The sequence below is a fragment of the Nonomuraea montanisoli genome, assembly GCF_013363975.1.
GTDB lineage: Bacteria > Actinomycetota > Actinomycetes > Streptosporangiales > Streptosporangiaceae > Nonomuraea > Nonomuraea montanisoli.
Genome location: NZ_JABWGN010000009.1, coordinates 112,899 through 477,194, shown reverse-complemented (window position 1 = coordinate 477,194; position 364,296 = coordinate 112,899). Strand labels below are relative to the sequence as shown.

Below are 364,296 nucleotides of genomic sequence, written 5' to 3'. Positions count from 1 at the left end.
CTCCTACGGCACCAGGACCTACTCGGTACCGGTGAGCCAGCAGGCCGCCGGCACCTGGACCCTCGAGGTCAGCGACGTCTACCTCGGTGACACCGGATTCCTGGACTCCTGGAGCATCACCGTCTGACCCCCGTCGAGCGAAAGCCCCGGCCGACTCTCCCCCTGGCCGGGGCTTTCCCGCGCCGGCAGGATGCGGTGGACGACGTCGGCGGCCGAGTGGTCCTCGGGCAGGCCCTGGAGGAAGGCGATGTCCTGGCCCAGGGTGAGCAGGGCCGGCTCGCGGTAACCGTCGCCGCGGTGCTGGGGCAGGCCGATGGCGGCGGTCAGCCCGTTGCACAGGCATTGGCGGCCCTCGGCCTCCTCCACGGAGCCGCCCTTGCGCGCGTAGGTGTCGACGGGTTCGGCGGGGCAGCGGTAGCCGAGCGCGCCGTCGGGTCTGACGTACGGGGTGCGCAGGTAGCCCAGGTCGCACAGCCGGGGCCGCCGTTCGTGGACCTCGGGCTCGGACAGGGTGCCGGGCAGCCGCGCGACCTTGAACGGGAAGCCGGTCGGCGAGGCGCGCGGGTCGTTGTGGACCTCCAGCGTTCCGGCGGCGGCCGCGCGCAGCAGGCGGCGCCTGAGGGCGTCGTCGAACCCGGACTCGCGGCACAGCGCGAACGCCGAGCCCACCTGGACACCGGTGGCCCCCGCGGCCAGCGCCCGGGACAGCCCGCCGGGCCCGCCGTAGCCGCCGGCCAGCCAGAACGGCAGGCCGAGCGCCGCGACCTTGCCGACGTCGGCCTCGTCGCGCGGGCCGTACACGGGCTCACCTGCGGCGTCCAGGCGCGGGCGGCCGCGCGGCGGCGCGCTGTGGCCGCCCGCCACCGGCGTCTCCACGACGAACCCGTCCGGCCGGGTCCGCGGGGAACGGGCCAGGTAGGCGGCCAGCACATGGGAGGAGACGATCGCCAGCAACTTCGGCCGCCGCGTCGGCTCGGCGGGACGGGGCAGCACCGTGCCCGGGTCGAGGCCGATCGTGTGCCGGTCGTCGCCGGCTCCGGCCACGGCGACGGTGATCTCGGCCGGGCGGTGCGCGGCGAACGCGTCGAGCAGGTCCGGGATCTCCGTCGGGATGCCCGCCCCCATCAGCACGTAGTCGGCCCCGGCCAGCATGGCCCCGAACACGGCGGCCGGCGTGGCGAGCTGGATCTTCTCCAGGTAGTTGACGCCGATCGGGCCGTCGTGCCCTTCCTTGGCGAGGAAGACCTCGGCGAAGTTGGCGACCACGGCCAGCTCGTCGCGGGCGCGGTTGGGCCGCAGCCCGAGCCGGGGCACCGGCCGGTACGGCGTGCCGGGCGCGATCCCGCCCGGCACGAAGTAGCGGCCGAGCACCCGTCCGGCGAGCGCGGGCTCCGGGAAGCAGGCCAGTGCGCGGCGCAGATGGCCGCCGGGATCGCCGCGCTGCAGCCGGCGGGCCAGCGTGACGTCCAGCGCGGTGCCCGACACGACGCCGAGCTGCCCGGTACGCGCGACCGCGCGCGCCAGCCGCCACCCGGACACCCCCACCCCCATGCCGCCCTGGATCAGGACGGGGAACGCGGTCTCAGACATGCCGGCTCCGGTGGATCGGGGTGCGCCGCCGGTAGACGACGTAGGGCCGCCACAGGTACGCGAGCGGCGCCGACCAGACGTGGACGAGCCTGGTGAACGGCCAGATCGCGGTGAGCACCCAGGCCGACAGCGCGTGCAGCCGGAAGAGCGGCGGCACGCCGGCCATCAGGCCGGGGTCGGGGTGGAAGGTCAGGACGCCGCGGAACCAGACGGCGATGGTGGCGCGGTAGTCGTAGCCGCCGCCGAGCAGGTTCTCGCCCACGGTCGCGGACAGGCCGAGCGCGATCGTGACCGCCAGTACGGCGAACAGGACCTTGTCGGCGCGGGTGGTGGTGCGGCGCACGCGCGGGCTGGTGAGGCGGCGGGCCAGCAGCAGCCCCAGGCCCGCCACCACCATGAGCCCGGCCACGGTCCCGGCGCTCACCGACACCAGGTGGTAGAGGTGCTCGTCCACCCCGACCGCCGCGGTCAGGCTCTTCGGGACGAGCAGGCCCAGCACGTGGCCACCGATGGCGGCGAACGCGCCGAGGTGGAACAGCGGGGACCCCAGCCGCAGCAGCCGGCTCTCCAGGACCTGCGTGGTGCGGGTGGTCCAGCCGAACTGGTCGACGCGCCAGCGCCACACGTGACCGACCACGAAGATCGTCAGAGCGATGTAGGGGACGACGACCCACAGCGCGACGTTCACGGCCGCACCTCCGTCTCGTTGAGCGGCGGCCCGCACGGTGCCGCCCCGTACGGTGTCGGCCCGTACGGTGCCGGTCCGACGTCCTCGGCGGGCGGGCCGTACGGTGCCAGGCCGACGTCCTCGGCGGGCGGGCCGTACGGTGCCAGGCCGACGTCCTCGGCGGGCGGCCCGGCCATCGCCAGGTCGGCGACGGCGGCACGCTCGGCCGCCGACAGGTCCGGCAGTTCCGCGCAGAGCGCGTCGAGCACCAGCGAGTAGGACGAGCCGGACTCGTGCAGCGCGGTGCGGATGAGCTCCAGCCCCTTGCGGTGCTGGCGCAGCGGCGCCTCGCCGGTGGACGGCCCGGCCAGCGCGGCGAACTCGCAGACCACCGGCAGGTAGTCGGGCAGTTCTCCCTCGGGCGGGACGAGCCCGGCCACGCGATAGCGCTGCTTGAGGGTGAGCAGCGCCATGCCGCGGCGGCGGGTGTCGCCGTGCAGGTAGTAGGTGAGGTAGAGGCTGGACCTGCGGCGCAGGTCGAAGGTCTCGACGTAGGCGCGGGCCAGCCGCGTCGGCTCGCACTCGGCGTACCAGGCGGTGAACGCGACGAGGGCGTCGCGGGTGGCCGACTCCGGCAGCGCGGCCGCGGCCCGGCCCAGCTCGTCGCGGGCGGCGAGGAGCTCGGCGTCCGGGTACTGGAGCAGGAGCGAGATCAGCCGGAACAACCGCGCGCGGTGTCGCGGCTGCGCGAAGGCGGCGGGCTCGCGCCGGGTCAGGAGTCTCACGCCGTGCCTCCGTCGCGGACGAAGAGCTTCAGGCCGAGACGCCCGTCGCCGCGGCGGCCGGTGACGCCGGCCGGGTGGAAGTCGCTCATGCCGGGACCGCCGTCGCCGTCCAGGCTGCACCCGCCCGCCTGGGCGGACAGGGCGGCGGCGTCCTCGCGGTGGGCGGCGGGCACGACGTAGCGCTCGTCGTACTTGGCGATGGCCAGCAGCCGGTACATCTCCTCCATCTCGGCCGCCCGCATGCCCACCGCCTCCAGCAGATCCTCGGCGACGGTGCCGTCGACGGTGCGGGCCCGCATGTAGGCGCGCATCGCCGACAGCTTCATCAGCACCCCGGCCACGATCTCGGTGTCGCCGGCCGAGAACAGGCCGGCCAGGTACTCCAGCGGGATGCGCAGGTCGGTGACGGCGTGGAAGACGTTGTCGGGGTCGTCGGCGTCGGCGCCCGCGCCGGTGACGGCGTCGAGCACGGGCGACAGCGGCGGGATGTACCAGACCATGGGCAGCGTGCGGTACTCCGGGTGCAGCGGCAGCGCCACCCGGTAGCGCATGGCCAGCCGGTAGACCGGCGAGCGCTGCGCCGCGGTGATCCAGTCCTCGCTGATGCCCGCGGCGCGGGCCGCCTGGACCACCTCCGGGTCGGACGGGTCGAGGAAGACCCGGCGCTGCGCCTCCAGCAGGTCCCGCGGGTCCGGGACGCATGCGGCCTCCAGCACCGCGTCGGCGTCGTACAGGATCAGGCCGATGTACCGCAGGCGCCCGACGCAGGTCTCGGCGCACACGGTCGGCTGCCCCGCCTCGATGCGGGGGAAGCAGAACGTGCACTTCTCGGCCTTGCCGGTCCTGTGGTTGACGTACACCTTCTTGTACGGGCACGACGAGACGCACATGCGCCACCCGCGGCAGCGGTCCTGGTCCACCAGGACGATGCCGTCCTCCTCCCGCTTGTACATCGCGCCGGACGGGCAGGCGGCGACGCAGGCCGGGTTGAGGCAGTGCTCGCAGATGCGCGGCAGGTGGAACATGAAGGTCTGGTCGAACTCCATCCTCACCTTCTCCGCCATGGCGGCCAGGTTGGGGTCGGCCGGGGCGTGCTCGGGGGCGCCGCCCAGGTCGTCCTCCCAGTTCGCGCCCCAGGTGATCGCCATGTCCCGGCCGGTGATGGCCGACTTGGGGCGGATGACCGGGGTGTGCGGCCCGGCGGGGGCGTTGACGAGGGTGTCGTAGTCGTAGGTGGCCGGCTCGTAGTAGTCGTCCAGGTCGGGGAGATCCGGGTTGGAGAACAGGTTGAGCAGCCGCTTGACGCGGCCGCCGGCGCGGAGCTTGAGCCGGCCGCGCCGGTCGAGCTGCCAGCCGCCGTGCCAGCGCTCCTGGTCCTCGTACCGCTTGGGGTAGCCGACGCCGGGTTTGGTCTCGACGTTGTTGAACCAGACGTACTCGACGCCGTCGCGGTTGGTCCAGGTCTGCTTGCACGTGACGGAGCAGGTGTGGCAGCCGATGCACTTGTCGAGGTTCATCACCATGGCGACCTGTGCCATGACCCGCATCAGTACGTCACCTCCTGGGCGCGGCGCCGGATCACGGTGATCTCGTCACGCTGGTTGCCGGTCGGCCCGTAGTAGTTGAAGGCGTAGGTGAACTGCGCGTACCCGCCGATCAGGTGGCTGGGCTTGAGCAGCAGCCGGGTGAGGGAGTTGTGCACGCCGCCGCGCCGCCCGGACTTCTCGGTGAGCGGGACGTTCACGTTGCGGTCCTTGGCGTGGTACATGTACACGGTTCCGGCCGGCATGCGGTGCGAGACGATCGCGCGGGCCACGACCACGCCGTTGCGGTTGTACGCCTCGATCCAGTCGTTGTCGGCGACGCCGATCGCGCGGGCGTCCTCGACGCTCATCCAGATCGTCGGCCCGCCGCGGGACAGGGCGAGCATGTAGGCGTTGTCCTGGTACTCGGAGTGGATGGACCATTTGGAGTGCGGGGTCAGGTAGCGCACGGTGACCTCGGCCCCGTCCGTGCCGTCGCGCTGCTCGCCGTAGTGGCGGCGCATGTTGAGCGGCGGCCGGTAGGCGGGCAGTTGCTCGCCCAGCTCGATGATCCAGTCGTGGTCGAGGAAGAACTGCTGCCGCCCGGTCAGCGTGTGCCAGGGCTTGTCCCGCTCGACGTTGATGACGAAGGCGGAGTAGCGGCGCCCGCCGGTCTCCGACCCGGACCACTCCGGCGAGGTGATCACCGGCTGCGGCCTGGCCTGCGTGTCGGCGAAGCTGATGCGCTTGCCCTCGTGCTCGGCGGCCAGGTCGGCGAGCCTGGTCCCGGTGCGCTTCTCCAGCGTCTCGAAGCCCTGGGTGGACAGGCGGCCGTTGGTGGTGCCGGACAGCGCGAGGATGGCCTCGCACATGCGGTCGGCCGTCTCCAGCGAGACGCGGCCCTGCGGGGTGACGCCGTTCTGGCCGCGCAGGTGCTCCAGCTCGGGTCCCACCTGGTAGGTGACGCCCTTGGTGGTCAGCCCCAGGTCGGCGAAGAGCGGGCCGATCGCGCGCACGCGCTCGCCGACGGCGGCGTAGTCGCGCTCGACGGTGACGATCCTCGGCATGGTCTTTCCGGGGATCGGCTCGCACGCGCCGGTCCTCCAGTCGCGTACCCGGCCGCCGGGCTGGGCCAGCTCGTCGGGGGTGTCGTGGACGAGCGGGACGGCCAGCACGTCGGTGCGCGTGCCGAGATGGCGGGCGGCCAGCTCGGAGAAGGCGTCGGCGAGGCCGAGGAAGACGTCGTAGTCGGCGCGGGTCTGCCACGGCGGGGCGATGGCCGGGGTGAAGGCATGGACGAACGGGTGCATGTCGGTCGAGGACAGGTCGTGCTTCTCGTACCAGGTGGCGGCCGGGAGCACGACGTCGGAGAACAGCGCCGTGGACGTCATCCGGAAGTCGATCGCGGTCAGCAGGTCGAGCTTGCCCTCGGCGGCCTCCTCGCGCCAGGTCACCTCGACCGGCCGGACGCCCTCCTGGTTGCGGGTCTCGGCGTCGGCGCCGAGCAGGTGGCGCAGGAAGTACTCGTTGCCCTTGCCGGAGGAGCCGAGCAGGTTGGCCCGCCACACGGTCAGCACCCGCGGGAAGTTGGCGGGGTCGCCCGGGTCCTCGGCGGCGAAGCGCAGCCGGCCGGAGGTCAGCTCGTCCACCACGTGCTCGGCCGCGCTGACGCCCTTGGCGGCGGCCTCGTCGGCGAGCGTGAGGGGGTTGCGGTTGAACGTCGGGTGCGAGGGCAGCCAGCCCAGGCGCGCCGCCTGGGCGTTGCAGTCGGCGAACGAGCGGCCCTCGAACAGCCCCTCCCCCAGCGGGCTGGCCAGCTCGTCGGCCTGGATCTGCTCGTAGCGCCACTGGTCGGTGGCCAGGTACCAGAACGCGGTGCCGGCCATGTGCCGCGTGGGGCGCTGCCAGTCGAAGGCGAAGGCCAGGTGCTGGAAGCCGGTGACGGGGCGGACCTTCTCCTGGCCCACGTAGTGGCCCCAGCCGCCGCCGTTGACGCCCTGGCAGCCGGTCAGCAGCACCAGCGTCAGGAAGGCGCGGTAGATCTGGTCGGAGTGGAACCAGTGGTTGGTGCCCGCCCCCATCGCGATCATCGAGCGGCCCTCCGTGCGCTCGGCGTTGCGGGCGAACTCGCGGGCGATCCTGGTGATCGTGGCGGCCGGCACCGAGGTGATCTCCTCGGCCCAGGCCGGGGTGTACGGCTGCGAGGCGTCGTCGTAGCTCGCGGGCCACGCGCCGGGCAGGTCGCGGACCACGCCGTACTGGGCCATGAGCAGGTCGAACACCGTCGTGACGAGCTTGCCGGCCACCTCGGTCACCGGCACGCCGCGGCGCATCGCGGAGCCGCCCTCGGTGGCGCCCTCGTCGAAGCGCGGCAGGTCCACCTCGACCGCCTGCTCGGAACGGTCGAACAGGGTCAGCGCCGGTTCGGCGCCGTCCAGGTCCAGGTTCCAGCGGCCCTCGCCCTCCTGGCCCCAGCGGTGGCCGAGCGAGCCGTTCGGCACGTGCGCCTGGCCGGTCCGCTCGTCCAGGAAGACGGTCTTGAACTCGGCGTTCTCGCTCTCCTCGCCGAGATCCGCGGCGGTCAGGAAGCGGCGCGGCACGTACGCGTCGCCGCGGGGCTCCAGCGTGACCAGGAACGGCAGGTCCGTGTATTTCCGGACATAGTCGGTGAAGTAAGGGACCTGGCGGTCACGGAAGAACTCGGTCAGGGTCACGTGGCCCATCGCCATGGCCAGCGCGCCGTCCGTGCCCGGGTGCGGAGCCAGCCAGTCGTCGGCGAACTTGACGTTGTCGGCGTAGTCGGGGCTGACCGCCACCACCTTGGTGCCCTGGTAGCGGGCCTCGGTCATGAAGTGCGCGTCCGGGGTGCGGGTGACCGGGATGTTGGAGCCCCACATGATGAGGTAGCGGGAGTTCCACCAGTCGGCGGCCTCGGGCACGTCCGTCTGGTCGCCCCACACCTGCGGGGAGGCGATCGGCAGGTCGGCGTACCAGTCGTAGAAGGACAGCAGCGTGCCGCCGATCATCGACAGGAACCGGGTGCCGGCCGCGAACGACGCCATCGACATCGCCGGGATCGGCGAGAACCCCACCACCCGGTCGGGGCCGTACTCCTTGATCGTGTGCACGTGGGCGGCGGCCATCAGCTCCAGGACCTCGTCCCAGCCGGCGCGGACGAAGCCGCCCTTGCCGCGCGCCCGCTTGTAGGCCCGCGCGCGCTCCGGGTCGCCGGTCAGCTCCGCCCACGCCAGCACCGGATCACCGAGCCTGGCCCTGGCCTCGCGCCACATCTCCAGCAGCACGCCGCGCACGTACGGGTAGCGCACCCGCGACGGCGAGTAGGTGTACCAGGAGAACGACGCGCCGCGCGGGCAGCCGCGCGGTTCGTACTCGGGCGATTCGGGCCCCACCGACGGGTAGTCGGTGGCCTGGTGCTCCCAGGTGATCAGCCCGTCCTTGACGAACACCTTCCACGAGCACGAGCCCGTGCAGTTCACGCCGTGGGTGGAGCGCACCACCTTGTCGTGCGCCCACCGGTCCCGGTAGAAGCGGTCCCAGCCGCTGGGGTCTATCTGGTGCAAAGTGCGGCCGTCGGCCGATATTTCGGACTTGGTGAAGAACGTACGGGCTGCGAGCAACGGCCCCATGCCGGGGGTTGAGTCGATATCGGTCACGCTTGTCTTCCTCGCCACAGGGGTTACAGCGGGTATGGCTCAAGATTCGGGCACGCCGTCCGCCGGCGGCAGGGACCAAAGTCCCTCGCCGCCGGCCCGATGGGCCATCAGGCGGCTGCTCCGATGGGCCATCAGGCGGCGCCGAGCCACAGGTCGGGCCCGAACACCTCGTAGTGGATGTCACGGGCCGCCACACCGGCCCGCAGCAGCCGGGCGCGCATGTCCCGCATGAACGGCACCGGACCGCACAGATAGACGACCGCACCGGCCGGGATCTCGACCCCGTCCAGGTCCATCAGGCCCGCCCGGTCGGGGGCGACCGCGCCGCTCTCGTACCAGAAGACCCGCTCGGCGGCCAGGCGCAGCATGTCGTCGCGCAGCGCGTGCGCGGCCGGCGAGCGGTCGGCGTGCAGCACGAGAACGCGGCGGCCGGAGCCGGTCGCGGCCAGGTGGTCGAGCATCGCCACGACGGGCGTGCAGCCGATGCCCGCGGACACCAGCACCAGCGGCGCGTCCCCGTCCTCCAGCGTGACGTCGCCGAACGGCGCCGAGAGGGTGAGCTCGTCGCCCGCGCGCACGGTGGTGTGCAGCAGCGTGGACACCTCTCCGGCTGGGTCTCCGTCGACGCGCTTGACCGTGATCCGGCGCAGCCGGTCGCCCGCGCCGGACAGCGTGTACTGGCGAAGCTGGTGCACGCCGTCCGGCATGCGGACCCGGACGCTGACGTACTGCCCCGGGCGCGCCGGCGGGAGCGGCCCGTCGTCGGCCGGACGCAGCAGGAACGAGACCGCGTCCGAGGTCTCCTCCCGGCGGGCGACGACCCGCCAGGACCGCCACGTGTCGCCGTCGCGGGCGCCGGCCTCGGCGTAGATGCGGGCCTCCATGGCGATCAGCGCACCGGCCATCAGCCAGTAGACCTCGTCCCAGGCCGCCGCCACCTCGGGCGTCACCGCGTCGCCGAGCACCTCGGCGATGGCGCCGAACAGGTACTTGTGGACGATCACGTACTGGTCGTCGGTGACGCCGACGGCGGTGTGCTTGTGGGCGATGCGGGCGAGCAGCCGATCGGGCCGCTCGCCGGGGTGTTCCAGGAGCATGCCGGCGAACGCGGCGATCGAACCGGCCAGCGCCCGGCGCTGCTCGCCGTTGGCCTGGTTGCCGCGGTTGAACAGGCCGTCGAGCAGCTCCGGCCGCTCGGCGAACATCGTCGCGTAGAAGCGTGCGGTGATGGCGTCGAGCGAGGCGCCGACAACCGGCAGCGTGGCACGGACGATCTCGGCTGACTCGGCGGACAGCATGAAGCCTCCAGACAGGGCGGGGTGAACAGGGCCCGCCACCGCGGGCCCCCACCAATCTTGGAGTCCGGCGCGCTCGGCCCCCTGAGGCGAACGTCCGCACCTGCAGGGCCGAAAGTCCCCGGCGGAACACGAGATCTTCTCGGGACTTTGGTCCCTACCCGGCTGGCCGCGGGCCGGATAGCGTCGAGACCTGACTCGTGTGTCGTCGACCAGAAACGTCGAAGGTTATGCTGCTCGATTCCTCCGGACTCCAGGTGCTCTCCGACGAGGAGTGCTTCGCCCTGCTGTCCGCGGCGCCGATCGGGCGGATCGTGTTCACCGATCGCGCCCTGCCGGCCGTCCAGCCGGTGAACTTCTGCCTCGACGGCCGGACCATCGTGATCCGCACCTCGATCGGGTCGAAGCTGGCGGCCGCCACCCGGCGGGCCGTGGTGGCCTTCGAGGCCGACGAGTTCGATCGCGAGCTGCGCATCGGCTGGTCGGTGACCGCGGTGGGCCAGGCCCGGGAGGTGACCGATCCCGGCGAGCTCCACCGGCTGGCGGCGCTGCCGCTGACGACCTGGGCGCCGGGCCGCCGTGATCACTACATCGCGGTCGCGGCCGAGCACATCTCCGGCCGCCGCATCACGGCGACCCGTCCCGACGATCGAGAGGCGACCTACGGCCGCCCGACGCCGAGGTAGGTGAAGCCGAGGGCCCGCATGCCGGCCGGATCCAGCATGTTCCGGCCGTCGAAGAGCACCGGCCTGCGCATCGCGGAGGCGGCCCGCGCCCAGTCGACCTCCTTGAGCTGCGGCCATTCCGTCACCACGATGGCCGCGTCCGCGCCGTCGAGGGCCGTCTCCGGGGTCGCGTGGCGGGTCGTCGACGTCCACGGCTCCGTCTCGGCCGGGCGAGCCATGGGATCCCAGCAGCGCACCTCGGCTCCCTCGGCCAGGAGCCGGGCGGCCAGCACCGTGCTCGGCGCCTCCCGCATGTCGTCCGTCCCCGGCTTGAACGTCAGCCCGAGCAGCGTCACCCGCCCGCCGGCCAGCGTGCCGAGCACGTCCTTGAGCTTCTGGATCGCCCGGCGCTTCTGGAGGTTGTTGACCTCGATCACCGCCGACAGCAGTTGCAGGTGGTAGCCGGTGTTGCTGGCCAGTTGCCGGAGCGCCTCCGAGTCCTTCGGGAAGCAGGAGCCGCCCCAGCCGATGCCGGGACGCAGGAAGTGGTGGCCGAGGCGGTGGTCCAGGCCGACGGCACGGGCGACCTCCTCGACGTCGGCGCCCGTCTTCTCGCACAGGGTGGCGATCTCGTTGATGAAGCTGATCTTCGTGGCGAGCAGCGCGTTCGAGGCCAGTTTCACCATCTCGGCGGACCGCACGTCCATCCTGACGACCGGCCCGTCCACCCCCTCGTGCAACTGCGCGACCAGGCGGGCGGTCTCCTCGTCGGAAGCGCCGACGACGACGCGGTCCGGGTGCAGGAAGTCGTTCACCGCCGTGCCCTCGGCCGTGAACTCGGGGTTCGCGGCATACCCGACGTGCCCCAGGCCGGCCGCGTCCAGCGCCTCGCGCACCCGCGTGCCCGTGCCCACGGGCACGGTGGACTTCATCGCCACGACCCGCAGCCGCGGCGCCCCCTCCAGCGACCTCACGACCGACCAGACGCGCGACAGGTCCGCGTCACCGGACGCCGACGGGGGCGTGTCCACGCACACGTACACGACCTCGGCGGAGGCCAGGGCCTCCTGGAGGTCCAGGGTGAAGGTCAGCCGCTCCTTGTTCCGGACGATCATGTCGCCCAGGCCCGGCTCGTAGATCGGTATCTCGCCGGACCGCAGCAGCTCGATCTTCTCCGGGCTGATGTCCCGGACCACCACCTGGTGGCCGAGTTCGGCGAGGCACGCCCCGGTCACCAGGCCGATGTACCCGGCGCCGAACACGGCGACCCTCCGCTTCGGGGTGTCACCCATGGCTTCCATCCATTCTCACGGGACCAGACCTTCGCATCGGGCCAGGTGGACGACGCTCTCTCCGCCGTCGGCGAGGAGGCCCTGGATTGTATCCGCCCCATACCGGGCGTCGCCGACAGCTCTGATCAGGGGGCCGTACCCGGGCCGGGCAGCGGGTCGATGTCGCCGGCGTGCATCGGCTCGCCGCAGTGGGCGCAGCGCAGGTCGACATGGCTGATCTCGCCGCAGGCGTGGTGGCGGTGGAGCACCGGCGGACCGGCCTCGCCCGCGAGCCACCTGTCGCCCCAGGCGGTCATGACCATGAGCAGGTCGACCAGCTCGGTCCCCTTGGCCGTCAGGCGGTACTCGTAGCGCGGCCGCTGGTCGTACGGGTGGCGCTCGATCACGCCCTGCTCGACGAGGTGGTTGAGCCGCTCGGTCAGCACCTTGCGGGAGATCCCGAGGTCGGCCTGAAGGTCGTCGAACCGGCTGATCCCGACCCACACGTCCCGCAGGATCAGCGGCGACCACGGCTCCCCGATCACGTCGAGGGTGCGCGCGATGGAGCAGGCCATCTCCCCGAACTTCGTGCGTTGCATGGAGGCAGTCTACCCATTGGGGTTCCCTCAGGGAACTTCGAGTGGGCTCGCCCCACCGAGTTAGGCGGCCGCGGCTCCGGATACATATCAGTCCTATGATCACCTGTGTCGTCGAGTACGTGATCGACCCGGCGAAGATCGACGCGTTCGAACGCTTCGGCCGTCGCTGGATCGAGCTGGTCAACCGCCACGGCGGCACTCATCACGGCTACTTCCTCCCGGCGGAGGGCGCCAGCGACAAGGCTCTCGCCCTGTTCAGCTTTCCCAGCCTCGCCGCGTACGAGGAGTATCGCGGCCTGTTCGGCACCCACCCGGACTTCGTGGAAGCGGATCGCATCCGCGACGAGAGCGGGTGCGTGCTTCGCTACGAACGCACCTTCATGCGTCCGCTGCTTCCCGCCGACGCGTGAAGCCCGCGGGCCGTCCGGGGCCGTCGGCGCGCCCCCCTCAACCGCCACTCCCCCGCCGCACCTTGGCGTAGTGACGGGCGGCGCGCGCCCGGTTGCCGCAGCCGGCCGAGCACCATTCGCGCCGTGAGGCGTCGCGGACGAAGAACAGCAGACAGGCCGGCCTCTGGCAGGCGCGCACCTGGTGACGCAGTGGCCCGCCGAACACGTCGACGGCGTTCTCCGCCACGGCGGCGAGCGCCGCGGCGACCGGGCGGCCCGCGGCACACTCGGCCGTATGCGGCTCAGGAGTGGTGCGCAGCTCCCGCCAGCGCGTCGTGCGGCCCGCGTGACGGTTGAGCGTCGCGACCGTGTCCGGATCGAACGCGCGGTCGTCCACGGCCGAGGCGGCGAGCGACCGTATGGCGTCCCGGAGCTCCCTGGCCAGGCGCAGGTCCTCCTCCGTCACGCCGTGGAGGTCGGCGTCGGCGAGCCCGACCGCCAGACGTGGGCGCATGTCGCGCAGCCACGCGGCCAGGTGCTCGACGCTCCGCAGGCCGTCCTGGGGACGACCTCGCACCGCGTACGACGTGTTGCCGAGTTCGATGGCCGGCGGTTCGCCCAGGAGCGGGGCGCCGCCACCCGCGAGGTGTGCCACATCCACCCTTCTAACGCTACATCCGGGTTGACAGCGTTATAAATCGCTGGGCATATTCTAATGGTCAACGGGGAGCCTATCCGTAAGAAAAGGCGGCTCCCGGGACGTGGCACCCATGCCCGCCGCCGACTCGACCGCATCCACAGGGGAGATCCCGCATGACCACACCTGCCTTTCAGACCGGGCACGTCGGCCTGAACGTGACCGACCTGGCACGCTCCATCGCCTTCTACCGCCGGATCTTCGGGTTCGAGATCATGGGTGAGCAGAGCGACGGCGACCGCAGATTCGCCTTCCTCGGCAGCGACGGCACCCTGCTGGTCACCTTGTGGCAGCAGAGCGACGGCGCGTTCGCCACCGACCGGCCCGGCCTGCACCACCTGTCGTTCCGGGTGCCCGACATCGAGACGGTCCGTCGAGCCGAGGCCGCCCTGCGCGAACTCGGCGTGCAGCCCCTCCACGGAGGGATCGTCCCGCACCGCGAGGGCGCGTCCTCCGGCGGCGTCTTCTTCACCGACCCGGACGGCATCCGCCTGGAGATCTTCGCGCCGGCCGGCGCCGACACCGCGCCGGCGCCCACGCAGGGCGCGCCGACGTGCGGCTTCTTCTAGATCCACGAGTACCCGGGCCGCACGCCGCGGCCCGGACCGACGACGGAGGGGGATCTCCCGTGCTCCATCCAGGCGAACGCTCGGTACAGCGCCGCACCGGTCTGACCGCCGAAGGCCTGGGGTCGGCCGGCGTGCGGGCGACCATCCCGCCGGTGGCGGCGGAGTTCCTCCGGCAACAGCGGCTGGCGGTGATCGCAGCCGCCGACGACACCGGAGCCGCATGGGTCAGCGTGCTCACCGGTCCACCCGGGTTCATCACCGCCGCCGACGACCGCACGGTCATCGCCGACCGGCTGCCCGGCGCCGGCGATCCGCTCGCGGGCCTCTTCGACGCCGAGCGGCAGGTGGGCATGCTCCTGATCGAGCCGGCCAGCCGGAGACGGATGCGGGCCAACGGCCGGGCCCACCGGGACGGGAGCCGGCTCCTGATCCGCACCGAACAGGTGTACTCCAACTGCCCGAAATACCTCCAGACCCGCACCTATGCCGACGACGTGCCCTCGGAAGGCGGGACAGCGCTCGTCACCGCCGAGCTCACCACCGACCAGCAGCGGTGGATCGGCACGGCCGACACCTTCTTCGTCGGCACCTACGCGCCCGGCCTGGGAGCCGACGCGTCACATCGCGGCGGCAACCCCGGATTCGTCACGGTGGCCGGCAGCCGCCGGCTCACCTGGCCCGACTACGCCGGCAACTCGATGTACATGACCTTGGGCAACCTGGAGCTCGAACCCCGCTGCGGGCTGCTGTTCCTGGACTGGGAGCACGGGCACGCCCTGCAGCTGACCGGACGCGCCCGCGTCGACTGGGACCCGGAGCGGGCGGCAGGAGTGCCCGGCGCGCAACGGCTCGTCGACTTCGACGTCGAGCGAGCCGTCCAGATCGCCGGCGGCATCCCCCAACGGTGGTCCTTCGGCAAGTACTCCCGGTTCAACCCGGCCTGAACAGGCCGGCGGACGAGAAGGAACCACGATGCGTGTCCGTGTCGACATGACCTTGTGCCGGACCCACGCCCAGTGCGTGTTCGCCGCCCCCGAGGTGTTCGCCCTCGACGACGATGACGAGCTGGTGTACGACGCCACGCCGGCCGACGCGCTGCTGCCCGCCGTGGAGGAGGCGGCTCGCGCCTGCCCCGTGCAAGCCGTCCTCCTGGACGACGACTGACCGTCGCGCGATCTATGGTCGTTCCTTCTGCAGGTCATGGGTCTGCGGGGTGATGCCGCGCTGCTTGAGGCGGAATTTCTCGATCTTCTGGGTCGGGGTCTTGGGGAGGGCCGGGAGGAACTCCACGTAGCGGGGGACCATGTGCCTGGCGGTGGTGCGGGCGCAGTGCTCGATGAGCTCCTCCGCGGTGAGGGTCGCGCCGGGTCGCAGCACGACGCACGCCTTGACGTCCTCCTCGCTGAGGTCGCTGGGGACTCCGACGGCCGCGGCCTCCAGGACGGCGGGGTGGCTCTCGATGACCTGCTCCACCTCGTAGGCGGAGATGTTCTCGCCACGACGGCGGATCGCGTCCTTGGCTCGGCCGGCGAAGTAGAGGAAACCATCGGCGTCCAGGCTCCCCAGGTCGCCGGTGCGCAGCCAGTCGCCGTGGAAGGCCGCGGCGGTGGCCTCCGGCATCGCGTGATAGCCGGACATGATCAGACCTGGTTCGCGCGCTCTGATGAGGATCTCGCCGACCTCGCCGGAGGGCAGGAGCGAACCGCTCTGGTCGGCGATGGCCAGTTCGTACTCGGGGATGGGGCGGCCGCAGGATCCGGGGCGTTTCGGGGCGTCGAGCGGGTCGTAGACGCAGATCCCGCCATCGGTCAGACCGTAGATCTCGTAGAGGCGGAAACCGAAACGCTCTTCCCAGCCGGCCTTCCACTCGGGCATCGGAACCCCCCAGCCGAGCCGGATCCGGTGGTCGCGGTCGCCGTCGGCGGCCGGCTGCTTCCAGAGCATCGCCAGGGTCGCGCCCATGAAGTTCATGACGGTGGCGTCGAAGCGGCGGACCTCCGCCCAGAAGCCCGAGGTGCTGTAGCGGCGGCCGATCGCCGCTGTCGCGCGAGTGGCGAGGGCGGCCATGACGGTCAGGGTCGCCGCGTCGACGTGGAAGAGGGGGAACGGGCAGTAGAGGACGTCGTCGGCGGTGAAGCCGAGGTTCCGCGCGTGGAGCCGGCCCTGCCTGACGACGTAGCGGTGGGAGAGCACGCACGCCTTGGAGGGGCCGGTGGTTCCCGAGGTGAACAGCATCATGGCGGGAGAGAGGTCGTCGACCGGGCAGGGCGCGGGATGGCCGGCGCTCGTCAGGGCGTCGGGAAAGGCGGCGAGGACGGGGAGGCCCGCGCGGTCCGCAGGCTGCCGGAAGGCGCCATGGACGATGATCGTCGTCAGCCGGGGAAGCTCCGGTGTGACCGCCAGGAGGTTCGGCAGCAGGTCGGCGTCGACGACGGCGACCCGGGCCCCGGTCACCTGGAAGGTGTGCGCCAGGCCCCGGCCGATCAGAGCGGTGTTGACGGGGACGTGGACGGCGCCCAGCCAGTTCACGGCGAACCAGGCGAACACCAGCTCGGCGCTGTTCTCCATGAGCGCGACCACCGGTTTGCCCGGTTCGATCCCGTGCCGTCCGAGGTCGGCCGCCAGCGCCCCGGCCCGCCGATGGACCTCGGCGTAGGTGTGATCGCCCTGCTCGGTGCGCAGGAACACCTTGTCAGGAGCGCGCCGCGCCTGCGCCTGGAGCAGCTCGACGATCACTGGGAGCCTCCGCGCCCGGGGAACGCCTCAGCCTTCAGGCCGAACAGCCGGGCCGCGTTGCCGGAGAACAACGCCTGGAGCGCCGGTTCGGGCAGGCCGGACTGCCGCCACTCGGCCAGCGCGCGGTGTGGATGCATGACGGGCCAGTCGCTGCCGTACAGGACCTGGTCGCGCAGCACGTTCGGCATCATCGTGAACAGCGCGTCCCAGCCGGTGCCCGCTCTGGCCACGTACTTGGGGGCCAGCCCGCCGAACTCCAGGTACACCGTGGGATGGCGGCGGGCGACCGCGCACAGCTCGGTGACCCACGGCCACCCGGCGTGGCAGGCGACGAGCTTGAGCTCCGGGAAGTCGCAGGCGACCTGGTCGAGGAGTTCCGGCCGTTCGTGACGCATGGGATGCATGCGCGAATAGGTCACGCCGGTGTGCAGGGCGACGACCAGGCCGAGCTCCTCGGCCCGCGAATACATCGGGTAGAGCGCGCGATCGTCGATGTCCAGGCCGAAGAAGGCCGGTTGGACGGAGATGCCGAGCAAGCCGGACGCGGCCGCCGCGGCGACCTGCCTGGCGGCCCGCGTCGGCCACAGGGGGTGCAGGTCGACCGCGCCGACGCCGCTGAGCCGGCCGGGGTGCGCGGCCAGCAGGGCGAGCAGCGCGTCGTTCAACGCCTGCGCGGACTCACCGCCTTCGGACTCGGCGTGGACGACGGCATGGTCGATCCCTTCACCATCCATGACCGCCAGCAGCTCCCGCAGAGTGCCCTCGTCGATCTTCCTGGTGAGATCGAGCACCTGGTCGTACTGTTCGGCCTGCCTGGCCGGGACCTGGTAGCCGGGTCGGGCCCGAAGCTCCTGCGGCAGCCGCACCCGGGCGTCGATGATCGTCACGCGAGGGCCTCCTCGTCGGCGTGGCGGTCGAGCGGCTCGGAGTCGAGGACGGCGACCCGCAGATCCGTGCCGCACTCCGCCGGCGGCACCGGCGGGCAGCCGACGAGCCGGGTCGCGAGATCGGCGAACCGGTCCTGGACCTCGGGCACCGACAGGCGGCCGCCGGGGCGGTACCAGTTGGAGACTCCGTTGCACATCTCCAGCAGCGCCATCCGGGTGGTCGACAGATCATCGATCTGGAACTGGCCGGTCCGCCTTCCGCGTTCCAGCACCTGCTGGAACATCGACTCGTAGTCGTCGCGCAGAGCGAGGACGGATCCGCGGTTGGCCGCTGACAGCGCACGCACCTCCCGGTCCGTGACGTACGCGGTCAGCGGGTTGACCGCTTCCATGGCCACGTGCAGCCGGACCAGTCGCACCAGCTGGACCGCGGGATCGGCGCTGTGGTCGAGGGCGCGGCGGCCTCCGTCCAACATCCCTTCCAGGCAGCCGGCCATGACCGCCACGAGGATCTCCTCCTTGCCGCCGGCGTAGTGGTAGAGCGTCGCGGAGTTGATCCCGGCCTCTCTGCCGAGGTCGCGGATGCCGGTGCCCGCGTACCCCTGCCGGGCGAACAGGCGGACTGCCGCACGGTGGATCTCGATCAAGCCGGACATTCAATTCCAATCAATCGATTGACAGATAGACAACTTTCTATATCGTACTGCCCGGCAGGGTCAATCAATCGATCGATTGGCCGAGCGGAGCTCGGCGCAGTCGTGAAGCTCGTGGACTCCCGCACCGGGAGAAGCCGCAAGCCCTTCAGAGAAAGGGAAAGTCGATGAGGAATGTGCTGATTTCGGGCGGTAGCATCGCCGGTCTGTCCCTCGCGTACTGGCTGCGCAGGTACGGGTTCGCCGTGGCCGTGGTTGAACGGGCACCCGCGCCGCGCCCTGGCGGGCACGCGGTGGACCTGCGCGGTGTCGCCAACCAGGTCGCCGAACGCATGGGGATCATGAAGCAGATCCGGCGGGCCCGAGTGCACGAGGAAGGCATGGCCTACGTGGACGCCCAGGGCAGGGTGAAGGCCACCATGCCCGCCACGCTCTTCGACGGCGAAGGCGCGGTCGCGGAGATCGAGATCCTGCGCGGCGACCTGACCGACATCCTGTACGCGGCCGCCGGACCGCACGTGGAATACCTCTTCAACGATTCTATCGCCTCGCTCACCGAGCACCACGAGGGCGTGCACGTGACCTTCGAGAACGCCCCGGCACGCGTGTTCGACCTCGTGGTCGGCGCGGACGGGTTGCACTCCACGGTCCGCCGCCTGGCGATGGGCCCGGAAGAGCAGTTCGTCAAGTACCTGGGCGCCTACAACGCCTACTTCACCATCCCCGCCGCCGGCCTGAACCTGACCCCCTGGTTCCTGGTGCACACCATGCCCGGCGCCAAGCTCGCCGCGATCCGGCCGGACGGCCCGAACACCGCCAAGGCCATGTTCAGCTTCAAGACCGGCCCGCTCGCCTACGACCGCCGCGACATCCGGCAGCAGAAGCGCATCCTGGCCGAGAAGTTCGCCGGTGGCACCTGGCAGACCCAGCGGCTCATCGACGCCGTCTGGCAGGCCCCCGACTTCTTCTTCGACTCCATCAGCCAGGTGCACGCCGACCGCTGGTCCACCGGACGAGTCGTCCTGCTCGGCGATGCCGGCTACTGCGGGTCCCCGCTGTCCGGCAACGGCACCGCCATGGCCATCGTCGGCGCCTACGTCCTCGCCGGCGAGCTCGCCGCGGCCGGCGGCGACCACGTCGCCGCCTTCGACAGGTACGAGACGTTGATGCGTCCCTACGTCAAGGAGTGCCAGCAGCTGCCGCCCGGCGGCGTCGACGGCTTCCTGCCCGGCTCTCGCCTGGCGATCGGGGTCCAGCGCACCATGATCAAGCTGATGACCTCGGGCCCGCTGGCCAAGCTCGGCGCCAACGCCGCACAGAAGGCCAGCTCCATCACGCTGCCGGACTACCAGCCGGCCGACGGCCCGACCGTCAGGGCGTCCCGCTAGCGACACGGCCCGCGTCTTCGCCCCGGCCGGCGTGGAGCCGCGCGGAATCAGCGGGGGCGGCGCCCGATCCCGTTCACACGTGACCGAGCAGGTGCCGGCGGAGAAAGGACAGCTCCACCTCGACGGCCTGCTCGTGCATCTCCATGAACGGCGCATAGTGCCTGCCGGGCATGCGGACAAGCTCCGCGCGGGGCGCTCGCCGCGCCGCACGGAGGGCCGGCCCGGGAGGAGCGGTCTGGTCCTGGTCGCAGGTGAGGACGAGCAGCGGGATCCGTACGCGGGAGGTGTCGCGGCCGGGCTGGTAGAACACGAGGCGGAGCGCGGAGCGGGCCGCGGCCTCCTGCCGCCAGTCCGGGTGCCTGCCGTCGGGGTCGAGCGCGCGCGGGCCGTCGGTGACGTCCGGGGTGGTGAGCATCGCGACGGTGCCCGGCTCGCCGCCGAGCGGCACCAGCAGGGGGCGGCGCCCGGCGAGGGAGCCGACGGCGTCGGCGATGCCCCTGCCGGTGAAGCGCAGCATCGCGAGCGGCTTCTGGTGGCTCGCCGCGCTGCGCGTGGCGGCCGGGCCGCCGACGTTCGGCGTCTGGGCGATCACGGCGGCGACCCGCGGATTGCGCGCCGCGACGCGGATGACGTGACCGCCGGACATGGAGAAGGCCCAGAGCGCGATCCTGGCGGGGTCGACTTCGGGCAGGGTCGCGGCGAACGCGATCGCGGCATCCCAGTCGGCCAGCTGGTTCCTGACGGGCAGGACCAGGTGTGGCCCGCCGCTCTTCCCGACACCGCGATAGTCGAAGGCGAGGACGCTGAATCCGGCATCGTGAAAGCGCCTGGCGAACAGGTCGGTGGCCGGTTCCTTGGGGACCGCGAAGCCCCCCGCCATGACCACACAGGCCCCGTTGGTTCCCGAATAGTGCCAGGCGGCTAACTCGCTGCCGTCGCCGACGAAGCGGACCTCTTCGCGCTCGACGGATCCCGGCACGCCGGTCTCCGGGTGTGTTGACGTCATGCGTGAAGTGAACCACCCGGTTCGCAAATTGTCCATCAGGACGTCGGCGCCGCGACGGGCGGCCGCTCGCCGTCCGCCTCTTCTCGCTCCAGCGCACGGGTCAGGGCCTCGAATCCCGCGGCGATCCCCGCGGCGTCCCGGCTGATGCGCCACTCCACCAGAAAGCCGCGGAGCGTCCCGAGGATCATCTCGGCGACCTCGAGTTTGCGCTGGTCGGACCAGCCCGCCGGACAGAGCGACACCAACGAGGGGAGATACAGCCGGGACGCCTCCCGCCCCAGCCAGGCGAAGCGCTCGGGGGCGTACATCGCCAAGCCGATGGCCTCGTCGAGCACCCGCAGGTGCGGCTCGTCGCCACTGAGCAGAGGCCACATGGCGTGCACCCGGTCGGCCAGCGTCCGATCGGCGGGTCCGCCGGTGGCGGCGGCCATCGCGTTGACGGTGCGCCGTTCGCGCAGCTTGAGCACCGCCTGCCTGAGGAGGTCGTCGGCTCCGGCGAAATGGTAGAGAAGCACCTTGTGCGTGGTGCCGGCCGCGCGTGCGGCCCGCCGGAGAGAGAAGTCCACGAGCCCGTTGACCGCGAGGTCGTCGGTGACGCGATCGAGCAGTTCGCGGCGCCTGGCCTCGCCGCGTGGCGATCCCGCCGATCGCCGGTAGCCCGCCTGTCCTGCCGAGCCGTCATCTGCGGAAGTGTTCATGCCGAGAAGCTTCCACGATCAGGGGCCCGCGCGCAGCGAACGCCCTTGGAGCCGACCTGGCCATGCCTCTTGCCGAGCCGCGGTCCCCGGACGTCCGTGAGCGGCGGGGTGCCGGCTCCCGCGACGTCAGGGCCAGGCGATGACGGCAACCGGCGGGCACGGACGATCACGCGCCGAGCAGGAATCCCGCGGCCGCGCGGTAGAGCGCGTGACGACCGGACTCCAGGTGCATGAGGTGACCGCCCTCGCTGATCTTGACGTCCTGCCGCAGCGGCGATGACGTCATCGCGGCGAACAGGCCGCGGGCGTCCTCGTCCGTGCACATGGAGTCCCACTCGCCACGGATGATGCAGGTGGGTGCCTTGAGCAGACCTGGCTCGTAGGCCAGATCGCCGGACCACGCGGCGAGAATGTCGGCCCGTGGCCCGCTGGGGGTGCGCACACTCGGCGTGCCGCCCCCGCCGGAGAGCGGGTCAGTCGCCAGCCAGTCCGACGCCCACTGGTCGAACTGCGGGGTCAGCACGGGCGGGTGCCCCTCCGGGACGTCGCTGACGAAGCGGGAGTGCTGCTCGGCGACCGTCAGGGGAAACCAGCCCCCCAGGGTGGCCGGGTCCGGCAGGGCGGCCGGGTCCGGCAGGGCGGCCGGCTCACGGCGCGCGAACGGCGCGAACAGGACCAGCCGGTCGACCAGGTCCGCAAAGCGCCCCGCTACCAGGCCGGCGACCATGGTTCCCCAGGAATGCGCCAGCAACGACACCCGCCCACCGCCGCGGACGGCTACGACGTGCTCCACCACGCGTTGGAGCTGACGGGCCGACTCCGCCGCCCGGCCCAGCGGCGGGACCCCGGCCGGGTCACCGTCCTGGCCCGGGTACCGCTGCGAGCGGCCGAACCCGGCGAAGTCGAACGCCCAGACATCCAGGCCCGCTTCGGCGAGATCCGCCCCCCAGGACCGGCCGTCGAACGGATAGCTCACCGACAACGCGGACGGGAACGTGGCGCCGTGGACGTAGAGGACGGCCGGCGAGGACAGCGGCTCACGGCCACGGTACGGCCGCTGTCGGCTGACGAACAGGTCCGGCTCGCCAGGGGTCGAGAGCATCGAGCACTCGACGTCGCGAGCGAAAGGGTGCGTGGAGGTCGTCTCGGTCACGGGACAACTCTGTCGCCGAACCACTTCGATCGACACCGAATCATGGCGGGCCAGTGGTGACGGCCCTCAGACGGTCTTCTGAGGTGCGGGCCCGGCGGCGAGGCCGGCCAGCAACTGCAGGGACGTGGCGGCCGCGGAGCCCCTCGGGGCACTGTAGATCATCATGGTCAGGTCGGGGTCGTCGGGCGCGCGCATGGCCACGTAGTCCAGGTCGAGCGCCCCGATCAGGGGATGGGCGAAGCGTTTGCGGCCGCGGGTCTTGGCGCGCACGGCCTGGTCGGCCCACAACCGGCGGAAGTCCGCGCTGTGCAGCGACAGCTCGCCCACCAGGGCAGCCAGATCGGGATCGTCGGGATGACGGCCGGCGTCGAAACGGAGGTTGGAGACCGTGTCGCAGGCCTTGGCCTGCCAGTCGGGATAGAGGTCGTGGGCCGCCGGGTCGAGGAAGACCAGGCGGGCCATGTTCCGCTCGGCCGCCGGCAGGGCGGGGAAGTCGGCGATCAGGAGCCGGGCCGGCTCGTTCCAGGCCAGGACGTCCAGCCGGCGACCGATGACGTAGGCGGGCACGCCGGCCAGCGCCTCGAGTGCCTGCCGCAGTTCCGGGCCCACCTTCTGGGGGCGGGCCGGACGCCGGCGGGCCGCGGCGGGTCTGGCGAGGTTGTACAGGTAGGCCCGTTCGTCCGCGTCCAGGGCGAGCGCGTCGGCGACGGCGGCGAGCACGTCAGAGGAGACGTTGCGGGCCCGGCCCTGTTCCAGCCGGGTGTAGTAGTCGACGCTCACGCCCGCGAGCAGGGCCAGTTCCTCACGGCGCAGGCCGGCCACCCGCCGTTGCCCGCCGAAGCCGCCCGCGCCCACCGCGTCGGGGCTGAGCCGGGCGCGCCGGCTCTTGAGGAACTCGCTGAGCTGCCGGGCACGATCCATGCCGTCCAGTATCGCGAGACTTGTCGGCTTCTGCCTGGTCCTGTCAGACCCAGGCAGGAGCGACCCCGGTCGAACGGAGCTCTGGCCGGCTTCCGGCCCGGCTCGCACGATGGACCTCGTTCGCTCCGGCGGACAGCACAACGATCACTATCGGCAGGAGCCACACGTGTCGAACACTCTCACCATCGTCGCCGGATTCCGCGCCAAGCCGGGCCAGGAGGAGCGGCTGCGCCACGAGCTGAACGCGATGATCGAGCCGTCCCTGGCGGAACAGGGCTGCCTGGGCTACCGGCCCTACACCGACCCCGCCCGCCCCGACCACATGATCATCGTGGAGGAGTGGGCCGACAGCGCGGCGCTGGATCACCACTTCTCGCTGCCGCACTTCGAGCACGTGGCCCAGGTCCTGGAGGAGATCCTGGCGGAGCCGTTCACCCTGCGCCGCCTGACCGACATCCCCGCCTGAGCGCGACGGGCGGGGATGCGTCTGTGTCACGCCGGGTAGCCCAGCACGCGTCGCGGCGTGATCCGGATCGCCACGCGCACCCGCTCCGGGGGCAGCCGGAGGTACTCCTCTCCCCCGCCGGCGCCCTCGTACTTCTCCGCCAGCTCCGCCGCCAGCCGCCTTCCCTCGTCTTCGGTGACCGTCGCCAGCCCGCGGACCTCGACGTACCTCTCGGGATCCGAAAGGTCGAACACACTGAGACTGGCGCGCGGATCGCGTTCCAGGTTCAGGACCTTGCGCCGTCCGGCCTCGGAGGAGATGACCACGTCGTCACCGTCGGTGCCGACCCAGACGGCGGAGGTCTGGGGGCTGCCGTCGGGGTTGAGCGTGGCGAGGATGCCGATGTTGGGGGCGTCGAGGATCTTCCGCGCGGATTCGGTCAGGGAAATGCTCATGATCCGCAGCTTACGAGCTCAGGTGCGCGCGGCAAGGGATGAGCCGCCTCACCGGCCGAGGCCGAGGGCTTCGAGCAGTGCCGGATCCCACCGGCCCGCGCTCGCGTCGTACAGGGCGAAGGTCGGCCCGAAGGACCAGTAGCCCCACGAGAAGCCGTGCTCCTCGGCCAGTCGCCGGTTGAAGGAGGCCCACCGGGCGCGCGAGCCGAGGTCGGCGTTGCCGGACGAGCCGAACTCCCCGACGAAGATCGGCCTGTCGTGCGCGCGCGCCCACTCGGCCAGACCGGCGAAGGCGCCGGACAGCACGGAGCGTTCCTCGTGGCTGCCCTCCCAGGTGGTGCCCAGCCAGGAGAGGGGGTCGCCGAACGGGGTGTCGGTGCCGAGCCAGGTCTCGCCCTGCATGGTGAACGTGGTCGGCCAGTACTGGTGGACCGTGACGATCAGGTTGCGGTCCTGCTCGGGCAGGTCGAGGTCGGGCAGGCGGCGCAGGTTGTTGTAGGAGGCCGGGCCGATGACCACGGCCCGGACCGGGTCGGCCTCGCGCAGGGCGGCGAGGATCCGGCGCAGGTAGTCGTTCCAGAGGGGGTCGAGAGGGCCGCGGGGCTCGGCCAGAGGTTCGAGCATGACCTGGGCGGGGCGGCCGGAGAAGCGCGCGGCGACCTGGTGGGTGGTGGCGAGCAGCCGGTCGAGGTGGCGAGGTGGGGCGGCGTGCAGGTCCGGGTCCTGCAGGTTGTTCAGCACGACGCTCACTCCGCGTTCGGCCGCCTGGTCGAGGAGGAGGTCGACGCGGTCCAGGACCGCCGGCTCCACGACGAACCGTCCCTGGGACTCGGTCGTGTGCGCGGCCCAGCACGTCGCCAGCCGGACGGCGGTGAATCCGGCTTCGCGGCACAGGTCGAGATGGCGCGGGCCGACCGGGACGGTCCATCCCCGTTCCAGCTCGGCGCCGAAGTCGGCGCCGATGTTGATCGTGCGGGCCAGGAGCCGGTTGGTCTCGTGGATGGAGGGGGTGCTCATTTATCTGACGTCTCTCTTCGGGGACTCGGGGTCGGGCCAGGTCGTGGCCGGGTCGCGGAGCTGGGCGGCGAAGGCGCGCAGCCAGTCGAGTTCGGCGCGGCGCAGGGCCAGGGGGAAGGCGTGGTCGGCGAGGAACACCGGCCCGACCCCGTTCCGGGCGGCGGCGTCCAGCGCCTGGCCGGTTTCGCCGACGTGCCGCTCCGTCCGCTCGGCCCGGCGTTCGAGCAGGGCGATCACCTCGGTCCGGGGAAGGGCGAACATGAACATCAGCGCGACCGTGAAACCGGAGGTGTCGCCTTCGGGACCGTCGAACAGCTCGCGCAGCCAGTCGCGCAGCCTCGCGCGCCCGGCCACCGTGATGTGGTAGACGGTCCGCTCGGGCCGGGCGCCCTCGCGAACCGTCTCCCCCTGGGTGACCAGTCCCGCGCCGACCAGGCGGGGCAGGACGTCGTAGAACGACGCGTTCTTGATCTTCAGGGTGCGGTCGTGGCCGCGTTCGCGCATCTCCAGGCGCATGTCGTAGACGTGACGTGCGCGCTCGGCCAGCAGGCCGAGCACGGCCACGGTCATGGGGGTACGCAACGGACGTGGCGTCATCGAACACTCCATAGTCGAATTCGACTAGACGAAATCGACTATAGCGGACGAGGCTCGGCGGCGATGACCTTGTCCGCGGGCCGGGGCCGGGACCGGGACTCTGGCTACTGTTGATCCGCATGACGCACACCGAGATCGAGATCACCGCGGAGCTGGTGCGGGATCTGCTCCGCGACCAGCACCCCGACCTGGCCGATCATCCTGTGAGGCTCGGCGCGCGCGGCTGGGACAACCAGCTGTGGCGGCTCGGCGACGACCTCGCCGTCCGGTTGCCCTGGGCGACGGAGTCCGCGGACGAGCTGCTGCTCAAGGAGCACACCTGGCTGCCCGCCCTCGCCCCGCGCCTCCCGCTGCCGATTCCCGTCCCGCAGCGCCTCGGCGAGCCGTCCGCGCGGTTTCCGCGCCCCTGGATCGTCACCACCTGGGTGCCGGGCGAGCCCGCCGACCACGCCCCCGTCACGCGCGGCGCGGAGGCGGCCGACGCCCTGGCCGCCTTCCTGACCGCGCTTCACCGGCCCGCCCCCGACGGAGCGCCCACCGGCCGGGACCGCGGAGGGTCGCTGGCCGCCTACTCCGAGGGCTTCGTCAAGGGGCTGGCCTCGGCCACCGAGATGGGGCTCATCGCCGACCCGGACGCCGTCCGCGCGGTCTGGGACGACGCCGTCGCCGCGCCCGGCTGGACGGGCCCGGCGCTATGGCTCCACGGCGACCTGCATCCGGCCAACGTCCTCACCGCGGACGGCACCATCTGCGGCGTGATCGACTTCGGCGACCTCTTCGCGGGCGATCCGGCCGGCGACCTCGCCGCCGCCTGGAACGTGCTGCCGGACGGCGCCGCCGACCGCTTCCTTGACGCCTACCAGCCGGCCCCGGACGCCGCGACCCGGCGCCGCGCACGCGGATGGGCGCTACGCCGCGCCCTCGGCGGCGTCCATGTCGGAGAAGCCGGCGTCCGCGGCCGCCCGGGTGGCAAGGCCACCTGGGGCCCACCCGCCCACGCCGCACTGCGACGCCTCGTCGCGACGCACGCCCAGGGCTAGATCGCCGGAATCCCCGAGACCCTTCTCGCCGCTACGGCCGGGACCGCAAGGGGAGGGGGCCGAAGGCGTGCCCGGCCCACAGCTCACGAGAGGTCTCCTCCGGGTAGGCCGTCACCCTCGGCTCGGTGTCGATGATCCAGGTATGCCTGTTGCGCGGCTCGTACGCCGGCCAGCCCGGATCCCCGGTCGCGGCGAAGGCGGTCCACGCCGCGCGGACCCGGGCCGACAGCTCGGCCGCGGCGGGCGGCGGATCCTGTCCGATCAGCAGTCCTGCCGCGCCGGCGGTCAGGTTGCCGAACGTCAGCGGCAGGCCGAGCCCGTGGCAGGCGCCGAGGGCACCGTTGCCGGGGGCCGGCCAGGTCAGCTCGTACAGGTGGGCTCGCCCGCGCCTGTGATGGGCCTCGGCCAGCCGGACGGACGGCATCCGGAACAACCAGTCGGAGTGCACCAGCTCGTACAGCCGCTCCTCCCCCGCCCCCGGATGGGCGGCCCGGTAGGCCTCCGGGGCGGGAGCGAGCTCCCGCAGCGCGGTGTCCGCCTGCTCGGCGGTGATCTGCCCGATGTCGCCCGTGATGGCCATGAACAGCCGGTACTCGTCGCGGGTGTGCCCCACGATCAGCTCCACGTCGCGCGCGGCCCCGTCCGCCGATGGCTGCCACGGCACCGCGGGCAGCACCTCGCCGTCCACGACCGGCGCGAACGGCGTCCGGACGTACGCGGCCCCGCCCCACCGCGGGCAGCCGCCCATCGTCTCCGCCACCGCGTCGCCGGCGTCGGCCAGCCGCTCGGGCGGCAGGCGGGCGAGGTCGCCGGCGAACGGCGGCAGGCCCAGCTCGGCGGCCACGGCGGCGGCGATGTCGGCGGCCAGCTCGGCGGAGAAGTACAGGCCGGGCACGCTCTGCACGATCGCCCTGCGGAACAGCCCGGCGGCCTGGGGCATCGTCATCAGCGCCGCGATGCTCCCGGCGCCGGCGGACTCCCCGAAGACGGTCACCCGATCCGGGTCTCCGCCGAAGGCCGCGATGTTGTCACCCACCCAGCGCAGGGCGGCCACCTGGTCCAGTAACCCGCGGTTGGCCGGTGCCCCCGGGAAGTGCCCGAAGCCCTCGGCGGAGAGCCGGTAGTTGAAGGTGACCACGACGACGCCGTCCCGGGCGAGCACGCGGCCGTCGAAGACCGGGTCGCCGGACCACCCGTACATGTAGCCGCCGCCGTGGATCCACACCATCACCGGCAGCCGGGCCGCGCCCAGGTCGGGGGACCAGACGTTGACGGTCAGCCAGTCGCCGTCGGCGCCGTCCGCGCGGGACGCGCCGAGCAACCGGGACTGCGGCGGCGGCGGGCCGAACGCGACGGCCTCGCGCACCCCGTCCCACGGCTCGGCCGGCGCCGGCGCGGCAAGCCGCAGGGCACCGACCGGCGGGCACGCGAACGGCACACCACGGAAGACGACCACGCCGTCCTCGATCCGCCCGCGCAGCCGTCCCGTGCTCACCCGGACCTCGGGGTCCGCAGATCCGATGGCGCTCATGGCGCGCTCCTCTTCCAGGGGGCCGGCTCACACGGCCGGACGCGGCCATCCTCGCCCGAACCGCCGCTCGGCGCACCTCGATTTCGGGCGGGATGCCGGGAGGAGTCGATCCTGACCGGCCGGTCCTCGGCCTCGGCCTCGTCCTCGGCCGAGTGGCCCAATGGCCGAGGCGCACCGAGGGATGATCGTCCCAATGGCCGAGGCGCGTGGACGCCGCGGGCCGTGACGCTGATCCCATGAACAAGACCTTGTTGTCGGCCGTGACAGGCGTGACCGTGCTCGGGATGCTCGCGTCGCCGTCATCGGCGGCCGGCGCCGCCGCCGCGCGGACGCCGGAGCTCCGCCAAGAGGACGCGCTCGCCCGATTCGAGCACCAGGAGATCGTCTGGCACGGCTGCCGGACCGGCCCGGACGACGCGGCCGGCAAGCGACTGGACGCCGCCGGGGCGCGATGCGCCGCGCTGACGATCCCGCTCGACTACGCGAACCCGGACGGACGGACCATCAAGGTCGCGATATCCCGGCTGAAGGCCACCGCCCCCGGGCGGCGCCGAGGGGTGCTCCTGATCAACCCGGGCGGCCCCGGTGTCCCCGGTCTGTCCCAGGTCCTGCTCGGGCCCGCCGTGCCCGGGATCGCGGCCCGATACGACCTGATCGGGATGGACCCCCGATTCGTCGGGCGCAGCGCCGTCGCGTCCGTGGGCTGCCGGTGGAACACGGGCACCTTCGTGCGCTCCGCCGGCCCGAGCCGGGACACGTTCGACGAGGCGGCGGCTCTGATGCGGAGGCTGGCGGCCGGGTGCGCGGGGAGCGACCACGGCATGCTGCCGCACGCCTCCACCCGCAACACCGCCCGCGACATGGACGTGGTCCGCGCGGCGCTGGGAGCGCCGAAGCTGTCCTATCTCGGCGTCTCGTACGGCACCTACCTGGGCGCGGTGTACCTGCGGATGTTCCCCGACCGGGCCGACCGGTTCGTGCTGGACAGCGCGGTGGATCCCGGCGCGTACGGTCCGGGCCTGCTGCGCCCCGCCGGACCGGCCATGGAGGCGGCGCTGCGGAACTGGGCGGCCTGGGCCGCGCACCGTCGCGACCACCCGCACCTGGGCGCCACGGCCGCGCACCGTCGCGACCGCCCGCACCTGGGCGCCACGGCCGGGCGCGTGCTGGCCACCGTCGACGAGATCGCCCGGAGCGCCGGCCGCCGTCCGCTCCGCGTCGGTTCCTACCGGGTCGACGCCCACCTGCTTCCCTACGTGCTCGCCGTCCAGCTCGCGGACGACGGGAAGGAGGCGTACGCGGGCCTCGCCGCCGACGTCGCCCTGCTGCGCGACGCCGCACGCGGCGCCCGCGTGGTCCCGACCGCGTCACTGGACCGGCTCCTGAAGGACGCCCTCACCAGCGCCGGAGAAGGGTTCGATCGAGCGGGCACCCCCGTCCTCTGCGCGGACCGGGCCGCCTCCCGCGACCCCGATGCCTACTTCCGCGACATCCAGGCCCACCGGGCCGGCGAGCCGCTGTTCGGCCCGATGACCCGCGACCTCTCCCCGTGCGCGTTCTGGCCCGCGGCACCCGCCGAGCCTCCCACGGACGTCCGCACCGACGCCCCCGCCCTGATCGTCGGAGCCGCCGGCGACCCCTGGACTCCCCATGTCGGCCAGCGCGCCATGCGGCGGGCCCTGAGCGGCGCCCGCATGATCACCCTGAGGGGCGCGTACCGGCACGGCGTCTTCCTCGCCGCCGGCGCCCCCTGCGTCGACACCGCCGTCACCCGCTACCTGGTCGACGGCGTTCTGCCCGCCACCAACACCACCTGCGCGAGGAACGGCGCCACCGGCGGTTGACCACGCCGTCAGCCCTGGGGAAGGTCACTTCTTCTTGGGGAAGGCGGCGCTCAGCGCGGAACCGCGGGTGACGAAGGCGACGCCGATCAGGGCCGGTGCGGACAGGCCCTGGAGCACGGCGTACCACGCGGGGCAGAGGCCGGGGATCAGGTCGACGCCGATGATCGCGATCGGCATGACGGTGGACAGGGTGCGCACGCGGTCGAACGCCTTGTACGACCCCTCCGAGGCGCGGACGGTCATCCGGTGGATCAGCGGGGTGACCGCGAGCAGGACGGCTCCCCGGATCCACATGAACGAGGTCGCCTCGTGGCCGGCGAACGCCATCACGGCGACCACTCCGAGGACGACGGCGCTGACGGCGCCGAAGAGCGTGACGCACTTCTTCACCGTGGCGAAGGCCTCCTGGGTGCGGGCGTCGCCGAGGTGCGCCGTCGCGGTCGTGAGGTCGGGCCGGTGGCCGCCGAGCGGACGCGGCCGACTCCCCGGCGGTGCCGCTTCGTCGTCGGCCTCGTTGTCGGTGAACCGCGGGCGTGCGGCCGACGGGTCCGCTCAGGTGAGGAGTCTCGCGAACCTGGCCATCTCGGAGGGTGGGTCGATCACCGGCTGGATGAGCAGCTCGTCGATACCGGCCTGTTCCAGGGTGGCGATGCGGGCGCGAAGGTCGTCGCAGGTGCCGACCAGGGCCACGGTGTTCATCAGCGAGGGCAGGATCAGGTCCCGGTCCTCCGGCGCGATGCGTCCGAGGTAGTCGGGGTAGAGCTTGGTGTGCCGGTCGGGCGCGGTGGCGGTGGTGCCGCGCCGGTCGAGAAGCCGCCGCACCGCCTCGCGCTCCTCGGGGCCGAGCTGCTCGGCGAAGGCGCGCGCGTCGCCGGCGGTGTCGGCGGCGAAGGCCAGCAGCGACAGGACGACATGACCGGTCGCGTCACGGGCCGCGTCTCCGTGGGGGTCCTCGTCCTCGTCCTCGTCGAGTATGTGCAGCGCGGTGACCAGGTAGGAGTCCGTGCGGGAGCCGGGGGCGCGCGGCGTGCCGTCGGCGGCCCGGCGGCGGGCCTCGTGCAGTGCGTGCCAGGCGGTGGGGTCCAGCAGGCCGAAAGAGATCAGGCCGGTGCCGCGGCGGCGGCCGCCTTCGGCCCGAGCAGCGCGGCCACGACGAACTCGACCGGGTCGGCCGTGTTCACCTGCGACCCGGTGTGCAGGAACCGGACGTCGCGGACCCGGTCACCTTCCCGGTACTCGATGGTGCGTCCGGCGCACAGGTCCTGCAGCGCGGCGGTGAAGTTCTCCATCATGGCCGTCGTGGCCGGCCGCATGCCCAGCGTGCGCCGGGCGGTGTTCCCGGTGCCGACGCCGCAGATGATCCGGCCCGGCGCCAGGGCGTTGAGGCTGGCGAACCCGCTCGCGGCGGCCGGCGCCGAGCGCAGCGCCGGTGAGGTCACGCCGATGCCGAGCCTGATGCGGCTGGTCGCCTTCGCACACAGTCCCAGGGCGACGAAGGGGTCGCCGTGGACCATCGGGCTGTCGTTCACCCAGAAACTGTGCAGGCCCAACTCCTCGGCCTGCACGGCGAGATCCTCCACACCGGGGCACGCGGTGACCACGACGCCTGCACGCACCCGAACCTCCACGGCGCAAAGGACCGACTCGAACGTACTCAGCCTGACATCAGACGGTGGATCGAGCACGTCGAAGTCGATCGCAGGGTCGGCGCCGTGCGGTTGCGCGTGTCGTACGACGGCCGGCGGCGAGGGCCTTTCGCGAGGTGGGCGGACACCACCGAGCCCTCGCAGACCATCCACGAGGACGAGCACGCCATCGCCTTCCTCAACCTCGCCCAGGCCACCAGGGGTCACACGCTGGTCGTCCCGGGAGCGCATCACCGGGACTTGGGAGAGATCCCAGCGGAGACGGCGGCACACGTGATGCGGGCCGCCGTCGAGGTGTCCTGCCCCGGTTCGAGTCCACCGACCTCACGCCGCCCTGGGCGGAGGTCGAGCACCCGGTCGAGTCCCTTGCGGGGTTGGCCGAGGAGATCAGGTCCTGGCGCTGAAGGCGAGCGCCAGGACAGGCTCCGATCGCGGGCGGCTTGATCTGCTCGTGGCCCCTGCTTCGGGCTGGTCGTACGGACATAATGAGCGCGTGACGATGACCACAGCAGAAGCGGGCAAGATCCTCACCGCCAACTTCGCCCCCTGGGTTCTGTCGCTCGGACTGACCGTGGAGGCCGTGGCAGACGACCGCGCCATTCTCCGGATGCCCTGGTCGCAGCAACTGGCCAGGGAAGGAGGCGCGCTGTCCGGTCAGGCGATGATGGCGGCCGCGGACACGGCCACAGTCATCGCCATAGCGGCGGCGCGGGGCGCGTACGGGCCGATGACCACGGTGCAGCAGTCCACGACGTTCCAGCGGGCAGTGACGGGCAGCGACGTCCTGATCGAAGCCGTCGTCACGAAGCTGGGCCGTCGGATGGCCTTCGCCGACGTCGCCCTCAACGACGAGAGCAGCGGAGAAACCGCGGCCCGAGCCTCCACGGTCTACGCCCTCCTGGGCTGACGCCCCCCTACGCCCGCCCTCGCTTCTCGCCGCCACCATCGAGTGCGTTCCACGCTTGCCGAACCATTCAACGGACGAAACAAAAAAGCGAAGAAATGCGACCGATAAAGGTGGCGGCACCCTCCCCCGGCCGGGAAACCAGCTTTCACCTCGCATTCAATTCGTTTCCCATTCATCTGCAAGAGCGCTTCGCGACTCTCGTTTCCACAGGAAAGCGGCGCCGAGCGGAAGCGGGTTCACGTGGGCATGCGTTCGGAAGACCCGGACATTCTGCGCGACATCGTGTCCGCCGCAATCGGGCGCGCGGGCGCGCGGGACTGGTCCATCGCCGAGGAAGATTTCTGGTGCAAGGTCACCCCCGACGCCTACCCGATGCCCGACCAGGGATGGAAGCTGCACGTCTCGGCGACGATGCTCTCCGCCCCGCTGGCGCTCGCCCGCGTCTCGCGAGTACTCACCGAGGCCCGTTGCGCTTTCAAGTTCCCCGCCCGGCTGAGCGACTACTGGAAACTCCTCGAACCGCACTGCAGCCGTGCGCAGGCCGGGAAGTTCATCACCGTCTATCCCCTCGACGACGCCGAGTCGGTGCGCCTGGCCGCCCTGCTCGACGACGTCACCCGGGGACTTCCCGGCCCGGTGATCCTTTCCGACCGTCCGTACCGGACGGGCGGGATCGTCCACTACCGCTACGGCGCCTTCAGCGGGCACCGCGTGCTCGGCAACGACGGGTTCTACGAGATTCGGCTGCGTTCGCCGCAGGGCCGGCTCGTTCCCGACGAACGGCGGCCGAGTTTCTCCCCGCCGCCGTGCGCGACCTGCCCGTTCGAGGCTCCGGCGGCCGCCCGCCCGCGGGCGGCCGCGGTGATGCTCAATGACCGGTTCATCGTCCGCAAAGCCGTACGGCATGCGAACCGCGGCGGCGTCTACCTCGCCGAGGACACCACCACCGGCCACGACGTCGTCGTCAAAGAGGGGCGTCGGCACGCGTGCGCCGATCTGAGCGGCCGCGACGCGCGCGACCGGATCGCGGCCGAACGTTCCTGCCTGGAAGACCTCGCCACGGCCGGGATCACGCCGGCCGTGGTGGACTTCTTCGAGCAGGGCGGCCACACCTTCCTCGTCGAGGAGTTCGTCCCGGGGATCACGCTGCAGCGCTGGTCGGACGAGAACGCCGGACCGCTGGGCGAGGACGGGTTCGGCGGCGCGGCGGCGCAGGTCCTGCCCGTCATCAGCCGCCTGACCGCGTTGCTGGAGACGCTGCACGGCCGAGGCTACGTGTTCGGTGACCTGTCGCCGAACAACGTGATGCTCTCGCCCGGCGGCGAACTACGGCTCATCGACCTGGAGCACGCGGCCGTGCCGGGCACCACCGTCATGGTGGGCGGGACTCCGGGCTACCTCGCCCCGGAGCTGGCGGGCCACACGGGGGAGTTCCGGCCCGCCCCCCACGCGGCCGCCGACCTCTACAGCCTCGGCGCGATCGTGTACTTCCTCGCGGTCGGCGCCCACCTGGACCCGCCGGGCCCCGACCCGGCGGCCAGGGTGGCAGCGGTCGCAGCGGCCAACCCCACGCTCGCCCTGCTGCGACCGCTCGTGGAAGGACTGCTGGCGACGGAACCGGAGCGGCGCTGGTCACTGGACAGCTGCCTCCGCTTCCTCGCCGCGCCCGCCCCGGAGCGGGCCGCCCCCCACCACCGGACCCGGCCACCGCGGCGGGTCGGCCGCCTGATCGACGACGGGATCGCGCACCTGGTGGAGACGATGGACACGAGCGAGGACGCCCCGTCGCCGTGGCCCAACGCCGCCGACGGCATCGAAGCCGACCCGTGCTCGGTCAACGGCGGCGCGGCGGGAATCCTCGGCGTCCTGACGCGGGCCGAACCGCACGCGCCGGCAACCGCGGAACTCGCCCGCTGGTTGAGGCGGCGGCTGGCGGCCGAGGACGTCTGGCCGCCCGGCCTGTACTTCGGGCGCTCCGGCGCGGTGTGGGCGCTGTACGACGCGGCGACGGCCATGGGCGACGCCGAGCTGGCACGGTTCGCGGTGCGCACAGCGCGGCGGCTGCCCACCGACCACCCCAGCTCCGACGTGACGCACGGCCTGGCCGGATGCGGCATGACGCTCCTGCACATCGCACTGGCCTCGGGAGATCCCGCGCTGCGGGACCGGGCCGCCGAGACCTTCCAGAACCTGCATCAGGCGCGGTCGTACAGCGACGGCCACCCGCAGTGGCCGACGCCGCAGACCTACGACTCGGGCCTGGCCGGGGCCAACCACTTCGGTTTCGCGCACGGCATCGCCGGCATCGGGACCGCGTTGCTCCACGCGGGCCTGGCCCTCCACCGGCCGGACTGGACGGCGACCGTCCACGAGATCGCTCGCGCCCTCTACGAACACGCCGAAGTGGACGGCGACACCGCCTGGTGGCCGACGCAGCGCGGCGACCTGTCGACCGTGCGCCCGCGCCGGCCGTACTGGTGCAGCGGCTCCTCCGGGATCGGCTCGTTCCTCGTGAGGTACTGGCGCGCCACCGGCGACCCGCCCGCGCTGGACCTGGCGCGCAAGGCCGCGGCGGCCGTGCACCGCACCCGATGGCAGTCGGGGCCGGTGCCGTGCCACGGACTGCCCGGCGACGGCGAGTTCCTGCTCGACATGGCCGATCTCACCGGTGACGACCGCTACCAGCGGTGGGCGCGGGACCTGGCCGGATGCCTGGAGATCCGCGCGGCCGATCGTCGCGGCCGCCTGCTCGTCCCCGGATCCCAGGGAGACTTCCCGCCGACCTTTCTCGCCGGCACGGCGGGGATCGTCGCCTTCCTCCTCCGGCTTCGCGACCGGTCCGCCCGGTTGTGGATGCCGGAGGAGGCCCCCAGGCTCGCCGCTCCCGTAGCGGGACGGCGATGACAGACGGCCGCGCCACAGGCGGCCCCGGCATTCACAAGGAGGTGAACGACCATGTCCTTCGACGTTGAGGACCTGCAGGCGCTCCAGGAGCTCGAGCCCGGCGCCCACGAGGCGCTCCGGCTGACCAACTGCATCAAGCACTTCGGCTGCACCGACAACTGACAGCCGACCCCGCCCGCCCGGACACGGGCGGGCGGGGCTCTGTTCGATGACCAAGCGTTCGATCACCAGGCGTTCGACAGCAGACAAGGACAGGCCCGGCCCGTGCACGATCGTCCCCTCTTCGCTCCGGAGAAGCCTCCCGCGTCCGGAACCTGGCGCAGGGTCGTGCGGCTGTTCATGCCGCACCGGCTCGCCATCTGCGTCGTCGTCCTGCTCGTCGTGGCCTACTCCGCGCTGAACGCCGCCGTCCCGTTGCTGACCCAACTGGTCTTCGACCGGGCGCTGTTCGGTGCGGGCGGCCCCGACCTGCCGCTTCTCGCGCTGATCGCCGGCCTGGCGCTGGCCACCGCCTGCGTGGTGGGCGTCGTGGACCTCGGCCAGACGTGGGTGTCGGCCCGCGTCGCGCAGCAGGTGGTGCACGCGCTGCGCGTGGAGCTGTTCGGCCGCCTCCAGCGCATGTCGCTGGCCTTCTTCGCCGCGACACGAGGCGGCGAGATCCAGTCGCGGCTGGCCAACGACACCACTCAGATCGAGCACGCCGTCAAGGACACGCTGCCCAGCACGCTGTCCGGCGTCATCGGATTCGTGGCCGCCGCCGGCGCGATGGTGGCGCTTTCACCCCCGCTCGCGGGCGCCGCCCTGGTTCTCACGCCGATCGTCGTCTGGGTGGCCTCCCGCTCCGGGCGAGCGCTCAAGAACCTGTCGGAGGTGAGCCAGCACTCTCGCGCGCAACTGTCGGCCATCGTGGCTGAGCGGCTGTGCCTGGGCGCCGTCATCCTGGCCAGGGTCCACGGCAGAAGCGCGGACGAGGCCGGCCGGTTCGCCGCGGAAAGCCGGCGGCTGATCCGGCTCGGCGTACGCTCCGGACTGGTGGCCCAGGGGGTGCTGAGCGCGGGACACGTCTTCTTCGTGCTGACCCCCTATCTGGTGTTCGTGGCGGCGGGACTGTCCGACGGGATCACCCCGGGCACGCTGGTCGCCTTCACCGTGCTGCAGGCCAGGCTCTACCAGCCCCTGTGGCAACTCCTGCACATCTCCACCGAGTTCCGCTCCGCCCAGGGAGCCTTCGAGCGGGTCTTCGACTACCTCGACATGGAGCCCGCGCCCGAGCTGGAGCCCGGGCCTGATCCACGGCCGGATCCCGTCCCCGGGCCCGGCGCGCTCGCCGTCCGTGAGGCCACGTTCCGGTACGCCGCAGGGGAGCGGGACCGTCCCGCGTTGGACGGCGTGAGCCTCACCCTCCCGGCCGGATCCACCACGCTGGTCGTCGGCCCGAGCGGCTCGGGCAAGACGACACTCGGCCACCTGCTCGCCGGCCTGCACACGCCCACCGAGGGGTCGGTCCGCATCGACGGGGCGACGATCGGCCGTCCGTCGCCCGGGCGGGTCTGCATCGCCACGCAGGAGCCCTTCCTCTTCCAGGGGTCGATCGCCGACAACCTCCGATACGCCGCCCCCGACGCCACCGCGGACGATCTCGTGCGCGCCTGCCGGCTCACCCACGTCCACGAGCGGATCATGGCACTCCCGGACGGCTACGACTCGCTGGTGGGAGAGCGGGGGGCGCTGCTGTCCGGCGGCGAGCGGCAGCGCATCGCCCTGGCTCGCGCGCTCCTGGCCGGCGCGTCAGTGCTGGTCCTCGACGAGGCCACGTCCGCGCTCGACCCGATGACCGAGCTGGAGGTCGTCGAGGCGATCCTGGCCGAGCGGGCGGGACGGACGACGGTGATGATCACCCACAGGTTCGGCGTGCTCGAGTCCTTCGACACCGTCGTGGCCCTGGACCAGGGCCGGGTGGCGGAACACGGAGATCGCCTCGACCTGCTCGGCGACCGGCACGGGTGGTACGCGCGGATGGTCCGCGCTCAGACCGGCGCCGCATAGCCCCTGTCATCCGCGCTCGGCGCTTCCCGCGTTCGTCAAGCGCGGATCATCGCGGAGGAAGAAGTCGGAACGCTGAGTGTCATAGATGCGCACAGACATCACCATTTGTCCCCGAATGAGAGTAATGTTCGAATTTGGGTTGCCTAGCCCACGGGGGAGGAATCATGGCTAGGTATGTGTCTCAGGTCGGCTTCCAGCAGAACCCATGGTGGCGCCGTCGCCGCTGGTGGGGCGGCGGCTGCGGCCGCCGCTGGTGGGGCGGCGGCTGGGGCGGCGGAGGCGGCTGGTGGTGGTAGACCGACCCCGCCAGAAGCCCTAGTCGCAGAGTCGACGAACACAGCAGATGGGCCTCCGAGCCCTCGAGGGAGAGCCCGGAGGCCTCTGTCATGCCGCTGCCGACGGTGGGCGGCCGAGCGCTCGCGGGGGGCGAGCGCGGGGCCATGACCGCGTCCCGTCGGGACGAGCACCGCGGCGGCGGGTCCGACTACGGGTCTCAGACAGTGCCGCCGCCGCGGCGGTTGTGTGCGTGCGCCGGCGTCAGGTCGCGCTGAACCTGGTCAGCTCGTGCCCTGGGCATCTGGCGCTTCCCCCGAACGCACGCCAAGCACCTTGGTTACGCCTAACCATCTTAGTTCATAGCCGCCTGATCAGCACATAGTGCATCAATCCAGGATGATGACCAACAGGGCCGGCAGGGCCGCGACGGCGAGGGGCGCCGCGATCGCCGCCCGGGCCAGCACCCCGATGGTCAGCGAGGCGATCGCGCGCAGCGGTGGCGTGCGCGCCAGCAGCCGGCGTACCCGTTGGCCGGTGCGACGGCCGGCGGCCGCCACCGCGGGTGTCGGCGTGCTGTGGTCGAGGGCCAGAGTGAGCAGGGCGTCGGCGACCGTCAGCCGGTCGGACACGCGGACGGCGGCGTCGTCGGCGGCCAGTTCGGTCAACCGGTCGATCTCCTGTTCGGCGGTGGCGAACAGGGCGACGAACGGGAACGCACGCCTGAGCCCTCGGGCGACGGCGGTGAACTGGTGGTGGTGGCTGCGAAGGTGTGCCCGTTCGTGGGCGAGCACCGCCGCCAGCCGCCGATCGTCCAGGGCGGCCAGCGCCGACGTGCTCAGCACGATGGGGCCGGCACGGCCGGGCAGGCAGTAGGCGATGGCCGCGTCGTGGTCGATCACCAGGACGCCGAGCCGCTCGTCGCGGTGTGCGACCATGCGCAGCACGGCCAGGTGCCGTCGCCGCTCGCGCCGGTCCCGGACCAGTTCCGCGCCGACGCCGTGGATCAGCCGCGCCATGACCGCCGCGCAGGCCAGCAGGGCGGCCGCGACAGAGGCGATGACGGCCGGCATGCCCGGCGGGATGGCGTAGGCGTCACGCAACATCACCGGGCACGCGTGCAGCCCATGGGCCAGATCGGCCCCCCACGGGCTGGCGGGCAGCACCACCGCCACCCCGGCCGCCATCACCGCGCCGACCACCGCGGCCGTCAGCGACCGCCAGGCCATGATGCCCAGCCGCGGCGCTCGCTCCACCCACGAGACCCGCCGCAGCACCCCCGGCCCCATCCCGGCCAGCACGACCACGTAGACGGCCAGCAGGATCGCGGCGGTCATGGCGGCGGCTCGTCGGCCCGGGCGGCCGCCAGCGCGGCCCGCAGCTCGTCGATCTCGGCCTGGTCCATCCCCTCCACGAAGCGCGCCAGCGCGGCGGCGCGGTCGGGACTGGCCTGCAGGGCGCTGGCCATCAGGCCGGCCACGTAGTCCTCCCGGCCCGCCTTGGCCCAGTAGCGGTAGCCGCGCCCCTGCAGCTCGCGGTCTACCCAGCCCTTGCGGTACAGGATGTCCATCACCGTCTGCACGGTGGTGAAGGCCGGCTCCCGGCCCGGACGCAGCCGGTTCGTCACCTCCCGCACCGGCAGCGGCGCGTCGGCCGCCCACACGACCTCCATGATCGCGGCCTCCAGCTCACCGAACCCGCGCACCATGCCCCCCTCGACTCTCGGCGACACCCCTTCGCGCCCATGCCACGCCTCGCGGTCACCCCCCGGCCCGCGCCGGCACTGCACCTAAGCCCCATAGGCCAATCTATCCCTCCCACCCCGGCGTGCCCGAGTCCCCGCCCCGGCCGATGATGAGGGGTGCAGGTGTCACAGCGGCAGGACCCGGCCGAGGCTCGGCGGGCGAAGATCGATGCGATGCGTGCGGACGACCGTCGCGGCCGGCGAGTCGCGACCGGTGCGCGCCGACAGCCACCGCCTGCGGTCGGCGCCGGACGGCAAGGTGACCCTGGTGGAGTTCCTCGACTTCGAGTGCGAGGCGTGCAGGGCCTGCTTCCCCGTGGTGGAGCACCTGCGCAAGGGGTACGCGGCAAGGTCACGTTCGTGGCCCGCCACTTCCCGATCGCCGGCCACTTCAACGCCGAGCGCGCGGGACGTCGGCAGGTCCTACGGCCGGGTGGCGCGGACGTAGGACAGCAGACCCGGCAGCTCCCCCTCGGACTCCACCTCGAATCCGGCGTCCGGGACCAGTGAGCCGAGCAGGTCACGGAGGTCGTGCCGCATGGCGGGGCCGGACAGCGCGCCGACGAGATGCCGGGCCAGGCGGTTGGCCGGCGGACGGAACTCGGCGACGAGCAGCCGCCCGCCCGGCCGCAGCACCCGGAACATCTGCCGCACCGCTTCGGGCCGCGCCTCGACGGGCATGTGATGCACGGCCAGGCTGGAGACGACCAGGTCGAAGGAGCCGTCCGGGAACGGCGGGTCCTCCCCCACGCCCACGACGTAGGTGCAGTTGGCCGGGGCGCGCCGGGCGGCGTACTCGATCATCGCGGGTGAGGGGTCAAGGCCGGTGACGTGGCCGTCGGCCGTGACGACCGGGGCGAGGACGCGGCTCAGGTAGCCGGTGCCGCAGCCGACGTCCAGGACGCGGTCCCCGGCGCGTGGCCCGGCCGCGGCGGCCAGGCGCGTGAAGGCGGCGCGACGGCCGCCGAGGAACCCGATCGAGGCGAGGACCTCGTAGGCCCGGGGGTGGTCGATCGTCCCGCCCGCGTCGGCGTGCTCCTCATGGTGGTGCAGCAGCTTCCCCAGCCCCATGGCATGACCTCCCGATTCCGAACAACCTGTTCGGTTACGAATGATGCGTTCATACTGTGGGAGGGTCAACGACCAGATCGGCCGTGCTGTGCCGTACCGAACAGGGAGCGCGAAAGTGTCCGGAGACCGGCGGGTGCGGCGCACACGGCGCATGATCCGGGAAGCGCTGGTGGCGCTGATCCTGGAGAAGGGCTACGAGGCGGTGACCGTCACCGACCTCATCGCCCGCGCCGACGTGGGCCGGTCCACCTTCTACGCCCATTTCACCGACAAGCAGGACGTGCTGCTCAGCAACCTGGACGAGCTCGCGTTCCTGCGTCCCGCGCCCGCCGGCGGGCCGGGCAGGCTGTTCGCGTTCAGCCTGCCGATGCTGGAGCACGTGCGCGAGCAGGAGCGGCTGGTGCGGGCGCTGCTGGGGCGGCGCGGCGGCGGTCCGGTGCACGCGCACGGGGAGCGACTGATCGCCGATCTCGTCAGGGACGAGCTCCTCGCCGCGGGCGCGCGGGCGTCGGCCGCGCTCGACCTGCTGGTGGTGTGCGTGGTGGGCGCGTTCATGGGGCTGCTGCGGGCGTGGGTGGACGGCGAGACCACCGCCTCGCCCGCCGAGCTGGACGCCGCCTTCCGCGCGGCCGTCGAGCCCGGGGTGCGCGCCGTGCTGCCTCGGCCGTGACCGCTCGGTCGTGGTCGGTCGTGCCGGGGAACGGACCGGCTCACGCCCTCCGGATCGTGACGCACAGCAGGGGGCGAGGAGGACGGCGAGCGGCCCGCGCTGCGGGCAGCCAGGCAATCACGACGCGGATCCGTCCCGCTCGTCGAGCGCCTCCCGAAGGGCCGCGGCCACCTCAGGAGAGACCGTCCCGACGAACCGCCGCACCGCCGCCTCGAGATCGCCCGCCGCGTCCAGGGCGGCCCGCATGGCCTCCGCGACGATCACGTCCTTGTCCACGGCGGCCTCGTACAGGTGCGCCCGCCCCACCCTCTTCCTGGAGACCATGCCCTTGCGGGTGAGCCGCACCAGGACGGTCAGCACCGTGGTCGTGGCCGGCTGAGACGGCAGGCCCGCCGCGAGGTGATGGGCGAACATCCCCTCGGGATGCTCCCAGAGGGCTTCCATGGTCGCCCGCTCCAGGTTGCCCAGCCGCACTGCCGGCCCTCCATCGCACCGTCGCGTCACCCACGCCCAACGTTACAGCTCCGGGGGCCCGCACCGAGATGACGATCCAGGATTCCCTGAATTCAGGACTTCATGTATCGTGAGGTCGCATGCTGACGATCGCCTCCGAGGTCGAGGTCCTCGCCCGGTTCGGCCGGGCGCTGGCCGACCCGATCCGGTGCCGGATCCTGCTCGCGTTGCGCGAGGCCCCCGCCCACCCCGCCGACCTCGCCGAATCGCTCGGAATCTCCCGCACCCGGCTGTCCAACCACCTGGCCTGCCTGCGCGACTGCGGCCTGGTGGTCGCCGTTCCGGTCGGCCGCCGCACCCGCTACGAGCTCGCCGACCCCCGCCTCGGGCACGCGCTGGACGACCTGCGCTCCGCGGTGGTCGCCGTCGCCGCCGACGCCACCTGTCCCGACGCCGCCGGCAAGGGGTGCTGCTGATGGACGCCATCACCCTCGGCCCCGGCCCCTCCCGGCGCGCCGCCCTCAAGCGCCGCATCCGGCTCCTGGTGGCCGCCACGATCACCTACAACGTGGTCGAGGCCGTGGTGGCCCTCACCGCCGGAAGCGTCGCCTCCTCCGCCGCGCTGATCGGCTTCGGGCTCGACTCCGTGGTCGAGGTCGCCTCTGCCGCCGCGGTGGCCTGGCAGTTCTCCGCCGCCGACCACGAGCGCCGTGAACGGACCGCCCTGCGCGTCATCGCGATCTCGTTCTTCGCGCTGGCCGCCTACGTCACCTTCGACGCCGTACGCGCCCTGCTCGGCGTCGGCGAGGCCGAGCACTCCACCCCCGGCCTGGTCCTGGCCGCCCTGAGCCTGGCGGTCATGCCGTTCCTGTCGTACGCGCAACGCCGCGCCGGGCGCGAGCTCGGCTCCGCCTCCGCGGTGGCCGACTCCAAGCAGACCCTGCTGTGCACCTACCTGTCAGCGGTGCTGCTGGCGGGCCTGGCGCTCAACAGCCTGTTCGGCTGGTCGTGGGCCGACCCGATCGCCGCCCTGGTCATCGCCGCCGTGGCGGTCAAGGAGGGCCGCGAGGCCTGGCGCGGCGACGCCTGCTGCGCCGTGCCCACCGCCGGCGCCGACCACGCCTCCACAGACAGCACCTGCTGTACGGGTCCCGAAGAGGCGCGCTGATCGGCCGTGCCGGTTCGCGTTCCGACCAGAGATATGTACGCTCGTACGTATGCTGTCGGACTCTGATGACCGCTCCATGCGCGAGCGGATGCTGGCCGGTGACCTGTACATCGCCGACGATCCTGAGCTGGCCGAGCACATGCTGCGGGCGGCGGACCTGATGGAGGCGTTCAACGCGACGCCGGCTCGCGATCCGCACGAGCGGCGCCGGCTGCTCACCGAGTTGCTCGGCGCGGTCGGCGAGGGCACGGAGATCCGGCCTCCGCTGAGGGTGGACTACGGCAGCCACATCCGCATCGGTGCCCGGTCCTTCGCCAACTTCGGTCTCGTCGCGTTGGACGTGGCGCCGATCACCATCGGCGACGACGTGCAGATCGGGTCCAACGTGCAGCTCATGACGCCGACACACCCGGTCGACCCGGAGCTGCGCCGGGCGAAGTGGGAGGCCGCGAAGCCGATCACCATCGGCGGCAACGTATGGCTGGGCAGCGGAGCGATCGTCCTGGCCGGGATCACGATCGGGGAGAACACCGTCGTCGGCGCCGGCGCGGTGGTCACCCGGGATCTCCCCGCGAACGTCGTCGCGGTGGGCAACCCCGCCCGCGTGATCCGCACGATCGAGCCGGGCCCGGCATGAGCGGCCCCACCGCGCCGCGGCCGCCCGTACCCCGGCGGCCTCGCCGGCACGACCCCGGGCGACGGGAGCGGCTGATCGACGCCGCGCTCACGGTCATCGCCGAACGCGGCGTCGCCGGGACGACGCACCGGGAGATCGCCCGCGCCGCGGACGTGCCGCTGGGCTCGATGACCTACCACTTCGCGTCCCTGGACGAGGTGCTCGCCGAGGCGTTCACCCGGCACGCCGACTCGGTGGCCCGCGTCTTCGAGAAGCGGCTGCGTGCCGCCCGGGACCGGGAGGCCGCCGTCGATGCTGTCATCACGCTGGTGGCCGACGACCTGCTCGGCTCTAGGCACGACCTCGTCCTGAGCGTGGAGCTGTACGTGGCCGCAGCGCGCAACCCGGCCCTGAGGACCGTCACCCAGGCCTGGATGGCGCGCAGCCGCCAGGCGCTGGAGCTCCACTTCGACGCCACCACCGCCCGGGAGCTCGACGCGCTCATCGAAGGGCTCGTGCTGCACAGCGCGTTGTCGACCGACCCGATGACGCCCGAGCAGATCCGGCACGCCGTCCACCGGTTCCTGCGCTGACCCGTCGCCTCAGCCGGGCTGGTGCGAAGACGTCGACCTCGAACTCACGGGTGCGTCCGGGACGGACGTCGCCCTGGGGCGGTGCCTGCGGGCGACTGCCGCCGCGCCGGTGCCGCCGGCGACGAACAGCGCGGCCAGCGCGAGCCAGCCCACGGTTCCGTGTTCGATGGCGGTGGAGGTGACGAGCACCGGTGAGAGCATGGCGGCGATCGCGTAGCCGGTCTGGCTGAGGCCCTGGTAGGCGCCCGCGTTGCGCTGGTCGGCCAGTTCGAAGGCCATGCCCCAGCCGCCCGCCTCCCCCAGGATCTCGCCGAAGGCGTGGGCGAGCCCCGCCAGGAGAAGCAGCACGCAGGCGACGATCACGCTTCCGTGGCCCGCCAGCGCGTACAGCCCGCACGCGAGCGCCAGCAGCCACGACGCTCGCCGGACGGCGATCCCGGCGCGGCGCACGTCGTGGACGCCACGCGAGACCCGCACCTGGAGCACGGCCACGACCACGGTGTTGAGGACGAGCAGCACGGACACGATGGCGGTGGGGGCGCTGGTGGAGGCGACCCAGAGCGGGACGCCGACCGTCAGCAGGCCGAACTGCACGGCCACGACGGCGTTGCACGCCACGCTCGCCAGATACGTGCGGTCCTTGAGGGGTGACGACCCTCCGGCGGGGCTGTCGGCCGCCCGGCCCTCCGCCGAGGCGACCATCCGGGCCGGCAGCTCCGGCACCCGGGAGCCGAGCCGTGCCAGCGGCACCGCGGCCGCCAGCAGCAGGACCCCGGAGGTGATCATCGCGTACCGGTACGCCACGGCGGTGCCCGTGAGGAGCGCCGCGGCGGCGGCCAGGGTGCCCAGACCGATGAAGACGTTGGTGACCACGCGCATCCGCGCCCGGACCGTCACCCGTTCCGGGCCGGTGTACCACCGTGCCAGCATCGCCTGCTTCGACGTGCCGCTCGCCGAGCGCATCACCGCGGCCAGGCAGGCGACCAGGGTGAACACGACGACGTCCGAAGCGAGCGGGTAGGCGAGCATCGCCAGGCCGTTGAGGGCCGTCGCCGCCGGCAGGACGCGATGCGCGCCCACCCGGTCGGCCAGCCACCCTGACGCGTACGAGGCCAGCACACCGGCGCCGCCCGCGATGCCCAGCCCCAGGCCCACCTTCGTCGCGCCGAGTCCGACGACCAGCGTGAAGTACAGCGTGCTGACGGTGTAGAAGACGCCGCTGGACAGCGCGAACGCCATCGTGCTGAGAGTCAGCGAGCGGCCGACACGGTCCTCGGGGAAGAAGGTTCGGATCACGCCCCGTTTCTCCCGCACCCGGGCACCGCACACCAATGATGTAGCGTATGGCTACATGGTCGCTGTCCGGAGCGGTGGGGTCATCGCGTACGAGCTCGCCGGGATGGACGTCGCCGACGTGCGTTTCGCCGTCTCACCGATCAACGAGCTCACCCTGTCGCTGCGCACGTTCCGGGACCCCGGCCGCTATCCCGTGCACCTGCCCTGGCTGCGGCGCACGGAGCACGTCCGGTCCGGGCTCGACCTGCCCGTGCTGCACGCCCTCACGAACGACGCGCTGTGGTCGCCCGACTATCTGACACCCCGGCCGCACGCTCCCCTCACCCGCATCGACGACGAACTCGCCGCCGTCGCGCGCGTCCCCCTGGAACGCATGCTCGCCGACCTGCGCGCCCTCCATCCCGGGCGGCTGCCCGCACCGTTGCGGGGCGACCCGGCGACCGTTCGCACGCGCATCACGGAGGCGCTGCGGACGTACTGGCGCACCTGCTTCGCGCCGTGGTGGCCGCGGATGCGGACGGTCCTGCAGGCCGACATCATCCACCGCGGACAGGTCATCTCCGCGCACGGCCTGGCGGCGATGTTCGCCGACCTCCACGAGCGGCTCCACCTGGACGGGGGCGTCGTACACGTCCGCCTGGTCAGCAACGCCGGCTATCGCCGGTCCACCGGCGGGGAGGGGCTCACGCTGGTGCCGACGCTCTTCGGCAGGGGCGTGACCGCCCCGATCTCACCGGACGAGCCACCTCTGATCATGTACGGCACACGCGGCGCCGGAACGCTCTGGCAGGCGGAGCCCCGCCGTTCCCCCGCGGCGCTCACCGAGCTGCTCGGCGCGACGCGCGCGGGCCTGCTCACGGCGCTGGAGACGCCGGCGTCGTCGACGGAGCTCGCCGGCCGCCTCGGCGTCACCGCCTCGGCCGTCAACCAGCACCTGCGGGCTCTGCGCGACGTCGGCCTGCTCACCAGCGCACGCCACGGCCGCTCGGTCCTGTATCTGCGTTCGGAGCTCGGCGACGCCCTCATCATGGGCGGGGCGGGTCGAGGCTAGGAAATGCGCTTCACGTACGTGGAAATGAACTCCCAGAGGACATTGCGGTCCGAACGCAGGCTCGCGGTTCTGTCATGCCAGATGCCCGTGAAGCCACGCTGAACGTCGAACGCGACGGTCTTCGGCTGGAGACCGAGCTCGACGATCTTGTTGGGGAACGGGCCGAACAGCCCGGGTTTTCCCGCCAGATCCGCTTCGTCCCAGCGCGGACCCAGGAGGGGGCCGAGGGCTTGCCTGGTCTCCTGCCTGGTGGCAGCCAGGAGCGGTCGGTCGTTGATGACCGACATCTCCCCCTTGTAGAGGACGTTGTAGGCCAGTTGGACGAACTCATCGAGGCTGGTCTTCGCCCAAAGCCTGCCGACCGCCGTACGCCGCGAGTCCGATCCGCCGGAGCTGCTGTCCTTGCCGGCGGTCGTCCTCATCGAACGGCCCTTGGCCATGTCGAACGGGCGGCCGAACTGGCCCACCCGTTTCTGCAGGAAGAAGGGATTCCTTCCGTCCTCGACGAACTTGGCGAGCGCGAAGGCGGAGACCGCGGGAGCGGTGATCAGGAGAATCCCCGCGGCCCACTTGACGTCATGCCACCGCTTGGCCGGACTCTGCTTCCAGGCTCTGCCCGTCAGGCTCGCATAGCGGGGGACGGGCCAGGTTCGGGAGGCGAGTGCCGCGCCGGTGCTGAGGACGGCCATGCCGAACCCCAGCTCGGCGGCGTGCTTCACGTTCCAGCCGGCGCCGCCGGCCCATCCCGCGGTCGCCAGCACGGTCGTGCTCACCGCCCCGCCGACCAGGATCCGGGAGAACGCCCGCTCCCAGGTGGCCGACTCCATGGCCTCGGCCAGGCCGGTGAGCGCGGGTCCGCCGCGGCGGAGAAGCACGGGCAGCGCGGCGTGCGCACCGGCCATCAGACCGCCGGCGAGCGCTCCGTGACCCAGATCCCGGACCAGCCGCGCCGCATCGATGTCACCTGTGGCGAACAACTGATCGATCGCGCTCAGTCCGCCGGAGAACATCGCCCCCAGCGCGGCCTGCCGGATGATCAGCAGGATGATCCGCAGGGCCAGGCCCTCCACCCGGAGAAGCCTTCTCACCACGACGTCGAGGAGCGGGCCGAGCCGGGGGGCCAGCAGCTTGGCGAGGAGCATCAGGGTCAGCACGAACCCGGCGGACGCCACGAATCGCCACCTGGCCTTGACGATCGCGTCATGGGCGACCTGGCCGCAGTGGGCGAGATGCCCGCACCGCCGCCGTAGGTCCGCCAGATGCCCCTTGTCGCCGTGCACCGTCCGCGCGGCCTGTCCGAACGCGACCGTGGCCGGCCCGAACCCGGCCCCGGTCACCCGCCCGGTCTGTCCGGCGACCTGCTCCCGGACGTCGCCGACCACGCGTCCCAGCGCCGTCGCGGCCTCGCGCAGCCGCCTCACACCGTCGAGATCGGCATCCGGCCACGCGGAGCCGCATCCCACCGTCTCGAGGAACCAGATCGCCTGGCTCACGAAGTCAGGTGGCGGCGTGGTCGTCGGCAGGCCGCTCGGACCCGGCTCCGGCTTGTACTCCTCCGGATCCGTCAGCCATGTCGGGCGCGATCCCACGTACGGGATCCCGGCGCTCGCCGCCCCGGCTTCGGCGTACGTGTCCCCGGCGACGACCAATCCGGCCGCCATCCGGCGTAACAGGTTCACCGCCACGACCAGATCCGCCAGCAGGTCGTCACGCAGCCGGGCGAACCCGGGCAGGCCGGCCTCGGGATGGCCCTCCAACAGCGCCCGGCCCAGATCATCCTGACCGAACGGCCGCTCATTCATCGCCCGGCAGAACGCATCCGCGCCCCGGGCCAGGTCGTCAGCGGCCTCCCGGACGCCTTTCCCCGCGCTGACCCAGGTCTCCGGGGTGAACAGCGCCGCCCCTGCAGGCGACAGATCGTTCGCGGCGATGTCTCCTCAACCCCATGATTCCCAGCCGACGCTCCGGCGACTCTAACGGATCACCCACCGCCGCGCAGTCGGGCGTGGGCGCCGGTGGGGCAATCCGAGCAGGCGGAGAGGACTACTAGGGTTGGTCAGGGCTGCTGATGACGTCCGGCCTGTGACTGTCCGCGTTCCTTCGGGTGCGGTCCGGTGAACGCCGGGACCACGGAACGCGGGTTCTGAACTGGGAGAACAGCAAACATGACGGTAGAGGCTTCGCTGGTCGACGCGGCGGCCGTGGAGGCGGCGGCGCAGCGTCTGACCGGCGTGGTGACGACGACGCCGTTGGAGCGCAATCCACGGCTGTCCGACCTGCGAGGCGCGCACGTATGGCTCAAGCGCGAGGACATGCAGACCGTGCGCTCCTACAAGGTCCGCGGCGCCTACAACCTGATCGCGCAGCTCGACGACGCCGCACGCGCGGCGGGCGTGGTGGCCGCCAGCGCGGGCAACCACGCCCAGGGCGTCGCCTACGCCTGTGCGTCGCTGGGCGTCCACGGCCGCGTCTTCCTGCCGCGCACCACACCCCGGCAGAAGCGGGACCGGATCGCGGCGCTGGGCGGCTCGGCGATCGAGATCGTGCTGGGCGGCGACACCTATGACGAGGCGTCCGCCGCCGCGGCCGCGGACGTGGCCCGCACGGGCGCGACCTTGGTCCCGGCCTTCGACGACCCACGGACCATCGCCGGGCAGGGCACGGTCATCCACGAGGCCGTGACCCAGCTCGGCCATGCCCCGGACGTGGTGGTCGTCCCCGTCGGCGGGGGCGGTCTGCTGGCCGGCACGCTGGCGTGGCTGGGCAAGCACCACCCGCGGACCCGGGTCATCGGCGTGGAGCCGGCCGGGGCCGCGTGCATGGCGGCGGCCCTGCTCGCCGGCCGCCCGGTCACCTTGCCGGAGATCGACACCTTCGTCGACGGCGCCGCCGTGCGCAGAGCCGGCGACGTGACCGTGCCGATCGTGGCCGCCGCGGAGGTGGAGATGGTCGCCGTGCCCGAAGGCCGGGTGTGCAGCGAGATGCTGGCGCTCTACCAGTCCGACGGGATCATCGCCGAACCGGCCGGGGCGCTGGCGACGGCCTTCCTCGGCTGTCCCGAGGCGGCCGGCATCCCGGCCGGTGCGAGCGTGGTGTGCGTGCTGTCCGGGGGCAACAACGACGTCAGCCGGTACGCCGAGGTCGTCGAACGCTCCCTCGTCCACGAGGAGCGCAAGCACTACTTCCTCGTGGAGTTCCCCCAGGAGCCCGGCGCGCTGCGTCGCTTCCTCGACGAGGTCCTCGGCCCCAACGACGACATCACCCTGTTCGAGTACATCAAGCGCAGCAACCGCGAGACCGGCCCCGCGCTGGTCGGCATCGAGCTGGCCAGCCCCGCCGACCTGCCCGGCCTGCTGGCCCGCATGGACCAGGCGCCGCCGCGGATCGAGCGCATCGAGAGCGGGAGCCCGCTGTTCCGGTTCCTTCTCTGATCCTCTTACGGCCGCTGATTCTCCGGTGGGAGCAGCCGGAGGTCATTGACGGGAACCGGAGGGGAAGATACATTCCGGTAGATTTCACGGTTGTCCAAGGGAAATCCGGTGAGATGCCGGTGCGGACGCGCCACTGTATCCGGGACGTGGATCCCGGGAGCCAGGTCGCTTGGGCTTGCGTGACCTCGTTGGTTGGGACGCGTCATCCCTGAGGAGGCTTGTATGAGTGGTCTGTCCACTCCTTCGGCAATCCCGTTCCCCCGTCTGCGGTTGTGGCTGCCGGCCGTGCCGGTGCTGCTGCTGATCGCCTACCTGGTGCTGATGGACAATGGGGCCATCTCCCAGACCGGTGCCTACCTGCACGAACTCATGCACGACGGGCGCCACCTGCTCGGCGTGCCCTGCCACTAGGCGGCGGCGTGGTACGCACCCTGCTGGTCAGGGGCCTGCTTGTGGGCCTGCTGGCCGGATTGATCGCGGGCGGCTTCGCCTTCGCCTTCGGGGAGCCGCGGGTGGACAGCGCGATCGCGCTGGAAGAGGCCCATGCCGCACAAGAGGCGCCTGGTCATGATCACGGCGAGGAGGAACTGGTCGGCCGGCCCGGGCAGAAGGCCGGGCTCTTCCTGGCCACCGGCCTGTACGGGGTGGCGGCGGGAGGAGTCTTCGCCCTCGTGTACGCGGGCCTGCGCGGCCGGGTCGGCCCTCGATCGCCGGGCGGGCTGGCCCTCGCCGCCGCCGGGACGGCGTTCGCGGCGGTGATCCTGGTGCCGTTCGTGAAGTATCCGGCCAACCCGCCGGCCGTCGGGGATCCCGACACGATCAACAGCCGCACCGTGCTCTACGTGGTGATGATCCTCGTCGGGCTGGCCGCGACGGCGATCGCGGTGGCGACCGCGCGCCGGGTGACGGCCGGGCCTTGGGCGCGGTGGGTCGCGGCGGTGGCGGCGTTCCTGGTTCCGGTGATCGCGGCTTGGGCGCTGCTGCCGACCGTCGACGAGGTGCCCGCCGGCTTCCCCGCCACGCTGTTGTGGCAGTTCAGGCTCGCGTCGCTGGGCACGCAGCTCGTCTTCTGGACGGCCTTCGGCGTGCTGTTCGGCTGGGTGAGCGACCGGGCGGCGCGTCAGGCGGCGGCCGTTCCGGCGACCGCCGCCGCGCCGAGCTGACCCGAGCCGAGCTGAGGTGGGCGGGGTGCTGTTCGTCCGGCACGCCAGTACGCCTGGGATGCGGGCCGCCCGCTTTCCCCTGGCCGAGGAGGATGCCGATGCGGCGAGCCTGACCAGGGCCGCCGCCCTGGCCCCGGTGGTGGCCGGGCCGGTGGCGTGGTCGGCTCCCGGCGCCGCCGCGCGCCGGACCGCCGCCGCCATCGGCGGGGAGGCGCGGGTGGTCCCGGCACTCGCGGAGGCGGATCACGGCCGGTGGCGCGGCTTGCCGTACGAGCGGGTCGCGCGGGAGGAGCCGGACGCGCTGGCGCGCTGGCTGGCCGACCCGCACGCCGCCCCCCATGGCGGTGAGAGCCTGGCCGCGCACGCCGAGCGGGTCGCCGGCTGGCTCGAGTCGGTGCGCGCGGAGCCCGGCGTCGTCGTCTGCGACGCGGGGACCATCCGGGCGGCGCTCGGCCATGCGCTGGGGCTGGATCCGCTGCGTGCCGCCCGGTTCGATCTCGCGCCGTTGTCCGTCACCGAGCTGTCCGCCGTGCGGGGCGGGTGGCGGGTCACCCATGTCAACAGGGTCGCCCCTGTCAACAGGAAGGTCCTGTCTTGATCGTCACGTATCCGTTCAGCGCGGTCGTCGGGCTCGATGACCTGAAGCTGGCGCTGGTGCTCAACGCGGTCTCCCCGCGGGTGGGCGGCGTGCTCGTCCGCGGTGAGAAGGGCACCGCCAAGTCGACCATCGTGCGCGCGCTGGCCGCCCAGCTGCCCGCGGTCGCCGTGGTGCCCGGATGCCGGTTCTCCTGCGATCCGGCGGCGCCCGACGCCGGGTGCCCGGACGGGCCGCACGAGCCCGGGGCCCAGGGGACGCAGCGCCCGGCCGCGCTGGTGGAGCTGCCGGTCGGAGCCTCGGAGGACCGGCTGGTCGGCTCGCTCGACGTGGAGCGGGCGCTGACGGAGGGAGTGAAGGCGTTCGAGCCGGGCCTGCTGGCCGCCGCCCATCGCGGCGTCCTCTACGTGGACGAGGTGAACCTGCTGCACGACCATCTCGTCGACCTGCTGCTCGACGCTGCGGCGCTCGGCACCTGCTACGTGGAACGGGAGTCGGTGTCGGTACGCCATGCCGCCCGGTTCCTGCTGGTCGGGACCATGAACCCGGAAGAGGGCGAGCTGCGGCCGCAGTTGCTGGACCGGTTCGGGCTGACGGTCGAGGTCAAGGCGTCCAGGGATCCGGCGGAGCGGGCCGAGGTGGTGCGCAGACGGCTGGCCTTCGACGCGGAGGCCGAGGCGTTCGCGGTGCGGTGGGCGGCCGAGGAGGCGGCGCTGGCCCGCCGGATCGCCCGGGCCAGGGCCCTGGTGCCGGACGTGCGGCTGCCCGACGCGCGGCTGCGGCAGATCGCGACGGTGTGCGCGGCGTTCGAGGTGGACGGCCTGCGGGCCGACCTGGTCACGGCGAACACGGCCATCGCCCATGCCGCCTGGCAGGGCAGGGACGTGGTGACCACCGAGGACGTGCGCGCCGCGGCCCGGCTGTCGCTGCCGCACCGGCGGCGGCGCGATCCGTTCGACGCGCCGGGACTGGACGAGGACCTGCTCGACGACCTGCTGGCGCGGACGTCGGAGGACGAGGATCCGGATGACCCCGGCGGCGGAGGTCCCGAGGCCTCCGGACCCGGAGGTCCGGGGGGCTCGCCGGCATCGGCGGGGGACGGCTCTCCGTCGGCCCCGGAGGAGCCGGCGGACGGCTCCCGGCGCGCCGGACGAGGGACGGAGGGCCCGGGACCGGGCGATCACGCGGCGGACACCGGCCGCCCACCCGGTGACTCGGCGCCGGTCACCGAGGACGCAGGGGCGCGACCGGCCGGCGAAGGTCCCGCACCGCGATCGGACGCCGAGGCGCAGGAGGACGGCGAGGCACGAGAGGACGGCGAGGCGCGGGAGGCGGCCGGGCGGGTGGTGGCCGGGGTCGCGGCGCCGTACCGGGTGCCCTTGATGGAGGTGCCCGGGACGGGCGAGGGCGCGGCGGGGCGGCGGTCCCGTTCGCGTACCCCGCACGGCCGGGCCACCGGCTCGCGCCGCCCCACGGGACGCGTGCGCGACCTCCACGTCACGGCGACCGTGCTGGCCGCCGCGCCGCACCAGGTGCGGCGCGGGCGTACCGGTCCCGGCCTGGTGCTGCGCGAGGACGACCTGCGCGAGGTGGTGCGCGAGGGCAGAGAGGGCAACCTCGTGCTGTTCGTGGTGGACGCGAGCGGCTCGATGGCGGCGCGCAAGCGGATGACCGCGGTCAAGACGGCGGTGCTCAGCCTGCTGCTCGACGCCTACCAGCGGCGCGACAAGGTCGGCATGGTCACCTTCCGCGGCGTGGGCGCGGAGGTCGCGCTGCCTCCTACCTCGTCGGTCGAGGCGGGTGCGGCGCGGTTGCGTTCGCTGCCGACCGGCGGGCGCACGCCGCTGGCGGCCGGGCTGGTGCGGGCCGCGCGGGTGCTGCGCGTGGAGCGGCTGCGGGACCCGGCGCGGCGTCCGCTGCTGGTGCTGGTGACGGATGGGCGGGCCACGTCGGGAGGCGACGTGGATCGGGCGGCCGCGCTGCTGGAGGGGACGGCGGTGGTGGTCGTGGACTGTGAGAGCGGCCCGGTACGGCTCGGCCTGGCGGTCCGGCTGGCGGCCCGGTTGCGGGCTCGGCTCGTTCCGCTCGACTCCCTGGCCGACCTCGGTTCGGTCGTCCGTGACCACAGGAAGGCGGTCTGACCATGCCGCAGGGAAAGCCCGCCGTCGTGCCGGACGACGGCCTCACCACCCGGCAGCGGCGTAACCGGCCGCTGCTGATCGTCCACACCGGCCCGGGGAAGGGCAAGTCGACGGCCGCGTTCGGGATGGCGTTGCGGGCCTGGAACCAGGGCTGGCCGGTCGGGGTGTTCCAGTTCGTGAAGTCGGCCAAGTGGCGCATCGGCGAGGAGCGGGCGCTGAAGGTGCTCGGGGAGTCGGGCGAGGGCGGTTCGGTGGCCTGGCACAAGATGGGCGAGGGCTGGTCGTGGACGCGGCGGCCGGGCACCGAGGAGGACCACGCCGCTGATGCCCGTGAGGGGTGGGAACAGATCAAGCGGGATCTGGCGGCCGGGACGTACCGGTTCTACGTGCTGGACGAGTTCACGTACCCGCTGAAGTGGGGCTGGCTGGAGCTGGACGACGTGCTGGACGCGCTCGCCGGGCGGCCCGGCGACCAGCACGTGGTGATCACCGGGAGGGACGCGCCCGAGCGGCTGATCGAGGCGGCTGATCTGGTGACGGAGATGGGCAAGATCCGCCACCCCATGGACACCGGCCAGAAGGGGCAGAAGGGCATCGAGTGGTAGTCCCCCGGCTCGTCGGCGCCGCGGTCCCCCGGCTGGTCGTCGCCGCACCGTCGTCGGGCAGCGGCAAGACGACGGTGGCCACGGGGCTGATGGCGGCGCTGCGGGCACGCGGGCTGAGGGTCTCGCCGCACAAGGTGGGGCCGGACTACATCGACCCGGGCTACCACGCGCTGGCCACCGGGCGCCCTGGCCGCAACCTGGATCCGTGGCTGGTCGGCGAGGGCCGCGTGCCGCCGCTGTTCCTGCACGGGGCGGCGGGATGCGACGTCGCGGTGGTCGAGGGCGTGATGGGGCTGTTCGACGGCAGGGGGGACACGGACTTCGCCTCGACCGCCCATGTCGCCCGGCTGCTGGACGCGCCGGTCGTGCTCGTGGTGGACGCGGCCCGGCAGAGCAGGTCGGTGGCGGCGGTGGTGCACGGGTTCGCCACGTTCGACGCGCGCGTGCGGGTGGGCGGGGTGGTGCTGAACCGGGTGGGCTCCGACCGGCACGAGGAGCTGTGCCGGTCCGCGCTGGCCTCGGCCGGGGTCCCGGTGCTGGGGGCGCTCCGCCGGGACGACGCCGTCGCGACGCCGTCCCGGCATCTGGGGCTGGTGCCCGCCGCCGAACGGCAGGCTGAGGCGGTGGCCTCGGTGGACCGGCTGGCCGCGCTGGTGGCCGGCTCGTGTGACCTGGACGCGTTGCTGCGGCTGGCGGCATCGGCCCCGCGGCTCGACTCCTCTGCCTGGGAGCCGCGGCACGTGGCGCGGAAGGACCGGCCGGTGGTGGCGGTGGCGGGCGGGGCGGCGTTCACGTTCGGCTACGCCGAGCACGTGGAGCTGCTGCGGGCGGCCGGTGCGGACGTCGCGGTGTTCGACCCGCTGCGCGACGAGAGGCTGCCGGACGGGACCGCCGCGCTCGTGATCGGCGGCGGCTTCCCCGAGGTGTACGCGGCCGAGCTGGCCGCCAACGAGCCGCTGCGCGAGCAGGTGGCGGCCTTCCGCGGCCCGATCGCGGCCGAGTGCGCCGGGCTGCTCTATCTGTGCGAGGAGCTGGACGGGCACCGGATGGCCGGGCGGGTGCCGGGCCGGGCGCGCATGACGGAGAAGCTGACGCTCGGCTACCGGGACGCGGTCGCGCTCGGACGCTCGCCGCTGACCGAGCGGGGCGAGCGGTTCCGTGGGCACGAGTTCCACCGCACCGCCGTCGAGTACGCGGGCGAGCCGCTGTTCCGCTGGGAGGGCGGCGCCGACGGGTTCGGCGACGCCCTGGTGACCGCGTCCTACCTGCATCTGCACTGGGCTGGCAGCCCGATGGCGGCTCAGCGGCTGGTGTCGTCCTCCAGGTCGCCCTCGGTCTTGAGGTAGACCTCACGCAGGCCGCGCAGGATCTCCGGGTCGGGGTGCTCCCACATGCCCCGCTCGGCGGCCTCCAGCAGGCGTTCGGCGATGCCGTGCAGCGCCCAGGGGTTGGACTTCGCCATGAACGCCTGGTTCTCCGCGTCGAGCACGTAGGTCTCGGTGAGCTTGTCGTACATCCAGTCGGCGACCACGCCGGTGGTGGCGTCGTAGCCGAACAGGTAGTCGACGGTGGCGGCCAGCTCGAAGGCGCCCTTGTAGCCGTGGCGGCGCATCGCGGCCAGCCAGCGCGGGTTGACGACGCGGGCGCGGAAGATCCGCGAGGTCTCCTCCGACAGGGTGCGGGTGCGGACGGCGTCGGGGCGCGTGCTGTCGCCGACGTACGCGGCGGGAGCGCGGCCGGTCAGCGCACGGACGGTGGCGACCATGCCGCCGTGGTACTGGAAGTAGTCGTCGGAGTCGGCGATGTCGTGCTCGCGCGTGTCGACGTTCTTGGCCGCGACGGCGATCCTGCGGTAGGCGTCCTCCATCTGCGGGCGGGCCTCCACGCCGTCGAGGCCGCGGCCGTAGGCGAAGCCGCCCCACACCGCGTACACCTCGGCCAGGTCGGCGTCGTCGCGCCAGTTGCGGCTGTCGATGAGCGGCAGCAGCCCGGCTCCGTAGGCGCCCGGCGCCGACCCGAAGATGCGCATGGTGGCCCGGCGGTCGTCGCCTCCGGTCGCGGCGACGTGGGCGCGCACGTAGTTGTCCTCGTCCGGCTCGTCCAGGGCGGCGGCCAGCCGTACGGCGTCGTCGAGCATGGCCACCACGTGCGGGAACGCGTCGCGGAAGAAGCCGCTGATGCGGACCGTCACGTCGATCCTGGGCCGGCCCAGCTCGGCGGGCGGGATCGGCTCCAGCGAGGTGACCCGGCGCGAGGCCTCGTCCCATTCGGGGCGGATGCCGAGCAGGGCCAGCACCTCGGCGACGTCGTCGCCCGCCGTGCGCATGGCGCTGGTGCCCCAGACCGACAGTCCCACCGAACGCGGCCACTCGCCGGTGTCCGTCCGATAGCGCTCCAGCAGCGACTCGGCCATGGCCTGGCCGGTCTCCCACGCCAGCCTGCTGGGGACCGCCCGGGGGTCGACGGAGTAGAAGTTGCGGCCGGTCGGCAGCACGTTGACCAGCCCCCGTAACGGCGAGCCGCTCGGCCCGGCCGGGACGTAGCCGCCGTCCAGGGCGTGCAGGACGTGGTCCAGCTCGTCGGTGGTACGGGCCAGGCGCGGCACCATCTCGGTGGCGGCGAAGGCGAGCACCCGCGTCACGAGGTCGCGCCGCTCGGCGGGCAGCCCGCGCGTGACCTCCGCCGCGGCGTCCGCCGCCCAGCCGCGTTCCTCCATGGCCTCCACCAGCGCCCGGGCGGTCTCCTCGGCGCGGTCCACGCTGCCGAGCGTCGCGGTGCCGTCCTCGCTGAGGCCGAGCGCCTCGCGCAGGCCGGGCAGCGTCTCGCGGCCGGACCACATCTGGCGGGCGCGCAGCATCGCGAGGACCAGGTCCACGCGCGCCCGGCCCGTCGGCGGCTGCCCGAGCACGTGCAGGCCGTCGCGGATCTGCGCGTCCTTGACCTCGCACAGCCAGCCGTCCACGTGCAGGATGAAGTCGTCGAACTCGCTGTCGTGCGGCCGGTCGGCGAGGCCGAGGTCGTGGTCGAGCCGGGCGGCCTGGATCAAAGTCCAGATCTGCGCCCGGACGGCGGGCAGCTTGGCCGGGTCCATGGCCGCGATCGTGGCGTGCTCGTCCAGGAGCTGTTCCAGGCGGGCGATGTCGCCGTAGGTCTCCGCGCGCGCCATCGGCGGCACCAGGTGGTCCACCAGCACGGCGTGCGCCCGCCGCTTGGCCTGCGTGCCCTCGCCCGGGTCGTTGACCAGGAACGGGTAGACCAGCGGAAGCTCTCCGACGGCAGCGTCGGTGCCGCAGGAGGCGGACATGCCGGCCGACTTGCCCGGCAGCCACTCCAGGTTGCCGTGCTTGCCCACGTGCACCATGGCGTGCGCGCTGAACTCGGCCGACAGCCAGCGGTAGGCGGCCAGGTAGTGGTGGCTGGGCGGCAGGTCGGGGTCGTGGTAGACGGCGATCGGGTTCTCGCCGAAGCCGCGCGGCGGCTGCACCATCACCACCAGGTTCCCGGCCCGCAGGGCCGCCAGGACGATGTCGCCCTCGTGTACGAACAGCTCGCCCGGCGGCGGCCCCCAGTGCCGCTCCATCTGCGTCCGCAGGTCCTCGGGCAGGGTCCGGTACCAGCGCTCGTAGGACGCCGCGGAGATGCGTACCGGATTGCCCGCCAGCTGCTCCTCGGTCAGCCAGTCCGGGTCCTGGCCGCCGGCCGCGATGAGGGCGTGGATGAGCGCGTCGCCGTCCTGCTCGGCCACGCCGGGGAAACCCTCGCCCAGGTCGTAGCCCGCCTCGGCCAGCCGGGCCAGCAGGCGGACCGTGCTGGCCGGGGTGTCCAGGCCGACCGCGTTGCCCACCCGGGAGTGCTTGGTCGGGTACGCCGACAGCATCACGACGAGCCGCCGCTCGGCGGGCGGGGTGTGCCGGAGCAGCCCGTGCCGCACCGCGATGCCCGCCACCCGGGCGGCCCGCTCGGGGTCGGCGACGTAGACGGTCAGGCCGTCGGGGTCGATCTCCTTGAACGAGAACGGCACCGTGATGATCCGCCCGTCGAACTCCGGGATCGCCACCTGCGACGCGGCGTCCAGCGGCGACAGGCCGTCGTCGTTCTCCTCCCACGCCCGCCTGCTGGTGGTCAGGCAGAGGCCCTGGAGGATCGGAACGTCGAGCGCGGCCAGCGCGCCCACGTCCCACGCCTCGTCGTCACCGCCCGCGCTCGCCGTGGCGGGGCGCGAGCCGCCCGCCGCCAGCACGGTCACCACCAGCGCGTCGGCGCCGCGCAGCGTGTCGAGCAGCTCGGGCTCGGCGGTGCGCAGGGAGGAGCAGAAGACCGGCAGCGCCCGTCCGCCCGCCTCCTCGACGGCCGCGCAGAGCGTCTCCACGAACGCGGTGTTGCCCGCCAGGTGATGCGCGCGGTAGTAGAGCACACCGATCACGGGCCCCTGCCCGGGCCGCGCGTCGCGTTCCAGCGGCCCCCAGGAGGGCGTGGGCTCCGGCGGCGCGAATCCGCGCCCGGTCAGCAGCACGGTGTCCGACAGGAACGCGTGCAGCTCGGCCAGGTTGGACGGCCCGCCGTGGGCCAGGTAGGCGTGGGCCTCGGCGCAGACGCCGCCGCTGACCGTGGACAGCTCCATCAGCTCGGCGTCCGGCGCCTGCTCGCCGCCCAGCACCACCACCGGACGAGGGCCGGCCAGCAGCGCGTCCAGGCCCTCCTCCCAGGCGCGCCGGCCGCCGAGCAGGCGTACCACGACCAGATCGACGCCCTCCAGCACGGCGGGAAGGTCCTCGGCCGCCAGCCGGGCCGGGTTGCGCGAGCGGTAGGCGGCGCCGCTCGCGCGGGCGCTCAGCAGGTCGGTGTCGGAGGTCGAAAGCAGCAGGACGGTACGGCTGTCGCCAGGCACGACGCAATCCTCCCTCGGGGTCCTCGCCCCGGTCGCGGGTGTCGCGACGGCCGGAGTCTCCTGGCTCCCGGATCAACGCTCACCCCGGCCTTCCCGCCCGTCGCCGGGCAGTGGCCTGTGGTGGGGGTCGCTCCCCGGTCACAGTGGCGGGACCGCGCCGGATTCGCACCGGCTTCCTCCCTTGCCATCGCCTACCGAGGAGCGTACGACAGGAGCGACTCTCGCCAGAAGTGGCGTTACCATCCTGATCGTGTCCATAGCCGACTTTTCCGGACGGGTGCGCCCTGATGCCTGTCCGGGAGCGCTACAGGTGCACGAGGCCGCCGACGGTCCGCTGGTCCGGGTCCGCCTGCCCGGCGGCGCCATCTCGCCGGGCCGGCTCCGCGAGCTGGCCGGCTGCGCGACCGACCTCGGCTCGGGCGTGATCGAGCTGACGTCCCGGGCGAACGTGCAGGTGCGCGGCCTGCGTTCGCCCGAGGGCTTCGCCGCGCGGATCGCCGCCGCCGGCCTGCTGCCGTCGGCGGCGCACGAGCGGGTGCGCAACATCGTGGCCTCGCCCCTCGGCGGGCGCGGGCGCTGCGGTCTGCTGCGCACCCAGCCCCTGGTGGAGGCGTTGGACCGGGCCCTGTGCGCGCTGCCCCGCCTGGCCGGGCTGCCGGGACGGTTCCTGTTCGCGGTGGACGACGGCACCGGTGACATGCCGGGGCTGGGCGCCGACGTCACGTTCGTCCCCGGCGCCGCGGAGGGGCGGCTGCTGCTGGCGGGGGTGGATGCCGGGCTCGCCGTGGGGGCGGACGCGGCGGTCCGGCGCATGATCGCCGCCGCGGAGGCGTTCCTCGACGAACGGGAGCGCCCCGGAGGAGGCCGGGCCGCCTGGCGGATCGGGGAGCTGGTGGACGGGCCCGGCCGGATCGCGGCCCGGCTCGGCGCCGCCGGCCACCAGGCCACGCCGGACCGGATCGCCGCCCGGCTCGGCGCGGACGACCACAGTGCCACGCCGGACCGGATGGCGGCCCGGCTCGGCGCCGCCGGCGACCGGGCCACGACGCCCCTTCCCGCCGCGCCCGCCCAGCGCGCCGGGCGTGTCGACCAGCGCGACGGCCGCGTGGCGCTGGAGGCCGTGGTGCCGCTCGGACGGCTGTCCGCCGCCCAGGCGGGCGCCGTCGCGGACGTGGCCGCCGCGCGCGACGGCGGGCCCGTCCGGTTCACGCCGTGGCGGACCGTCGTCCTCCTCGACCTCTCCCCGGCCGCCGCCGACCGGGCGGCCCGGAGCCTGGAGGCGGCCGGGCTGGTGACCGACCCGGCGTCGCCCTGGGGCGGCGTGAGCGCCTGCACCGGCCGTCCCGGCTGCGCCAAGTCCCTGGCCGACGTGCGGGAGGACGCGCGGCGCTGGGTCGCGACGCTGGACGGTCCTCCGGCGGCACCCGTGCACTGGGCCGGTTGCGAGCGGCGCTGCGGGCTGCCGCGCGGCCGGGTCGTCCAGATGATCGCCACCGGCGACGGATACCAGGAAAGGCAGCAGTGAGCGACTACATCCGCGACGGCGCCGAGATCTACCGGCGCTCGTTCGCGACCATCCGTGCCGAGACCGACCTCACCGGGATGCCGCCCGAGGTGGCGCGGGTCGCGGTGCGGATGATCCACGCCTGCGGCATGACCGACCTCGTCGCCGACCTGGACTGGTCGCCTTCCGTGGTCGCCCGGGGCCGCGAGGCGCTGCGCCGGGGCGCGCCCGTGCTGTGCGACGCGCAGATGGTCGCCTCGGGCGTGACCAGGCGCCGGCTGCCCGCGGGCAACGAGGTGGTGTGCACGCTGGGCGACCCCGGCGTGCCGGAGCTGGCCGAGCGGCTCGCCACCACGCGCAGCGCCGCCGCGCTGGAGCGGTGGCGCGGCCGCCTCGACGGCGCGGTGGTGGCGATCGGGAACGCGCCGACCGCCCTGTTCCGGCTGCTCGAACTCGTCGCCGGGGGCGCGGGCAGGCCCGCCGCCGTGCTCGGCATCCCGGTGGGGTTCATCGGCGCGGCCGAGTCCAAGCGGGCGCTGGCGGACAGCGACCTGGAGTATCTGGTGGTGCACGGCCGCCGCGGCGGCAGTGCGATGACGGCGGCGGCGGTCAACGCCCTCGCGAGCGAGGCGGAGTGATGGCGATGACGGGACGGCTGTACGGCGTCGGCCTCGGCCCCGGCGATCCGGAGCTGGTCACGGTGAAGACGGCCCGGCTGATCGGCGAGGCGGACGTGATCGCCTACCACGCCGCCCGGCACGGGCGCAGCATCGCCCGCTCGATCGCGCTGCCGTACATGAGGGAGGGGCAGGTCGAGGAGCTGCTGCTCTACCCGCTGACCACGGAGACCACCGACCATCCCGGCGGCTACCAGGGGGCGCTCGACGACTTCTACGCCGACTGCGCCGAGCGGCTGGCCGCCCACCTGGACGCGGGCCGGACCGTGGTCGTGCTGGCCGAGGGCGACCCGCTGTTCTACGGCTCGTACATGCACCTGCACAAGCGGCTCGCCCACCGCTACCCGACCGAGGTCGTGCCGGGCGTCACCTCGGTCAGCGCCGCCTCGGCCGTGCTCGGCCGGCCGCTGGTCGAGCGGGACGAGGTGCTGACGGTGCTGCCCGGCACGCTGCCCGCCGGCGTGCTCGCCGACCGGCTGCGCGGCACCGACTCGGCGGCGGTGCTCAAGCTGGGCCGGACGTTCGGGAAGGTCCGCGACGCCCTGGCCGAGGCGGGGCGGCTGGACGACGCCTGGTACGTCGAGCGCGCCACGATGGGAGCCGAGCGGGTCGCGCCGCTCAAGGACGTCGACCCGGACGGCGTGCCGTACTTCTCGCTGGCCCTGCTCGCCAGCCCGGCCGAGCGGACCTTCGTCCCCGAACCGCCCGTCACCGAGGGGCCGGGCGAGGTGGCCGTGGTGGGCCTCGGGCCGGCCGGGCGGCCCTGGCTCACGCCCGAGGCCCAGGAGGCGCTGGCGGCGGCCACCGACCTGGTCGGATACGGCCCGTACGTGGACAGGGTCGCCCCGAACCCGCGCCAGCACCGCCACCGCACCGACAACCGGGTCGAGGCCGAACGCGCCCGGCACGCGCTGGAGCTGGCCCGCGAAGGCGCGCGGGTGGCCGTGGTGTCCTCCGGCGACCCGGGCGTGTTCGCCATGGCCAGCGCCGTGCTGGAGGCGGCGGCGGACTTCCCCGACGTTCCGGTGCGGATCGTCCCCGGGCTGACCGCCGCCCAGGCGGTGGCCAGCCGGGTCGGCGCTCCCCTGGGTCACGACTACTGCGTGTTGTCGCTGTCGGACCTCCTCAAACCGTGGGAGGTGGTGGCCGGCCGGCTGGCCGCCGCGGCCAGGGCGGACCTGGTGCTGGCGCTCTACAACCCGGCCTCGCGCAGCCGTACCTGGCAGGTCGCCGCCGCCCGTGACCTGCTGCTGGAGCACCGCGACGCCGCCACCCCGGTGGTGATCGGCCGCGACGTCGGCGGGGAGCAGGAGAGCGTCACCGTCACGACGCTCGGCGAGCTCGACCCCGCGCGGGTGGACATGCGCTGCCTGCTGATCGTCGGCTCGTCCACGACCCGGGTCACCGAGCGCGGCGTCGTCTACACGCCGCGCCGCTACCCCTGAGCCCAGGCCGCCGCCTCCTCGACGGTCTCCACCAGCCGGACGCCGGCGGGCAACGGCGGCCGGTCCACCATGATCACCGGTAGTCCCCGTTCGCGTGCCGCGACCAGCTTGGCGGTGGTCATCCGGCCGCCGCTGTCCTTGGTCACCAGCACGTCCAGCCGGTGCTCGCGGATGAGCGCGTGCTCCCCCTCGACGGTGTACGGCCCGCGGTCGAGCAGCACGTGCACGTGGTCCGGAACGGGCGGCTCGGGGGGATCGACCGACCTGGCCAGCAACCACACCCCGGGCAGGCCGGTGAAGACCGGCAGGCTGCGGCGGCCGGTGGTGAGGAACACCCGCGCCGGGCTCGGCAGCCGGGTGGCGGCCTCGTGCAGCGAGGCCACGCGACACCAGTCGTCGCCGGGCTCCTCCCGCCATCCCGGACGGCGCAGGACCAGCAGCGGCACGCCCGTCCTGGCCGAAGCCTCGGCCGCCGACGCGGTCATCCGCGCGGCGAACGGATGGGTGGCGTCCACCACGGCGTCGATCCGCTCGGCCGCCAGCCAGGCGGCCAGCCCGTCCGGCCCGCCGAACCCGCCCTCACGCACCTCACCGACCGGCAGGCGGGGGTTGCTCACCCGCCCGGCCAGCGACGACACCACGTGCACGCCGCGGCCGGCCAGCCCGGCGGCCAGCGCCCGCGCCTCGGCCGTGCCGCCCAGGATCAGGACGCGTCGCACGGCCGCGCCCGCTCGGTGCTGTAGAGATGGCTGTCGGGGAACCGCGTCGCCGACAGCACCCGGCCGACGACGATCACCGCCGTACGCCGGATCCCGGCCTCGTGGACCTGCCCGGCGATGTCCGCCAGCGTGCCACGCAGGATCACCTCGTCGGGCCGGCTGGCCCGCGCCACCACCGCGACCGGGCAGTCGGGGCCGTAGACGGGCAGCAGCTCCGCGACCACGGCGTCGATCCGCTGCACGGCCAGGTGGAGCACCATCGTGGCGCCGCTCGCGCCCAGGGTCGTCAGATCCTCGCCCTCCGGCATCGGCGTGGCGCGGGCCGAGGTGCGGGTCAGGATGACCGTCTGGCCGACGCCGGGCACGGTCAGCTCCCTGCGCAGCGCGGCGGCCGCGGCCGCGAACGCCGGCACGCCGGGGACCACCTCGTACGGCACGCCGAGCTCGTCCAGCCGGCGCATCTGCTCGGCCACCGCGCTGAACACCGACGGGTCGCCCGAGTGCAGCCGCGCCACGTCGAGACCCGCGCGGTGGGCGGTGATCAGCTCCACCACGATCTCGTCGAGCGTCAGGTTCGCGGTGTCCACGAGCCTGACTCCCACCGGGCAGGAGTCCAGGAGCTCCCTGGGCACCAGCGAGCCCGCGTACAGGCACACGGGCGACGACTGCAGCAGCCGCAGGCCGCGCAGGGTGATCAGGTCGGCGGCCCCGGGGCCGGCCCCGACGAAGTACACGGTCACGGCACGTCCTTCCTGGTGACCGACCACACGGTCACCGGCATCGCGGCCCGCCACCCCGTGAACGAGCCGACGGGCGAGGCCCGCTGCACGGACAGGCGCACCAGGTCTCCGCCGAGCCGGGCGTACCACGCGGCGACGACGGACTCCGACTCCAGGGTGACGGCGTTCACCACCAGCCGGCCGCCGGGCCGCAGCGCCGCCCAGCAGCTCTCCAGCAGCCCGGGCGCGCTCGCGCCGCCGCCCACGAACACCGCGTCCGGCGCGGGCAGCCCCTCCAGCGCCGCCGGGGCCCTGCCCTCGACGACCCTCAGCGACGGCACGCCGAGCCGGTCGGCGTTGCGCGTGATGGCGGCGGCGCGGTCGGCCCGGCTCTCGATCGCCACGGCCGCGCACGCCGGGTGGCTGCGCATCCACTCGATGGCGATGCTGCCCGCGCCCGCGCCGACGTCCCACAGCAGCCGGCCGGGCAGCGGAGCCAGCCGCGACAGGCTGACCGCGCGGACCTCCCGCTTGGTGAGCTGGCCGTCGTGCTCGAACGCCGCGTCGGGCAGCCCGGGCACGCGCGCGAGCGGCTCGACGCCGGGTTCGGCCACGCACTCGACGGCGATCACGTTCAACGCGGACGGCTCGGCTCCCTGCGACACCCAGGTCGCCGCCGTTCCCGTGACGAGGGACTCGCTCGCCGCGCCCAGGTCCGACAGGACGGTCATGGGGCTGGGGCCGTACCCGAGCCCGGTCAGCAGCCCGGCCACCAGGGACGGGGAGTCGCGGCCGGCGCCGAGCACGACGATCCGCCCTCCCGGCAGGACCGCGGCGTTCAGCGCCGCCGGGGGGCGCCCCACGAGGCTGACCACGTCGACCCGCTCGACCGGCCAGCCGAGCCGCGCGCACGCCAGCGACAGCGACGACACGTGCGGCACCACCCGGACCTCCGCCGCCCCCAGCAGCCGCACCAGCGTGGAGCCGATGCCGTAGAACAGGGGATCGCCGCTGGCCAGCACGCACACCTCGCGCCCGGCGTACCTGTCCAGGAGCGAGGGCAGCGCGGGCAGCAGCGGTGAAGGCCAAGCCACGCGCTCGGCCGCCGACGCGGGCACGAGGTCGAGCTGCCTGCGGCCCCCCATGAGCACCTCGGCGGCCTCCAGGGTCATCCGCGCGGCGGCGGACAACCCGTCCCAGCCGTCCGCCCCGATGCCGACGACGGTGATCACACGCTGCCCGCCACGTGCGGCACCTTGGGCTCCTTGGGGTCTTTGGGGATCTTGTGGTGCATATCGTATATCCGGCGTTCTGGCAGACTCGTGCGGGTGAAGCGGCTACTCGTCATCGGCATCGGCGCCGGCGATCCCGACCATCTCACCCTGCAGGCGATCAAGGCCATCGCCGCCACGGACGTGTTCCTCGTCGTGGACAAGGGCGAGGTCAAGCACGAGCTGGTCCAGCTCCGGCTGGACATGATCGCCGAGCACGGCCGCCGGCCGTACCGGATCGCCGAGGCCCGCGACCCCGAGCGCGACCGGACCGCCCCGGCGTACGCCGCCGCCGTCGAGGACTGGCGCGCGCGCCGGGCGCTCGCCTGTGAGGCGCTCATCCGCGACGAGCTGCGCGACGGCCAGACCGGGGCGTTCCTCGTGTGGGGCGACCCCGGCGTGTACGACAGCACGCTGGCCATCGTCGAGGAGATCCTCCAGCGCGGGAACGTCAGCTTCGCCTACGAGGTCATCCCCGGGATCAGCAGCGTGGCCGCGCTCACCGCCCGCCACCGGACGAGCCTCACCCAGGTCGGCCGGCCCGTGCACCTCACCACCGGCCGCCGCCTGGCCGAGCACGGCCCCACCGCCGACGACATGGTCGTCATGCTCGACGCCCACTGCTCCTTCGCCGGCCAGGACGACTTCCACATCCACTGGGGCGCCTACCTGGGCACGCCGGACGAGATCCTGGTGGCCGGTCCCGTGGCCGAGGTCGGCGATCGCATCCGCGAGCTGCGGGCCGAGGCGCGCGCCCGCAAGGGCTGGATCATGGACACGTACCTCCTGCGCCGACAAGGTCACTGACGGCCGGTAGGCGCACGGGCACCATCGCATGGCACTATGACCGGGTGCCCATCGGTCAGCCTCTCCTGCGCGCGATGCGGGCCGCGGTGTTCGCGGCGGTGTGCGTGCTGGTCTCGGCTGCCCTGCACGGGTTCGCCGGCGGTGAGCCGGCGCGCCTGGAGGTCCTGCTCGGCGCGTCCGCGCTGGCCTGGGCGGGCGCCTACCTGCTCGGCGGGAGCCGGCGCGGCATGGGGACGCTGCTCGCGGCGTGCTTCGCCACGCAGTACGGCATGCACCACCTGTTCGGCGTAGGTGCCGCCGCGTCGGTACAGCCCGGTCACGAGCACGGCACCGGTGTGGGCATGTTCCTGGTGCACGCCGTGACGGCGCTCATCTCGGCCTGGTGGCTGGAGCGCGGCGAATCGGCTCTGGCTGTCCTGCTCCAGCTCGCCGCGACCACGGTCCGGCGCTGGTGGAGGGTCCTGTTGATCCTCGCCGGCGGGCTCGGCGGGGCGGGCACGCACGACCGTAGGCCGTCGCGGGACGAGCACGTCCCCTTCCCCGGGTCGCGGTTCGCGGCGGCGATCTCCCGGCGCGGCCCGCCGGCGCGTCTCTCCCTCGTCTGACATCTCCCAGGCCACGGCCATGCCGCCGGCCTGTGTTCCGCCGTGCCCCGCGAACAGCGCGGGGCCGTCGCGGCCCCGGTGCGGCAGGCCCGATGCGCGCCGCCGCAGAACGACCAGACCACGGAGACGTACGGAGCCCCCATGACAGTCACAGAACCCCAAGACGGCAGCGACACGTTCGTCCAGCTCGTCATCGGCGGAATGACGTGCGCGGCGTGCGCGGCGCGCGTGGAGCGCAAGCTCAACCGCATGGAAGGAGTGAGCGCCAGCGTCAACTACGCGACCGAGAAGGCGGCGATCCAGGCCGACGGAGTCACGCTCGAGGAGCTGATCCGGGAGGTCGAGCGCACCGGCTACAGCGCCGAACCGTACACGCCGCACACGACCGCCGGCCCGGACGACACCGACGATCGGCGGGTGCGGACGATCGGGCGGCGCATGGTGGTCGCGATCGCGCTGGCCGTGGTGCTGATGGACCTGTCCATGGGGATGGCGTTCGCGCCGGCCTGGCGCTTCGCCGGATGGCAGTGGGTGCTGATCGGCCTGACCCTGCCGATGGTGACGTGGTGCGCGTGGCCCTTCCACCGCAACGCGTTCAGAGCCGCCAGGCACGGCACCACCTCGATGGACACCCTGATCTCGACGGGGGTCATCACGTCCACCTGCTGGTCGTTGTACGTCATCCTGTTCCCGGTCGACGCCGCGCCGGCCGGGTCGGGCGTGTGGGCGTTGCTGTCCGCGCCCGACAGCGCGCTCTATCTCGACGTCGCCGGAGGCGTGACCATGTTCGCGTTGGCCGGGCGCTTCCTGGAGGCCCGGGCACGGCGCTCCTCCGGTGCCGTGCTGCGCCGGCTGGCCGAGCTCGGGGCCAAGGACGTCAGCGTGCTGCGCGCCGACGGGAACGAGTACCGCATCGACGTGGCCGACCTGCGGGCCGGCGACCTGTTCGTGGTCCGCCCGGGTGAGAGCATCGCCGCCGACGGCCTGATCGAGTCCGGGCAGAGCACGATCGACACCAGCGCCATGACGGGTGAGCCCGTGCCCGCCGAAGTCGGCGAGGGCGACGCGGTGACCGGCGCGACCGTCAACCTCAGCGGGCGACTCATGGTCCGCGCCACGCGGGTGGGCGCCGGCACCCAGCTCGCCGCCCTCATCCGCCTCGTCGAACACGCCCAGGCCGACAAGGCCGCCGTGCAGCGGCTCGCGGACCGGATCTGCGGCTGGTTCGTGCCGGCGGTGTTCGTCCTGTCGGCGCTGACCCTGGCCGGCTGGCTGCTCTCCGGAGCCCAGGCGCACGAGGCGGTCACCGCCGCGCTGGCCGTCCTCATCATCGCCTGCCCTTGTGCGCTCGGGCTGGCCATCCCCACCGCGCTCCAGGTCGCTTCGGGGACCGGCGCCCGGCTCGGGGTCTTCATCAAGAGCCACCAGGCCATGGAGTCCGCCCGTACGGTCGACACCGTCGTCCTGGACAAGACCGGCACCCTCACCCACGGCCGTATGAGCGTGGTGGATCTGACCACGGCCGAGGGCGTTCGCCCGGATGACGTGCTGCGCTACGTGGGCGCCGTCGAGAACGCCTCCGAACACGCCATCGCCGCGGCCATCGCCGACAGGGCGCGCGCCGAGTGCGGCGAGCTGCCCCCGGTGGACGCGTTCACCGCCCTAGCCGGGCTGGGCGCCCGAGGGACGGTGGAGGACAGGCGGATCCTGGTCGGCTCGGCGCGGTTGCTGGACCGGGAGGGCGTCACCGTGCCGCCGCCGCTCGATCGTGCCCGGGCCGGTTGGGAAAGCGAGGGCCGCACCGTCGTCCTGGCCGCGGCCGACGGCGCCGTCCTGGGAGCGCTCGCCCTCGCCGACACCATCAAGCCCTCGGCCGCGGACGCGGTCGCCCGGCTGCACGCCATGGGCCTGCGGACGCTGCTGCTCACCGGCGACAACGCCGCCACCGCCCACGCCGTCGCCGCCCGGGTCGGCATCGACGACGTGATCGCCGAGGTGCTGCCCGCCGACAAGGCTGCCGTCATCACGCGCCTGCAGGCCGACGGCCATCGCGTCGCCATGGTCGGCGACGGCATCAACGACGCCCCGGCCCTGGCCCGCGCCGATCTCGGACTGGCCGTGGTCGAAGGCACCGACGTGGCCATGGCCGCCGCCGACCTCATCCTCATCCGGGATGATCTCGACGTCGTGCCCACGGCCATCACCCTGGCCCGCGGCACCCTGGCCACGATCCGCGGCAACCTCGTCTGGGCCTTCGGCTACAACCTCGCGGCGCTCCCGCTGGCCGCCGCCGGCCTGCTCAATCCCCTCATCGCGGGAGCCGCCATGGCCCTGTCCTCGGTGTTCGTGGTCTCCAACAGCCTGCGCCTGCGCCGCTTCGCCCCGCCGCCCGCGACCACCGACCCCTTCACCCCGTACGTGGAGGACCTGGACGACCCACGCCACCCGGTCCCCTCCACGATCGCCTGACTCTGGAGTCCGACATGACAGTGTCGCCGCGTTTCCTCCGTAGCCTGATGGCCGTGACGCTCGCCTGCGGAGCATGGATCCTCTGCACCGCCTCCCCCTCACTCGCGCACGACTCGCTCAAGAGCAGCTCCCCCGCCAAGAACGCCCAGGTGGCGTCGGTCAAGGAGATAGAGCTCGAATACTCCGCGCGCGTGCGCTTCCCCGCCGTCGTGCTGCACGACGCCGCCGGCAGGCAGGTCACCGTCGGCACTCCCCGTACGGCGGGCCCGAAGGTGTTCGCCGACGTCCCCCAGCCGCTGGAGCCCGGCTCCTACGTGATCGGCTGGCGGGTGGTCTCCTCCGACGGCCACCCGATCGAAGGGGAGATCCCCTTCACCGTGACCGGCGGGGGCGCATCCACGCCCGCACGCGCTTCGACGGAGGCGCCGGCTTCGCCCTCCTCGCCGGCTTCCACCCCGGCCCCGGCGCGGTCCCCGGCCTCCGGCGCGGCGGCCCGTTCGGGTGCCGAGCGGGAGTCGGGTGGCGCGCCCGGATGGCTGTGGGGAGCGGTCGTCCTGCTGGTCCTCGTCGGCGCAGGGGTCTGGCTGCGGTCGCGCCGCCGCTGAGCGCCGGGGAAGGGGCGTCGCTCAGGCGGGCCGCTCGTCCGCCTGGGCGCGGGCGGCGGCCATGCGGGTGACGGCCTCGGTGAGGCGCTCCGGTGCGGTGGCGAAGTTGAGCCGGACGAACCCGCGCCCCTCCGGCCCGAACCGCAGGCCGGACGACAGGCCGACCTTGCCCTGACGCAGGAACACCTGGGCCGGGTCGTCGCCCCACCCGAGCGCGCGGCAGTCGAGCCAGGCAACGTAGCCCGCCCGGGGCGGATGGTGGCCGACGCCGGGCAGGTGGTCGGCGAGCTGGGCGGCCAGCAGGCGCCGGTTGCCGTCCAGGGCGGTGATCAAGCGGCGGAGCCAGGGGTCGCCGTGGGTGAAGGCGGCTTCGGCGGCCAGCACGCCCAGCAGGCCGGCGCCCTCGCTGACCTCCTCGTGGATCGCCGCCACGTCGGCGTGGGCGGCCGGCCCGGGCACCGCGAGGGCGGCCTTGAGCCCGGCGATGTTCCACGCCTTGGAGGCCGAGACCAGGGCGATGGAGCGGGCCGCGGCCGGGCTGTCCAGCGACGGGAACGGGACGTGCCGCGCGCCGGGATAGGTCAGGGGCGCGAGGATCTCGTCCACGACGACCCGCACGTGATAGCGGTCGGCCAGCTCGGCCACCCGGGTCAGTTCGTCGCGGGTGAGGACCAGGCCGGTGGGGTTGTGCGGGTTGCACAGCAGATACACCCGCGCTCCGGCGGCGAAGTCGCGTTCCAGCCGGTCCACATCCAGCCGGTGCCCGTCCGGCCCGACGGCCAGCGGGCTCTGGACCACCCGGCGCCCGATGCGTTCGAGCCAGTAGAAGAACGGCGGATACCCGGGGGTGTTGACGACGACACGGTCGCCGGGCTCGGAGATGATCTGCAGGACCTCCACGATGCCGGACATCACATCCGGGACCAGGCGGGCGGCGGAGGCGTCGGGGTGCCAGCCGTACTGGCGTGCGGCGAAGCCGGCGAACGCCTCCGGAAGCCGTCCGGCCAGCGCGTAGCCGGTGTCACCCCGGTTCACGGCGTTGATCAGCGCCGCGGCGACGGGCTCGGCGAGCGGGGTGTCCATCTCCGCGATGCGCAGGGGCAGGACGTCCGGCGGGAACTCCTGCCACTTGACGCTGCGCCGCCGGCGGAGCTGCTCGGTGCTGCAGGCGGTGAGGAGGTGGTGCGGGTCTGTGGTCAACGGTGCTTCTTCCTCGGCGAGTGGCGAAGCGGAGCGCTGCCCCGCCTCATCGGTCGATCATGCGGATGCCGTGGTCGCCGTATCGGGCTCCCTGGGCTCCGCCCGTGGGGACGGCGGCGTCGATGGCGCCGAGGTCGGCCGCGGTCAGGTGCAGGTCGAGGGCGGCCAGGTTGTCGCGCAGGTGGGCGCGGCGCGAGCTGCCGGGGATGGGGACGACGTCGCCGCCGCGGGTGAGGAGCCAGGCGAGGGCGACCTGGGCGGGGGTGGCGCCCTTGGCGACGGCGAGTCGGGTGACGGCGTCGACGATGGCCAGGTTGGCCCTGAGGTTGTCGCCGTTGTAGCGGGGCGCGGTGGCGCGGAAGTCGCCGTGCTCGTAGCGCGTCGTGGCGCGAACGGCCCCGGTGAGCAGGCCGCGGCCGAGCGGGCTGTAGGCGACCAGGACGGCGCCGAGGTCGCGGAGCGTGGGCAGGATGTCGCCTTCGACATGGCGTTCCCACAGCGAGTACTCGGTCTGGACGGCGCTGATCGGGTGGACGGCGTGGGCGCGTCGCAGGGTGGCGGCCGAGACCTCGGACAGGCCGATGCAGCCCACCTTGCCCTGGGCGATCAGGTCGGCCAGCGCACCGACCGACTCCTCGACGGGGACGGCGGGGTCGACGCGGGCGAGGTAGTACACGTCGATGTGGTCGGTGCGCAGCCGGCGCAGGGACTCCTCGCAGGCGCGGCGCAGGGCGTCGGGCGAGCCGGCGGGGACCAGGCCGTCGGGGGTGCGCCGGACGCCCGTCTTGGTGGTCAGCACGACGCGGTCGCGGTGCGGGGCGAGGGTCCGGCCGAGGAGTTCCTCGTTCGCTCCGTCGCCGTAGAAGTCGCCGGTGTCGAAGAGGGTGACGCCGGAGTCGAGGGCTTCCAGCAGGGTGGCCGCGGCTTCGTGCGGGTCGGCGGGGCCGTAGCTGCCGGTCATGCTCATGCAGCCGAGGCCGAGCCGCGAGACCTCGGGGCCGACGAACCTGAGAGTGGTGGTGCGCATCATTGCTCCGTCACCCCGCCAGCGCCGCGCGCAGGAACTCGAGGATCTCCGCCTGGGCGACCACGGCCTGCGGTTCCACGCCCGGCAGGGTGAGGAACGCGTGCCGCGCTCCCGGGTACTCGGTGAGCCGCACGGACGTGCCGGCCGCCCGCAGGCGCTCGGCGTAGCGGCGGCCGTGGTCGGCGAGCGCGTCCTGGGTCGGCACCACGAGCAGCGCGGGGGCGAGCCCGCTCAGGTCGTCCGCGTACAGCGGCGAGAACGCGCGGGCGTCGGTTCCCGGCGGGACGGCGAGCCGCCGCAGGAGCCGCAGCAGCGGCATGGCGCGGGTCGGGCGGTATGCGTACTCGGCGATCGAGGGATGTGCATCCATCGTCTCGGTCACGTCGACCGCGGGGTTGACCAGCACCTGCGCCCTGAGCCGCAGGCCGGCCTCCCGGGCCCGGATGGCCGTCAGCGCGCTGACCAGCGCGCCGAAGCTCTCGCCGAAGACGGCCGTGCGCGCCGGGTCGACGCCCCACTGCGCGGCGTGCCGCAGCACGTGCCGGAGCACGTCCCAGCCGTCGTCGGCGGCGTTCGGGAGCGGGCTGTCCGGGGCGACGAGGCGGTGCTCGACCGAGACGACGAGCGCGGGCAGCCGGGCGGCGAGGTGGCTGTTGGTCCAGTCGCACTGCGCCGCCGTGCCCACGAAGCCGCCTCCGTGGACGTGGACCACGAGCGGCAGGCCGGTGCGGGCGGCGGTCTCGCCGTCGCCCGCCGACGCCGGCCGGTACACCCGGACCGGCAGGTCGCGGCCCGGCAGCGCGAGGTCCCGCCACTCGATCGCGGCCCCGGGGTCCGGCTCCCCGAGGATCGCCCGCGCCGCGCCGGACGCCCGCCAGCCGTTCTCCGCGGCGCGGTAGGCGATCAGTTCCTCGGTCGTGATCGCCGAGAAGTCCGGCTCCGGCGGCCGCTGCACAGCGGTGCTCTCGCTCATGTCTCCGTCTCCCCGTCTCGTCCTTCTCCTGGCCGGGCCTGTCAGCCGGCATGCGCACCATTATGCACGCGGTGCGTGCAACAGCAAGTGCATAGACTAGAGTGAGCCCGGACGAGAGGGGCGAGATGGCGGGCCGAAGGCGTTGGTCACCCGAGGAGATCCTGGACACGGCGGCGGAGTTGCTGCGCACGAGCGACGCCGAGTCGTTCAGCGTGCGCAAGCTCGCCGCGGCGCTCGGGACCGACTCCTCAAGCCTTTACCGGCACTTCCGCAACAAGACCGAGTTGCTGCGCGCGGTCTCCGACCGGATCCTGGTGGCCGCCATGGACGGCTACCGCCCCGAGGGCGACTGGAAGCAACGCATCACCGCCATGGCCCTGCGCCTGCGGGAGGCGTTCGGCCGGCACCCCCAGCTCGCCGTCATCTGGGGACGCTACGCCTCCGGCGGCACCGGTTCGCGGCTGTTCATGGAGGAGGTGCTCCAGGCCCTGCGGGCCGCGGGCCTGCCCGATGAGGAGATCCCGTCCCGCTACCACCGGATCACGATCCTCCTCGCCGCGCTGATCGCCTCCGAGGCCGGCATCGGCAGCCTCACCCCCACCGAGTACGAACAGGCCATGGAGCAGTTCCGTGTCGCGGTCCTCGGCGCCGACCCCGACCGCTTCCCCGCCCTGGCCCACTTCGCCCGCGAGATCCGCCCCCTCGGGGCCGACCGCCGCGCCGCCTACGAAGAGATCCTCGCCGCCCACCTCGCCCGGATCGAGGCCTCGATCCCCTGACGCGCCCTCGCGCCCTCTCGCTCTCAGGTGGTCACGTCCGCGCCGGTCCGCAGCAGCGACTGCCCGAGAGCCCGGCGCAGGTCGGCGTCGGTCACCATGCCGACCAGGCGCCGGTCGTCGACGACGACGGCGATCAACTGCCCCTGCGCGGGCTGCTCCAGGAGCAGGGCGGCCTCGTCGTCCGGGGCGAGGGTCCGCACCGGACGCTGCGTGGTCGTGAGCGCCTCCACCCGCGTGGAGCCGCGGCGTTGCGGGGGCACCGCCGCCAGGGTGTCCAGCGAGACCGAGCCCACCGCGGCTCCGGTGAGGGTCACCACCGGGAAGACGGTCTGACGCGAGTGCAGCACGACCCCCTCGATGAGTTTCTCCACGTTCATCCACGCGGGCGCCAGATCCGGCACCGGGGTCATCACCTCGGCCACCCGCAGGCCACGCAGCCCCGCACGGGCGATCTTGACGGTGAGCTCCTGGCGCGCGCTCATGGCGATGTACCAGCCGAGGAAGGCCAGCCACAGGCCGCTCAGCCAGTTCCAGAGGAACGTACTGGCGAGACCGACCGAGATGAGCGTCGTACCGAGCATCTGCCCCGCCCGTGCCGCCGCCCGATCCGCTCGGGCGGCGTCGCCGAACCGCCACCACAGCAGCGCGTGCAGCACGCGCCCACCGTCCAGGGGTGCGCCGGGAAGCAGGTTGAACAGGCCCAGCAACAGGTTCATCGTGGACAGCCACCCGGCCGCGGACGCCGCCAGAGCCGGCCGGGGCAGGAAGACGTAGGCGAGGAGAGTCACGGCGGCGATGCCCAGGCTGGCCAGCGGGCCCGCCGCTGCCGTCGCCAGCTCGACGCGCGGGCTCTTCGCCTCCTCCTCCATCTCGGTGTAGCCACCGAGGACCCACAGCGTGACGGAACCGACCCGCAGCCCGCGCCGGCGGGCGATCAGCGCGTGGGCCGCCTCGTGGATCAGCAGCGAAGCCATGAACAGCGTCCCCGTGATCGCGGCCACCAGCCAGTACTGCGCCTGGCCGTATCCCGGCACGGCCCGGGGCAGCACGGTCGTGCCGAGCAGCACCACGATGAGCGCCGCGATGCCGAGCGCCGACCAGTGCGCACGCACCGGGACGCCGGCCATGCTGCCCAGCGGAAGAGTCTGCCTCACTCAGCCATGGTCCGGCTTCGCCGCCGCGTCCGGACAGGGCCATAACGCCCTCACCTGCGGGACTTTGGTCGGTCGGGCCCACCGCCCCTGTGGCGAGGCCGGCTCAGCGCCGCTGACCCAGATGACCGGACGGCGCGGACCAACGACTTCCCCACTGGGGACTTCCGCCCCTGAGCCGCATCCCTCTCGCGAGATGTGATGAAGGCGGCCGACGTGCCCACGACTTCAGGGAGCTGACCATCATGCGCATGACCGTCGCCGACGTGATGACCGGCAAGGTCATCTCCGTGACCGCCGTCACCCCGTTCAAGGACATCGCTCGGACGCTCATCGCCCGTGGTATCAGCGCCGTTCCGGTCCTCGACGACGACAGCCGCGTGATCGGCCTGGTCTCCGAGGCCGACCTGCTGCGCAAGGAGGAGTTCCGCGAGGAGTTCTACCGCGAGGGCTACCGGCCGCCGCTGCGCGCCCGGCTGCGCCACCCCCATGGCCGGCGGAAGGCCGACGGCGGCACCGCCGCCGACCTCATGACGAGCCCCGCGATCACCGTCTCCCCCACGGAGTCAGCGGTCGCCGCCGCCCGGCTGATGGACGCCCACGACGTCAAGCGGCTGGCCGTGGTGGCTCCCAACGGCCGGCTGGTCGGCATGGTGAGCCGCCGGGATCTGGTCAAGCTGTTCATGCGCAGCGACGCGGAGATCGCCGCCGAGATCCGCGACGACGTCCTCGACCGTTCCCTGTGGGTGGACACCGCCGGCGTCGCCGTGTCGGTGGACCACGGCGTGGTCACGCTGTCCGGATGGATGGACCGCCGCACCGAGGCCGCCATCGCGGTCCGCATGGCCGGCCGCGTCAACGGCGTGGTCGACGTCGTGGACAAGGTGACCTGGAAGGTCGACGACAGCGCATGGGACGCCAGGTAGCCGGTCCCCCGCTCCGCCGACGGATGGTTAGCATGACGTATCACATCCGTGCAGTTACTCTGCGCCATGAGTGCAGTACAACGGGGGGATGTTCCCTCGGGAAGGGCGCATTCCAGCGACACCCGCCCCGTCGCACCGCCCCCAAGGGCCGACCGGTTCATCATGCTCGACGCCGCTCGCCCGCCCTCGCTCCCGCCGCGCGCTGCCGAAGCGCCGGCCGGGCGCCCGCCGCACCACACTGGTGACGATCCTCTCGACCGTCCTCGCGACAGGTTTCCTCGCGGTGATGCCTGACAGAGCCGTCGCCGCGCCGCTGATCCCCCTCGGGAACGCGGCGGCCTTCGCGGTCCTGGCGGGCGGCGCGGTCGCCAACACCGACAACACCACCGTCACCGGAGACCTGGGCACCAGCCCGAACAACGCGGTGTCCGGGTTCCCGCCCGGCCAGGTGATCGGCACGATCCACGCCGGCGACGCCACCGCGGCCGCGGCCAGGACCGACGCGGTCGCCGCCTACAACAACGCGGCCGGACGCGGGGTGACCGACAACGTGCCCGCCCAGCTCGGCGGCACGGTCAAGGGGCCGGGCGTCTACACCCCGTCGTCCGGCACCACCTTCCAGATCAACGGCACCCTCACCCTGGACGCCCAGACCGACCCGAACGCGATCTTCATCTTCCGGGCGGCCACCCTGACCACCGCCACGGTGAGCAACCTCAACCTGGTCAACGGCGCGCAGACCGACAACGTCTTCTTCCAGATCACCGGCACGGCGACCCTCGGCGTCAACTCGACGTTCCGCGGCAACGTACTGGCCAACAACGCGGCCACGGTCAGCTCCGGCGCCGCCGTGACCGGCCGGGTCTTCGCCCTGACCAACAACGTCACCCTCCAGGGCACCACCTCCGGCCCCAACACCCGCATCTCCCTGCCGGACGACCTGCCGTCGCAGACGACGCTCACCGTCTCGCCCTCCGGCTCATCGGTCGAGGGGCAGCAGGTCACGCTGTCGGCCACGGTCAGCGTGGAGCCGTCCCTGATCGACCCGCAGGGGAAGGTGGCCTTCAAGGACGGCACGACGCTGCTCGGCACGGACTTCATCGACGCCAACGGCCACGCCCAGTTCCAGACCTCGGCGCTGAGCGGCGGCACCCACCGGCTCACGGCCGTCTTCGTGGACGGCCAGGCGTTCGAGAGCGAAGCCCTCGTCACCCTCGCCCCGAGCACCTCGCCCGGGGTGAACCACGCGGTCACCGACACCCTGTGGACCGGCTCGGCGACCCCGGCCGTCGAGAACCACCCCAGTGGCGCCCCCGTCACGCTCGGAGTCAGGTTCCGCGCCTCCACGTCCGGACTCGTGCAGGGCGTCCGCTTCTACAAGGGCTCGCAGAACACCGGCACCCACGTCGGCAGCCTGTGGACCACCGGCGGCACGCAACTGGCCACCGTCACCTTCACCGGCGAGAGCGCCTCCGGCTGGCAGCAGGCGACCTTCTCCTCACCGGCGCCGATCGACGCCGACACCACCTACATCGTGTCGTACTTCGCGCCAGTGGGGCACTTCTCCTACACGCAGAACTACTTCACCACCGACCGCAACAGCCCGCCGCTGACCGCGCCGGCCAGCACCTCAGGGGCCGGCAACGGGATCTACACCTACGGCGCGGCGAACGCGTTCCCGTCGACCACCTACCAGGCCACGAACTACTGGGTCGAGCCCGTCTTCCTGCGCTCGGACACCGTCTGGACCGACGCGGCGACGCCCACGGTCGAGAACCACCCGGCCGCCGACCCGGCCACGCTCGGCGTGAAGTTCCGGACCGCCGCCGCGGGGGTCGCCCGGGGCATCCGCTTCTACAAGGGCTCGCAGAACACCGGCACCCACATCGGCAGCCTGTGGACCACCGGCGGCACGCAGCTCGCCACCGTCACCTTCACCGGCGAGAGCGCGTCCGGCTGGCAGCAGGCGTACTTCTCCTCACCAGTCGCGCTCAGCGCCGACACCACCTACATCGCCTCCTACTTCGCCCCATCGGGACACTTCTCCTACACGTCGCAGGGGTTCTTCAACGCGCACAGCAACCACCCGCTGACCGCGCTCGAGAACGGCGGCGTCTCCGGCGCCAACGGCGTGTTCGTCTACGGGGCGACGAACACCTTCCCCACCAGCACCTACCAGGGCACGAACTACTGGGTCGACGTCCTGTTCGACGTCGGCTGATCGGCCGCGTCGCCAAGATCCATGGGGCCGGCCTGGCTTGAGTACGAGGTACTCATGCCAGGCCGGCCCCACGCCCGCACGCTGGGTCACATGAAGTCACACATCCTTCGGGCGGCGGCCGTCATCGCTCCCCTCCTCGCCCTCGGCGCGACCACCATCACCCCGGCATCCGCCGCGCCCTCGTCCACGGCGGTCTGGGCGGCGTCGAACGTCCAGCTCGTGAACTGGCAGACCGGCAAGTGCCTGACCATCGCCGGCGGCGTCAGCACCGACAACAACGTCCACGCCGTCCAGTACACCTGCGACAGCCACCCCTCCCGCCGCTGGGACGTCTGGGGCTACTCCAGCGCGTACCTGCAGATCAGGAACCGCCAGACCGGCAAGTGCCTCACCATCGCCGGCGGCGTCAGCACCGACAACAACGTCGTCGCCCTCCAGTACACCTGCGACAGCCACCCCTCGCGCTACTGGGCGCTGGGCAGTCAGGTCGGCCAGCACGTCCAGTTCAGGAACGTCCAGACCGGCAAGTGCCTCACCATCGCCGGCGGCGTCAGCACCGACAACAACATCGAGGCCGTCCAGTACACCTGCGACAGCCACCCCTCCCGCTACTGGGAGATCCGCGACTACTACGGCTGAACCCGGCGATGATCACCGTACGGCACCAAGGCCGCCGGCGGCTGCTCAGCGCAGGACGGCCGCCAGCAGGTCGGCCCCCAGCGCCGTCAGATCGGGCAGATTGAGGGTGTGACGGACGTAGCGACCGTGCCGCCGGGCCGTGAGCAGGCCCGCGCGGCGCAGGACGGCGAGGTGGCGGGAAACCTCCGGGGCCGAGAGTTCCCAGGCGTGGGCCAGCTCACCGGTGGTGTGCGGGCCGCGGGCCAGGGTGCGCAGCAGCCGCAGTCGTACCGGATGCGCGAGTGCCTCCAGCCGTAGCGTGACCGTTTCCAGCGATACCGGCTCCGACGGGCTCGGCTCGGCCACGGGGTACTGCACCACCGGCTGCCACCCGGGCGCGTGGACCACCACCAGGTGCGGGCGGCCGAAGACGCTGGGGAGGAAGGTGACCCCGGTGCCGTGGGCGCTGGTCGCGTTGTCCTGCAGCTTGTCCACGATGATGCAGTCGCCGTCCGGCGCCAGGGTGACGGCGCCGGAGACCGACGCGAGTGCCGCCCCGATGCCCTGGCGCTTCAGCAGGTCGTTCTTCAGGCGCAGGTCGGCGGCGAGTCGCACGGCGACGCCCGTCCAGGCGGCGTCGAAGAAGGCCTCGGCGCACTGTTCGAGGGTGTGCCGCACCCGCGCCCGCACGGCCGCGGGGTCCGCGAGCAGCCGTTCCGCGAAGGCCTCCTGGTGCGCGCCGCGGGCCTGGGCGAGGTCCAGGGCCCGCTCGCGCGCCGTCGCGTCGGCGAGCGGTGACGGCGCGGCGAAGTGGACCCGGTTGCTGCCGCACGTGGTGATGAGCGCGGCGGTCACGTACGTCTCGTCGTCGATCCGGTCCACGTCGTCCAGCTCCTCGGCGAGGGTCGGCCGGGGACGAGCGGGGACCAGGAAGTCGGCTCGTGAGGAACGCCAGAGGAACTCCGCCTCCCTGAGCCGCTCGGCCAGCTCCGGCGGCAGCCCGGCCCAGACGTCCCCGGCCCAGCCGGCGAGCTGCGGGTGATGCCCGGGTTCGGCCAGCACGTGCAGCATCGCGGTCAGCTCGGCCAGCGGGGAGGCGGCGAACCGCAGTCGCCCGGACGGCAGGCCGCCGATGTCGATCCTCAACGTCACCCCCTCATCATCGCTGGTCGGACGGCCGACGACCGCGTCGATTGACGGTGTCCGTCAATCGACACGGTCGGCCCGAAGGCCGAACGCATCGTTGACGCCATGGCAACCACCACCAAGATCCGGCCGCGCGCTCTCGTCCGCGCCTGCGGAGGCCCCCGCTATGCCGTCGCCCTGGCCGTGGACGCGCTCGGCACCGGCCTGCTGCGGCCCTTCCTGCTGCTCTACGGGGTGACGGTGCTGAGGCTGTCCGCGCCGGTCACCGGCGTCGCCATGACGGTCGGGGTCGTCGTGGGTCTGGTGTGCATGCCCGCGGTCGGCCGATGGCTGGACCGGGGCGCACACAGCACGGTCGTGGCGGCGTCGATGCTGGTGCGGGTGCTGGGCGTGGCGCTGCTGCTGGCCGCCCCGGCGGGACACGTCTGGCTGTTCGCGACGGCGGCGCTCTTCCTCGGCATCGGCAACCAGGCATGGCCGGCCGCCCACGCGGCCCTCGTGGCCACGGTCGCCCACGGCCGCGAACGTGACGCCGCTCTCGCGGGAGGCCGCGCCCTGCGCAACGCCGGCCTGGGCGTGGGCGCCCTCCTCGCCACCGCCTGCCTGGCGGGCGGCGCCACCGCGTTGCGGGTGCTGGCGGCCGTCACCGGGCTCGCCTGTCTCGCCGCGGCGGCCTTGGCGTGGTCGGTCCACCTGCGCGCGCATCCGGCCGCGGCTCCGGCCGAGGGCGGGCCCGGCGGGCCCGGCGGGCCCGCACCCCGGATGCGCGCGCTGCTGGCCGCCAACGTGGTCTACGTCTTCTGCCTCAACGTCCCGGAGATCGCGCTCCCCATGGTCCTGGTGACCCAGTTGCACGCGTCCCCGGTGTGGTCGGCAGCCATCTTCGTGGCGAACACGGTGCTGGTGGTCACCCTGCAGGTTCCGGTCACGGTCCTGATGTCCCGCTTCGCCCGGCGGACCGTGCTGACTCTCGCGGGCGTGGTACTCGCCGCGTCCTACCTCGGCTTCCTCGCGGCCACCTCACTGGGACACGGCTGGGGTGCCCCGGCGGTCGCCGCGGTGTCCGTGGTCTGCACCGTCGGCGAGATCATCTATGCCGGCAGCGCGACCGCGCTCGTCACCGCCCTCGCCCCGGCCCGTCTCCTGGGACGCGCCCTGGCCCGCTTCCAGCTCTCCACAGGCATCGGCCTCGCCGTCTCCCCGGCCGTCATCACTGCTCTCGCCTCCCACGGCTCGGCCGCCCTCTGGGGCAGCCTCACTGCCGCGACGCTCCTGTCCGCCTCCGCCGTCGCCGCCGAGCAGGATCGAGGAACGCGGCTCGGCGATTGCCGCCGCGAACGACGGAGCGGCCCGAATACCGCACCGCCCGAATTGTTCGGCGGGAATGCGCGGAAACACCAAGGTGGTTCTCGGGGTGGTTATGGGCGGCACGTATAGCCCGACGTCAATCGCGGAATAGTGAAAAGCCGCCACTAATCTTGTCAAGCCCGCGGGGCGCGCAGAAAGTGAGGGGTGACCAGGAGGAATCCACGATCGATGGAGGAACGGTGGACCGACCCGTCAGCGGGATCCGGCGCGTCCGGCCGATGATCCGGCGCGCGTTATCCGTGGCACTGGGAATTGCCGTCGTGGCATTTGTCGCCGCGCCGTCTGCCGCTGCGCCGGCGCTGCCCACGCCCAAGGATTTCGTGTCGTACCTCGACCTCGAGTGCTTCAAGACCGACCCGTACCAGCCGCCGGCCGTCGGGCTGACGCTGCGGCACCTCAACCCGGTGCTCGACGGCCTGCCGATCGAGCAGGTCACCCTGGGCACGCGTGAGCAGTTGTGCGTGCCGGTCGCCAAGAACAACGTGATCCCGCCGCCCGGGGTGCTGGACTTCGTCAGGTTCGTGGACCTGGCCTGCTACCGGGTCGTCACCCCGGCGCCCGGCAAGGCGCTGGTGCTCAGCCATCTCAACCCGGTGCTGCAGGACCTTCCGCGTACGGAGGTCGTGCTGGGCCGGGCGGAGCAGTTGTGCGTGCCGGTGGCGAAGAACGGCGTCGTGCCGCCCACGGAGGTGATGCAGCTGGTGCAGCACATCGACCTGCTGTGCTACGGGATCACTCCGAACACGCCGATGAACCGGGCCCTCAACCTCAGGCAGCTGAACCCGGTGCTGACCAACCAGATTCCCCCCGCGACGGTGCGGGTGATCGACGCCCGTCAGCTGTGCGTGCCGATGCAGAAGGGCGGAGACGTCATCACGCCGGAGGTGCTGCGGGTGGTGCGCTGGGTGGATCTGGAGAAGTTCGACGTGGTCGCTCCGGCGATCGCGCCGGTGACGCTGAGCCTGCGGCATCTGAACCCGGTGCTGGGGTCGCTGCCGCCGGAGCGGGCGACGCTCACGGGTGCCGTGCAACTGGGTGTGCCGGTGGCGAAGAACGGCCAGGTGCCGCCGGGGTGAGGATGCTGCCTGCGGTGTGAGTGCCGGCCGGGCGTCCAGCGGCGCCCGGCCGGTCACGTCTCAGCCGGTCACGTCTCAGTCGTGGAAGCGGCCCTCGCGCGTGTACGTGCAGGAGGTGCAGTCAGGGTCGGAGCCCCAGCTGTCGTCCTGGATGATCCTGCGGTAGCGGTTGATGATGCCCTTCTCGATGTGCTGCTCCTGCCCCGGGTACACCAGGGTGTCGCTCTGCTCGACCCACTTGCTCAGGACGTTGTTGAAGTAGAAGAACCGATGGCGAGCGGCGATCTGGGGCGGGTGGCCGGCCGGAAGACAATGGACGAGCCAGCTGTCGGCGTTCACGTACTTGCCGCCGTAGCTGGAGGAGTAGGAGTCCCTGGGCAGCATGCCGGGGTGGCCCACGTCGCGCCAGTGGTACCAGGGGTAGTAGGTCTTGTTGCAGTTGACCGCGCCGGACATGGTCCGGACCGCGGGCGCGGCGAGGCCGTCGACCTCCACCGGTTCCTTGGTGACCGTCCGGCGCTGCAGCTCAGCCGGCAGGGGCTCGCTGCCATGGGCCTCCACGAGCCGCTGCGGGACCGCGACCGAGACCGGGGTGATCTTCAGGTACGTCTCCAGGAAGCTGTCGCCACGGTCGCGGACGAACAGGCCGGCGCGGCCGGTGTAGGCGGTCTGGACGATGCCCACGTCGCCGGAGGGCTGGCTGTCGTTGAACTCGACGGTCAGCCCGTTGCTGTAGCGGAGCAGCGCGAGCTTGACCTCGGCCTCCGCCTCCTCGGCGATTGGCGCCGCCCTCAGCTCCTCCTCCGTGGGCTCCGTCACGGCTTGGGCCGTGGCGTTCGTCGTGGCCTTCGTCGTGGCTTTCGTCGTGGCGCCGGCTGGGGCGGTGAGCAGGAGGGCGCCGGTGCTCGCCGCGAGCAGAGCTGGGATCAGTCTCACGATTTTCTCCTCTTTCTCCTCGTTGTTCGGGACTGAGGACAACGGTAAAAATGGATCTTTGAGTTGCCTTAAAGTCCAGCTCGGCGGATACTTCTGGCTGTGACGGCGACCGAGCCTCTGCTGCCACGGGCGCACCTCACCGCCCTTTTCGATCAGATCCCGCGGCACCGGCTCACCGTGGTGACCGCGGGCCCGGGTGGCGGCAAGACGTCGGCCGTACGCGGCTGGACGCGAGCCAGACCTGATCATCCGGTGACGTGGCTGACAGGGACCGACGACGCCACCCTCATCGAACGGATCTGCCAGGCCCTGGGCGCGCCGTCCGGGTGGACCCGCTCCGCCGGACTCGCCGCCGAGCTGGCCGCCGCCGTCTTCCGGCCGACCATCCTCGTCATCGACGAGGTCGAGCGGGTCGAACCGGGCACCCCGGGGGCGCGCCTGCTCGAAGAGCTCTGTCACCACGGCGGCGACGACCTTCACCTGGTGCTGATCTCACGCTCCGCCGTGCCCTTCCCGATCCAGCGCCTGCGCGGCCTGGGACACGTCTTCCAGGCGTCGGCGGAACACCTGGCCTTCACACCTGCCGAGACCCGCTCACTCTCCTCGATCGTTCTGGGGTCGGACGACCTGGCGGAGGAGGTTCACGAGCTCACCAAGGGGTGGCCGGTCGCCGTACGGCTCACGCTGAGCTGGCTGAGCGGCCTGCCCTCATCGGACCGTGCCAAGCGGATCGCCGCCACGCCGCTGTTCGACTACCTGGTCGAGGAGGTGGTGAAGGATGAGCATGAGGAGTTCCTGCGCGCGACCGCCCGGCTGCCCTGGTTCACGTACGAGCTGTGCCAGGCGATGGGGGTCGCCGTCTCCCGCGAGGAGCTCCGCGCTCTGGCCGCTCAGCACATCCTGATCACGCCCTGCGATCAGGGGTATGCGGTGTCGACCTTGGTCCGGGAGTGCATGGGTGATGTCGGCCGGGTGCCGGTGGCGGCCCATTGGTATGAGTCGCAGGGGTTTGTCCGGGAGGCGTTGGCGGTTTGCGAGGATCCCGGCCATCGGGTGGCGATGATCGAAAGGTGGCACGCATCGCTGCTGGCCGAGGGTCACGCGGCTGAGCTTGTCCGGGCCTGCGTCGCCGTACCGGAAGGGGCGCGGACGTGTGCCGTGGATCTGGCCGAGGGGCAGGCTCGCCAGGTTCAGGGGGATTGGGCCGGCGCGCTGGAGTGCCTTCGCCATGCCGATGCCACTGACCCCGCGGTGGCCTGGCGGATGGGGATGATCTATTACCAGCGGGGGGACTACAAGGCGGCGTTGTCGACTTTCGAGCTGGCCGGCGGCTTCGACGGCTCGGTGTTTCCCTTGCCCACGTCGCCACCCCCCTCCCCCTCGCCCGCTTCTCGCTCCTCCGACCGGGCGATGTTGCTGGCCTGGTCCGCCAGCGCCCGCTGGCTGGTCGGCGAAAGCGCGGAGGCGACCCGGCTGGCCGAACAGGCCCTGGCGATGGCCACGCTCTGCAAGGACGAACGCGCTGCCGCATGCGCCCACACCGCGCTGGCCATGGTCACCCACGACGCCGGCGACGGGGCCGGAAGCGAACGGCACAGCGCCCTCGCTCTCGCCGCCGCGGAGAGCTCAGGAGACCTGTTGCTGTCCGCCCGCGTCCTGGCCAACCGCGCCTCGAACCGTGTGGAGGAGGCCCGTTACGACGAGGCCATCGCCGACTCGGACCTCTCGGTACGGCGAGCGGACCTGGTCGGTGCCCCGGTCAACGCCGCGATCGCCCTGCACAACCGCGCCGAGGCACTCATGGGCCTGGGCAGGCTCGACGAAGCCCTGGCCGACTTCCAACGGGCACGCGACCTCTTCAGCCGGGTAGGCAGCGACAAGCTCGGCCACCCACTGGCCGGGCTCGGCAGGGTCCATCTGGAGCGCGGGGAGCTGATGCAGGCACGAATCGGCTTCGAGAACTCCCTGAAGCACGCCGAACAACTCCAGAACGCCCATCTGACCCAGACAGCCCTGGCCGGACTGGCCCGTGTCCACGCGGTCGACGATCCGGCGCTGGCCGTACGGCTGGCCGAACGCGCGGTCGCGGCGGGCGGCGGCTCCAGCAGGGTGGACGCGCTCCTGGCCGCCGGCTGGGTCTGGGCAGAGACCGGCGACCGGACAAAAGCCGGCGCCTACGCCCGATCCGCCCGCGAGGCCGCTGTCGGCCGCCGTGACCGGGCCATGATGGCGGAAGCCCTGGAACTGTCGGCCCTCACCGTGGCCGAATCCTCCGGCGAGCGAGCGGATCTGCTGGCGTCCGCAGCCGAGATCTGGGCGCGCGTCGGCAGCCCTGTGGGCATCGCGCGCAACGCTTTCGCGCGGGCGCGGCTCGACGGCTCCGGCCTCCACGAGGCGGAGCAGGAGCTCCACCGCGTCGGCATCCGCGGGCCGCACAGCTCCGGCGCCGGCCTGCTCCGCGCGATCACGCTCCTCGACCATGGCGCTGCGCGGTTCTGCATGCTGGGCGCCGTACGGCTCAGCCGCCGCGGCGGCGCTGTCGAGTGGCAGTCCCGCAAGGCGCGCGACCTGCTGACCTGGCTGGCGTGCCAGCGCGGCCGCCCTGTCGCCCGGGAGGCGGCGATGGAGATCCTCTGGCCGGGCGAGGACCCCGCGTCCTGCTCCAACCGGCTTTCGGTCGCTCTGTCCACCGTGCGCTCGGTCCTGGATCCGCAACGGAAGTTCGGGCCCGGGGAGTTCGTTCGCGCCGACAAGTACAGCATCCAGCTGGTCGGGCTCCGTACCGACGTCGAGGAGTTCCTCTCCGCCGCCGCCGAGGCGCTCGCCTCTCAGGACGAGGATCTCCTTGTCGCGGCTGAAGCCCGCTACACCGGGGATGTCTGCGAGGACTCCCCTTACGCCGAGTGGCTGGAGCCTCTGCGTGAAGAGGCCCGCGCCGTGCACCAGACCCTGCTTCGAGAACTGGCCTCGCTCGCGGAGGAGGCCGACGACCCCGACAGAGCGGTTCGCTACCTGCTTCGCCTGCTCGAGCGGGACGCCTACGACGAGGCTGCCCACCTGGACCTCGTTCGCACGTTGACGGGGGCTCGCCGTCATGGTGAGGCTCGCAGACGCTACCGGCTCTATGCCGAGGCCATGAGGGAGCTCGACGTGGAACCGGCCCCGCTCAGCCTCGCATAAGCGACGGCGGTTCAGGCCCACCGCACGTCGGGGCTCCGCCCGACGCCGAGCACGCGGCCGAGCAGGTGGTCCATCATGTCCTCGTACAGCGGCAGGTGGTCACCGAAGGCGAACGAGAGGTGGCCGTAGACGGCCATGCAGAGCACGCCGTAGATCTGCCGCCAGCAGGTGATCATGAGGAGTGCCACGCCCAGGGGCATCTCCGGTCCGAAGACGTCGCGATACAGGCGCAGCTGCGGGACCAGGCCGGCGGGGATGTCCTCGTCGCGCGCGTAGGTCAGCCGTCCTTCGCGCCACAGCCGCCCGAACAGCGCCGCGTACAGGCTGCCGAGCTCTCTGGCGATGACCACGGGGATGTCCTCGCCGGAGCTGGCGGCCTTCGGGAAGCCGGCGCCCATGAGCAGGTCGAACTCGGCCTTGTTGGCCACCGCCCAGTCGAGAACGGCGCGCGTCGCGGCCTGCAGCTGTGCGCTGACGTCATCGGGGTCCTGGCGCCGCACGGCCGCGGCCACGGTCTCGATGAACTCCGCGATCACGTCGTCGTACACCGCCTGGACGAGCCCCGCCCTGCCGTCGAAGTAGCGGTAGAGCGCCGGAGGGGTCACCCCCACCGCGCGGGCCACGGCGGCGACGGTCAGGCCGTCGAGACCTTCCGCCGCGGTGATCCCGCGCGCGGCGGCCCTGGCGTCGCGTTCGAGCTCGGCCCGTAGTCGCTCCCGTCGTGTCAACCCAGTCACACGCCCATCTTCCCCGGTACGGCCCGCTCTCGGCCACTTGCGCCGAAGGCGCGTCACATGGTTAATGGTATTCACTTTTTTATGGCTCTTCACCAAGAGGACGTGAAACGGATGCGTACCTGCAGAGGCGGCCGGTCGTCGGCGGCGGCCGTGGCTCTCCTGACGGCCACAGCCTGTGCGATCACCCCCGGGCCGGCCGCCGCGCCGCTGCGGACCCCGGGCCCCGCGGTCAGCCCGGCACCCGTCCCGAACGTGCTGGCCGAGGCGGCCCGCGACCTCAAGGACCTGCTCGCGGCCGAGGGCCCGATCGCCTGCTCGGGCAAGGACGGCCTGTGGCAGGCCGTTGCCTACGACGAGTCCTTCCGCACCCGCGGCCCGTCCTTCTCCACCGCCCCGCTCGCCCGGCACCTCGCCGGGATCGCCGCCAAGGCGGGCGGCGAGGAGGCGAACGTGCGCAGCCTGTGCGGCGAGAACGGCGACCCCGGCATGAGCCCGGTCTCGCCGGACGGGCGGCGGCTCGCCGTGGAGATCGAGCCGCGGTCGGGTAGCGACCACCACGTGGGCTGGCTGGATGTGGTCACCGGGACGTTCACCGACATCACCGAGATGTCGGCTAAGAAGGGGTATGCCAACAAGACGTACTCGGACGAGGCGCCGGGGTTCGCGCCCGACGGGTCGTTCTGGTTCGAGCGGGCGCTGGAGTACTACTCGGCGGACGAGAACGGGCGGCTGACCCCGCGCAGGTCCAGCGACGTCTGCGGGGGCGGCTCGGACGAGGATCAGGTCTACCGGATCGTCAAGAACGTCGCCGTGCCGTGCCCGGCCGCCGTCCATCCGTCGGGGAGGTTCGTGGTGAAGACCGGGATGTTCGGGCTGACGTTCGCCCCCCTCGCGGTCGAGGACGCGTACTACACGCGGGCCTCCGTGCGCGGGCGCGCCTGCTCCGCGGTGGCCTGGGTCAACGCCACCGAGCTGCTGTGCAAGGGCAACGACAACAGCTTCTACACCGCGCGGGTGAACCCGGCCGCCGTGCAGGACGACCCCGAGTACGTCCATGACATCACGCTGAACCCGAAGGCCGAGATCGCCCCCGCGACCGAGAACACGATCACGGCGGTCGCCCTCACCCGCGACCGCCGGACCCTGATCATCGCGGCCGAGGACGCCGGCACGGCCAAGATCTATCGGGCGAGCCTGGTCAGCCCGTCCGACCCCGTGGAGGTCGGCCCCGTTCCGCCCGAGGTCCGGGAGAACTTCACCCTGCTGGGCAACTTCCCGGTGACCTCGGACGGGTGATCCGTTCACCGGAGCTCATGAACGTCCGTTCCTTGCCGGAGCAGGACCGTCGCCGGCCGTGACACCACTCCCGAGCAGGAGCGGCGTCACCGCGAGAACACCTACGAGGCACGGATGCCGTACCTATACGATCTTGTCCACCTGAAGGGGGTGGGCATGACCAAAGCGGGCGCCTGGATGCTGGCCATCGGGGCAGTGGTGTTGCTGGTCTGGCTGGTGGTGGCCAAGGACGCGGAAGATCCCCGGTGCGGTTTCGACCGGATGAGCCCGGGCGACTACTGCTCCAGCAGGAAGTCGGGGCCGAGCAGCTACGAGGAGTCCAAGAGCGACGCCGCGGTCGTGGCGTCCGGAATGCTGCTGGTCGGCGGGACCCTCACCGGGGGCGGCGTGCTCCTGCTGGCCGGCGGCCTGGTGCGCGACCGCCTGGACGTCCCGATGACGCGCCTGCGCGAACGGCGCCGGACCAGAGGCGCGGCGAGCACCCCTCAGGCGAGGCTCGTCCGAAAGATCCGCGGCACCAACGTTCCCGTCGTGCCCCGGGGCTACAGTGCGCCGCAGGTGGACGCTTTGATCAACCGGATCATCGCGGGCCTGGAGGGGCGGGGCCCCGCCGTCCGTGCGGGGACCTCCTCGAACGGGATCAAGATCTTCCCCAGCTTCTCGATCACCTCTCCGGGCCTGGACACGAGCGCCGTCGACAAGTTCTTCGCCGAGCTGGACGACGCGATGGACCGGCTCTGAGCCGCGTGATTCATCACCCGGATGTGGTTGGTACGGCGATCTCTTCGGCGGGGCGCCGGTCGGCCGGGTCGGCTTCCGGGCGGGTGGCGCGCAGTGCGGCCTCGACGCGGCGGTTGCTGGTCATGGTCGCGGTGACGGCGGTCATGGTGAGAAGGAGGCCGGCGGCGGCGTACAGCGGGGTGCGCAGGTCGTAGGTGTTGGCCAGCCAGCCGCCGAGGAAGGCGCCGGACGGGGCGGCGCACATGGCGAGCATGCGGGAGGTGGAGGCGACCCGCCCCATCAGGTGGGCCGGGACGATGGCCTGCCGGAGGGAGGGTCCGAGCACCATCGTGGCGCCCATGCCCGCACCGCAGACGGCGAGCGCGATGCCGGCCACGTACGCGTTCGGCGCGGAGGCGAGCACCAGGATGGCGAGGCCCTCGATCGTGGCGGTGCAGGTCAGCGCGGTGCCGGTGCCCAGCCGCCGGCCGAGGAAGGACGCGATGCCCGCGCCGAGCAGGCCGCCCGCGGCCTCCGCGGTCAGGAGCAGGCCGAAGCCGAAGGCGCCGATGCCGAGACGTTCGCGGGCGAAGAGGGCCAGGACGGTCTCCACGGCGAGGAAGGCGACGTTCCCGACCGCCGGACGGAGCGCGAGCCCGAGCAGCAGCCGGTCCCGGAAGACGTAGGAGGCCCCGGCCCGAGCCTGGCGGAGCAGCGACTCGCGGGCGCCTGCGGCGGGACGGGGCACGGCGGGCAGCGACCGCACGAGCAGTGCGGACAGCGCGAACGACACCGCGTCGGCGAGCAGCGGAACCGAACGTCCGAGCGCGAGAAGCGCGCTGCCCGCGGGTGGCCCGGCGAAGCCGGACGCCGCGGTCTGGGCGCCGCGCAGGCGAGCGTTGGCGCGCTCCAGGAGCGCGGGGTCGCGGCCGAGCAGATCCGGCAGGTACGCCGTGGCGGCCGTGTCGAAGAACAGCCCGCCGAGGGCGAGCAGGAACGCGAGGGCCGCCAGCAGCGGGATGCTCAGCGCGTCGAGCGCGGCCGCCGCGGCGGGTACGGCGAGCAGCACCGCGCGCGCGGCGTCCGTGACCCACATCGTGCGGCGGCGGTCCCAGCGGTCCACCAGCGCACCGCCGAGCACCCCGAACAGCAGCCACGGCAGCGTCCCGGCGGCCGTGACGACCGCGAGAGCCATCGGATCCCGCGTCAGCGTCAACGCGAGCAGCGGCAGCGCGGCATGCGTCACCCCGTCGCCGAGCGAGGAAACCGTCTGTGCGGTCCACAGCCGCCCGAACCCGGCCGGCAGGTTCCTTGAATTCAAGGTCACGAAGACTCCTTCCCCCCCTGCTTCCGAGCGGCCGGCCGGAACAGCGCGAAGGCGAGCGACGCCTCCGGCAGAGCCGGAGGCGACAGCGCCTGGTACTCGTCCGCCAGCGCATCCAGCCGCGCCCCCAGCTCCGCGAACCGCTCGTCGGTGAGCCGCAGATGCGCCATCCGCACGTGCCGCTCACCATCCGCCGGCGCCGCCTCCAGGTCCGCCACCGCGTGCCGCATCAGCACATCCGGCTGTCCCGGGACCGGATCCGGCAGGACGATCTGCCGCGCGGCCATCGCGTAGTACCGCTCGGTCACCCCCCGGACCTTCCGCGTCCGCACCACCTGCACCAGCCCGGCACGCTCCAGCAACCGCACGTGATAACTCGAGCTGCCCTTCGCCAGGCCCACCCGTTCGGCGATCTGCGTGATCGTCGCGGGCTCGGCACGGAGCACGGCCATGATCCGGTGCCGCGTGAGATTGGAGACGGCACGCAACTGCTCGTCGGTGGAGACGTGGAACGTCTCCGGAAGATCGTCGTTGGACACGAGGACAATGGTCAATGATTCTTGACCATTGCGCAAGGGGTTATGGAGCTGCTGACCGACGCCGGTGCGCACGCGATGCCATGCGCGCGCATCGCGGTCGCATAGCCGAAATATCCACCGTGGCGGCGAAGCTCATCTCATCGCCGTACAGCGCCCGAGGAACCGGCAGGACAAAAGGAGAAGATCATGAAGTTTCGAGCCTACGTCGAGCCGCCTGAGCCCATGCGGGGTCTGGAGGTTCCGTCCGAGGTGGTAGCAGCGCTCGGCGGGGGCGCGCGGCCGCTCGTGACGATCACAGTCAACGGGCATTCCTGGAGAAGCCGGGTCGCCCTCCTGCGCGGCCGCCACCTGCTCGGCCTCAGCAATGCCAACCGGCGGGCCGCTGGTGTTGCGATCGGCGACGAGGTCGAGGTCGAAGTGGAACTCGACACCGAGCCGCGCGTCGTTGTCGAGCCGGAGGACTTCGCCCGTGCCCTGGACGGCGACCCCGTCGCCCGCGCCGCATACGACAGCCTCGCGTACGGCCGCAAGCGCGAGCACGTTCACGCGATCGAGAGCGCGAAGAAGCCCGAGACACGTCGGCGGCGCATCGAGAAGGCCATCTCCACCCTGCGGGGCTGAACGAGAACCCTGAGACTGGGTTTCGCAACGGGGCGCGGGTTCGCGTCAGAGGCACTGGGCGGCGTGACGACGCGGCTCAGCCCGGCATGTTCTTCGCGAAGATCTGGTCCAGGCCGTCCTCGCCGGCGGTGTCGAGGTGTTCGGCCCGTACCAGGCCGGCGCGCACCGCCACCCGTTGAGAGGCGGTGTTGGCCGGGCGCACGCGGGCGATGACGGGCAGATCGGGAACGCGTTCCGTCATCCACTCCACCACTGCGGTCGCGGCCTCGCCGGCCACTCCTTGGCCCCAGGATGAGACCTCGAAGCGGTAGAAGAGATTGAGCACGCTCATGCCGTCGAGGTCCATGACCTTGGTCCCGCAGAAGCCCAGCGCCTGGTCCGACCCGCGGCGGCGAACCACCCAGTAGCCGTGACCGCGACGCCGCCAGTGATCATCCCAGCGTTGGAAGAGCTCCGTCGCCTCCTCACGCTTGGACAGGGCGTCGGAGGGGTTGTGCAGGCACGTGGCGGGATCGTTGTGGATGGCGAAGATCGCGTCGATGTCGTCCGGCACCGGGCGTCGCAGCGACAGCCGATCGGTCAGCAGTTCTTCGCCGCGATGGCTTTGATCGAGCATGCGGCGATCATAGGGGCCTTCCCGCGCCGGCGACCGGCGCGGGTGACCGGGTGACTTCTCACCGAGCGGGAGTCACGCGTACGGGTGGCTCGGTGGTGAACGCCGTCAGGGCGTCCGGATCCGGGGCGACGCCGGTCCCGGGGCCGTCGGGCACCGTGATGGAGTCGCCCGTCAGCTCGACCGGCGCCGTGAGGTCGCGCTCGAAGTAGCGGGCCGTCGCCGAGATGTCCCCGGGCAGCGTGAAGCCGGGCAGGCTGGCCAGCGCCAGGTTCGCCGCCCGGCCGAGCCCGGTCTCCAGCATCCCGCCGCACCACACCGGGACGTCGGCGGCCCGGGCGAGGTCGTGGATCCGGCGGGCCTCCAGGTAGCCGCCGACCCGGCCGGGTTTGATGTTGATCACCGAGCAGGCGCGCGCCCTGATCGCGGCGGTGGCGGCACGCGCCGAGGTGATCGACTCGTCCAGGCAGATCGGTGTGTCCATGCGGGCGGCGAGCCGGGCGTGGCCGTGCAGGTCGTCCGGGGCGAAGGGCTGTTCCAGCAGGGCCAGCCCATACGCGTCGAGGCGGGCGAGGTGGCGGGCGTCGGCGGGGGCGTAGGCGGTGTTGGCGTCGGCGGTGAGCATCAGGCCGGAGCCGAACGTCTCGCGCACCAGCCGGACCGGCTCCAGGTCCCAGCCGGGCTCGATCTTGAGCTTGATCCGCGCGTACCCGGCGCTGACGTGCCGGTCCACGGTGTCGAGCAGGTCGTCGAGGGTGGCGGCGATGCCGACCGACACGCCGACGCGCACGCTGGGCCGCACCCCTCCCAGGTAGGCGGCCAGTGACAGGCCGCGCGCCTTGAGCACGGCGTCCAGGACGGCCGTCTCGACGGCGGCCTTGGCCATCGGATGGCCGCGCAGGTGCGCCAGCGCGGGCGCGACGCCGGCCGGGTCGAGGCGGGGCACCGCGAACAGGGCGGGCAGCAGGAAGCGGCGGAGCAGGTCGGCGGCGCCCTCCAGGTACTCGGGGCTGTAGGTGGGCTCGTCGTCGGCCACGCACTCGGCCCAGCCCTCCTCGCCGTCGGAGCCGCGCACGCGCACCAGCAGCGCCCTGCGCACGGTCTGCGTGCCGAGCGAGGTGCGGAACGGGGTGAGCAACGGCAGCGCGACCGTGTGCAGCTCGGCCTCGGCGATCCTCATGCCGCACGCTCCAGCACGTACCAGCCGTCCCGGGTGAAGGCGGTGATCCGGTAGCCGCGGGCGAGCGCGCCCCCCAGGGCGGAGCGCTGGGCGGCCCGCCACCGCGCGGCCTCCTCGGGGTGCTCGCGCCGCAGCCGCTCGGCGTCGGCGGGCGTGGCGCAGCGCAGCACGGCCGCGCCGCCCGGCTCGCGCGGCGCCCCGCTCTCGTCGAGGATCACCTCCGGCTCCCCGCTCCGGTCCGGAGCGAACGCCTGCGAGGCCGGGGCGGGGACCGGGTGCACGGGCCAGTGGGCGAACAGGCGGTCGGTGACGTCGCCGCCGTTGATGCCGTCGTTCATCGGCCCGTAGAAGTCGGGCACGTACCGTTCGGCCCGGGCGCCGAGCCTGGCCAGGTTGAAGAAGGCGTTGCGGCGCACGAGCGGGTCGAAGGTCCAGGAGATGGAGTTCAGGCCGCGTTCGGCGGCCCACGCGCGCTGGTGCGCCTTGATCGCCTGGCCGATCCCCCGGCCCCGCGCCTCGGCGGCCACGCCCACGACGTGGGAGTGCAGGCCGGCCCCCTCCGCGAGGAACCCGGAGGCGGCGGCGACGAGCTCGCCGCCGAGGAAGGCGCCGCCGACGTAGCCGCCGGTGTGCGCGAGGGCGCACATGAGGTCCACGGCCACCGGCGGATCGTCGCCCGCTCTGGTGTTCCAGATGCGGCGCAGCAGCCGGTCGGCGGCCTGGAACTGGGCGGTGCCGTGGAGGATGCGAAGTTCGACCATGGCCACCAGCATTCCGCCGGACCGCCGCCGGATCGTTGGCGTGCGAGCCGAACTTCAGCCGCCGCCGTTTGTGCCGGACGCCCGGACCTGACCGCCGCTCACGCCGGACACCGGCATCTGACCGCCGCTCGCACCGGACGCCTGGATCTCGGCCAGCCGGAGCTGAAGGCCCAGCACGAGCCGGACGTCGGGATCGTCGAGCGGGATCAGCTCGCCGATGCGGCGCAGCCGGTACCTGAGCGTGTTGGGGTGCAGCGACAGCGTCTCGGCCGCCCTCGGCACGTCGTAGTGGGCGGCCAGCCAGACGCGCAGGCTGTGGACGTAGTCGGTGCCCTGCCCGGCGTCGTGCTCGGCCACCAGGGACAGCGGCTCGCCCGTCAGCGCCCGGCCGGACCGCATCGAGGCCGCCGCGTCCATCAGGAACAGCGCCGCGGCCAGCTCCTCGTGCAGGCCCACCTCGCCGGCCGCGTACGGCCCGCGCGACGGCCCGCACAACGCGCGCAGCGCCTCCTCGGCCTGCCGGGCGCCGGCGGGAACCTGCGCGACCGAGGCCACGGCCCGTCCGACGCCCGCTCGCCAGTGCCCGCCGAGCCGTTCGGCGATCCGGCCGAGGGTGTCGGCGGTGACGCGCCGCAGCAGCGGGGTTCCGGCGCCGGCCGCCACGACCGCGTACGTCCTGCCGTCCACGACGCCGACGGCGGCCCCGATCCGGTAGGCGGCGTAGGCGGTGCGCAGGAGGTCGGCGGCGTGCGTGGCGGCGAGGACGTCGGCCCGCCCGCCCGCCTCCCCGGCGGCCACGACCCGGACCGGTTCGTCCGGGTGGAGGCCGAAGGAGGCGGCCGGCTCGTCCACGTGCCCGGCGCCGCGCAGCAGCCGGCCCAGCCACTCGTTCCTGGTCCTGCGGGCCTCGTCGGCGGCCAGGCTGAGGCGCGCCAGGTGCGGGGCGGCGCTCCCGGCGGCCTCGGCGAGCACGGCGGCGGCGTCGGACGCGAGCGGCTGGTCGGCCTGGATGGCCCAGATCGTGCCGAGCGCCTCGCACCTGGCGCGGACGGCGATGGCCAGCCTGGGCAGGTACTCGCGCGGCTCGTGGCTCCACACGGCCCCCTCGCAGCGCAGGACGGCGGCGTACTCCTCGGCGTGCGTGGGATGCTCGGGGACGCGCCGGCCGAGGATGCCCTCCCTGCGCAGCTCGTCGATGGGCTGACCACCGATCGTGGAGTAGGCCAGGACGCGCATGGCCAGGTCCTCGATGGCGACCGCGCCGCCGACGCGCGTGGCGACCTGGTTGGCCAGCGTGAACAGGTCCACCGCGCCGCCCGGGTCCGAGGCCGGGGCGGCGAGCGCGAGCAGGGCGTCCACCAGCGCGTAGAGCTGCCCCCAGGACAGGCCGGGCGCGGCGGCCAGCAGCGCCACGCCCGCGTCCCGGGCCGCCTCGGTCAGCGCGGCGGCGTCGCCGAGCCCGGCCCGCACGACGACCGCGCTGGCGCCCGCTTCGGCCGCGCTCCGGAGCAGGGACGCCTCCGGCCGGCCGGTGGCCAGCAGCAGCGCTCCGGAGAAGGCGGTCATCGGCTCGTCGCAGCCGTGGATGACCGGCGCGCCCACCGTGGCCTGGCGGCCGGACGGCAGGCACAGCGCGGTCACCGCCTCCGCGCCGAGGCTGTCGAGCAGCACGCCGAGCGTCACCCGGCCCTGGGCGTTCACGCCTGCCCCCGGCGCAGGAGGCGTCCGTGCCGGCCGCCGGTGAACGCGCCGCCGTCGATCACCATCCGGCCGCCCAGGAGCACGTGGGTGACGCCGGCCGGGCGCGTGCCCGGCTCGTCGTAGGTGCCGTCGTGGCCGATGGCCGCGGGGTCGAACACGCACACGTCGGCGACCGCTCCCCTGCCCAGCCAGCCCCGGTCGGCCAGGCCGAACTGGGCCGCGGTGGCCGAGCCGACCTTGCGGATCGCCTCGGCCATCGGCACGACCCCGCGCTCGCGCACGTACGCGCCGAGGAAGGTGGGGAAGGTGCCGTACGTGCGCGGATGGCTCGGCCCGGCGGGCGGTCCGCCGTCGGAGCCGATCGACACGAGGGGGTGCCGCATGATCCGGGTGACGTCGTCGTCGTGCATCGTGTGGAAGACGCCGTCGGCGCGCGGGTCGGCCATGACCAGGTCGCACAGCGCATCCCAGGGGTCGCGGCCGTCCAGCAGGTCGGCGAGCCTGCGGCCGGTGACGGCGGCGGAGGCGTGCCGGAGGAGCCGCACGTCCTCGGGGTGCGCCTCCCGCCACAGGCCGACGCCGGTCGTGCGCTCCGGGTCCTCGGCCAGCGCGCGCAGCGCCCGCCGTTCTTCCGGGTCGGCCAGCCTTCTGACCAGCTCCTCCTCGCCGCCTTCGCACGCCGCGGGTGGCAGCAGCGCGACCAGGAGCGTGGAGAACGCCCGGTACGGGTAGACGTCGGCCCGCACGTCCACTCCCCTGGCCCGGGCGGCGGTCAGCTTGTCCAGCAGCATGGCCGACGCGCCGTGCACGGCCCGGCCCGACGCCTTGCAGTGGGAGATCTGCAGCCGCACCCCGGCCGCCTCCGCCACCTCCACGGCCTCGTCCAGCGCGTCGGCCAGCCCTTCGCTCTCGCTGCGCAGGTGGGTGGCGTAGGCGAGGTTCCAGCGCCGGGCGGCGCGGGCCAGCGCGATGAGCTCGGCGGTGCCGGCGTAGGCGCCGGGCACGTACTCAAGACCGCTGGACAGCCCGCGCGCGCCCGCGGCGAACGCCTCCTCCGCCAGCTCGACCATCCGTTCCAGGGCGCCGGGCGACAGACCGGCGTCCATGCCGCAGGCGGCCGTCCGCAGCGTGTTGTGGCCCACGAGCACGGCGAGGTTGTTGGTCGTGCCCTCCCGTTCCACGGCGTCGAGGTAGCCGCCGAAGGTGGCGAAGCTCCGCTCGCCGAGGACCTCGGGGATGAGGCCCGCCGACTCCGGGGTGGCGGGGCCGCAGGAGAAGCCGCAGTTGCCGACGATCTCGGTGGTCACGCCCTGCCACAGCTTGAACGGCTGTGCCCCGGCCATGAACGGCACGGTGTCGGAATGGCTGTGCGGGTCGATGAAACCCGGCGCGACGACCAGGCCGTCCACGTCCACCACGCGGGCCGCTCGCCCGAGGTGGCGGCCGGTCGCGGTGACGCGCCCGCCGCCGATGGCCACGTCCGCGGTACGGCCGGGCGAGCCGAACCCGTCGTGCAGGGTGCCGCCGCGCAGGATGAGGTCGTGCATGCAAGTGTGCCTTTCCCGGTACGAGATTCGTGGGTCATGTCAGCGGACGGCGGCCACCAGGCGCCTGGTGTAGTCGTGGGCGGGGGCGTCCAGGACCGCCGAGGTGGTCCCCTCCTCCACGACCGCGCCCTTCAGCAGCACCACGGTCCTGGCGGCGACCTGGCGGACGACCGCCAGGTCGTGGGTGATGAACAACATCCCGGTGCCCAGGTCCCGGCCGATGCCGCGCAGCAGTTCGAGCACGTGCGCCTGCACCGACACGTCCAGGGAGGCGACCGGCTCGTCGCAGATCAGCAGCGCGGGCCGGACGGCCAGGGCCCGGGCGATGGCGACGCGCTGGCGTTCGCCGCCGGACAGCGCCTTGGGGCGGCGGGCGGCGTACGCGGCGGGCAGGCCGACCAGCTCCAGCAGCTCGGCCACGCCGATCCGGTCGCCGGGCGCGGCCCTGGCGGTCGCCTCGGCCAGCGCCGCGCCGACGGTCATGGCGGGGTTGAGCGAGGTGGAGGGGTCCTGGAAGACGCACTGGACGAGCCGGTGCACGCGGGCGCGCTCGCGCGGGCCCAGGGCGGCGCGGTCGGTGACGTCGAGGCCGGTGAGCCGGATCCGGCCGCCGTCGGGGGTGAGGAGGCCGAGCACCGACCGGGCCAGCGTGGTCTTGCCCGAGCCGGACTCCCCCACCAGGCCGACGGTCTCGCCCGGGTTCACGTGCAGGCTGACGCCGCCCAGGGCGGTGTGGGCGCCGTACCGCTTGCGCAGGCCCTCGACACGCAGCAGCGGCTCGTCGCCGGCCGGGCCGGCGGGGCACACGGCGGGAGGCGCGGTGCGGAGCACAGGGGGCGCGGTGCGGAGCACAGGGGGCGCGGTGGGGAGCGCGGTCTCGGGCAGTGGCGGGCGGGCGGTCCCGGCCGGCCCGGCGGTGTCGTGGACGCAGGCGGTCAGCCGGTCGCGGCCGATCGGGCGCAACGGCGGCCTGGCCGCGGTGCAGGCGGCCGTGACCCGGTCGCAGCGGGTGGCGAACGCGCAGACGCCGGCCACCTCGTCCGCCCGCGGCACGGCGCCCGGGATGCCCACCAGGCGCTCCATCGCGCGCTCGACCGACGGCAGCGCGCCCAGCAGCCCGGACGTGTACGGGTGCGCGGGCGCCGCGGCCAGCTCCGCGCCCGGCCCCTGCTCGACGACGCGCCCGGCGTACATCACGGCGACCCGGTCGCAGACCGCGAACGCCACGCGCAGGTCGTGCGTGATGAGCAGCACGCCCATGCCGCGGGCCTCCTGTACGCGGCGCAGCAGCGCGAGGATCTCGTGCTGGGTGGTGGCGTCGAGCGCGGTGGTGGGCTCGTCGGCGACGAGCAGGTCGGGGTCGCCGGCCAGCGCGGCGGCCAGGGCGACGCGCTGCCGCATGCCTCCCGAGAGCTGGAACGGGTGGCGCCCGGCCACGGCGGGGTCGTCGATGCCGACCTCGGCCAGCCTGCGGGCGATCTCCTGCCGGGACGTCCGGCCGGGCAGGGTCTCGGCGATGTGCGCGCCGGCCGTGCGCAGCGGGTTGAGCATGGTGAAGGGGTCCTGCATGAGCAGCGAGATCCGCCGCCCGCGCACGCCGCGCAGCAGCCGCTCGGCGGCGCCCACGATCTGCGCGCCGCCGACCTCGACCGACCCCTCGGCGCGCAGGCCGCGCGGCAGCAGGCCGACCAGGGCGCGGGCGGTCAGCGACTTGCCGCTGCCGGACTCGCCGACCAGCCCGACGGTCTCGCCCGCGGCGACCGCCAGGTCCACGCCGTCCACCAGCACTCGGTCGCCGACGACCCGCAGGCCGCGTGTCTCAAGCATCGGAGAGCCTCTCGAAGAGCTGGTCGCCCAGCAGGGTGGCGGCGGTGGCGGCGATGGTGACCAGCGCGGCGGGCACCACCGCGGCCCACGGGTTGAGGTCGAGCAGGCCGCGGTTCTCCTCGATCATCAGTCCCCAGTCGGGCGTGCCGGCGGGCAGGCCGATGCCCAGGAAGGACAGACCGGACAGCGCGACCAGCGCGGCGACGAAGCTGAGCAGCGCGCCCGCCACGACCGTGGGCGCGATGTTGGGCAGCAGGTGCCTGAACATGATCCGGGCGCGGCCGAGCCCGAGCGTGCGGGCCGCCTCGGCGTAGGCCAGCTCGCGCTGGGCCATGGTGAGGCTGCGCACCACCCGGATGTCGCCGGGCGTGAACAGCACCGCCATCGCCAGCACCGCCCAGCCGATGCCGCCGCCGAGCACGCCCACCAGGACGATCAGCATGAGCAGGCCCGGCATCGCGATGAGCAGGTCGACCACGCGCATCATGACGGCGTCGATCCAGCCGCGCCGGTAGCCGGCCAGCAGCCCGAGCGAGGTGCTCATCGCGCACGTGCCCAACGCGACGACGAGCGGCCACAGCAGGGCCGAGCGGGCGCCGGCCAGGCAGCGCGACAGCACGTCCCGGCCCAGCTCGTCGGTGCCCGCCCAGTGCGCCCAGCCGGGCGTCGTCGCGCCGAGCGCGAGGTCCTGCGCGGCCGGGTCGTAGGGCGCGACCCACGTCCCGAACAGGGCGGCGGCCGCCATCAGGGCGAGGATCCCGCCCGACAGCAGCGTCACCGGTCCCGGCCTGGTCCGGCGCAGCCGCCGCGCCCGCCCGCCGAGGCGCACGGCCCCGGGCATGACGCTCACGCGGCCACCGCTCCGTGGCGCACCCGCGGGTCCACCGCGAGATAGGCCAGATCGATCAGCAGGTTGACGGCGACCACCACGGCGCCTCCCATCAGGACGAGCGCCTGGACGACGGGCAGGTCCTTCTGCCCGACGGCGCTGACGAGCAGCTCGCCGACGCCGTGCAGGCCGAAGGCCCGCTCGACGAACAGCGCGCCGGTGAGGTTGGCCGCCAGCAGCAGTCCGCCGACGGTGAGGACGGGCAGCGCGGTGTTGCGCAGCGCGTAGCCGATCCAGTAGTGGGCGCGGCCGACCCCGCGCGCCCGGGCGAACGTCATGTAGTCCTGGCCGGCCAGGTCGAGCGCGGCGGCCCGCATCTGCCGGACGACGACCGCCGCCTGCCCGGTGGCCAGCGCGATCGCGGGCAGCGTCAGGTGCGTGACCCGCTCGGCGAACGTCTCGCCCGCGCCGAAGACGGGGAACCAGCCGAGTGTGACGGCGAAGCCGTACAGCAGCAGGATGCTCATCGCGAACGGCGGGATCGCGAGGGCCACCAGGGCGGAGAGCGTGATGCCCCGGTCCAGCGGGCCGCCCCTGCGCATGGCGGCGGCCAGCCCGGCGGGCAGGCCCACGGCCAGGGTCAGGACGATGGCGTAGCCGGCCAGGCCGGCGGTGACGGGCAGGCGGTCGGCGATGACGCGGGTGACGGGCTCGCGGCTGTAGAGGGAGGCGCCGAAGTCGCCGCGCACGGCGTCGCCGAGCCAGGCGGCGTAGCGGACGGGCAGCGGGTCGTCGAGGTGGTACTGCGCGCGGACGGCGGCGCGCGACTCCGCGGTGGAGGGCCGCGGCCCGAGCAGCACCTGCTCCGGATCGCCGGGGGCGAGCGCCAGCAGCGCGTAGGTGAGCACGGACAGCACGCCGAGCAGGAGCAGCGCGGCGGCCAGGCGGCGGGCGACGAAGGCCATCAGGCACCGGCCGCCGGGCGGATGCCGCTGAAGACGTCGGCGGTCCAGGTGCCGAACCGGCCGGTGTACCTGTCGCGCAGCGCGACGGCGGCCTCCTTGGTGTAGAGCGGCACGTACGGCACCTGGTCGGCGATCTCGGCCAGCACCTCGGTGACGGCGGCGGCACGGTCGGCGCCCTCGTGCGTGCCGAGGTCGTCGAGCCGGGCGTCCATCTCGGGCGAGCCGTAACCGCTGAAGTTGAAGCCCTGGGGCCCGGCCGAGGCGCGGCTGACCAGGTCGGGCAGCACCTCACCGGGGTCGGGGGTGCCGTAGACCAGGTCGACGAGCTGCAGCGGGGTGTCCTGGTGGCTGAACATCCGCTGCCGGTACTGCTCGGTGGGCAGCGGCTGGAGGTCGAGCCTGACGCCGATCGCGGCCAGGTCGGCGGCGATGGCCTGGAGTGCCTTGACGTCGTCGCTGCCGCTGTCGTACGGCGCGGCCAGGGTGAAGCCCTGGGGGTGGGCCGACCTGGCCAGCTCGGCCTTGGCGGCGGTCACGTCGTAGGGGTGGGCGGGCAGTCGCGGCGGCTTGTCGCCGTACAGGGCGGTGATCTGCGGCTTGGGCAGCATCAGGTCGGCGATGCCGCCGTGGCCGCCGGTCATGAGCGTGGCGAGCGCGCCGCGGTCGAGGGCGTGGGCGATGGCGCGGCGTACGTGCACGTCCTTGAGCGGGCCCTCGCGGACGCCGAGGGACAGGTAGGCGATGTGGTTGGCCGGGTAGAAGGCGGTCGTGACGCCGCGCAGGGCGCTCCACTTACGCGTCTCGCTGGCCTGGATGTCGTTGGTGCCGTCCACCTCGCCGGAGGAGACGGCCAGGCGCAGCGTCTCCGGGTCGGAGATCGCCTTGACCTCGATCCTGCGCAGCGCCGGCCTGGGCCCCCAGTACAGCTCGTTGCGCTCCAGCGTCACCCCGGAGGCGAGGGAGAACTTCGTGACCTTGAAGGGGCCGGATCCGAGGGTGCCGACCTCGGGCGAGCCGAGGTCCTTCGGGTGCGCGGCGGCCAGCTTCTTCGGCACGATCTGCCAGGCCAGCGCGGCGGTGGCCAGGAAGGTGGGGCTGGGCTTGCGGAGGGTGACCCGTACCGTGCGCGGGCCGGTGACCTCGACCTTCTTGACCTGCGTGACGTAGCTGGCGGCCTGGGAGGTCACGGCGGGGTCGAGGTGGCGGGTCAGGGAGTAGGCGGCGTCCTCGGCGGTGACGGGCGTGCCGTCGCTGAACCTGGGCCCCTCGCGCAGGGTGAAGACGTACGTGCGCGGGTCGGGGTGGGTCCAGGAGGCGGCGATGCGCGGGACGACCCGGCCGTCCGGGCCGATGGCCACCATCGTGTCGAGAACGGCGAACTGCACGGTCGTGGAGGCGTCGTTGAAGCCGTGGGCGATGTCGAGGCTGTTGGGGGCGTTCCCCATCGCCCAGCGGAGCGTGTCGGGGGCCGCGCCGGAGCCCGGGGCTCCGGCGCAGCCCGCCGCCAGCACGAGCAGGACGCCCGTCGCCAGCCTGGCGAGCGCGGTTGCGGATGTCATGGAACCACCTCGGAGAATGAGCGGGGGGATAGTCGGACGCTAGAAGCCCGACCTCCCTCGTTCACTGACCAGGCAGCCAAACTCCGCGGGCCCCGGCTCGTGCTGCAGGCCAACACGGCCCTAGACCAGGCCGCTCGGGACGCCGACGGGGGCGGTGCCCTCGGGCTGGGCGGCGAAGCGCAGGCCGAGCAGGCCGAAGCCGCTGAGCAGCAGGTCGCCGTCCGCGCCGAGGCGCAGGGTGAACGGGCCCGCCCGCCACGTTCCGGCGGGTGCCGGGGTGACCGTGGCCTGGAACGTCAGGCCGACGCGCAGCACCCCCTCGTCGAGCACGGCGAGCACACCCGTCTCGTCGTTGAGCCAGGCGCCCCGCGGGACGGGCCCCTCCCCCGGCGGGTCGCACGGCTCGTACGCGTGGGGCCACCGGATCGACCCGGCGTGGCCCAGCAGCAGCCGGCCGCCCTCCGGCGCGAGCCAGACCTCCGCCGAGCCCGCCTGCCCGCGCCAGCGGCCGTCGTCGCCGAGGGCGAGCACCGCGTCGAAGGGGCCGGTCATGGCGATCCCGCCGTCGGCGGCGGGATCGAGCGTGAGCGTGGCGTCGGTCTCCGCGTCGTGCCAGTGCCCGAGCAGCGCGGTCCGCGCCGCCTCGCCGCCCGCCCGGCCGGCGGGCGCGGGCCGGTGCGCCGGTTCCCGGCCGGCGAGGGCGCGGGCCAGGCGGATGCTGAGGCCGACGGGGTCCAGGCCGCTGTGGTTGGTCAGCACGGCCACGCCGAGGCCGGGCTCCGGCAGATGGAGCAGGTTCCCGACGTAGCCGTGCATGCCGCCGGCGTGGCCGTACCCGCCGAGGTCGCCGAGGTCGCCGGCGGCCAGGTGGCAGATGCCTCGGGCGTAGCGCAGGACGGCGCCGCCGGCGAGCACGGTCGGTTCCAGCAGCGCGGCGCGCACGTCGGCGCCCAGCACCCGGCCGTCGGCAAGGAAGCCGAACCAGGGGGCGAGGTCGGCGACGCCGGTCACCAGGCCGCCGTCGCCGACCGCGCTCTCCTGGGTGTCGGCCCGCGCGCCGGCGCCGTCGTAGCCGTAGGCCATCCGCGGCAGCGGGACGGAGGCGTCGTCGCGGAAGACGGTGTCGTCCATGCCGAGCGGGCCGAACAGCCGCTCGCGGGCGAAGGCGGCCACCGACCGGCCGGTGACCCGCCGGACCACGACGGCGGCCAGGACATAGCCGGTGTTGGAGTAGGAGAAGCGGGTGCCGGGCTCGAAGGCGGTCCGGCGCACGCCCGCCAGCACCTTCAGCAGGCGTTCCTCGTCCATCAGGTGGAACGGGACGCCGGTGACGGCCTGCAGGCCGTACCACTCCGGCAGGCCGCCGGTGTGCCGCAGGCACTGGTCGATCGTGACGGGGACGCCGAGCCGCAGTTCGGGGACGTGCTCACGGATGTCGTCCGACAGGCTCAGCCTGCCGTCGCGTTCCAGCAGCAGCAGGCACGCGGCGGTGAACTGCTTGCTGATGGAGGCGATGTCGAAGCGGGTGCGGGAGTCGATGGGGACGCCGAACTCGACCGTGGCCACGCCCCTCACCGCGGTGTGCAGCGCCTTGCCGTCGGCGTAGACCCCGACCGCCAGACCCGGCCCGTCGGGGCGGAGGCCGGGAAGGGCGTCGAGGGCGCGTTCTACCTGCTCGAAATCCATCGTCCGAGTATCTGGTCGTCCGGGTTCGAAACGATTGTCCGGAGCGGCAAACCTGCGGGCTACCGGGTTGGCCTGCCGTACAGGGCCATCCTGGCGATCATGGCGTCGGCGGCCAGGTGGGAGCACGTCGTCACGCACCCGAGCACCTCCCTGGGGGTGGCGAAGGTGGCGGCGAGGGTCTTGTCGGCGATCCGGCGCACGCCGGGCACCAGCTCGCCCAGCTCGGCGGCGGGCGTGGTGGGCATGTCGATCTCCAGCTCCAGCACGCCGGGCAGCTCGACCGGCCGCAGCCCCCCGGCCGAGCGCACGGTCTCCGCAGCCGCCTCCTTGATCAGCCGCCGCGCCGCGACCGGCGAGAGGCTGTCGGCCGCGGTGTGCCCGTGAGCGATCTTGACGGCGACCGTGCGTACCCCGGGCAGCGCCTTGCCGGCGACGCCGCAGATGACGTCGTCGCCGGTGAGCAGCCCCACGGGCACGCCGACGGCGGCCGCCTGAAGGGCGTTCACCTCGGCCTCCGAGACGATCGCGCCGTTGAGGCGCACCTCGGGGAAGTGCGAGGAGAAGGTGTGGGCGAGCACGCCCGGCGATCCGGCGGCGGCGTGGTAGCCGAGGAACAGGGCCACGTCGTGCTCGGCCGAGATGCCCTCGGCCATGCAGTCGAGCTTGGGCGTGCCGAAGATCAGCCGGGCGCGCGGGTCGAGCTCCTCGTGCAGCAGGTTGTCCATGGCACCGTGGCTGTCGTTGACCAGGACGCTGCGGGCCCCGGCCGCGAAGGCGCCCTCGATGGCGGCGTTGGCCTCGGCGGTCATCAGGCGTTGCGCCCGCGCGTAGCCGTGGCCGCCGCGGGAGACCTGGTCCATGGTGGCGATGCCGGCCACGCCTTCCATGTCGATGGAGATGTAGACGTCGGTCATCGTCACAGGCTTTCACCGGGGCGTACGGCGGGCTTCGTCGCCGGGGCAGAAACGGCGGCCCGGGCTTGCGCCTCCCGCACAACGGCGGGGATCACGAAGGCGGCGGCGACGGCCAGCAGGCCGAGCGCCGCCGAGAGCAGGTAGGTCTCGACGAAGCCGCGCTCGGTGGGCACCCCCGCCACCGCGCCGGAGGCCAGCACCATGGCGCCGAGCTGTGCCCCGAACGTGCCGCCGACGCTCTTGGCGACGAAGACCACGCCGCTGACCCCGGCGGCGCGGTCGGCGGGCACGTCGGAGGCCACGGCGTTGAGCCCCGCGGTGAGGCCGACCGAGCCGCCCAGTCCCATGATCGTCACCCCGGCCACGACCTGCCACGGGGAGGAGTGCCACAGGGCCAGCAGGCCGGTGCCGGCGCAGACGAGCGCGCTGCCGAGCACCAGCACGGCGCGCCGTCCGAGCAGCCTGCTCATCGGCCCGACCAGCGGCGCGACCAGGGTGCCCGCCACGCCCATGGGGAACATGTAGATCCCGATCCACAGGGTGTCGGCGCCCAGGCCGTAGCCGGTCTCGACGGGCGCGGCCAGCATCATCGGCAGGGCGACGATGAGGCCGAAGGAGGCGAAGCCGAACACGAGCGCCATCGCCGTCACCCCGGCCGGGGTGCGGCCGGCCAGCAGCCGCAGGTCCACGAGCGGGTCGGCGACGCGCAGTTCGACGACCGCCCACGGACCCAGCGTGAGCGCGGCGGCGGCGAACAGCGTGAGGGTGGCCGGGGCCGTCCAGCCCCAGGCGGAGGCGGTGGTCAGGCCCAGCATGAGCAGGGCGAGGCCGCCGCCGAGCAGCAGCCCGCCCGCCCAGTCGACGCGGCCCCCGGCCGCGCGCGGGGTGGCCGGCACCGTGTACCACGCCCACAGGCACGCCGCCGCCACACCGGCCACGGCGAGCAGGAACAGCCACCGGTAGCCGAGGGCCGAGCTGATCGGCCCGGCCAGGATGAGTCCGAGGGCGCTGGCCAGCGCGGCGACGCCGACGACCAGGCCGTTGCCGGTGGCGGCGCGCTCGGGCGTGAGGGTGTCGCGGAACAGGCCCACGGTCAGGGGCAGCACGCCCAGCCAGACGCCCTCGACCGCCATGCCCGTGATCAGCACGGTGACGTTCGGCGCCAGGCCGGCGAGAAGGACCCCGGCTCCGCTGATCGCCATCAGCACGAGCAGCAGGCGCCGCTTGTCGTACATGTCGGCCAGGCGGCCGACGATCGGGGTGCTGATCGCCGAGGTGATCAGCGAGCCGGTGAAGATCCAGGCGAGCGCGCCGGGCGAGGCCGCCAGGTCCCGCTGGACGAGCGGGAGCGCGGGCGAGAGCGTCATCTCCATGGCCTGGAGGACGCCGATGAACAACACCGGCGCGCCGATGACGCCGAAGCCGGATCTGGACATGGTTCTGCCTTTCGGGGTGGGGTGACGTGCGGCCGTGTGGTCCCCCCGAACCCCGGCCGTGATCTAGGCCGGCCCGAGCACCCTCGACGTGATCAGCGCCTGGGCGGTCCGGACGAAGAACTCCTCGTCGGCCTCGTGGGCGCCGAGCACGACGTCCTGGCCGAGCCCGGACAGCAGGGCCTTCAGCGCGCGGGCCAGGCGGAGCGCCTGCTCGCCCGTGACGGCGCCGCCGTCGTGCTCGCGACCGGTGAACAGCTCGGCGAGCGCGACCTCGGTCGACCTGATCGAGGCGTTGAGCCTGCCGCGCAGGTCGGGGTCGTTGAGCACGAGGTCGAGCACGCGCGTCTCGAACAGCAGCCTGCCGCCGGCCTGCGGGTCGGCCGACATGCGCAGGAAACGGCGGGCGATCTCGGCCACGGCCTCCTCCAGCCGCGCGCCGGACCCGCCGGTCTCGGCCGCGCGCAGGTCGAGCGGGCCGACATAGTCCTCGACCATGGCGGCCATCAGCCCGTTCTTGCCGCCGAACAGCGAGTAGACCGCGCCCGTGGTCAGGCCGGCCAGCTCGGCGATGTCCTCCAGCTTCGCCTTCGAGCCGTCCCGGCCGACGATCTCGCGCGCGGCCTCGATCAGCGCGCGCTTGTTGGCGGCCTTGCTTTCCGCTCTGGTCAGCCGCATGACATCTCCTGCATGCCGTAAAGATAATCTGATTTACTAGAATAATCCAGATTATCAGGAGGCCCGAAAGTGGATGTCACCTCCCCCATGAGCCGCGTGCCCGACTTCACCGCGTTCCCGACGGTGGACCAGATGCACGCCGAGCTCGACGACCTCGCCGCCGCCCACCCCCACCTGGTACGCCTGCGCCGCATCGGCACGTCCCGCCTGGGTGAGCCGCTGCGCGTGGCGACCATCGGCGCCGGCCCCCACGACGCCGTGATCATCGGCGGCCCCCACCCCAACGAGCCCATCGGCGCCCTCACCGTCAGCACGCTGCTGCGTCAGCTCGTCGAGGACACCGCGCTGCGGGAGGACTTCGGCTTCCGCTGGCACCTCCTCCCGTGCGCCGACCCCGACGGCGCCCGGCTCAACGAGGGCTGGTACGCCCGCCCGAGCGACCGCCGCGCCTACGCCGAGCACTTCTACCGCCCGGCGGAGGCCGACCAGGTCGAATGGACCTTCCCGCTGACCGGCGAGGACTACTTCTTCGACCGCACGCTGCCGGAGACCGCGGCGCTGATGCGGCTGATGGACGAGGTCAGGCCCGCCTTCGTCTACTCCCTGCACAACGGCGAGCTCCAGGGCGCGTTCTACTACCTCAGCCAGGACGACCCCGCGCTCGCCGCCCGCCTGACCGCCCTCGCCGCGGCCGAGGGGCTGCCCCTGCACATGGGCCCGCCGGAGGTGCCGAGCGCCGTCCGGATCGGCCCGGCGGCCTACCTGACCCCGCGGGGGTCCGAGCTCGCCGCGGCGTACGGCATCGGCGGCGGCAGCGTCGACTACGCCGATCGCTTCGGCGCCCTGCACCTGGTCACCGAGCTGCCCTACTGGGCCGACCCCCGCGTCGCCGACCAGACCCCCGCCGATCAGGAGTACGGCGCGGTGATCCGCGACTCCCTGGACGGGCAGCGCGCCCTGATCGCCGAGCTGGCCGCCTCCCTCACCCGCGTCAAGGGCGACCTGACGGTTCACTCGCCCTTCCGCCGGGCGCTGGAGGACTTCGTCGGCACCCACGACGAGTTCATCGCCGACTGGGAGAGCCTCCCCGGCACCGACCGCCCGGCCACGGTGGCCGAGGTGGTCGGCGGCCGGCAGCTCGTGCACCTCATGCGGCTGAGGTACTGCGGCACCTACCTGCGCATGCTGGACGCCGAGCTGGCCGCGGGCAACCTGACGCCTGCCGTCCGGGCCGAGCGCGCCCGGCTCGGGGCGCGCTTCGACGAGTGGTTCGAGGAGGCCGAGGCCGAGGCGACGGGCACGCCGATCCCGCTCCGCTCGCTGGTCGCCGTGCAACTCGGCGCGGCGCTGCTCGCCGCGGACTCCGTGAGGCGGGCGCACCTTTCCTGATCGTCCGTCCCCGGCCGCACCCGGCCGGGGCGGCCGTCAGGCGGGCACGTCGGGTGGGGTCCTCCCTACCGCGTGATGGCCTGCTGACATGATGGCCCCGATCAAGCCGGACACCTAGTTTCATGACATCGCAACCATCCGATGAAGGGCTTCACCCGTGTCCGGCACCACCTCGTTCCGCCGTATCGTCTCCCGCTCCGCCGTCGTCGCGCTGGCCGGCGCGGCCTGCCTCGCGATCACCGCGGGGAGCGCCGGAGCGATCATCAACGGCTCCGAGCCCACCGAGTCCTACCCCTTCATGGCGAGCATCCCGACCACGGCCCCTCTGATGGGCCTCACGGACGGCAACTGCGGCGCCGCCCTGATCGACCCGCGGTGGGTGGTGACCGCGGCGCACTGCCTCGACATGGAGATCGGCTCGATCCCGAAGGGCACGGTGCGCGTCGGCAGCGACCGCCGGAAGTCCGGCGGCACCGTCCGCAAGATCGCACAGGCGTTCCTGCACCCCGACTACGCCCAGAACTCGCCGAACAAGAACGACATCGCGCTGATCCGCCTGGACCGCCCGGTCGGCATCAGGCCCATCACGATCGCCGACCAGGCGGGCAAGCCCGGCACGCCGACCCGGATCCTCGGCTTCGGCGTCACCAAGTCCAGCACCGACCCGGCCGGCTGGAAGATGACCGCGAAGCTGCGCCAGCTCGACACCCGCCGCGGCGCGGCCTCCGAGTGCGGCCCCGGCTTCGCCGACGACACCCGCCTGTGCACGATCAGCCGCAAGCCCAAGGCCATGGCCTGCAACGGCGACTCCGGCGGCCCGCAGATCCGGCGCGGCCGCGGCGGCCGCTGGGAGCTCATCGGCGTCACCTCCGGCCCCGGCGCCAAGAGCCCCTCCTGCGAGCAGGGCCCCGGCCTCTACACCAACGTGCCCGCCTACGGCGACTGGATCGACAAGACCATCCGCGCGAACAGCTGAGCCGCGGCCCGGCAGCACGCGTTCGAAGCGATCAGAGCGCCAGCCGGGCCAGGGGGTTGGCGCCGATCGAGTTGCGGATGCTGAAGGCGACGCTGCCGGCCCGGTAACGATCGTCCGACCACTCCACCGGACGCCCCTCCTGAGTGGTGGTGATCCTGCGCTGGCGCAGCAGCGGGCTGCCCCGCCGCACGCCGAGCAGGCGGGCGTCCTCGCTGCTCGCGGCGACCGCGTCGATGAGGTGCTCCCCGTAGGCGAAGACCAGGCCGACCTTGTCGTACAGCGCCTGGGTGACCGACTCGCAGTCACGCGGCAGCTCTTCGACAGCGGGCGCGATCCACGCGGCGTAGACGGTCCGCTCCAGCAGCACGGGCTCGCCCTCCAGCGTGCGCAGCCTGAGCACCTCGAGCACCTCGGCGGTGCCGAGCCTGACCGACTCGGCCGGCCCGGCGCCGCGCCGGCGCTGGGCGAGCACCTCGCCGCCCACCACATGCCCCTTGGATCTGGCCCACTGGGCGAAACTGTGCAGTTCGGCGAAGCTCTGGCTGCGCTCGCCGCCCAGCACGATGCGCCGCGCGCCCTGCCGTGAGCCGATCAGCCCCTCGGCGGCGAGGATCGCCACGGCCTGCCGTACGGTGCCGCGGGCGGCCGAATAGCGCGCAGCGAGTTCAGCCTCCGAGGGCAACTGGGATCCCACCGGGTGAACACCGGTCAGGATCTCGTCACGCAGCTCAGCGGCGATCTGTTCATAGCGCGCAGCCATCCGCGAGCCCTCCTGTTCATGAAATAGCAATGTTCATGCGACTAACTACCTCTGGCCTTGTTTGTACAAGTTCCCCTACCTTTAGCCACACCCCAGAGAGTGGAGGCGACGTGTCCGCACCTCGCATCGCAGGCTTGATCGCAGCTCTAACGGTAGTGACCGCGGCGTGCGGCGCCGCCCCGGCCACCCGGACACAGACGACGACAGGTGGGGTGAACGCCGCGACGGCGACCTCCGCCGCCGACTTCGGGAGTCTCGACAAGCTCGTCGAGGCGGCCAAGAAGGAGGGCAAGCTGCACGTCATCGCCCTTCCGCCGGATTGGGCGAACTACGGCGAGATCATCAAGAAGTTCCAGGAGAAGTACGGCATCAAGGTCGAGAGCGAGAACCCCGACGCCTCCAGCGCCGACGAGATCAGCGCGGTGAAGACCCGCAAGGGCCAGGACCGCGCGCCCGACGTGCTGGATGTCGGCCAGGCCTTCGGCTTCAGCGGTGCCAAGGAGGGCCTGTACGCGACCTACAAGGTGCAGAGCTGGGACAAGATCCCCGAGGGCCAGAAGGACCCGAACGGCCTCTGGGTCAACGACTACGGCGGCTACGTCTCCATCGGCTGCGACGCCAAGAAGATCACCACGTGCCCGAAGACCTTCGCCGACCTGCTCAAGCCCGAGTACAAGGGCAAGGTCGCGCTGAACGGCAACCCGAACAAGTCGGGCTCGGCCTTCGCCGGCGTGTGGGCGGCCTCGCTGTCCGACGGCGGCTCGCTCGACGACATCGATCCCGGCGTGCAGTTCTTCAAGAAGCTGAAGGACGCCGGCAACTACAACCCCGTCGAGTCCACGCCCGCCACGGTCGAGAAGGGCGAGACGCCCATCAGCATCGACTGGGACTACCTGAACGCCGGATACCGCGAGCAGTTCCTGCCCAAGGGCCTCGACTTCCAGGTGGCGGTGCCGACCGACGGCGTCTACGCCCAGTACTACGTGCAGGCCGTCAACAAGGACGCCCCGCACCCCGCCGCCGCGCGGCTGTGGATGGAGTTCCTCTACAGCACCGAGGGGCAGAACCTGTGGCTCAAGGGCGGCGCCCGCCCCGTGCTGATGCCCTCGATGGTCGCCGACGGCACCATCGACAAGGCGCTGGCCGAGAAGCTGCCGCCGGTCCAGGGTGAGCCGAAGTTCCCGAGCGAGGCCCAGGTCAACAAGGCCAAGGACGACCTGGCCAAGACCTGGGACGCGGCTGTGGCGAGCTGATGACACGCATGCTCGGCGCGCTGCCGCTGCTCGCCTTCGTCGCGCTGGCCTTCGGGATCCCCGCCGTCGCCATGGTGGCGGGGGCCTTCACCGTCGAGGGTTCGCCGGGGTTCGGCAACCTGGCGCTCACCATGCGGGGCGGTTACCTGCTCGCGCTCGGCAACAGCGTGAAGCTGTCGGCCGTGGTGGCGGTGCTGGGGGCGGTGCTCGGGACCTTCCTCGCCCAGGCCGTGGTCACCTCCCGCTCCCGGGCGCTGCGCGAGGCCGTGCTGACCGCCTCCGGCGTGCTGGCCAACTTCGGCGGCGTGCCGCTGGCCTTCTTCTGGGTGGCCACGCTCGGCAACTCGGGCGTGATCAGCCACCTGCTCGGCCTGCCGTCCGGCACACTGTTCACCTTCTGGGGCCTGGCGCTGGTCTACCTGTACTTCTCCGTGCCGCTCATGGTGCTGGTCATCGCGCCCGCCCTGGACGGCCTGCGCCCGCAGTGGCGCGAGGCGGCCGCCAACAACGGCGCCACGTCCTGGCAGTACTGGCGGTACGTGGCCCTGCCGGTGCTCACCCCCGGCCTGCTGGGCGGCGTGGTGCTGCTGTTCGGCGCGGCGTTCGCCGCCTACGCCACCGCCTCGGCGATGGGCGCGGGCACCGTGCTGCCGCTGGTCACCCTGAAGATCGCCGCCGCACTCTCCGGTGACGTGCAGACCGGCTTCGAGAACGTCGGCCTGGCCCTCAGCCTCGACATGGTCCTGGTCGCCGCGCTGGTCATGGCGGTCTACCTGCCGCTGCAGAGAAGGAGCACCCGATGGCTCCAGTGAGGGGGATGCCATGACCGCGCTCGCGCCCGTCGCGCCGGTCCCCGAGACCGTGCCGGTCGCGCCCCGCCACCGAGGCAGGCCGCGCCTCTGGCGGGCGGTCGTCCTCGCGCTGGCCGCCCTGTACTTCCTGGTGCCGCTCGCCGCGTCGTTCTGGTACACGGTCCACAACGAGGCCACCGGCCTCTCCTTCGCCCCGTACGCGGAGTTGTGGACGGCGGAGGGCTTCCTGACGAGCCTGCTGCTGTCCTTCGGGCTCGCCCTGGCCACCATCGCGCTGGTGCTGCTGCTGACGCTGCCCGCCATGATCACGGTACGGCTGTCCGCGCCGCGGCTGCGTACCGTCATGGAGGTGATCTGCACGCTGCCGCTGGTCGTGCCGCCGATCACGCTGGTGGCCGGGGTCGGCAAGTCACTCCAGGCCGGTGGCGAGGTGCTGGCGCCCACCCCGTTCTGGGCCACGCTGATCGCGCTCCAGAACCAGGACTTCCCGCTGGTGCTGGTGTTCGTCTACGTCATCCTCGTCCTGCCGTTCGTCTACCGCTCCCTCGACGCGGGGCTGCGCACGATGGACGTGCGCACCCTGGTCGAGGCGGCGCGGAACCTGGGGGCGTCGTGGCCGCACGTGATGCTCAGGGTGATCGTCCCCAACCTCCGCTCGGCGCTGGCCAGCGCCGCGTTCCTCACGCTCGCCCTGGTCCTCGGCGAATACACGGTGGCGAGCATCCTCGGCTACCAGCCGTTCGCCGTCTGGATCGTCACGATCTCGGGCGCCAAGGGCCAGCTGTCCGTCGCCGCTTCGGTGCTCAGCCTCCTGCTCACCTGGCTGCTGCTGCTCACTATCTCGGGAGGAAGCCGTGACCGCTCGGCTTGAGTTCCAGGGCCTGCGCCGGACCTTCGGCAGGACGGTCGCCCTCGACGGCCTCGACCTCACCGTCGAGCCGGGCGAGCTGGTCGCCCTGCTCGGCCCGTCGGGCTGCGGCAAGACGACCGCGCTGCGCTGCGTGGCCGGGTTCGAGCATCCGGACCAGGGCGCGGTGCTGGTGGACGGCAAGGACATCACGCGCGTGCCGGCCAACAAGCGCGACGCGGGCATGGTGTTCCAGTCGTACTCGCTGTTCCCGAACCTCAACGTGGCCGAGAACGTCTCCTTCGGCCTGCGGGTCCGCAAGACGCCGCCCGCCGCGCGCCGGCAGCGCGCGTTGGAGCTGCTCGAACTGGTCGGCCTGCCCACGCACGCCGACCGCTACCCGCACCAGCTGTCGGGCGGCCAGCAGCAGCGCGTCGCCCTGGCTCGCGCGCTGGCGCTCTCGCCGCGTCTGCTGCTGCTCGACGAGCCGCTGTCCGCGCTGGACGCCAAGGTCCGGGTCGCCCTCAGGGAGGAGATCCGCCGCCTGCAGCTCGACCTGGGCATCACCACGATCTTCGTGACGCACGACCAGGAGGAGGCGCTGTCGATCGCCGACCGGGTCGCCGTGCTGCGTGCCGGGCGGCTGGAGCAGTGCGGCGCGCCCGCGGAGGTCTACGACCGGCCGGCCACGCCGTTCGTCGCCGAGTTCGTCGGCACCATGAACCACCTGCCGGGACGCGTCTCGGGCGACCAGGTGACGGTGTTCGGCCAGCTCCTGCCGGTCGACGGGGCCGCCGAGGGCACCGACGTGGACGTCCTCGTCAGGCCCGAGGCCGTGCTCGTCACCCCCACCGAGGACGGGCGGGCCGAGGTGATCGCCGCCTCCTTCCGCGGCGCGTCCGTCAGGCTGCGGGTGTCGCTGGAGGGCGGCGAGGTCCTCGCCGACGTCCCCGGGCACGAGGCGGGCCGGCTGACGCCGGGCACGCGCGGGAGCGTCCGCCTGGTCGAACGCCCCGTCCTGGTGGCGCCGCGCAGCACCGAGACGCCGTCGCCGGCCCCCGCGAAGGATCCCGCCGGTGCCGTCTGACTCCGCCCCGCCGGCCCTCCTTCCCTTCGAGGCCGTCCTGTTCGACATGGACGGCACGCTCGTCGACACCGAGGGCCTGTGGTGGGAGGCCACGGCCGACGTCGCCGCCTCGCTCGGGCGGGTGCTGGGCCCCGCGGACGTGCCGTACGTCCTCGGCCGGACGGTCGAGGACACGGCCGCGCACCTCCTGCCCGCTCGCGCTCACCTGCGGAGCGGGCAGGTTCAGGAACCGCTCGACGCGGTCGCCGGGCGGCTCACCGCGTCGTTCGCCGACCGCATCAGGCGGGGGGTCCGCCTCGTCCGCGGCGCCACCGAGCTGCTGCGGGCGCTCACCGCCGAGGCCGTCCCCACCGCCCTGGTCAGCGCCTCCCCGCGGTCGATCGTGGAGCTCGTGCTGCCCTCGCTCGACCACCGGTTCGCCGTCGTCGTCGCCGCCGAGGACACGCCGCGCGGCAAGCCGGACCCCGAGCCGTACCTGGAGGCCGCCCGCCTCCTGGAGGCCGACCCGCGCCGCTGCGTCGCGCTGGAGGACAGCCCCGCGGGGATCGCCGCCGCCACCGCCGCGGGGTGTCACGTGCTGGTCGTCGAGGACGAGGTGCCTTCCTGGAGTCTCCTGTCCACGTACCGGCTCGATCGCGGGGAATCTCGTCGGTGAAGGGGCGACCCGCGAGACGATCGAATCCGGGCGACTGGCCCGGTCAGCGGCGGAGTTGCTCGTTCATGATGAGGAACGCGCCCAGACCGTGGAAGTCGTTGAGCGGCCTGCCACGGCCGAAGTAGTAGCTCAGCGAGTCGCTGGCGTTCGTGCCCTCGCTGATGCCGGCGATGTCCGTCCTGCCGTCCGCGCCCACCGACAGTTCGGCCAGTACGCCCTGATAGCCGCGCTCGGCGTTGGACTGGTAGGAGGCGTCGACATATCCGTGTTCGACCGCCTTGGAGATGGTGTAGGTGTACATGGCCGAGCATGAGGTCTCGGTCCAGTTGGCGGGGCTGGCCGGTTCGGTGACCACCTGCCACCAGCGGCCGGTCGCGGGATCCTGCCAGCGGGCGTAGGCGGGCACGAGCTCGCGCAGGATGCCGATCAGCGCCTCCCGCCGGGGGTGAGTGGCCGGGATGATGTCCAGGATGTCGGCGACGGCCATGCCGAACCAGCCCATCGCCCGGCACCAGGAGACGCCGTTGGTGTTGCCGAGCTGCGGCTTGACCCAGGGCGCCGTCAGGCCGCCCGGCTCGTCGTAGGCGTGGTGGAGCAGCCCGGCCGCCGTCCCCGAGGTGCGGCGCAGGTGGCTCCAGTACACCTCGAGCTGCCTGGCCGGCTCGGTGCCGGTGAAGGAGTCGGCTGACACCCATGCTCCGTATCTGGCCAGGAACGGGTCCACCATGTACACGCCGTCGCCCCAGAGCTGGCCCTGGCGCGAGTCGGAGGTCGAGTGCCACCAGCCGCCGTCGGACGTGCGCGGGTAGGTGTTCAGCCGATTCCTGATCTTGGCCGCCGCGATGCGGTAGCGGGCCTGCCCGCTCTCCCGGTACAGGGCCAGCAGGACGTTGCCCGCCTGCATGCTGTCCAGGTTGTCGAAGCTCTGGGAGATGCCGCCGGAGGGGTCGACGAACCGGTCGGCCCAGTCCTTGATGTAGGTCAGATAGCGGGCCTCGCCGGTGCGCCGCCACACCAGGTACTGGCCCCACAGGTACAGACCGCGGGTGTAGCTCCAGCCGCCCAGCGTGCCCGGTGTGTAGCCGGCCATGGTCGAGTCGACCACCGCCCGCGACCAGTCGGTGGTCTGGGCTCCGTCGTCGACCGTCAGCGCGTCGAGGTTGGGCCCGCCGTCGGCGGTGAGGGCGGTCGCGCGCACCATGTTGACGCCCGCGTCCAGCATGGCCCGCACGGTGACCGACGCCCAGGCCGTCCAGGCGCCGGTGCCGGGGAACGACCGGGTGACGGTGACGCCGTTGACCGCGACGCTCATCGGCCGGTCGGCGGTGGTGCCGTTGGCGAAGCGGAGGACGAGGCCGTGCGGTCCGCTCGTCGCGGCGGTGACCTGGAACTCGACGGAGGAGCCGACGACGTTGTCGTAGTTCACGAAGCCGGTGCCGGTATAGCCGGCGTGGTCGGACTCGACGGCTCCTCGGGAGATCGCCGCATTCTCCGCCTCGTACCGTACCGAGGCGGACTCCCCCGCCCGGGATGTGCCCGCGTGCGCGGCGATCGGCAGGAGAAGCAGGACGCCGGCGGCGGTGGCGAGGGCCGCCCGGTGTCGGACTCTGAGGGACACAGCCGTCTCCTCCCATGGAGGGAAGTTGAGCATAGATCCGATCTCATCTCCCTTTCGAGGCATACATCTGCCACAAACTTCTGTCCAGCGCGGACGGCACCTCCGATGTATCTCCGAGCCGAGTTAGGAAAGTTTCCTAAAATTTGGAGCGCTCCAAGATCGTTTACTTGTTGACGACCATGACTCCTTGTGGGAACACGTTGACAAGCCGCCCTCACCCCCCAGGAGCGACCGATGAGATCGCGGAAATCCCGATCAGGCGTGCTCGTGCTGCTCGCGGGCATGCTCACCGTCCCCGCAGGTCCCGCCGCGGCAGCGCCCACCCGGTACGAGGCCGAGAACGCGACGATCTCGTAGGGCGTCGTGGAATCCAACCACACCGGCTACTCCGGCACCGGCTTCGTCAACGGCGACAACCTCGCGGGCTCCTACGTCCAATGGACGATCAACGCTCCCACGGCGGGCACCGCCACCCTGGCCCTGCGCTACGCCAACGGCACCACGGCGAACCGGCCCAGTGACATCGCCGTCAACGGCTCGGTCGTGGCCGCCGGACGAGCCTTCGACCCGACCGCGAGCTGGTCGACGTGGGCGACGGTCACGCTGACGGCTCAGGTCAACGCGGGCGCCAACACGATCAGGGCCACCGCCGCGACCGCCGGCGGCAATCCCAACTGGGACTACCTCGACGCCGAGGTCCAGTCCGACGACTTCACCGACTACCAGGCGGAGACCGCGACGATCTCGCAAGGCGTGGTGGAGTCCAACCACGCCGGGTTCACCGGCTCCGGATTCGTCAACTACGACAACGTGACCGGCTCGTACGTCGAGTTCTCCGCCAGCGCCTCGGCTGCCGGAGCGCAGAGCCTGACCTTCCGCTACGCCAACGGCACCACCACCGACCGGCCGATGGCCATCACGGTCAACGGCGTCACCGTCGCCGCCGGCCGATCCTTCCCCGGCACCGGAGCCTGGAGCACCTGGAACGAGATCAGTGTCAACGCCACGCTCGACGCGGGCGCCAACACGATCAGGGCCACGGCCACCACCGCCAACGGCGGGCCCAACCTCGACCGGCTGCGGGTCAGCGGCCCGGGTGACACCGAGAAGCCGACCTCGCCGGGCCAGCCGGCGTGCTCCGCCATCTCGTCCAACGCCCTGACCCTGGACTGGCCGCCGTCCACCGACAACATCGGCGTCGTCGCGTACGACATCTACCACCAGGGCCAGCAGATCGCGACCGCGGCCGCGCCGCCGTACCGGCTGACCGGGCTCAACCCGAACTTCTCGTACCAGCTGTCGGTCTTCGCCCGCGACGCCTCCGGCAACGTGTCGCTGAGCAGCCCCGAGGCGAACTGCCGGACGCTGCTCGCGCCCGCCGACGACCCGCCGTCGCAGCCGGGGCGGCCCACCGTCAGCGGCGTGCAGGCCACCTCGGCGACCGTGACCTGGGGCGCCTCCACGGACGACAACGGAGTGCGCGCCTACCTGGTGCGCGACAACGCCACCAACGCCGTGCTCGCCACGGTCACCGGGACCCCGCCCGCCACCACGGCCGGAGTGCCGCTCGAATGCGCGCACACGTACCAGGTGCACGTCGTCGCACGTGACAGCGCCAACCAGCTCTCGACGCCGAGCGCGCCGTCCGCGCCGTTCACCACGGGCGGCTGCGGCACCGTGCCGCAGCCGCCGACCAACGTCGCGGGCGGCTGGGACGTGCCGTGGGACATCTCCTGGGCGCCCGACGGCTCGTACGCGCTGGTGACCGAGCGCGACACGTTCAAGGTGTTCAAGGTGACCCCGTCGGGCACGCGGACGCAGGTCGGCACCGTGCCCGACGTGCAGACGACCGGCGGCGAGGGCGGCCTCATGGGCCTGGACTTCTCGCCCACCTGGAACGGCACGACCGACCAGGAGGTGTTCTTCATGCACACCGCCGCCGAGGGCAACCGGGTCGCGAAGATGAACTTCAACGGCACCGCGCTCAGCGGGTACGCCGGCATCCTCCAGGGCATCGACAAGAACCGCTACCACAACGGCGGGCGGATCAGGTTCGGCCCCGACGGCTACCTGTACGTCACCACCGGCGACGCGCAGGAGTCCGGCAACGCGCCCGACCTCGCCTCGCTCAACGGCAAGATCCTGCGCATCACCAGGACCGGCGCCGCCGCGCCCGGCAACCCGTTCGGCACCCGCGTCTACAGCTACGGCCATCGCAACCCGCAGGGCCTGGCCTGGGACTCCGCCGACCGCCTGTGGTCGTCGGAGCTGGGCAACTCCTCGCGTGACGAGCTCAACCTCATCCAGCCGGGCAAGAACTACGGCTGGCCGACCTGTGAGGGCACCTGCGGCACCTCCGGCATGACGAACCCGAAGTACACCTGGAGCGTCTCCGAGGCCTCGCCGAGCGGGATCGCCATCGTCAACAACACGGTGTTCATGGCGGCGCTGCGCGGCCAGCGGCTGTGGCGCATCGTGCTGAACGGCGAGAACGTCTCGACCGTCAACTCGTACTTCAACGGAACGTACGGCCGGCTCCGCGCCGTCGAGAAGGTGCCCGGCGCCAGCGCCATCTGGTTCGGCTCCACCAACTCCGACAACAACGGCGACGGCTCGGCCGACACGATCCGGCGCTCCACCATCCAGTGATCACCCCCAGCGCCGGCGGGTGCGTGCCGTGAACTCCACCTCCGTCCCCGGCAACCCGGTCACCCGCTACGCCGAGGCGGAGTCCGGCATGCTCACCGGGCCGATGCGGGTCTGGAGCGACCCCGCGGCCTCGGGCGGCTCGTACGTCAGCGTCGTGGCGGGCCACAACAGCCGGTCCGCCGCGCCGACCACCGCCGACGACTCCGGCCCCGACCTCGAACACCTCCACGTAGCGACCCCACCAAGAAGCCCGAGGAGCACGCGTCATGTCCCGTGCGTCGTCGCGAACGGCGATCACCGCCGTCATCACTGCCGTGCTCGCACTTCTGCTCGGCCTGCTCACCGCACCTGCCGCGCGGGCCGACCTGCAGCATCCGCGACAGGCGTTCCTGCGCGGCTCGGTCGCCGGGCTGTTCCTGCACTGGGGCATGCGCACCTCGCCCCAGCACACGAGCTGCTCCGCGTGGGAGTCCGACGTGACCAACGGCGGCTGGAACGCCGGCTACTGGGTGAACGAGGCCCGGAAGCTGCACGCCCAGTACCTGGTCCTGGCCACGTTCCACAGCAGGCTCGGCTACGCCAGACCGTACCCGTCGCAGATCCCCGGCTCGTGCCGCACCACGCGTGACTTCCTCGGCGAGCTGATCGACGCCGCCGACGCGCAGGGTCTGAAGGTCATCCACTACATGACGGACGACCCCCAGTGGCACGCCGAGGGTCTGCCCTCGGGCTCGTGGCTCGACTCCGCGGCCTTCTCCGCGTACGTGGGGCACAACGTGGACCTGACCACCCGCGACGGCTTCGGCGAGTTCAGCTACCTGCAGTTCTTCGAGCAGATGCGGCGTTACCCGAAGCTGGCCGGGTTCTGGATCGACAACGACAACGCCTACTGGGAACGCAACGACCTCTACGCCAAGATCTACCAGCAGCGCCCGGACATGACGCTGTCGAACAACAACGAAGACACGCCGATCATGGACATGATCAGCAACGAGCAGAAGACCGGGATGACGCCGTCCTACGACTACCCGCAGGCGGTCTACACGGCGCTGCCACGCCTGATCGAGGCCGACTTCAAGCTCCCGACCGGCGGCCCCTGGTGGTACGGCGGATCGGACCAGGCCGTGGACCGCGGGCTCACGCTCGGCAGGCTCATCACCAACGCCGGATCGTCGATCAAGGCGCTCATGGCCGAGACCGCCATGGTCAACGGCAGATTGCCGGCGCAGCAGGCGAACTTCAACACCTTCGCCGCCACCTACCTCGATCAGATCTGGGAGTCACTCGGCGGCACCGAGGGCGGCGGGTACCTGCACGGCGGGCTGAAGCCGGGGTTCTGGAACGACGGCGCCCACGGCGTGACGACCATCGCGAGGAACGACCCGAACCGGCACTACATCCACGTGATCACCCCGCCGTCCGGCAGCACGCTGTCGGTGCGCGACAACGGCTACGCCGTCACCTCGGTGACGAACCTGCGCACCGGCGTCCCGGTCACGTTCGGTCAGGCGGGCGGCACGCTCACGTTGAGCGGGCTCTCCGGCTGGGACCCGTACGACACGGTGTTCAAGGTCATCACCAGCGGGCGGGAGGGCATCCACACCGGCGTGACGTTGTCGGCCGGTTCGTCCACCAGCGGGCACCCGGCCGCGGCGGCCGGCGACAGCGACTACCTCACCTACTGGGACAGCGACGCGGCCGAGCCGGCGACGCTGACGTTCGACCTCGGCGCGGCCAAGCGGGTGCAGTACGTGGCGTTCAACCAGCGCGAGGACTCCACGGTCCACCCGTCGTCCGGCTCCGCGCGCATCTCCGGCTACCAGGTGCACGTCAGCGCCGACGGCTCGTCCTGGGGCGGTGCGATCAGGACCGGCACCGTGCCGAACGCCAGGGGCGTGCAGATCATCGACCTCCCCGCGACGACCGCCCGCTTCGTCAGGCTCACCAAGACCGGCCATCACGGCGTCGCCCGCTGGCGGGTGGACGAGGCGTGGATCGGCGCCCGGTACGCCGTCGGCGGCGCCCCTCCCCCGGGCCGCCACGAGGCCGAGGACGCGACGATCTCCCAGGGCGTCTTCGAGAACACCCACGCCGGCTACAGCGGCACCGGCTACGTCAACGGCGACAACGTGACCGGCTCGTACGTCGAATGGCCGATCCAGGCGAGCAGCGCGGGCCCGGCGACCGTATCCCTGCGCTTCGCCAACGGCACGACGGCCGACCGGCCCTCGGCGATCACCGTGAACGGCGTCACCGCGTACCCGTCACGCGATCACCCGGGCACCGGCGCCTGGAGCACGTGGGTGAGCGACACCTTCACCGTGCGGCTCGCCGCCGGCGCGAACACGATCAGGGCGACCGCGACGACCGCGAACGGCAACCCCAACCTCGACTACCTCGAGATCGCCACGGCCGCCACGGCGGGCGGCGGCCCCGACCTCGACCGCATCACGATCGGCTAGAGAGGAGAGTTCCATGAAGCGGTGGCGCGCGGTCGGCACGGTCCTGGTGCTCGGTATGGCGGCGCTGGTCGGGCCCGCCGCACCCGCGCCGGCCTCGGACAACGGGTTATCGATCAGGCCGGCGATGGGCTGGAGCAGTTGGAGCTTCGTCCGTCGCTGGCCGGACGAGACCAAGATGAGGGCCCAGGCCGACGCGCTGGTCAGCAGCGGCCTGGCCGCCAAGGGCTATGTGTACGTCAACCTCGACGACTTCTACCAGAAGTGCGACGCCAACGGCTTCGTCGTCGATTCCTTCGGCCGGTGGGCGGTGGACGCGACGAAGTTCCCCGGCGGGATCAAGGCGCTGGCCGACCACGTCCACGCCAAGGGGCTGAAGTTCGGCTTCTACGTCACGCCCGGCATCGCCAAGAACGCGGTCACCTCCAACAAGCCGATCGAAGGCACGAGTTACCACGCCCAGGACATCGCCGACACCACCCAGACGCACAAGAACTACAACTGCAAGAACATGTACCGGCTGAAGTACTCCCATCCCGGCGCGCAGGCGTTCATCAACTCCTGGGCGAACCAGATGGCCTCGTGGGGCGTCGACTACCTCAAGATCGACGGCGTGGACGCGACCACCGTCGCCGACGTCGAAGCCTGGGACAGGGCCCTGCGCCAGACCGGTCGCCCCATCACCTTCGCGCTGTCCAACAACCTGCCCGTCGCACAGGCCACGACCTGGCGGCGGCTGGCCAACAGCTGGCGCACCCAGGGCGACGTCGAGTGCTACTGCGGTCCGGGCCCGAACGGAAGCGGCTACCCGCTGACCGACTGGGCGCACGTGGTGAGCCGGTTCACCTCCGCCGCCTCCTGGCAGCAGTACGCCGGGCCCGGCGGGTGGAACGACTACGACTCGCTGCAGATCGGCAACGGCGACCAGGTGGGGCTGAACGCCGACCAGCGCCGCTCGCACATGACGCACTGGGCGATGATCGCCGGCCCGCTGCTGCTGGGCACCGACCTGACCGCGCTGACCGCCACCGACCTGGCCATGCTGACCAACGAGCGGCTCATCGCGGTCGACCAGGACGGTGTCGCCGCGCAGCGGGTCGTCAACAGCGGCGTCAATCAGGTCTGGCGCAAGCGGGAGCCGAACGGCGACTACATCGTCGCGCTCTACAACACCGGCACGTCCGGGACCTCGACGGTGAGCGTCACCTGGTCCCAGGTCGGTTTCACCGGTTCCGCGGAGGTCACCGACCTGTGGTCGGGCGCCGCCGAGGGAACGGTCGCCGCCTCGTACACGGCCACGCTGCGCCCGGGCGAGACACGGCTCATCCGCGCCCGTCCCGCCGCCGCGGCGCCCAGGTACGAGGCAGAGGACGCGACGATCTTCCAGGGCGCCGTGGAGTCCAACCACGCCGGTTTCACCGGCACGGGCTTCGTCAACTCCGACAACGTGGCGGGCTCGTACGTGGAGTTCGCGGTGAACGCCGCGCGGAGCGGCCCCAGGACGCTGACCGTCCGCTATGCCAACGGCACCACCGCCGACCGCCCGATGGACCTCACGGTCAACGGCGTCGTGGCCCAGGCAGGCCGCTCGTTCGGCCCGACAGGGAGCTGGGCGTCGTGGGCCGACAGCGCGCTCACCGTCACGCTGAACGCCGGGGCGAACACGATCCGCCTGACCGGCGCCACCGCGTACGGCGGTCCCAATCTCGACCGCATCACGCTCACCTGACCCCCCGAGGAGCGATCGTGCATCTGCCCCGCTTACGCACCGTCATCCCGTTCGCCGCCGCCTGTCTGGCCGTCTCCGCGCTCGTGGCGCTACCCGCCCGCGCCGCGACCGCTCGCTACGAGGCAGAGAACGCCACCAACGCGCAGGGCGTCGTCGAGGCCAACCACCTGGGCTTCTCCGGTTCCGGCTTCGTCAACAGCGCCAACGCCGCGGGCCCGTACACCGAATGGACGGTCAACGCCCCGGCGGCCGGCATCGCCACGCTGGCCATCAGGTACGCCAACGGCACCGGCGCCGCCCGCACCGCCGACGTCGCGGTGAACGGCACGGTCGTGTCAGCCGGGCGCTCGTTCGGCCCGACCGCGAACTGGGACACCTGGACCGCCTCCACACTCACCGCGACGCTCCAGGCGGGCGACAACAAGATCCGTGTCACCGCCACCTCCTCCGGCGGCAACCCCAACCTCGACTACCTCGACGTCACGACCGCCGACATCCCGGCGAGCGAGTACCAGGCCGAGGCCGCGACACTGTCGCAAGCCTCGGTGGCCACCAACCACACCGGCTACACCGGCAGCGGATTCGTCGACTACGTCAACGCGGTCGGCGGCTCCATCGAGTGGTCGGTCAACGTGGCCGAGGCCGGCGGCCACACGCTGACCTTCCGGTACGCCAACGGCACCACCGTCACCCGCCCGATGGACATCGCGGTCAACGGCGTCACGACCGGCATGTCCTTTCCCGGCACCGGGAGCTGGGACACCTGGGCGGACAGCCGTGTCACCGTGGATCTGAACGCGGGAGTCAACACCGTCCGCGCGACCGCCACGAGCTCCGACGGCGGCCCGAACGTGGACCGGCTGTCGGTCAGCGGCCCCGCCGGCCCGGACGGCCGGCCCCCGACCGCGCCCACGAACCCGCAGGTGACCGGTGTGTCCGCCACGAGCATCTCACTGGCCTGGACCGACTCCACCGACAACGTGGGCGTCACCGGGTACCGCGTGTACGAGGGGACCTCGACGGTCGCCACCTCGCCCACGGCCGCCGCCACGATCGCCGGGCTGGCGGCCGGGTCCACCCACACCTACACGATCACCGCGCTCGACGCGGCCGGCAACGAGTCCGGGCACAGTGCCGCCGTCACGGGCACCGCGTCCGGCGGCACCTCCGGTCCCACCGCCGACCAGCTCCTCGCCAAGGTCACCACGTGCAGCCAGATCTCCCACGGCAAGTACAAGACCGACTCCGACGTCAGCACGGCGACCGTCGCGGTGTGCAACAAGACCGGTGCCGTGTTCTGGAAGGGCGACATGGACATCGACTGCGACGGCGTCCGCACCGCCCAGTGCAACGAGAGCACCGACTGCTGCTTCCTGCCCGACACGTTCTGCCACACCACCTCGGACACTCCGCTGAACGCGGCTCAGCTTCCCTACATGGTCGTGCCCAGCCCCAGCTCGATCTGGGACTACCGGAGCAAGGGCATCGGCTGCGGCACGGTGGTGGCCATCGTGTACAACGGCCAGGTCGAGTACGCGGTGATGGGCGACACCGGGCCGTCCGGGATCATCGGCGAAGCGTCCTACCGGACCGCGGCGGACCTCGGCATCAACCCCGACCCGAGCAACGGCGGCACCGACGGCGGCGTCACGTACATCGTGTTCACCGGCACGGGCACCAAGGTCTCCACGATCGAGAACCACAGCCAGGCCGTGACCCTCGGCAGGACCCTCGCCCAGCGCTTCCTCGACAACAACTGAGCAGGTCCGCCCACTCAACACCGTCATGACGCGGGAGAAGCACCCGACCCGTGACCACGGCAAGCGCGCCGCTGCTGTCGGCTCTGCTCGGCCACTATCCGGCCCTCATTCCGGTCACCCAGGTGCTCAGATCGCTGGGGCTCTGGTGCTGTTCAACATCGGCTCCTACATGCCGTTCGGGGTGTTCGTGTTCTCCGGGTTCATGAAGGGGGTGCCGCGCGAGCTGGAGGAGGCGGCGGCGATCGACGGGGCCAACCGCCGGCAGACCTTCTGGCTGATCTTCTTCACCTCGGCGTGTGGATCTGGAACGACTCCCTCAGCCCGCTGATCATCTACGGTCCCCGCGAGGGCACCACGATCATGACGGGCATCTCCAAGTCGCTCGGTCAGTACGCGGCCGACTTCGGCGGCATGTTCGCGCCCATGTTCCTGGCAAGCTACCGATCCTCACCTTCTATCTGCTGCTGCAGAAGCACTTCGTCAAGGGGCTCACCGGAGGCGCGACCAAGGGCTGACGCGGCGGCTTCCCTCGCCGGGTCAGGGCGTGCTCGATTTCCTCCAGCTTGGCCTCGACTGACGGCCTCCCGCCCACTGAGGGTCCAGGCACTAGCCGAAGACCTGTACTTCGGCGAGGGACAGCGGCCGGTCGGAGCCGACGAGCTGGACCCGGACATAGCGGGCCGACCGGCCCACCGGCAGGGACAGCGAGGTGCCCGCCTCGGCCTCCCGGTAGGTGGACCAGACACCCGCCTGGTTCTTCGTGACCTCCGGGTCATTCGAGGTGAACGGCGAGTCGGAGGCGAAGACATAGAACTTCTTCAACCGGTCGGCGCAGCAGTCGGTCCGGTTCCACAGCCTGATCGTGCTGACCTGATGGGCGGAGCCGAGGTCGGTCTGCCACCACGGGTTGGCGCCCAACGGCTGGTCGGCGGTGTGGGTGACCGAGCCGTGGAAGAAGTCGCCGTCGAGGTTCCCGTCAACGGCCCGCGACGCCGAACCCCCGTGCGCGGTGCCCGACTGGGTGGCGGGCGTCCCCAGAGCCAAGTTGTCCGACGTCGCCAGCTTTCCGGTGGCCTTGTAGGCATGGCCGGCGGTTGCGCTGAAGGTGATCCGGTTCCCGTCGCGCGTGGGGGTGAGGGTCTGGCCCGTCGTGGTGTCCGTGAGGGTGAAGGTTCCGGTGAACATCGGACTGCGGGCGGAGAGCGGTCCGGAACGGTTCGGTCTGAGGGTGAACTCGGCTGATCCGCTCGCGTTCCAGGACGCGTCGACGGTGACGTCGCCCCGGGCTCTGAGACCTGTGTAGGAACCGGCGCTCCAGGCCGTAGGGAGGGCCGGGAGCGGCCGGATGTCGCCGGTGTGGCTCTGCAGGAGCATCTCGGTGATCCCCGAGGTGGCGCCGAAGTTGCCGTCGATCTGGAATGGCGGGTGGGTGTCGAACAGGTTCGGCAGCGTGCGAAGTTTCAGCAGGTTGGCAAGGATGGTGTGGGCGTGGTTTCCGTCGTGCAGCCGTGCCCAGAAGTTGGTCTTCCAGGCCAGGCTCCAGCCGGTGACGTCTCCGCTGGTGCCGTCGCCGCGGGCGTTGAGCGTGACCTTGGCCGCCGCGGCGAGCGACGGTGTGGTGTCCGGGGAGATCTGGCGGCCGGGATGCAGGGCGAACAGGTGCGAGACGTGCCGGTGGGTGTCGGTCTGGCTGTCCAGGTCCGCCTTCCATTCCTGCAACTGGCCCCAGCGGCCGACGCGCAGACCGGGGTCGAGCCTGCCGAGCGTGGTCTGGAGTTCGGTCTGGAGCGCCGAGTCGACGCCGAGTTCCTTCGCGGCGGCGAGGGTGTCGGTCAGCAGGCCCCCCACGATCTGCTCGGCCATGGCGGCCCCGGCGGTGAAGTCGCCGTGCTCGGGAGAGTAGCTGGGGGTGACGACGAGCTTGCCGTCCCTGGGGTCGGTGCGCAGGTTCTTGAGCCAGAACTGGGCGGCGCCCTTGAGGAGCGGGTAGGCCCGGTCGCGCAGGAACGCGGGGTCTTTGGTGAACAGGTAGTGGTCGTAGACCTGGGACGCGAGCCAGCCGTTGGCTTCGGGGAACCAGAACGAAGTCGACCAGTCGTGCACGCCGGTGAAGCCGTACGGGTTGGTCTCGTTGTGCACGACCCAGCCCGGCGCGCCGAACATGTCGGTGGCGGACTTGGTGCCCGCCGCCTTCAGGTTCTCGATGAACGCGGTGTACGGTTCGGCGGTCTCGGCGAGATTGGCCTGCGCGGCGGGCCAGTAGTTCATCTGGATGTTGATGTTGGTGTGGTAGTCGGAGCTCCACGGCGGTTGCGTGGAGTTGTTCCAGACGCCCTGGAGGTTGGCCGGCAGCGATCCCGGCCGGGAGGAGGCGATGAGCAGGTAGCGGCCGTACTGGTAGTAGAGCTGCTCCAGGGCGCGGTCGTCCGGTGAGCTTCCGCCGGTGTAGGCGGATCGGAGCTGGTCGGTCGGCTTGTCGGGCATCACCCCGCCGAGGTTCAGCCTGACTCGGTCGTACAGCGCGCGGTGATCGGCGACATGAGCGGCCCGAAGGTCGGTGTAGGGCTTGGCCGAAGCGGCGTCGACGGCCTGCGTCACCTTGGCGTGCGGGTCCGCGCCCCGGTAGGTGGGATAGGTCAGGGCGTAGTCGGTTCCGGCACTCATCACGAACGTGGCGCTGTCGGCGCCGGTGACGGTCACCTGGCCGTTGCCGTCGGTGATGGTTCCGCCGTCGGTCTTGACCTGGATCTGGGATTCGAACCTCATCCCGTTGTTGGCGAGCGTGCCGCGGATGGTGAGCCGGCCGCCGGAAGCTGTCGCGGTGAAGTCGCTGCGAGGCGAGGTGTAGCGGAGCGTGAAGGAGATCTTGCCCGCCTGGTTCGCCGCGAGCCGTCCCGCCATCACGTTCCCCGGGTGACTGGCGAAGTACTCGCGGGTGAAGGTGGCGGTGCTCGTGGAATAGGTGACGCCGGCGACGGCGTCGCGGAGGTTGAGTGAGCGCCGGTAGCCGCTGAAGCCGGGATTGGACTCGGCCATGTCGAGCCGCAGGTCACCGAACGTCTGGTAGGCGCCGAAGTTGGTCTTGGGCTGCCCGAGCTTCCCGGCCACCCATGCGGGAGCGACTGTTCCGTCCCGGTTGATCTGGTCGACGACCTCCTGGAGCGCCGTGGGGCGCGGGGAGGTCCAGTTGCCGTAGTCGTAACCGGGCGAGCCGGGGCCGCCGGTCCACAGGGTCTTCTCGTTGAACTGCACCTGCTCGGAACCGACGCCGCCGAAGACCATGGCGCCGAGTGCGCCGTTGCCGATGGGCAGGGCCTGCGATTCCCATGCGGTGGCGGGCTGGGAGTACCACAGGGTGTCGGGGTCACCGGCCGCTGCGGCGGCGGGTAAGGACAAGGCGACCGGCTGCAGTGCGGCAAGGCCGGACGCGGCGAGGGCGACGCACGCGGCTGCGTTGAGCCAGCGTCGTCGCATGGTCGACCGGATGCCACGGATGGTGGCGGCGCCCATCTTCCCGGACAGGTGCGGGCCCTCGCCCCGGGGGTCGAGCGTGGCTTCCAGGACCTTCCCGTGCCGTTTCCGGATCTTCATGAACGATCCCTTCCTGGGGGGCGTGGGACAGGGATGATCGGGCCTGACGAGGCCCTTGTTCAGGGCCAGAGAAACTTCTGATCACGGTGGTAGGGGAGACAGGCGCGCGTACGCACCACCCACAACCACTGGTTGCTGTGAACGGGAACATATATCGAGATGAGTCTGAACGGAAGACCAGATCCGGCTAAACCTCCTATGTATCACTCGCCGGGCGACAACCCAGCCGGGAGATATAGGACATAAGCCCCGATGCGGCAGCCTGCGAGACGCTTTGCATCCGATGTCTAGCAACAGAAGCGCGGGGCCCTCACGTCGGCACTCGGCGCCGTCCAGAGCTTCTCCAGGGCCAAGAACTGATCATCAAATGGTGCTGGTACGTTAGGGATCTTTCCGATCGTTGTTAAGCGCATAATGTCTGAAGGGCCGGGCTGTTCGGGCATCGGAGGGGGTACAGATGGCGAAGCGCCCCACGGTATATGACGTGGCACAGCGAGCGGGTGTCTCGATCGCCACGGTCTCCTTCACCTTCCGGCAGCCGGAGAAGGTCAAGCCCACGACTCGCGATTCCGTGCTGGCCGCGGCACATGCGTTGGGGTACGTTCCGAGCGCCAGTGCCCGCGGCCTGGCCAAGGGCCGGACGGGCGCTCTCGGGCTGTTCTCGTACGACTACCTCAGGGCCGAAGAACCGACCGGAGCGCCGGCGGCGGACATGTCCTCCACGGAAGGCGGGGGCGAGGTCGAGGTGGTGCGGGACGGCGACGAGGAGAACCTCCGCGCCTTCCCCCTGTATGTGGACGAGGTCCAGCGCGGCGTCGAGCTGGAGTGCCGGCAGCGCGGGTACGCGTTGCTGATCGGCGGGGGAAGCCATGCCGACAGCGGGGCGATCATCACCGATGTCGCGGGACGAGTCGACGGGTTGGCCGTCTTCCCTCACACAGTGCCCGACGACGTCCTGGACCGCATCGCCAGTCGCATTCCGGTCGTGGCACTGTCCGAATCGCCCCACCACGACAACCTGAGTCACGTGACGATCGACAATGCCGCCGCGATGCAGGCCCTCACCGGCCACCTCATCGCGGATCACGGGCTTACCGATCTGCTGTTCGTCGGCGACACGCGCTTCCCCGAGAATGGGGCACGGTTCGAAGGGTTCCGTACAGCGCTGCGTGCCGCTGGATTGCCTGTCCCGCGCAAGCCGCTGGCACAGGAGTCCAGGTCGGACGGGCGCAACCTGGTTGCCGAGCTGCTGGCGCGCGGCCGGCTGCCGCAGGCTCTGGTCTGCGTGACCGACGACCTGGCCCTCGACCTCATGGACATGCTGGCCGAGAACGGGATCTCGGTCCCCGGACGGGTGGCCGTCACCGGCTTCGACGGGATCGTCGCCGGACGCATCTCCCGGCCGGCGCTCACCACCATCCGCCAGCCGATGGAGCGGATGGGCCGTGCCGCGGTCGACATCCTCATCGACCGGCTCGAGCACCGAAGTGAGCCCCCCATCTGCATCCAGTTGCCGGCACGTCTGGTGTTGCGGGAGAGCTGCGGCTGCTCGACGGCCTGACGGCGGGCGCTCCCCTGCCACCTGCGGCGTTTCCGAGCCGCCACGCCCGGCAGAGCGATCCCGCCTCTTGCGTACCGGCAATCTATGCGCTTAAGTAGTCCCCACGCATTCACTATCTAAGCGCTTAACTCGCTCGCGCCCGGGAGCCCGTCAGGTCGAGGGAGTAGTTGACGCGTGGTCGCGGGCAGCTCCCGCCCGGACACCCGTCCAGAGACGACGCCGTGACGCATCACGAGGTCGGCTTCCACGAAGGGAGACATCGATGATCCTGCAGGCGCCCCGTCGTTGTGGACGGGTTGCCGCCGCCCATGGAGCTGATCACAGACCGGGCGACCCACGCAGGATCGCACGCTGGCGCCGGTCATCGTGACCGGTCTGCAGCCGCCGAGCAGTCGCCTGAAGTCGTCAACCATGGCGGGAGCCTGCCTTGAGCTGCCGCCACGTTCCGTTCCAGAAGGATTCACTTGAACGCGCACCGTCTTTCCTTCCCTGCCGATTTCCTCTGGGGTGCAGCCACCGCCGCCCATCAGATCGAGGGAAACAACATCAACTCCGACTGGTGGCACCGGGAGCACCACCCGGAGACCGACCTGGAAGAACCCAGCGGCGACGCCTGTGACAGCTACCACCGGTATCGGGAGGACATCGGCCTGCTTGCCGGTCTGGGGCTGAACACCTATCGGTTCAGCATCGAATGGGCTCGAATAGAGCCTGAGCAGGGCTTCGTCTCCCGCGCCGCAGTCGATCACTACCGGCGGATGGTGGACGCCTGTCACGACGCCGGACTCACTCCCATGGTCACCCTGCATCATTTCACCGTGCCCCGCTGGGTGGAGGCTCTGGGGGCATGGGGGAGCCGCAGCATGCCGGACTTGTTCGCGCGATACACCGAAGCGGTGCTTCCCGTTGTCGCGGACGGGGTGGAATGGGTCTGCACCATCAACGAACCCAACGGAATCGCCTATCCGGGCGGCACAGGCGTCAACCCCCTCAAGCGAGCAGGCGTCGCGTCCGGAGCGTTTCTCACCGAGCAGCTGTTCAAAGCCCATCAGGCGAGCCGGTCGATCCTGTCATCGGTACCTGGGGTCAAGTCCGGATGGGCCGTCGCGACGCAGGCCTACCACGTCGAGCCCGGATGCGAGAGCGTCTGGCGCGACTACGGGTACCCCCGCGACGAGCACTTCCTCGAACTGGCCAAAGGTGATGACTTCGTCGGCGTGCAGGCATACACCCGGACCTTCATCGGACCGGAAGGGCCTCGGGGCCCGGCCCCGGACGTGGAGAAGACGCTCACCGGATGGGAGTACTTCCCCGAAGCCGCGGCGTTCGGCGTCCGGAGCGCCTGGCGATATGCGCAGCCGACTCCGGTCCTGGTCACTGAGAACGGCATCGCCACCGCCGACGACCGGCGCCGGATCGACTACACCGCCGACTCGCTCGCAGCCCTCCACGAGTGCCTCACGGACGGCATCGACCTGCGCGGATACCTGCACTGGTCCGCTCTGGACAACTACGAATGGGGCAGCTTCCGACCCACGTTCGGCCTCATCGCGGTCGATCGGACGAGCTTCCGGCGGACAGTGAAGCCCAGCGCCCGCTGGCTGGGGGAAGTCGCCAGAAACGGCAGGCTGGACGTACGTTCTGACGAAGGTCGTGCATGAGATCGACATCCAGCCGGCTCCGGCCTTGATCCCACACCGGCGCAGATACGTGCGGCCGACTCTGCCAGAGTAGGCATTGTCGGCCAGAACCCGGTCCGGGCTGCCGAGGAACGACACCCGGACCACCGGGGACGTGCACGCACGCCTTCGACCTGACCACGCAGTTCGCCTCCCCACGTGCCTTCACCGCTACCTGCGCGAACTCGGCGGAGCGGCGGGTGCCGGTGGGTGTGTCGGCGCCCCTTTCCGCTGCGCCGGGCGCCTGGGACGTGGACATGGCGGGCAGGGCCCTCGCCGAGCGGGAACCATCGGCTGGTCCGTAGGTGACTGTGAGCGCACAAGAAGATTTCCTGGTGGATGGCCACTGTGATCTGGTCTGACGGTCAGGAGAAATGCTGGTAAGTGGTCATAGAAGCCGCTGGACCCCGGGGAGTGCTTTACCTTCTCGACGCCTAAGATGATCAATCACATGAAGACCTCGCGTTCCACGAGGAGTGTGATGACCGGCCCGATCAAGCGCGTGCCGTTTGATGTGGAAAGCTACAGCCGTCGCTCCCGGACCGGGCCGTGCTTCATTTGCGCGATCGTCAGCAGAGATCCCAGTCAGCCGGAAGAGATCGTCTACGACGACGGCAACCACATCGGGTTTCTCGCTCGCTTCGCGGCTCTGCCTGGATATGTCCTTGTGGCGCCAAAGGCCCACGTCGAGCATGTCGTGCGAGATCTTGACGAGGACCAGTTCATTGCGGTGATGCGGGTGGTGCGTCGAGTAGCTCTCGCCCTGGAGGCAAGCGTGCCCTGCGAGCGTACGTACCTGCTGTCCTTGGGCAGTCAGCAGGGAAACGCCCACCTGCATTGGCACATCGCCGCCCTGCCGCCTGGCGTCCCCTATGAACAGCAGCAGTACCACGCGCTCATGGCGGAGAACGGGGTCGTCGAGCACACGCCCGAGGAAGCAGCTGCTCTGGCCGCAAGAATAAGGGCTGCCCTGGACGCCTAGCCTGGAGCAGGCTTCCTGGTCGGTTGGTCAGACCATTCACAGTGCGTGTGAAGGTCGCTTGCGTCGCCACCGCCCACCCGGACTCGATCGCCGGCACGGAGCTGAACACCTCGCGGGATCGGCGGTGCACCTCCACCAGGGCACGGTTCACCACCATGATGTTGGACCGTTGATCGTGCACACCCACTCGCCCCCTCGGAGACGATCCGCGCCACCTGGCGGTTGCCGCAACCTACAGGAAGCTCTCGGGATAATCCATGGTTGCGTCGGTCATGGCGCGGTGTCTCCTCGGAGTAGAGAGACGGCCGACGTGTGCCGTCATTTGATCCCGGTGGAGGCGATGCTCTGGGTGAAGAAGCGCTGCAGGCAGACGAACAAGGCGACGATGGGAGTGATGACCAGGACCGCCCCGGCAAGGAGCAACCCGTAGTCGGTGGCGTTCTGGCCGGTGGAGTACAGGGACAACGCGACGGGCAGCGTGTACTTGTCCTGGCTCTGCGCCGCGACCAGGGGCCAGAGGAAGTTGTTCCAGGAACCGAGGAACGTCAGGATCGCCAGGGTCGCCAGTGGCGGCTTGCACAGGGGGAGGACGATGCTGCGGAACACCCGCACCGTGCCGGCGCCGTCGATGTAAGCCGCTTCGAGGAGCGAGTCCGGGATTTCCTGCATGAACTGGCGCATCAGGAACACACCCAGCGGCGAGGTCAGGAACGGCAGGATGAGGGCCGGATAGGTGTTCACCAGCCCGAGCTTGGTGACCAGGACGAACAGCGGCACGAACGTCACCACGCCGGGAACCATGAGGGTGGCCATGACCATGAGGAACAGAAGGCGCTTGCCTGGGAAGTCCATCTTCGCGAGGGCATACCCGACCATGGAGCAGAACGCCAGATTGCCGAGCACCGTGAGCACGGCGACGATGACGCTGTTGACGAAATAGGCCCCGATCTGAAGCTGGCCGAACCACATCCTGTAGTTGCCCAGTGTCGGCGAATGAGGCAGCCAGCCGTTGGGGCTGTGCAGGATCTCGCCCTGCGTCTTGAAGGAGCCGAGCAGCATCCAGGCGAACGGCAGCAGCGTCATCGCCACGGCCGCCGTGAGCCACGTGTAGGTCCACAGCCGGCGAACAGGCCACCCGGAGGTGCTGCTGGAGCTGTTCGCGCGCCGCCGCGTCAAAGATGTGACGGGAAGGAGATTTCGCAAGATCTGCATGGCCCCGGTCACACCCTCGACCGCAGGGCCCGGAACTGCACCAGGCTGACCAGGACGATGCCCACGAAAAGGATGTAGCTGGCTGCCGACGCATATCCGTATTTGCCGAAGCCGAACTGGTTGTACGTGAAGTACGTCACCGACAGCGTCGAGTTCAACGGGCCGCCCTTGGTCATGACGAAGGACTCCTCGAAGAGCTGCAGATACGCGACGGACAACAGCACCGCGCCGAGCAGAAGAGTGGGTCGCAGAATCGGCAGGGTGATCCTGAAGAACCGTTGCCAGGCGTTCGCCCCGTCGGTCATGGCCGCTTCCTGGGCCTCGACCGGAACGGCTTGCAGTCCCGCGAGGAAAATCACCATCAACGTCCCCATGTTCCGCCACACCGCGACCAGGATCAGCGCCGGCATCGACCAACTGGTGCTGTTGAGCCAGTCCGGGCCGTCGACACCCATCGCTTTCAGCAGATCGTTGAGCAACCCATCGGGTTGCAGGATGAACCGCCACACGACGGCGACCGCGACGATGCTGGTGACGACCGGTGTGTAGAAGCCCACCCGGAAGGCGGTGCGGAACCGGGTGATGCCGCTGTTGAGCGCGACTGCCAAGGTCAGGGCGACGACCATGGTCAGCGGGATGCCGACCAGAACGAAATACCCGGTGTTGACCATGGACCGGAGGAACAGCGGGTCACCGAACAGCGCACGGTACTGGTCGAGACCGACGAAGCCCACGGCCAGCGGAGTCTGCACATCGCTGCTCCTGAAATCGGTGAACGACATCGCCAGCGATGACAGGAGCGGGAGCAGCATGAAGACACCGAAGATGAGCACGAACGGCAACGCGAACATCCACGCGGTCAGTGTCTGCTTGTGCCGCCGCGCCCTGACGGGCCCGGTCGCGAGGCGGGTCGCGGTGACCATGTTCAGCCTCCCGTACCGATCGAGTCGGCCTTGGCCTGCAGGTCCTTGAGCGCGGCGGCGGGATCCGTACCCGCCTTCACGATCTGCTCAAGCATGGTGTCCGCGGCGGCGCCGACCTGAGTCCATGAGGTGTTGGCCGGCGGGGACTTGACGTCCTGAAGCTGCTCCTTGAACACCGACAGCTTCTCGTCACCCGCCAGTGCCGGATCGTTCCAAGCCGCTTGGACGGCGGGGAGATCGCCCACCATCTTCTGCCACTTGGCCTGGACATCGGCCTTGGAGAGCCACTGGATCAGCTTCCACGCGGCGTCGCGATTCTTGGACTTCTTGAACACGACCAGGGCGGAACCGCCGACGAAGGAGGTCGAGCTCTTCTGCTTCGGGAACCGCATGACGCCGTACTTCTTGTCGAAGTCGGCGCCGCCGGCCTGATTGAGCTGGCCGATCTCGAACGGTCCGTTGACGAGCATGGGCGTGGCGCCGCTCACGAACGCCGACTCCTTGGCGCCGGCGGCGGTCGAGAGGTTCTTGTCGGAGATGCCCTCGGTGAAGAAGCTCTGGTAGTACTTCAGCGCGCCGGCCATCTCCGGCGTGTCGAACGTCCACTTCGTACCGTCGGCGTTCATCAGCGAAGCGCCGTTGGACCAGATGAACGGCAAGGTGAGCTGGAAGGAGTCGGCTCCTCCGGGAGTCAGCGCCATTCCCCACTTGGCGCCGGCCTTTTCCTGCATCGCCTTGGCCATCGCCTTCAGGTCCGCCCAGTTGGTGGGGGGTGAGGTGTAGCCCGCCTTGGCGGCGAGGTCGGTGCGGTAGTAGATGACGTTGGTGTCCACGTACCAGGGAACACCGAGCGACGCGCCATTGATCATGGTGGCGGCCTTCGCCCCCTCGAAGAAGCCACTGGTGTCGACCTGTTTCGGAGTCGGGTCGAAGGCGGTGGAGAAGTCCGCCATCCATGTGGTGCCCATCTGGGCCACGTCCGGCGTGGTCCCGCCGGAGATCGCGGTCTGGTACTTGTTGTGGGCGGCGTCCCAGGGGATGGCCGTGATGTTGACCTTCACCCCGGGATTGGCCGCCTCGAACTCCTTCACGAGCGAGGGAAGAGCCGCGCCCTCCGCGCCCTGCGCCCACATGGTGATGGTGCCCTTGGCCGGTCCCGACGAGAGCGCCGATCCCACCGGGTCCGACGAGGAGGTCGTACTCCCCCTTCCGCAGGCGGTCAGTGCCAGCGCGGCAGCCGTCACGACGGCCAGTCCGGCGATCTTCGTCCGACTCATCGCTGTTTCCTTTCGTGGAGCCGTCCACCTCGTGGATCACGGCGTCGTATCTGGACAGGCGTCTGCGGCGAGAACTGCGTGCGAGCGCACGCCAATCACTCCCCCGACGCCGCGGGCTCCCATGAACACGTTCATTTAAGCGCTTAGATACGGAAATTGTGGAGACCACTTAAGCGCATAGATTGCCAGTGCGCAAGAGGCGGTGAGCATGTCCACTGGGCCCTCACTTCGGCTCGACCGGACCATCATGCTCCTGGGTACGGGCCACCTGTTGACCGAGGTCGGCGAAACGATGATCACTCGTGCGCCGTGATCGTGGTGGTGCGAGCCGCGAGGTAAGCGCGTGAGCACGTTCCGCCCCTCACTGCGCGCCCAGGCGTAGGCCGTGTTCCGGACGACCGCGCAAAGGTAGGGCTGCGGGTCACGGGACGACGGAGTGGACGGTCCGGAAGGTGCGGACGTCGGGTCAGGGGCGTCCTCGATGGTGGACTCCGCCGCTCACCTGATCACGAACCTCCGCGCGTTCTTCGTGGACGCCGCCCGCCACCGCGGAACCGCGTTGCGAGGCGGACAACTCGGGGTCGAGTGCGCTCACCGGCGGATGAGGGCGGTGAGAAGGCCCTTGACCTCGGTCGCCGCATAGGCGTCGCCGTCGAACGGGCCGATGAGGACGGGGCCGTCGGCCGGATCGTCGGGGAGGCGGCCGTGGCTGCCGCGCACCGGCGAGGGGTCCAGCGGCACGACGGACATCGTGTACCGGAAACCCAGCTTCTTCCTGGCCAGCGCAGCGGCGGCGCGGAGCTTGACGAAGGGGTCCCGGGGATCCATGAACAGCTCGGCGGGGTCGTAGCCGGGCTTGCGGTGGATGTCCACCAGCCGCGCGAAGTCCGGGGCCCGGTCGTCGGAGAGCCAGTAGTAGTAGGTGAACCAGGCGTCGGGCTCGGCCACGGCGACGAGCTCCCCCGCGCGTTCGTGGTCGAGGCCGTACTTCGCCTTGCCCGTCCGGTCGAGCACCTCTTCCACGCCGGGCAGGGCGGCGATGACGTCGCGCGCGCGATCGAGGTCGGCGGGATCACGTACGTACACGTGGGCCACCTGGTGGTCGGCGACGGCGAAGGCACGGGAGGTCCACGGGTCGAGGTACTCCATCCCGGCCTGGGTGTGGACCTCCAGCAGGCCCGCGCCGCGGAGCGCGCGGTTGATGTCCACCGGGCGCGAGGCCGGCGTGATGCCGTACTCCGACAGCACCACCACCTCGGCGTCCTCCTGGAGGAGCGGGGCCAGCGCGGCGTCGACGGCGCGTGCCGCGGCGATCGCCTCAGGGCCGTCGGGGCCGTGCCGTTGCAGGTCGTAGTCGAGGTGCGGGACGTAGACGAGCAGCAGGTCGGGCCGTTCGCGGGAGAGGATGCGGCGGGCGGCGGCGATGATCCACCGCGATGAGGCGATCCCGGCGTTCGGCCCCCAGTAGGTGAACAGGGGGAACGGGCCGAGAGCGGCCTCCAGGTCGTCGTGGAGCGAGGGCGGGCGGGTGTAGCAGTCGGGCGACTTGCGGCCGTCGGCGTGGTAGATGGGGCGCGGGGTGACGAGCAGGTCGGTCGCGGCACCCATCGCGTACCACCAGCACACGTTGGCGGTGCGCAGGCCGGGCACGGCGCTCCACAGCTGGTCGCCCTGGATGAGCGCGTTGTGCTGACGCCACAGGAGCACCTCGCCGAGGTCGCGGAAGTACCAGCCGTTGCCCACGATGCCGTGCTCACGTGGCGGTGTGCCGGTGAGCAGTGTGGCCTGCATCGAGCAGGTGACGGCCGGCAGGACCGGGCGCAGGCGGGCGGCCCGGCCCACCCTCGCCACGTTGGGCATGTGCGCCAGCAGGCGCGGGGTGAGCCCGACGACGTTGATCACGACCAGTGGCGCCATCACAGCTCCTTCAGCCCGAGCGCGGCGAGCTGCCGCCGGGTCCAGTCGAGTTCGGCGGCGATGCCTTCGGCGAGGTCCGGCGGCGCGCCGGGGAGCACGTTCCAGGTGTAGGTCTCCACCTCGATGTGCCGGGTGAGCGGGGCGGGCCCGCCGAGCAGGGCGTCCAGGAGCTCCCGCAGGTGGGGCGCGGTGGTGCGGAGCGGTGGCGGTGGTGCGGCGTGCAGCGGCACGTGGAAGTGCACCCGCCAGCGCTCCCCCACGGGCAGGCCGCCGGCCAGCGCCTCGCCCAGATCGTCGGTGAATCCGCTCCGCGAGCGCGTCTGGTGCAGGAAGCGCGGCTCGTCGAACGCCTTCAGCGCGTCCTGGGTGCCGGGCGGCGCCTCCAGGGCGCACGATGCCTGGAGCTTGACGATGGGGAGCCCGAGCCCGGCCGCCGCGGCGGCTTCCTCGAAACCCACGGCCAGGTGGCAGGCGTCCAGGCATACGCCGAGGTGGTCGCGGTCGGCGTCGGCGAGCAGGCGCGTGGCCTGCGCAGTGGTTTCGACGATGCAGCCCGGCTCTGGTTCGAAGCCAAGCCGGATCGTCTTGCCGGTCCGCTCGGCCAGCTCGCGCAGTCCGCGGGCGACGAGGCCGAGGTTGGCCGCGACCGCCGCCGCCTTCTGCGCCGTCCAGCCGGTCCTCCAGGCGAGGGGCAGCGTGGAGATCGTTCCCTCGGTGAGGTCGTCGGGCAGCAGCGCGGCCAGGATCTCGGCGAGCCCCAGGGTGTGGCGCAGCCGCTCCGCGTCGGCCCAGTCAGGGGTGTAGACGCGGTACTTCACGATCTCCTCGTGGAAGCCGCGGTACGGGAACCCGTTGAGAGTGACGACCTCCATCCCGAGCACGGCCAGCCGATCACGCAGACCGGCGAGCTCGCCGGGCCGGGCGAGCAGGTCCGCGGCGGCGTGCTGCGACAGCCACAGGCCGAGACCGAGGCGTTCGGCGCCGAGCAGTTTCCTGACCCGCGCCGCGATGCCTGAGAGCTGTCCATGGATGCCGGGGAGATCCTCGGCGGGGTGCACGTTGGTGCAGTAGGCCAGGTGCACGGTCGAGCCGTCCGGATGGCGCAGCCGCATCGTCATCCCCGTCTGATCGTGTTGCCGGCGTAGTCGAGGCCGGCTGAGCCGGTCCCCAGATCGAGCCGGCCGCTCTGCCCGTAGAAGGCGACCGGATTGTGCCAGAGCACCTGGTCCACCTCGTCCTGGCCGAAGCCGGCCGCGAGCATGGCGTCGCCGACCTCGCGGGTCTTCAGGGGATCGCTGCGCCCCCAGTCGGCGGCCGAGTTCACCAGCATCCTGGCGGTGCCGTACTCCTTGAGGATCGCCACCATCCGGCCGGGATCCATCTTCGTGTCGGGGTAGATCGAGAATCCCATCCAGCAACCCGAATCGGCGACCAGGCCGACGGTCGGCTCGTTGAGGTGGTCGACGAGCACCCGTCCGGGCGGCATGCCCGCGGCCTTGACGACGTCGAGGCTGCGGCGGCTTCCCGCGACCTTGTCGCGGTGCGGGGTGTGGACCAGGACCGGGAGGTCGTTCTCCGCCGCCATCGCGAGCTGGGCCTCGAAGGCGCGTTCCTCCTCGGGGGTCATCGAGTCGTATCCGACCTCGCCGACCGCGACGACGGAGTCTTTGAGCAGGTATCGCGGCAGTTCGGCCAGCACCTCCGCGCAGCGCCGGTCGTTGGCCTCCTTCGGGTTGAGCGCGAGCGCGCAGTGGTGGCGGATGCCGTACTGGGCGGCCCGGTACGGTTCCCAGCCGAGCAGCGCGTCGAAATAGTCGAGGAAGCTGCCGATGTTGGTGCGGGGCTGGCCCAGCCAGAAGGCCGGTTCGACCACTGCGCGGACCCCGGCGTCGTGCATCCGCTGGTAGTCGTCGGTGGTCCGGGAGGTCATGTGGATGTGCGGGTCGAAGATGCGCATCAGATCCTCTCCAGGATGTCGTGGGGAACCGGGCGTCCGGCCGCCCGCCGCTCGGTCGCGTAGTCCGACAGCATGCGCGTCAGCTCCGCGTCGGTCCGCCGGTCGAGGCCGGAGACGGAGGCCAGCGGGATCTCCATGAAGACGCACTTGAGCACGCCCTGGCGGAAGGCGTGGTCGTCGAGCCACCGCGCGCCGTACGGCCCGAGGGCCGCGGCCACCAGCCGCGCGTCGTTGGTGCGCAGCGCGTCCTCGACCAGTGGGATCGCCGCCGCGCCGAGGCCGAGCTCGGGCAGGGCGGTCAGGATCGTCAGCCGTTCACCGGTGTCGCCGCGCTCGTAGAGCGTCCGTATCGTCGCCTCGTCGGCGTGCAGGGCCGCGAGCAGCGCGCGCCGCGCACCGGTGCCGCCCCGCCGTTCAGCCTGGGGGAAGAGCAGGTGGACCGCGCCATGGTCAGCCTCCACCCGCGACAGTGCCCACGCCAGCCACTCCCCCGCCCTCGGCCCGATCTCGCCCATGCCGACCTGCTCCTTTCTCACCGAGTTCGTCGTGCGCCTTCCTCAGGAAGGCGATGGATCGGCGGGCGACCTGTGGCGCCGCGTGGGAGTGCCGGGCGAGCTCCACGGCCACCTGTCCCCGGTAGCCGGCCAGCGCGGCCAGCACCGGCGGGAAGTCGATCTCGCCCTCGCCGAACTCCAGATGCTCGTGGACGCCTCGGCGCATGTCCTCGATCTGCACATGCACGAGATACGGCAGCGCTCGCCGGACGCAGGCGGGCGGGTCGTCCGGCTCCAGGCAGCGGCAGTGCCCGACGTCGAGGGTGAGCCCGAGACGGGGGTGACCGCCGAGCATGGCACTCAGCCTCTCGAATCCGCTCAGGTCCTCCACGAGCATTCCGGGTTCGGGCTCGAATCCGAGCGTGACGCCGAGGCGGTCGGCCGTGGCGAGGAGCCCCTCGCACTGGCGGGCCAGCCGGGCCCACGCCGCTTCCTCCGGCAGGTCCTCGGGCCGGATCCCGCTCCACAGGTGCACCACGGGGGCGCCCAGGTCGGCGGCGACCCGCATGGCCTGGTTCAGGAACCCGGCACGGCGGTCGGCGCCGTCGCTGATGAGGGTGGGATGGTGCTTGCGCCGGGGGTCCAGGGTGTAGCGCCCGCCCGTCTCGATGACCGCGTTCATGCCGAGCCGGTCGAGCAGCCCCGCGATCCGGCTCACCTGGGCGCTCAATCCGGGAGCGTAGGGATCGAGATGGCCGTGGTCCAGGGTGATGGCGGCGCCCGTGTAGCCCAGCTCGGACAGGAGGTCGAGAGCCTCGTGGAGTCGGTGGCCGGAGAATCCGTTGGTGCAGTAGGCCCAGTTCAGGGGCCGCCCCTGTCCGCCGGTCCCGATCACGACGTGGCCATCCGGGCCGAGAGCCACCTGCCCGCGGGCAGCGCGCCGAGCAGCGCTCCCGCCGCCGGCAGCCGTCCGCGCCCCGCCACCGCCGCCGCCTGCAGCGGGATCAGGCCGAGAATGCTCGCCTGGACGGCTTTGCGTACCTGTTCTGGATCGGGGCGGGCGCGTAATCGGGCCTGGGCCGGGATGGTCGCGGCGAGATGGCCGGCGAGAAGAAGCGCGGCGCCCGCCCGCGCGGCGGCGCCGTTGGAGGAGGAGCCGCTGGAGGAGGAGCCGTCACGCAGGCAGGACACAGCCGCCAGACCGGCCGCGGCGGTGCTGGCGGCGAGAGCGCCGCGCACGGTCTTCACCGTCGCCCCGGCCACCTCGGCCCGGCCGAGGATGCTGATGCCGTAGGTGTGCGCGCCGATCGCCAGCGCCATCGGAGCGGCGGCCCTGACCTGCGGGCCGGCGCCGAGGAGCACGTCCAACGCGCGGCAGGTCGCCATGGTGACCGGCCCCAGCGGCGTCCGTTTGAGTCCCAGGTCGTACGCCCACACCGCACCGGCCAGCAAGCCCGCCACTCCCAGGGCACGGCGCCCCCCGGACACCGCGGCGGCGATCAGCCCCGTGCCGGTCAGCCCGGCCGCGATGCCGAGTGCGGTGCCCGGGCGCACCCGGCCCGAGGGGATGGGGCGCTCCGGCCGTTCGGCGGCGTCGGCCTCGCGGTCGGCCCAGTCGTTGAGCGCCATGCCCGCCCAGTAGACGAGCACCGAGGACAGGGCCAGCCCGGGTGCGGCGCGCCGCCCGGCGGCGGCGGCCCCGGCCATCATGTCCCCCGGCACCGAGAGCGCGGCGGGGGCCCGGACCAGTTCGAGCAGCGCCTTCACGAGGCGTCCCCGGCCAGGTCCGCGGCGAACGCGTGGAGCCGGGCGTACTGGGCGGCGAGGGCGTGCTCATCCGTGCCCAGCGGGTCCTTGAAGAAGAAGGCGAGGTCCGCCAGCACGCCGTACCGCCCGCACTCGTGTGCGCGGGCCACCAACCGGGCCAGATCCAGGACGAGCGGCGCGGCGAGCGCCGAGTCGCAACCCTGCCAGGTGAACTGGAGGCTCATGCGCACGCCGAGGAACCCCTCGAAGGTCACGTGGTCCCAGGCGGTCTTCCACTCCCCGAGATCCTCGACGTAGTCGATGTGCGTCTCTCCTTCGACGGGGGTGCCGAGGATGCCGGCGACGGCCCGTTCCTTGGAGAGCGTCTTGCTCGATCGGGCCGCGGGGTCGGCGAGGGTGGCTCCGTCTCCCCCGCCGAGAAGGTTGAGCCCGGACCACGAGCGGACCCGCAGCGACCGCTGCGCGAACATGGGCGCGAGCGCGCTCTTGACCAGGGTCTCGCCGGTCTTCCCGTCGCGCCCCGCATACGGCAGGGCCCGCAACTCGGCGAGCTCGGCCAAGGCCGGCAGGGCAGGGCCGGTCGACGGGGTGAACTCCACGTAGCCGCAGCCGGCGCGGAACGCCGCGTAGGCGTAGAGCGAGCTTGTCGGCAGCACGTCGTCGCCCGCGGCGAGCCGCTCTTCGAGGGCGGCCAGGTGCTGGAACTCCGGGCGTGGGGCGGCGGGGGGCTCGGTCGACGAGACGTTGACGACGACCACCCGGGCGAGCCGGTGCCGGTCGCGGAAGCCGGCGATGTCGCCGGCCAGGCGGGCCGCGGCCGCCTCCTGGGTGCCGTCGCCGGGAACATGGCCCCGTCTGATCTCCGCGTCGGCGGCGTCGAGCTCCTGGGCGAGCAGTCCGGGCAGGCCCGCCGGCACCACTCCCGCCCTGCTCAGCTGTTCCGCGCGCTTCCGTAAGGGGCATTCAGTGATGTCATGGCCGCCGAACACCAGGTCGGCGATCGGAACCAGCCCCACCGGGAAGTCGGGAGACTCGGTGACACATCCCTGGGGCGGTGACGTGCCCGACTTGACCGCCGCGGCGCCGACGGTCGCGGTGGTCGCCACGGATCCGCGTGCTCCGATGAACCAGACACCGAGCTTGCGCATGGGGACTCCTGTTCATTCCGCGTATACCGGTATGGAGTGGACATACCGGTATGCGATTACGCGGATCGTAAGAGTCCTTTTATCGATGGTCAAGCATAAGTCTGCCGAAATTCGCCGTAAGCGGCGCCGATCAGGCCGACAACGCCTGGTCCACGGCCTCGGGCGACAACATGTGCTCGATGATCATCACCGCCGCGCCGACCACCCCCGCCCGGTCGCCGAGCTCGCTGACGCGAACGCTCAGATGCTGGGTGGCCAGGGGCAGGGACCTGCTGTAGATCACCTCTCGAAGCCCCGCGAGCAGGTGCTCGCCCGCTCCCGCGAGGTCGCCGCCGATCAGGATCATGGCGGGGTTGAAGAAGTTCACGATGGAGGCCAGGACGACGCCGACCTCCCGGCCGGCCTGCCGGATCATCTGGATGGCCTCGGTGTTGCCGGCCCGCACCAGACGTACGACGTCGCGGGTGTCGGCGGTCTCGTGGCCCGCCGCGCGCAGGCGCGCGGCCAGTGCCGCGCCGCCCGCCACCGCCTCCAGGCAGCCGATGTTGCCGCAGCGGCACGCCACGTTCTCGTCGGACGAGGGCACCCGGATATGGCCGATGTCACCCGCCGCGCCCTGCGCACCGCGGTGCAGGCGGCGGCCGCTGATGATGCCGCACCCTATGCCGGTGCCGATCTTGACGTAGACGAGGTGCTCGACCTGAGAGCGTCCGGCCCAGTACTCACCCAGCGCCATCATGTTCACGTCATTGTCGACCAGCACGGGGACACCGAGCCGGGCGCCGAGCCAGTCGGGCACCGGAAAGCCGTCCCAGCCGGGCATGATCGGCGGGTTGACCGGCTTGCCGGTGTCATGCTCCACCGGCCCGGGCAGCCCGACGCCGACGCCGCACACGTCGGCCAGACGCCGGCCGCACTCGTCGAGGAGCTCGCGGAAGGTGTCCACGAGCCAGGTCAGGACGGCCTCCGGACCGCGGCCGATGGGCATCTCGGCCTCGCGCTCGGCCAGCGTCGTGGCCGCGAGGTCGGTCACGGCGAGCCGGGCGTGCGTCGCCCCCAGGTCGGCCGCGAGCACGATCCGCGCACTCTTGTTGAAGGTGAACGCCGTCGCGGGGCGACCGCCCGAGGAGATCACGTCATCGCCCGGCACCACCCAGCGCTGACTCAGCAGTGCGTCGAGGCGGAGGGAGACCGTGGACCGCGCCAGGCCGGTGAGCTCGACCAGCTCGGCGCGGGTGCGGGCCTGCCCGTCACGCAGGATCGAGAGCAGAGCCCCCGCTCCGGCCGCCGCGGTGCTTGTGCCGGTCAGCATGCTCTCAGTCAACAGCGCTCCATCCGTCGGGCGATACACACTTCCTATGATCCCTCATCCGCCATTATGCCATTTACGCTTAAACTTTTGCTTGACCCTCGTCATAAGTGCGATCTAGCATCCAGCAACATGAAGGACATAAGCCGGAAACCGGACGATGCTCCGCGGGTAGGGATCGTCGGCACCGGTTTCATGGGCCGGGTGCATGCCCGCGCCGCACGCGCGGCCGGGGCTGTCATCGCCGGGGTGGCCGGGTCGCGATGGGAGAAGGCGCAGCAGGCCGGGCTGGGCGCCGCCAGGGCCTTCGCCTCCGCCGACGAGCTCATCGAGTCGGGCGAGATCGATCTGGTGCACATCTGCACCCCCAACCATCTCCACGCGCCGTTCGTCCTCAAGGCGCTGTCGGCCGGGCTGGCCGTCGTCTGCGAGAAACCCCTGGCCGGCGACGCGATGACCGCCGCACTCATGGCGGGCCGGGCGGCCGAGGCGGGACTGGTCGCGACGGTGCCCTTCGTGTACCGCTTCCACGCCATGGTCAGGGAGGCCCGGCAGCGGGTCGCCCGCGGCGACATCGGCAGGATCAGCCTGATCCAGGGAAGCTATCTCCAGGATTGGCTGCTCCGCTCGGACGACGACAACTGGCGGGTGGACCCCGAGCTCGGCGGGCCCAGCAGGGCGTTCGCCGACATCGGCTCCCACTGGTGCGACCTGGCGGAGTTCGTCACCGCAGACCGCATCGTCAGCGTCTGCGCGCAGACCGCCATCGTCCAGTCCAGGCGGGCGACGAACGCGCCCGTCGTGACGGAGGACATGGCCACCGTCCAGTTCCGGACCGCCTCCGGCGCCGTCGGCACACTCGCCACCAGCCAGGTCTCCCCCGGCCGCAAGAACCGCCTGTTCCTCGAGATCTCCGGCACCGAGGCGAGCCTCGCCTTCGACCAGGAACAGCCCGAGCTGCTCTGGGTCGGCGATCGCGACGGATCACGGACGCTCATGCGCGACCCGGCGATCCTGTCGGAGGCGGCCCGGTCCTATTCGCCCCTCCCGGCCGGACACCCGCAGGGCTACCACGACTGCTTCGACGCCTTCGTCGCCGACACCTACGCCGCGTTCCGCGGCGAGCACCGCGACGGGTTGCCGGTGTTCGCGGACGGGGCCCGTGCGGCCGCGATCTGCGAGGCCGTCCTCACCTCGGCGCGGACCGGGAGGTGGACGGAGTGCTGAGCATGCGCGGCATCGGCAAGAGCTTCCTCGGCGTGCGGGTGCTTTCCGGAATCGACCTCGAGGTGACGGCCGGTGAGGTCCACGCCGTCGTCGGCGAGAACGGAGCCGGCAAATCCACCCTCATGAAGATCATCTGTGGGGTGCACCCGCCGGACGACGGCACCGTCGAGATCGACGGGCGGCCGGTCTCCTTCGGCCACCCCCTCGACGCGCAACGTTCGGGCATCGCGATCATCTACCAGGAGTTCAACCTGTTGCCCGAGCGAACCGTCGCCGAGAACGTCTTCCTGGGGCGCGAGCCGGTCCGGCGCGGCCTGGTCGACCGGGCGGCGATGGAGGAGGCGACCGCGCGGCTGCTCGACGAGCTGGGCGAGGACTCCTTCGGCCCTCGTGATGCCGTCAAGCGGTTGTCGGTGGCCCAGCAGCAGGTGGTGGAGATCGTCAAGGCGCTGTCGGTGAACGCCCGGCTCGTCGTCATGGACGAGCCCAGCGCGGCGCTCGCCGAGCACGAGGTCGAGCTGCTCTACGAGCTGATCGGGCGGCTGCGGGAGCGCGGCGTCGCCGTCGTGTACATCTCCCACCGCCTGCGGGAGGTGTTCGACCTCGCCGACCGGGTCACCGTGCTCAAGGACGGCGCGCTCGTCACCACGGTCCCGATCAGCGAGGTGTCCTCCGACGAGCTGATCAGGCTGATGGTCGGCCGCGATCTCGGCACCTACTTTCCGCCACGGTCGTCCGCGATCGGCGAGGCACGGCTCAGCCTGCGCCGAGCCGGTAACCACAAGCTCCACGACATCGACCTGGAGTTACGGGCCGGGGAGATCGTGGGCCTCGCGGGCCTGCAGGGATCCGGCAGGTCGGAACTCGCCAAGGCGATCTTCGGCGCGGAACCGTTCACCACGGGTGAGATGACCCCCTCCCGCCCGCGCTCGGTCCGGGAAGGCGTGGCCCTGGGCATCGGCCTCGTGACCGAGGACCGCAAGGCCGAAGGGCTCGCTCTGCGCCAGTCGGTGCGCGACAACGCTCTGCTGGTGGCCCGCGCGGTGGGCGCCAGAAGCCGCGACGGCGTCCGCGACCTGCTCGAACGGGTACGTCTCTCGCCTCCGCGTCAGGAACAGGAGGTCCGCTACCTGTCCGGGGGCAACCAGCAGAAGGTCGTGCTCGCCAAGTGGATGACGATGGCGCCGCGCGTGCTGCTGTTCGACGAACCGACCCGGGGCGTCGACGTCGGCGCCAAGGCCGCCATTCACGACCTGATGCGCGAGCTGGCCGACGACGGCATGGCCATCATGATGATCTCCTCCGAGCTGCCCGAGCTCATCGGCATGAGCGATCGCATGGTCGTCCTGCGGGACGGCCGGATCGCCGGCACGCTGCCGGCCGCCCCCTCCGAGGAGGCCATCATGCGCCTGGCCGCGGGAGAGGTGGCCTGAATGAACACGCTCTCACGCGCCCGCCGTCCCGCTCCCCGCAGCGAGGCACGAGGCGGCCTGGCGGCCCGGTTACGTGAGCCCACGCAGGTGGTGTTCCTCGCGCTGCTCGCTCTGATCGCCCTCGGCTGGGTCCTCGTCGCGCTCGACGGAGGCCAGTTCCTGACCATGGAGAGCGTCGTCGGGATCCAGCAGCGTTCGGCGGCGCTGGGCATCGTGGCGATCGGGCAGACGCTGGCGATCCTGGCCGGGTCGCTCGACCTGTCCGTGGCCTACCTGATCAGCCTGACCTCGCTGGTCGCGGCGGAGATCATGGCGGGCCGGGACGGGAACGTCCTGCCGGCGGTCGCCGCGGTGCTCGGCGTCAGCGCGCTGGTGGGGCTGGTCAACGGGCTGGTCATCACGAGGCTCCGGGTCCACGCCTTCATCGCGACGCTCGGCGTCGCCCTCATCATCAAGGGCGTCGTCGATCACCTGTACGACGGCCCGGCGGGCAAGGTGCCCGAGTCGTTCCAGCTGCTCGGTTACTCCCGGATCGGGCCGATCCCCGTCTCCGCTGTGCTCTGGGCCGGCGTGGCGGTCGTGGCCTGGTTCCTGCTGAGCAGGACCCGGCTGGGCTACCGCGTCTACGCGGTCGGCGGGAACGAGGAGGTCGCCCGGCTGTCCGGGATCCGCACCGGCCGGGCCATCGTGCTCACGCACGTGCTCTGCTCGGTCTGCGCCGGAATCGCGGGGCTGCTGCTGGCCAGCCGGCTCGGCGCCGGCGCGCCCACGGTCGGCACCGACGGCGGTTACGACCTGGAGTCCATCGCCGCGGTCGTGCTCGGCGGGACCGCGCTGGCCGGCGGCAAGGGAGGCGTGTCCGGGACGGTCGGCGGGGTCCTGCTGCTGGCCGTCCTGGACACCATCTTCAACCAGCTCGAGGTCAACTCCTTCGTCAAGGACGTGGTCCGCGGCGTGGTCATCGTCGTCGCGGTGGCCGTCTACGCCCGGCGTATCAAGGGGCGGTCAGTATGAAGCGGACCCTTCCGATCCTCGCGGTCCTCATGGTGCTGCTGGCCGCGATCGCCATCGCCAACCCCCATTTCCTGGAGCCCGCCGGGTTCCTGGCGTTCCTCAAGCGGGCCGCTCCGCTGGTGATCCTGGCCGCCGGGCAGTATTTCGTCATCGTCTCCGGCGAGTTCGACCTGTCGGTCGGCTCGCTGGTGACGGCCGAGGTCGTGATCGCCGCGCGGCTCATCGACGGCGACGGATCCGCCACGTGGCCGGTCATCGCCCTGCTGATCGTCATCGGGCTGCTCGTGGGGCTGGTCAACGGCGTGGTCACCACCAAGCTGCGGGTGCCGTCGTTCATCGTGACGCTCGGCATGCTGCTCATCCTGTCCGGAGCCGTGTTCCTGTGGACCGGCGGCGCGCCGCGCGGCGCGTTGTCGGAGGGCTTCCGTGCCTTCGGCCGCGGCGGGCTCGGACCGGTGCCGTGGTCGGTGCTGATCCTGCTGGCCGTGGGCGCGGCGGCGATCTGGCTCATGCGGGCCGACTTCGGCAAGACCCTCATCGCCACCGGCGACAACGAGCGCGCCGCAGCGCTGTCCGGGGTCCGCGTCGACCGGGCCAAGATCATCGCGTTCATGCTCTCCGGCCTGGCCGCGGCCGTCGCGGCGATCCTGCTCGGCGGGTTCGCCGGCGTCTCGGCCCAGGTGGGTCAGGGACTGGAGTTCTCCGCCATCACCGCGGTCGTGCTCGGCGGCGTGGTGCTCGGCGGCGGCCGCGGCTCCGTGCTCGCCGCCATGGCCGGGGCCTTCACGCTGGAGGCCCTGTTCACGCTGCTCAACCTGTACGGGATCTCGGGAGCGCTGGAGTTCACCGTGCAGGGCGTCATCATCATCGCCGCGGTGGCGGCGGGAGCCGTCCACCTGCCCCGGATGTTCACCCCCCGAAAAGGAGACGCACATGCCGCGTCATAAGGCGACAGTCGCCGTGTTCGCCGTGCTCGTCGTCGCGGGCTGCACCACCGACAAGCCGACGGCCACCACCCAGCCCGCCGCACCCACCTCGAGCGCCAGTCGGAGTGCCGAGGGCTCGGGCACGGGCGAGCAGTCGAAGTTCTTCGTGCAGGCGGACTTCGACGCGCAGCTCGCCATGCGCGCCCAGGCCCCGCAGGGTCCCGCGGACAAGCCGTGGGAGCAGGCCATAGCCCCGAGGATGGCCGACACCGCCAAGTACAAGAAGGACGGACCGTACCACCTGTGCTTCTCCAACGCCGCGGTCAACAACCCGTGGCGGCAGGTCGGCTGGAAGACCATGCAGGCCGAGGTCGGCCTGCACAAGGAGATCACCAAGTTCACCACCCTGGACGCCGAGGGCAAGGACGACAAGCAGATCTCCGACATCGCCGAGCTGCAGGCCAAGGGCTGTGACGCGCTGATCGTCTCGCCCAACACCACGGCCACGCTCACCCCGGCCGTGACGGCGGCGTGCGGGAAGGTGCCCGTCATCGTGTTCGACCGGGGCGTGGAGACCGACTGCCCGGTGACGTTCATCAAGCCCATCGGCGGCTACGCCTTCGGCGCCGACGCCGCCGAGTTCCTGGTCGAGAAGGTGCCGGCCGGCGGGAAGGTCCTCGCGCTGCGCATCCTGCCCGGGGTGGACGTGCTGGAGACCCGCTGGTCGGCGGCGAAGATGACGTTCGACAAGAGCAAGGTCCAGGTCGTGGGGGTGGAGTTCACCGACGGCGACGCGGCCAAGACCAAGAGCATCGTCAGCGACTACATCCAGCGGTACGGCAAGATCGACGGCGTGTGGATGGACGCGGGGGCCACGGCGGTGGCGGCGATCGAGGCGTTCGAGGACGCGGGCCTGCCGGTTCCGCCGATCAACGGCGAGGACCAGCAGGACTTCCTGCAGAAGTGGAAGGACGCCAACCTCACCGCCGTCGCGCCGACCTACCCGACCTACCAGTGGCGTACGCCGGTCATCGCCGCGCTGAAGATCCTCAAGGGCGAGGAGGTGCCCAAGGCGTGGAACCTGCCGCAGCCGAAGGTCACCTCGGAGAACCTGTCGACCTACCTGAAGCCGAACATGCCGCCGCTGCACTACGCGCTGTGCGGCTGCGAAACCCTCCCCGGGTTCCCGGAGGCCTGGGGCGGGAAGAAGAGCTGACCGCCCCTTCCACCGACCGATGACGAAGAGGGACGCATGTTCTCCATCGGAGTGAACACCTGGGTCTGGGTCTCCCCGCTCACCGACGACGAGCTGGTCCGGCTCGCGCCACGGATCGCGGGGTGGGGCTTCGACGTCATCGAGCTGCCGGTCGAGCAGCCGGGTGACTGGGACCCCGGCAAGGCCGCGGCGGTGCTGGCCGAGCATGGGCTGGCCGCGTCCGTGGTGCTGGTCATGCCGCCCGGGCGCGAGCTCGTGTCCGCCTCTCCGCAGACGGTCCGCGACACCCAGGACTACCTGCGGCACTGCGTCGACGTGGCGGTGACCGTCGGCTCCCCGACGATCGGGGGGCCGGCGTACGCCTCGGTCGGCCGTACCTGGCGGCTGTCACCCGACGAGCGCCATGCGGCCTACGCCGAACTGCGCGAGAACCTGCGGCCCGTCCTGGACCACGCGGCCGGCCGCGGGATCACGCTCGCGGTCGAGCCGCTCAACCGGTACGAGACCAGCCTCATCAACACCGTCGAGCAGGCCCTCGACGCGTTGCCCGAGGACTGCCGGCTGGCACTCGACACCTACCATCTGAACATCGAGGAGAAGGACCCCGCCCAGGCGGTCCGGGCCGCGGCCGGCCGGATCGCGCACGTGCAGGTGTGCGGCACCGACCGCGGCACCCCGGGGGCCGACCGCTTCGACTGGCCCGGCTTCACCCGTGCCCTGCTCGACGCCGGCTATGACGGGCCGCTGGTCATCGAGTCCTTCACCGCGCACAACCAGACCATCGCCACCGCGGCCTCCATCTGGCGGCCGCTCGCCGGGAGCCAGGACGCGCTGGCCGTCGACGGCCTCGCCTACCTGCGCACCCTCTGACGGCCGGCCGGGCAGCCGGGGCCTCGTCAGATCGCCTGCCACTTCTGGTTGTCGCCGTCGTGGCAGGACCAGAGCTGGACCCGGGAGCTGGGCACGTCCACGTCCAGGCACAAGCCTGAGGCGACTCCGCGGATCGTGCCGTCGGAACGGAAGGCCCACCTCTGGTGATCTCCGCCGTCGCAGTCGTGAATGCCGACCGCGGTGCCGTCGGCCGTGCCCGACTCCGTGGCCCCCAGGCACTTCAGGCCGTCGTAGACGGTGATCTGGCCGGTGGACGTCCTGGTCCACTGCTGGGCGCTCGTGCCGTTGCAGCTGTAGACCCAGAGCTGCCCGACGTCGTCGCGGCGGCCCTCGGGCACATCGAGACACAGCTGGGTGGCGACACTGCGCAGGGCGCTCGCCGCGACGGGATCGGTGCCCAGAGTCATCGGCTCCGGCAGGGCCGTGGCGGTCGTCACGGCGTGACGCGGGGTGGCGCATGACCGAGCCACGACCCGGTCATGCGCCTTCTCGGCGCATCGGTCCGGATCGGCGATCAGCGTGCGTGAGGCCCTCCTCGCCGTGGACACCGCGTCCGACTTCAGCGTGTCCTTCGGCTTGGGGGTCGGCTTCGGCGTGGGCGTGGATGACGGTGATGCCTTCCACGTCGACGCCGCGGACGCCTGTGGATGGGGGGGCCGGCGAGGGCACGGGCTCCGGTGGCAGGGTCAAGGCGAGCGCTACGGCAGCGGTCGCCGCCGCAGCCGTCATCGCCGGGATCGCCCAGCCTGACAGGCCGGCGGCCCCCTTCGCCGTGGTGGCCTTCCCCAGGGCGAGCGGCAGCAGCACGATCGGCAGGGCGGCCCGCAGCGTGGAGTTGAGGTCGCGCAGTTCGACGAGCGCCCGTGCGCAGCTTGGGCAGGTGTCGAGATGCGCGCGCAACGCGCGGGGCATGCGGCCGCCCGGCTTGCGGACCGCCGCCGCCATCCGGTCGGCGAAACTCCGGCACTCGGGCGAGCCGGCCGCGACATGAGCGGCCAGGTATGCCTTACGCAGCCCTTCGCGTGCGCGGAAGGCGAGCACGCTCACATTGCCGGGAGTGATGCCGAGGATGCGTGCGACCTGCTCGGGGTCCTCCTCCTCGATCAGGGTGTGCCACAGCACGGTCTGCCAGCGCGGCGGCAGCGAGCGGTAGGCGCGGACGACGAGATCGTCGGCGATCTCGGGCTCCGCCGCCGGCAGATCGGCGAACGCCTCGGCCGTGAACTCGTCCGTCAGGATGAGACGTTGATCGATCCGCGCCCATTCGACCGCTGTGTTGCGTACCACCGCGTACAGATAGGGACGCCACCCACCCGACGGGCCTCCCGCCCCTGTGCGGACGGTACGCAGAGTTCGGGTGAACGCCTCGCTGGCCAGGTCCTCCGCCGCGTTCGGATCCGGGGACAGGCGGCGGGCGAAGGCGAGGACAGCCGCGTGATGCCGCTCGTACAGCTCGGCGGCGGCATGGCTGTCGCCGGCCCTGACCCGCTGGGTCAGGGCCGCGTCCTCGCACGTACCGCCTTCCGTCATCTGATCAAGAATGTGTGCGTCCCTCCGAGACTCGGCGCGGCGGCGTCACGGCGATGCCCTTGGCGGTCGTCGCCGACCGGGCTCCGTGCACCACTAGTAGGGAGTCGCGTCACCCGTGTGGATTACGGACTTACCGGAAGATTTTCGGCGAGCTGAGCCGCCTACGCGCCCGGCTCGGGCAGGGTTACTTGGTGCCGAAGACCTGCGTCCAGTATTTCGGGTGGTTGTGGGCGATGCCGACGCCGATCAGGGTGGCCTGGCAGTTCATGATGTTGTCGCGGTGGCCGGGGCTGTTCATCCAGCGCTCCATCACCTGGGCGGCGGTCAACTGAGCCATGGCGATGTTCTCACCTGTGGCGAATCCGGTGAACCCTGCCCCCTTGGCGCGGTCCCCGAAGGTGCGGCCGTCCTTGGACTCGTGGCTGAAGTAGTTCTGCCTGGCCATGTCGTCGGAGTGGCCGAAGGCGGCGGCGCGCAACTGCGGGTCGTGCGCGAGCGGCTTGCAGCCGCCCTTGGCCCGCTCGGCGTTGACCAGGCGGACGACCTCGTTCTCCTCCGGCGTGCCGACCGTTCCCGATGACGGCGGGGCCGTCGTGGTGGTGGGTGACGCCGTGGGGGTGGGTGACGCCGTGGGGGTCGGCACCTTCAGGTTCTTGGGCAGGATGCTGCCGGACCAGACGTTGGCGGCGGCGGCGTAGACGCCGTTGGTCTCCCCGTCGAAGAACGGGGAGCCGATCTGGTCGTAGCGGCCGTTCTTGTCGGCGTCGATGAAGGTGGAGGTGACACCGTTGACGTAGCCGAGGCGCTTGGTGTTGCTGTACTTCAGCAGCCAGGGCCCTCCGTCGAAGCCGTGGGTGACCGCGCCCTTGACGGCGATCTGCTCCTCGATCTTCAAGGCGGGGTCGACCACGGTCGTGCCCGTCGCGCCGTAGAGCCACTTCGGGGTGAGGCCGGTGTAGGGCTTGTCACCGTCAGGGTGCTCACCGGCCGGGTAGCCGAACGCGTAGACCTTCTTGCCCGGCGTGATGTTGTAGGCGAAGCCCTGACCGCCGACGGCGTCGCCCAGGCGACCGGCGTCCTGCAGGGCGGCGTAGTACCACTTGCCGTTGTGGGACCACTTCGGGCCGTCGTAGGCGTCGTACTGGGCCTTGCTGCACTCGTTGATCAGCTTGATCGTGAGCCCGTTGTACACCGAGACGAACGCGTAGTCGCGGTCGAAGTCCTCGTACACGTCGAAGTCGTGGTGGGTGAAGGCCTGCTTGGCGGCGTAGACGCCGTACGGGGCCTTGCCCTGGTAGTAACCAGGGACGAACATCCAGTGGTCGAGGACGTGACCGTCGTCGTCGGTGTCGTAGGCGCAGTGGCCGGCGGTCGCCACCAGGTTGCGGTACTTGGACTGCACGGAGGTGGCCGAGCAGTAGTACGACTTGCCGTCACGGACGAAGAACACCTTGCCCACGGTCTTGGGCAGGTTGATGTTACGGACTCTGGCGGTCTTCGTCTTCTCGTCGCCGATCGCGGGGACGACGCCGGGCTTGCCGTCGGCCGCGGGAGCGCCCGTGGACTTCAGCCGGGCGGTGTGGGTGTCCACCTTGTAGTCCGGGTGGTACTCCTCGGCGTCCCTCAGGGCCTTGGCGTTGCCGGCCAGCCAGAACGAGACGACGTCATAGGCGCCCTTGGCGGCGATCGGCTCTCCGGACACGGGGGCTCCGCCGGGAGCGGCGTGGGCCGGGGAGATGAACGTCGAGGACAGCAGGCCGACGGTCGCGAGGACGCCACCGGCAGCGATGATGCGGTTCAACGGGGGGAACTCCTTGGTCTGTCGTGGAACGTCACTTGCGTCCCAAGCGTTCTCACCAGGAAGGAGTCCGTTCGCAGGAGTGGATTACGCGGCTTCGTGAGCTCTTGCATTAAGCCGACCAGAGAGCACGTTTTGCTTGACCATCGACAGAACTCCGCCATACCATCCGCGTATACGTCGTCGGCGGTCGCAGTGGTCTGGCCGAGGAGATCTCCATGTCCGCGAGACTGCCCCTGGGGGTCCTGTTCTCCCCCGAGTTCGGCGCCGACCCGTACGCGGTGTACGCCTCGCTCCGCGAGCAGGGCCCGGTGCACCCCATCGACATGCCCCCGGGCGTCGGCGGCTTCCTGGTCCTCGACTACGAGCACGGCCGGGCCTTGCTCAACGACCCCCGGCTGTCCAAGGACCTGCGCAACGCCGGCGACTACTATCGTGAGCTCGCCGAAGGCGGCGACATCGTGTTCAGCCCCACGATGCTGACCGTCGACCCGCCTGACCACACCCGGCTGCGGCGCCTGGTCTCCAAGGCGTTCACGGCGCGGCGCGTGGAGGGCCTGCGCCCCCGCGTGGAGCAGATCACCCGGGAGCTCATCGCGACGATGGCGGTGAAGGACGAGGCCGAGCTGATCGACGAGTTCGCCCTGCCCCTGCCCATCATCGTGATCTGCGAGCTGCTCGGCGTGCCGGCCGCGGATCGTGCGGACTTCCGCGCCTTGTCCGGCCGACTGATCACCCCGGGCCTCTCGGAGGAGGCCAGGCGCGAGCGCAGGGAGGCCGCGCACGCGATGCGGGACTACTTCCGGGCCGTCATCGCCGACAGGCGCGCGGCGCCCCAGGACGATCTGGTGAGCGCCCTCATCACGGTCCGTGACGACGACACCCTGCTCACCGAGGACGAGCTGCTGTCGACGCTGTCGCTGCTGCTCATCGCCGGACACGAGACGACCGTGAACCTGATCGGCAACGGCGTGCTCGCCCTGCTGCGCCATCCCGGACAGCTCGCCCTGCTCCGTGCCCGGCCCGAGCTGCTGCCGTCGGCGATCGAGGAGTTCCTGCGCTACGACGGGCCGGTGGACCGCGCGATGATCCGCATCGCGATGGAGGACCTGGAGATCACCGGCACCCCGATCCCCAAGGGGAGCGTGGTGCACGTCTCGCTCGGTGCCGCCGACCACGACCCCGCCGTGTTCCCGGAGCCCGATCGGCTGGACATCACCCGGGGGAACCACCGCCACCTGGGGTTCGGGCACGGCATCCACTTCTGCGTCGGCGCCCCGCTGGCCCGCCTGGAAGGTCGGATCGCGTTCGGGTCGCTCCTTTCGGCCTTCCCCCGCCTCGCCCTCGCCTGCCCGCCGGAGGAGTTGAGATGGCGCCACAACGGCGGCATCGTGCGGGGTCTGGAGTCGCTTCCGGTACGGCTCCGCTGACCCGGTGGACGCAGCCGGCCGGGCGGGGGCCGACCGGCTCCGTGGAGCCGGTCGGCGGTCGGGATCAGCCGACCTTGGTGAAACGGAACTTCTGGTTGGGGGCGCTGTTCACGCAGGTGTACTGGATCACCGGGAAGCCGTCGGCCTGGCTCACCCACTTGACATCGACGCACAGTCCGTTGAAGGACGGCGTGATCGTGTAGACGCCCGCCTCGATCGTGGGATTCACGGTGAAGCGCTGGTTCTTCAGGTCCGGGGCGGTCGCGCCGTGACACGTCCACTGGACCAGCTGGGTCTCGTTCGTGGTCGAGCCGTTCGGGACGTCCAGGCACTTGCCGCTGCCGGCGTTCTTGAGCTGGTAGCCGCCGCCCGCCAGTGGCACCGCCTGCCACCGCTGGATGGGATCGCTCGTGGACCCCATCTGGACGATCTTGGCGTTGTCGGCGGTCGACGCGCCCTCCGTGGTCACGTTCTTGCCGCTGTGCTGGGCGGTGATGGTGTAGGTGCCGGCCGGGAGGCCGGTGCCGGACCCCGAGGCGACGCCCTTGCCGTTGAAGGTGAACGAGTCCAGGTCGAACGGATCCGCGCCCGGGGACTTGAAGACCGCGTAGAGCTTGTGGGTCCCGCCGGGGTCGGTGACCTTCACGGCCGGCAGCGACACATAGGTGTCCCAGCCGCCGGTGGACGGCACCGGGGTCGAGGCGATCAGCGGGCCGGTCGGCGAATCCGCACGCAGTTCGACGGAGCCGCCGCTGTCGCTCGGCGAGGAGACTCGGAAGGAGACCGAGTCGAGTCCGGTCATGTTCCGGTCGTCGAAGGCGATCCAGTCGCCGTCGCTGATGCCGCCGATGCGCTTGCCGCCCTCGGCGCCCTGCTGGTTGACGGTTTTGATCCCCTGGCTGCTGTCGAAGAACTCCGCCTGCTGGTGCTTCCACCGGACGTTGGCGAACGTCGAGCCGTTCAACCCGCCGCTGTCGACGTAGGTCGCCTCCATGGAGAAGAAGCCGTCGACGCCGAGGTCCCCTTGGTGGAAGTCGGAGAGCGTGACCGATCCGGTGCAGCCGCTCGCGGAGCCTATGTCGTGCGCGTGCCATTTGCCGGGGCTCTCCCCGTGCCCTGACGCGAACGTCACCTTGACCTTGGAGCAGTCGATCGTGCCGTCCTCGGGGTCGGTGACGGTGACCGCGTAGGACATCAGGTCACCGATCGCCGCATGTCCGCCCATCGGCGGCGAGGTGATCTTCACGGTGGGCCGGGTGTTGCCGACGGTGATCTGCACGGTGATGCTGCCCGTCTTCCCCTCGGGATCCTTGACGGTCAGCCGGGCGCTGGGGGTGCCGTTGGTGTCGTAGGTGTGGCTGGGGTTCGCGGCGGTGGAGTCGGTCGTGCCGTTGCCGTCGAAGTCCCAGGCATAGGTGATCGCGCTGCCCTCGGGATCGGAGGAGCCGGCCGAGGAGAAGGCGACGGTGAGCGGCGCCTTGCCGCTGTCGGGGGTGGCGGTCGCCTTGGCCACGGGTGAGCGGTTCCCCGCGACGTACTCGATCCGGTAGATGCCGCCGCCCGACTGGCTGTCCGCCCAGCCGCTGCCCCATTCGAGGAGGTACATCGCGCCGTCAGGGCCGAACTTCATGTCGTGCGGCGCCTGCGGGCCGGGCTTGGCGACGAACGGGTCGACCTGCAGCAGGGTGCCGGTGGAGCCGAGCCTGAACTCCTTGATGTAGTTGCGGCTCCACTCGAAGAAGAACACCGCCTTGTCGTAGTACTCGGGGAACTTGCGCTCCGAGGGGTTGGCCGCGTCGTAGTGGTAGAACGGGCCGCTCATCGGGGCCAGGCCGCCCGAGGCGCCCATCTCGGGGAAGTCCGTGGTGCCGCCGCCGTACCAGAGATTCGCGGGCTTGGCGGCGGGCAGGGTCGTCAACCCGGTGTTGTTCGGGGAGTTGTTGACCGGGGCGGAGCAGTCGAACTTCGCCCCGCTCTGCTTCGTCGCGAAGTCGTAGTCGTTGTACGGCACGTTGTTGCCGATGCAGTAGGGCCAGCCGTAGTTGCCGGGCCCCTTGACCAGGTTCCATTCGACGATGCCCGCCGGTCCGCGGCTGGGGTTGGACGCGCTCGCGTCGGGGGCGTACTCCCCCACGGAGATCCAGCCGGTGACCGGGTCGACGGCGAAGCGGTACGGGTTGCGGAAGCCCATGGCGTAGATCGCGGGATGGGTCTTGTCGGTGCCGGGCGGGAACATGTTGCCCGGCGGGATGTCGTAGCCCGGACCGTCGGCCTTGGGCTTGACCCGCAGGATCTTGCCGCTCAGGCTGTTGGTGTTGGCAGCGGTTCGCTGGGCGTCGAAGCGCCAGCGGCCGGTCCGTTCGTCGATCGGCGCGTAACCGCCGGACTCGCCCCCGGGGTTCACGTCGTCGCCGGTGCCGATGTACAGGTTGCCGCCCGGGCCGAACACCAGGGCTCCACCGGTGTGGCCGGGCTCGTCGGTGGTGCGATAGTTGGGGACATCGATGATCTTCTGCTCGGTGGCCAGGTCGATGGTGTCCCCGTTGACCTTGAACCGGGAGACCCGGTTGATCTCCTCGGTGCCGGCGGGCGCGTAGAAGAGGTACACCCACTTGTTGGTGGTGAAGCCAGGGTCGAACGCGATGCCGTTCAGTCCGTCCTCACCTCCGGAATAGACGTTCAGCTTGGCCGCGATGTGCGTTTCGTACTGGCCGTTGTGATCATGGATCAGCTTCACCGTGCCTGCCTTCTCGGTGAAGAAGACCCGCCCGTCGGGAGTGATGTCGAGGTTCTTCGGCTTGGTGACGTTGGTGTCCAGGGGGACCTTCTGGAACTTGGACTCGACCGTGCCGCCGCAGTCGCCCTGCTCGGCGCCGCCGGCCCACATGATGCCGCCGCGCACGTGCTCGCGGAAGTTCGCATCGGAGTACGCGGCGGCGTTGTGGCCCAGCGCGGTCGCCCACACCCGGGCCTCTCCCTTGGCGCCGGCCTGACGGCACCAGGAGATCGGATGGTCGACGCCCATCGCGTACTGGCCGGGGTTGTAGGTCTTCTCGTTCACGGTCATCAGCACGTGCACCTTGCCGCGCGGGTTGGGGGCGAAGTTGTACCACTCCTCCGTGTGCGTCCACTGCTCCGGCAGCTTCTTGGTGGAGGGATGCACCCGGTCGGCGACCGTGACCTGCGCTTGCTGGCCGTTGGCGGCATGCCCCGGCATGTGCGAGCCGCCGTTGACCAGGTTGTCCCAGTAGGGGTACTGGCTGTCGATCTCCATGTCGACGGCGTTGTGGATGGCCACGACGCCCTTGCCCGAGTCGACGAACTTCTCCAGCGCCTGCCGCTGGGCGTCGTTGTCCCAGACCATGCCGTAGTTCTGCAGCATGATCAGCACGTTGTACGTGGCGAGGTTGGCGTCGTTGAACACCGACGAGTCGTCGGACTGCACCACCTCGAAGTCGTTGGCGGCGGCCAGTTCCTGCACCATCTTGATGCCGGCCGGCAGGGCGGCGCTGTGCCAGGCGTTCCCGCCTTCGGTGAACAGCAGGGCGCGGAACTTGGCCGCGGCCGTGCGGGTCTTCTGCGCCGATGCGCCCGCCTGGGCGGCGGGGCCCGCGGACAGGGCGAATAAGAGCATGGGCATGACGAGGACGGTGAGTAACCTTCGCAAGGTCATTCTCCTGGGGTGAGGGGGGTGTGCGACGCCTCGGCGGAGGTGTCACAGGTGTGCGAGCGGGCGAGGCCGTTCGAGCATGGTCAGGCCGTGCGTCAGGCCGTGCGTCAGGTCGCGCCGGCTCCGTCGCGGAGTCAGGCGCGGCGAAGCGTGAAGTCGTCCACGTCCAGATTCGAGCCGTTGAAGGTGAGGTAGAGCCGGACGGGCTTGTCCGGCACGTTGGTCAGGGGGGTCGAGACGTCCTGGTAGGACTCCCACCCGCCCGTGTTGGGCACGGTCACGCGGCCGAGCACCGGTCCGGTCGGCGAGTCCGTGCGGATCTCGAAGCCCCCGGTCGGGTCGACCGAGGCGACGCGGGCGGTGAAGGAGGTGACGCCGGTGAGGTCGACCTCGTCGTAGGCCGCCCAGTCGCCCGGGTTGACGAAGCCGAGCACGGCGCCGCCGTGTGCCGGGGTGTGCGGGTAGGTCTGGACGCCGTTGGCCTGGGACCAGTTCTCCGCCTGGATGACGGAGTCGCCGGTGGGCGCGCCGAGTTCCTTGACGCGGATGTCGCGGAAGGAGACGGTGTCGCCGTCGCTGTGGTTCTGCAGGCCGATGTGCCCGTCCTTCAGCGAGCGCGCCGGATCGGTGTTGGTGAAATCGTTGATCTTGACGCCGTTGAGCAGCACCTGGACGCGTTCGCCCTCGACCCTGATCTCGAAGGCGTTCCACTGGCCCGGCGGGTTGAGCGCCTTGTCGCGCGCGGCGATGTCGGCCGACTTGAAGCCGTAGATCGCGCCGGTGGTCTTGTCGGCCGCGTCGGTGGCGTCGATCTGGATCTCGTAGCCCTTGCCGACCGCCGACCAGGGGTCGGTGGAGGGCGGGAAGCCGATGAAGATCCCGGAGTTGTCGTCCCCGGCCGCCTTCCAGTCGAGCTTGAGCGAGTAGCCCTTGGTGAACTCCTTGGCCTTGTACCAGTACAGGCCCATGCCGCCGGTGGAGGTCAGCGTCGCGTCGGCGTTGGTGAAGCTGCCGGGCCCGGCCTGCTCCCAGCCGGTGGTCGAGCCGTTGTAGAGCGCGGTGTAACCGGTCTCCGGACGGCAGTCGGCCTGAGCGGTCCCCATGGCGTACGCGATGCCGCCCTTGAGGTGCTGCAGGAATGCCTGCTCCGAGAAGGTCTCAGGGGTGTGGCCGAGACCGGTGTAGAACGATCGGCCGCCCTGGTAGGTCTTGCACCACGAGATCGGGTGGTCGGCCCCCATCTTCCCGCCGCTGTAGGAGGACTCGTCCACCGTGGCCAGGACGTGCGCCGTGGCACGCGGGTTGGACCTGTAGTCGTACCACTCGTCGGTCCTGGTCCAGGTGGCGCCCAGGTGAGCGGTGGCCGGGTTCGCCCGATCCTCCACCTTGATCGTGGCCTGCTGCGTCGCCGGGTGGCTGGAGAACCAGGCCCCGGCGAGTTCGCCGTAGAACGGCCAGTCGTACTCGGTGTCGGCCGCCGCGTGGACCCCTGCGTAACCACCGCCCGCCTTGATGTAGGACTCGAAGGCCGCCTGCTGGTCGGCGTTCAGCACGTCACCCGTGGTGTTGAGGAAGGTCACCGCCTTGTACTTGGCCAGATTCGCCGTGGTGAAGGCGCCGGGGTCCTCGGTGGCGGTCACCTTGAACCCCATGTTCTTGATCGCCTGAATGCCGGCGGCGATGGAGTCGTGCCGAAATCCCGTCGTGCGGCTGAAGACCAGGACGTCACCGTCGCCGACGGCGTCGCCGCCGCCCGGTGGGCTGAACTTCTGGTTGGCGCCCCCGTCGCAGGTGCGTATGACCAACTGCGTCTTGTCAGCGGCGTCCAGGCATTTGCCCAACGCCTTGATCGTGCCGGCGGCACTGTCCACGGTCCACTTCTGGGCGTTGGTGCCGTTGCAGGTGTAGATCTGCACCTTGGTGCCGTCAGCGGTGTCGGCCCACTTGACGTCCAGGCATTTGCCCAACGCCTTGATCGTGCCGGCGGCACCGTCCACCGTCCACTTCTGGGCGTTGGTGCCGTTGCATGCGTACATCTGCACCTTGGTGGAGTCGGCGGTGTTTCCTCCTGCGACGTCGACGCAGCCGCCGCCGGGGCCGCCGATCGGCCCGGTGACGGGTTGCGTCCCGGCCTCGGACGACAGGGTGAAGGAGTCGACGTCGAACAGCGAGCCCGCCCCTCCGGTGAACACCAGGAACAGGCTGTCGGTCTTGGTGGTGACGCCGGTCAGCGCGGTCTCGACGTCCTTGAAGGTCTCCCACCCGCCGGTCGTCGGCACGGCCACCTTGCCCACCACCGGCCCGCTCTGCGAGCCGGTGCGGATCTCGATGTTCCCGCCCGCGCCTCCTGAGGAGATCCGGAAACGGGCGGACTTGGCGGCGCTGAGCTCGTAGGGCTTGAAGGAGATCCAGTCGCCGTTCTCGATGTACCCGACCGTCTTGCCACCCTCCGCTGCCTGCTTGTCCACCTTCTGGACGCCCGAGGCGGCGGCGTAGTGTTCGGCCTGCCGGTGCCTGGGCTGCAGGATGAGCTCCTTGCTGCCGGTCAGCTTGCCTTTGTCGGTGTAGGAGGCGTTGAACACCGCGAAGATGTTGGCCGCGCTGTCGTGCTCACCGTCCTTGGGGATGGTCAGCGTGCCCTCGCAGCCGTTGGTGGAGGTGATGGGATGACCATGGCTGTCGTGACCGAGGACGTAGGTCACCTTCACGGCTGCGCAGTCGATCGTGCCGTCCTCGGGGTCGGTCACGGTCACCTTGAAGGGCACCTTGTCGCCCCACTCGAACAGTTGACCCTCGCGCGGCGTCTGGAAGGTGATCGTCGGCGCGGTGTTGCCCACGGTGATCGGCACGCCTGCCGTGCCCGAGTTGCCGGCTGGGTCCTTCACGGTGAGCTTCGCCTGGAACTCGCCCTTGGCGGTGTAGGTGTGGGTGGGATTGGCCTGGGTCGAGGTGCCGCCGTCGCCGAAGTCCCATGCGTAGCTCAGCGCCTGGCCGTCGGGGTCGGCCGAGCCCTCGGAAGAGAAGGCGACGGTCAGTGGTGGCTGTCCTGACGTCTTGTCCGCCGACGCCTTCGCGGTCGGGCTCCGGTCGCGGCCCTTGATGTACTCGATGCGATAGAGCGCGGAGTTCTCGTCGCCGCCGAAGCTGCCGGTGCCGTAGTCCAGCACGTAGAGCGCGCCGTCGGGGCCGAAGGCCAGGTCCATCACCTGGGTGCCGCTCCACGGGAAGTTCATGATGTGGTTGTCGGCCGGACTGACGGCCTTGATCCAGCGGCGGCCGAACTCGCCGAGGAAGACCATGTTGTCCAGTCCCTGAGGGAACTTCACCTCCGACTGCAGATCCGGGTCGTAGTGGTAGGCGGGGCCGCCCATCGGCGACTCCGACCCCGTGCCGAACTCGGGCGGGCTGCCCGCGTCGCCGCCGTACCTGATCCAGGCCGGTTGCGCGGGCGGCAGCTTGGCCAGGCCGGTGTTGCGGAAGGAGTTGTTGGTCGGGCCTCCGGCGCAGTCGTACTTGGCTCCGGACGGTCCGGAGGGGAAGGTGTACTCGTTGTAGGTCTCCGCGGGCGTGTTGGTCCCCGTGCAGTAGGGCCAGCCGAAGTTGCCCGCCTGGCTGACCTTGTCGAACTCCACCTGTCCTGACGGCCCACGATCGGGATTTGTCCCGCCCGCGTCAGGACCGTAGTCGCCGACGTAGACGACCCCGGTCTTCTTGTCGACGCTCATCCTGAACGGGTTGCGGAAGCCCATGGCGTAGATCTCGGGCCGGGTCTTCGCCGTGCCCGGCGGGAACAGGTTGCCCGACGGCGCCGTGTAGGACCCGTCGGCGGGATTCACCTTGATCCGGAGGATCTTGCCCCGCAGATCGTTGGTGTTGGCCGCACTCCGCTGGGCGTCGTAGGCGGGGTTGCGGTCGGTCCGCTCGTCGATGGGCGCGTAGCCGGCGGAGTCGAAGGGGTTGGTGTCGTCGCCGGTCGACAGGTAGAGGTTGCCCTGGGCGTCGAAGTCGATGTCGCCGCCGACGTGACAGCACATGCCCCGATCCGCCGGGACGTCCAGGACCTTCTTCTCGCTTGCCACATCGAGGGTCCAGTCCTCCTTCAGCGTGAAGCGCGACAACCGGTTGACGCCCTGCCAGGCACTCCAGTCGGCGCCGGTGACCGGTGCGTCACCGCCCGGGGTCGACAGCTTGGGCGCGTAGTAGAGGTAGATGGTCCTGTTGGTGGCGAAGCCCGGGTCGGCGGCCACTCCCTGCAGGCCCTCCTCGTCGTGGCTGTAGACCGGGAGGGTGCCGGTGACCTTGGTGTTTCCGGTCTTGTCGGTACGGCGAAGCGTCCCGTCGCGCGAGGTGTGGAGCACCGACAGATCCGGCAGCACGGCGATGCTCATGGGCTCGCCTGTCTCAGCGCTGCCGTGGGCCAGTGTCACGGTCTGGTAGTCGGCTGGATCGATGGTGTCGTGGGCTCGCGCCGGCAGGGTCAAGGTCGTCATGCCGGAAACGGCCAGGGCCAAGACGCTCAAGCGAGCGAGCCAGCGGGGGGTGTGGGGAAACATGCGCCGTCCTTGATTCCGAGGAGTTTGCGCCGAGTTTCACCCGAATTTAGACACGATGTGCACCGAAGTCCAGCATGTTTCGTCGATAGAAATCAGAATTGCGCCTGTCGATCATCAGATGCCCTTCCAGGACGCCCGAACGCTCCCACGCGCGGACAGCACCCCCGTCTTGAGAGAGTTCCTGGACACCAGGGTCATTACGCGCTTTTACCAGATCTTCGGAGGGTCATCGGCGGCCAGGCCGAAAGGGCGGGCACGCATCGGTTATGTCGTTGAAAATCGAACTTATGCTTGACGATCGACGTAATCAAGGCTTAACATCCAGCGAAACGAGGGTTGTGAGGCCCCGAGTCGGAGACCGAACCCCGCCACACCCTCGAAGCCGTCAAACGCTCCGGCCGGCACACGCTCGTCGATCGCATCGACACCTACGTGGGAGGCACGAGATGGAAGCGACCCGTTTACGACGGCTGGCCGTGATCGCGACCGCGGCGGTGTTGCTCGCCCTCTCGAGTACTGCGACCTTGAACACTGCGACCGCCGTCGCGGCGCCCGGTGACCCGCCACGGATCGTCCCCGTCCCGGCGTCGCTCACCATCACCGCCGGGACGTCCTTCTCCTTGACGCAGAGCACGGCGATCGTCGGATCGGGCTTCGTGGCCGAGTATCTGGCAGGTGTCCTGCGGCGTTCCACCGGCTTCCCGTTCCCGATCACGACCTCCGGCTCCGGGATCACACTCTCCCTGTCCGGGCCGGCGACCATGGCCCAGGAGGCCTACCGGCTCGACGTCACCGCCCAAGGGGTCACCATCACCGCGCGCACCCAGGAAGGGCTGCTGCGAGGCGTGCAAACGTTCCGGCAGCTCCTCCCGCCGAAGGTGGAGAGCCCCACCGTCCAGGCGGGCCCCTGGACGATCGACGGTGTCTCGATCACCGACCAGCCGCGATTCGCCTGGCGAGGCGTCATGCTCGACGTGGCGCGCCACTTCTTCACCGTCGACGAGGTCAAGCGCTTCATCGACCAGGCGGCGCTGTACAAGGTGAACGTCCTGCACCTGCACCTCGCCGACGACCAGGGCTGGCGCATCCAGATCGACAGCTGGCCCAGGCTCGCCACCTACGGCGGCAGCACCGAGGTCGGCGGCGGCCCCGGAGGCCACTACACCAAGCAGGACTACGCGGAGATCACCCGCTACGCGGCAGACCGGTTCATGACCGTCGTTCCCGAGATCGACATGCCCGGACACACCAACGCGGCCCTCGCCTCCTACGCCGAGCTCAACTGCGACGGCCAGGCGCCACCCCTGCGCACCGACACCGCGGTCGGCTACAGCTCGCTCTGCATCTCGAAGGAGATCACGTACAGGTTCGTCGACGACGTCATCCGCGAACTCGCGGCGATGACGCCCGGCCCCTACCTCCACATCGGCGGCGACGAGGCCCACAACACCGCCAAGCCCGACTACATGGCGTTCGTCAAACGCGTCGGCGAAACCGTCGCGGCTCACGGCAAGAAGCTGGTCGGCTGGCAGGAGATCGGCCAGGCCACCCTTCCCACCGACGCCACAGGCCAGTACTGGGGCTCCGCGACCCACGCCAACAGCGTCGTGGCGCAGGGCGGGAAGCTGGTGTTCTCACCTCCCGGAAACGCCTACCTCGACATGAAATACAACCAGAACACCCCGCTCGGCCTCGACTGGGCGGGCTACATCGAGGTGCAGAAGGCCTACGGCTGGGACCCCGCCACCGTCATCGGCGGCGTCAGCGAATCCAGCATCCGCGGAGTCGAAGCCCCGCTGTGGACCGAGACCATCGCGAACATCGAAGACGCCGAGTTCATGACCAACCCCCGCCTGGCCGCCATCGCTGAGATCGGCTGGTCACCCGCCTCCACCCATGACTGGCAGAGCTTCAGCACCCGCCTGGGGGCCCAGGGCCCCCGATGGAGCATCCGCAAGACCAACTACTACCGCTCCACCCAAGTCCCGTGGCCCGCCATGACGGGACGGATCACGGGGGTCGGATCGGCGAAATGCGTCGACGTCCCCGCGTTCAACAGCCAGGACGGCACCGACCTGATCCTCTACACCTGCAACGGCGGCGCCAACCAGTCATGGACTTACGACCCCGCCAACGGAGAGATCAGATCCCTCGGCAAATGCATGGACGTGGAATACGCCAATCCGGGCGACGGAACAGCCGTACAGTTGTACACCTGCAACGGCACCACGGCCCAGAAATGGACCTACGACTCCGCCACCAGGAATCTCACCGCCCTCGGCAAGTGCCTGACCGCCGACGGCGCGGGCACCACGAACTTCACCGAACTGGTGATCTCCACCTGCCATGGCGCGCCCGACCAGCAATGGGCCCTCCCATAGTCGGAGATCGGCCGCTCCTCTTGGCCGCCTGCCCTCCCTGCCCACCGAAGGAGAGTACGGCACCATGTCTCGACAAATGCTCGTCGCCGTCGGCCTGCTGGGCGCGTTGGGCGTCCAGGCCGTGTTCGGTTCACCAGCGGTGGCGGCGCCCAATCCCGTCGTCACAATCAACGCCACCGACAGTCAGGCGCAGATCATCGCGAAGGCCGCAGCGGTGACGCCGACGGCGCGACAGCTGGCCTGGCAGCGCGAGGAGCTGACCGGGTTCGTCCACTTCGGCCCCAACACCTTCACCGGCCGGGAATGGGGCGACGGCACCGAGGACCCGGACGTCTTCAACCCCACCGACCTTGACACCGACCAGTGGGCGGCCACATTCAAGGACGCGGGCTTCAAGAAGGTCATCCTCACAGCCAAACACCACGACGGCTTCCTGCTGTTCCCCTCGTCGTATTCGACCCATGGCGTGAAGTCGGGTTCGTGGCGGGGCGGCCATGACGACGTACGGCAGCCGCGGTCTGGAGTGGCGCTAGGCGAGGACCTGAACCTCGGCGAGGGACAGGGGCGATCGGAGCCGACCAGCTGGACGCGAACGTAACGGGGCGTGCGGCCGACCGGCAGGGTCAGAACCGATTCCACCGCGGCACTCTGGCGGAAGCTCCACGCACCGCTCTGTCTGATGGTCTCCGGATCGTTGGAGGTGAAGGGGGTGTCGGAGGCGAAGACGTAGAAGTCGCGGAGTCGGTCAGTGCAGCAGTCCGTCCGATTCCACATCTTGATCCCGTTGACTGCCTGAACTGATCCGAGGTCGACCTGCCACCACGGGTTCGCCTCGCCCGCCACTGTGTGGCTGACCGAACTGTCGGAGTACCTGCCGTTGGTGTTCCCGTCGTTCGCCCATTCCGCGTTCCCACCACCGGTGCCGGTGCTGGACTGGGTGGCGGGCTTGTACAGGGCCAGGTCGTTGGCGAAGACCTGGACCTCGGCCAGAGAGAGCGGCCGGTCGGAGCCGCCGAGCTGGACCCGGACGTAGCGGGCGTCGCGGTTCACGGGAAGAGAGAGCGTCGTACCCGCCGCCGCGTCCTGGTGGTGGGTCCAGACGCCGGCCTGGTTCTTGGTGGCGAGTGGATCGTTGGAGGCGAACGGGGTGTCGGAGGCGAACACGTAGAAGTCACGTAGCCGGTTGGCGCAGCAGTCGGTGCGGTTCCACAGTTCGATCGAGCTGATCGGCTGGGAGGAACCGAGGTCCACCTGCCACCACGGGTTGGTCTCCAGCGGAGTTTCCGAGGTGTGGGTGACCGACCCGAGCCCCAGGTCGCCGTTCGTGGTGCCGTCCACCGCCCGTTCGGCTGACAAGGAATAGCCTGTGGTGGACTGCGTGGCGGTCCTGCCGAGGGCGAGGTTGCCGTCGAGGTTGCGCAATCACCTTCAGCAGGTCGGAGATGTGGCCGTTCGAACGGTCGTAGCCGACGTCCCAGGTCATCGCTCCGCCGGCCCGGACGACGCCCCGGGCGATCAGCAGGCAATTAATAATGAAGATGATCTTAATATTGCCGAAACATGAAGATAGTCGCACCGGGCGGGCAGGACGTCAAGCGGGGCGGGAGAAACAGCCCCCAGGGGCGGGTGGTTCCCGTCGGCCGCGGTCGAGTACCTGGCCGGTCTGGTGAAGGCTCGCGGCAGATCCCGGCGACCAGCGCGACCAGGGCGAACATCCGGATGACCAGAATCGGTCAACGGACGAGCGCCGGTCGTGGAAGTCGTGCCGTGCGCCGAAGTAGGCGGCAGGGCCGGAGGACCGTGCTCCGGTGCAGGTCAGAGAAGTCCCGTCCGGGCTCTGCGGTCGCGACCGCCACGCCGTCGAAACGCGATCGCGACACCCTCGTTTGACGGGAGGGTCCGTCTCACTGACGGGTGAATGGCAGGAAAATAGGTCTTGTCAAAAACATGTCGCATGTGCAATTTTACACATCACACAGAGGTCGGCCGGCCGCTCTCCTCGACCCCCAAAGGAGAAGGACGGGAAATGTCTGCCCGACGACTAGCAGTATCGCTACTCAGCGTCATCACTCTGATCACAGCCGGGGCAAGCACTCCGGTATTCGCCGTAAGCACCGACACGCCGCTCTCCACACCCACGCCCGCCAAGCAGGACGGCCGGAAGGTGGACGGCCGGACCAGGATCGCTGACCCCAAAGCACCCGACGCGATCAATCAACGACAACGTCCCACCGAGAGCGAACCGCTGCTTTCCCCTGCCAAGAACGCGCCGAAGGCGCTCTTAAAGACGGACACCGCTGCAGCCGCCGCCTGCTCGGTGTCCGACTTCACGAACAACACCGGCAGCGCCCTGGTGTCCGCCATCAAGGCCGCGTCCGTTAACTGCATCAACACGCTGTTCGCTCTTACGGGCTCCAACCAGTACTACGCGTTCCGCGAATCACAGATGATCACGGCCGCCAATGCGCTCCGCGCCAACGCCACCTCCTACAACGGCACCAACGCCGCGAGCACGGAGCAGGTGGTGCTCTACCTGCGCGCGGGCTATTACATCCAGTTCAACAATCCCGACACGGTGCCCGCGTACACGAGTTCGCTGGCGAGTGCCACTGAGGCCGCACTGGATGCGTTCTACGCCAACAGCCACGCCTACGACGCCACCGACGCCAACGGCGAGGTGCTCGGCGAAGCGGTCACCCTGATCGACAGCGCCCGCGAGAACGTCCGCTACCTGTACGTGGTGAAGCGGCTGCTCAACAACTACACCAACGCCTACAACTCGCTCTGGTACCTGCGTAACGCGGTGAACAACACCTTCACCGTCCTGACCCGTGGTGAATGGGTGACCGGATATCCCGCGGCCGTCCAGGCGGATCCCTCCATCGTGGACAGCCTCTGGAACTTCGCCAGCCGGCACATGGATCTGATCGGCGGCGACTCCGAGTTCATCGACGTCAACGCGGGCGGCGAACTGGCCCGCTTCCTGCAGTACGCCGGTCTGCGTGGCAAGGTGCGCCCGCTCGTCAAGGGGCTGTTCGACAACTCCTCCATCACGGGCGCCCGGCAACCGCTGTGGATACGAGTCGCGATCGTCGCCAACGACAAGGATGCCGACAACTGCTCCTACTACGGCACCTGTGACCTTCCCACCAGAGTGAAGGCCGCCATCCTGCCGCAGAACCACACCTGTTCACCGGGTGTGCTGCACGTTGTCGCCCAGCGGATGACGACGCAGGAGTTGCAGGACGCGTGCGCCAGCATGCTCAACCAGAACGCCTACTTCCACACCATGGTCCAGGACGGCGGACAGCCGGTCGCCAACGACAACAACGCGAACATGGAGATCGTCGTCTTCGCCTCGGTCGGCGACTACCAGCAGTACGCCGGCTACCTCTTCGGCATCGCCACCGACAACGGCGGCATGTACCTGGAAGGCGACCCGTCCAAGCAGGGTAACCAGCCGCGTTTCATCGCCTACCAGTCTCCCGCCGACAACGGCTTCGCGGCCCGCGTCTGGAACCTCAACCACGAGTACACCCACTACCTCGACGGCCGCTACGACACCTACGGCGACTTCGCAGCCGAGACCGTCAAGCCGAACATCTGGTGGATCGAGGGCGTGGCCGAATACGTCTCCTACTCCTACCGCAACCTCGCCTACACCGCCGCGTTGAACGAGGCGCCCAGGCACACGTACGCGCTCAGCACGCTGTTCGACTCCACCTATGAGAACACCGATGTGAACCGGACGTACCACTGGGGTTACCTCGCCGTCCGGTACATGGTCGAGAAGCACCGCTCCGACGTGACCAAGCTGCTCGGCTACTACCGGGCAGGCGACTACACCGCCGCCTACACCTTCACCAAGTCGCTCAACTACAACAGCGACTTCACCGCCTGGCTCGACACCCTCTCCGGCGGCTCGGGCAACAAGCCGCCCACCGCCTCGTTCACGGTGACCACCAGCGGGCTCACCGCCGGCTTCACCGACACCTCGACCGATCCCGACGGAAGCATCGCCTCCCGCTCCTGGACCTTCGGCGATGGCACGTCGTCCACGTCCGCCAACCCCACGCATCCTTACGCCGCGGCGGGCACCTACACCGTCACCCTGAAGGTCACCGACAACGCCGGCACCTCCGCGACCACGTCCAAGACCGTCACGGTCGGCTCGTCCGACCTCCCGACCTGCGGCGGGTCCAACCCGCAGATCATGGACAAGAACTGCCAGCGGGCCGACATCTCCGCGACCAGCGGCAACTACGCCTACTTCTCCATCTACATCCCCGCCGGCACCACGTCGTTGAACATCACGGTCTCGGGCGGCAGCGGCAACGCCGACCTCTACTTCAACCCGGGTGACTGGGCCACGACCGGCGCCTACACCGCCAAGTCCACCAACTCCGGCAACGGCGAGACGCTCACTGTCACCAACCTGCGTCCCGGCACGTACCACTACATCAGCCTCTACGGGGCCAGTGCCTTCTCCGGCGCGACCCTCTCCACCCGTTACTGACACACACTGAAGTACTGAAGTACGGCCTCCGGCAGCGCCGGAGGCCGTACCCATTTCCAAGATGTCCGAGGAGCCACCGGCCTGGGGTTCTCGATATGGCGCGCGACTCAGGACTCGGGGCTGTCGGCCCAGATGCCTCGTACGTGGCGCAGGTGCCTGCGCATCAGCGAAGCCGCGGCTTCGGCGTCGCCGGAGGCCACGACATCGAGCAGATCGAGATGCTCGCGGGCGGAGTCGGCGAGTTTGCCGCCCTTGGCCAGGCGGGAGATGCCGTAGAGCCGGGAGCGATGCCGGAGCTCGCGGACCGTGCCCACCAGGTGGGCGTTGCCGGCGAGAGCCAGCAGATTCAGATGGAAGGCCTCGTCGGCCTCGACATAGCGGACCAGGTCCCCCTCCTCGGCCGCGGCCACAATGGCCTCGGCCCAGGCCTTCAGCCTGAGGATCCGGTCGCCTGGTACCGTCGCGGCGATCTTGGCGATGGCGGGCACTTCGATCAGCTCACGGATCTCGATGATCTCGTCGAGATCCCGCTCGGAGAGCTCGGTCACCCGGAAGCCCTTGTTCCGCATCGCGATGACCAGGCCCTCCTTGACCAGATCCAGCATCGCTTCGCGGACGGGGGTGGCGGAGACGTTGAATTTCTCGGCCAGGGCGGGCGCCGAATAGATGACGCCGGGACGCATCTCGCCGGCGATCAACGCCGCGCGCAACGCGTTGGCGACCTTCTGCCGGATGTTCTCCCGTACACCGAGATCCGGAAGGTTCAATGGCTCCGACATCACGCCTCACACTTCTGACAATCCGACCACCCGTACGGTGTCACATGATGTTAGCGCTCACCACTGTGAACCCGGACGGGCCCCATCGGATTGTGATCATGATCGGCGGTTCCTCGACGCTGCGAGGCAGTCAGCCCGAGATCTCTGCGTAGTGGCAGGCCACCTTTCGTCCTCGTACCTCGCGGAGCTGGGGCGCCTCCACCTCGCAGCGGCGCTGAGCCAGGGCGCAGCGCGGGTGGAACGAACAACCAGGCGGTGGGGCCGCGGGCGACGGTGGATCACCGCGCAGGACGATCCGCTCGCGAACCGCTTCGATCCTCGGATCCGCGACGGGTACGGCGGACAGCAGGGCGCGCGTATAGGGGTGGGCCGGATCCGCATACAGGGACGCCACCGGCCCGATCTCGACAATGCGGCCCAGGTACATCACCGCGACCCGCGTGCATACGTGCCGGACGATCGACAGATCGTGCGCGATGAACAGGTAGGCGAGCCCCCGTTCCTCCTGGAGGTCGGAGAGGAGGTTGATGATCTGCGCACGGATCGAGACGTCCAGAGCTGAGACAGCTTCATCGCAGACGATGAGTTCCGGCCCGTTGGCCAGCGCGCGGGCGATTCCGACCCGTTGGGCCTGGCCTCCAGAGAACTCGTGCGGGAATCGGTCGGCATGCTCCGGAGCGAGCCCGACCCTCTCCAGCAGTTCGATCACCTGATCGCGGTCGAGCACCCTGCGCGGACCGGCCACGATCTGGCTCACCGTGTGCCGCGGATTGAGCGAGGAGAGCGGGTCCTGGAAGATCATCTGCATGCTCGCGCGCAGCGGGAGCAATTCCCGCCGGCTCAGGTGCGTGATGTCCTGCCCGTTGAGATGCACGGTGCCCGAGGTCGGCTCCAGCAGGCGGACGATCATCCGGCCAGTGGTCGACTTGCCACATCCCGACTCACCGACCAGGCCGAGTGTCTCGCCTTGAGCCACCTCGAAGCCGACCCCGTCGACTGCCTTGACACCACCTGGAAATCTCATGGCCAGGTCCCGGACCTCCAGCAGGGGCGTGGAGCCCGGTACGGTCGGCGCGTCCAGTGCCGCGGGCACGCTTTTCATCACAGCTCTCCTTCACGGTGGCAGGCGACCTGGCGCACCGTCCCCAGCAGGGCGGGCTGTTCGGTCGCGCAGATGTCCAAGGCCACCGAACAACGAGGATGGAACCGGCACCCGGGCGGGAACGCCGACGGTAGGGGCGGGTTGCCGGGGATCGCCCGCAACCTGCCGCCACCAGGCCCCTCAGTTCCTCGCCCGAGCCCGGGTACCGACGCGAGCAGCCCCTGCGTGTAGGGATGCCGCGGGTCATCGAAGACGCGCGCCGAGGCCGCGCGCTCGGCGGCTCGCCCGCCGTACATGACCAGGACGTCGTCGGCGATGCGCGCCACGACGCCCAGGTCGTGAGTGATCATGATGATGCCCAGGCCGTATTCGGACTGGAGACGCTGGATGAGCTCCAGGATCTGCGCCTGCACGGTGACATCCAGCGCGGTGGTCGGCTCATCGGCGATCAACAGGTCGGGCTCACACGCCAGCGCCATGGCTATCATCACGCGCTGGCGCATGCCGCCCGAGAAACGGTGCGGGTGTTCGCGCGCACGTCTGCGCGGCGCGGGGATGCCCACTTCGCCGAGCATCTCGACGGCACGTTCGTGTGCGACCTTGCGTGAGGCCTTCTTGTGGAGCCGGTATGCCTCGGCGATCTGCTCCCCCACCGTGTAGAAGGGATGCAGCGAGGAGAGCGGATCCTGAAAAATCATGCTCAGGCGTGCGCCACGCAGCGATCGCAGTCGCTCCGCCGGCGCTCCCACCAGTTCCTCACCGTCGAAGGTGACGGAGCCGGTGACGCTCGCACCGCGCAGCAGTCCCATGATCGCGAGCGTGGAGACGGACTTGCCCGAGCCGGACTCCCCGACGATGCCCAGCGTGCGTCCGCGATCAACGCTGAACGACACGCCGTCCACCACGCGCACGCGACCGAAGGCGACCGACAGGTTGTCGACACTCAGGAGGCTCATGCGTACCTCACCCGGGGATCGATGACGCCGTAGAGGAGGTCGACGACGAGGTTGGCCAGCGTGATGAAGAGGGCCGCCAGCAGGGTCACGCCGAGCACCACCGGCTGGTCGGATTTGCCGATCGCGTCGAACGTGAGTTTGCCCAGCCCGGGAAGTCCGAACATGGTCTCCGTGATCATGGCTCCGGCGAGCAGGCCGCCCAGGTCGATACCGAAGATCGTGAGGATCGGCGTCATGGTCGAGCGCAGGCCGTGCTTGACCACGACGGTCCGCTCGGGCAAGCCTTTGGCGCGCGCTGTCCGGATGTAGGGCTCGGCCATCGTCTCGATCATCGAGGCGCGCGTGAGCCGGATGTACATGGCGGCGTACAGGGCGGCGAGCGTGATCCACGGCAGGATCAAACTGGCGACCCAGGCGGCGGGGTTGTCCAGGACTGGCTGGTAGTCGGGGAAAGGCAGCAGTTCACCCTGGAGGATCACGAAGTAGATCAGCAGGGCGGCGATGAGATAGACCGGCGCTGACGTCGTCGCCAGCGCGGACAGCACGATGCCTCGGTCCAGCAGCGATCCCTTGCGCAGGGCGGCCATGAGCCCCAGAAGCACGCCCACGACCAGCCAGAGCACGGCGGCGCCTGCCGCCAGGGAGGCACTGACCCCGAGACGGTCGAGCAGCAGGTCCCAGACGGGGCTCGCGTACTGCCAGGAATAGCCGAAGCAGGGCGCGGCGCAGTCCAGGCCCGAGGTCCCCAGGGTACGGCCGGCGAAGATGCCGCTCAGATAGGACAGGAACTGGGTGAGCACCGGCTGGTCGAGACCCATCGCGTGCCGGACGTCGGCCAGCCGTGCGCTGGTGCAGCTCTTGCCGCATGCGTCCAGTGCCGGATCGTCGGGCAGCAAGTAGAAGATGGCGAAGGTGATGGCACAGATGACCAGCATGATCAGGGCGATCGCACCCAGGCGGCGAAGCGCATAGACGATCATGCTCGCACCGCCTTCGGATCGAAGGCGTCCCGCAGGCCGTCACCGAGCAGGGTGCAGGCGAGCACGGTGAGCCCCAGGAACGCGCAGGGCACCGCCAGGTAGACGGGATCGGTCATGAACCAGCCGCGAGCGTTGTTGATCATCTGTCCCCAGGACGGGGTGGGCGGTCGCACGCCGACGCCGAGGAAGCTGAGTGCAGCCTCGGCGCCGACGTAGGCGGGGACGGCTTGCGTCGCGTAGACCAGGATCGGCGCGGTGAGGCCGGGAAGGATCTCCTTGAGAAGGATGTAACCGGTCATTCCACCCCCGACTCGCGCGGCCTCGACGTATTCGCGGTGCTTGATGGTCAGGACCTGTCCCCGCACGATCCTGGCCACGACCGTCCAGCCGAAGACCGAGAGAACCGCGACGAGCAGGACGATGCGGTTGACGTCACGGACCACGGACAGGATCGCGATCATGAAGATGAGGCTGGGGAAGGACATGAGGAGGTCCATGATCCGGCTGATCACCGTGTCCGCCCAGCCGCCGAGGAAGCCGGCGAGCAGGCCGAGCACGAGACCGGTGACGACGGTGATCGCGGTGGCGAGCATCGCGATCAGCAGCGAGATCTGGCCGCCGTACAGGATGCGGCTGAGCACGTCACGGCCGGTCACCGGCTCGACTCCGAGAAGGTGCTCGGTGCCGATGCCTCCCCAGGCCCCCTTGGGGAGGCCGCCCATGTTCGGGTCGATGGCTGTCTTGTCGAAGGTCTCCGGAGCCCAGCCGGTCCACGCGGTGATCACCGGGGCCAGTGCGGCCAGGAGGACCAGGATCAGCACGACGACCAGCCCGGCCATCGCCGGGCGATCCGCGCGTAGCCTGGCGAGTGCGAGCCGGCCGGGCGACCGCGCGGCCCGTGGCGTCTTCGCGGCGACCTCGCCTGCCGCCACACTCACGATGACTTCTTCACGCCGATCACGGCGTAGTCGAGCTGGGCGGCCCAGACCGGGTGATTGACCGCGCCGACGACGTTCTTACCGATGATGTAGCCGCGCTTCTCCAGGTACAGCGGCGCCTGCGGGAGCTGTCGCATGATCTGCGCGTCGAGATCCCGCCATGCCTTCCCAGAAGCCGCCGCATCGGTGATGGCGTAGATTTCGTCGATCTTCTTGTCGATCGCCGGATCCTTGAAGAACGCGACGTTGCCGCTGTTACCGGTCTGCTTCACGCTCCGGCTGTCGAACAGCGGGGGCAGGAAGCTTGACCCATTGGGATAGTCCGGGCACCAGCCGTATGTGGCGAGTTCGTCGGCCTTTCCCTGATCCCCGATGGTGTCGTAGTACACGGAACCGTCCACCGGGTTGATCTCGACCTCGACGCCGATCTTCTTCAGGCTCTCCTGGATCGACACCTCGACGGGGGTGCTCGAACCGGTGCTGGCGGTGAGCTTGAGTTTGAGCGGGGTGGTGACTCCGGCCTCGGCCAGGAGCGCCTTGGCCTTCGCGACGTCACCGGTGGGCGGGATCTGGAACACGTCCTGCTTGGTCCCGTCGGTCATCGCGGGGGGCAGATACGCGGTGGCGATGTCGGCCATGTTCGGCCCGCCCATCGCCGTCTGCACGGACTCCTTGTCGATCGCGCTGTAGATCGCCTGTCGTACCTTCGGATTGTCCAGGGGCTTCTTGTTGAGGTTGAAGACCAGCGTGCTCGTGCAGCCGGTCGGACCCGTGAACAGGCGTTCCTTCGCCTGGGGGTTGGGCAGGATCTTCGACAGACTCTGCGGTCCGGCCGAACCCCACGGCACGCTCGTGGCATCCTCACCCGAGCTGGCGATGAGCCTGTCGGTGATGGTGTCCTTGTCCTGCCCCTGCTTGACGTGGATCTTGTCCGGCAGCGCCAGCCGTACCGGGTCGGTTCCCTGGTCCCAGTACTTGTTGCGCGTCAGTACGAGTTCCTTGCCGCGTTGGTACCCATCGATCTTGTAGGGCCCGGTGGAGAAGGGTCGGTTGTCGTATTCGACCTTGGTGTCCTTCGCCTCGGGCACCGGCGAGAAGGTGGGCAGAGTGACGGTGTAAGGGAACTCCCCCGCCGCTCGCTTGAGCTTGAAGATGATCGTCTTGTCGTCGGGGGTCTCCACCGACGCCAGATGCTCGCCCCCGTAGGGCCCCTTGTACTCGGCACCTCCGACGAGAAGCCGCTGCGCGTAGTCGGGACCACCGCTGATGTCAGGCGCCATGGAACGCTCGACGTTGTGCTTGATGTCCGCGGTCTTGACGGGGGTGCCGTCCTCGTATTTCAAGCCGTCCTTGAGGGTGAACTTCCAGGTCTTGCCACCGTCCTCGGAGGTGCCGAGATCGGTGGCCAGATCGGGCACGATCTCCGAGCTGCCGGCCTTGAAGGTGACGAGCGTTCGATAGAGCAGGCGGGTGCCGAACATGATGGCCGGCATGGTCCAGTTACGTGCGGGGTCTAAGTGGTCGAAGTCGCTGACGGCCAGGACAGTGAGCGTCCCGCCCTTCGTGACGGCGGAGGATGCTTCCGGCTTCCCGCCGCCTCCGCAACCTGCTGCCGACAGCAGCACTGCGATCGCCAGTAAACCGATCTTCTTCGACATGGCCACTCCGTTGTGGGCGTCAGACGGTGTGACATGTAAAATAGTAGTGTGAAATTGTAGAGGCAAGGAGCGTTACGGAGCCGTGTCCTGGCGAAGCTTCTCGCTGGTGATGAGCGCCTTGACCTCCGTCGCCGCGCTGCTTGCTCGGCCGCGGCACCGACTGCGGCACACCCGGACAGGACCGCTTCGCCGCCTTCACCCATGGGCTCAGCTACCAGAAAATGGGTCTTGTCAAGCCCCTGTCCTACGTGCAATTTTACACCTCACGTGGTGCGTCTTCACTTGACGGAGCCGAACGCGAGGACACAGAACCATGCAACTGGAAGTTCGGCACTTGCGCACGGTAGTGATCATCGCCGAGGCCGGCAGCCTCAGTCGTGCCGCGGCCCGTCTTGGCGTCTCCCAGCCCTCACTCACCGCTCAGCTCCAGCGCATCGAAGAGTCGCTGGGCGGCCGGCTGTTCCGCCGCAGCCGTACGGGTGTCACGGTCACACCCTTCGGCCAGTTCGTCCTGACCCGCGCCCGCGCGGCTCTCATCACCTTTGACGAGCTGCTCACGGTCGAGCACATCGATGCCGGGCTCAGCCCCATCCGTCTCGGCGGGTACGCCACCCCGATGCTGAGCGGCCTGCTCAAGCGCCTCGACGAGGCCTTGGGAACGGCCTTCACCGTTCATACGGAGCACTCCCCGCGCCTGCTGCTCGACCTGCTCGCCGGCCGCCGCCTGGACGCTGCCACCCTGATCGACTATCCCGGTCACGAACTGCCCTCGGTGCCGTCCGTGGACATCCGCACGATCGGCACCGAGCCCGTCTTCATCGCGATCAACAGCCGTCACCCGCTCGCCTCCCGGTCGGAGGTCTCCCTGGCCGATCTGGCCGGCGAGGACTGGGTGGTGTCGCCTCCCGACGGGGCGGGCTGGCCGGAGTACCTGCTGACCGCCTGCCAGGAAGCCGGATTCACCCCACGGATGGCCCACGTGATGGTCGAGGTCGCCATGGTTCGCGATCTGATCGCGAACCATGGCGCGATCTCGCCTTGCCTGGCCACCTTCGGCGCCGAGGCCGACATCACCGTCCGGCCGCTGGCGGGTACTCCGTTGCGCGTACGACACCTGATCGCCTGGCGGCGGGAAGGGCCCCTGGCCGGGCGTGGCGACGAGCTGTGGCGGTTGGCCACGGACGCTCACCGCGAAGCTCTGGCCGGCCAGCCCCACCACGCCGCCTGGCTCGCCCTGAGCGGCTGCCTTCATCAGGCCGACTGAGCGATCGCCGAACTGTCGTGACAGCGGCTCGATCAGCCGGTCTTCGCGCGGATGGCCTGGATCATGGCATTGAGCCCGATCGTGTTGAACGGGCGCCCCAGGCTGCGCATCAAGGAGTTCTCCGAGGGACGGTAGATGCCGTACAGGTAATACCTGGCGCCCTCGTAGGTGCCGATCACACCGCCGTCGGGAGTGGGCTGACCGAGATACTGGTACCACTTGAGCCGGTAGTACCGCTGGGTCTCGGCAGGGTAGATGCTGACGTTCTGTTCGTAGGGTTCGCCCCCGGTGTAGCGGCCATAGGGGTAGTCGTATTCGTCGGCGAGATCGGCCATCGAGTGGCCGAGCTCGTGGGCGACGATCCATCCCGAACTGGTGTTGCCGCCCGAGGCCGTGGCGACGCCACCGCCGGCTCCTCCGTACTTGGTGGAGTTGCCTAAGGCGAGGATCTGATCGGCCTGTGGGGCGTTGGCCGCGTAAGCCCGGGCCGCGTTCTCGTTCACGCACAGGAGGCGTTCGGTGCCCCCGCACCAGAACCCCATCCCGAGGGCGGTATTACGGGAGATGCCCTGGGTCGGGTCGTTGTCGACTCCGGACTGCGGGGAGATCACGTCGACCATCCACACGTTGAAGGAGTTCTTGTACGTCCTGAACGGCTCCACCGTCTGCAGGAACGCCCACTTCTCCGCCGCGTGCGCGTGGAAGAGTCCCAGTTCGGAACTGGTATAGCCGTCGCCCACGAAGACCAGGTCGAACCGCTGAGCGGACGGTCCGGTCTGCTGGAGCGCGGTCACGTTCACGGGCGGCGGAACGGCGAACGACGTGCGCGGCTGTGCACGCTTGGGGATCTTCACCTGCTGGATCGTCCCGTCTTCGGCGAACACCTCCACCCATTCGGTCGGCTGTCCGGCGGAGTTCGGGCGGGGTTCGGCGAGAGCCGGGCTGACGGTCAGCGCACTGACCAACAGCGCGCTCGCCACCATACAGAGTGCATGGCGCATGGGGGACTCCTTGTGCTGGGGGGTCTTGTCCCAAGCGTGGGCGCCTTGCTCCAGCGTGGATAATCCCGCTTGCCATAGCTCCCGAACTATGGGCGCGCGCCCGGTCTCCGAGATTCAAGGCGCACGAGCATCGTTAGCAATGTGATATTGCACTGCATGTCCATGACTTCTAACGTCCCTCTTGGCATTTCTCCGCCCCAGCTGAGAGGAACACCGTGTCAAAGCATCTCTTAGCCGCCCTCGGGCTCGTCGCGGCGACAACCGTCGGAGGAGGGATCATCGGCGACCAGCCGAGCGGCGCCCGTTACGAGCCGCGGCCGGCCGATCACTACCTCAACTACGACGACCCGCTGGTCGCCACCGACCCCCTCGAGGAGCGGCCCGGCACCAAGCACGTAGCCACACCCCGCCCCGTCAAGGGCACCACCGAGGGCAACCCGGTGACTGCCAGGGTGCTGGCCACACGGCAGGACGAGGCGCTGCGCACCGGGCAGAACCCGTTCGAGTTCATCCACAAGAAGTCGAAGGTCACCAAGACCGCGAAGCTGCTGACGTTGCTGGTGGAGTTCAGCGACACCGCCGGAGACGATTTCTCCGGCTACAGCCATCCGAAGACCACCGGGGACCAGAACGACTGCGTCACCGAGCCCCCCGGAGCCAGGATCGGCGGGCCCGTCCACAACCGGCTTCCCGACCCGGCCGCCAGCGGCAAGGACAACTTCACGTACTGGGTGAAGGACTTCAGCGCCAAGCACTACAACGACATGCTCTACTCCGACCGTGGTGTCACCCAGCGGATCCGTACCGACCTCACCGACCCCCGCGACGGCAAGAAGGGCATCGATGTCTCCGGCAGCCTCAAGGGCCTGTACCAGGAGATGTCGAAGGGCGCGTACACGATCACCGGCGAAGCCGTCGGCTGGCTGACGCTCCCGCATTCCGAGGCCTATTACGGCGCCGGCCGCTGCGGACAACCCGTCCAGGACAACGCCGGTCACCCGAGCAACCCCCGCTACCCGAACGGAGCTCAGCAACTCCCGGTCGACGCCGTCAACGCCCTCGCCGCCCGGAATCCGAGCTTTCCGTGGGCCGACTACGACGTCGAGGACGTCGGCGACGCCGACCGCGACGGCGACTTCGCCGAACCCGACGGCGTGATCGACCACCTGGTCATCGTGCACGCGGGCGAGGACAAGCTGGCCGGGGGCGGCGCACAGGGGACGTTCGCCTTGTGGGCGCACTCCAGCACCGTCCAGGGCGGCTACCCGATTCCCGGGACGGACATCAAGATCTCCAACTACATCATGCAGGGCGAGAACGCCGGGGTCGGCATCTTCGGCCATGAGTACGGCCACGACCTGGGTCTGCCCGACCTCTACGACAGCCAGGGGCCGAGCAGCGACAGCAGCGTCGGCTTCTGGGACCTGATGTCGGCCGGCTCGCATACCGGGGTGCTGTTCCAGTCGATGCCCACGCACATGGGCCTGTGGGACAAATGGATCCTCGGCTGGGCCGACCCGAAGGTGATCAACCCCGGCTCCCGCACCCAGTACGTGACGCTCGGGCAGGCATCCCGTACGCCGAGGCTCACGCGGGACGGCGTCATGGTCAACCTGCCCGACAAGGAGTTCCCGCTGGCCACTCCGCACAGCGGGACCAGGGCCTGGTGGTCGGACAACACACAGAACTGGGCAGACGTACGGCTGAGCCGGACGATCCAGGTCCCCGCGGACGCGCGCTGGTGGATGTGGGACAACTACGTCATCGAGAACGAGTGGGACTTCGGCTTCGTCGAGATCTCCACCGACGGCGGGGCGACCTGGACCGAGCAGAAGATCTACAACGAGGCGGGACAGCTCGTCTCGACCGACGACGGCTACGGCGACCCCAACGGGAGGCTGCGCGACTACGGTAAGAAGAAGTACGGCCTGACCGGCACTTCCGACGGCTGGCGGCACGACTACGTCGACCTGTCGGCGTACGCGGGCAAGACCGTCCAGTTGCGGCTACGCTACGCCACCGACGCCAACACCAACGAGCGCGGCTGGCTGTCCGACGACTTCTCCCTGACCTCCTCGGGCGCCACGATCTGGAGCGATGACGTCGAGGGCGGCGCGAACGGCTGGACCGGCGTCGCCGAATCCTTCGCGAACACCAAGGGGCCGGGCTGGACGCTCAATGACGGCGTCGCCAGGACCAGGCACTACTACTTCGCCGAGTGGCGCAACACCGACGGCTTCGACAAGGGCCTGGCCTGGGGATACGACCACACGATCAGCCGGGACGGCATCCAGAACGTCGAACGCGTCAAGTACAACGCGCCGGGCCTGGTGGTGACGTACGGCGACGCGCGCTACGAGTGGAACGACGTGGACACTTACCGGTACGACCCTCCCTCGATCGGGTCCAAGGGACGGCTGCTCGTGCTCGACTCGCATTTCGATCCGCTGCGTCGTACCGGAGAGGCCGCCCAGCACGATCCCGGCTGGCACAAGAACATGACCGCACGCATCCAGAGCTCCAACGCGGCGTTCACCTTCTTCGGCACCTACCCGCAGCGGGAATGCCTGGAGGACTCGGCCGTCTACTGCACCAGCCTTCCCGCACAGAGTCCGATCACCCGCTTCACCGACGCCAGGACGTGGTACCCCGGTCTGGAGATCAGGGACGGGCAGCCCGTGCTCCGCAACGGGGCGGCGTCCGTCGTCGTGCCGTCGTCGGGCGGCCAGCCGTACACGACCCGGGTCGTGCACGCCGACGGGACCCCGGCCGGCGAGTTCTACGGACAGGAGCTCAACGGGCACAAGCTCGGCACCGGAAACCCCGGTGACGAAGGAAAGGCGCTGGGCGTACAGCTCCGCCTGGTCGCTCCGCTCCCCGGCAACATGGGAGCGATCGTGGAGGTCACCTCGGCCAAGAAGTAGAAGGGACGCGGCGAAGGGGCCGTGACAGGTCATCCGTGACGGCCCCTTCTGTCGTGCTCACCGCGCTTGGGACCAGCCCCGCCATACATCCATGCCTGCTTGATCAGTCCAGGGTGACGGTGACGCGGCGCGGCTCGGCGTGATTTCCGGCGGCGTCGACGGCTCGGTACTCGATGGTGTGACGGCCCGCGGCGAGTTTGCCGTAGATCAACCCGTCGATGTTCGTCCCCTCCTTGGTGAACAGGAAGGGGCTGTTGGAATCGGTCGGCCAGCCGTAGTAGTTGTACCAGCCGTCTCCGTCGACCCGGAATTCGGCGACCACGTTTCCGGGACGGTCGTCGGCGGGGTTCAGTCTCAAGGTGAGCTGGTCTTTGGCGGGCGGCTGGGCCGTCTCCACGGTGACGGTCGGCGCGACGGCGTCCACGGTCCAGGTCTTGGTCGTGGAGCCCACGGTGGCGGTGACGAGGTGCGTGCCCGAAGGCAGGTCGCTCAGTTCGAGGTCGCGGTCGGCGTGGACGGGCCGGCCGTTGATCCGCCAGGTGATGCGCGGCGCCCGGGTGGCGGGGTGGGTGGTCTCGGCGTAGATGACGCTGTCGGCTCCCACGGGCTGGTCGGTGGGCGTGGTGGTGGTGAACGCCGGTGTCGCCGTGTCGGGGGACGTACGGATCGAGGTGTCGACCGTCCAGGAACGCGTCTGGGCGAAGGACGCGCGGATGTCCGGGTCGCGGATGAAGTCCGTGGGGTCGTCCACGCGAACACTGACCGTGTGGCGGCCCGGGCGGAGGCGAAGACGGCGCAGTTCGAGGTCGTGCCCGTCGCCGGCGAACCTGCCGTCGACGGTCCAGGAGACGCGCAGCGGATGGCTGACCGGATGCAGCGTCTCCACCCACAGAACGCGGTCCGCTCCGATGGTGCCGGCAGGAGTGGCGTCCTGGATGAGGCTGGTCTTCCGGCTGATGGCCTGGGTCATGACCTCGCGGCCCACTTGGTCGTAGTAATAGCCGAGTGACTTCATGATCGAGTGCTGGCTGGGCCGCCAGATGCCCTGGCTGAAGTACATGCCGCCTTCGTGACGGCCGATCCGGCCGCCGGCCTCGCTGCGTTCGCCCAGCCACCGCCACCACTTCTTGCGCTGCTGCAGCATCTGCGGCTCGGTGAGCAGCGTGTGGTGGACCGAGTCGGGCTCCTCTCCGGAGTAGGGGCCGCCGGGCACACCTCGCCGGTAGTAGTCGTACTCGTCCTGCAGGCCGCCCAGGGAATGCCCGAGTTCGTGGGGGGAGATCAGCGCGGACAGCGCGTTGCCGCCCGAGGCGGTGGCGAAGGTGCCCCCGGCCCCGCCGTACATGGTGCTGTTGGCCAGGGCGAGGATCTGTCGGTTGGCCGGCACCACGCCCGGGACCAGGGCGGCGTACTTGTCCGCGGCGGCGTTGTCCATCAGCAGCAGCCGCTGGACGCCGTCGGAGCGGCAGCCGCTCCAGAACGACATGGAAAGGGGTGTGTCGCGTTTGGGGGACGAGGGACCGGGGTCGCAGCTGACGCCGGAGTCCTTCGAGGGGATCTCCACCCGGTACACGTTGAAGTAGCTGCGGTACGACTTGTAGGGCTCGATGCTCCACAGCACGTTGAGGTGCCTGTCGACGTTCTGCCGGAAGGTCGCCATGTCCCCGGTGGTGTAGCCGTCGCCGAGGATCACCAGATTGAACCGTTTCGCCGGGTCGCCGGTGACCTGGACGGGCACCACGGTCGCGGCCGGGGGCTCGTCAGCCGTGGGCTCATCGGCTTGGGCCGGGGCGACGAGAAGGGACACAGGGATGGTGGCGACCGTCAGTGCGGCCGCGATGCGTCTGAACATGAGTCCTCCCGGAGAGGATCATTCAGGACATCTCGGTCGCCGGTCCTATCCCGAACCCGCATAACGCGGGAGTGATGGAAAAGCCGGACATGCCGCAGGCTATGGGGATCGGTCCACTCGTCAGGCCACCGTCGGCGGATTCGCGCCGTCCATCAGGCCGGAGTCGTGGGGGTCCCGGGCCTCGCCGCGCAGTCTTCCGGCGAGGCCCGGGACGTCGGCGACGGCGGCCCGGTGCGCGTCGGCGGCCAGAGCGGCCCATTCATCGACACGGTCGGCGATGGAACCGCCGAGCCGCCAGGCGAGCAGGTGACGCATCCACAACGCGGCGCCGGTCAGCGGGCGTACGACCACGTCCGGACCGAGCTTGAGGGTCGCCTGACAGGGGGCGGCCGCCCGCCCTTCAGCGACGAGCGAGCGGATCATGTCGGGCTCGGTCAGCATGTGCCGGACCCGGGGCGCGAACCCGACCTCCTGGCAGGCGGTGTAGAAGTACTCCGGCCAGCCGGCGCCGTCCGGAGGCGTGACCAGCCAGTCCTCGTCCGCAAGCTCGGACAGGGGGATCGCGTCGCGATCGGCGAGCGGATGCCCGGCGGAAAGGGCGACCGCGACCGGCTCGACGGCGATGACGCGGGTCCCGACCGTCGCCATGGCCGGCAGCTCGTGGCCCGGATAGTCGACCAGGGTGGCCACGTCGAGGCGGCGGGAGGCCAGCAGATCCAGCAGCAGGCGCGGCGAGTACTCCGTGCGAACGGTGACGCGGGCGCCGGGCATCTCGAAGAGCCGTTGCAACAACCCGGTCAGCACGGGAGTGTGATAGCCGCCGACGCGCACCCCCGTGGTCGCGGGCTCGGGCTCGGCTCCGCCGAGCAGCTCGTCGAAGCTGATCAAGATCGAACGGGCCCGGCTCAGGACGAACATGCCGAACGGGGTCGGGGTGACGCCCAGGCGGCCACGACGGAAGACCTGACCTCCCAGGGCGGCCTCGATCCGATGGAGCTGACCCGTCAGGGCAGGCTGCGAGATGCCGATCGCCGGGGCGGCACGGCTGAGGCTTCCGACGTCCGCGATCACGCACAGCGTCCGCAGATGGCGTAGCTCGAGCTGCATGGCCCACCCACTTTCACGCTGTAAGTCCCGAAATATATAGGTCATCGCGATCAGCAGCTCCTCGGTTTGGACGGACGCCTTGGCTCCGTGACCCATCAGCAGTCCAGGCTCGCCCTCGCGCGCAAACCTTGACCGTCCCCTCGACCACCTCGCCCCGCCGGGCGCCACTGTCGCGTACCACAGAGGACCTGAGGCGATGGTGTTCGCCTACCTGGCCGCGGGCTCGTCCTGCGCCTGCTCCAGTCCGCGCTCGTCCACGTCAACACCTAGCTCCTGCAAGCCGTCCTCCGCGCTCCCGAATGGGCCGACCGTCTCACCTCCGAGGACCGCCGTGCACTCTGCCCCCCCGTTCGGACCCACATCAACTCCCATGGCCGCTCCTGGCCGAAGACGAACACCCCGACTGAACCTCACCGCCGCCTGACGGCCGGCGGTGAGAGCAGGGCATCGGCGAGATCGGTTCAGGTGAGGTCGGTGCGCGAGATCGGGAGGTGAATGCGGCCCCCGGACGCGTTGAACTCGGCGGCCTTCTCGCGCATGCCCTCGGCCAGGGCCTGCGCGTCGTCCAGGCCGCGCTCGGCGGCGTATGCCCGGACGTCACGCGTGATCTTCATGGAGCAGAAGTGCGGGCCGCACATGGAGCAGAAATGCGCGGTCTTCGCGGGAGCCGCGGGCAACGTCGCGTCATGGAAGGCCCGTGCCGTCGCGGGGTCGAGCGAGAGATTGAACTGGTCCTCCCACCGGAAGTCGAACCGCGCGTCCGAAAGCGCGTCGTCCCACGCCTGCGCGCCCGGATGGCCCTTGGCCAGGTCCGCGGCGTGCGCGGCGATCTTGTAGGCGATCACACCTGCTTTGACGTCGTCGCGGTCCGGCAGCCCCAGATGCTCCTTGGGCGTGACGTAGCACAACATCGCGGTGCCGTACCAGCCGATCATCGCCGCTCCGATCGCCGAGGTGATGTGGTCGTACCCTGGCGCGATATCGGTGGTCAGCGGCCCGAGCGTGTAGAACGGCGCGTCGTCGCACCACTCCCGCTGCAGGTCGACGTTCTCCTTGATCTTGTGCATCGGGACGTGTCCAGGACCCTCGTTCATCACCTGGTTGTCGTGTTCGGCCGCGATCCGCGTCAGTTCACCCTGAGTGCGCAGTTCGGCGAACTGCGCCTCATCGTTGGCGTCGGAGATTGATCCGGGCCGCAACCCGTCGCCCAGCGACCAGGTCACGTCGTACGCTGCGAAGATCTCGCACAGCTCCCGGAAGTGGGTGTACAGGAAGTTCTCCCGGTGATGCGCCAGACACCACGCCGCCATGATCGAACCGCCCCGCGACACGATGCCGGTACGGCGGCGCGCCGTCAGCGGCACGTACTCCAGCAGCACGCCCGCGTGCACCGTCATGTAGTCCACGCCCTGCTCGGCCTGTTCGATCACGGTGTCACGGAAGACCTCCCAGGTCAGTTCGGCCGGGTCGCCACCGACCTTCTCCACGGCCTGGTAGAGCGGCACCGTCCCGACCGGGACAGGCGAATTACGCAGGATCCATTCCCGGGTGGTGTGGATGTCCCGGCCGGTCGACAGATCCATCACGGTGTCCGCGCCCCAGCGGGTCGCCCATGTCATCTTGGCCACCTCGTCCTCGATCGAGGACGACACCGCTGAATTGCCTATGTTGGCGTTGACCTTCACCAGGAACTTCCGCCCGATGATCATCGGTTCGAGCTCGGGATGGTTGACGTTGGCGGGCAGCACCGCCCGGCCCGCCGCCAGCTCGATCCGGACGACCTCGGGGTCCACCCCTTCGCGGAGCGCGACGAACTCCATCTCCGCAGTGATCTCGCCACGCCGCGCGTACGCGCGCTGCGTCACCGCACCCGAACCACTCGCCCGGCGCGGCGACCGCTCGGGGAACGCGGCCGCCATCCGCAGCGGGTCTCCGGAACGCCGCGCGTCGTCCTGAGGCCGCACGGCACGGCCGGTGTACGAGGTGGTGTCGCCGCGGCCGGCGATCCAGGCCGCACGTGGCGCGGGCAGCCCGCGCCGCACGTCGGCGTCGTGGTCCGGGTCGGTGTACGGCCCAGAGGTGTCGTACAGCACTACGGCGCCGCCATCGCTGAGCGGCACCTCCCGCATCGGCACCCGCAGGTCCTCCCGCGTCCCGTGCAGATACACCTTGCGCGCATGTGTCATCGCAGTGTCGGTCATGACGACTCGATCTCTCCCTACGCCGGCATTACCCGGTCAGGTTCCAGCGGTCAGCGGCCGTCTCAGCCGCTATCTCAGCCCGGTTCGCCGGGCCCCCGCGATCTGTCGTGTTCGACCCTAACCCGCCCCGTCCCCCTGGGGACAGGGGTGTTCAAGAATCGAGCGATCAGCGTCCGGCACGGCGAGGCCGCCCCGCTGGGCGCGGTGCGCCGCCGCCTGGAATCCGACCCCGACCTGCTGGCCTCCGGGCCCGCCGCGGTGCTGTACGGGATCTGCGACCAGGTCGTCGATGCCTACGGCCGCATCAGCCACGAGATCTAGAGCGATCTGATCGCGCTGGAGCACCGGGTGTTCAGCGGGGAACACGCCGACGTCACCGCCGACATCTACCAGCTCAAGCGGGAGGTGCTGGAGTTCCGCACCGCGCAGGACCCGCTGATCCCGGTGCTGGAGGAGATCGTCAAGGGCCGGGTGGAGCTGTGCTCGGTCAACCGGGAGCAGTTCCGGGACGTGCTGGACCACCTGCTGCGGGTGGACGCCCAGGTCGACGAGCGCAACGAGCTGCTGACCAGCGTCCTGAGCGCGCACCTGGCCCTGGTGGGCCGGGAGCAGAGCCAGGCGGCGATGCAGCAGAACGCCGACATGCGCAAGATCTCCTCCTGGGCGGCCCTCATCGCCGTGCCCACCATGATCGCCGGTATCTACGGCATGAACTTCGACTACATGCCCGAGCTGCACTGGCTGCTGGGCTACCCGTTGGCCCTGACCGTCATGGTCGTCGCCGTGATCATCGTGCACCGGCTGCTGCGCAAGGAGCGGATGGCTGTGAACCGCGCCGGTCCCCTGCCATGAGACCGCGGCCCGCATGCAGCGAGTGAGACGGCGCCGCTCATCGGTCTGCTTCGGTGCGGCGGATCATGCCCGCTGCGCGGGACCGGCTACATCCGCGTAGCGGATGATCTGGGTCGCCAGGATCATCACCGCGGCCAGCGCGGCGGCCGAGCCGATCCGGACCAGTGGAGTGTCGGGGCCCAGCAGCCAGAGCAGGGTGAGGGCGGTCAGCGCGGGCACGCAGAACGCAACCAGGTCCACCGCCAGCTGTAGCCGCTTGCGAGAGGGGCGGCGTGGATCCTCGCGGTGGTAGTTCTCCCACGTGAACACGCCGATGTCACCCGAGCCGTCCTCGACGAGGCCGACCAGGCTCGGCCCCAGCCGGCCGCGGACGTACCGCGCGATGACGGTGATCTTGTGATCGTTGGCGACGTAGGCCCAGCCCAGCACCGTGGTGGCCAGGGGCAGCAGCAACAGCAACTCCAGCCGGCCCACGGTCGTGGTGGCAGTGCTGATGCCGGCGACCGCGGTGAGTACGGCGTACAGCAACTGGCCGCGCACGCCGATCCGCTGCCGCTCCTCCGCCTTCAGGGCCTCGTACTCGCTCAGCAGCGCCTTGACCGCGTGCTCGGGACTTACCGTGGTGGTGTCGGTCATCGCGGACATCATTCCCTGATCTGCCGTTCTCGTAGGATGCGTGGGTGCGCTCGCAGACGCATGCAGCGGTACGGAGGACCTGCTGTGTGCAGGCCCGCGCTTCGGACGGGGGGACCGCCGGCTCTCAGTGATGACGATTTCGTCATTTATGGACAGTATCGTCATCTACGCAATGACTCACCCAAGGAGAAGTGAGGGTTCCGTCACTCTTGACGAGACAGACGGCGAAAGCGCCGTAGGGGAAGACGCTCTCCGCGAGTCGAAGACCCGGGCAGCGATCCTTGTGCCCGCAATCCGGGTCAGTCGCGGATCCCGTCGATGTCGACCAGGACGTGGCGCGGGCCGCGGAAGATCTGGTTGTGACGGTACGGCGGCGGGTCGGCGACCAGCCGCGGATTCTCCACGCGGCGGACGAACTCTTCGACTGCCACCTGCACCTCCAGCCGGGCCAGCGGAGCGCCGAAGCAGAAGTGGATGCCCTGGCTGAAGCCCAGGTGCTGATTGTCGGGGCGTTCGAGGTCGAGCCGGTCGGGGTCGGCGAACCGTTGCGGGTCACGGTTCGCCGACCCGTACACCAGGAAGATCGGCGCGCCCGCGGGGATGGTGGTGCCCGCGATGTCGATGTCCTCGACGGCGGAGCGGGTGTGCCAGAACTGGACCGACGACTCGAACCGCAGCAGCTCCTCCACCGCGGGCACGATCAGGTCGGGGCGGCGGCGCAGCTCCTCCAGCGCCTCGGGGTGCCGCAGCAGGGTGAGCACGCTGTGGGCGATCAGATTGACCGTGGTCTCGTGCCCGGCGAACAGCAGGAGCACGGCGTTGCTGGCGAGCACGCCCTCGGACATGCGCCCGTCCGGGCCGCCGTCGTGCACCATCGCCGACAGCATGCCGGGGCCGGGCCGCTCGGCGTACTGGCCGAGCAGCCCGGCCATGAACTGCGCGAGCTCCTTCACGCTCCGGCGCGCGCCCGCCAGCCGGCTCCGCATCTCCTCGGAGGCCGCCTCCGGGCCGAAGTCCAGGGCGTCCAGGGCGGTCTCGATCCAGGCGTGGAAGCGGGGTTCGTCCTCCAGCGGTACGCCCAGGACCTTGCAGATGAGGGTCACCGGCAGCGGGTAGGCGTATTCGTCCACGACGTCGATCCGGGTCTTGCCCCGCATCCCGTCCAGCAGGCCGGCGACGATGCGGCGGATGTCGGGCTCCAGGTCGGAGATCTGGTGCGGGGCGTCGGCCGGGCCGAAGAAGTGCCGCGTCATCATGCGGCGGTCGTGGTCGTGCTCGGGCGGGTCGCAGGTGATGATGTTCGGCTCCAGTTCGATGACGGCCTCGGTGATCGGCTCGGCCCCCGGCTCCACTGCCGCCGCGGCGCGGGACGGGAGCTTGCGGACATCGGAGCTGACGCGGGGGTCGTGGAGCAGCGTGACGATCTCGCGGTAGGTGCTGACGACGTAGGTGCCGTCCGGCTGCCGCGCCACCGGGGTCTTGCGGAGCTCGGCGTAGAAGGGGTACGGGTTGGCGCGGTTGGTGTAGCGCAGCGCCTGTTGCCAGGGTGTCTCCTCGGCCATGCTGTTTCCGCTCCTTCCCGCCGCTCTCAGTGGCCTCGGGGCCGGAACTCGGCCCTGCGTTCGTTCGGGTCGTGGCCGGTCAGGACGACGTCGGGGATCGCCGTCGGGACACCCGGCGCCGGGAACTCGGCAGGCACCGGCTCCATGACGTCCGGCCGGTCCCAGCCCGGCGGCGGGGGCGGGAACGGAGCCGACTGCTCGATCAGCCGGGCGTAGTACTCCAGCCATTTGCCGTGGTCGAAGGTGACGGCGGCGACGATGCGGCCGCGGCGGCCGTAGGCGGCCGCGAAACTGCGGTCCTTGACCGATCCCTGCGTGAAGACGATCTCGTCACCGAACGGCGGCACGCCGACGGACTTGATGTTGACGCCGAACTGGCCGGACCAGAAGCCGGGCAGCGACAGATGCGGCCGGTAGTGGGGTTCGAGGTTGACCATGTTGTGGGCCGCCACCTCGGCGCCGAAGACGGCGTTGTCCCAGTGCTCCATCGCGAGGAACTGGTACTCGTACAGCACGTGCGGCATGCGCGCCACGTCTCCCGCCACGTAGACGCTGTCGGTCACCACGCCGTTGATGTCGAAGGCCCGGCCACCGGCGTCGCAGCCGACTCCCCAGGGGCCGGCCGCCAGCCCGGAGCCCTGCAGCCATTCCACGTTGCGGATCGACCCCAGCGCGGCCAGCACGACGTCGACCTCGACGGTCGTCCCGTCCGAGAGCCGGGCGCGCCGGACGTGTCCGGCCGCGTCGCCCTCCAGCGACGCCACGCTCACCCCGCAGCGCAGGTCCACGCCGTGGTCGCGCTGCATCTGCGCGGCGATCTCGCCGATCACCCCGCCCAGCGCCCCGACCAGAGGAGCCGGGCCCCGCTCGGTCAGAGTCACCGGGATGTCGAGTTCCCGGCAGACGGAGGCCACCTCCGAGCCGATGAACCCGCCGCCGATGACCAGCACCCGCGACGGCCGCGCGGCCAGCGCCCGTTGCAGCCGCGCGGCGTCGTCCCGCGAGCGCAGCGCGAAGACACCCTCCAGGGCGGCCTCGGCCGGGTTGGGCCATGGCCGCGCGCGGGTCCCCGTGGCGATCAGCAGCCGGTGGTACGGGACCTGCTCGCCGTCGGCCAGGCGTACCTGTCTGGCGACCCGGTCCAGCCCGGTGGCGGCGACGCCGAGCCGCCACTGCGCGTCCACTTCCCGGAAGCGGGGCAGCAGGGTGTGCTCGGCCGGCACCCAGCCCTTGAGCACCTGTTTGGACAGCGGAGGACGGTCGTAGGGCTCGTACGGCTCGTCCCCGATGATGGTCAAGGACCCGCTGAAGCCCTCTTCGCGCAGGGCTTCGGCCCCACGCAGGCCCGCCAGGGAGGCGCCGACGATCACGATCCGTCCGTTGGCCCTGAAGTCGCTCACCAGCTCGGCGAGCGTCGCTGCCAGGGTCATGACGCCGCACCCCGCTCCGCGCCGTCCAACCGGTCGATCATGATCGCCCGCACCGGGCAGGCCGCGGCGGCCCGCTCGACCTCCAGGCGTCGTGCGTCGTCGGGGTTCGGCTCGTAGGTGAGCGCCTCCGTACCGGTCAGCCTGAAGACTTCATGGGCCAGGTACACGCACTGCGCGTATCCCTGGCACCGGTTCAGGTCCACGACGATCCGCATGGACAGCCCCCTCCGTCCTCGCTTGTCCGGCCATCGAAACTGCCATCCGGCCACGTCGCGGGGCTCCGGTCCGCACCCGATGGCATCGGCACCGAGGTGCGCCGGGCCGACCCGCCACAAAGCCGATTTTCCGCCCCCGATTTTCATCACCACAACCACTGCCAGGGAAAAGATGCTTACGACGGGGGCACTCCGGGTCGTCGGCGCGGCAGCAGGAGCCGCAGGGCGCCCGGCCGGATGCCGCACGTCGCGGGCAGGCGGAGCTCCACTGCTTCCCCGTCGATCCCGGCCGGGAGGCGCCCCGCGGGCCCGTCCAGGCGAACCTGGGCAGCCGCCCAGGCGACGATGCCGGTCTCGGTCGAGCGCGCGGTGGCGTGCCGGCGCAGGTCGCGGCGCAGGCGTGCGAACAGGTCCGGCGGTGGCGGCCCGGCCGGGCGTTTGAAGACGATCGCGCCGAGCAGCCCCGAGGCGAGCGTGAACCGGCGCCCGAGATGGCGCGGCGCGCCGAGGTGGTAGGCGTTGTTCGACACCAGCACCACCTGCGGGTGCTCGATCCTCTCTCCGGGAGCCTCCACGCTCGCCTCGACCCACTGCCGGCCCTTGAGGTACTGGGGGGCGATCTCGGCCAGGGTGCGTGCCTTCGCCTCCCGGTACTCAGGTTCCAGCAGGGCCTCGGCGTAGATGCCGAACGAGACGTTGTTGACGAAGACGTGCGAGTCGACCACGCCCAGGTCGACCCGGACCGGTTCACCGTCGTGCAGCGCTTCCAGGGTCCGGGCGGGATCGCCGAGGTCGAGGCCGAGATCGCGGGCGAAGTGGTTGCGGGTGCCCGCGGGGATCACCACCAGGGGAAGGCCGGCGTCCGCGGCCACGGCGGCGACGGCCGACACCGTCCCGTCTCCGCCGGCCACTCCGAGCACCGCGGCCCCGTCCGCGACGGCCTGCCGGGCGAGCCCTGCCGCCCGCCGGCCGCGACGGCCGCCCACCAGGGCGACCGCGGCGGCCATCAGCAGCCACAGCCGGGAGTGGTCGACCGATCGCGACACCCCGACGAAGAACCGGTCGAGGCTCGGCGTGCGGGTGTCGGCCACGGCGTCGAACACCGCCTGGTCCAGCGCATGCACCTGTGCCCGCACCTCGGTCGTCCACCGGAGGCGGTCGCCGCCACAGCCGCTGCTCTTCTCGGCGCGCGGCCCGCCTGGGCGGCGCACCTGCTCGGCAGGTCCGGGGCGCGGATGCAGGAGCGTGTTGAGATCCGGCATGAAGTCTCGCTCAGGTCGCTGGTGCCGGTCGCGGAGCACGTTCAGTACACCTTGGCCGCCACAAGGTGCGACAGGGTCGAACGTCACGTGTGCGCTGACCTACGTCACCTCCCGGGGGATCCAGCCGGCGTGACGGAACGGCGGCACACGGCGCGGACTGGCTCCGCTATGCGATGGCGCCGGGGAGCAGCCGGTCGAGGTCGGGCAGGGGACGCCGGGAGATCTCGCGTGCCTCGTCGGCGGGGACGCCGAAGGTGCGCAGGAGGTCTTCGGTGATCTGGTCGGCGGCCTGGGCGTCGTCGCGGTCGGGCTCGGTGTGCAGGAGCTGGCCGAGGCACAGGGCGGCGCCCGCGGCGATCACGAAGGCGAGTTCGGCGTCGGCGACGGTGAAGCGGCCGGTCCGGACGCCGGCGTGGATGTCGCGCCGGGCGCGCGGGGCGATGCCGTGTGCGGAGGTGGCGATGGCCGGACCGGTGTTGAGCAGGACCTTGCTGAGCTGGGGTCGGCGGCGGTGCAGTCGTCCGGTGAGCCGGAAACTGCAGGCGAAGACCTCGGCGGGATCGGTCATGTCGCGGGTCAGTTCGTCCAGGACTGCGCCGTGCCGGTCGAGGGCGTCTTCCACGGCGGCTCGGAAGAGCTCGTCCTTGCTGGAGAAGTGGTTGTAGAAGGAGCCCATGCCGACGTCGGCGGCCTGGGTGAGGTCCAGGATCGCCGCGTTGGTCCTGCCGTCGGCGATGAAGGTCTGGGCGGCGTGGATGAGCGCGGCGCGGGTGCGCGCCTTGCGCCGGTCCAGGCGGGTCGGTGCGGCGTCGGCCATCTGTCTGTCTCCCGTGGGCTGTGGTGCGCCCTCCACTGTAGTGGGATCCGTCAGCAGTGACGAATTCCTCACTACGACTTGAAAGAGTCATTACATAGGTGACGGTATCGTCCAGAACTGACGAAATCGTCACAAGAGGGAGAAAGTCCTTGACCACCATCCAGCCCGCACCCGACCTCCGTCCCATCCGATCGCCGCGCGGGATCCCCTTCCTTGGCCACGCACCCCAGATCCCCGGCACCAACCCGGTCGCGTACTTCGGCGAGCTGTCCCGGCAATTCCCCGAGGGCATCTTCAGCATGGACATCGCCGGCCAGGAGAACGTCTTCGTCTACGACCCCGATCTGGTGACGGAGGTCTGCGACGAGATCCGTTTCGGCAAGCCGATCCTCCCGCCGCTCAGCCACGTCCGGGACTACGCCGGCGCGGGCCTGTTCACGGCCCACGACGACGAGGATGCCTGGGGCATGGCGCACCGGATCCTCATGCCCGCCTTCAGCCAGCGGGCCATGAGGGGCTACTTCGGGCAGATGCTGGACATCGCCCAGAACCTCGTGGGCACGTGGGAGCGCAAGCAGGGACAGCTGGTCAACGTGACCGACGACTACACCCGGCTGACACTGGACACCATCGCCCTGTCGGGGTTCGGCCACCGGTTCGACTCCTTCCGCGACGAGGAACTGCACCCCTTCCTCACGGCGCTGTTGCAGGCGCTGGTGGAGTCCATGCGGCGCTCGCAGGAGCTGCCGATGATGACCAAGCTGCGCAAGAGCGACGACAGGACGTACCGCCGCAACATCCAGCGGATGCGCGAGCTGGTCGAGACCGTGATCAAGGAACGCCGCCGGGCGAGGAGCACCGGCGAGAAGGACCTGCTCGCCCTGATGCTGGAGGCCGCCGACCCGGACACCGGCCTGCCGCTGGACGACGACAACGTCCGCGACCAGGCGCTGACGTTCCTGATCGCCGGTCACGAGACCACCAGCGGCCTGCTGTCGTTCGCCACGTACTCGCTGCTGCGCAACCCGCAGGCGCTGGCCCAGGCCTACGCCGAGGTGGACCGGATGCTGCCGGGCGACACGGTCCCCGACTACGACACGATCATGAAGCTGGACGTCATCCCGCGCGTCCTGGAGGAGACCCTGCGCCTGTGGGCTCCCATCCCGCAGATCATGAAGGCGCCGCTGCGGGACACGGTCATCGGCGGCCACTACCACCTGAAGCAGGGCACGAAGACGAACCTGCTGATGTTCCCTCTGCACACCCATCCCAAGGCATGGGAACGGCCCCTGGAGTTCGACATCGACCGGTGGCTGCCGGAGAACCGCGCCCAGCACCACCCGCACGCCTACAAGCCGTTCGGCAACGGCCGGCGGGCCTGCATCGGCCGGCAGTTCGCGCTCACCGAGGCCCGCCTGGCCCTCGCGCTGGTGCTGCAGAAGTTCAAGTTCTCCGACATCACCGACTACCAGATGGACGTGCGCGAGGCGCTGACGCGCAAACCCGGCGACTTCGAGATCGTCGCCCGACCCCGGCACGAACGCGAGCGAACCGTCTTCGGCGCTCCGGACCCACAGCGCGGGCAGGCACAGCAGCCGGCCGCCGTCAGCGGCGTCGGGGTGAACCTGACCGTCGCCTACGGCTCCAGCCTGGGCAGCTGCGAGGACCTGGCGCGCACCATCGCCGACCGCGGTGAACGCTCCGGGTTCGGCACCACGTTGCTGAGCCTGGACGACCTGGCGGGGAACCTCCCCACCGAGGGCCTGCTCGTGGTCGTGGCCGCCAGCTACAACGGCAAGGCGCCCGACAACGCCCAGCGTTTCGACGATCTGATCGCCGCCGGACTTCCCGAGGGCGCGCTGTCGGGTGTGCGCTTCGCGTTGCTGGGCGCCGGCAACACCCAGTGGGTGGCCACCTACCAGGCCTTCCCCAAGCGGATCGAGGCCGCTCTGCTGGCCGCCGGCGCGACCGCGGTGGTCGAGCGCGGCGCGGCGGACGCCGCCGGTGACTTCGACGGCACGGCCACCCGCTGGACGGACGCCCTGTGGGCCACCCTGGCCGAGGAGTACGCCGCGAACACCTCCGGCGACGGCGCGCCACGCTATGAGGTGCGACTGCTGACCGAGGCGGACGTGCGCCCCACGATCGTCTCCGAGCAGGCCTACCCGCTGACCGTGGTCGCCAACGAGGAACTCGTCAGCGACGCGACCGGGCTGTGGGACTTCAGCGTCGAGCCGCCGCGCCCCTCGGCGAGGTCCATCATCGTCGAGCTGCCCGAGGGCGTCACCTACGCCGCCGGCAACCACCTGGCCGCCTTCGCCAAGAACGAGCCTGTGCTGGTCGAGCGCGCGCTGGCGCGGCTCGGCGTCGAGCGTGACCAGGTGTTCCAGCTCGACCAGCCTGCCGGCGGCAGGACGCACCTGCCGGTGAGCAGCAGGCCCGTCACCGCGGGCCTGCTGCTCACCGAGTTCCTGGAACTGCAGGACGTGGCCACCCGCACCCAGATGCGCGCCCTGGCCGAGCACACCCCGTGCCCCTGGACCAAGCCGCAGCTGGAGGCCTACGCGGCCGACACCGAGGAGGCCGACGTGCGGTACCGGGAGGAGATCCTCGGCAAGAGAGTCTCGGTGCTCGACCTCCTGGAGCGCTTCCCCGCCGTCGAAGTGCCGCTGGCGGTGTTCCTGGAGATGATGGGGCCGATCCGCCCTCGCTTCTACTCCATCTCCTCCTCTCCGCTGGCCGACCCGCGTCGGGTACGGCTGACCGTCGGCCTCGTCGAGGGCCCCGCGCTGTCAGGCAAGGGCGCCTACCGCGGCCTGTGCTCGCAGTACCTGGGACGACTCAGGCCGGGAGACGTCTTCTACGGCTACGTGCGCGTGCCCTCTCCCGCCTTCGCGCCGCCCGCCGATCCCGCCGCACCGCTCGTCCTCATCGGGCCCGGCACCGGCATCGCGCCGCTGCGCGGCTTCCTGGAGGAGCGCGCCCGGCAGATGACGAACGGCACGAAGGTGGGGCTGTCGCAGGTCTTCGTCGGCTGCCGCCACCCGGAGCACGACTGGTTCTACCGGGAGGAGATGGAAGCCTGGCAGCGGGCCGGCATCGCGCAGGTGCACACCGCTTTCTCCGCGGTGGCCGACCACCCGGCCCGCTACGTGCAGGACGCCGTCACCGCGGCCTCCGACACGGTGTGGCAGGCACTGCAGGACGGGGCGTACGTCTGCGGCGACGGCCGACACATGGCGCCCGCCGTACGAGAAGCACTCGCTGACGGCGGCCCTAGCCGGATTGCGGACGCACACCACCGAACACACAAGAAAGTGAGATCGCCATGGACACCATGCTCGCCGGACGCTTCCACCTGGACAGCAGCAAGTTCCTCGTGGCGGAGGTCCCCGTCCCCGTGCCCGGCCCGGGCGAGGTCCTCATCGAGGTCAAGGCCGCAGGCGTGTGCCTGTCGGACCTCCACCTGATCGACGGAACCCTCGTCCCCCTGTATCCCGACGCCTCCGACGCCGTCACCCAGCAGTGCGCGGACTGCGCGCGTCGCCGCCCCTGCACCCAGGTCCGCACCCGGGGCATCGATGACGACGGCGGCTGGGCCCAGTACGCCATCGCCTGCGAGGACACCCTCGTCCCCATCCCCGACGAGCTGCCGTTCGACCAGGCCGCGATCATCCCTGACGCGGTCTCCACCCCCTACGCCGCCGTCGTCGCCACCGCCGGGCGGGGTCTGGACTTCGCCTTCGACTGCGCCGGCGTGCCGGCGGTCCGCGAGCAGGCCGCCGCTGCGCTCGGCCGGGACGGCGGCTCCCCCGAGTCCGTCTCCGAGCTGGTGCGGCTGGCTTCCGACGGCCGGCTCGACCTGGCTCCCTCCATCAGCGACCACATCCCGCTCGCCTACGCCGCCGAGCCGATTCACCGGTTGGAGCACAAGATCGGCGACCCGATCCGCCTCATCCTCGTTCCCTGAAGACGAGAGACGACCGGCCCAGCACCGAAGAGAAACGACAGCGACATGTCCCACCTCAATCCGACGACCACACGCCACGACTCGCGCCTGGACCTCACCGACCCGTACGTCATCCAGAACGCGGCTACCAGAGAGTTGGAGCAGCAGCTTCAGAAGAGCCGGCACTTCGCCTCCGACGCCTCGCACGAGATGCGCACGGCCCTGACGGGATTGCGGGCCGAACTGGAGGAGGCCCGCCTGCATCCCGACCAGACCGATCTCCCCGAGCTGCTCACCAGAGCGCTGAAAGGCGTCGACCGGTTGGACGCGATCCTCACCGACCTGCGCATTCTCGGCGAGATGGAGACAGGTCCGGACGTGGAGCCGCAGCAGATCGACCTCGCGGAACTGGTCCGCGACGAGGTCTCCCGCCGGGGCGATCGCCTCGGGGTCCAGCTCCGGCTCCAGCCAGGCGTGACTGTCCGGGCAGTCCCGATCCGCATCGCCCGGCTGCTCACCAACCTGCTCGACAACGCCCAACGGCACGCCGAGCGGACGGTCGAGGTCCGGGTGAGCCGCGTGGGCGACGACGCCGAGATGACGGTCACCGACGACGGAGACGGAATCGCCGAGGCCGAACGGGAACGGATCTTCCAGCGCTTCACCCGCCTGGGCGCCGCACAGCGCCTCGACCACAAAGGCACGGGCCTCGGTCTGGCGATCGCGCGCGACATCGCCCAGGCCCACAGGGGAACACTCCACGCCAGAAAGTCCGCGACCGGTGGCGCCTGCTTCGTGCTACGGCTTCCCCTCAGCACAACGGCCCCCATCACGACCGCAGCACATCAACGGATGGGCGCGTGTCGCATGCCGGGGCCCTGCGACGTGCGGCGTAGGGATGGCGTCAATATTTGCCCGCTAGCCGTATGAAACCCGTCAAGATCGGCAGAACCGCTCAAAACTCGCGATTTGCTGGGCCTCGTGGCCGCCTGTCCGGCGGCCACGGCAACATGTCCCGGATTTGAGGAGTGGGGATGACCGACGTCATCTTCGTGGCCCTGACGATCGCGGTGTTCGTGATCCTCGGGCTGGTCGTGAAGGCGGTGGAGCGGCTGTGAACGCCGTCAACGCCACCGGTCTGATCGTGGTCGCCGCCCTGGTGATCTTCATGGTCGTGGCCCTGCTGTTCCCGGAGCGCTTCTGATGTCCTCGACCACGGCCGGGATCCTGTTCATCGCATCCCTGCTCGTCGCCCTGGCCGTCTGCTACCGGCCGCTGGGCGACTACATGTACCGCGTCTACACCACCACCCGGCACTCCCGCGTCGAGCTGGCGATCTACCGGCTCGTCGGCGTCAAGCCCGACGGCGAGCAGCGCTGGGCCGTCTACGCCCGCTCCGTGCTGGCGTTCTCCGTGCTGTCCATCCTGTTCCTGTACGGCCTGCAGCGCGTGCAGAACCACCTGTTCCTGAGCCTGGGCATGGATCCGGTGGCGCCGGACCTGGCCTGGAACACCGCGGTCAGCTTCGTCACCAACACCAACTGGCAGGCGTACTCGGGAGAGTCCGCCATGGGCCACGTCGTGCAGACCGCCGGCCTGGCGGTGCAGAACTTCGTCTCGGCCGCCGTCGGCATGGCGGTGGCCATGGCGCTCGTGCGCGGCTTCGCCCGCAACAAGGCCGACACCCTGGGCAACTTCTGGGTGGACCTGGTCCGCGGCACCCTCCGCATCCTGCTGCCGATCGCGTTCGTGGCCGCCCTGGCGCTGGTGGCGGGCGGTGCGATCCAGACGTTCGGTGACCACTTCACGTGGGCCACGCTGACGGGCGGCGAGCAGACGTTCACGCCGGCGGCCGCGGCGAGCCAGGAAGCGATCAAGGAGCTGGGCACCAACGGCGGCGGCATCTTCAACGTCAACTCCGCCCACCCGTTCGAGAACCCCACGTCCTGGACGAACTGGATCGAGATCTTCCTCATCCTCGTGATCGCGACGAGCATGCCCCGCACGTTCGGCCGGATGGTCGGCGACAACCGGCAGGGCTACGCGATCGTCTCGGTCATGGCGGTCATCGCGGTGATCAGCATCGGTGTGACCAACTGGGCGGAGCTGAGCGCGGGCGGCACCGTGCCGCAGGCCATCGGGCACGCGCTGGAGGGGCGCGAGACCCGCTTCGGCGTGTCGAACTCCGGCATGTTCGCCAGCGCCACCACCCTGACCTCCACGGGCGCGGTCGACTCCTTCCACGACTCCTACACCGCGCTCGGCGGCGGCATGCTGATCTTCAACATGCTGCTCGGCGAGGTCGCTCCCGGAGGCGTCGGCGCCGGCTTGTACGGCATCCTGATCCTGGCCGTGGTCACCGTGTTCGTGGCGGGCCTGATGGTGGGCCGCACGCCCGAGTACCTCGGCAAGAAGATCGGCGCCCGGGAGATCAAGCTGGCCTCGCTGTACTTCCTGGCCACCCCCATGCTCGTGCTGGTCGGCACGGCCGTGGCGATGGCCACCGAGACGGGCCGGGCCGCCATGCTCAACTCCGGCCCGCACGGGCTGTCGGAGATCCTCTACGCCTACACGAGCGCGTCGAACAACAACGGCTCGGCGTTCGCCGGGGTCAGCGTGAACACCCCCTTCCACAACTCCACGCTCGGCCTGTGCATGGCCTTCGGCCGGTTCCTGCCGATCGTGCTGGTCCTGGCGCTGGCCGGGTCGCTGGCGCGGCAGGCTCCCTCCCCCGCCTCGGCGGGCACGCTGCCGACCCACCGTCCGCAGTTCGTCGGCATGGTCGTCGGCGTCACGATCATCCTCGTCGCCCTGACCTTCCTCCCCGCACTGGCGCTCGGCCCCCTCGCAGAAGGACTTCTCTGATGTCGACCTCGTTGCTGGAAGCGCCGGGCCGTAAGCCCGAGAAGGCGGACAATCGTGTCGGCGGCGGTCTGATGGACCCCCGGCGGATGCTCACGTCGCTGCCCGACGCGCTGCGCAAGCTCAACCCCGCCACCATGTGGCGCAACCCGGTCATGTTCATCGTGCAGATCGGCGCCGCCTTCACCACGGTGCTGGCCGTGCTCACTCCGTCGCTGTTCGCCTGGGCCATCGTGGTGTGGCTGTGGCTGACGGTCGTCTTCGCCAACCTGGCCGAGGCCGTCGCCGAGGGACGCGGCAAGGCGCAGGCCGCCACGCTGCGGGCGGCCAAGCGCGACACCACCGCGCGCCGGCTCGCGAGCCCCGACGACCACGCGCGGTGGGATACCGTGGGCGCGCCGGAGCTCAAGCGGGGCGATCACGTCATCGTGGAGGCCGGCGAGATCATCCCCGGAGACGGGGACGTGGTGGACGGCATCGCGTCCGTGGACGAGTCGGCGATCACCGGCGAGTCGGCCCCGGTGATCCGCGAGTCCGGTGGCGACCGCTCCGCGGTGACGGGCGGCACGAAGGTGCTGTCCGACCGGATCATCGTCAAGATCACCCAGAAGCCCGGCGAAAGCTTCGTGGACCGGATGATCGCCCTGGTCGAGGGCGCCAACCGGCAGAAGACGCCCAACGAGATCGCGCTCAACATCCTGCTCGCTGCGCTGACGATCATCTTCCTGGTCGCCACCGCCACCATGCAGCCACTGGCGATCTACTCCAAGTCCGCCAACCCCGGGGTGCCCGACTCGCTGGCGCTCACCTCCGACGGCGTCACCGGGATCGTGCTGGTCTCGCTGATCGTCTGCCTCATCCCCACCACGATCGGCGCGCTGCTGTCGGCCATCGGCATCGCGGGCATGGACCGCCTCGTCCAGCGCAACGTCCTCGCGATGTCGGGCCGCGCCGTGGAGGCGGCGGGCGACGTCTCGACGCTGCTGCTGGACAAGACCGGCACGATCACGCTGGGCAACCGGCAGGCCGGCGAGTTCGTGCCGATCCGCGGCGTCACCGAGGAGGAGCTCGCCAAGGCGGCGCAGTTGTCCAGCCTCGCCGACGAGACGCCCGAGGGCCGTTCCATCGTCATCTATGCCAAGCAGAGGTACGGCCTGCGCGAACGCGAGCCGGGCGAGCTGGCGCACGCCGAGTGGGTGCCGTTCACCGCGCAGACCCGCATGTCGGGGGTGGACCTGGACGGCCGGGAGATCCGCAAGGGCGCCGCCACGGCGGTCATGAAGTGGGTGCGCGACCACGGCGGCCACCCGACCGACGAGGTCGGCGATCTCGTGGACGGCATCTCCGCCGGCGGCGGCACGCCGCTGGTCGTCGCGGAGAAGGGCCGGGTGCTCGGCGTCGTCCACCTGAAGGACGTGGTCAAGGAGGGCGTGCGGGAGCGCTTCGACGAGATGCGCCGCATGGGCATCCGCACCGTCATGATCACCGGCGACAACCCGCTGACCGCGCGGGCCATCGCCGAGGAGGCCGGTGTGGACGACTTCCTGGCCGAGGCCACCCCGGAGGACAAGCTGGCGCTGATCAGGAAGGAGCAGGAGGGCGGCCGCCTGGTCGCGATGACCGGCGACGGCACCAACGACGCCCCCGCCCTGGCCCAGTCGGATGTGGGCGTGGCCATGAACACCGGCACCTCCGCCGCCAAGGAGGCCGGGAACATGGTGGACCTCGACTCCAACCCGACCAAGCTCATCGAGATCGTGGAGATCGGCAAGCAACTGCTGATCACGCGTGGGGCGCTGACCACGTTCTCGATCGCCAACGACGTCGCGAAGTACTTCGCGATCATCCCGGCCATGTTCGCGGCGGTGTATCCGGGCCTGGACGCGCTCAACATCATGCGCCTGGCCAGCCCCCAGTCGGCGATCCTGGCCGCGGTGATCTTCAACGCCCTGGTGATCATCGCGCTGATCCCGCTCGCGCTGCGGGGTGTCCGCTACCGGCCGTCCAGCGCGTCCAAACTGCTCAGCCGCAACCTGTACCTCTACGGCTTGGGCGGCATCGTGGTGCCGTTCGTCGGCATCAAGCTCATCGACCTGCTCATCCAGTTCCTTCCGGGGATGTCGTAAATGGACCGCATGCCAAGCTGGCTCCGCCAGCACCTCGCCGCGCTCCGCGCGCTGCTCGTGCTCACAGCGGTGACCGGTGTCATCTACCCGCTGGTGACCACGGGCGTCGCCCAGGCCGTCTTCAACCATCAGGCCAACGGCTCGCTCGTCGCCGCGAAGGACGGCAGGACGGTCGGCAGCGCGCTCATCGGGCAGAGCTTCACCGACAAGGACGGCAACCCGGTCAGGACGTACTTCCAGTCCCGGCCGTCGGCCGCCGGCGACGGCTACGACATGCTCTCCACCGGGGCCAGCAACCTGGGCCCGGAGGACGTGCTCGACACGCTCCCGGACCCGAACGGCGCCGACGAGCAGGCCAAGGAGGGCAAGCAGTCCCTGCTCACGCAGGTCTGCGCGCGGTCCAGGGCCGTCGGCGAGCTGGAAGGAGTCAGCGGCGCCCGGCCGTACTGCACGCCGGACGGTGTCGGCGCGGTGCTGAAGGTCTTCCCCGCGGTCGGCAGGCCGTCCAGGGCGGTCAGCGTCAACCAGGCGTGCCCCGCTCAGCCTTTCACCTCCACCTACCAGGGGGTGAAGGTCGAGTGCGGCAAGCCGGGCGAGGACTACGCGGCGGGCACGACCGTCCCGGTCAGAGGTGACGTGACCGACGTCCGGGTCCCCGCGGACGCCGTCACCGCGAGCGGCTCCGGGCTCGACCCGCACATCTCCCTCGCCTACGCCGAGCTCCAGGCGCCGCGCGTGGCCAAGGAACGCGGCGTCGGCCTGCCCCAGGTCCAGGCCCTCATCAGGGAGCACACCACCGGCCGCGCCCTCGGCTTCATGGGCGAGCCGGCGGTGAACGTCCTCCAGCTCAACCTGGCCCTCGACAAGCGGTGATCCGGATGCCACGTGGGCGACTGCGGGTCTACCTCGGCGCCGCACCCGGGGTCGGCAAGACCTACGCCATGCTCGGGGAGGGCCGCAGAGCGCGTGAACGTGGCAGGGACGTGGTCGTGGGTCTCGTCGAGACCCACGGCCGCGCCCGCACCGCCGAGCTCCTGGACGGCATGGAGATCGTCCCCCGCAGGACGCTGGTCCACCGGGGTGCCACGTTCACCGAGCTCGACGTGGACGCCGTCATCGCGCGGGCGCCGAAGACGGCACTGATCGACGAGCTGGCCCACACCAACGTGCCCGGCTCGCGCAACGCCAAGCGCTGGCAGGACATCGAGGAGATCCTCGACGCCGGCATCGACGTGGTCACCACGGTCAACATCCAGCACCTGGAGTCCGTCAACGACGTCGTCGAGCAGATCACCGGCGTACCGCAGCGGGAGACCGTGCCCGACGAGGTGGTGCGCCGCGCCGACCAGATCGAGCTGGTCGACATGTCACCCGAGGCGTTGCGCAGACGGATGGCCCACGGCAACGTGTACGCGCCCGAGAAGGTGAACGCGGCGCTGTCGAACTACTTCCGGGTCGGCAACCTGACGGCGCTGCGGGAGCTCGCGCTGCTGTGGGTGGCGGGCAAGGTCGACGAGCAGCTCGACCGCTACCGCGCCGCCCACGGCATCGAGGGCACCTGGGAAGCGCGCGAGCGCGTCGTCGTGGCCCTGACCGGCGGCCCTGAGGGCGACACCCTGGTCCGGCGGGCGGCCCGGATCGCCGACCGGTCCAAGGGCGCCGACCTGCTGGCCGTCCACGTGACCCGCTCCGACGGCCTGACCGGGGGCGACCCGGCCATCCTGGCCCGTCAGCGCACGCTGGTCGAGAGCATGGGCGGCACCTATCACCAGGTGGTCGGCGACGACGTTCCCCGCGCCCTGCTCGACTTCGCCCGGGGCGTCAACGCCACCCAGCTCGTGCTCGGGGCGTCCCGGCGCGGCCGGTTCGCCCAGATCCTTTCTCGCGGCGTGGGGGTGGAGACCACGGCCCTGTCCGGCCCCATCGACGTCCACATGATCACTCATGCGGAGGCCAGGCAGGGGCGCACGCGTCCCGAACGCTCCCGGGCCGCGCTCACGCGCAGACGGAGGCTGATCGGGTGGGCGGTCGCGGTGCTGGGCATGCCGCTGATGACCGCCGCGCTGTCCCCCTTCAGGGACGTGCTGTCGCTGCCCAGCGAGATCCTGCTGTTCCTGTGCCTGGTCGTCGGCGTCGCGCTCGTCGGAGGGACCTGGCCGGCCTTCACCGCGGCCGTGGGCGGCTCGCTGCTGCTCAACTGGTTCTTCACGCCCCCGATCGGGCAGCTGACCATCGCCGACCCGGAGAACCTCCTCGCGCTCGTCGTCTTCGTCCTGGTCGCGGCCGCGGTCAGCACGATCGTGGATCTGGCGGCCCGCCGTACCCGGGAGGCGGCGCAGGCCAGAGCCGACGCCGAGGTGCTCTCCACACTGGCCGGGCACGTGCTGCGCGGCGAGGCCGCGCTGCCGTCACTGCTCGGACGGCTGCGCGAGACCTTCGGACTGGCCTCCGTCACGCTGCTCGAACGGGTCGGCGAGCCGAGCCCTGACGACCGGGCGGAACCCGAGGCGTGGCGGATCCTCGCTTCGTCCGGTGGGACACCGTGCACCCATCCGGGTGCGGCCGACACCGACGTGGTGATCGACGAACGACTGGTGCTGGCGGCCCGCGGGCGGCTGCTCGACGCCAGTGACCGGCGGGTGCTGGAGGCGTTCGCCGCCGAGGCCGCGGTCGCGCTGCGCCAGGAACGCCTCCAGGAGGAGGCCGAGCAAACCAAGCCGCTGGCCGAGGCGGACAAGATGCGCACCGCGTTGCTGGCCGCCGTCAGCCATGACCTGCGCACGCCGCTCGCCGCCGCCAAGGCCGCCGTGGAGAGCCTGCGCAGCAGCGACGTCGCCTGGTCCGCCGAGGACCACGACGAGCTGCTCGCCACCGCGGACGAATCCCTCGTCAGGCTGGGCCGGCTGGTGGACAACCTGCTCGACATGAGCCGCCTGCAAGCGGGGGCGCTCGGGCTGTCCCTGCAGGCGATGGGGCTCGACGAGGTCGTCCCCCGGGCCATAGACGACCTCGGACCGCTGCGTGATCAGGTGCAGGACGACATCTCCACCGAGCTTCCCGAGATCGTGGCGGACCCGGCGCTGCTCGAACGGGTGCTGGTCAACCTGATGACCAACGCCGTCCGCTACAGCCCTCCGGGCGAGAAGGTGCTCCTGACCGCGAGCCGGCTGGGCGCCCATGTCGAGGTACGCGTGATCGACCGCGGTCCGGGCATCCCCGCCGAGGCGGTCGAGAGGGTGTTCGTGCCGTTCCAGCGGCTCGGGGATCGTGACAACCACACGGGTGTCGGCCTCGGCCTCGCGCTGTCGCGAGGGCTGACCGAGGCGATGGGCGGCGCCCTCACACTCGAAGAGACACCAGGGGGTGGCCTCACCATGATCGTCAGCATGCCCATCTCGTCCCGCGCGACGACGCACGGGAGCTGTAGCCCTTGTCAGCGATGACGTGCCGCGGTCGGGCGCGGGGGCGGCGCGGGCCGAGCCGAGGGACGCGAACGGCTGCCATCACACGGGTGAACTGGGTGCAGTCGTTGATGTTGGCGCCGGTGAGAACGAGCGCCAGCGGCAGGCCCCGCCCGTCGGTGGCCAGGTGGACTTTGGTGGTCAGTCCGCCGCGCGAGCGCCCGAGCACCTGTCCGCCTTGATCCCCCAGAGAGTGGTTCGTCCTTGCCGGGCTCCCTCTTTGCGGCGCCCGCGGCGTGCTGGTGGGCCCGCACGATGGTCGAGTCGACGCAGACGGCCGACCAGTCCACCGTTCCTGCCGCATCGTGGTGAGCCTGGTGGTGTTCCAGCGGCCGCTGCCACGCCCCATCCGCTGACCAGCGACGGAACCGCTGATAGATCGTCTGCCAGGGGCCACCTCGTCCTGGGTTGGCCGGCACAAAACAGGTCCTAGAGCCAGCGGTACGACTCGCGGGCCGTTCTGCCGTATTCGGGTGGCGCCCCTTCCAGTCTTGGCCGCTGTCGATCCGCAGGATCGGCGCGGCGAGCTGCTCGCCGGTCCGCGGAGCAGCCCCGTCTAGACGCGCCCGGGCGGCCTGCTTTTCCTGTTCTCTCATCCGGCTGCGCGGTTTGATGGCGCATTCGCGCAGCCCGCTGCCGATCTACGTCAACCCCAGGCCGTTGTCGGCAAGCCGGTACCCCACCTGCCGCTGCTTCTCATCGGCGGCGCCGGCTCTCGTGGCGCGCTGCCGCTGGATCCACCGCCGCACGCGCCCTAAACAGAGCAAATACCTGGTCAGGCAGGAATTGGCGGCTGCCGTTCTAGTCGTGCATCTACTGACCTATTCGAACAGGTTGGTCGTCGCTCAACCCGAGGCTGTGAAAAGATTACTGTCGCTCCCGAGTCAGGCCCATCACCGTGGGAATTTAAAAGACGCGAGCGTCAGGATTAGGCTCGTACGAAGATATTTTCAGCAACCGAAGGAGAGGTCACGTGGCGACCTTCGATCAAATCGGCGTAGGAACAAACAACCCAACTGCAAAGATGGAGGTGGTGGGCGATTGGAATGGAACGGAGGGGGCGGCAAAGCTGACAGGGGACAAGCCCACACTGAAGCTCGCCGGGGGATCAGCAGCGGGAAACGAACAATGGATTGTTCACGTCGGCGGCGACGGCCCTGGAAACCTAGGGTTCTATAGGCGAGGTGCCGCCCCAACAAGTTGGGAACTCGCCATGTGCCTGAGTCCGGCCGGGCGGATCGGTGCGGGGACCACGAATCCCGCAGCAAAAGTCGATATTGTTGGCGACTGGACCGGGAAGGAAGGCGCTCTCCGGATAGCCGGAGACAAACCTACGATCAAATTTGCTGGAGGACCGCAGACAGGGAATGCACAGTGGATCGTGCACGTCGGCGCCGACGGCCCCGGAAACCTAGAGTTCTATAGGCAAGACGCCAATGTCTGGGAACTCGTCATGAGCCTTCGCAACGACGGCTCTCTGCATACTTCTCAGGCCGTCCATGACAATATGATGGTCAACGGCGACATCACCCTGGCGGGGGCCGACTTCGCCGAGGAGTTCGACGTGCTCACCCCAGAGACGTCGGATCCAGGAACCGTCATGGTGCTCGACGAGACCGGCGCCGTTCGCGTCAGTGACAGCGCATACGATCACCGGGTAGCAGGCGTCGTCTCTGGTGCCGGCGAGTACAAGCCGGCCGTTATAGCTGATCGCCGCGACACCGGGTCCAATCGGCTGGCATTGGCTCTCATGGGCAAAGCCTACTGCAAAGTGGATGCGGCTCTTCACGCCGTCGCCGTCGGCGATCTGCTCACCACGTCATCTACGCCCGGCCATGCGATGAAGGCGCTCGACCGATCACGAGCACACGGGGCGATCATCGGAAAAGCACTAGGACCGCTGCCGGCCGGTCAGGGACTAGTACCCATACTCGTCACGCTGCAATAGCCGTGGCATGCCGTCACGAGATACAACGACTTATGGCGCTGTGATCGGCACGGCCCTGGCCGGCCTGCGCTTCGGACGCGACCTGATTCCTGTCTTGGTCGCACTTCAATAAGGAGATGTCATGGTGAGTTATCGCAGTGCGGCGGGATCCAATCTCAGCGCACGCCAGCTCGCCGCAAGCCTTGACGTGAGCGCGCCGTTTTCCTTGCGGAACGTGCTCTCCCACGCGGTGATCAACCGAGCCTGGCAGCATAACGGTGGCCGGTTGGGCCCGCTGGGGTTGCCGACCAGCGAGGTCCAATCGGTAAACGGCGGGATCAAGCAATTCTTTCAAGGCGGCGAAATTGCGATCATAGCCCAGGAGCTCAAGGTAACTCAGACCCGCGTGAGCACCATCCGCTTCAAGGGCATACACTGTTTCGGAACGTCGGCTGGCCCCGGCGCTGATGAACCTTACGTGGTCTGTGCGGTGTATGCGCCACACAAGCGCGAACGGGCACAGGTCATCAAGATCCCCATGAGCGGATCATATGAAAATTTCTCCTCCGGCACCCAGCAGGCCGATGTCATAGACGTATGGCACCGAGAGCCTCCTACGGATGTGGCTGTCGCCTGTTATCTCATGGAGCATGACTCTGGAGATGAAGAAGAAGTCAAAAACAATATCAAGACTGCGGTCGAGAAAGGGATCACCACCGTCGAGGCTGCTATTGCCGCGGTCGGCGGGCCATTCAGCCTGCCAGAGGAGTGGATTTCCATGCTCACCGTGCCGATGTCGGCCGGGATCACCGCACTGCTCGGACTGGGCGACGATGTAATCGGTTTCCAGACACTCGACTTCAAATTCGTAGAGCTGAACCAGCTCGCAGAAACCCCCCTTCCACCGCATAATTTCGGCGCGATCTCGTTCACCCACGAGACGCCTCTCATCACCGACGGCGGCGCCTCCTACAAGTGCTACTTCGAGGTCTACACGGAGATCGTGGATCATCCGCTACCACCAGGCTGACGCCGGCCAGGCCGGACATCCCCGTCACCTCTCCGGATGGTCCAGCACCGGATCAGCAACCCCATCGGCGCCCTCCAGTCGCCGGGCTACGGCACGGACAGGCCGTGTTTCGCGAGCCGGTTCGGAGTCCGCCGGGCACTGCTACACGCCCGCTCGGACGCGGCGCGAGACCAGGCGGCTCTTGAGCTTGCCGATCAGGTGATGGGCGTCCCGGCCCACTCCGCGCAGGCTGTTGGAGGCCGGATTGCGCAGCCACTCCAGGCCGAGGAAGCCGAGTCCGGGGTGCGTGGCGGAAAGGCCGCGGTCATGGTGCGGGTAACCGCGCTCGTTCAGAACATCGACCCCGTTCAGGTAGTCCAGGTGAGGCCTGTAACCGGTCGCCAGCAGCACGACATCGACGTGCTCGCGATTGCCGTCGGCCCACACGACATCCTCGCCGTCAAAGCGCGTGAACATCGGGCGCCGGTCGACGCGTCCCTCACGCAGCGCCTGGCGGTAGATGCCTTCGTCCAGGACGGGTCCGGTGGGCGGGGTGGTGACCAGGCGGGCAGGCAGGCGGTCGAAGCCGGTGACCTTGAACCAGAAGTGCACGTCCTTGCCCAGGGGGCGCTGTTCGAGGAAGCGGACCGGCTCGCGGGTGGCCAGCGTCACCGTGGCCGTCCCGGCGAGTTCGTAGGCGATCTGAACGGCGGAGTTGCCGGCGCCGACCACGACGATCCGCTTGCCTGCGTACGGCACCGGGTTCTTGTAGCCGGCGGCGTGCAGGATCTCCCCGGCGAAGCCCTCCCGACCCTCCAAGTGGGGCATGCGGGGGTTGGCGAACGAGCCGGTGGCGGCGATCACGCCTGGCGCGCGCAACGCGGTGTCGTCGGCGAGCCGTATCGCGAAACCTGCGTGGTCGGCCTGTACGTCGGTCACGCGGGCGCCGGTGCGGATCTGCACGCCCAGGCGGGCGAGGTCGCGGGCATAGCGCGTCAGGTACGCCACGACCTCGTCGCGGTGTGGATAGCGGTCAGGGTCGCCCGGGAAGGCCATGCCGGGCAGTGAGCTGTAGCGGGCCGGGGAGAACAGGGTGAGGCTGTCGTAATAGTGCGGCCATGAGCCGGTGGCCTGCTCGCCCGCTTCCAGGATGACGGGGTTGAGCCCGGCATTCAGCGCGGCGCGGGCGGCGGCCAGGCCGGACTGGCCGCCGCCGATGACAGCGACATCGAACACGTCTGTGGTCGTCATGGCGAGGATCATATCCTCAGATCCAGAAGTGACAATATGATGTGAGCGAGGTGATGCTATGACCATGAGTACGGACGGGTTCGAGCTGACCGAGGCGGCGCGCGGGTTGCTCAAGGCGCTGGCCAGCGACACCCGCCAGCAGATCCTGATGCTGTTCGCCGGCGGGATCGAGCTGACGGTCACCGAGGTCGCCGAACGCATGAGCCTCGCCCAGTCGGCCACCTCCACCCATCTGGCGACCTTGCGCGACGGCGGACTGCTGACCTCACGGCGGGAATGGAAGACCGTCCACTACCGGGCCGACCCGGCTCGCATCGGAAAGGCGTTGAGCGACCTGCAGGTCTCCTTGCAGGCATGCTGCCCGCCCACCGACTGCTCCGCGGATGCTTGCGGCTGATCCCGAGTCCGGCCTCCGGCCGGTCAGCCGTCGCACGGGCACGGGCCCGCCGGACGGACGGCGGACACCGTTCCGGCGGCGTTCACGGAAACCTCGCAGCACTCCAGCAGGAGCGAACGCAACCGCGACCGAGCCCGCTGGATCCGCGACTTCATCCCCGGCAGTGACACGCCGAGCCGGCGGGCGGCTTCAGCCTGGGTCAGCCTGTCGTAGTCGACCAACTCGATCGCCCGGCGATCGCTCTCGGACAGCCGTGCCAGCATCGGCGCCAGACACCCGGCCAGTGCCGCCAGTTCCCCGGGGCCCGGATCACCGCCGTCCAGGCTGCGGTCGAGCGCGGCCCGAGTGAGCGCCCGACCGCTGCGCACGGCCGCCCGCTGATGGTCGATGATCGCGTTCCGGGCGATCCGGTAGGCCCACGCGTCGAGGCGTTCGCTGTCACGCAGCGTCCCCGCGCTGCGGCTGATGCGCAGCAGGACCTCCTGCACGATGTCCTCGGCGTCGTCGGGCCGGTCGATTCGCCGGGCGACGAAGGCGACCAACCGGGCGCGCACCTGAGTGACGGCTGCCGCGGTGTCGCCGGCCGACGATGTGGTGCCCATGAACGATCTCCTGTCGTGCGGCCCGGGCCGGCCGCGCCGGCCGGCCCGGAGCGTTGGCGTCACCGGCAGGCGCAGGTGTCGGGCGCGGCCTCCGCGGAGCTCTGGGCGCCGCAGCAGTCGCCCTTCTCCTCCGGTGCGCAGCAGGTTGTGAGGGTGGTGGCCGAGCAGCAGGCCGCGGTGGCCTCGGGGGCGTTCTCTGTGGCAGACATGGCTGATCCTCCGTTGCGAAACGACGTACTCACCTAGGCAGACGTCGCGTCGGCGAGATGGATGCACCCTCTGATTAGATCTGATCCTAATTTGACATCCCTCTAATCAGAGTGCCACACTCCGAGCTACTTAGACATACTTCAAACCAAGCGCCACCCACTGGCCGACCCGATCCAGGAGGAAGATCATGAGTGGTGGATGTTGCGGCCCCGTGGCCGTTTCCGTGGAGCAGCCCGCACCGCAGGTCGGGGCTGCCCCCCAGCCGCGTGACCTCGCCCCCCGGCCTGGCGACCTCCCCGTCGTGGTGATCGGGGCAGGTCCTGTCGGACTGGCCGCCGCCGCACACCTGGCCGAGCGCGACCTGGACTTCGTCGTTCTGGAGGCGGGCGAGCAGGTGGGCGCCTCGGTCGCGCAGTGGGGGCACGTGCGTGTGTTCAGCCCCTGGAAGTTCAACATCGACGCCGCCGCCCGCCGGCTCCTGGAAGCCGACGGCTGGACGGCGCCCGATCCCGACTGGCTGCCCACCGGCGCCGAGCTGATCGACGACTACCTCGCCCCGCTGGCCAAGCTCCTGGACGGCCGCGTACGTACCGGCGCCAAGGTGAGCGCCATCAGCCGGCTCGGATACGACAGGGTGCGCACCCACGGCCGCGAAGACACCCCCTTCCTGGTCCGCCTGGACAGCGGCGAGGAACTGCGGGCCCGTGCGATCATCGACGCCTCCGGCACCTACAACGCGCCCAACGTGCTCGGCGCGAGCGGCATACCCGCGCACGGCGAGGACACGGTCTTCGTCGACCACGCCCTGCCCGACGTGCTGGGCGCCGACCGCGAGCGCTATGCGGGCAAGCACACCCTGGTCGTCGGGGCGGGCCACTCGGCGGCCACCACGCTGCTGGCCCTGGCTCAGCTGGAGGACACGCGGATCACCTGGGCCATCCGGGCCGGCGGCGCCGCCCGGACCTACGGCGGCGGCGCGGCCGACGCGCTCCCGGCCCGCGGCGCGCTCGGCACCCGCCTGCGCGCGCACGTCGAGTCCGGCCGCATCACCCTGCTGACCGGCTTCTTCACTCACTCCATCACGACCGACGGCCCCCAGGTCACGGTGATCAGCCGCGACCCGTCCGGAGCCGAGCAGGCCGTGACCGTCGACGCCATCGTCAGCGCGACCGGCTACCGCCCCGACCACTCCATCGCCTCCGAACTGCGCCTGGACCTGGACCCCGTCCTCGGCTCCACCCGCGCCCTCGCCCCGTTGATCGACCCGAACGCCCACTCGTGCGGCACCGTGCCCGCCCACGGCGTCGACGAGCTCGCCCACCCCGAGGCCGGCTACTACGCCGTCGGCGTCAAGAGCTACGGGCGTGCGCCGACCTTCCTCATGGCCACCGGCTACGAGCAGGTCCGCTCGGTCGTGGCCGCGCTCGCCGGCGACTGGGAGGCGGCCCGCGACGTCCGACTGGAGCTGCCCGAGACCGGCGTGTGCTCCTCCAACCTCGCCGAGGCCCAGGAACAGCGGGTCGGCCTGGCCACCGGCATCAGCGGCGGCCTGCTGTCCACGCCGTTGCCGCTGGTGGAGGTGTCCGCCTCCGACGGCGGCGGCTGCTGCGGCTGAAACGCGCGAGCGTGACCTCCTCCCGCAGCCAGGCCATCGGCTATGGCGCGCTCTACTACGCCTTCTCCGTCTTCCTCATCCCCATGGCGCGCGAGCTGCGCGCGAGCGGCACCCAGGTGGCCGCCGCGCTCACTCTGGCCGTGCTGACCACCGCGCTGTGCGCACCGCTGGTCGGCCGCCGGCTCGACCACCACGGCGGGCGGGCGCTGATGAGCGCCGGTTCGGTGCTGGCCACGCTCGCCGTCCTCGGCTGGTCCCAGGTCACCAGCCTGCCTCAGCTGTACGGGGTGTTCGTGGCCATCGGCGCGGCCTCGGCCATGGTGCTGTACGAGCCGGCCTTCGCCGTCGTCGTCTCCTGGTTCGACGGGGACGAGCGGGGCCGGGCCAACGCGCTGCTGGCGCTGACGGTCGTGGCCGGATTCGCCTCGTCCGTCTTCCTGCCGCTGGCCGGGCTGCTGACCGAGGAGTACGGCTGGCGCCGGGCACTGCTCGCGCTGGCCGGCCTGTACGGCGGGACAGCCATCCCCCTGCACGCCCTCGTGCTGCGCGGACGACCCCGCACCGCCGCCGCTCCGGTCGAGCCCACCCAGCGGGCGGCCCTGGTCAGGGCAGCGGTGCGGGCCCGGCCGTTCTGGCTGCTGGCCGCCGCGTTCACCGCGCACGGCGGTGCGGTGGCCACGATCGCCGTGCTGCTGGTGACCTACCTCGTCCGTCTCGGTCACCCGCCGGTGTTCGCCGCGACCGTCGCCGGGCTGCTGGGCGTGCTGTCGGTCACCGGCCGGCTGGTCTCCACCGGCCTGCGACGTCGCTGGCCGGCCGCCCCCGTCGCCGCCACGATCTTCACTCTCCAGGGGCTGGGCGCGCTGCTGCTCCCCCTGGCCGGCGCCACCGTGCCCGGCGCGATCGGCTGCGTGCTGCTGTTCGGGATCGGCTTCGGCGTCGGCACCATCACGCTGCCCCATCTGCTGGCCGAACGCTACGGCACCACCGCCTACGCCGGCCTGTCCGGCCGCATCGCCATGTTCTCCGTCACCGACAAGGCGCTGGCGCCGCTCGGCGCGACCGCTCTGGCCCAGGCCGCCGGGTACGGCTGGGTGATGGGCGCCGTCGCGCTGGTGTGCGCGATCGCCGCGTTCGCCCTGCTGGCCTACCATCGCCTATAATTTCGATGCATTTCGAATCAGGGAGGGTTGGATGACCGCGGTCACGATCCAGTGCTGCGCCCCGATCGCGCGTGAGCCGCTGTCGGAGAGCGACGCGGCCGACCTGGCGGTCATGCTCAAGGCGGTCGCCGACCCGGTACGCCTGCGCCTGCTGTCGATGATCGGCTCCCACGCGGGCGGCGAGGCGTGCGTGTGCGACCTGACCGACGCCTTCGACCTGACCGCACCCACCATCTCCCACCACCTCAAGGTGCTGCGCACCGCCGGGCTGATCAGCGGCGAGCGACGCGGCACCTGGGTGTACTACCGGATCATCCCTGAGGCGGTGAACAGGCTCGGCGCCCTGTTCACCCCGCTCGCCGAGCCCGTCTCCGCGTGACGCGCCTGGTCGACGTCCTGGTCATCGGTGGCGGCCAGGCCGGCCTGGCCGCCGGCTACCACCTGCGCCGGGCCGGCGCCGACTTCGCCATCCTCGACGCCCAGGACCACCCCGGCGGCGCATGGCGGCACGCCTGGCCGTCGCTGCGGCTGTTCTCCCCCGCCCAGTACAGCTCCCTGCCCGGCCGCATGATGCCCGCCCCACCCGGCGGCGGCTACCCGAGCGCCGCCGACACCGTCGCCTACCTGACCGACTACGAGCGCCGCTACGACCTGCCCGTGATCCGGCCGGTCAAGGCCCACGCGGTACGGCGCGGCGACGAGCGGCTGACGGTCGAGACCGACTCCGGCACCTGGCGGGCCCGGATCGTCATCAGCGCCACCGGAACCTGGTGGCGCCCGTACGTCCCGCACTACCCCGGCATCCACGACTTCCAGGGCGAGCAGCTCCACACGGCCGGCTACCGCGGCCCCGAGCCGTTCCGCGGCCGGCGCGTGGTGATCGTCGGCGGCGCCAACTCCGCCGCCCAGATCCTGGCCGAGGTCTCCACCGTCGCCGACACCACCTGGGTCACCCTCCGCCCGCCCCGCCTGCTGCCCGACGACATCGACGGCCGGGCCCTGTTCAATCTGGCCACCCGCCGGATGCGGGGCGGAGACAGCATCGGCGACCTGGGCGACGTCGTCGCCGTCCCACCGGTCCGCGAGGCCCGCGACCGCGGCGTCCTGAAGGCCGAGCCCATGTTCAGCCGGATCACCCCTGACGGCGTCTCCTGGCCCGACGGCACGAGCCTGGCCTGCGACGTGATCATCTGGTGCACCGGCTTCCGCCCCGCCCTCGGCCACCTGGCCCCGCTACGGCTACGCGAACCCGGCGGCCTCATCCCCACCGACGGCACCCGCGCCGTCGGCGAGCCCCGCCTGCACCTGCTCGGCTACGGCGACTGGACCGGCCCGGCCTCCGCCACCCTCATCGGCGCCGCCCGTACCGCCAGAGCCACCGTCGCCGAGATCATCGCGGCCCTGGGCAACCGTCAGTGAGCCGCCCGGGGTCCGCCGATGCCGCTCAACCGGTGAGCTCGGTGATGAGCTTCTCGACGCGGACGCGGATCTCGTCGCGGATCGGCCGAACGGCTTCGATGCCCTGCCCTGCGGGGTCGTCGAGTTTCCAGTCCTCGTAGCGCTTGCCGGGGAAGATCGGGCAGGCGTCGCCGCAGCCCATGGTGATGACCACGTCGCCGGCCTGGACGGCCTCGGTGGTGAGGATCTTGGGCTGGGCTGCGGTGATGTCGATGCCGACCTCACGCATGGCCTCGACGGCGACGGGATTGATCTGATCGGCGGGCGCGGACCCGGCGGAGCGGACCTCGATACGGTCGCCGGCCAGATGGGCGAGCCAGCCGGCGGCCATCTGGGAGCGTCCGGCGTTATGGACGCAGACGAACAGGACGCTGGGCTTGTCGCTCACGAGCAGGTTCCTTTCAGCTGTTCCGGTCTTCAGGCTGTGGGGATCTCGAGGTCGCCCAGCAGGCGGCGGACACGGCGTTCGATCTCGTCGCGGCTGGGCCGCACGTCTGTCCACGGTTCGGGGAACTCGGCGGAGATGTCGATGCCTCGTTCGGCCATCGATGCCACGGCGGCGGGGTTGACCTCGCCGGCGAACTCCGAGCCGCCGGACCAGGCCAGCGCACGGTCTCCGGCCAGGTGCCGGAAGAAGCCCATGGCCGGCTGGGGGCGTCCGGCAGCCAGGGCGTGCAGGCGCTGGGGGGCGAAGCGCTCGGCGAGCAGCGGCAGGTCGACGGACAGGTCCGGGTGGCGGTAGGTCTGGGACATGGCTCACTCCTGAGGGAGGTGTACGGCGGGCGCCAGCCGTTGGACGCGGTCGGCGATGTCGGCGTAGGCCCGCTCGAAGGCGTCGTCGTCGCCGGTGCGGACAGGGTCCGGGATGGACCAGTGCAGCCGCTCGGCGCCGGCGAGCCGGGTGAGCTGTTCGTGGGCGGCGTCGCAGACCGCCACGATCAGATCGTCTGGATGCAGGGTCTGCTCGATGTGGCGGGTCGTGGCGGCGTCGAGGTCAAGGCCGTGATGGCGCGCCAGGGCGACCACCCGGGGGTGGACGCGTTCCGCGGGCCGGGTGCCGGCGGAGGTGGCGGGGACGTGGCTGGCGCGGCCCCAAAGTGCGGCTGCCAGCTGAGAACGTGCGGAGTTGTGGGTGCAGACGAACACCACCCGAGGAGCCGGCCTGGCAACGGCGGGCAGCAGGCCGGACAGGGATCGTGGAACCAGGCGCAGGTAGGTGCGCCTGCGGTCGCCCTCGGACCGGCGGCGTTCGACGACCCCCGCCTCCTGCAGCAGCTTGACGTGGTGGGCGAGCAGGTTGGTGGGCAGGCCGAGCTCGTGTCCCAGCTCGCCCGGGGAGGCGTCGCCCAGCAGCAGCCGGTCCACGATGGACAGGCGGCCGGGGTCGCCGAGCGCGGCGTGTACGCGTGCCCGCGCCTCCACCGAGGACGACCAGTCAGCGTTCATTGAGTCAATATTGATTGAGCTAAACCGCCGTCGTCAAGCCGCGCCTGCTCACTGCTTCACCGCGAGTCCGGATGCGGGATGACCGGCTCCGGAGTGCCCGCCGCAGGTCGGCCGAACAGGCCATGCACCAGCACCAGGCCCACCACCCCACCGATCAACTGCGCGGCGACGAACCCGGGCAGCGAGGCCGGGGCGATGCCGGCGAAGGTGTCGGAGAAGGCCCGGCCGACGCTGACCGCCGGATTGGCGAAGCTGGTCGACGAGGTGGACCAGTACGCGGCCCCGATGTAGCCGCCCACCGCGAGCGGGGCCGCCGCCGTACGACCCGAGCGGGTGAGAGCGAAGATCACCAGCACCAGGCCCGCGGTCGCGACGAGCTCGCCGAGCCACAGGTGCGCGCTCGCCCGATCAGTGGTCGACCAGGTGATCGCGGGCTTGTCGAACATCGCGTTGGCCAGCACCGCCCCGGCGATGCCCCCCGACACCTGAGCCACGACGTAGCTCGCCAGTTCGCCCGCCGTCAGCCCGACGCCGCTCTGCCGGCCCTGCCACCAGTCGGCCATTGACACCACCGGGTTGAAGTGGGCGCCGGAGACCGGCCCCAGCACCACGATGAGGACCGCCAGCCCGAACACGGTGGCGGTGGAGTTCTCCAGCAACTGCAGGCCCACGTCGTGCGGGGACAACGTCTGCGCCATGATGCCCGACCCCACGACCACGGTCACCAGCAGCGCGGTGCCGAGGAACTCGGCCAGCAGACGGCGCCTCACCCGGCCACCTCGGCGGGCACGGCCAGCAGGGCCGACAGCTCGGCGAGCCGCTCGGGCACGACCCGGTAATACACCCACGAGGCGCGACGCTCGCTGGTCAGCAGGCCGACGTCCTTGAGGACCTTGAGATGGTGGCTGATCGTCGGCTGCGCCAGCTCGAAGGCATCGGTGATGTCGCACACGCACGCCTCGCCGCCCTGGTGACCGGCCACGATCGAGACGATCCGCAGCCGCACCGGATCACCGAGCGCCTTGAACACCCGCGCCAGGCCCACCGCCTGACCTTCGCCCAACGGCCGGCGCGCCAGCGGCGGGCCGCACTCCAGAACCTGCAACGCATCCATGAGCATCAATATTGACAGGCATGGATATCAGCCGAGTGACCGCACGATGAACGGCAGATGGCCGGCCCCAGCTCTCAAGGCGGGCCCCCGTTCACATCGGCCGACGCGGTCGGGCGAGGCTTCAGCAGGCGATGGCCGTACTGCGCCGTTCCAGCATCAGCACGTCGCGCCAGATGCCTCGATGGCAGCCGACGCGCTCCCGGGTGCCGACCACACGGAAGCCCAGCGCCTGGTGCAGGACGAGACTGGCCGTGTTCTCCGGGAAGATCCCGGACTGGATCGTCCAGACTCCGGCGTCCTCGCCGGCGGCGACGAAGGCGGTCAGCAGGGCACGGCCGATGCCGTGAGCCTGACAGCCGGGATGGACGTAGACGCTGTGCTCGACCACCCCGGCATAGACCGGACGCGTGGACACCCTGGAGGCGGCCACCCAGCCGACCACCTCGCCGGTCTCGGTGTCGGCGGCGACGTACCGCAGGTGCGGGAGCTTGCCCGCGGTGAAGCCCTCCCAGGTCGGCGCGACGGTCTCGAAGCTGGCCTGGCCGCTGTCCAGCCCGGCCTGGTAGATGGCCAGCACCTGCTCGGCATCGCCGTCACACATCGGCCGGATCTCCAGGCCGGGCCCGACGGCCGGCTTGACCGCCTGGACGATCGCCGAGCGCACGCCCTCGCCGTGGTCGGCCGTCAGCGTGATCCGTATGCCGACGAAGCCGGCCCGGCGGAGCAGCTCGCGGTAACCGGCAACGGACAGCGCGCCGGCCGCGCAACCGATGCGCCGCTCGACCGCCTCCCGCCGCGCGGGAGCGGCGGCCACCTCGTCTTCGGTGACGACGTCGCTGATCCCGAACCGGCCGCCCGGACGCAACACCCGGAACGCCTCGGCGAGCACCGCCGCCTTGTCGTCGGACAGGTTGATCACGCAGTTGGAGATGACCACGTCGACCGACCGATCGGGCAGCGGGAGCGCCTCGATGGCCCCGTGCAGGAACTCGACGTTGGTCACGCCGGCCTGCTCCGCATGGCGCCGGGCGAGCTCCAGCATGTCGACGCCGGCGTCCAGCCCGTACGCCTTGCCGCGCGGGCCGACGCGGCGGGCCGACAGCAGCACGTCGATGCCCCCGCCCGAGCCGAGATCCAGCACCGTCTCACCGGCGCGCAGTTCGGCCACGGCCAGCGGGTCGCCGCAGCCCAGGCTGGCCCGGACGGCGCCCTCCGGCAACCCTTCGGTGTCGTCATAACCGGCGGCGCCGAAACAGCCCTCCCCGAAGGCTTCGGAGCCGCAGTCGACGACGCGCTCACCACTCAGCGCGGCCCGAGCCAGGCTGGAGTAGCGGCCGACGGTCTCATCGTTCGCCATGAGGATCTCCCTCACTCACAGGCCGGCGCAGCCGGCGCCGGGTTTCCCATCACCACGTCGGCGGCCGTGGGGAAGCAGCTCACGCACGCCTCGTTGATCCGGTACAGGCTGGACGTGCCCTGCCGCTCCACCAGGACGAACCGCACCTCGGCGAGGATCTTCAGATGGTGCGACACCGTGGACTGGCCCACTCCGGAGACCGCCACGATCTCGCCCACGCTCATCGGCTCGCGCCGCCGGGCCAGCAGCGACACGATCTGAATGCGGGTGGCGTCGGCCAGCGCCTTGAACCAACTCGCGTACTCCTCGGCCTCGGCGCGCGGCAGAGAACCCCTATCTATATCCATCGAGAATCGACGATAATCGATGAAGCGCCGAAGTGGAAGGCCGTCCTTTCACGGGAATCGAGATGCCTGATGGTGCTGCGCCGGTCCGTACGTCAACGCCGGCCGGGGCCGCCGCGCTCAATGGTCACGCCACGCTTCTTCCGAGCGTTGCAAGTCAGCGAGGCTGCCGTCGGCGACGCGCCGGGAGACCTCTTCCCATTCGCGGATCACTCGCCGCTTGCCGTCGGGGATGCATGGCCAATCCGCTCGGGTCACGGGCCTGCCTGCGTAGCGAACCCGACTGCGGTTCACCCGCCGGTCACGATGATCAGCGGAGCGAGCCGTGCAGTCGGCCGGTCGTCAGGCGGGGGTGCCTGGATGTCAGCAGATGGCGGCAGTCGTGTTGTGCCGTAGCTGGCCGGCGTCGACCGCCCCCGGACGGGACGGGAGGCCGACGGGCAGACAGCGATGCGAGTCGAGGACACCTTCGTCACCACCACCCCGAAGACGGCTCTTACCGCTGAGCTGGACTCCGCCTCCGCCGAACTCGTTCGCACCACCACCATGAAGGCGATCACCATCGCGCAGCGGACGTTTCCGCCGCACATCGCGGCCCAGGCCGGCGAGTGGCCGGCCGGCGACCACCTGTACACCCTCACGCCGCCTGTCTCTCGCCCGCGACTCCGTCCCCGACCCGGTAGCCCGGCCACTCGCCGGGTCGAGGTCGCGTTCGTGCCAGGGCAGAACGGGCTGCGCCGGCGCAACCTGCTGGTCACCAACGCCGAGTTCGCCGCGTTCCTTGACGAGATGGCCGCGGCCGGGCTGCCCGACAGCCGGCCCGGCACCTGCCTGCTGTGCCGCGAGATGTCGCACGAGCGCGGAGGCCGCCCGCACCATGACCTCACGGGGCGGTGGATGGCCGGCCCCGGTTTCGAACGCCTGTAGATGCCAGGACCGCTTCACGCGCGGGCGGGAGACGTCAGTGATCAGGCAGTGAGCGAGTCGGGGTAGAACCGCTCGACGTGGTCGCGCTCGGTGTACATGCGCCAGTACTGATCGGCCAGGTCGTCCGGATCGACGATGCCGACCTTCGGGCCGTCGGCCGCGGTGAAGGCGGCCTGCGCCGCGGCGGCCACCTCGCTCCGGGCGATCAGGGAGGCGACGCTCAGGGTGCCGGCGTAGACGCCCGTGCCGGCCAGCTCGGCGTTGAGGGAGTACAGGTAGTTGCGGGTGGCGGACATCACCGGGCCCAGGCCGCTGAGGTACGGCATCGGCCGCGCCGCCGAGTAGCCCTGGGTCAGCAGAAAGGCACCGTCACCGCGCTCGGTCCACTCCGGCAGCACTGCCCGGACCACCTCGACCGGGGTGAACAGGAGCAGCGGCGACAGCTCCATCAGGGTTGCCGCGTCCAGCTCGGTGGCGGCGGTGAAGCCCGTGTCACCGCTGATCGGCCCGTACTCGACCACGTCGATCCGGCCCAGGCGGTCCCGGATCATCTGCACCAGGGCAGGCACCTCGGAGGGCTTGGCAAGATCGGCGGAGAAGGCGACCGCCTCGATGCCTTCGCCGCCGAGCTCCCCGGCGAGGGCGTCCAGCCGGTCCTTGCGGCGGGCCACCAGTGCGACCCGGAAACCTTCGCGCCCGAAGCGGCGGGCCACGGACACCCCGAGGCCGGTACCGGCACCGAAGACGGCGATCACTTTGGACATGGGAGTGCTCCTTGCCATGAACGGCTTTCTTGACCCTGGGGTCAACTTGTTGGACGACGGTAGCATCCAACTTGACCCCCGGGTCAAGTTGGATGCGTCTCAGGATGCGACCATGGAGTCCACGCCACAGCCAGGAGGAACGACCGGATGCGGGCCGACGCGCAACGCAACGCGGAAAAACTACGGGCGGCCGCCGCCGAGCTCTTCCAGGAGCGCGGCCTCAAGGTGCCGCTGAAAGAGATCGCTCGCCGGGCCGGGGTGAGCCACGGCACCCTGTACAACCTCTACGGCACCCGCGAGGCACTCATCGACGAGGTGGTGACCGACCTGGCCGCAGGCCGCCTCGACGAGGTCGCCGAGCACGCCCTGTCCTTTGGCGACGCCTGGGACGGATTCGCCTACTACGTCGAGAAGGTCTGCGAGCTGCAGGCCACCGACCCCGCCGTCGCCGACGTGGTCAGCGGCCGGTATCCGCGTGCTGAGCTGCTGATGGCCGTCTGCGACCGGGCGCAGACCGCCTCCACCCGGATCATCGAGCGCGCCCAGCGGGCCGGCTCCCTGCGCCCGGACTTCACCAGCGAGGACCTTCTGCTCGTCTTCGGCAGCAGCGCTCTGCTCGCTCGCGCAGCTGCCGGCGCCGCGCCCGGCGCGTGGCGCCGGGGCGTCGCCTTCCTGCTCGACGGGCTGCGTACGGAGGCCGTCCGAGGACCGCTTCCCGTCGCGCCTTTGACCACGCAGCAGATGTACGACGTGCTGGGCGGGCTCACGGCGAATCCGTGAACCCCTTGGCCCCCTCGGCGTGAGGTACGCCGGGTGCGTGGGCGGCTCTCGCATCGCCCCCGGCTGTGCGATGGTCTCAGACTTCGGTGGCGGCGGAGGCGATCTTGCCAAGGAGGGCGGCCAGTTCGGCGGGCGCGGCCCGGAAGGAGGGTGTGGGCTGCGGGCCGGCGCTCGGCAGGTCGACCGCTCGGGAACGCCAGCCGTCGGCGGCGAGTGCATCCTGTGGTCTGACGAAGTGAACGGTCGAATCGGTTGAGCGTGTTCACACTGCTGAGGACGGTGAGTCCGGCTGGGAAAAGAGACGACGGCGAGCCGCCTCGGGCGCTTGTGGGACCGTCCGGCGAGGGGGCCGTACCAGGGTCAGGACGACCAGCCCACCGAAGGCCGCCGCGATGGCCGACAGCTGGGGGAAGACACGGTCGAGCCCTGTGACGAAGGCCTTGTGCATCAGGTGCTGTACCGCGTCGCGGTGTGCGGGGGGGGTACCGCGTTCATCAGTTGCCGAGCCTGTCCCGCGGCAAAGGCCGCGGCGCTCTTGGCGGCGTCGGGCACCGTGGCGGGTCCGGCGAGTGCGGCGACCGTCCGGCTGGTGAAGGCCGCGCCAAGGATGGCGATGGCCAAGGTCATGCCCAACTGGCGGAAGGGCAGCGAGGGCCAGGGCGTATCCGTCGATCACCCATTGCAACGAGGTGAAGGACGCGTCGAAGTCGTCAGCCATGTTGGGCAGTGCGACGTTCACGATGGTCACGTCCATCAGCAGGATGAAGGCGCCAAGGCAAACCGCCGTCAGAGGCCACCACTTGCGCATGCCGGGTTCTCCGTTCGGATCGAGCGTGCTGTCCGGGACCGATACGGACCGCATGGTCGCTGAGGGGTCCCGCCAACCGAACATCGGGCACCGAAGGGCGATTGAGTAAGTCAGAGGTCGAGACTTGCGCAGATTCGACATACTCAGGTGTGTGATGACCTTCTCGACATTCGTCGTCGCGAAGATCCCGAACTGTCGGCCGAAGACACCGAGCTCGCGCATGCCCTTCAGATCAACGGAAGGGCCTCCCTTCGGGAGATCGCCGAGGTCCTCGGGGTGTCCGACCAGACCGTCGCGCGCCGCTTGTCCCGGCTTCGATCCGCTGGGAAGCTTCGGGTCCTTGGCCTCACCCATCCCGTACGGCTCGGTGACTCCCGGTGGGTCGTACGTGTGCGATGCACGCCTGACGCGGCCGCTTCCATCGGTGTGGCGAGGGCGCGGCACACGGACACCAGCTGGGTCACTCTCGGTTCCGGGGGCACGGAGATCGCCTGCTCCGTGCGGACCCGCGGTCCCGGGCTGGAGGAGTCACCGCTCCTGCGGAAGCTGCCGCGCACGCCGCAGGTCGTGGATGTGTCGGCCCACTGCCTGTTGCACGTCTTCTTCGGCCAGGACCTCGGCCCGATCAACAAGCGGGGACCGCTCTCGGCGGCGCAGGTCGCAGCGCTCGGCCCTGTGGTCGTGCCCGAACAGGCCACGGATACCACGCCTCCGGTGACGTTGGGCGACAGCGACCGGCACCTGCTCGACCTGCTGGCCCGGGACGGCAGAGCGGCACCGGGAGAACTGGCCGCCGCGACCGGCCTGTCCGCCTCAACCGTGCGCCGCCGCATCACCGAACTCAGAAAGACCGGCGTCTTGTACTTCGACGTCGAGTACCACCGGGACGTCGTGCAGCAGGGCTTCCGGGCCGCCCTGTGGCTGGAGGTGGACCCGTCCCATCTCGCCGAAGCGGGCGCGGCACTCGCAACACACCAGAGGTGGCCTTCGCCGCCGCGGTGACCGGCACCACGAACCTGTACGCCAGCATCGACGTCAGGACCGCACAGGTCTTCTACCGTTACCTCACCGAGTCGGTGGTCGCCTTGCCCGGCCTGCGTCACACGGCGACCGCACCCATCCACCACCGGCCCGGTGCCCGCGTTGCCGAAGCCGGCGACGGCGCCAAGCGCGACCGTGACGTCACCGACAGCGACCCCCTTTCCGGCTTACTTGGCCTGCCCCCCGTGGCCAGGTCAAGGACACCCTGTAGGCACGACGCCCAGTAACTTCCCGGCCGCCACAGCCGCTGCAAGCAGCCGCGACGGCACTGGCCCCCATCTCCGACGGCGCGGCACCGAGCAAGCAGTCATCACCGGCGCGGGAGGGTTCGCCAACCAGGTGAAGCGAACTCGACGGCACCTTGCATCCGTTCCAGACCTACGGCGTCTACATCTGGCACTGAGTCCCTGCGCTTCCCGCGAAGGGACCGGTGTGGCGTCACAGTGCGCGCGGACCTGGGGCCGTCAATCGAAGATCTCGGTGACCCAGACCTTGATCCGCCGCGGATAGCTGTCGACGACGAGGTACCAGTAGTCGTCGTAGGGCGTCTCCAGGACGACGGGGCTGACGTCGTAGTCGGAGACGTCGCTCGCAATAATCCGTTTGTGTATCACCACAGCCCACTGTCAGCATGAGGGCCCATGCGTCACCCTTTTGACACGCTGGACTGGCCGATTTCCACCGAGCGGCTGCTGTTGCGCCGGGCTGCCCCCGACGACCTGGACGCGACCTGGGCCTTCCGGCAGCTGCCGGAGACTTACGAATGGGTCCCGGCCGCCACAAGGACCTACGACGACTACCGTGAGCGTTTCCTCCGCGAGGAGCGGCTCGTAGACCTTCTCATCGTCGAACTGGACGGCCGGGTGATCGGCGACCTGACACTGAAGGTCCAGGACGGTTGGGCCCAGGAAGAGGTCGCTGACCAGGCGAAAAGCGTCCAAGGAGAGCTCGGGTGGACGCTCGATCCCTCCTACGGCGGCAAGGGCTACGCCACCGAAGCGGTACGCGCCCTCATCGACATCTCCTTCACAAGTCTTGGCCTGCGCCGCCTGCACGCGGACTGCTTCTACGACAACGCATCCTCGTGGCGGCTGATGGAGCGGGTCGGGATGCGCCGCGAACAGCACACGGTGAGAGACTCACTCCACCGCACCAAGGGATGGCTCGACGGTCTCTCATACGCGCTCCTGGCCGAGGAATGGCCCGCTCACGAGTGACTACGGCAGAAACGCTTGGAAGCCCTCGCCGGGACGAAGATCACCCTGTCACTCATACACGCGGCCGCTCTCCTGCCGGCGCTGCGGCTGGAACCCAAAGACGCCACCGCGCCGGGCTCAGTGCGTGGGGTGAAGCGCGGTGAAGGACATCCGGCCCGCCCGTCGTCGTTGGCGTCCGGGGGGAGCCAACGCCATGCGCGGGCACTGACGATCTGCGGGCGCCGGCGGGCCGTCTCAGAAGCGCTCGATTCCGCGGCCGGCCGCGGCTTGTCAATCGCTGAGGTAGCGGCGCAGGGAGGTCTTGGGCTGCCGGTCTTGGCGGCGATGACGCCGAGAAAGTCGCCTTGGGCTCTGGGAAGCCGGGCGTACTCGATCTTGTCTTCGAGGTGGGCGACAGGGCGGCCGATCTGGCGGCGGAGGTTTCGGCGACAGTGCAGGCACGAAGGGCAAGCGGGCCAGGAAGGTCCCGATCATCGCCGAGGTTCGCGAGTTGGTGCTGCGGCGTCTTGAGGCCGCCGGCAACGATCCGAGTGCCCGGCTGTTCACCGGTCCCAGAGGAGGCCGCATCACCACGCGACGCGCTGGGACGAGGTCGTGGCGAAGCTCGGCTACGAACACCTCCGCCGGCACGACCGGCGCCGGAGTCCCGGTTCACGTGCTGCGGAAGATCGCCGGCCACGGGTCTCTGACCACCACGCAGCGGTATGTCCACCCGGTCAGCTACTCCCTCGTGGCAGCGAGCAACGCCTTGAGTGCCCACCTCAACCAGGGCTGGTCCCGAACTCCGGGCGGTGTAAATGATCAGCATGATCGCGGAGGGAAGCAGAAAGACCGGCCTACCTGGGCTTTCACCCAAGTCGACCGGCCTTGTATCACCATCGGGACGACAGTATTTGAACCTGCGACCCCTTGACCCCCAGAACATGGGAGTAATGGTTCTCGCAGGTCAAGCGCCTGGCGCCGGGCGCGCGTCGGGTTCGCTGACCTGCGCATCGTTCCCGTGCGTGAACGACGTGTGGTCCCGATCTGGTCCCAGTGCTCGTGGGCGACTCGCACCAGGTGGGGGCTGCTGGGCCGCTCGAGGTCTCCTGGGAAAAGCCGCGCGCTCCTTCGGCCGGATGCATGCAGTAGGGGTAGAAGGTACCGTCGTCACCTGAGCAGCGCGAAGGTCAAAGTGGGCACGGTCAATCACCTTGATCGGCAACAGCGCAGGGCCAGGGGAAGGCTGATCCCCTGGACTCCGCTGCCGAGGCAGTCCTGGCCGACGAGGCTCACGCTGCCCTGAAAAACGGAAGCGGGATGGCCGAGTCGATCCGTGTGCTGCATGTGGTCCGCACCGGGGCAGTGCATCGGTGCTGGCAGGCTGCGCGGCAGCCCTTGCCTCACCTGGCGCGGCGCCTAGCCACAGCGGTGCAGGCCCTAGCCTCCCCGCCCTGCCCCGCCACAATCAGGCGCCGAAGCTTCGCGGTGGATCCGGCACCGGCGGCAATGAACTGGATCTACTCCTGCGGCACCAAGATGGATCCTGCTGCTCTCCGCGTCGAAGACGCCCGGAGGAAAGGTGTCCAGTGCCAGCGACCACAGTTCGCGTGCCTCCTCAACCAGCCCGCGAGCAGCCATGACATGCGCTAGGCCCTCCTGGGCTCGTGCCATGAATCTTGTCAGACTGTGCTGTGCGGCAAGTTGCCGCGCTTGATTGAACACGGACTCTCCTGCACTCAACTCACCTCTACTCACCAGGGAGTCACCCAGCGCATTCATGGCGTCACATTCCAAGTCGTACAAGCCTAATTCCCGACTGATATCGAGCGCCCTTCTGCCATGTTGCAGGGAGGTGTCCGGATCGCCGATGGACCGATGGGCATTGCAAAGCCCAATCAATGCGAAAGCCTCGCCGATTCGGCTTCTTATCGAGCGGCTCAGCTCCAGGGCCTCGTCGTATCTTTTGATTGCATCGTGAGGATTGCCCTGCAGGTACATGACGGATGCAAGATTGTTCAGGGTCAGCGCCCGAGCCTGAGGAGGACGGCACTCCCCATCCAGATCGAGAACCCACCGGAATTGATCGAGCGCCTCGTCGAACCTTCCCCGGATGCGATAAATGACGCCCCGGTTGTTGGCGATATCGGCTTGGGCCGACACATCCCCGGCGAGCCCTGCAAGGTCAGCGGCGGCAGAGAAGGCTGCAAGCGCCTCGTCAAACTGGTTGTCATTGGCGTGCATGATCCCCAGGTTGATCCGCTGATACGTCGCGCTCCCCCTGTCCCCCAGCTCCAGGCTGATGCCGATTGCCTGCCGGATCAATTCGCGCGCGCGTTCGTTATCGCCCCGACTTCTATGAACTGCCGCCAAGCCCGTCAGGCAGGCAGACCTTCCATATGCGTCACCAGCCCGGTCGGCGGCATCGAGCGCACGCATCACCAATTGGTCGACTTCACCGTCATAATTGCGCCGACTGAGGTACGGCAGCAACGAGACCACCAACTGCCACTCCGCCGTACGTCTGTTCATGTCGTTCGCAACGGCAGCAGCAGCGATGAAGTTGTGATAATTCTCATCAAGCAGGCGAATTGCGTCCACCTCTCGATCGACCAGGTTCAGGTGAAGCGGCTCCTCCCGGATATCAAGATCGAAAGAAAAGGCCCATTTAGCCAATGGCCTGCACCACTGGTCGGCGGCGGCGAGGAAGTAATCGAGCAGGCGATCAAGCGCCCGCTCGCGACTTTCTTCATCAACCGACTCGACAAGCAACTCCTGCGCACAGTCCCGGACAAGATCATGAAAGAAGTAGCGGCCAGGGGCAGCCTGCTGAAGAAGATGATCTTCAAAGAGCGTTTCCAGCATGAACTCGGTCTCGTCCAGAGTGAGGCGAGTAATCGCTGCGGCAGAGTAGACATCAAAATCTGTTCCGGGGTGAATGCTCAGTAATGCGAAAGCTCTGCGCTGGGTGTCGCCGAGATACTTGTGCGACAGGGCAAGTGCCCTCATCACACTTCGATCGCCCGTGGCCAGGAAGCGAATCCGACCTTTCTGGTCCCGCAGCTTCTGAACCAGATCGTCCATGGTCCAACTGCTGCGGTCCCGAAACCGAGCGGCGGCGATCCGGATGGCCAACGGCAATCTTCCGCATAGTTCCACCACCTGCTCGACGGCCGCATTCTCTCCGTGGACCCGCTCCTTTCCGACAATATGCTCGAAAAGTGCAACCGCGTCCCCGTGCGGAAGGACGTCCAGCTGTAGAACGCGCGTCCCTTCGAGGGCCGCCAGGCGACGACGACTGGTGATGATCACGAGGGCCCCCGCCGTCCCGGGCAGTAGCGGCCGTATCTGAGTCACATCAACCGCGTTATCAAGAACCAGAAGTATGCGTCGGCCTGAAAGCACTGACCGCCACATCGAACTTCGCCCTTCGAGATCGGGCGGCAGCAGCTCACTTGTCACACCGGCGTCCCGCAGGAGGAGTTCCAGGGCCCGCATCGGAGAAAGCGGGTCAGCGAGCGCGCTGAACCCGTGTAAATCAATAAAGTATTGGCCGTCGGGATATTCTTCGGAAAGCTGGTGACCGAGGCGGACCGCTAGTGTTGTCTTTCCTATCCCACCCATGCCTTCGAGCGCGGTGATCACCAAGGCTGTGGGGGCCGCCCGCTGGATGTCGGAGAGGAGACGTGTGGTCTCGGGACCGCGTCCCGTGAAGTCCACAAGGTCATGCGGGAGGTAGTTGGAATGCCTACCGCTTTTGTCCATCGGTTGCCCCGGCGCCTCAAGGTCCGATGTACCGTTGAGGATCTGGGTGTAAGCCAGTCGTAGTTGTGGCCCCGGATCCAGGCCCAGTTCCTCGGCCAGTATGTTTCGCGCGTCCTCGAAGACGGCCAATGCCTCTGCCTGTCGTCCGCTCTGCGCCAAAGCGATCATCAGTGTGCTACGAAGCGATTCCCGCAGTGGACTCTCTGCTACCAGTTCGATCAGCTCGCCTACCAGAGAGGCCGCCTCACCGAGACGCAGCCGCAGGTGCATGAGATGTTCGACACTAGCGAGCCGCTGCTCATCCAGCCGCGCGGCCACGTTTGCCAAGTGTTGGCTCGTCAGGCCCGTCAGTGCAGGCCCTCGCCACTGGCTCAGTCCCCATCGCAGGAGGCGGACTGCCTCAGGAAGCCGCCCCGCGGCCTCCGCCTGATCGGCCTCCCGGAGTGCTGACTGAAACCGGTGAACGTCTATCCAGGATTCGGGGACCTGGAGGCGGTACCCCACATCACTTGTCACGATGTCGACCTCCGGCCTGAGATCAGCCAAGGAACGACGGAGCGCGGCGATTACATTGTGGATCTGCTGTCTCGCCGATCGGGGCGGGCTGTCCCATAGGACATCCACGAAGCGCTCGAATGGGACCACGGCATTGGCGGAGAGCAACAGGGCGGCCATCACCCTGCTCTGACGGGGGCCTCCAAGGTCCAAAGATCGGCCGTTGGATTCAACCCCCAGCGGACCGAGGAGAAGAAAGTCTGGAGTTGTGGCCTCGTGTCTAGCCGCGTTCATGGTCTGACATTATCGTGATGGCCTGGCCTGAGGCCAAGCCGGCAACAGCCGAACGAGAGGCCCTGCCTTCCCGTAGGTCATCATCGGTAAGCTCGGCCATCAGCCCAGCGCGACTCCAGATCAGTGAGGTCGGCCTCGACCGTAAGCATCGTGCGTCTCGTGAGATAACCGACGTCGTGATTGACCTGGATCATGAAGTTGTTGTCGGCCGCCGTGTTCGTAACGACGAGCCCTATCTCTGGCCGCTCGGCTGTCAACCACCTCATCATGGCGGACTTGACGCAACGCCCAAGTCCACGGCCCCGGTGGCCGGGAACGACAACCGTGTCTTGCTGGAATGCGGTGGTGCGCAAGTGAGGAAAAGCTTCGAGCACGGTGAGCGCCACCACGGCTTTGCTCTCCTGATGCACTATCACGGATACTCGATGCTCCACACCACGATTCCGCGCGTCATCCTCTGCATGCCGAACGCGCTCCACCGTCCACACCGGATGCTGATAACCCGACTCACCGGCGGGGGCGTCACGGATGCTGTTCCTCGCGCCGGCATACGACTCGACCAGGTCGTCCGGGGCTGTCCCCTTCCACTGCACCAGAAGATAGCCACGGGGAGGAGCAATCTCCCACCGCGTGTAGTCGGACTCGGCGACTTGGAGAGTCTGCAGGACGATCTTCTGCACGGTGGCGAAGCCGAGCCTGTTCGCCCAGCCCTCTCCATCACCCCCGGCGGTTATCCCTCTCCCCACCACAATGTCACGCCCGGCTTCTCGCAAACCCTCTGTTCCGACCTGCAGAAGTTTTGTACCAATCCCGTGGCGGCGCATGGCGGGTTGTACTCGAATGTCCACCACAGCAGCCCGAGTGTTCTCCAGCCGAGGCAACTGAACGACCACGCTACCCACCAGACGGCCTTCGTCATGTGCTGTCCAGATGCGCTGACCCGCTACACCTGGCGGTATGGCACGCAAACGGCCGACGAAGGTCTCGAAGTCAATAAGAGGTGCGTCAGGACGGTCGACCGCGAAGGCGGCCAGAGCCAGTTCGTGATGCTCGGTGAAGTCCTCCCTGGAAGCCGAGTCGATGTCGAACGGCAAGATGCTGATGGCCACTCTCATCCCTCCCAAGCGCGCCTATGATCACCGAAGCGATCATTATCATGCCAAAACTGAATAGACCCATCAATGTGATGATGCCTGCGTGCAGAACGATTACCATCACAAGACCGAACATTCGAGTTCGCCGCGACCCGAACATGCTGATGGCTATCAACAGTTCAAGGGCGATCACACCCCATGTGATGACCGCAACGGCCCAGCCGGAGGCCAGAGCCGCACCGAAGATGGTGCGACAGCAGGTCGGGAGCCCAAAAGAGGGATCATTGGCAATTGCTCGGAACGCAGTACCCTCTCTCCAACCAGGAGAACCGAACTTGGCCAACGCGGCCCATCCATAGATGACGGCCAACTGCAAGCGTATGAAACTATGTGCAGCATACGAGGCTCCTCGCCATGCGGGCGAGGCTCCCGCGTCCACCCCCTTCCACTGCCAGGTCCTCCCGTCGGCCAGACAGATCGGAACCAAAAGCATGGTGACCAACTGTGCTACCCGTTCTCCTCCATTCGGCACGGTAAGGCCCGTGTTCAGACTGAAGGACACGTAGTAATGTGGGATGCAACTCCACCGTGGGCGGAATCCTGACGCCACAGCGATCAGAATCGCAATAGCCGCGATCCTGACCACCAGGGACTCAGACGACCCGGAATGCGCTAGGCACCACAGGGAGACGGCCCGGATTCCGCCACAACCGATCTCCCCAGGAACACCAGGTACATCAATGAAAAGAACGTCGTCGGGAGAAAACAGCAGGACCGTCAGTTGGGAGAAGGCCAACAGAGATCGACCTAGCGCGACTCCCTTTCCGCTCATCCATGTCTCAGCTGAAGCCCACACTCGGGAGCCTGTAGCGGTTACGGACGGCATGAAAAGCTTCCGAGAACGCCTTTTGCTATTCTGCCGGTAGGGGCCCTGGTGGCGAGGACTACCGAGCCGCACATCGTGGGGGAAGGAAATCGGTTTGCTGTGGTGTATGCAGCCTGGGCCAGCACTGCTTGAATGCAGTCGTACTGGCGTCGGGCTCCACAGGACACCCATCGCGTCGGCGGGATCTGTCGCATCAGATACGCCACTTCCACCTGCTGCGCATCGCTGGAGCGCCCCAGGCCCCACAGATTGGCCGAGGACATGTGAAGTGTGATCGCCGACTGTAACGTCATGCGTTCCGGAGAGACGGAGTATGCGACGTTCTGCTGCTCATCCGGATTCTCGGTGAAGAAATTCCAGCGCTGCGGCCAGACGGTCGCGTACGCGTGTTTGTGTGTGGCGAGCCATTCCGGCGCCCCAGGAAGCTGGGGCGCCATGGTGGCGACCATGCCGATCGCCAGGACCGTCACCGTATATAGGAAGCCCCTAGATGTCGCTGACGTTTGTGATCCCACGGCGACTACCAGGCCGACATCCCGTCCGCGCTGAGGGGGACGATGATCTCCGAAGCACTGCTGGAGGATGAGCCTATGAATGCGACCGCCAAGAGTACCAGGACTGCTGTTATGGCCGCCGCGAGCACCGATCTCATTATCTTGCTACCCACCTTCCGCCGCTGGCACGTTACCGACGATCATAGAAGAGAGTGTACCTACTAGATCCCTACCAAACCGCTACCCGAATGACATCGAGGCTCGTGGACTTGAGAGTGCTGGTGCGGCCAAAGGGGCTGTGATCTGCGATAACGTGACCGATCAGCCCTTAGAGCGGACTGGTATCGATCGGAAGTCACGACCTGCCCCAGAGCGCGATCGAGTGGATAGGCGCCCTCCCTATCCGGCAGTATCAGCCTGATAGTCCTGTTCGGTTTATCGGATCGGCAGGTACTACACCCATAGATCGCGTGGTAGAGGTCGTCCCGGCGGCGCTAGCTGACTGATCTGCGCACGGATTTGGCGGACTGCCGGAATCTGTACCCGGCCAGGACATGCTCGGTGAGGCTGACGGCGAGAAAGGCCAGGGCGAGTATGGCCGTGGTGACTTGGCGGTGCAGGCACGCTTACCGGTTGCTCATCCCCTGCTGTATCAGAGCAAGGTAGCGTTCCCTCTCCTTCAAGAGCTTCTGGGCCCATGCGGCTTCGAATCCACTCGAATCTCGAACTCCATCGCACTCCCCAAGCCGGGGTGTTGCGACGACCGCTAGAAGGAGTGCTGTCTGCGCACCGGGCGTGCACCGCGGGTGCCGCGAGCCCACGCTCGGCAGGAGGCCGGCGGCCACGTGACCCCTGAGACGCTGATCAGCGCAAGTGCCGCCGCGGCCGAAGACCGCGCGATCCACGGCCACTGGGAGGGTGATCTCGTCATCGGCACCAGCCGCTCGGCGATCGGCACACTGGTGGGGCACACGACACGATTCAACCTGCTGTTTCACCTGCTTCGTATGCAGGGCTACGGCAACAAGGAACACGTGAAGATCGACCCAGCGCTAGCTGGCCACGACGCTGCAGCCATGCGTGACGCGATCACCAAGGCGATCACTGGGTTGCCCGAGGAGCTGTGCCGCATGCTGACCTGAGGTCGTGGAACGACATGGAAGGGCTCGACACGTGCTCGGAAGACGTGGCGCCATCGCCTCGGTTGCCTCGGCGGCCCGCGCTACGGCAAGGTGCTGGCGAGTGTGTCGAATTGAAGGCCATGGTGCCTTCCGAGCAACTCGTAGATCTTCTCTGGGAGAGCTCCTGCCTGCGCGGACGAAGCTGTAGAGCTCCAGACCGTGGACATCGGCTACCGCACGACGGTTCCCTGCGGGTGGATCGGCCTGCACCGTTATCGAGTCGCTGTCCGAGAAGCCGAGCAGGCGGAACCGCCGGCGCGTCTAGCGAGTGCCACATCTGCGCCCAGATACTGGGGACGCTCTGGAAGACGATCACGTCGAGCGGCAGGTGACCGCCCTCCACGCCGCCGGCAGCCGTCTCAGCCAACCACCTGGCCCACGACATCGCCGACTTGGTTCGTCTGCATGCTGCAGCCGTTATTCACTTTCACCGCCTACGCGGGCGAGGCGCACGAGCTTTACCCGGCTGCCCTGCGCATGGCCAGCAAACAGCGGGATCCGAGCGATGGGGCGACCTGTCTCACGGGCCTGACGTCGGTCTACCGAGCTCGGCGCCAGAACGCGCAGGGACCGCACGCTCTCGCCATCATGCGACGCCTTGGCGACAGGCCCGTGGAGGCGCATCAGCTCACGGTCTTGGGCGTCGTGTACGCGAATGGCGATCGGTTCAGCGACCCACTCCCCAGCTTCTCCGCCGCGCTCAGCTTCTCGGACGAGATCGGCGGCGTGAGCGCGCAGGCCGACCTGGCGAACGACCTAGAAGTCACGCCGGGAACGCGCGGTGACCTGGACGCCTCACTGGTTCATGGCCGTGACGTGCTGACTGTCCATGCGATAGAGCGAGACCACATCGGTGATCCCGTCGACATAGGGGGTCCTGTCCCAATCGGACCAGCGTTCCATGAGCTGGAACCCTGCCTCGCGGCACTGGTCGTCGAGCTCGTCCAGCGAGAGATAGTGGGCTTGATGGGGGAAGAGAGCTATACCGTCTCTCGTGAACAAGAGGTCATTGATATCCAACCTCGAGTCGTCGCGGTCGACGAGAATAGCCGAGATCACCACCTCGTCAGGGGTGAGCCGACGGATCTGCAAGCTCTGCCGGAAGGTGCTGTCGGCCTCCTGTTCTTTCGACAGGACCCACGTCTCGATGACAAGCATGCCTTCGGGTTCGATGCACGTCGCAAAGTTCGCCAGCGCCCGCCTTTGCTCTTCATGCCCGCCCAGCATGTAGAAGGTGTTGAAGACGCACGATATGAGGCCGAACCTGCCGGCCGGGGCAGCCTTAGAGATATCCATCAGCTCGGTGGTGAGCTCGCATTGCCGCTCGGCGGCTTTGCGATGGAGAATCGACAGCATCCGCGGACTGATGTCGATCGCGTGCACCGGCTTCCCGGCGGCGGCCAGGGGCAGGGCGATCCTGCCCGTGCCTGCGCCTACCTCAAGGATCCTGCCTCGGTGATGCAGCTCTGACAACACTGCGACCTGACGCTTTGTGAGCTCCGGTCCCAGGGAGAAACGCTGGTCATAGTCCTCGGCGACACGCTCGCCGTAGGTGATCGCATGGAAACCTTCCATCATGCCTCCTGATCTGTCCCGGGCTGGGTCACTGCGCACGCCGGGAAATCGCACTGACCAGTTCCTCGTGCATCAGGCGCAGTGCCTGCTCTACTCGGTCACGGCCGAAGCCGGGCCATGATGCTCTCAGGATGAGAGAAATCCGCCGCCCGCCCCAGACATATCCGTAAAGACCCGGCTCGGCCGCGATGCGGACGGGTGCCCACGACAGCTCGGTCATCCCAAGATCATCCGAAGCGGGGGACGCTGAGGCGTTCTCAGCGTAATTGAAGAAGATCGTCGGCTCCCCGTGGGCGTCCAGGCCGTGTTTCGCCTCTCTCAGGGCTCTGACGGTGTCGGGGTTGTAGCAGCCATTCCTGTAGGCGAGCAGGCTGTCCCGGTGCAGCCTTTCCCCCTGGACTTCCAGATGGTCGTCCTGATCTCCCGAAGAGATGATCGGGACGAACTGGGCCTGGTTGGCGATTGCCCCCCGGAAGAGTGGGTCGAATCGGTTCGCCGACATGATGTGGACCGCCGGATGGATCATTGCTCCAAGGCGGCACAACGCCCTGGTGAACACCGCCAGCAGCAGGCCCGTGGCGCTCGTGGCATGTCCGACTGCGCACTTCTTCATTGTCGCCGGGGAGATTCCGGTTCGAAGCGTCGCCATGACGGATTCCGTCGGCGCGCCTTCCGGGGCGGACTGCGTCCAGCGGGACATCCGCTGAAAGACGCCGTCGAAATATGCCGTCGCGGAACGGTCCCGCGCGGCCCAGCCGGGCGACGTCTGATATTCCGCGACGGCGCGAGGCGACGGGCGGCGGACTCCTGGAGCGCCCTGCAGAATGCCGTGCAGATCCTGCCTCAGCAGCTCGATCGCGGCGAGATCGACCGCGATGTGATGGAAGCACAGTGCCAGTCGCGCGGAGCCGTCTCTCTCTAGGACCACTGCCGCGCGCCAGGAGAATTCCCTGGTCAAATCCATCTCACGCACGCACTGTTCGTCAGCCGTAGCGGCGGCGAGCGCCGCACCGTCCCCCTTCGCGGCCCTCAGAACCTGCAGTTCGACTGTTTGCGCGGCATGGACCACCTGCCGTGGCCGCTTCTCGCCAATGCCGTGATAGGTGGTTCGGAGGACCTCGTTGCGTGCAGCCAGGTCCACCAGAGCGTCCCGCGCCCCCTCGGCGGTGATCCCAGGGGGCAGCGTCCACACCTGGTCGAGGTTGTAGGTGATGCCGATGTTGTGTCGCTGGTCTGGCGGGTGACGCTCCATACCTCGAAGGATGTAGAGCTGGCCGTGACTTAGCGGCGCCATTTCCATTGAACAGGCCTCCACGGCTCGCTGCCGGAATCTGCGGGGCAATGGATGGCGCTGGCCGGTGATGAGCCATCGCCATCCATTGCGGCGGTTCGTCAGGACTAACCGGGCTTGCTGGTGGCCATGGCGCACCTCCTTTCATTCTCGGGGTCGGCGTCTGTTCGATCCCGGGCCGGCTGCCGAACAGACGGACTATGGGTTTCCCGATGTCACGGGATTCGCCCGTAATGCGAAATGTCCGCGCTACGTCAACGCCTTCTCTGCAAAAGCGACAGGCGCCATCACCCGCCCCTGGAAAGCGGCCGACGATGGCCACATTAATCCGCCGGGGAAGCAGTTGCCTGTCCCATGTTTACGGGACAGGCAAAAGCGCCCGCCGCAGGGAGAATCAGAGGTGAGATTCACTCGCGTACTCAGGGGCGCATGCTCACCCCTGATATCAGGCCGAAGAGGCGGTATTCAGATGTGGCTCAAGCCGAACCAGTCGGCCGGCCATCGGTTCAAGCACGAGAATCTGACGAAGGTGGCGGCATGAGCCATCTCGGTGATGCGGTTCGCCCTATGTGTGTCCCGTCGGGGTCGCAGCTCCCGTTCCTCCTGGTGCTGGATGACGACGGCGACATGCTTACCCCCGCTTGGCGGCGCGTTCTGGCGCATGCCGAAGTGGCCTTCCGCGTGCGCCGGATCGAGCGGTGGTCCCACTCGCTGGGCTTGGCAGCGGAGGAGTTCGGCCAACTCGACGTCGTGCCGAGCATCATCATGGGGTTCGGCGAGCGCGCGGCTGCGGCGCTCGACGCGGCCGCTTCGACGCCCGCCGCCGTCAGGGTTTTCCTCGTGAGCAGGGAGCCGCCGGAGGATCTCGTGCTGGGCGACGGCCTTGAGAAGGTCGATGTCGGCATGACGGTGTTCGTCACCGACGTCACCGCCGAGGGCCAGCGGGTGCTCCCGTGGCGGCGTTTCACCGGCCAAGGCTTTGACTTGTGCATCATCTCCCTGCGACCAGGAGGAGAGGACACGTTCACGAACGCCGCCGGCCGATATGTCCATCCAGTTGGTGCGACGTCTTGGTAACCGCACCTGCGGCAGGCGGATCTCATGGGGTCCAGGGAGGCCCGGTCGGCGGAACGATCCTGAGAAAGGCAAGGCAGAGCGGTCGATGGTAATGCCCGTCCAGGTGCAGAAGAGCCTCTCGCGATGGTGGACCCTTTCCATGGAGCGGGCCGGCCTAACGGCGCTGCTCCGGCATGCAGGGCCAGCCGCCGTCGGCGCACTCGTCCTCAGTCACGTGGTCACCGCCGCAAGCCCGTCCCTGACTGCGGTAACTGCCGGTTGGCTGGTCAGCCTGGCGACGACGGGCGAAGGCGGGCAGTCCTCGTTGGTCCTCCCGGTCGCCCTCTTCATCGGGTTCCTCGTACTGGTGCAGGTCGCCGAGTCGGCTCAACGGATCGCGGCCGATCACGTCGCCCGTCAGCTCGACGGCTGGATGCGCCGAGGCGTCAGATCGATGCTGCTCTCCCCGGCCGGCATCGCCCATCTGGAGTCCTCCGCGGTTCAGGACGACGCTGCACGGGCAGGCGACCTGGGCGAGTCGTGGGGGCGTCAGCGGTCCGCCGGGACTGCGGTCACCGGCCAGGTGGTCCTCTCATTCAGGATGATCTCAGCCGGCGCGGCCGCTGTCGTGCTCGCCGGTTTCGCCTGGTGGCACGCGCTGGTCCTGCTGATCACCGCCCTGATCACCAGGGCGGTGATCCGCCGTCAGTGGCTGCGCCTCGCCGATGTGACGGACGGCATCGTCCCGGACGAGCGCCGCGCGGAGTACTGGTACGACCTCGCCACCTCTGCTGAGGCGGCCAAAGAGGTACGGCTGTTCGGGCTCGCTGGTTGGCTGACGGACCGCGGCCGGACCTGGGCGGAGGCGGCCCTCCGGCCGCTGTGGTGGGAACGCCGCCGAGTGCTCGCTGGACAGTTACCGATCATCGTGCTGACCTTCTCGACCACAATCCTCGTGCTGCTCCTGCCCGGCGTCGCTGCGGCCAGGGGCGATATCACGGCCGGCGAGCTCGCCACGTATCTCGTGGCATCGTGGGGCGTCTTCGGCATCAGCTACATGGGGCACGAGGCCTTCGACATCGAGTACGGGCTCGGCGCCGTCCGGGCCTCGCATCGGCTACGCGACCGGCTGACGGAGCGCCGGTCCCTCCCTGTCGGCATCGCGGCCCGGACAGCGCCGCACATAGAGTTCGACAACGTATCGTTCGCCTATACGGGATCAGCCGGTCTGGTGTTGGACGGCCTGAGCCTCGACATCAGACCAGGCGAGATCCTCGGAATCGTGGGCCGCAACGGCGCGGGGAAGTCGACTCTGATCAAGCTCCTGGCGGGCCTCTACTCCCCCACCCGCGGGCACATCAGGGTGGACGGCGAAGACCTGGCGAGCCTGGATGTCGAGACCTGGCGGTCCCGGCAGGCAGCTCTGTTCCAGGACTTCGTGCGCTACCCCCTGAGCGTGGCATGGAACGTCGCCTTGTCGGCCCCCGGCCACCTGGACGATCTGACCGGCATCAGGGCGGCCGCGGAAGCAGCCGGCATCGGTGACGTGCTGGCGGGATCGCCTGCCGGACTCGACACGTCCTTGTGGCGGGGCACGTCGAACGGAGTGGACCTGTCGGGGGGTCAGTGGCAGAAGCTGGGGATCGCCCGCATGCTGTTCGCGCGGGCTCACGGTCGGATGCTGCTGATTCTGGACGAGCCGACGGCGCATCTCGACGTGCGGGCGGAAGCGGCGTTCTTCGACACCATTGCGAGCCGGGCCGAAGGAGCCTCAGTGATCCTGATCTCTCACCGCCTCTCAGCGGTCAGGAACGCCGACCGGATCGTGGTCCTCAGCCAAGGAAGGATCGTCGAGGCGGGCGATCACGCGGCTCTCCTGGCGGCCGGTGGTGAGTATGCCCGTCTCTTCAGGTTGCAGGCCGCGCGATTCACAGGCTCGGAGGCCGGCGCATGAAGGCGCAGGACCTGCTGTCGGCATGGCGTCGGCGCCAGAAAGTCCTCGGCCACCTCGTACGCCTCACCGTCCGTACCAATCCCCGCGTCGCGGCGATCATCCTGGCCACTCTGGGGGTGCAGTCCGTCGCCCCCGCGCTCCTCGCCACGACTCAGCGCTGGCTGGTGCAGGCCACAGGACTGGGGGTGAGCGCCGGGCTGCTCGTCGCGCTGCTCGTCGGCGCCCTGGCCCAGACGGCGAACACCGCGGGAAACCGCGTCCAGACCAACCTCCGCTTCGAGGTGGAGGAGAAGGTGGACCTGGTGCTTGGCCGCGAGATCGCGGATATCACCACCACACCGTCGACCGTCGACCATCTGGAGAGCCCCGAATTCCTCAACCGACTGGCTGTGCTGAGGAAGAGTTCGGGGAGGCTGGCGTCCTCGTGCTGGACCATGGTGGAGACCGCCGGTTCCGTCGCCGGCCTCGCCCTGAGCGTCGCCTTGCTGGTAGGGATCCATCCTTTCCTCGCGACGATGGCGTTGCTGGGAATCGTGCCGCTGATGGTCGCCAAGCGCGGCCAACGGGCGATGGACCGCATCAGGGATCTCAACGCGGAAGGAAAACGCCAGGAGGAGCGGCTGCACATGCTGTGCGTCCGGCCTGAGCCCGCCAAGGAGGTCCGGATATGCCGGAACGGCTGGGAGCTGAGCGCGCTGGCCGACCGGCTGTGGAGGATCGGCACCCGCCGCGAAACCGTCGCCCAGTTGAAGGCGAGTGCTTGGGAGGCGGTTGGCTGGTCGTCCTATCTCCTCGGGTTCGGGGCGTCGATCGCTGCCGTGGCCATGCTCTGTCGGGCGGGGCAAGCGTCGACCGGAGATCTGGTGCTCGTGATCTCACTGGGGAGCAGCCTGCGGATCCAGATCGGCATGACCGTCTCCGGAATGACCCGGCTGGGCGCAGTCGGGCACATCATGGGTCACTATCTTTGGCTGCGCGCCTTCGCCGACAGCGGCGAGAAGGCATCCACAGCGCCGCCGTCGCGACTCGCCAAGGGTCTGCGGCTGCGCGACGTGGAGTTCATCTATCCGGGTCGCGGCACGCCGGCGCTGAGCGGTGTCAATCTCGACCTGGAGGCGGGCTCGGTCATCGGCCTAGTGGGTGAGAACGGCGCTGGAAAGAGCACGCTGATCAAACTGCTGACGGGCGTCTACCGTCCCACCCGCGGCACGATCACGGTCGACGGCCGCCCTTTGACCGGGATCCGGCCCGGTGCGTGGTTCGCGAAGCAGTCAGGAGCTTTCCAGGACTTCCTGCAGCCGCAGACCACCGTCATGGAGTCCATCGGCATCGGCGATCTGGAGCATCTTCACGATCGGGCGTTCGTCGGCTCCTCAGCGGAACGAGCCGGCGCCGACAGCGTCATTACACAACTGCCTCAGGGGATCGACACACAGCTCGGCTCATTGTTCGGCGGCGTCGAACCGTCGATCGGGCAGTGGCAGAAACTGGCGCTCGCGCGTGCCGCCATGCGCGAGCAGCCCCTCCTCCTCGTCCTCGACGAGCCGACGGCCGCACTCGACCCTCAAGCCGAGCACGAGCTTTTCGAGCGGTTCGCCGCTCTCGCGAGCCGCGCCGGTCGGCAGTGCGGCGCCGTCACCGTGCTGGTCTCGCACCGCTTCTCGACCGTGACTATGGCCGACCACATCGTCGTCCTGGATCGGGGGACCGTCGTGGAACAGGGGACGCACGCGGAGCTGATCCGCGCGGAGGGCCTCTATCACGAGCTTTTCACGGCTCAGGCGAAGGGATACCTATGACCGACCTGCTGACATCCGTCCCGCGAAAGGCAAACGGCGCCGCGGGCACATGGCTGAGCGCCTTGAAGGAGGTGGTGCCGGTCCTCGCGCGGCATGCCGCCGAGGTCGACGAGACCGCCGAGTTCCCGGCAGCGAATCTGGAGGTCCTTCGACGAAGCGGGCTGATGGGCCTGCTGGTTCCCCTTCAGCATGGTGGCATGGGGGGTGACTTGGGTGACCTCATCGATGTGGCCCAGATCCTGGCGTCGGGCTGCATGTCAACAGCGATGATCTGGGCGATGCACTGCCAGCAGGTCGACGCGCTCGTCCGCCATGCCTCTCCCGAGCTGTCCGCCGAGGTGCTCCCGGAGATTGCGGCCGGAAGGATGTACCTGGCGTCCGTCACCACCGAGCCGGGGAAGGGCGGCCATCTGCTCACTGCGAGATCCGCAGTTGAGCAGGATGAAGAGCTTCTGCGATTCTCCAGGGAAGCGCCCATCGTGACCGGCGGACAGGCCGCCGATGCCTTCCTCATCACCATGCGCTCGGCCGCGGACGCCAACGCCCACAGCGTCAGCCTCCTTTTCGCACGACGCCGGCAGCTGACTCTGGAATCACGTGGTTCGTGGAATCCGCTCGGCATGAGAGGAACCCACAGCGTGCCGATGACCCTCACAGGGGTAGTAGCCGGCTCCCAGGTGGTCGGCCGGCCCGGCCTCTTTCGCGAGGTCGCCGTCGACAGTCTGATCCCGGCAGGACACCTCGGATGGGCGGCGTGCTGGCTGGGCGCCGCACGGACGGCTCTGAGCGAGTTCGTCTCCTTGCTGCGAACCCCCGGCCGCCCTCGCGGCGTGGATCTCGAGTCGGATCTCGTGGCAGAACGGCTGGCGCGGGTTCGTATCGATCTGGAACTGGTGGCCGGTTACTTGGCCTGCGTACGCGACGAAGTCCGGACGGCGCGTGCCGAGAACCACAGTCTGGACGTTCCGAGCACACAGATTCACCTCAACGCGCTCAAGGTCGCCGCATCGGAGCTGACCTTCCGATCGGTGGACCGACTCGTCCAACTCGCCGGCCTCTCTGTCGGTTACCTGAAGAGCGGCCCCATGCCGTTGGAACGGCATTTCCGGGACCTCAGGTCCGGGGCGCTCAACTACTCCAACGACCGGCTCCTTCCGGCAACCGGCAGGTTGGCTCTCATGGACCGCAGCGTCCAGCTCGTCTGAAGAAGGGTTGCGCCAGCATGACATCCACGCAATGGCCGGAGCCGTTCGAGCAGATCCTCCGGGCCTTTCTTCCCCAGTTGGGCCAAGAGACGCCCCTCAAGAATGATCTGAGGCTTGCCGAGCACGGGCTGGACTCGCTCGCCACAGTGAGTCTGCTGGTCGAGGTCGAGGACGCCTTCGGAATCTCGATTCCTGATGAGTTTCTCGTTCCCGACACGTTCGCTACGCCGTCAGGGCTGTGGGCGGTCGTGGAAGGGCTCTCTCAGCAGCCCTGAACGGCCCCCCACCCCGCGACCAGCTTTGGAGCCGGAAGATGTCAACGGGCACAGAAGAACTCCTGCACGACCTGCTTGATCAGGCCGCCGCGCGCACGCCGCACCGACCTGCTGTCTCTGACGACGGTCTTTCGTGGACGTTCGCCGAACTCAGAGACTGGAGTGTCCGCTTCGCACGGTGGCTGAGCCTGAAGGGAGTGCGGCCGGGCGATCGTGTCGTGGTCAGAGCGCCGAACTCCCCTTACCTGGCCGCCTCGGTCTTCGGCGTGTCGAGAGTCGGCGCAGTCTTCGTGCCGATCAGTCCTGCAGTGTCCGCTTATCAGTTCGGGCACATTGTCAAGGACGCCGACCCCGCTTTGGTCCTGGACGAGGGTCATATGCACACTCCTTGGACGGAGTTCGCCGCGTCATGGGCGAAAGCCGGACCAGCGCCAGAAGGTAAGGCCACGACGGGCGGCCATGCGAAATCGCTGGCGTTGCTCATGTACACCTCAGGCAGCACGGCCATGCCCAAAGGTGTTGCCTGCCAGCACGACCAAGTGCTTTATGCAGTGAAAGCCATCGCGGAACGGCTCTCCTACACCAGTACGGACGTCATCTTCCTGGCACTTCCCATGTCATTCGACTACGGGCTATACCAGCTCTTTCTCTCCGTCGTGGCCTCGGCCCAGCTCAGCATCGGCACGGTCGGCGACACAGCCGGCCTGCTCCCGGGCATCCGAAGAAGCGGGGCGACGATCGTGCCGGTGGTCCCCACGCTGGCTGTGTTGCTGGTGCGCATGGCGGCACGGAGGGGCGTCTCCGGATGCCGAGTAAGGCTGTTCACCAATACCGGGGCGCGACTGGGAACCCCGCTGGCGAGGCAGTTACGCGAGTCCTTTCCCGGCGCCGCAGTGACGCAGATGTTCGGGATCACCGAATGCAAAAGGGTGTCCATCGGCTTGCCGGACGAGGACCTGATCAGGGAAGGGTCGCTGGGTACGGCGCTGCGGGGCACCATCATCCGTGTCCTCGATGATCGGGGGCTACCCGTCAAGGCCGGCGTCGAGGGACAGATCGCCGTCGTGGGACCGCACGTGATGCGGGGATACTGGAGAGCTCCGGATCTCACGAACGAGAGATTCGTCAAAGATCCGGTTTCCGGCGAGAGGATGCTCCTCACCGGCGACTACGGACTCCTCGACCTCTCCGGCAACCTCTATTTCAGAGGACGGAGGGACGACATCTTCAAGCGACGCGGAATGCGCGTCAGCGCGTCGGAGATCGAGGCCGCGGCCGAGGAAGTCAGCGGTGTGGCCAGGGCTGCCCTCGTGAGGGAGGGGGAACGGCTCTACCTCGCCGTGACCGGCTCCATTTCACCGTCCGCGCTGCTGGAAGAACTCACGCGGAGGCTGGAGCCCGCGAAACGGCCGGACGCATGCGTGATCGTCCCTGAGCTGGAGCTGACGACGAACGGGAAGGTCGACCGCGCGGCCGTGGCCCGGCGAATACTCAGCCAGAGTGGCGCGTCTCCGGTTGGAGATGGCCATGCATGACCGGCTCATCCAGAAATACGGCAGTCCCCTCTACAGGTACGACCTCGGTGAGGTCGCCGAAGCGTATGGCCGCCTGTGCGCGGCGCTTCCCCCGGCGGCTGCCATCTTCTATTCGTTGAAGGCCAATCCGCATCCGAGTATCGTCGCGGACCTGGCCCGGCTGGGCGCCCGCGCCGAGGTCAGCTCCGTCGCCGAACTGCTCACCGCCAAGAGCTGCGGACATGCCATCCACCAGTGTCTCTACACCGGGCCCGGCAAGACGGCGGAGGAGATACGGCAGGCCGTACAGCTCGGTGCTCGCCTCTTCTCGGCTGAATCCGTCACGGACCTACGCCGCATAGCCGGGGTAGCCCGTGCGGAGGATGTGACAGCGGAGTGCCTGCTCCGGCTGAACGCGGGGTCGGGCGGGAGTGGCACGTCCATCCGCATGACGGGGCGGCCTTCCCAGTTCGGCTTCGACGTCAACGAGGTCGCCAGGTGGATCTCCCAGGTGTCGGACGTCGACGGAGTCGACGTCGTAGGGATGCATTTCTTCCCCATAAGCAACGCGCAGAGTGAAGCCGCTCTCATCGCGTCGTTCGAGGAGAGCCTCGCGTGCGCGTCCCTTCTGCATGAGACGTACGGGCTGCCGCTGCGGATGCTCGATCTGGGCGGCGGATTCGCGGCCCCCTACGCACGGCCGGGGCCCGCCGTGGTGTACGGCGGCCTGCGCCCCGCACTCCTCCGGCTGGCCGACGCCTACCTCAAGGGCCGCTCGGACGTCGTCCTGGCCTTCGAGGCCGGTCGGTATTTGACTGCCGCGTGCGGTTCCTTGATCACTACTGTCTCCGACGTCAAGCTGTCGCGGGGAGAGCGCATCGCTGTCCTCGACGCGGGGATCAACCATCTCGGTGGCATGTCGGGGCTCCGCAGGATGCTGCCCCTGTCGGCGATGCCCGAGGCAGCAGCCGGCGGTGAGTCCGTCGTGATCACGCTGGCGGGACCGCTGTGCGCACCCAGCGACGTCCTGGCACATGGCGTCAGGCTCCACTCACCGGCGCCGGGCGACGTACTCGAGATACCCAACGTCGGGGCTTACGGCCTGTCCGCCAGCTTGATCGCCTTCCTCGGTCGGGTGTGCCCCGCGGAGGTCGTGGTCCGTGACGGCGACGTCGTCTCGGCCACCCGGATCACTCTGGTGCGCGATGACCTGTAGGTTTCGCGCCCCGAGCGGCGGAGGACTCTACGTGCGGTACAGCGGTGCACGGATGCGAGCGGTTTCATGTTGCGGCAGGTGATGCGGAGGTTCCCGACAGGAGTCGTCGTCGTCATGGGCGACGGCGCCAAGGGGCGGGTTGGCGTTTCGATCAACTCGTTCACGTCCGTCTCGCTTGAGCCTCCGCTCACTCTGTTCTGCATCAGTCGCTCGTCAGAGACGTGGCGGCGCCTGAGCGAATTGCGGAAGTTTTCGGTCAACGTGCTCGCCGCCGACCAGGCGCATGTGGCACGCGACTTCTCCGCGAAAGGTGTTGACCGGTTCGCCGGGGTGCAGGTCACGGCCGCTTCCTCGGGTTTTCTTCGGATCGCAGGCGCTGTTGCCGCTTTCGACTGCGTGGTCGAGAGCGTACTCGCCCGAGGCGATCATCATATTGTCCTGAGTCGCGTCCTGAATGCGCACATTCTTCGGGACGAGAGAGCGCTTGTCTTCGTGGGCGGGGAGTACGAATAGGCCTCGGGTAGGTGCCCGGTATGGACAAAGTAGCGGATGCCCGCACCATGGACACGCCCCCGGCAGGAGGAGCGATCAGCCTCTTGCGCATGCCAAGGCATTCGGGGGTCGACAGTCCGTGCGGGAATATGAGGCCCAAAGATGAAAGTGGCGATTTACGATGGCTGCCCGATATACCTTCAAGGCTTGCTCTCGATCGTGGCCTCTGCGGGTATGCGCGTTGTCGGAGCGGAGACGACCCTGACCGACCGGCACCACCGGGAGGCCGAGCTCTTCATGGTGGACGCCGACATCGCCGGCCCCGCCGAGGTCGCGGACTTTCTCAGGAGCGCCAACGCCATCGGGCCCTCGGTGCTGCTGATGGATGTGGATTCTCCCCTGGCGCGCTCCACGGCGTGCGTGAATGGCTCGATCCTCATCGACCGGCGGTCTCCGATCGGCACGTTGCTGGACGAAATGGACCGGATACGAAGGGGAGAGATCGTGCCGACATCCGTCTGCAACGGCACGACGGAAACGCCCGTCCCCCGTCTTTCCCAACGTGAGCGTCAAGTGCTCCAGGAAATCTCACTAGGACGCACCAACGGCCAGATCGCGCGACGGCTCTCCATCAGCACCTACACGGTGGACACGTATCTCAAAAGGATCAGAGGCAAGCTGCAACTGGGCAACAAGGCCGATCTGACCCGAGCGGCGATGACGTTGTGCGGCGATATCGGCTAATACGTGCGCTCAGCAGGACGAACGGTAGAGGCGGAGTAGACGCTTGATATGGGTGCAGTAGGCAGCGCCCGTACGGTGCCAGCAGGCCGAGATCAGATATCTGGGAGCAGGAATGAGCGCAGGACAAAGTTCCACGCCTGACGGGATGAAGCGGGCGGAGACGATGTTGCGGAGGCTGGCGCTCGTCCCTCACACAATGCGTAACTTCCGTGTCGACTCCAGCGCGGCTCACCGAAGGCACGGCATCGACCGAACTTTGCTCTCGGAACTGGTCGATGCCGGTCTGCCCCACGCCGGAACGGCCGATGATGCGCTGTTCGACGACAACGACCTGGGCAACATGTCGCTGTATCTCGGGCTGAAGTCGTCCCGACGTATGGCGATGTTGTGCTGGATTCGAGCTCTGAGGCGGATTCGCCAAGGCGGCGCACGTTACACCGTGTCGCTCCGCGTCTCCTGCACCTACCCCGGACACGTCGGCCTTTGCGTCTACCAAGTGCATCCGGCGTTCGGAGGAATCCGTACCGCCACCGGCACGCGGGCCGACACGACGGTGGCAGAGCTGACCACGCCAGATCTCCCTTGTCCTGTCGACCTGCCACGACAGGTGGTGCAGATCGCGAACCGCTTCTCGGACGTCAGCTTCCACCTGCTGCCAAGGCCCCTCAAGGACGACCTCTCGCTCCTCCATCGAGAGAAGATCGGCGAGTGCAGCATGACAGCCAAGGCATTGATCAGCGTCTTGCTGGAGGCGGGATTCCCCGCACGCCTCGCCTTCGGCCTCATCCTGGCCACACCATTCTCGAGTACGCACACCTGGGCCGAGATCCAGGTGGACGACCAGTGGCTCCCCGTGGATCCGCTCCTGCCCAGGGCACTGCAGAGCTGGGGAATAGTCCGCCCCGCGGACTGGCCCGTCACGATGTCACCCAGAGGCCTCTTCTACCGGCTCACCGGCGAACAGACCGACTTCGCCAGACACGCCGGTTACGCCTGCAGGCAGAGTCTGCCGACCACGGTGGCCGGCGCCTGACAAGATTGCGGAGGCACGAATGCGCACGCCCTCACCACTCATCGACGAGCAGCCGGAACTCTCGCTGCTACTCGCCTTGTGTCGCGTAGAGCTCAGTGGCGATCAGATCTCGGCCTGCAGACACCTACTGACGAAGTACCGCGACGACCTGGACTGGGGCTTCTTCATCGACCAGTGCGGGCGGCACAAGGTGCTGCCTCTCGTGGCCCGGCACATCGTGGTCCATCGGCTCTACCTGAGCCCGGACGGGATACCTCTGATCCCCTACCACGGGATCTACGCCGGGATCTACGTCGGTAACAGGCGGCGGAACGAGATCCTGGCCCACGAATATGCCGCACTGTTCCGGGCTCTCGGCGCGGCGAGGTTCCGCTATGCCGTCCGCAAAGGACCGTTGATCGCCGAAGGGCTCTATGGTGATCCGGGCCTGCGGCGTATGTACGACCTCGACATCTTGGTCGCCCCGGCCGACGCCGACGCCATGCACAGGCTTCTCAGACACCACGGATACACCCAAGGGCGCGTGTCGGTGGACGGGGGCGGGATCGAGTCTTTTGATCGGGGCACACAGGTCTTCTGGCAGCTGAATGTCAACAATGAACTGCCGTTTGTCAAACTCGCCGACACCCTGTTGATCGAAGTTTACTCGATCGACCTCTGCCTCAACATCTTCCAACGCCGCCACACCAAGGACGTGCCTGCGGAGGAACTTCTGGAACGCCGCATCCCAGTACGCCTGTGCGGCGAGGATGCCTTCGCTCTCTCGCCGGAAGATCAATTCATCGATCTGTGCGCGCACTTCTACAAGGAGGCGACCACCCTCTACTACATCGAATCCGGGGGGGACCTCCAGATCCTCAAGTTCCTGGACGTGGCGCTCGCCGCCGCACGGCTGTCCTCGGAAGAGTGGCACGGGGTCGTGTCCCGGGCGCGTGACTATGACGCCACCGACAGCGTGTACTACGCCCTTCACCACGCACGCCTGCTCTACCCCGAACTGGTCCCCCAGGAGCTTCTCCATGACGTGCGCCCGGCGGAGGACGGTTTCCTGGACGAGTATGGCGCGCTGGACGGCGATGTACGCACGTGGGCGGAACCGCTGGCCCGGCGCCTGTTCCTCACCGACCGCAGGAGAAGTGCTCGCGGCCGTTCCCATGTGCCACGCGCCTGAAGGAGGGGCCGGGGTGTCCGACAACATGACCATGAGGTGGTACACGGCGCTGGCCAACGTCACCAGCGCCGTGGGCGGACTCATCTTGGATCAGCACCAAAACGTCCTGCTCGCTGAGCCGAGGTACAAGCCTACCTGGGTGTTCGTCGGAGGCACTGTCGAGGCGGACGAGGCCCCCACGGCCGCGCTCGCACGAGAGATGTCGGAGGAACTGGGAGCGCTCCTGGCACAGAGAACCCCAGTAGGCAGGCTGCTGGTGACCGACTGGGTCCCACGGCGCCCCGGGTGGGACCGGCCCATGCACCATCTGGTGTTCGACTGCGGACAACTCGACGTGCGAAACCTGGCCTCGGCGAGCGTTCCCGCTCGAGAACTGACGTGCGTCAGATTCGTCACGATACGTGACGCCAGGGTGCTCATGGAGCCACACGAGAGCCGCCGCCTCGAACTGGCCCTCAGGGCTCAGCGTCTCGGCGTCCACATTTACGCGGAAGACGGTTTCCCCCAAGGGGATTGACCGGCTGAGAGGAGAGAACGATGGCGCGGGGTCCCGCACGCCGTCCACGGCGAGGTCTCCTCGCCGACCTGTGGTGGCGGATACGGCTCTGGCGACTACGGAAAAGCGATCCGTATCTTTACAAGTGAGGAATTTTCATGGTGACGTGGGGCATATCCGGCCTCTCGCATGACGCGTCGCTGGCTGTTCTGGAAGGCGACCGCCTGCTCTTCGCCGGCCACTCAGAACGGTATTCACGGAAGAAGAACGACGCTCTCCTCCATGCCGACCTCATCTCCGAAGGGCTGGCCTACGGGCGGCCGGAGGCCATAGCGTGGTACGAGCGGCCGTACATCAAGAAGCTCAGGCACGTCAGAGCCGGTCAGCTCGGTAACGCGCTGTCGCTGTCCGACGTTCCGCAGCGTTACCTGCGCTCGCTGCTCCCCTTCCCACTGCCGGAGATCTTCTATGCCGATCACCACCAGGCGCACGCCATGGCGGGGGTGGCCACCAGCGGGTTCGCCGAAGCAGTGGTCATCGTCGCGGACGCCATCGGTGAGTTCGACACGTTCACCATCTCCCGGTTCGGCAGGGACAGCGGGCTGGAGACGCTGTACCGGCGCCGCTACCCACACAGCCTGGGACTGCTTTACAGCGCCTTCACGCGGCGATGCGGGTTCCGGCCGAACGAGGACGAGTACATCGTCATGGGAATGGCGGCGTTCGGCACGCCGATCCATGCGGAGCAGCTGCAAGAAGAATGGCTGACGATCGAGGACCCGGGCTTCCACCTGCGCGCCAATGTCCATCGCGGTATCGGTGAGTGGTTACCCGGCGCCCGCCCTGAGGACCTCGCGGCGAGCATCCAGGCAGTCACCGAGACGGTACTGCTGCGGGCGGCCTCCTGGGCACAGCGGGAAACCGGGATCTCCAACCTGGTGCTCATGGGTGGCGTGGCGCTCAACTGCGTCGCCAACTCCAAGATCTCCACGGAATGCGGCTTCGACCGCATCTGGATCTTCCCCAACCCCGGTGATGCCGGATCCAGCGTAGGGGCGGCCGCCGCCCTGCACGGCGGTCCCATCAAGTGGGACGGCCCCTATCTCGGGACCGACATCGACCGCCCTTTCGATGTGGACGAGCTGCTGCGAACACTCCAACGCGAGGGTGTCCTGGCACTGGCCAACGGTCGTGCGGAGTTCGGGCCAAGGGCACTCGGCAACAGGTCGCTGCTTGCCGACCCCAGGTCCCCGCTCATGAAGGACAGAGTCAACCAGATCAAGGGGCGAGAGAAATTCCGGCCCTTCGCCCCGGTGATTCTGGCGGAGCGGGCGGCGCAATACTTCGACATGCCCGTCCCCGAGAGCCCTTACATGCAGTTCACCGCTACCAGTCTTTTCCCAGCGGAATTCCCGGCGGTGGTGCACGCGGACGGCACAAGCCGTGTCCAGACGGTCACCTCGGAGCAACATCCCAACCTGCACGCGCTGCTCACAGCCTGGGAGAACGCCACGGGATGCCCGATGCTCCTGAACACCAGCCTGAATTCCAGAGGTGAGCCGCTGGTGAACACCTGGGAGCAGGCTGTGGCGTTCGGCGCGCGAGAGCATGTCAGGGTGCTCTGACGATGATTCGATTCCTGATCGCCAACGGCTGCAGCTACACCCGCGGCGCGGAACTGGATGATCCCGGCCGCGAGGCATGGCCTGCCGTACTGGCCGGGCAACTCGGCATCCCGTTCGTCAACCTGGCCTGCGATGGCGGATCCAACCGGCGCATCGTGCGGACGACCGTCGGAAACCTCCATCGTCTCTGCGCCGAGAACGGCGTCTCACCGGCCGAAACACTGGTCTTCTGCATGTGGACGGGACTCACTCGCGGGGAGTGCCGCGGCCGTCGGCCGGACCCGGGCAACCGCCCTGACCTGCCCTACGAGACCGACTGGCATCGGCTGGGCAGATGGCGGATCGCCGAAGGGGACACGGTCTCACAAGCCTATTTCTCCCGCCTCTGGGACCAGCGAGGCGCGGCGGTCGACTTCTTCACGGACTGGATCCTGCTGGACTCGTTCCTCCGTGACAGCGGTGCTCTGGCCAGATATGCCTTCGCATGGGACGTCCTGCCCAGGAAACTGGGTCGACAGGCTGTCGACGTGGCGGGTGGACTGGCGCAAGCCACCGTGTACGGCGGCGATCCCACGGACGCCGAGCAATCGTTTTACAACGCCATCCAGCGAAATTTCAGCGTCGGCAAGCTATATCACCCGCTGGCGGCGGCGCATGTCTATTTCGCACAAGAGCTCGCCGCCTGGACACGTACCGGTCTTGGCGTGGGAAGCCCACCATCGACGAATTACTTCTCGAAAGGGTAGTCCTCCTATGTCCGGATATCGAATCGCCTTCACCCTGGGGCGGATCCTGCCGCCTTCCAAGCACCTCTTCGAAACGGTGGAGCGGAAGGGGCTGGGCCATCCCGACACCATGGCCGACCTCGTCGCCGAGCTCTTCTGCTTCCGGTATGCCCAGCACTGCGAGAAGCAGTTCGGCTTCGTGCCCAACCACTCGGCGGACAAGGTCACTCTCGCCGGCGCGGACACCGTGGTCAGGCTCGGTGGGTACGACGTCGTGACGCCCATCGGCGCCTACTACTTCGGCAAGGTCACCCGGCACGTGGGCAGCGTCACGATCCCGGTCGAAGATCTCTTCGACTCCGCCGTGGCGGACGTCCTCACCACCTGTACGCGGGACCCGCAGGTCAGACAGCACACTCGCCCATACCTGCGCGCAGTCGTAGGGAGTCCGATCGACCATCATCCGGGTTACTACAACCCCGAGTCCAACGATCAGTTGAGGTCGATCATGACCACCGAACGGCTGGCCAACGACACGGTCGCGTGTGCCGCCAGTTCGGAACCCACACCGGTCGAGCGGCTGACATTGGATCTGGAGCGCTATCTCCAGGGACTGGAGTTCAGGTCGCTTGTGCCCGGTACCGGGTCGGACATCAAGGTCCTGGCTGTCAGAGACAGTCGCGTTCTCGACGTGACCGTCTGCGTTCCCTTCCACCCGGAAGCCCTGTCCTCGTGGATCGACTACGACGACAGGGTCGAAAGGATCCGTTCTCTGATCTCCACCTTCATCGAGGGGCGCGTACCCGAGGGGGTGGAGACGTTCGTCGTGCATCTCAACAAACGCGACATCCCAGGCCGCGGATACCTCGCGCCTTTCGGTACCTGCCTCGGCAAGGGCGACGTAGGAGCAGTAGGCCGCGGGAACAGATTCTCGGGACTGATCACACCTGGGCGAGCCATGTCCGTGGAAGCCCCCGCCGGAAAGAACCCCGTGCACCACACGGGGAAGCTGTACACGATTCTCGCGCAGTGGGTCTCGGACCTGCTCCGTCAACACTTCTGTGTGGACAACGAGGTCATCATCACCAGCAGGGTAGGTGCGGCACTCACCGAGCCGGGGTCTGTGTGCGTCAACTTCGCCGAGGACGGCGTGAATCTCGAGAAGGCAGAGTCCCTGATACGCACGCAGATCGGCGACGTCGACCTGGTGACACAGGCGCTGCTGAACCAAGATCCTCTTGAGGAGATCCAGTCGGTCTACAGACTCACGCCGGCCTCGGACGCGCCGTGAGATGTCGGGATGGCGCGCTGGACCGAGTCGGCATGGCGCGCTTCTGCCGCAGGGCAGTCGGCGACCACGTGATCATGGCCGATCGCTCGTGGCCCCACGCCGAATCCATCGTGCTGCACATTCGAGATCGGCACGGCAAGGACTGGATCGCCAAGCACTGCCGACGCGAGGAGCATTTCGCGCAGGAGTTGGTCGCTTATCGGGAATGGGTTCCTGCACTCGGCGGTCTTGCCCCCACCCTCCTGGGCCAGGACGAGCGCCACCGGACACTGCTGCTGACCTTCGAGCCGGGGGAGGTCGAGACCTACGATGGTGCGGGCACCTACCGCCAGGCCGGCGCGCTGATCCGCAGGTTCCACGACGCGGCCGACCAACGAGCCGGAGACGACTTCGTCGCGCTCCTTGCGGCTCGGCTCGACCGGGCGCTCTCCCGCGGTCGAGAGATCTTCTCCAGGCGGGACGCCGACTTCCTCCGGGAGCAGCTCAAGCGTCTGAACTGCCTGCCTGAACCGATGCGTGTTCCCGTCCATGCGGATAATCAGCCGCGCAACTGGCTCGTGGACACCAGCGGGACCGTTCGATTGATCGACTTCGGGCTGTCCCGCTGGGATGTGTGGATCCGCGATCTCGTCCGGCTCTATTACAGGGATTGGCGTAGGGAGCCGGAACTCCAGGACGCGTTCCTCGACGGGTACGGCCGCCGCCTCCACGCGGCGGATCTTGAGTTACTGCAGGTTCTCGGCGCCATCACTGCAGTGACCACCGTCCTGTGGGCACGCGAACGAGGCGACGCGGGCTTCGAATCTCAGGGATGGAACACCCTGGCCCTGGTACGAACGGAGGCTGGTTGATGAGTTCGACACGCGGCCGGGTGGCCGTCACCGGCGGAGCCGGGTTCCTGGGCTCCCACTTGTGCGACCTGTTGATCGCACGTGACTACGAAGTCGTATGCGTCGACGACTTCTCGACTGGAATCGCGAAGAACATACAACACCTCGTCGATCACCCAGCTTTCACCCTCATCGAAGCCGATGTCGCGGTGCATTTCGACATACCGGGAAAGCTTGACTTCATCCTTCACCTGGCGTGTCCTGCGTCGCCCGTCGACTACCTCAGGATGCCGATAAAGACGCTCGAAGCCGGGTCGCTCGGCACACGCAACGCGCTCAGGCTGGCCCGGAGGGATGAAGCACGGTTTCTCCTCGCGTCCACCAGCGAGATCTACGGTGATCCCCAGTCGCACCCCCAGGCGGAGTCGTACTGGGGCAATGTCAATCCCGTCGGTCCGCGCAGTGTCTACGACGAGGCCAAACGCTTCGGTGAAGCTCTGACCGCCGCGTACAGGCGCCACCACCACGTGGACACGTGCATTGTCCGGATCTTCAACACCTTCGGTCCTCGCATGAGGATCGACGACGGACGGATGATTCCGACGTTCATCAATCAGGCGCTCGTCGGCGAGCCGATCACCGTCACGGGCGACGGCACCCAGACCAGGTCCCTCTGCTACGTCGACGACACAGTCGAGGGAATCTACCGAGCCATGACGGCGACCATTCCCGGGCCCATCAACATCGGCGGCGACGAGGAGATGTCAGTCCTCACCATGGCATCGCTGGTGCGCGACCTCGTGGGCGGAGAATCTCCCGTCACGTACGTAGACGGGCGTGAGGACGACCCGAGAAGCCGGCGACCCGACCTGTCGCTGGCTGTCCTGGAACTCGACTGGAGACCGCGGGTGCCCCTCGAGGAAGGGATTCTTCGCACCGTGGAGTGGTACAGCGAGGCGTTGCCCGCCCTGTTCCCATCGCGGACTGTTCACCATGCCAGAAGTCTGCCTGGATGAACGGGGATATGAACTGGCTACGGCGCGCCCGGGAAAGCGCCACGCTTTCCACCCGATGTGAGCACTGGCCGTCGTCCTTCCAGATCCTTGCTGCCGACGTGGAGAGTCTCATGTGGGCGCGTTCCCACCTGAGCTGCACTGTCCTCCCTCATACGTTTCCGGCGGGTCACCGGGAAACTCTCGTAGTTGTTGCCAGCGACCGCCAGGTCGTCGATGCCGTGCGTACCGAGCTCTCCAGAACGCCCACCCATGTGGTGGAGGGATTTCGCGGCCAGTTCTGGCAGCGCGGCACCATCGGCTCGCTCGGCGCGTGGTACTGCCCCGAGGGGCCAGAGGGCGGGCATGCCGTTGTCAGGATGGGCGAGGACGCCTGGCTGGTGGCCGCGCACAGCTCGGCAGTGTCGGCCCTGGCCGCGGTGCGGTTGTGCAGAGAGATCCAGAGAATGCGCCTGGCCTGCCACCGCGCGGTGACGGTCCACAGTTCGCTCGTGATCCTGCCGGGACTCGGCGGCGTGCTGTTCGCAGGAGCAAGCGGAGCCGGAAAGACCACACTCTCCCTGGCGTTGGCGCAACGGGGAGGATTCGTCGTGGACACGGACCAGCTCTATCTCCTCGACTACGGCGGCGTCGGCATGCTCGGGGCCGGTCTACCGAATGCGCACAGAGTCGGGGCAGGCACATGGGATCGGCTGTCGCAAGTCTCGGGGGCGTCGTCGGTTGCCCTGCTTCGCGGTTCCTCCGCCGACCTCGACGGGAACCCCAAGTACGGCAAGACCTGGGTGACGGCGCTCGAGGCCGAGGTAGTACATCGTGTGGCATCGGCGCCGGCGGCGCGCATCGATGTGATCGTCTTGCTGACCGCCGAGCATGGCCTCGTCGAGCCACGGCTGAAGGGTTTGGGGCGCGACCAGGCGGTCGCCTGGCTCCGCAGGGAAACCCTTGCGGCCGATCTGTTGCATGCGGAATTCTGGCTGGCGGAACCCGACGAGATCCCACCCACAGGGGTCACAGAACGTGACATAGGCGAGGTCGTCGGCCGTATCCCGATGGCCTCGCTGCATTGGGACCCCACGCGACACGATATCGGTGACGTGCTGCGCTGTCTGCACGCGAAATTTCCCGGTATGAGCGTCCTTTGACGCTATTGCTGATATCACCGCAACGGTTCAAGACGCACAACGCAGAGGGGAAGTGATTGCTCAGTGCCCAGTTTGGTGCCCGACGCCTTGCCCGCGGGCAAGATCAACGGGTCGGAGCAACCCGTGCTGGCGGTGCGCGATGGCGTGATGCTCAGGCCCTGGCAGATGTCGGATTCCGGTTTCTTGATGGACGCGTTCCGCGATCCCGGCATCATCCGCTGGTACGCCAGGACCATGGCTGATCGCAGCGAGGCCGAACTCTGGATCCAGCGCTGGCACGACCGATGGGCCCGAGAGGTGGGTGCGGGGTGGGTCATCGAGTCGGACGGCACCGCGGTCGGCCAGGCCCACATTCGCGATCTATCGCTGTCGGACGGATTGGGGCGATTTTCCTGCTGGGTGGTTCCCACGGCCCGCAGGCGCGGTTTTCGGACGCAAGCCTGTCAACGGCTCGTCCGATGGGCGTTCGACGACATCGGGCTGAACAGGCTCGAATCAACACATTCAACTCAGAATCCGCGTGCGTGTGATGCAGCGGTCAAGGCAGGCTTCCCCTATGAGGGCACACTCCACCGCAAGGCGCTCTATCCTGATGGCTGGCACGACCTGCACCTGCACGCCATAGTCAACGAGAACTCGGGCGACTTCCAGGAAGAACAACCGCTCTAGAGCATCAGCACCAGGAGTTGAACGGAGAACGATGTCCTCGGCAGTTCGCCTGCTGTGCATGCGGCACGGCCAGTCCACCGACAACGTGCACAACATCTCTTCCAGTCGCCCCCCGGGGGCCGGCCTGTCGGACCTCGGAATGCGTCAGGCCAGAGAAGCCCTGCAGAGCATCGGAGACCAGCCGGTCACAGCGATCTACTCAAGCACCGCCCGACGGGCCGAGGAGACCGGGACCGTCCTCGCCGAAAGCCTCGGCACCACTCTCATCGGGAGACGAGAGCTTCTCGAATACGACGTCGGGGAGTTCGAGGGCTCGGCTGCTCCCACGGCCATGCGGCATTCTCATGCGATGCTGCGTCGATGGGTGGTCGACGCGGACCTGGAGGCGCGGCTGCCCGGGGGCGAGAGCGGCCGAGAGGTGGTCGACAGGTTCAGCTCCGTTATCGCAGAGATCGCGCTGTCGCATGCCGGCGAAACCGTGGTCGTGGTGGGGCATGTAGGGACCCTCACCATAGGACTCCTGAACCTGTGCGACGGGCTTCCGGTTTCATCGGTCTGGGGACGCCCTCTCCCCCATGCGGTACCGGTACAGGTGGAGTACGACGGCAAAGCGTGGACGTGCTCCGCATGGCCCGAAGCCTCCGACATGGCACCACGATCCGTCCCGGCGCTCTGACCAGTCCGCGGACTGTCTGGATGCCGAGCGGCCGCCGTTTGCCAAGGCGGCGAACGCCGATCGGCTGATCGAGCGGACCATCGGGATCGCTGGCGCGAGTGGCGCGTTCGGGCCCCAAGTGTTACGCACCGCGCTGGACTCCAGCCCCGTTATGGGAAGCCGGACGGGTGGAGGACACGTGGAATCCGATGGGACATGCCCTGCGCACAGCCGTGAGCATGATTGCGCGCCGGCAGGGATGGGGGCCGGCGGAGGCGTGCGCCCGATCGGAATGCGATCAGCGCGTTGCCCGAGCTCGCGCAGATCGAGTTGATCAGCGACTTGGGGGATCCGCAGGCCCCCCCTTGACCCCCAGGACTGCCCCACGCCAGAGCGCCTTCACGATGCGTCTCCAACGGCCCTCGTGACCACGCCCAGCCGTACGGACAGCAGCGATGAAAGCCGAATCTGGCAGCCCCCACATCGACACGCAGGCGGCCGTGAAGTGACAGCAGTCAGTAGCGTCGGCGCAGTTCCTCGACGCAGGGAGCTTCTCCTCGGCCGACGCCTCGCTCATGGTGCATCCAGCACATCCACCGACCGAGCACCTCACACCATCGCACTGGGTACATCCGGCATTTCTTACCGGGGCCTTGTCGCACATGCCGCGGCCTCCCCCGAACTCGGCGTCAACGCACAGGACGCTGAGACCGCACGGCCCGGCGGTCGGTACGGTCCGCCCGCCGTCTCCGGACGCGGTGGCGGACGAGCGCGCGTGCTGCCTCCGATGAGAACACCGCCGAAAAGAGCGGCATGACCTGTCCAAAAACTTTGCGAATCGGACAGATCTGACGTTAACGGTATGGTCTCGACCCTTGACCTGCTCCCGAGCGCGTATGTGAAATATCACACACCACTCATTCGAGGAGAGTCTCATGCGCAAGACGCACATCCTCTCCCTGGCCGTAACCGCGATGATGCTGGCGGGATGTGGACAGGGTCTCCTTGGCAATGGAGGCGGCGCCCAGGACGAGGCCAAAGGCCCCATCCGCCTTGGCATGCTCGTCCCGCAGTCAGGCAGCGAGGCCGCGATCGGCCCCTACATGACCAACGCGGCCCAACTGGCCATCGACGAGATCAACGCCAAGGGCGGCGTCCTCGGCAGGCAGCTCCAGCTCACGGCCGCCGACGACGCCTGCGACGCCCAGACGGCCGTCGCAGCCGCCAACAAGGTGGTCACCGAGGGCGTCGAGGTATCCATCGGCGGATACTGCTCCGGCGCCACGCTGCCCACGTTGCCGGTGTTCGGCAAGGCGAACATTCCGATGATCATCCCTGCGGCCAACTCGCAGGAACTGGTCGACCAGAAGCTGAAGCACGTCTTCCTGATCAACGGCACCGGCACCCAGCAGGCCGAGGCGGCCGGCAAGTGGATCGCCAAGCAGGGCGCCACCAGGGTCGCGCTCATGCACGACAACACCAGCTACTCCAAGGACATCGCGGTCCGCACCCAGCCGATGCTGGGCGACAAGGCCGTCATCACCGAGGCCGTCACGCCCAAGGAGAGCGACTACAGCGCCAACATCCACAACGTCCTGCAGAAGAAGCCCGACTTCGTCTACTGGACCGGCTACTTCCAGGAGGGCGGCCTGATCATCAGGCAGCTGCGCCAGGCGGGGTTCAAGGGCTCGATCATGGTCGGCGACGGCTCGGTCTCCGCCAAGCTCGGTGAGATCGCGGGGCCCGAGGTCGACGGCGTCTTCGCCACCATGACGCCGATCCCCGACACGCTGCCCGACGCCAAGGGCTGGATCGACTCCTACACCAAGAAGTTCGGCTCGGCTCCCGGCCCGTACTCCAACCAGGCCTACGACGCCGTGCGGCTGGCCGCCGAGGCGATCAGCAAGGCGGGCTCCACCGACAGCGCCAAGGTCATCTCGGCGCTGGAGGGGATCAACGGCTTCACGATGTTCTCCGGCCCGTTGAAGTTCACCCCCGAGCACACGCTCTCCGCCGGAGGTTTCCAGATCCTGGTGTGGAAGGGCGGCAAGTTCGCCCTGCAGGACGCCCTGTCATGACCCAGCTCGTCTGGAACGGCCTGTTCGTCGGCTCGTTCTACGCTCTGGTGGCGCTGGGCTACAGCATGGTCTACGGCATCATCAAACTGCTCAACTTCGCTCACGGCGATCTCTACATGCTCGGCGCCTTCAGCGGCTTCGCCGTCCTGTCCGCGCTGGGCGGGGTCTCCGCCGCGATGACGCTGCCTGTGCTGCTGGCCGTACTGCTGCTGACCATGGTGAGCACCGGCTTGGCGGGCGTGGTCCTGGAGCGGGTGGCCTACCGCCCGCTGCGTGGCGCGCCCCGCCTGTCGCTGCTCATCACGGCCGTCGGCGCGTCCTTCGCGATCGAGTACGGCATGCGCATCGTCGCCGGCCCGGACCCCCAGGTCTATCCCGTACGGCTCAGCGGTACCGCGTTCGAGGTGTTCGGCGCCTCGCTCACCCTGCCGCAGCTCGTGCTCATCGGCGTCGCCGTCGTCCTCATGGTCGGTCTCCATCTCCTGGTCGCCAAGACCCGCGAGGGCAGGGCCATGCGGGCGATCGCCCTCGACCCGCGCACCAGCTCGCTGATGGGCATCGACGTCAACGCCGTCATCTCCAGGACCTTCTTCATCGGCTCCGCGCTGGCGGGCGCCGCGGGCGTGATGGCCGGCGCCTACTACGGGAAGATCGACTTCCTGATGGGTTTCCTCATCGGGCTGAAGGCCTTCACCGCGGCGGTCATCGGCGGCATCGGCAACATCCCCGGCACCATGCTCGGCGGCCTCGTGCTCGGCCTGCTGGAGTCGTTCGGCACCTACTGGCTCGGCGGCGAGTGGAGGGACGTGTTCGCCTTCGGCGTGCTGATCCTTTTCCTGACCGTGAGACCGACGGGTCTGCTCGGCGAGCGCGTCACGGAGCGGGTATGAACGAGACCAAAGCCCCCGAAGCCCCTCGCAAGCTCGGCGCCACAGCCCCTCGGACCAGGCTGTCCAAGCTGTTCGACAACCGCTGGGCCGGCCTGGCAGGACTGCTGATCGCGCTGCTCGCGCCGTTCGTGAACGCCAGCGACTACGCGCTGTCCATCATGACCAGCGCGGCGATCTTCGCGATGTTGGCCTCGGGCCTGAACATCGTGGTGGGCTACACCGGCCTGCTCGACCTGGGCTACGCGGCCTTCTTCGCGGTCGGCGCCTACACCAGCGGGGTCCTGGCGACCCGCTTCGAGCTGCCGCTGCTGGTCACCGTGCCCGCCGTCATCGTGGTCACGGTCATCGCCGGGATCATCATCGGTGCGCCGACACTGCGGCTGCGCAGCGACTACCTGGCCATCGTCACGCTGGGCTTCGGCGAGATCATCCGCATCACCGCCAACAACCTGCCCGTCACAGGTGGCCCCTCGGGCATCTACGGCATCCCGAGCCTGACCGACAGCCCGGTGACGTTCTACTACGTCACCGTGGTGATCGTAGCGATCGCGATCATCGGCGCCTCGCGCCTGGGCAGGTCGCGGCTGGGCCGGGCGATGCGCTTCGTGCGCGAGGACGAGGACGCCGCCGAGGCGACAGGCGTGCACACCTACCGGGTCAAGCTGGCCGCCTACATCGCGGGCGCGGTCTGGGGCGGCCTGGCGGGCGTGCTGTTCGCCGGCCACCTGTCGGCGATCTCGCCCAACAGCTTCACCTTCCTGCAGTCGGCGCTCGTCCTGATGGCCGTGGTCCTCGGCGGCATGGGCTCGGTGCCCGGCGTCGTGCTCGGCGCGATCGTCATCAGCCTGCTGCCCGAACTGCTGCGCGGCGTGGCCGACTACCGGTACTTCATCTTCGGGGTGCTGCTGATCATCGTGATGCTCGTCAGGCCGCAGGGTCTGTGGCCCGCTCGCTCGAAGGAGGCCCTCAAGTGACGCTCCTGGAGGTGAGAGAGCTCCGTCTGGCCTTCGGAGGGCTGGTGGCCATCGACGGCCTCAGCTTCTCGGTGGGCGAGGCTGAGATCGTCTCGGTCATCGGCCCGAACGGCGCGGGCAAGACCTCGGCCTTCAACTGCGTGACCGGCTTCTACCGGCCCACGGGCGGCACGATCGCCTTCGACGGCAAGTCGCTGCTCGGCAAGCGGCCCTCGGCCGTGGCGGCGGCCGGCATCAGCCGAACCTTCCAGAACCTGCGGCTCTTCGGCGAGCTGTCCGTGCTCGACAACGTCCGCGCGGGCAGTCACCTGCGGCTGAAGCAGAGCGTCTTCGACGCGCTCCTGCACACTCCGCGCTATCGCCGCACCGAACGCGAATGCACCGCCGAGGCCAACCACTGGCTGGACTTCGTCGGCCTGCGCGGTGACCGCTGCTCGGAGGCTCGCAACCTGCCGTACGGTGAGCAGCGCCGCGTGGAGATCGCCCGCGCACTGGCCCGCGAGCCACGCCTGCTGCTGCTCGACGAGCCCGCCGCGGGGCTCAACCACGCGGAGAAGACGGAGATGCTGGACCTGATCAGGCGCATCCGCGACCTCGGCATCGCGATCGTGCTGATCGAGCACGACATGGGGCTGGTCATGCAGGTCTCCGAACGCATCGTGGTCCTCAATTTCGGCAAGGAGATCGCCGACGGCCGCCCCGAAGAGGTGCGCCGCGACCCCGCCGTCATCGAGGCCTACCTGGGGAGCGACACGCATGCTTGAGATCAGTGACCTCGACGTCCACTACGACGGCGTGCACGCGCTGCGCGGCCTGTCGCTGACCCTCGGCGCCGACGAGATCGTCACTCTGCTCGGCAACAACGGCGCCGGCAAGACGACGACGCTGTCGGCGATCTCGGGCCTGGTACGGCCCAGCGGCGGCAAGGTCGTCTTCGAGGACAAGGACATCACCGGCCTCGCCGCGCACAAGATCACCAGCCAAGGGCTCGTCCACTGCCCCGAGGGCCGCAGGGTCTTCAGCACCATGAGCGTGCACGACAACCTGCTGCTCGGCGGCTACCTCGTGCGCGACCAGGCCGAGGTCAGGAAACGCATCGACCGCGTGTACGACCTGCTGCCGCGCCTGGCGGAGCGCCGCGCCCAGCAGGGCGGCACGCTGTCCGGCGGCGAGCAGCAGATGCTCGCCATCGGCCGTGCGCTGGTGACGGGCCCTCGCCTGCTGTTGCTCGACGAGCCGTCGATGGGCCTGGCGCCCCTGGTCGTCGCCCAGGTGATGGAGCTGATCGCCGACATCAACGCCGCGGGCACCGCCGTGCTGCTGGTGGAGCAGAACGCCTCCGCCGCACTGAAGATCGCCCATCGGGGTTACGTGCTGGAGAGCGGCCAGGGGACCCTGTCGGGCACCGCCGACTCGCTGCGCTCCGACCCCCGTGTGGTGGAGGCCTACCTGGGAGGGGCGTGATCCGGCGGTCGACCATCACACCGGCGGCGAGTCGTTCGGAATCGCCGCCGGCGCGGCGACCGCGGAAACCGCGGGCCGATCACGTCCCGCCCGGCACCCGCCCCCGGCAACCAGCAGATGGCGCTGATGATCGGGATCTCGTCAACGTCGCTTGGACAGTCTGCGGTAGGCGACGACTTTGTCGCCCGGTCCCGGATACGCCATGATCAACAGCCGCTGGGTGCCGTACTCCTCGCCCTTCCAGGGGAACCAGGCGAGGTGCCCGCGGATGCGGTAGTGCCTCTTGCGGCCGTTGAGCGACAGGTCGGGCAGTTCGGTGCCGCTCAGGCCGTCCTGAGGCTCATCTCGCCGCTCCGGCTGGCGTAGCCGACCTCGACGACGTCGTCCCAGCCCTTGGTCTCGACCGGTGGGCGGCGCGTGTAGGTCTCCAACGTGACACAGACGTGGAAGTCGGAATGCGTGTCCACCGTCACGCGGCCGGGCCCGGCGGTGACCGGGCCGGCGGACGTGCTCCTGCCCTCGCCGGCGAATTCGTCGTACAGGTCCAACCCCGCCTCGGGCCACTCCGGCTCCTTGAGGCGGATCGCCTTGGCGGGCTTGATGAGGGGCGAGCACCCCGCTCAGGTTGCCGACGTTCACGCCTTCCACCTGCCCCAGGCGAGCCAGCTCGCGTGGGTAGTCGCGGGTGTGGACGGCGCACAGGCGACGGCCGTGGGCGAGCAGCACCTGGTCGGGCGTGGTGGCGGCGAACGCGAGCGCGTTCTGCCGGCGTACGGCGCAGATGAAGGCGCACGCCAGTCAGCGGCGGAGGCTCCGCGGGCCTGCCGTCCGTCTCCCAGGGTTCGGGAGGCGAGCAGTCCTCTGCCGTGGTGATCGGGCCGCGTGACTGGTCGGCGGCCGGCAGGAGGCACAGGGCCACGGCGGTGGCCAGCGCCGTCACGAGCACGTGGTGGCGCAGGCGGGCGGCGGGTGGGCACCGTACAGGAGGAGCAGGATGAGGGCGGAGGCGGCGAGCGCGGCGCTGTACCACAGCGGGGAGAGGCCGAAGAGAATCTCGCCTGGCCGACCAGGACCGGCACCAGCCACAGCAGGTGGACGGCGTTGCCGAGCTGGTACGGAGCGACGAACTGCACGACGGAGTAATGACCGAGGCCGTAGGCGACGGTCGAGGTCACGCCCATGGCGGCGTCCGCCGGCCCGGCCACGAGCCCGAGCAGCCGCAGCCATCGAGGCAGGGCCCGGCGAGGACCACGAAGAACAGTCCGACGACGGCGAAGGTGAGCAGGTCGAAGGGCACGCCCGACCACCACGGGTACGGGATCGGAAGCCGGTACAGCAGCGTGCAGGCGACGCTGAGGTACAGGGCCGCCCGTAACAGCCGGACCGGCCTGTCGTTGACCGCCGCCGTGCCGGCCGGCCGCCCGCGCAGCACCTGCCAGTAGGCCCAGCCCTTCAGGACTCCTCCCGCAACCATGAGGAGCTCCACCCACCAGGTGTAGGGCACGAAGTCCGGGTCCCATCCGCCGGTGACGATCTCGCGCAGGAGCGCGGGGTCGCCCGTGGCCAGCGCGTGGACGCCGGACGCGATCACCGCAGCCACATAGACGGCGGCGAACAGCGCGGCGATGGTGCCGAACCGATGGCGGCGCACGAACGATCCCCAGGGCACGAGCGGACAGGATCCGAACAAAGGCGCCCAACCCTAGCGAGCCACCACCGAAACGATCAAGGGCCCGGTGACGCTCCAGGTCGCCACCGCGCTGGACGAGTCGGCTCAGAGGGGAGGAACGGCATCCCCGAGGCGCGACACCTCGGCCCGCACCGGCGGATCGCGCGGCCGCTCGCGGACGTCGGCTCCTCTCCACGTGCCCACATGGTGCGGTCCCACCCCGACCGCGCAGGGCCGTTCGGCACGGCGAGCCGGAGCCGAGGGACGCAGCAGACGTAGAGACGGATTTTCCTCCGCCGCGATGAGTTCCGACCCCGCCGCCGGTATGTACTCACGAGCTCGCAGGAGTACCTCGGGCGAATCGATCACCAGGGAGAATCGAAATGTCGAACAGTCGTGCGGCAGACGAGGCCGCCATCCAGGCCGTGCTGGTTGACTCCTACAAGGCGTGGGAGGCCGGCGACGCCGCGGGCATGGTCGCCAACTACACCGCGGACGCGACCGCCATCATGACCGGCTCGCTCCGCGACAGCCGTGAGGTGATCCGGCAGAACATGGCCGTGGCGTTCGAGGGGCCGCTCAAGGGCACCTCGACCTACAACAAGCAGCTCGGCATCCGCTTCATCGGCAGGGACGGCGCGATCGTCATCACCGAATCCGCCATCCTGTTCCCCGGCGAGACCGAGGTCCCGGACGACGCGCACAAGGTGAACGCGACCTGGGTCCTCGAGAAGCGGGACGGCCAGTGGCTGATCGCCGCTTATCACAACAGCCCGGTGCCGGCGCCGGCGCAGTGAACCCTTATCCGCAACCAGCAGTGACCGTGTGCAGGGCGATGACGAATATCGGACCTCAAGCCCTGCATCGCTGAGAGCGGGACGCGTCAGTACGAAAGGGGGCACGCCAAGGATCTTGTTCCCGGCTTCTTGGCGTGACTCTTCGTACCGAAGCCCCTGACTACGAGCGATGTTCAGGAACAGCACTATCCATCCAACATTGGGGATGTATGTCATGGCCAGGCCGTTGATGACCGCGCGGGGTGACGGGGAAGGCTTCGATCGTCGGATCGAACCGTTCCGGACGGAGCTGCTGGCGTACTGCTAGACGTGCTCAGCTTCTCCACATCCGAAACGGCGGAGATCCTCGGCACCACCGTCGTGTCGGTGAACAGCTCCCTGCAGCGGGCGCGTACCCGCGTCAGGGAGGCCGGGGTCCGGCAGGAACGGGTCAACGAGCCGTCCGCGGCCGAGCAGCGCGCCTGGGTCGAACGCTACATGGAGGCGTTCGAGCGCGCCGACGTCGAGGACCTCAAGCGGCTGCTCTACCGAGGACGTGATCATGGAGATGCCGCCGATGCTCAACTGGTTCTCCGGCCGCGGCGACTACGGCCTGTTCATGGAATGGGTCTTCGCGGTGGCCGGGAAGGACTGGCTGCTCAAGGAGGTCGCGGCCAACGGCGGCCAGCCCGGGTTCGCCGCCTATCAGCGCGTCGGCGACGGGTACTCCCTGCACACGCTCCAGATCTTCACCGTCACCGACGAGGGCATCAGCCGGAACTCGGTCTTCCAGGACTTCGACATCCACGCGACTTTCGGCCTGGCGGCCGAGCTCGACGACCAGGGACTCGCCATCGCCGGGGCCTGACGCGCCGACCGTACGCCGTCGAGTGTCATGCCGCTGGGACCGGCCGGCCCCGCCTGTGTCTGCGTTCGATGTTCAGATGGTGTCGCTCGCGGACGGCATCGCGGTCGACCGGCGACGCCTGCCGACCATGACGCCCTCCATCCCGCGCGGCCCGGCCGCCGTGTCTTGCTGAGAGCGCCAGCCCCAGCGAAGGGCCCGACTCACCTCATTTTGTAGCGACGGTATGGATTCCAGCTCCGCTAGCCATTCATGCGCAGCTAGCGATGCTGTCATCGCATCGCTAGCACTGCTAGGCCAAGACGGAGGCAACCCCCATGCTCAGAAAGCCACATCGGCACCGCGATGGCCGTCCTCGTCGTTCTCGCTGGACGTCATTTCCGGCCGGGTCAGCGCCAGTTCAGGCACCGGCCTCGAGCATGGCGAGGTCGCGCACCGCATAACGGTGATGCTCGGCCTCTTCCTTCAGCACCACCTTGAGGCAGCGGCGCACGACGTACTCCTGGTCGGGATACGGGTCCGCCGGCTTGCGACCGCATACCCGGTCGAGCTCGGCCTCAGTGAGCCCGTCGACGGCACGCCGCATCGTGGCCATGCGGGCGAGCCGGGGCGCGAGCACCTCGTCGAGCGTCGGGGAGGCTTCGAGGGTGAGACCGAGCTTCGCCGTCGCGTCGGGCGGCATCCCGCCGGCGGGGAAGCCCAACGGGTGGTACGGCGCTTCCTCCTCCAGCACGGCATTGCCGAGCCAGGCATCGCCGGCGAACAGCAGGTGCCGTTGGGTCTCGACCAACGACCACTCGCCGTTGACCTGCTCGTGCAGCTTGGCCTCGGGCAGCAGCCTAGCGCGGTCGAGTGTCTCCGCCCACAGCGTCTCGATGGCTTCCCAAGCAGTTCGGTAATCGTCGGGGGACGTGGCGTCACGTGCCAGCACCCGCGTGGGGTGCTGCCGGTCGAGCTCGGCCTCGACGAAGGCGGTCACGTCGACGTCGTTGACGACGAGACGCTCGAAGTCGCCACCGAGGTAGACGTCGCCCCCATAGCAGTCGACGATCTTCAGACCGCTGACCTCGCAATCGCGGATCTCGAGACCGGCAAGGTCGCACAGGTGGATGCGGGCACCACGGAACTGGTCACTCTGGGCATACTCAGCAGCCATTGGGGCAGTCTCCCGCGCCCGTCCCGCGCCCGTCCACCACGAAGGCAAACCCCTCGACGACGCCGCGGCTTCGGAGCTGGTGGCCCGCATGCGGGCGTCGGCGGGCCGGGCGGGATCCGGGGCAGCGGCACAGCGTGCTCCCCAGGGGTGGCGGGGCTGGTCAGTGGGGTTGCCCTCGGAAGCGGCTGCGAGGGTTTTGTGGACGACGCCGACGGAGACCTTCACCCCGGTGGCGATGGTCGCCGACCTCGCCACCCGAGCAGCGCTGAGCGCGCCGGCTGAGGGCCGAGCGCCGTACGCCGGGCTGCGGGCGCTCGACGTGCCCGAGGAGCCGGTGGCCAGGCTCTGGCACGCGGCGACGCTGCTGCGCGAGCGCGGGGACGGTCACAACGCTGTCCTGCTCGCCCACGGCATCGCCGGCACCGAGGCCCATGGGACCTCCGGCCGCGCCGGTTCACGGCGCGTCGCGGCGCACGGTTCGCCGTCCGGTTCGTCGCTGGGTCCCAACGGGACGCGCCGATGTTGGCCGGCCGGACGGATCCGCGCCCGCCCCGCTTCACCATGCTGGAGCGATGCGCCGATCAGGAAACGAAGACGCCGCCGCGATGATCGCCGACATCGAGCGGCTCGTGAGCTGCGAGTCCCCGTCCGAGGACCTGGCCGCGGTCGCCCGCAGCGCGGAGGCGGTCGCCGAGGTCGGCGGCCGTCTCCTGGGCACTGAAGGGGAGCGGGTGGAGGTGGCCGGCCGCACCCACGTGCGCTGGCGGTTCGGCGGCGAGCCCCGGGTGCTGCTGCTCGGGCACCACGACACGGTGTGGCCGGTCGGCTCGCTGCGGACGCATCCCTTCGAGGTCCGCGACGGGCTGCTGCGCGGGCCCGGGTGCTTCGACATGAAGACCGGGCTGGCGATGGCCTTCCACGCGCTCGCGACGATGGACGACCTGGACGGCGTGACCCTGCTCATCACCGGCGACGAGGAACTCGGGTCCCCCTTCTCGCGCGAGCTCATCGAGGACGAGGCCCGCGGATGCGCCGCCGCGCTGGTCCTGGAGGCCGCCGGGCCCGGCGGAGCCCTGAAGACCGCGCGCAAGGGCGTCTCGCGCTACGAGGTGCTGGTGCGGGGACGGGCCGCGCACGCCGGGCTGGAGCCGGAGCGCGGCGTCAACGCCTCGGTGGAACTGGCCCGCCAGGTCGTGGCCGTGGCCGGGCTGGGCGACCCGGGGCTGGGCACGACCGTCACGCCGACCCGCCTGGAGGCGGGCACCACGGTGAACACCGTGCCCGGCCGGGGCCGCTTCGAGGTCGACGCCCGGGTCTGGGAGGCCGCCGAGCAGACCCGCGTCCACGCCGCGATGCTGGGCCTGCGGCCCGCGCTGGAGGGCTCAGAACTGGAGATCATCGGTGGTCCGAACCGGCCGCCGCTCCCGGCCGCGGCTTCGGCGGACCTGTTCGAGCGGGCCCGCCGGCTCGCGACGGACCTCGGGCTCGCCCCGCTCGCCTCGGTCGCCGTCGGCGGCGCCTCCGACGGGAACTTCACCGCCGGAGTGGGCACGCCGACCCTCGACGGGCTGGGCGCGGTCGGCGGCGGGGCGCACGCCGACGACGAGCACGTGGTCGTGGCCGAGCTGCCGGGGCGCACGCGCCTGCTCACGGCCCTGCTCGCCGAGTTGCTCGCGGCGCGGGGTTGTCCGCCCGGACGAACCGGGCCGCGTCCTCCCGTGCTCGCCGACCAGCTACCGGACCGGACCGGCTGCGAGCATGACCGGCGTGACTGATCTCATCCGCGACCGTCACGGGTCCCGGTCCGTCGACTTGGCGTACGCCGCGGCCGAGTCGGCCGCGCACAGCGCGGGCATCGACATCCGCCCCCTGGACAGCGTCGTAGACCTCGAGGCCGTCCGCCGCCTGTACGAGCGCATCTGGCGTACCGGTGAGAACAACCCGCCGGTGACGGCCGACCTGCTGCGGGCGATGGCGAAGGCGGGCAGCTACGTCAGCGGCGCCTTCGACGGGGACGAGCTGGTGGGTGCCTGCTTCGGCTTCTTCTCCCCGCCCGCGCGCGAGGCCCTGCACAGTCACATCGCGGGGGTGCTGGCGCGCGTGCAGGGCCGCAACATCGGCTTCGCGCTGAAGCTGCACCAGCGCGCCTGGGCCATGGCCCGAGGCGTCGGCGAGGTGTGCTGGACCTACGACCCGCTGATCAGGCGCAACGCCTACTTCAACATCACCAAGCTGGCCGCCGACCCGGACGAGTACCTCTCGAACTTCTACGGCCCGATGGACGACGACATCAATCGCAGCGACGACACCGACCGGGTGCTGGTGCGGTGGCGGCTGGAGTCGCCCGCCGCCGTGGCGGCCTGCGCGGGCCGGCTCAGGTGGGCCGACGCGGCCGCCGCCCGCGCGGCGAAGGCGGCCGTGGCACTGGACGTCTCGCCCGCGGGTGGGCCGGTCGCCGGCCGCGCCGGCACGAGCACCGTGCTGGTCGGCGTCCCCGGAGACGTCGAGACGATCCGCGAGCACGATCCGGGGCTGGCCGCGCAGTGGCGTACGGCGCTGCGGGACGTGCTGGGCGACCTGCTCGCCGAGGGCGCGCGGGTGCGCGGATTCGACCGCGCGGGTTGGTACATCGTCGACAGGCGGGAGTCGCAGTGAAGCTGTCAGGAGTGGAGATCCGCACCATCCGGGTGCCGCTCGTGTCGCCCTTCCGGACGTCGTTCGGAACGGAGACCGTACGGGAGGCGCTGGTGCTGCGCGCCGTCACCGGTGAGGCCGAGGGGTGGGGCGAGTGCGGCGCGGGGATCGCGCCGCTGTACTCCTCGGAGTACACGCACGCCTCGGCCGACGTGCTGAGCCGCTACCTGATTCCGGCGCTGGCCGGGGTGGCGGACCTGGACGCGCACCGGGTCGCCCCGGCGCTGGCCGGGTTCAAGGGCCACCGGATGGCGAAGGCCGCGCTGGAGACGGCGGTGCTGGACGCCGAGCTGCGCGCGGCCGGCGTCTCGTTCGGCCGGGCCCTCGGCGCGGTGCGCGCGAGCGTGCCGTGCGGCGTGTCCGTCGGGATCACCGGGTCGATCCCCGAACTGCTCGACGCCGTGGCCGGCTACCTGGAGGCGGGCTACCTGCGGATCAAGCTGAAGATCGAGCCCGGCTGGGACGTCGAGCCGGTCCGGGCGGTGCGCGAGCGCTTCGGCGACATCCTGCTGCAGGTGGACGCCAACACCGCCTACGGGCGCGGCGACGCGCGGCATCTGGCCGGGCTCGACCCGTTCGGGCTGCTGCTGCTGGAGCAGCCGCTGGCGGAGGACGACCTGCGCGGACACGCGGAGCTCGCCGCGCGGATCAGCACGCCGATCTGCCTCGACGAGTCGATCGTCTCGGCGCGCGCCGCCGCCGACGCCATCGCGATGGGCGCCTGCCAGGTGGTCAACATCAAGCCGGGCCGGGTGGGCGGATACCTGGAGTCCAGGCGGATCCACGACGTCTGCGCGGCGCACGGCGTGCCGGTGTGGTGCGGCGGCATGCTGGAGACGGGGCTGGGCCGCGCCGCCAACGTGGCGCTCGCCGCGCTGCCCGGGTTCACCCTGCCCGGCGACACCTCGGCGTCCGAGCGCTACTACCGGACCGACCTCACGCCGCCGTTCGTCCTGGAGGACGGGCACCTCGCGGTGCCGGCCGGCCCGGGGCTGGGCGTCGCCCCGATCCCCGAGGTCCTGGACGAGGTGACCGTCGCCACGGAGTGGGTCCCTCTCGGCTGAACCGGTCCAACCGGACAAACCGGATAGGATCCTTTCGTCATGCAGAACGAACGCCGGCCCGACGCCGCTGCGCTAGCTTCGGACGCGTGCTCGTCCCCGTGACCGGCCTCCCGCGAGCCAGCCTCGCCCGCGTCCTCGAGGAACTCGGCTCCACCCTGCTCGACGTCGTCTGCGGCGACGTCGAGCGGGCCGGCGACGTCGGCGACGTCGTCATCTACGACCCGCTCGACGAGCCCGAGCTCCCGAGCCGCGCGCTGGTGTTCGGCGTCGGCCTGCACGACCCGGCCGACCTCGCCCGGGTCGTGACCCAGCTCGGCAGGCACGACGCCGTCGGCCTCGTGGTCCGCGCGCCGGTCGTGCCCGACGAAGAGCTCGTCGCGGCGGCGCGCGAGGCAGGGGTGACGGTCCTGTCGTTCGCGCGCGGCGCGTCGTGGTCGCACCTGGCCGGGATGCTCCGGTCGCTGATCGCCGAGAGCGGCGGCCCGGACGGCGCGGACGCGCACACGGTCGGCCGGATCAGGTCCGGCGACCTGTTCGCGGTCGCCAACGCCATCGCCGCGCTGCTCGACGCGCCCGTCACCATCGAGGACCGCAACTCCCGGCTGCTGGCCTTCTCCAGCCGCCAGGAGGAGGCCGACCACTCGCGGGTCCAGACGATCCTGGGCCGCCAGGTCCCGGCGCACTACACGCGCATCCTGGAGGAGCGCGGGGTGTTCCAGGCGATCTACCGCGGCGACCGGCCGGTCTTCGTGGCGCCCCTGCCCGAGCAGGTCGACCCGTCGCTGCCGCCGGAGCTGCCCCGGGCGGCGATCGCGGTGCGGGCCGGGGACGAGATCCTCGGCACGATCTGGGTCGTCGTCCCCAAACCGCTGGACGAGGAGCGCGGCGAGGCGCTGTACGAGGCGTCCAAGCTGGTCGCGATGCACATGGTGTGGCAGCGCGCCGACGCCGACATGGAGCGGCGGCTGCGGGCCGAGCTGCTGAGCACCGCCCTGGAGGACGGGCCTGGGGCGCGGGAGGCGGTCCGCCGCCTCGGGCTGAAGGACGAGCCCGCGGTCGTCCTCGCACTGAACGTCGTCGGCTCGGCGGCCGAGCCCCCGCTGCCCGCCCAGCTCGCCACCGAGCGCAAGCGGCTGGCCGACGCCTTCGCCATCCACCTGTCCGCGGCCCACCCGCGGGCCGCCGCGGCGCTCATCGGCGACGTCGCCTTCGGCGTGCTGCCCCTGCCGCAGCACCGGCACCAGAACCGCGAGGAGGCCGAGGAACGAGCGGCGTGGATCGCCTCCGAGTTCCTGGCCCGCGTCGGCTCGCGGCTGCGCCCGCTCATCGGGGTCGGGTCGCTGGCCGCCGACAGCTCGGCGCTGGCCCAGTCGCGATCGGGGGCCGAGCGCGCCCTGCGCGTGCTGCGCTCGGGGGCCGGCGGGCGGCAGGTGGCCCGGCTGGACGACGTGCATGTCGAGGCACTGCTGATCGAGCTGGCCGACCTCGTCCCGCGCGGCGACATCCCCAGCGGGGCCGTCGCGCGCATCGTCGCCTACGACAAGGAGCACCAGACCAGTCTGGCCGAGACGCTCCGGGCCTGGCTCGACGCCTTCGGCGACGTCGCGGTGGCCTCGGCCGCGATGTACGTGCACTCCAACACCTTCCGCTACCGGCTGCGCCGGGCCGCCGAGGTCGGCCGGCTCGACCTCGGCGACCCCGGCGCGCGGCTGTCGGCCATGTTGCAGCTGCGCCTGATGTCGATCAGGTCGGCTCCGGACGGCTGACGCCCGGCAGGCCGAGCGTGCCGATCAGAAAGGCCAGCCACTCGGCGTCCTGCGCGGCGGCGACGTCGTGGGCGGTCGCCGCGCCGTGACCGGCGTCCTCGAAGACGTGCAGCAGGATCGGCGCCTCACCCCGCTGCGCGGCCTGAAGGCGCGCGGCGAACTTGCGCGCGTGCCAGGGCCGGCACCGCGGGTCGGTCGCCCCGGCCTGCAGGTAGACCGCCGGGAAGACGCCGGGCTCGACGAGCTGGTACGGCGAGAGCCCGAGCAGGCGCCGCACCTCGTCCGGGTCGTCCGGGTCCCCCCACGCCTTGCGGATGACGAAGTCGAGATAGGGGTCGCGCGTACCGCCGACGAGGTCCAGCAGCGGGGCCCTCGGCAGGACCGCACGCCACAGCTCGGGCCGCCGGGTGAGGGCGATGCCGCACATGAGGCCGCCGTCGGAGCCGCCGGTCAGCGCGAGCCGATCGGAGGTGGTCAGGCCGGTGTCGAGGAGGTGCTCGGCGACCGCGACCAGGTCGGCGTCGCGGACGTGCTTGCGCTCCCGGTGCGCGGCCAGGTGCCAGTCCCGGCCGAACTCGCCGCCGCCGCGCAGGTACGCCTGCACCAGCACGCCTCCGGCGGCCACGAAGGCGGCCAGGTCGGGCTGGTACTGCGGCAGGAGCGGCACGTTCGCCGCGCCGTACGCGGAGATCAGCACCGATGCCGGCGCACCGCCGGCACCGCGCACCACGTGGTACGGCACGGCGACGCCGTCCGGCGCGAGGGCCGCGCCCTCCTCCAGCACGGCGTCGAGGACCACCGCGGGAGGCAGCAGCGTCTCCGGTTCCGTCTCGCCGGGCCGGTGCCGGTAGACGCCCCAGGAACTGGTGGGCGTGGAGAAGGCGAAGACGAAGTCGGCCGCGGGCGCGCCGGTGGCCAGGGCGGTCAGCGGGAAGAAGGGCGCGGCCAGCGCGCCCCGGCCGGGGAGGGGCATCTCGCCGGTGACCGCTCCCGAACGGTCGAGGATGCGCACCCTCGCGAAGGTCCGGTCGAACTCGCTGAGGTAGAGGTGCTCGCCGACCGGGGTGAGGGAGCGCAGCACCGTGTCCCCCTCCGGGACGAGCTCGCTCCACCCGGCCGGGTCGCCGGGGTCGGCCGCGTCGAGCGGGATGGCGACCACCCTGCCGCGCGGGGCGCCGACGTCGGTCACCGCGATGTAGCGCTCGCCCACGACGTGTCCGGCGACCGTCCCCGGGCATCCGCTGACGAAGGGCCGCCAGGCCCCGCCCGGATCGGACAGGTCGCGCACCGCGACCGGGACGGGGCTGCCGACCCGATGGGCGGCGACGGCCCAGCGGCTGCCGGGCGACATCTGGACGAGCGTGTACTCGCGGGAGCCCGCGCCGACCGGGATCGGCTCCGGCTCGGTCCCGCCGCCGAGCCGGTGGAGGAAGACCGTCTGCCTGAAGTCCTCCGGCGCGCCGGTGAGCGCGAGGAAGGAGAAGCCCGTGCTGTCCGGCAGCCAGGAGACGCCGCCCGCCCACGCGCTGTGCAGGACCTGCTCCGGCGCGCCGCCGAGCTGCCGCCCGGAGGCGACGTCGAACAGCCGGATGGTGTTGTGCTCGCTGCCGTCGGTGCACAGGCCGAGCGCCAGGACCCGGCCGTCGGGCGCGGGCGCCAGCCAGGACACGACGGGCGGGTGCCCGCCCTCGCCGGACCCGGCCAGGTCGGCGACCGTCCGCCCGGCTCCGAGGGGCTCGTCGGCGACGACCACCACGGGCGCCGGGCCTCCGGGCGGGGACACGACGCGGAACCAGCGGCCGGCGGCGTACTTCGGCAGGGCCGGCCGGGAGCCGGCGTCGCAGGCGCGGATCAGCGCGCGGACGGCCTCCGGATCCTGGCCGGCGTAGACGGCGGCGGTGGCGAGCTCGGCCTGCCGCCGCTGCCACTGCCGCACCTCCTCGGTCTCCTCCTCCAGCCAGCGGTACGGGTCGGGCACGCGCACGCCGGCGACGTCCTCGAAGACCTCGACGGTGCGGGCGGGCGGGTAGGCGGCGGTCACGGTGACTCCGGCTCTCGTGGGGACTGGGCTCCGGTCTCGAACTCCGCGCGCAGCCGCTCGAACGCGCCGGGCACCCGGGTCACCCGGCGGACGTGGACGAGCGCGTCGTAGGCAGCCGGGAAGTCGTCGACGGGGTCGAGGCCGCCGGCGGCCAGCGTGCCGTCCACCCCGTCGAACAGCCCGGCCGGCGCGCGGCGCAGGTCGACGGCGGCGACGGGCGGGCCGAGGCGCTCCAGCCTCGACTCGATGGCGTTCGGCGGCAGGATGCGCTCGTGGAGGGAGACCTCGCAGTCGAACGGGCGCGGCGAGCGCTGCGTGAAGCGCACCTCGGGGCCGGAGCCGTACGTCATCCCGATGACGACGGCGTCCGCGCCCAGCAGGCCGCCGAGCATCGGCCGGCCGTGCAGCGGCGTGCGCCGGACATGCGCGTTGTGCGCGCTCACGACGATCCGCTCCTCGCGCTCCAGGATCCAGCGCACGGTCTCGGCCATGAACACGTCGCGCGGGTACGGCCCGGTCTCGTCCAGGTCGAGTTCGGCGAGGAAGGCCGCGATCGAGGCCCCGCACCGGCGCACGACCCCGTCGTCGTGCTCCGCGGCACGCTCCACCAGGTCGCGGAGGCCGTCGAGCAGCCGGGCCCGCTCCGCTGCGGGCATGGCCCGGTAGCGGATCGCCGCCTCGGTCCGGCCCCCCAGATCGCTGAGGCGACGCAGTTCCTCGTCGCCGGGCAGCGCCGCCAGCCGGTCGAGGCAGGCGCGCACCGCCGGTCCGGGCGAGGTGGAGGAACCGGGCAGGTCCATGCCGTAGAAGCTGACCTTCGCCGGGTTCGCCGCGTTCCACTCCCGCATCCAGGTGAGCTGCCGCCGCATCGGCTCGCACTCGCCGAACCGGTAGGTGATGCCGTCGCGGGCGACCGTCTCGACCTCGCCGGGCCCGCCGTGGACCCACGCGTTGACGGCCAGCCCCTCGGCGAAGCCCGACTCCATCACGAAGGCGGTGAACCCGTGTTCCTCGACGAGCAGGCGGAACAGCTCGTCCTTCAGCTCGTAGAACTGCGTGATGTTGTGCGCGCCCTCGCCGAGGGCCACCACCCTGGCGTCATCGGCCAGGTCTCGCGCTAGCTGTGGAAGTACCATAGTTCCGGCGTGTACAGGAAGCTGGTCAGGGCGTTGAACGACGACTGCGGGCCCGACAGGGTGTCCTTCCACACCACGAGCGTGTGCGGCGCCGGCAGGAAGAGCACCGGCAGATCCCGGGCGAGAGCGGTCACCTCGGCCGACAGCGACTTCTCGTCCGCGCCGAAGGTCGAGGCGCCGATCAGCTTGTCCACCTCGGCGTTCCGGTAGCTGCCCAGGTTGAAGCTGCCCTCGGTGTTGAACACCGTGTTGCTGCTCGGGTAGCCGGCCGCCAGGTAGAGGGCGCCGTAGTCCTGCATGGCCCACTCGTTCCTGGTGGCAGGGGCGAAGGTGTTGCCGTAGTTCGCGTACATGTAGTTGAGCGACTTGGTCACGACCTTGACCTCGATGCCGAGCTTCTTGGCCGCTGAGGCGAAGGCGACGTCACGCGCGCCGACGAAGGCTGGTGAGCTGGCCGAGGCCAGGGTGAAGCTGATCGTCTGTCCGCGCGGGATGCCCGCGCCGCACAGGCCGGGCCCGGTGCCGGGACGTTCGCAGGTGGTGGAGCCGTTCGGCACCACCTTCCAGCCGTTGTCGGCGAGCAGCTTCTCGGCGACGGCCGGGTCGTAGGGGTAGGGCGGCTGGTCGCCGAAGGCGGGCGGGTAGGGGGAGCCGGTGCCCGCGGTGCTGTAGTTCGGGGAGGCGGCGCCGTTGTAGACGCCGCGGCTGGCGATGTAGCCCTGCTGGTCGATCAGCCGCTGCAGGGCCTTGCGGACGTACGGCTGCGCGATGACCTTGTCGAAGTTGCCGACGGTGTTCGCGAAGTTGATGACCAGCGCGTCAAGCCGGGCCGGGGCGGGCGCGCCGTACACGTTGTAGCCCTCGGCCTTCAGCGCGCCGATCTGCGCGGCGAAGCTGGAGTCGAGCGTGCCGACGGTCAGGTTGCCGGCCTTGAACTGGTTGAGCACGGCGGCGGCGGAGGTGAAGGCCTTGAAGTCGATCTGGTCGAGCCGCGACTCCCCCGGTCCGCTGTAGGACTCGTTGCGCGCCAGGGAGAACGAGCCGGTCGTCGGGTCGAAGCTCTTGAGCCGGTAGGGGCCGTTGACGACCTGCCAGAGCGGGTTGCCGGCGAAGGTGGCCTGCGACTCCGACTCCTTGGTGAGGTACCTGTAGATCGCCCTGGCGTTCTTCGGCTGCTTGTAGTCCAGGTGCGGGCCGCCGGTGGCGGCGATGTTCCACTCGGTGGAGGGCAGCACGTACAGCAGCGTCAGCATGGACAGCAGGTACGACGGGTTGTACGCGGTCCGCAGCTTGAGGGTGAGCGTGTCAGGCGCGGTGGCCTCGGCGCTCACGCCGTCGGGGAACTGGCCGGGGGTGTAGAAGCTCCAGTTGGCCAGGCTCTCCGCGAGCGCGGCCTTGAGCAGGGCCAGCGAGAAGACGACGTCGTCGGCCGTCACCGGCTTGCCGTTGGACCACTTGTAGTCCTTCATCGTGATGGTCACGGTCTTGCGGTCGGGGCTGTAGACGGGCGGCTCGGCCAGGCTCAGCTCGGCGTCGGCGACCTGGTCGCCCTCGCCGCTGGGCCGGTAGAGGGAGCGCCACAGCTGGCCGCGGGCGATGACGGTGCCGTTGGCTGCCGCCGGCGGGTACGGGTAGATGTAGTTGGGGCTGAGCCCGGGGGTCAGCGCGACGGTGGCGGTCCCGCCCTGCTTGGGGGTGCCGGTCTGGGCCGGCTTGGCGGTGTAGCTGCCGGCGATGTCCCTCGTCGCGCCCCCGCCGCCGCTGCACCCAGTGGCCAGCACGGCGACGGCGGCGACGAGTGCCACGGAGAGGCGGCCTCGGTGCTTCATTGACGGCTCCCTGAAGAGGTGTGCGGGGTGCGTCGACGATGCACCAGCCGCTTCGGCCCGTGTTCGGCGGCGGGGACGATTCCGCGCGCCCGCCTCCGTCCTGGTGGACAGGTCATCGGTCGGCCCGCCGCCCGACGGCGTCGCGCAGCGCGTCGGCGAGCAGGTTGAGCGCCAGCACGGTCAGGACGATGCAGCCGCCGACCGGGTAGATCAGCCACCAGTAGTCGGCGGAGATGTAGGTGACGCCGCTGGCCAGCTGGCTGCCCCAGTCGGCGGTGGGGTAGGTCAGGCCGAAGCCCAGGAAGCCCAGCGCGGCGACGACCAGGACCGCGTCGGCGACCTGGAAGGTGATGTTGACGATGATGACCCCGAGCGCGTTCGGGATCAGGTGGGTGAGGATCGTCCGCCGGCGGGAGGCGCCCATCAGCTTGGCGGCCAGCACGAACTCCCTCACCCGCAGGGTCAGCACCTCGCCGCGCACCAGCCGGGCGGATACGAGCCAGGAGAAGCCACCGATGACCAGGCTCAGTGACAGCGCGTCGGCGTGGAAGCGGGCCGAAAGGATCAGCACGAAGAACAGGAACGGGATCGACAGCATGACGTCGACCAGCCGCATCATGAACCCGTCGACCACGCCTCCGGCCAGCCCCGCCACGGCCCCGTAGACGGTGCCGATCGTGGTGGCGAAGAGCGCGGCCAGCAGCCCGATCCGCAGCGACACCTGGCCGCCCGACATCAGCCGCCCGAGCACGTCGAAGCCATTGCCGTCGGTACCGAGCGGGTGGCCGGAGCCGGGCGGCAGGGCCGCGTTGAGGAGGTCCACGTCGGTCTGGTTGGTCGGGTGGAACAGCGGCCCGAGGAAGCAGAACGCCGTGATGAGCAGCAACAGCAGCCCGCCGGCCGCGCCGAGCGGATGCCGGCGCAGCCCGTGCAGGACCGACCGGATCGAGCCCGGTTCGCGCTCCGCCCACGTCTCGGCCTCGGGGGACGGAGCGGAGGTCACCTCTGGTGCGGTCATGCGCTGAGCTCGATTCGCCGGTCGGCGGCCGCCACCACGACGTCGGCGACGAAGTTGCCGGCCACGGTCAGCACGCCGCCGATGAGGGTGTAGGCCAGGAGCACCGGGTAGTCCTCGCGCTGCAGGCTGTTGAGGAACAGCAGGCCCAGGCCGGGATAGTTGAAGAGCGACTCGACGATCAGGTTGCCCGCCAGCAGCGTCGGGACGAGCGTGCCGACCAGCATGACCAGCGGCAGGCAGGCGTTGCGCAGCAGGTGGCGGGTGAGGATCAGCCGTTCCGGCAGGCCCTTGGCCCGCGCGACCCGGATGTAGTCCTGGCCGAGCTGGTCGAGGGCGGCGGACCGCTGATACTGCGCGAAGACCGCGATGCTCGTGACGGCGAGCGTGATGACCGGCAGCGCCATCGCCCGCGGATCGGTGAAGACGACCCACGGCGAGTGCGACTGCGACGCCTCCGCCGGGAAGATCGGGATCGTCTGGCTGAAGACGGCGATCAGCAACAGCCCGAGCAGGAACGACGGCGTCGCGTACAGCACGTACGACGCCGCGGTGGCGACCCGGTCGACGACGCTGTTGCGCCGCACCGCCTGCAGGATGCCGAGCGGGACCGCGATCAGCAGCGCCAGCACCAGCCCGGCCAGCGACACCATCGCGCTGCGGCCGGCGTTGCGCGCCAGCAGCGTGCCTACGTCCTCGTTCAGCTTGTACGACCGGCCCAGGTCCCCCTGGAGCAGCCGGCCGAGGTAGCCGACGTACTGCGCGACGACCGGGCGGTCGAAGCCGTGCTCCCGGTTGAAGTCCGCCACGGCCTCCGGCGAGGCGCGCTGCCCGAGGACGACGCGCCCCGGGCTGTCCGACACCAGGTGCAGCATGAGGAAGACGACGGCGGAGATGCCGAGCAGGACGAGGAGCGAGACTGCCAGACGGCGGAGGACGTACCAGGTCATGAGCGCGACTCCTCTCGGCCCAGTGGGTGGTGGCAGGCGACGTGATGGGTGCCGGTGACCGGCGTCAAGGGGGGCTCCTCCTGGGCGCACAACGCGGTCGCCAGGGCGCACCGGGTGCGGAACCGGCAGCCGCTGGGCGGGTCCACGGGGCTGGGCGGCTCGCCGCGCACCCTCGCGGCCGCGGGGGCGCGCGGCGCCCCGGGGTCGGCTTCGGGGATCGCGGCCAGCAGCCCCGCGGTGTAGGGGTGCGCGGCTGAGCCGTACACCTCGTCGGTGGTGCCGGTCTCGACCAGCTTGCCCAGGTACATGACGCCGACGCGGTCGGCCAGGTACCGCACCACCGCGAGGTCGTGCGAGATCACCACGCTGCTGAGCCCGCGTTCGAGCTGGACGCGGCGCATCAGGTTGAGGACCTGCGAGCGGATGGAGACGTCCAGAGCGCTGACCGGCTCGTCGGCGACCAGCACCTTCGGATCGAGGGCGAGCGCGCGGGCCAGGCCCACCCGCTGCCGCTGCCCGCCGGACAGCTCGTGGGGATAGCGCTCCAGCACGCTCGCCGGCAGGCCCACGTCCCGCAGCAGCTCGCGGGCGCGGGCGGTGCGCTGGGCGCGGGTACCGACGCCCTGGATGGCCAGCGGCTCGCGCAGGATCGCGCCGATGCGCATGCGGGGGTCGAGGGAGGCGTTGGAGTCCTGGAACATCATCTGCAGCTCGGTGCGGCGGGGCCCCAGCGCGCGGGCGCTCATCCGGGTGACCGGCTCGCCGTCGAAGATCACCTCGCCGGAGGTGGGCCGGTCGAGGGCGACGAGCATGCGGCCCAGCGAGGACTTGCCGCAGCCCGACTCGCCGACGAGCCCGAAGGTCTCCCCCGCCGCCACCTCGAAGCTCACGCCCGAGACCGCCTTGACGGTGCGGCGTCCGCCGAACAGGCCCGCGCCGCCCGCCGGATGCTCGCGCCGGAGGTCGACCACGCGCAGGCGCGGCCCCGATGCCGTTGACCCCGATCCGGCCGGGCCCGATGCCGTTGGCCCCGATCCTGTTGGCTCCGATGCCGTTGGCCCTGATCCGGCCGGAGCCGGGACGACCAGCCGCGCACGGGTTCTGGCGGCCGGGCCCTCGGCGGGATGCCAGCAGGAGTGGACGTGGCCGCCGGCCTCGGTCACGGGCGGCGGGAGCTCCGCGCGGCACCGGTCGGTCGCGGCGGCGCAGCGCGGCGCGAACGGGCACCCCGCCTGCACCACGGTCAGGTCCGGCGGCGCCCCGGGAATGCTGAACAGCTCTTCGCGGCGGTCCTGCGTGAGCGACGGGATCGAGGAGAGCAGCGCCTGGGTGTAACGGTGCCGCGTCCGGGCGAACAACTCGGACGTCGGCCCGGTCTCGGCCACCCGCCCGGCGTACATCACACCGACGCGGTCGGCATGCCGGGCGATCACCCCCATGTCGTGGGTGACCAGGATCATCGACATGCCGAGCCGGGACCTGAGGTCGTCGAGGAGGTCGAGGATCTCCGCCTGGACGGTGACGTCGAGCGCCGTCGTCGGCTCATCGGCGATGACCAGCCGGGGCTCGCAGACCAGCGCCATCGCGATCATCACGCGCTGCCGCATGCCGCCGGAGAGCTGGTGCGGGAAGTCGTCCAGCCGCTCGGCCGGCCGCGGCAACCCCACGAGGGCCAGCATCTCCTCGGCTCGGGCGCGCGCCTCCCGCTTCGAGGCGCCGCGGTGCAGCCGCACCGGCTCGGCGACCTGCTCGCCGATGCGCTTGGTCGGGTTCAGTGCGGTCATCGAGTCCTGGAAGACCATCGCCACGTCGTTGCCCCTGATCGCGCGGTACCGCGCGGCGGGCAGCCCCACGAGCTCCCTTCCGTCCAGGTCGATCGAACCGGCCGTGATCCGGCCACCGGCCGGCAGCATGCCCATGATCGCCAGACCGGTCATGGACTTGCCGGACCCGGTCTCGCCGACGATCCCCAGAGTCTCGCCCCGGTCGAGCGCCAGGCTGACGCCGCGGACGGGGCGGACGATCCGATCGCCCCGCCAGATCTCGACCGACAGGTCACGAATCGTCAGCAGACGGATGCCATCCGTGTTCGCGGAGCCGTCGGCCGTGCTCAAGGCAGTGCTCAAGGCGGCACTCTCCCAATCCATTGGACGATAGTGGGACCCGGTCCCCTGGCGGTGTTCGTCGCGTCGATCGAAGCTCGAAGCCCGCCTTCGTCCGTCGCGACGAACTGATCGCCGCGAGCCGTCGCGGCATACTGATCGCCGCGAGCCGTCGCGGCGCGGCGGAACCTCGACCGGTCAGGAGTTCAGGACGGCACCCGCCGGTCGGCCCGGCCGGTGTGCAGGTAGCGGGCCCGCCCCTGCCCGTCGTCTCCGAGGAAGGCGAGCGGCGCGCGGACCCCCCCTTCGGGTTCAGCCGGGAGCACCGAGTCGCCGCGCCAGGCGACCAGTTCGGTGCGGTACGGCGCCGCGCCCAGGCCTGCGGTGACGCCGAGGGGGGTTCGGTCCAGCCACAGCCGCCCATCGGCGTCCTGGCTCACCGTGGTCCGCGAGGTGCTCGACAGGTAGGTGCCGGCGTAGCGGGCGGCGTCCAGCGGGGGCGCGGCCGGGTCCGGCCGGGGCGCCTCGCCCGGCTCGACCCCGGCGAGCTCCCCGAGCACGCGCCCGGCGAGCTCGCGGAAGACCGGCTTCGGGCGCCCCCCGTTGGTGAGGATCACCAGCGCCACGTCCCGCTCCGGGACCACCCGCAGGAACGCCGACTGACCGATGGTGTTGCCGTCGTGGCCGAAGACCGCCCGGTCTGGGCGGTGGAAGAGCTCCCAGCCGAGACCCCAGCCGGTGCCCTGGTCGAGGTCCGGCTGCGCGACCTGCGGCTGCCTCATGGCCAGGACGCTCTCCTGGCTGAGCACCGCCCGGCCGTCCGGACCCAGGCCGCCCGCCAGGTGCATGCGGGCGAAGGCCAGCAGGTCGCAGGCGCGCATCGCCAGCATCGAGCCGGCCGGCGCGTTCGACCGGGCCAGAGCCCAGACGCGGGTGGGTTCGAACGGGCCTCCGGGCTCCCGTTCGACGTGCCCCACCGCTGTGCGGTGGAGGATCGCGTCGTACGGGTCGTTCGCGGCGTGCGCCAGCCCCAGGGGCTCGAACAGGTGCGCCCGAACGCAGTCGTCGAACGGCCTGCCCCGGACGACCTCGACGATCCGGCCCAGCACGCAGAAGCCGGCGTTGTTGTAGGAGAACAGCTCGCCGGGCTCGAACAACTGCGGGACCTCGCGCAGCAGGCCGACGTACTTCTCCAGGCAGTCGTCGCCCTTGCCGGTGTCGGTGAAGACGTCGCCTTCGAAGCCCGCGACGTGGCACATGAGCTGCCGGACGGTGATCCGTCCGGCAGCGTCGTCGTCGGCGAGCCGGAACCCGGGGAGGTAGGCCCGCACGTGAGCGTCCAGGTGCAGCGCACCCTCGTCCACCAGCTGCATCGCCAGCGTCGTGGTCAGGACCTTCGTGATCGAGCCGATCTGGAACAGCGAGTCGGCCGTGGCCTCGACGCCCGTGACGGTGTTGAGCAGCCCGGCCGCGGCGTCGACCGTCGCGTCACCGGCGCAGAGCGCCACCGCCGCCCCCGGCACCTGGTTCTCCGCGAGCAGATCCGGCAGCCGGCGCCGCAGCCACGCAGCGATCTCATCCAGTTTCGACACCGGTATCCCCTTCTGGCTCCGTTTCCGGGGGAGCTTAGGGGCGGCTGACAGGGCGGTGTTCGTCAGCTTCCACCACTGGTGGCCCACCCGTTCGTGGGCTCGGCCAAAGGCCGCCCGGACCGATCGGGCGAGGACCGGGCTGTGCGGCTCTCACAGCCCGGCGCCCACGCGCGAAGCGCGCACCACGAGGACCGACCCACGCGAAGCGCGCCTCGCGAGGAAACGCGCCGCGCGAAGCGGGCCCCACGAGGACCGCACTGCGCGACTACCGCACGGGATGACCCGCCGTGCGGAGCGTCTCCTTCACGTCGGCGATCTTGAGGGTGCCGAAGTGGAACACCGACGCCGCCAGCACCGCGTCAGCGCCCGCCTCCACCGCCGGCGGGAAGTCCTCCAGCCGTCCCGCGCCGCCGCTGGCGATCACCGGGACCCGCACCACGGCCCGCACCGCGCGCAGCATCTCCAGGTCGTAACCCTCGCGCGTGCCGTCGCCGTCCATCGAGTTGAGCAGGATCTCGCCCACGCCCAGTTCCTCGCCGCGCGCCGCCCACTCCACCGCGTCGAGGCCCGTGCCGCGCCGCCCGCCGTGCGTGGTCACCTCGAACCCGCTCGGCGTGCCGGGCGCCCGGCGCGCCCGGTCGAGTCCCTCAAGAGGTTGGCCGAGAAGATAGGGGCCTGGCGCTGAAGGCGAGTGGTCCACCCAGGGCCGCTCATCGAGAGCGTCTGGGTCTTTCACCGAACGGGTCAATGGTGCCCCGGCCGCCGGATCGGAGAGGTTGTCGCCTACGACGCGCAACTCTTACCTGAGTACCAAGTGGCCGGACGGCCGACCATCGATCGCAGCTTCCTATTGCTCGACCAAGGCATCCAATTGACCAGGCCCGTTGTGTTCGAGGGCCCGGTACAGGGTTGGTGGTACATCGACCTGGTCGAGGTTGAACTGACCGAGGCTGGACTTGTCGTCCCGCTCAGTGCGCCACGGTCCTTAGCAGAACTCAACGCTTCATCGACCGACACCTGCGTGCAAACGAGGAAGGTTCCGTTGATCCTCCGCACCAGTTTCCGCCGGCCAGCATCGCAGTGCTTGAGTCGCTTCCTTGCTTCTTCGACCAATCACCAAGGACCGACGTGCAGCCAGGGCCACGGACATGACCTGACTTCGTCCCAGGTCCTCCAGGGATGCATCCCTCGACGGTAACTCATCGGAGTCAAATAGCGCGGGTTACCAGTTCCGACCTGCGCGAACGCTTTCCGCCCCGCCATCGCGACAGCATGTGCCGGACTTATCCCACGATGTTCGAAGCCCGCGTGCGACGAGCCGCCAGCGGGGATGGACTCGTTTGGGGCTGCTGACATGTTTCCTAACGGCACCCCATCCTGAGCGGCATCCGTGCCGGCATCCACCGCCCCGCCGGGCAGAGCATCGCCGACAAGATGCTGTTCCTGGTCGCCGCGACGGCCGCCGAGGTGGAACGCGACCTCATCTCCGAGCGCATTCTGGAGGGCTTGGACGCCGCCCGCGCCGCCTGCCAGATCGGCGGCCGACCGGTGATGGTGACCGAGCACGGTTGCCGGGCTGCGGGCCCCAGAACTCCGGGAGACGGTCACCGCGCGGCATATCGTGCTGGGCAGTGGCCGCTGGACCATGCTCAACTGGCGAGATGAAGAGTGCGATCACGAGCCTCATCACCGTCGTCGGCACACTCCTCGGCGCCACAGCCACCTACGTCTTTCAGGCACGCGCCGCGAGGCAGGCGCGATCAGAAGCCCGCTACGAGCGGCTCCGGCAAGAACAGCTCGCCGCCTACGGCGCCTTCGCCGGCGCCATCACCTCGTACCGGGCCAGCCAGAGCGCCCGCCGGTATCGCAAGCGGACGACCCGGACGGCTCGACGTACATCAGCGCCCGGGATGAGGCGCTGGACGAGCGCGCGAACGCCAAGGCCGCGTTGTTCAGGCTGCGGCTACTCAACTCAGACGCCGAGCTGGGTCGGCTCGCATCGGACGCGTTGGAGGCCACCACGGCCATCCACCGCGCCCCGGATGAGGCCGCGCGAGCCGAGCAGGCAGAACGCTCACAGCACGCGCTCCTGGCCTTTGTCGAGGCCGCCTCGGGCCAGGCGCGTGGATCGCCAACGAGTGCAGTCGCTCCACTGTCAAGAACAGCCTGGCCGTCCTCATCCGCGTCATGGAGCAGGCCGTTCGGGACAACATCATCGACCGCAACCCCGCACGGATCACCGCTGGCAGAGCGAGTACAAGAGAGCCGAAGACGAACTCGATGACCCGCGAGCGCTCGCACTGCCCAACTGGGCGGCGCTTGAGCGGCTGGCGAAAGGTACCCGTGGAACGTTCCACTGATTGCTACGAAGGGTGGGGTGAAGTCGTGATCTCCCTGGTGGTCTCGCTGACAAAGGGACGAAGGGCAAGCGAGCCAGGAAGGTCCCGATCATCGCCGAGGTCCGAAAGCCGGTGCTGCGGCGTCTTGAGGCCGCCGGCACTGATCCGACCGCTCGGCTGCTCACTGGTCCCAGAGGGGGCCGCATCACCACCGCGGTTCTGCGGGACGCGACACACTGGGACGAGGTCGTGGCGAAGCTCGGCTACGAACACCTTCGCCGGCACGATCTCCGCCACACCGGTCCCACCTGGATGGCCGACGCCGGGGTCCCGGTTCACGTGCTGCGGAAGATCGCCGGCCACGGGTCCCTGACCACCACCCAGCGGTACCTCCACCCGGACAGCAACTCCCTCGTGGCGGCGAGCAACGCCTTGAGCGCCCACCTCAACCAGGGCTGGTCCCAAACTGGTCCCGAGCTCCGGGCGGTGTAGATGATCAGCATGATCGCAGAGAGAAGCAGAAAGACCGGCCTACCTGGGCTTTCACCCAGGCCGACCGGCCTGTTTCACCGTCGGGACGACAGGATTTGAACCTGCGACCCCTTGACCCCCAGTCAAGTGCGCTACCAAGCTGCGCTACGTCCCGGTGTGTGTCCGTCCCTGCGGGGCGAGACGTCATAACCTTAGCGCACATCGGAGGCGCCTGTGCACATCGCGGGCGGAGCGGAGGGATCTTGGGGCGTAGGCCGGCGATCGACCGCGGGGAGCTGGCGCGGCTCGTGGCGGAGGGGTGGAACGTGCGCGACCTGGCCGCGCACTTCGGCGTGAGCGAATCAGGCGTTCTCCAGGCCAAGCGTGCCGCCGGGCTGGTGAAACCGACGCTCGATCACAGCCGCGCCGTGCCGTGGAAGGTGGCGCGGGCGCACCTCCAGTCCGGGCCCGCCACGAACCTGCGCAACCTGTCCGCCGCCGCCCAGGGGAAGCCGCCGGCGTCCGAGCGGTTGAACACCGCCCTGCGGTGGGCGCAACGGCTCGTCGACGCGGGGCTCGACGTGGCGTACGACCCCGAGGAGGGGTTCCGGGAGGTGCCTGCCGAGCCCGGCGGCCGGTCTCATGTGGCCGCTGTGCTGGCCGAGGCGCGGGAAGCGCTTCACATCGAGTGACCCCTTCTCAGGGCCACCGCTGCCTGAGCACGACTTCCTGATGATCACGTCTGCTGTACGGGGCTGAGGGCGTCGCTCAGGCTCTCCGCCGTAGTCAGGGGCCCGGGGACTTCCGTGGACGCGTCATGGCTGACAGGGGGCCGTGCGCCGTCCCACAGCGTTTCGAGCGCCCGTTCGGGGGCAGTCGCAGGTCTCAACACAGAGACCGGAGGCGAAGAACATGTCCACCTTGATCTGGGTGGCCGTCGTCGTGGTCGCGGTGGTGGCGCTCGCCGCAGTCGGCTACGTGGTGCTTCAGCAACAGCGCCGCAGCCGCCTCCGCGCCCGTTTCGGCCCCGAGTACGAACGCCTGATGGCCGAGCACGACAGCAAGAAAGAGGCCGAGCAGGAACTGCTGGCCCGCGAGCAGCGGCACGCGGAGCTCGACATCCGGCCCCTTTCCGAGGAGACGCGCAACAGCTACGCCAGGCGGTGGACCGAGGTGCAGGAGCGCTTCGTGGACGCGCCCGGCTTCGCGGTGACCGAGGCGGACCAGCTCGTGACGTCGGTCATGTCCGACCGCGGCTACCCGACGGACGACTACGAGCAGCGACTGTCCGACCTGTCCGTGGCCCACGCGTCGACGCTCGACCACTACCGCAAGGCGCATGAGATCAGCGGGCGCGCGGCCCGCAAGGAGGCCTCCACCGAGGAGCTCCGGCAGGCGATGGTCCACTACCGGGCGCTCTTCGAGGAACTGCTCGAAGAGACGACGCGAGGACGGTGAGGAACGTGGGTGAGGAGATGCGGGTGCCGTCGCAGCGCGGCGACCACCCCGGCGACGAGCGGCACGACCAGTGGAACGACCATCGTCGCGGCGCGCTCGACGACGTGCGCGGCGACGACGACGTACGGGCCGCGCGGCCCGAGGACGACGACCTTCGCATGATCGTCGATGACGATCGTGATCGTGACGGGCTGGCGGGCGGCAGGGCCCACGACCCGGCGCGGGGGACGACGGGTGACGACGTCCTGGTGGCCGGCGGTGACGATGCCCGCCCGGTGCGCAACGACGCCCCCGGTAACGACGGTCCCCATGACGACGGTCCTGATGACGACGTCACGCGTGACGCTCTGCGCGACGGTGACGGCCGCACGCACGATGACCACACCAATGATGACCACACGCATGAGGTCCGCGGGTCGGACGGTCTGACCGGTCCGAACGACGAGGACGCGCGGCGTGACCCCTACGCCACCGGCGTCTCCACCGGCCCCGGCCCCGCCGTCGACGAGGACCTGACCGGCCCCGCGCACACCGCCCAGGACACGCCCCCGGCGACCGGCGACGACGCCCCCGCCACCGGTGACGACGCCCCCGCCACCGGCGTGGACGGCGGCGCCAAGCCCTCCCACGCCGCCCCGGCCGACATCGTGCTGTTCGATCGCGACCCGGCCGAGGTGCAGGCGCGCTGGCGCGAGCTGCAGGCCGGCTTCGTGGACGACCCGGGCGACGCCGTCAAGCGGGCCGACGGACTGGTCGGCGAGGTCGTCGAGGAGCTCACGAGCGCGCTGACGTCCCGCACGGGCGAGCTGCGGCAGCGCTGGAGCGGTTCCGACGACCACGACACCGAGCAGCTCCGCCTGGCGCTGCGCGAATACCGGACGGTGCTGGAGCGCCTGCTGGCCCTCACGGGCGGCGACCATGCCGGCACCACCACAGGGACGAGGTGAGAGGCTCATGCTCGCGGTTGTCGCGGCGATCGTGTTCGGGCTGGGGTTCCTGCTCGACTTGGTCAACGTCCGGATCCCGGGCGGCATCTCCGGCACGACGTTCATGCTTCTGGGCCTGATGTTCCTCGCCCTGCACCAGGCGGGCGTGGGGACGGCGAGCATCCGCAGCGGCTACAGCGGATGGCGTGGACGCACCAGAAGGTGAGCCACAGCACGGGACATGAGAAAGGCCCCCGGTCCGGGGGCCTTTCTCATGCGCCGGGTCACAAGGATCTCATGCGCCGGGTCACAAGGACTTGGCCGGGAAGCGCATCACGACCGTGCTGCCCCCGTCGCCCACCCGCAGGTGCAGGTCGGAGGAGAGCATGCGGGCGACCCAGAGCCCCATGCCGCCGACCGAGCCGGGCATGGGGCCGGGTTTCCAGGTGCCGTGGTCGTGGATCTCGACCACGACGTCGCCGTCGTCCACCCACAGCCGCACCCTGGCCTCGTCGTCGCCGTGGGTGACGGCGTTGGTGGCGACCTCGTTCACCGCGATGACGAAGTCGCCGATGGCCTCGTCGGGCATGCCGGCGCGGCGGGCCTCCGTCTCGGCGAACTGCCGGACCCGTGGCAGGTCCGGCAGCCGGAAGACGATCTCTTTCGCGGGCGTGCCGGGCGGCGGGCCGGTGAGGCCCGCGTCAGGAGGATGCCCGTCCTCGCGCACCCGGCGATCCACCCTTTCAGCCAACAAGTTCGGCGCGCAGCTGGTCGAGGACCTTGCGCAGGATCCGGGACACGTGCATCTGCGAGATGCCGAACTCCGCCGCGATCTCCGCCTGCGTCATGTTGCCGAAGAAGCGCAGGAGCAGGATGTGCTTCTCGCGGGAGGGCAGGGCGTCGATGAGCGGCTTGACCGACTCGCGGTCGACCATGGTGCTGAGCGTGTCGTCGTCCTCCGGGATGACGTCGCCGAGCGAGGCCGCGTCGTCGTCGGTGCCGAGCGGCGCGTCCAGCGACAGCGTGCTGTACGCGGCCGAGGCGTCGAGCGTGAGCAGGACGTCCTCCTCGCTGATGTTCATCTTGGCGGCCAGCTCGGCGACCGTCGGTGACCGGCCGAGTGTCTGGCTGAGGTCGGCGACCAGCCGGTTCAGCTCCGAGCGGCGCTCCTGGTAGAGGCGGGGGACGCGGATGGCCCAGGTGCGGTCGCGGAAGTGCCGCTTGACCTCGCCGGTCATCGTGACGACGGCGTAGCCGCGGAAGGCGTGGCCGAGCGTCGGGTCGAAGCCGTTGATGGCCTTCATCAGGCCCACGTACGCCGCCTGGAGAAGGTCCTCCAGCGGCTCGCCGCGGTAGCGGTAGCGGCGGGCGATCTCCATGGCCAGCGGGCGGTGCATCTCGACGATGCGCTCGCGCAGCCGTTCCCGCAGACTGTCGGGGGTGTCGATCCTGACCATCTCGGCCAGGAGCTCTTCGGCGGTCAGCTCCTCGAGAACGATGTCCTGCACAGCCATCTCGCTGCTCCTCATACGGGTCGCAGGGGCGGCCTCAACAGGAAAAAGCCCATGCAGAGGCACGCCTCGCGTCTTACTTCGAGACGAAAGCCCTCTGCTGGACTTCGGATCAAGTATGCCCCATCCCGCGGGACGTATTCCTCCCTACCGCGGTGACAGTAGGGTTGCTTCGTGACAATGCCGGAGAACGGTGAGGGCTCTGTGGCAGCCCTGAGCCTTACCTCGTCGACCGTTAACGAGATCACTGTGGTCAAGGTCGACGGGGTGCTCGACGCGACGACGCGCGAGCAGTTCGCCGACTACCTGTCCCTGTCGGGGCCGGACCTCATCCTGGACCTCGCGGGGGTGACGTTCATGGACTCGCGCGCGCTGGGGCTGATCGTGCACCAGTGGCAGACCAGCCTGGCCGCGAGCTCGCGGTTCGCGCTGGTCGGGGTCGAGTACTCCAAGTCCAAGGTCATGTGGATCACGGGACTCGCGCAGCGGCTGCCCCTGTACGACACGCTCGACGACGCGCTCGCCGCCATCGGCTGAACGACCACCCATCAGCGGCGCGACTTGCGCTGGTGCTCGTCCACGAGGAGCCGGGCGAGGTCGGCCACCTTGACCTGGTGGTGCTGGGAGATGCGGCGCAGCTCCTCGAAGGCGGCCTCGGCGGTGCAGCCGCTGGTCTGCATGATGATGCCCTTGGCCTGGTCGATCACGGCCCGGCCGTTGAGCGCCTCCTGGAGCTGGGCGGCGTCGGTGCGGACCTCCTCGAAGTCCCACATGTTGCTCATGGCGACGCCGACCTGCTGGGTCAGCATGTCGGCCAGCGTGTGCGCGCCGACCGGGGAGAACGCGCCGGGCCGCACGGAGTACAGGCCGACGATCAGCAGCGCGGGCCCGACCTGGATGGGCAGGACGAGGATCGAGCGCACCGCCCAGCGGTTGGCCAGGGCGGCGTAGCGGGGCCAGCGGCCCTCGCTGAGCACGTCGCCGACCATCACGCGGGCGGCGGTGCGGCGGGCCTCGGCGGACGGCCCCTCCCCCAGGCGGCGTTCCTCGTCGACCAGCGTGATCAGCTCGCTGTGCGAGCCGGAGACCACGACGCGCTGGTCGCGCCAGTGCTCGGCGGCGCTGCCGGAGCAGCCGGGCACCCCGTCGGCCAGGGCCGTGGTCAGGCCGCGCAGCACGCTCTCGGTGGAGGTGGCCTCGCCGAGGCGGCCCAGCGCGGCGAGGTCACGGGCGAGGCCAGGAGTGATCATCGTCACTGTCGATTCCATAGGTTCGCCTCCCTACCCCTTATAGCTAGCATTATCCGATGTGGCGTAGCGTCAGAGCATGACTGTGCCGGACCTCGAACACGCTCTGGACGCGCTCTCGGCGCGCGTCACGTCTCTGCGTGAGGCGAGGACGGCCTATCCGTCCGAGCTGGCTCCCATTCTCGACGCGGCGCTGGCCGAGCTCGACACCGCCTCCGAGCTGCTGGCCGAGGCGCGCGCCGAGCTGCGCAAGGCCACCGACCGCCGCCAGGGGAAGAAGGACGGGCCGCAGCGGGAGCTGAAGCTGCTGCGCCAGGTGTTCCGGGCGTTCCCGGTGCCGGTGATCGTGCTGGACGGCGGCGGCGTGGTGCGGCGCGTCAACGGCGAGACCTCGCGGGTGCTGGGCAGCCCGGACGGCTATCTGGTGGGCCGCTCGTTCCCGCTGCTGGTGGACGTCTCGCGGCGGGCCGCGTTCCGCTCCCACCTGACCTCGGTGCTCCAGACGGGGCAGCCGGCGGCGTTCGAGACGCGGCTGGCGCACCAGGGGCGCACGCACACGGTGCAGCTCGCGCTGACCCGGCTGACGATGCCGGGCGAGCCGCAGCAGATGGTGGCGGCCGTGGCGCTGCCCACCGAGGTCCAGCTCCCCGGCCCGGCGGCGGAGCGGCCCGAGGAGTCCGACGGCGAGCTGCTCATGGCCGCGAGCCGGCGGCAGGACCTGCTGGCCCGCATGGCCGCGCTGCTGCTGGACGAGGAGGCGCTGCGCCAGCCGGTCGCGCTGCCCCGCGCCACGCGGTTGCTCGCCGCCGAGTGGGCCGACTGGGTGGTCGCCGACGTCGTGCGCGACGGGATGCCGCGCCGCTCGGCCGTGGTGGCGCCGAAGGACCACCCGCTCGGCGGGCTGGTGCGGCAGGTGGAGAGCGCGGAGCCGGCCGCGAGCCAGGTGGTGGCGCACGTGCTGGAGCGCGGCTCGGGCCTGGTCCACGAGATGCTGGACGACGAGACGCTGTTCGGCTTCTCCGCGGAGGGGCCGCTGCTGACCGCGATGGGCGCGGGCTCGCTGCTGTGCGTGCCGATCGGCGCCCGCGAGGGCGCGCTGACGCTGGTGCGCGGGCACGACAAGCCGCCGTTCACGCTGGCCGACCTCGGGGTCATGCAGGAGGTGGGTCTGCACCTCGGGCTCGCCGTACGGGCGCAGCGCAGCTTCCAGCGGCGCTCCCGGGCGGCGGACGCCCTGTCGGCCAGCGTCGCGCCGCGCAACCTGCCGGACGTGCCGGGGTACGAGGCGAGCGCCATCTACCACCCGGGCGCCTCCGTGGGCGCCGAGTTCTACGACGTGTTCCCCGTGGAGAGCGGCTGGGGCTTCGCCCTGGGCGGCGCCGTGGGCAAGGGCGAGGAGGCCGCCTCGGTCAGCGCCATGGTCAGGGGCGGGCTGCGGGTGCTGGGCGCCTGGGAGTCCGACCCGGACGTGGTCATGCGCAAGGTGAACGAGGCGCTGGTCAAGCAGGGCACCGGCATGTTCGTGATGGCGGTGGCGGGGTTCGTGCGCGGCCGCACCATCCGGCTGTCGTCGGCCGGGCATCACCCGGCGGCGCTGCTGCAGCAGGACGGCGGCGTGCGCTTCGCCTCCGGCGGCGGTGTGCCGCTGGGCATCGCGCCGGCGGCCGAGACCGGGGTCGAGGAGATCACGGTCGGCATGGGCCAGACGCTGGTGCTCTACTCCGAGGGGCTGGTCTCCTCCCGCAACGAGGCCGGCGAGCCGTACGGCGAGGAGCGGCTGGCGGACGTGCTGGGGCGGTGCGCGGGGCAGTCGCCGGCCACCGTGGTCAAGGCCGTGGAGGCGGACCGCAGCGCGTTCTCGGGCGGCCAGGTGTGGGACGAGATCGTGGTCCTGGCGCTGCGCGGCGCCTGACCGGCTTCTCGGGCCAGGCCGTCAACCTGGCCAATCACCCGCAACCCCCAGCGTTCGGTCACGATTTCTTGGAGCTCCATCTGGCCGTTCGCGTTTTTTGTGCGAGAAGTCGGTTCTGTCGGGGTTTGCGTCTGGGGCTGTTCCGGGTAAAGTCTTCAGCACAGATATCCGTGCCTAAGACGCAGGCACACCTTGAAGGCTGTTTCCACATGCTTTCCACGCTGAGGTGTGCCATGAATATCGCGATCGTCGCATCCGTCAACGGCAGCAAGCGCCACCACATCCACGCCGTGGCCCGTGAGCTGGGGCGTGAGCACCACGTCACGATCTACTCCCGCCGAGACAGCGCCGAAGGCAAGCCCAGGACGCGGGTGGCCCCGGGGGTCACGGTGGAGCACATCGACGTGGGGCCGGCGCGTGACCTGACTCCGGACGACGTCGTGCCGTACCTCAACGACATCGGCCGCCACCTGACCAAGCGGTGGAGCCAGGAGCGGCCGGACGTCATCCACGCCCACTCCTGGACCGGCGGGCTCGCCGCCGTCGCCGGCGCCAAGGGCCTGGACGTGCCGGTGACCCAGACCTTCCACTCGGTCGACGCCGCCCACATCAAGCTGGAGCGGGCGCTCGGCCGCCGCGCCAACGCGGTCATCGCGGGCTCCAACGACGAGGAGTCGGCGCTGATCCGGCTCGGCGTGCCGCGCAACAACATCGCGATCGTTCCCTACGGCGTCGACACCGAGCGCTTCCACCGGCAGGGCCCCGCCGCCACGCGCGGAGCGCGCAAGCGGCTGCTGCACGTCGGCGCCCTGTCCCCCGACCGCGGCGCCCACACCGTCGTCCGCGCCCTGCTGGGCCTGACGGACGTCGAGCTCGTCATCGCCGGCGGCCCCGACCCCGACGCGCTGGGCGACGACCGCGACGCGCGCCGCCTGCGGGCCCTGGCCGAGCAGCTCGGCGTGGCCGACCGGGTGACCCTCCTCGGCCAGGTCAAGCGCACCGCCGTCCCCAAGCTCATGCGCGGCGCCGACGCCGTCGTGACCATCCCCCGCGAGGCCACGACCGGCATCGTCGCCCTGGAGGCCATGGCGTGCGGCGTGCCGGTGATCGCCTCCGCCGTCGGCGCCCACCTCGACTCCGTCATCGACGGCGTCACCGGCCTGCTGGTGCCGCCGGACCGCCCCGCCCAGACCGCGCGCCTGGCCCGCGAGCTGCTCGCCGACGGCACGCTGCGCACCGCGCTCGGCTACGCCGGCGCCGACCGCGCCCGCTCCCGCTACTCCTGGGAGCGCGTCAGCCAGGAGCTCGTCCGCGTGTACGAGGCGGCCTGCGCCTGACCCGAAGCACCCCCGTCTCCCTCGGCCGGACCCGGTTCCCCGGTGTCCGGCCGGGTGATTGTAGGGTCCCGGCATGCTGATTCACCCGTGGGACGCCGCCGGCCACGAGCAGGCCCTGGCGTACGTCAGGGACCACGCGTTCGGGCAGCTCATCGCCGCCGGCCGCGACCGGGACCTGCCCGTCGTGGTCCCGACGCAGTTCCTCCTGCGGGACGACCGGACCGTCGTCCTCCACCTGGCCCGCCCCAACCCCGTGTGGGCGGCCGTCGAGGAGAACCCGAAGGTCCTGCTGTCGGTCGCCGGTCACTGGTCGTACATCCCTGGCTCGTGGCGGGCCGAGCCGGGCACCGACCCGGCGCTCGGCGTGCCGACCACCTACTACTCGGCCGTCCAGCTCGTCTGCCACGCCGAGATCGTCAAGGACGCCGAGGGCAAGCTGGAGATCCTCCGCGCCCAGCTCGGCGACCTCGACCCGGCGGCGGGCGACCCGGCCGCGATGCCCCGGCTCCTGTCGGGCATCCAGGGGCTGCGGCTGAGCGTCGAGGAGGTCCGCGGCAAGTTCAAGTACGACGGGCACAAGGACGCCGCGCACCGGGGACGGGTGGCGGGTCACCTGTCGGAGCGGGGCGGCCCCGGCGACGCCTCCGCCCTGCGGCATCTGCCCCGGCCGTAGCCCCGCGCCACCTGCCCCGGCCGTAGCCCCGCGCCACCTGTCCCGAGCCGCCGGTCACACCAGGCGGGCGGCCTTGAGGCCGAGGTGGACGGCCAGGCGGTCGTCGCCGTCGCTCAGGTCGCGGGCCAGCAGCCGCTCGGCCTTCCCCAGCCGGTAGTACAGCGTCTGGCGGTGGATGCCCAGCTCCGCCGCCGTCTTCTGGGCGTGGCCTCCGAGGTCGAGGTACGTCTCGACGGTGTGGGCCAGCTCGCCGTCCAGCGCGGCGGTCTCGGCCGCCAGCTCCGCCAGGTCGGCCTGGCCGAGCCGGGCCAGCAGCCGGTGCGCCCCGAGGTCCTCCCAGCGGGCGACGGGCGCGAAGCGCGGGAAGTGCTCGGCGATCCGCAGCGCCTGCCGCGCCTCCCGCCAGCTCTGCCAGGCCTCCCCCGGGTCGCGCCGGAGCGCCCCGATGCCGGCCGCCGTGCCGTACGCGGCCTGGACCGTGCGCGCCACCTCGGCCGCCAGGTGGGCGGGGGCGAGCAGCGCGACGGGCGAGCCCGGGCGGGCCAGCACCCCGCGCGGCAGCGTCCACAGGGCGGCCACCCGCTGGTCCGACTCGCGCACCGCGATCGCGGCGACCGGGCCGGGCGTCTCCAGCGAGGCGCCCGCGCGCTCCTCCGGGTCGGCCGACAGCAGCGCCCGCAGCCCGCGGCCGGCGTCGCGGCGGCTGCGCGCCTCCTGGGCCAGCGCGGCGGCGGCGCGGCCCACCAGCGGCTCGGCCCGCCGCAGCACCTCGTCGGTGAGGCTGCCCGAGTCGAGCAGCCACAGGTAGCCGTAGGTGACGTCCTGGTGCCGCAGCGGCCAGCAGACGCGGGCCAGCACCTTGAGGTCGGCGTCGGCCGGGATGCGGACGGGGTGCCCGGCCCGGGCGATGCCGTAGCGTTCGAAGTAGTCGCGGACCTCCGGCGTGGCGCGCCGGCGCAGGATCGACTCCTGGCGCACGGTGTCGATGTCACCGTGCTGCGCCCCGTACGCGAGCAGCCGGAACGAGCGGTCCTCCAGCGTCGCGGAGGCCCCGAGCAGCCGGGCGAGCTCGTCGACGATGTCCTGCAGATCAGCCGAATTGTCCATGTGTATGACAGCCTGCCACATCGGGCGTTACGAGCGTCGATGGCCCCGTTTGAGCTGGGGTTTTAGATTGGATACATGCTCGGTCAAGTGTTGCTCGCCACGTCCCGGAGCGCGCTGGTGCGTCGCTCCGTGTCCGGTTTCCCGCTCACGCGGAAGGTCGTCGACCGGTTCGTCGCCGGCGAGGGTGTCGATGAGGCCCGCAAGGCCGTCGAACGGCTCACCGACGCCAGGCTGACCGTGACCGTGGACCATCTCGGCGAGGAGACCCGCGACGCGGGGGCCGCCGCCGCGACGGCCAAGGCGTACGTGACGCTGCTGGAGTCGCTGCGGCCGCTCGGCCTCGGCTCGCGCGCGGAGGTGTCGGTCAAGCTGTCGGCCGTCGGCCAGCAGTTCGACGAGGCGCTGGCGCTGGCCCACGCCCGCGAGATCTGCGCCGCCGCCGCCGCGAACGGCTCGCCCGTCACCCTCGACATGGAGGACCACACCACCGTCGACTCGACGCTGGGCATCCTGCGCACGCTGCGCGAGGACTTCCCGTCGACGGGCGTGGCCATCCAGGCCTACCTCTTCCGCAGCATCCAGGACTGCCGTGACCTCGCCGTCGAGGGCAGCCGGGTGCGCCTGGTCAAGGGCGCCTACCGGGAGCCCGCCTCGGTCGCCCACCAGAGCAAGGGCGACGTCGACCGGGCGTACGTGCGATGCCTGCGGATCCTCATGGCGGGGAAGGGGTATCCCATGGTGGCGACGCACGACGACCGGCTGATCGCCGTGACCGAGCTGCTCGCCGACCGCTTCGGCCGCTCCGTCGGCGACTACGAGTACCAGATGCTCTACGGCATCCGGACCGACCGGCAGGAGGCCCTGGCCGGGGCCGGTCACACCGTCCGCGTCTACATCCCGTACGGCGACGACTGGTACGGCTACTTCATGCGCCGCCTGGCCGAGCGCCCGGCCAACGTCGCCTTCTTCCTTCGTGCCCTTGGGGGTAAGTAAATGGACGCCATCACCAACGTGCCCACGCCGGCCAACGAGCGGGTGTACTCCTACGCGCCGGGCAGCGCCGAGCGCACCACGCTGGAGAACCGGATCAAGGAGCTGTCCGGGGCGTCGATCGACCTCACGATGACGATCGGCGGCCGGCAGCGGATGGGCGGCGGCGCCCCGATCGACGTCGTGCAGCCGCACAACAAGGCGTCGGTGCTCGGCGTCACCCACGACGCCACCGCGCAGGACGTCCGGGAGGCGATCGATACGGCGCTGGCCGCCGCCCCGGCGTGGCGGGCGCTGTCTTTCGACGAGCGGGCCGCGGTCTTCCTCCGGGCGGCCGACCTGCTGGCGGGCCCGTGGCGCGCGACGCTGAACGCCGCGACCATGCTCGGCCAGTCGAAGACGGCGCAGCAGGCGGAGATCGACTCGGCCTGTGAGCTGATCGACTTCTTCCGCTTCAACGTGGCGTACGCCCGCCAGCTCCACGCCGACCAGCCGGCGTCCTCGCCCGGCGTGTGGAACCGGATGGAGTACCGGCCGCTCGAGGGCTTCGTGCTCGCGATCACGCCGTTCAACTTCACCGCCATCGCCGGCAACCTGCCGACGGCCGCCGCCCTGATGGGCAACGTCGTGGTCTGGAAGCCGTCGCCCACCCAGCAGTTCGCGGCGCACTTCACCATGCGCCTGCTGGAGGAGGCCGGACTGCCGCCGGGCGTGATCAACATGGTCACGGGCCACGGCCAGGCCGTCTCCGAGGTGGCGCTGGCCCACCCCGAGCTCGCGGGCATCCACTTCACCGGCTCCACCGCGACGTTCCAGCACCTGTGGCGGACGGTCGGCACGAACATCGGCTCCTACCGGGGCTACCCGCGCCTCGTCGGCGAGACCGGCGGCAAGGACTTCGTGCTCGCCCACCCGTCGGCCGACCTCGCCGGCCTGCGGACGGCGCTGGTCCGGGGCGCCTTCGAGTACCAGGGCCAGAAGTGCTCGGCCGCCTCGCGCGCCTACGTGCCGCGCTCGCTCTGGACGCGGATGCGTGACGACTTCGTGGCCATGGCCGAGTCGCTCACCGTGGGCGACGTCACGGAGGACCTGTCCACGTTCATGGGCGCCGTCATCGACGAGCGGGCCTTCGCCAAGCACAAGGCCGCCATCGACCGCGCCCGCCAGGCCGCGAACGTGAACGTGCTCACCGGCTCCTACGACGACTCGACGGGCTACTTCGTCAAGCCGACCATCGTGGAGTGCGCCGACCCCACGGACGAGGTCTTCGTCAAGGAGTACTTCGGCCCGATCCTCGGCGTCCACGTCTACGAGGACGGCGACTTCGACCGGGTGCTCGACCAGATGGAGTCCGTCACGCCGTACGCGCTGACCGGCTCGCTCATCGCCAACGACCGCTACGCGATCGCCTCGGCCTCGGAGCGGCTGCGCTTCGCGGCGGGCAACTTCTACGTCAACGACAAGCCGACGGGTGCGGTCGTGGGCCAGCAGCCGTTCGGCGGCGCCCGCGCCTCGGGCACCAACGACAAGGCGGGCTCGATCTTCAACCTGATCCGCTGGGTGAACGCCCGCACGATCAAGGAGACGTTCGTGGCGCCGGTCGTCACCGGCCCGTACCGCGGCGACGTCCCGCAGTCCGGCTTCGAGCAGCCCGACCTGAAGAAGCTCGGCTACTGACCGCCTGACACGAAGATCCCCGGGAGCCTGCCCCTCCCGGGGATCTTCCCTTTTCCACGGCAGCGCCGCCGCGATCAGGGCTGTTCCCCGATGGCAGGACCGGCCGCCGCTCCCTGGGATGCCGACCTGTTGATCGACACGCCGTGAGTGGGCAACAGGTGCACTTCAGAGTTCTGGGGCCGCTGGAAGTCCGGGACGCCGACGGGACCTGCGTGCGGCTCGGCGGGCCGCGTCCGCGGGCGGTGCCGGCGCGCCGCGACGGCCGCGCTGGGGCACCCGCGCGAATGCCGCGCCCTGTACCGGGAGCTGCTGCCCTGCAGCGGCCGGATCTCGGTGCTCTCGGCGGTCCTGTGCGCGGGCCCGGTGGACTGGTACCTGGCGCTGCCGGCCTCGGCGGCCGGGCGGCGCGAGCTCGCGGAGGAGCATCTGGCCACGCTGCGCGAGCCGGCCGGCGCCGCCGGGCTGACGTGGTGGCATGACCGCGCCGCCTCCGCCGGGCCCCCGGTCCATCCCTCCCTGCGGCTGGTCAGGAACGGCTGAGCGCCGGGAACGCCGCGGACCGGGTCACGCGTCGCACGGCTCGTACACGCGTGGCGCGCGCCGCTCGGTGGCGACGATGTAGTCGTGCAGGGTCCGGCGGGAGCGGGTGAGCGCGTCGATGTGCTCGTCCAGCCCGTCCAGGCGCGCCCGCAGGGCCTGCAGGGTGTCCGGGCAGGGCTCCAGGTCGGGGCCCACGCCCGTGGCGCAGGGCAGCAGGAACGCGATCTCCGGGGTGGACAGCCCCGCCGCCAGCAGCCGCCGGATCTGGGTCACGGTCAGGACGGCGTCGTCGGCGTACTCGCGGTAGCCGTTGGCCCCGCGGACGGGTTCGAGCAGGCCCTGAGCCTCGTAGTAGCGAAGCTGGTGCGTGTGGACGCCGGTCCGCCGGCTCAGCTCCCCGATCAACATGCCGCTCCCCCTTGACCTTCATACCGGTATGAACGTTGAGGATTCTGCCATGACCACCCACGCACCTTCGGGGGAGAACATGACGCGGAAGCACGTGACCGTCCTGGGACTGGGCCTGATGGGGCAGGCGCTGGCCGGGGCGCTCCTGCGCGACGGCTACACCACGACCGTATGGAACCGCACGGCGGCGAAGGCCGACGACCTCGTCGCCCGGGGCGCGCGGCCGGCCGGCTCGGTGGCCGAGGCCGTCGCCGCCAGCCCTCTTGTGATCATCTGTCTCACGGACTACGCGGCCGTCCACGAGCTGCTCGACCCGCTGGACGGGGAGCTGGACGGCCGGGTCCTGGTGAACCTCACCTCGGGCACGTCGCAGGGGGCCCGGGAGACCGCCGAGTGGGCGCGGCAGCGGGGCGCCGCCTACCTCGACGGCGCCATCCTGGCCACTCCCGAGGCCGTCGGGGCGGATGCCGTGATCCTCTACAGCGGGCCGCGGACGGCCTTCGACCGGCACGAGCCGGCCCTGCGGGCCCTCGGCTCCGGCGTGACGCACCTCGGCACGGACCACGGCCTGTCGTCGCTGTACGACGTGGCCATGCTGAGCCTGATGTGGAACATCCTCAACGGCTTCCTGCATGGCGCCGCCCTGCTCGGCGCGGCGGGTGTGCAGGCCACGGCGTTCACGCCGATCGCGAACAAGGGCATCGAGACCGTCAACGGCTGGCTGGCCGCCTACGCCCGGCAGATCGACGAGGGCGCGTACCCGGCCTTCGACGCCACCCTCGACACGCACCTGGCCGCGATGGAGCACCTCATCCACGAGAGCGAGCACCTGGGGGTGAACGCCGAACTCCCGAGGTTCGTCAAGACCCTGGCCGACCGGGCGGCCGCGGCCGGGCACGGCGGCGAGGGCTACGCGGCGATGGTCGAGCTGTTCCGCAAGCCCGCGGCCTGACGCCTCATCCGGCCAGGCGGCCCAGGGGCGTGGTCGGCAGGGCGATCCAGCCCTCCGTGGCGGCCGGGCCGGCCTGGCGGGCGTCCGGGACGGTGACCAGGCCGAGGGCCGAGGCCCGGGCGGCGAGCGCGGACACGACGGCGTCCGTGGCGTCGTCCGAGGCCCGGCAGAGCCGCTCGTACGGGCCGAGATCCAGCCAGGGCGCCTCGGCGAGCAGCCGGTCCACGAGCCGGTCCAGCTCGGCGAGGTTGGCGGCGCGCTTGTACCCCCGGAACGGCAGCCCCCACAGCTTCAGGCAGGCCGCCGGGTACACCTCCACCACCGCACCGTCCCCGCCCCGGTCCACGGGACTGCCCCGCCGGGCCAGCTCGGCCAGCAGGGCGGCGCAGCGCATGGTGGCGTGCCCGATGCGGTCGGCCGACACGCTCAGCGGCGTCAGCCCGGTCCGCTCGCGCACCACCTGGTCGGTGACCCGCAACGCCAGGTCCCGCCGCCAGTCGCGGCCCGCGAGCCCCTCCGGCACGCGGACGTGCCCGGCGCGGTGGGCGGTGACGAAGTCGACGAACCGGTCGGGCCAGCCGAGAGGGCAGTCGATCCCGGCCTTGACGGCGGCCGTGACCGCCTCGACGACGAGGGCGTCGTCCGCCACGGTCTCCGCCCTGACGAGCCTGGCCCGGCCGTCGCGCCAGTCGAGCCAGGCCACCGCGGTCCGCACGGCCTCGGCGGCCAGGTCGACGCCGACGGTCAGCATGCCCTCACGATAGGGCCACGGGCCCTCGTTCCAGCGCTGCACCGGACCTCGGGGCGTCCGGGGCCATGGGGCCTTGACCACGCGGCTGCCCGCACCAGCCCGGCGCACTCCCGGTGGGACGTGCACCGTCGCCCGCCGGAGCTCACATCCGCCAGGCGCGCCGCGATCGACTGGCCGAGATCGCTCCGCGCCGCTTCGGCCGCCAACGCCCCCAGCACCACCGCGTCGTACGCCTCCGCCGCGTAGCTGAGGTCGTCCTGCTGGGGATCGGCCCGCCTCATGCGCGCCGCGAACGCGCCGACGGGATCACTTCCGGCGAGTGTGCCCTTCGCGCCCGTCATCACCCCCGCGGGGACCGGCCGACGTGGGAGCACACCGCGGGAGAGCTGAAGAACGCCCTGCTCAGGAAGAAGGACGGCTTGTCCGGCTCCAAGGTGCGACATGTGGCGACCGGCACCGCGGCGCGCTTCCGCGCGGATGCGGCAGGTTCCGCGCGAGACACGAAGGGAAGACCATCACGATCCGGGTGAGGAGGCTCTCCGAGGACGTGCTGCCCGGCATCCCCGGCTTGACGGTGAGCGGGTTCAAGCGAGTGACTCCGGCCGGCGTGTGGGGAAACACCGAGCCGGGCGAGACGAACCTCATCGTGGTCAGGTCGGGGAGACTGGTCCTGGAGACCGCCACCGACGCCTTCGGCCCCGTCGACGCCGACTCTGCCGCGTTCACCGTCAAGGCGTGGCGACGGGCACTCGACCGCCTGGATCGGAAGCGCCCGGTCGCCGCCCTACCTGTCGAGCAGCCGGGCATGAGCTCGCTGTAGCAGCGGCAGCAGCACGTGGGCCGGTAAGGTGCCGGTATGGAGATGGCGTACGGGACGCCCGCTCCCCCGCTGCGTCCGCTGATCGCGCACTACCACGGCTACCGCGAGCGCGGCGCCGCTCCTGGCCTGCACCGGGGGCTGCCGTCGCCGTTCCTGACGCTCATCGTGACCGTCGACGACCCGCTCGTCATCGCCGCCCACCCCGACCCGGCGCAGACCCCGGGACGCTACGACACGCTGGCCGGCGGCCTGCACACCACGCCCGCCCTGGTCACCCACGAGGGGCGGCAGGCCGGCGTCCAGCTCGCGCTGAGCCCGCTGGGCGCCCGCGCGCTGCTGGGCGTGCCGGCCGGCGAGCTGAGCGGGCTCGACGTGGACGGGGCCGACCTGCTCGGCCGCGCCGCGCACGAGCTGCACGAGCGCCTGAACGCGGCGCCGGACTGGGCGGCGCGCTTCGCGGTGCTGGACGAGCTGCTGCTGCGCCGGGCCGCGCGGCGCGGGGCCGCGGTGCCCGACGAGGTCCGGCGGGCCTGGCAGGCGCTGCTGTCGGGCGGCGGCGGCGTGCCGGTGGGCGAGCTGGCCCGCGACGTCGGCTGGAGCACCCGACATCTGGGCTCCCGGTTCGCCGCCGAGATCGGGCTGTCGCCCAAGGCCGCCGCCCGGGTGATCCGGTTCGACCGGGCGCGCCGGCTCCTGCAGCGCCGCGTGACGGGCGGCCTGCCGCCGCGGCTGGCCGACCTGGCCGCCGCGTGCGGCTACTACGACCAGGCGCACCTGGCCCGCGAGTTCCGCGACCTCGCCGGGTGCCCGCCCTCACGCTGGCTGGCCGAGGAATCCGGACTGGCGGAGCACTCCGGCCTGGCCGAGGCGTCCGGCCCGGCGGAGGCGTCGGGTCCGGTGGAGGAGCCGGCCCGGCGCGGTTCCGAAACGTCCAAGCCCGGGCCTCCTCCCCCGGCGCAGGATGGCTGGCATGACGACAACGACAACGACACCGGCGCCCCAGGTCTGGCCCACGCTGCGCGCCCGTGACGCCCGCGCGCTCATCGCGTTCCTCGTCGAGGCGTTCGGCTTCGAGGAGACCGCCGTGTACGGCGAGGGCGAGCGCGTCGACCACGCCCAGCTCTGCTGGCCGCCCGGCGGCGGGATCATGCTCGGCTCCGACCGGGGGCGCGAGGAGGAGAACCCCTGGTGGCTGCCGCCCGGCACGTTCGGCGCGTACGCCGTCACCGACGACCCCGACGCCCTGTTCGAGCGGGCCACGAAGGCCGGGGCGGAGGTGCTGTACGGGCCGCGCGACACGGACTACGGGTCGCGCGAGTTCGCGGTCCGCGACCCGGAGGGCAACCTGTGGTCCTTCGGCTCGTACCGGGGGGAGCCCCGCCGCGCCTGACGCCGCGACGCGTCCCGAGACAGCCGCACAGCAGGAACCCGAACGCCTCAGAGCAGGAAGAGGATGGTCACGCCGACGACGAGGTCCACGACGCCGCACCACTCGGCGTAGTCGCGCGGCACGATCCGGCGGGTGACGAAGTGGGCGGCGTCCCACGCGGCGTGCGCCAGCCAGCCGGCGGCGATCAGGTAGCGGGCCGTGCCCGGGTCGGCCGTCAGGGCCGCGACCGCGAGGGCGGCGTACCCGGCCAGGCCGGCGAGCTGGAGCGCGAGGACGCCGCCGCCGCGCAGCGTGCCGCGGAACAGCCCGATCACCAGGTACGTGCCGGGCAGCACCAGCAGGACCGGTGCCGGCGGGAGCATCGGGTCCACCCAGCAGGCGAGCGTCATGACCAGGCCGAGCAGCGTGGGCCACCGCCGTTCCAGCAGGCCGCGCCCCGCCGTCCGGTGGCGGTGGTGCGCGGCGCCGTACTCCGCGCGGCGCCGCAGCATCACCAGCAGCATCGCCGGGACCATGAGCACGTGGCCGGCCGTCATGAGGGCGTGGCCGGGCAGCAGCCCGGTCCAGTACGGCACCAGCAGCACGGCGAACGGGGCGTACATCGCCGCGCCCATCTCCGCGACGGCGCCCCAGCCGTGGCCGCGGTAGCGCATCCAGAGCGACATGCCGGCGGTCATGTCCGTGGCCATCACCAGGACGGCGACGTCCGGGCGGGCGAGCAGGGCGGCCGCGCCCGGCAGCGCTGCCCAGAGCGGGCCGAGGAGCACCATGCCGAGGATCATCGCGACGAGCATCTCGGCGAGGTGGCCCAGGAAGCGCCACCGGTTCACGGGCCCGATCGCCTGCGGGGGGAGGGAGGTCGTCATGGCCCGACTGTGGGGCCGCGGGCGGCCGAACTCGACCCGTGGCCCCGGATGTGTCCGGAAAGTTGGGACAGCGGTCTTTCTGGCCTAGATTCCAGGCATGGATGTCCGGCGGGTCGTGATCGTGGGCTACGAGGCGGCGGAGCTGCTCGACATCGCGTGCGTCACCACCCCTCTGGTGATGGCCAACATGGAGGGGCCGCCACCGCCGTACGAGGTGACGCTGGTCACGCCCGGCGGCCGGCCGGTGACCTGCGGCACCGGGCTGACGATCCAGGCGCAGGGCGCGCTCGAACGCGTCACCGGCCCGCTCGACACCCTGCTCGTCTCCGGCGGCATCGGGCACGGGGCCGCGGCGGCCGACCGGGGCATCGTCGCGCACGTGCGCCGCCTGGCCCGGGAGAGCCGCCGCGTGGCGTCGGTCTGCACGGGCGCGGGCGTCCTCGCCGCCACGGGGCTGCTGGACGGGCGGCGCGCCACCACCCACTGGGGATGGGCGCGGACGTTCGCCGTCCGCTACCCGGCGGTCCGCTTCGACCCCGACCCGATCTTCGTCAGGGACGGCTCCGTCGCCACCGCCGCCGGGGTGACGAGCGCGCTGGACCTGACGCTGGCGTTCATCGAGGAGGACCACGGCGGCGACGTGGCCCGGTCGGTGGCCCGCCAGCTCGTCACCTACCTCCAGCGGCCGGGCAACCAGGCGCAGATGAGCATGTTCACGGCCGGGCCGCCGCCCGGCGACGGCGTCGTGCGGCGGGTCGTGCGGCACGTCACGGACGATCTGGCCGGCGACCTGTCCACGGCGACGCTGGCCGAGCGCGCGGGGGTGAGCGAGCGGCACCTGTCGCGGCTCTTCCTGCGGCATCTCGGCCTGACGCCGGCCCGGTACGTACGGCGGGCCCGCACCGAGGCCGCCGCCCAGCTCCTCACGACCACCCGGCTGCCGATGGCGGCCGTCGCGGCGCGCTGCGGGTTCGGCAACACCGAGACGCTCCGGCAGGCGTTCACGGACCGGTACGGGGTGCCGCCCTCCCACTATCGCTCGACCCAGTCCGCGCGGTCCCGGTGAGCGCCTGAATCGCGCTCGTGCCATGGCAGAACTCACCTTTATTCGGCCCGCCGATTTGTCATCCTCGCAAAACGGAAACCCTTTTCCACATTTCCCTCGCACCTGCCTTCACCGGCCGCTGAATTTCGCGATGGCACCCTCGGCGATTAAGACGTTTTACCCGGATCCGGGGGACGTCGAGGGCCTGGTCCCCTCTCTCCGCACCGCTTCCGGCCGTACGCGAAGAGTTCGCCCGGCCGCCTCCCGACATCCACCCCCGAGCCATCGCGGCCGCTCCGGGGCGCTGCGAGCGGCCGGAGCGTAGAGTCCGCCCCCTATCCCTCACCGCAATACGGCCTACCGAACATGAAACATCCACGCGTCTTTCGTGAATTCTTCACGTAGGGATATGTCGGGCTCACGCTTTTGTGGAGGGAATGTCCTTGACATGGTCAAAATAGGAGAGTCCCATGAGACGGGTCGAGGGGGGTGAAGACCCGCCAGATCGTGACCGAATTTCCACATGTGCGTTAAGGGGGACGCTCTCCCAATGGAAGTCAAGCTGTTAGGACCGCTCGTCGCGTGTCAGAACGGGATGTCGATCACGCCCATCCCACGCAAGCCCCGCCAGGTCTTCTCGCTGCTGGCGCTGCACGCCGGCACCGTGGTGACGGTGTCGTCCTTCGTCGAGGAGCTGTGGGGCATGCACCCCCCGACGAGTGCCCTGTCCACCCTGCAGACCTACATCCTCCAGGTCCGCAGGGGCATCGCCGCGGCGCTCGGCGCCACCCGCACCGACGCGGCGAAGAACGTCCTGAGGACCTGCTACGGCGGGTACCTGCTCGACATCGACCCCGGTGACGTGGACGTCCACCGCTACGAGCAGCTCTCCGCCGCCGGCAAGCATGCCTTCGAGGCCGGTCAGTGGGAGCCGGCCTCGGCGCTGTTCCGCGAGGCGCTGGACATCTGGCGCGGCGAGGCGCTCGTCGACGTCCACGCCGGGCTGCGGATCGGGGTCGAGGTGGCCCGCCTGGAGGAGAGCAGGCTCGGCGTGCTGGAGGCGCGCATCGAGACCGACCTCAGGCTGAACCGGCACGTCGGGCTGCTGGCGGAGCTGTCCGCGCTGACCGCGCGGTACCCGATGCACGAGAACTTCTGGGCCCAGTTCATGATCGCGTTGCACCGGTCGGGCCGCAAGAGCCAGGCCCTGGAGAACTTCATCAAGCTGCGCACCACGCTGGTCAGCGAGCTGGGCGTCGAGCCGTCGGCCCGCCTCCAGCACCTTCAGCAGGCCATCTTGCGCTCGGACCCGAAGCTCGACCTGGTCAGGATCGCCGGATAAGGAGCGACTGCATTGTCAACCTATGTGTGGAACTACCTGCAGGAGTATCACGAGGAACGCGCCGACATCCTGGACGCGGTGGAGACCGTCTTCGAGTCGGGCCAGCTCATCCTGGGCAAGAGCGTGGAGTCGTTCGAGCGGGAGTTCGCCGCCTACCACGCCCTGCCGCACTGCGTGGGCGTGGACAACGGCACCAACGCGATCGTCCTGGGCCTGCAGGCGCTCGGGATAGGCCCGGGCGACGAGGTGATCACCGTGTCCAACACGGCGGCGCCCACGGTGGTGGCCATCGACGCGGTGGGCGCGACGCCCGTCTTCGTGGACGTCAGGGCCGAGGACTACCTCATGGACACCACGCGGATCGAGGCGGCGATCACCCCGCGTACGCGCTGCCTGCTGCCCGTCCACCTGTACGGGCAGTGCGTCGAGATGCGCCCGGTGCTGGAGCTGGCCGAGCGGCACGGGCTGCGGGTGCTGGAGGACTGCGCCCAGGCGCACGGCGCGCGCCACCACGGCACCCTCGCGGGCACCATGGGGCACGCGGCGGCCTTCTCCTTCTACCCGACCAAGGTGCTCGGCGCGTACGGCGACGGAGGCGCCACGGTGACCGCCGACCCGGAGGTGGACGCCAACCTGCGCCGGCTGCGCTACTACGGCATGGAGCAGCAGTACTACGTCGTCAGGACGCCCGGCCACAACAGCCGGCTCGACGAGGTGCAGGCGGAGATCCTGCGGCGCAAGCTGCGGCGGCTCGACGCCTACATCGCCGGCCGGCGCGAGGTCGCCCGGCGCTACGAGGAGGGGCTGGGCGACATCCCGGGGCTGGTGCTGCCCACGCTGGCCGAGGGCAACGACCACGTCCACTACGTCTACGTCGTGCGGCACCCCGAGCGGGACCGCGTCATCGAGGCGCTCGACGCCTACGACATCCACCTGAACGTCAGCTACCGATGGCCGGTGCACACCATGACCGGCTTCGCGCACCTCGGCTACGGCAAGGGGTCGCTGCCGGTCACGGAGCGGCTGGCCGACGAGATCTTCTCGCTGCCGATGTACCCGTCGCTGACGGCCGACACGCAGGACAAGGTGATCTCGGCGCTGCGCTCGGTGCTCGACGCATGACCGAAGGGCGGAGGCGGCCTGGCCGCCTCCGCCCTTCTGATGCTCCTCGCCGGCGGACCGCTCAGGCGGCCTGCGTCGAGGAGCGCCACAGGTCGCGGATCGACTCGCGCGGCGCGGTACGCGGCCGCCACCCCAGCCGCTCGCGGGCCCGCCGGATGTCCATCAGCGTCCAGTCGCCGCCCTTGCTGCGCACCTCCTGGTCGAGGTGCTTGATCCGGTCCTGGGGGAAGCCCGCGGCCTCGATCAGCCACTCGACCAGGCTCCCGATCGGCAGCGCCTCGCCGAGACCGACGTTGATCACCTGGCCGCCCACCGGCGCCCGGGCCGCCCGCTCGATCGCCTCGGCCACGTCGCGCACGTCCACGAAGTCGCGCCGCGCGTCGGCGACGCTCAGCTCCAGCGTCTCGCCCGTCTCCAGGGCCCGCCGGATACGGCCCGCCAGCGCCGCGAGGAAGCTCTCCTGCGGCGGGTACGGCCCCGACATGTTGGCCGCCCGCAGGACCACCGCGTCGATCCCGTGCCGCTCCACGGCCGTCAGGACCGCCTGGGAGGTGGCCAGCTTGGCCCGCGCGTACGGGGTGACGGGCGCCGGCGCGACGTCCTCGGTGAGCAGTGTGCCGTGCGGCACCGGGCCGTACTCGTGGACCGAGCCCACGTGCACCAGACGCGGCCGGCAGGGCGCCTGGGCCAGCCCCTCCAGCAGCCGGTCCACCAGCCTGATGTGCGAGTACGTCATCTCCTCGGTGGTGTCGCCCCACCCGCCGGCCGCGTTGACGACGGCGCGGGCCGTCGAGACCAGCTCCGCGAGCCGCCGCGGCTCGGTCGCGGTGACGTCCAGGGCGGCGAACGGGTACGGCTCCAGGTGCGGCGCCGCGTGGCGGGCCACCGCGAGCACGTCCCAGCCCCGGGCGGCGAAGGCCGCGCACACCTGCCTGCCGACGCTTCCCGACCCGCCGAGGACGATCACCCGGCCGGGCGCGCCCTCCCCGTTCACCGGCCCCACAGCGCCCGCTCCACCTCCACGGAGGCGGCGTACGACGGCAGCAGGCCCGCCCGCCGCGCCTCCTCCAGCGTCGGCGCCGCCCCGTCCCGGGGCGACAGGATCGGCTCCCCCAGCTCCTCCGGGACGGGCAGCCCGAGCTCCGGGTCCAGGGCCGACAGCGCCAGCTCGTACTCCGGCATGTACTCCTGGGAGAGCATGTACGACATCACGGTGTCGTCCTCCAGGGCCACGAACGCGTGGCCCACGCCCACGGGGAAGTACATGCAGCGGAAGTCGCGCGGGTCGAGCAGCACCGCCTCCCACCGGCCGTAGGTGGGCGAGCCGGTCCTGACGTCCACGATGATGTCCAGCGAGCGCCCCTGGGGGCAGTAGACGTACTTGGCCGTGCCCGGCGGGGTGACGGTGTAGTGGATGCCCCGCACAACGCCGCGCCGCGAGCGGCTGTGGTTGGTCTGGCGCACCGGGAAGAGCGGGTGCCCGGCCGCGGCCTCGAAGGCGGCGTGCTGGAACGGCGAGACGAACAGCCCGCGGTCGTCGGGGAAGATCTCGGGGATGAACTCGTAGGCGCCGGCGACGGCCAGCTCGCGCGCCTTCACCGCAGGGCCTGGGCGCTGAGGTAGTCGACCGCGTCGGCGTAGTTGTACGGGTGCATGAACCCTCCCGCGCGGACGTCCCGGTACAGCTTCGACAGCGGGTGCGAGCCCGTGTAGGCGGCTCCGCCGACCACGGTCACGCAGTCGTCGACGACGCCCACCGCGTGCTTGTTCACCAGGAGCTTGGCGTACTGGAACGGGATCATCATGCCACGCCCGCGCTCCCCGGGGTCGCCGCTGTGATCCTCCGACAGCCGGTCGGCCTCGGCCAGCGCGTGCGTGACGGCGCAGCGCAGCGCGTACAGGCGGGCGTCGATCTCGGCGAGCAGCGTCCGCACGCCGGGCTGGGGCTCGCCGCGCTTGCGGGTGGTGGCCACCGCGAGGTCGCGCGCGGCCTCGGCGAGCCCCACGTAGATGCCGAGCATGGTGATCGAGGACACCGTCTGGCCGGCCAGGGCGGCGTCGCTGGGCTCCTCGAGCAGCCCGCGCGGCAGCACGTTCTCCTCCGGGACGGGGCAGGCGTCGAAGACGATGTCCACGCTGCCGGAGGAACGCATGCCCATGCCGTCCCAGTTGTCCTCCACGGTCAGGCCCGGGGTGTGCCGGGGCACCACGGGGGCGGCCAGCCGTACCGGCTGGCCCGGCTCGTGAAGCTGCGCGGAGATGACGAAGTGGGTGGCGATCGGCGCCATGCTGACCAGCGTCTTGCGGCCGGTCAGCCGGTAGGTGCCGTCGGCGTCGCGGGTGAGGGCCGTCACCTGCTTGGTGTCCTTGACGGCGCCGCACACCACGGCCTCGCCGGCGGCCATCTGGCGCAGGATGTCGCTGGCCAGCCTCCGCGCGTTCGGGGCGCCGCGCCTGGCCTCGTACGTCATGGTCAGGCCGCGGCTGAACTGCATGTGCAGGGCGAGGGCCACGCCCGCGTCGGCCTGGGCCAGCTCGCGCAGCGCCACGGCGACGTCGTGCATCCGCGTGACCCCGATCCCGCCGTGGTCGACGGGGACGGTGGCGCCCATGACGCCGTCCTTGCGCATCCGGGCGAACAGGTGCGCGGGCAGGACGGCCGCGCGATCGTTCGCCGCCGCCTCCGCCTTGAGGACGGGCAGGTAGGGGCGCAGGAGTTCGAGCAGGCGCCGCCCCTCGGCGGACACCGGTGTTCGCAGATCAGGTGACATGGTCGCTCCGTGGCTCGTCGGGTGGACCGTTGAGGCCAGCCTGCTGATCGTCACCGGAAGGTCGCTGGAGAAGCGCTTCGGCCTGTTTGGTCCACCCGCGCTCCAACCGGCCTCCAGAGGTCGCCGGTGTGCTCGTAGGCGACGATCCCGCTGGTCCGCGGGACGGGCCGGAACGGGAGGAGAGATCCGGTGCGGTTGGTCGACATCAGCAGCGCGGTGGACGCGAAGGCGTGGGAGCCCGACCCCGTCGAGCACGAGATCCTGACCCCCGCGCAGGGGGCCGCGCACATGGCCGAGGAGATGCGGGAGCACTTCGGCGTCCACTTCGACCCGGCCGAGCTGCCGGACGGCGAGTTCCTGTCGCTCGACCGGATCAAGCTCACCTCGCACACGGGCACCCACGTGGACGCCCCCTCGCACTACGGGTCGCGCGCGTCGTACGGCGACGGCCGGCCGCGCGACGTCCACGAGCTGCCGCTGGAGTGGTTCTACGGCCCGGGGCTGCTGCTCGACCTGACCGGGTGCGAGACGTCGGTGGCCGGGGTGGCCGAGCTGGACAAGGCCATGGAGCGGGCGGGACGCCGGCCCGAGCCGGGCGACATCGTGCTGCTCAACACCGGCGCGTCCGCGTGGGCGGGCACCCCGCGCTACTTCACCGAGTTCACCGGGCTGGACGGCCCCGCCGTCCACCTGCTGCTCGACCTCGGGGTGCGGGTGATCGGGACCGACGCGTTCAGCCTGGACGCCCCGTTCGGCGACGTCATCGCCCGCTACCGGGAGAGCGGCGACCGCTCCGTGCTGTGGCCCGCGCACGTCATCGGCCGCAGCCGGGAGTACTGCCAGATCGAACGGCTGGCCAACCTGGACGCGCTGGAGCAGCCGTACGGCTTCCAGGTCTCCTGCTTCCCCATCAAGATCACCGGCGCCGGGGCGGGCTGGGCCCGCGCGGTCGCCATCTTCGCCGAGTAGCCGAGTAGGCCGAGTAGAAAGAGCCCGATGTGACCAGATGCCGAATCTGTGATGGCCAGGTCAGGAAGTTCTTCGACTTCGGCAGGCAGCCGCTGTCCGACGACTTCCGCGCCGAGGAGGACGTCGCCGGCGCGTTCTACTTCCAGCTCGCCGTGGGGGTGTGCGCGTCGTGCTCCATGGTGCAGCTCCTGGAGGAGGTGCCCCGGGAGCGGATGTTCAACTACGACTACCCGTACCACTCCTCGGGCTCGCAGCGCATGCGCGAGCACTTCGCCCAGACCGCGCGCGACCTGCTCGCCACCGAGCTGACCGGGCCCGACCCGTTCTGCGTGGAGATCGGGTCGAACGACGGCGTCATGCTCGGCGTGGTCAAGGACGCGGGCGTGCGCCACCTCGGGGTGGAGCCGTCCGGCGGCGTCGCCGAGCTGGCCAGGAAGGACGGCGTGCGGGTGCGCACCGACTTCTTCGAGCAGTCGACCGCCGCCCAGATCGCCGCCGAGGAGGGCCGCGCGGACGTCATCTACGCGGCCAACACGATCTGCCACATCCCCTACCTCGACTCGGTCTTCCGCGGCGTGGACGCCCTGCTGTCCCCGGGCGGCGTGTTCGTCTTCGAGGACCCGTACCTGGGCGACATCGTCGAGCGGCACACCTTCGACCAGATCTACGACGAGCACTTCTACCTGTTCACCGCGACGTCGGTGCGCGAGGTGGCGCGGCGCTTCGGCTTCGACCTGGTCGACGTGCGGCGGCTGCCGGTGCACGGCGGCGAGGTGCGCTACACCATCGCCCGCGCCGGCGCCCGGACGCCCTCGCCCGCCGTCGAGAAGCTCATCGCCGAGGAGAGCGAGCGGCGCCTGCACGACCTCGACGTCCTGGAGGGGCTCGGCACGGGCATCGACCGGATCTGTGAGGACCTGGTGAAGCTGCTGCGCGACCTGCGCGACCAGGGGGCCCGCGTGGCCGGCTACGGGGCGACCGCCAAGAGCGCCACGGTGCTCAACTACGCGGGCATCGGCCCGGAGCTGCTGCCCTGCGTGTACGACACGACGCCCGCCAAGATCGGCCGGCTGATGCCCGGGTCGCACATCCCCATCCGGTCCGCGGCGGAGTTCGGCCGGCCGTACCCGGACTACGCGGTGCTGTTCGCCTGGAACCACACCGACGAGATCCTGGCCAGGGAGACGGGCTTCACCGAGCAGGGCGGCAGGTGGATCGTCTACGTGCCGAGCGTGCGCGTCCTGTGACAGCAGGCGGATGACAGGACGGAACGCCGGGCGACGGGGGTCGTCCGGCGTTCCGTCCTTTCCGCCCGGGCGCGCTACGCGCCGGGCGGGCGGACCGACAGCGCGTGCCGGAACACCTCGCCCGGGTCCCAGCGGCCCTTGACCTCCTGCAGCCGCGCGTAGTTGCCGCGGAAGTAGAGCCGGTGCCACGGCACCCCGCTGCGGTTCAGCTCCGGGTCGGCGAAGTCGGCGTCCGCGTAGTTGACGAACGCGCCCCCGTACCCGCGATCGGGGTCGGGCACGCCGCCCGCGTCGGCGAACAGCTCGTGGTAGGTGTCCCGGATCCAGCCCAGGTGGACCTCGTCCTCGCGCGGGTCCCACCAGAACACCGACCCGTACGCCTTGAGCACGGCGTCGCGGTGCGCCATGGCCGTCTCCTCCTGCCCCACCGCGTTGATCGCGCCGCCGTGGGAGAGCAGGTAGAACGCCGCGGCCGGGTTCTGGTAGCCGGACCGGTCGGTGAGCCGGCGGTACAGCCGCGCGACGACGTCCTCCTGCCAGCAGGAGCGCAGGAACGCCGCCTTGGACTTGAAGCGCCCCTTCACCCCGGCGAACTCGTCGGGCACGAGCACCGCCGCGAGGAAGGACCGCGTCTCGGCCGTCACCTCGGGCGACGACCCGGCGGCCCGGCCCACGTCGGCGATGAGGGCGTCGGCCAGGTCGGCCGCGTCCGGGCGGCCGGCGTCGAAGGCGGTCTCCAGGGTGACCTCGCCGCCGCCCGCCCGGGGCAGGGTGAGGCTGTTGTCGAGCTGGGCCCCGGAGTCGCCGGGCGCGCTGTTGCGCTCGTGCCACAGCCCGAAGGCGCGCACCAGCGCGACGAAGCGCGACTCGTCCAGGTCGTCCCACGACCAGCGCACGGTCTTCTTCGTGACGGCGGCCGGCGCGGGCGGCAGCAGCCGGCCGTCCCCGGCCGCCCCGTCCGGCGAGCGGAACAGGTAGCGGGTGACGACGCCGAAGGCGCCGGCGCCGCCGCCGGTGTGCGCCCACCACAGGTCGCGGTTCGGGTCGCCGGGCTCCCGGGTCGCGGTCACCGCGCGGGCCCGGCCGGAGCCGTCCGCCACCACGACCTGCACGCCGTACAGGTGGTCGACGGACAGGCCGTACCGGCGCGAGAGCGCCCCTCCCCCGCCGCCGGGAACGTGGCCGCCCACGCCGATCTCCGGGCAGCGCCCGGCCGGGACGGCCACCCCCCAGCCCAGGAAGAGCGTCCGGTACATGGCGCCCAGGCTCGCGCCCGGCTCGACGGCCAGGGCCCGGTGCTCGGGGTCGTAGCCGACCGCCTTCATCTCCGACAGGTCGATCACCACGTCCACCTCGGGGTGGTCGACGAGCGACTCGAAGCAGTGCCCCCCGCTGCGCACGGCCAGCCGCCGGCCCGCGCCGACGGCGTCCTCGACCAGCTCGGCGACGTGCCGCGGGGTGGCGGGCAGGCCGATCGCGGCCGGGGCCGCGGGGAAGCGGGCGTTGATGCCCCGGCCGGCCAGGTCGGGATAGCGCGGGTCGGCCTTGTCGATGGTGACGGGCTCCGGCCACGGCGCCGGAGCGGTGCGGGTGATGTCGTCCACGGAACTCCTCATGAGCGGGGATGGATGGGACGGTCGGGTCAGGAGGACCACCAATCGGGGTTGGCGGCGTACCAGCGGACGGTCTCGGCCAGCCCCGTCTCGAAGTCGACCTTGGGGGCGTGGCCGAGCGCGCGCAGCCGGGAGTCGTCGAGGGAGTAGCGCCGGTCGTGGCCCTTGCGGTCCTCGACGAACTCGACCAGGTCCCAGCCGGCGCCGCAGGCGGCCAGCAGCCGCTCGGTCAGCTCGCGGTTGGTCAGCTCGGCCGTGCCGGCGACGTGGTACACCTCGCCGGGCTCGCCGGCCTCGGCCACCAGCCGGACCGCCGCGCAGTGGTCGTCCACGTGGATCCAGTCGCGGACGTTGCCGCCGTCGCCGTACAGGGGGACCTTCTGGCCGCGCAGCAGCCGGCTGACGAACAGCGGGATGACCTTCTCGGGGTACTGGCGGGGGCCGTAGTTGTTGCCGCAGCGGGTGATCGAGACGTCGAGGCCGTGGGTGACGGCGTAGGCGCGGGCCATCAGGTCGCCGCCCGCCTTCGAGGCCGCGTACGGCGAGCGGGGGGCCAGCGGGGCGCTCTCGTCCCACGAGCCGTACGCGATCGTGCCGTACACCTCGTCGGTGGAGACCTGCACCACGCGCGGCGTCCGCGCGTCCAGGCACGCCTGCAGCAGCGTCTGCGTGCCGAGGACGTTGGTGCTGACGAACTGCCCCGCGTCCGCGATCGAGCGGTCCACGTGCGACTCGGCGGCGAAGTTGACGACCAGGTCGTGCCCCGGCACGACGTCGGCCAGCAGCCGCGCGTCGCAGATGTCGCCGTGCGCGAACGTGTGCGGGACGCCCGCCAGGTTGGCGCGGTTGCCCGCGTAGGTGAGCTTGTCGAGGACCGTCACCTCGACGCCGTCGGCCGCCAGCGCGCGGGCGAACGCCGAGCCGATGAACCCGGCCCCGCCGGCGACCAGGACCCGGGAGAACCTCACGCGTGAGAACGTCATGAGCTCATCCGCACCCTGCTGTGGTCGCCGAGCACGAGCCGGTGGGCCCGGGGCGCGCCGGCGGCCGGGGTGACCTGCACGTCGTGGCCGATCAGGGAGCCCTCGACCCGGGACACGCCGGTGATCGACGAGCGCGGCAGCACGATCGAGTACTCGATCTCGCTGTCCACGATCGCGCAGTCGCGCGAGATCGAGGTGAACGGCCCGACGTAGCTGCCCGACACCAGCGTGCCGGCGCCGATGATCGCGGGGCCGACCACCCGGGAGCGCTCGACCACGGCGCCGTCCTCCACGACGACGCGGCCGATGAGCTCGCTGTCGTCGTCCACCCGCCCGTCCGTGCGGCCCTCCAGCGACTCCAGCACCAGGCGGTTGACCTCCAGCATGTCGTTGACGTTGCCGGTGTCCTTCCAGTAGCCGGAGACGACCAGCGACTCGACCCGGCGGCCGTCGTCGATCAGCCGCTGGATGGCGTCGCTGATCTCCAGTTCGCCGCGCGCCGACGGCTTGAGATCGGCCACGACCTCGTGGATGTCCGGGGTGAACAGGTAGACGCCGACCAGGGCGAGGTCGCTCTTCGGCTCGCGCGGCTTCTCCTCCAGGCCGATCACCCGGCCGGAGGCGTCGAGCACGGCCACGCCGAACTGGCGCGGGTCGCTGACCCGGGTGAGCATGATCTGGGCCGACGGCCGGTCGCGGGTGAAGCGCCCGACGAGGTCGTCGATGCCGCCGAGCAGGAAGTTGTCCCCCAGGTACATGACGAAGTCGTCGTCGCCCAGGTAGTCGCGGGCGACGAGCACCGCGTGGGCCAGGCCGAGCGGCGCGTGCTGGTGGAGGTAGGTCACCTCGACGCCGAAGCGGGAGCCGTCGCCGACGGCCGCCTCGATCTCGGCGTGGGTCTCCCCCACGATGATGCCGATCTCCGTGACGCCGGCGGCGGCGATGGCCTCCAGGCAGTAGAAAAGGACGGGTTTGTTGGCGACGGGGACGAGTTGTTTGGCGGAGGTGTGGGTTATCGGGCGCAATCGGGTGCCGGATCCCCCGGCCAGCACGAGCCCCTTCACCGGATTCGTCCCTTCTCGGTGAGGGTTGTCCGGGTGCTCTTTACTGATGGCTGATGATTGCAGTCAAGCGGGTTATTCATACCTCTTCGTGAAGACATCATCGTGATGCCCCGCCTCCTTAACCCGGTGGTAATGCGGCCACAATCTGGCCGCTTCGCATGACACGATGCGAGCATGGCCAACACGCCGTTGCGCATGCTCCGTTTGCTGTCGTTGCTGCAGAACTGCCGGAACTGGTCGGGTCCCGAGCTGTCGGAGCGGCTGGAGGTGAGCCCGCGCACCCTGCGCCGGGACATCGACCGGCTGCGCGAGCTCGGCTACCCGGTGCACGCCACGCCGGGGGCGCACGGCGGCTACCGGCTGGAGGCGGGCACCGCCCTGCCGCCGTTGCTGCTCGACGGCGAGGAGGCGGTGGCGATCGCGATCAGCCTGCGCACGGCGGCCGGCGGCACGGTGGCCGACATCGAGGAGACCTCGGTGCGCGCCCTGGCCAAGCTGGAGCAGGTGCTGCCCGGCCATCTGCGCCGGCGGGTCAACGCGCTGCAGAACTACACGGTCCCGCTCATCGCGAACGGCCCGACCGTCGATCCCGAGGTCCTCACCCTGCTGGCCCAGGGGTGCCGCGACCGCGAGCGGCTCCGCTTCGCCTACAGCACCCGCGAGGGGGCCGAGAGCAACCGGCACGTCGAGCCGTACCGGCTGGTCAACGTCGCCCGCAAGTGGTACCTGATGTGCTGGGACCTCAAGCGCGAGGACTGGCGCACGTTCCGCGTGGACCGGCTGACCTCGCCGTACGCGACGGGCGAGCGGTTCAAGCCGCGCGAGCTGCCGTCGGACGACATCGCCACCTACGTGGCCGAGTCCATCACCTCGTCGCTGGCCCGCTACCGGGCGCTGGTCACCCTGCACGCCCCCGTCTCGGTGGTCGCCGAGCGCATCCGGCCCCGCGACGGCATCCTCACGGTCGTCGACGACAAGACGTGCATGCTGCGCACCGCGGCCGACTCGCTGCAGTGGCTCGCGCTGACCATCGGCATGTTCGACATCGAGTTCGAGGTGCACGAGCCGCCCGAGCTGAAGGAGTACGTCCTCGAACTGTCGGCGCGGCTCGGCCGCGCGGTGGCCGCGCCGGCCGAGCCGGCGCCGCCGGTCCCCTGGTGACGCCCCGGCCGGTGACGTAGTGGCCGGTGACGCGGTCGCCGGTGACGCGGTCGCCGGTGACGCGGTCGCCGGTGACGCGGTCGCCGGTGACGCGGTCGCCGGTGACGCGGTGACGCGCGGCGGGTCAGCCATGCGCGGCCTCCGCCGGCACCCGGGACAGCACCGTGGCCAGGGCGGCGCGGAAGGCGGCCCCGGGGTCCGGCGCGGCGCCCGCCGAGCGCCAGGCGATCACCCCGTCGGGCCGCACCAGTGTGGCGCCCGCGGGCCCGAACCCGTAGCGGCGCGTCAGGTCGCCGTCCGGGTCGCGCAGGTCCTCCCCCAGGACGTGGACGTCCAGGCGGACGCCGAGGTCGCGCGCGGCCCCGGCGGCCGCCTCGGCCCACGCCTTCCCCTCGGGCCCGGCGATCAGCACCCAGCCGTCGCCGTACAGCTCGATCGTGGACACCCGGGCTCCGGGGGCTCCGTCCCGCTCCACCCAGGCGTGCGGCGCGCGGAAGCCGGGGCGGCCCGTGGGGCGCAGCGGGTCCTCGACGGGCTCGGGGTCGTCGTCCTCGGCCACCACCGCGCCGGAGCGGTAGCGGAAGCCCATGAGCACCTCGGCCATGCCCCGCGCGCCCGGCAGGCTGTCGGCCAGGTGCGGGGCCATCCGCTCGCCGTAGATGCTCAGCGACTCGTCCACCACGAGCCGGGCGACCTGCGCGCGTTCGAGGCCGTAGCTGTCGAGCAGCCCCTCCCCCGCCTCGCCGTTCACGACGGCCGCGAGCTTCCACGCCACGTCGAAGCCGTCGCCGACGGCGGTGTTGCCGCCCATCCCGCCGGTCGGCGGGGTGACCTTGGCGGCGTCGCCGACCAGCAGGATCCGGCCGTCCCGCCAGCGGTCGGCGATGTAGGCGGCCATCTCCCACGCCTGCACGTCGAGCAGCACCGGCCGCAGGTCCGGGGCGCCGACGGCCAGGCGGATGAGCTCCTCGCAGCGCCGCGGCGGGTAGTCCTCGGGCCTCTCGCCGCGCGCCGGGTCGTACTGGACGTAGAAGGTGTGCCGGTCGGGCCGGTCGGTCGGGCCGAACGTGCCGGTGAAGGCGGGGTTCTGCAGGTAGTACCAGCCGGTCGAGCCGGGCGGCAGCACCGCGGACAGGTCGGCCTCGAAGATGATGCCGACGAAGTGGGCCAGCGAGCCGTGGCCGTGGCGCGGGATGCCGAGCCGTTCCCTGATCTCGCTGCGCGGGCCGTCGGCGGCCACGAGGTAGCGGCCCCGGACCGTGGTCTCGGCGCCGTCGGCCACCGTGCGCAGCCGCACCGTGACGCCGTCGTCGTCCTGGGCGAAGTCCGTCATCTCGGTGCCGAAGCGGATGTCGGCGCCGTGCTTCTCGGCCTGGGCCAGCAGAATGGGCTCCACCCGGTCCTGGGAGGCGAGGGCCCACGGCATGGGCGTGCAGTCCTCGGTGGCCCCGACCAGCTCCTCGAAGCTCTCGGCGAAGGTGTGCAGCGTCCGGCCGCCCACGGTCTCGGCCACCTTGATGGTGAAGTCGCCCTGCCGGCCGCGGATGTCGGTGGCGGCCATGACCTCGTCGGCGACGCCGCCGATGCGCAGCAGCTCCATGGTGCGCGGGTTTTGGCCGGCGGCCTTGGGGTAGATCGAGGTGCTGCCGTGCCGCTCCACGAGCAGCACCCGCACGCCCCTCCGGGCGAGGAACATCGCCGAGGACAGACCGCCGAGCGCCCCACCGACGATCACCACGTCAACGTCCGGTTCCATCACTGCGGCCTCCTTGACTCGTGCGGAATTTCATGGTCGGAGGCGCGAATCAAGTAATCACTGAGAACGGCTGGACAATTTCGCGGCCCACGGCCAATGCGGTCAGGAGGTGACCGCGCTGCTCGTTATCGTCCGAGGCATGACGAAAAACGGCGGGAGCGACGGGAGCCTCCGATGAGCTCTCCACCCACACTCGCGATAGAGACTTCCGGCCTGCGGAAACTGTTCGGGCAGACCAAGGCCGTCGACGGCATCGACCTGCGCGTGCCGCCCGGGATCGTGTACAGCGTGCTCGGGCCGAACGGCGCGGGCAAGTCGACGCTGATCCGCATGCTGGCCACGCTGCTGCGGCCCGACGGGGGCACGGCGACCGTGTTCGGCCACGACGTGGTGCGCGACTCCGACGCGGTGCGCCGGCGCATCAGCGTGACCGGGCAGTACGCCTCGGTGGACGACGCGCTGACCGGCCTGGAGAACCTCGTCCTCATGGGCAGGCTCCAGGGCTACACCTGGCCCAAGGCCAGGCAACGGGCCGGCGACCTGATGGACGCCTTCGGCCTGACCCACGCGGCCGGGCGGCTGGTCAGCACCTACTCCGGCGGCATGCGGCGGCGGCTGGACATCGCGGCCAGCATCGTCGTGAGCCCCGACCTGCTGTTCCTGGACGAGCCGACCACCGGCCTCGACCCGCGCAGCCGCAACCAGGTGTGGGACATCGTGCGGGCGCTGCTGGCCGGCGGCACGACGATCCTGCTCACCACCCAGTACCTCGACGAGGCCGACGAGCTGGCCGACCGCATCGCGGTCGTCGACCAGGGCACGGTCATCGCCGAGGGCACCACCGACGAGCTCAAGGCCTCGGTCGGCCAGGTCGCCCTGCACGTGCGGCTGCGCGACCCCGGGCAGCGCGACAAGGCCGAGGACCTGCTCACGCAGGAGCTGGGCGTCCCCGTGCACCTGGAGGGCGACCCCGCCGAGATGTCCGCCCGCGTGGAGGACAACTCGCGGGTGCTCCAGGCGCTCGGCGCCCTGACCCGCGCCTCGATCGAGCCGGCCGAGTTCTCCGTGACCCGGCCGAGCCTGGACGAGGTGTTCCTGACGCTCACCGGCCACAAGGCCGACGACCAGTCCGCCGGGGACGCCGGAGAGGAGGCGGCGGCATGACCTCGTCGATCGAGCACGTCGACGACCGGGTGATGGCCATCCTGGTCACCCACGAGAGGCCGCCGAAGGCCAGCCCGGTGTCGGCGACGATCACCCACCTGTGGCGTGGGATCATGGCCTTCAAGCACTTCCCCGCGCAGCTCATCGACATCATCCTGCTGCCGGCGATCTTCCTGCTGCTCTTCACGTACCTGTTCGGCGGCGCCTTCGCCGGCTCGCCGAGCCAGTACCTCCAGTTCTTCCTGCCGGGCATCGCGGTGCAGAGCGTCATCCTCATGACCGTCTACACCGGCACCGCGATCAACACCGACATCAACAAGGGCGTCTTCGACCGCTTCCGCACGCTGCCGTTCTGGCAGCCGGCGGCGATCGCCGGCAACCTGGTCGGCGACGTCCTGCGCTACCTGATCGCGCTGACCATGACCATCGGCATGGGCCTGGCGCTGGGCTTCCGGCCGGGCGGCGGCATCCTCGGCGTGCTCGCGGCCATGGGGGTGCTGATCGTCTTCGCGTTCAGCGTGAGCTGGATCTTCGCCGCGATCGGCGTGGTCGCCAGCGTCCCGGAACGGGTCTCCGGCACCAGCATGATCGTGATCTATCCGCTGCTGTTCATGAGCAACATCTTCGTCCGGCCCGAGACCATGCCGTCGTGGATGCAGGTGCTGGTCAAGGTCAACCCGCTGAGCCACGCGGCCACGGCGTCGCGGGCCCTCATGCACGGCACGGCCGGGTTCTGGGACGTGATGTGGGCGCTGATCGCCTCGCTGGTCATCACGGTGGTGTTCGCGCCGCTCGCCGTCCGTCTGTACCGCAGCAAGAACACCCGCTGAGCGGGCGGGACGCCGCTCATTACAGCGCCCCGTCGCGGATATTCCCGATGGGGCGCTGAACACGTTAAGTAAGCGATCACTTACATACTAGCACTTGGGCCTTACCGGATGGGCTTGACAGGTGACACAGCACATATTTAGCCTATCATGGAAAGCTGGGGACGATTCAATTTTTAATCGTCCTCTTTCATGTGGGGCAAGAAAGAAGGAATGTTCGAAATAATGGAGTGACAATGACTGGACCTCCGCTTTCCTCATCCTCGTTGGTGTCGCGGTCCCGGCCCGCCGACGTCCGGCACCGCATCGACACGCTGACCGATCCCGACTCCTTTGTGGAATTCGGCAGCCAGGCCCGACATAGGGTCACGGCCTTCGGCATGCAGGCCAAGCGCCCGGCCGGCGACGGCGTCGTCACCGGGCACGCGACGGTCGACGGCCGCCCGATCGGGGTCTTCGCCCAGGACCCCTCCGCGCTCGGCGGCTCGCTGGGCGAGATCCACGCCGCCAAGATCGAGGCGGTTCTGCGGCAGGCCGGCCGCGCCCGGATGCCGGTGGTCGGGCTGCTCGACTCGGGCGGCGCCCGCATCCAGGAGGGGCTCGCGGCCCTCGACGGCTACGGCGCGATCTTCCGGGCCAACGTGCAACTGTCCGGCCGGGTGCCGCAGCTCAGCCTGATCCTCGGGGCGTGCGCCGGCGGCGCCGTCTACTCACCCGCGCTCACCGACATCATCATCATGCTGCGCGAGAACGCCCACATGTTCCTCACCGGGCCCCAGGTCGTCAAGGCGGTCACCTTCGAGGACGTCAGCCCGGCCGACCTCGGCGGCAGCGAGATCCACACCCGCCACTCGGGCGTCGCGCACCTGGTCGCCGCCGGCCCGGCGGAGGCCATGGACCTGGCCCGGCGGGTCCTTTCCTACCTGCCCGACTCCTGCTGGGACGAGGTCCCGATGGGCATGCCGGCGCCACCCGGCGCGATGCCCCGGCTTCCGGACAGCCCCCGCGTCCCCTATGACGTCCGGCAGGTGATCGCGGGAATCGTGGACTCCGACAGTTTTCTCGAGCTTCAGTCGCGTTTCGCTCGCAACCTGGTCGTGGGTTTCGCGCGGATCGAGGGCCGCCCGGTCGGCGTGGTGGCCAATCAGCCGCTGGCGCTCGCGGGCGTCCTGGACATCTCGGCGTCCGAGAAAGGGGCGCGTTTCGTCCGGCTGTGCGACGCGTTCGGATTACCTCTCGTGACCCTGGTCGACACCCCGGGTTTTCTTCCCGGAACCAAACAGGAAACAAATGGAGTGATACGCAAGGGTGCGAAACTGCTTTACGCGTTCTCCGAGGCGACCGTGCCGCGGCTGACCGTGGTGCTGCGCAAGGCGTTCGGCGGCGCGTACATCGTCATGAATTCCAAGTCGTTGGGGGCGGACGCCGTGTTCTGCTGGCCGAGGGCGCAGATGGCAGTCATGGGTGCGGAAGGAGCGGTCGACATCGTCTACCGGCGGGAGTTGCGCGAAGACCCCGGGGTGCGCCCCGACCTGGTGGCGGGCTACGAGCGCGAGGTGATGGCGCCGCACCTGCCGGCCGAGCGGCTGTCGGTGGACGAGGTCATCGAGCCGGAGCAGACCAGGCCGGTGCTGGCCGCGACCCTGCGGACGCTGGCCAGGTCGGTCCGTCCCCGGTTCCGTCACGACAACCTTCCCCAGTGAGGGCGGCGTTCTCCGCTCGGGCGTCGGCCACCGAGCCGGGCAACGGGACGATCCGCGTCGTCATCGCCGAGGACCTGGACATGGTGCGCGGCGCGCTGGTGGCGCTGCTGCGGCAGGAGGCGGACATCGAGGTCGTGGGCGCCGTGTCCGACGGGAGGCAGATCCTGGCCACCGCGCGGACCGGCGCGCCCCACGTCGCGGTCATCGACGCCGACCTGTGCTGGAAGGACCGGTTCGCGGCGGCCGTGGAGCTGAAGGAGACGCTGCCCGGCTGCGACACCCTGCTGCTGAGCAGCCTCGCCCGGCCGGCCACGGTGCGCCAGGCGCTGTCGGCCGGCGTGGGGGGACTCATGCTGAAGACCTCGCCGCCCGAGCAGCTCGCCGACGGCATCCGGCGGGTGGCGGCGGGGTACCGGGTCTTCGACGCCGACCTGGCGCTGGTCGCGTGGGGCTCGACCGGGTGCCCGCTCACCGACCGCGAGCTGGAGGTGCTCCAGCTCGCGGCGGAGGGGGACGAGATCCGGGAGATCGCGAGCGCGCTCTTCCTGTCGCCGGGGACCGTGCGCAACTACCTGACGGTCGTGGTGAGCAAGCTGAAGGCGCGCAACCGCATCGACGCGATCCGCATCGCCCGCAAGTCCGGCTGGATCTACTGAGCCGCTGGGGGATGCCGCGCGCGGGTCGGCGCCAGGGGGATGCGCGGCGCGAGGACGGGGACGGTGGGGGATGACGGTAGGGGGATGCTGAGTGCGCGGGCGGCGCCGGGGGGTTACTGCGGTTCCCCGCGCGCCGTCCCGTGGACCGGCTCGTGTTCCGGGACGAACCGCCCGAAGCGCCCCTGGTGGTAGAGCAGGGGGCGGCCCCGCTCGTCGATGCGCGTGCCGGTCACCAGGCCGACGACCAGCACGTGGTCACCGATGTCCGCGGTGCGGTACGGGGAGCAGGTCAGGTGGGCCGTGACGCCCTCCAGCAGCGGCGTGCCGAACTCGTCCGCGCTCCACCGGGTCGGCGGCGCGAACCGGTCGACGTGGGTGCGGGCGAAGCGGGCCGCGATGTCCCCCTGGTCCCCGGCCAGGATGTTGACGGCGAAGCGGTCGGCGTCGCGCAGCCACGGCCAGGTCGAGGACGTACGGCCGAGGTAGAAGGCCACCAGCGGCGGCCGGAGGCTGACCGAGGAGAAGGAGGTGGCCGTCACCCCGACGGGGACTCCCCCGACCGTGGCGGTGACGACGACCACCCCCGCCGCGTGGCCGGCCAGCGCGCGGCGGAACTCCTCCTCGCCGACCGCCCGGTCGCGGTACGCGCGGCTCATCGGTGCGCGGGTGCCGTACCGGCGGGGATGCCCGAGGGGGCGCCGCGGTGCGCCGCGGTCAGGTCCTCCAGCGCCGGCACGACCTCGTTGGGGGTGGGGCAGTCGAGCATCTCCTCTCTGATCTTGGCCGCGCCCGCCCGGAACGACGAGTCGGCCAGCAGGTGGGCCAGGCCGTCGCGGACCGCGCCTGGCTGGCGGGCGGGGCCCGGCGGCAGGTACATGCCGGCGCCGAGCTTCTCCAGGCGCAGCGCGCGGAACACGTCGTCCCACTGCCAGGCGAGCGCGAGCTGCGGGACGCCGTAGAGCGCCGCGCCGGCCCAGGTGCCCGCGCCGCCGTGGTGGACGACCGCGTCGCAGCTCGGCAGCACCACGTGCAGCGGCACGCTGTCGACCACGCGGACGTTGCCCGGCAGCGGCCGTATCCGCTCGCCGGCCTTGACGGTGGCGATCACCTCGACGTCCAGCTCGGCGATCGCCTCCAGCAGGTCGGCGACGGCGTCCAGGCCGGAGAAGCCGGTCGTGCGCTCGGTCATGCCCTGGGTGACGCACACCCGGGGCCGGTCCGGGTCGGTCCGCGACCAGGAGGGCACGACGGCCGGCAGCGGCCCGTTGTACGGGATGTAGCGCATCGGCACCAGCGGCTGGTCCAGCTCGAAGCGGACGCTGGCCGGCATCTGGTCGATGGTCCAGTGGCCGGTGACGACCTCCGGGCTGAACTCGGCGCCGTGACGGCCGAGCGTCCAGGTGAGCCAGTCGCGCACCGCGTCGTCGCGCAGTTCGGGCGGCTGCGGCGCGAGCAGCCGCTGGAAGCGCTGGTACACCTGGAGGAACAGGTCCGGCCCCCACAGCAGCCGGGCGTGCGCGGCGCCGGTGACGTGCGCGGCCACGGCCCCGGCGAAGGTGAACGGCTCCCAGATCACGAGGTCGGGCCGCCACCAGCGGGAGAAGGCCACCATCTCGTCGACCATGGAGTCGTTGTTGATCTGGGCGTAGAACATCGCGGTGAGCATCGTGGTGGACGACTCCAGGAAGTCCAGGTCGAGCAGCTCGGGGCGGCCCTCCAGGTAGTCGGGGTTCTGATGCAGGGCGAAGACGCCGGGGGCGGCGGCGGTCATCACCTGTTCCACCTGGTGGTCGTCGCCGACGGGCACGGCGGTGAGCCCGGCCCGGGCGATGCTGGGGGTCAGCGCGGGCTGGCTGGCCACCCGGACCTCGTGCCCCGCGGTGCGTAACGCCCAGGCCAGCGGCACCATGCCGTTGAAGTGGGCGTCCATGGCGAAAGACGTGACCAGCACGCGCATCGTCGAATCTCCTCACGCCCCAGGTCCCGCGAAGGACCCGGGTCTCCTAACGGCACAGGGGAAGCCTGACCACGGCCCGCACGACGGGCGAGCGCATGCGGCGCACGACGGCTCCGTCCGCGCGCAGGCCCGGCCACCGGCTGGCGGCGGCGCGGACGATCTCGGTGGCGACCACGCGGGCGAGCGGGGCGACGAGCTCCTCGGGCCCGCCTCCGGTCAGGGAGAGGCTCGGGGCGCCCGCGTGGGCGAGGTCGAAGCGGTCCGGGTCGGCGACGCCGGCCAGGTCGCGGTTGGCGGCGTCCACGACGATCACGACGTGGGCGTCGGCGTCGATCTCCTGGCCGTGCGCGGCCAGCGGCTCCTGGGCGGTCCTGCTGACCAGCCGCACCGGCGGCGACCAGCGCAGGGTCTCCTCGACGGCGTCCGCGGCCAGCTCGGGCGAGCGGCACACGGCCGCCCACTGGCCGGGGTGGTCGAGCAGCGCCACGATCGCGTCGGCGGCGGTGGCGGCCGCGATCTCGGCCCCGGCCACCAGGTGGAGCAGGCAGGCCGCCGCCACGTCCGCCTCGCCGAGGCCGGTGGCCAGCATGGCGCTGACCGCGTCGTCCCCGGGCTCGGCCGCGCGGGCCGTCACGAGGTCGTGGACGAGGACGCGGGCGCGGGCCACGGCCTCCTCCAGGTCGCGGGCGACGGGCAGCCGCGGCGGGCACAGCACGGCGTCCAGGGCGACGCCCAGCCGCGGCAGCAGCTCCGCCAGCTCCCGCTCCGCGGGGCCCGGGTCACCGGCTCCCGGCTCCTCTGCGAGCGAGCCGCCCTCACCCGCGCGCGTTCCCTCCCTCCTCAGGCCCTCCCTCCTCAGGCCGCTCGCGGCTCCGTTCAAGGGGCCGGAACCACGTGGGCCCGAGCCGCCCGCGTCCGGGCCGCCGGGGCCGGACAGGCCGAGGACGCGGGACAGGGACGCGGCCACCGCCGGTCTGACCAGGTCGGCGGCCAGGTCGAACGCCTCTCCGGCACGGTCGGCGACGCGCCCGGCCGCGTGCCGGACGTCCGCCCGCCACGCCCCGGCCGTCACCGGGCCGAGCACGGGCCGGTTGACCCGGTCGAGCCGCCGGTAGTCGGCCAGCGGCAGCGTCAGCAGGGCGTCGTCCATGGGCGTGACGTGGCAGGTGCGCCAGGTCTCCCACAGGTTCTCGCCCAGGTGCGCCCGGTCACCGCCCGGGTGGCCGGTGTCGAGGCGCGGGTCGCGCAGCAGCGCGGCGGCCGCCTCCCCGCTGGCCGTGACGCATGTGCCGAGGTGGCTGCGGAAGAGGGGGCCCGCGCGCCTGATCTCGTCGCCGAGCGCCGCGGTGTCGTCGCCCTCGCCCCGCAGCAGGCGGGCGTACGGGTCGCCGAGCGCGCCCAGGACGAAGTGGAAGCCGCGGATCGTGAGCAGGTGACGGCCGAGCTCGCTGGGGGTCACTGCGGTCGGCACTGTGGGCGGCAGGGTCTGCGGCGTGGTCGGCATCGTGGTGCTCCTCAGGTGGTGACGCGGTGGGGCGTGCTGAGAGTGTGCGAGCTGATGGCGGCGGCCAGCGGTTCGTGGACGGCCGAGGCGAGCGCGTGCCCCATCTCGGCGAGCTCCACGACCCGCGCCCCGGGGATGAGGTCGGCGACGTGCCGGGCGTGCGGCGGCGGCGCGGCGGGGTCGCGCATCGCCTGGATCGCCAGCGTGGGCACGCGCACCCCGGCCAGCTCCGCGCCCCGCGAGACCGGCGGCTGCGGGATCATGTGGTGGTTGATCGGCTCCTGGAAGGAGCCCGCGTGCGCGACGGCGCGCAGCTCGCCGCGGCGGAACTCGTCGGCGTCGAACGGCAGGTCCTCGCCGTTGAGCAGCCGCCACTTCTCCACCCGCCGCTCCAGCTCGGCCTCCGGCCCGTCGACCGGCTGCGACATCAGGGTGATGACGTCCAGGAAGCGCCGGGTGGGCAGCGGCAGCCCGTCGGCGGAGGGCGCGTCGCTCATGACGCGTTCGATGTTGGCGTCGAAGTCGACGTCGAGCGCCCCGCCGAGCATGAGGGTGAGGCTCAGCAGCCGGTCGGGGTGGTCGATGGCGAGGAGCTGGCCGATGGTGTGGCCGAGCGACATGCCGACGACGTGCGCGGCGGGGACCTCCCAGCCGTCGAGCACGGCCAGCGCGTCGGAGACCAGCTCGTCGAAGCCGTACGGCCGCGCCTGGAAGGTCGCGAAGTCGATCGCGGTCGAGCGGCCGGTGTCGCGGTGGTCGTAGCGGATGACGTGGTGGCCCTTCTCGGCGAGCAGCGCCACCAACGCGTCGGGCCACGACTTGGCCGACAGGTTGCCGCCGGCGACCAGCAGCAGCGGCGGGGCGGCGGGGTCGCCGAAGTCCTCGCTCCACAGGGACACCTCGCCGTTGGCGATGACACGGGTCGTCACGAGACCTCCTCGGCCGGGGCGAGCACGATCAGGGACAGGTCGAAGGGGATCGTCGGGTTGGGCAGGCGGCGCACCGACTCCACGGCCAGCCCGGCGCGGGCGGCCAGTCCCGCCCACGCGTCGCGGGTGCGCAGCCGCCCGCCGAGGAAGACCAGCATGCGCAGGTCCAGCTCGGTGAAGCGTTCGTTGCCGGCGTTCTCGGCCAGGTCGTCGCGCTCGTAGACGAGGATCCGGCCGCCGGGTTCGAGGGAGTCGGCGCAGCGGGCGAGGATCCGCGCGGCGTCCTCGTCCGGCCAGTTGAGCAGCACGAACGACAGCAGCATGACGTCGGCCTTGCACGGCAGCGGCGCGAAGAAGTCGCCCTCGATCACGTCGCAGCGGTCGGCGAGGCCCTCGGCGGCCAGGTGGTCGCGGGCGACCTGCGCGGTGCCCGGCAGCTCCAGGATCGTGGCGGTCACGTGCGGCGCGGCCCGCGCGACGGCCGCGACGAAGCCGCCCGTGCCGCCGCCGACGTCGCACACGTGGCGCACGCCGCTCCAGTCGTAGGCGGCGGTGGGCGCGTCGTAGGCCACGTGCTGGTCGCAGGCCATCAGCGACTCGAACGACTCGCGCAGGCGCGGCTCGGCGGCCAGGTCGTCGTAGAAGGGCCGGCCGTAGACGTCGGCGTACGTGGGCCGGCCGGTGCGGACGGCGTCCAGCAGCCGGGTGAAGCCGACGTCGGCGCGGGCCACGATCTCGCCGAGGTCGTGCCAGGCGCGCTGGGCGGCGGGGTGGTCGTCGGCGAGCACCTCACCCATCGCGGTCGGGGCCAGGCGGCCGGGCTCCGGCTCGGCCAGCACGCCGACCGCGACGAGGTGGCGGATCAGCCGGGCCAGCGCGTCCGGGTCCGTCCCGGTACGCTCGGCCAGCTCGCGGAGGCCGGTGGCGCCGTCCTTGATGTGGTCGACCAGGCGGAGGGTGGCCGCCACGCGCACCGCCATCGGGGTGTGCAGGCTGCCGAGCCGGATCAGGCCCCACAGCGGGTCGTCGTCGCGCGACTCGGCCATCAGGGACGCCACCCGCCGTCGGCGGGCCACGGCATGTCGAGCTGCCGGTAGGTGCCGAGGTAGTCGGGCCAGTCGCGGTGGTCGCGGATCTTGCCGTCCACGATCCGGATCAGGTGGATCTGCTCACCGGCGAACCTGCGGCCGGTGGGCGGCATCCCGACCAGGTTGCCGACGTGGCGGCCGTAGAGCACGAGGTGGGCGCGCACCCACTCGCCGTTCTCCTCGTAGCCGATCTCCTCCAGGCAGGCGTCCTCGGAGAAGGCGTACTTCAGCCACTTGACCGCGCCCGCGAACGCCTCGGGGCCGCGCCCGTCGGGATTGTGCTCCAGCGCGCCGGGGTTGAGATATTCCGGATGAATGAACTCCTCGACGTCTCCGGTTTCGCCGCTGTTGTACGCCGCCACCATGCGGCGGACGATTTCGATCTGCTTGCTCATCGGCGCTCCCTGAATGGGTGTGTCTCCGCGTCGATTGTTCGCTCCGGTACGCGCGCGGGACAAGCGGGAAAGGCGGCTGTGCACCCGTTCTCGACCGGTTCTCCAGAGGCGCTCGAATACTGGTGATTGCGCAGAAGGGAGGGCTTGTGGACAGCTCGGCGTACAAGCGACAGGTCGCGGGGGTCTTCGACGACTCCGCCGCGCGCTACGACCGGACGGGGGTGGAGTTCTTCACCCCGATGGGCCGCCGGCTCGTGGAGCTGGCTGCTCCCGTCGCAGGTGAGAGGGTGTTGGACGTCGGTTGTGGCCGGGGCGCCAGCCTCTTCCCCGCGGCGGAGCTGGTGGGGCCGCGCGGGCACGCGCTGGGCATCGACCTGGCCCCGGCCATGGTGGAGGAGGTCGGCAAGGAGATCGCCGCCCGCGGCCTTTCCCAGGTCGAGGCGCGGGTGATGGACGCGGAAAATCCGGAACTTCCCGCGGGCGCTTTCGACGTGCTGCTCGGCGGTTACAGCATCATTTTTCTGCCCGACGCGCCGGGGGCGCTTTCCCGGTATACGGAATTGCTCGCCGACGGCGGGCGGATCGCATTTACGAGTCCGGTTTTCCGGGCCGGGACTTTTCCGTTCCTGCCGCCTGAGTTCACCCCGCTCATTCCTTCCTCGCTGTTGGAGCACCTGCCTCCGGAATGGCAGCCGGAGGCGCTGGTGCGGCGTTTCAACAGCTGGCTGGAGGACGCCGGGGACCTGGCGGCGACGCTGGAGCGGGCCGGCTACCGCGAGGTGCGGGTGCTGGACGAGCCGGTCCGGATGACCGCCGAGTCCCCCGAGCGGTGGGTGGAGTGGTCGCACACCCAGGGGATGCGGCTGCTGTGGCAGAACCTGCCCGCGCCGCAGCGCGAGGACCTGCGCGAGCGGCTGACCGAGGGGCTCGACCGGCTTCGGGGCGGGAGCGGGCCGGTGGTCATCGAGGTCCCGGTCCGCTTCGTCACCGCGCGCGTCGCCCGAGGATAGATCCGCCCGAGACCGGCCCGGCCGACGCCGGGCCGGTCGACGCCGGGCCGGTCGACGCCGGGCCGGTCACGGGCAGAGCGGACAGGGCGGACAGTCGTTCCAGGGCCGCGTCGAAGGCGGCGCGGTCCGCCTCGGGGCCGCCGGCCCGCGCGGGCAGCAGCGCCACCACCTCGCCCCGCCCGGCGCGCACCGCGCGGTGCCGCCGGGCGATGGTGCTCAGCCCCTGCCCCGGCCCGGCCTCGACGCACACGACGTCGTCGCGGGCAGACAGGACCGCGTCCAGCGCCGGCCAGAACAGCACCGGCCGCACCGGATGACCGGCCCAGTAGTCCGGGTCGGCGGCCGTCTCCCCGGTCAGCGGCGCGGCCGTGTAGCAGGAGCGCAGCGGGATGCGCGGCGCGCGCACGGGCGTGGTGGCGAAGCCGTCGATGGCCGCGGAGGCCACGCCCGCCAGCATGGGGCTGTGGAAGGCGGTCATCGCCGGCACCGGGGCGCAGACGAACCCGTCGCGCCGCAGCCGCTCCTCCACCTCGGCGAGCGGGCCGGACGGCCCGGCCAGGATCGTCTGACGGGGCGCGTTGACCGCGGCGACCACGACGTCGCCGGTCAGCACCTGCTCCAGGTCGGCGGCCGAGGCCGAGACCGCGAGCATGCCGCCCGGAGGCGCCTCGGCCAGCAGCCGGATCCGCTCCTGCACCAGGCGCGCGCCGTCGCGCAGGGTGAACACGCCGCCCAGCACCGAGGCGGCCATCTCGCCGATGCTGTGGCCGAGCATGACCCACGGCCGCACCCCGTACTCCATCAGCGTGCGGCCGAGCGCGTAGTTCAGCGCGAACAGCAGCGGCTGCGAGCGGGTGACGTGGTCGAGCGGGACCCGCGGGTCGTCGCTGAGCCAGTCGCGGCGCATCGCGTCGCCGTCGTCGAAGGCCTCCAGCACCTCGTCGAGGGCGGCGGTGAAGCGCGGCTCGCCACCGTACAGGCCCCACGCCATCCGCGGGTGCTGCGACCCCTGGCCCGGGAACATCACCATGGTGACGGTCACGTCTCGCCCCTCTCCCCCGCCCACGCCGGGCGGCTCAGCGCCTCACTGCCGCCCACGCCGGGCGGCTCAGGACCTCGACGACCGCGCAGGACCACGAGAAGCCCGCGCCCACGCTGGCGAGCAGGCACAGCTCTCCCGGCCCGACCGCGCCGGTGGTGACGAGGTGGTCGAACCCGGCGATCGGGTCGCCGGCGCCCAGGTGGCCGACGTGGCGGCTCCACGGCCAGGTGGTGCGCTCCGGGTCGATCCCGTACGGGGCGAAGAAGCCGGCCCTGAGCCGGCGCAGCCCCATGTGCGGCAGCGCGAAGCCCTTGACATCCTCCAGGGCCACGCCCGCCTCCACCAGGGCCCCGGTCAGCGCGGCCTCCTGCCCGGCGCTCACCTTGGCGGCCGTCGCCGCCCGCCCCACCTCGCGCACGTAGGCGCGCTTGTGCAGGTCGAGGTCCACCGTGGGCAGCTCCTCCAGCGACGGCGCGCCGAACGCGTCGCCGCCCCGGTGCATGCCCTCCAGCTCCGGGTCGGAGACCGTCACGAGGCTGCGGATCCGGGCGAAGCCGGTCGCGCGCGACAGCACGAGGGCCGTGCCGCCGTCGGCGTAGACGGTGCCGGGATCGCTGCGCCAGCGGTCGAACCCGGGCGGGTTCATCCGGTCGCCCGTCGTGATCAGCGCGCCCGTGCGGGCCGCGGAGGCGTCCAGGTAGGCGGTGGCCAGTTCGAGCGCGGCCATCCCGCCGTTGGAGACCTGCCGGACCTCCATGGCGGGGCAGGCGTTGCCCACCGCGGCCCGCTGCACGTACGAGGCGGGCGCCCACAGGTGGTGACCCTGGAAGTAGAGACCGGCGTGCAGGACCAGGTCGATGTCCGCCGGGCCGGCGCCGGCGCGGGCGAGCGCCGTCCGGGCCGCCCGGGCGGCCATCTCGGGGCCGCTCTCCTTGTCGGCGACGGCCACCGCCAGCATGCCGGTGGCCGCGGCGAGCGGCGGGTCGCACTCGCCCGCCTCCAGTGCCCGCTCCGTCGGCACGGCCGGCGGCAGCCACGCCGCGCACCCGGCGATGTACGACCCGCCGGTCATCGGCGCACGACCATCGCGCTGTTGAAGCCGCCCGCCCCGCGCGCCACCACCAGCGCCGCGTCCCCGGTGATGGGCCGCGGGTCGCCGAGCACGAGGTCCACGGGCAGTTCCGGGTCCACGTCGCGGACGTTCGCCGTCGCCGGGGCCACGCCCTCGCGCAGCGCCAGCAGCGCAGTCACGACGTCGAGCGGCGCGGCGCCCGAGTACAACCGGCCGGTCAGCGTCTTGGGAGCCGTCACCGGCACCCCGCGCGGCCCGAAGACGGCCGCGAGCGTCCGCGCCTCCTCCGCGTCTAGGCCGGGATCGGCGGCGGCATCGGCGATCACCAGGGCCACGTCCGCGGGGGCCACCCCTGCGTCGGCCAGCGCCGCCTCGACCGCCCGGATCAGCGCCGGCGGCCGTCCGGAGCCGGGCGGCGGGTCGAAGCTCGCCCCGTAACCGGCGATCCGCCCGTACACCCGGGCGCCCCGCGCGCGGGCCGCCTCTCCCTCCTCCAGCGTCAGGATGGCGCCGCCCTCGCCCGGCACGTGCCCGCCGGCCCTGCGGTCGAAGGGCAGGTACGCGGCGGCGGGGTCGCCGGCCGTGCTGAGCCGCCCCCAGCGTGTCAGGGCGGCCAGCCCGTACGGGCACAGCGAGGAGTCCATCCCGCCGGTCACCATCATCCGCGCCCCGCGCGCGACCTTGCGGCGGGCGTGCGCGATGGCGTCGAGCCCGCCGGCCTGCTCGGTCACCATGACCCCGACCGGTCCCCGCAGGTCGTGCCGGATGGAGATCTGGCCGGTGTTGACCGCGTAGAACCACGCGAACGACATGAACGCGCTGACGTGGTCGGGCCCGTCGTGCCACAGGTGCTGCAGCTCCCGCTGGCCGAAGTCGAAGCCGCCCGAGGCGCTGGCGGTGATCACGCCCACGTCCAGCGGCGAGCCCGGCTCGAACCCGGACTCGGCGATGGCCCGGTCCGCGGCGTAGAGCGCGTACTGCGTCATGAGGTCGGTCTGCGGCAGGATCCGGGCCGGCAGATGGTCGCGGGGCTCGAAGCCGTCCACCTCGCCGGCCAGCGGCGAGGGCAGCCGGGCGGCGTCGAAGCGGCGCAGCGGCCGGATGCCGCTGCGCCCGCTCAGCAGCGCCGCCCAGTACTCCTCGGGGGTCAGGCCGACGGGGGCGACCACGCCGACCCCGGTGACCACGACGTCCGTGTCATGCATGTGATCACCCTTCGAAACGGCGCAGCAGCATGGCGCTCTGGAAGCCGCCGAAGCCGCTGCCCACGGTCAGCGCGACGTCCACGCGCTGCTCGCGCGCGACCAGCGGCACGTAGTCCAGGTCCAGCTCCGGGTCGGGTTCGTGCAGGTTGGCCGTGGGCGGGATCGCGCTCCTCGTCACCGCGAGGGCGGCGGCCGCCACCTCGATCGAGCCGATGGCGCCCAGCGAGTGGCCGATCATCGACTTGATCGAGCTGATCGGCACCCGGTGGGCGTGCTCCCCGAGCGCGGTCTTGATCGCCGCGGTCTCGTGCCGGTCGTTCTGCTTGGTGGCCGTGCCGTGCGCGTTGACGTAGCCGATCTCGGACGGGTCGCAGCGCGCCTCGTCCAGCGCCGCGGTGATCGCCGCGGCCATCTCGGCGCCGTCGGAGCGCAGGCCCGTCATGTGGTACGCGTTCCCGCGCGAGGCGTAGCCGGTGATCTCGGCGTACACCCGCGCGCCGCGCCGCCGGGCCGCCTCGGCCTCCTCCAGCACGAGCACGGCCGCCCCCTCGCCGAGCACGAACCCGTTGCGGGTGCGGTCGAAGGGCCGCGAGGCGCTGCCCGGCGTGTCGTTGTAGCTGGAGGTGGCCTTGATGGCGTCGAAGCAGGCCACGGTGATGGGCGCGATCGGCGCGTCGGTGCCGCCCGTGACCATGACGTCGGCGCTGCCCTCGCGGATCAGCTCGCAGGCGTAGCCGATGGCGTCGATGCCCGAGGTGCACCCGGCCGACACCATCGACACCGGGCCCTGCGCGCCGACCGCCCAGGCCACCTCGGCGGCCATCGAGCTGGGCACGAAGTAGTCGTACAGGTACGGCGAGGCCTGGGTGTGGTCCACCTCCCAGGCGGCGCCCCGGCCGCTGATGGCCACGTACTCCGACTCCAGCTTCTGCGTGCAGCCGACGGCGCTGCCGAGGGCCACGCCGACCCGGTGGGCGGCGGACTCCTCGACCTCCAGGCCGCTGTCGGCCATGGCCTCGCCGCAGGCGGCCAGCGCGAACTGGGCCGCCCGGTCCAGCCGCTCGGCGGCGCCCTCCGGCAGGCCGGCCTGGCCGGGGTCGAAGTCGGCCTCGGCGGCCATCTGGGAGCGGAACGGCGCGGGGTCGAACGCGGTGATCCGGCGCGTGGCGGTGGCGCCGGACATCAGCAGGTCCCAGAACGGCTTGACCCCGATCCCGCCGGGGGCGATCACGCCGATCCCGGTGACGACCACCCGCCTGCTCATGGCCGTCCCGTCGCCGCGGTCCCGCTCTGCCGCGCCTCGGGCAGGGCCGCGGTCCGCGTCTGCCGCGTCTCGTACAGGGTGGGCTCGCTGGTGCTGAGCGCCCGCAGCGCGCCGGCGTGCGGGGCGAAGTCCGGGTGCCGGACGGCGGCGCGGAAGGCGGCCTCGTCCTCCCAGGCGGCGATGTTGACGTACTGACGGTCCTGCCCGCTCTCCAGCGGACGCAGCAGCATGTGCCACAGGAAGCCGGGCCTCGATCCCATGAACTCCGAGGTGGCGGCGAACACGCGCTCGAACTCCTCGGCCGGGCCGTGCAGGAGGAACCGGTTCACGAACGTGACGGCTCCCCCGAACTCCGTGTGCGGCATCCGTACTCCTCGGTCGTGGGCCGCCGAGTCGGTCGACAGCTCTCAGCACGACGCTGCGGCACGGTTCTCGCGGCCCGCTCGAACTCAGGTCGTCTAGCGCCATTCGAGCCGCCGGTGTGACCCTTGCGCCGACCGAAAGGAGAACCCCATGTCCGAGGAAGGCCGGGTCGCCCTCGTCACCGGTGGCACCAGCGGCATCGGGCTGGCCGTGGCGCGGTCCCTGGGAGGCGCCGGTATGCGCGTCTTCCTGTGCGCGCGCACGCAGGACGCCGTCGAGCTGACCCTCAAGGGGCTGCGCGAGTCGGGGGCCGAGGCCGACGGGCGGGTGTGCGACGTCCGCGACGCCGCCGCGGTCCAGGAGCTCGTCCGGGCCGCCGTCGACCGGTACGGCCCGATCGACGTGCTGGTCAACAACGCCGGCCGCGGCGGCGGGGGCGTCACCGCGGAGATCCCCGACGAGCTGTGGCAGGACATCCTGGACACCAACCTCACCGCGCCGTTCCGGATGATCAAGGCGGTGCTGACGACGGGCGGGATGCTGGAGCGCGGGCGGGGGCGGATCATCAACATCGCCTCGACCGCCGGCAAGCAGGGCGTCGTGCTCGGCGCGCCGTACTCCGCCTCCAAGCACGGGGTCGTCGGCCTGACGAAGGCGCTGGCCCTGGAGCTGGCCAAGACCGGCATCACGGTCAACGCCGTCTGCCCGGGCTACGTCGAGACGCCGATGGCGCAGGGCGTGCGCCAGCGGTACGCGGCCTTCTGGGGCGTCACCGAGGACGAGGTGCTGGCCAAGTTCCAGGACAAGATCCCGCTGGGCCGCTACTCCACGCCGGAGGAGGTCGCCGGGATGGTGAGCTACCTCGTCTCGGACACGGCGGCGTCCATCACCGCGCAGGCGATCAACGTCTGCGGCGGACTCGGCACCTTCTGAGCCTCTCTGAGCTCTCTGACCCATAGGAGCGTCCGTGGCGACCTCACCCACGCACGAGACCGAGCACCAGATCACCCTTTCGGCGGACCCGCGGGCCGTCTACGCGGTCCTCGCCGACGCGACCGCGTGGCCGGCGGTCTTCCCGCCCTCCGTCCACGTCGAGCGGATCGAGGAGAACGGCGGGGAGGAGCGCATCCGCATCTGGGCGACCGCCAACGGCAAGCCCAAGACGTGGACCTCGCGGCGCGAGCTGGATCCGGAGCGGCTGCGCATCCGCTTCCGGCAGGAGGTGCCCGCGCATCCCGTGGCCGCCATGGGCGGCGAGTGGATCGTCGAACCGGTCGACGCCGCCACCACCCGGGTCCGGCTGACGCACGACTTCAGCGCGGTGGACGAGGACGGCGTGGACTTCATCGCCAAGGCCGTCGACCGCAACAGCGAGGCCGAGCTGGCGTCGCTGCGGGCCGCCGTCGAGGACGCGGGCGAGGTGAGCCGGCTGGCGACGTTCGAGGACACGGTACGGGTGGACGGCGCGGCGGCCGACGTCTACGACTTCCTCTACCGCGCCGACCTGTGGCCGGAGCGGCTGCCGCACGTGGCCCGGATCGTGGTGGAGTCGGAGACGCCCGACGTGCAGCTCATGGAGATGGACACCCGCACGGCCGACGGCTCGACGCACACCACGGCCTCCGTGCGGGTCTGCTTCCCCGAGCACCTGATCGTCTACAAGCAGCTCCGGACGCCGAAGCTGCTCTCGGTGCACACGGGCCGCTGGACGGTGCGGCCGGAGGGCGACGGCGCCGCGGTCACCTCCCAGCACACGGTGGCGATCGCCCCGGAGGCGATCGCGGGCGTGCTGGGCGAGGGCGCCACGATGGCCGACGCGCACGCGTTCGCGCGCGAGGCGCTGAGCCGCAACAGCATGACGACGCTGAAGGCGGCCAAGGAGTACGCCGAGGGCCGCCGCTCGGCGCGCGTCTGACGGCGGTGCGCGAAACCGGCCGCGTCCCCCTCCAGACCGGAGGGGGACGCGGCCCGCTGCGTGGGCTCAGGTGACAGGGCGCCGTCGCGGGCTCAGGTGACGGACAGCGCGCCGTCGACGGCGAAGACCGTGCCGCTGGCGTACGCGGCCTCGGGCGAGGTGATCTGGACGATCCACCAGGCGATCTCCTCGGGCCGCCCGACCCGGCCCACGGGCACCCGCCCGCGCATGGCCTCCAGGAACCCGGCGTAGTCCTCCTCCGACATCCCGGCCCGGACCCCGGCGGCCGTGTCGATGACGCCGGGGGCCAGGCCGACCACCCGGATCCCGCGCGGCCCGAGCTCCACGGCCCACGACCGGGTCAGCAGGTCGAGGGCCGCCTTCGTGGCCCCGTACACCGCGTTGTGCGGCCAGGAGCGCAGCCCGAGGGAGCCGGCGGAGCTGACGTTGACCACCACTCCCCCGGTCGCGGCCAGGTCGTCCAGCACGGCCTGGGTGAGCATGACCGGCGCGACCAGGTTGATCGCGAGCTGCGCCTCCACCTGGGCCCGGTCGAGCCCGCCGAGCGGGCCGAAGACGCCCGCCCCGGCGTTGTTGACCAGCACGTCCACGCGGCCGAAGCGCTGGCGCGCGGCCTCGGCCACGGCCTCGGGCACGCCGTGCTCGGTGAGGTCCGCGCTGAACGGCTGGATGCCGTCGTGGCCGGCCGCGGTGTCCTTGAGCGCGCCGGCGTCGCGGCCGACGACGAGCACGCCCCAGCCGCGCTCGGCGTAGGCGTGGGCGGTGGCCCGGCCGATGCCCGACCCGCCCCCGGTGACGATCGCCGTCCTGGTCATCCGGCCTTCCCCTCCTTGTGCAGCAGTGTGAGCCGTTCGAGGACCGGCACGATCTCGTTGGGACTGGGCATGCCGACCACCTCGGCCCGCATCCGCGCCGCCGCGGCGGCGTAGGACGGGTCGTCGAGCAGGCCGACGATGCGCTCGCGGAGCTGGTCGGGCGACAGCTTGTCCTGGTCCTCGATGTACGTGCCGGCGCCGCTGGCGGCCAGCCCGGTGGCCTTCTCCATGGCGTCCCACATCATGTCCGGCACGAGGAGCTGCGGGACGCCGTGGGCCAGGGCCGTCATGAACGTGCCCGAGCCGCCGTGGTGGACGATCGCGTCGCACGACGGCAGCAGCGCGTTGAGCGGCACGAAGTCGACGGCCCGCACGTTGGCCGGCAGCGTGCCGAGCCGGGCGCGCAGGTCGGCGGGCAGCAGGGCGACCACCTCGGCGTCCAGCCCGTCCACCGCGGCGATCAGGTCGCCGGCGGCGACCGTCCCGCCGTCCTCCACCTCGCCGAGCGACACGCCCAGCGTCAGGCAGATCCGCCGCGGGTACGGCGCCGGCTCCCGCAGCCAGCCGGGCAGGATCGAGCGCCCGTTGTAGGGCACGTAGCGCACGCCCACGTAGTGCAGGTCGAGCGGGATGCGCAACGGGACGGGCGTCGGGTCGATCGTCCACTGCCCGAGCACCAGCTCCTCGTCGCGCTCGCGCACCCGCTCACCGTGCCGGCCGAGCGTCCAGTCGAACCACTCGGCCAGCGGGTCGTCACGCAGCTCGGGGGGCCGCTGGTCGAGCATCGCGCGGAAGCGGGTCCGGTTGCGCCCCATCTGGTCGGGCCCGAACAGCAGCCGGGCGTGGGCGGCGCCGACGACCCGGGCGGCCACCGGGCCGGCCAGCGTCAGCGGGTCCCAGATCACCAGGTCCGGCCCCCAGTCGCGGGCCAGCGCCACGAGGTCGTCCACCATCGGCTCGGCGCACACGTTCTGGAAGACGAACGCGGTCATCGCGCTGAACATGCCGATCGCGTGCTCCCACGGGAACGGGTCGTAGCGGGAGTTGCTCATGGCCAGGCCGCCGAGGTTGCGGTCGTCGGCGAAGCTGGAGGTGGCCTTCTGCGTCTCCGGCTCGATCTCCAGCGGCGGCCCGACGGGGACGGCGGTCAGCCCGGCCGCCGCGATGGTCTCGGCCAGGTCCGGCTGGCTGGCGACGATGACCTCGTGGCCGGCGGTGCGCAGCGCCGAGGCCACGGTGACCTGGGCGTAGAAGTGCGACGGCGCGGCGAACGTGGTGAACAGGACACGCATCGGCATCTCACCTTCACGAGGACAGGCTGTGCAGGCAGGCCACCAGGCTGCGGGCCTGCACGTTGAGGTAGTTGCTGTGCTTGAGCAGCTCGGCGAGCTGGTGCAGGGTCATCCACCGGTAGTCGGCGCCGTCCTCCACGTCGACGTCGGCCTCGACCACCGCGTACGTGTTGACCGCGTTGTAGAAGCGGCCGCCCTCCTCCGACAGCGCCACCGAGTACCTGACCAGCTCGGGCGGGGCGTTCAGCACGACGTCGAGGTAGCGCGGGCGCGCCTCACCCGGCAGCGCCCCCAGGTTGCCGGGGGTGCACTGCACGGTCGGGGCGAGCTCCATCACGTTGACGTAGCCGGGCTCGACGCGGGCGTGCACGAGGACGTGCAGGACGCCGTCGATCCGGCGCGCGACGAACGCCACGATGCCGTTGCCGGACGGCTCGATCATGGGCTGGCTCCACGAGGCGACCTCGCGGGAGCCGCCGGCCACGTCCACGCCGATCACCCGGAAGAACAGCCCGTTCTCGTGCACGATGGCGCCGCCGGAGCGGTGCCATCGGGGCACGCGCGCCAGCGGCGTGACCCGGGTGACCACCTCCGACTGGGCCCTGATGCCGGTGATCCAGCTCAGGATCTCCGGCATGGAGTGCAGGCTGCCCTCGACGGCGCTGCACGAGCGCACCAGCGCCTGGTGGAAGTCGTCCTCCGGGACGACGATCAGGGGATGGCTGTCCTGGCTGGTGAACGGCAGGCACGACAGGACCGTGCGGGTGTCCATGTTGACCAGGTTCTCCACGCCCAGCAGCCGGTGGAGCTGACCGAAGGTGAGCCAGATGAAGTTCTCGCCCACGGGGACGTCGCCGTCCACCTCGACGATCATGTTGCGGTTGCGCTTCTGGTAGAACCAGGCGCCCTGCTCCGACTGGAGCACGTCGGCCAGCACCCCGTGCCGCGCGCTGTCGCGGAAGAACTCCAGGTACGGCACCGCCTTGCCGCGGTGGACCCGCGAGAAGTTGCTCTTGGTGGCCTGGACCGTGGGCGAGAGCTGCAGCCCGTTGGCGTTGCCCGGCTCGAACTTGGCCTGCATGAGGCAGTGCAGCACCCCGTCGAACTCCTTGACGAGGATGCCGAGGATGCCGACCTCGGGCTGGACGATGATGGGCTGGCTCCAGCGCGGCACCGGGGCGCCCGGGATGTGCACGTCGATGCCGGTGACGCTGAAGAACTTGCCGCTGTGGTGGCCGATGTCGCCCGTCTCCGGGTCGGTGCTCCACCCGGACAACTCCTCCAGCGGGATGCGCGTCACCCGGTGGGTGCTGCGCGCGGCGCGCTCGGTGTACCAGGACCAGAACGCCTCCAGCCCGTCGCCGGCCAGCATGGACCGCGCGATGCGGGCCGTCAGCCGCCCGTTGGGCCGCGAGCGGATGGCGTAGGTGGGCGGGGCGCCGGTCATGCCGGGTCCAGCCCGTCGCGGGTGACCCTGCGGTGCTTGACCCGCCACTGGCCGCCCGAGCTGACGAGCCGGTCGGTGCACACGGTGCTGCGCCTGACCACAACCTCGCCGCCGGTCGGGATCTCCAGGACCAGGGCGTAGCTGCGGGCCGTGAGCTCGCCGTCGCCGCCGGGCGTCACGGTCAGCATCCCGATCCAGTGCCGGCGCTGGACGCCGGCGGCCGCGAACTCGTCGGCGACCTTGCGCGCCGCCCTGGCGATGTCCTCCGATCCGTGGACCGCGCTGTCGCCGACCTCGAAGACGCCGTCCTCGGTGAACGTGGCGGCCCACTCGTCGGTCGATCCCGCGTCCAGGAGCTGCATCTGGCGCGCGTAGAAGTGCTGCGCCTGCGCGTACTGAGCGTCAACGTGCTGTGCGTCCACCTCGGCCTGCCCTCCACGAGTCGGTCGTGCGGGCCCACGATCCCGTCCGCGGCTAGAGGGGCGCCTGACAAGCGATAGTCCATCGCCGTTCCAGCGTGACTGCACGGGGCGTCGCCAAGCTGATCGCGAGCGGGGGCGCCGTCCCCGGCACGCACCACAGATGAACGCACCACAGGCGAACGCAACACAGGCGAACGCAACACAGACGAACGCAACAGCCGACGACGAAGAGGCGGGAAGATGACCCAGTTCAGTCTCGGCGAGCTGAAGCAGATCATGCGGCAGGTCGCGGGCGACGACGACACGATCGAGCTGGTCGACGGCTTCGAGACCAGGACCTTCGAGGATCTCGGCTACGACTCGCTGGCGCTGCTGGAGATCGTCCACCACGTGGAGCGCTCGTGCGGGCGCAAGCTGCCCGACAGCGAGCTCGGCGACATCACCACGCCCAAGGAGCTCGTCGAGTTCGTCGGCGAGCTGGAACGGGCGTGACCGCCCGGGACATGGCCGGCCGCACGGTGGTGGTCACGGGCGCCACCTCGGGGATCGGGCGCTCTGCGGCCGTCGGCTTCGCCCGCCGCGGGGCCGAGGTGGTCGCCGTCGGGCGCGACCCGGCCAGGCTCAAGGACGTCCTCAGCGAGCTGACCGAGGTCGGCCAGGTCAAGCCGTACGGGGTGGGGGTCGACTTCGCCCGGTTCGACGACGTGCGCGCCGCCGGCGAGGACCTGCGGGGCCGCTTCGAGCACGTGGACGTGCTGGCGAGCAACGCGGGCGCGATGTTCCGGACGCGCACGGTCACGGCCGACGGGTTCGAGAGCACGTTCCAGGTCAACCACCTGTCCGGCTTCCTGCTGGCCCATCTCCTGCGCGAGCGGCTGTCCGGCGGGCGGATCGTCGTCACCTCCTCCGACGCGTACACCACGGGCCGGCTGGACCCCGGCGACCTCAAGACCGAGCGCGGCCGCTACAGCGCGGGACGGGCGTACGGCACGTCCAAGCTGGCCGGCATCCTGTTCGCCGCCGAGGCGGCCCGGCGCTGGCCCGACGTGCTGGCCGCCAGCTTCCATCCGGGAGAGGTCCGCACGCTCATCGGCCGGGGCACGATCGCGTCCTGGTACTTCCGCTTCAACCCGCTGCTGCGCACCCCCGACCGGGCCGCGGACACGCTGCTGTGGCTGGCCACGGCCCCGGCCGAGGGGATCGAGTCCGGCGGCTACTACATGGACAGACGGCCGCACCCGGCCAAGGGGCCGGCGGCCGACCCCGAGCTCGCCGCGCGGCTCTGGGACGCCAGCGCCGCCGCCATCAGTGAAAGGGAATCATTGTGACGACTTACGCTCCCGGCTCGCCGTCCTGGTTCGACCTGGGCTCGCCGGACGTGGCGGCCTCGGTGGCCTTCTACACCGGGCTGCTGGGCTGGACGGCGACCGAGATCAGCGAGCCCGAGGCCGGCGGCTACACGACCTTCCACCGCGACGGCAAGCTCGTCGCGGCCGTCGCCTACCACCAGATCGACACCCCCTACCACCGCCCGTACGGCCCGGACGGGCAGCAGGGCATGCCGGCCATCTGGACCGTCTACTTCACCACCGACGACGCCGAGGCGCTCAACGAGCGGGCGCCGAAGGCCGGCGGGGAGACCATCATGACCCCGATGGAGGTCATGGGCCTGGGCAAGATGGCCGTCTACGCCGACCCGGCCGGCGCCGCGTTCGCCGTGTGGGAGCCGATGGCCATGAAGGGCGCCGAGCTGATCGGGCAGCCCGGCTCGGTGCGCTGGGTGGAGCTGGTCACCACGGACGTGGAGGGCTCGGCCGCGTTCTACCGCGACACGATGGGCCTGACCACCGCGCCGGGCGACGGCTCCCCCGTCTGGCAGGTGGCCGGGAAGACGGTGGGCGGCGTGCGCAAGCTGGGCGAGACCGGGGCGGTGCGGCCGTACTGGGCGGTCACGTTCGGCGTGGAGGACTGCGACGCGACGGCGCGCAAGGCCGTCGAGCTGGGCGGGTCCGTGGAGAACGCGCCCGCCGACACGCCGCTGGGACGCCGGGCCGACCTGCTCGACCCGCACGGCGCAGGGTTCTCGGTGGTGTCATGAGCGCCGAGCCCGTGGTCGAGGTCAATCCGTTCGAGTGCCCGATGCAGTCGATGCGGGAGAAGCCGCAGGTGCACGACGAGCTGCGGGCCGGCGGGCCGCTGGTGCGGGCGCAGGCGCCCGCGGGCGGCCCGGTGTGGGTGGTCACGGACTTCACGCTGGCCAAGTCGGTGCTGGCCGACCCGCGCTTCGTCAAGGACCCGGGGCTGGCGCCGGAGGCGTGGCACGGCATCGAGGACGGGCTCGACAACCCCGAGCCCGAGTACCGGCCGTACACGCTGATCGCGGTGGACGGCGAGGACCACCGGCGGCTGCGCCGCGTCCACGCCCCCGCCTTCAACCCGCGCCGGCTGGCCGCGTCGACGGACCGCGTCACCACCATCGCCCGCAACCTGTTCACCGACCTGGCCGACGCCTCGGACGCCTCAGGGCAGCCGGCCGAGCTGATCGACGGGTTCGCCTACAACTTCCCGCTGCTGGTGATCTCCGACCTGCTCGGGGTGCCGGTGACCGACCCGATCATGGCCAGGAAGGCCGTCAGCGCGATGAAGCAGCTCGCGCTGGGCACCGCGAGCGACGCGGAGTACGACACCTCGTCGCTGGAGGAGCTGCTCTCGCAGGCGGTCGGGTCGGCGATGGAGGGCACGGCCGACACCATGACCAGGGTGCTGTACGAGCGGGGCCTGGCCGAGTTCGGCGAGCTGCCGCCCGACAAGCTCGTCTACATGATCATGGGCTTGATCTTCGCCGGGCACGACACGACGGGCTCGTTCCTCGGGTTCCTGCTGGCCGAGACCCTGGCCGGGCACCTCGCGCCGGACGCCGACGCGGGCGAGTTCGTGGAGGAGATGCTGCGCGAGCACCCGCCCGTGCCGTACACGCTGTGGCGCTTCACCGCGCAGGAGGTGGTGCTCGGCGGGGCGGTGCTGCCGCCGGGCTCGCCGGTCCTCATCGACATCGAGGGCATCAACGCGCACCGCGAGGATCCGGCGAGCCGCCGGCTGACCTTCGGCGACGGGGCGCACTACTGCATCGGCGAGCAGCTCGCGCAGCTCGAGTCGCGGGTCATGATCCAGGTGCTGCGGGACGACTTCCCGCACGCGCGGCTGGCCGTGCCGTTCGACGACCTGCGCTGGGGCCGCAAGGGCTCGCAGACCGCGCGCCTGACCGAGCTGCCCACCTGGTTACGGCCGCGCTGAAATATGCGGTCAGAAAGTGACCGGGTTCTCCTCTAGCGTGAACAGGAGGCCATGTAACTCGGATCCGAAGGCGGGGAACCATATGCAGCCGAAGTACATCACGATTCTCGGAGCCCGCGAGAACAACCTGAAGAATCTCTCGGTCGAGGTGCCGAAACACGAGATCACCGTTTTCACCGGTGTGTCCGGGTCGGGGAAATCGTCGCTGGTTTTCGACACCATCGCGGCCGAGTCCCAGCGGCAGCTCAACGAGACGTTCACCGCGTTCGTCCGCAACCGGCTGCCCAAGTACGGGCAGCCGGACGCGGACACCATCGAGGGCCTGTCCACCGCGATCATCATCAACCAGAAGCGGATCGGCGGGAACTCCCGCTCCACGGTCGGCACCATCACCGACCTGTACGCGCTGCTGCGGCTGCTGTTCTCCCGCGCCGGCGAGCCCTACGTCGGCTACTCCAACTCCTTCTCCTTCAACGACCCCGCCGGCATGTGCATGGACTGCGAGGGCCTGGGCCGGCGGGTCCAGCTCGACCTCGACAAACTCCTCGACAAGTCGCGCTCGCTCAACGAGGGGGCCATCGACCATCCGGCGTTCGCGGTCGGCGGATGGTTCTGGAAGTTGTACGCCAATTCCGGCCTGTTCGACAACGACAAGAAACTCGGGGATTACACCAAGAAGGAATGGGAGGCGCTGCTCTACGGCGCCGAGGGATCCGTCCCGCTCGAATGGCAGGGCGGCCAGATCAATTCCAAGTACGAGGGCCTCGTCCCCAAGTTCGACCGGCTCTACATCCGCAAGAGCCCCGAGGAGATGAGCGCCAAGAACCGCACCGCGCTGGAGCGCGTCGTGTCGGTGTCGGCCTGCCGCACCTGCAACGGCCTGCGGCTCAACAAGGAGGTGCTGGCCTGCCAGATCAACGGCCGCAACATCGCCGAGTTCTCCGCCCTGGAGATCGGCGACCTGATGCAGGCCGTCAGGGAGGTCACCTCGACCCGGGTGACGACGCTGCGCGACAACCTGCTCGAACGGCTCGGCCACATGGTCGACCTCGGGCTCGACTACCTCACCCTCAGCCGCGAGACCTCGACGTTGTCGGGCGGCGAGTCGCAGCGCATCAAGATGATCCGCCACCTCAACAGCTCCCTGGTCGAGGTCGCGTACATCTTCGACGAGCCGACGATCGGCCTGCACCCGCACGACGTCTACAAGCTGACCAGCCTCATGCGCCAGCTCCGCGACAAGGGCAACACCGTGCTGGTCGTCGAGCACGACCGCGACGTCATCGAGATCGCCGACCACGTGATCGACCTCGGGCCGAAGGCCGGGCGCCACGGCGGCGAGATCGTCTACCAGGGCGACATCGAGGGCCTCTACCGGGCCGACACGCTCACCGGGGCCTGCATGCGCAAGCTGCTGCCGATCAAGGAGGAGTTCCGGCAGCCCACCGGGCACCTGACCGTCGCCGACGCCTCGATGCACAACCTCAAGAACGTCACCGTGGACATCCCGACCGGCGTGCTGACGGTCGTCACCGGCGTGGCCGGCTCCGGCAAGAGCACGCTGATCCACAAGGTCTTCCGCGAGCAGCACCCCTCGGCGGTCATCATCGACCAGTCGGCCGTGACCACCAACCGGCGCTCCAACCCGGCGACCTACACCGGGTTCATGGACGAGATCCGGCGGCTGTTCGCCCGGGCCAACAAGGTCAGCGCGTCGCTGTTCAGCTTCAACTCCTCCGGGGCGTGCCCGGCCTGCCAGGGCGAGGGCGTCATCTACACCGACCTCGCGTTCATGGACCCGATGATCACGCTGTGCGAGGTGTGCTCGGGCAAGCGGTTCACCGAGGAGGTCCTGAGCTACAAGCTGCGCGGGCGCGACATCAGCGAGGTGCTGGCGCTCAGCGCGACCGAGGCGGCCGACTTCTTCGCCCGCGAGCCGAAGATCGCCGAGACGCTGCGCTCGATCGTGGACGTCGGGCTCGGCTACCTCCAGCTCGGCCAGCCGCTCAACACCCTGTCGGGCGGCGAGTGCCAGCGCATCAAGCTGGCCACCGAGCTGGGCAAGAAGGGCACCGTGTACGTCATGGACGAGCCGACCACCGGCCTGCACATGTCAGACATCGACAGCCTCATGGCCGTCATCAACCACCTCGTGGACACCGGCAACTCGGTCATCGTCATCGAGCACAACCTCGACGTCGTCAAGAACGCCGACTGGGTCATCGACCTCGGGCCGCGCGGTGGCAGCTCGGGCGGGCAGATCATGTTCGAGGGCACGCCGCGCGCGCTGCTGGACGCCGAGAACTCGCTGACGGCCGAGTGCCTGCGCGCGTCACTGAACGGCGGCCGCGAGTCCTGACCTCTGGTACCGGCGGTAGGTGACGAGGAGGACGACCGCGACCAGCGGCTGGAGGATGTCGGTGGGGATGGTCCAGACGTTGTTCGGCGCCGTGTTGCCGTGGGCGGCGAGCTGCATGACGTGGCCGGCGGCGTCGCCCCAGTAGAGCACGGCCACGGCGATCACGGCGGCGTTCATGAACGACCCCCGGTTCCAGATGCTCAGGAACCCGATGAGGCCGACGGCGATGTCGGCCCAGCCGACCTCCCACTGGAAGGCGCTGTGCGCGAACCCGATGCTGTCGGCGACCTCGGGCGCGTACGGGCCGATGTGCACGAGTCCGCCGAGCATCGACAGCACCCCGCCGCCGGCCACGAACCACAGCAGCCACAGCTCGACCACGCGGGGCCGGGTGCGCCGCGCCGGGGCGCGGTCGAGCAGGCTGTGGAGCAGCGCGCCGACGACGAGGCCGAGGAAGGTGACGACGAAGAACGCCATGTCAGCACCCTAGGAACCCCGTCGGCCGGCCGCCGGGCACCGCGCGCGGTGTGTCGTGGTTCCTCTCCCGCGCCCTACTCCTCCAAGTACGCGTGGACGTAGAGGAACCCGTGCTGCGAGCTCAGCAGCCGCTCCGGGACGGGGCCGGGCAGCCACGGGCAGCGGCCGTCGGCCAGCATGCCGCTGTCGTAGGTCTCGACCCGCCACCCGTACGGGCCCAGCCAGGCGCGCGGGTCGACGGGGCCGCTGAACGCGCCGAGCGCGCGCATGTAGGCGACGAACCGGTCGCCGTGGCCCGCGGTGTAGCAGCCGGACCCCGTGACGTCGGCCACCAGCGCGGAGCCCGGCGCCGAGACGGCCGACAGGTCGGCGGCCAGCCGGTCCAGGGCCGTGCCGCCGAAGAAGCAGGTCAGGCCCTCGGCCAGCCACAGGGTGGGCGCCCCGGGGTCGAACCCGGCCTCCAGCAGATGCCCGCACCAGCGCCGGGTCAGGTCGGCGGTGACCACGCGGTGGTGCCGGTGCGCGAGCGCCCCGGCGGCGGCCAGCATGCGCACCTTGGCCCGCTGCCGCCGGGGGTCGCCGTCCACCTCGAACAGGACGAGATCGGCGGGCAGGGCGCAGCGCCAGGCCCGGGTGTCACAGCCGGCGCCGAGCACGACCACCTGCCGCACCCCGCGCGCCACGGCCCCGGCCAGCGCCTCGTCGCCGAACCTGCCCCGGATGGCCACCGCGCCGCGGGTCATGCCGATCAGGTCGAGCGCCCGCGCCCTGCGCACGGTGGCGTCGTCGACGAACAGGTGCGCGTACGGGTCGGCGAGCATCGGCTCGGGCAGCGCGCACTCCTGAGCCCTGACGGCGGCGGCGATGTCGCTGGTCTGGACGACGTCGAGGTCGAGCCGGAGCACGAGGTCCAGGTCGGTGTCGAGCACGCGGACTCCTAGGGGAGAGGGCGTGGATACGCACCGTACTGTAGCAAACACTTTGCGTCGCCATTACCGAACGTAAAGGTTCGCGCACTTGGAGTCCACTGTCCCGACCGGTTTTCGGTTGGGACATTTCCGCAAACCTCTACCAGTAAATCCCAAGTCGTCGACAAGTGTCCCTTTCTAGGGTCCTCAGTGCAGCCGGGGGCCGGCAGTGCGCCCCGCGGCGGACGAGAGGAACGACATGTCCAAGATCACTATTGACGATCTGCCTTTCGAGGGCGCGGAGCTGACCGACGCCGAGCTCGGCCAGGTGGCCGGCGGCGCCAAGCCGCAGTGGGAGGTCAGCGCCTGGACCCTCAACGACGTGCCCTACGAGTGGTGGCTCGTCTGATCCAGCAGCCGGCCGGAAGCCCTCTGACGGCCATCGGATGACCACGGCGCGGTGGGACGCGAAGAGCGTTCCGCCGCGCCGTTCGAGACGGGACCGAGCAGTGGTGGCTGTTCGAGACGGGACCGAGCAGTGATAATGATCATGAGCGCGCGCGGGGACGGGGCGGCCGAGCGAGTGCTGGCCGCGCTGCGCCGGCGCGGCGCCCACCTGGTGGGCGCGGACGAGCCCGCGGGCGGCGGCACGCCGGTGCTGTGGTGGGACAACGGCGACTACCCCGGACGCAGCCGCGTCACGGCGACGTTCACCGGCGGCGAGCGCCGCCTGGTCCTGGACACCGGGACGCTGAGCGTCGACCTGTCGCGGATCACGGCGGTCTGGCGCAGCCGACCGAGCGGCCCGCAGGCCGCCGCCGCCGTGACCGACCCGAGCCACCGCGCGCACGCCGGGCTCCAGGCCGAGGTCATGCTGGACGGCGTGTGGAGCCTGCTGGACGCCCGCTGGCTGCCCGGCCGCCGCGCCGACGAGCTGCGCGCCCACAACAAGGTCTTCCACCTGGCCCGGGCGATCGAGCTCGGCTTCACCGTGCCCGACACCACCTACACCAACGACCCCGCCGCGCTGGCCGACGCCTACGAGGCGGCGGACGGCCGGCTGGTCGCCAAGCAGATCGCCTCCGACCGCTTCCAGGTCGACGGCGTCCAGCACCGCGCGTACACGACCGTGGTCACCCGTCGCCACCTCACCTCCCGGCACCGCGTGCGGCACGAGCCGATCGTCCTGCAGCCGTACGTCCCCAAGGCCGTCGAGCTGCGGGTGATCGTGGTGGGCGAGCGGGTGCTGGCGGCGGAGATCGACGCGTCCGGCTCCCGTGCGGCCCGGGACGACTGGCGGCACTACGACAACGACCGCGTCCGGTACGCGCCGCACGCGTTGCCGGCCGACGTGGCGCGGCGCTGCGCGCGCCTGGTCGCCGACGTCGGGCTCACCTACGCGGCCCTGGACTTCATCGTCACGCCCGGCGGCGAGTACGTCTTCCTGGAGCTGAACTCCAACGGCGCGTGGGGGTTCGTCGAGCTGTGGGCCGGGCTGCCGGTCAGCGACGCGATCGCGGACTGGCTCATGGACGAACTCACCGACGGACGCGTGAACAAGCTCGCGGACGAACGCATGGACGAACTCACCGACGGACGCGTGAACAAGCTCGCCGACGGAGGGGAACAGTGACCGATCTCGCCGAGACCCTGGCCTCCGGGGCGGCGCTCCTGCGCTCGCTGCAGCGCCGCCGTTCCGGCGTCGCCGACGCCCGGCGCGCGGCGGACGCGTGGGCAGCGCGACACCGGGACGCCAACGCGCGGCTCGTCGTGGACCGGCGCCCGGGATCCCCCGTGGTGGACTACGACCTGCTCCTCGACCATCCGGACGGGGGCACGATCGCTTTGAGCGCCCCGCCCGAGGACGGCGTGCCCTGGCTGATCGACCACTCGACGCACTGGGCGGCGGGGCACCTGGTGAGCGTGGACGGCGTGCACGTGTCGGTGCCGCAGGCGCTGACCATGCTGCGTTCGCTGTCGGGGCGGGACGCCTCGCCGTACCAGGAGATCGTCGACCAGTGCCTCCTGGCCGCGGCGGGCGACGACGGGGAGCCGGTCGGCGCGGCGGACCTCCAGGCGACGGCGGACGAGTTCCGTCGCGGGCGGGGGCTGCGCGACCGCGCCTCGACCCTGGCCTGGATGGCGGCGGCCGGTATGTCGGGTGAGCAGTTCGAGGCGTACATCGAGGGGATCGCCCGCCGCCGCCGGTTCCGGAGGGAGAAGGAGGCCGAGCTGGCGCAGGGCCACCTGGCCGCCGCCCCGGGCGACTTCGCCCGGGTCAGGGCGGTCTGGGTGACGGGCGCCGAGAAGGTGGTCGCGGGCGACGTGGCGGAGCTGTTCGGCGCCCTGGGCTCGGTCGGCGGTCCCGGCTCGATTGGCGAGCCTGGCGCGGTGGGCGACGTGGTGGTGACCGTCGGCGTCCGGTGGGAGAGCGACCTGCCCGAGGCCCTGCGCGGTGCGCCGCCCGGCCGGGTGGTCGGGCCCGAGCAGGCGCCCGGCGGCGGGTTCCTGACCGGGGCCGTCCTGTCGCGTACGCCCGCCGTGGCGGACGCCGAGACCCTGGAGGCGGCCGGGCGAGCCGCCTTCGCCTGCTGGCTGGCGGAGCGCCGCGCCGCCGCCACGATCGAGTGGCACTGGTCATGACCACCCCGCCACCCGCGCCCCGCGACGACACGCGCCCCGTCCCCCAGCCACGCACCTCCCAGGCAGACCTCGCCAACCCGTCCGACACCCCTCAGACGGGTATCACGTCCCTCCCCCAACGACCCGCCGAACACCACCGGCCCCACCACAACTCGGACCAGCCGCCCTCCCACCAGCCCCTCAGCCTTCAGCAGCCCCTCCATCACCAGCACCAGGCCTCCCAGGAGTCACTCCGCCACCAGCCCTACACCCAGCTCGAGCCCCTCCCCCACCGGCCTGCCACCGACGAGAAGGCACAGTCCCACAGCCCCCGAACGCACAATGCTTCCCCGCTCCAGAGCCGCGAAAAGCCCCCAACCCCACCCGGGACCTCCCAAAGGACCGCTCAGCAGCGCCCCCTCTACCGGGAGGAGGCGCTGCGCCACCGGTCCGGGCCGCGCGCCGGTCGTACCCGGATGCCGCTGGTGATCAGCGGCCCCTCGTTCCTTGCGCTGTGGACGCTGGCGGCCGTCCTGCTCGCCGGCGCGGCCGGGCTGGCCGCGCTGGCGCTGGAGGCGGCGCCGTGATCCCGCGCCGGCCGCCCGTCCTGCTGCAGAACAACGACACGGAGTGCGGCGCGGCCTGCCTGGCCATGGTGCTGTGCCACCACGGCATGCGCACCACCCTGCACGAGGTCTCCGAACGGCTCCAGGTCGGACGGGACGGCCTGAACGCCAAGGCCATCGTGGACGGCGCCCGTGACCACGGCCTGAAGGCGCGGGCGTTCTCCCTGGCGCCCGAGGACCTGGCGCGCGTGCCGCTGCCCGCGATCGCGCACTGGGAATTCGGCCACTTCCTGGTGGTCGAACGCTGGGCGCCCGACCGGGTCGACGTCGTCGATCCGGCGCGGGGCCGCCGCCGGATGACCGCGGAGGAGTTCGGCGCCGGGTTCACCGGCGTGCTGCTGGTCTTCGAACCGGACGCGGGCTTCCGCCGCGGCACGTCGTCGATGGCCGGCGCCTGGCGCAGGGAGTTCGTCCGCACCCTGTTCCGGCGCCGTCGCGGCCTGCTCGCGCAGGTGATCGCCGCCTCACTGCTCCTGCAACTGCTGGGGCTGGGTCTGCCGCTGCTGTCCGAGCTGCTGATCGACACCGTCATCCCGTCACGGGCGGCCGGTGTGCTGTCGCTGCTGGGCGGCGCGGCGCTGCTCGCGGGGGCGGCCCAGTTCGTCATCGGCTACCTCAGGTCGGCGATGCTGGTGGCGGTACGGGCCCGGGCCGACCAGGAGCTCACCGAGGGCGTGGTCGGTCATCTGGTGGCGTTGCCGTACCGGTACTTCACGCGGCGCGGCAAGGGAGACCTGATGACCCGCGCCGCGAGCGTCTCGGCGCTCGGCGACATCCTCACCGGCCAGATCGTGGCGGCGCTGCTGGACGGGCCGCTCGCCGTCGGCTACCTCGTCCTGGTCTACCTGTACGACCCCGTCTTCGGCGCGGCGTTGACCGGTGTGGCGCTGCTCCAGAGCGTCCTGCTGCTGGCCACCGCCAACCGGATCGCCACGCTGACCCAGCAGGAGCTCACCGCGCTGTCCGCGTCGCAGGGCAGCCTGATCCAGGCGATCACCGGCATCGAGACGCTGAAGGCGTCCGGCGCGGAGAAGCGGGCGGTGGAGCAGTGGTCGGCCCACTTCGCCCGGCAGCTCAACGCCGATGTGCGCACCGGCCTGACGAGGGGTTTCCTGGACTCGGCGCTGTCGGCGATCCGGATGGCGGCGCCGCTGGGACTCATGTGGCTGGGCGCCTGGCGCGTACTGGACGGCCAGCTCACGGTGGGAACGCTGATCGCGCTCAACGCCGTCGCGGTCGGCGCGCTGACCCCGCTGAGCTCGCTGATGACCGGCCTGCAGAGTCTCCAGCAGGCCGGCGCGCACTTCGACCGGCTGTCGGACATCCTGGCCTCCGAGCCCGAACCGAGCACGGGCATCGAGGTGCTGCGGCTGCGCGGCGCGGTGGAGATGCGCGGGGTGAGCTTCCGGCACGACCCCCGCGGCCCGTGGACGGTGCGGGACGTCTCGGTCGCCATCCGGCCGGGACAGAAGGTCGCGCTGGTCGGCGCCTCGGGGTCGGGCAAGAGCACGCTGGCGCGACTGCTGCTGGCGTTGCACGGTCCGGTGGAGGGCGAGATCCGCTACGACGGCGTCCCGGCCGGCGAGCTGAACCTGGGCACCCTGCGCCGCCAGTTCGGCGTGGTCACCCAGGAACCGTCCCTCTTCAACGGGACGATCAGGGACAACATCTCGCTCAACGACCCCGGCGCCTCCCTGGACCGGGTGGTCGCCGCGGCCCGCCTGGCCGCGCTCCATGACGAGATCATGGAGATGCCGATGGGATACGAGACGATGCTGACCGACGGCCTCGGCCTGTCCGGCGGCCAGCGGCAGCGACTCGCCCTGGCCCGCGCCGTCCTGTCGCAGCCGAAGGTGCTGCTGCTCGACGAAGCCACCAGCAACCTCGACAGCGCCACCGAGGCGGCGATCGAGGCCAACCTGGGGCGGCTCGTCCAGACCCGGATCGTCATCGCGCACCGGCTGAGCACGGTCAGGGACGCCGACCTGATCCTCGTCATGGAGGCGGGGCGGATCGCGCAACGCGGCACCCACGACGAGCTGATGGCCATGGGCGGCACGTACGCGCACCTGGTCGCCGCTCAGACCGCGCCGTCTCACTGACCGCTCGGGCCGGGCGGGCCCACCGGCCGGGCCCACCGGCCGGGTCAGCCGGGCGGGCCCACCGGCCGGGTCAGCCAGGCGGGTCAGCCGCTCGCTACATGCCCGCGGCGACCGCCTTCACGTCCTCGGTCGACATCGGCTTGCCGCCGATGCCCCAGTCACCGCTCTTGACCTCCTCGACGATGACCATGGTCAGGGAGCGCATGTTCTCGCCCTCGACCTCGACCATCGCGTCGGTCAGCTTCTGCACCATCTCGGCCTTCTGGGCGTCACTGAACACGCCCTCGATGACCTTCACACTGACGACTGGCATGGGTCCCCCTCCCCACGCGGCACGCCAAGCCCCCGGCGCCGCTCAGCGGAGATGCCCCATGCGGCTCTCCGACAAACCCGACAGACATTCCATCCAGAAGGCCCACCAGCCAGGACGCTCACCAGTCGGACGCTTCGCCATGACCGACCGGCCCTCTCTATCGGGCGTCCCTGCCCGAACCTTCCGTTCCTTCGGCACCTTGGCCCACCGTGCCGTCGTCCGTGCCTTCGTCCGTGCCTTCGGCCACCCCCTCGTTCGTGCCCTCGTCCGTGCCGTCGGCCACCCCCACCGGGAACGTGTCGAAGTGCACCACCACGTGGCCGAGCGCCGGATCCGGCCTCCCCCCGGAGCGTTCCTGCCGCTGATCCGCCATCACGCGATACCGGTCCAGCACCTCCAGGACCTCATCCCTCATGTCCTCCGCCTCCTGCGGCGTGAGCCGGAGCGACCGGCGGCCGAAGCCGCTGGCCTGGACCCACTCCTCGGGCGCCGCCGTCGCCTCCGCGCGCCACCGCGCCAGCTCGGCGCCGCGCTGCCGGATCAGGTCGTCGAGCAGGAACGAGAACGCGCTCGCCGCCTCCGGGTCGTCCTGCGACGGCTCACCGTAGGTGAACCCGCCGGGCACGATGCGCCAGTACTTCTCCTTGCCCTTGCCCAGCTCCGGCGCCGTCTCGATCATGCCGTGCCTGGCCAGCTCCCTGAGGTGGTAGCTCGTGGCGCCGGTGTTCTGCTCCAGCAGCGCGGCCAGGCGGGTGGCCGTCGAGGGGCCGTGCTCGTCGAGCAGTTCGTACAGACGCAGGCGCAACGGATGGGCGAACGACTTCAGCGCTTTGGCATCGAGGGTCCGTGCGGAATAGCCCTTGCTCTGCATCACCGTGCACACCTATCTTTGCAAAGAAACCTATGCACACTTTCCCTTACACACTATCGGAGGGAACCATGCCTAGTCTCGGGCGCGCGTTCACGTTCCTGTGGTCGTCCACGGCGTTGTCGAACGTGGCGGACGGCGTGCTGAAGGTCGGCGCGCCGCTGCTGGCGGTCTCGATGACCAGGTCGCCGACGCAGGTCTCGCTGGTGGGAGCCGCGGTCACGCTGCCGTGGTTACTGTGCGCCCTGCACGCCGGGGCGATCGCCGACCGCACGGACCGGCGGCGGATCATGGTGCTCGCCAACGCCGCCCGCGCCGGGGTGCTGGTGCTCGGCGGGGCGCTGGCCCTGTCCGGGATGTTGAACCTGTGGGCGATGCTGGCTGTCCTGCTGGTCTCCGGGGTGTCGGAGGTCTTCGCGGACACCTCCGCCCAGTCGGTGCTGCCCATGACGGTGCCGTCGGACCGGCTCACGGCCGCCAACGGCCGCGTCGTGAGCGCCCAGATGATCGGCAACGAGTTCCTCGGCTCGCCGCTGGCGGGCTTCCTGGTCGCGCTGCTGCCGGTCGCCGTCCTGGGCGCCCCCGCGCTGCTGTACGGCGCCGCGGGGGTGTTGCTGCTCGGGATGCGCGGGGACTACTCCCCCCGCGCGCGGACCCCGGAAAGCACCGGAGAGAGCACCGGGGAGAGCTCCGCCGAGAGCGTCGGCAAGGGCACCGGCGAGAGCGCCGACAAGGGCGTCGGCGAGAGCACCGACGAGGGCACCGACAAGAGCGTCGGCGAGGGCGTCGGCGAGGGCGTCGGCGAGGGCGTCGGCAAGAGCACCGACGAGAGCGCCGGCAAGGGCGTCGGCGAGGGGGCCGGCGGGCTCGGGAGGGACATCCGGGAGGCGCTGCGCTACCTCTGGGCGCACCGGTTGCTGCGCACCCTGGCGATCTCCGCCGGCATGCTCAACACCGCCAGCGCCGCCTACTTCGGCGTCCTCGTCCTCTGGCTCGTGGGCCCCGGGTCACGCGTGGGGCTCGCCCCCGAGGGCTACGGTCTCATGATGTCCGCGCTGGCCGTGGGCTCCGTGGCCGGGTCGCTGGTGGCCGAGCGGCTGACCGGGATGCTCGGCGAGGGCCGGACCCTGCTGGTCGCGTGGCTGGTGTCCGCCCTGCTGTACCTGGTGCCCGTGCTGGTGCCCGTCGCGTGGGTGCTCTATCCGACGGCCGTCCTCTGGGGCGTCGCCGGCGGCGCGGCCAACGTGCTCGTGGTCTCCACCCGCCAGCGGCTCATCCCGTCCGCGCTGCTGGGCCGGGTCAACTCCGCGTACCGGTTGGTCGGGATGGGCGGGATGCCCGTGGGGGCCGCGCTCGGCGGCCTGCTGGGCGAGATCGCCGGGCTGCCGGTGGTCTTCCTGGGGGCCGCGGGCGTCGCCCTGGCCGCCGTCGGGCTGGTGTGGCGTGTCGCACGAGGCCCAATTTCCATGCCGTTGACCAGCGATCATTCAGTTCGCCGCACATCCGCGTCTGTTTAGGCACACTATGACCTGTGGCGAGATGACATGATTACCTCGGGCAACGAGGGGATGGCATGCGGGAGATCGGCGGACGGTACCTCCTGACCGAGGAGGCCGGTCGTGGCGGTATGGGAGTCGTCTGGCGGGCATTCGACCAGCTACTCCATCGTGAGGTCGCGCTCAAGGAGCTGACGCTGACCGGCGAGGCCGAGATGGTCCGTCGGCGTGTCCTCCGGGAGGCCAGGATGGCCGCCCGCCTCACGCACCCGAACATCATCACCGTCCACGACCTCATCGAAGAGGGCGGCAAGCTCTGGATCGTGATGGAGTACCTCGACGGGCTCTCCCTCCACCAGCTGCTCTCGCAGGTGGGCACGCTGCCCGCCCAGTCCGTGGCCGCGATCGGCCAGCACCTGCTCGCCGCGTTACGCACCGCCCACCAGGCCGGCGTGCTGCACCGCGACGTGAAGCCGGCGAACGTCATGCTGACGGGTGACCGCGTGGTGCTGACCGACTTCGGCATCGCCACCGCGGAGGGCGACATCCGGATGACGACCTCGCGCAGGCTGCGGGGCACTCCCGCGTTCATGGCGCCCGAGCGGCTGTACGGCGGGCCGGCCACCAAGGAGGCCGACATGTGGTCGTTCGGCGCCACGCTGTACAGCGCGGTGGAGGGGCAGCCGCCGTACCCGGGGCAGGACGCGGCCACCGTGCTCGGCATGGCCCGCAGCGGCGGCTACCCGCCGCCCCGCCGCGCCGGGGTGCTCCGGCCGCTGATCGAGGGGCTGCTGCATCCGGACCCGGTACGCCGCTTCACGCCGGAGCAGACGGCGGGCCTGCTGGCGGGCATGCGCGCCAGCAGCTACCAGGCCGCGATCTAAGCAGATCCAGGCGGATCCAGGCGGATCGAGGCGGGCGGGCGTCCCGAGACCGGCCGCCGGCCGACACGTGCCGTTCAGCGCTTGGGAGCCATGCGCCGCACCGGCCGCCGATCCCGGTGGTGCGATGAACGTTTCATGCCCTGCGGCCGCCGTCCGCCCGTCGGCCCTGGTCAGGGCCGCCCCACTCCCCCGCAGAGATCGCGGACCTGTCACCCGGGGGTGACCGATGCGATAGTGCGATCACCGCTCACCACCTCGTGAGCCGGTCAGCGTCCCTCGTGCGATGTCCCCGGGAGGAATCGGATGCGCAAGGTACGGGCCCTACTCGTCTCCGCCGCTCTGGCCACCGGCGTGCTCCTGTCCATGACGGCCGCGCCCGCGCAGGCCGAGAGCATCCGGTACGTCTACTACCTGCAGCCCGACTGCTACAACGGCGGCAACCTGGGCATCCAGTGGGGCTGGTGGACGTCCTTCCGCTGCTCCTACGAGAACGATCGCTGGTACCTCTACGCCTGAACCGGGCCGGCGCCCGCGCTACTCCTTCTTGGCGCGGGCCTCGGCCTCGGCGGCGTCCATGGCGGCGGCCTCCTCCGGCGTCGGCGCCGTGCCGCCCAGATGCGCCGGCTGCCACCACACGCCCGGCGGGATCTCCGGGTACGTGCGCTGCGCCCGGTCCACCAGCGCCGTCAGCCGGTCGTGCAGGTCGGTCGTGTGCGCGTTGACGTCCTCGCCGCGCTTGGGGTGCATCGGCTCGCCCACGATGATCGTGACGGGCACGTGCCGCTGCGTCAGCGCCTTGGGCCGGCCCTTGGTCCACATGCGCTGGCTGCCCCACAGCGCCACCGGGATGACCGGCACGTTGGTGGCCTGGGCCATGCGGATGGCCCCGTTCTTGATCTCCTTGACCGTGAACGACCGGCTGATCGTCGCCTCGGCGAAGACGCCCACCACCTCGCCGGCCTTGAGCTTGCGCAGCGCCGTCGCGTACGAACCGGCCCCCGCCCCGCGGTCGACCGGGATGTGGTGCATGCCGCGCATGAGCGGCCCCGAGATACGGTGCTCGAACACGTCCTGCTTGGCCATGAAGCGCACCAGCCGCCTGGACGGCAGAGCGGCGAACCCCGCGAAGATGAAGTCGAGGTAGCTGATGTGGTTGCTCACCAGCACCGCCCCGCCGGTCCGCGGCACGTGCTCGGTCCCCTCGAGGTGGAAGCGGACGTCGAGCACGCGAAAGAGGGTCCGCGCGGCGGCGATCACCGGCGGGTACACGATCTCAGCCATGTGCCGAAGGTAGCCTAGGTTTCACCCTGGTGGGCAGCCGCACCATCCCCTGGACGTTGGCGTGGGCGGTGCGCACGATGCCGCCGGGGTCCACGTCGTAGTCCGGATCCACGGCCCGGACGAGCTCCTCCAGCGTGACCCGGGCCTCCAGCCGGGCCAGCGGCGCGCCGAGGCAGTGGTGGCGGCCCGCGCCGAAGCTGATCGCCCTGGAGGTGTCGCGGGTCAGGTCGTAGGAGTCGGGCGAGGCGAAGACCCGCTCGTCGCGGTTGGCGGAGCCGATGAGCAGCCACATCCGCGTCCCGGCCGGCAGGAGCGTGCCGTACAGCTCGGTGGGCTCGGTCAGGCGGCGGGCCGTGCCGTGCGCGGGGGTGTCGAAGCGCAGCGTCTCCTCCATCCACGGCACGACCGCCCCGCCGAACGCGGCGGCGCGCTGGGCGGGGTCGCGCCAGGCCCAGTACCACGCGGCGTTGAGCAGGTGGGTGGTGGTCTCGGAGCCGGCGCCCACGAGCAGGAACATGAACGCCACGATCTCCTCGTCGCTCAGCCCGCCGTCGGCCACGAGCACGGAGACCAGGTCGTCGCGCGGCGCGGTCCGGCGCTCGGCCACGATCGAGGCGTAGTACCCGCCCAGGGAGAGCAGGTCGCGCACGGCCTCCTCCGTCATCGCCCCCGGCCCGCGCTCGGTCATCGCCCCCGGCCCGCCCGCCCCGTCCTCGGAGCGGCCGGTCAGCGGCGCCGAGCGGCGGCGCACGCCGGCCCGGTCGGACGGAGGCACGCCCATCAGCTCGGAGATCACGTCGAGCGGGATCCGGGCCGACAGCTCCTGCGCGAAGTCGAAGGAGCCCTTCTCCACGGCCCGCGCGACGTACCCGCGGGCGATGGCGCGGATCATGGGTTCGAGGGCGGCGACGCGGCGGGCCGTGAAGCCGCGCGCGACGATCGCCCGCATGCGGGTGTGGTCGGGCGGGTCCATGGCCACGAACGACAGGTAGGCGCGCGCCTGCGGCCCCCACGCGCCCCGGTCGAGCATGGGACCGTGGTCGCTGGAGCAGCGGGCGCTGTCGGCCAGCGCGGCGGAAACGTCGGCGTGGCGGGACAGCGCCCAGAAGCCGCGCTCCGGGTTGTGGTACAGCGGCGACTCGGCGCGTAACCGCGCGTAGACCGGGAACGGGTCCGCGTTCACGTCCGGGTCGTACGGATCGTAGGCGAGGCGGGAAGACTCCACGCCACACCACGCTACGACGCTTGCGACGGGCTGAAAACGGGCAGAAGTCGAGACCATGAAGAAGCTCATCAACGCCGCCGAGTCGCTGGTCGACGACGCCCTGACCGGCATGGCCGCGGCGTGTCCGGGGCTGCGGGTGCGCGACCGCGTGGTGCTCCGCGCCGAGGGGCCGCGCCCGGGCAAGGTCGGGCTGGTCTCCGGCGGCGGCTCGGGCCACGAGCCGCTGCACGCCGGTTTCGTCGGGTACGGCATGCTGGACGCGGCCTGCCCGGGCGAGGTGTTCACCTCACCCGTGCCCGACCAGATCATGGAGGCGACCCGGGCGGTCGACGGCGGCGCCGGCGTGCTGCACGTCGTGAAGAACTACACCGGCGACGTGCTGAACTTCGAGATGGCCGCCGAGCTGTGCGACGACGTCACGGTGGCGAGCGTGCTCGTCGAGGACGACGTGGCCGTCCAGGACTCGCTGTACACGGCGGGACGGCGCGGCACGGGGGCGACGGTGTTCGTCGAGAAGATCGCGGGCGCGCTGGCCGAGGAGGGCGCGCCGCTGGCCGAGGTGGCGCGCGTGGCGGAGGAGACGGGGCGGCGCAGCCGGTCGTTCGGCATCGCGCTCACCTCCTGCACGACGCCCGCGGCCGGCAGGCCGACGTTCGACCTGCCGGCGGGCGAGGTGGAGCTGGGCATCGGCATCCACGGCGAGCCGGGCCGCACCCGGGCGCCGTTCGCCCCGGCCGGGGAGCTGGCCGCGGTGGCGATGGACGCGATCCACGGCGACCTGCCGCTGGAGGGCGACCTGCTCGTCATGGTGAACGGCATGGGCGGCACGCCGCTGCTGGAGCTGTACGTGGTGTTCGCCGAGGTGGAGGCGTACGCGCGGGGCAAGGGGGCGCGGGTGGCGCGCTCGCTGGTCGGCAACTACGTGACGAGTCTGGACATGCAGGGCTTCTCGGTGACGGTGTGCCGGCTGGACGACGAGCTGACGCGGCTGTGGGACGCGCCGGTGGAGACCCCGGCGCTGCGCTGGGGACGCTGATGAACGCGGCAACGGACGGCGCGACGGGCTCCGGGACGGGCGCGGGGACGGGCGGCGGCGCGGGGGCGGCGGCCGGGGGCGGAGGCGGGCTGGACACCGCGTTCGTCGTGGCCTGGCTGGAGGAGGCGGCCGGTGAGATCGCCCGGCAGCGGGACCGGCTGACCGAGCTGGACGCCGCCATCGGCGACGCCGATCACGGCACGAACCTCGACCGCGGCTTCTCCGAGGTCCTGCGGGCGCTGCGGGAGACGCCGCCGTCCTCACCGGCGCAGGCGCTCATGGCGGCGGGCGCGACGCTGATCCGCCGCGTGGGCGGCGCCTCCGGCCCCCTGTACGGCTCGGCGTTCCGGCAGATGGGCAGGACCTTGGACAGCGGTGAGGCGCCGGGCGCCTCCGTGACGCCGGCCGCGTTCGCCGAGGCGTTCGGGGCGGGCGTCACGGCGGTGGAGCGGCTCGGCAAGGCCGCCGCCGGCGACAAGACGATGATCGACGCGCTGGCCCCCGCGTCGCGCGCGCTGTCCCAGGCCGTACGGGACGGGCTGGAGACCCGGGAGGCGCTGACGCGGGCGGCCCGGGCCGCGGCGGACGGCGCGCGGGCGACGGTGCCGATGACGGCGCGCCGGGGGCGGGCGAGCTACCTGGGCGAGCGCAGCGTGGGGCACGAGGACCCGGGCGCGGCGTCGGCGGCGCTGATCGTGGCCGCCCTGGCCACCGCCGCCTCACGGACGGCGGCCGGCTGATGGTCGGGGTGGTGCTGGTCGCGCACAGCGCCGGGCTG

326 protein-coding genes, 1 tRNA gene, 6 pseudogenes and 2 riboswitches (1 of these 335 cut by a window edge) are annotated in these 364,296 nt (G+C 70.8%); of the genes and pseudogenes, 174 read left to right on the top strand and 159 right to left on the bottom strand.

Features of this window, described 5'->3' with window-relative positions; all coding sequences use genetic code 11:
- Window positions 1–31: 31 nt before the first annotated feature.
- Window positions 32–79: pseudogene (locus HTZ77_RS48785) on the top strand (hypothetical protein); the annotation flags it as partial.
- Here HTZ77_RS48785 and HTZ77_RS25420 read toward each other — a convergent pair.
- From HTZ77_RS25420 to HTZ77_RS25395, 6 genes are all read right to left on the bottom strand, one after another.
- Complete coding sequence (locus HTZ77_RS25420; RefSeq protein ID WP_175592164.1) at window positions 79–1,590, bottom strand: nitronate monooxygenase; 1,512 nt, start codon at window positions 1,588–1,590, stop codon at window positions 79–81. The pseudogene HTZ77_RS48785 and the gene HTZ77_RS25420 sit on opposite strands and share 1 nt — an antisense overlap.
- The gene (gene narI / locus HTZ77_RS25415) at window positions 1,583–2,278 is read right to left on the bottom strand and encodes a respiratory nitrate reductase subunit gamma (RefSeq protein WP_175592163.1); all 696 of its coding nucleotides are present in this window, start codon (window positions 2,276–2,278) and stop codon (window positions 1,583–1,585) included. The genes HTZ77_RS25420 and narI overlap by 8 nt, the downstream gene beginning before the upstream one ends.
- On the bottom strand, window positions 2,275–3,042 hold the full coding sequence (gene narJ / locus HTZ77_RS25410; RefSeq protein ID WP_175592162.1) for a nitrate reductase molybdenum cofactor assembly chaperone: 768 nt from the start codon (window positions 3,040–3,042) through the stop codon (window positions 2,275–2,277). The genes narI and narJ overlap by 4 nt, the downstream gene beginning before the upstream one ends.
- A complete protein-coding gene (narH, locus tag HTZ77_RS25405) occupies window positions 3,039–4,589 on the bottom strand; it encodes a nitrate reductase subunit beta (RefSeq protein ID WP_175592161.1) in 1,551 nt (516 codons plus the stop codon). Before narH ends, narJ begins: the two co-directional genes overlap by 4 nt.
- Window positions 4,589–8,212 (bottom strand): nitrate reductase subunit alpha, encoded by a 3,624-nt coding sequence (locus HTZ77_RS25400; protein ID WP_175592216.1) that lies wholly within the window; start codon window positions 8,210–8,212, stop codon window positions 4,589–4,591. Before HTZ77_RS25400 ends, narH begins: the two co-directional genes overlap by 1 nt.
- A 158-nt stretch (window positions 8,213–8,370) precedes the next feature.
- Window positions 8,371–9,537 (bottom strand): globin domain-containing protein, encoded by a 1,167-nt coding sequence (locus HTZ77_RS25395; protein WP_175592160.1) that lies wholly within the window; start codon window positions 9,535–9,537, stop codon window positions 8,371–8,373.
- 227 nt (window positions 9,538–9,764) lie between these two features.
- Between HTZ77_RS25395 and HTZ77_RS25390 the strand changes: the two genes are divergently transcribed.
- Window positions 9,765–10,220 carry a pyridoxamine 5'-phosphate oxidase family protein gene (locus HTZ77_RS25390; protein ID WP_175592159.1) on the top strand — a complete coding sequence of 152 codons (456 nt, stop codon included), beginning with the start codon at window positions 9,765–9,767 and terminating at the stop codon, window positions 10,218–10,220.
- Here the strand turns inward: HTZ77_RS25390 and HTZ77_RS25385 are convergent.
- Both HTZ77_RS25385 and HTZ77_RS25380 read right to left on the bottom strand, forming a co-directional pair.
- Window positions 10,196–11,491 (bottom strand): UDP-glucose dehydrogenase family protein, encoded by a 1,296-nt coding sequence (locus HTZ77_RS25385; protein WP_175592158.1) that lies wholly within the window; start codon window positions 11,489–11,491, stop codon window positions 10,196–10,198. The genes HTZ77_RS25390 and HTZ77_RS25385 overlap by 25 nt on opposite strands.
- Before the next feature lie 125 nt (window positions 11,492–11,616).
- On the bottom strand, window positions 11,617–12,069 hold the full coding sequence (locus tag HTZ77_RS25380) for a winged helix-turn-helix transcriptional regulator (protein ID WP_175592157.1): 453 nt from the start codon (window positions 12,067–12,069) through the stop codon (window positions 11,617–11,619).
- A 119-nt stretch (window positions 12,070–12,188) separates the two neighbouring features.
- Here HTZ77_RS25380 and HTZ77_RS25375 point away from each other — a divergent pair, with 119 nt between their 5' ends.
- Window positions 12,189–12,479: an NIPSNAP family protein gene (locus HTZ77_RS25375; protein ID WP_328808753.1), complete on the top strand. Its 291-nt coding sequence runs from the start codon at window positions 12,189–12,191 to the stop codon at window positions 12,477–12,479.
- 37 nt (window positions 12,480–12,516) lie between these two features.
- On the opposite strand, the gene HTZ77_RS25370 is transcribed toward HTZ77_RS25375, so the two are convergent.
- A complete protein-coding gene (locus HTZ77_RS25370) occupies window positions 12,517–13,119 on the bottom strand; it encodes a CGNR zinc finger domain-containing protein (RefSeq protein ID WP_328808752.1) in 603 nt (200 codons plus the stop codon).
- A gap of 152 nt (window positions 13,120–13,271) precedes the next feature.
- On the opposite strand from HTZ77_RS25370, the gene HTZ77_RS25365 reads away from it, so the two are divergent.
- The 3 genes from HTZ77_RS25365 to HTZ77_RS25355 are packed head-to-tail and all read left to right on the top strand — an operon-like array spanning window position 13,272 to window position 14,888.
- On the top strand, window positions 13,272–13,724 hold the full coding sequence (locus tag HTZ77_RS25365) for a VOC family protein (protein ID WP_175592155.1): 453 nt from the start codon (window positions 13,272–13,274) through the stop codon (window positions 13,722–13,724).
- A gap of 59 nt (window positions 13,725–13,783) precedes the next feature.
- Window positions 13,784–14,668 (top strand): pyridoxamine 5'-phosphate oxidase family protein, encoded by an 885-nt coding sequence (locus HTZ77_RS25360; protein WP_175592154.1) that lies wholly within the window; start codon window positions 13,784–13,786, stop codon window positions 14,666–14,668.
- Between the two features lie 28 nt (window positions 14,669–14,696).
- Window positions 14,697–14,888: a ferredoxin gene (locus tag HTZ77_RS25355; RefSeq protein ID WP_175592153.1), complete on the top strand. Its 192-nt coding sequence runs from the start codon at window positions 14,697–14,699 to the stop codon at window positions 14,886–14,888.
- A gap of 12 nt (window positions 14,889–14,900) precedes the next feature.
- On the opposite strand, the gene HTZ77_RS25350 is transcribed toward HTZ77_RS25355, so the two are convergent.
- The 3 genes from HTZ77_RS25350 to HTZ77_RS25340 are packed head-to-tail and all read right to left on the bottom strand — an operon-like array spanning window position 14,901 to window position 17,994.
- Window positions 14,901–16,460, bottom strand: coding sequence for an AMP-binding protein (locus tag HTZ77_RS25350; protein WP_175592152.1), 1,560 nt, complete (start codon window positions 16,458–16,460; stop codon window positions 14,901–14,903).
- Window positions 16,457–17,347 carry an amidohydrolase family protein gene (locus tag HTZ77_RS25345; protein WP_205303389.1) on the bottom strand — a complete coding sequence of 297 codons (891 nt, stop codon included), beginning with the start codon at window positions 17,345–17,347 and terminating at the stop codon, window positions 16,457–16,459. The genes HTZ77_RS25350 and HTZ77_RS25345 overlap by 4 nt, the downstream gene beginning before the upstream one ends.
- Window positions 17,344–17,994 carry a TetR/AcrR family transcriptional regulator gene (locus HTZ77_RS25340; RefSeq protein WP_175592151.1) on the bottom strand — a complete coding sequence of 217 codons (651 nt, stop codon included), beginning with the start codon at window positions 17,992–17,994 and terminating at the stop codon, window positions 17,344–17,346. The genes HTZ77_RS25345 and HTZ77_RS25340 overlap by 4 nt, the downstream gene beginning before the upstream one ends.
- Window positions 17,995–18,167: 173 nt before the next feature.
- Between HTZ77_RS25340 and HTZ77_RS25335 the strand changes: the two genes are divergently transcribed.
- Entirely contained in the window at window positions 18,168–19,388 is a 1,221-nt protein-coding gene (locus HTZ77_RS25335; RefSeq protein WP_175592150.1) for an FAD-dependent monooxygenase, read from the top strand.
- A 73-nt stretch (window positions 19,389–19,461) separates the two neighbouring features.
- Here HTZ77_RS25335 and HTZ77_RS25330 read toward each other — a convergent pair whose 3' ends face one another.
- The 4 genes from HTZ77_RS25330 to HTZ77_RS25315 all read right to left on the bottom strand — a co-directional run bounded on the left by HTZ77_RS25330 (window position 19,462) and on the right by HTZ77_RS25315 (window position 23,166).
- On the bottom strand, window positions 19,462–20,394 hold the full coding sequence (locus tag HTZ77_RS25330) for an alpha/beta hydrolase (protein ID WP_175592149.1): 933 nt from the start codon (window positions 20,392–20,394) through the stop codon (window positions 19,462–19,464).
- Window positions 20,395–20,429: 35 nt separating this feature from the next.
- The gene (locus HTZ77_RS25325) at window positions 20,430–21,092 is read right to left on the bottom strand and encodes a TetR/AcrR family transcriptional regulator (protein ID WP_175592148.1); all 663 of its coding nucleotides are present in this window, start codon (window positions 21,090–21,092) and stop codon (window positions 20,430–20,432) included.
- 166 nt (window positions 21,093–21,258) lie between these two features.
- Window positions 21,259–22,245 (bottom strand): alpha/beta fold hydrolase, encoded by a 987-nt coding sequence (locus HTZ77_RS25320; RefSeq protein ID WP_175592147.1) that lies wholly within the window; start codon window positions 22,243–22,245, stop codon window positions 21,259–21,261.
- A gap of 66 nt (window positions 22,246–22,311) precedes the next feature.
- Window positions 22,312–23,166, bottom strand: coding sequence for a helix-turn-helix domain-containing protein (locus tag HTZ77_RS25315; RefSeq protein WP_175592146.1), 855 nt, complete (start codon window positions 23,164–23,166; stop codon window positions 22,312–22,314).
- Window positions 23,167–23,332: 166 nt separating this feature from the next.
- On the opposite strand from HTZ77_RS25315, the gene HTZ77_RS25310 reads away from it, so the two are divergent.
- Entirely contained in the window at window positions 23,333–23,632 is a 300-nt protein-coding gene (locus tag HTZ77_RS25310; protein WP_205303387.1) for a putative quinol monooxygenase, read from the top strand.
- A 26-nt stretch (window positions 23,633–23,658) separates the two neighbouring features.
- Here HTZ77_RS25310 and HTZ77_RS25305 read toward each other — a convergent pair whose 3' ends face one another.
- From HTZ77_RS25305 to HTZ77_RS25295, 3 genes are read right to left on the bottom strand one after another with little or no spacing between them, the layout of a single operon-like run.
- Window positions 23,659–24,066, bottom strand: a complete 408-nt coding sequence (locus HTZ77_RS25305; RefSeq protein WP_175592144.1) for a PPOX class F420-dependent oxidoreductase — start codon at window positions 24,064–24,066, stop codon at window positions 23,659–23,661.
- Between the two features lie 48 nt (window positions 24,067–24,114).
- Complete coding sequence (locus tag HTZ77_RS25300) at window positions 24,115–25,083, bottom strand: glycoside hydrolase family 5 protein (protein ID WP_175592143.1); 969 nt, start codon at window positions 25,081–25,083, stop codon at window positions 24,115–24,117.
- Window positions 25,084–25,680 carry a PadR family transcriptional regulator gene (locus tag HTZ77_RS25295; protein ID WP_175592142.1) on the bottom strand — a complete coding sequence of 199 codons (597 nt, stop codon included), beginning with the start codon at window positions 25,678–25,680 and terminating at the stop codon, window positions 25,084–25,086. It abuts the gene before it with no gap.
- Window positions 25,681–25,799: 119 nt separating this feature from the next.
- Between HTZ77_RS25295 and HTZ77_RS25290 the strand changes: the two genes are divergently transcribed.
- Window positions 25,800–26,720, top strand: coding sequence for an aminoglycoside phosphotransferase family protein (locus tag HTZ77_RS25290; RefSeq protein ID WP_175592141.1), 921 nt, complete (start codon window positions 25,800–25,802; stop codon window positions 26,718–26,720).
- Window positions 26,721–26,751: 31 nt separating this feature from the next.
- Here HTZ77_RS25290 and HTZ77_RS25285 read toward each other — a convergent pair whose 3' ends face one another.
- Window positions 26,752–28,251: a carboxylesterase/lipase family protein gene (locus tag HTZ77_RS25285; protein WP_175592140.1), complete on the bottom strand. Its 1,500-nt coding sequence runs from the start codon at window positions 28,249–28,251 to the stop codon at window positions 26,752–26,754.
- Between the two features lie 236 nt (window positions 28,252–28,487).
- On the opposite strand from HTZ77_RS25285, the gene HTZ77_RS25280 reads away from it, so the two are divergent.
- A complete protein-coding gene (locus tag HTZ77_RS25280; RefSeq protein ID WP_175592139.1) occupies window positions 28,488–30,095 on the top strand; it encodes an alpha/beta hydrolase in 1,608 nt (535 codons plus the stop codon).
- 24 nt (window positions 30,096–30,119) lie between these two features.
- Here the strand turns inward: HTZ77_RS25280 and HTZ77_RS25275 are convergent, their stop codons facing one another.
- From HTZ77_RS25275 to HTZ77_RS45420, 3 genes are all read right to left on the bottom strand, one after another.
- Window positions 30,120–30,485, bottom strand: coding sequence for a hypothetical protein (locus HTZ77_RS25275; RefSeq protein WP_175592138.1), 366 nt, complete (start codon window positions 30,483–30,485; stop codon window positions 30,120–30,122).
- Window positions 30,486–30,647: 162 nt separating this feature from the next.
- Window positions 30,648–30,917 carry a hypothetical protein gene (locus HTZ77_RS45425; RefSeq protein WP_205303385.1) on the bottom strand — a complete coding sequence of 90 codons (270 nt, stop codon included), beginning with the start codon at window positions 30,915–30,917 and terminating at the stop codon, window positions 30,648–30,650.
- 278 nt (window positions 30,918–31,195) lie between these two features.
- On the bottom strand, window positions 31,196–31,711 hold the full coding sequence (locus HTZ77_RS45420; protein ID WP_205303383.1) for an LLM class flavin-dependent oxidoreductase: 516 nt from the start codon (window positions 31,709–31,711) through the stop codon (window positions 31,196–31,198).
- Between HTZ77_RS45420 and HTZ77_RS48780 the strand changes: the two genes are divergently transcribed.
- The 5 genes from HTZ77_RS48780 (at window position 31,601) to HTZ77_RS47620 (ending at window position 37,894) form a co-directional block, all read left to right on the top strand.
- Entirely contained in the window at window positions 31,601–32,185 is a 585-nt protein-coding gene (locus HTZ77_RS48780) for an HIT domain-containing protein (RefSeq protein ID WP_407940545.1), read from the top strand. The genes HTZ77_RS45420 and HTZ77_RS48780 overlap by 111 nt on opposite strands.
- Window positions 32,186–32,240: 55 nt before the next feature.
- Window positions 32,241–32,648 carry a PaaI family thioesterase gene (locus HTZ77_RS25260; RefSeq protein ID WP_235995157.1) on the top strand — a complete coding sequence of 136 codons (408 nt, stop codon included), beginning with the start codon at window positions 32,241–32,243 and terminating at the stop codon, window positions 32,646–32,648.
- Window positions 32,649–32,930: 282 nt separating this feature from the next.
- Window positions 32,931–35,552, top strand: a complete 2,622-nt coding sequence (gene lanL, locus HTZ77_RS25255) for a class IV lanthionine synthetase LanL (protein ID WP_175592135.1) — start codon at window positions 32,931–32,933, stop codon at window positions 35,550–35,552.
- Between the two features lie 264 nt (window positions 35,553–35,816).
- The gene (locus HTZ77_RS25250; protein WP_175592134.1) at window positions 35,817–37,598 is read left to right on the top strand and encodes an ABC transporter ATP-binding protein; all 1,782 of its coding nucleotides are present in this window, start codon (window positions 35,817–35,819) and stop codon (window positions 37,596–37,598) included.
- Between the two features lie 164 nt (window positions 37,599–37,762).
- A complete protein-coding gene (locus HTZ77_RS47620) occupies window positions 37,763–37,894 on the top strand; it encodes a hypothetical protein (protein WP_268960100.1) in 132 nt (43 codons plus the stop codon).
- A gap of 366 nt (window positions 37,895–38,260) precedes the next feature.
- Here the strand turns inward: HTZ77_RS47620 and HTZ77_RS25245 are convergent, their stop codons facing one another.
- Both HTZ77_RS25245 and HTZ77_RS25240 read right to left on the bottom strand, forming a co-directional pair.
- Window positions 38,261–39,208 (bottom strand): M56 family metallopeptidase, encoded by a 948-nt coding sequence (locus HTZ77_RS25245; protein ID WP_175592133.1) that lies wholly within the window; start codon window positions 39,206–39,208, stop codon window positions 38,261–38,263.
- A complete protein-coding gene (locus tag HTZ77_RS25240) occupies window positions 39,205–39,579 on the bottom strand; it encodes a BlaI/MecI/CopY family transcriptional regulator (protein ID WP_205303381.1) in 375 nt (124 codons plus the stop codon). The genes HTZ77_RS25245 and HTZ77_RS25240 overlap by 4 nt, the downstream gene beginning before the upstream one ends.
- Before the next feature lie 214 nt (window positions 39,580–39,793).
- Here HTZ77_RS25240 and HTZ77_RS25235 point away from each other — a divergent pair, with 214 nt between their 5' ends.
- Entirely contained in the window at window positions 39,794–40,063 is a 270-nt protein-coding gene (locus HTZ77_RS25235) for a thioredoxin domain-containing protein (RefSeq protein WP_205303379.1), read from the top strand.
- On the opposite strand, the gene HTZ77_RS25230 is transcribed toward HTZ77_RS25235, so the two are convergent.
- The gene (locus tag HTZ77_RS25230) at window positions 40,039–40,686 is read right to left on the bottom strand and encodes a class I SAM-dependent methyltransferase (protein ID WP_175592132.1); all 648 of its coding nucleotides are present in this window, start codon (window positions 40,684–40,686) and stop codon (window positions 40,039–40,041) included. The genes HTZ77_RS25235 and HTZ77_RS25230 overlap by 25 nt on opposite strands.
- Before the next feature lie 115 nt (window positions 40,687–40,801).
- On the opposite strand from HTZ77_RS25230, the gene HTZ77_RS25225 reads away from it, so the two are divergent.
- The gene (locus HTZ77_RS25225) at window positions 40,802–41,356 is read left to right on the top strand and encodes a TetR/AcrR family transcriptional regulator (protein ID WP_205303377.1); all 555 of its coding nucleotides are present in this window, start codon (window positions 40,802–40,804) and stop codon (window positions 41,354–41,356) included.
- Between the two features lie 117 nt (window positions 41,357–41,473).
- Here the strand turns inward: HTZ77_RS25225 and HTZ77_RS25220 are convergent, their stop codons facing one another.
- On the bottom strand, window positions 41,474–41,830 hold the full coding sequence (locus tag HTZ77_RS25220) for a BlaI/MecI/CopY family transcriptional regulator (RefSeq protein ID WP_175592130.1): 357 nt from the start codon (window positions 41,828–41,830) through the stop codon (window positions 41,474–41,476).
- A 119-nt stretch (window positions 41,831–41,949) separates the two neighbouring features.
- Here HTZ77_RS25220 and HTZ77_RS25215 point away from each other — a divergent pair, with 119 nt between their 5' ends.
- The 4 genes from HTZ77_RS25215 to HTZ77_RS25200 are packed head-to-tail and all read left to right on the top strand — an operon-like array spanning window position 41,950 to window position 44,186.
- Window positions 41,950–42,285, top strand: coding sequence for an ArsR/SmtB family transcription factor (locus tag HTZ77_RS25215; RefSeq protein ID WP_175592129.1), 336 nt, complete (start codon window positions 41,950–41,952; stop codon window positions 42,283–42,285).
- Window positions 42,285–42,977: a cation transporter gene (locus HTZ77_RS25210; protein ID WP_175592128.1), complete on the top strand. Its 693-nt coding sequence runs from the start codon at window positions 42,285–42,287 to the stop codon at window positions 42,975–42,977. Before HTZ77_RS25215 ends, HTZ77_RS25210 begins: the two co-directional genes overlap by 1 nt.
- 49 nt (window positions 42,978–43,026) lie before the next feature.
- The gene (locus tag HTZ77_RS25205) at window positions 43,027–43,614 is read left to right on the top strand and encodes a sugar O-acetyltransferase (RefSeq protein WP_175592127.1); all 588 of its coding nucleotides are present in this window, start codon (window positions 43,027–43,029) and stop codon (window positions 43,612–43,614) included.
- On the top strand, window positions 43,611–44,186 hold the full coding sequence (locus tag HTZ77_RS25200) for a TetR/AcrR family transcriptional regulator (RefSeq protein WP_175592126.1): 576 nt from the start codon (window positions 43,611–43,613) through the stop codon (window positions 44,184–44,186). Before HTZ77_RS25205 ends, HTZ77_RS25200 begins: the two co-directional genes overlap by 4 nt.
- Window positions 44,187–44,195: 9 nt before the next feature.
- Here the strand turns inward: HTZ77_RS25200 and HTZ77_RS25195 are convergent, their stop codons facing one another.
- Window positions 44,196–45,482 (bottom strand): MFS transporter, encoded by a 1,287-nt coding sequence (locus HTZ77_RS25195; RefSeq protein ID WP_205303375.1) that lies wholly within the window; start codon window positions 45,480–45,482, stop codon window positions 44,196–44,198.
- Window positions 45,483–45,537: 55 nt separating this feature from the next.
- Between HTZ77_RS25195 and HTZ77_RS25190 the strand changes: the two genes are divergently transcribed.
- Window positions 45,538–46,533 (top strand): ArsR/SmtB family transcription factor, encoded by a 996-nt coding sequence (locus HTZ77_RS25190; RefSeq protein WP_175592125.1) that lies wholly within the window; start codon window positions 45,538–45,540, stop codon window positions 46,531–46,533.
- Here HTZ77_RS25190 and HTZ77_RS25185 read toward each other — a convergent pair.
- Window positions 46,530–48,335 carry a sugar transferase gene (locus HTZ77_RS25185; protein WP_175592124.1) on the bottom strand — a complete coding sequence of 602 codons (1,806 nt, stop codon included), beginning with the start codon at window positions 48,333–48,335 and terminating at the stop codon, window positions 46,530–46,532. The genes HTZ77_RS25190 and HTZ77_RS25185 overlap by 4 nt on opposite strands.
- Window positions 48,336–48,698: 363 nt before the next feature.
- Here HTZ77_RS25185 and ilvA point away from each other — a divergent pair, with 363 nt between their 5' ends.
- The 7 genes from ilvA (at window position 48,699) to HTZ77_RS25150 (ending at window position 55,814) form a co-directional block, all read left to right on the top strand.
- Complete coding sequence (gene ilvA, locus HTZ77_RS25180) at window positions 48,699–49,964, top strand: threonine ammonia-lyase IlvA (protein WP_175592123.1); 1,266 nt, start codon at window positions 48,699–48,701, stop codon at window positions 49,962–49,964.
- Window positions 49,965–50,186: 222 nt separating this feature from the next.
- A complete protein-coding gene (locus tag HTZ77_RS25175) occupies window positions 50,187–50,375 on the top strand; it encodes a CbtB domain-containing protein (protein ID WP_175592122.1) in 189 nt (62 codons plus the stop codon).
- A gap of 8 nt (window positions 50,376–50,383) precedes the next feature.
- Entirely contained in the window at window positions 50,384–51,127 is a 744-nt protein-coding gene (locus tag HTZ77_RS25170; protein WP_175592121.1) for a CbtA family protein, read from the top strand.
- A 25-nt stretch (window positions 51,128–51,152) separates the two neighbouring features.
- Window positions 51,153–51,725, top strand: coding sequence for a histidine phosphatase family protein (locus HTZ77_RS25165; RefSeq protein ID WP_175592120.1), 573 nt, complete (start codon window positions 51,153–51,155; stop codon window positions 51,723–51,725).
- The gene (locus tag HTZ77_RS25160; RefSeq protein ID WP_175592119.1) at window positions 51,722–53,863 is read left to right on the top strand and encodes a VWA domain-containing protein; all 2,142 of its coding nucleotides are present in this window, start codon (window positions 51,722–51,724) and stop codon (window positions 53,861–53,863) included. Before HTZ77_RS25165 ends, HTZ77_RS25160 begins: the two co-directional genes overlap by 4 nt.
- A gap of 2 nt (window positions 53,864–53,865) precedes the next feature.
- Window positions 53,866–54,468 carry a cob(I)yrinic acid a,c-diamide adenosyltransferase gene (gene cobO, locus HTZ77_RS25155; protein ID WP_175592118.1) on the top strand — a complete coding sequence of 201 codons (603 nt, stop codon included), beginning with the start codon at window positions 53,866–53,868 and terminating at the stop codon, window positions 54,466–54,468.
- 32 nt (window positions 54,469–54,500) lie between these two features.
- Window positions 54,501–55,814: a cobyrinate a,c-diamide synthase gene (locus HTZ77_RS25150; protein WP_175592210.1), complete on the top strand. Its 1,314-nt coding sequence runs from the start codon at window positions 54,501–54,503 to the stop codon at window positions 55,812–55,814.
- Here HTZ77_RS25150 and cobN read toward each other — a convergent pair.
- Complete coding sequence (gene cobN / locus HTZ77_RS25145; protein WP_328808751.1) at window positions 55,769–59,356, bottom strand: cobaltochelatase subunit CobN; 3,588 nt, start codon at window positions 59,354–59,356, stop codon at window positions 55,769–55,771. The genes HTZ77_RS25150 and cobN overlap by 46 nt on opposite strands.
- Window positions 59,357–59,392: 36 nt before the next feature.
- Window positions 59,393–59,589: riboswitch (cobalamin riboswitch) on the bottom strand.
- 17 nt (window positions 59,590–59,606) lie between these two features.
- On the opposite strand from cobN, the gene cobG reads away from it, so the two are divergent.
- The 3 genes from cobG to HTZ77_RS25130 are packed head-to-tail and all read left to right on the top strand — an operon-like array spanning window position 59,607 to window position 62,982.
- Window positions 59,607–60,881 (top strand): precorrin-3B synthase, encoded by a 1,275-nt coding sequence (gene cobG, locus HTZ77_RS25140; protein WP_175592117.1) that lies wholly within the window; start codon window positions 59,607–59,609, stop codon window positions 60,879–60,881.
- On the top strand, window positions 60,878–61,498 hold the full coding sequence (locus HTZ77_RS25135; RefSeq protein ID WP_175592116.1) for a precorrin-8X methylmutase: 621 nt from the start codon (window positions 60,878–60,880) through the stop codon (window positions 61,496–61,498). The genes cobG and HTZ77_RS25135 overlap by 4 nt, the downstream gene beginning before the upstream one ends.
- A gap of 5 nt (window positions 61,499–61,503) precedes the next feature.
- Window positions 61,504–62,982, top strand: a complete 1,479-nt coding sequence (locus HTZ77_RS25130; RefSeq protein WP_175592115.1) for a precorrin-2 C(20)-methyltransferase — start codon at window positions 61,504–61,506, stop codon at window positions 62,980–62,982.
- Here the strand turns inward: HTZ77_RS25130 and HTZ77_RS25125 are convergent.
- Genes HTZ77_RS25125 through cbiE form a run of 3 tightly spaced genes read right to left on the bottom strand, consistent with a single transcriptional unit; the run spans window position 62,973 to window position 65,652 of the window.
- The gene (locus HTZ77_RS25125; protein ID WP_175592114.1) at window positions 62,973–63,701 is read right to left on the bottom strand and encodes a cobalt-precorrin-6A reductase; all 729 of its coding nucleotides are present in this window, start codon (window positions 63,699–63,701) and stop codon (window positions 62,973–62,975) included. The genes HTZ77_RS25130 and HTZ77_RS25125 overlap by 10 nt on opposite strands.
- A complete protein-coding gene (gene cobM / locus HTZ77_RS25120; protein ID WP_175592113.1) occupies window positions 63,686–64,441 on the bottom strand; it encodes a precorrin-4 C(11)-methyltransferase in 756 nt (251 codons plus the stop codon). The genes HTZ77_RS25125 and cobM overlap by 16 nt, the downstream gene beginning before the upstream one ends.
- The gene (gene cbiE / locus HTZ77_RS25115) at window positions 64,438–65,652 is read right to left on the bottom strand and encodes a precorrin-6y C5,15-methyltransferase (decarboxylating) subunit CbiE (RefSeq protein ID WP_175592112.1); all 1,215 of its coding nucleotides are present in this window, start codon (window positions 65,650–65,652) and stop codon (window positions 64,438–64,440) included. The genes cobM and cbiE overlap by 4 nt, the downstream gene beginning before the upstream one ends.
- Window positions 65,653–65,748: 96 nt before the next feature.
- On the opposite strand from cbiE, the gene cobF reads away from it, so the two are divergent.
- The 4 genes from cobF to HTZ77_RS25095 all read left to right on the top strand — a co-directional run bounded on the left by cobF (window position 65,749) and on the right by HTZ77_RS25095 (window position 70,177).
- Window positions 65,749–66,498 (top strand): precorrin-6A synthase (deacetylating), encoded by a 750-nt coding sequence (gene cobF / locus HTZ77_RS25110; protein WP_175592111.1) that lies wholly within the window; start codon window positions 65,749–65,751, stop codon window positions 66,496–66,498.
- A 44-nt stretch (window positions 66,499–66,542) separates the two neighbouring features.
- Complete coding sequence (locus HTZ77_RS25105; RefSeq protein WP_175592110.1) at window positions 66,543–67,103, top strand: hypothetical protein; 561 nt, start codon at window positions 66,543–66,545, stop codon at window positions 67,101–67,103.
- Between the two features lie 141 nt (window positions 67,104–67,244).
- Complete coding sequence (locus HTZ77_RS25100) at window positions 67,245–69,572, top strand: heavy metal translocating P-type ATPase (protein ID WP_175592109.1); 2,328 nt, start codon at window positions 67,245–67,247, stop codon at window positions 69,570–69,572.
- A gap of 53 nt (window positions 69,573–69,625) precedes the next feature.
- Window positions 69,626–70,177 carry a copper resistance CopC family protein gene (locus HTZ77_RS25095; RefSeq protein WP_175592108.1) on the top strand — a complete coding sequence of 184 codons (552 nt, stop codon included), beginning with the start codon at window positions 69,626–69,628 and terminating at the stop codon, window positions 70,175–70,177.
- A gap of 21 nt (window positions 70,178–70,198) precedes the next feature.
- Here HTZ77_RS25095 and HTZ77_RS25090 read toward each other — a convergent pair whose 3' ends face one another.
- From HTZ77_RS25090 to HTZ77_RS25080, 3 genes are read right to left on the bottom strand one after another with little or no spacing between them, the layout of a single operon-like run.
- A complete protein-coding gene (locus HTZ77_RS25090) occupies window positions 70,199–71,377 on the bottom strand; it encodes a MalY/PatB family protein (RefSeq protein ID WP_235995073.1) in 1,179 nt (392 codons plus the stop codon).
- Window positions 71,378–71,423: 46 nt separating this feature from the next.
- The gene (locus tag HTZ77_RS25085) at window positions 71,424–72,404 is read right to left on the bottom strand and encodes an aldo/keto reductase (RefSeq protein ID WP_175592107.1); all 981 of its coding nucleotides are present in this window, start codon (window positions 72,402–72,404) and stop codon (window positions 71,424–71,426) included.
- Window positions 72,405–72,414: 10 nt separating this feature from the next.
- Window positions 72,415–73,377: an alpha/beta hydrolase gene (locus HTZ77_RS25080; protein WP_175592106.1), complete on the bottom strand. Its 963-nt coding sequence runs from the start codon at window positions 73,375–73,377 to the stop codon at window positions 72,415–72,417.
- Between the two features lie 125 nt (window positions 73,378–73,502).
- Here HTZ77_RS25080 and HTZ77_RS25075 point away from each other — a divergent pair, with 125 nt between their 5' ends.
- The gene (locus tag HTZ77_RS25075) at window positions 73,503–74,156 is read left to right on the top strand and encodes a TetR/AcrR family transcriptional regulator (protein ID WP_175592105.1); all 654 of its coding nucleotides are present in this window, start codon (window positions 73,503–73,505) and stop codon (window positions 74,154–74,156) included.
- 23 nt (window positions 74,157–74,179) lie between these two features.
- Here HTZ77_RS25075 and HTZ77_RS25070 read toward each other — a convergent pair whose 3' ends face one another.
- The gene (locus HTZ77_RS25070; protein WP_175592104.1) at window positions 74,180–75,310 is read right to left on the bottom strand and encodes a site-2 protease family protein; all 1,131 of its coding nucleotides are present in this window, start codon (window positions 75,308–75,310) and stop codon (window positions 74,180–74,182) included.
- Window positions 75,311–75,558: 248 nt separating this feature from the next.
- On the opposite strand from HTZ77_RS25070, the gene HTZ77_RS25065 reads away from it, so the two are divergent.
- The 3 genes from HTZ77_RS25065 (at window position 75,559) to HTZ77_RS25055 (ending at window position 79,093) form a co-directional block, all read left to right on the top strand.
- Window positions 75,559–76,233, top strand: coding sequence for a CBS domain-containing protein (locus tag HTZ77_RS25065; protein ID WP_328808750.1), 675 nt, complete (start codon window positions 75,559–75,561; stop codon window positions 76,231–76,233).
- 286 nt (window positions 76,234–76,519) lie between these two features.
- Complete coding sequence (locus HTZ77_RS25060) at window positions 76,520–78,454, top strand: DUF4082 domain-containing protein (protein ID WP_175592102.1); 1,935 nt, start codon at window positions 76,520–76,522, stop codon at window positions 78,452–78,454.
- A gap of 90 nt (window positions 78,455–78,544) precedes the next feature.
- Complete coding sequence (locus HTZ77_RS25055) at window positions 78,545–79,093, top strand: RICIN domain-containing protein (RefSeq protein WP_175592101.1); 549 nt, start codon at window positions 78,545–78,547, stop codon at window positions 79,091–79,093.
- A gap of 45 nt (window positions 79,094–79,138) precedes the next feature.
- Here HTZ77_RS25055 and HTZ77_RS25050 read toward each other — a convergent pair whose 3' ends face one another.
- A complete protein-coding gene (locus tag HTZ77_RS25050; RefSeq protein ID WP_175592100.1) occupies window positions 79,139–80,224 on the bottom strand; it encodes a DUF5937 family protein in 1,086 nt (361 codons plus the stop codon).
- Between the two features lie 99 nt (window positions 80,225–80,323).
- Here HTZ77_RS25050 and HTZ77_RS25045 point away from each other — a divergent pair, with 99 nt between their 5' ends.
- Together HTZ77_RS25045 and HTZ77_RS25040 are read left to right on the top strand one after the other, a co-directional pair.
- Window positions 80,324–81,655, top strand: a complete 1,332-nt coding sequence (locus tag HTZ77_RS25045; RefSeq protein ID WP_175592099.1) for an MFS transporter — start codon at window positions 80,324–80,326, stop codon at window positions 81,653–81,655.
- A gap of 191 nt (window positions 81,656–81,846) precedes the next feature.
- Window positions 81,847–82,662, top strand: a complete 816-nt coding sequence (locus HTZ77_RS25040) for a hypothetical protein (protein ID WP_175592098.1) — start codon at window positions 81,847–81,849, stop codon at window positions 82,660–82,662.
- Between the two features lie 75 nt (window positions 82,663–82,737).
- Here HTZ77_RS25040 and HTZ77_RS25035 read toward each other — a convergent pair whose 3' ends face one another.
- Window positions 82,738–83,598 carry a hypothetical protein gene (locus HTZ77_RS25035; RefSeq protein ID WP_175592097.1) on the bottom strand — a complete coding sequence of 287 codons (861 nt, stop codon included), beginning with the start codon at window positions 83,596–83,598 and terminating at the stop codon, window positions 82,738–82,740.
- 99 nt (window positions 83,599–83,697) lie between these two features.
- Between HTZ77_RS25035 and HTZ77_RS48365 the strand changes: the two genes are divergently transcribed.
- Window positions 83,698–86,778 carry a tetratricopeptide repeat protein gene (locus HTZ77_RS48365; RefSeq protein WP_175592096.1) on the top strand — a complete coding sequence of 1,027 codons (3,081 nt, stop codon included), beginning with the start codon at window positions 83,698–83,700 and terminating at the stop codon, window positions 86,776–86,778.
- Window positions 86,779–86,789: 11 nt separating this feature from the next.
- On the opposite strand, the gene HTZ77_RS25025 is transcribed toward HTZ77_RS48365, so the two are convergent.
- The gene (locus tag HTZ77_RS25025) at window positions 86,790–87,515 is read right to left on the bottom strand and encodes a TetR/AcrR family transcriptional regulator (protein WP_175592095.1); all 726 of its coding nucleotides are present in this window, start codon (window positions 87,513–87,515) and stop codon (window positions 86,790–86,792) included.
- Window positions 87,516–87,626: 111 nt separating this feature from the next.
- On the opposite strand from HTZ77_RS25025, the gene HTZ77_RS25020 reads away from it, so the two are divergent.
- Window positions 87,627–88,811: a hypothetical protein gene (locus HTZ77_RS25020; RefSeq protein WP_175592094.1), complete on the top strand. Its 1,185-nt coding sequence runs from the start codon at window positions 87,627–87,629 to the stop codon at window positions 88,809–88,811.
- A gap of 156 nt (window positions 88,812–88,967) precedes the next feature.
- Window positions 88,968–89,552, top strand: a complete 585-nt coding sequence (locus tag HTZ77_RS25015) for a hypothetical protein (protein WP_175592093.1) — start codon at window positions 88,968–88,970, stop codon at window positions 89,550–89,552.
- Window positions 89,553–89,565: 13 nt separating this feature from the next.
- Here the strand turns inward: HTZ77_RS25015 and HTZ77_RS25010 are convergent, their stop codons facing one another.
- Window positions 89,566–90,858 carry an MFS transporter gene (locus HTZ77_RS25010; protein ID WP_175592092.1) on the bottom strand — a complete coding sequence of 431 codons (1,293 nt, stop codon included), beginning with the start codon at window positions 90,856–90,858 and terminating at the stop codon, window positions 89,566–89,568.
- The gene (locus tag HTZ77_RS25005) at window positions 90,855–91,466 is read right to left on the bottom strand and encodes an ArsR/SmtB family transcription factor (RefSeq protein WP_205303366.1); all 612 of its coding nucleotides are present in this window, start codon (window positions 91,464–91,466) and stop codon (window positions 90,855–90,857) included. The genes HTZ77_RS25010 and HTZ77_RS25005 overlap by 4 nt, the downstream gene beginning before the upstream one ends.
- 114 nt (window positions 91,467–91,580) lie before the next feature.
- On the opposite strand from HTZ77_RS25005, the gene HTZ77_RS25000 reads away from it, so the two are divergent.
- Window positions 91,581–92,015 (top strand): YdeI/OmpD-associated family protein, encoded by a 435-nt coding sequence (locus tag HTZ77_RS25000; RefSeq protein WP_175592091.1) that lies wholly within the window; start codon window positions 91,581–91,583, stop codon window positions 92,013–92,015.
- 76 nt (window positions 92,016–92,091) lie between these two features.
- On the opposite strand, the gene HTZ77_RS24995 is transcribed toward HTZ77_RS25000, so the two are convergent.
- The 13 genes from HTZ77_RS24995 to HTZ77_RS24935 all read right to left on the bottom strand — a co-directional run bounded on the left by HTZ77_RS24995 (window position 92,092) and on the right by HTZ77_RS24935 (window position 107,708).
- Window positions 92,092–92,631, bottom strand: coding sequence for a GNAT family N-acetyltransferase (locus HTZ77_RS24995; protein ID WP_175592090.1), 540 nt, complete (start codon window positions 92,629–92,631; stop codon window positions 92,092–92,094).
- Window positions 92,632–92,689: 58 nt separating this feature from the next.
- Window positions 92,690–93,808: an o-succinylbenzoate synthase gene (gene menC / locus HTZ77_RS24990; RefSeq protein ID WP_175592089.1), complete on the bottom strand. Its 1,119-nt coding sequence runs from the start codon at window positions 93,806–93,808 to the stop codon at window positions 92,690–92,692.
- A complete protein-coding gene (locus HTZ77_RS24985) occupies window positions 93,805–94,569 on the bottom strand; it encodes a GNAT family N-acetyltransferase (RefSeq protein WP_175592088.1) in 765 nt (254 codons plus the stop codon). The genes menC (HTZ77_RS24990) and HTZ77_RS24985 overlap by 4 nt, the downstream gene beginning before the upstream one ends.
- Before the next feature lie 54 nt (window positions 94,570–94,623).
- Window positions 94,624–96,270: a PucR family transcriptional regulator gene (locus tag HTZ77_RS24980; RefSeq protein WP_175592087.1), complete on the bottom strand. Its 1,647-nt coding sequence runs from the start codon at window positions 96,268–96,270 to the stop codon at window positions 94,624–94,626.
- The gene (locus tag HTZ77_RS24975; RefSeq protein WP_175592086.1) at window positions 96,267–97,817 is read right to left on the bottom strand and encodes an N-acyl-D-amino-acid deacylase family protein; all 1,551 of its coding nucleotides are present in this window, start codon (window positions 97,815–97,817) and stop codon (window positions 96,267–96,269) included. Before HTZ77_RS24975 ends, HTZ77_RS24980 begins: the two co-directional genes overlap by 4 nt.
- A gap of 39 nt (window positions 97,818–97,856) precedes the next feature.
- Complete coding sequence (locus tag HTZ77_RS24970) at window positions 97,857–99,644, bottom strand: oligopeptide/dipeptide ABC transporter ATP-binding protein (protein ID WP_175592085.1); 1,788 nt, start codon at window positions 99,642–99,644, stop codon at window positions 97,857–97,859.
- Complete coding sequence (locus HTZ77_RS24965; protein ID WP_175592207.1) at window positions 99,637–100,485, bottom strand: ABC transporter permease; 849 nt, start codon at window positions 100,483–100,485, stop codon at window positions 99,637–99,639. The genes HTZ77_RS24970 and HTZ77_RS24965 overlap by 8 nt, the downstream gene beginning before the upstream one ends.
- Before the next feature lie 5 nt (window positions 100,486–100,490).
- Window positions 100,491–101,438, bottom strand: a complete 948-nt coding sequence (locus HTZ77_RS24960; RefSeq protein ID WP_175592084.1) for an ABC transporter permease — start codon at window positions 101,436–101,438, stop codon at window positions 100,491–100,493.
- Window positions 101,438–102,997, bottom strand: a complete 1,560-nt coding sequence (locus HTZ77_RS24955) for an ABC transporter substrate-binding protein (protein WP_175592083.1) — start codon at window positions 102,995–102,997, stop codon at window positions 101,438–101,440. Before HTZ77_RS24955 ends, HTZ77_RS24960 begins: the two co-directional genes overlap by 1 nt.
- Before the next feature lie 120 nt (window positions 102,998–103,117).
- Window positions 103,118–104,683, bottom strand: coding sequence for a serine hydrolase domain-containing protein (locus tag HTZ77_RS24950; RefSeq protein ID WP_175592082.1), 1,566 nt, complete (start codon window positions 104,681–104,683; stop codon window positions 103,118–103,120).
- 59 nt (window positions 104,684–104,742) lie between these two features.
- Window positions 104,743–105,597 (bottom strand): M55 family metallopeptidase, encoded by an 855-nt coding sequence (locus HTZ77_RS24945; RefSeq protein WP_175592081.1) that lies wholly within the window; start codon window positions 105,595–105,597, stop codon window positions 104,743–104,745.
- 2 nt (window positions 105,598–105,599) lie between these two features.
- Window positions 105,600–107,033: an MFS transporter gene (locus HTZ77_RS24940; protein WP_175592080.1), complete on the bottom strand. Its 1,434-nt coding sequence runs from the start codon at window positions 107,031–107,033 to the stop codon at window positions 105,600–105,602.
- 63 nt (window positions 107,034–107,096) lie between these two features.
- Entirely contained in the window at window positions 107,097–107,708 is a 612-nt protein-coding gene (locus HTZ77_RS24935; protein ID WP_175592079.1) for a TetR/AcrR family transcriptional regulator, read from the bottom strand.
- A gap of 69 nt (window positions 107,709–107,777) precedes the next feature.
- Between HTZ77_RS24935 and HTZ77_RS24930 the strand changes: the two genes are divergently transcribed.
- Both HTZ77_RS24930 and HTZ77_RS24925 read left to right on the top strand, forming a co-directional pair.
- On the top strand, window positions 107,778–109,097 hold the full coding sequence (locus tag HTZ77_RS24930; RefSeq protein WP_175592078.1) for a M14 family zinc carboxypeptidase: 1,320 nt from the start codon (window positions 107,778–107,780) through the stop codon (window positions 109,095–109,097).
- Window positions 109,098–109,254: 157 nt separating this feature from the next.
- A complete protein-coding gene (locus HTZ77_RS24925) occupies window positions 109,255–110,073 on the top strand; it encodes a S1 family peptidase (RefSeq protein ID WP_175592077.1) in 819 nt (272 codons plus the stop codon).
- A gap of 31 nt (window positions 110,074–110,104) precedes the next feature.
- On the opposite strand, the gene HTZ77_RS24920 is transcribed toward HTZ77_RS24925, so the two are convergent.
- The gene (locus HTZ77_RS24920; protein ID WP_175592076.1) at window positions 110,105–110,833 is read right to left on the bottom strand and encodes a GntR family transcriptional regulator; all 729 of its coding nucleotides are present in this window, start codon (window positions 110,831–110,833) and stop codon (window positions 110,105–110,107) included.
- Window positions 110,834–111,045: 212 nt separating this feature from the next.
- Between HTZ77_RS24920 and HTZ77_RS24915 the strand changes: the two genes are divergently transcribed.
- The 5 genes from HTZ77_RS24915 to HTZ77_RS24895 are packed head-to-tail and all read left to right on the top strand — an operon-like array spanning window position 111,046 to window position 115,487.
- Window positions 111,046–112,086: an ABC transporter substrate-binding protein gene (locus HTZ77_RS24915; RefSeq protein ID WP_328808749.1), complete on the top strand. Its 1,041-nt coding sequence runs from the start codon at window positions 111,046–111,048 to the stop codon at window positions 112,084–112,086.
- The gene (locus HTZ77_RS24910; protein WP_175592074.1) at window positions 112,086–112,898 is read left to right on the top strand and encodes an ABC transporter permease; all 813 of its coding nucleotides are present in this window, start codon (window positions 112,086–112,088) and stop codon (window positions 112,896–112,898) included. Before HTZ77_RS24915 ends, HTZ77_RS24910 begins: the two co-directional genes overlap by 1 nt.
- Before the next feature lie 10 nt (window positions 112,899–112,908).
- On the top strand, window positions 112,909–113,769 hold the full coding sequence (locus HTZ77_RS24905; RefSeq protein WP_175592073.1) for an ABC transporter permease: 861 nt from the start codon (window positions 112,909–112,911) through the stop codon (window positions 113,767–113,769).
- Complete coding sequence (locus HTZ77_RS24900; protein ID WP_175592072.1) at window positions 113,753–114,832, top strand: ABC transporter ATP-binding protein; 1,080 nt, start codon at window positions 113,753–113,755, stop codon at window positions 114,830–114,832. Before HTZ77_RS24905 ends, HTZ77_RS24900 begins: the two co-directional genes overlap by 17 nt.
- The gene (locus HTZ77_RS24895) at window positions 114,822–115,487 is read left to right on the top strand and encodes an HAD family hydrolase (protein ID WP_175592071.1); all 666 of its coding nucleotides are present in this window, start codon (window positions 114,822–114,824) and stop codon (window positions 115,485–115,487) included. Before HTZ77_RS24900 ends, HTZ77_RS24895 begins: the two co-directional genes overlap by 11 nt.
- 43 nt (window positions 115,488–115,530) lie before the next feature.
- On the opposite strand, the gene HTZ77_RS24890 is transcribed toward HTZ77_RS24895, so the two are convergent.
- A complete protein-coding gene (locus HTZ77_RS24890; protein ID WP_205303364.1) occupies window positions 115,531–117,105 on the bottom strand; it encodes a glycoside hydrolase family 88 protein in 1,575 nt (524 codons plus the stop codon).
- Between the two features lie 234 nt (window positions 117,106–117,339).
- Here HTZ77_RS24890 and HTZ77_RS47615 point away from each other — a divergent pair, with 234 nt between their 5' ends.
- Window positions 117,340–117,462 carry a hypothetical protein gene (locus HTZ77_RS47615; RefSeq protein WP_268960099.1) on the top strand — a complete coding sequence of 41 codons (123 nt, stop codon included), beginning with the start codon at window positions 117,340–117,342 and terminating at the stop codon, window positions 117,460–117,462.
- 6 nt (window positions 117,463–117,468) lie between these two features.
- Complete coding sequence (locus HTZ77_RS24885) at window positions 117,469–119,754, top strand: PQQ-dependent sugar dehydrogenase (RefSeq protein ID WP_205303362.1); 2,286 nt, start codon at window positions 117,469–117,471, stop codon at window positions 119,752–119,754.
- A 66-nt stretch (window positions 119,755–119,820) separates the two neighbouring features.
- Here HTZ77_RS24885 and HTZ77_RS47605 read toward each other — a convergent pair whose 3' ends face one another.
- Window positions 119,821–119,946: a hypothetical protein gene (locus HTZ77_RS47605; RefSeq protein WP_268960098.1), complete on the bottom strand. Its 126-nt coding sequence runs from the start codon at window positions 119,944–119,946 to the stop codon at window positions 119,821–119,823.
- 74 nt (window positions 119,947–120,020) lie between these two features.
- Between HTZ77_RS47605 and HTZ77_RS24880 the strand changes: the two genes are divergently transcribed.
- The 4 genes from HTZ77_RS24880 (at window position 120,021) to HTZ77_RS45415 (ending at window position 126,030) form a co-directional block, all read left to right on the top strand.
- The gene (locus tag HTZ77_RS24880) at window positions 120,021–122,216 is read left to right on the top strand and encodes a discoidin domain-containing protein (RefSeq protein WP_175592069.1); all 2,196 of its coding nucleotides are present in this window, start codon (window positions 120,021–120,023) and stop codon (window positions 122,214–122,216) included.
- A 13-nt stretch (window positions 122,217–122,229) separates the two neighbouring features.
- A complete protein-coding gene (locus HTZ77_RS24875) occupies window positions 122,230–123,942 on the top strand; it encodes an alpha-galactosidase (protein ID WP_175592068.1) in 1,713 nt (570 codons plus the stop codon).
- Between the two features lie 17 nt (window positions 123,943–123,959).
- Entirely contained in the window at window positions 123,960–125,702 is a 1,743-nt protein-coding gene (locus HTZ77_RS24870) for a glycoside hydrolase family 75 protein (protein ID WP_175592067.1), read from the top strand.
- A gap of 145 nt (window positions 125,703–125,847) precedes the next feature.
- On the top strand, window positions 125,848–126,030 hold the full coding sequence (locus tag HTZ77_RS45415) for an ABC transporter permease subunit (RefSeq protein WP_205303360.1): 183 nt from the start codon (window positions 125,848–125,850) through the stop codon (window positions 126,028–126,030).
- 278 nt (window positions 126,031–126,308) lie between these two features.
- On the opposite strand, the gene HTZ77_RS24855 is transcribed toward HTZ77_RS45415, so the two are convergent.
- Window positions 126,309–129,293 carry a glycosyl hydrolase family 95 catalytic domain-containing protein gene (locus tag HTZ77_RS24855; protein ID WP_205303358.1) on the bottom strand — a complete coding sequence of 995 codons (2,985 nt, stop codon included), beginning with the start codon at window positions 129,291–129,293 and terminating at the stop codon, window positions 126,309–126,311.
- A gap of 457 nt (window positions 129,294–129,750) precedes the next feature.
- Here HTZ77_RS24855 and HTZ77_RS24850 point away from each other — a divergent pair, with 457 nt between their 5' ends.
- The 3 genes from HTZ77_RS24850 (at window position 129,751) to HTZ77_RS24840 (ending at window position 133,515) form a co-directional block, all read left to right on the top strand.
- On the top strand, window positions 129,751–130,854 hold the full coding sequence (locus HTZ77_RS24850; protein WP_175592066.1) for a LacI family DNA-binding transcriptional regulator: 1,104 nt from the start codon (window positions 129,751–129,753) through the stop codon (window positions 130,852–130,854).
- A gap of 464 nt (window positions 130,855–131,318) precedes the next feature.
- Complete coding sequence (locus HTZ77_RS24845) at window positions 131,319–132,515, top strand: glycoside hydrolase family 1 protein (RefSeq protein ID WP_175592065.1); 1,197 nt, start codon at window positions 131,319–131,321, stop codon at window positions 132,513–132,515.
- A 499-nt stretch (window positions 132,516–133,014) separates the two neighbouring features.
- Window positions 133,015–133,515, top strand: a complete 501-nt coding sequence (locus HTZ77_RS24840; RefSeq protein ID WP_175592064.1) for an HIT family protein — start codon at window positions 133,015–133,017, stop codon at window positions 133,513–133,515.
- Between the two features lie 318 nt (window positions 133,516–133,833).
- Here HTZ77_RS24840 and HTZ77_RS24835 read toward each other — a convergent pair whose 3' ends face one another.
- From HTZ77_RS24835 to HTZ77_RS24785, 11 genes are all read right to left on the bottom strand, one after another.
- A complete protein-coding gene (locus HTZ77_RS24835; RefSeq protein ID WP_175592063.1) occupies window positions 133,834–134,727 on the bottom strand; it encodes a carbohydrate ABC transporter permease in 894 nt (297 codons plus the stop codon).
- 8 nt (window positions 134,728–134,735) lie between these two features.
- Entirely contained in the window at window positions 134,736–135,650 is a 915-nt protein-coding gene (locus HTZ77_RS24830) for a carbohydrate ABC transporter permease (protein ID WP_175592062.1), read from the bottom strand.
- A 2-nt stretch (window positions 135,651–135,652) separates the two neighbouring features.
- The gene (locus HTZ77_RS24825; protein ID WP_205303356.1) at window positions 135,653–136,894 is read right to left on the bottom strand and encodes a sugar ABC transporter substrate-binding protein; all 1,242 of its coding nucleotides are present in this window, start codon (window positions 136,892–136,894) and stop codon (window positions 135,653–135,655) included.
- A 624-nt stretch (window positions 136,895–137,518) separates the two neighbouring features.
- Window positions 137,519–138,844, bottom strand: a complete 1,326-nt coding sequence (locus HTZ77_RS24820) for an alkaline phosphatase family protein (protein ID WP_175592060.1) — start codon at window positions 138,842–138,844, stop codon at window positions 137,519–137,521.
- Entirely contained in the window at window positions 138,844–139,956 is a 1,113-nt protein-coding gene (gene eboE / locus HTZ77_RS24815) for a metabolite traffic protein EboE (protein WP_175592205.1), read from the bottom strand. The genes HTZ77_RS24820 and eboE overlap by 1 nt, the downstream gene beginning before the upstream one ends.
- Window positions 139,957–139,958: 2 nt before the next feature.
- The gene (locus tag HTZ77_RS24810; protein ID WP_175592059.1) at window positions 139,959–140,801 is read right to left on the bottom strand and encodes a TatD family hydrolase; all 843 of its coding nucleotides are present in this window, start codon (window positions 140,799–140,801) and stop codon (window positions 139,959–139,961) included.
- The gene (locus HTZ77_RS24805; RefSeq protein WP_205303354.1) at window positions 140,801–141,262 is read right to left on the bottom strand and encodes an EboA domain-containing protein; all 462 of its coding nucleotides are present in this window, start codon (window positions 141,260–141,262) and stop codon (window positions 140,801–140,803) included. The genes HTZ77_RS24810 and HTZ77_RS24805 overlap by 1 nt, the downstream gene beginning before the upstream one ends.
- Window positions 141,252–142,190 carry a sugar phosphate isomerase/epimerase family protein gene (locus tag HTZ77_RS24800; protein ID WP_328808748.1) on the bottom strand — a complete coding sequence of 313 codons (939 nt, stop codon included), beginning with the start codon at window positions 142,188–142,190 and terminating at the stop codon, window positions 141,252–141,254. Before HTZ77_RS24800 ends, HTZ77_RS24805 begins: the two co-directional genes overlap by 11 nt.
- The gene (locus HTZ77_RS24795; protein ID WP_175592057.1) at window positions 142,187–143,062 is read right to left on the bottom strand and encodes an SCO3242 family prenyltransferase; all 876 of its coding nucleotides are present in this window, start codon (window positions 143,060–143,062) and stop codon (window positions 142,187–142,189) included. Before HTZ77_RS24795 ends, HTZ77_RS24800 begins: the two co-directional genes overlap by 4 nt.
- Window positions 143,059–144,210 (bottom strand): inositol-3-phosphate synthase, encoded by a 1,152-nt coding sequence (locus HTZ77_RS24790; RefSeq protein ID WP_175592056.1) that lies wholly within the window; start codon window positions 144,208–144,210, stop codon window positions 143,059–143,061. Before HTZ77_RS24790 ends, HTZ77_RS24795 begins: the two co-directional genes overlap by 4 nt.
- Before the next feature lie 130 nt (window positions 144,211–144,340).
- Window positions 144,341–145,534: an ROK family protein gene (locus tag HTZ77_RS24785; RefSeq protein ID WP_407940543.1), complete on the bottom strand. Its 1,194-nt coding sequence runs from the start codon at window positions 145,532–145,534 to the stop codon at window positions 144,341–144,343.
- 117 nt (window positions 145,535–145,651) lie between these two features.
- Here HTZ77_RS24785 and HTZ77_RS24780 point away from each other — a divergent pair, with 117 nt between their 5' ends.
- The 6 genes from HTZ77_RS24780 to HTZ77_RS24755 are packed head-to-tail and all read left to right on the top strand — an operon-like array spanning window position 145,652 to window position 152,205.
- Window positions 145,652–146,746, top strand: coding sequence for a Gfo/Idh/MocA family protein (locus HTZ77_RS24780; protein ID WP_175592055.1), 1,095 nt, complete (start codon window positions 145,652–145,654; stop codon window positions 146,744–146,746).
- Between the two features lie 2 nt (window positions 146,747–146,748).
- Window positions 146,749–148,179 carry a sugar ABC transporter ATP-binding protein gene (locus tag HTZ77_RS24775; protein WP_175592202.1) on the top strand — a complete coding sequence of 477 codons (1,431 nt, stop codon included), beginning with the start codon at window positions 146,749–146,751 and terminating at the stop codon, window positions 148,177–148,179.
- A complete protein-coding gene (locus HTZ77_RS24770; RefSeq protein ID WP_175592054.1) occupies window positions 148,180–149,193 on the top strand; it encodes an ABC transporter permease in 1,014 nt (337 codons plus the stop codon).
- A complete protein-coding gene (locus tag HTZ77_RS24765) occupies window positions 149,190–150,140 on the top strand; it encodes an ABC transporter permease (RefSeq protein ID WP_175592053.1) in 951 nt (316 codons plus the stop codon). The genes HTZ77_RS24770 and HTZ77_RS24765 overlap by 4 nt, the downstream gene beginning before the upstream one ends.
- Complete coding sequence (locus HTZ77_RS24760; RefSeq protein WP_175592052.1) at window positions 150,127–151,335, top strand: ABC transporter substrate-binding protein; 1,209 nt, start codon at window positions 150,127–150,129, stop codon at window positions 151,333–151,335. Before HTZ77_RS24765 ends, HTZ77_RS24760 begins: the two co-directional genes overlap by 14 nt.
- 36 nt (window positions 151,336–151,371) lie before the next feature.
- On the top strand, window positions 151,372–152,205 hold the full coding sequence (locus tag HTZ77_RS24755; RefSeq protein ID WP_175592051.1) for a sugar phosphate isomerase/epimerase family protein: 834 nt from the start codon (window positions 151,372–151,374) through the stop codon (window positions 152,203–152,205).
- Between the two features lie 26 nt (window positions 152,206–152,231).
- Here HTZ77_RS24755 and HTZ77_RS24750 read toward each other — a convergent pair whose 3' ends face one another.
- The 3 genes from HTZ77_RS24750 to HTZ77_RS24740 form a co-directional block, all read right to left on the bottom strand.
- Window positions 152,232–152,663 carry an RICIN domain-containing protein gene (locus HTZ77_RS24750; protein ID WP_328808747.1) on the bottom strand — a complete coding sequence of 144 codons (432 nt, stop codon included), beginning with the start codon at window positions 152,661–152,663 and terminating at the stop codon, window positions 152,232–152,234.
- A gap of 40 nt (window positions 152,664–152,703) precedes the next feature.
- Window positions 152,704–153,756 carry an RNA polymerase sigma factor gene (locus tag HTZ77_RS24745; protein ID WP_175592050.1) on the bottom strand — a complete coding sequence of 351 codons (1,053 nt, stop codon included), beginning with the start codon at window positions 153,754–153,756 and terminating at the stop codon, window positions 152,704–152,706.
- 184 nt (window positions 153,757–153,940) lie between these two features.
- On the bottom strand, window positions 153,941–155,557 hold the full coding sequence (locus tag HTZ77_RS24740) for a CAP domain-containing protein (protein ID WP_175592049.1): 1,617 nt from the start codon (window positions 155,555–155,557) through the stop codon (window positions 153,941–153,943).
- A gap of 215 nt (window positions 155,558–155,772) precedes the next feature.
- Between HTZ77_RS24740 and HTZ77_RS24735 the strand changes: the two genes are divergently transcribed.
- On the top strand, window positions 155,773–156,984 hold the full coding sequence (locus HTZ77_RS24735; protein WP_175592048.1) for a cytochrome P450 family protein: 1,212 nt from the start codon (window positions 155,773–155,775) through the stop codon (window positions 156,982–156,984).
- A gap of 64 nt (window positions 156,985–157,048) precedes the next feature.
- Here HTZ77_RS24735 and HTZ77_RS24730 read toward each other — a convergent pair whose 3' ends face one another.
- Window positions 157,049–160,624, bottom strand: a complete 3,576-nt coding sequence (locus HTZ77_RS24730) for a ThuA domain-containing protein (RefSeq protein ID WP_205303344.1) — start codon at window positions 160,622–160,624, stop codon at window positions 157,049–157,051.
- A 164-nt stretch (window positions 160,625–160,788) separates the two neighbouring features.
- On the bottom strand, window positions 160,789–165,144 hold the full coding sequence (locus HTZ77_RS24725; protein WP_235995069.1) for a ThuA domain-containing protein: 4,356 nt from the start codon (window positions 165,142–165,144) through the stop codon (window positions 160,789–160,791).
- A gap of 587 nt (window positions 165,145–165,731) precedes the next feature.
- Here HTZ77_RS24725 and HTZ77_RS24720 point away from each other — a divergent pair.
- Window positions 165,732–167,588 (top strand): family 20 glycosylhydrolase, encoded by a 1,857-nt coding sequence (locus tag HTZ77_RS24720; protein ID WP_235995067.1) that lies wholly within the window; start codon window positions 165,732–165,734, stop codon window positions 167,586–167,588.
- Entirely contained in the window at window positions 167,554–168,186 is a 633-nt protein-coding gene (locus HTZ77_RS48775) for an alpha-L-fucosidase (protein WP_407940550.1), read from the top strand. Before HTZ77_RS24720 ends, HTZ77_RS48775 begins: the two co-directional genes overlap by 35 nt.
- Here the strand turns inward: HTZ77_RS48775 and HTZ77_RS24715 are convergent.
- A pseudogene (locus tag HTZ77_RS24715) lies at window positions 168,174–169,010 on the bottom strand (galactose-binding domain-containing protein); the annotation flags it as partial. The gene HTZ77_RS48775 and the pseudogene HTZ77_RS24715 sit on opposite strands and share 13 nt — an antisense overlap.
- 895 nt (window positions 169,011–169,905) lie before the next feature.
- Between HTZ77_RS24715 and HTZ77_RS24710 the strand changes: the two are divergent.
- The gene (locus HTZ77_RS24710) at window positions 169,906–172,104 is read left to right on the top strand and encodes a collagenase (RefSeq protein WP_205303341.1); all 2,199 of its coding nucleotides are present in this window, start codon (window positions 169,906–169,908) and stop codon (window positions 172,102–172,104) included.
- 107 nt (window positions 172,105–172,211) lie between these two features.
- On the opposite strand, the gene HTZ77_RS24705 is transcribed toward HTZ77_RS24710, so the two are convergent.
- The 6 genes from HTZ77_RS24705 to HTZ77_RS24680 form a co-directional block, all read right to left on the bottom strand.
- The gene (locus HTZ77_RS24705; RefSeq protein ID WP_175592043.1) at window positions 172,212–172,883 is read right to left on the bottom strand and encodes a GntR family transcriptional regulator; all 672 of its coding nucleotides are present in this window, start codon (window positions 172,881–172,883) and stop codon (window positions 172,212–172,214) included.
- 130 nt (window positions 172,884–173,013) lie between these two features.
- On the bottom strand, window positions 173,014–173,985 hold the full coding sequence (locus tag HTZ77_RS24700; RefSeq protein ID WP_175592042.1) for an ABC transporter ATP-binding protein: 972 nt from the start codon (window positions 173,983–173,985) through the stop codon (window positions 173,014–173,016).
- Window positions 173,985–174,941: an ABC transporter ATP-binding protein gene (locus HTZ77_RS24695; RefSeq protein WP_175592041.1), complete on the bottom strand. Its 957-nt coding sequence runs from the start codon at window positions 174,939–174,941 to the stop codon at window positions 173,985–173,987. The genes HTZ77_RS24700 and HTZ77_RS24695 overlap by 1 nt, the downstream gene beginning before the upstream one ends.
- Window positions 174,938–175,921, bottom strand: coding sequence for an ABC transporter permease (locus tag HTZ77_RS24690; RefSeq protein ID WP_175592040.1), 984 nt, complete (start codon window positions 175,919–175,921; stop codon window positions 174,938–174,940). Before HTZ77_RS24690 ends, HTZ77_RS24695 begins: the two co-directional genes overlap by 4 nt.
- Window positions 175,918–176,859 (bottom strand): ABC transporter permease, encoded by a 942-nt coding sequence (locus HTZ77_RS24685; protein ID WP_328808746.1) that lies wholly within the window; start codon window positions 176,857–176,859, stop codon window positions 175,918–175,920. The genes HTZ77_RS24690 and HTZ77_RS24685 overlap by 4 nt, the downstream gene beginning before the upstream one ends.
- Window positions 176,856–178,517, bottom strand: a complete 1,662-nt coding sequence (locus tag HTZ77_RS24680) for an ABC transporter substrate-binding protein (protein WP_175592039.1) — start codon at window positions 178,515–178,517, stop codon at window positions 176,856–176,858. Before HTZ77_RS24680 ends, HTZ77_RS24685 begins: the two co-directional genes overlap by 4 nt.
- Window positions 178,518–178,830: 313 nt before the next feature.
- On the opposite strand from HTZ77_RS24680, the gene HTZ77_RS24675 reads away from it, so the two are divergent.
- Window positions 178,831–179,781 carry a LysR family transcriptional regulator gene (locus tag HTZ77_RS24675; protein WP_235995065.1) on the top strand — a complete coding sequence of 317 codons (951 nt, stop codon included), beginning with the start codon at window positions 178,831–178,833 and terminating at the stop codon, window positions 179,779–179,781.
- A gap of 32 nt (window positions 179,782–179,813) precedes the next feature.
- On the opposite strand, the gene HTZ77_RS24670 is transcribed toward HTZ77_RS24675, so the two are convergent.
- Window positions 179,814–180,782: a M64 family metallopeptidase gene (locus tag HTZ77_RS24670; protein ID WP_175592037.1), complete on the bottom strand. Its 969-nt coding sequence runs from the start codon at window positions 180,780–180,782 to the stop codon at window positions 179,814–179,816.
- Window positions 180,783–180,997: 215 nt separating this feature from the next.
- On the opposite strand from HTZ77_RS24670, the gene HTZ77_RS24665 reads away from it, so the two are divergent.
- Window positions 180,998–183,706, top strand: coding sequence for an immune inhibitor A domain-containing protein (locus HTZ77_RS24665; protein WP_175592036.1), 2,709 nt, complete (start codon window positions 180,998–181,000; stop codon window positions 183,704–183,706).
- A 103-nt stretch (window positions 183,707–183,809) separates the two neighbouring features.
- On the opposite strand, the gene HTZ77_RS24660 is transcribed toward HTZ77_RS24665, so the two are convergent.
- The 3 genes from HTZ77_RS24660 to thiC all read right to left on the bottom strand — a co-directional run bounded on the left by HTZ77_RS24660 (window position 183,810) and on the right by thiC (window position 188,866).
- Entirely contained in the window at window positions 183,810–185,558 is a 1,749-nt protein-coding gene (locus tag HTZ77_RS24660; protein ID WP_175592035.1) for a M64 family metallopeptidase, read from the bottom strand.
- Window positions 185,559–185,678: 120 nt separating this feature from the next.
- The gene (locus tag HTZ77_RS24655) at window positions 185,679–186,665 is read right to left on the bottom strand and encodes a LysR family transcriptional regulator (RefSeq protein ID WP_175592034.1); all 987 of its coding nucleotides are present in this window, start codon (window positions 186,663–186,665) and stop codon (window positions 185,679–185,681) included.
- Between the two features lie 461 nt (window positions 186,666–187,126).
- Window positions 187,127–188,866 carry a phosphomethylpyrimidine synthase ThiC gene (thiC, locus tag HTZ77_RS24650; RefSeq protein ID WP_175592033.1) on the bottom strand — a complete coding sequence of 580 codons (1,740 nt, stop codon included), beginning with the start codon at window positions 188,864–188,866 and terminating at the stop codon, window positions 187,127–187,129.
- Window positions 188,862–188,975: riboswitch (TPP riboswitch) on the bottom strand. (Overlaps the previous gene by 5 nt.)
- 38 nt (window positions 188,976–189,013) lie before the next feature.
- On the opposite strand from thiC, the gene HTZ77_RS46580 reads away from it, so the two are divergent.
- Together HTZ77_RS46580 and HTZ77_RS24645 are read left to right on the top strand one after the other, a co-directional pair.
- Entirely contained in the window at window positions 189,014–189,187 is a 174-nt protein-coding gene (locus HTZ77_RS46580) for a hypothetical protein (RefSeq protein WP_235995064.1), read from the top strand.
- A 27-nt stretch (window positions 189,188–189,214) separates the two neighbouring features.
- A complete protein-coding gene (locus tag HTZ77_RS24645; RefSeq protein WP_328808745.1) occupies window positions 189,215–189,718 on the top strand; it encodes a CorA family divalent cation transporter in 504 nt (167 codons plus the stop codon).
- Window positions 189,719–189,781: 63 nt separating this feature from the next.
- Here the strand turns inward: HTZ77_RS24645 and HTZ77_RS24640 are convergent, their stop codons facing one another.
- The 6 genes from HTZ77_RS24640 to HTZ77_RS24615 form a co-directional block, all read right to left on the bottom strand.
- Window positions 189,782–190,354 (bottom strand): hypothetical protein, encoded by a 573-nt coding sequence (locus HTZ77_RS24640; RefSeq protein ID WP_175592032.1) that lies wholly within the window; start codon window positions 190,352–190,354, stop codon window positions 189,782–189,784.
- A gap of 299 nt (window positions 190,355–190,653) precedes the next feature.
- The gene (locus HTZ77_RS24635; RefSeq protein ID WP_175592031.1) at window positions 190,654–191,916 is read right to left on the bottom strand and encodes a cytochrome P450; all 1,263 of its coding nucleotides are present in this window, start codon (window positions 191,914–191,916) and stop codon (window positions 190,654–190,656) included.
- Between the two features lie 26 nt (window positions 191,917–191,942).
- The gene (locus HTZ77_RS24630) at window positions 191,943–193,346 is read right to left on the bottom strand and encodes an NAD(P)/FAD-dependent oxidoreductase (RefSeq protein WP_175592030.1); all 1,404 of its coding nucleotides are present in this window, start codon (window positions 193,344–193,346) and stop codon (window positions 191,943–191,945) included.
- A complete protein-coding gene (locus HTZ77_RS24625; RefSeq protein WP_175592029.1) occupies window positions 193,343–193,561 on the bottom strand; it encodes a ferredoxin in 219 nt (72 codons plus the stop codon). Before HTZ77_RS24625 ends, HTZ77_RS24630 begins: the two co-directional genes overlap by 4 nt.
- A gap of 176 nt (window positions 193,562–193,737) precedes the next feature.
- Window positions 193,738–194,823: a diacylglycerol/lipid kinase family protein gene (locus HTZ77_RS24620; protein ID WP_205303331.1), complete on the bottom strand. Its 1,086-nt coding sequence runs from the start codon at window positions 194,821–194,823 to the stop codon at window positions 193,738–193,740.
- Between the two features lie 166 nt (window positions 194,824–194,989).
- Window positions 194,990–195,640, bottom strand: a complete 651-nt coding sequence (locus HTZ77_RS24615) for a TetR/AcrR family transcriptional regulator (protein WP_175592028.1) — start codon at window positions 195,638–195,640, stop codon at window positions 194,990–194,992.
- Window positions 195,641–195,789: 149 nt separating this feature from the next.
- Here HTZ77_RS24615 and HTZ77_RS24610 point away from each other — a divergent pair, with 149 nt between their 5' ends.
- The 8 genes from HTZ77_RS24610 (at window position 195,790) to HTZ77_RS24570 (ending at window position 208,020) form a co-directional block, all read left to right on the top strand.
- Window positions 195,790–199,110 (top strand): bifunctional cytochrome P450/NADPH--P450 reductase, encoded by a 3,321-nt coding sequence (locus HTZ77_RS24610; protein ID WP_235995063.1) that lies wholly within the window; start codon window positions 195,790–195,792, stop codon window positions 199,108–199,110.
- Entirely contained in the window at window positions 199,020–199,610 is a 591-nt protein-coding gene (locus HTZ77_RS24605; protein ID WP_328808756.1) for an MDR/zinc-dependent alcohol dehydrogenase-like family protein, read from the top strand. Before HTZ77_RS24610 ends, HTZ77_RS24605 begins: the two co-directional genes overlap by 91 nt.
- A 45-nt stretch (window positions 199,611–199,655) precedes the next feature.
- Complete coding sequence (locus HTZ77_RS24600; protein ID WP_175592026.1) at window positions 199,656–200,519, top strand: sensor histidine kinase; 864 nt, start codon at window positions 199,656–199,658, stop codon at window positions 200,517–200,519.
- Window positions 200,520–200,703: 184 nt separating this feature from the next.
- Complete coding sequence (gene kdpF, locus HTZ77_RS24590) at window positions 200,704–200,793, top strand: K(+)-transporting ATPase subunit F (protein ID WP_175592025.1); 90 nt, start codon at window positions 200,704–200,706, stop codon at window positions 200,791–200,793.
- Window positions 200,793–202,454 carry a potassium-transporting ATPase subunit KdpA gene (gene kdpA, locus HTZ77_RS24585; protein WP_175592024.1) on the top strand — a complete coding sequence of 554 codons (1,662 nt, stop codon included), beginning with the start codon at window positions 200,793–200,795 and terminating at the stop codon, window positions 202,452–202,454. Before kdpF ends, kdpA begins: the two co-directional genes overlap by 1 nt.
- Window positions 202,454–204,577 (top strand): potassium-transporting ATPase subunit KdpB, encoded by a 2,124-nt coding sequence (gene kdpB / locus HTZ77_RS24580; RefSeq protein ID WP_175592023.1) that lies wholly within the window; start codon window positions 202,454–202,456, stop codon window positions 204,575–204,577. Before kdpA ends, kdpB begins: the two co-directional genes overlap by 1 nt.
- Window positions 204,578–205,450 carry a potassium-transporting ATPase subunit C gene (locus tag HTZ77_RS24575; RefSeq protein ID WP_175592022.1) on the top strand — a complete coding sequence of 291 codons (873 nt, stop codon included), beginning with the start codon at window positions 204,578–204,580 and terminating at the stop codon, window positions 205,448–205,450.
- A 5-nt stretch (window positions 205,451–205,455) separates the two neighbouring features.
- Window positions 205,456–208,020 carry a DUF4118 domain-containing protein gene (locus HTZ77_RS24570; protein ID WP_175592021.1) on the top strand — a complete coding sequence of 855 codons (2,565 nt, stop codon included), beginning with the start codon at window positions 205,456–205,458 and terminating at the stop codon, window positions 208,018–208,020.
- Here HTZ77_RS24570 and HTZ77_RS46575 read toward each other — a convergent pair.
- A pseudogene (locus tag HTZ77_RS46575) lies at window positions 207,995–208,445 on the bottom strand (IS5 family transposase); the annotation flags it as partial. The gene HTZ77_RS24570 and the pseudogene HTZ77_RS46575 sit on opposite strands and share 26 nt — an antisense overlap.
- Before the next feature lie 566 nt (window positions 208,446–209,011).
- On the opposite strand from HTZ77_RS46575, the gene HTZ77_RS24560 reads away from it, so the two are divergent.
- Window positions 209,012–209,986 (top strand): hypothetical protein, encoded by a 975-nt coding sequence (locus tag HTZ77_RS24560; RefSeq protein WP_175592019.1) that lies wholly within the window; start codon window positions 209,012–209,014, stop codon window positions 209,984–209,986.
- Window positions 209,987–210,107: 121 nt separating this feature from the next.
- On the top strand, window positions 210,108–210,995 hold the full coding sequence (locus HTZ77_RS24555; RefSeq protein ID WP_175592018.1) for an LGFP repeat-containing protein: 888 nt from the start codon (window positions 210,108–210,110) through the stop codon (window positions 210,993–210,995).
- A gap of 141 nt (window positions 210,996–211,136) precedes the next feature.
- On the opposite strand, the gene HTZ77_RS24550 is transcribed toward HTZ77_RS24555, so the two are convergent.
- The gene (locus HTZ77_RS24550; RefSeq protein ID WP_175592197.1) at window positions 211,137–212,225 is read right to left on the bottom strand and encodes a flavin-containing monooxygenase; all 1,089 of its coding nucleotides are present in this window, start codon (window positions 212,223–212,225) and stop codon (window positions 211,137–211,139) included.
- Between the two features lie 58 nt (window positions 212,226–212,283).
- Between HTZ77_RS24550 and HTZ77_RS24545 the strand changes: the two genes are divergently transcribed.
- Window positions 212,284–212,622, top strand: coding sequence for an ArsR/SmtB family transcription factor (locus HTZ77_RS24545; protein WP_205303329.1), 339 nt, complete (start codon window positions 212,284–212,286; stop codon window positions 212,620–212,622).
- 23 nt (window positions 212,623–212,645) lie between these two features.
- On the opposite strand, the gene HTZ77_RS24540 is transcribed toward HTZ77_RS24545, so the two are convergent.
- Both HTZ77_RS24540 and HTZ77_RS24535 read right to left on the bottom strand, forming a co-directional pair.
- On the bottom strand, window positions 212,646–213,224 hold the full coding sequence (locus tag HTZ77_RS24540; RefSeq protein ID WP_175592017.1) for a sigma-70 family RNA polymerase sigma factor: 579 nt from the start codon (window positions 213,222–213,224) through the stop codon (window positions 212,646–212,648).
- A gap of 59 nt (window positions 213,225–213,283) precedes the next feature.
- On the bottom strand, window positions 213,284–213,433 hold the full coding sequence (locus tag HTZ77_RS24535; protein WP_175592016.1) for a hypothetical protein: 150 nt from the start codon (window positions 213,431–213,433) through the stop codon (window positions 213,284–213,286).
- Window positions 213,434–213,645: 212 nt separating this feature from the next.
- On the opposite strand from HTZ77_RS24535, the gene HTZ77_RS24530 reads away from it, so the two are divergent.
- From HTZ77_RS24530 to HTZ77_RS24515, 4 genes are read left to right on the top strand one after another with little or no spacing between them, the layout of a single operon-like run.
- The gene (locus HTZ77_RS24530; protein WP_328808743.1) at window positions 213,646–215,049 is read left to right on the top strand and encodes an FAD-dependent oxidoreductase; all 1,404 of its coding nucleotides are present in this window, start codon (window positions 213,646–213,648) and stop codon (window positions 215,047–215,049) included.
- A gap of 11 nt (window positions 215,050–215,060) precedes the next feature.
- Window positions 215,061–216,212 (top strand): MFS transporter, encoded by a 1,152-nt coding sequence (locus tag HTZ77_RS24525; RefSeq protein ID WP_328808742.1) that lies wholly within the window; start codon window positions 215,061–215,063, stop codon window positions 216,210–216,212.
- A gap of 31 nt (window positions 216,213–216,243) precedes the next feature.
- Entirely contained in the window at window positions 216,244–216,591 is a 348-nt protein-coding gene (locus tag HTZ77_RS24520; protein WP_175592014.1) for an ArsR/SmtB family transcription factor, read from the top strand.
- The gene (locus tag HTZ77_RS24515; RefSeq protein ID WP_175592013.1) at window positions 216,588–217,631 is read left to right on the top strand and encodes an ArsO family NAD(P)H-dependent flavin-containing monooxygenase; all 1,044 of its coding nucleotides are present in this window, start codon (window positions 216,588–216,590) and stop codon (window positions 217,629–217,631) included. The genes HTZ77_RS24520 and HTZ77_RS24515 overlap by 4 nt, the downstream gene beginning before the upstream one ends.
- A gap of 25 nt (window positions 217,632–217,656) precedes the next feature.
- Here HTZ77_RS24515 and HTZ77_RS24510 read toward each other — a convergent pair whose 3' ends face one another.
- The 7 genes from HTZ77_RS24510 to HTZ77_RS24475 all read right to left on the bottom strand — a co-directional run bounded on the left by HTZ77_RS24510 (window position 217,657) and on the right by HTZ77_RS24475 (window position 221,934).
- Entirely contained in the window at window positions 217,657–218,058 is a 402-nt protein-coding gene (locus HTZ77_RS24510; RefSeq protein WP_175592012.1) for an arsenate reductase ArsC, read from the bottom strand.
- A 29-nt stretch (window positions 218,059–218,087) separates the two neighbouring features.
- On the bottom strand, window positions 218,088–218,423 hold the full coding sequence (locus tag HTZ77_RS24505; RefSeq protein WP_235995061.1) for a low molecular weight phosphatase family protein: 336 nt from the start codon (window positions 218,421–218,423) through the stop codon (window positions 218,088–218,090).
- A gap of 3 nt (window positions 218,424–218,426) precedes the next feature.
- The gene (locus HTZ77_RS24500; protein ID WP_175592011.1) at window positions 218,427–219,116 is read right to left on the bottom strand and encodes an arsenate reductase/protein-tyrosine-phosphatase family protein; all 690 of its coding nucleotides are present in this window, start codon (window positions 219,114–219,116) and stop codon (window positions 218,427–218,429) included.
- Window positions 219,117–219,172: 56 nt separating this feature from the next.
- Window positions 219,173–219,886: an MIP/aquaporin family protein gene (locus tag HTZ77_RS24495; protein WP_175592010.1), complete on the bottom strand. Its 714-nt coding sequence runs from the start codon at window positions 219,884–219,886 to the stop codon at window positions 219,173–219,175.
- Window positions 219,883–220,230, bottom strand: a complete 348-nt coding sequence (locus HTZ77_RS24490; RefSeq protein WP_175592009.1) for an ArsR/SmtB family transcription factor — start codon at window positions 220,228–220,230, stop codon at window positions 219,883–219,885. Before HTZ77_RS24490 ends, HTZ77_RS24495 begins: the two co-directional genes overlap by 4 nt.
- A 121-nt stretch (window positions 220,231–220,351) precedes the next feature.
- Window positions 220,352–221,587 carry a GNAT family N-acetyltransferase gene (locus tag HTZ77_RS45410; protein WP_205303327.1) on the bottom strand — a complete coding sequence of 412 codons (1,236 nt, stop codon included), beginning with the start codon at window positions 221,585–221,587 and terminating at the stop codon, window positions 220,352–220,354.
- A gap of 11 nt (window positions 221,588–221,598) precedes the next feature.
- Window positions 221,599–221,934: an ArsR/SmtB family transcription factor gene (locus HTZ77_RS24475; protein WP_175592008.1), complete on the bottom strand. Its 336-nt coding sequence runs from the start codon at window positions 221,932–221,934 to the stop codon at window positions 221,599–221,601.
- A 447-nt stretch (window positions 221,935–222,381) separates the two neighbouring features.
- Between HTZ77_RS24475 and HTZ77_RS24470 the strand changes: the two genes are divergently transcribed.
- Entirely contained in the window at window positions 222,382–222,858 is a 477-nt protein-coding gene (locus HTZ77_RS24470) for a hypothetical protein (RefSeq protein ID WP_175592007.1), read from the top strand.
- Window positions 222,859–222,899: 41 nt separating this feature from the next.
- Here the strand turns inward: HTZ77_RS24470 and HTZ77_RS24465 are convergent, their stop codons facing one another.
- The gene (locus tag HTZ77_RS24465) at window positions 222,900–223,622 is read right to left on the bottom strand and encodes an SDR family NAD(P)-dependent oxidoreductase (protein WP_175592006.1); all 723 of its coding nucleotides are present in this window, start codon (window positions 223,620–223,622) and stop codon (window positions 222,900–222,902) included.
- A 147-nt stretch (window positions 223,623–223,769) separates the two neighbouring features.
- Between HTZ77_RS24465 and HTZ77_RS24460 the strand changes: the two genes are divergently transcribed.
- Window positions 223,770–224,402, top strand: a complete 633-nt coding sequence (locus HTZ77_RS24460) for a TetR/AcrR family transcriptional regulator (RefSeq protein ID WP_175592005.1) — start codon at window positions 223,770–223,772, stop codon at window positions 224,400–224,402.
- Window positions 224,403–224,664: 262 nt separating this feature from the next.
- Here HTZ77_RS24460 and HTZ77_RS46570 read toward each other — a convergent pair whose 3' ends face one another.
- Window positions 224,665–225,564, bottom strand: a complete 900-nt coding sequence (locus HTZ77_RS46570; protein ID WP_235995059.1) for a hypothetical protein — start codon at window positions 225,562–225,564, stop codon at window positions 224,665–224,667.
- Here HTZ77_RS46570 and HTZ77_RS48360 point away from each other — a divergent pair.
- Together HTZ77_RS48360 and HTZ77_RS45400 are read left to right on the top strand one after the other, a co-directional pair.
- On the top strand, window positions 225,469–226,212 hold the full coding sequence (locus tag HTZ77_RS48360) for a winged helix-turn-helix transcriptional regulator (RefSeq protein WP_407940549.1): 744 nt from the start codon (window positions 225,469–225,471) through the stop codon (window positions 226,210–226,212). The genes HTZ77_RS46570 and HTZ77_RS48360 overlap by 96 nt on opposite strands.
- Entirely contained in the window at window positions 226,191–226,478 is a 288-nt protein-coding gene (locus HTZ77_RS45400; RefSeq protein WP_205303321.1) for a hypothetical protein, read from the top strand. The genes HTZ77_RS48360 and HTZ77_RS45400 overlap by 22 nt, the downstream gene beginning before the upstream one ends.
- A 237-nt stretch (window positions 226,479–226,715) precedes the next feature.
- On the opposite strand, the gene HTZ77_RS24445 is transcribed toward HTZ77_RS45400, so the two are convergent.
- Window positions 226,716–226,865 (bottom strand): hypothetical protein, encoded by a 150-nt coding sequence (locus tag HTZ77_RS24445; protein WP_175592004.1) that lies wholly within the window; start codon window positions 226,863–226,865, stop codon window positions 226,716–226,718.
- Window positions 226,866–226,892: 27 nt separating this feature from the next.
- Here HTZ77_RS24445 and HTZ77_RS24440 point away from each other — a divergent pair, with 27 nt between their 5' ends.
- The gene (locus tag HTZ77_RS24440) at window positions 226,893–227,468 is read left to right on the top strand and encodes a GNAT family N-acetyltransferase (protein WP_175592003.1); all 576 of its coding nucleotides are present in this window, start codon (window positions 226,893–226,895) and stop codon (window positions 227,466–227,468) included.
- A gap of 1,419 nt (window positions 227,469–228,887) precedes the next feature.
- On the opposite strand, the gene HTZ77_RS24435 is transcribed toward HTZ77_RS24440, so the two are convergent.
- From HTZ77_RS24435 to HTZ77_RS24420, 4 genes are all read right to left on the bottom strand, one after another.
- On the bottom strand, window positions 228,888–231,887 hold the full coding sequence (locus tag HTZ77_RS24435; protein ID WP_205303319.1) for an AfsR/SARP family transcriptional regulator: 3,000 nt from the start codon (window positions 231,885–231,887) through the stop codon (window positions 228,888–228,890).
- Between the two features lie 194 nt (window positions 231,888–232,081).
- Window positions 232,082–233,110, bottom strand: a complete 1,029-nt coding sequence (locus HTZ77_RS24430) for a GNAT family N-acetyltransferase (RefSeq protein WP_175592001.1) — start codon at window positions 233,108–233,110, stop codon at window positions 232,082–232,084.
- Complete coding sequence (locus HTZ77_RS48770) at window positions 233,007–233,927, bottom strand: sporulation-delaying protein SdpB family protein (protein WP_407940542.1); 921 nt, start codon at window positions 233,925–233,927, stop codon at window positions 233,007–233,009. The genes HTZ77_RS24430 and HTZ77_RS48770 overlap by 104 nt, the downstream gene beginning before the upstream one ends.
- Before the next feature lie 41 nt (window positions 233,928–233,968).
- Window positions 233,969–234,451, bottom strand: coding sequence for an SdpA family antimicrobial peptide system protein (locus tag HTZ77_RS24420; RefSeq protein ID WP_175591999.1), 483 nt, complete (start codon window positions 234,449–234,451; stop codon window positions 233,969–233,971).
- Between the two features lie 803 nt (window positions 234,452–235,254).
- On the opposite strand from HTZ77_RS24420, the pseudogene HTZ77_RS48765 reads away from it, so the two are divergent.
- Window positions 235,255–235,614, top strand: a pseudogene (locus HTZ77_RS48765) (IS30 family transposase); the annotation flags it as partial.
- Window positions 235,615–236,451: 837 nt separating this feature from the next.
- On the opposite strand, the gene HTZ77_RS24410 reads toward HTZ77_RS48765, so the two are convergent.
- On the bottom strand, window positions 236,452–237,234 hold the full coding sequence (locus tag HTZ77_RS24410) for a class I SAM-dependent methyltransferase (RefSeq protein WP_175591997.1): 783 nt from the start codon (window positions 237,232–237,234) through the stop codon (window positions 236,452–236,454).
- 25 nt (window positions 237,235–237,259) lie between these two features.
- Window positions 237,260–238,525, bottom strand: a complete 1,266-nt coding sequence (locus HTZ77_RS24405; protein WP_268960113.1) for a condensation domain-containing protein — start codon at window positions 238,523–238,525, stop codon at window positions 237,260–237,262.
- Window positions 238,526–239,059: 534 nt separating this feature from the next.
- Between HTZ77_RS24405 and HTZ77_RS24400 the strand changes: the two genes are divergently transcribed.
- From HTZ77_RS24400 to HTZ77_RS24280, 25 genes are all read left to right on the top strand, one after another.
- The gene (locus HTZ77_RS24400) at window positions 239,060–239,599 is read left to right on the top strand and encodes a hypothetical protein (protein WP_205303317.1); all 540 of its coding nucleotides are present in this window, start codon (window positions 239,060–239,062) and stop codon (window positions 239,597–239,599) included.
- Between the two features lie 214 nt (window positions 239,600–239,813).
- Window positions 239,814–241,532 carry an ABC transporter ATP-binding protein gene (locus tag HTZ77_RS48355; protein ID WP_175591994.1) on the top strand — a complete coding sequence of 573 codons (1,719 nt, stop codon included), beginning with the start codon at window positions 239,814–239,816 and terminating at the stop codon, window positions 241,530–241,532.
- Window positions 241,529–243,331, top strand: coding sequence for an ATP-binding cassette domain-containing protein (locus tag HTZ77_RS24390; protein ID WP_175591993.1), 1,803 nt, complete (start codon window positions 241,529–241,531; stop codon window positions 243,329–243,331). The genes HTZ77_RS48355 and HTZ77_RS24390 overlap by 4 nt, the downstream gene beginning before the upstream one ends.
- A complete protein-coding gene (locus HTZ77_RS24385; RefSeq protein ID WP_175591992.1) occupies window positions 243,328–244,536 on the top strand; it encodes an acyl-CoA dehydrogenase family protein in 1,209 nt (402 codons plus the stop codon). The genes HTZ77_RS24390 and HTZ77_RS24385 overlap by 4 nt, the downstream gene beginning before the upstream one ends.
- A gap of 17 nt (window positions 244,537–244,553) precedes the next feature.
- Window positions 244,554–244,811 carry a phosphopantetheine-binding protein gene (locus tag HTZ77_RS24380; protein ID WP_175591991.1) on the top strand — a complete coding sequence of 86 codons (258 nt, stop codon included), beginning with the start codon at window positions 244,554–244,556 and terminating at the stop codon, window positions 244,809–244,811.
- A gap of 38 nt (window positions 244,812–244,849) precedes the next feature.
- Window positions 244,850–246,346 carry a class I adenylate-forming enzyme family protein gene (locus HTZ77_RS24375; RefSeq protein ID WP_175591990.1) on the top strand — a complete coding sequence of 499 codons (1,497 nt, stop codon included), beginning with the start codon at window positions 244,850–244,852 and terminating at the stop codon, window positions 246,344–246,346.
- Window positions 246,339–247,541, top strand: coding sequence for a type III PLP-dependent enzyme domain-containing protein (locus HTZ77_RS24370; protein WP_205303315.1), 1,203 nt, complete (start codon window positions 246,339–246,341; stop codon window positions 247,539–247,541). Before HTZ77_RS24375 ends, HTZ77_RS24370 begins: the two co-directional genes overlap by 8 nt.
- Before the next feature lie 66 nt (window positions 247,542–247,607).
- Window positions 247,608–248,054 (top strand): flavin reductase family protein, encoded by a 447-nt coding sequence (locus HTZ77_RS24365; protein ID WP_175591988.1) that lies wholly within the window; start codon window positions 247,608–247,610, stop codon window positions 248,052–248,054.
- A 186-nt stretch (window positions 248,055–248,240) separates the two neighbouring features.
- Window positions 248,241–248,777, top strand: a complete 537-nt coding sequence (locus HTZ77_RS24360; RefSeq protein ID WP_175591987.1) for a helix-turn-helix transcriptional regulator — start codon at window positions 248,241–248,243, stop codon at window positions 248,775–248,777.
- 256 nt (window positions 248,778–249,033) lie between these two features.
- Window positions 249,034–249,810 (top strand): transglutaminase-like domain-containing protein, encoded by a 777-nt coding sequence (locus HTZ77_RS24355; RefSeq protein WP_175591986.1) that lies wholly within the window; start codon window positions 249,034–249,036, stop codon window positions 249,808–249,810.
- A 19-nt stretch (window positions 249,811–249,829) separates the two neighbouring features.
- Window positions 249,830–250,981 carry a nucleotidyltransferase domain-containing protein gene (locus HTZ77_RS24350; protein ID WP_175591985.1) on the top strand — a complete coding sequence of 384 codons (1,152 nt, stop codon included), beginning with the start codon at window positions 249,830–249,832 and terminating at the stop codon, window positions 250,979–250,981.
- A 13-nt stretch (window positions 250,982–250,994) separates the two neighbouring features.
- Entirely contained in the window at window positions 250,995–251,498 is a 504-nt protein-coding gene (locus HTZ77_RS24345; RefSeq protein WP_175591984.1) for an NUDIX domain-containing protein, read from the top strand.
- A 137-nt stretch (window positions 251,499–251,635) separates the two neighbouring features.
- On the top strand, window positions 251,636–253,102 hold the full coding sequence (locus HTZ77_RS24340) for a carbamoyltransferase family protein (RefSeq protein ID WP_175591983.1): 1,467 nt from the start codon (window positions 251,636–251,638) through the stop codon (window positions 253,100–253,102).
- A 2-nt stretch (window positions 253,103–253,104) separates the two neighbouring features.
- Window positions 253,105–253,848 carry a DUF6071 family protein gene (locus HTZ77_RS24335; RefSeq protein WP_175591982.1) on the top strand — a complete coding sequence of 248 codons (744 nt, stop codon included), beginning with the start codon at window positions 253,105–253,107 and terminating at the stop codon, window positions 253,846–253,848.
- Window positions 253,849–253,855: 7 nt separating this feature from the next.
- Entirely contained in the window at window positions 253,856–255,118 is a 1,263-nt protein-coding gene (locus HTZ77_RS24330; RefSeq protein WP_175591981.1) for a methionine adenosyltransferase, read from the top strand.
- Window positions 255,119–255,150: 32 nt separating this feature from the next.
- A complete protein-coding gene (locus tag HTZ77_RS24325) occupies window positions 255,151–255,969 on the top strand; it encodes a phosphotransferase enzyme family protein (RefSeq protein ID WP_175591980.1) in 819 nt (272 codons plus the stop codon).
- Window positions 255,969–256,964 carry a UDP-glucuronic acid decarboxylase family protein gene (locus tag HTZ77_RS24320; protein ID WP_175591979.1) on the top strand — a complete coding sequence of 332 codons (996 nt, stop codon included), beginning with the start codon at window positions 255,969–255,971 and terminating at the stop codon, window positions 256,962–256,964. The genes HTZ77_RS24325 and HTZ77_RS24320 overlap by 1 nt, the downstream gene beginning before the upstream one ends.
- A gap of 218 nt (window positions 256,965–257,182) precedes the next feature.
- Window positions 257,183–258,103, top strand: a complete 921-nt coding sequence (locus HTZ77_RS24315; protein ID WP_205303311.1) for a phosphoenolpyruvate carboxykinase (ATP) — start codon at window positions 257,183–257,185, stop codon at window positions 258,101–258,103.
- A gap of 63 nt (window positions 258,104–258,166) precedes the next feature.
- Entirely contained in the window at window positions 258,167–258,772 is a 606-nt protein-coding gene (locus HTZ77_RS24310) for a GNAT family N-acetyltransferase (RefSeq protein ID WP_175591977.1), read from the top strand.
- 31 nt (window positions 258,773–258,803) lie between these two features.
- On the top strand, window positions 258,804–259,448 hold the full coding sequence (locus tag HTZ77_RS24305) for a histidine phosphatase family protein (RefSeq protein WP_175591976.1): 645 nt from the start codon (window positions 258,804–258,806) through the stop codon (window positions 259,446–259,448).
- Between the two features lie 914 nt (window positions 259,449–260,362).
- Window positions 260,363–261,505 (top strand): branched-chain amino acid ABC transporter substrate-binding protein, encoded by a 1,143-nt coding sequence (locus HTZ77_RS24300; protein WP_175591975.1) that lies wholly within the window; start codon window positions 260,363–260,365, stop codon window positions 261,503–261,505.
- Window positions 261,502–262,395 carry a branched-chain amino acid ABC transporter permease gene (locus HTZ77_RS24295; RefSeq protein ID WP_175591974.1) on the top strand — a complete coding sequence of 298 codons (894 nt, stop codon included), beginning with the start codon at window positions 261,502–261,504 and terminating at the stop codon, window positions 262,393–262,395. The genes HTZ77_RS24300 and HTZ77_RS24295 overlap by 4 nt, the downstream gene beginning before the upstream one ends.
- Window positions 262,392–263,369: a branched-chain amino acid ABC transporter permease gene (locus HTZ77_RS24290; protein ID WP_175591973.1), complete on the top strand. Its 978-nt coding sequence runs from the start codon at window positions 262,392–262,394 to the stop codon at window positions 263,367–263,369. Before HTZ77_RS24295 ends, HTZ77_RS24290 begins: the two co-directional genes overlap by 4 nt.
- Before the next feature lie 11 nt (window positions 263,370–263,380).
- Window positions 263,381–264,133 (top strand): ABC transporter ATP-binding protein, encoded by a 753-nt coding sequence (locus tag HTZ77_RS24285; protein WP_328808740.1) that lies wholly within the window; start codon window positions 263,381–263,383, stop codon window positions 264,131–264,133.
- Window positions 264,126–264,833, top strand: coding sequence for an ABC transporter ATP-binding protein (locus tag HTZ77_RS24280; RefSeq protein ID WP_175591971.1), 708 nt, complete (start codon window positions 264,126–264,128; stop codon window positions 264,831–264,833). Before HTZ77_RS24285 ends, HTZ77_RS24280 begins: the two co-directional genes overlap by 8 nt.
- A 323-nt stretch (window positions 264,834–265,156) precedes the next feature.
- Here HTZ77_RS24280 and HTZ77_RS24275 read toward each other — a convergent pair whose 3' ends face one another.
- Together HTZ77_RS24275 and HTZ77_RS24270 are read right to left on the bottom strand one after the other, a co-directional pair.
- Window positions 265,157–265,381, bottom strand: coding sequence for a hypothetical protein (locus tag HTZ77_RS24275; RefSeq protein ID WP_175591970.1), 225 nt, complete (start codon window positions 265,379–265,381; stop codon window positions 265,157–265,159).
- A gap of 623 nt (window positions 265,382–266,004) precedes the next feature.
- Complete coding sequence (locus HTZ77_RS24270; RefSeq protein WP_175591969.1) at window positions 266,005–266,502, bottom strand: hypothetical protein; 498 nt, start codon at window positions 266,500–266,502, stop codon at window positions 266,005–266,007.
- 383 nt (window positions 266,503–266,885) lie between these two features.
- On the opposite strand from HTZ77_RS24270, the gene HTZ77_RS24265 reads away from it, so the two are divergent.
- Window positions 266,886–267,299, top strand: a complete 414-nt coding sequence (locus HTZ77_RS24265) for an SgcJ/EcaC family oxidoreductase (protein WP_175591968.1) — start codon at window positions 266,886–266,888, stop codon at window positions 267,297–267,299.
- A 541-nt stretch (window positions 267,300–267,840) separates the two neighbouring features.
- Window positions 267,841–268,146, top strand: a complete 306-nt coding sequence (locus tag HTZ77_RS46555) for a sigma-70 family RNA polymerase sigma factor family protein (RefSeq protein WP_235995054.1) — start codon at window positions 267,841–267,843, stop codon at window positions 268,144–268,146.
- 397 nt (window positions 268,147–268,543) lie between these two features.
- On the opposite strand, the gene HTZ77_RS24255 is transcribed toward HTZ77_RS46555, so the two are convergent.
- A complete protein-coding gene (locus tag HTZ77_RS24255) occupies window positions 268,544–269,299 on the bottom strand; it encodes a DinB family protein (protein ID WP_175591966.1) in 756 nt (251 codons plus the stop codon).
- Between HTZ77_RS24255 and HTZ77_RS48760 the strand changes: the two genes are divergently transcribed.
- The 5 genes from HTZ77_RS48760 to HTZ77_RS48350 all read left to right on the top strand — a co-directional run bounded on the left by HTZ77_RS48760 (window position 269,253) and on the right by HTZ77_RS48350 (window position 274,823).
- Window positions 269,253–270,020 (top strand): helix-turn-helix domain-containing protein, encoded by a 768-nt coding sequence (locus tag HTZ77_RS48760; protein WP_407940540.1) that lies wholly within the window; start codon window positions 269,253–269,255, stop codon window positions 270,018–270,020. The genes HTZ77_RS24255 and HTZ77_RS48760 overlap by 47 nt on opposite strands.
- Window positions 269,905–271,074 carry a M20 family metallopeptidase gene (locus HTZ77_RS24250; protein ID WP_407940548.1) on the top strand — a complete coding sequence of 390 codons (1,170 nt, stop codon included), beginning with the start codon at window positions 269,905–269,907 and terminating at the stop codon, window positions 271,072–271,074. Before HTZ77_RS48760 ends, HTZ77_RS24250 begins: the two co-directional genes overlap by 116 nt.
- Window positions 271,067–271,954 (top strand): GNAT family N-acetyltransferase, encoded by an 888-nt coding sequence (locus HTZ77_RS24245; RefSeq protein WP_328808739.1) that lies wholly within the window; start codon window positions 271,067–271,069, stop codon window positions 271,952–271,954. The genes HTZ77_RS24250 and HTZ77_RS24245 overlap by 8 nt, the downstream gene beginning before the upstream one ends.
- On the top strand, window positions 271,951–273,057 hold the full coding sequence (gene menC, locus HTZ77_RS24240) for an o-succinylbenzoate synthase (RefSeq protein ID WP_175591963.1): 1,107 nt from the start codon (window positions 271,951–271,953) through the stop codon (window positions 273,055–273,057). Before HTZ77_RS24245 ends, menC (HTZ77_RS24240) begins: the two co-directional genes overlap by 4 nt.
- Window positions 273,058–273,143: 86 nt before the next feature.
- Window positions 273,144–274,823, top strand: a complete 1,680-nt coding sequence (locus tag HTZ77_RS48350; protein WP_328808738.1) for a PucR family transcriptional regulator — start codon at window positions 273,144–273,146, stop codon at window positions 274,821–274,823.
- Here HTZ77_RS48350 and HTZ77_RS48345 read toward each other — a convergent pair.
- The 8 genes and pseudogenes from HTZ77_RS48345 to HTZ77_RS24195 all read right to left on the bottom strand — a co-directional run.
- On the bottom strand, window positions 274,801–276,864 hold the full coding sequence (locus tag HTZ77_RS48345; protein ID WP_175591962.1) for a prolyl oligopeptidase family serine peptidase: 2,064 nt from the start codon (window positions 276,862–276,864) through the stop codon (window positions 274,801–274,803). The two genes, HTZ77_RS48350 and HTZ77_RS48345, sit on opposite strands and share 23 nt — an antisense overlap.
- Window positions 276,861–278,000, bottom strand: a complete 1,140-nt coding sequence (locus tag HTZ77_RS24225; RefSeq protein ID WP_175591961.1) for an erythromycin esterase family protein — start codon at window positions 277,998–278,000, stop codon at window positions 276,861–276,863. The genes HTZ77_RS48345 and HTZ77_RS24225 overlap by 4 nt, the downstream gene beginning before the upstream one ends.
- Entirely contained in the window at window positions 277,982–279,829 is a 1,848-nt protein-coding gene (locus HTZ77_RS24220) for an ABC transporter substrate-binding protein (RefSeq protein ID WP_175591960.1), read from the bottom strand. The genes HTZ77_RS24225 and HTZ77_RS24220 overlap by 19 nt, the downstream gene beginning before the upstream one ends.
- A 112-nt stretch (window positions 279,830–279,941) precedes the next feature.
- Entirely contained in the window at window positions 279,942–280,847 is a 906-nt protein-coding gene (locus tag HTZ77_RS24215) for an ABC transporter permease (protein ID WP_175591959.1), read from the bottom strand.
- Window positions 280,844–281,794 carry an ABC transporter permease gene (locus HTZ77_RS24210; protein WP_175591958.1) on the bottom strand — a complete coding sequence of 317 codons (951 nt, stop codon included), beginning with the start codon at window positions 281,792–281,794 and terminating at the stop codon, window positions 280,844–280,846. The genes HTZ77_RS24215 and HTZ77_RS24210 overlap by 4 nt, the downstream gene beginning before the upstream one ends.
- The gene (locus HTZ77_RS24205) at window positions 281,791–283,920 is read right to left on the bottom strand and encodes a dipeptide ABC transporter ATP-binding protein (RefSeq protein WP_205303307.1); all 2,130 of its coding nucleotides are present in this window, start codon (window positions 283,918–283,920) and stop codon (window positions 281,791–281,793) included. Before HTZ77_RS24205 ends, HTZ77_RS24210 begins: the two co-directional genes overlap by 4 nt.
- 182 nt (window positions 283,921–284,102) lie before the next feature.
- Complete coding sequence (locus HTZ77_RS24200; RefSeq protein ID WP_175591956.1) at window positions 284,103–285,488, bottom strand: serine hydrolase domain-containing protein; 1,386 nt, start codon at window positions 285,486–285,488, stop codon at window positions 284,103–284,105.
- Between the two features lie 265 nt (window positions 285,489–285,753).
- Window positions 285,754–286,107: pseudogene (locus tag HTZ77_RS24195) on the bottom strand (HisA/HisF-related TIM barrel protein); the annotation flags it as partial.
- A gap of 815 nt (window positions 286,108–286,922) precedes the next feature.
- Between HTZ77_RS24195 and HTZ77_RS24190 the strand changes: the two are divergent.
- Entirely contained in the window at window positions 286,923–287,153 is a 231-nt protein-coding gene (locus HTZ77_RS24190; RefSeq protein ID WP_175591955.1) for a hypothetical protein, read from the top strand.
- A 764-nt stretch (window positions 287,154–287,917) separates the two neighbouring features.
- Window positions 287,918–288,319: pseudogene (locus tag HTZ77_RS45395) on the top strand (tyrosine-type recombinase/integrase); the annotation flags it as partial.
- A gap of 80 nt (window positions 288,320–288,399) precedes the next feature.
- Here HTZ77_RS45395 and HTZ77_RS24180 read toward each other — a convergent pair.
- Window positions 288,400–288,473 (bottom strand) — tRNA-Pro (locus HTZ77_RS24180).
- 88 nt (window positions 288,474–288,561) lie between these two features.
- Here HTZ77_RS24180 and HTZ77_RS24175 point away from each other — a divergent pair.
- The 4 genes from HTZ77_RS24175 to HTZ77_RS24160 all read left to right on the top strand — a co-directional run bounded on the left by HTZ77_RS24175 (window position 288,562) and on the right by HTZ77_RS24160 (window position 290,908).
- Complete coding sequence (locus tag HTZ77_RS24175) at window positions 288,562–288,990, top strand: hypothetical protein (protein ID WP_175591954.1); 429 nt, start codon at window positions 288,562–288,564, stop codon at window positions 288,988–288,990.
- A 220-nt stretch (window positions 288,991–289,210) separates the two neighbouring features.
- Entirely contained in the window at window positions 289,211–289,756 is a 546-nt protein-coding gene (locus HTZ77_RS24170) for a hypothetical protein (protein WP_175591953.1), read from the top strand.
- 5 nt (window positions 289,757–289,761) lie between these two features.
- Entirely contained in the window at window positions 289,762–290,703 is a 942-nt protein-coding gene (locus HTZ77_RS24165) for a hypothetical protein (RefSeq protein ID WP_175591952.1), read from the top strand.
- Between the two features lie 7 nt (window positions 290,704–290,710).
- Window positions 290,711–290,908, top strand: coding sequence for a hypothetical protein (locus tag HTZ77_RS24160; protein ID WP_175591951.1), 198 nt, complete (start codon window positions 290,711–290,713; stop codon window positions 290,906–290,908).
- Window positions 290,909–290,989: 81 nt separating this feature from the next.
- Here HTZ77_RS24160 and HTZ77_RS47595 read toward each other — a convergent pair whose 3' ends face one another.
- Together HTZ77_RS47595 and HTZ77_RS24150 are read right to left on the bottom strand one after the other, a co-directional pair.
- The gene (locus HTZ77_RS47595; RefSeq protein ID WP_328808737.1) at window positions 290,990–291,421 is read right to left on the bottom strand and encodes an ATP-binding protein; all 432 of its coding nucleotides are present in this window, start codon (window positions 291,419–291,421) and stop codon (window positions 290,990–290,992) included.
- A 4-nt stretch (window positions 291,422–291,425) separates the two neighbouring features.
- On the bottom strand, window positions 291,426–292,196 hold the full coding sequence (locus HTZ77_RS24150) for a SigB/SigF/SigG family RNA polymerase sigma factor (protein ID WP_175591950.1): 771 nt from the start codon (window positions 292,194–292,196) through the stop codon (window positions 291,426–291,428).
- Between the two features lie 177 nt (window positions 292,197–292,373).
- On the opposite strand from HTZ77_RS24150, the gene HTZ77_RS24145 reads away from it, so the two are divergent.
- Window positions 292,374–292,730 carry an STAS domain-containing protein gene (locus tag HTZ77_RS24145; protein WP_175592191.1) on the top strand — a complete coding sequence of 119 codons (357 nt, stop codon included), beginning with the start codon at window positions 292,374–292,376 and terminating at the stop codon, window positions 292,728–292,730.
- Window positions 292,731–292,741: 11 nt separating this feature from the next.
- Here HTZ77_RS24145 and HTZ77_RS24140 read toward each other — a convergent pair whose 3' ends face one another.
- Window positions 292,742–293,461 carry a GAF and ANTAR domain-containing protein gene (locus HTZ77_RS24140; protein ID WP_175591949.1) on the bottom strand — a complete coding sequence of 240 codons (720 nt, stop codon included), beginning with the start codon at window positions 293,459–293,461 and terminating at the stop codon, window positions 292,742–292,744.
- Window positions 293,462–293,519: 58 nt separating this feature from the next.
- On the opposite strand from HTZ77_RS24140, the gene HTZ77_RS24135 reads away from it, so the two are divergent.
- The 3 genes from HTZ77_RS24135 (at window position 293,520) to HTZ77_RS24125 (ending at window position 297,362) form a co-directional block, all read left to right on the top strand.
- Window positions 293,520–295,352, top strand: a complete 1,833-nt coding sequence (locus tag HTZ77_RS24135; protein WP_205303306.1) for a SpoIIE family protein phosphatase — start codon at window positions 293,520–293,522, stop codon at window positions 295,350–295,352.
- A 233-nt stretch (window positions 295,353–295,585) separates the two neighbouring features.
- On the top strand, window positions 295,586–296,689 hold the full coding sequence (locus tag HTZ77_RS24130) for a glycosyltransferase (RefSeq protein WP_175591948.1): 1,104 nt from the start codon (window positions 295,586–295,588) through the stop codon (window positions 296,687–296,689).
- A gap of 73 nt (window positions 296,690–296,762) precedes the next feature.
- Window positions 296,763–297,362, top strand: coding sequence for an FMN-binding negative transcriptional regulator (locus HTZ77_RS24125; RefSeq protein ID WP_175591947.1), 600 nt, complete (start codon window positions 296,763–296,765; stop codon window positions 297,360–297,362).
- A gap of 54 nt (window positions 297,363–297,416) precedes the next feature.
- Here the strand turns inward: HTZ77_RS24125 and HTZ77_RS24120 are convergent, their stop codons facing one another.
- Window positions 297,417–298,469 (bottom strand): PucR family transcriptional regulator, encoded by a 1,053-nt coding sequence (locus HTZ77_RS24120; protein ID WP_175591946.1) that lies wholly within the window; start codon window positions 298,467–298,469, stop codon window positions 297,417–297,419.
- A 75-nt stretch (window positions 298,470–298,544) separates the two neighbouring features.
- Between HTZ77_RS24120 and HTZ77_RS24115 the strand changes: the two genes are divergently transcribed.
- The 3 genes from HTZ77_RS24115 to HTZ77_RS24105 all read left to right on the top strand — a co-directional run bounded on the left by HTZ77_RS24115 (window position 298,545) and on the right by HTZ77_RS24105 (window position 301,676).
- On the top strand, window positions 298,545–299,462 hold the full coding sequence (locus tag HTZ77_RS24115; protein WP_175591945.1) for a proline dehydrogenase family protein: 918 nt from the start codon (window positions 298,545–298,547) through the stop codon (window positions 299,460–299,462).
- On the top strand, window positions 299,463–301,136 hold the full coding sequence (gene pruA, locus HTZ77_RS24110) for an L-glutamate gamma-semialdehyde dehydrogenase (RefSeq protein ID WP_175591944.1): 1,674 nt from the start codon (window positions 299,463–299,465) through the stop codon (window positions 301,134–301,136).
- A gap of 147 nt (window positions 301,137–301,283) precedes the next feature.
- The gene (locus HTZ77_RS24105) at window positions 301,284–301,676 is read left to right on the top strand and encodes a hypothetical protein (RefSeq protein WP_175591943.1); all 393 of its coding nucleotides are present in this window, start codon (window positions 301,284–301,286) and stop codon (window positions 301,674–301,676) included.
- Between the two features lie 24 nt (window positions 301,677–301,700).
- On the opposite strand, the gene HTZ77_RS24100 is transcribed toward HTZ77_RS24105, so the two are convergent.
- Window positions 301,701–302,084 carry a MerR family transcriptional regulator gene (locus HTZ77_RS24100; protein WP_175591942.1) on the bottom strand — a complete coding sequence of 128 codons (384 nt, stop codon included), beginning with the start codon at window positions 302,082–302,084 and terminating at the stop codon, window positions 301,701–301,703.
- Window positions 302,085–302,133: 49 nt separating this feature from the next.
- Here HTZ77_RS24100 and HTZ77_RS24095 point away from each other — a divergent pair, with 49 nt between their 5' ends.
- The gene (locus HTZ77_RS24095) at window positions 302,134–303,036 is read left to right on the top strand and encodes an NAD(P)-dependent oxidoreductase (protein WP_235995053.1); all 903 of its coding nucleotides are present in this window, start codon (window positions 302,134–302,136) and stop codon (window positions 303,034–303,036) included.
- A gap of 4 nt (window positions 303,037–303,040) precedes the next feature.
- On the opposite strand, the gene HTZ77_RS24090 is transcribed toward HTZ77_RS24095, so the two are convergent.
- Window positions 303,041–303,787, bottom strand: coding sequence for a DUF429 domain-containing protein (locus HTZ77_RS24090; protein WP_175591941.1), 747 nt, complete (start codon window positions 303,785–303,787; stop codon window positions 303,041–303,043).
- 526 nt (window positions 303,788–304,313) lie between these two features.
- On the opposite strand from HTZ77_RS24090, the gene HTZ77_RS24085 reads away from it, so the two are divergent.
- The 3 genes from HTZ77_RS24085 to HTZ77_RS24075 are packed head-to-tail and all read left to right on the top strand — an operon-like array spanning window position 304,314 to window position 305,997.
- Window positions 304,314–304,607, top strand: a complete 294-nt coding sequence (locus tag HTZ77_RS24085) for a hypothetical protein (protein WP_175591940.1) — start codon at window positions 304,314–304,316, stop codon at window positions 304,605–304,607.
- A 36-nt stretch (window positions 304,608–304,643) separates the two neighbouring features.
- Window positions 304,644–305,636, top strand: a complete 993-nt coding sequence (locus HTZ77_RS24080) for an AraC family transcriptional regulator (protein WP_175591939.1) — start codon at window positions 304,644–304,646, stop codon at window positions 305,634–305,636.
- Window positions 305,578–305,997, top strand: coding sequence for a VOC family protein (locus tag HTZ77_RS24075; RefSeq protein ID WP_205303304.1), 420 nt, complete (start codon window positions 305,578–305,580; stop codon window positions 305,995–305,997). The genes HTZ77_RS24080 and HTZ77_RS24075 overlap by 59 nt, the downstream gene beginning before the upstream one ends.
- A 47-nt stretch (window positions 305,998–306,044) precedes the next feature.
- Here HTZ77_RS24075 and HTZ77_RS24070 read toward each other — a convergent pair whose 3' ends face one another.
- Window positions 306,045–306,863: a hypothetical protein gene (locus HTZ77_RS24070; RefSeq protein WP_175591937.1), complete on the bottom strand. Its 819-nt coding sequence runs from the start codon at window positions 306,861–306,863 to the stop codon at window positions 306,045–306,047.
- 97 nt (window positions 306,864–306,960) lie between these two features.
- On the opposite strand from HTZ77_RS24070, the gene HTZ77_RS24065 reads away from it, so the two are divergent.
- The 3 genes from HTZ77_RS24065 (at window position 306,961) to HTZ77_RS24055 (ending at window position 310,372) form a co-directional block, all read left to right on the top strand.
- Window positions 306,961–307,929, top strand: coding sequence for a GlxA family transcriptional regulator (locus HTZ77_RS24065; protein ID WP_175591936.1), 969 nt, complete (start codon window positions 306,961–306,963; stop codon window positions 307,927–307,929).
- Between the two features lie 529 nt (window positions 307,930–308,458).
- Entirely contained in the window at window positions 308,459–309,250 is a 792-nt protein-coding gene (locus HTZ77_RS24060) for an AfsR/SARP family transcriptional regulator (RefSeq protein WP_175591935.1), read from the top strand.
- 12 nt (window positions 309,251–309,262) lie between these two features.
- Complete coding sequence (locus HTZ77_RS24055) at window positions 309,263–310,372, top strand: DegT/DnrJ/EryC1/StrS family aminotransferase (protein WP_175591934.1); 1,110 nt, start codon at window positions 309,263–309,265, stop codon at window positions 310,370–310,372.
- A 61-nt stretch (window positions 310,373–310,433) separates the two neighbouring features.
- Here HTZ77_RS24055 and HTZ77_RS24050 read toward each other — a convergent pair whose 3' ends face one another.
- From HTZ77_RS24050 to HTZ77_RS24040, 3 genes are read right to left on the bottom strand one after another with little or no spacing between them, the layout of a single operon-like run.
- Window positions 310,434–311,375, bottom strand: a complete 942-nt coding sequence (locus HTZ77_RS24050; protein WP_205303303.1) for an NAD-dependent epimerase/dehydratase family protein — start codon at window positions 311,373–311,375, stop codon at window positions 310,434–310,436.
- The gene (locus HTZ77_RS24045) at window positions 311,363–311,971 is read right to left on the bottom strand and encodes a dTDP-4-dehydrorhamnose 3,5-epimerase family protein (protein ID WP_175591933.1); all 609 of its coding nucleotides are present in this window, start codon (window positions 311,969–311,971) and stop codon (window positions 311,363–311,365) included. The genes HTZ77_RS24050 and HTZ77_RS24045 overlap by 13 nt, the downstream gene beginning before the upstream one ends.
- Complete coding sequence (locus HTZ77_RS24040; RefSeq protein WP_175591932.1) at window positions 311,968–313,143, bottom strand: acyl-CoA dehydrogenase family protein; 1,176 nt, start codon at window positions 313,141–313,143, stop codon at window positions 311,968–311,970. Before HTZ77_RS24040 ends, HTZ77_RS24045 begins: the two co-directional genes overlap by 4 nt.
- A 189-nt stretch (window positions 313,144–313,332) precedes the next feature.
- Between HTZ77_RS24040 and HTZ77_RS24035 the strand changes: the two genes are divergently transcribed.
- Window positions 313,333–314,112: a cyclase family protein gene (locus HTZ77_RS24035; protein ID WP_175591931.1), complete on the top strand. Its 780-nt coding sequence runs from the start codon at window positions 313,333–313,335 to the stop codon at window positions 314,110–314,112.
- 29 nt (window positions 314,113–314,141) lie between these two features.
- The gene (locus HTZ77_RS24030) at window positions 314,142–315,359 is read left to right on the top strand and encodes a methyltransferase domain-containing protein (protein WP_175591930.1); all 1,218 of its coding nucleotides are present in this window, start codon (window positions 314,142–314,144) and stop codon (window positions 315,357–315,359) included.
- Between the two features lie 74 nt (window positions 315,360–315,433).
- On the opposite strand, the gene HTZ77_RS24025 is transcribed toward HTZ77_RS24030, so the two are convergent.
- The 3 genes from HTZ77_RS24025 to HTZ77_RS24015 are packed head-to-tail and all read right to left on the bottom strand — an operon-like array spanning window position 315,434 to window position 319,019.
- Complete coding sequence (locus HTZ77_RS24025) at window positions 315,434–316,963, bottom strand: FAD-dependent oxidoreductase (protein ID WP_205303302.1); 1,530 nt, start codon at window positions 316,961–316,963, stop codon at window positions 315,434–315,436.
- Window positions 316,964–317,001: 38 nt separating this feature from the next.
- The gene (gene rfbB, locus HTZ77_RS24020) at window positions 317,002–317,955 is read right to left on the bottom strand and encodes a dTDP-glucose 4,6-dehydratase (RefSeq protein ID WP_175591928.1); all 954 of its coding nucleotides are present in this window, start codon (window positions 317,953–317,955) and stop codon (window positions 317,002–317,004) included.
- Window positions 317,952–319,019 (bottom strand): glucose-1-phosphate thymidylyltransferase, encoded by a 1,068-nt coding sequence (locus HTZ77_RS24015; RefSeq protein ID WP_175591927.1) that lies wholly within the window; start codon window positions 319,017–319,019, stop codon window positions 317,952–317,954. The genes rfbB and HTZ77_RS24015 overlap by 4 nt, the downstream gene beginning before the upstream one ends.
- Window positions 319,020–319,193: 174 nt before the next feature.
- Between HTZ77_RS24015 and HTZ77_RS24010 the strand changes: the two genes are divergently transcribed.
- Window positions 319,194–320,180: a helix-turn-helix transcriptional regulator gene (locus tag HTZ77_RS24010; protein ID WP_175591926.1), complete on the top strand. Its 987-nt coding sequence runs from the start codon at window positions 319,194–319,196 to the stop codon at window positions 320,178–320,180.
- Window positions 320,181–320,304: 124 nt separating this feature from the next.
- Here the strand turns inward: HTZ77_RS24010 and rdmE are convergent, their stop codons facing one another.
- The gene (rdmE, locus tag HTZ77_RS24005; protein ID WP_175591925.1) at window positions 320,305–321,936 is read right to left on the bottom strand and encodes an aklavinone 12-hydroxylase RdmE; all 1,632 of its coding nucleotides are present in this window, start codon (window positions 321,934–321,936) and stop codon (window positions 320,305–320,307) included.
- 174 nt (window positions 321,937–322,110) lie between these two features.
- On the opposite strand from rdmE, the gene HTZ77_RS24000 reads away from it, so the two are divergent.
- The 4 genes from HTZ77_RS24000 to HTZ77_RS23985 all read left to right on the top strand — a co-directional run bounded on the left by HTZ77_RS24000 (window position 322,111) and on the right by HTZ77_RS23985 (window position 326,286).
- Window positions 322,111–323,100, top strand: coding sequence for an ATP-binding cassette domain-containing protein (locus HTZ77_RS24000; protein WP_175591924.1), 990 nt, complete (start codon window positions 322,111–322,113; stop codon window positions 323,098–323,100).
- Window positions 323,097–323,930, top strand: a complete 834-nt coding sequence (locus HTZ77_RS23995; protein ID WP_175591923.1) for an ABC transporter permease — start codon at window positions 323,097–323,099, stop codon at window positions 323,928–323,930. Before HTZ77_RS24000 ends, HTZ77_RS23995 begins: the two co-directional genes overlap by 4 nt.
- A 266-nt stretch (window positions 323,931–324,196) precedes the next feature.
- Entirely contained in the window at window positions 324,197–325,630 is a 1,434-nt protein-coding gene (locus HTZ77_RS23990; RefSeq protein ID WP_328808755.1) for an acyl-CoA carboxylase subunit beta, read from the top strand.
- Entirely contained in the window at window positions 325,627–326,286 is a 660-nt protein-coding gene (locus tag HTZ77_RS23985) for a response regulator transcription factor (protein ID WP_328808736.1), read from the top strand. Before HTZ77_RS23990 ends, HTZ77_RS23985 begins: the two co-directional genes overlap by 4 nt.
- A gap of 113 nt (window positions 326,287–326,399) precedes the next feature.
- On the opposite strand, the gene HTZ77_RS23980 is transcribed toward HTZ77_RS23985, so the two are convergent.
- The 6 genes from HTZ77_RS23980 to HTZ77_RS23955 are packed head-to-tail and all read right to left on the bottom strand — an operon-like array spanning window position 326,400 to window position 332,159.
- The gene (locus HTZ77_RS23980; protein WP_175591921.1) at window positions 326,400–326,942 is read right to left on the bottom strand and encodes a flavin reductase family protein; all 543 of its coding nucleotides are present in this window, start codon (window positions 326,940–326,942) and stop codon (window positions 326,400–326,402) included.
- Entirely contained in the window at window positions 326,939–328,243 is a 1,305-nt protein-coding gene (locus HTZ77_RS23975) for an activator-dependent family glycosyltransferase (RefSeq protein WP_175591920.1), read from the bottom strand. Before HTZ77_RS23975 ends, HTZ77_RS23980 begins: the two co-directional genes overlap by 4 nt.
- A 46-nt stretch (window positions 328,244–328,289) precedes the next feature.
- On the bottom strand, window positions 328,290–329,747 hold the full coding sequence (locus HTZ77_RS23970; protein ID WP_175591919.1) for a cytochrome P450 family protein: 1,458 nt from the start codon (window positions 329,745–329,747) through the stop codon (window positions 328,290–328,292).
- Between the two features lie 11 nt (window positions 329,748–329,758).
- On the bottom strand, window positions 329,759–330,676 hold the full coding sequence (locus HTZ77_RS23965) for an alpha/beta fold hydrolase (protein ID WP_175591918.1): 918 nt from the start codon (window positions 330,674–330,676) through the stop codon (window positions 329,759–329,761).
- Entirely contained in the window at window positions 330,673–331,722 is a 1,050-nt protein-coding gene (locus HTZ77_RS23960) for a methyltransferase (RefSeq protein ID WP_175591917.1), read from the bottom strand. Before HTZ77_RS23960 ends, HTZ77_RS23965 begins: the two co-directional genes overlap by 4 nt.
- On the bottom strand, window positions 331,722–332,159 hold the full coding sequence (locus HTZ77_RS23955) for an ester cyclase (RefSeq protein WP_175591916.1): 438 nt from the start codon (window positions 332,157–332,159) through the stop codon (window positions 331,722–331,724). The genes HTZ77_RS23960 and HTZ77_RS23955 overlap by 1 nt, the downstream gene beginning before the upstream one ends.
- A 146-nt stretch (window positions 332,160–332,305) precedes the next feature.
- On the opposite strand from HTZ77_RS23955, the gene HTZ77_RS23950 reads away from it, so the two are divergent.
- Window positions 332,306–333,169 (top strand): class I SAM-dependent methyltransferase, encoded by an 864-nt coding sequence (locus tag HTZ77_RS23950; protein WP_175591915.1) that lies wholly within the window; start codon window positions 332,306–332,308, stop codon window positions 333,167–333,169.
- Here HTZ77_RS23950 and HTZ77_RS23945 read toward each other — a convergent pair.
- From HTZ77_RS23945 to HTZ77_RS23925, 5 genes are read right to left on the bottom strand one after another with little or no spacing between them, the layout of a single operon-like run.
- Window positions 333,144–334,211 carry an acyltransferase domain-containing protein gene (locus tag HTZ77_RS23945; protein ID WP_328808735.1) on the bottom strand — a complete coding sequence of 356 codons (1,068 nt, stop codon included), beginning with the start codon at window positions 334,209–334,211 and terminating at the stop codon, window positions 333,144–333,146. The genes HTZ77_RS23950 and HTZ77_RS23945 overlap by 26 nt on opposite strands.
- A gap of 34 nt (window positions 334,212–334,245) precedes the next feature.
- Entirely contained in the window at window positions 334,246–335,283 is a 1,038-nt protein-coding gene (locus HTZ77_RS23940; RefSeq protein ID WP_175591914.1) for a ketoacyl-ACP synthase III family protein, read from the bottom strand.
- Entirely contained in the window at window positions 335,280–336,488 is a 1,209-nt protein-coding gene (locus tag HTZ77_RS23935) for a ketosynthase chain-length factor (RefSeq protein ID WP_175591913.1), read from the bottom strand. The genes HTZ77_RS23940 and HTZ77_RS23935 overlap by 4 nt, the downstream gene beginning before the upstream one ends.
- A gap of 4 nt (window positions 336,489–336,492) precedes the next feature.
- A complete protein-coding gene (locus HTZ77_RS23930) occupies window positions 336,493–337,752 on the bottom strand; it encodes a beta-ketoacyl-[acyl-carrier-protein] synthase family protein (RefSeq protein ID WP_175591912.1) in 1,260 nt (419 codons plus the stop codon).
- On the bottom strand, window positions 337,749–338,117 hold the full coding sequence (locus tag HTZ77_RS23925; protein WP_175591911.1) for an antibiotic biosynthesis monooxygenase family protein: 369 nt from the start codon (window positions 338,115–338,117) through the stop codon (window positions 337,749–337,751). Before HTZ77_RS23925 ends, HTZ77_RS23930 begins: the two co-directional genes overlap by 4 nt.
- Before the next feature lie 148 nt (window positions 338,118–338,265).
- Here HTZ77_RS23925 and HTZ77_RS23920 point away from each other — a divergent pair, with 148 nt between their 5' ends.
- Together HTZ77_RS23920 and HTZ77_RS48340 are read left to right on the top strand one after the other, a co-directional pair.
- On the top strand, window positions 338,266–339,048 hold the full coding sequence (locus HTZ77_RS23920) for an SDR family NAD(P)-dependent oxidoreductase (protein ID WP_175591910.1): 783 nt from the start codon (window positions 338,266–338,268) through the stop codon (window positions 339,046–339,048).
- 34 nt (window positions 339,049–339,082) lie between these two features.
- Window positions 339,083–340,030: an aromatase/cyclase gene (locus HTZ77_RS48340; protein WP_175591909.1), complete on the top strand. Its 948-nt coding sequence runs from the start codon at window positions 339,083–339,085 to the stop codon at window positions 340,028–340,030.
- A 92-nt stretch (window positions 340,031–340,122) separates the two neighbouring features.
- Here HTZ77_RS48340 and HTZ77_RS23910 read toward each other — a convergent pair whose 3' ends face one another.
- The 4 genes from HTZ77_RS23910 to HTZ77_RS48335 are packed head-to-tail and all read right to left on the bottom strand — an operon-like array spanning window position 340,123 to window position 344,027.
- Window positions 340,123–340,866 (bottom strand): SDR family NAD(P)-dependent oxidoreductase, encoded by a 744-nt coding sequence (locus HTZ77_RS23910; protein ID WP_175591908.1) that lies wholly within the window; start codon window positions 340,864–340,866, stop codon window positions 340,123–340,125.
- Window positions 340,863–342,164, bottom strand: coding sequence for an activator-dependent family glycosyltransferase (locus HTZ77_RS23905; RefSeq protein ID WP_235995052.1), 1,302 nt, complete (start codon window positions 342,162–342,164; stop codon window positions 340,863–340,865). The genes HTZ77_RS23910 and HTZ77_RS23905 overlap by 4 nt, the downstream gene beginning before the upstream one ends.
- A 7-nt stretch (window positions 342,165–342,171) precedes the next feature.
- A complete protein-coding gene (locus HTZ77_RS23900) occupies window positions 342,172–343,605 on the bottom strand; it encodes an NDP-hexose 2,3-dehydratase family protein (RefSeq protein ID WP_175591907.1) in 1,434 nt (477 codons plus the stop codon).
- Complete coding sequence (locus tag HTZ77_RS48335) at window positions 343,602–344,027, bottom strand: nuclear transport factor 2 family protein (protein ID WP_205303299.1); 426 nt, start codon at window positions 344,025–344,027, stop codon at window positions 343,602–343,604. The genes HTZ77_RS23900 and HTZ77_RS48335 overlap by 4 nt, the downstream gene beginning before the upstream one ends.
- 240 nt (window positions 344,028–344,267) lie before the next feature.
- Here HTZ77_RS48335 and HTZ77_RS23890 point away from each other — a divergent pair, with 240 nt between their 5' ends.
- The 5 genes from HTZ77_RS23890 (at window position 344,268) to HTZ77_RS23870 (ending at window position 349,680) form a co-directional block, all read left to right on the top strand.
- Entirely contained in the window at window positions 344,268–344,519 is a 252-nt protein-coding gene (locus HTZ77_RS23890) for an acyl carrier protein (RefSeq protein ID WP_175591906.1), read from the top strand.
- Entirely contained in the window at window positions 344,516–345,355 is an 840-nt protein-coding gene (locus HTZ77_RS23885; RefSeq protein WP_328808734.1) for an SDR family NAD(P)-dependent oxidoreductase, read from the top strand. Before HTZ77_RS23890 ends, HTZ77_RS23885 begins: the two co-directional genes overlap by 4 nt.
- Window positions 345,352–346,125 carry a VOC family protein gene (locus HTZ77_RS23880; protein ID WP_175591905.1) on the top strand — a complete coding sequence of 258 codons (774 nt, stop codon included), beginning with the start codon at window positions 345,352–345,354 and terminating at the stop codon, window positions 346,123–346,125. The genes HTZ77_RS23885 and HTZ77_RS23880 overlap by 4 nt, the downstream gene beginning before the upstream one ends.
- Window positions 346,122–347,321, top strand: a complete 1,200-nt coding sequence (locus tag HTZ77_RS23875) for a cytochrome P450 (RefSeq protein ID WP_175591904.1) — start codon at window positions 346,122–346,124, stop codon at window positions 347,319–347,321. Before HTZ77_RS23880 ends, HTZ77_RS23875 begins: the two co-directional genes overlap by 4 nt.
- Window positions 347,322–347,403: 82 nt before the next feature.
- Entirely contained in the window at window positions 347,404–349,680 is a 2,277-nt protein-coding gene (locus tag HTZ77_RS23870; protein ID WP_175591903.1) for an ATP-binding cassette domain-containing protein, read from the top strand.
- On the opposite strand, the gene HTZ77_RS23865 is transcribed toward HTZ77_RS23870, so the two are convergent.
- Both HTZ77_RS23865 and HTZ77_RS23860 read right to left on the bottom strand, forming a co-directional pair.
- Window positions 349,654–350,157, bottom strand: coding sequence for a DUF6790 family protein (locus HTZ77_RS23865; RefSeq protein ID WP_175591902.1), 504 nt, complete (start codon window positions 350,155–350,157; stop codon window positions 349,654–349,656). The genes HTZ77_RS23870 and HTZ77_RS23865 overlap by 27 nt on opposite strands.
- Window positions 350,158–350,231: 74 nt before the next feature.
- Window positions 350,232–351,086, bottom strand: coding sequence for an SAM-dependent methyltransferase (locus HTZ77_RS23860; protein WP_175591901.1), 855 nt, complete (start codon window positions 351,084–351,086; stop codon window positions 350,232–350,234).
- 238 nt (window positions 351,087–351,324) lie between these two features.
- On the opposite strand from HTZ77_RS23860, the gene HTZ77_RS23855 reads away from it, so the two are divergent.
- The 4 genes from HTZ77_RS23855 to HTZ77_RS23840 all read left to right on the top strand — a co-directional run bounded on the left by HTZ77_RS23855 (window position 351,325) and on the right by HTZ77_RS23840 (window position 356,415).
- Window positions 351,325–351,474, top strand: coding sequence for a putative ATP-grasp target RiPP (locus tag HTZ77_RS23855; protein WP_175591900.1), 150 nt, complete (start codon window positions 351,325–351,327; stop codon window positions 351,472–351,474).
- A gap of 141 nt (window positions 351,475–351,615) precedes the next feature.
- Window positions 351,616–352,698 carry an ATP-dependent carboxylate-amine ligase gene (locus HTZ77_RS23850; protein ID WP_175591899.1) on the top strand — a complete coding sequence of 361 codons (1,083 nt, stop codon included), beginning with the start codon at window positions 351,616–351,618 and terminating at the stop codon, window positions 352,696–352,698.
- Window positions 352,695–353,708: a TIGR04500 family putative peptide maturation system protein gene (locus tag HTZ77_RS23845; RefSeq protein WP_175591898.1), complete on the top strand. Its 1,014-nt coding sequence runs from the start codon at window positions 352,695–352,697 to the stop codon at window positions 353,706–353,708. Before HTZ77_RS23850 ends, HTZ77_RS23845 begins: the two co-directional genes overlap by 4 nt.
- Before the next feature lie 562 nt (window positions 353,709–354,270).
- Window positions 354,271–356,415 carry a peptidase domain-containing ABC transporter gene (locus HTZ77_RS23840; RefSeq protein ID WP_328808733.1) on the top strand — a complete coding sequence of 715 codons (2,145 nt, stop codon included), beginning with the start codon at window positions 354,271–354,273 and terminating at the stop codon, window positions 356,413–356,415.
- 94 nt (window positions 356,416–356,509) lie between these two features.
- Here the strand turns inward: HTZ77_RS23840 and HTZ77_RS23835 are convergent, their stop codons facing one another.
- Window positions 356,510–356,728 (bottom strand): tautomerase family protein, encoded by a 219-nt coding sequence (locus HTZ77_RS23835; protein ID WP_175591897.1) that lies wholly within the window; start codon window positions 356,726–356,728, stop codon window positions 356,510–356,512.
- 157 nt (window positions 356,729–356,885) lie between these two features.
- The gene (locus HTZ77_RS23830) at window positions 356,886–357,599 is read right to left on the bottom strand and encodes an ArsR/SmtB family transcription factor (RefSeq protein WP_235995097.1); all 714 of its coding nucleotides are present in this window, start codon (window positions 357,597–357,599) and stop codon (window positions 356,886–356,888) included.
- A 68-nt stretch (window positions 357,600–357,667) separates the two neighbouring features.
- Here HTZ77_RS23830 and HTZ77_RS23825 point away from each other — a divergent pair, with 68 nt between their 5' ends.
- From HTZ77_RS23825 to HTZ77_RS23815, 3 genes are all read left to right on the top strand, one after another.
- A complete protein-coding gene (locus HTZ77_RS23825; protein ID WP_175591895.1) occupies window positions 357,668–359,113 on the top strand; it encodes an MFS transporter in 1,446 nt (481 codons plus the stop codon).
- Between the two features lie 56 nt (window positions 359,114–359,169).
- Window positions 359,170–359,976 (top strand): serine/threonine-protein kinase, encoded by an 807-nt coding sequence (locus HTZ77_RS23820; RefSeq protein ID WP_175591894.1) that lies wholly within the window; start codon window positions 359,170–359,172, stop codon window positions 359,974–359,976.
- A 303-nt stretch (window positions 359,977–360,279) separates the two neighbouring features.
- The gene (locus tag HTZ77_RS23815; RefSeq protein ID WP_175591893.1) at window positions 360,280–360,492 is read left to right on the top strand and encodes a hypothetical protein; all 213 of its coding nucleotides are present in this window, start codon (window positions 360,280–360,282) and stop codon (window positions 360,490–360,492) included.
- An 18-nt stretch (window positions 360,493–360,510) separates the two neighbouring features.
- On the opposite strand, the gene HTZ77_RS23810 is transcribed toward HTZ77_RS23815, so the two are convergent.
- Window positions 360,511–361,257, bottom strand: coding sequence for a lysophospholipid acyltransferase family protein (locus HTZ77_RS23810; protein ID WP_175591892.1), 747 nt, complete (start codon window positions 361,255–361,257; stop codon window positions 360,511–360,513).
- A complete protein-coding gene (locus HTZ77_RS48330) occupies window positions 361,250–362,482 on the bottom strand; it encodes a cytochrome P450 (RefSeq protein WP_328808732.1) in 1,233 nt (410 codons plus the stop codon). Before HTZ77_RS48330 ends, HTZ77_RS23810 begins: the two co-directional genes overlap by 8 nt.
- 55 nt (window positions 362,483–362,537) lie before the next feature.
- Between HTZ77_RS48330 and dhaK the strand changes: the two genes are divergently transcribed.
- The 3 genes in view from dhaK to HTZ77_RS23790 are tightly spaced (each overlapping or abutting the next) and all read left to right on the top strand, a layout consistent with a single transcriptional unit that may run on beyond the window.
- Window positions 362,538–363,518 (top strand): dihydroxyacetone kinase subunit DhaK, encoded by a 981-nt coding sequence (gene dhaK / locus HTZ77_RS23800; RefSeq protein ID WP_175591890.1) that lies wholly within the window; start codon window positions 362,538–362,540, stop codon window positions 363,516–363,518.
- Window positions 363,518–364,258 (top strand): dihydroxyacetone kinase subunit DhaL, encoded by a 741-nt coding sequence (gene dhaL, locus HTZ77_RS23795; protein WP_175591889.1) that lies wholly within the window; start codon window positions 363,518–363,520, stop codon window positions 364,256–364,258. Before dhaK ends, dhaL begins: the two co-directional genes overlap by 1 nt.
- Window positions 364,258–364,296, top strand: the start of a protein-coding gene (locus HTZ77_RS23790) for a PTS-dependent dihydroxyacetone kinase phosphotransferase subunit DhaM (RefSeq protein ID WP_175591888.1). 339 nt of this gene lie beyond the right edge of the window; 39 of the gene's 378 nt are visible here — the first part of the coding sequence; it begins with the start codon at window positions 364,258–364,260; the stop codon falls past the right edge of the window. The genes dhaL and HTZ77_RS23790 overlap by 1 nt, the downstream gene beginning before the upstream one ends.

Excerpts from the sequence above, each read along its gene's own strand:
- HTZ77_RS25420 (WP_175592164.1), bottom strand. The coding sequence starts at position 1,590 with ATGTCTGAGACCGCGTTCCCCGTCCTGATCCAGGGCGGCATGGGGGTG.
- narH (WP_175592161.1), bottom strand. The coding sequence starts at position 4,589 with ATGCGGGTCATGGCACAGGTCGCCATGGTGATGAACCTCGACAAGTGC.
- HTZ77_RS25400 (WP_175592216.1), bottom strand. The coding sequence starts at position 8,212 with ATGGGGCCGTTGCTCGCAGCCCGTACGTTCTTCACCAAGTCCGAAATA.
- HTZ77_RS25395 (WP_175592160.1), bottom strand. The coding sequence starts at position 9,537 with ATGCTGTCCGCCGAGTCAGCCGAGATCGTCCGTGCCACGCTGCCGGTT.
- HTZ77_RS25390 (WP_175592159.1), top strand. The coding sequence starts at position 9,765 with ATGCTGCTCGATTCCTCCGGACTCCAGGTGCTCTCCGACGAGGAGTGC.
- HTZ77_RS25385 (WP_175592158.1), bottom strand. The coding sequence starts at position 11,491 with ATGGGTGACACCCCGAAGCGGAGGGTCGCCGTGTTCGGCGCCGGGTAC.
- HTZ77_RS25380 (WP_175592157.1), bottom strand. The coding sequence starts at position 12,069 with ATGCAACGCACGAAGTTCGGGGAGATGGCCTGCTCCATCGCGCGCACC.
- HTZ77_RS25365 (WP_175592155.1), top strand. The coding sequence starts at position 13,272 with ATGACCACACCTGCCTTTCAGACCGGGCACGTCGGCCTGAACGTGACC.
- HTZ77_RS25355 (WP_175592153.1), top strand. The coding sequence starts at position 14,697 with ATGCGTGTCCGTGTCGACATGACCTTGTGCCGGACCCACGCCCAGTGC.
- HTZ77_RS25335 (WP_175592150.1), top strand. The coding sequence starts at position 18,168 with ATGAGGAATGTGCTGATTTCGGGCGGTAGCATCGCCGGTCTGTCCCTC.
- HTZ77_RS25330 (WP_175592149.1), bottom strand. The coding sequence starts at position 20,394 with ATGACGTCAACACACCCGGAGACCGGCGTGCCGGGATCCGTCGAGCGC.
- HTZ77_RS25325 (WP_175592148.1), bottom strand. The coding sequence starts at position 21,092 with ATGAACACTTCCGCAGATGACGGCTCGGCAGGACAGGCGGGCTACCGG.
- HTZ77_RS25315 (WP_175592146.1), bottom strand. The coding sequence starts at position 23,166 with ATGGATCGTGCCCGGCAGCTCAGCGAGTTCCTCAAGAGCCGGCGCGCC.
- HTZ77_RS25305 (WP_175592144.1), bottom strand. The coding sequence starts at position 24,066 with ATGAGCATTTCCCTGACCGAATCCGCGCGGAAGATCCTCGACGCCCCC.
- HTZ77_RS25300 (WP_175592143.1), bottom strand. The coding sequence starts at position 25,083 with ATGAGCACCCCCTCCATCCACGAGACCAACCGGCTCCTGGCCCGCACG.
- HTZ77_RS25295 (WP_175592142.1), bottom strand. The coding sequence starts at position 25,680 with ATGACGCCACGTCCGTTGCGTACCCCCATGACCGTGGCCGTGCTCGGC.
- HTZ77_RS25290 (WP_175592141.1), top strand. The coding sequence starts at position 25,800 with ATGACGCACACCGAGATCGAGATCACCGCGGAGCTGGTGCGGGATCTG.
- HTZ77_RS25285 (WP_175592140.1), bottom strand. The coding sequence starts at position 28,251 with ATGAGCGCCATCGGATCTGCGGACCCCGAGGTCCGGGTGAGCACGGGA.
- HTZ77_RS25280 (WP_175592139.1), top strand. The coding sequence starts at position 28,488 with ATGAACAAGACCTTGTTGTCGGCCGTGACAGGCGTGACCGTGCTCGGG.
- HTZ77_RS25260 (WP_235995157.1), top strand. The coding sequence starts at position 32,241 with ATGACCACAGCAGAAGCGGGCAAGATCCTCACCGCCAACTTCGCCCCC.
- HTZ77_RS47620 (WP_268960100.1), top strand. The coding sequence starts at position 37,763 with ATGGCTAGGTATGTGTCTCAGGTCGGCTTCCAGCAGAACCCATGGTGG.
- HTZ77_RS25245 (WP_175592133.1), bottom strand. The coding sequence starts at position 39,208 with ATGACCGCCGCGATCCTGCTGGCCGTCTACGTGGTCGTGCTGGCCGGG.
- HTZ77_RS25240 (WP_205303381.1), bottom strand. The coding sequence starts at position 39,579 with ATGGTGCGCGGGTTCGGTGAGCTGGAGGCCGCGATCATGGAGGTCGTG.
- HTZ77_RS25230 (WP_175592132.1), bottom strand. The coding sequence starts at position 40,686 with ATGGGGCTGGGGAAGCTGCTGCACCACCATGAGGAGCACGCCGACGCG.
- HTZ77_RS25215 (WP_175592129.1), top strand. The coding sequence starts at position 41,950 with ATGCTGACGATCGCCTCCGAGGTCGAGGTCCTCGCCCGGTTCGGCCGG.
- HTZ77_RS25210 (WP_175592128.1), top strand. The coding sequence starts at position 42,285 with ATGGACGCCATCACCCTCGGCCCCGGCCCCTCCCGGCGCGCCGCCCTC.
- HTZ77_RS25205 (WP_175592127.1), top strand. The coding sequence starts at position 43,027 with ATGCTGTCGGACTCTGATGACCGCTCCATGCGCGAGCGGATGCTGGCC.
- HTZ77_RS25200 (WP_175592126.1), top strand. The coding sequence starts at position 43,611 with ATGAGCGGCCCCACCGCGCCGCGGCCGCCCGTACCCCGGCGGCCTCGC.
- HTZ77_RS25190 (WP_175592125.1), top strand. The coding sequence starts at position 45,538 with ATGGTCGCTGTCCGGAGCGGTGGGGTCATCGCGTACGAGCTCGCCGGG.
- HTZ77_RS25185 (WP_175592124.1), bottom strand. The coding sequence starts at position 48,335 with ATGAATGAGCGGCCGTTCGGTCAGGATGATCTGGGCCGGGCGCTGTTG.
- ilvA (WP_175592123.1), top strand. The coding sequence starts at position 48,699 with ATGACGGTAGAGGCTTCGCTGGTCGACGCGGCGGCCGTGGAGGCGGCG.
- HTZ77_RS25175 (WP_175592122.1), top strand. The coding sequence starts at position 50,187 with ATGAGTGGTCTGTCCACTCCTTCGGCAATCCCGTTCCCCCGTCTGCGG.
- cobO (WP_175592118.1), top strand. The coding sequence starts at position 53,866 with ATGCCGCAGGGAAAGCCCGCCGTCGTGCCGGACGACGGCCTCACCACC.
- HTZ77_RS25130 (WP_175592115.1), top strand. The coding sequence starts at position 61,504 with ATGACGGGACGGCTGTACGGCGTCGGCCTCGGCCCCGGCGATCCGGAG.
- HTZ77_RS25100 (WP_175592109.1), top strand. The coding sequence starts at position 67,245 with ATGACAGTCACAGAACCCCAAGACGGCAGCGACACGTTCGTCCAGCTC.
- HTZ77_RS25085 (WP_175592107.1), bottom strand. The coding sequence starts at position 72,404 with ATGCGCACCACCACTCTCAGGTTCGTCGGCCCCGAGGTCTCGCGGCTC.
- HTZ77_RS25080 (WP_175592106.1), bottom strand. The coding sequence starts at position 73,377 with ATGAGCGAGAGCACCGCTGTGCAGCGGCCGCCGGAGCCGGACTTCTCG.
- HTZ77_RS25075 (WP_175592105.1), top strand. The coding sequence starts at position 73,503 with ATGGCGGGCCGAAGGCGTTGGTCACCCGAGGAGATCCTGGACACGGCG.
- HTZ77_RS25065 (WP_328808750.1), top strand. The coding sequence starts at position 75,559 with ATGACCGTCGCCGACGTGATGACCGGCAAGGTCATCTCCGTGACCGCC.
- HTZ77_RS25060 (WP_175592102.1), top strand. The coding sequence starts at position 76,520 with ATGCCTGACAGAGCCGTCGCCGCGCCGCTGATCCCCCTCGGGAACGCG.
- HTZ77_RS25055 (WP_175592101.1), top strand. The coding sequence starts at position 78,545 with ATGAAGTCACACATCCTTCGGGCGGCGGCCGTCATCGCTCCCCTCCTC.
- HTZ77_RS25045 (WP_175592099.1), top strand. The coding sequence starts at position 80,324 with ATGGCAACCACCACCAAGATCCGGCCGCGCGCTCTCGTCCGCGCCTGC.
- HTZ77_RS25020 (WP_175592094.1), top strand. The coding sequence starts at position 87,627 with ATGCGTACCTGCAGAGGCGGCCGGTCGTCGGCGGCGGCCGTGGCTCTC.
- HTZ77_RS25015 (WP_175592093.1), top strand. The coding sequence starts at position 88,968 with ATGACCAAAGCGGGCGCCTGGATGCTGGCCATCGGGGCAGTGGTGTTG.
- HTZ77_RS25000 (WP_175592091.1), top strand. The coding sequence starts at position 91,581 with ATGAAGTTTCGAGCCTACGTCGAGCCGCCTGAGCCCATGCGGGGTCTG.
- HTZ77_RS24995 (WP_175592090.1), bottom strand. The coding sequence starts at position 92,631 with ATGCTCGATCAAAGCCATCGCGGCGAAGAACTGCTGACCGATCGGCTG.
- menC (WP_175592089.1), bottom strand. The coding sequence starts at position 93,808 with ATGAGGATCGCCGAGGCCGAGCTGCACACGGTCGCGCTGCCGTTGCTC.
- HTZ77_RS24985 (WP_175592088.1), bottom strand. The coding sequence starts at position 94,569 with ATGGTCGAACTTCGCATCCTCCACGGCACCGCCCAGTTCCAGGCCGCC.
- HTZ77_RS24975 (WP_175592086.1), bottom strand. The coding sequence starts at position 97,817 with ATGCACGACCTCATCCTGCGCGGCGGCACCCTGCACGACGGGTTCGGC.
- HTZ77_RS24970 (WP_175592085.1), bottom strand. The coding sequence starts at position 99,644 with ATGCTTGAGACACGCGGCCTGCGGGTCGTCGGCGACCGAGTGCTGGTG.
- HTZ77_RS24965 (WP_175592207.1), bottom strand. The coding sequence starts at position 100,485 with ATGCCCGGGGCCGTGCGCCTCGGCGGGCGGGCGCGGCGGCTGCGCCGG.
- HTZ77_RS24960 (WP_175592084.1), bottom strand. The coding sequence starts at position 101,438 with ATGGCCTTCGTCGCCCGCCGCCTGGCCGCCGCGCTGCTCCTGCTCGGC.
- HTZ77_RS24955 (WP_175592083.1), bottom strand. The coding sequence starts at position 102,997 with ATGACATCCGCAACCGCGCTCGCCAGGCTGGCGACGGGCGTCCTGCTC.
- HTZ77_RS24950 (WP_175592082.1), bottom strand. The coding sequence starts at position 104,683 with ATGGATTTCGAGCAGGTAGAACGCGCCCTCGACGCCCTTCCCGGCCTC.
- HTZ77_RS24945 (WP_175592081.1), bottom strand. The coding sequence starts at position 105,597 with ATGACCGACGTCTACATCTCCATCGACATGGAAGGCGTGGCCGGCATC.
- HTZ77_RS24940 (WP_175592080.1), bottom strand. The coding sequence starts at position 107,033 with ATGTCCAGATCCGGCTTCGGCGTCATCGGCGCGCCGGTGTTGTTCATC.
- HTZ77_RS24935 (WP_175592079.1), bottom strand. The coding sequence starts at position 107,708 with ATGCGGCTGACCAGAGCGGAAAGCAAGGCCGCCAACAAGCGCGCGCTG.
- HTZ77_RS24920 (WP_175592076.1), bottom strand. The coding sequence starts at position 110,833 with ATGGCTGCGCGCTATGAACAGATCGCCGCTGAGCTGCGTGACGAGATC.
- HTZ77_RS24910 (WP_175592074.1), top strand. The coding sequence starts at position 112,086 with ATGACACGCATGCTCGGCGCGCTGCCGCTGCTCGCCTTCGTCGCGCTG.
- HTZ77_RS24905 (WP_175592073.1), top strand. The coding sequence starts at position 112,909 with ATGACCGCGCTCGCGCCCGTCGCGCCGGTCCCCGAGACCGTGCCGGTC.
- HTZ77_RS47615 (WP_268960099.1), top strand. The coding sequence starts at position 117,340 with ATGAGATCGCGGAAATCCCGATCAGGCGTGCTCGTGCTGCTCGCGGGC.
- HTZ77_RS24880 (WP_175592069.1), top strand. The coding sequence starts at position 120,021 with ATGTCCCGTGCGTCGTCGCGAACGGCGATCACCGCCGTCATCACTGCC.
- HTZ77_RS24875 (WP_175592068.1), top strand. The coding sequence starts at position 122,230 with ATGAAGCGGTGGCGCGCGGTCGGCACGGTCCTGGTGCTCGGTATGGCG.
- HTZ77_RS24855 (WP_205303358.1), bottom strand. The coding sequence starts at position 129,293 with ATGAAGATCCGGAAACGGCACGGGAAGGTCCTGGAAGCCACGCTCGAC.
- HTZ77_RS24850 (WP_175592066.1), top strand. The coding sequence starts at position 129,751 with ATGGCGAAGCGCCCCACGGTATATGACGTGGCACAGCGAGCGGGTGTC.
- HTZ77_RS24840 (WP_175592064.1), top strand. The coding sequence starts at position 133,015 with ATGACCGGCCCGATCAAGCGCGTGCCGTTTGATGTGGAAAGCTACAGC.
- HTZ77_RS24835 (WP_175592063.1), bottom strand. The coding sequence starts at position 134,727 with ATGCAGATCTTGCGAAATCTCCTTCCCGTCACATCTTTGACGCGGCGG.
- HTZ77_RS24830 (WP_175592062.1), bottom strand. The coding sequence starts at position 135,650 with ATGGTCACCGCGACCCGCCTCGCGACCGGGCCCGTCAGGGCGCGGCGG.
- HTZ77_RS24820 (WP_175592060.1), bottom strand. The coding sequence starts at position 138,844 with ATGGCGCCACTGGTCGTGATCAACGTCGTCGGGCTCACCCCGCGCCTG.
- eboE (WP_175592205.1), bottom strand. The coding sequence starts at position 139,956 with ATGCGGCTGCGCCATCCGGACGGCTCGACCGTGCACCTGGCCTACTGC.
- HTZ77_RS24810 (WP_175592059.1), bottom strand. The coding sequence starts at position 140,801 with ATGCGCATCTTCGACCCGCACATCCACATGACCTCCCGGACCACCGAC.
- HTZ77_RS24790 (WP_175592056.1), bottom strand. The coding sequence starts at position 144,210 with ATGCGCAAGCTCGGTGTCTGGTTCATCGGAGCACGCGGATCCGTGGCG.
- HTZ77_RS24780 (WP_175592055.1), top strand. The coding sequence starts at position 145,652 with ATGAAGGACATAAGCCGGAAACCGGACGATGCTCCGCGGGTAGGGATC.
- HTZ77_RS24775 (WP_175592202.1), top strand. The coding sequence starts at position 146,749 with ATGCGCGGCATCGGCAAGAGCTTCCTCGGCGTGCGGGTGCTTTCCGGA.
- HTZ77_RS24770 (WP_175592054.1), top strand. The coding sequence starts at position 148,180 with ATGAACACGCTCTCACGCGCCCGCCGTCCCGCTCCCCGCAGCGAGGCA.
- HTZ77_RS24765 (WP_175592053.1), top strand. The coding sequence starts at position 149,190 with ATGAAGCGGACCCTTCCGATCCTCGCGGTCCTCATGGTGCTGCTGGCC.
- HTZ77_RS24760 (WP_175592052.1), top strand. The coding sequence starts at position 150,127 with ATGCCGCGTCATAAGGCGACAGTCGCCGTGTTCGCCGTGCTCGTCGTC.
- HTZ77_RS24755 (WP_175592051.1), top strand. The coding sequence starts at position 151,372 with ATGTTCTCCATCGGAGTGAACACCTGGGTCTGGGTCTCCCCGCTCACC.
- HTZ77_RS24745 (WP_175592050.1), bottom strand. The coding sequence starts at position 153,756 with ATGACGGAAGGCGGTACGTGCGAGGACGCGGCCCTGACCCAGCGGGTC.
- HTZ77_RS24735 (WP_175592048.1), top strand. The coding sequence starts at position 155,773 with ATGTCCGCGAGACTGCCCCTGGGGGTCCTGTTCTCCCCCGAGTTCGGC.
- HTZ77_RS24730 (WP_205303344.1), bottom strand. The coding sequence starts at position 160,624 with ATGCCCATGCTCTTATTCGCCCTGTCCGCGGGCCCCGCCGCCCAGGCG.
- HTZ77_RS24725 (WP_235995069.1), bottom strand. The coding sequence starts at position 165,144 with ATGACGACCTTGACCCTGCCGGCGCGAGCCCACGACACCATCGATCCA.
- HTZ77_RS48775 (WP_407940550.1), top strand. The coding sequence starts at position 167,554 with ATGGCGCGCCCGACCAGCAATGGGCCCTCCCATAGTCGGAGATCGGCC.
- HTZ77_RS24705 (WP_175592043.1), bottom strand. The coding sequence starts at position 172,883 with ATGTCGGAGCCATTGAACCTTCCGGATCTCGGTGTACGGGAGAACATC.
- HTZ77_RS24700 (WP_175592042.1), bottom strand. The coding sequence starts at position 173,985 with ATGAAAAGCGTGCCCGCGGCACTGGACGCGCCGACCGTACCGGGCTCC.
- HTZ77_RS24695 (WP_175592041.1), bottom strand. The coding sequence starts at position 174,941 with ATGAGCCTCCTGAGTGTCGACAACCTGTCGGTCGCCTTCGGTCGCGTG.
- HTZ77_RS24690 (WP_175592040.1), bottom strand. The coding sequence starts at position 175,921 with ATGATCGTCTATGCGCTTCGCCGCCTGGGTGCGATCGCCCTGATCATG.
- HTZ77_RS24680 (WP_175592039.1), bottom strand. The coding sequence starts at position 178,517 with ATGTCGAAGAAGATCGGTTTACTGGCGATCGCAGTGCTGCTGTCGGCA.
- HTZ77_RS24675 (WP_235995065.1), top strand. The coding sequence starts at position 178,831 with ATGCAACTGGAAGTTCGGCACTTGCGCACGGTAGTGATCATCGCCGAG.
- HTZ77_RS24670 (WP_175592037.1), bottom strand. The coding sequence starts at position 180,782 with ATGCGCCATGCACTCTGTATGGTGGCGAGCGCGCTGTTGGTCAGTGCG.
- HTZ77_RS24660 (WP_175592035.1), bottom strand. The coding sequence starts at position 185,558 with ATGTTCAGACGCATCGCGGCCGCACTGACGGTCGCCACCATCCCTGTG.
- HTZ77_RS24655 (WP_175592034.1), bottom strand. The coding sequence starts at position 186,665 with ATGCAGCTCGAGCTACGCCATCTGCGGACGCTGTGCGTGATCGCGGAC.
- thiC (WP_175592033.1), bottom strand. The coding sequence starts at position 188,866 with ATGACCGACACTGCGATGACACATGCGCGCAAGGTGTATCTGCACGGG.
- HTZ77_RS24640 (WP_175592032.1), bottom strand. The coding sequence starts at position 190,354 with ATGACCGACACCACCACGGTAAGTCCCGAGCACGCGGTCAAGGCGCTG.
- HTZ77_RS24635 (WP_175592031.1), bottom strand. The coding sequence starts at position 191,916 with ATGGCCGAGGAGACACCCTGGCAACAGGCGCTGCGCTACACCAACCGC.
- HTZ77_RS24630 (WP_175592030.1), bottom strand. The coding sequence starts at position 193,346 with ATGACCCTGGCAGCGACGCTCGCCGAGCTGGTGAGCGACTTCAGGGCC.
- HTZ77_RS24625 (WP_175592029.1), bottom strand. The coding sequence starts at position 193,561 with ATGCGGATCGTCGTGGACCTGAACCGGTGCCAGGGATACGCGCAGTGC.
- HTZ77_RS24620 (WP_205303331.1), bottom strand. The coding sequence starts at position 194,823 with ATGCCGGATCTCAACACGCTCCTGCATCCGCGCCCCGGACCTGCCGAG.
- HTZ77_RS24615 (WP_175592028.1), bottom strand. The coding sequence starts at position 195,640 with ATGGCCGACGCCGCACCGACCCGCCTGGACCGGCGCAAGGCGCGCACC.
- HTZ77_RS24600 (WP_175592026.1), top strand. The coding sequence starts at position 199,656 with ATGTCCCACCTCAATCCGACGACCACACGCCACGACTCGCGCCTGGAC.
- kdpA (WP_175592024.1), top strand. The coding sequence starts at position 200,793 with ATGTCCTCGACCACGGCCGGGATCCTGTTCATCGCATCCCTGCTCGTC.
- kdpB (WP_175592023.1), top strand. The coding sequence starts at position 202,454 with ATGTCGACCTCGTTGCTGGAAGCGCCGGGCCGTAAGCCCGAGAAGGCG.
- HTZ77_RS24575 (WP_175592022.1), top strand. The coding sequence starts at position 204,578 with ATGGACCGCATGCCAAGCTGGCTCCGCCAGCACCTCGCCGCGCTCCGC.
- HTZ77_RS24570 (WP_175592021.1), top strand. The coding sequence starts at position 205,456 with ATGCCACGTGGGCGACTGCGGGTCTACCTCGGCGCCGCACCCGGGGTC.
- HTZ77_RS24555 (WP_175592018.1), top strand. The coding sequence starts at position 210,108 with ATGGTGAGTTATCGCAGTGCGGCGGGATCCAATCTCAGCGCACGCCAG.
- HTZ77_RS24550 (WP_175592197.1), bottom strand. The coding sequence starts at position 212,225 with ATGACGACCACAGACGTGTTCGATGTCGCTGTCATCGGCGGCGGCCAG.
- HTZ77_RS24545 (WP_205303329.1), top strand. The coding sequence starts at position 212,284 with ATGACCATGAGTACGGACGGGTTCGAGCTGACCGAGGCGGCGCGCGGG.
- HTZ77_RS24540 (WP_175592017.1), bottom strand. The coding sequence starts at position 213,224 with ATGGGCACCACATCGTCGGCCGGCGACACCGCGGCAGCCGTCACTCAG.
- HTZ77_RS24535 (WP_175592016.1), bottom strand. The coding sequence starts at position 213,433 with ATGTCTGCCACAGAGAACGCCCCCGAGGCCACCGCGGCCTGCTGCTCG.
- HTZ77_RS24520 (WP_175592014.1), top strand. The coding sequence starts at position 216,244 with ATGACCGCGGTCACGATCCAGTGCTGCGCCCCGATCGCGCGTGAGCCG.
- HTZ77_RS24505 (WP_235995061.1), bottom strand. The coding sequence starts at position 218,423 with ATGTCCCAGACCTACCGCCACCCGGACCTGTCCGTCGACCTGCCGCTG.
- HTZ77_RS24500 (WP_175592011.1), bottom strand. The coding sequence starts at position 219,116 with ATGAACGCTGACTGGTCGTCCTCGGTGGAGGCGCGGGCACGCGTACAC.
- HTZ77_RS24490 (WP_175592009.1), bottom strand. The coding sequence starts at position 220,230 with ATGGATGCGTTGCAGGTTCTGGAGTGCGGCCCGCCGCTGGCGCGCCGG.
- HTZ77_RS45410 (WP_205303327.1), bottom strand. The coding sequence starts at position 221,587 with ATGGCGAACGATGAGACCGTCGGCCGCTACTCCAGCCTGGCTCGGGCC.
- HTZ77_RS24475 (WP_175592008.1), bottom strand. The coding sequence starts at position 221,934 with ATGGATATAGATAGGGGTTCTCTGCCGCGCGCCGAGGCCGAGGAGTAC.
- HTZ77_RS24470 (WP_175592007.1), top strand. The coding sequence starts at position 222,382 with ATGCGAGTCGAGGACACCTTCGTCACCACCACCCCGAAGACGGCTCTT.
- HTZ77_RS24465 (WP_175592006.1), bottom strand. The coding sequence starts at position 223,622 with ATGTCCAAAGTGATCGCCGTCTTCGGTGCCGGTACCGGCCTCGGGGTG.
- HTZ77_RS24460 (WP_175592005.1), top strand. The coding sequence starts at position 223,770 with ATGCGGGCCGACGCGCAACGCAACGCGGAAAAACTACGGGCGGCCGCC.
- HTZ77_RS46570 (WP_235995059.1), bottom strand. The coding sequence starts at position 225,564 with ATGGGTGAGGCCAAGGACCCGAAGCTTCCCAGCGGATCGAAGCCGGGA.
- HTZ77_RS24440 (WP_175592003.1), top strand. The coding sequence starts at position 226,893 with ATGCGTCACCCTTTTGACACGCTGGACTGGCCGATTTCCACCGAGCGG.
- HTZ77_RS24435 (WP_205303319.1), bottom strand. The coding sequence starts at position 231,887 with ATGGCCGCCCTGTTGCTCTCCGCCAATGCCGTGGTCCCATTCGAGCGC.
- HTZ77_RS48770 (WP_407940542.1), bottom strand. The coding sequence starts at position 233,927 with ATGAGCGGAAAGGGAGTCGCGCTAGGTCGATCTCTGTTGGCCTTCTCC.
- HTZ77_RS24410 (WP_175591997.1), bottom strand. The coding sequence starts at position 237,234 with ATGATGGAAGGTTTCCATGCGATCACCTACGGCGAGCGTGTCGCCGAG.
- HTZ77_RS24405 (WP_268960113.1), bottom strand. The coding sequence starts at position 238,525 with ATGGCGCCGCTAAGTCACGGCCAGCTCTACATCCTTCGAGGTATGGAG.
- HTZ77_RS24400 (WP_205303317.1), top strand. The coding sequence starts at position 239,060 with ATGAGCCATCTCGGTGATGCGGTTCGCCCTATGTGTGTCCCGTCGGGG.
- HTZ77_RS24390 (WP_175591993.1), top strand. The coding sequence starts at position 241,529 with ATGAAGGCGCAGGACCTGCTGTCGGCATGGCGTCGGCGCCAGAAAGTC.
- HTZ77_RS24385 (WP_175591992.1), top strand. The coding sequence starts at position 243,328 with ATGACCGACCTGCTGACATCCGTCCCGCGAAAGGCAAACGGCGCCGCG.
- HTZ77_RS24380 (WP_175591991.1), top strand. The coding sequence starts at position 244,554 with ATGACATCCACGCAATGGCCGGAGCCGTTCGAGCAGATCCTCCGGGCC.
- HTZ77_RS24375 (WP_175591990.1), top strand. The coding sequence starts at position 244,850 with ATGTCAACGGGCACAGAAGAACTCCTGCACGACCTGCTTGATCAGGCC.
- HTZ77_RS24370 (WP_205303315.1), top strand. The coding sequence starts at position 246,339 with ATGCATGACCGGCTCATCCAGAAATACGGCAGTCCCCTCTACAGGTAC.
- HTZ77_RS24365 (WP_175591988.1), top strand. The coding sequence starts at position 247,608 with ATGTTGCGGCAGGTGATGCGGAGGTTCCCGACAGGAGTCGTCGTCGTC.
- HTZ77_RS24350 (WP_175591985.1), top strand. The coding sequence starts at position 249,830 with ATGCGCACGCCCTCACCACTCATCGACGAGCAGCCGGAACTCTCGCTG.
- HTZ77_RS24340 (WP_175591983.1), top strand. The coding sequence starts at position 251,636 with ATGGTGACGTGGGGCATATCCGGCCTCTCGCATGACGCGTCGCTGGCT.
- HTZ77_RS24335 (WP_175591982.1), top strand. The coding sequence starts at position 253,105 with ATGATTCGATTCCTGATCGCCAACGGCTGCAGCTACACCCGCGGCGCG.
- HTZ77_RS24330 (WP_175591981.1), top strand. The coding sequence starts at position 253,856 with ATGTCCGGATATCGAATCGCCTTCACCCTGGGGCGGATCCTGCCGCCT.
- HTZ77_RS24325 (WP_175591980.1), top strand. The coding sequence starts at position 255,151 with ATGGCGCGCTTCTGCCGCAGGGCAGTCGGCGACCACGTGATCATGGCC.
- HTZ77_RS24320 (WP_175591979.1), top strand. The coding sequence starts at position 255,969 with ATGAGTTCGACACGCGGCCGGGTGGCCGTCACCGGCGGAGCCGGGTTC.
- HTZ77_RS24305 (WP_175591976.1), top strand. The coding sequence starts at position 258,804 with ATGTCCTCGGCAGTTCGCCTGCTGTGCATGCGGCACGGCCAGTCCACC.
- HTZ77_RS24300 (WP_175591975.1), top strand. The coding sequence starts at position 260,363 with ATGCGCAAGACGCACATCCTCTCCCTGGCCGTAACCGCGATGATGCTG.
- HTZ77_RS24295 (WP_175591974.1), top strand. The coding sequence starts at position 261,502 with ATGACCCAGCTCGTCTGGAACGGCCTGTTCGTCGGCTCGTTCTACGCT.
- HTZ77_RS24290 (WP_175591973.1), top strand. The coding sequence starts at position 262,392 with ATGAACGAGACCAAAGCCCCCGAAGCCCCTCGCAAGCTCGGCGCCACA.
- HTZ77_RS24280 (WP_175591971.1), top strand. The coding sequence starts at position 264,126 with ATGCTTGAGATCAGTGACCTCGACGTCCACTACGACGGCGTGCACGCG.
- HTZ77_RS24265 (WP_175591968.1), top strand. The coding sequence starts at position 266,886 with ATGTCGAACAGTCGTGCGGCAGACGAGGCCGCCATCCAGGCCGTGCTG.
- HTZ77_RS46555 (WP_235995054.1), top strand. The coding sequence starts at position 267,841 with ATGGAGATGCCGCCGATGCTCAACTGGTTCTCCGGCCGCGGCGACTAC.
- HTZ77_RS48760 (WP_407940540.1), top strand. The coding sequence starts at position 269,253 with ATGCGGGCACCACGGAACTGGTCACTCTGGGCATACTCAGCAGCCATT.
- HTZ77_RS24255 (WP_175591966.1), bottom strand. The coding sequence starts at position 269,299 with ATGGCTGCTGAGTATGCCCAGAGTGACCAGTTCCGTGGTGCCCGCATC.
- HTZ77_RS24250 (WP_407940548.1), top strand. The coding sequence starts at position 269,905 with ATGATCGCCGACATCGAGCGGCTCGTGAGCTGCGAGTCCCCGTCCGAG.
- HTZ77_RS24225 (WP_175591961.1), bottom strand. The coding sequence starts at position 278,000 with ATGGTACTTCCACAGCTAGCGCGAGACCTGGCCGATGACGCCAGGGTG.
- HTZ77_RS24220 (WP_175591960.1), bottom strand. The coding sequence starts at position 279,829 with ATGAAGCACCGAGGCCGCCTCTCCGTGGCACTCGTCGCCGCCGTCGCC.
- HTZ77_RS24215 (WP_175591959.1), bottom strand. The coding sequence starts at position 280,847 with ATGACCGCACCAGAGGTGACCTCCGCTCCGTCCCCCGAGGCCGAGACG.
- HTZ77_RS24210 (WP_175591958.1), bottom strand. The coding sequence starts at position 281,794 with ATGACCTGGTACGTCCTCCGCCGTCTGGCAGTCTCGCTCCTCGTCCTG.
- HTZ77_RS24190 (WP_175591955.1), top strand. The coding sequence starts at position 286,923 with ATGCTGTTCCTGGTCGCCGCGACGGCCGCCGAGGTGGAACGCGACCTC.
- HTZ77_RS24170 (WP_175591953.1), top strand. The coding sequence starts at position 289,211 with ATGTCCACCTTGATCTGGGTGGCCGTCGTCGTGGTCGCGGTGGTGGCG.
- HTZ77_RS24160 (WP_175591951.1), top strand. The coding sequence starts at position 290,711 with ATGCTCGCGGTTGTCGCGGCGATCGTGTTCGGGCTGGGGTTCCTGCTC.
- HTZ77_RS24150 (WP_175591950.1), bottom strand. The coding sequence starts at position 292,196 with ATGGCTGTGCAGGACATCGTTCTCGAGGAGCTGACCGCCGAAGAGCTC.
- HTZ77_RS24145 (WP_175592191.1), top strand. The coding sequence starts at position 292,374 with ATGCCGGAGAACGGTGAGGGCTCTGTGGCAGCCCTGAGCCTTACCTCG.
- HTZ77_RS24140 (WP_175591949.1), bottom strand. The coding sequence starts at position 293,461 with ATGGAATCGACAGTGACGATGATCACTCCTGGCCTCGCCCGTGACCTC.
- HTZ77_RS24135 (WP_205303306.1), top strand. The coding sequence starts at position 293,520 with ATGACTGTGCCGGACCTCGAACACGCTCTGGACGCGCTCTCGGCGCGC.
- HTZ77_RS24130 (WP_175591948.1), top strand. The coding sequence starts at position 295,586 with ATGAATATCGCGATCGTCGCATCCGTCAACGGCAGCAAGCGCCACCAC.
- HTZ77_RS24125 (WP_175591947.1), top strand. The coding sequence starts at position 296,763 with ATGCTGATTCACCCGTGGGACGCCGCCGGCCACGAGCAGGCCCTGGCG.
- HTZ77_RS24120 (WP_175591946.1), bottom strand. The coding sequence starts at position 298,469 with ATGGACAATTCGGCTGATCTGCAGGACATCGTCGACGAGCTCGCCCGG.
- HTZ77_RS24115 (WP_175591945.1), top strand. The coding sequence starts at position 298,545 with ATGCTCGGTCAAGTGTTGCTCGCCACGTCCCGGAGCGCGCTGGTGCGT.
- pruA (WP_175591944.1), top strand. The coding sequence starts at position 299,463 with ATGGACGCCATCACCAACGTGCCCACGCCGGCCAACGAGCGGGTGTAC.
- HTZ77_RS24100 (WP_175591942.1), bottom strand. The coding sequence starts at position 302,084 with ATGTTGATCGGGGAGCTGAGCCGGCGGACCGGCGTCCACACGCACCAG.
- HTZ77_RS24095 (WP_235995053.1), top strand. The coding sequence starts at position 302,134 with ATGACCACCCACGCACCTTCGGGGGAGAACATGACGCGGAAGCACGTG.
- HTZ77_RS24090 (WP_175591941.1), bottom strand. The coding sequence starts at position 303,787 with ATGCTGACCGTCGGCGTCGACCTGGCCGCCGAGGCCGTGCGGACCGCG.
- HTZ77_RS24080 (WP_175591939.1), top strand. The coding sequence starts at position 304,644 with ATGGAGATGGCGTACGGGACGCCCGCTCCCCCGCTGCGTCCGCTGATC.
- HTZ77_RS24075 (WP_205303304.1), top strand. The coding sequence starts at position 305,578 with ATGACGACAACGACAACGACACCGGCGCCCCAGGTCTGGCCCACGCTG.
- HTZ77_RS24070 (WP_175591937.1), bottom strand. The coding sequence starts at position 306,863 with ATGACGACCTCCCTCCCCCCGCAGGCGATCGGGCCCGTGAACCGGTGG.
- HTZ77_RS24065 (WP_175591936.1), top strand. The coding sequence starts at position 306,961 with ATGGATGTCCGGCGGGTCGTGATCGTGGGCTACGAGGCGGCGGAGCTG.
- HTZ77_RS24060 (WP_175591935.1), top strand. The coding sequence starts at position 308,459 with ATGGAAGTCAAGCTGTTAGGACCGCTCGTCGCGTGTCAGAACGGGATG.
- HTZ77_RS24040 (WP_175591932.1), bottom strand. The coding sequence starts at position 313,143 with ATGTCACCTGATCTGCGAACACCGGTGTCCGCCGAGGGGCGGCGCCTG.
- rfbB (WP_175591928.1), bottom strand. The coding sequence starts at position 317,955 with ATGACGTTCTCACGCGTGAGGTTCTCCCGGGTCCTGGTCGCCGGCGGG.
- HTZ77_RS24010 (WP_175591926.1), top strand. The coding sequence starts at position 319,194 with ATGGCCAACACGCCGTTGCGCATGCTCCGTTTGCTGTCGTTGCTGCAG.
- rdmE (WP_175591925.1), bottom strand. The coding sequence starts at position 321,936 with ATGGAACCGGACGTTGACGTGGTGATCGTCGGTGGGGCGCTCGGCGGT.
- HTZ77_RS24000 (WP_175591924.1), top strand. The coding sequence starts at position 322,111 with ATGAGCTCTCCACCCACACTCGCGATAGAGACTTCCGGCCTGCGGAAA.
- HTZ77_RS23995 (WP_175591923.1), top strand. The coding sequence starts at position 323,097 with ATGACCTCGTCGATCGAGCACGTCGACGACCGGGTGATGGCCATCCTG.
- HTZ77_RS23980 (WP_175591921.1), bottom strand. The coding sequence starts at position 326,942 with ATGAGCCGCGCGTACCGCGACCGGGCGGTCGGCGAGGAGGAGTTCCGC.
- HTZ77_RS23975 (WP_175591920.1), bottom strand. The coding sequence starts at position 328,243 with ATGCGCGTGCTGGTCACGTCTTTCGCCATGGACGCCCACTTCAACGGC.
- HTZ77_RS23970 (WP_175591919.1), bottom strand. The coding sequence starts at position 329,747 with ATGCCGACCACGCCGCAGACCCTGCCGCCCACAGTGCCGACCGCAGTG.
- HTZ77_RS23960 (WP_175591917.1), bottom strand. The coding sequence starts at position 331,722 with ATGGCCGAGTCGCGCGACGACGACCCGCTGTGGGGCCTGATCCGGCTC.
- HTZ77_RS23955 (WP_175591916.1), bottom strand. The coding sequence starts at position 332,159 with ATGAGCAAGCAGATCGAAATCGTCCGCCGCATGGTGGCGGCGTACAAC.
- HTZ77_RS23940 (WP_175591914.1), bottom strand. The coding sequence starts at position 335,283 with ATGACCGGCGGGTCGTACATCGCCGGGTGCGCGGCGTGGCTGCCGCCG.
- HTZ77_RS23935 (WP_175591913.1), bottom strand. The coding sequence starts at position 336,488 with ATGCATGACACGGACGTCGTGGTCACCGGGGTCGGCGTGGTCGCCCCC.
- HTZ77_RS23930 (WP_175591912.1), bottom strand. The coding sequence starts at position 337,752 with ATGAGCAGGCGGGTGGTCGTCACCGGGATCGGCGTGATCGCCCCCGGC.
- HTZ77_RS23925 (WP_175591911.1), bottom strand. The coding sequence starts at position 338,117 with ATGCCGCACACGGAGTTCGGGGGAGCCGTCACGTTCGTGAACCGGTTC.
- HTZ77_RS23920 (WP_175591910.1), top strand. The coding sequence starts at position 338,266 with ATGTCCGAGGAAGGCCGGGTCGCCCTCGTCACCGGTGGCACCAGCGGC.
- HTZ77_RS23910 (WP_175591908.1), bottom strand. The coding sequence starts at position 340,866 with ATGACCAGGACGGCGATCGTCACCGGGGGCGGGTCGGGCATCGGCCGG.
- HTZ77_RS23905 (WP_235995052.1), bottom strand. The coding sequence starts at position 342,164 with ATGCCGATGCGTGTCCTGTTCACCACGTTCGCCGCGCCGTCGCACTTC.
- HTZ77_RS23900 (WP_175591907.1), bottom strand. The coding sequence starts at position 343,605 with ATGACCGGCGCCCCGCCCACCTACGCCATCCGCTCGCGGCCCAACGGG.
- HTZ77_RS23890 (WP_175591906.1), top strand. The coding sequence starts at position 344,268 with ATGACCCAGTTCAGTCTCGGCGAGCTGAAGCAGATCATGCGGCAGGTC.
- HTZ77_RS23875 (WP_175591904.1), top strand. The coding sequence starts at position 346,122 with ATGAGCGCCGAGCCCGTGGTCGAGGTCAATCCGTTCGAGTGCCCGATG.
- HTZ77_RS23870 (WP_175591903.1), top strand. The coding sequence starts at position 347,404 with ATGCAGCCGAAGTACATCACGATTCTCGGAGCCCGCGAGAACAACCTG.
- HTZ77_RS23865 (WP_175591902.1), bottom strand. The coding sequence starts at position 350,157 with ATGGCGTTCTTCGTCGTCACCTTCCTCGGCCTCGTCGTCGGCGCGCTG.
- HTZ77_RS23855 (WP_175591900.1), top strand. The coding sequence starts at position 351,325 with ATGTCCAAGATCACTATTGACGATCTGCCTTTCGAGGGCGCGGAGCTG.
- HTZ77_RS23850 (WP_175591899.1), top strand. The coding sequence starts at position 351,616 with ATGAGCGCGCGCGGGGACGGGGCGGCCGAGCGAGTGCTGGCCGCGCTG.
- HTZ77_RS23835 (WP_175591897.1), bottom strand. The coding sequence starts at position 356,728 with ATGCCAGTCGTCAGTGTGAAGGTCATCGAGGGCGTGTTCAGTGACGCC.
- HTZ77_RS23830 (WP_235995097.1), bottom strand. The coding sequence starts at position 357,599 with ATGCAGAGCAAGGGCTATTCCGCACGGACCCTCGATGCCAAAGCGCTG.
- HTZ77_RS23825 (WP_175591895.1), top strand. The coding sequence starts at position 357,668 with ATGCCTAGTCTCGGGCGCGCGTTCACGTTCCTGTGGTCGTCCACGGCG.
- HTZ77_RS23820 (WP_175591894.1), top strand. The coding sequence starts at position 359,170 with ATGCGGGAGATCGGCGGACGGTACCTCCTGACCGAGGAGGCCGGTCGT.
- HTZ77_RS23815 (WP_175591893.1), top strand. The coding sequence starts at position 360,280 with ATGCGCAAGGTACGGGCCCTACTCGTCTCCGCCGCTCTGGCCACCGGC.
- HTZ77_RS23810 (WP_175591892.1), bottom strand. The coding sequence starts at position 361,257 with ATGGCTGAGATCGTGTACCCGCCGGTGATCGCCGCCGCGCGGACCCTC.
- dhaK (WP_175591890.1), top strand. The coding sequence starts at position 362,538 with ATGAAGAAGCTCATCAACGCCGCCGAGTCGCTGGTCGACGACGCCCTG.
- dhaL (WP_175591889.1), top strand. The coding sequence starts at position 363,518 with ATGAACGCGGCAACGGACGGCGCGACGGGCTCCGGGACGGGCGCGGGG.